Genomic DNA, 461,373 nt, shown 5'->3' with positions numbered 1-461,373 from the left:
CGTGGTGGTCGGTGTGCACGGCGGCCTCGGTGAAGTCCAGCAGGAGCCACAGCGCGTGCGGCATGAACCGCGGCACCTCGCCGGGTGCGACGAGGGCGCGCAGCAGGCGGTGGGCGACGTCGAAGTCCGCGCCGCCGAGCGCCGACAGGGCCCGGATGTGCGTGGCGTAGACCCGCAGCGCGCCCAGCCCGCGCGGGTTGCCCCAGGACACGAGCCGGTCCGCGATCTCACGGGCGCCGGCGCCGTCGCCGCGCGCGGCGGCCACAAGTCCCCGCTGGAAGTGGCCTGTTGAGGCCGTCAGTCGGTAGTCGTACGTCGCGCACCAGGCGAGACCCTCCTCGGTGATCTCCAGCAGGTCGTCCCACTGGCCGCCCGCGTAGGCGTCGTTGCCCAGCAGGAACTGGGCCTGGATCGCCAGGGCCACGGCCCCGCCGTCGCGGCCGTCGTCGATGACCCGGCGCAGCGCGCTGCGGCAGCCCGGCAGGCGGTCGGTGTAGGAGGCGGAGAGCGCGAGGCCGAAGACCCGTACCGGATCGGTCTGTTGGCGCAGGCCGGAGATGAGGTGATCGAGCCGGTCGAGGAAGGGCAGCGCGCCGTACGCCGGATCGCCGAAGGTGCCCAGGATCACCGGCAGCAGGCGGCGCGACGTGGACGGACGCCGTCGCTTCACGACGTCCTCGAAGGAGTGCCACAGTTCCGGCCGACCGCCGTAGAAGCACACCATGAGAAGGGTGTTGAGGGCTTCGCGGAAGATGTCCTCGACCGTCTCCGTGTCGTCGGGCCACGTATGGGCCTCGATGGCGCCGATGAGCAGCCGGTGGGCGGTGTCCACGTCGCCCTCGCCGTTGAGGAGTTGACTGGCCGCCGCGGTGGCGGCGGCCAGCGAGTCGGTGCCGGACGGGTCGGCGTGGTCGGCGTTGTCCAGCAGCGCGCGGACGTTGCGCAGATCGCCGGTGATGTTGGCGCCGAGGCAGGCCGCCTCCGCCAGCCGGCGGGCCTTGTCCGTGCCGGTGGCGCTCAACTCCGAGGCGCGCAGCAAGGTGGTGATGGCGCCGACCGCGTCACCGCGGCGCAGGGTGCTGTACGCCACCGCGTGCAGCAGGGCGGCGACCTCGTCGTCGGGGCCGACGGCCGCGTCGGCGAGGTGCCGGGCCCGGTGCTCGGAGCCCTCGGGAAGCTCGGCGGCCAGGGCCAGTTGGGCCCACCGGCGTTCCTCGCTGGTCGACAGATCCAGCACCGCGGAACGGGTCAGCGGATGCCGGAACTCCAGTCTGCCGGTGACGCCGTCGACCTGGACGAGCCCGGCGCGCTCGGCGGGGGACAGCCCGGCGAGACCGTCCGGACCGCCCGACACCCGCTGGAGGATGCCCAGTTCACCCGAACCGTCCAGCACGGCGAGCAGCAGCACCTTCCGGGTCGCGGCAGGGAGCGCGGCGACCCGGGTGGAGAAGATGCCCTTGAGCCGCTCGGTCAACGGCAGGACGGCGGGCAGGGTGCCCCGCTCCCGCTGCTGCGAGTCGTTGAGGGGGACGGGCAGTTCGAGCAGGGCGAGCGGGTTGCCCCGGGCCTCCGCGACCAGCCGCCGTCTGACCCGGGGCGTCATCGCGGGGAACCGCTCGGCCACCAGCTCGTTCGCCGAGACGTCGTCCAGCGGCCGGACCTCGTACTCGGGTATCCCGATGTTGCCGAGGAAGGACTCGTCGCCGGTCCGGGACGCGCCCAGCAGGGCGATGGGTCCGGTGCGCAGGGCGCGGGCGAGGGTGCCCAGCACCGTGGCGCTGGGCCGGTCCACCCACGCCACGTCGTCGACGATCAGCGCGAGCGGACCGGTCTCGGCGGTGGACCGTTCCAGCAGGGCGTGCACGGCGTTCGCGATGGCGAGCAACTGGGTCGGCTGCTCCTCCGACAGCCCGCGGACCGCCTGGAGGGTCTCCGCCTGCCGTGCGGGCAGCGCGGGAATCTCCTCGGCCAGCGGTTGCAGCAGCTGGTTCAACGCCGAGAAGCTGACGCCCCGTTGGAACGGGCAGCCGGAGATCCGCAGCACCCGGAAGCCCGCCCCGGACGCGCGCGGCGCCGCGGCCTCCAGCAGCGCGGTCTTGCCCACCCCGGCCTCCCCGACCAGCATCAGCGCGGCACCCCGCGCCCGGGCGGTGTCGAAGTGCCCGTCGAGGACGGCCAGTTCGGCCGATCGTCCGATGAGGGCCGGCGGGATGAGGGATGCCGATGCCATGACGCCTCCCGTAGGGGTCGAGCGGTTGAGCGGGAACAGGAACGGTCCAAACGCCAGAGGTCAGGTCACGCGATGCGTGCGGCCGCCTCCGCGGCGGCGTGCTGGGCGGCGACACGGTCCACCGTGACCGTCTCACCGTCCACGACGACGGCCTCACCCGCGACCCAGACATCCTGGATCGCGCGGGAACCGGCCGCCCACATGAGGTTGGCGAGCAGCCGGCCGTCCTCGACGTCGAGGCCCGCGGCGAAGTACGGCCCGTCCACCGAGAGATGGATCATGTCCGCCCAGTTTCCCGGCCGGAGGGATCCGATGTCGGTCCGGCCCAGGGCCGCGGCACCGGCCGAGGTCGCCATGAGGAAGGCGTCCGCGGCGGTGAGTGCCATGGCGTCGGCGGTGGCGAGACGGCAGAACATCATCGCGAGACGGGCCTCCTCCCACAGGTCGAGGTCGTCGTTGCTCGCGGGCCCGTCGGTACCGAGACCGACCGGGACGGACGCGGCGCGCAGCGCGTGCAGGTCGGCGGTCCCGGAGGCGAGTTTGGCGTTCGAGCCCGGGCAGTGCGCGACACCGGCACCCGCCTGGGCGAGCAGCCGGACGTCGTCGGCGGAGAGATGCACGGCGTGGGCCGCGAGCAGCCGCCCGTCCAACAACCCTGTCTCCTGGAGCAGTTGAGGCACCGAACCGTGCAGCTCCCGCTGGGCGACGTCCTCGGCGAGGGTCTCCGCGACATGGATGTGCACCAGGGCGCCGCGCTGGGCCGCCTCCTCCGCGGTGGCGCGCAGTGCCTCGGGCGGCAGGGTGTAGGCGGAGTGCGGTCCGTAGCAGAGCTCGACGCGCTCGCCCGGCCCGAAGCGCAGACCGTCCGTGTCGATCCACTTGCCGATGGCCGCGAGATCGGTGTGCCAGTCGTCCCCGGGCCGGTCGAAGTAGGCGGGCGCGATCAGGACCCGGCTCCCGGCTTCGAGCGCCGCGTCGGCCACCTGCTCGGCGTGCGCGTACATCTCGGCGCTGGTCGTCACGCCGTAGCGCAGCATCTCCACGCAGCCCAGCAGCATCCCCGCGTGGGCGTCGCGGGGGCGCATGCGGGCCTCGGCGGGCCAGACGGCGTCCTGGAGCCAGGACGCGAGCGGGAGGTCGCCGCCGAGTCCGCGCAGGAGGGTCATCGGGGAGTGTGCGTGGGTGTTGACCAGGCCGGGAGCGAGGATGCCGGACAGCGAGGTGACGGGGACGCCGGCCGGGAGCGGGGGAGCGGTGGCGGCGGGACCGCAGTGGGTGATGCGGCCGGCCGCGTCGACGTCGACCACGGCGTCGCGCAGGACGGAACAGGACGGGTCGGCCGGGAGGACCACGGGGGCGAGAAAGCGACGAGGCACGGACATGGGGGAGCTCGCTTCCGGAGGGAGTGCTGTCAACGAGAACAAGATGCGGGACCGGTCCAAAAGTTCGATCCCGGGGGCGTGAACTCGATCACAGGAGGGGGAAACGAGGCGTTCCGCTGTCATGAGCATCGTCGGTTTCGGGTGGATAGGATGAGATGTGTCTTCCTGGAGCCAAGCTCTGACCGTCTCCTCCGCGAGTGCCTGGGACGAGGTCTTCACCGGCCTGCACGGCGCGAGCCGGATCACGGTGCCGGACCGCCGGGCCCCGTGGACCGGGCACCTGGAGTGGCAGCGGTCGAAGACCTACAGTCTCGCCCTGTGCTCCGGCGGCGAGGAAGTCGTGGACCGGGACAACCGGCACATCCGCACCGACCCCCGCGGCACGTACGAACTCCTCGTCCCGCTCTCCGGGTCGGCCTGGGTCGAACAGGGCGCGGCCGCCGGCGAGATCGGGCCCGGCGTCATGGCGCTGTGCGACATCGACCGCCCGCTGACGTTCGCGCACGGCGCCGACCTCCGCAGCATCTCCCTCATCGTGTCCGGCCAACACCTCTCCGCGCGCAGCGCGCTCGCCGCCGGAGGACCGCATCTCCTCGGCGGCGACCGCGGACTCGGCCGTGTCATACGGCAGTTGACGACCACCCTGCACGAGGAGCGCGAGCACCTCTCCGAATCGACCTTCGACATCGCCTGCGACCGACTGCTCGACCTGGTATGCCTGGCCGCGGAAGGCGGCGTCGACTCGGCGCCCACCGGACAGCGGGCGAGCGTCGAGGCCGCGATCCGGCGCTACGTCCGGGAGCACGCCTGCGACCGTGACCTCGACGTCGTGGGCATCGCGCGGGCGCTCGGCTGGTCCGCGCGCTACGTCCAGCAGGTGCTCCAGGCCGCGGGCACCACCTCCCGCGACCTGATCCGCCGCGAACGGCTGAACGTCGCCAGGACCCGTCTGGCGAGCGCCAGTTGGACGACGTACTCGATCGCGGAGATCGCCCACGCGAGCGGCTTCGGCAGCCACGCCTCCTTCGCCACGGCGTTCCGGGCGGAGTTCGGGACGACTCCGCGCGAAGCGAGGCGGAACGGTCCGCTGTCGGCTAAGTGAGCCGTGACGGCTAGGAGTTGGCCGGGGTGAAGTACCGCCGCGGATTGTCGACGACCATGGTGGTGAGCTGAGCCTCGCTGACACCGGCGGCACTCAGGGCCGGGAGCACCTCGTCGTGGAGGTGGGTGTGATGCCAGTTGGGCGCGATCTGCTCCCGTACGCCCGGCGGGAACCAGTCGATGTGGCAGGACGCGTCGTGCGACAGGACCATCCGCTCGGCGAACCCCTCGCGTGCGAGGGCCGCGACGGTGGCCACCCGTTGGTCCTCGGGCAGCAGGACGTCGAGACCGAAGCGGTCCATGCCGACGTACGAGCCGTTGTCGATGAGCTGGTGCAGATAGTCCAGGTCGGCGGTGTCACCGCTGTGCCCGATGACGACGGCCCCGAGGTCCACGCCCTCGCTGCGCAGGATGTCCTGCGCGACAAGTCCGGTACGGGCGGCGGCACTTGTGTGCACCGTGATCGGAGCGCCGGTACGCAGATGGGCCTGCGCCACGGCACGCATCACCCGCTCGACCCCGGGGGTCAGCTCGTTCTCGATCGCGCACTTCAGGAACGCGGCCCTGATGCCGGTGTCCGCGATGCCCTCGGTGAGTTCACGGACGAACAGGTCGGTCATGCCCTCGGGGCCGCCGAGCATCGTGCCCGGGCCGTGGTACCGGAAGAAGTCCGGGATGTCGGCGAGGGTGTAAATACCGGTCGCCGCAACGATGTTGAGGTCCACCTGCTCGTTCACCAGGGCGACGCGGGCGACATTGCGGCCGAGCCCGATGACGGTCGGGTCGACGAGCGTGGAGACACCGGTCGCGGCGAGGGTCTTTAGCCGGGAGACGGCGTCGGCGACGCGTTCCTGTTCGTCCCAGGTCTCCGGGAGGCTCTGCCGGAGTTCTTCGCTGACGACGAAGACGTGTTCGTGCATCAGGACGGAGCCGAGGGCGGTCACGGGGACGGGGCCGCGGACGGTCTGGATCTGGGGGGCTTGAGGGGTCGTCATGGTGATCCTTCGGTGCGTGCTCGGCGCGTGACTTCTGAACGGATGCGCAGAGGTGGGGAGTTGTGGGGTGGGGGTGTGGAGGTGCAGGGGGTGTCAGTCGTCGGCGGAGTCGGCCGCGGCCTGTCTGATGAGGTCGGCCACGGCGTCCGGCCGGGACACGTACACGGAGTGGCCGGCATCGGTGCCGGTCATCGTGCTGCCGGCCCGCCGGGCCATGGCCCGCTGCGTGGGCGGCGGGATCATCCGGTCGTCGGTCGCGACCAGGTACCAGCTCGGTTTGTGCCGCCAGGCCGGTTCGCCGATCGCGCCGCGGAGCGCGTCGAGCCCCCACGGCACCTGCGAGTCGGCCATGAATTCGGCCTCGGCCAACGGGAGATCGGCCGCGAAGGACGCGTGGAACCTCTCCCGGTCGAGGAACAGGAACCCGTCGATCGGCGGCAGGATCGGCGGCACCGGCGCGCCGGGTTCGGGGTCGGTGATCAACGTGTTGACGGACTCGCCCTTGTCGGGCGCGAACGCCGCGACGTATACGAGCCCGGCGACCCGGTCGTGATGACCGGCCTCGGTGATGACGGCCCCACCGTAGGAGTGCCCGACGAGGATCGCCGGTCCGTCCAGCGCGTCCAACACCCGCTCGGTCACCGCGACATCGCCCGCGAGGGACAGGGTCGGATTCTGTACGACCCTCACCCGGAACCCGGCGTCCGTCAGCAGCCGGTGCACCTCCCGCCAACCGGAGCCGTCCACGAACCCACCGTGGACGAGCACCACGTTCTTCACCGGTTCCGCATTCATGAGGACGACTCTTCCAACGGCACGCGGTCGCCGTCTTTCGCGTCGGCGCGCAGTCCTTTCGCGTGGGCGCGCGCCGGGCATGAGGGGCGGCTGCCGGAGGTCCGGGTCGGTGCGGCCCGGGTTCGCGTCGTCCCGGGTCGTGGTTCTGCGCCGGGCGGTCGGCGAAGCGACGCGGGTTGGTCGCGATCCAACTGGCGGATGGTCCCGGAGAGTTGTTCCGTGTCGGGGCGGCCCAGAGCCGTTCTCGTGCCGGGTCAGGTCGAGTGGACCCGGCACAGCGCCTACGGAACCAAGCCAGGTCGAGTGGACCCGGCGCAGCGTCGACTGAACCAAGCCAGGACGAGTGGACCAGGCGCAGCGCCGACTGAACCAAGCCAGGACGAGCGGATCCGGCGCCGTCGCGGCCAAGACCAGCGAGGCAAGCTGGTCTTGCGCTGGATTGTGGTGAGCCGGGCCGGTCCGGCGCTGTGCCACTCCACCCGTCAAAGCCCGCCTGGCTTGCCCCCCGCAGCAAACCGACAGGCTGGCCGACCTGCTCCCGTGCCGCGCCAAGTGGAGCGGTCCAAACCGGATCGATCTAGACCTGCGGCGCCCCTGACCCGCGCCTCCGCCTGCCATGCCCCCCCCATCATGTGCCCGGCCTCGCTCGCCACCCGCAGTAGTTCGACGGTGTCAACGCCGGCGGCGGCATTCTCCGCTTCATTCGGCGCTCATGTCCCCTATAGCGCGCTACATCCTCATCTTCCGTCCCACGCTGATACGTTGCTCGGGCGTTGATCCTGGCACCCACCGACCTGCCGTATCCCCTGAACCCGCCGCACCCCACCCCCCCCGAAGAAGGAGAGTCGAGTGCCCCCGCACGGGACGAGCCGCACCCCGTCGGCCCTGTTCACCGTCGCCCTCGCGCTCGTCCTGCTGGCCGGGCCAGCCTGTGTACCCGGCGTCGAAACCGCACCTCCGCCCACGCAAGCCGCTCCGGCGCAGGTGTCCGGTCCGCCGACGGCCTACGGCGCCTACGTCGGATACGGTGCCGACGCCCTCCGTCGAGTGGCGGAGTTCGGGGCCTGGCTGGGGCGGCCCGAGCCCCGGGTCGGGCATGCGTATCTGGCCGGGGAGAACTGGAGCGACATCGAGGGCGCGTCCGACGACCTCGCCCTGTGGGCCGGCTGGCGGCGGGAGGAACAGGACCGGCTGCTCGTCCTCAACGTGCCGATGCTGGACCGCAACGAGGCCCACCTGCCCGACAGCGTGGTCCGCACCGAGCTGAGGGACGGAGCGGACGGACGTTACGACGACCACTTCCGCGTCCTCGCCCAGCGGCTGGTCCAACTGGGCGTGCCCGACGCCGAGATCGTCCTCGGCTGGGAGATGAACGGCACCACCTACACCCACCGCTGCGCGCCCGACCCCGCGTCCTGGAAGCGCTACTGGACGCGCATCGTCACCGCGATGCGATCCGCCCCCGGGCAGCGCTTCCGGTTCGACTTCACGCCCGACCGCGGCCGCGACGCGATCCCCTGGACCGACTGCTACCCGGGTGACGACCACGTCGACGTCATCGGCATGGACGCGTACGACAGCCCGCGCGGTCTGTCCTTCTCCCGGCAACTGACCGAGCCTTACGGGCTGTTCGCGCAGGTCGCCTTCGCCCGCGCCCACCACAAGCCCATCGCCTACCCGGAGTGGGGCCTGTTCGACAACGGCGACAACCCCACCTACATGCGCGGCATGCTCACCTGGATGGCAGGCCGACGCCCGCTCTACCAGACCATCAGCGACTACTGCCCCCACGGCGTCTGGCGCTGCCGCGACAACCCCAAGTCCTCAGCCGTATACCGTTCCTTGACGGACAGTCAGTCATGAGGGGGGCGGAGAACGGCACCCGCCGTTCTCCGCCCCCCTCGGGCCTCGCGCCCCGAACTACCGCTCTACGGGGTCCACTTCACGTTCGGATTCACCTGGCCGGTCCAGTTGAAGATCGCCATGTTGTCCCAACCGTCCCCGCTGCCCGAGATGTCGGCCGGGTCCCAGCCGTTGCCGGTGACCGCGTACCAGGTCGGTTCCCAGTAGAAGACACCGATCGCACCCGCGCTCCGGGCCGTGTTCTGGACCGCCGTGAACTCCGCGCCCTGGCCCGCCCAGGTGAGCGGATAGCCCGAGCACCCGGAAGTCACCGAGTTCGCCGTACCGTCCGCGTCGGACGAGGTGAACGGGTAGGCCGTCTCCGCGATGATGACGTCCTTGCCGTAGCGCGACTTCATGTCCGAGACGACGCTGCCCATGTTGGCCAGCGTGCCGTGCCACATGCAGTAGTAACTCAGCCCGGTGATGTCCCAGTTGACGCCCTGCGCCTTGATGCCGTCGTAGAACCAGCGGGCGTTGGAGTCGCTGTCCGCGTCGGCGGTGTGGATGATCACCTGGGTGGAACTGTTGCACGCCTTGGTCGCGTTGTAGCCCGACTTCAGCAGCAGGCCGAGGTTGGTGAAGCTGTTGTTGACGACCTTGCCGTCGTCCCACAGCATGCCGACGTTGATCTCGTTGCCGATCTGCACGCTGTCCGGGGTGGTGCCCTGGGACTTGAGGCTGTTGCAGACGTCGTAGGTGTAGTTGTAGACGTCGGTCTGCAACGCGCTGATGCCGTGGCTCGACCAGGCCGCCGGCTTGTACTGCTTGCCCGGGTCGGCCCAGGTGTCCGAGTAGTGGAAGTCGATCAGCAGCTTGAGGCCCTTGGCCTTGACCTGCTTCGCGTACGCCAGCACCTTCGCCTTGTTGTTGTAGCCGCTGGCGGGGTTGTTCCAGATCCGCAGGCGTACGTAGTTGACGCCGGCGCCCTTGAGGATGTCGAGCGGGTCCTTCGCGGTCCCGCTGGAGTCGTAGTACTTGGCGCCGAGGTCGATCGCGCGCTGCGCGGACGAGACGTCGGCGCCGAGCATGGTGAGCGAGTTCGCCGCGGCGGCGTCCGTGGGGGTGAGCATCGCCGCCGGCAGGGCGACTGCGGCCAGGAGCAAGGCGGCTTTGACTATGCGGCCCGGGCTTCTCACGTGGATCCCGACCTCCTTGGGTCGACTGACATGCGCATGCGGGTGTGTCTGAGAACGTTCACAGTAGGAGAGGTAACAGGCGCTGTAAATATGTGTGTCGGTTGTATTTCCCGCAGTTGGTGGGCGTGCTGTGTGTGCGTGAAAGGTGGGAACGTACACAATCCAGTGCACACAGTGGTACCGGGGTACTACGCCCGCGCCCTCAATGACCCCCCGGTACGACGGTTTCGAGCCCCCCGCCCTCCTAGCGTGGCCGGTGGGAAAGCCCAGTGGGGGCGGTGGCACGTGAGCGCGAGGGAAACCAATGATCGAGGCACACCAACTGACGAAACGGTACGGGGAGAAGACGGCGGTCGACCGGCTGGACTTCGTCGTCCGGCCCGGCACCGTCACCGGCTTCCTGGGCCCCAACGGCGCGGGTAAATCGACCACGATGCGCATGATCGTCGGCCTGGACGCGCCCACCAGCGGCACCGTCACGGTCAACGGCAAGCCCTACGCCGAACACAGCGCACCGCTCCAGGAGGTCGGCGCGCTCCTTGAGGCCAAGTCGATCCACCCGGGCCGCTCCGCCTTCGACCACCTGATGGCGCAGGCCCACACGCACGGCATCCCGCGCCGCCGGGTCGACGAGGTCATCGAGATGACCGGACTGCAGTCCGTGGCGAGGAAGCGGGCCGGGGCCTTCTCCCTCGGCATGGGCCAACGGCTCGGCATCGCCGCCGCGTTGCTCGGCGACCCGGCGACCGTCATGCTCGACGAACCCGTCAACGGCCTTGATCCCGAAGGCGTGTTGTGGATCCGCAACCTGCTGACCGGGCTCGCCGCGGACGGTCGTACCGTCTTCGTCTCCTCGCACCTGATGAGTGAAATGGCGCTGGTCGCCGACCACTTGATCGTCGTCGGACGGGGACGGCTGCTGGCCGACACCACCGTGCAGGACCTGGTCCGGCACGCGGGCGGCGACACCGTCACCGTGGCCTCCGAGCAGCCGGCCCGGCTGCGCGAGGTCCTCGCCGGTCCCGGTGTGGAGATCAGCGGCGAGGTCGGTTCCGAGGAGCTGCACGTCACCGGGCTGACCGCACGCGCCATCGGCATCAGGGCGGCCGAGCACGGCATCCCGCTCTTCGAACTCAGCGCGCGGACCGTCTCGTTGGAGCAGGCGTTCATGGACCTGACCCGGGACGCCGTCGAGTACCACGGCTCCACCACCGTCGAGACGCCCGGGAGGGCCGCGTGAGCACCATCACCGCGACCGACAGCGCCGCACCCGCACCGGTGAAACCGGCCCGTCCGCCGTACAAGGTCACCGGGCGCCGGGTGGTGCGCTCCGAGTGGGCCAAGCTGTGGTCCCTGCGCTCCACCTGGATCACCCTGGGCCTCGGCCTGCTGTTCCTGATCGCGTTCGGCCTGATCGCCGCCGCGCACTACAAGTCCTCCTACGGATCAGGGCATTTGAGGTCCGACGACGCGAACTCCACCGCGCTCGACATCTCCCTCTTCGGTACGAACTTCGCGCAGCTCGCGCTCGGTGTGCTGGGCGTCCTGGTCACCGCGGGCGAGTACTCGACCGGCATGATCCGCTCCACGCTGGCCGCCGTGCCGCGCCGTCTGCCGGTGCTGTGGTCCAAGGCCCTGGTGTTCGGCGTGGTCGCGTTCGGCGTCTCCCTCGTCGGGGTGTTCGTCGCGTTCCCGATCGTGAGCGGCATCGTCTCCGGCACCCCGGCCGCTCTCACCTTCTCCCACTCCGGAGTCGTACGGAGCCTGCTCGGCGCCGGTCTCTACCTCGGGCTGGTCGGCGTGATCGGCACCGCGCTGGGCGCGCTGCTGCGCTCGGTCGCCGGGGGCATCTCGGTCCTCGTCGCCACGTTCATGCTGGTCCCGGGCCTGATCTCGCTGCTGCCCAGCTCCTGGCAGGACGACATCAGCCCGTATCTGCCGAGCAACGCGGGCGGGTCGATGTTCGCCCTGACCCACGACTCGACGACGCTGTCGCCCACCGCCGGACTCCTGGTCTTCCTGGGCTGGACGGCCCTCGCGCTGGCCGGGGCGGCGTACCGGCTGGTACGGACCGACGCCTGAGGCCGGTGTCTCCGGCGAGCCGCGCGGCATCCGGCCTGGTCACCGGCCGGATGCCGCGCCGCCGTATGACCGCCGCGACCGCACAATGGAGGGGTGACACCGATGAGCCTCGACGACCCCGCCCCCGCCCCCTTCGCGGAGGCGGACCTCCCGTGGAGTCACCCGCTGGCCGGGGGGCTGTCCCGGCTGGGCCGGCGGATCAAGCTGGGCGACCGGAAGCATCCGTGGGTGCTGGACACGGCCCTGATCGCCCTGGTCGCGGTGATGTTCTGCGTGCCGGACCTGGTGAACGACGACGACGGCCGACGGCGTGGCTTCGACAACAGCTTCATCCATCTGCCCTGGCCCGCGACCATCGCCCTTCAGGCCGGACTGGTTCTGCCGCTGCTGTGGCGGCGTCGCAGACCGACGCTCGCCTTCGCCGTCATCGCCGCGGTGTTCTTCGTCCAACTCGGTCTTGGCGCCTGGCTGCGCGCCGACGTCGCCCTGCTGATCTCCCTCTACAGCCTCGCCCTGCACGGGCAGTTGCGGCGGCTGCCGGTCGCCTGTGCCGTCACCGTCGGCGCCCTGGTGCTGTTCGCCGTCCGGCTGCCGTCCCAAGTGCCGTTCCTGGACGCGCTGTTCGTTCTGTTCAGCACGATCACCGCGGCCGTCGCCCTCGGCCTCGTCGTCCGCATCCGGCGCGCCCAGCTCGCCGTACTGCGCGACCGCGCGGCCCGCCTGGAGATCGAACGCGACCAGCGCAGCAAACTCGCCGCCGCCACCGAACGCACGCGTGTGGCACGGGAGATGCACGACATCATCGGCCACAACCTCTCCGTCATCATCACCCTCGCCGACGGCGGCGCCTACGCCACCGACCTCGCCCCCGAACGCGGCAAGCAGGCCCTGCTCCTCATCGGCGACACCGGCCGCCAGGCACTCGGTGAACTGCGCCGCATGCTGGGCGTGTTGCGCGTCCAGACCGCCACACCGGACGCCCCCGAACTCAGCCCGCAACCGGGCATCGCCGACCTCGACGCCCTCTGCGCCCGTATCCGCGCGGCCGGTCCGCAGGTCGTGTACCGCACCGGCGGCGACCCGGCCGCCCTCGACCGCGGGGTCCAACTCACCGTGTACCGCATCGTGCAGGAGGCGCTCACCAACGCCCTCAAGCACGCGGGCCACGACACCCGCGTCGAACTCGCCGTGAACGTCGAGGAGTCACGGGTGCGTATCGACTGCCACGACACCGGCCCGGGCACCGCCACCGCCGGACCCGTACCCGGCCACGACGAAGGACACGGACTCGCCGGCATGAGAGAACGCGCGGCCCTCTACCACGGCACCGTCACCGCGGGCCCCGCCCCGGGCGGCGGCTGGACGGTACGGGCCACCCTCGACCCCACCCCGCTCACCGCGAACGGGAGCACGGGCGGAACCGGGGGCGCGGCATGACGACCGTGCTCATCGTGGACGACCAGCCCCTCCAACGCCTGGGATTCCGGATGCTTTTGGAGGCCAACCCCGACACCGAGGTGGTCGGCGAGGCCGGGCACGGCGGCGAGGCGGTGCGGATGGCCGCCGAACTGCGCCCCGACGTGATCCTGATGGACGTACGCATGCCGGGCATGGACGGCATCGAGGCCACCCGCCGGGTCGTCGCGGCCGGCGACCGTTCCCGCGTCCTCATCCTGACCACCTTCGACCTCGACGAGTACGCCCACGAGGCACTGCGCGCGGGAGCCAGCGGCTTCCTCCTCAAGGACGCCCACCCCGAGGAACTCCTCGCCGGCATCCGCGCGGTGGCCTCCGGCGACGCGGTCATCGCTCCCGCGCTCACCCGCCGCCTGCTGGACGCCTACGCCCAGCACCTGCCGAGGAGTTCACCGGCAGGACCGGCGACGTCACCCGCGACGGACGACCCCCGCATCCGCCCCCTCACCGAACGCGAGCGCGAGATCCTCGTCGCCATGGGCCGGGGCTGGACCAACGGCGAGATCGCCGAACGCCTCTTCCTCTCCGAGTCCACGGTGAAGACCCACGTCGGCCGCGTGCTGGCGAAGGTCGGCGCCCGCGACCGCATCCAGGCGGTGATCCTCGCCTACGACCTCGGGCTCGCCCGCCCCAACTCCACTGACCAGTAAGCCGAGTTGCCCTCAGGGCTGTGCCCAGGCATCTTGAAACCTTAGGTTGCGCCGCCCGCACGCACAGCTTCGTACTCGATGTGGACGCCGCGGCGCATCGGGACAACTGTTGTTTCCCATGTTTCCCATGGTCGAGATCAAAGGGGCTGTGTCCCGCAGAACGATGTTGGGCGCGATGGCGGCGACGGCGACCGCGGCGACCGTGCCGCTGACCGTCGCGGCACCGGGCGCCGAGGCCGCACCGCAGGTGAGACCCGATCTGCTCTACGTCGGCACCTGGAACGGCGGTCAGGTCCACGGGGTCCGGTTCGACCCCGTCCAAGGAACACTGACCTCCAACGGCCCGGTGGCCCAGGTCAGTTCGGGCTGGGTGACGGCGCACCCGGACCGCGCGGTGCTCTACGTCGGCAGCCAACTGGACGGCGGAATCGTCACCGTCTTCGACATCAACCGCACGACCGGCGCGCTGACACAGACCGGCCAGGTGAGCACGGACGCCGGTGGAACGGCCGGCGGCGGTCTGTCGTACCTGGGCGTGGACCGGTCCACGGACACGCTGCTCGTCGCCAACTTCGAGGCCGGCGTTGCCGTTTCCCTCCCGATCCGTCGGAACGGCGGCCTCGGCGCGCCGGTCTCGGTCGTGGCCGACATCGGATCGGGGCCCGGCCCACGCCAGTTGGGCCCGCACCCGCACCAGGTCGTCGTGGCACCCGGCCGCCGCCACGCCCTGGTCCCGGACCTCGGCGCCGACCGCGTCTTCGTCTACGGCTTCGACGGTACGACGGGTGCGCTGTCGTCCGGCGAGGGCGGACCCGGCGCCTACACCACCGACGCCGGTGCGGGCCCGAGACGGGTCGTCTTCCACCCCGACGGACGCAAGGCGTATCTGCTGACCGAGCTGACGGCGGAACTCCAACTCCTCGACTGGGACGGCAGATCGGGGGAGTTGACGCGGCGTCAGAGTCTCGCGATCGACTCACCGGACTTCACCGGTACCAAGAGCGGCGCCGAGCTGGCCATCAGCCGCGACGGGCGCTTCGTCTATGCCTCAAGTCGCGGTGAGAACACGCTCGTTGTGTACGCGGTCGAGCGGCGGACCGGGCTGCTCTCCCTCCTCCAGCGCATTCCCTGCGGGGGACTGAAGCCCTGGAGCTTCACCGTGCACCCGGGCGGGCGCTGGCTGTTCGTCGCCAACGAGGCGAGTAGCACCGTCGACGTGTTCGCCGTCGACCTCCGCTCCGGGCGGCTGACCGGCACCGGGAACTCCCTCGCGCTGCCGAACCCCGACTGCGTCGCCGTCTGCGCACGCTGAGGTCCGACCGCACAGGATTGTCCAACAATCATGTGCGGCAAGGATCTTGAGCCCGAAGAGTTGGCACGTTCTTGCTGCACACTTCTTGCCGCCATGGGTCGCCGCTGTTACGTTCAGTGCATCGCTTGTCGGACAATCTGAAGCGAGCGCAGGTTCACCTCCCCCCAACCCCTACGTGTAGGCCGGGCAAGGAGACCAAGTTGTCGAACGATCAGCGCCCACCCCACTCCGAAGCCCTCCGCTTCGACCACGTCACCCTTCAGTTCCCGGGAAGCCGGCGGCCGGCCATCGAGGACGTGTCGTTCCAGGTCGAGCGGGGCAGGTTCGTCGCCGTCATCGGACCCAGCGGCTGCGGCAAGAGCACGATCCTCAACCTGGCCGCCGGACTGCTCGCCCCGACCCTTGGACGGGTCCACTTCGACGGCGAACCGGTCGACGCCGTCAACTCCGAGGCCGCGTACGTCACTCAGCAGGCCAACTTGCTGCCCTGGCTGAGCGTCCGGGCCAACATCGGACTCGCCCTGAAGTTCCGCAAGGTCCCCAAGGGCGAGCGGGAGGAACGCATCGCCCACTGGGTGAAGGTCGTAGGCCTCACCGGATTCGAGGACCACTACCCGCGCGAGCTCTCCGGCGGCATGCAGAAACGCTGCGCGATCGCCCGCGCCCTCATCTACAACCCGTCCATCGTGCTGATGGACGAACCCTTCGGACCGCTGGACGCCATCACCCGGCTCAAGCTCCAGCAGGACTTGCTCAACCTCTGGGAGGGGGAGCGCGCCGGCACGCTCGTCTTCGTGACGCACGACCTCAACGAGGCGATCTACCTCGCCGACGAGGTCATCGTGATGTCCGACGGCCCCGGCACCATCCGCCGGGTGCTGCCCGTCCCCTTCGAACGGCCCCGCAGCATCGGCTCCCTCGTCGAGTCACGCGAGTTCTCGGAGCTTTACAACGACCTGTGGAGCCTGTTCAAGTCCCAGCTGCAGACGTCGGAGGCCGGCGCGTAGACGCGCCCCACTTCCTGATCCATCGACCCGCCTGCTGATCCATCGATCCGCCCAGTCGCCATGCTGCCCTGCGAGGTGCCCAGCGTTGATATCGATCGCTGAAGAGATCGCCGTACCGAGTCCACCGAAACGAGTCTGGGAGGTCGTGTCGAACCCCTCCGAGGTCGTCGCCTGCGTCAACGGCGCCGAACTCGGCGAGGCGCACGACGACGGCTCCTTCGACGGAACCCTCGTCGTCAAGTTCGGGGCGATGAAGGTGAGTTTCGCCGCCAGAGTCGCTCTGGATCTCACCGAGTCCGATCGCGAGGGCCGCCTCTCGGCCCGCGGCAAGGACGGCCAGGGCGGCACCCGCTTCACCGCCCGCGCCAAGTTCCGGGTGACCGAGGGCGAAGGGCCGGGCGACTCCCGCGTGAGCGTACTGGCCGAGGTCCAACTCAACGGCAGGCTCGCCCCGTTGGTCGAGTCCGGCGCCGGGGCGATGGTCTCGCGGATGACCCGGGAGTTCTCGGCGGAGCTGATCCAGCGGTGCGCCGGAGGCGAGGTGCGGGCACCGGCACGCCCCGCCGGGCTGACCGGCCGCCTGCGTGCCTGGTGGACACGGCTTCTGAAGAGACGTCAGAAACCTTTCCCGTCAGCTGACTTCGCGACCGAGGAGGCAGGAAATGGCACCGCCCAGGCTCAATAACGTGATCGGCGCACTGGAGTCGGGACGCCACGCCTTCGTCTCCTTCGCCGCGCCCGACCCCGCGTCCGCCGTCGAGTTCAGCACCACCGACTACGACGGCCTGGTCTTCGAGACCGAACACAAACCCTGGGACGTCACCGCCCTGCGGGACAGCCTCCAGTACCTCCTGAACCGCCGTCAGATCCACGCCGCCGACAGCCTCGCGCCCGCCGTCACCCCGCTCGTGCGGATCCCGGCCAACGGCGTCGAGAAGGCGCAGTGGCACGCCAAACAGGTCCTCGACCTGGGCGCTTACGGGGTCGTCTGGCCGCACATCACCACGGTGGACGAGGCCCGCAACGCGGTCGCGGCCTGCCGCTACCCGAGCCTTCCCGGCAGCCCCCGCCACGAGCCCGCCGGCCTGCGCGGCGACAGCCCGGGCGCGGCGGCCCGCTACTGGGGCATCACCAACGCCGAGTACTACACGAGAAGCGACGTCTGGCCGCTCGACCCGGACGGCGAGATCCTCGTCGCCCTCATGATCGAGGACCAGCGCGGCATCGAGAACCTCCCGGACATCCTCGACCAGGTCCCCGGCATCGGCCTGATCCTGATCGGCGAGGGCGACCTGAGCCAGGAGTTGGGAGTGCCGCGCCAGTACGAGCATCCGCGCGTTCTGGAGTGCAAGCGCCGTGTCCTCGACGCGTGCGGGGAGCGCGGAGTCGCCGTGGGCCATCCGCATGTCACCGCCGACAACGTCAAGCAGGTCCTCGACGACGGCTACCGCTTCCTGATGTCGGCGCCCGTGCGCTCCTACCCGGGCCTCGAACTGGGCCGCGCCCTCACCGCCCGCACCCCCGGAAGAGAGGGCCTCAAGTGATCATCGACAGCCACGGCCACTTCACCACCGCCCCACCGGCGCTGGGCAGTTGGCGGGAGCGGCAGATCCGCGCCTTCGAGAATTCCGGCGCCCGCGTGTCACCCGACGAACTCCACATCACCGACGACGAGATCAAGAACGCGGTGGAACAAGGGCAGTTGAAGCTCCAGCTGGAGCGCGGCACGGACCTGGGACTGTTCTCCCCGGGCGCCGGGAAGATGGCCCACCACCACGGCGACGAACGCACCAGCCTCGACTGGTCCCAGGTCAGCAACGACCTGATCGGCCGGGTGTGCGGACTGTTCCCGGGCCGGTTCGTCGGCGTGTGCCAGCTGCCCCAGTCCCCGGGTGACGCGCTGCCCGCCTCGGTCCGCAACTCCGTCACCGAACTGGAGCGCTGCGTCGAGCAGTTGGGCTTCGTCGGCTGCCTCCTCAACCCCGACCCCTCGGACGGCTACTGGCAGGCACCGCCCCTCACCGACCCGGTGTACTACCCGCTCTACGAGAAGCTCGTCGAACTCGACGTCCCCGCGATGGTCCATGTCGCGATGTCCAGGAACCCCGCCCTGCAAGGGACTTGCGCGCACTACCTCAACGGCGACACCGCGGTGTTCATGCAGCTGTGCATGTCCGACCTGTTCACCGACTTCCCGACCCTGAAGCTGATCCTGCCGCACGGCGGCGGCGCCGTCCCCTACCACTGGGGACGCTACCGGGGCGTCATGCAGGACCAGGGCCGCCCACTGCTGGAGGAAGCGGTCCTGCGCAACGTCTACTTCGACACCTGCGTGTACCACCGACGCGGCATGCAACTCCTCGTCGACGTGATCCCCGCCGAGAACATCCTCTTCGCCTCGGAGATGATCGGCGCCGTCCGCAGCGTGGACCCCGAGACCGGACACCGCTTCGACGACACCAAACACCTCCTCGACTCCCTCGACACGCTGAGCGACACCGACCGCAGCGCGATCTACGGCGGCAACGCCCTGCGCGTGTTCGGCCGCCTGGAGGGCGCGCTCAAGTCCGCGCCGCCACACCCCCTCCCCGTCCCGTTCAACAGCCTTAAGGAGGCCGGGAATTGAAGGCCTACGAAGCCCTCGCCGAGGCGTTCGTCAAGGAGGGCACCAGCGATGTCTTCGGCATGATGGGCGACGCCAACATGCACTGGATGAACGCGCTCGACCGGCGCGGCGTCCGGCTCTACGAGGTGCGCCACGAAGGCTCGGGCCTCGGCATGGCCGACGGCTGGGCGCGAACCACCGGCCGCCCAGGGGTCGTTACGACGACCAGCGGCCCCGGCACCTCGCAGCTGGCCACCTCGATGATCGTCGCGAACCGCGCCCGCACCCCGCTGGTCGCCTTCTGCGGCGAGACGAGTTGGGGCGACCAGGGCGCCGTGCAGTACCTCGACCAGCGCCGTTTCGCCGCCGCCGTCGAGTGCGGCTTCGTCCACCTCTCCCGCGCCGACCAGGCCCAGGAGGCCGTACAGCGCGCCTTCTACCAGGCCCGCACCGAGTCACGGCCGGTGATGCTGAGCGCCCCGATCGACATCCAGCAGGGGGAGTTGGAGGACGCCGACGAGTACGTCCCCTCCCTCGCCCTCCTCGACAGCCCCCGGCTGCCGCCCGACCCGGCCCGCATTGCCGCGGCCTGCGACATCGTCCGGGCCAGCAAGCGCGTGGTGATCGTCGCCGGACGCGGGGCGCGCCGTGCCGGTGCCGGCGGTGAGGTGCTCGCCCTCCAGCAGCGGACCGGCGCCCTTCTCGCCACCACCCTTCAGGCGAAGAACTGGCTGTGCGACAGCACCCGTTACCACGTCGGTCTCGCCGGGCTGTTCGGCAGCAAGGCGGCCACGGAACTCCTCCAGGAGGCCGACTGCGTGATCGCGGTGGGCGCCAGCCTCAACAGCTACACCATCGAGCACGGCTACCTGTTCCCCGACGCCAAGTACATCCAGATCGACGTCTCCCCGCACATCGTGATGGGCAACGGCAAGGCCGCCGACTGCTACATCCAGGCCGACGCGGTCACCGCCGTGGGTGAGTTGAGCCGCGCCCTGGAAGAACGCTCGGTCCAGCTCGACGGCTTCCACACCGACGACGTACTGCGCCGCCTCGCCCAACCGCTCCGGCCCCCGGCGTCGTACGTCGGCGAACCGGGCCGCATCGACCCGCGCCAGGCGATCCGCATCCTGGACGACGAACTCCCCGGCGAGATGGGCCTGGTGCTCGGCAGCGGGCACCAGGTCGACTTCGGCACCATGCTGTTCCAGCGCTCCCGCGAAGTCCTCTCCAACTACGGCATGTTCGGCGCCATCGGCCAGGCCCCGCTCCTCGCGATCGGCCGACTGGTCGCCGAGGGCAGGCGCCCCGGGTTCGTGGTGGAGGGTGATGCCAGCTTCCTGATGCACCTCTCTGAGTTCGAAACGGCCTGCCGGTACGGCATCCCGCTCCTGGTCGTCGTCATGAACGACGAGGGACTCGGCGCCGAGTACCACAAGTCCCGTTCCAAGGGCCTCGATCCGAACCTCGCCCTCATCCCGACCCCGGCGCTTGGGCCGGTCGCGGTGGCCCTCGGCGGGGGAGGCGCCACGGTCCGTACCCCGGCCGAACTCAGCGCCGCCGTAGCCGAGTTCGTGCGCGCGCCCCGGGCCACCGTGATCGACGTCCGCATCACCCGCGAGGTGTTGAGCGTTCCCTACCGGCGCCTCATGTACGGCGAGGACGTATGAGCCGGGCACCGATGACACCGCTGACCGTCCTGCTGGGCGATTACCCGCACACCCGCCACCTGAAGGAGAGCCCCGTCCTGGGCGGCGACTGCCGCTTCGTCGAGGCATCCCCGCTGTACCCGGCCTTCGCCCGCATGGTCCGCCGACTGGAGTACGACATCTGCGAGTTGGCCCTCGCCACCTATCTCCAGGCCCGCGAGGCCGGCGCGCCTATCACCTTGCTCCCGGTCGTGATGATCGGCGGCACCCACCACCGCTCCCTGACCTGCCTCCCGGACGGGCCCGACCTCACCCCCGGCGGGCTCGTCGGCCGCCGGGTGGGCGTGCGCTCGTACAGCCAGACCACCGGCCTGTGGGTGCGCGGCATCCTGCGTGAGGAGTACGGCGTCGAGGCCTCCGACGTCACCTGGGTCACCACCGAGGAACCCCACGTCGCCCAGTACCGCGAACCGCCCTACGTGGAACGGTCCAAGGCCGGGCGTGTAGCCGATCTGCTGCGCGGAAGGGAGGTCGAGGCGGCCGTACTCGGTCCGCGCGCGATCGGCGGCCAGGGCGAGGGCCTGGTCCCGCTGATCCCCGACGCGGAGGCGGCGGGCCTCGCCTGGATCGACCGGCACGGGACCGTTCCCGCCAACCACGTGGTCGTCGTCCGCGATGACGTCCTACGGTCCCGGCCGGAGGCGGTACTCGCCCTGTACCGCGCCGTCAAGGACGCCATCGCCGCCACCGCGTCGGAGCGCGACGACTCGCCGGCAGGCCGCGCGGTGGCCACTGGCTGGACCGTTCCATTCGTCAACTGCCTTGAGATCGCCGGGCGTTACGCCCTGGAACAGGAGCTCGTGCGCACCCCCGTGGACGTGGGCGCGATCGAGAAGGAAACCGCGTTCGTCCGAGGAAGCTGAGAGGAGGCAGTGATGACAGGACTACGGCACCGGCCGAGCGCCCCCACGAAGCGGCCCGACCAGTGGACACCGGACCTCCTCGCGAAGGTCGACTGGCGCCGCCGCGCGGCAGCCGAACCCTTCCGCGGAGTGGCCATACCGGACGGCATACACCCGGGCCTCTTCCCCCTGCGCGACACCGGCGTGGACGTCGGCCCGGTACGACAGGCGGCGGAGAAGTACCTCGCCGCACTCTCGCCGACCGAGCGGGCGACGGGCCGGTTCCCCATCGACGATGTGACATGGCGTCACTGGGCCAACGGAGCACGCTACTTCCTCCGCCACGGCCTCTGCCTGGAGGACCTCGACGACGAGAAACGACACCGTGCCCTGGATGTCGTCCGCGCCAGTCTCAGCGCCTACGGCTACACCCAGGTCGTCGACCTGATGCACCTCAACCTCACCATCGGCGAACTCCGCGGTGAGGAGGACCTGTTGAACGAGTGGCTGTACTGGTTCAGCGTCTACGGCGAGCCCGAGAACGACCGCCCCTGGGGCTGGCAGCTCGATGGCCACCACGTCAACGTCAACTGCGTCTTCGTCGGCGACCAGATGGTGCTGACGCCCACCTTCCTGGGCGCCGAACCGGTGACCGCCAGGTCCGGGAAGTACGCCGGGACGACCGTCTTCCGGCGCGAAGAGGCCGTCGGACAGGAGCTGTTCACCACGCTGACGCACCGTCAGCGGGAGCGGGCGGTGATCGCCGACGAACTGCCTCCTGACCTGTTCGTCGGTGCCTTCCGCGACAACTTCGAACTCGCCCATCAGGGAGTGCTGTTGAGCGAGCTGACGTCGAGTCAGCGCGCGATCGCCGCAGAACTCGTGGGCCTCTACGTCAACCGCGCCGCCGACGGCCACTCAGGGGTCCGCATGGACGAGGTCACCGCCCATCTCGCGGACACCCGTTTCGCCTGGATCGGTGACGGCGGACCGGACAGCGCCTTCTACTACCGCCTCCACAGCCCGGTGATCCTCGTCGAGTTCGAGCACCAGGCCGGGGTCATGTTCGACAACGACGTGCCCTCGCGCAAGCACATCCACACCGTGGTCCGCACCCCGAACGGCAACGACTACGGGACCGACCTGCTGCGCCGGCACCACGAGCGGTTCCATCGGAGGAGGAGTACGGGATGAAGATGGTTCTGGGCCGCGACGACCTCGCGGCCGCCGCGCAGACCGCCGTCCGCGCCACTGGGTCGGACCTCGAACGGCTCGACGTACGGCCTGTGCACAAGGCCTCACGCGGCTTCGTCAACGACACGGACGTGGACCTCTGCGAGCTGGCGGTCGTCACGCTGCTCCAGGCCGTCGCCCACGGGAAACCCGTCGTGCTGCTCCCGGTCACCACCCTCGGCCGCCACCAGCATCAAACCCTTGTCACCTGTGGCGAGTTGACCATCGCCGACATCGAGGGACGCACCGTCGGCGTCCGCTCCTGGAGCCAGACCACCGGCGTGTGGGTGCGCGGTTTCCTGAGCGAGCAGTGCGGGGTCGACCTGCGGAACGTCGACTGGGTCGTGTACGAGGACGGTCATGTCGACGAGCACGAGGACCCGGCCTGGGTGAAGCGGGCCCCCGAAGGCGCCCGTCTCCAGGCCGACTTCCTCGAAGGGCGTCTCGACTTCGGGATCATGGGCAACGAACTCCCGGCCGACGACCGTATCCGCACCGCGATCCCGGACGCGTCCGACGTGGCCCAACAGTGGGCGCTGGCCAAGGGGTTCGCCCCCGTCAACCACGTCGTCGGCGTCACCGAGGCAGCCGCCCGCGCGCACTCCGCCGCCCTCTGCGCCGCTTACGACGCGCTGCGCGCCGCGATCCCGCCGACCAGCCCCGTGGACTTCAGCCCCGTCGGCTTCGAGGCGCTGCGCGGACCGGTCGCGCAGGCCGCCCAATACGCCCTGGAGCAGGGCGTATTGCCTCGGCCCGTCCCCTTCGACGAGTTGATGGCGGGGAGTTGCGCGGCCCTCGGCGTGGAGCCCGCGCGACTCGGTGGACAAGGCCCGTGCGCACGGCCGTAGCCGGCACACCCGACGATCGGAAGGCAGGGAATGCAGAAGCTCTCGGTGGCCCTCGGGGAGTACCCGCACGGGCAGGCGCTCCTCGACGGCGAGGTCGGGGTGGACGGGTACCGGATCGAGCCGGTCGAGGTCCGGCCGGTCATCGGCGCCTACCGGCGGATGATCCGCGACCTGGAGTTCGACGTGTGCGAACTCGCCCCCGTCTCCTACCTGATGGCCAGACAGGAAGGTGTGCCGCTCACCGCGATCCCGGTGTTCCTCAACCGCCGTTTCCACCACGGGGACGTGCAGTGCGCCGAGGACTCGGGCATCCGGGAGCCCCGCGACCTGGAGGGGCGCCGGGTCGGGGTCCGTGCGTACACGGTGACCACCGGCGTGTGGGTGCGCGGGGTCCTGAGTGAGCAGTACGGCGTGGACGTCGAGAAGATCACCTGGGTGGTGGACGACGACGACCACATCGAGGGCCGTACCCCGCCGAACGTCGAACGGGTCGCGGACGGACGGTCGTTGGGCGAGCTGCTGCGGGCGGGTGACATCGACGCCGCGTTCACCGGCAACGCGGGCACAGGCCGGGCGGGCGCACCCCGCGCGGGCTGGGCGGCGGCGGACGAGGGGGTCGGCGACGGCCCGTACCCGCTCTTCCCCGACGCCGAAGTCCTCGCCGTGGACTGGTACTTGCGCACCGGCATCTATCCGCTGCACTCCCTCGTCGCGCTCCGCTCCGAGCTCGTCGAACGCGACCCCGACCTTCCCGCCAAGCTCTGCACGGCCTTCGTCGACAGCAAGCGCAAGCAACTCGCCGCCGACCCGGCCTGGTTGACACAACCCCGGTTCGCCCGCCAGGCCCGGCAGATCGGCGGCGATCCTGCTCCCTACGGCATCGAGGCCAACGAGCCGAGCCTCACCGCGCTCGTGCGGTTCTCCCGGGACCAGGGTCTCCTCGACCCGGACTTCCCCACTGACCCGCACACCCTGTTCGCCGTCGGCGACCACCCCGACGCCTGACCGAAACGACCTGCCGTACAAGGGAGTTGGACCATGGACGTGGTCGACGCGCACTGCCACATCATCTCGGAGGACCAGGCCCGGTACCCGCGGGCGCCGATCGGCGGCAAGCAGTCGGCGTGGGCCGAGTCCCGGCCGGTGACCGCCGCCGGGATGGTGACCCGCATGGACGAGGCGGGCATCGGCCAGGCAGTCCTTGTCCAGGCCACCACCGCCTACGGCTACGACAACTCCTACGTCCTCGACAGCTGCCGCAGCCGCCCCGGACGCTTCGTCGCCGTCGGCACCTTCGACCCGCTCCGGCCGGGCGCCGCCGACATCCTCGCTAACGCGGTCGGCGGCGGAGGTCTCGCCGGGGTGCGGCTGTTCACGAGCGGCAGCACGGTGCCGACGCAGGGGGAGTGGTTCGCCGCGCCCGAGACGTATGAATTCTGGCGCCGGGCGGGGGAGTTGGACATCACCGTCTGTCTCCAGATGCGGCTCGGAGCGGCGACCAAACAACTCCGGCAGGTGCTGGAGCGGTTCCCCGGTGTGCGGGTCCTCCTCGACCACATCGGCTACCCGGACATCGCCGCCTCGCCCGCCCGCGCCGGCGCCGACGTCGCCGAACTCGCCCAGCACCCGGGCCTGTTCCTGAAACTCACCCACCGCAATCTGGAGCGGCTGCACGACGCCGGGGACGCGGCGGCCGACTTCCTCGAACCCGTCGTAGCCGCGTACGGCGCGGACCGGATCGCGTGGGGCTCCAACTACCCAGGCGCAGAACAGTCGTTGCCCGAACTGCTGCGACTCGCGGAGGACGTCCTCGCCGTACTCCCGGACGACGCCCGGCAGGCGATCTTCGCCGGCACGGCACGACGGCTGTACCCCGGGCTGACCGGAGAAGGCACCTGAACGGGACATACTCCCGGAACGGCCGACATCAGCGGCCGGCAACCCTTCCGAGAACACACAGGTGATCAAGGTGGACATCAGCGGATACGACGACGTCGTGGATCCGGGCCGGACGTCGCCCACCCGGCACAGCCAGGCCTACGACGGACTGCGCTCACTGCTCCTGTCGGGCAGCGTAGAGCCGGGCACCCGGCTCACCGAGGCCGACCTGACCAGGATGTTCAACGTCTCGCGCAGCACCATGCGGGCGGTCCTGGTCCGGCTGACCCAGGAGGGCTACGTCACCAGCGAGGTCAACCGAGGGGTCCGCACCCGCAGTTTCTCCGTCGAGGAGGCCGCGGACATCCTGGAGGCCCGCGAGACGCTGGAATCCGCCCTCGCGGGGAAGGCCGCCGAACGCGCCACCGACGAGGAGATCGCCCAACTCCGCGCCACCCTCCAGGAGATGGAGGACTGCAAGGCACGCGGTGACCAGGCCGCCTACTCGCGCGGCAACCGGCTCTTCCACCAGCAGGTCAAACAGGCCGCCCACCAGCAGACCCTCGCCAAGGCCTACGACACGCTGCTCTACCCGCTCGTCATGCGCCAGTACCGCAACCTCTCCGCCCCGCACCCCCGTGCAGGTTCGCTGGAGGAGCATCAGGCGATCCTCCTCGCCATCGTCACCCGCAACCCCGAGGCGGCCGTCGCCGCGATGCGCCACCACGTGGCCTCCGCCCGCCAGGCACTCCTGCTGCGCTCCGCCCGCGACAGCCCCGCTCGCGCCACCGACTGACCGACCACTCGCCGCACCCGAGAAAGGGTCTTCATGCGCCACCCAGTGGAAACCGAAGCAGGACTGGTGGAGGGCATACCCGGCCGCGACCACGCGCTCACCGTGTTCCGCGGCATCCCCTACGCGGCGCCCCCGGTAGGGGAGTTGCGCTGGCGCCCGCCCCAGCCCCCGCCGACCTGGCCGGGTGTGCGCACGGCCGACACGTTCGGCCCGATGTGCCCACAGACCCCGGGCGCCGAGATCGCCGGCATCGACCTCCCGATGAGCGAGGACTGCCTGAACCTCAACATTTGGACCGGTGCAACCTCCACCGAGGAGCGCCGCCCGGTCCTGGTCTGGATCCACGGCGGCGGCTTCCGCGTCGGCACCGGAGCGAGCCCCCGCTACGACGGCGAGGCCCTCGCCCGCAAAGGACTCGTCGTCGTCACCTTCAACTACCGCCTGGGCGCCTTCGGTTTCCTCGCCACCCCCGAACTCAGCGCCGAGTCCGGCCACCACGCCTCCGGCAACTACGGCCTCCTCGACTGCATAGCCGCCCTGCGCTGGGTCCGGGACAACATCACCAACTTCGGCGGCGACCCCGACCGCGTGACCATCGCCGGACAGTCGGCCGGCGCCGGGGCGGTCAACTTCCTGGCCATGTCCCCCCTCGCCCACGGCCTCTTCCACCGCGCCGTCGCCCAGAGCCACGCCCGCCACGCGCGCGACCCCGAACTCCGGTACCTGGCAACGTCGTACCGCACCCTGCCCGACGCGGAGAGTGCGGGCGCACGATACGCCGAGGAGCGCGGCGGGCCCCCGCTCGCGCGGCTGCGGTCGCTGCCCTGGCAGAAGCTCGTCGACGGGGACGCGGCCGTCGACTCCCTGGTCGAGACCGGTAGTTCGGCGAAGCCGCCGCTGTTCCGGCCCGTCGTCGACGGCTGGGTGCTCCCCGCCGGCTACGACGAGACGTACGCCAAAGGCCTTCAGAACAACGTGAGTTACCTCGCAGGCAGCAACCGCGACGAGAGCGGAGCCGTCCCCGAGAGCACCTTCGCCGCCTACCGCACGGCCGGCAGGAAGGCCTGGCGGCCGGGTATGCCACCCGTCCACGTCACCCTCGACGACTACGAGGCCGCGGCCCGCCGCAAGTTCGGTGAGATGGCCGACGAGTTCCTGCGGCTGTACCCGGCGGCCGACGACGACGCAGCGGGCCGGGCCCACAGCGCGGCCGTACGCGACAACGCCCGCATTTCCACGTTCTTTTGGGGCACGGACTGGACCCGGCACGCGGACCGGCCGGTCTACACGTACTTCTGGACCCACCGCTCCCCGGCGCGCGGGCAGGACCCGCGGCGCGCCTCGCACAGCTCCGAGATCGACTTCGTCCTCGACAACCTCGACCAGGACGACGCCGACTGGACCGCCGAGGACCGGGCCGTCGCGGCGACCATGTCCGGCTACTGGGCCAACTTCGCCGCCACCGGCGACCCCAACGGGCCCGGTCTGCCCAACTGGCCGCCGTACGCACCGGATTCGGCGACGGTCATGCAGGTCGGCGAGGACTTTGGACCGGTCCCGATCGCGGGGCCCGCCCGGTTCGACTTCTGGAAGCGCTTCTTCCGTACGCAGCAGGCATGGTGACAGGAGACCTCATGAGACTACGCACCGCGGACACCCGTACCGCCGTCGTGCTGGCGGCGACCATGGCGCTCGGCACGGCCCTGCTGACCGCGTGCGGCGGCGACTCCTCGGCGAGCGCCGACGGACTCACCACCGTGACGGTCGGCACCGGCGGCAACATCTTCGACCTGCCCCTCAAAGTGGCCGACGCCAACGGCTATTTCCGCGAGCAGGGCCTCAAGATCAAGTACGTGACACTGACCGCCGCGACCGGACCCTCGGCCCTCCAGGCGGGCTCCGTGCAGTTCCTCCACGACAGCCCGACCGGGTTCGTGACCGCGCTCTCCAAGGGCCTCCCGGAGACCGCGCTCGCCGCCGACGGGCTCGGCAACCCGCTCGGGCTCGTCGTCAGCAAGAAGTTCGCCCAGGACCACGACCTGACCGCCGCCACCCCGGCCGCCGACGTGGCCGAGGCCCTGGCCGACTCCACCGCGGGCGCCAGCTCGGCCAACACCAAGGCCGAGGCCGGGATCTTCCTCAAGTCCCACGGCGTCGACCCCACCAAGCTGAAGTGGGTGTCGCTGCCCAGCCCCGCCGCCGACAGGGCCGCGCTCAACAACCACGAGATCGACTGGTTCGTCACCTCCGAACCACTGCCCCTCCAGATCGCGGACTCCGGCGACGGCATCGTCGTAGCAACGCCGTTGACTGTGCCCGAATGGGACGCCACGCACTCCGGATACAGCCAGTTCGTGGTGGCCCAGAAGAGCTACGCGAGCGGGCACGCCGACATCGCGAGGAAGTTCGTCACGGCCGTCCAGCAGGGCACCGCCTACATGCGGACCCACCTCGCCGACAAGCAGGACAAGACTGTGCTGGCCGTCGCTCAGAAGGCGCTTCCCGGCGTACCGGCCAAGGTCCTCGAAGGCAGCCTCGAACAGGTCGACTGGCCGGCCAAGTCCTCGATGGACGCGGCGACTTGGCACACGACGACCGCCTTCATCGACGCGATAGGCACGCTCCCCGACGGAGCCAAGGTCACCACGAGCGACTGGACCAACAAGTACCTGCCATGACACGGCCGGCGCGAGAGCGGAAGGAGCAGACGATGGCGACTGCCACCGACACCCCCGAGAGCACGACCGAGGTCGCGGTCGCGACCGAACGGCGCCGCAGGAACAACGACCGCTGGCGCGACACCGCCACCGTGGTGGCCCTGCGCCTCGCGGTGATCGCGCTCTGCCTGGTCCTCTGGCAGGTGATGAGTGGACCGGTCCTACCGGAGTACGCGGTCAGCAAGCCGACCGACGTGTCGCACGCCCTGGGGAAACTGCTCGGCTCCTCCTCCGGGTGGACCGACATCAGGGTGACGTCGATCGAGGTGGCCGCCGGATTCGCCATCGGCGTGGTCCTCGGCACGGTGATGGGCCTCCTCCTGGGTTCCTTCCCGCTCGCCGGCCGGGTCCTCGAACCCCTGGTCGCCGCCGTCAACGGCATCCCCAAGATCGCCCTCGCCCCGCTCTTCCTGCTGTTCTTCGGCATCGGTCCCTGGTCGAAGATCAACATCGCTGTCACGGGCGTGTCCTTCGTCGTCTTCTACAACGTCTACCTCGGCCTGCGGCTGCGCGAGCGCGAACTCGTCGAGATCGTCCAGGTGATGGGCGGCCGCCGCCACCACGTCCTCGGCTACGTCACGATCCCCACCCTCGCCGCCCCCTTCTTCGCCGCCCTCAAGACCGGCGGCCCCCTCGCGATCCTCGGCGTCATCGGCGGCGAGTTCATCGCCTCCTCCGAAGGCGTCGGCCACGAACTCTTCACCTCGGCCATGAACCTCGACGCCGCGACCGAGTTCGCCGGCCTGATCGTCCTGGTGGTGATGACCCTGATCCTCAACGGCCTGTTGAGCTGGCTCGACAAGTACGCGCTGAAGCGGCTGGGACTCGGTCCAAGGAGGGCGACCGAGCGACGCACCGGTTGACCGCCGGCCCACGACATCCCTGCTCAACGCGGGTTTCCCACGCGTCCCTCCGACGGGCAACAGGAAACCCGTCGACCCCGCGACTCCCCCGGGACAGGCTGATCCCGTCAGTACGAAGCACCGCCTGCGACGACGCAGGAGACCCACTAGGGGGAAACATGCGCACGATGTTCCGCGCCGCCGCCACGTTCGCGACCGCCGCCACCGCTCTGGTCGCGATGAGCGGGGCGGCCCAGGCGAAGCCCGCCGACGAGACGCCCTGGGACGGGTGCCCGTCCGGGGCGGTCTGCATCTACGGCGAGGGAGTGGTCCCGGCGAACAACCCGCACCCGACCAACGTGTACTACAGCTACGGCGCCCACAACCTCAGCAACCAGTTCGGCCAGCACTGGATCCTCAACAACCAGACCGGCGGCGCGTCCGCGAGCCTGTGCAACGGGTCCAACGGCACGAACTGCACCACGACGATCGCCCAGGACAACGGCCTCCGCGTCGACTTCACGCCCATCAACTCCATCACCCTCAACAGGCCGTAGCGGGAACCTTCGCCACGGGGGAGCACCGCCGGGACCGGTCCACACCGGTCCCGGCGGTTCCGTTCTCGCCACTCCGGGTGAAACGCTTGGCTCCCTGTCCGACTCCCGCAGTAACCTGGGCATCCGCCGTCCCACGATCCGGACAGGCCAGTGCCAGGGGGATGCCTTGGGGGATCAGCAGTACGACGACGCGGGCGTGGACCGGTCCGACCAGCCGGGAAGCACCGCACAGGCCACGCCGTCCTTTCCCGCACAGCTGAGACGGCTGCGCCGGGAGCGCGGACTGTCACTGGCCGATCTCGCACGTCAGACGCACTACAGCAAGGGCTATCTCAGCAAGATCGAGACCGGCGTCAAGCGGGCGACCGTCGACGTGGCCCGCCAGTGCGACCACATCCTGGGCGCCGACGGCGAGTTGCTCCGGCTGGTGCGCGAGGCCGGCCCGGCGGAGCGCGGCGCGGGGTCGGCCACCGACACCGGTACGCCCGCCTGTCCGTATCGCGGACTGTCGGCGTTCACCCCGCAGGACGCGGCCTGGTTCTTCGGCCGCGAGCGGGCCACGGCCGCGCTCGTCGAGCGGGTCTTCCAACGCGTCGGCGGCGGACCGCTGTTGCTCGTCGCCCCCTCCGGCGCCGGTAAGTCCTCGCTCCTGAATGCCGGTCTCGTCCCCGCGTTACGCCGCTCCGGCGGCTTTCCGATGCCCGGCGCCGAGCGCTGGCCCGTCGTCGCGCTCACGCCCACCGCCCATCCGCTGGACGAACTCCTCGAACGTACGGCGAAGGTCCTCGGCAGCGATCTCGACCTCACCGCACGGCAGTTGGCCGCCCGCCCCGAGGCGCTGCTGGAAGCGGTCCGCGCCCGCTCGGAGGGCGCCCCGCCCGGCGCGGACGGCCGCCGCCCGCCACCGGTCCGGCCGGTGCTGCTGGTCGACCAGTTCGAGGAACTGTTCACGCTCTGCTCCGACGAGAGCGAGCGACGGGCCTTCGTACGGGTCCTGTGGGCGCTGTCCACGGGCCCGGACCCCGCCGTCGTCGTGCTGGGCGTCCGCGCCGACTTCACCGGCCGCTGCCTCGAACTCCCGGAACTGGCACCGGTGTTCACCGACGGACTGTTCGTCCTGCTCCCCATGTCCGTGACGGAACTGCGCGCATCCATCACCCGGCCCGCCGAACTCGCCGGCGTCACCCTCGAACCCGGCCTGGTCCCTCTCCTCCTGCGCGACGCCGGACTGCGCGACGAACCGGGCACCGTGGACCGTTCCAACACCCCCGACGACACCCCGTCCGGCGCCCTGCCCCTCGTCTCGCACGCCCTCCTCGCCACCTGGCAGCAGCGCGAGGGCACCACCCTCACCGTCGCCGGGTACGAGCGCACCGGCGGCATCCAGGGCGCCATCGCCCGCACCGCCGAGACCGTGTTCGCCCAGCTGTACCCGGCCGAGCAGAAGACCATCCGGCGCGTCCTGTCCCGGCTCGTCCACGTCTCCGACGAGGGGACCGTCGCGACCCGGCGCCGCGCCGGCCGCAGCGCCCTGATGGAACAACTCGCCGACGCGGACGCCGCGTCGGCCGCCCTCGACGTCTTCGTGCGGGCCCGGCTGATCACCGTGGACCGGGACACCGTCGAGATCACCCACGAGGCCCTGCTGCACGCCTGGCCCCGGCTGCGCGACTGGATCCACGCCGACCGTGCCGGACTCCTCATCCACCAGCAACTCGCCCACGCCGCCGCCGAATGGGAGCGCGAGGACCGCGACCCGTCCGCCCTCTACCGAGGCACCCGTCTCGACACGGTCCGCGCCTGGGCCGACGAACTCGACGGCCGCAGCCGCCTCGGCCCCCGCGAGGAGGCCTTCCTCAAGGCCAGCCAGGCGGAGGAGGACACTCGTCAGCATCTGGCGAGACGTCAGATCCGGTTCCGTCAGGCCCTGTTCGCGACCCTGGCCGTCCTGCTCGGCCTCGCGGTGACCGCCGGCGGTCTCGCCTACCAGCAACGCGCGAGCGCCCTCGACCAGGAACGCGTCGCCCGTTCCCAGGCCCTCGCCGTGCAGTCCACCTCCCTGGCCGGCAGCCAGCCCGAGGCCTCGATGCTCCTCGCCGAGGAGGCCTACCGCGCCGACCACACCCCCGAGGCCCGCGGCGCCCTCCTCAGCACCCAGGCCCAGGCCTTCTCCGCCCGCCTCGTAGGCCGGCACGGCCCGGTCAACGCGGTCGCCTTCGCACCTAACGGCAAGCTCCTCGCGACGGCCGGCGCGTACGGCACCGTACAACTGCGCCGCACCACAGATCACCGTACGACCGCCACGCTCACCCTCCCCGGACGGGTCCGGTCGGTCGGCTTCAGCCCCGACGGGGCCGCCCTCGCGGCGACGTCCAGCGACGGGTCGGTACGGATCTGGGGCACCGCCGACCACCGGGTGCGGGCCCTGCTGCCCGCGAGCACCAACGGCGCCCGCGCTCTCGCCTTCGACCCTCGCGGCCGTACCCTCGCGGTCGCCGGTGAGGATGGAACGGTCCAACTCTGGGACATCGTCGGCGACAGGCCGACCGAGATGCGGCTCGTCGGACACATCGGCCGGGTCAACACGCTGGCCTACGCCCCGGACGGCAGGACCCTGGCGTCGGGCGGCTCCGACCGGACCGTACGCCTGTGGGACACCGACCGGGAACGGTCCCTCGCCGTACTCAAGGGGCACACCGACGAAGTGCTCGGGGTGGCGTTCGCGCCGGACGGGCGGAGCGTGGCCTCCGGGGGCGTGGACCGGACCGTACGCCTGTGGGACGTGGCCTCGCACCGGGCCACGGCGACGCTCACCGGACACAGCGACGACGTCAACGCGGTCGCCTACACGCCCGACGGCGGCACGGTCGTCAGCGCGGGCGGCGATGGTACGACCCGCCTGTGGGACGTGCGCACCGGGCGGCCGGCCGCGATCCTCGCCGGGCACACCGACTACGTGATGTCCGTCGCCGTGAACTCCACCGGCACGACCCTCGCCACCGGCGGCTTCGACCAGTCGGTGGTGCTGTGGGACCTGCGTGGACCGGTCCTGACGGCCCGTCCGTTCACCGAGGTCTCGCAGGCCGCGTACAGCCCGGACGGGAGACTCCTCGCGACCGCCGACGCGGACCACACCGTACGGCTGTGGGACGTGGCCCGGCACCGGGTCGTGACGACGTTCACCGGCCACCGCGAGAGCGTGTTCTCGGTGGCGTTCTCCCCGGACGGGCGGACCCTCGCGTCGGCGGGCTCGGACGGCACGATCCGGCTGTGGGACGTCCGCTCGCACCGCGCGGTCGCGACCCTCACCGGCCACACCGGGGACGTCTTCTCGGTCGCGTTCGCGCCCGACGGACGCACCCTCGCCTCCGCGGGCGCCGACCGCACGGTCCGCGTGTGGGACGTCCGGGACCACCGTCAACTCGCCGTTCTCAACGGCCACTTGGACTCCGCCAACGACGTCACCTACAGCCCCGACGGCCGCACCCTCGCCAGCGCGGGCGACGACCTGACCGTCCGCCTCTGGGACACGGCGACCCACCGCCCGCTCGCCACCCTCACCGGCCACACGGGCGCGGTGCGGGGCGTGGCCTTCAGCCCCGACGGACGGACCCTGGCGAGCAGCAGCAACGACGGCACCGTCCGCCTGTGGGACGTCCGCCACCGCCGCTTCGAGGCAGCCCTCACCGGCCACACCGGATCCGTGCGCGGCCTCGCCTTCTCACCGGACGGCCACCTCCTCGCGAGCAGCGGCAGCGACCGTACGGTACGGCTCTGGGACGTGGCCGGGCGGCGTCCGTGGGCCACCCTCACCGGGCACACGAACGCGGTGTGGGGCGTCGCGTTCGCGCCCGACGGCGGGACCCTCGCGAGCAGCAGCAACGACGGGACCGTACGACTGTGGGACCTCGACCTCGGCGACCGGCTCACCCGAATCTGCCGTCTGCGGAAGGCGATCGGTCCCGAGGAGCGCAAGACGCTGATGCCGGGACTGCCCGTGTCGTTCACCCCCGCGTGTGTGAAGCCCTGACCTCGGAGGGCCAAGTGCCCCTGGTGGGAGGGGGTTTCCCCAGGGTTTCCCGTTGCCCTTCGGGGTGGGGTGACGCCGGGTCCTCGACCGGCCGGGCCGGCGTCGGCAGGCTGGTGCACGACCAGTCACCGACCACAGAGAACGGGGGTCCCGGCATGCTCCGGCGGACCGGAATCATCGGCACACTCATCGGACTCTTCGCCTTCCTGCTCTGGGCACCGGCGGCCGTTGCCGCCCCGGCCGCGAGCAGCTGCGGTGTCCTCGCACCCGGCGCCTCGGCCGCCGCCCAGAGCGCGATCGCCGCGGCCTGCGCCCAGGTCGACGCGGGCACCTGGTACACGTGGGGCGGCGGCCACGGTGCGCAACCCGGCGCCACCTACGGCCAGGTCGACCCCACCGACCCGGCCAGCAACCAGGACCCCGAGCGGCTCGGCTTCGACTGCTCGGGTCTCGTCCGCTACGCCTACGCGCGGGCCGCCGGCTCCGACATCCTCAACGGTGATGCGAGCCAGCAGTACTACACCACCCGCGCAGCCGCCCGTTTCACCGCCGCCCAGGGCCTCGCCCCGCTGCTCCCCGGCGACCTGCTGGCCTACGGCGACTCGGCTGACCTGCACCACATCGCGATCTACCTCGGCGCGGGCAAGATGGTCGAGGCCAAGCAGTCCGGCACGCATCTGATGGTCAGTGATGTCCGCCTGAGCCCCGACTACTTCGGGGCCGTCCGCGTCAACACCGGTGCGGTGACCGGGCATGTCTTCCAGACCTGGGGCACCGGCGTCTGGACGAAGACCGCACCCTCGGTCGGCGCGACGCGCGTCTACGCCTTCCCCGATGCGACCAGCATCCGCGTCGAGTGCCAGAAGCACGCGGAGACCGTCACCGCGGACGGCTACACCAACGACGCCTGGGCCTACCTGCCCGACTACAAGGCATGGATGACCAACATCTACATCCAGGGCCCGGCCTGGCTGGACGGCGTCCCCACCTGCACCTGACCCGCACCCGATAAATCCCGTGCTCCACACCCCGGGCTTCCCTACACTCGCCACATCCGTTGACGAGTGAGGGGAGCCCGGCCGTGCGTTACAGCACCGCTGTCGTCGTTCCCCGCTCCCGGTACGAGGTGATCCTCGTGTCTTCGGCCGTCCGGTGCCCGCTGCGCGGCCGGTACCGGATGCCCGTGACGTGACAGCCTTTTGACGCTCCGTCAATTCACCTCTCCCGCACGGGAATTGCGCCGCCCTGCACGGAAATCACTTTCGAAAGGCCACGGGCCGTGCGCACCGAACGCCCTCTCGCCACCCCGCTCTCCGCCGTCCGCAACCTGGGCATCCTCGCCCACGTCGACGCCGGCAAGACCACCGTCACCGAGCGGTTCCTCTACCTCACCGGCACCACCCACAAGCGCGGTGAGGTCCACGACGGCACGACCGTCACCGACTTCGACCCCCAGGAGCGCGACCGTGGGATCACCATCTTCGCCGCGGCCGTCACCTGCGCCTGGAGCGGCCACCGGATCAACCTGATCGACACCCCGGGCCATGTCGACTTCGCCGACGAGGTGGAACGGTCCCTGCGCGTCCTCGACGGCGCGATCGCCGTGTTCGACGCCGTCGCGGGCGTGGAACCGCAGAGCGAGTCGGTGTGGCGCCAGGCCGACCGGTACGGCGTCCCGCGCATCGCCTTCGTCAACAAGCTGGACCGCGCGGGCGCCGACCTTGACGCGGCCGTCGCCTCCATCCGCGAACGGCTCCATCCGGCGCCGCTGGTGGTGCAGTTGCCCATCGGCACGGAGGACGGCTTCACCGGCGTCGTCGATCTGCTGCGGATGCGTGCCCTGGTGTGGACCGACGGCAGCGACACGGCGGCGGAAGTCCCGGTCCCGGAAGGCCTGTTGGAGGAGGCGCGGCGGCGCAGACGGCTGTTGGAGGAGGCGGTGGCGGAGCTGCACGCGGGTGCGCTGGAGGAGTTCTACGCCGGATCACCCCTGTCCGCCGAGACCCTCGCCGCGGCCCTGCGCGACCTCACCCGCACCGGCGACGGCGTGGTCGTCCTGTGCGGCTCGGCCTACCGCAACCGTGGTGTCGAGCCGCTGCTGGACGCCGTGGTGGCGTATCTGCCGTCGCCGTCGGACGTTCCGCCGGTGCGGGGAACGGACGACGCCGGGGCCGAACGGGAGCGCGCTGCGGATCCCCAACTCCCCTTCTCCGCACTGGCGTTCAAGGTGAGTGCGACCGCGACCGGGAGGCTGACGTATCTGCGGATCTATTCGGGCACGATCGAGAAGGGAGACACCGTGTGGGACCCGGGCGCACGGCGCACCGAGCGGATCGGGCGCATCCTGCGGGTGCAGGCCGACCGGCACGAACGCCTGGACCGGGCGGTCGCCGGGGACATCGTCGCAGTGGTCGGACTGAAGTCCGCCCGCGCCGGCTCGACCCTGTGCGCGCCGGACGCCCCGCTTGTCCTCGAACCACCCGCGGTCGCCGACCCGGTGGTGTCCGTGGCGGTCGAGGCACGCAGGAGCACCGACACCGACCGACTTGCCTCGGCACTGGCCCGACTGGCCGAGGAGGACCCGTCGTTGGTCGTCCGCACGGACGCCGAGACCGGCCAGACGGTCCTGTCCGGCATGGGCGAACTGCACCTGGAGGTCGCGGTGGAGAAGATCCGCCGGGCCACGGGTGTGGAGGTCAACGTCGGCCGCCCCAGGGTCGCTTACCGCGAGACGGTCGTGCGCGGAGTGACCGGCCGGGTCTACCGGCACGTCAAACAGGACGGAGGATCAGGCCAGTTCGCGCACGTGGTGCTCGACGTCGAACCGCTGGAGGGCCTCGGCTTCGAGTTCCGCTCGGCGGTCGTCGGCGGGCGGGTCCCGCAGGAGTACGTCCGCTCGGTGGAGGCCGGGTGCCGTGACGCCCTCACCCAAGGGCCGATCGGCGGCTTCCCGATGACCGGGCTGCGCGTCACGCTGACCGACGGGGCGACCCACGTGAAGGACTCCTCGGAGACGGCGTTCCGCACGGCCGGCCGCCTCGGCCTGCGCGAAGCCCTGCGCGCCTGCACGACGGTCCTCCTCGAACCGGTCGTCGAGGTCACCGTCACCGTGCCCGAGGACGCGGTCGGCGGAGTGCTCGGCGACCTGGCAGCCCGCCGCGGCCGCGTCACCGGCTCGACGACCCGCACGGGTTCGGCGATCGTCACGGCGACCGTGCCGCTGGCCGAACTCTTCGGCTACGCAACGAGGTTGCGCAGCCGGACCCAGGGCCGGGGCACGTTCACAGCCCGGCCGACGGGGTACGCGCCCGCGCCGGGTGCGGTGGTGGCCCGATAGCGGCACATGGGCGGGAGGCGTCTCGGCGCGGGACGCCTTCCGTCGCCGGTCCTGGCGGAGTCGGGCCGAGGATTAGGGGTTGGCGAAACGTGTGCGGGTGGGCGTAACTCGTCTGCTGTGCAGGCCGGTTGCGCGGCCGGACGCGGGGTCGGTGAACTCGGCGCGGGACCCCTCTCGTCGGCAGTCGCGGGAGGATCTGGCTGGGGGCGGATACGCGTGCCCGTAGGCATAACTCGCCTGCCGCGTGGGGCGGTTGCGCGCTCGGACGCAGGGTGGGGGCCTCGGTGCGGGCTCGTCCCGTCGCCGGCCGTGAGGAAGCGTCCTAGGGCGATGCGGGTCCGTAGGTCGAACTCGCCCGCTGTGCACGGCGGTTGAACAGCCGGACGGGGGGCGTCGTCGGCGTGACGTCTGCCATTGCCAACGCTCGGTCAGTGAGCGGGAGTTGTCCGCCGATCGCGGAGATCACGCCCCAGGTGTGACGGTGGCGGGTGCGGACCGAAGGGGGAGCTTCGGCCCGCACCCGCCACGTACTCAGGGACTCCGGAGTCTCAGGGACTCCCGGGGTCTAGGGGTACGAGGTCACCGTGGACGGCACGGTCGAGGTGCCCGAGGTCGGCGAGCCCGTCTCGTTGATGACGCGCTCGTACTGGCCCTGGCCGCCGAGCGAGACGACCAGCAGGTCGTGGAACTTCACGCCCGAACGGTTCGGCGCCGCGAAGCCGTTGTGCTGCACGATCGTCGGGGCGACGTTGTAGTAGCAGTAGCTGCCGAGACCCCAGCCCTCGTGCACGGTCACGTTGTCGGCGACCTTGTACGCGGCGTACCCCTTGATCGAGCCGTTCTGGATGGCCGCCTGGTTCGGGGCGTCGTACGCCTTCTCGTTCTGGAAGAAGATCGTGCGGCCCCGCTCGCCGTTCCACTGGACGTCGTACTTGTTGAAGTGCTCGACGAACAGTCCGGTGGCCAGTACGTCGGCGCCGTTGACGACGAGGCCGTAGTCGGCGCGGTTGGTGTCCCAGCCGATGCCCGTGCCGTGGTCGGCGCGCCAGAGCCAGGTGTGGTCGACGATGGTGTGGCGGTTGTTGATGACCATGCTGGTGGTGGCTTTGCCGGCGCCCGCGCCGCCGATGCGGACGAACACGTCCTGGACGGTGGTGGGGTTGGCGGAGTGGTCGGTCGTTGTGCCTGACGGTCCAACTTCCAGCAAGGAGTTGGAGTTGACGGTGCCGGCGTCGATGAGGAATCCGGCGAGCCGTACGCCGTCGACGTCGGCGGTCTTGAGGGCCGTAACTCCGTTGTCGGGGACGAGCGTTGCGTAACCCAGGCCCAGGACAACGGTGTTGGCGCGGTTCACCTGGATCGGCTGGTCCAGGTGGTAGATCCCCGGGGTCAGCAGGAGGTGAAGTCCCTGTGTGAGCGCCTGGTTGAGGGTGGCCGCCGTGACGCCCGGCTTCGCGACGTAGAACTGAGAGAGGGACAGCGAGGTGCCGCGCGGTGTGCCGTTGCCCCAGGTCACCCCGCTCGCGTTGGTGCGCTTCTCGGGGAGGAAGACGCGGTACTCGGTGCCGTTCAGGTACAGGAAGGGCTTCTCGCGGGAGACCGGTGTCGTGGCCAGCGTGGTGTACACCGGGTTCGGGAAGCCCTGTGCCGGTGCGCCCTGCACGCCTGAGAACACCATGTTCCAGACGCCGTTGAGCCAGCTGCCGATCGCGCTGTCGCGGGTGTACCACTGCTGCTGCGAGTACGGCTGGACCTGGCCGTCGATCCGGCTGTCGGCGATGTAGCCGCCGCTGGCCCAACCGTAGCCGTTCGGGGAGAGGTTGAGGCTGCCGCGGACGTGCATCCGACGGAAGGGGGCCGCCTGAGCCACGGCCCACCTGTTCGTGCCACTGACCGGGGTGAGGGCGAGGTTCTCCGCCGAACGCCAGAAGTTCTGGGTGGCGTTGCCGTTGAACCAGCCGGCGTCGACCGTGATGTCACCGTTGATCGAGGTGTCGTCGGGAGACAGACCGAGCCCGGAGATCGAGGTGTAGAAGCCGAGTTGGGCGTTGAGCCCGTTGTACGTGCCCGGCTTGAACAGCAGTTGATAGCGGCCGGTGCCGAACTGGGCCGTCTCCTGCTGGGCGAAGATCTGGTCCAGCCTGGCCTGGATACCCGAGGTGGACGGGTCGAAGACGATGACATTCGGACCGAGGTCGCCGCCACCCGGCAGGGCGAGTGGCTTGTTCGCGGCGGGAGTGGCGGGGGTCGCGGGGGCGGCGGAAGCTGCGGAGGCGGTTGCGGGCAGCCCGGCCAGGGCGGACACCGCTGCGGCGGCACCGAGGACGGCTCTGCGGGGAACTGGGGACATAAGGCGGCTCTCCTTGTTCATGAAATGAACGCCGGTGGGGTTGGGAGCGCTCTCTCGCGGGGGAATGCTTCAGGTCCGTGAACACGGCCGTCAAGAGGTACGACCGAGTTCGACGAGTGGCGTCCAAACTCTTGACGCCTCTGGCTTCCGAGGTTTAACTCACGTCCTAAATTAAGTCGTGAGTGCATTCCCTGAAGGGACACCCGGAGTATGCGCAGCATCCGAGCCGCGGCCGTAGGCGCCGTCACCATGTCACTCGCCCTTGCGGCCACGGCCTGCGGAGGCGGTTCGTCCACGGGTGGGGGATCCAACGACTCGCCCAAGACGCTCACCTACTGGGCCTCCAACCAGGGCGCCAGCATCGCGATCGACAAGAAGGTCCTCCAGCCCGAGCTCGACAAGTTCAAGAAGCAGACCGGCATCACGGTGAAGCTGGAGGTCGTGCCCTGGTCCGACCTGCTCAACCGGATCCTCACGGCGACGACTTCCGGCCAGGGCCCCGACGTCCTGAACATCGGCAACACCTGGAGCGCCTCCCTCCAGGCCACCGGCGCCTTCCTCCCGTGGAGCGCGGCCAACTTCGCGAAGATCGGCGGCAAGGACCGCTTCGTCGACTCCGCGCTCGGCTCCACCGGCGCCACGGGCAAGGACCCGGCCGCCGTCCCGCTGTACTCGATGGCGTACGCGCTCTACTACAACAAGCAGATCTTCGCCGACGCAGGCATCGCCCAACCGCCCACCACCTGGGCCGAGTTGGTCGCCGACGGAAAGAAGATCGAGGCGAAGGGCAAGCAGGCGCTCGGCGCCGAGGGCGCCAACGTCTCCGAGAACATCCACCACGCCTTCGTCTTCGCCAAGCAGCACGGCGCCGACTTCTTCACCGCCGACGGCAAGGCCGACTTCACCAACGACGGTGTGGTGGCCGCGGTCAAGCAGTACGTCGACCTGATGGCCAAGGACAAGGTCATCCCGGTCGGCAACGCCGAGTACGCGCAGAACCAGTCCGTCAGCGACTTCGCCAAGGGCAAGACGGCGATGCTGATGTGGCAGTCGGCGTCCGCCAACCTCAAGTCCCAGGGCATGAGCGAGAGTTCGTACGGCATCGCACCGATCCCCGTGCAGTCCGGCACCCCGGGCACCGGCGCGCAGACCAACTCGATGGTGGCCGGCATCAACCTCGCCGTCTTCAAGAACACGAACAACTTGGACGGTTCCACCAAGTTCGTGAAGTTCCTGACGAGCGACGCCGAGCAGAAGATCCTCAACACGGCGTACAGCTCCATCCCGCCGGTGAAGACCGCGCAGGAGGACACCGCGTTCAACACCCCCGCGAACGCCGTCCTCAAGGACACCCTCGCCAAGAGCGCCGCCGCGCTCCCGCAGGTCGCCGACGAGTCCCAGTTCGAGACGGCGGTCGGCACGGCCGTCAAGGACCTGTTCGCCGACGCCGCCGCGGGACGCGCGGTGACGACCGCGTCGGTCAAGGCGGAGCTCGAAAAGGCTCAGCAGCAGATGCCTGCGAAGTGAGTGCGACTGTGACGAGCACTGTCACCCCGGAGGCCGCCGAGCGGAAGGACACGTCCGCCACGGTGGCCCCCGGGCCGCGCCGCCGCCGTACCGACCGGATCCGCCGGATCGGACTGCCGTATCTGCTGCTCCTGCCCGCCCTGTTCCTCGAACTCCTGGTCCACCTGGTGCCGATGGTCATCGGCATCGTCATGAGCTTCAAGGAGCTCACGCAGTTCTACATCCGCGACTGGGGCACCGCGCCCTGGTCCGGTTTCGGCAACTACAAGGTCTCGGTGGACTTCAGCGCCCCCGTCGGCAAGTCGCTCCTCCACTCCTTCTTCGTCACCGTCGTCTTCACCCTGCTGTCGGTCGCCTTCTGCTGGCTGCTCGGCACGGTCACCGCGATCTACATGCAGGACAACTTCCGCGGCCGGGGCCTGTTGAGAGCGCTCTTCCTGATCCCGTACGCGCTGCCGGTCTACGCGGCCGTCATCACCTGGGTCTTCATGTTCCAGCACGACAACGGCCTGGTGAACCACGTCCTGCACGACCAGCTGCACATCACCAGCAAGCCGTCGTTCTGGCTGATCGGCGACAACAGCTTCTACGCGCTGCTCATCGTGCACGTGTGGAAGGGCTGGCCCTTCGCCTTCCTCATCGTCATGGCCGGCCTTCAGAACATCCCCAAGGAGCTGTACGAGGCGGCGTCCATCGACGGCGCGGGCCGGTTGCAGCAGATCCGCCGCATCACCCTGCCGTCGCTGCGCCCGGTCAACCAGGTGCTGGTCCTGGTGCTGTTCCTGTGGACGTTCAACGACTTCAACACGCCGTACGTCCTGTTCGGCAGGTCCGCCCCCGAGGCCGCGGATCTCATCTCGGTGCACATCTACCAGGCCTCGTTCGTGACGTGGAACTTCGGCACCGGCTCGGCGATGTCGGTCCTGCTGCTCCTGTTCCTGCTCGTCGTCACCGGCGTGTACCTGGTGCTCACTTCACGCGGACGGAGGTCGGCCGATGTCTAGTTCCTCGCTCTCCAGGTCGCCGATGGCCCCGCCCCGCTCCTTCATCTGGTCGCGGCGGATCTTCCTCACCCTGCTGGCCGGCTTCGTCCTGGTGCCGGTGTACGTCATGCTCTCCAGCTCCCTGAAACCGCTCTCGGACGTCACGGGCAAGTTCCGCTGGCTGCCGAGCGGTCTCACGATCCGCCCCTACATCGACATCTGGTCGACGGTCCCGCTCGCGAAGTACTTCATGAACTCGCTGATCGTGTCCGTCGCCGCGACCCTCTGCTCGGTGGTGATCGCGGTCTTCGCCGCGTACGCCGTCAGCCGCTACGAGTTCCGCGGCAAGCGCGTCTTCACGGTCACCGTCCTGTCGACGCAGATGTTCCCGGGCATCCTCTTCCTCCTCCCGCTGTTCCTCCTCTACGTCAACATCGGCAACGCCACGGGCATCGCCCTGTTCGGCTCGCGCGGCGGCCTGATCCTGACGTATCTCACCTTCTCCCTGCCCTTCTCCATCTGGATGCTGATCGGCTACTTCGACTCCGTGCCGAGGGACTTGGACGAGGCCGCGCTGGTCGACGGCTGCGGTCCGCTCGGCGCACTGCTGCGCGTCGTCGTCCCGGCCGCGATCCCCGGCATCGTCGCGGTCGCCGTCTACGCCTTCATGACCGCGTGGGGAGAAGTCCTCTTCGCCTCCGTCATGACCAACGACTCGACCCGCACGCTCGCCGTCGGACTCCAGGGCTACTCCACGCTCAACGACGTGTACTGGAACCAGATCATGGCCGCCTCGCTGGTCGTCAGCGTGCCCGTGGTCGCCGGCTTCCTGCTGCTGCAGCGCTATCTCGTCGCCGGGCTGACGGCGGGCGCCGTCAAGTGACCGACCCGACCAACTCCGCTGACCGTAAAGGGACTTCAGTGACCATCGACTTCGCCGCACTCCCGCACGACTTCCTGTGGGGCACGGCCACCGCGGCGTACCAGATCGAGGGAGCCGTCGCCGAGGACGGACGCGCGCCGTCGATCTGGGACACCTTCTCGCACACTCCCGGAAAGATCGCGAACAACGACAACGGCGACGTCGCCTGCGACCACTACCACCGCTGGCGCGAGGACCTCGGCCTGATGCGCCAACTCGGCGCCAACGCCTACCGGTTGTCGATCGCCTGGCCCCGGGTGATCCCCGGCGGCGACGGCCCGACCAACCCCAAGGGCCTCGCGTTCTACGACGAGTTGGTGGACGGACTCCTGGAGGCGGGCATCACCCCCTCCGTCACGCTCTACCACTGGGACCTGCCCCAGGCGCTCCAGGACCGCGGCGGCTGGCCCGAGCGCGCCACCGCCGAGCACTTCGCCGCGTACGCCTCGGTCATGGCCGAACGCCTCGGCGACCGCGTCACCCACTGGACGACCCTCAACGAGCCCTCCTGCTCGGCCTGGATCGGCCACCTCGAAGGCAAGATGGCCCCGGGTTGGACCGATCTAACGGCCGCTGTCCGGGCCTCCTACCACCTGCTGCTGGGCCACGGCCTCGCCGCCCAGGCGATCCGCGCCGCCGCTCCCGACGCCCAGGTCGGCATCGTCAACAACCTCTCCACGGTCTACCCCGCCAGCGACCGCGACGAGGACGTCCAGGCGGCCCGCCGACAGGACGGCCACGTCAACCGCTGGTGGCTCGACCCGACCCACGGTCGCGGCTTCCCGGCCGACATGGTCGAGACGTACGGCGTCGAACTCCCGGAACAGCCGGGCGACTTGGCGACCATCGCCGCCCCGCTGGACTGGCTCGGCCTGAACTACTACTTCCCGGCGACCGTCGCCGACGCCCCCGACGGCCCCGCCCCCTACACCCGCGCCATACGCCGCCTCGGCGTCCCGCGCACCGGCATGGACTGGGAGATCGACGCGTCCGGCATCGAGACCCTGCTGCTCCGCCTCACCGAGGAGTACGACCCCCGAAGGATCTACGTCACCGAGAACGGCTCCTCGTTCCCCGACGTCGTACGCCCCGACGGCACGGTAGACGACCCGGAGCGCCAGGACTACCTGGTCCAGCACCTCGCCGCCTGCGCCTCGGCGGCCCGCAAGGGCGCCCCGCTGGCCGGTTACTTCGCCTGGTCGCTGCTCGACAACTTCGAGTGGGCGTACGGCTACGAGAAGCGTTTTGGACTGGTCCACGTGGACTACGAGACCCAGGTCCGCACGATCAAGGGCTCCGGCCGCCGGTACGCGGACATCATCCGCGACCACCGCAGCCGGGCCCGGCGCGCGGCCTGAGCAAGGCCGCCCCGGTGGGCGCGGGCGGGGGAGCCCGCACCCACCGGGGTAGCACCATCCCCATATGTGTCATGCGCACGACAGTCAGCTGCACGTCAGCACGAGCACCCCCAGAAGGAGATCCGCCCCTCAAGGAGACCCGCATGCCCGCACGCACCCTGCTCACCGCGCTCACCGCACTGGCCTTGTTCTCCGCCACCCCGGCCCTCGCGGCCCCCGCCCCGCAGGCCGCGGCCGCCGCGACCTGGGACACCGACCGCGCCGCCGCCTCCTACGCCGCGAACCCGGCCGCCGTCACCGCCTCCGGCAGCGAGAACGCCGGCACCACCCCCGGCCTCGCCTTCGACGGCGACGGCGCGACCCGCTGGTCCAGCAACTTCGCCGACGACGCCTGGATCCGCCTCGACCTCGGCACCACCCTCCGCATCGACCGCGTCACCCTCGACTGGGAAGCGGCCTACGGCAAGAGATACGTCCTGGAGGTCTCCAAGAACGGCACCGACTGGACGCCGTTCTACACCGAGACGGCGGGCACCGGCGGCTCTGTCACCACCAGCACGTACCCCCAGGAAGTGACGGGCCGATATGTCCGCATGCGCGGCTTGGAACGTGCCACGCCCTACGGCTACTCGCTCTACTCCTTCAAGGTCTACGGCGGCGAACCGGCCCCCGCGTCCACGACCCGCACCAACCTCGCCCTGAACCACCCGGCGTACTCCGACTACTACCAGCACAACGGCGTTTCACCGGCGTACGTCACCGACGGCGGCTGGCCCGCCAACCTCAAGGACGACGCGACCCGTTGGTCCAGCGACTGGAACGCCGACCGCTGGGTCTCGGTCGACCTCGGCGCGACCTCGACGATCGACACGGTCGACCTCTACTGGGAATCGGCCTACGCCGTCGACTACTTGCTCCAGGTCTCCGACAACAACACCACCTGGCGCACGGTCTACGAACCCTCCGCCGCCGACATCGCCGCCCGCCGCGCGAACATCCAGGCCCCCGCCGACGCCACAGGCCGCCACGACACGGTCACCCTGCCCCAGCCGGTCACCGGCCGCTACGTCCGCATGCTCGGCAAGGAACGCCGCTCCTTCTACAACCCGGCGCCCTACACGGCCCAATTCGGCTATTCCCTCTACGAGTTCCAGGTCTGGGGCACCGGCGGCAGCGCGGCGGCGGCCTACCCCGCACTCCCCGCCGACCAGTCGGGCACGTACCAGACGACGTTCTTCGACGACTTCACGTCGGCGGCCCTGGACCGTTCCAAATGGCGGGTCGTGCGGACGGGCACGGAGATGGGCTCGGTCAACGGCGAGTCCCAGGCGTACGTCGACTCCACGGACAACGTCCGTACCCAGAACGGTGAGTTGATCCTCGCGGCGAAGTACTGCAAGGGCTGCACCCAGGCGGGTGGCGGCACGTACGACTTCACGTCGGGCCGCATCGACACCAACACCAAGTTCGACTTCACGTACGGCAAGGTCAGCGCCCGCATGAAGCTCCCGGTCGGCGACGGATTCTGGCCCGCCTTCTGGCTGCTCGGCAGCAACGTCGACGACCCGTCGGTCTCCTGGCCCGCCTCCGGCGAGACCGACATCATGGAGAACATCGGCTACCCGACCTGGACGAGTACGGCCCTCCACGGCCCCGGCTACTCCGCCGACGGCAACATCGGCGCCCGCCAGACCTACCCGAACGGCGGCACGGCCGACCAGTGGCACACGTACGCGGTCGAGTGGACCCCGACCACGATGCGCTTCTACGTCGACGACACCCTCGTCCAGGAGACCACCCGCAACAAACTCGAATCGACCCGCGGCCAATGGGTCTACGACCACAACCAGTACGTCATCCTCAACCTCGCCCTGGGCGGCGCGTACCCGGCCGGATGGAACCAGGCGACGACTCCGTACTGGGGGCTGCCGCAGTCCAGCGTGGACAAGGTCGCGGGCGGGGGAGTGCAGGCGGAGGTGGACTGGGTGCGGGTGGAACAGAAGAAGTGAGCAGGGCTGGGCCGGGGTGACCGGTGTCCGGGCCACCGGTCGGCGGGAGTGTGCCGCCCTCCGGTGGATCCGGGGCCTCGCAGGTACCCTTGATCGCATCGTCATCGCGGCCCGACGGGCTTCCGCTCCACCTCGGTGGGGTCTCGAAGGACATGCCCCCACCCGCACGAGTCATTTCGTGCTGCCTGGGGGAAGTCCTTGTTGTTCCGAGCGTCGGCGAAATCGGTCGCCGTCAGGGCACTCGACAGTTCGCTGTTCCTGCACCTGACCGAGCGGTTCGTCCATCTGCACGGATACCGGCCCGGTACCTCCGAGGTCCGTTCCTGGGAACGGAGCATTCCCGTCCTGGCCGCCGCGCTGAACGACGCCGGTCTCGGGGACGTGGAGATCATGCTCGAGTACGCGCTGCCGCTCAACAGCAAGCGCGCCGACGCGATCCTCGCCGGAGTACATCCGCGCACGGGGGACCCGTCGTACGTGATCGTCGAACTCAAGCAGTGGAGCCAGGCGGAGCCGGACGAGGACGACCCCACGCTCTGCCACGTCGACCCCTACGCCCACCCCGTCCTGAACCCCATCGAGCAGGTACGTCGGTACTGCGAGTACCTCGTCAACTTCAACGGAGCGCTGAGCGGTCGCGCGGAGCGTGTCAGCGGCGTGGCCTTCCTCCACAACGCCACCGAGTTCGGCGTGACCGGGCTGCGCGAGATCGAGAGCGACGACCACGGGCAGCTGTTCACCGGGGAGCGCAGGGGCGAGTTCCTCGACCACCTCCGCGCCCGGCTCAGCGACCGGCACCCCGGCGCACACGCCGCCGACGAACTTCTCGGCGCGGCGACGGTGCCCTCCAGACAGCTGATGTCCGTCGCCGCCCAAGAGGTCCGCGAACGCCAGCAGTTCGTCCTCCTCGACGAACAGCAGGTCGCCTACCGTCTCGTGCTCAACGCGGTACGGCGGGCGCAGCAGTCCGACCACAAGGAGGTCGTGATCGTCACCGGCGGTCCGGGCACGGGCAAGAGCGTCATCGCTCTGCAACTGCTCGGCGAGCTGTACCGCCGGGGTGTTCCGGCCCTGCACGCGACCGGTTCGCAGTCCTTCACTAAGACGATGCGGAAGGTGGCGGGAGCCCGGCGACGTGAGGTGCAGGATCTCTTCAAGTACTTCAACAGCTTCATGACGGCCGAGAAGAACAGCCTCGGCGCACTGATCTGCGACGAGGCCCACCGCATCCGCGAGACATCGGCCAACCGCTACACCCGCGCCGAACACCGCACCGGCAGGGCGCAGATCGACGAACTCATCGATGTCGCACACGTACCGGTCTTCCTCCTCGACGAACATCAGGTGGTACGTCCCGGGGAGATGGGCACGGTCGCCGAGATCGAGGCGGTGGCCGCCAGGCGGGGTGTCCGCTGCACGGTGGTGCCCCTCGACAGCCAGTTCAGGTGCGGGGGCAGCGACGCGTATCTGAACTGGGTGGTGCGCCTGCTGGGCCTGGCGCCGGGTGGCCCCGTGACCTGGGAACCCGACGACCGCATGCGGCTCCTGGTGGCAGACAGCCCCGAGGAGATGGAGACGTTCCTCGACGCACGTCGGGCCCAGGGCTACGGCGCCCGCATGTCCGCGGGCTACTGCTGGCGGTGGTCCTCCGAACCCAAGCCGGGCGAACCGCTGGTGGCCGACGTCGTGATCGGCGACTGGGCGCGCCCGTGGAACCTGCGGGGCGACCGGTCCGTCTCCGGCGCACCGCCGGCCGCGCTGTGGGCGACGGACCCGGCGGGTTTCGGACAGATCGGTTGTGTCTACACGGCCCAGGGCTTCGAGTACGACTGGTCCGGCGTCATCATCGGCCCGGACCTGGTCTGGCGAGGCGACCGGTGGGTCATCGATCCGGCGGCGTCCAAGGACCCGGTGTTCAAGAAGTCCACCCCGCACGCCGATGTGGACCGCCTCATCCGCAACACCTACAAGGTGCTGTTGACCCGGGGCATGGTCGGGACGGTCGTCTACTCGACGGATCCGGAGACCCGGGAGCAGCTGCGCCGACTGGTCGTCGAGCAGCGCCCGGTCGCAGCGGTGTGACAAGGGCGGCCTCGCGGTGAGGTGGTTCTCCCCAGCACGGCGAGCGGCGGGTTTCGGCCATCGATCGGTCGGCACACGCGCCCGACGCGCCCGTCGCGGTGAAACGGCCTGGTGGAGTGCCTAGGATCTTCTGCACCGGTTGCGGCCCGCCGGGCTTCCCGACCGTGGACATGCCCCCACCCGCACGAGTCACTCGTGCCTGGGGGAACCACTTCGTGTCCATGCTCCTGCTGAAGCTGTCGGCGCAGGATCTGCTCACCCTGAACTCACGTCGGCGTATGGTGCCGCACCTCGCTGCCCGTTGGCGGCACTTCCGCGGGTCGGACGCCTCGGTGTCCGAACGCGGTGCCTGGGCCGAGAGCCTGGTCGATCTCGCCAAGGATCTCGTGGCCGCCGACCGCGGCACCGTGGAGATGATCGTGGAGTGCGCGGCCACGATCGACGAGTCCGGCACGCCCGGCGGTCCCCGGCTCATCGACGTCGTACTGGTCGGACAGCATCCCGACACACGGTCCGTCTCGGTCCAGCTCGTCGAGCTGAAGCGCTGGTCGACGGTGACCCGGGTGGAGTCGACCGTGGCAGGGATGGTGCATGTGCCGGGCATGGGGGAGAAGAAGCACCCCGCGCTGCAACTGGCCGAGTACTACGACGCGTTCACCGGTGACCGCGGGCCGCTGAGCGGACTCCCCTTCGAATGCGGCGGCTTCGCCTACCTGCACAATGCCAGCGACGCGTCCGTGGCCCCGCTGGTGGCCGTAGACGCGCCGACGGGTCCCTGCGCGCAGGTCTACACGCGCGACGGGCGCGATCGGCTGCTCTCCGATCTGCGCAAGAACTTCGCCGAGGACGGAGGAGCGTCCGCCGCCGAGATCCTGTTGCACGGCATGCAGTTGCGCAATACGCCGCTGCTCGACGCCATGATCCGGTCGCGTGGCGAGGACACCGTGTTCACGCTGCGCGGACGACAGCGGGAGATCGCGGACGGCATCCGGTCCACCGCCGCCCAGGTCCTGGGAGATCCCTCCGCACCCGCGCTCATCCCCGACGAGCGGCGTGTGGTGTTCCTGGTGACCGGAGGCGCCGGCACCGGCAAGAGCGCCATCGGCCTGCAGATCAAGGCGGACCTGGAGAGCGAGGGACGCACGGTCAAGTACGCCAGCGGCAGCAGGGCCTTCAACGGGGCCATGCAGGAACACGTCGGGTACGGCGACCGGGAGTTCAAGGAGTCCTTCACCTACTTCAGCAGCTTCGTCACCACACCCGATCCCCCTCTCGACGTCCTGGTCTGCGACGAGGCCCATCGCCTCCGCGATCGTTCGACCAGCCGCTTCTGGCGGCCGGAACAGCAGGGCACCCGCCCACAGGTGGACGAACTCATCGACGCGTCCCGGCTGACGGTCTTTTTCCTGGACCGGAGTCAGTCCGTACGGCCGAACGAAGTCGGCACCGTCGAACTGATCGAGGACGCGGCCGAGCGCAACGACGCCGAACTGGTCCGCTACCAGCTGAGCGAGCAGTTCCGCTGCGGCGGCAGCGACGGCTACATCCGGTGGGTCCGCGCCGCACTCGGTGTGAGCGACGAAGAGGCGGCGGAGTGGATCCCGGACGGTCTGATGCACGTGGAGATCGCGGACAGCCCCGAGGAACTCGAACGTGTCATCCGCTCGGAAGCACTCGCGGGCGCCTCCGCGCGCATGGTCGCCGGTTACTGCTGGCCGTGGACGAAGCCCCAGGGCAAGGAGAAGAGACTCGAGGCTGACGTCCGTATCGGCGACTGGCACCGCCCGTGGAACGCCGACAGCGAGAGTTTCTGCGAGGACGACGCACCGCCGTCGAAGATCTGGTCGGTGCACGGGAACGGGCTCGGTCAGATCGGCTGTGTGTACACCGCCCAGGGACTCGAATGGGACTGGTGCGGCGTGATCATGGGTGAGGACATGGTGCGCCGGGGCGATCGCTGGGTGTTCCGCCGGGGCAAGGAGCGCAAGGACCCGGAGTCGGGGGTCAAGCGGGTGGGAACGCCGGGGTCGTTCGATCCCAAGGTCCGCGCGAGCAGCGTCGACGACGAGGACTTCGCCCGCCTTGTCCGGCACGCCTACCACGTGCTCATGACGCGGGCCACTCGGGCGACAGTGCTCTACTCGACGGACGACGAGACGCGCGCCTACCTCAAGAAGCTGGTGGGTGACGTGCACATCCACGGTCTCCGCCCGACGTGGGAGAACCTTCCGCCGGAGGCCCGCGCACCGCATCTGCCCCGGCCGGGCCGTGGTGGCCGCAACAGGTCGCGCAAGCGACGTGCTGGGTCGCAGCACGACCAGCGGCCCTTGTTCTGAGGTGCCGGGGAGGGGGCGAGATCTCCGGCCGAGCTGAGAGTGGCGGGCTCACCGGGCCCGCCACCGACCTGCTCAGAAGAGCAGGTGCGCTGCCGCCGCCAGCATCGCCAACACAAGGTTGGAGACGACTCCGGCGGCGGCGCCGACCAGGACCTCGCGGACCCAGGGACGACACGCGGGCTTGTACTCGAGAGGGTTCATTGAGGCCACTCCTCAGTGGTGAGTGCGGAATGGCAGGGATCGCCCTACCGGGCATCCGCCCTCGCCGAGGCGAGGTCCACGTGGTGGATTCACCAACCGTCACTCACAACCAGCGGACTGGACTGTGAACTCCGCTCCGTACCCTCCGGGAAGGCGCGCAACGTGTGACAACGGTAGCGCAGTCGGGGTGGAGCCTGTCCACGCCCTTGGCTGCATCAGCAGTCCCTGAACTCCGGCGACTGATTCAGCACTTGGGCCCGCACCGAGGTAAACCGCGCATACGTCTCCCCGTCCAGCGCCCCCGGCCGGAACGCCGCCACCCGATGGCAGTTCTGGAAGGCCAGGGTCACCCCGAAGTGGCGTTCCAGGCTGCCCCGGATCGCGTCGCTGGCCAGCGCCCGCAGCAGCTGGCCGCGTTCCTGTTCCGACGGGGGCGGGGTCTGGTTGTCGGTGAACTCGGCTGTGCCGGCGCGGAGTTCGGTGGCGAGGCCGGCGACGAGGTCGTAGGCGTACGGGAGGGATGTGCGGACCGTGTCCACGAAGTCCGCCTCGTGGATGTCACCGTGTTCGGCTTCGGCGAGGAGCTTCGGGGAGACGTCGAGAGACATGAAGAGGGGTGTCCTGTCTGGTAGTTGGGGAACAGTGGGCGGGTGGTGGTCAGGGCTGTGGCGTCGGGCCCGGTACGTAGTCCGGGTCGACCTGGGCCGCGAGGTTCAGGCCCGTCGCCCTGTCCGCCCACGCGGTGGCGTTGCGGAGGTGGAAGTCGACGGCGTGGCGGTGCAGGGTCGGCCAGTCCCTGGGGTGGGCGTCGACCGCCTCACGCAGCAAATGCAGGGCGTGCACGTTGTGCGGCTCCAACTCGCCCTGTGCCCGGCCCTGTTCGGCGGCGCGGACGGCGGGGGAGTGGACCAGGTGGGTGAGGAGGTCGTCGCCCACCTCCTCCTTGAGGAAGAGCAGGTCTTCCTCGCCGGTGACCTTGTTGCCGATCACGGCGAGGCGGATGCCGAACTCCCGGGCGTGGTCGCGGTACTGGCGGTACACGGAGACGCCCTTGCGGGTGGGTTCGGCCACCAGGAACGTCAGGTCGAAGCGGGTGAACAGGCCGGAGGCGAAGGCGTCGGCGCCGGCCGTCATGTCGACGACGACGTATTCGCCGGGGCCGTCGACGAGATGGTTCAAGTACAGCTCTACCGCGCTGAGTTTGGAGTGGTAGCAGGCCACCCCGAGGTCGCTCTCCTCGAACTCGCCCGTCGCCATCAGCGGTACGTCACCCGCACGGACCACATGCCGGGCATGCACCTCGTCGTCGCCGAGCAGGCGCAGAAGGCGTGAGCCGCGGCCCGGTGGTGTGGTCTTGATCATGGCCTCGGGGGAGGCGATACGGGGGTTGGTGCCGCGCAGGTGGTTCTTGAGCTCGGTCAGGTGGGCGGCCAGGGGTGGGGCGGTGACCGGTTTGGTGCCGGGAAGCGTGTCGGGGGCCAGGGCCTCGGCCAGGTGCTGGTTGATGTCGCCGTCGATGGCGAGCACGGGGGCGCCGGCGCGGGCCAGGTGGCGGGCGAAGAGGGCCGACAGTGTGGTCTTTCCGCTGCCGCCCTTGCCGACGAACGCGACGCGCACTACCGGTCCGCCGCGATCGCAGTTTTGAAAATGAATGTCATGTGGCTAGGTTTTAGGGGGTGGCCGCGAGGCTGTCAAATCCAGTGGATCAAGGGTGATCCGGGAACGGTCCAAGGGCGATCAAGGCCTGGGAGTCTTAATGCATATGATGTGCAAGTGCTTGAATACTGCATCAGGGCGGCAGGCCCGGACGATATCGATGGTGCGCGTGCCGTGATGCTCGACACCGTCTACCGCGACTTCCACACCGGTTACGTGCCCCGCTGGCACGGCGACATCATCGACCCGGCCGCCGCCTATCTCGCCCCGGCCCGCCACACCCTCCTCGTGGCGCTCGACCCCGCCGACGGCACGGTCGTGGCGACCGCCGCCCTCGACTCCCGTGGACCGGTCCACCCGCCGAACCCGCGCGACCTCGCCGAGCGCTACCCCTCCGGCGGGACCGCGCAACTGCGCCGCGTCTACGTCCGCCCCGCGCACCGCCGGCGCGGCCTCGCCCGGCACCTCGTCGCCGCACTCCTCGCGTTCGCCGCGGCCGACGGCGGCTACCGCGCCGTCTACCTGCACACCGATCCCGCCGTACCCGGCGCCGAGGCGTTCTGGCGGTCGCTCGGGAAGGTCGTGCAGGACGAGCGCGACGACCCGGGCGGCGGGCAGGGGATCGTGCACTTCGAACTGGCGATGGGGCGATGACCGCGATGCGACCTGGACGAACCCGCCCTGCCCGCCTGCTCCTCGCCCTCACCCTCGCCCCGCTCCTCACCGGCTGTTTCGCCTCCGCCGGTGAGGAGAGCGGGGACGCGACCGGGGAGTCCGGTTCCCGGTTGCGCGTCGCCCTCGCGTTCCCGCCCGCCGAGAACCTCTCCCCGTACGGCGCCGACGCCACCGTCCTCAGCCGCCTCGGTGTCACCGAAGGCCTGACCTCGCTGGACGCCAACGGCTCCGCCGCCCCCGCGCTCGCCCGGTCCTGGCAGCGGGAGGGCGACCGCAGCTGGCTGTTCACACTCCGCGAGGCCACCTTCCAGGACGGCACCGAGGTCACCCCGGCCCGCGTGGCCACCGCCCTCGGCCATGCCGCTGAGGCGAAGCCCGCCCCGGCCGCGCTCTCCGGTGTCACTCTCACCGCCGAAGCCGTGGCCGGCGACCGACTGCGCGTCACCACCAACTCCCCTGATCCCGTACTGCCGTTGAGGCTGGCAGGGCCCGCCCTCGCCGTGCTCTCCCCGAAGGCGTACGAGGAGAAGGGCCGCGTCGACCCGGTCGGCACCGCCACCGGTCCCTTCGAACTGACGAAGGTCACCGGCTCCACGGCGGCCACCCTCGACCGCTTCGACGACTACTGGGGCGGCCTCGCCCAGGCCTCCGGAATCGACGCACGGTTCATCGCGGACGGCACCGCCCGCACCAACGCGCTGCGCACCGGGCAGGTCGACGTCGCCGAGGCGATACCCGTCGCCCAGGCCGCCACCCTCGACGCGGACACCCGACGCGAGACCGCCACCACCCGCACCACGAGCCTCCAACTCAACACCAGGACAGGCCCGTTCAAGGACCCGAAGCTCCGCGCCGCCGCCCGCGAGGCCGTCGACACCTCCGCACTCGCCAAGGGCGTCCACGAAGGTCACGCCGACGCGGGTACGGGCATCTACGGCCCCGCCGTCACCTGGGCCGCGGGCAAGCGCGAGCAACCGGTGGGCCGGGCCGAGCCCGTGGCACCCGGCGGGCGGACCATCACCCTCGCGACGTACGACAACCGGCCCGAACTCCCCGAAGTCGCCCAGGTGTTGAAGCAGCAGCTGGAAAGGGCGGGATTCAAGGTCGAGTTGGAGGTCCGCGAGTACTCGCGGATCGAGAGCGACGCGCTGGCCGGGAAGTTCGACGCGTTCGTCGTCGCCCGCAACACCCTGGTGGACACGGGCGATCCGGTGGCCGTGCTCGCCAGTGACTACACCTGCGACGGCGGCTACAACCTCGCCCTGCTGTGCGACAAGGCCGTCGACCGGGCCGTGGCGAAGGCCGAGGGCACCGCCGACACCTCCGCACGCCAGAATGCGGCGATGGCAGCCGAGGCCGAGATCCTCGGCACCGACGCCGTCGTGCCGCTCGTGCACCAACGGGTCGTCACCGGCGTCGGCACCTCGGTGCGGGGCGTCCTCCTCGACCCGTACGAGCGCACCCTCGTCGGCCCCGGAACCCGGCGCTGAACCATGCCGCACCGCACGGCCACGCTCCTGTGGCGCGCCTTCCTCGCGGCCACCCTCGTGTGCGCGGTGGGCCTGCTGCCCTGGCTCTCCCGCACCGACCCGGCCCTCACCGTCCTCAAGGCCCGCTCGGCGGAACGCGACCCCGACCCCGAGGTCCTCGCCACCGTCCGCACCCAACTCGGCCTCGACAACGGCCCGTTGCACCTCCTCGGCCAGTGGCTCGGCGGCCTGCCGCGTGGCGACGCCGGGCGTTCCTGGATCTCCGGCGCCGAGGTCATGCCCGGAGTGCTCCAAGCCCTGGGCGCGTCCCTGCTGTTGATGGGCGCGGCGGTCGCGGTGGCCGTTGTCACGGCAGGGTTGGTGTGTGCGCGGACATTGCGTCGGGGTGCGCGTGCGGTGGGGCGCCCGGGTGACGGTGGGCCCGGATTCCCGGGCACGCTGGGGGAGTTCGTCGCACGGAGGCTCGGCGGTACTGGCTCTGCGGCGCGGTCGGAGTCCCGCCTCCGGCGGCGATTCCGCCGTCCCGCAGAGCGCCCCGGCGGCACCGGCTCCGCCGTTCTCGCCGCGCTCCCCGAGTTCCTCACCGCGTCCGTGCTCGCCACCGTCGTCGGGGTGCAGCTCGGGTGGCTGCCCGCGCTCGGGTGGTACGGGCCGCGTTGGGTGGTGTTGCCGGCGCTTGCGCTGGGGGTGCCTGCCGGGGCTGTGCTGGGGAGGTTGCTCGATGATCTGTTGCCGGGGGCGTTCGGCGAGCCGTGGGTGCGGGCCGCTGCCGCGCGGGGGTTGTCCGGGGGGCGTATCGCCCGACAGGCCGTGCGGCGGTGTCTGCCCGGGCTGTTGCCCAACATGGGTTTGTTCGTCGTCGGGTTGACCGGCGGGGCCGTCGCCGTCGAGCGGATCTTCGACATCCCGGGGCTCGGGCGCACCACCCTCCAGGCCGCCCTCGCCCAGGACCTGCCCGTGCTTCAGGCAGGCACCCTCGCCCTTCTCCTGCTCGCCGCCGTCGCCGCCGGACTCACCCGTCTCACGGCACGCCTCCTCATCGGCCCCGCACTACGCGCCGACGCCCTCCCCTCCCTCCACGGGCCCAGCACCTCAACTCCCCGACGAACACCGCCTCTTGTCTACGGCACGCTCCTCCTCGGTGTCGTCGCGCTCGGTCTGCCCCGGGATCCCCTCGCCCTCGACACCGGGCTGCGTCTCCAACGCCCCACCTGGGCCCACCCGTTCGGCACGGACGCGCTCGGCCGGGATCTCCTCGCGCGGGTCGCCCACGGTGCCGTCGACACCCTGCTGCTCGCCCTCGCGATCAGTGCCGTCGCGCTCGGGGCCGGCGTACTGCTCGGGCTGTTGCCCCGGCTGTCCGGGCCGCTCGTCGACACGGTGAACGCCGTACCGCCGGTCCTCGCCGCCCTGTTGGTCACCGTCGTCGCGGGAAGCGGTGCGGCGACACCCGCGCTCGCCGTGGCCGCCCTCGCCTGGACGCCCCTGGCCGCGCACACCTCCGCACTGCTGCTCCAGGAACGCGCGACCCTGCACGTGACCGCCACCCGGGGTCTGGGCGCGGGCCGTTGGCACATCCTCCGCCACTCACTCCTGCCCGCCGTCCTGCCACCCGTCACCCGGCACGCCCTGCTCCGCCTGCCCGGTGTCGCGCTTGCCCTCGCCTCGCTCGGCTTCCTCGGCCTCGGCGCGCAACCGCCCTCCCCGGAATGGGGGTTGCTCCTCGCCGAGAACCAGCCTTATGCCGAACGCGCCCCCTGGGCAGTCCTGGCCCCCGCCGCCGTACTCGCCCTGCTCGGCGCGCTGGCGGTCACGGCCGCCGGGAGTCTGCAAGGGGCTGGCACACGAGGGGAGTTGGCCGCTCGATGACCTCCGTGGCCCTCGTGCGGACCCCGCTCTCCCCGCTGCTCCGGCTGCTGATCCTCACCCAACTCGCCTTCAACATCGGCTTCTTCGCGGTGCTGCCGTTCCTCGCCGAGCATCTGGCGGACGCGATCGGCATGGCGGGCTGGCTCGTCGGTCTCGTGCTGGGGTTGCGGACCTTCAGCCAGCAGGGGCTGTTCGTGGTCGGCGGGGCCCTCACCGACCGGTACGGCGTCCGGCCCGTGGTGCTCGCGGGGTGCGTGCTGCGGATCGCCGGGTTCGGCTGGCTCGGATACGCGGACGAGACGTGGGCCGTTTTCGGGGCCGTACTGCTCATCGGGTTCGCCGCCGCGCTGTTCTCACCGGCGGTGGAGTCCGAGGTCGCGCGGCAGGCGGTCGAGTGGGAGGAGGCGGGCGGGGGGTCCCGGACCCGAGTGCTCGCGTTGTTCACCGTCGCCGGTCAAGTCGGGGCGTTTGCAGGGCCGTTGCTCGGTGCGCTGCTCCTGGCCGTGGATTTCCGGGTCGCGTGTCTCGCCGGGGCCGGGGTCTTCGTGCTCGTCCTCGCGGGCCATGCGTGGTTGCTGCCGCAGCGCATTCCCGGGCGGCCGCACATCAAAGAGAAGGGCGGCCTGCGGGCCCTGGTGCGCAACCGGCCCTTTCTGGCGCTGTGTTGTGCTTACGGCGCCTATCTCCTCGCCTACAACCAGCTCTACTTGGCCCTCCCCGAGGAGGTGGAGCGCGCGGCGGGCTCGCAGGCGCCGCTCGCCTGGCTGTTCGCGCTGTCCTCGCTGCTGGTGGTGACCGCGCAGTTGCCCGTCACCCGATGGGCGGGGGAGCGGCTCGACCCGCGCCGGTCCATGGCGACCGGGCTGCTGCTGATCGCCGTAGGTTTCATGGTCGTGGCGGTGGGCCGGCCCGCCGAACTGACCGGTACCACCGGGCTGTTGCCCGCGACCGGCTTCGTCGTCCTGCTCACCCTCGGCCAGATGCTCATCGCCCCTGTCGCCCGCGCCTGGGTCCCCGACCTCGCTGAACCCGGACGCCTCGGCCTCTACACCGGCGCGCTGTCCTCCGTCTCGGGGTTGATCGTCCTCCTCGGCAGCGCGGCCACCGGCACCCTCCTCGACATGGGGCTGCCCGCGGCCGTGCCCTGGCTGGTGCTGGCCGCCGTACCGATGGCGGCGGTCGGCTTGCTGCCACGCGGGTCACGCAAGTCACGCCGACCGCGCCGGAGATGAGCCGACCGCAAGGCCCCCGTGTCCCACGGTCCCGGTGTCTGGACCGGTCCAGCAGCGCCGTATCCCGGTAAATCGACGCATGCGCGCACGAGTCCCCCACCCGAACTGAACGCCCCACGCGCCCCCGCCGTACCAAGCCATGAACCAGATATGAGCTGCCCCCTAAACCGCCATCGACGGCTTCGGCGGCAGCGGTGCGTGGGAGGATCCGTCACCATGAGCGCATCGCCGGCGGTTCGGAGCCTGCGCGCCGCGGTGTTCGCCGCGGTGTGTGTGCTGCTGGCTGCCGCCGGGCACGGGCTCGCCACCGGTGCCACGCCTCCGTTGTGGGCGGACGGTGCCGGATTCCTCGTCGTGTTCGTCATGGGATGGCTGCTCGGCGGTCGGGAACGGTCCCTGCCCGGTATCGGTGCCGCCATGCTCGCCACCCAGGCCGGGCTCCACCTCGGTTTCGATGTCGCGCGGCCACGGACCGGCATGGCGATGGCCGGTATGGCGCACATGTCCGGGCACGCCATGGCGCCCATGCGGCAGACGCAGGCGATGACCCCGCACGCCGTGGCCGCCCATGTCGTCGCCGCACTCGTCGCGGCCTGGTGGCTGCGGCGCGGGGAGGCCGCGCTGTGGTCGCTGCTGCGCTGGGCCGTCGCCTTCGTGCCGGGGCTGGTCGCCTGGTGGCGGGAAGCCCCCGCACCGCCGGCCGCCCGCACCGCCCGCCGTCCCGGACGCGCCGCCGCCGACGCGTCCCCCCTGCGCCAACTCCTCCTCCGGCACGCGGTCAGCCGTAGAGGACCACCGGACCCGATCCCGTACCCGGTCTGACCACCCAACTTCCTTTTCCCGTACGGAGATCACCTCACCATGTCCGCACACCGCACCACCCTGCGCCGCGCAGGCACCGTCGCCGCGCTCGCCACCGCCGGAGTCCTGGCCGCCGCCGGCGTCGCCTCCGCGCACGTGACCGTCCACCCGGAGAGTTACGCCAAGGGCGCCACGGACGGTGTCCTCACCTTCCGCGTCCCCAACGAGGAGGACAAGGCGAGCACCACCAAGGTCCAGGTCTATCTGCCCACCGACCACCCCGTCCTCGGCGTGCTGGTCACCCCGCAGAACGGCTGGACCGCGAAGGTCACCACCAGCAAGCTCAAGACGCCGGTGAAGACCGACGACGGCACGATCACCGACGCCGTCTCCGAGATCACCTGGACCGGCGGGAAGATCGGGGCCGGACAGTACGAGGACTTCAACGTCGCCTTCGGTCAACTGCCCGACGACACCGACCAGTTGGCGTTCAAGACGCTCCAGACGTACTCGGACGGCGATGTCGTCCGCTGGATTGAGCAGACCACGGCAGGGGACGACGAGCCGGAGAACCCGGCGCCCGTCCTCAAGCTCACCGCCAAGGAGAGCGAGGACGGCGACGAGACCCCGGCCGCCTCCGCCTCGACGGCGGACACCGCCACGAAGACGACGTCCGCCTCCGGCTCCTCGTCGAGCAGCGACTCGACCGCCCGCGGGCTCGGCATCGCCGGGCTGATCGTCGGCGTGCTCGGCCTCGCGGCGGGCGCCTTCGCGATCGTGCGCAGCCGGGCCCCGCGGTCGTAGCACCCAAGTCGTAGTACCCGACGAGTAGCACCCAAGGAGTACGCCGAAGGGCCCGGATCACCAGTGATCCGGGCCCTTCGGCGCAACCGTCCCTACTGCGAGACCAGTTCCAGCAGCTTCTCCTCCACCGGAACCTCCTCGACGCGGGAGGTGCGCGAGGTGCGCCAGAGCCACAGGATGTCGCGGCCGAAGGACCACACCAGGGTGCCCAGCGCGAGAACCACCACGCCGATGTTGGCCGCGTGGGGCAGCAGGTTCGCGCCCGCGAGGAGCAGCAGGATGCCCTGCGTGGCGGCGACCGTCTTGCGGGCCGTGCTCGGCGGCAGCGGGGCGTTCAGCCACAGCCAGACGCGGGCCGCGGCGACGAACGCGTAGCGCATGCCGCCGATCAGCAGGACCCACGGGCCCATCTGCGTCGAGACGTACACGCTGAGCACCAGGATCAGGAACGCGTCGACCTCCATGTCGAAGCGCGCCCCCAGCGCGGTGGAGGTGCCCGTGCGCCGGGCGACCTTGCCGTCGACGCCGTCCAGGATCAGGGCCACCGCGGTCAGTCCGACCAGCAGCGTGACCGGCGGCGAACTCTCGAAGGAGTCCGCGACCAGCGCGGTCACCCCGCCGACCAGGATGGCCCGCCCGAGCGTGACCCGGTTGGCCGGGCCGAAGGAACGGGTCCGGGTCCGGTGCAGCGCCTTGGAGAGCACGGCCCAGGTGGCGATCGCGAATGCCAGGCCGGTCAGCCAGCCGGCCGGCCCCATCCCGATCGCCGTGCCGAGCAACGCCAGCAACAGGATCTGAACGCCCGCTCCCACAGCGGTCTCCTGCTGGACCAGCCTTGCTTCGTATGTGTTGTTCAGGGCCACCGCACACCCTCCGGCCGTATGACAGAGTCGATCAACGCCGCGTACTGTGCGCGGCCTGTGGTTACCCGTACGTGAACAGCTTCCCGATCGTTCAGGAGGAATCCGATGAAGCGCACCGCGAGGGCGTTTTGGATCGGTCCACCGGGTCACGGCGAGATACGCGACGTCGTCCTGCCCGACCCCGCCGAGGACGAGGTGGTGGTCCGATCCCTGTGGTCGGGCGTGAGCCGCGGCACCGAGACCCTGGTCTTCCGCGGGGGCGTCCCCGAGAACCAGCACGCGACCATGCGGGCCCCGTTCCAAGAAGGCGACTTCCCAGGTCCGGTCAAGTACGGCTACCTCAACGTCGGGGTAGTGGAGGAGGGGCCGGACGCGCTGCAAGGCCGTACCGTCTTCTGTCTCTATCCGCATCAGACGCGCTACGTCGTCCCCGCGAGCGCCGTGACACCCGTGCCGGACTCCGTGCCCGCCGGGCGGGCCGTGCTCGCCGGGACCGTGGAGACCGCTGTCAACGCCCTGTGGGACGCGGCGCCGCTGGTCGGCGACCGGATCGCGGTGGTCGGGGGAGGCATGGTCGGCTGCTCGGTGGCCGCGCTGCTGGGCCGTTTCCCGGGTGTGCGGGTCCAGTTGGTGGACGCGGACCCGGCGCGCGCGAAGATCGCCGAGGCGCTCGGTGTCGGCTTCGCGCTGCCCGCGGACGCGCTCGGGGACTGCGATCTCGTCGTCCACGCCAGCGCCACCGAACAGGGACTCACCCGCGCGCTGGAACTCCTCACCGCCGAGGGCACGGTCCTCGAACTGAGCTGGTACGGCGACCGGAAAGTGAGCCTCCCGCTCGGCGAGGCGTTTCATTCGCGGCGCCTTGTCATCCGCAGCAGCCAGGTCGGGACCGTGTCCCCGGCCCGTTCCAATCGCAGCTACGCAGACCGGCTCGCCCTCGCCCTCGACCTGCTCGCGGACCCCGCGCTGGACGCGCTGGTCACCGGGGAGAGCGACTTCGAGGAGCTGCCGGACCTGCTGCCCAGGCTCGCGTCGGGGGAGATCCCGGCGCTGTGCCACCGGGTCCGTTACGCCGACATCGGCTGAGAACTGTTCAATTCCGTACGAGCAAGAGCGTCTGACCTGAGAAAAGAGTGAGAGTCGGCTGAACAGGGGGAGGCGTGGAGCCGTACTAGACGGCATCCCCCGGCAGGGATCAGCCGGGGGACCAGACGCGCCGCACCTGGAGGGTCGTCCGTTGTTCAGCATCACCGTTCGCGATCACATCATGATCGCCCACAGCTTCCACGGCGAAGTGTTCGGGCCCGCCCAGCGGTTGCACGGAGCCACGTTCCTGGTGGACGCCACCTTCCGGCGCGAGCAGCTGGACGACGACAACATCGTCGTCGACATCGGACTGGCCACCCAGGAACTGGGCGCCGTCGTGAGCGAGTTGAACTACAGAAACCTCGACAACGAACCCGACTTCGCGGGGGTCAACACCTCGACGGAGTTCCTCGCGAAGGTCATCGCCGACCGGCTCGCCGGGCGGATCGAGAAGGGAGCGCTCGGCGAGGGCGCCCGGGGCCTGACCGGCCTCCAGGTCACCCTGCACGAGTCGCACGTCGCCTGGGCGAGTTACGAGCGTGCCCTGTGAGCGACGTGACCATCGACCGCGCCCCCTCGCTGGGATTCCTGCCCGCACAGCGCGCGGCCTCCCGGAATGCCGAGATCATCCCCATGTCCCTGCGCACCGTGCACTTCGTGATGCCGGGCGGTGTCGACGACCCGGCCGCGCCGAGCGGCGGCAACGCCTACGACCGGCGGGTCAGCCTGGATCTGCCCGGCTTCGGCTGGCACGTCCACAAGCACGCGGTGGACGGCGAGTGGCCCCGGCCCGGTGCCGCCGCCCGTGCCGAACTGGCCCGGGTGCTGCGCGAGTTGCCGGACGGCGCCGCCGTACTGCTGGACGGGATCGTCGCCTGCGGGGTCCCCGAGATCATCGTCCCGGAGGCCGACCGGCTGAGCCTGGCCGTCCTAGTCCACCTTCCGCTCGGCGACGAGACCGGCCTGGAGGCCGCCGTCGCCGCGGAGTTGGACGAGAAGGAACGGACGGTCCTGCGCGCGGTGTCGGCGGTCATCGGCACCAGCGAGTGGGCGGTCCGCCGCCTCGTCTCCCACCACGGCCTGGCCCCCGAGCGCGTCCATGTCGCCACCCCCGGAGCCGACATCGCGCCCCTCGCCTCCGGCACCGACGGCGTCTCCCGTCTGCTGTGCGTCGCGGCCGTGACCCCGCGCAAGGGGCAGCACCGGCTGATCGAGGCCCTGGCCGCCGCGGCCGACCTGCCGTGGACCTGCGTCTGTGTCGGCGGCCTCGGCCACGACCCGGAGTACGTCGACCACCTGCGCGGCCTCATCAAGCAGTACGGTCTCCAGGACCGGCTGCACCTCGCGGGCCCGCAGGCCGGCGCCGAACTCGACGCCAGTTACGCCTCCGCCGACCTCATGGTCCTCATGTCGTACGCCGAGACGTACGGCATGGCCGTCACCGAGGCCCTCGCGCGCGGGATTCCCGTGCTGGCGACGGACGTCGGTGGCCTGCCCGAGGCCGTCGGCCGCGCCCCCGACGGCGGGGTGCCCGGCATCCTCGTCCCGCCGGAGGCCCCCGAAGCCCTCGCCGCCGAACTGCGCGGCTGGTTCGGCGAGGCCGACGTACGCCGGCGTCTCAAGGCGGCGGCCCGGGGCCGGCGCGCGGCGCTCGACGGGTGGGCCACGACGGCCCGCAGCCTGGCCGGCGTACTCACCCGGCTCCCCAGCGAACCCCGGAGGGCGGCATGAGGAAGACGGCCACCACGGCACAGGCTGGACGGATCCCGGCGCAGCCGGGGCCCAGGGGCGTACCGCTGGGCATGCTGGTCGCCCCGGTACAGCCCGACGCGAAGGACCTGACGGCTGGACAGCCGGGGCCGGAGGACATCATGGCGGGAACGGTCCAAGCGGACGCCGGCGAGCAGACAGGGCCAGGTTCCGTGATCCCCGGCGCCGGGCCCGCGGGCCGCCCCGGCGAGCGGGCCACCGTACGGCTGCGGGATGTCGGACCCGACGACCCGCCGCGCTACGCGCCCGAGTGGCTGGAGCTGCGGGAGGCTGCCGACGCCGTCGCGCGGGCGCCCGAACTGCTCGACCCGCTGCGCATCCGGCTCGCCAACCTGCCCGGCCGCTCCGGGGTCGTCATCCATGACCTGGGCTGCGGCACCGGCTCGATGGGACGCTGGCTCGCGCCCCGCCTCGACGGCGCCCAGCACTGGATCCTGCACGACCGCGACCCCTACCTCCTGCACTTCGCCGCCGTCGCCTCACCCCGTGCGGCCGCCGACGGCAGCCGCGTCACGGTCGAGACCCGGCGCGGTGACGTGGCCCGGCTGACCCCGGACGCGCTGGTCGGCGCCTCGCTGGTGACGGCCTCGGCACTGCTGGACGTCCTCACCCGTGAGGAGGTCGACGCCCTCGTCGCCGCCTGTGTCGGCGCCGGTTGCCCCGCGCTGCTCACCCTGTCGGTGGCGGGCAAGGTCGAACTCACCCCGGGCGACCCGATGGACGCGGAGATCGCCGACGCGTTCAACGCCCACCAGCGGCGCGACGGCCTCCTCGGCCCGGACGCCGTCACCGTCACCTGCGAGGCCTTCGCCGCGCACGGCGCCACGGTCCGCGTCCACCCGAGCGCCTGGCGGCTCGGCCCCGACGAGGCCGCCCTCACCGCCGAGTGGCTGCGCGGCTGGATCGGCGCGGCCGTCGAGGAACGCCCCGAGCTGAAGGAGCGTGCCGACCAGTATCTGGAACGGCGCCTCGCGGCTTGCGCGGCAGGGGAGTTGAGTGTGCTCGTCCACCACAGCGACCTGCTGGCACTGGCCCGGCCCACGGGGAGCACGTCATGAGCGTCGAGACCATGAGGACGGTCGCACCGCGGCCGAGCACCAGGACGCGCCGGGTGCGTGTGGACCGGTCCACACCGGTCGCTCTCACCCTGCGTACCGAGACCGCGGTGGAAGCGGTACGCCGTCCCAAGCACACCCCGCCGCTGCACAGTTCGGCCGTCTCCGGCGACCGCATCGGGGTGATCGTCTCCGCCCCGCACCCCACCGCCGACCGCGCCTCCGGCGCCCGCCGCGTCCTGCGCGCGATCCTGACCCGGGTGAACTCCCGCGCGGTACGCACCCACTTCGGCACGGTCGCCGGCGTCACCATCCTCGGCGTTCTCCTCTGGCGCCTGGGCACCGGCGTCTTCCTGGACGGCCTGCGCCGCATCGACGCACCGACCCTGCTCATCGGACTCGCGATCGGCGTGGTCACGACGGTGTTCAGCGCCTGGCGCTGGGCGCTGGTGGCGCGCGGCCTGCGCATCAAGCTGCCGCTCGGCCCGGCCGTCGCCGACTACTACCGCGCCCTGTTCCTCAACGCGGCCCTGCCCGGCGGCATCCTCGGCGACGTGCACCGCGCGGTACGCCACGGACAGAGCGCCGGCGACATGGGCCGCGCCGTACGCGCCGTCGTCCTGGAACGCGTCGCGGGCCAGATCGCGCTGGCCGTCGTAGGAGTGGCGGTCCTGCTGGGCCTGGACTCCCCGGTGATGGCCGACGCCCGCAGCATCGCCCCGGTCGTCCTGCTCGCCGCCCTCGGAGCACTCGCCGTCGTGGCCGCCGTACGCATGAACCGTCCGGCCACCGCCACCCGCCGGAGCCGCGCCCTGCGCGCCACCCTCGACGAGGCCCGCGCCGGACTGTTCTCCCGCGCCAACTGGCCCGGCGTCACCGTCTCTTCGCTCATCATCCTCGCCGGCCACCTCGCGATGTTCGTGGTCGCCGCCCGAGCCGCCGGCTCCGCCGCCACCGTCGCCCAGCTGCTGCCGATCGCGATCCTCGCGCTCGTCGCCATGGGCCTGCCGCTCAACGTCGGCGGCTGGGGCCCCCGCGAGGGCGTCACCGCCTGGGCCTTCGGCGCCGCGGGCCTCGGCGCGACCAGCGGCCTGTCCGTCTCGGTGGTCTACGGCGTACTCAGCTTCGTCGCCGCCCTGCCCGGCCTGCTCGTCCTGGTCGCCCGCTGGTACACCGGCCTGCGCACCGCCGGGCCCGGCACCGCCGTACCGGACCCGGTGCCCGCTCAGGCCTCCGCGGTCAGCATCGAGAAATACGCCCCGAAGGATTCGGCGAGGCTCGCCAGCAGTTCCTTCCCCTTTTCCGCCGAGCCGAGGGACGGGCGCCCGATGACGCCCGACTCGGTATAGCCGGACATACCGAGCGTCAGGAGATGGCGACGGTCGTCGGCGACGAAATCGGAGGTCTCATATCCGGGACGGATCAATTCGGGATGAGCGTGCAGAAGAATGGAGGTCTCGATTTCCCCCGCATGCATATCGGTGAGCAACGAGGTCAGCACCCCGGCCCGTTCCAGCGCCGTCTCCCAGTCCTCGGCGGCGGGGAACAGCGCCATCCGCTCACCGCGCGCGGAGGACTCCTGAACGACGTTGCCCAGCACGTAGTTTCCGCCGTGGCCGTTGACCACCACCAGGGTCCCGACCCCCGAGCGGCGGAGCGAGTCCGCGATGTCCCGCACCACCGCATGAAGGGTCACGGAAGAGATGCTGACGGTCCCCGGCCAGGCCGCGTGCTCGTGCGAGCAGGCGATCGTCACCGGCGGGAGAAGATGCACCGGGTACGCCGCGGCGATCTCCCGGGCCACGGCACAGGCGACCAACGTGTCGGTGGCCAGCGGAAGATACGGGCCGTGCTGCTCGAAACTGCCGACCGGAAGGACGGCGACCTGTGTTGATACTTCTGCCCCCCTAGACCTCACGTCCTCCGTGGTGTCCGCCGGCACCAGTCCGTATGCCGCCGTCCGTGAGTCCGAACCATTCATTTTTTCACGGCCTTTCGTCTCTGCTTAGGAACCAGATCATGACAGAAAACATTGGCGTACTCGGCAAGCAGAAGTCCGCGCAGTCCAGGGGCGCGGAACGCGTCGTGAATGCTCCCTTGCCCACCGTGTACGGCAAATTCCAGGCGATCGGCTACCTGGACCACGACCGCGGTGACGAGCAAGTGGCCCTGGTCTACGGTGACATCGGCACGGACGACGTACTCACCCGACTCCACTCGGAGTGCCTGACGGGCGATGCCTTCGGTTCCCAGCACTGTGAGTGCGGCGACCAGTTGGACGCCGCGATGCGGGCCGTCGTCGCCGAAGGCCGGGGCATAGTCGTCTACTTGAGAGGGCACGAGGGCCGCGGCATAGGCCTGCTCGCCAAGTTGCGCGCGATGGCCCTGCAGGCGGAGGGACTCGACACCGTCGAGGCGAACCTCGCCCTCGGTCTGCCGGTCGACGCCCGTGACTACGGCGTCGCCGCCGAGATCCTGCACGACCTCGGGGTGGCGAGCGTCCGTCTGCTCTCCAACAACCCGCGCAAACGCGAGGCGTTGCTGGAACACGGCATCAAAGTCTCCGAAGAGGTACCGCTGTTGATCCCGCCCTGCGAGAACAACATCACCTATCTCCGCACCAAGCGGGAGCGTCTCGACCACCACCTGCCCCATCTGGACGCGGTGGCGCACTGGTCCTGATTCGGGTGAGCGCGGTCCGGACAGGAAGAGGGAATGACCGACGACGTCCTCTTCCTCTCCGGCGACCGGGTCAGGCACCTGCTCGACGCCGACACGGCCATCGCCTCGCAGCGCGCGGCCTTCACCGCGCTCGGCGACGGCGACGCCGACCTGCCCGGCAAGATCATGTACCCGAGCCGCTTCGACGACAGCGTTGTCTTCGCCTACGTCTCCCGGCTGTCGGCGGACACCGGGGCCGTGGCGAAGTTCGGCAGCGTCAACCCCGCCAACGCCCGCGCCGGACTGCCCACGATCCACGCGGTGATCAGCGCCTTGGACCGGTCCACCGGACAGCTGGTCGCGGTGATGGACGGCACGGCGGTGACGACCCTGCGCACGGCCGCGGGCAGCGCCGTGGCCGTCGATGTCCTGGCCGTGCCCGACGCCGACCGCCTCGGCGTCCTCGGGTCCGGCACCCAGGCCCTGGCCCACGTCCGCGCGATCGCCCGGGTCCGGGACCTGAAGTCCGTACGGCTGTGGAGCCCGAACCCCCGGCGGCGCGCACAGGCCGCAGAGACGCTGACGGCCGAACTGCCCTTCCCCGTCGAGGCGGTGGACACCGCGAAGGAAGCCGTGACCGGCGCGTCCGTGGTCGCCGCCTGCACCCTCAGCACCACCCCCGTGGTGCACGGCGCCTGGCTCACGCCCGGCTGCACGGTCGTCAGCGTGGGCTCCTTCGAACCCACCCGCAGTGAAGTCGACCCCGAGGTCCTACGGCGATCCGCCGCCGTCGTCGTCGACGACCCGGAGACGGCCGCCGAGCACGCCGGACCGATCGTCGACGCCCTGCGCGCCGGCCTGCTCACCCCTGACGACCTGATTCCGCTCGGCGCCGTTCTCACCGGCCGCCGCGCGGCCCGTACCCGACCCGACGACATCGTCCACTACAACAGCGTCGGACTCGGCATCCAGGACGCGGCAGCGGCCTGGGCCGTCATCCACGCGGCCAAGAAGGAGCGCCCGTGAAGCGTCAGGCAGAGGTCGTCGTCATCGGCGGCGGGGTCATCGGCACCAGCATCGCCTACCACCTGGCCCGCGCCGGCGTCCGGGACGTCGTCCTCGTGGAACGGGACGAGCTCGCCGCCGGGTCCACCTCCAAGGCGGCCGGCGGAGTGCGCGCACAGTTCTCCGACGGGCTCAACGTGCAACTGGGCGCGCGCAGTCTGGAGGCATTCGAACGCTTCGAGGAGGACACCGGCCACGACATCGGGTTACATCGCGTCGGCTACCTGTTCCTCCTCTCCACACCCGAGGACGTGGCGTCCTTCGAGGCGGGCGTCCGCCTCCAGAACTCCCTCGACGTGCCCAGCCGCATCATCGACCCCGCCGAGGCCCGCCGCCTCTCCCCGCTGATCAGCACCGAAGGCCTCATCGCCGCCGCCTACTCGCCCGACGACGGCCACTGCACCCCCGAAGCCGTCGTCCACGGCTACGCCTCCGCCGCCCGCGCCCACGGCGCGACGATCCTGCGCCACACCGACGTCACCGGCATCGAGACCCACGGCGACACCATCACCGCGGTGGCGACGACCCTGGGCCGCATCGACACCAACACCGTGATCTGCGCGGCCGGCGCCTGGTCCAAGGCGATCGGCGTGATGGCGGGCGTGGACCTCCCCGTGCAGCCGCTGCGCCGCCAGATCGCGGTCACGGAACCGGTCACGGGACTGCCGCCGAACCTCCCCATGACGATCGACTTCACCACCAGCCTCTACTTCCACACCGAGGGCCCCGGCCTCCTCGTCGGCATGTCCGACCCCGACGAGCGTCCCGGCTTCGCCACCGACACCCACGACCGCTGGATCCCCCGCCTCGCCGACGCCATGCGCCGCCGCGCCCCCGACCTCCTGGAGCTGCGCCGCACCGGCGGCTGGGCGGGCCTGTACGAGAACACGCCGGATCACAACGCCCTGATCGGCGAGGCGACTTCGGTCTCCCGCTTCCTCTACGCCACCGGCTTCTCCGGCCACGGATTCCTCCAGGGACCGGCCGTCGGCGAGGTCGTCCGCGACCTGTACCTCGGCCACGTACCCTTCGTGGACGTCAGCCCCCTGAGCGCCGGCCGGTTCGCGGCCGACGCCCCGCGCCCGGAGGTCAACCTGGTATGACCGAGCTCCATCTGTGGCTGCGCCACGAGCCCCGCACGACCGAACGCCGCACCCCGGTCGTCCCCTCCGACGCCCGCCGCCTCGTCGAGAACGGCGTGACCCTCACGGTCGAGGAGTCCCCGCAACGGATCTTCCCCATCGAGGAGTACGAGGCGATCGGCGCCCGCGTCGCACCCGCGGACTCCTGGGCGTCGGCGCCGCGGGACACGGTGATCCTCGGCCTCAAGGAACTCCCGGACAAGCCGACCGAGTTGACCCACCGTCACATTTTCTTCGGGCACGCCTACAAGGGTCAGCTGGGGGCGAGCGACCTGCTGAGCCGGTTCGAGGCCGGGGGCGGAGCGCTGCTCGACCTCGAATACCTGGTGGACGACAACGGACGCCGCCTCGCCGCGTTCGGCTTCTGGGCGGGCTACCTGGGCGCGGCGCTCGCCGTCCTCCAGCACCGGGGCCGACTGGTCGCTCCCCTGACGCCCACCTCGAAGGAGGAGCTGGACAAGACACTCCAACTCGCCGCAGGGGACCAGGAGTTCAGCGCCCTGGTGATCGGCGCGCTGGGCCGCAGCGGACGCGGAGCGCGGGTGGCGTTCTCCACGGCCGGCATCGAACCGACCTGTTGGGACCTGCCCGAGACCCAGAACCTCGACCGCCCGGCCCTGTTGGCCCACGACGTCCTGGTCAACTGCGTTCTGGCCACGACCCCCGTCCCGCCCTTCCTCCGTGAGACGGACCTGGACGATTCGACCCGCCGCCTCCGCACCGTCTCCGACGTCACCTGCGACGTGGGCTCGCCCCTCAACGTCCTGCCGGTCTACGACCGCACGACCGAATGGGACGCCCCGGTACGGCAGTTGCACGAGCGTCCGCCGCTCGACCTCATCGCGATCGACAACCTGCCGTCCCTCCTGCCGAAGGAGTCCAGCACGGACTTCTCGGCCGCGCTGCTGCCCCAACTCCTGGACTTCGGGACCGGCGGGGCGTGGGGACGGTGCCTGGACCTGTTCCGTACGAAGTCCCGTGAACTCGGAATCGCCGTGGCGGAAGGGGAGTTGGGCCATGTCTGACGTGGTGCGCGCGAGCGGTACCGTCCACTGGATCGGCGCCGGACTGTCCACGGGCAGCGGGCTCGCCCTGCTGTGCGACACGGCCGAGCGGGTACGGCTGTGGCACCGCACCGAGGAGCGGGCGGCACAGGCCCTCGACCACCTGGGCCTGACGGGACGCGCCGAACCGCGAGCGTTCGGACTCGCCGCGCTCACGGCCGAGTTGGCGCCAGGAGACGTGGTCGTATCCATGTTGCCCGCGCCCGAACACGCGGCGCTGCTGGCCGTCTGCGTGCGGCGGCAGGCGCACTTCGCCTGCTCCAGCTATGTCTCGGACGCCGTCCTCGAACAGGTACCGGCGGCCGAGAAGGCGGGGATCGTCGTCCTCACCGAGGCCGGTCTCGACCCCGGCATCGACCACCTCTTCGCGCACAGCCTGGTCGCCCGCGCCAGGGAGGCGATCGGCGACGGTACGGCGGCCTCGTACAGCCTCACCTCGTACTGCGGCGGGGTTCCCGCGGTGCCCAACGACTTCCGGTACCGGTTCAGTTGGGCACCGGCCGGAGTACTGGGCGCGCTGCGCTCACCGGCGCGGTATCTGGAGGACGGCGCGGAGACCACCGCCGACCGGCCCTGGGAGGTGACCCGGCCGCATGTCGTCGACGGTGAGACCTTCGAGGTCTATCCGAACCGGGACAGCGTGCCGTTCATCGAGCAGTACGGGCTGCCGTCCGGCTGGAAACCGCGGACGTTCGTGCGCGGCACGCTGCGACTCGATGGCTGGCTACGGGCCTGGGACGCGGTGTTCGATGAACTGAAAGAGGGCGACGACACCCGGATCGCCGCGCTGGCAAGGGAGTTGGCGGCGACCTACCCCACCACGGACGCCGACCACGACCGGGTCGTCCTCGCGGTGTCCCTGGACGTCCGGGGCGACGCGGGCGAGTCCTGGTCCGGCAGCTACCTCCTCGACCTGGTCGGTGACGAGGAGGAGAGCGCGATGGCCCGCTGTGTCTCGCGCCCGCTCTCCCTCGCCGTCCGCCACATCCTGTCCGACGACCTGCCGTCCGGCCTGAACCGGGCGGCGGAGACGGCGGAACGGTCACGGGAGTGGCTGAGCGAACTGGCTGGGGAGGGGCTGGAGTTCACCTTGCGGGTGGATCAGTGAGCCGGCGGTCGCGGCTCAGCCCGTGACCGCCTCGTGCACCAACTGCTTCAACTCCGGGATGATCTTCAGGGACGACTTCGGCCGGAGCTGCGTCATGAACTGCACGGTCAGGTCGCGGCTCGGGTCCACCCAGAACGTCGTCGTCGCCGCGCCGCTCCATCCGAACGCACCCAGTCCCATGGGGGATTGGGTGCGCTCGGGGTCGATGACCACGGAGACGCTGAGGCCGAAGCCCATGCCGTCGTTGCCGGGTTCCTGGTGCGCGGGGCTGCCGAAGGCGCGCATGTCGGCGCCGCCGGGGAGGTGGTTGCTGGCCATGAGGTCGACCGTCTCGGGGGCCAGCAGCCGGGCGCCGTCGAGTTCGCCCCGGCGCCGCAGGAACTCCGCGAACCGGTGCACGTCGTACGGGCTCGCCGCCATCCCGCCGCTGCCCGACAGGAACCGCGGCCGGCCGCCCCGCAGCGGCAGCCCGGCGATCGGCTCGATACCGCCGCCGTCGGCGTCGCCGTACAACTGGGAGAGCCGGTCGGCCTTTTCGTCCGGGACCGAGAAGCCGGCGTCCGGCATCCCCAGCGGCCGGAAGATCCGCTCGGCGAAGAACTCGTCGAGCCGCTGCCCGGACACCACCTCGACGATCCGGCCCAGGACGTTGGAGGCGACGGAGTAGTTCCACTGCGTGCCCGGCTCGAACTGGAGCGGCAGACTCGCGTAGATGTCGATGGTCTCGGCGAGGTTCGCGCCGGGCGGCACGGACGACTCCAGGTGCGCCTCCCGGTACAGGGCGTCGACCGGGTGCGAGTGGTAGAACGCGAAGGTCAGGCCCGAGGTGTGGGTCATCAGATGCCGAATCAGCATGGGCTGCTCCACCGGTCGCGTCTTGACGTCGGCGCCGGAGCCGCTGTCGTAGACCCGCATGTCCGCGAAGGCCGGCAGATGAAGGCCGACCGAGTCGTCCAGGGAGAGCTTGCCCTCCTCCATCAGGATCAGCGCGGCGACCGCCGTGACCGGTTTGGTCATGGAGTAGATCCGGTACAACGTGTCCGGCGTGACGGGCCGTTGGGCCGCGACATCGCGGTGCCCGTGGGCGGTGAGGTGGGCGACGCGACCGCCGCGGGCCACGGACACCAGGAAGCCCGGCAGGCGCTTCACGTCGACGTAATGGGCGAAGTGCTGGTCCAGGCGGTCCAGCGCCTTGTGATCCAGTCCGACCTCGTCCGGGTCGACCTCTTGTCGCAGCTGTGCCATGGCTCTCCTCCGAATTGCGTTCACGAGGTGGGGTCCCGCATACCCGGCCCCGGACACCTCGGAACTCATCGTCGCGCAGGAACACCTGCGCGGTCTCCTGTAACGGGGGGATGTGTGAGCGACGCGACTGTCCGTCCGGGCAGCGAGAGACAGGCGAGAGCGCCGGTCAGGGCCACCGAGGCGAGGATTCCGAGGGCCAACTCCCGGCCACTTCCGGCCATCAGCGTGCTCCCGGCGGCGACCCCGAGCGTGGGACCCACGTTCACCGCGGTCTGCTTGAGCCCGCCCGCCACCCCGGCGGACTCCACGGCGGCTTCCCGCACGACCACTTGGGTCGCCGCCACCAGGACCGTTCCAAACCCGGCCCCGAGCAGGGCGAAACCCCCGCATATCGTGACTGTGCCGGAGGCCCGGGACAACACGAGAACAGCCAGGGCCACGACCGTCATCGCCACGCCGGCCGTACGACGCGCCCCGACCCGGCGCAGCACCACGGGGGTCACGGGTGCCGCGAGGACCATCGCGGCGGCCAACGGCAGGCCTCGGAGGGCGCTTTGGAACGGGCCAAGTCCCATCGTGTCCTGGAGGAAATAGGTGACGACGAACAGCGTCCCGGAGAAGGCGGCCGACGCCGCGAGCAGCATCCCGAGCGCCCCGCGGATCGCCGCCGAGCCGACGACGTCCGGTGGCAGGAGCGGATGCGCCGTACGACGCTCGTGCCGTACGAAGGCCACAGCGGCCGGCACGGACACGGCCAAGCCGGCGGCCGAACCGGGGAGGTCCACCAGCGCCTGGACGAGAGAGGCGAGGGAGAGCGCGAGGAGCAGGGCGCCGCGCAGGTCGAATTGGACCGCTGATGCTCTTTCTCGGTGAGGCTCTCGAACGGTGAGCGCGAGCACGCCGAACACGAGCGAGGGCACGACGTTGAGGAAGAACACGGCCCGCCAGCCCACCGCGCCCACCAACGCTCCGCCCACCAAAGGCCCGGCGGCGGCCGCGATCCCGATCACACTCGTCCGCACGGCGATGGGCATGGCGAGCCGGTCGGACGGGAACGCGGCGCGCAGCATGCCGAGCGTGGCCGGTTGGAGCAGCGCCCCGAACACCCCTTGGACGACCCGGAGTCCGATCACCCACCCCACCCCGGGCGCCAGCCCGATCCCGGCCGAGGCGAGACCGAAGCCGAGCATGCCGAGCCCGAACATCCGCTGATGCCCGTACCGGTCCCCGATCCGGCCGGCCGACACCAACAGGCTTGCCACGGCGACGAGATACGCGGTGCTCGTCCACTGGACCTGCGCGAGCGAGGCCCCCAACTCCCTTTGCAGGGTGGGCTGTACGACGGTGAGTACGGTCCCGTCCAGGGCGACGATCGCCGCCCCCGCCGCACTGCTCGCCAGCACGAGCCTTCGTTGGACCGTCATCGAGTGGGCTCCGGACCGAGGTGCGCGTCGAGGGTCGAGCGCAGAAGGGATGTGAAGTCGTCGGCGCCGGTGGCGAGTTGGAGGCTGCCCCAGCGCCAGAGCTGGGCGACGCCGTGCAGGTTCGCCCACAACGCGCCCGCGACCAGGCGGGCGTCCACGTCGGGACGCGCCCGGCCGACCAGGTCCACCAGGACACCGAACAAGGGGAGGCTGGTGTCCCGTAGTCCCAAGTGACCGCTCTCCAGCAGGTCGTGACGGAACATCAACTCGTACATGCCGGGGTTGGCGAGGGCGAACTCCAGATAGATCCGGCCCAGGGCTGTCACCTGCGCGCGTGGGCTTGCCGTACCGTCCGCGATCGCGCCTTTCGCCCGCTCGCCCAGCTCGGCGAAGCCGCGCCGTGCGATCGCGGACAGCAGCTCCAGGTGAGTGGGGAAGTAGCGGCGGGGCGCCCCGTGCGAGACACCGGCCCGGCGGGCGATCTCGCGCAGGGTCAACGCCTGCGCACCCTCCTGGGCAACCAGCTCCACGCCGACGTCGACCAGGCGGCCCCGTAGTCCCGCTTCCGGTTCGCTCATGCTCATAGACACTGTCTACCAGAGGGCTGTAGACAGTGTCTACTCGCTGGCTCCCGGCTCGGGGAATGCGTGACCTGCTTCACACGGTTGATGCATGCATGACTCACGACGCGACGCAGGACGCACTGCTCCAGCTGCTCTCCGAGGGCCACGGCGGGGTGCTGGTCACCCTCAAGAAGGACGGCCGCCCCCAGCTGTCGAACGTCAGCCACGCCTACTACCCCGACGAGCGGATCATCCGTGTGTCGATCACCGAGGACCGTGCCAAGACCCGCAACCTGCGCCGGGACCCCCGCGCCTCCTACCACGTGACCAGCTCCGACCGCTGGGCCTTCACGGTCGCCGAGGGCACGGCCGACCTCACCCCGGTCGCCGCCGACCCGCACGACGACACGGTCGAGGAACTCATCAAGCTGTACCGCGATGTCCTCGGCGAGCACCCGGACTGGGACGACTACCGGGCGGCGATGGTGCGGGACCGGAGGCTGGTGCTGCGCCTGAGGGTGGAGCGGGCGTACGGCATTCCGAAGCGGGCCGAGCAGGGGTGACCCATCGTCACCATCCTTCACTGGCGCTAAGGTTGATCCGCTGATCGTGAGCGGACGACGGGGGAGTGCGCGAGGTGATGGATCTGCTGTCCACGGGCGCCATCGGTGCGGTGTTCGGGGCCGTCGGTTCCGGGATGGCCGGTGAGGCAGGCAAGTTGGCCTGGGAGTCGGCCGGCGGAATGGTCCGTCGCCTCGCCGGACGAGAGGTTACGGCACCCGTCACCCCCGACGAGGTGAACGCGATCGCGCGCATGGTCCACGACCGTGTCCACGGCGACCCCGAACTCGCCCTCGCCTGGACCCGGTTCGCGCGAGGCGTGCGCGTTCCGGAACCCGTCACCGGGCCGGGACGCCACTGCCTCCCGTCGGCACCCCGCTCCTTCACGGACCGTCAGGACGCCCTGAAACTCCTGGACAAGGAGGCGGCCCGCGCCTTCGACGGCCGACCGCGACTGGCGCTCCTCCACGGTCCCGAGGGCATCGGTACCAGCACCCTCGCTTTCCACTGGGGCGCACGGCAGGTGGCCCGCTTCCCCGACGGCCGGCTCTACGCCGACCTGCGCGCGCTCGGGCCCGAACCGGTCCTGGCCACGCTGCTGCGCCAACTCGGCCTGCCCGACGAGGACATACCGCCCTCGATCGCCGACCGGACCGCCCTGTTCCGGCGCTCCCTGACCGACCGCCGCGCTCTCGTCGTGCTCGACCACGCGCGCTCCGCCGCCCAGGTGCAGCCGCTGCTGGCACCGGCACCGGACGTGGTCACCCTCGTCGTGGCGCGGAATCCGCTGACCGGCCTCGACGCCCTGCGGATCCCGGTCGGCCCGTTGGGTCGCCGGGACGCGAAACGGCTGCTCACCGAGCTGGTCGGCAAACCCGCGGTCAGCGCCGCCCGCGCCACGCTGCCCGCCGTACTGGACCGCTGCGCCGGTTCGCCCTACGCGCTGCGCGCTGCCGCACCCCGGCTGACCGAGCCGCCCCTGCCGCCCGAGACGCCCGCAGGGCCCGCGATCGACCCGGTGGGTTCCGCCGTCGAGGACTCGTACCGCCTGCTGGCCCCGGACGCCGCCCGCCTCTACCGCCTGACCGGCCTGTACGACTGGCCCGCGCTCGACGCAGCCGCGGCTGCCCGCGCCGCAGACATCGACGAGGCAGAGGCCGCCCGGCTCCTGGACGAGTTGATCGGCGCTTCGCTCATCGAGCTGACGGAGGACGGCCGTTACCGCTACCGGCCCGCCGTCCGCGCGCACGCCGCCCGCACGGCCGCCGCCGTGGACGGCATCGCCGCGTGCTCCGCCGCCGTGTCCCGTACCGTCGAGGGCTATCTGCACCTCGCACTCGCCGCGGCTCAGGCCGCGTTGCCCGAGAGCTGGCGCGTCCCGTCCACACCCACACCGCTGTCGTACGAGAACCGCGGCGCGGGCGTCGCCGCACTCGCCGCCGAGGCCCCCAACCTGGTCCAAGCGGTGCACGCCGCCGAGGAGTTCGGCGACTGGGACACCGTCGCCCTGCTGGGCCAGGCCCTGTGGCCGCTCCAACTCAAGGCCGGCCACCACGACATACTGCTGCCCGCGTTGCAGGCCGGTGTCCGTACGGCGGACTCCCACTTCCCCGGCACCCGCACCGCCGGTGCCCTGCACGCCCAACTCGCCCACAGCCTCATGGAGTTGCGCCGCTGGGACGAGGCGGAACCCGAGGCGCTCGCGGCAGCACGGGACGAACGGGCCGGCAGCCATGTGCGGGGCCAGGCCTCCGCCGTCGAGTTCCTCGGCCTGCTCCGGCTGCGCCAGTGGCGCTTCGACGAGGCGTACGCGGCCTTCGACGAGGCGCACGACATCCTTGACGGCATCGGTCCCGCCGACGAGGGCGCCGCCGATCTGCCGCGCGCCCGCGCCCTGTTGGAACGCCATCGCGGCCGTGCCCTGCGCGGACTGGGCCGCCAGGACGAGGCCGTCGAGCGCCTGGACCGTGCCCTGGCCTTCTTCCGCGCCGGCGGCGAGGCCTACAACACGGCCCGCACCCTCACCGACCTCGCCGAAACCCGCCTGAACAGCGGTGAGTTCACGGCCGCCCGCGCCCTGATCGACGAGGCGACCGCCGCCCTCCGCGATGAGAAGGCCGAGCAACACCTGGAGTATCTGCGCAGGCTGCGCGAACGCTGCGAGGGCTAGCCGCGAACGACCCGCACTCGGTGAACTGCCCCTCCCATGTGCACGGTCAGCCCCTGTGCGACGACCTCGTGGAGTGACTTGCCGGATGCGAGCCAGGCGTACAGGGCCGAGGCGCAGGCCGCCGGATCGGCGTCCGCGCCCGGCTCCGCGCGCAGGTGCAGCAGAGTGTCGTCCGAGGTGCGGACCGTGCAGGTTCCGGGGCCGGTGATGTACGCGGCGAGGGCGCACTGCGGGTGCCGGGCGAGTGTCTCCGTCGTCCAGAGCGCGGGTGACCCGAAGCGTGGATCGTCGGCCGCGCCGTGCCGGAACAGCACGTCGGCCAGGGAGAGTTGGGACTGCTCACGGGTGTCCTCGTGCACCGCCGTGTGGGTCTCGCCCGTGCCGTGGGGCGCCGGGTGCGGGCCCGCGTACCGGACGACCGAGACCTCGCCCGAGCCCAACAATGTGGTCAGCACCTGGAGCGGGACCGTGTGCGCCGCGGGCTCGAACGGCGGGAGCGGGAGCGGTTCGAGCAGCGCGGGCGCGTCCGGTTCGGGGATGCCGATCATGTCGTAGAAGAGGCGTCGGAGGCGGGTCGCCGACTCGCCCGGTACGGAGCTGGTGAAGGCGGCGGGGTCGGGCAACGGGCTGTGCTTGTCGATGAGTTGGGTCAGTTGGGGGCGCAGGGGGAGTGTGGGGTCCAGGCGGGGTGCCGTACGGACGAAGGCGTGCACCGGGGCGTCGGGGGCGAGGCCCGCGAGGGGTGCGGCGCCGAGGAGGACCGGGGTGCCGAGTGCGGCGGCGTAGTAGGTGACCGAGCCGTGGTCGCCAATGACCGCGTCGGCGGCGAGCAGCGCCTGGCGCCAGCCGTGCAGGGGGTCGACGAGGGTGAGGCCGGCGCGGCGGGCGCGGTCCAGCCAGGCGCGGATCTGGCCGGGGCCGTGGCCGTACCAGATGTTGGGGTGCAGGACGGCGGCGAGACGGTACTCGTCGACGGGGAGTTCGGAGGTCAGACGGGGGAGCAGGGACGGCAGTATGTCGTCGCCGAACAGGGATTCCGGGTTCCAGGTGGAGTTGAGCACCACCAGCCGCTGCGCACGTCCGACGCCGAGCGCCCGCCGGTAGCGTTCCCGGTACGGGCGGGCTGCCAACATGCGGTCCCAGCAGGGGTCACCGGCCAGTACACCCGTGGGCGCGGCCTCGGGGCAGACGGCACGCAACCGCTCCAACTGCTCGGGGTGCGAGAGCACCAACGCGTCCGCGACGGTTCGCCCGCTTTCGTCGAGCAACCACTCCGGCGACAACCCGAAGACCGGAGCTGCCGCTTCCGCCGCCTCGCTGCCGGGTGTTGGGTGTTGGGTGTTGGGTGTTGGGTGTTGGGTGTTGGGTGTTGGGTGTTGGGTGTTGGGTGTTCCCAGTCTCTTAGGATATCCGACGCCGTGTGACAACACGGCCAATACGCCGGAAAATGACCGGAGTTGACCGCCGAAGCTCGCCGACACCGCCAAGTCGACCGAAGTCCGAACGGCCTGGTCCCAGGGCGCCACAGGCACCCCCGTTTCCGCCAGCAACTCCGCGACGCCCGCCCGAAACGCCGACGACCCCGTGCACGTCACCAGCAACTGCACCCGGAAGTCGTCGTGGAACAGCGGCAGTACATCGAGCAGCCGGGTCGCGGAGGTCACGTTGTGGACGACGAACAGCACCTTGCGGCTGTGCCCCCGCGTCGCCCACCGCCCGGCGTCGTCGCCGACCGGCACCCGTATCCACTCCTCCGCCCCCGCCACGCCCCTCGACCACCTTTCGCACGTGTGATCGGGCAACGATAGTCAGCCTCGGGTCCGCGTGCACCGGCCGCCCCTGAAATCGGCCGGGGCACGCGGAGATCCCTCCCTCGGCGGTAGCGGCGCTGTTCTTTTCTGCTCGTTCCGGCCGATGTTCTTGCGCGAAACGTCATCTGTCAACGGGGCGTCCACGTACGGGGAAAGCCTGCACCGGTCCAAACGGCCCCGAAAGAGAAACCCCCGGGCAACGGGGCCCGGGGGTGCGGTGCTCGTGGAGCGACAGTCAGGCCGTCACCGACTCCGGCTGCGACGCCTCCCGGGGGGACCGGGTGCCGAGCAGCTCCGTCGGCACTGTGTGGGTCTCGCGGGCCGAGAGCGCCGCGATCACCGGCGGGACGCACAGTGCCGCCGTGAACAGCGCCACCGAGGACCAGTCCGTGCCGTCCGGACCCGCGATCTGCGCGGCGAACGTGACCGCGAACCCGGCCACGGCGAAACCGATCTGGGTGCCGATGGCCATGCCCGACAGCCGGATCCGAGTCGAGAACATCTCGCCGTAGAAGGAGGGCCACACACCGTTCGCGGCGCTGTAGACGACGCCGAAGGCGACGATGCCGAGGATCAGGGTGAGCACGTAGGAGCCCGTCGAGATCGCCCAGAGGTAGAGGAACATCGTGATCGCGCTGCCGACCGCGCCGATCAGATACACCGGGCGGCGGCCGATGCGGTCGGAGAGCGTGGCCCACAGGGGGATCGCGGCGAGGGCGACGAGGTTGGCCAGCGCGCCCACCCACAGCATCGACGAGCGGGACATGCCGACGGAGTCGCTGGTCGCGTAGGCCAGCGCCCACACCGTGAAGATCGTCGAGACGGAGGCGATCAGCGCGCCCGCGATCACCCGCAGGACGTCCGCCCAGTGCTCGCGCAGCAGGACCACCAGCGGCAGCTTCACGACGCCCTCGGTCGCCGCCTGTTCGGCGAAGGCCGGGGTCTCCTGGAGGTTGCGGCGGATGAAGTAGCCCGCGACCGCGACCAGCACGCTCGCCCAGAATGGAACGCGCCAACCCCACGACAGCAGCTGTTTGTCGGGGAGTTGGGCGACGGCGAGGAACACGAGCGTCGCGATGAGCTGGCCGCCCTGGGTGCCGCCCAGCGTGAAACTGGTGAAGAAGCCGCGCCGGTCGGCCGGCGCGTGCTCCAGCGTCATGGAACTGGCGCTGGCCTGCTCGCCCGCCGCCGAGATGCCTTGCAGGACCCGGCACAGTACGAGCAACACCGGTGCGAGCGAGCCGACTTGGCCCCGCGTGGGCAGACAGCCGATGAGGAACGTCGACAGGCCCATCAGCAGCAGCGTGAAGATCATGATCTTCTTGCGGCCGACCCGGTCGCCGAAGTGCCCGAGGAACAGCGCGCCGACCGGCCGGGCCGCGTAGGCCACACCGAAGGTCGCGAAGGAGAGCAGGGTCGCCGTCGCCGGGTCCGAGTCGTCGAAGAAGACCTTGGGGAAGATCAGGGCTGCGGCGCTGCCGTAGATGAAGAAGTCGTAGTACTCCAGGGCGCTGCCGATCCAGGCGGCGGTGGCGGCCTTTTTCGGTTGCCCGACGGCTTTGGCGGGGACGGACACGGCTTGCTCCTTCGGGGGAACTCCGGCGTGGGCGGAGTGAGCGGCGGGGGAGAGGTGCCGGATCCCTGGGGTGACGGGACGGCGGGGTGACGGGACGGTCGCGCCGGGTGCTGCCGCGCTGCCCGGCTAATTAACCCACTGGGTAGTTAGTAGCGGTTGGCTACGGATGTTGCGCTCACGTTTCCCGGGTGTCAAGAGGCCCTGCCGAAGGATCTCGCGGCTCAGTCCGCCGCCCGCTCCGCCGTCAGATAGGCGATCACCATGTCGCCCAGCATCGTCCGGTAGTGCTCGCGCTGGGCCGGCGCCACCAGGTCGCGGCCGAACAGGGCGCCGAAGGTGTGCCGGTTGGCGACCCGGAAGAAGCAGAAGGAACTGATCATCGCGTGCAGGTCGACGGCGTCCACGTCGGCTGTGAACAGGCCGGACTTCTGCCCCGCCTCCAGGATGCGGCGGATCACGTCGAGGGCGGGCGAGCCGATCTTCCCGAGCTTCTCGGAGGCGGCGATGTGTTCGGCGCCGTGGATGTTCTCGATGGACACCAGGCGGATGAAGTCCGGGTGTTGCTCGTGGTGGTCGAAGGTCAGTTCCGCGAGTCGGCGGATGGCCGCGACCGGGTCCAGATGCTCGACGTCCAGGCCGCGTTCGGCCTCGCGGATCACGCCGTAGGACCGTTCCAGGACGGCCGTGAAGAGCTGTTCCTTGCCGCCGAAGTAGTAGTAGATCATCCGCTTGGTGGTGCGGGTGCGGGCGGCGATCTCGTCGACGCGGGCGCCGTCGTAGCCGGCCCGCGCGAACTCGTGGGTCGCCACGTCGAGGATCTCGGCCTTGGTGCGGGCCGCGTCACGGATGCGCCCGTTGGGTCGTGCCGGTTCTTCGACGCTGGTCATCGGGTTCCTTGGCTTCCTTCGGGCGTGCGCGCGGTGTGCGGCCGATTGTAGAAGGAGGGACCGGTCACGGACGGGCGGGTTCCCGGCCGAGGGGTTCCCGTGGCTCGGCGATGCTGATATAGCTAACGTACTAGTTCGTACATTAGTGAGCCGCTCAGGAGGGCCACCGTGGCCGACGTCTTCAAGGACTCGTACGTCTTCAAGGGCTCGAACACCTCCGAGGACTCGTATCTCGTCGGGCTGATCGGTTCCGGCATCGGTCCCTCCCTCAGCCCCGCCCTGCACGAACGCGAGGCCGACCGGCAGGGGCTGCGCTATCTGTACCGGCTCATCGACATCGACGTGCTCGGAGTCGGCCCGGAGGCGGTCGGCGAACTGGTGCGTGCCGCCCGTGACGTGGGCTTCGACGGGCTCAACATCACCCACCCGTGCAAGCAGCTCGTCATCGAGCACCTCGACGGGCTCGCCCCGCAGGCCGAGGCGCTGGGCGCGGTCAACACCGTCGTGTTCGAGGCGGACGGCCGAGCGATCGGCCACAACACGGACGTCACCGGCTTCGCCGCCTCCTTCGCCCGCGGACTGCCCGACGCCCCCATGGAACGCGTCGTCCAGCTCGGCGCGGGCGGGGCGGGCGCGGCCGTGGCGCACGCCACGCTCACCCTCGGCGCCGAGCGCGTCACCGTCGTCGACGCGCTGCCCGAACGCGCCACCGCTCTCGCCGATTCCCTGAACCGTCACTTCGGTCCGGGCCGCGCCGCCGGCGCCGCCTCCGGCCGACTGCCCGAACTGCTCGCCGCCGCCGACGGCATCGTCCACGCCACCCCCACCGGGATGGCCGCCCACCCCGGACTGCCCTTCCCCCCACGCCTGTTGCACTCCGAGCTGTGGGTCGCCGAAGTGGTCTACCGCCCGCTGGAGACCCAACTGCTCAGCGCCGCCCGCGCGTTGGGCTGCGCCACCCTCGACGGCGGAGGCATGGCGGTCTTCCAGGCGGCGGACGCGTTCCGCCTGTTCACCGGCCGGGAACCCGACAGCGCCCGCATGCTCGCGGACATCGCGGAGCTGGCCGGTGCCGTGCCCGCGCCGAAATAGCCCTGCCCGCAGCGAAATCGAGAGGTACCCCGATGCGCACGTCCATCGCCACCGTCTCCCTCAGCGGCTCCCTCACCGAGAAACTCACCGCCGCCTCCCGGGCCGGCTTCGACGGCGTCGAGATCTTCGAGAACGACCTGCTCGCCAGCCCGTTGACGCCCGAGGAGATCCGCGCCCGGTGCGCCGACCTCGGCCTGACCATCGACCTCTACCAGCCGATGCGGGACATCGAGGCGGTGCCCGAGGCCGAGTTCGCCCGCAACCTGCGCCGCGCCCGGCACAAGTTCGAGCTGATGCGCAGGCTCGGCACCGACACCGTCCTCGTCTGCTCCAGCGTCTCCCCGCTCGCCGAGGACGACGACGCGCTCGCCGCCGCCCAGCTCAGCCAACTGGCCGACCTCGCGCAGGAGTTCGGCGTCCGGGTCGCCTACGAGGCACTCGCCTGGGGGCGGCACGTCAGCACATACGGCCACGCCTGGCGCATCGTCGAGACGGCCGACCACCCCGCACTCGGCACCTGCCTCGACAGCTTCCACATCCTGTCGCGCGGCTCAGAACCCAAGGATCTCAAGGGCATTGCGGACATCCCCGGCGAGAAGATCTTCTTCCTCCAACTCGCAGACGCCCCACTCCTCGCGATGGACGTCCTCCAATGGAGCCGCCACTACCGCTGCTTCCCCGGCCAGGGCGGCTTCGACGTCGCCGGACTCGTACGGCACGTCCTGACCGCCGGTTACGACGGCCCGCTCTCGCTGGAGATCTTCAACGACGTGTTCCGGCAAGCGGAAGCGGGCCCGACAGCGATCGACGCCCAACGCTCGCTGCTGGTCCTCCAGGAGACGGTCGGCGTGGCCGACCCGCCCGCCCCGGTCGTCCCCACGGGCATCGCCTTCGCCGAACTCGTCACCCCAGACGCGGAACCCGTCACCGCCCTGCTCGGCGCCCTGGGCTTCACCCGCACGGCCCGCCACCGCACCAAACCGGTGGACCTGTGGCAACAGGGCGAGGCCCGCATCCTGGTCAACACCGGCCGAGCGCTACGACGGGACGGCACCGCCCTCGCGGCGATCGGCCTGGAGTCACCGGACCCACAGGGTGCCGCCCGCCGCGCCGAGGCCCTCCTCGCGCCGGTCCTGCCCCGCCGCCGCGCACTCGGTGACGCGCAACTCGACGCCGTGGCCGCACCGGACGGCACGGAACTCTTCTTCTGCGCCCGCACCACCCCCGAACTCCCCGGCTGGCGAGCCGACTTCACCGACACCACCGGTCAACTCCCCGCAGGGACAGGCATCCAGCGCATCGACCACCTCGCTCTCACCCAGCCTTGGCACCACTTCGACGAGGCAACCCTCTTCCACAGCAGCGTCCTTGGGCTCCAGGCCCAGGAGAGCGTCGACGTCGCCGACCCCTACGGCCTGCTGCGCAGTCGCGCCGTCACCACCTCCGACGGCAGCGTCCGTATCGCGTTGAGCGTCGGCGCGGCCCCGAGCGAGGACGGTGCCCACGCCCAGCACATCGCCCTCGCCACCGAGGACGTGGTCGCCGCGGCCCGCCGCTTCCGCGAGGCAGGCGGCCGCCTGCTGCGCATGCCCGCGAACTACTACGACGATCTCGCGGCCCGATTCGCCTTCCCCGAGGGCGAGTTGGAGACGTACCAGGACCTCGGCATCCTCTACGACCGGGACGCGGGCGGTGAGTTCCGGCACTGCTACACCCGGACGGTCGGGCGGGTCTTCTTCGAACTGGTCCAGCGCGAACCGGGCTACCGGGGTTACGGCGCCCAGAACGCGCCGGTGCGCCTGGCCGCCCAGCACACGGCGAAACGGCTCACTGGCGGCTGACGGTCCTGGTGACGCCGGTGACGACCGTCGTGGCCAGGATCCAGCCGGTGATGATCAGGCCGTAGGCGAGGTACTGGTACCAGCCGTCCGGCGTGAACGCCTCCTCCTGGCCGAAGGAGATCACAGGGAGCAGCAGGTCGAGCGTGTAGAAGACCGGGTTGAAGTGCGGAGCCTCGGACGGCTTGAGGGCAGGAGGCTGGTGCAGGCCGTAGACGAGGGAGCCGATCGCCAGCAGCGACAGCAGCCAGGCGCAGGCGCGCAGCGGGCGGAAGCCGTAGCCGACGGTGGTGTCCTGGGCGTAGCCCCAGATCCGGTAGTACCACCTGAGCGTGCCGCGCAGGCGGCGCTGCTTGGCCAGTTGGACGTTGCGAGCGGCGTGGTCGTCGCCGACGCGGCGATACGCGGCGGCCAACTCCTCGTAGGCGTGCGGGACATAGCCGTCGCCGTCACGTTCCAACATGGTCAGCCGACGCTCGGCGGGCACGTGCGGAATGAGCGAGGTGTAGGTGAGGCTGGTGAGGAAGACCTGGTCCGGGAGGGCCTGCGGCTCCAGCAGCAGGACGTCGATCTGGGCGTTGCGCAGCACGAGTCCGCCTTGCATGGGCAGGCTCTCGCGCAGCCAGAGTTCCCCCAGGGTGGTGCTGCTCGCCAGCAGGACGGGACCGCCGGGGTTCGACAGGGTCGAGCGCGACAGGTCCAGCCGGCCCGCGATCCGGGCTCCGCGCAGGCCGATCCAGCCGTCCACTTGGGCCTGGCGCAACAGGAAGTTGCCCTCCACGACGAGCACTTCGGCGTCGACGGTGGAGTCCCCGGGGTTCGAGAGGCGCGCCGTGTTGAGGTTGACCGACCCGGCGACGCTCGCGCCGCTGAGGCGTATCTGACCGTGTGTGCGCAGTCCGGTCGCCCGGAGATCGTCGCCCACGGCCGCCTGGTTGAGCTGGAGCACCGGCTCCTCGGCGTCCGGAGCGATGATCTCCGCGCTCTCCATGTACAGGCTCCCGGCGATCTTCGCCCCGGCCAGCCGCACCACTCCGTTGAACCGGCACCGTGTCATCCGCAGCACGCCGTCCACCCGCATCGCGTGGGCGGTGAGACCCGGCAACACCGACTCGCTGAGGTTGAGTTCGCGCAGCCGGGAGGCGTAGAAGCGGGGCACCTCGTCGAAGGAGCAGTTCCGCAGCCGGACCGGGTGGTCGATCGTCGCGTACTGCAGATCGAGCCTGCCGGTGATCCGGGCGCCCGCCAGACTCAGCGACGCTATCTCCCCTGCTTCCTGCGGCCCGTTGAGCAGCAGCGCCCGCAACACCTCGGCGCGCACGGTCTGTTCGGGCCCCCAGCCGCCGCCGAGGGCCATGTCCTCGTCGTCCGCCCTGCGGAAGTCCACGGACTCGCCCAACGGGAAGGCCCGCCACACCTGTTCCTCTGCCGGTGTCAGATCGTTGATCTCCATCAAGCGGGACTCTAGCCGCGCGGGGGCCGCGGGCACAGGGCACGGCAACGGGCCCGGACCGCACGTCGACGCGCGGTCCGGGCCGTGTGGTTGTGCCGTTGTTACGGTCGGGTGTTCCACTCCGCGATCACCGGGCGGTCGTGCTCGGTGGAGAGGCGGCTGACCGTGCCGGTGGCCAGTTGGAACAGGCGGCCGTCCGCCGCCGTCAGGCCCAGTCGGCGGGCGGTGAGCACCCGTAGGAAGTGGGCGTGGGCCACGAGGATCACGTCACCGTCCACGAGTGCCGAGTCGACCCGCTTCAGGACTCGGTCGGCCCGGGCGCTGATCTCGTCCGGGGACTCGCCGGGGTGTCCGGCAGGTCCCGGCGGTACCCCGTCGGTCCACAAGTACCAGTCGGGGCGGGTGCGGTGGATGTCGACGGTGGTGACGCCTTCGTAGCCGCCGTAGTCCCACTCGTGGAGGTCGGGGTCGGGTACGGCCCCGGTGATGCCCGCGAGTTCGGCGGTGCGTATCGCGCGGCCGAGCGGGCTGGTCAGTGCGAGAGCGAAGGTCCGGTCCGAGAGGAGCGGAGCGAGGCACTTGGCCTGTTCCTCACCGTGCTGGGTGAGGGGCAGGTCGGTCCAGCTGGTGTGCTGGCCCGACACGCTCCACTCCGTCTCGCCGTGGCGGACCAGCAGAAGATCCCCCACGGCGCGCCTACTTGGACTCGACGGCGTGGCCGCCGAACTGGTTGCGCAGCGCCGCGATCATCTTCATCTGCGGCGAGTCGTCCTGACGCGAGGCGAACCGCGCGAAGAGCGAGGCCGTGATCGCGGGCAGCGGCACCGCGTTGTCGATGGCCGCCTCGACGGTCCACCGGCCCTCGCCGGAGTCCTCCGCGAAACCGCGCAGCTTGTCCAAGTGCTCATCGCCGTCAAGGGCGTTGACCGCGAGGTCCAGCAGCCAGGAGCGGATGACGGTGCCCTCCTGCCAGGAGCGGAAGACCTCCCGCACGTCCGTGACGGAGTGGACCTTCTCCAGCAGCTCCCAACCCTCGGCGTACGCCTGCATCATCGCGTACTCGATGCCGTTGTGAACCATCTTCGAGAAGTGCCCGGCACCTACCCTGCCGGCGTGCACGAAGCCGAACTCGCCCTCGGGCTTGAGCGCGTCGAAGATCGGCTGCACCTTCGCGATGTTCTCGGCGTCGCCGCCGACCATCAGCGCGTAGCCGTTCTTCAGGCCCCACACACCGCCGGACACACCCGCGTCGACGAAGCCGATGCCCTTGGCGCCCAGCTCCTCGGCGTGCTTCTCGTCGTCCGTCCAGCGGGAGTTGCCGCCGTCCACGATGACGTCGCCGGGCTGGAGCAGCTCGCCCAGCTCGTCGACGACCGACTGGGTCGGGGCACCCGCCGGGACCATCACCCAGACCGTGCGCGGCGCTTCGAGCTTCTCGACCAGTTCGGCGAGGCTCTCGACGTCGGTCACTTCGGGGTTGCGGTCGTAGCCGATGACGGTGTGGCCCGCGAGGCGGATGCGCTCGCGCATGTTGCCGCCCATCTTGCCGAGGCCGATCAGTCCGAGCTGCATGTCAGTTCACTTCCTGGGAATCGCGGAGCGTGCGGTAGGTGGCCACGAGAGCGGCGGTGGAGGAGTCGAGGCCGGGCACGTCGGCGCCCTCGGTCAGGGCGGGTTCGACGCGCTTGGCGAGGACCTTGCCCAGTTCGACGCCCCACTGGTCGAAGGAGTCGATGTTCCAGACCGCGCCCTGCACGAACACCTTGTGCTCGTAGAGGGCGATCAACTGGCCGAGGACGGACGGGGTCAGCTCGCCGGCCAGGATCGTGGTCGTGGGGTGGTTGCCCTTGAACGTCTTGTGCGGCACCAGCTCCTCGGGCACACCCTCCGCGCGTACCTCGTCCGGTGTCTTGCCGAAGGCCAACGCCTGTGTCTGGGCGAAGAAGTTGGCCATCAGCAGGTCGTGCTGCTTCTTGAGGCCGTCGCTCAGCTCGGCGACCGGGTTGACGAAGCCGATGAAGTCCGCCGGGATCAACTTCGTGCCCTGGTGGATGAGTTGGTAGTAAGCGTGCTGGCCATTGGTCCCGGGCGTTCCCCACACCACCGGTCCGGTCTGCCACTCCACCGGATTCCCGTCCCGGTCAACGGACTTGCCGTTGGACTCCATGTCCAGCTGCTGCAAGTAGGCGGTGAACTTGGAGAGATAGTGCGAGTACGGCAGCACCGCGTGCGACTGCGCGTCGAAGAAGTTGCCGTACCAGACGCCCAACAGGCCAAGGAGCAAAGGTGCGTTGGCTTCGGCGGGCGCGGTGCGGAAGTGCTCGTCGACGAGGTGGAAGCCGTCGAGCATCTCGCGGAAGCGGTCCGGGCCGATGGCGATCATCAGGGAGAGACCGATGGCCGAGTCGTACGAGTAGCGTCCGCCGACCCAGTCCCAGAACTCGAACATGTTGTCCGTGTCGATGCCGAAGTCCGACACCTTCCCGGCGTTCGTCGACAGCGCCACGAAGTGCTTCGCGACCGCCTTGTCGTCACCGCCGAGACCCTCAAGGAGCCACGTCCGGGCGGACGTCGCGTTGGTGATCGTCTCGATCGTCGTGAAGGTCTTCGACGCGACGATGAAGAGGGTCTCCGCCGGGTCGAGGTCGTGGGTCGCCTCGTGCAGGTCGGCGCCGTCCACGTTCGACACGAACCGGACCGTCAACGATCGGTCGGTGAACGCGCGGAGCGCCTCGTACGCCATCGCCGGACCGAGGTCGGAGCCGCCGATGCCGATGTTGACGACGTTGCGGATACGACGGCCCGTGTGACCGGTCCACTCGCCGGAGCGGACGCGGTTCGCGAAGCCGGCCATCTTGTCGAGCACGGCGTGCACTTGGGGCACGACGTTCTCGCCGTCGACCTCGACCACCGCGTCACGCGGGGCGCGCAGCGCGGTGTGCAGGACCGCGCGGTCCTCGGTGACGTTGATCTTCTCACCGCGGAACATCGCGTCCCGGAGGCCGAACACGCCGGTGGCGGTGGCCAGTTCCTGGAGCAGGGCGAGGGTCTCGTCCGTGATCAGATGCTTGGAGTAGTCGATGCGCAGATCGCCGACGGTGACCACGTACCGCTCCGCGCGCCCCGGGTCCGCCGCGAACAACTCACGCAACTGCGGTCGCAGTTGATCCGCGCGGTGGTCCTCCAGCGCGGCCCACTCCGGTCGCCGGGTGAGCTTGGGGGAGTCAGACATGAGAAGGGGTCTCCTTGGCGCCCTCGGCCCGGAGGGCGATGGCGTACATCTCGTCGGCGTCGAGGCGCCGCAGCTCCTCGGCGATGAGTTCGGAGGTCGTGCGGACCTTCAGCGCGAGGGTGCGGGAGGGCTGCCCGGGCAGGGTCAGCGTGGCCAGCGGGCCCTCGGGACGGTCGATGACGACCTCGCCCGCGCCGGTGCCCAGGCGGACCGCCGTGATGACGGGTCCCGCGGTGACCACGCGGTCGATCTTCACCTTGAGGCGTGCCTCCAGCCAGCGGGCCAGCAGCTCGGCGGCCGGGTTGTCGGCCTCGCTCTCCACCGCACCCGAGGTGATCTTCGACTTGGCCTGGTCGAGGGCCGCCGCCAGCATCGAGCGCCACGGCGTCAGCCGGGTCCAGGCGAGGTCGGTGTCGCCGGGCGCGTAGGCACGGCCCCGGGCGTCCAGCGCCTCGATGGGGTTCGCCGCCGCGTACAGGTCGGTGATCCGGCGCTGCGCGAGAGCGCCCAGCGGGTCCTTCGCCGGGATCTCGGGGGCGTCCCCCGGCCACCAGACGACGACCGGCGCGTCCGGCAGCAGCAGCGGCAGCACCACGGAGTCGGCGTGGTCGGACACCTCGCCGTAGGTCCGCAGCACGACCGTCTCGCCGGTGCCGGCGTCCGCGCCCACCCGGACCTCGGCGTCGAGGTGCGAATTGGTACGGTCCCGCGGGGTGCGGGCGTGCCGCTTGATGACGACCAGGGTGCGCGAGGGGTGCTCGTGCGACGCCTCCTCGGCCGCCTTGATCGAGTCGTAGGCGTTCTCCTCGTCCGTGACGATGACCATCGTCAGGACCATGCCCACGGCAGGGGTGCCGATGTCGCGGCGACCCTGCACCAGCGCCTTGTTGATCTTGCTTGCCGTGGTGTCGCTCAGGTCGATCTTCATGGCCTGCGCCAGCTCCGTCCGTCTCGTGCGAGCATCTCGTCCGCCTCCTCGGGACCCCAACTGCCCGAGGAGTACTGCGCGGGCTTGCCGTTCTGTGCCCAGTACTCCTCGATCGGGTCGAGGATCTTCCAGGACTCTTCCACTTCCTGGTGGCGCGGGAACAGGTTGGCGTCGCCGAGCAGCACATCCAGGATGAGCCGCTCGTACGCCTCCGGGCTCGACTCCGTGAACGACTCGCCGTAGGCGAAGTCCATGGACACGTCCCGGATCTCCATCGAGGTGCCCGGCACCTTGGAGCCGAACCGCACCGTCATGCCCTCGTCGGGCTGCACGCGGATGACGATCGCGTTCTGGCCCAACTCCTCGGTGGCGGAGGAGTCGAAGGGGGAGTGCGGGGCGCGCTTGAAGACGACCGCGATCTCCGTCACACGCCGCCCGAGCCGCTTGCCGGTGCGCAGGTAGAAGGGGATGCCCGCCCAACGGCGGTTGTCGACCTCCAGCTTGACGGCCGCGTACGTGTCGGTCTTCGACTGCGGGTCGATGCCGTCCTCCTGGAGGTAGCCGACGACCTTCTCGCCGCCCTGCCAGCCCTCCGCGTACTGCCCGAACACCGTGTGCTCGCCCAGCTTTTCGGGCAGCCGCACCGACTTCAGCACCTTGAGCTTCTCGGTGAGCAGCGCCTCCTCGTCGAAGGCGATCGGCTCCTCCATGGCGGTCAGCGCCATCAGCTGGAGCAGGTGGTTCTGGATGACGTCACGGGCCGAACCGATGCCGTCGTAGTAGCCGGCGCGCCCGCCGATGCCGATGTCCTCGGCCATCGTGATCTGGATGTGGTCGACGTAGGACCGGTTCCAGATCGGCTCGTACATCTGGTTGGCGAAACGCAGCGCCAGGATGTTCTGGACGGTCTCCTTGCCGAGGTAGTGGTCGATCCGGAACACCTGGTCCGGGTCGAACACCTCGTGCACGATCTTGTTCAGCTCACGCGCGCTCTTGAGGTCGCGCCCGAACGGCTTCTCGATCACCGCGCGCCGCCAGGAACCCTCGGCGGCCGTCGCCAGGCCGTGCTTCTTCAGCTGCTGGACGACCTTCGGGAAGAACTTCGGCGGTACGGAGAGATAGAACGCGTAGTTGCCACTGGTACCGCGTGACGTGTCCAACTCGTCGACGGCCGCGCGCAGTTGCTTGAACGCCGTGTCGTCGTCGAAGTCGCCAGGGATGAACCGCATGCCCTCGGCGAGCTGCTGCCAGACCTCCTCGCGGAACTCGGTCCGCGAGTGCTCGCGCACCGAGTCGTGCACCACCTGCGCGAAGTCCTGGTCCTCCCAGTCCCGCCGGGCGAACCCGACGAGCGAGAAGCCCGGCGGCAACATCCCGCGGTTGGCCAGGTCGTACACGGCCGGCATCAGCTTCTTGCGGGACAGGTCACCGGTGACCCCGAAGATGACCAGTCCGGACGGGCCGGCGATACGGGGGAGCCGGCGGTCGCGGGGGTCACGCAGCGGGTTGTCCCAGCCGGCGGCCAGCGCGTCCGTGAGTTCCTCGACGGTCAGTGCCTGCACGGCTGCTTCGGCCGCTCCGGCCGGTTTCGTTGCGGGAAGTTCCTCGGTCATTCCCCGTCGACCCCCTTGCTGCTCAGCGACTTCGCGACGGCGTCCAGCAGGTCCTGCCAGGCCACCTCGAACTTGGCGACGCCCTCGTCCTCCAACTGCTTGACGACCACGTCGTACGAGATCCCCAGCCGCTCTACGGCGTCCAGGTCGGCGCGGGCCTGCGCGTAGCCGCCGGTCACCGTGTCGCCGTGGATGTCGCCGTGGTCGGCGGTGGCGTTCAGCGTCGCCTCCGGCATGGTGTTGACCGTGCCGGGCGCGACCAGCTCGTCGACGTACAGGGTGTCCTTGTAGGACGGGTCCTTCACGCCGGTCGAGGCCCACAGGGGGCGCTGCTTGTTGGCCTGCGCATCCGCGAGAACGGTCCAACGGGCCGAGGAGAAGACGTCCTCGTACGCCTCGTACGCGAGCCGCGCGTTGGCGAGTGCGGCCTTGCCCTTGAGGGCGAGGGCCTCTCCCCCAGAGCCGAAAGCCTGGGAGGTGCCCCCAGTGGCCAGCGCGGTGAGGCGCTTGTCGATCTCGGAGTCGACGCGGGAGACGAAGAAGGAGGCCACGGAGTGGATGGTCGCCAGGTCGATGCCCGCGGCCTTCGCCTTCTCCAGGCCGGCCAGGTAGGCGTCCATGACCTCGCGGTAGCGCTCCAGGGAGAAGATCAGCGTGACGTTGACGCTGATGCCCTCGCCGATGACTTCGGTGATCGCCGGGAGCCCGGCCTTCGTCGCCGGGATCTTGATCATCACGTTGGAACGGTCCACCAGCCAGGACAGCTGCTTGGCCTCGGCGATGGTCGCCTCGGTGTGGTGGGCGAGCCGCGGGTCGACCTCGATGGAGACCCGGCCGTCCTGCCCGCCGGTCGCCTCGTACACCGGACGCAGGATGTCGGCGGCGGCGCGGACGTCGGCGGTGGTCATCATCCGCACGGCCTCTTCGACCGTCACCTTGCGCACGGCGAGGTCGGCGAGCTGCTCCTCGTAACCCTCGCCGGAGCCGATGGCGGCCTGGAAGATCGAGGGGTTGGTGGTGACACCGACGACGTTCCTGGTGTCGACGAGTTCGGCGAGGTTGCCGGACTCGATCCGCTTGCGCGACAGGTCGTCCAGCCAGATGGAGACGCCCTCGTCGGACAGGCGCTTGAGTGCTCCCGCCGTGGCGGTCACTTCGGTCACTGTGATCATCTTCTTTCTGGCGATCGGATCAACCGCGCGCGGCGGCAAGGGATTCCTTGGCCGCAGCGGCGACGTTCTCGGCGGTGAAACCGAACTCGGCGAACAGGGTCTTGGCATCGGCGGAGGCGCCGAAGTGTTCGAGGGAGACGATGCGTCCTGCGTCACCCACGAACCGGTACCACGTGAGACCGATCCCGGCCTCGACCGCAACGCGGGCCTTCACGGACGGCGGAAGGACGCTGTCGCGGTACGCGCGCGACTGCTCCTCGAACCACTCCACGGACGGCATCGACACCACCCGCGTGCCGACCCCCTCGGCCTCCAGCCGCTCCCGCGCCTCGACGGCGAGGTGGACCTCGGAACCGGTCGCGATGAGCACCACGTCCGGGGTCTCGGTGGAGGAGTCCTTGAGGACGTAACCGCCGCGCGCCGCATCGGAGTTGGGCGCGTAGACCGGCACTCCCTGACGGGTCAGCGCGAGGCCGTGCGGGGCGGGGTGGGTGGCGTGCCGCTTGAGGATCTCGGCCCAGGCGATCGAGGTCTCGTTGGCGTCGGCCGGGCGCACGATGTTCAGTCCCGGGATGGCGCGCAGCGAGGCGAGGTGCTCGACCGGCTGGTGGGTGGGGCCGTCCTCGCCGAGACCGATGGAGTCGTGGGTCCAGACGTACGTCACCGGGAGCTGCATCAGGGCGGAGAGGCGGACGGCGTTGCGCATGTAGTCGGAGAACACCAGGAAGGTGCCGCCGTAGACACGGGTGTTGCCGTGCAGCGCGATGCCGTTCATCTCGGCCGCCATCGAATGCTCGCGAATACCGAAGTGGATCGTACGGCCGTACGGGTCGGCCTCCGGCAGCGGGTTGCCCTTCGGGAGGAACGACGACGTCTTGTCGATGGTGGTGTTGTTCGAGCCCGCGAGGTCGGCGGAGCCGCCCCACAGCTCGGGCAGGACCGGTCCAAGTGCCTGGAGCACCTTGCCGGACGCGGCGCGGGTGGCGACGGAGGAGCCCGCCTCGAACACCGGGAGGGCGTCCTCCCAGCCCTCGGGGAGCTGACCGGCGACGATCCGGTCGAAGAGCTGCGCGCGCTCGGGCTGGGCGCCGCGCCACTTGTCGAGCTGCTTGTCCCAGGCGGAGTGCGCCTCGGCGCCCCGGTCCAGGGCCTGGCGGCTGTGCGCGATGACGTCGGCCGCGACCTCGAAGGACCGCTCCGGGTCGAAGCCGAGGACGCGCTTAGTGGCGGCGATCTCGTCGGCGCCGAGCGCGGAGCCGTGGGAGGCCTCGGTGTTCTGGGCGTTTGGAGCGGGCCAAGCGATGATCGTGCGCATCGCGATGATCGAGGGGCGCCCGGTCTCGGCCTGCGCCGTCTTCAGCGCCGTGTACAGCGCGCGGGTGTCGATGTCGCCGTCGGCGGAGGGCTCGATGCGCTGGGTGTGCCAGCCGTAGGCCTCGTAGCGCTTCAGGACGTCCTCGGAGAAGGCGGTCGCGGTGTCGCCCTCGATGGAGATGTGGTTGTCGTCGTAGACGAAGACGAGGTTGCCGAGCTGCTGGTGGCCGGCGAGGGAGGAGGCCTCGGCGGAGATGCCCTCCTCCAGGTCGCCGTCGGAGACGATCGCCCAGACGGTGTGGTCGAAGGGCGACTCGCCCTCTGGCGCCTCGGGGTCGAACAGGCCGCGCTCGTAGCGGGCGGCCATCGCCATGCCCACCGCGTTCGCGACACCCTGTCCGAGCGGTCCTGTCGTGGTCTCCACACCGGCCGTGTGCCCGTACTCGGGGTGACCAGGCGTCTTCGAGCCGTGTGTCCGGAACGCCTTCAGGTCGTCCAGCTCCAGCTCGTACCCGGCGAGGTACAACTGCGTGTACAGCGTCAGCGAGGTGTGGCCGGGGGAGAGGACGAAGCGGTCACGACCGGTCCACTCGGGATCCGCGGGGTCGTGACGCATCACCTTCTGAAAGATCGTGTACGCGGCGGGAGCCAGGGCCATCGCGGTGCCGGGATGGCCGTTGCCGACCTTCTGGACCGCGTCAGCGGCCAGAACACGGGCGGTGTCGACGGCGCGGCGATCGAGATCGGTCCACTCGAAGCTGTCAGGTGTGTGCGCGTTCATCTTCAAGAAGTCCTCGGTAAGAGCGGAAGAACTGCTCGGACGTCTTCAAATCTAAAAGTCTGACTTTTACGAGGGAAGGTGCCGGTGTGCCAGCCTGTGGTGAAAGTGGGACACCGGCAGCAGCGTTGAGACGGCACGAGAAGGACATGACGGACAGAACTATCCAAGACGTCGGCGGTGACGGCGACGTGATCAGAACGTTTCCCTTCCCTGTCGATCTGAGTGTCTGCGGCGTCGGCATGCAGGTCGGCCCGATGGGCACCGACCACACCTGGCACGCCGACGCACCCCTGCACCGCGTCCACCGCATCGACTTCCATGTGGTGATGCTCTTCTCCGGCGGCCCGGTCCGCCACATGATCGACTTCGCCGAGTACGAGGTGGGCGCCGGCGACGTCCTGTGGATCCGCCCCGGCCAGGTCCACCGCTTCTCGCGGTTCGACGAGTACCACGGCACCGTCCTGACCATGCAGCCCGGCTTCCTCCCCCGCGCCACGGTCGAGGCGACCGGCCTCTACCGCTACGACCTCCCACCCGTCCTGCACCCCGACGAACCCCGCCTCGCCGCTCTGCGCGCCTCCCTGGCCCAGCTCCAACGCGAGTACGAGGACACCGAGACCCTCCCGCTCACCTTGCACACCTCGGTCCTACGGCACTCCCTGACCGCGTTCCTGCTGCGCCTGGCGCACCTGGCGGCGAGCTCGGCGGAGGACGCCGCCCGCCAGGCCGACACGACGTTCACCCTCTTCCGGAACGCCGTGGAGAAGGGCTTCGCCACCAACCACAGCGTCAGCGCCTACGCCGACGCCCTCGGCTACTCCCGCCGCACCCTCGTCCGCGCGGTCCGCGCCGCGACCGGCGAGACCCCCAAGGGCTTCATCGACAAGCGTGTCGTCCTGGAGGCGAAGCGGCTGTTGGCCCACACGGACCTGCCGATCGGCCGCGTGGGCGCGGCAGTTGGATTCCCCGACGCGGCGAACTTCTCCAAGTTCTTCCAGCAGCACACGGATGTGACGCCGGCGGGGTTCCGGGCGGAGTTGCGGTGAGGGCGGGGACGCGCTGAACGGCGACATGACGGAGGGGCCCCACGCGCACGCGTGAAGCCCCTTGTTCCCGTGGGGAGTTGGATCAGTGACCGAAGTCGAACCAGTTGACGTTCACGAAGTCCGCCGACTGGCCACTGCTGAAGGTGAGATAGACGTCATGCGTGCCGGTGACCGAGCTGATGTTGGCCGGCACCGTCTTCCATGACTGCCAGCCCCCGGTGCCGGCCAGCGCGAAGCTGCCGACCGGGGTCGCGGTGGGGCTGTCGAGGCGGACCTGGACCAGGCCGCTGACGCCGCTCGCGGCTCCGCTGGCGACCCGGGCGTAGAACTGGGTGGCCGCAGTGGAGCCGAAGTTGACGCCCTTGTAGAGAGCCCAGTCGCCATTGGCTATCGTGCCGATGTCCTGGCCGCCGCCGGTGTCCGTGGTGGTCTCGGCGACGGTGCCGGACTGGCTGTCGTAGGACTCGGCCTGGATGGCGCTGTAGGCGTCACGGTTGCCGGTCGGCGGGGTCGTGGTACCGCTCCCACTACCCGTGGACGAGAGCACCTGGACGTAGTCCACCGTCATCGGGTGGTTCGGGTCGGTGGCGCTGGTGGGGCCGCCGCCGAACGCGTCCGGGAAGCCGCCGCCCATCGCCACGTTCAGGATGATGAAGAAGCCGTGGTTCGTAGCGTTGGCCCAGGTCGTCGCGTCGACCTGACTGGAGTTCACCGTCTCGAAGTTGACGCCGTCGAGGTAGTAGCGGATCTGCTCGGGGCTCGTGGACCGGTCCCACTCCATCGCGTACGTGTGGAAGCCCGCCTGGCAGGTCGTTCCCGTGCACGCCGTCGAACCGCCGATGCCGGTCGTCTCGTTGCACGGACCGCCCGGGCTGGTTCCGCAATGCACCGTGGACCAGTCGGTGTTGAGACCCTGGACGTTCTCCATGATGTCCAACTCGCCCACGCTGGGCCAGTTCTGGTAGTTCCCCCGATACGGCGCGCCCAGCATCCAGAACGCGGGCCAGTAGCCGAGCGCCGACGAGCCGGTGACGTTGGGGAGTTGGATACGGGCCTCGACCCGGAGCTTCCCGTCGGCGGGCGGCTGGAAGTCGGTGCGGTTGGTCTCGATCCGGCCCGAGGTCCAGTTGCCGGATGCGTCCCGGCGCGGGGTGATCAGCAGGTTGCCGTTGCCGTCGAGCGCCACGTTGTTGGTGGAGGAGGTCATCGCCTCGACCTCGCCGGTGCCCCAGTTGGCGGCCCCGCCCGGGTACGAAGTCCCGGTGTCGTACTGCCAGTTGGCGGTGGAGACGCCGGTGCCCGCGGAGCCGTTGAAGTCGTCCAGGAAGACCTGCGTCCAGCCCGACGGGGGCGTGGGCGCGGACGCGTTCGCGGGCAGGGTGAAGGCCGTGGCGGTGGCGGCCGCCAGGCCGAGGGTGCTGAGGACGGCGATCAGGACACGCCGTAGAGGACGGGGTCTGCGCTGCGTGCCGGAGGGTTCACTCATCGGTGCCTCTCGGATACGGAGTGGGGGTGCGGGTGCCGTGGCTGCCTGAGAGCGCTCTCACCCAGTGGGGTGCGCGGTCAATGTGCTCTCAGCCACTCCGGGCGTCAAGAGGTGAAGCCGGGAAAGTCCTTTCGGGGGGCGGGAGTTCAGGGGGTGAATGCGGTGAATGGGGAGGTTTCCGAGGGGTGTCATCGGCGGGGGTCGGTGTGGGTGGCGGGGGGTGCGGTTGGGATCGGAGGGGCAGCGGGGGTCGGTGTGCGCCGGGATCGGTGCGCGCGGCCGGGACCAGAGGGCGCGTCCGGGATAGGTACGCGCCGGGCCGGGAGCTGGAAGGCGCTGCCGGACCAGAGGCGCCGTGGGGGGCAGGAGTGTGCCGCCGGGACAGACCGTGCCGCGCGGACCAAGGGTGCCGGGACCGGAGGGCGTCGCCGGGATTGCAAGGCGCTGTCGGTACCGGGGCGCGCTGCTCGGCTCAGCCGGGGTCGGAAGGCGCCGCCGGGTCTGGACCGTTCCAGGGGCAGAGCACGTTGGGTCCGGATCGCGCCAGGGGTCAGGGGTGGCCCGGGCCGCAGCGCGCCGGGGCCGGACCGTTCCAGGGGGTGCCCCTATCTCTTTCGTCAAGGGGCGGGTCGGTTGATTGGTGATGTTTCAGGCGGCTTGGGGGACGGCTTGAGGTTCGAAGAACGTCCCGTCGCGGAGCATCGCGAAGAGCACGTCGACGCGGCGGCGTGCGAGACACATCAGGGCCTGCTTGTGCCGCTTGCCCTCGGCCTTCTTCCGCTCGTAGTAGGCCCGGGAGGCCGGGTCGGACAGCGAGGCGAACGCGGCGAGGAAGAAGGCCCGTTTCAGGTGCTTGTTGCCTCTGCGGGACGGGCTCTCGCCGCGGATCGAGGACCCCGACCGCCTGGTCACCGGAGCGAGCCCGGCATAGGCGGCGAGGTGGCCTGCGGTCGGGAAGGCGGTGCCGTCACCGACGTCGATGAGGATCCTGGCTCCGGTCCTGGCGCCTATCCCCGGCATCGACGTCAGGAGCTCGGAAAGAGGGTGCGACTTGAGCAACTCCTCGATGTCCGAGGCCAGTTCCTTGCGCTGGTCGAGCAGGCCGGCCAGGTTCTTCGCGAGCTTGGGCACGATCACCGCGGCCGCGTCGGTCCCCGTGACGACGACGGTCTGCTCGTCGAGTGCGGTGAAGATGTCCTCGACCAGCCGCTCGGCCATCCTGGGCGCCTTCGGCCGCAGCAGCGTGATCAGGCGCCGTCGTCCGGCCTTGCGGATCGCCTTGGGCGAGCCGAACTGTTCCAGCAGCGTGAGCACGGCCGGGTGCTGGATGCGTGGCCCCAGGACCCGTTCGAGGTGCGGGTGGATCTGGGTGAGCAGGCCGCGGAGCCGGTTCGCGACCCGGGTGACCTCGCCCGCGAGGTCGTCGTCGAACCCGACGATCATGTGGAGTTCGGCGACAGTCTCGTCGTCCAGCTCGATCGAGCGGAGCGTGTGCGGCATGGTCCGGGCGGCGTCCGCAATGATCGCCGCGTCGCGGGCGTCGGTCTTGCCCTCACCGGGATAGAGGTCCGCGATCCGCCGCATCGTCAGGCCCGGCAGATACGCCACCTCGCAGCCCGCGTCGCGGGCGACGGCCAGTGGCAGAGCACCGATCGAGGCGGGCTGGTCCACGACGACCAGGACCCGGCCGTACTTGGCCGTGAGCTTGTCGAGCATGGCCCGCATCTTCGGCTCGCTGTTCGGCAGCGGCTTGTCGACGACGCTCCTACCGTCCGGCATGAGGCCGGTGGCGTGGTGTTCGCCCTTGCCGACGTCGAGGCCGAGGAAGACGGCCACGTCGCGGATGTCGATCACTTCACTCCTCCTGGGAGGGTCTTGTCTTCCCGGCCAAGGCACGGCGCCGACATCCGGCAACCACGTTACGAAGAGCGTTGCCGGCGGACCGGCGCTCCTGCCCCTATTAGCGATCTACCGGCGCCTCCCGACCCGGTGACACCACCCCCCGGGTCATGGTCGACAGGGGGCAAAAGTCATGCCGGGCCAGAAGGCCGGGAGCCCCAAGATCGGGGCCGTCTAGAAGGTAACGGGGGCAGAGCATGTCGGGCCCGGACCGCGCCACGGTCGGCGGTGGCCCGGGCCGGATTGCGTCGGGGCTGGACCGTTCCAGAATGGGTGCTGCCGGGGCTGGACCGCGCCGGGGGCCAGGGCGCGTCGTCCGGATCGCGCCAGGGGTCAGCGGTGGCCCTGGCGTGAGCGCGTCGGGGCTGGACCGTTCCAGGAGGCAGAGGGCACCCGCCTGGAGTGTCCAGGAGGCAGCGCGCACCGACGTCTAGGCCGCGCTCCCCGCCTTCCAGTCCGCCCAGGACAGGTTCCAGCCGTTGAGGCCGTTGTCCGCCGCCACGGTCTTGTCGCCGGAGTTCTTCACGATGACGACGTCGCCGAGCATCGAGCTGTCGTAGAACTTGTAGCCCGGCACCGAGGTGTCGTTGGCGCCCTTCGCGTCGTGCAGGCCGACGCAACCGTGGCTGGTGTTCTCGTTGCCGAAGACCGAGGTGGACGCCCAGTAGTTGCCGTGTACGAAGGTGCCGGAGGTGGTGAGGCGCTGGGCGTGCGGGACGTCGGAGATGTCGTACTCGTCGCCGAGCCCGACGGTCGAGGACTCCATGCGGGTCTGCTTGAACCGCTCGCTGATCACCATGATCCCGGACCAGGTGGTGTGCTGGGCGTTGCCGCCGCTGACCGGATAGGTCGCGAGGGTCTTGCCGTCCCGCTTGACGGTCATCTCCTTGCTGGACAGGTCGACCGTGCTGATCTGCTCGCGGCCGATGTCGAAGGTGACGTCCTTGGACTGGACGCCGTAGATGCCGTCTTGCCCCTCGATGTCCTTCAGGCGGAGGCTGAGCGTGATCTTTGTGCCGGCCGCCCAGTACGTCTCGGGGCGGAAGTCGAGCCGGGTGTCGCTGAACCAGTGTCCGACGACCTCGACGGCGGGTTCGGCGGTGACCGTGATCGCCTTCTGGACAGTGGACCGGTCCTTTACCGCGTGCGTGAAGTTGATCGACACGGGCATGCCGACGCCGGAGGTGGAGTTCGCTTCGGGGGTGAAGTAGCCGACGAAGGTCTCGCCGGGCGACTTCGTGGTGAAGGTCACCGTCTTGGCGGCGGCGCCCTGCGCCTGCGCCGCGACCGTGTACTTCGTGCCCGAGTACGGGTTCTTCGCGGACGTCCATTTCGTCTTGGCGTCGTTGAACGTCCCGGCCAGCGTGGAGCCGTCGTTGCCGGTCACCTTCACCGTGGCGAGCGTGCCGTCGGTCACGCTGACCGTGACCGGGGTGGTGAAGTCGGCCTTCTTGGTGCCGTCCGCGGGCAGGACCGTGACGGTCGGCGCCTTCGCGGCCTTCACGGACGCGGTCGCCGACGAACCACCGGACGACGAGCTCTCCGCGGCCCCCGCCGAACCGCTGCAACCGGTCAGGACAGCGGCCGGCACCACCCCGAGCACGGTGAGGACCCCACGACGGGACCACCTCTCCGACTGCTTCTCGGACCGGTTGGATATGTGCGACACGCCCACGGCAGGCCTTCCTCCGCATGTCGCGCACACCCCCTGGCCGTACGCGACGAGATCACCAGTGCCGTTGCATCCTGCGCCACTTCCATGGGTTGAATCTTTGAATCCCAGGAGCTCCACCTGAGATTCCTGTGAAGAGAGCCTGAAAGAAGTCCTGAAACCACGGTTGCCGGACGCTTCCCGAGTGTGAACAGAGTATGAAGGCGCCGACCGGTGCCCTGAGTATCCGGTGAGATCCCCGTCCCGCCATGGCTTCCCCACCTACCCGGTCGGAATAGTGAGAAAGGAACTGAAGGCGGAGTTCCGTTTCGACGGCTCCGCGGCAGACCACGCCGGAGGTACTCGTGACCGAAGTCCGCAAGCGGCCCACCGTGGCGATCGTCGGAGCGGGCGCGGCAGGCACCCTGACCGCCGTCCAGCTCTGCGAGACCGCCACCCGCCGCCGGACCCTCCTCGACCTGGTGCTGGTCGACCCGGCCCCGGAAGCCGGCCGCGGCACCGCCTACGCCACACCCGATCCACGCCACCGGCTCAACGTCCAGGCGGGCGGCATGAGTTGCTACCCCGACGACCCCGGCCACTTCACCCGCTGGCTCTGCCGCCACGGCGAACCCACCGTCAGCGCCGCCGACTTCGCCACCCGCTACCGCTACGGCGCCTACCTCGCCGACACCCTCGCCCAGGCCGTCGTCCGCTCCCACGGCACGGTCTCCGTACGCCGGCTGCGCACCCGCGCGGAGAGCTGCACCGGCGCCGCCGAGGGCACTGAAGGCCCGGCCGGCCCGGTGGAACTCCACCTCGCCGACGGGGGACTCCTCACCGCCGACAGCGCGGTCCTGGCCACCGGCCCCGCCGCTCCTACGGCCGCCTGGGCACCGACCGCGCTGCGCACCTCGCCCCGCTTCGTCAACTCGCCCTGGAATCCCGGTGCGTTGGACACCCTGCGCGAGGGCACTGCCGACATCCTTCTCGTCGGCACGGGCCTGACCGCCGTGGACCTCGCCCTCGCCCTCGACCGCCCCGAACGCACGGTCCACGCCGTCTCCCGCAACGGACTCCTGCCCCAGCCGCACGCGTTGGGACCGGCCGGCGCGATGGAGGCGCCGAGCTGGCCCCGCGATCTGACCCTGAGCGCACTGCGCCGAACCGTCTACCGGCACGTCGGCCGCTCGGTCCGCACCCACGGCGACTGGCGCCCCGCCCTGGACAGCCTGCGCCCGCACACCGCGCGACTCTGGCGCAGCCTCACCCCCGAAGAACGCGGGGAGTTCCTCGCGGGTGAGGGCGCCCTCTGGAACACCCACCGCCACCGCATGGCCCCCACCACCGCCGAGTACGTCACCCGGGCCCGCACCGCACGCCGCCTTCAGGTCCACGCGGGCACGATCACCGATGTGGTGGAGTCCAGCGGGCAGTTGGCTGTCGCGCTCTCCAACGGCCGTACGCTGCGCGTGGGTTGGGTGATCGACTGCACGGGACCCGGGCAGCGGCTCGAAGACCCGCTGTGGCGTGGGCTGTTCGAGGCCGGTACGGCGGTGCCCGGACCGCTGGGCATGGGCGTCGCCACGCGTGACGGACGCCTCCTCGACGCCCAAGGCGGTTCCGCACGACCGCTGTTCACGCTCGGCGCCCCGAGGCGCGGCGAGTTGTGGGAGACCACGGCGATCCCCGAGATCCGGGTCCAGGCTGCCGCGTTGGCCCAGCAGTTGCTGGCGCCCCCGGCCCGCTGCACAGCCCGCCGCAGGCCGGTCGACGGACTCGGCCTCCCGCTCTCCACCCACGCCGAGGCCGCCACCGCCTACCGCAACGGACTCGACCGGGTCCTCAAGGTCCGGGCCGGCGCCGAGGACGCCTTCGCCCGTGCGGTCGCCCTGGATCCCGGATTCGCCCTGGGCCACGCGGCGTTGGCCCTGCTCGGCCACGAGTGCGGAGCCGCGGTGGACGTACCCCGGGCGCTCGCGGACGCCCAGCGCTGCGCACACGAACGGGCCGACGAACGCGAACGCTCCTTCGTGGACGTGATCACGCGGCGCGTCCAATCCGCCGACGGGGACGGGGCGTTGATGCGCCACCTCGACACCCACCCCGCCGACGCGCTCGCCCTGGCCGCCGCCGTACCCACCATCGCCTTCTCCGGCGTCACCGACCTGGACGACGACTACGCGCTACGGCTGGTCGAACGGACGTCCCCCGCCTATGACGGGCACTGGTTCCACACCTCGCTGCTCGCGTTCCTGCGCCAGGAGCAGGGCCGGCTGCACGAGGCCGGTGAACTCGCCCACCGCGCCCTGGGAGTTGAGCCAGCGTCCGGTCACGCCGTGCACGCGCTGGCCCACGTCCACTACGAGACCGGCGCCCACGAGGCGGGCCGGGACTGGCTGGACCGCTGGGTCTCCGGGCAGGGCCGGGGTGCCGTCCACCGGGCCCACTTCTCCTGGCACATCGCCCTGCACGAACTGGCGTTGGACGACCCCGCCGCCGTACGCAGGCGCTGGTTCGCACAGTTGGCGCCCGGGCGGGTGACCGGGGTGCGCGCGCTGGTCGACTCGGGGTCACTGCTGTGGCGGGCCCGGCTCAGCGGCAACTGGCAGGGGGAGCTGCCGACTTCGGACGTCCTGGACACCGTGGCCTGCGAGGTGCTGGAGCGACCGGCGACGGCGTTCACCGCCCTGCACGTGGCGGTGGCTCTGACGGCGGTCGGAGACCTCCCGGCCCTGCGCCGGCTGCGCGACCACGCGGCGGGCGCCGACCCGGTGCAGTGTGAGGTCATCGCCCCGCTCTGCGACGCCTTCGCCGCCCTCGTCGAACACCGCTTCCACGAAGCCGCCCACGGCCTCGACGCGTTGTTGCCGGTCCTGCGCAGGGTGGGCGGCAGCGCGGCCCAACGCGAGGTCGTGGAGGAGACGTTGCTGTACGCGCTGGTGTCGGCGGGGCGGTGCGACGCGGCACGCCGGCTGCTGGACGCACGGTTGGACCGGAAGGCGGCGCCTCGGGATCGGCGGATGTTGGCGGGGTTGCCCGGGTGAGTCGAGCAGGGGTGGATGCCGATCGGGGTTGCTCGGGTGAAACGGGGTGGGACGAGGGGGAGTTGGTGCGTGTCCTGTCGTAGGCCCGCGTCCGTTTGGGGTGCCGTTCGTCAGTCGGGAGTGGGCCGTTCGCGGGGCTCGTCGTCGGGTGTCGAGGGGAGGTCGAGGGTGGCCTCCAGGCCTCCGGTGGGGGTGGTGTCGAGGTGGAGGGTGCCGTGGTGGAGGTGGGCCTGTTGGTCGACGAGGGCGAGGCCGAGGCCGGAGCCGGGGGAGCGGGTGCGGGTGCCGCGGGTGAACCGGGCCTTCATGGCCTGCCGTTGGGCGGCGGGGATGCCGGGGCCGTCGTCGCCGACGGTGATCCGGACCGCGCCCGCAACCTCGCTGAGCCGGACGTCCACCGTGCCTTCGGGGCGACCGTGGAGGGCCGCGTTGTCGAGGAGGTTGTCGACGGCCAGGCGTAGGCCGACGGGCCAACCGTCCACGGTCGCGGGGGAGTTGGCTGTCAGCCGGTAGGTGGTCGTGGGGTGGCGGTGTGCCGCGTGGGCGACGGCCTCGTCGAGGAGTTCGCTCAGGACGACCGGGGTGCGTTCGGGCAGGGCGTGGGCGTCGCCGCGGGCCAGGGTCTGAAGTCCCGTGAGGAGGGCGGTGATACGGCGGTGCTCCGCGCTCATCGCCTCCAGGGCGCGGGCCCGTTGGGGTGCGGGGAGGTCGGGGTTGCGCTGGAGGGTCTCCAGGGTGACCCCGAGACTGGTGAGCGGGGTGCGGAGTTCGTGGCCCGCGTCGGCGGTGAAACGGCGGGTGGAGTCCATGCTGACGCGCAGCTGGTCCAGCATGCTGTTCAGCGCGTGGGAGAGGTCCGCGACCTCCTGCGGGCGTGTGACGGCGGGGAGTTGGGGCCCGGCCGTGTTCGCGCTGATCGCGAGGGCGCCGGTCCGCAGCCGTTCGAGCGGCTGGAGGATGATCCGGGTGAGCAGCCAGACGCCGCCGGCCGTGGCGAGGGCGGCGAGGAGCGTGACGGCGGCGACGATCACGGTGTTGTCCGCGAGCCGCCGTTCGATGGGGTCGATGTCCTGGAGCACTTCGAGCCGCTCGCCGGTGGTGCTCAGCGACCGGGTGAGCGAACGCCAGGTCTGCCCCTCGGTGTCGATCGTGCGGTACCCGTCGCGGGTCGGCACCGGGAGCGGGGCGGTCGGCGTCTCACCGTGCTGCGCGATCACCTTCCCGCCGGAGACGAGCCGCACCAGACTCTGACTGCCGGCGAGCAGCCCGCCGTAGTCGTCGCTGTCCTCCCCGTCACCGCTCGGATGGTCGCCCTGGTCGCGGAGTTTGTCGGCGTCCTGGTCCCCCTTCTCGACGCGCGCGGCGAGTTGACGATCGACGTCCGTACGGTCGCGATGATCGATCCGCGCAACGATGACCAGCCCGGCAAGCCCGACCACGACGGTCACCAGGAGCACGACAGCGGCGGTGATCCGGGAGCGGAGGCTGCGCGGTAGCCAGGTCATGGGCTGGTCCGAAGGGCGACGGCGGGTGTGATGCGGGGGTGCGGGCTGGGCGGCAGCCATGCCGGGGCCGGTCGGGCGGGACCGGCCGTGGCCGTGATCCGGGGGCGTGGACCGAGGGGCAGCCGCCTCATGGTTCGGTACGCAGGGCGGGTCGAGGTCGAGGTCGCGATCGGGGAGCACAGGCCGCGCGGGAGCCAGGTCATGGGGTGGTCCGAGGGGTGACGTCGGGTGTGGTGCGGGCGCGCGGGCTGCACGGTAGCCGTACCAGGGCCGGGAATGCGGGACCGGCCATGGCCGTGATCCGGGGGCGTGGACCGAGGGGCAGCCGCCTCATGGTCCGGTACGCGGGGCGGGGCGAGGCTGAGGTTGTGATCGGGGAGCACAGGCCGCGCGGGAGCCAGGTCATGGAGCGGTCCAAGGGGTGACGTCGGGTGTGATGCGGGCGCGGGGGCTGCACGGTCGCCGTACCAGGGCCGGGAATGCGGGACCTGCCGTGGCCGTGATCCGGGGGCGTGGACCGCGCGGCAACCGTCTCATGGGCCGGTGCGCAGGGCTGATCGTGGGGGCCGTGTTCGGGGAGCGCACCGCGTGGCGGCCATGTCGTGGACCGGTCCAAAGGCGGACGGCGGGTGTGATGCGGGGGCGCGGGCTGGGCGGCAGCGATGCCGGGGCCGGTCGGGCGGCTCCGGCCGTGGCCGTGTTCCGGGAGGCTGGACGGCGGGGCAACGACCTCACGGGCCGGGTGGGCAGGACCCGCAGCGGCCGTGTTCCGGGCGCGCGGACCCCGAGGCAACCTCCTCGCGAGCCGGTGCGCAGGACCGACCGCGGCCGTGATCCCGGCACGCAGACCCCGCGGCAGCGACCCCATGGACCGGTACGCGGGACCGGCAGCGGCGATGACCGGGGAGCGCAGGCCGCGCCGTAGCCCCCTCACGGACCGGTTCGCAGGACGAAGCCGATGCCGCGGACGGTTCGCAGTACTCGGGGGCCGCCGTCGGCCTCCAGTTTCTTGCGGAGGTAGCCGATGAACACGTCCACCACGTTGGTGTCGACGTCCCAGGTGTAGCCCCAGACCTGCTCCAACAGCTGGGCCCGGGACAGGACTTGGCCGGGGCGGTGGGCGAGGGCGAGCAGCAGGTCGAACTCGCGGGAGGTCAGCCGGAGTTCGCGTCCTGCCCGGGAGGCCACGCGGCGGGCGGGCTCGATCGCGACGTCGCCGACGACCAGGGACCGCTCGGTCGTCGACTCGTGCAGCCGGACCATCGCGTGCAGCCGCGCGGACAATTCCCCGATGGAGAACGGTTTTACGACGTAGTCGTCCGCGCCCGCCGCGAGCCCCGCGACCCGGTCGTCGACCTCGTCGCGGGCGGAGAGCATGCACACGGGAAGGATCCGGCCCTGGGCGCGCAGGGCGCGGACGACCTCGACCCCGGACAGGCCCGGCATCGTCACGTCCAGGACGATCACGGACGGTGGCCGGCCGGCGACCTCGTCGAGTGCCGTCTCGCCGTCCTCGGCCAGCCGGACCGTGAAGCCCTCAAGACCGAGCCCCAGGTCCAGGGCCGCGCGCACGCCGGGGTCGTCGTCCACCACCAGCACCTCCGGCTTCCGGCTCACCGCCGCCATGCAGCACCTCGACTTCCTCACCGGCGCCCGCGGGAACGGGCACCGTCGCCTGCCTCAAGGACCAGCTGTCTCAAGGATCAGCTACCTCAAGGATCGGCGGTGAACGACAAAGAAGTCTAAGAACCACGCGGGCCACTCCTCCCACCGAGCCGGTATCGACACAGGTCAGCGGGGCGCTCGCCGCTCCCGACCGCCGAGTTTCTTAGAGCGGCCACAAAGAGCGTCGCAAGGGTGGGGACACGCCCTCCCCAAGGGGCATGCCTTGACCTCGCGACGAAGGAAGCCCGCCGATGACTCTGTCCACCGAGCTGCCCCGCGGGCAACGCACCCCGCCCGCCCCGCCCCGCCGGGGGCGCTTCACGCTCGCAGACCCGCTCGGCGCGCTGGCGATCCTGTCCGTGGTCGCGGTCGTGGCCCTGTGGGTGATGAACCAGGGCGGTCCACTCAGCCTGACCGCCTCCGACCGGGCGACCGGCTCCCTCGGCCTGCTCGCCGGCCTGCTGGCCTCCGACCTGATGATCCTCCAGGTCGTCCTCCTCGCCCGGATCCCCTGGGTGGAACGGTCCTGGGGCCACGACCTGCTCACCCGCCGGCACCGTCTGATCGGCTTCGCCTCGTTCTGGCTGATGACGGCCCACGTCACCCTGTTCGCCTTGGAACGGTCCACCCGCGAACCCACGGCGATACCGGACGCACTCCTCCGCCTGTTCATCACCGACTCATGGATGCTGTTCGCCACCGTCGGGACCGCCCTGCTGATCATGGTCGTGGTCACCTCGATCCGCGCGGCCCGCCGCCGACTGCGCTACGAGTCCTGGCACCTGCTGCACCTCTACTCCTACGCCGGCATCGCGGCCACCTTCCCGCACACCTTCACCGACGGCGCCGACTTCCACGAGACCTGGACCCGCGTCTACTGGTGGTGCCTGTACGGCTTCGCGTTCGCCGCCACCCTCCTCTACCGCGTCGCCCTGCCCGCCTGGCGTTCCCTCTACCACCGCCTGCGCGTCGAGTCCGTGGTCACCGAAGCGCCCGGCACGGTGTCGATCACCTTCAAGGGCCACCGCCTGGACAGGATGCGGACCGCCTCCGGCCAGTTCTTCGTCTGGCGCTTCCTCGACGGCCCCGGCTGGTCCCGCGGCAACCCGTACACCCTCTCCGCCGCCCCCACCCCCGACCGGTTGCGCATCACCATCAAGTCCGCGGGCGACGGCAGCGAACGCGCCGCCCGCCTCACCCCCGGCACCCGCGCCCTGATCGAGGGCCCCTACGGCACCCTCACCGCCCGCCACCGCACCCGGCCCGGCATGCTCTTCATGGCCGCCGGAATCGGCATCACCCCCATGCGGGCCCTGCTCGAAGACGCCCCCTACGCCCCCGGCGAGGCCACCCTCATCTATCGCTACGGCGAGGACGAGCACGCCGTGTTCGCCGACGAACTCCGCACCATCGCCACCCACCGAGGCGTCGAGCTGATCCTCCTCCCGGGCCCGCGCCGCGCCGACACGTCGTGGCAGGCCGCGGGTTCCGCGCACCGCGACGGCACACCCGGGCAGGCCACCGGCCCCGTCCGCCTCGACGACGACGTCCAGGTCCTCAAGGGCCTCGTCCCCGACATCGCCCGCCGGGACGTCTACGTCTGCGGCCCGCCCACCTGGATCACCGCCGTCCGCAAGGCCGCCCGGGGCGCCGGCGCCCACCGCGACAGCGTGCACACCGAAGAGTTCGCCTGGTAGCGGCACCCCACCCGTCAGCAACAGGAGCACACATGCGACGCATCACCCTCTGGTTCACCGCCACCCTCGCCGTGGCCGCACTCCTCTTCGCCTTCCAGCTCAACGCCTCCGGCGCGACCGGCAAGTCCGGAGACGGCGGCGATCACATGCCGCCCGCTTCCACCTCCACATCCACATCCACATCCACCCCCAACGCCTCGGCCAAACCCGGGGAGGACACCGCCGGCTACGGCGACCACGTCGGAAAGCCGGGCGAGAACAAGTAGTTCAGTCACCCGCTCGCCAACTCCCGCTCCGGGAGGCCCACTTCACGCCACCCGAACCGGTCGCCCCCCAGCCCCGGCGCCCACGCGGAGCCCTCGTCGCCGGAACCGGCAGCATCCGTCGATCGCTCGTGCGGGGGAGGAACTCCCGCCGCCGGTAAGTAAGTCGAGGAGTCAGCGCTCGCCGCCGGGCCCCGTTCGCAGCAGGGCGGCGCCGAGCGGGGTCAGGGTGTGCAGGACCGTGTTGGCGTGGCGGTGGCTGGTGATCAGGCCCGCGTCGCGCAGGACCGCCGTGTGATGGCTCGCGGTCGTGGGTGTCACACCGGCGCGGCGGGCGGCCTCGGTGGTGGTGGAGCCGGTCGCGCTGGCCCTCAGGATGGCGGCGCGGGTGGGGCCGAGCAGCCCGCTCAGCGAGGGGGAACCGGTGGGGGAGCGTCTCGCCGGCAGGTGGTGGAGGGCGTAGAGCAGAACGGGCGGGAGCCCGGAGTCGGCCAGGGCGATGGGCGTGTGCCAGCAGAAGTGGGAGGGGATCAGGAGCAGCCCCCGCCCGTCGAGGTGGACGTCTCGGTGGTCCGGATAGGGATCGATCTCCAGGACCGGCGCCCGCCAGTGGATCGTGGGTCCCAGTCCGGACAGCATGCCCTCGGTCCCGGCGTGGAACAGGGTGTGGGCGTGCCGGGCCCGCTCCGCGTGCAGCCGTTCCTGGATGTGCTCCTCGTGCGGGGCGATCACCGCGCGGTGGTAGGCGCGCAGGGTGTCCACGAGTTGCTCGCGCATGTCCCGCTCGGCGAGACGGCGCGCCCAGGCCGGGGCACCGACGCCCCGGTCGAGTGTGCCGACCTCTCCCATGACCTGCTCGTACGGCGTCGCCAGAACGGCCTTCAGCCCGGCGTCCAGTCCTTGGGTGCCCTCCGGAGGCGTCAGGAAGTCGGGGAAGTAGCTGGCGCGCGGGAAGAGCGGCACCAGGAAGGTCTTCACCGCACGGTCGAGCCCGGCCCGCCGCAACGAGCCGCACGCGTCGTGGAACCAGGGCGCGTAGGCCCAGCGGCCCTCACGGGTCTGGAGCCGGTGCAGACTGGCCGCGATCTCCCAGAGCGCATGAGGCTCGGTCGCCACTCTGACCTTGATGAGGTCCTCGGGCGTGAAATGAAAGCGGAGCATCCGTTTCTCCGTGGGCCCCTGTCGTCGACCTGCGAAGTGTCAGGGCACTCACATGAGCATGACACCGACATACCCGGACCAGGAACATGAATTCCCGCCAGCAGCAGGCCAGTTGGCGCCCTCCACCCTCCACAGGAAAGGCTCGGGATGTCCTCGTACGAGCAGGAGCACGACCGCAGGTCCAGTCGCCCCCGCCGCCGGAGCCGCATGGCCCTCGTCGCCGCGGCGATCACCTTCGCCATGGCCGCCCTGGGTTTGATCGCACCGAGTTCCGCGAGTGCCTCGGCGCAGGCGTGGGCGTGCACCAGCGGCCATGTGTGTGTCTACAGCGGTATCAACGGCACGGGCTCCGTGTGCTCGTGGTCCAACGCCGACCCGGACTGGTGGGGCGGAGACGTCCAGTGTTCGTGGTCCGACACCCAGAACGTCGGGTCGGTCTACAACCTCGGCACGTCGTCCGCGTACAACTACGTCGCTCTCTACACCGGCGCCAACTACACCGGCAGCCACTACTGCTTCGTGCAGGACGGTGGCTACTCGTCGAACTTCAACGTCAAGATCCGCTCCCACCGCTGGGTGGCTTCCTGCTGATCGCCGCATGACAGGTCGGCGGGCCCCGGAGCGCCGGGACCCGCCGTTCGAGCAGCGCGAGGCCCCGCGGACCTGACCTCACCGGTGAGGGGAATGTCCGGGCCGGGTCGAGGACGACGCCGTCACGCCTCCGGCCGCCACCCCGACGCCCGGGATATCCCACGCGCCGCGAGCCGCACCGCCGGGATCAACGCCGGTACCTGCGCGTCCACTTGAGGCACCACCACCGACACCGCCGCGACCACCGCACCGCCCGGCCCGTGCACCGGAGCCGCCACCGACAGGGCGTCGTCCGTGATCTGACGGGTACTCACCGCGACGCCGGTGCGCCGGACTTCGGCCAGTACCCGGCGCAGTCGTAGCGGATCGGTGATCGTGTACGGCGTGAACGACGCCAACGGACCGGCGCAGTAGGCCTCTTGGAAGTCCGGGTCGCCGTGGGCCAGCAGGGTGAGGCCCACGCCCGTGGCGTGCAGGGGCCAGCGGGCGCCGACCTGGATGTGTACGCCGACCGCCGAACGGCCCGAGATCCACTCGGTGTAGACGACCTCCGTACCGTCCCGCACCGCCAACTGCACGTTCTCGTGCGTCGATTCGTACAGGTCCTCCAGGTACGGGAGGGCGAGTTGGCGCAGGGCGAGGCCGCGGGGCGCGAGCGCCGCGATCTCCCACAGCCGTAGGCCCACGTGGTACGTCCCCGACGCGTCCCGTTCCAGCGCGCCCCACTCGGTGAGGGCGCCCGCGAGGCGGTGGGCGGTGGTCAGGGTGAGGCCGGCGCGGCGGCTGATGTCGGACAGGGACAGGGCCGTGTGCGCGTGGTCGAAGGCGGCGAGCACGGCGAGCAGCCGGTCGGGCGCGGAGCGGGTGGCGGGCGCCGCCGACCGGGGGATCTTCGAGGAGCGCGTGACGGGCGCGGGCTCAGGGGGCGTCGCCGACCGTCCGGTGGGCGCGGACTCGGTGGGCGTCGCCGCGCGCGTGGCCGTCGCGGAACCGGTGCTCGTCGCGGACCGGGTGGTCGTCATGGCCGGGCCTCCGTCCGGTGTCAGGTCAGTCCGTCCTCGGCGACCCGTTGCAGCAGGGTGTGCAGGGTCTCGCGCTCGGTCGCGTCGAGCGGGCCCAGCAGTTCGTTCGTGACGCGCAGGCCCGCCTCGTCCGTGTCGCGCAGGAAGCCGCGGCCGTCCGCCGTCAGGACCACGATGCGGCTGCGGCGGTCGTCGGGGGAAGGGCGGCGCTCGGCGAACCCGAGCTTTTCCAGGTCGTCGACCAGGCCGACGATCGCGCTCGGGTCGTAGCCGAGCCGGGTGCTCAGTTCGCGCTGGAGGGCGCCCTCGGACGTGGCCAGGAAGCGGAGCAGCGCGTAGTGGCGCAGGCGCAGGCCCGACTCCTGGAGGAACGTGTTGAAGAGCTGGCCGGAACGCAGGCCCAGCCGGTACATGAGGTAGCCCGTGTCCGCGTGCAGCCCGCGCATCCACGGCTCGTGCGCGTCGATCGGAGGGTTCGCGGCGTGCGGCTGACGGGCGATGGCGGGCTCCCTGGGTCGAGGCCCCGGGCGGGGCGTGCGGTGGTTCGGAGCCAGTGTGACGCACATGGTCCATCGGCAACAACTATTGACGTCAACAATTATTGCTCTTAGCTTCGATCTCGTAGCCGCACCCCGGTGTGTTCAGACCCCGGCGCGGCTCGCAGCCGTATCGCCGTGTGAAGGGATCCGCTCGTGCCCAGCATCGATCTGACCGGCAAGGTCGCCGTCGTCACCGGCAGCGGCCGGGGCCTCGGCCTCGCCTACGCGCACGCCCTGGCCGCCCACGGCGCGTCCGTGGTCGTCAACGACATCGACGAGGCGGTGGCCGAGCAGGCCGTGAAGTCGATCGCCGAGGCGGGCGGCACCGCCGTCGCCGAGGTGGTCCCGGTCGGTACGACGGAGGCCGCCGAGCGGCTGGTGAACCGTGCCGTCGAGGAGTTCGGGCGGCTCGACGTCCTGGTCACCAACGCCGGCATCCTGCGCGACAAGGTGCTGTGGAAGATGACCGACGAGGACTTCGACGCGGTGATCACCACCCACCTCAAGGGCACCTTCACCTGCGCCCGCGCCGCCGCCGTACGGATGCGCGAGCAGGGCGAGGGCGGCAGCCTGATCCTGGTCGGCTCGCCGGCCGGCCAGCGCGGCAACTTCGGCCAGACCAACTACTCGGCCGCCAAGGCCGGCATCGCCGCCTTCGCCCGCACCTGGTCGATGGAACTAGGCCGCGCGGGCATCACCGTCAACGCGATCGTGCCGGTCGCCGCGACCGCCATGACCGAGACGATCCCCGCGTTCGCCCCGTACATCGAGGCCATGAAGAACGGCGACCCGCTGCCCGACTTCCTCCGCAAGGGCGAGGGCTTCGGCACCCCCGAGGACTGCGCCGCCCTCGTCCCGTTCCTCGCCTCCGAGGCCGCGCGCGGCATCACCGGCCAGGCCATCGGCATCGGCGGCGACAAGGTGGCACTCTGGTCCCACCCGCAGGAGATCAGCGCGGCCTACGCCGACGGCGGCTGGACCCCTGACACCCTGGCCGACGCCTTCCCCACCTCGGTCGGCGCCGAACTCCAGTCGGTCGGCATCCCCGCACCGAAGCTGCCGGAGGCGTGATGACACCCCCCACGAACGTCGGCGAACGCGCCATGGACATCGGCGACATCGTGGCGATCGACGTCCACACCCACGCCGAGGTGTCCTCCAAGGGCCACTCCTCCCTGGACGACGACCTGCACGACGCCTCCTCCGCCTACTTCAAGGTCGAGGGCAAGCGGAAGCCGACGCTGGAGGAGACCGCCGCGTACTACCGCGAGCGGAGAATGGCCGCGGTGATCTTCACGGTCGACGCCGAGTCCGCGACCGGCACCGAGCCCGTCCCGAACGAGGAGGTCGCCGAGGCCGCCGCCGCCAACGCCGACGTGCTCATCCCCTTCGCGTCCATCGACCCGTTCCGGGGTCGGGCGGGCGTGAAGCAGGCGCGGCGGCTGGTCGAGGAGTACGGGGTCAAGGGCTTCAAGTTCCACCCCAACATCCAGGGCTTCTTCCCCAACGACCGGTCGGTGGCCTACGACCTCTACGAGGTCATCGAGGAGACCGGCACCATCGCCCTCTTCCACACGGGCCAGACGGGCATCGGCGCGGGAGTGCCGGGGGGCGGCGGCATCCGCCTGAAGTACTCCAACCCCCTGCACGTGGACGACGTCGCCGTCGACTTCCCGCACCTCAAGATCATCCTGGCGCATCCGTCCTTCCCCTGGCAGGACGAGGCACTCGCCGTCGCCACCCACAAGCCGGGCGTGCACATCGACCTGTCCGGCTGGTCCCCGAAGTACTTCCCGCCGCAACTGGTGCAGTACGCCAACACCCTGCTGAAGGACAAGGTCCTCTTCGGCTCCGACTACCCCGTCCTCACCCCGGACCGCTGGCTCGCCGACTTCGAGAAGCTGCCGATCAAGGACGAGGTCAAGCCGAAGATCCTCAAGGAGAACGCCGCCCGCCTGCTCGGACTGACGTAAGGGGCACCGGATGCGCAACGAGGGACTCGGGTCCTGGCCCGCACGCCGGGCCCGCAAGACCCCGCACCGCACGGCTCTGGTCCACGGCGGATCGTCTACGGTCGGCGGCGGATCGTCGACGGACCACGGTAGTTCGTCGACAGTCCACAGTGGTCCGCCGACGCACGGCAACGGTTCGTCGACGGACTACGGCACATTGCATACACGAACCACCCGCCTCGCCCACGCCCTGCGCGCCCGAGGCGTCCGCCGCGGCGACCGCATCGCCTACCTCGGCCCCAACCACCCCTCCTACCTGGAGACCCTGTTCGCGGCCGGCATCCTCGGCGCGGTCTTCGTCCCCCTCAACACCCGCCTCGTCGGCCCCGAGATCGCCCACCAACTCACCGACTCCGGCGCCAAGATCCTCGTCTACGGCCCGACACACGCCGGCCTCGTCGCCGGACTGCCGGGCAGCACCGACGTCCGTACGTACCTCGAAGTCGGCCCGGAATACGAGGAGTTGCTCGCCGCGGCCTCCGACGAGCCGATCGACGAGCCCGTCACGGCCGACGACACCTGCATCATCATGTACACCTCGGGCACGACCGGCCGCCCCAAGGGCGCCATGCTCACCCACGGCAACCTGGCCTGGAACGCGATCAACGTCCTCGTCGACACCGACCTGATCGCCGACGAACGCGCCCTGGTCTCCGCCCCGTTGTTCCACACGGCCGGCCTGAACATGCTCACCCTGCCGGTGCTGCTCAAGGGCGGCACCTGCGTCCTGGTCGAGGCCTTCGAACCGGCGGCCACCTTCGACCTGATCGAACAGCACCGGATCACCTTCATGTTCGGGGTCCCGACGATGTTCGACCAGCTGGCCCGGCACCCCCGTTGGGCCGACGCCGACCTCTCCTCGCTGCGCATCCTCACCTGCGGCGGCTCCCCGGTCCCGTCCCCGCTGATCGCCGCCTACCAGGAACGCGGACTGACCTTCCTCCAGGGCTACGGCATGACGGAGGCCGCGCCCGGAACCCTGTTCCTGGACGCCGAACACGCCGTCAGCAAGGCGGGTTCGGCGGGTGTGCCGCACTTCTTCAGCGACGTACGGGTCGTACGGCCCGACCTCACGCCCGCCGACGTCGGCGAGACCGGCGAGGTCGTGGTGCGCGGGCCCCATGTCATGCCCGGTTATTGGGGGTTGCCCGAGGAGACGGCCGCGGTCTTCGCCGACGGCTGGTTCCGCAGCGGGGACGCGGCACGGACCGACGAGGACGGGTACGTGTACATCGTCGACCGTATGAAAGACATGATCATCTCCGGTGGGGAGAACATCTATCCCGCCGAGATCGAGGACCTGCTCCTCGCCCACCCCGACATCGTCGAGTGCGCGGTCATCGGGGTCGCGGACGACAAGTGGGGCGAGGTGCCGCGCGCGGTCGTCGTGCCGCGCGAGGGCGCCACACCGGACCCCCACGAGGTGCTCGCGTCGCTGGCCGGCCGGCTCGCCAAGTACAAGATCCCCAAGTCGATGGTGGTCGCGGACGAACTCCCGCGCACCGCCTCCGGCAAGCTCCTCAAGTCCCGGGTGCGCAAGCGCTTCGGCACCAACTCTTAGCCAAGGAACGCGATATGGGCATCACCGTGAACGGCCTCGACGAACTCAAGAAGCTCGCGGGCAGTGACCTCGGCACCAGCGAGTGGATCGAGGTCACCCAGGAGCGCGTCAACACCTTCGCCGACGCGACCGGCGACCACCAGTGGATCCACGTCGACCCGGAGAAGGCGGCGGCAGGCCCCTTCGGCGCGCCCATCGCGCACGGCTATCTGACCCTCTCCCTCTTCATCCCGCTCTTCACCGAGCTGCTGGACGTCGAGGGCGTGTCGACGAAGGTCAACTACGGCCTGAACAAGGTGCGTTTCCCCGCACCGGTCAAGGTCGGGTCGCGCATCCGGCTCGTCGCGAAGCTCGCCTCGGTCGAGGACGTGCCGGGCGGGGTGCAGGTCGCCGTCGACGGGACGATCGAGATCGACGGCGGACCGAAGCCCGCCGCCGTCCTGCAGAGTCTCTCGCGCTTCTACGCCTGACCGGCGGCTACTGCAGTCTGTCTACTTGCAGACTGTCTACGGTCGTTTGTCTACGGCCGTTTGTCCACTGCGACTTGTCTACGATTGACTGCCGACTGCCGACCGTCGTTTGTCTACTGTTGTTTGTACGAGTAGACGCTGGTCGACACCACGCACACGCCCGGCTGGACGACCTCGGCGCGCAACGTGCCGCTGTTCACGTCGTAGTCGATGCCCTCGGCCTCGAACGTGCCCGTGCAGATGCTGCGTTGGGGCAGTGCGAACAGGCTGGTGACCGTGCCGGTGATCGGCTGGCCGTCCAGCTTGTGGGGCAGGTCGACCTGGAGGAGCGGGCGGATCTCGGGGAACCTGGTCCCCGACGCGTCGTCCGAGACGCACACCAGGCGGGTGTCCGTCACGAAGTCGCAGCCCTGGATGTCGTTCACCGTCTTGTCCAGGGTGATCTGCCCGGCCTGCGGCAGCGCCCCGCCCGTCGCCGGAGTCGACGGGTTGAGCAGGGGCGTGGGGAAGACCTGGAGTCTGGACTGGTCGCCCCACTCGCCCGACACCATCCACTGCGTGTCGGGCGAGATCGCGTCGAACGAGTTGTTGATCTTCTCGCCCGAGTCGAGCGTGTGGACGTACGAGTAGCGCGTCCCCGACGGCGTGGTGACCGTGAACATCTTGGACGTGCCCGTGTCGGCGCCCTGGTAGGCGTCGAAGACGTAGCCGTTCGCGATGTCCGGGTCGCCGATGTGGTTCCAGCCCTGGATGCGCAGATCCAGCGGGATGGACGCCAGCCCGCGGTACAGCAGCGAGCCGTCCGCCTGACTGGCGACGCCCTCACCGCCGCCGAGGCTGCCGGTGTACGCCGTGCCGGTCTCCACCCAGGTGGTGGCCGCCGCGGCCGAGGAGGTGCTCACGCCGAGCGTGAGAGCACCCAATAAGCCAGCGAGGACAGTAAGTTGACGCTTCATCAGATACCTGCCAGGTCGACGAAGATGGGGTTGGAATAGAACCATGTGTCGGCCCACGGGTCACCGTTGCCGGGCTCATGGGGGATCGGGCCGTGCGGATCGACCGAGGCGCCGAGGTAGCCCGTACCGTGTCGCTTGCCGTCGCTGCCGCGCAGCCGCAGATAGAAGGACTCGTCCCCGGCGGTCACCGGGATGCGCAGGGTGTACGTCCCCTTGCGGCCACCGACGTCCGCCGTACGCACGACCTTCGTGTCCGGTGCCCGCCACGCGTCCCGGTCGGACACCGCGCCGCGCACCGCGCCCCGGATCACGTCCACATGCGCCAACTCGGGCAGGATTCCCTGGGCGTTGGGCCGCGAGGCGGTCGTCACGGTGATGTTCAGCGTGAGCCGGTCGCCCTTGCGGACCCGCAGCCGGCCGCCCAGGGTGACACCCCGACCGTGGTCGCGGTCACGCTTCAGGCGGACGTCGAGCCCGTCCAGCAGATGCCCGTGGTCCACCCAGACCCGGCCCGCGCGCATCCCCGCCATCACCTCGCGGTAGCCGTAGCGGGTCACGCCCACATGGGTGCGGCTGAACTCGCCGGGCCAGAAGTCGCTGCCGGGCTGCGGGGAGTCGGTCTGCACCGGGTCGGGCAGCTTGCCGGTGTTGTCGAAGTTCTGCCCGTCGGGCCAGGCGCCGTTGGCCCAAGTGTCGTAGACCGTACGGTGGTTGTCGGAGTTGGTGGTGATCGAGAACAGCCGGCCCTCGGCCAGCATCGAGTCCCACAGCCCGCCGACGGTCGCCGTCGCCCAGTCGAAACCGCCGTACGTGACATAGGCGTCCGTCGGATAGCCCGACCAGGACTGCGCCGACGGCTTGTTCTCGTACTCGCCCCGGATCGACGTGGCGCCGCGCCAGCCGGGGAGGGCCGCGCCCTGGGCGCCGGGTGCGCCCTCCATGCCGATCATGATCTCGGGGGCAGCGTCCCGCCAACCCCGCATCTCGTGCGGGGAGTCGATGCCGAGGCGCAGTGGGTGGTTGGCGAGGACGAGGACGTCGTCGACGTAGCCCGAACGGCGTTGCTCGGCCAGCCACTTGATGGCCTTCACGGCGTGGGCCTCGTTGCGGGCGGTGTCCGCGTCGGCGACGCCGCCCTTGTCGTAGCCCAACAGCTTGCCGTCGTAGGCGAGTTCGAACCGGGTGAGCAGATCGACCTCGTGGCGGCCGGGTGCGGCGAACACGGTGCAGTGCTCGGCGGCCGGGATGTACCACTCCAGGCCCTGGAAGATCAGCTGGCGGGGGTTCTCGGCGCGCGCTTTGAGTATCTCGGCGTGCTCCAACTTCGCGCCGTAGGAGGCGTGTCCGAAGTTGGAGTGCTCGTTGAACACCATCCAGTCGAGGCCGTACTTCGCGGCGGCCTGTGCCTGCTGGGAGAACGTGTACTTCGCGTCGTGGCTGTACACGGAGTGCACGTGATGGTCGCCGACGAGGTAGGCGAGGCGCGGGTCGTTGCCGCCGTAGCCGCGCTCGGCCGCCGAGGCGGAGGTGGCGAGCGGGCCCGTGCCGAGGGTGAACGCGGCGCCGAACAGGCCCGCGCGGCGCAGGAGTTGGCGTCGGGAAACGCCCTGTGCGTCGAGGGCGGCGGGGGAGACGGACGGATCGGCCCAGGTGGGCAGCTGCTGCTCGGTCATGATGGTTCGGAAGTCCTCTGGAGGCTGGAGGGCTGTCAGTGGTTCATGAACGACGTGACGGGCAGCGCCCGCTCGACGATCCGGACGTCGCCGAGCCGGCCGTGCAGGATCTGGTCGATCTTTCCGGCGTACTCGTATCCGCCGAGCAGCCAGGGCAGCCCAACCGAGGTGAGGCCGACGGCGGTCGCCGTCGGATTGCGCACGACCGGGCAGCCCTCGACGTAGAGCGTGGTGTGCTTGCCGTCGTTGACGACGGCGAGGTGCCACCAGGTCTCCAGCGGGGTCTCCTGACCCCAGTTACTGGCGATGCCCTCCTGGTTCAACGGCCGTACCGCCCACTGCGGTTCACGGTCGTTGGAGAGCGAGAGCGTGGTGAGGGGCTCGTCCGGGTCGTCCCCGGTCTTGCCTGCGGCGCCACCGGTACCGGTCCGGCTGACCAGCCCCGACCAGGCGTTGTGATCGGGGTCCCAGTCGGCGGGCAACCGGTAGAACGTCTCGACGGTGTAACCCCGCTTGAACGTCGCCGAGTTGAGGGGCGCACCGTCGACCGTGCGCAGATACGCACCCTTCAACGGCGACTTGTAGCCCGTGAACTCCAGGCTTCCGTGGCCGGGTTGGTCGGGGTGGTGGTCCGAGGACCAGTTCAGGGTGCCGCCGCCGACCGTGACGAGGGTGAGGTCGTTGCCGCGCCCCGACTGGTCGCGGACGGTGCCCGAGACGGCCGTGGCGTCGGAGTGTCCGTCGAAGCGCCAGTACGCCACCGTGCCGGGGACGAGAAGCTTCGAGGCGGGACGCGACGGGCGGGCGGGGACCGGGGCGAAGCCGGAGAAGCGGTCCGCGAAGTCGATGCCGACGGTGAACCGGTCGGCGTCGCCGCTGAGTTCGATCTCCTGCCGCTCCAACTCGTTGAGGCCCTTTGCCGCCCGGCCCAGGATCCACGGGGAGACCGTCTCGACGTCGATGACCCCGCGGTCCAGGTCGAAGCGGTAGAGGCGGATCATCGCCGCGCCGCCGAAGTACCGGTTCTGATAGTTCGTCAGGTGAAGGTGGACGTCATTCCCCGCCGCGTTCTTGCGCGTTGCCCGACCCGCGGGCCAGTAGTGCCCGTTGAGCGTGAGGAAGATCTGGTCGTGGTCCTCGATCAGCTGGTCCCACAACTGCTGCCCGTAGTCCGACAGTTGATCGTCCTCGACGACCAACTCGTGTGTCGTCAGGACCACCGGCGTGTGCGGATGCTGGGCCAGGACGCTCTTCGCCCACGCGTACCCCTTCGCCGACAGCCGCCAGTCCAGCGCGAGCACCATCCACTCACGGCCCGCCGCCTCGAAGAGGTGGTACGTGTTGTAACCGTCGGCGGACGCACCGCCGAACGTGCGCGCACCCTTGAAGCGCTGCGGCCCGAACGTGTCCAGGTATGGCGACGTGCCGCGCTGGTCGTCGGTCGACGAGTTCACGTCGTGGTTGCCGGCCAGCACGCTGTAGCCCACGCCCCGCCGGTCCAGCAGCCTGAACGCCTCCCCGATCGCGGCGAATTCGGGCTTCGCGCCGTTCTGCGTCAGGTCGCCCAGGTGGGACAGGAACACGATGTTCTCGTCCTTGCCGTGCTCCAGGAGGTAGCGCAGCGATGCCTCGATCGGCGCCTTGTCGATGCTCGGCCCGTCGAAGAGGTACTGGGTGTCCGGCATCACCGCGAGAGTGAAGCGGTGGCTGTCCGTGTCGGGTCGCCAACTCGCCGTCGTGGACGCGGAGATGGGTGCCGCTTCCGCGGTGCCAGGCAGCGCGACGCCCGCCGTGGCGGCGGCGCCGAGCAGCGCGGTCGCCCGCAGGAAACTGCGCCGACCGGCGCCGGCCTGGGCCGTCTCGCACTGGTCGTTCTCGTACTCGTGCTCATGCGACGTACACACGTGTGCTCCGTACCGGGTAAGTGCTCGTGAAAGCTGGGGAGTTAAAAGCCGTCGGGCCCAAAGCCATCGGACTCAAAGCCGGCCAGTACACAGCCGGTGATTTCAGAGAACGCGCAGGGTCCAGCTCCAGCGATGGACACCCGGCGGGACGAGATACTGCGGTGACGTGTCGGGGCCGCACGACGCCGTGCCCAACCCCCGGTGCGCCGCGTCGAGTTGCACCACGCAGGACGCGCGCGGCACCAGCTCGTCGTGATGCCGTGCGGCGGTCAGGTCCTCGGCGCGATGGCGGGTCACCGAGACCTGGCGGGGCTCGTCGAGGTCGACCGCGAGACCGGTGGCGTCCGGTGCCGACAGCGTGAACCGCCGTACCCCGTGCCGGCCACCGCTCTCCTGCGGCCGCAGATACGGAGTGAACAACTCGTCGACGGGAACCGAGTGGTGGCCCACGGGCGCACCCGTGCTGCGGTCGGGGTACGACTCCCAGGGACCCCGGCCGAACCACTCCAGCAGATCAAGCCCCGGCACCGTCTCGAACACGATGCCCACCCGGGCCACGTCGACGAACTCCTCGGGCAGCTCGGCCGATTCCTCGACCAGCACCCCGCCCTCCACCGGCGTGAACACCTGACAGTGCCGGATCACACCGACCGCCCCGGCGTACTCCGCGACCGTCGTCACCCTCCCCCAGCCTTCGGCCGGGGGGACCCCCATCTCGCTTCGCTCGCCGTCCCGTCGTACCGAGACGACCTTGCGGACCAGCGAATCGAGCCCCCAGGTCCGCCAGCGCGCCGCCATGCCGCCCAACTCGTCGTTGTCGGTGGGCGCCCGCCACAGGGACAGCGTCGGGGCGACCGTCAACAGCGGGTGGAGGAGAAGGCCCTCGCCGTCGACCTCGACCCGGCCGCCGCCAACCACCAGGGGTGCCATGGGAGTTGCCGCCCGAAGCCGCACCTGGGGCGCGCACACGTCCGTGCCGCGCGGTGCCCACGCCTGGTCCTCGGCCGTCGTCACGCGCAGCGTCAGCCAGGCCTCGCCGCCGTCCTCCGGTAGCTCGAACGGCAACGGCACGGCCACTGTCTCGCCCGGGTGCAGGGCGGGCAGTTCGGCCGGAGCGGTCAGCGTACGGCCGTCCGCGAGGGCCAACTCCCAGGTGGCGGTGAGCCATTCGAGGCCCCGGAAGTGCTGGTGGTTGCCGAGGACGATGCCCTCGTGCCGGAAACTCTCGATGCGCAGCGGCGCCGCGATCTCCCGGTGCTCGAACATGACCGGCTTGGGCGTGCGGTCGGGAAACACCACGCCGTCCGCGATGAACGCGCCGTCGTGGATCGACTCGCCGAAGTCACCGCCGTACGCCCAGCGTTGACCGGGCGCGGCGACACCGTTGTCATACAGTCCGGCGCCCGCGCGGCCGGTGGGTCTTCCGTCGCTCACACGTTGTAGGATCCCGTGGTCCCAGAACTCCCAGATGAAGCCGCCCTGAAGACCCGGGGTTGACTCGATGGCGGCCCAGTGGGCCGCGAGGGTTCCGTTGCTGTTGCCCATCGCGTGGGAGTACTCGCACTGGATCAACGGCTTGGTCTGCTCGCCGGACAGCGCGTGCGTGACACAGTCCTCCAGCGGCGCGTACATCGGACACGCGATGTCGGAGGCGAGGTCCGGGTCGGCCCAGCCGCGCTTGGCCGCGCCCTCGTATTGGACCGGTCTGGTCGGGTCGTGGCGGCGGACCCAGCCGGCCGCCGCGTCGTGGTTGGCGCCGTAGTCGGACTCGTTGCCCAGCGACCAGATGATGACCGAGGGGTGGTTCTTGTCCCGCAGCACCATCCGCGACACCCGGTCCACGAACGCGTTCAGATAGCGCGGGTCGTCCGCGATCTCGTGCGCGTGGTCGTGCGACTCGATGTCCGCCTCGTCGACGACGTAGAAGCCCAGCTCGTCGGCGAGGTCGTAGAGCGCCGGGTCGTTCGGGTAGTGCGCGGTGCGGACCGCGTTGAACCCGAACCGCTTCAGCAGCACCACGTCTGCGCGCATGTCGTCGTACGACACCGTGCGGCCGGTCAGCGGATGGAAGTCGTGCCGGTTGACGCCCCGGATGTACACGCGCTCGCCGTTGACGAGCAGGTCCCGCCCGACGATCTCCACGTCACGGAAACCGATGCGCCGGTACGACGAGTCGGCGACCGTTCCGTCGGCGCGGTGCAGCCGGACGGTGAGGCCGTACAGTTCGGGCGTCTCGGCGTTCCAGGTGCGGACCTTGGGCACGGTGGCGCGCATGCGGGCCTCGCCGAGGAAGTCGGAGACCCGGTCGTCCTCGGCGTTGAACCGGTCGAACTCCTCGTCCTGGGTGAGGAGGTGACCGTCGAGATCACCGCTGAGGTACCACCCGGCGGGCAGTGCGCCACCCGCGTCCCGCACCTGGCAGTCGACCCGCAACTCGCCGTCGTAGGACGCCCGCACGGTCACGTCCGCGAGATGCAGCGGGTCGGTCGCGTACAGCAGCACCGAGCGGGTGATGCCCCCGTGCCACCACTGGTCCTGGTCCTCGATGTGCGAGGAGTCCGACCACTTGACCACGGTCAGCCGTACGGTGGCCCGCCCGCCGGGCCATACGACGTCCGAGAGGTCGAACTCGGCGGCGAGGTGGGAGTCCTTGGAGATCCCGACGGGCCGCCCGTCCACGTGCACGAGCAGCACGCTCTCGGCGGCCCCGACCTGGAGCACGATCCGCCGCCCGGCCCAGTCGGCCGGGACGTCCACCGCACGCTCGTAGACACCCGTCGGATTGTGGACCGGCGACTGTGGAGGGAATTCCGCATACGGCATACGGACGTTCGTGTACTGCGGGAGGTCGTCCGTATCCTGCATGGTCCATACGCCCGGAACGTATGCGGACGACCAGACGTCCGCCAAAGGCGCGTCGGGCGCGGGCAGCAGTTGGAAGCGCCAGTCGCCGTCGAGGGAGCGGGCGCCGGCGCGACGGTCGACGGCGGACATGGGCAACCGCCCCCAGGAGGTCACCTCGGGTGACTCCCAGGGGCGGAGCGCGAGCAGCGGGTCGGTCATCAGCGGATGGCTCCCTTGCCGAGGTCGCCGATGATCTGCTTGGCGCCGACCGCGAACACGATCAGCAGGGGGACGAGGGCGAGGAGCGCGCCGGTCATGACCATTCCGTAGTCGGTGGTGCCGTGGGTGCCGTTGAGCTGGGACAGGGCCACCTGGAGGGTGACGTTGTTCGGGTTGGTGAGGGCGATCAGGGGCCAGGCGTAGTCGTTCCACTGGCCCATGAAGGTGAAGATGCCGAGGAAGGCGAGGCCCGGGCGGACCACCGGGAGGGCCACGTGCCAGTACTGGCGCAGGAAGTTCGCGCCGTCGATGCGGGAGGCGTCGAGGAGTTCGTCGTGGATCGCGCTCTTCATGTACTGGCGCATCCAGAAGATGCCGAACGCGTTGGCCGCCGCCGGCACGATCAGCGCGGTCATCGAGCCGATCCAGCCGAGCTTCGCCATGATGACGAACTGCGGGATGGCCGCGAGCTGCGCCGGCACCATGAAGATGCCCATGAGCAGCGCGAACATCACGTTCTTGCCGGGGAACCGGAACTTGGCGAAGACGAACGCGGCCAGCGAGTCGAAGAACAGGACCAGGAAGGTCACCGACCCCGCCACGAGCACCGAGTTGAACATCGAGCCGAAGAAGTCGATGTTGTCGAAGAGGCTGCGCACGTTCTCCAGGAAGTGCGTGCCCGGCAGCAGCTTCGGCGGGTAGGAGAAGATCTCCGACGAGGTGTGCGTCGACATGATCACGGCCCAGTAGAACGGGAAGGCCGAGAGCAACACGCCCAGGATCAGGGAGACATGGAGGGCGACGCCGCGCTTCCGGGTGCCCCGGATCGCCTTCGGCCGCCGTGTGCCTTGGAAGAATGCCATGGTGACCGGCTCCCTAGTCTTCGCCCCGGCGCTGCACCAGGCGCCAGTTGACGATGGAGAAGATGATGACGACGAGGAAGATGCCCCAGGCCACGGCGGCGCCGTAACCGAAGTCGTTGTTGTCGAAGGTCTGTTGGAAGAAGTACAGGACCATCGTCTGGCCGGAGTGGCCCGGACCGCCCGCGAACGTCGAGTCGTTGGAGGTGTTCTGGAGCAGCACCTGTGGTTCGGAGAAGCTCTGAAGACCCGTGACCGTCGAGATGACGAGCACGAACAGCAGCACCGGCCGCATCATCGGCAGCGTGATCCGGAAGAACGTTTGGACCGGTCCCGCGCCGTCCATCCGGGCCGCCTCGTACACCTCGCTCGGGATGGTCTGAAGACCGGCGAGGAAGATGATCGCGTTGTAGCCGGTCCACTGCCAGGTCATCAGGGTCGCGATGGCGATCTTGATGCCCCACGGGGTGTTCAGCCAGGCGATCTGGTCGATGCCCACCGCCTGCAACAGGGCGTTCACCAGGCCGAAGTTGGTGGAGAACACCGAGCCGAAGACGATCGCGATCGCCACCACCGAGGTGACGTTCGGGAGGAAGTAGGCGAAGCGGTACACGTTCTTGAAGCGGACCGCCGAGTTGAGCATCACGGCCGTGATCATCGCGAGGAAGATCATGGGGAACGTCGCCAGCGCCCAGATGATGAGGGTGTTGCCGATCGAGTTCCAGAAGTCGGTGTCGCTCAACAGGTACTTGTACTGCGACAGACCCGCCCACTCCATGGAGCCGAGGCCGTCCCAGCGGTGCAGGGAGAGGTAGAACGAGAAGCCGACCGGGATCAGCCCGAAGCAGAGGAACAGCAGATAGAACGGGGAGATCGCGGCATACAGATGCCAGTACTTGCGGAAGCCGCTCCTGGGCCGCGAGGTGGCGGACGAACTGTCCACGGCGGCAGGGGGCTTGTCCAGTGCGGTGGCCATCAGTAGCTCACCCCCAGGTGGTCCGCGATGCGCCGGCACTTGCTCATGGCGTCACTCCAGGCCTTCTTGGGGTCCTTGCCGAGGACACCGACGTTCTTGATCTCGTCCTTGAGGGGCTGCCCGAGCGCGATGTCGAACGGGCTGTTGTAGGCGACCGTGATCTTCTGCGCGGCCGGCCCGAAGATGTCCATCGTGTCCTGGCCGCCGAAGAACGGGTCCGGCACACGTACCGACTTCAGGTCGTACGAGGCGGGGGTGGAGGGGAACAGGCCCGCGTCGACGAAACCCTGGGCCTGGTTGGCCGCGTCGAGGATCCAGCTGATGATCGCGAAGGCCTGCTCGGGCTCGCGGCACGCCTTGGTGATCGACAGGAACGAGCCGCCGTTGTTGGCCGGCCGCACCGGCATCTGGGCAACTCGCCATCGCCCCTTGGTCTTTGGTACGCCCGTCTTGATGTCGCTGGTCGCCCAGGAGGCGTTGAGCTGGCTGGGCAGCTTGCCGTCCTGCACGGCGGAGAGCTGGTCCGGTGTGCCGCTGACCAGATCCGAGACGATCTTGCGCTGCTTGGTCTCCACCGCCAACGCCCAGGCCTGACGCACGTGTTCCTGGTCGCCGATGAAGTGACGGTCCTTGTCGACGTACCGCTTGCTGCCCTGGTTCACCACGTTCTCGAAGATGCTGTTGACGTCGGTGACCAGATAGGTCCCGGGAATCCGCTTCTTGAGCTGCTCGCCCGCCGCGAAGAACCTGTCCCAGGTGCTCAACTCCTGTGACACGTCGGCCGGTTCGTACGGCAGCCCGGCCTTGCGGAAGACGGCGTACTGGTAGAAGTGCGCCACCGGGCCGCAGTCGATGGGAAAGCCGACCATCGTGCCGTCGTCGGCGATGCCCTGCTCCCACTTCCAGGTCAGGTACTGGCTCTTGTACTTGTCCGCGCCGAGCGTCCTGAGGTCCACGAACTGGTCGGCGTTGGGCAGATAGGACGCCATGTCCTCGCCCTTGAGGCCGGCGATGTCGGGGATGTGGGCCTTGCCGGCCATCGTGGTGATCAGCTTGGACCGGTAGTAGCCGCCGATCTTGATCGCCTGGAGGTCGACCGTACTGTCGTAACGCGCCTTGGCGTTCTTGACGACCGTGTCGCCGAGGCCGCCGTCCCAGTACCACAGGACCATGTTCCGGCCGGTGGAACCGGTCGGAACGGCGCAGCCGGACGTCAGGCCGCCGAGCGCCGTGGCGGCCGTACCGGCCAGGCCCGCACGGAGCAGGCCTCTTCGTGAGAGCCGCACAGCTCCCACCGCCTTTCGGATCTGTTCGATCTGTTCGGGTCGTGCATACGAGGGACTCAAGTGGGGGGACTGGGAAGGGACTTGCGGGGTGGGGGAGGGCTACTGCCGTGCGGGGGGAGTGACGGGCGCGTACATGACGGGCGGGCCGGGGTCCGCCGGGATCCTGTCTACGAGGAAGCCGTACGCACGCCGCAGTTCGGGATCGCGGACTGTATGCAGCCAACGGTCGACGCCGTACCAGCCGGGCGCCGCCAGCGCGCCGCCGTGGTGCTGGACGGACAGCCCGGCCGCGAGCACCGCGAACCGCAGCCGTTCCTCCAGCGGCCAGCCGCCGAGCGAGGCCGCGACGAAACTCGCGCCGAACACGTCACCGGCGCCCGTCGCGTCCAGGACATCGACGGCCAGGGCCGGGACCTCCGCGTACTCGCCGGTCGTCTGGTCGACGGCGATCGCCCCGTCGCCGCCCCGCGTGATCACCGCGACCGGCACCAGTTCGGTGAGGGTGCCGAGCGCCGCGACCGCGCTGTCGGTGCGGGTGTAGGCCATCGCCTCGGCCTCGTTCGGGAGGAAGGCGTGGCACAGGGCGAGCTGGTCGAGCAGGTCGCGCGACCACTGCTCGGTGGGGTCCCAGCCGACGTCGGCGTAGATCTGGGTGCCGTTCGCGGAGGCCTTGGCGAGCCACGCGCGCGGCTCGGCCTCCAGGTGCACCAGCGCGGTGCGCGCCTCGGGCGGGTCGCCCATCAGCACGTCCTGCGAGTACGGCGGTTCCTGGCCGTGGGTGACCAGCGCCCGGTCGTCGCCGTGGGCGAGCGAGACGGTGACGGGGGTGTGCCAGCCGTTCGCGGTGCGGGACAGGGAGAGGTCGACGCCCTCCTGGCCGGCGAGGACCTCATGGCAGTACGCGCCGTAGAAGTCGTCGCCGAAGACCGTGGCCAGGGAGGTCCTCAGGCCGAAGCGGGACGCGGCGACCGCGAGGTTCGCGATGCCGCCGGGGCCGCAGCCCATGCCGGCCGTCCAGATCTCCTCGCCCGGCGTCGGCGGCTGCCCCAGCCCCGTGAGGACGAGGTCGTAGAAGAGCAGCCCGGTCAGCAGCACATCGGGCCGGGGGTCGTCCACGCGCGCATCCTCTCGTCGGCACGTCGTCTGGAGAGTTCGTCAAAACTCTTCATTTCGGTGACCGGAATCGTGCGCCGCCCGACGAGATTGGTCAATACCCAAGCAGAACTGAGCATAGAAATGATTGAAGATGACGAGTAGTGTTCGCGACGTGCTGGCAGAACGACGACATCAACTCATCCTGCGGGCCCTGCGCTCAGGGGGCCCCGCGGCCGTGACCGATCTCTCCGAGCAGCTGGGTGTGAGCCCCGCCACTATCAGGCGTGATCTGCTCAAACTGGAGGAGGACGGACTGCTCACGCGTGTCCACGGCGGTGCCGTGGCCGACGAGGGCGACCAGCCCTTCGCCGAGGTCGCCGAGGTGCGGGTGGCAGAGAAGGACGCGATAGCCGCGCGCGCCGCGGCGATGGTCGCGGACGGCCAGTCGGTCCTCCTCGACATCGGCACCACCGCCTACCGGCTGGCCCGCCAACTGCACGGCCGCCGGCTCACCGTGATCACCAGCAACCTCGTGGTCTACGAGGAGCTGGCCGACGACGAGGGCATCGAACTGGTGCTGCTCGGCGGCATGGTCCGGCGCGAGTACCGCTCCCTGGTGGGCTTCCTCACCGAGGACAACCTGCGCCAGCTGCACGCCGACTGGCTCTTCCTCGGCACCAGCGGAGTGCGGCCCGGCGGCCAGGTGATGGACACGACGGTCGTCGAGGTGCCGGTGAAACGGGCCATGATCAAGGCCGCCGACAAGGTCGTCCTGCTCGCCGACGCGCAGAAGTTCCCGGGGACGGGGATGGCGAAGGTGTGCGGTCCCGAGGACCTGGACGCGGTGGTGACGAACGCCCCGGTCGACCCGGTGACCCGTTCCTCCCTGGAGGAAGCGGGCGTCGAGGTCGTCGTGGCAGGAAAGGTGAAAGCGTGAAGCTGACGATTCTGGGCGGCGGCGGGTTCCGGGTGCCGCTCGTGTACGGGGCACTCCTGACGGACCGCGGCGAGGGCCGGGTCACCGAGGTGGTGCTGCACGATCTCGACGACAGTCGACTGTATGCGGTAGCCCGTGTACTGGCCGAACAGGCCGCCACCGTGCCCGACGCCCCCACCGTCACCGCCACAACGGACCTCGACGAGGCCCTGCGCGGCGCCGACTTCATCTTCTCCGCGATCCGCGTCGGCGGCCTGGAGGGGCGCGCGAACGACGAGCGGGTGGCCCTCGCGCAGGGCGTCCTCGGCCAGGAGACGGTCGGCGCCGGCGGTATTGCCTATGGTCTACGAACCGTGCCCGTAGCCGTCGACATCGCCCGGCGCGTGGCCCGCCTCGCCCCCGACGCCTGGGTCATCAACTTCACCAACCCCGCGGGCCTGGTCACCGAGGCCATGTCCCGCCACCTCGGCGACCGCGTCATCGGCATCTGCGACTCCCCGGTCGGCCTCGGCCGCCGTATCGCCACGGTGCTCGGCGCGAACCCGCGCGAGGCCTTCATCGACTACGTCGGCCTCAACCACCTCGGCTGGGTACGCGGCCTGCGCGTCGCCGGCCGCGACGAACTCCCGCGCCTGCTCGCCGACCCGGACCTGCTCGGCTCCTTCGAGGAGGGCAAGCTCTTCGGCACCGACTGGCTCCAGTCGCTCGGCGCCATCCCGAACGAGTACCTGCACTACTACTACTTCAACCGCGAGACGGTCCGCGCCTACAGCGAGGTCGAGAAGACCCGCGGCGCGTTCCTCCGCGACCAACAGGCCCAGTTCTACGACGAGATGAAGCGCCCCGACACGGCTGCGCTCACCGCCTGGGACCGCACCCGCGCCGAGCGCGAGGCGACCTACATGGCGGAGAACCGCGAGACGGCCGGTGCCGGCGAACGCGACGCCGACGACCTCTCCGGCGGCTACGAGAAGGTCGCCCTCGCCCTGATGCGGGCCATCGCCCGCGACGAGCGCACCACCCTGATCCTCAACGTCCGCAACCAGGGCGCGCTGTCCGTCCTCGACACGGACGCCGTCATCGAGGTGCCGTGCCTGGTCGACGCCAACGGCGCCCACCCCGTCGCCGTGGCCCCGCTGCCCGACCACGCCACCGGCCTGGTCTGCGCGGTCAAGGGCGTCGAGCGCGAGGTGCTCGCGGCGGCCGAGAACGGCTCCCGTACGACCGCGGTGAAGGCCTTCGCGCTGCACCCGCTGGTCGACTCCGTGAACGTCGCGCGAAGGCTGGTCGAGGGCTACACCGAGGTCCACCCGGGCCTGGCGTACCTTAAGTAGGCACTCTTCGGTAAGCGCTTTCCCCAAGCTCTCGACAGCTCCCCCAGTTCTCAGCAGCTCCCTGGTTCCCTGGAGACCTCCCATGCACGACGAACGCAGCCGGATCGAGGAGCGCGTCCAGCGCGCCCATGACCAGCGCATCAAGCCGGCGATCTACGCGGCCACCGCGCCCTTCACGGTCGAGGCCTGGCAGGCCCCGGGTGAGCCGGTCCCCTTCGAGGAGGCCGCGGCGGCGCCGTACGCGCCGTTCGCGATGGACACCCCGTGGGGTCCGCCCTGGGGCACCACCTGGTTCCGGATGCGCGGACAGGTACCGGAGGAGTGGGCCGGGAAGCGCGTCGAGGCCGTCATCGACCTCGGCTTCGTCGGCGACTGGCCCGGCAATCAGGCCGAGGCGCTGGTCCACCTCGCGGACGGGACGCCGCTGAAGGCGGTCAACCCGCTCAACCAGTACGTGGCGATCGCCAACCCGGCGACCGGCGGCGAGGTCATCGACTACCTGGTCGAGGCGGCCTCCAACCCCGACATCCTCGCCAACAACTTCTCGGAGCCGACGCCGCTCGGTGATGTACTGACGGCAGGCGACCGTCCACTGTATACATTCCGCCGCGCCGACCTCGCCGTCCTCGACGAGGAGGTCTTCCACCTCGACCTCGACGTCCAGGTGCTGCGCGAACTGATGCTGGAACTGGGCGAGCACGACCCCCGTCGGCACGAGATCATGCACGCCCTCGACCGTGCCCTGGACCTCCTCGACCTGGACGACGTCGCCGGTACGGCCGCCGACGTACGGGCCGCGCTGAAGCCGGTGCTCTCCAAGCCGGCCAACGCCAGCGCGCACGTCATCTCCGGTGTCGGGCACGCGCACATCGACTCGGCGTGGCTGTGGCCGATCCGCGAGACCAAGCGCAAGACGTCCCGCACCTTCTCGAACGTGACGTCCCTCGCGGACGAGTACGAGGACTTCGTCTTCGCCTGCTCGCAGGCCCAGCAGTACGAGTGGGTGCGCGACAACTACCCGCAGGTGTGGGCCCGCATCCAGGAGTCCGTCAAGCGCGGCCAGTGGGCGCCGGTCGGCGGCATGTGGGTCGAGTCCGACGGCAACCTGCCCGGCGGCGAGGCCATCGCCCGCCAACTCGTCCATGGCAAGCGGTTCTTCATCGAGCACTTCGGCGTCGAGACCAAGGGCGTCTGGCTGCCCGACTCCTTCGGCTACAACGCGGCCTACCCGCAGCTCGCCAAGCTCGCTGGCAACGAGTGGTTCCTCACCCAGAAGATCTCCTGGAACCAGACCAACAAGTTCCCCCACCACACCTTCTGGTGGGAGGGCATCGACGGCACCCGCATCTTCACCCACTTCCCGCCGGTCGACACCTACAACGCCCGCTTCAGCGGCGAGGAGATGTCCCGCGCGGTCCGCAACTACCAGGAGAAGGGCAACGCCACCCGCTCCCTGGCCCCCTTCGGCTGGGGCGACGGCGGCGGTGGTCCGACCCGCGAGATCATGGAACGGGCGCGCAGGCTCGCCGACTTGGAGGGTTCACCGAAGGTCGTCGTAGAGCACCCCGACGAGTTCTTCGCCAAGGCGCGCGCAGAGTACCCGGACGCTCCCGTCTGGGTCGGTGAGTTGTACCTCGAACTCCACCGCGCCACCTACACCTCCCAGGCCCGCACCAAGCAGGGCAACCGGCGCAGTGAACACAAGCTCCGCGAGGCCGAGTTGTGGGCGACGACGGCCGCGCTGCACGCACCGGGCTACGCGTACCCGTACGAGAAGCTCGACAAGCTGTGGAAGACGGTGCTGCTGCACCAGTTCCACGACATCCTGCCGGGCTCCTCGATCGCCTGGGTGCACCGCGAGGCCGAGGCCGAATACGCGCGCGTGGCAACGGAGTTGGAGGAGCTGACGGCAACGGCCGTGGCCGCGCTGGGCGGCGGCGGTACCCGCGTCTTCAACACCAGCCCCTTCGACCGCGCCGAGGTCATCCGCACGGCGACCGGCGTCCCGATGTACGCGACGGTCCCCGCGAACGGCAGCGCCCCGCTGGCCGCCGAGTACGTCCCGCAGGCGGTGACCGTCACCGACCGCGTCCTCGACAACGGCATCGTCCGCGTCGAACTCGCCGACGACGGCACCCTCGCCTCCGTGCGCGACCTGCGCCACGGCGGCCGCGAAGTCCTCGCGGACCAGGGCAACCTGCTGCGCCTGCACACCGACCTCCCGAACTACTGGGACGCCTGGGACGTCGACAAGCACTACAAGAACCGCTTCACCGACCTCCTCGACGCCGACTCCATCACCGTCGTCGAGCAGGACCCGCTGCTCGGCGCGATCCGCGTGGAACGGTCCTTCGGCAAGGGCTCGAAGATCGTGCAGACGATCACCGTCCGCGCGGGCAGCCCCCGCATCGACTTCGAGACCGACATCGATTGGCACGAGGCCGAGAAGTTCCTCAAGGCAGGCTTCCCGGTGGACATCCGGGCCGCCCACTCCTCCGCCGAGATCCAGTTCGGCCACATCCAGCGGCCCACGCACACCAACACCAGCTGGGAGGCGGCCCGTTTCGAGGTCTCCGGCCACCGCTGGGTGCACCTCGCCGAGCCCGGCTACGGCGTCGCCGTCATCAACGACTCGACGTACGGCCACGACGTCTCCCGCACGGTCCGCGAGGACGGCGGCACGACGACCACGGTCCGCCTCAGCCTGGTGCGCGCCCCGCGCATCCCGGACCCGGGCGCCGACCAGGGCAGGCACCGCTTCGTCTACTCGCTGCTGCCCGGCGCGAGCATCGAGGACGCCGTCGCCGAGGGCTACGCCCTCAACCTCCCGCTGCGGGTGGCCGATTCGGGCGGCGCCCCGGAGCCGCTCGTCTCCGTGGACGGCGACGGCATCACCGTCGAGGCGGTCAAGCTCGCCGACGACGAGTCGGGCGACGTCGTGGTCCGCCTCTACGAGTCGAGCGGCGGCCGCGCCCAGGGCACCCTGCACACGGGCTTCCCCCTCGCCGGCGCGCGGATCACCGACCTGCTGGAGCGACCGCTGGAGGACGAGGTCTCTGTCGACGGCGATTCGGTCGCCGTCGCCCTGCGGCCCTTCCAGATCCTGACGCTCCGTCTGGAACGGTCCAGCGCAGGAGAGTAGAGACACCGAGGCGGCCGGCCCACACGGGGGACCGGCCGCCAGGGGTGGGGGTCGTCAGCCGGTGAAACCGGCCGTGATGGACGTGAACTGCCAGGTGTTCTGGCTGATGCCGGAGCAGTTGCTCACCACTCCGCCACCGGCACACCCGCGGTCGCGGTTGACCGACCAGAAGGCGAGCCGGGCGATGTGGTGCGAGTTCGACCAGTCGCGGATCTGCGTCCAGATGGCGGGAGTTGTGGTCTCCGACTGGTCCGACAGACCGTTCATGCCCGAGATGCCGATGTGCGAGTAGGCCGTCGCGTCGTCCCACCCGAAGGTGGACTTCAGCTTGGTCTTCAGGCCCTCGGCCGCGGCGACCGTGTTGCCGTACATGTCGGCGCCGCCGCCGAAGTCGAACGGCATGATGGTGAAGACGTCGATGCCGGCGTTGAGCGACTGAGCCTGCTCGATGAGCCGGTTGCCGTAGTACGTCGGGCCGGTCGTCGAGGTGCCGAAGGTGACGATCGTGCGCAGGCCCGGGTTGTTGGCCTTGACGGTCTTCAGCGCGGTCAGGATCTTCGCCTGCACGGCCTCGTTCTCGAACTCGTCCGTGTTCTCGATGTCCATGTCGATGGCCTTGAGGCCGTAGGCGGTGATCACCTTCTGGAGAGCCCCGGCGAGTGCGCTCGCCGAGGAGCAGTTGGCGCCGAGCTTGCTGCCCTGCCAGCCGCCGAAGGACGGGACGATGTCACCGCCCGCCGCGCGGATCTGGTTGATGGCGGTCTGGTCGACGCCACCGGTCAGGGGTCGGCTGCCGTCCCAACTCGGGGTGCAGCCACCGGAGTCGAGAACGAACGCCATCGTGAACCACTTGATGCCGGTCGCGCTCATCACCGTGCTCGGGCTCGGCGGATCGCCCCAGCCCTCGTAGAGATACGGCGCGGCCTGGGTGAACCCGGTGCCGCCACCGGTGCCGGCACTCGTCGTGACGCTCACCGCGCCCGAGGCCGCCGAACTGTTCCCGGCCGCGTCACGCGCCTTCACGGTGAACGTGTAGGCGGTGCCGGCCGCGAGCCCGGTGACCGTCCCGCTCGTACCGGAGACGCTGAGGACCTGGTTCGCACCGCTGTAGATGTCGTACGCCGTGACGCCCACGTTGTCCGTCGAGGCGGCCCACGAGAGGGACACGGTCGACGACGTCTTGCCCGTGGAGGTCAGGCCGGTCGGCGCGGTCGGGGCCTGGGTGTCGCCACCGCCGCCACCGCCCGGACCGTCGAGGCTGATGTCGTCCGCGTAGTAGGTGCCCTGCGCGTACCAGCCGTGCACATAGATGGTGGCGCTGGTCTGCGAGGCGGTGGTGGTGAAGGATGTCGTCAGCTGGCTGTACGCGGACGGGGACGAAGTCCACGTCGAGGAACCGCCGTTGACACCGAGGTAGACATAACTGCCGCGCACCCAGCCGCTGAGCGAGTACGTCGTGCTCGGCTGCACGGCGACCGTCTGGGAGCACTGTGCGGTGTCGCTCGAACTCACCGCGCCCGCAAGGGCCTTGGAGCCGCCGTGCACGGGCGAGGAGACGACCGAACCGAGGTTTCCGGTGCAGGACCAGGGGGAGAGACTGCCCGACTCGAAGCCGGGGTTGGTCAGAACGTTGGCAGCCTCCGCCGTACCGGGCAGCGCGATCGCCCCGGCCATGGCCAGGGCGGCGGTACCGAGCAGTGCGAGGAGCCGATGTCTGGAGCGTCTGAGTGTGTCGCGCACGCGATCTCCCTGAAGTAATGGGGATGTTCGGGAGTGCAAGAGGGTGCGCAACCAAGTTGGTATGGACCAATCACGGTGTCAAGACATGCCGCCATGATTGGTCCAGACCGGTATGAAGTTGTGTGCTAGGCGCGGGAGTTAAGCGCGAGCGGCTGCCCGGCTGCCCGTCTCCGAGGTCTCCGTCGCCGTCTCCACCTCGTCCTGCGCGGGTACGGGGGCCGCCGGGAGCAGGGGCTCCGACTCCTCCGCGCGCTGGTGCGGGAGCGACACCGGACGCAGCTGACGCGGGCCGGACACCACCGCGTAGTCCGCGCCCAGGAACGGCGGCTCCATCGTGCCCGGGTCCTCGCCGAGCGCCAACTGCACTGCCGCCCAAGGGGCGTTGACACCGCACAGCGACAGCTGGTGCAGGCCCCCGGCGGGGCGGGTGTTGACGTCCATCAGCACCGGCCGGTCGCCGAACATGCGGAACTGGATGTTGGACAGGTAGTGCAGCCCGAAGCCCTCGGCGATCCGGCGGGCCGGCTCCAGCCACTGCTCGTGCAGGGTGAAACCGCGACGGCGGCCGTTCTTCGTGCGGCCCACGGCGAGCCGGACCAGGTTGTCGGGACCGGTCAGGCAGTCCACCGACACCTCCGGCTCCTCCAGGCGCGGCATGACCAGCCAGTCGACCTGCTCGTCGGCCTGCTCCAGCGCCTCGACGACCGTGTCGAGCGGGACGTAGGGGCTCGGGAAGCCGTTGAGGTGCATGAGCGAGAAGGGGGTGCGGGTGATCACACGGAAGCCCACCCCGCCCGCGCCGGACGCCGGCTTGAAGCACGCCTTGTGCCCGGCGGCCTCCAACTCCTCGACGGCGGCGACGAGTTCGGGTGCCGTGCGCACCCGCCACCACGGCGGTACGGGCACGCCGATCGCCTGGACGGCCTCGTACGCGATGACCTTGTCGTGGAAGACGGCGACGGCCTCGGGGGTCGGCGCCAGCAGTGCCGTGCCCACCGCCGCGAAGTCCGCGCGGTGCGCCACGATCTCCGACTGGTGCAGCCGGGGCACGAACACGTCGATGCCGCGACGGACGCACTGGTCGAGCGCGAACTCGACGTACGCGGCCGGGGACAGGCCCTCGGGCTCCAGGTCGGCGGTGTCGGCGGCGGCCAGTACGGGGGAGTCCGCGTCGCCGTGCGTGGCATGGATCTCGACGGCCCGGTCGCTGGGATTTCTCCGCAGCTGATCCATGAAGAACACGTTCTCCGCGTACGTGCGGTTGAGCCAGACGCGTACGCGAGAGACCATGCAGGGCCGTCCTTTCGGTTTCGCGGGCACGGCGGAGCAAGGCCGTGCCCGGCCAAGGTGGTTGGAGGTACACCAAACCGCCCTCGGCGAAGGGGCGTTCGTAGCGGTGGTGTTGGGGCGATCATACGGCTTGCGAAGGGTGCCGCGTGCAACGCCCGTGTTACGGATTTCCCGATGGCGCCCACCCGGCACATGAACGCCCGTCGGAGCGCCGCCCTGACCGCCGCGTATGCCCCGGCCGTCTTGTCGCGGCACGGCGGCGTGTGATCTCGTGGACTCATTCGGGTGCGCGGAGGGGGCGAGGGTGGAGTCGACGGCCGGCGGTGCCGGACAGCTGCTGGCCATCAGCGACCTGCACATCGGGTACGCCGAGAACCGTGTCCTGGTCGAGAACATGCGGCCCGTCACGGACGACGACTGGCTGATCGTGGCCGGTGACATCGCCGAGACCGTGGCCGACATCCGCTGGGTCCTCGAACTCCTCGCCGGCCGCTTCCGCAAGGTCCTCTGGGCCCCCGGGAACCACGAACTGTGGACCCACCCCAAGGACCCCGTCACCCTGCGCGGCGTCGCCCGCTACGACCATCTCGTCGCCCTGTGCCGGGAGTTGGGCGTCGTCACGCCCGAGGACCCCTACCCCGTCTGGGAGGGCCCCGGCGGCCCCGTGGTCGTGGCCCCGCTCTTCCTGCTCTACGACTACTCGTTCCTCCCGGCCGGCTGCACGACCAAGGCCGAGGGACTGACGTACGCGCACGGCACCGGCATCGTCTGCAACGACGAGTTCCTGCTGCACCCCGACCCCTACCCCAGCCGCGAGGCCTGGTGCCGGGCCCGGGTCGCCGAGACCGAACGCCGGCTCACCGAGATCCCCGACACCCTCCCCACGGTCCTGATCAACCACTACCCCCTCGACCGGCACCCCACAGAAGTCCTGTGGTATCCCGAGTTCGCCATGTGGTGCGGCACCACCCTGACCGCCGACTGGCACCGCAGATTCCGCGTGGACACCATGGTCTACGGCCATCTCCACATCCCGCGGACCACCCACCACGAGGGCGTCCGCTTCGAAGAGGTGTCCGTGGGATACCCCCGCGAGTGGCAGAAGCGCCCGGAACCCCCGGACCGACTGCGCCGCATCCTGCCGATGGAGGTCGGAACCGGTGATCGAGGAACTGCTTCCGGACTCCGTGGTGACCGTGGAGACACACGGTGACGAGGGGCTTCAGGACGCCCCGCTGTACCCCGAGGAAGAGGCCCGCGTGGCCCGCGCGGTGCCGAAGAGACGTCACGAGTTCGCCGCCGTACGGGCCTGTGCCCGGCGCGCCATGGAGAAGCTCGGCGTGCCTCCGCAGCCGATCCTGCCCGGCGCCCACGGCGCGCCGGGCTGGCCCGCCGGAGTCATCGGCAGCATGACGCACTGCGACGGCTACCGCGCCGCCGCACTGGCCCGCGCCGGCGACCTCGCCTCGCTCGGCATCGACGCCGAACCGCACGCCCCGCTCCCGGACGGCATCCTCCCTTCCGTCGCCCTGCCCGCCGAACGGGAACGCCTGGCACGCCTGACGGCGGAGCGGCCCGGCGTGCACTGGGACCGGCTCCTGTTCAGCGCCAAGGAGTCCGTCTACAAGGCGTGGTTCCCCCTCACCGGCAAGTGGCTCGACTTCTCGGAGGCCGACATCGAGGTCTTCACGGACCCGGGCGAGGACACCCGCGGCGGCCTCCGCGCCCGTCTCCTCGTGCCCGGCCCGGTGGTCGACGGCGAACGTCTCGATGTCTTCGAGGGCCGCTGGACCGTCGGGCGCGGACTGGTCGCCACGGCGGTCACGGTCCCGCATCCCTCACCTCCCCTCACCCCTCCGGGCACCAGCTCTCCAGCAGCCTGAAGAACGCCTCCTCGTTGCCCGCGAGCCCGGCGTCCGTCAACGCCTGGTCCGCCTCGGCCAGTACCGAGGGCGGGACCAGGACGGGTCGAGGGGCGCCGGGTGGGCCGTCGAAGGCTGCTCGGACCGTGTGCAGCAGCCGTAGGTAGGCCTGAACGGCGGCGCGCTCGCGGTCGGTCATCACTGCGGTCTGCATAGGACGGCTCTCCCCTGGTCGGCGTCATGAGCCCCCGCGCGGCGGTGGCACGACTCCAGCTTGCCGGGTGCCACTGACAATGCCCTTGTGGCGGGCGCCGGTTCGCCCGCTTAGCGGAGGCGAAACGTCACCGAAATCCCCGGTGGGACAGCGGCCCTACGCTGGAGGGAAGGGCTTTCGGCCGTTTGTGGGCGGCCAGGTGAACGGGAGGCGAGTGCGTGGAGGACGTCCCGGCACGGCGCCCGGCGCGCGGCGCACGACTGCGCTCGGTGGGCGCCGGAGAACTCGCATTGCAGTACCGCGTCGTGCACGGGTACCGCCGTGCCTTCCGCATGGCCGGCCAGGGCCCGGCGCTGGTCCTCATCCACGGCATCGGCGACTCCTCCGCCACCTGGACCGACCTGATCCCCGACCTCGCCCGCACCCACACCGTGATCGCCCCGGACCTCCTCGGCCACGGCGCCTCCGACAAACCGCGGGCCGACTACTCGGTCGCCGCCTACGCGAACGGCGTCCGCGATCTGCTCACCACGCTCGGCATCGAGTCCGCGACCCTGCTCGGGCACTCGCTGGGCGGGGGAGTGGCGATGCAGTTCGCCTACCAGTTCCCCGAGCGCACCGAACGCCTCGTCCTGGTCAGCGCGGGCGGCGTGGGCCGCGAGGTCAATCCGGTGCTACGGCTCGTCTCGCTCCCGGGGTCCCATCTCGCCCTGTCCGCGCTTCGGTTGCCCGGGATGCGTCTTCAAGTCGGCCTCACCGTCGGGCTGTTGCGGCTCCTGGACACCGACCTCGGCCGGGACGCCCCCGAACTCCTCACCCTCGTCGACGCGTTGCCCGACGAGACCGCCCGCAACGCCTTCATCCGCACCCTGCGCGCGGTCGTCGACTGGCGCGGCCAGGTGGTGACGATGCTCGACCGCTGTTATCTGACCGAGGGCATGCCGACCATGCTGCTGTGGGGCGACCGGGACAGCGTGGTGCCGGTGCGGCACGCGTACGGCGCCCACGAGGCCATGCCCGGCAGCCGGCTGGAGATCTTCGAGGGCGCGGGGCACTTCCCGTTCCACACCGACCCGGCCCGGTTCCTGACCCTGGTCGAGGAGTTCACCGGCACCACCACCCCCGCGCACTGGAGCCGCGAGCACTGGCGCGACCTCCTGTGCGAGGGCCGCCCCGGCGTCACGGCCCAGAGCGGCGCGACGGAACGGGACCTGCGGGAGGCGAGCGAACGCAGCGCGACCTAGCCGGGCCGGCGCTCGACGTACGGGTGTGTGACGGGCCGTCAATTCCTAGCTACGCGGCCCGGGATACCCCAGCGCCGCCTCGATCCGCCCCGCCAGATGGTCGTGCTGCGCGGGTCCCCTGAGGGACGAACCGGCCAGCCACGTACGGCACTTGCTGGCGAGCAGCAGACCGAAGCTCTCGGCCTCCCGCTCGTCGGCGCGCTCGAACCGGCTGCGGGCCGCCACCTTGAGGACGGTCGCGCGCAACGCGTCCTCGTCGACGGTGTCACCGAGGAGCCGGGCGGCCACCGCGGAGCCCGCCACGTGCGGGCCGCAGTGCCCGGCCTTCATGTGCCACAGCTCGTGGCCCAGGATCACCAACTGGTGGTCGGGAGCGGTGCGTTCCTCGATCACGACGAGATCCTGGTCGGCCATGTCGAGCCACAGCCCGCTCGCGGTGCAGGCCGGGAAGGCGGCCGTACGGAACTGGACCGGGCGACCCCTGCGGCGGCTCATCGCGTCGCACAGCGCGGCGTACAGGTCGTGGGGGCGTGCGGGTGCGCCGAGGCTCAACTCGGCGACCAACTCACCGCACAGGCGGCGCATCTGCCGTCCGATGCCCACAGTTCTCCCCCGGATCACGACTCGGGCCGCTTCACGCTCTCCAGAAGCATGTCCAGCCACTCGGCGACCTTGTCGCGGTGCTGGTCGGTGGGCAACTGCGCGGCCCGCCAGGCGATTCCACGCACTCCGTGGTCCTGGAGCAGCCGCTCCAGCGGATCCTCCGCGGCCTCGGCCGCCGCCCGCTCGCGGTCCGCGAGCTTCTGCAACAGCTCCTGCTCGGTGCGCTGGAGGGCACCCGCGAGGGCTTCGGGGTCCTCGGCCGTGAGGAATCCGGCGTGCACGCGGAAGAAGCGCTGGAGCGCGTCGCAGTGCTCCATGGTGGGACGCCGGTCGCCGTTGATGAGCGCGCCCGCCTGCTGGCGGGACATGCCCGCGCCGTCGGCGATCTCCTGCTGGGTGTACTTGCGCCCGTTGGGCTTGAGTCTGGTACGTCGCAGCAGGTCGAGGCGTTGCAGGAACCGGGCCTGCACATCGGGCTCGCCCGCGGGACGGCCGCTCAGCAGGGCTCTGACCACGGGCTCCGGGACACCGCAGGCGACGGACAGCCGGCCGATGTGGACGACCTCGGCCTGGGACACACCGAGCCGTTCGGCGAGCGCGGTGACGCGGTCGACGACGGCGGGCAGCAGAGCGGTCGGCGTCGTGCCCGGTACCTCGAAGCCATCCGACACCGACAGATCTCCTATACGTCTCTCACAGGCTTCTCACAAACGGCGGTTGTGAACATCACGGAGAGTAGCGGTTGGTTCGAACTCGCATCCAGGTCTCGCCACAACTGTGGCCAATTTCAGCCGTCAACAAGCATGAAATGCCACGATAGTTGACACGGCTCGCGTCGGGGCACCAGGATCAAGGCGCCGCGAGAAGGCCGCATAGGCAAGAGGGGTGACCTCCCGATGGCATATCAGGCAGGTGGGCAGCGGTCCGCGCCGCGGCCCGTCCCCGAGAGTCCCGAGGCCCAGGCGTATCTGCTGGACTACGCCACGCTGTTGGAGGCCGTCACTTTCCCCTCCGTCGTCATGGACCACCGCTGGGACGTGGTGTTGACCAACGGCGCGTTCAAGTCACTTTTCCGGGCGGTCGGCCCGCATCCGACGGCGATGCCGGGCGACAACTTCCTTCGCTTCGTGCTCTTCCACCCCGACGCGAGCACCGTTCTCGGTGAGCACGAGTCGAGGTGGTGTCTGCCGATGCTGGCCCACTTCGCCGCCGCCGTGGAGAGCCACGGACACGATCACGGCCTCCAGGCGATCCGCCGTGACATCGCCCAGGACCCGATCATGGAGGCCGCCTACCGGCAGGGCCTGCCGCACTGGATCCGCGCGGTCGGCGAGCAGGCGGCCGTGGAGCACGACGGCGCGGTCCGCCCGCTGCTGCACCCCGACCCGCGGTGGGGCGCCACCGACTGCCGTGTCGTCGGCGAGACCCCCAAGACCCTTGAGAACATGGGCTATACGCGTCTGACGCTGGTCCTGCGCGAGGCCCGCCGCGTTCCACCGCCCAGGGTCCGCAGGGCGGGCCGCGGCGCCGGACACCTGAGGGTGGTCTCCGCGGCCGAGTGAGCGCGGGCTCCGTACGGCGCGCCTCAACTCGTCAGCCAGGCAGGTGAGTTCAATGCGGGCAGCCCCAATTCGGCGCCCGTGCGGAAGAGTTCGGTCACCCCTCCGCGACCACCAACACCAACGGCACCCCGTCGCACGGCACCAACCGCGCCCCCTGCGCGAACCCGGCCCGCCCCGCCGCGAGGGCCTCCGCGAAATCCGGACCCTTGCTCAGCGAACCGACCAGATGCCGGGGATCGGTCGAAGCGGCCACCCGGCCACGGGCGTTGACCAGCCGGGCCGGTCCCGGCAACCGGTGCAGCATCGGCATCACGGCCGCCTCGAAGTGCCGTAGATACACGTCCGCCGCGGCCACCCCGGCGAACCGCCCCTCCACCAGGACCGGCGCGGACAGGGTGAGGCTGTACTCGTCCGAGCAGAGGTAGTCGACGTACGGCCCGGCGACCGCCCGCTCCCCGGTGTCGCGGGGCAGCGCGAACCAGTCCCAGTGCGTGTAGTCGGCGTACGCCGAGTGCTCGGGGTCGAGGTCGAGCAGCAGCGGTCGTATGCCACCGTCGGAGGTGGACTGCCACCACTCCAGCCATGCCGGTACGTCGCTCAGCAGACCCGGCGCGGCGACGAAGCCGACGCCGGACACCAACTCGTGCCGGGCGAGCCGGAGATGGAGGCCCGGGCGCAGTGCGGCGAGGTCGACGGTCGCCGGGCGGCGGCCCTGTGCGGCCACCTTGGCGAGCAGCGCCGTCGTGTCGGCGCGAGTGGTGGCCACGGCGTCGAACACGGACTCCAGGGCCGAGCGGACCCCGGCCGCGACGGACTGCTCGGGTGCCGTGGCCGGTGTTGCCGTCGCGAGGCTCATGCGTGCCCTCCAGCAGACGGGGAGCGGTCGCGGTGACGGGCTACAGGGCCAGCCGCTCGGCGATGAGCCGCGCCGTGGACTCCTGCACGCACCGCTCGGCCAACTCCCTGGCCGAATCGTGGGCCCCATCTTGCACGGCCGAGATTACGGAGCGGTGACGGGCTGCGGCTTCTTCACGATATTCGTCGTTCCCGAGCACGAGACACAGCAGCGCGCCCACCTCGGTCTGCAACGCGACCTGTTCGCGGGTGAGTCGGGCCGACTGCGCGGCGGCGGCCAGCTCGACGTGGAAGCGGCCGTACACCCGGCCGCGCGCCGCCGCGTCCTGGGCGTGCGTCAACTCATCGGCCGTGCGCCGGAGTTGGAGCAGATCCTCGGGCTCGGTGCGTTGTGCGGCGAGCCCGGCGGCGGTGCCGGACAGAGCCGCCCAGTGATCGCCGAGGTCGCGCAGCTCCTCGGTGCTCCAGCCGCGCAGCCGGACCTTCAGCCGCTCCTCGCCCGGCACCTCGGGCAGGGACACGAAGCTCCCGCCGCCACGCCCTCTGCGGGTGGTGACGAGCCCTTGCTGGCGCAGCGCCATCAGCGCCTCCCGCAGGGTCACCGTGGACACCCCGAGCTGCCCGGCGAGCTCGCTCTCGCCCGGCAGCTGCTCGCCGTCGGAGAGCAGTCCCAGTTCGATGGCGTCCCCGAGCCGGCTGACGACGGCGTCGACCCGCGCCCGGTTGTCGACCGGGGCGAAGACGGCTTTCCGGGCGCCGCCGTTCATGTGCTGCTGCTGGTTCACGGCCACCACCTTGCACGTTGACTCAAGCTTTACCCTAAGGGGGTCTTGAGATTTGAACTATGACTTCATATGTTTCCGTGCAACGTTACAGAGCACCAGAAAGGTTCCCGCCCATGGAGGGGATTGCGATCCGGCTGCGGGATCTGCGGAAATCGTTCGGGGACACGACCGCCGTGGCCGGGGTCGACCTGGAGATCAGGGACGGCGAGTTCTTCTCGATGCTCGGCCCGTCCGGCTCGGGCAAGACGACCGTGCTCCGCATGATCGCCGGCTTCGAGAGCCCCACTGGGGGCACCGTCGAACTCGCCGGCCAGGACGTCACCGGCCTCGCCCCCTTCGAGCGCGACGTCCACACCGTCTTCCAGGACTACGCCCTCTTCCCGCACATGACGGTCGAGGAGAACGTCGCCTACGGCCTCAAGGTCCGCAAGGTTCCCAAGTCCGAACGCCTCGTCCGCGCCCGAAAAGCCCTCGCAGAGGTACGACTTGAGGGCTACGGCACCCGCCGTCCCGCCCAGCTCTCCGGCGGCCAGCGGCAACGCGTCGCCCTCGCCCGCGCCCTCGTCGGCCGCCCCCGCGTGCTGCTGCTCGACGAACCCCTCGGCGCCCTCGACCTCAAACTGCGCGAGCAGATGCAGGTCGAACTCAAGGCGCTCCAGCGGGAGGTGGGCATCACCTTCGTCTTCGTCACCCACGACCAGGAGGAGGCCCTGACGATGAGCGACCGCATCGCCGTCTTCGACCAGGGCCGCATCCAGCAGGTCGGCACCCCCGCCGAGGTCTACGAACGCCCCGCGACCCCCTTCGTCGCGTCCTTCGTCGGCACCTCCAACCTGCTGGCGGGCGAGTCCGCCCAACGCGTCGTCGGCACCCCGGGCACCTACAGCATCCGGCCCGAGAAGATCCGCGTCCTCAAGGGCTCCGCCGAACCCGACGACCCCGACCACGAGAGCGCCGCCGGCACCGTCGCCGAGGTCGTCTACCTCGGGGACTCCACCCGCTTCCTCGTCGACCTCGACGCCGGCGGCCGGCTCACCGCACTCCAGCAGAACCTGGAGACCTCCGCCGAGGACGTCGCCGCCTACCGCGGCAGCCGGGTGCGACTGCAATGGCACCGGCGCCACACGGTGCACGTTCCCGACCCCCGCTGACCCGCTCGCTCCTCCACCCATCTCCTCCACCCATGGAGAACGCCGTGCGTCTCACCCGAACCCTTCAGGTGACGGCCTGTGCAGCCGTCCTGCTCGCCGCGACCGCCTGCGGCTCCTCCGACAGCGGTTCGTCGGGCGGTGGCCTCAACCCCCCTGATCTCAAAGCCCAGTCGAAGCTCGGCAAGAGCGAGGGCGAGGTCAACCTGATCGCCTGGGCCGGCTATGTCGAGGACGGCTCCAACGACCCCAAGGTGAACTGGGTCGGCGACTTCGAGAAGCAGACCGGCTGCAAGGTCAACTCCAAGGTCGCCGCAAGCTCCGACGAGATGGTCAAGCTGATGAAGACCGGCGAGTACGACGCCGTCTCCGCCTCCGGCGACGCCTCCCTGCGCCTCATAGCCTCCGGCGACGCCGCCCCCGTCAACACCGACCTGGTCCCCAACTACAAGGACATTTTCCCCGACTTGAAGCTCCAGGCCTGGAACTCGGTCAAGGGCAAGGCCTACGGCATCCCGCACGGCCGCGGCGCCAACCTCCTCATGTACAACACCCAGAAGGTCACCCCCGCCCCGACCTCCTGGGCCGCGGTCTTCGACGACGCCTCCCAGTACAAGGGCCACGTCACCGCGTACGACTCACCGATCTACATCGCCGACGCGGCCCTCTATCTCAAGGCCACCAAGCCCGAGTTGAAGATCAAGGACCCCTACGCGCTCGACCAGAAGCAGTTCGACGCCGCTGTGGCGCTGCTGAAGAAGCAGAACGCGGACATCGGCGAGTACTGGAGCGACTACCTCAAGGAGATCTCCGCCTTCAAGAGCGGCGACTCCGTGGTCGGTACCACCTGGCAGGTCATCGCCAACCTCACCGCCGACGAGGGCACCAAGATCAAGGCCTTCGTCCCCAAGGAGGGTTCGACCGGCTGGTCCGACACCTGGATGATCTCCGCCAAGGCCAAACACCCCAACTGCGCCTACCAGTGGCTCAATTGGATCGTCTCGCCGAAGGTCAACGCCCAGGTCGCCGAGTACTTCGGCGAGGCCCCCTCCAACTCCAAGGCCTGCGCCGAGACCAGCGACAACAACTTCTGCGCCACCTACCACGCCGCCGACACCGCGTACTGGAAGAACATCGCCTTCTGGAACACGCCCATCGAGCAGTGCCTCGACGGCCGTACGGACGTCAAGTGCGTGCCGTACGCCAAGTGGGTACAGGCCTGGACCGAGATCAAGGGCTGAGCCATGTCCCTGCTGAACCGGACCGCGGGGGCGCTGTACCGGCGCCCCCGGCTACGGCTCTCCCTGCTGCTCACCGCACCGCTGCTGTGGCTCGCCGTGCTCTATCTCGGCTCCCTGAGCGTGCTGTTCGTCTCCGCGTTCTGGACGACGGACTCCTTCACCTCCGAGGTGGTGAAGGTCTGGTCGACCGACAACTTCCACGAGCTGTTCACGGTGCCCGTCTACCGACAGGTCATCCTGCGCAGCATCGGCGTCGCGCTCGCCGTCACGGTCCTGTGCGCCGTGATCGCGTTCCCGGTCGCCTTCTACACGGCCCGCGTCGCGAAGCCGCGGTGGCGCCCGCTGCTCGTGGTCGCCATCCTCACCCCGCTGTGGGCCAGTTACCTCGTCAAGGTGTACGCGTGGCGGCTCATCCTGTCCCAAGGCGGCCTGGCCGACTGGATGTTGAAGCCGTTCGGCCTGAGCGGGCCCGGGTTCGGACTACCGGCTACCGTCCTCACGCTCACGTACCTCTGGCTGCCGTACATGGTCCTGCCGATCCACACCGCGCTGGAGCAGCTGCCCGCCAACCTCCTTGACGCGTCTGCTGACTTGGGCGCGCGGGCCGGGCGGACGTTCCGGTCGGTGGTGCTGCCGATGGTGCTGCCGTCCGTCGCCGCCGGGTCGATCTTCACCTTCTCGCTCAGCCTCGGCGACTACATCACCGTGCAGATCGTCGGCGGCAAGACCCAGCTCATCGGCAACCTCGTCTACTCCAACATCGAACTCAACCTGCCCATGGCCGCCGCCCTCGGCACCGTCCCGGTCGTCGTCATCGTGGTGTACCTGCTCGCGATGCGCCGCACGGGCGCACTCAGCAGCCTGTAAAGGACTCTCGACCGCCTCCGAAGGGGGTGACATGTCATGCAGCTCTCCCGTTCCGCGCGTATCGCCCTGCGCGTGGCCGCCGGGTTCGGCTTCGCGGTGATCTACGTCCCGCTCCTGCTCGTCCTGGTCAACTCCCTCAACCCGGACCGCAGCGCGAGCTGGCCGCCGTCCACCCTGACCCTGCACTGGTGGTCGGTCGCCTGGCAGAACTCCGGTGCCCGTGCGGCCCTCTGGGTCTCCGTGAAGGCCGGCCTCGGCGCCACCGCCATCGCCCTCGTGCTCGGCACTCTGATCGCCTTCGCGGTCGCCCGGTACCGCTTCTTCGGCCGCGACGCCATCTCCTTCGTGGTCGTCCTGCCGATCGCGCTGCCCGGCATCGTCACGGGCATCGCCCTCAACTCGGCGTTCAGTACGGTACTTGAGCCGCTCGGCGTGGGCCTCGGCCTGTTCACGGTGATCGTCGGACATGCCACGTTCTGCATCGTCGTCGTCTTCAACAACGTCGTCGCCCGCCTCCGGCGCACCTCGGGGTCGTACGAGGAAGCCGCGATGGACCTGGGCGCCGACACCTTCCGCGCCTTCGTCGACGTCACCTTCCCGCTGGTGCGCTCGGCGCTTCTCGCGGGCGGACTGCTCGCGTTCGCGCTGTCCTTCGACGAGATCGTGGTGACCACGTTCACCGCCGGACCCGGTATCGAGACCCTCCCGATCTGGATCTTCAACAACATGACCCGCCCCCAACAGGCCCCGGTCGTCAACGTGGTGGCCGCGGTCCTCGTCCTGCTCTCCGTACTCCCGATCTACGTCGCCCAGCGACTGTCCGCCGACACGGCCACCGCGAGCCGGGTCTGACGACTGGTCACCCCGCCGGCCGGGGTGACCAGTCGGCGCACTCAGCCCGCGAACTCCCGCATCCACGCCTCGACTTCGTCGGCCGAGCGAGGCAGCCCCGCCGACAGGTTCTCGTAGCCTTCCGCCGTCACCAGTAGATCGTCCTCGATCCGGACGCCGATGCCCCGCCACTCCTCCGGCACTGTGAGGTCGTCGGGCTGGAAGTACAGGCCCGGTTCGACGGTGAGCACCATGCCGGGTTCGAGGGCCCCGTCCACGTACTCCTCGCTGCGCGCCTGGGCGCAGTCGTGGACGTCGAGCCCGAGCATGTGCCCTGTGCCCGCCATCGTGAACCGCCGCTGGAGCGACAGCTCGTACGCCCGCTCGGCCGGTCCCTCGATGAAGCCCCACTTCACCAGCCGTTCGGCCAGGGAGCGTTGGGCCGCCTCGTGGAAGTCCCGGTAGTGAGCGCCCGGCTTCACCGCCGCCATGCCGGCTTCCTGGGCCTCGAACACCGCGTCGTAGACCTGGCGTTGGACCGGGGAGAACGTGCCGCTGATCGGGAGCGTGCGGGTGACGTCGGCGGTGTAGAGGCTGTGCGTCTCGACTCCCGCGTCCAGCAGGAGGAGTTCACCGGGGCGGACCGGGCCATCGTTGTCGGTCCAGTGCATGATCGTGGCGTGCTCACCGGCGGCGCAGATCGAGCCGTAGCCGACATGGTTGCCCTCGACGCGTGCCCGGCGGAAGAACGTGCCCTCGATCCAGCGCTCCGAGGTGGCGACCGCCTGCGACAACTCCCGTACGACATCGGTGAATCCGCGCACCGTGGAGTCGACGGCCCGGCGCATCTCGCCGATCTCCCACGCGTCCTTGACCAGCCGCAGCCCGGAGACGGCCGACTCGAACTCGTCGTCGCGGTCCTCGTTGGTGTCGAGCGCCGCGTCCAGGGCCGGGTCGACGCCGCGGACGATGCGGGTGGGTGTCCCGGAGGCCTTCGCCAGGTCCTCGGCGATGGTCCGGATGTCACGGCAGGGCAGTCCGAGCACCAGCGCCGACTCGGCCAGCGAGCGGCGGCGGCCCATCCACAGCTCGGCGGTGTAGCCGGTCCAGAACTCGTCGGTGTCCCGGCTGTCGCGGGGGAGTTGGTAGCAGTGCGCGTCGTGGCCGCCGTCGGGGCGGGGCTCCAGGACCAGGGCGCCGTCGCGTGCCTGGTCGCCGGTGAGATGCACATAGCCGGAGTACGGGCGGAACGGGTGGTGGCTGTCGTTCGAGCGGATCAGGAGGTTCCCGGACGGTACGACAAGGCGCTCGCCCGGGAAGAGCGCGGACAGCGTGGCCCGGCGGCGCGCCGCGTGCGGCGCCTGCTCGGCCGGCTCCAGATCCGTGCGCTCGGTGTCGGCCCAACCGGTCCGCATCAGGGCGGACAGCTCGTCGGAGATTCCTCGGTACAGACCGTTCTTTCGGCCCTTGGCCACGTCGGGCACCTCTTCCGTGTGCGGTGATTTCAGAGTGTGGTGATTCCCGGGGTGGTGATTCCGGGGGTGGTGGTGACATTCGCGTTGGAACATACCCAGCTAGAGAGTCATGTGACATAGTACTGCTGTGAGCAAGCGACTGACCTGCGATGTCGTGGTCGTCGGAGCCGGAATGGTGGGCGCGGCCTGCGCCCTCTACGCGGCCCGGGCGGGCCTCGACGTCGTCATCGTGGACCGCGGCCCGGTCTCCGGCGGCACGACCGGCGCCGGCGAGGGCAACCTGCTCGTCTCCGACAAGGAGCCGGGCCCGGAACTCGACCTCGCCCTCCTCTCCAACCACCTGTGGGCACAACTGGCCGAGGAACTGGGGGAGTTCGTCGAGTACGAGGCGAAGGGCGGCCTCGTCGTGGCCTCCACGCCCGACGGACTCACCGCACTGGAGCGCTTCGCCGAGCAGCAGCACACCGCGGGAGTCGTCGTTGAACCGGTCCAAAGCGACGCCCTGTACGACCTCGAACCCCACCTCGCCCCCGGCCTCCCCGGCGGCGTGTACTACCCCCAGGACTGCCAGGTGATGCCCGCCCTGGCCGCCGCCCACCTCGTCCGGGCCTCGGGCGCCCGCCTGCTCACCGGGCGCACGGTGACAGACGTACTCCTCAAGTCAGATGGAACGGTCCAAGGCGTCCGCACCGACCGGGGTGACGTCCTCGCCTCCACGGTCGTCAACGCCGCCGGCACCTGGGGCGGCGAACTCGCAGCCCTCGCCGGAGTCACCCTCCCCGTCCTCCCGCGCCGCGGCTTCGTCCTCGTCACCGAACCGCTGCCACGCCTGGTCCGCCACAAGGTGTACGCCGCCGACTACGTGGCCGACGTGGCCAGCGACTCGGCCGCCCTGCAGACCTCGCCGGTCGTCGAGGGAACGGCCGCTGGACCGGTCCTGATCGGTGCGAGCCGCGAACGCGTGGGTTTCGACCGGGAGTTCTCGCTGCCGGTCGTACGGGCGCTGGCGGCGGGCGCGACGAAACTGTTCCCGGTCCTGGCCGACGTCCACGCGATGCGCTCCTACCTCGGTTTCCGCCCGTACATGCCGGACCACCTCCCCGCCATCGGCCCCGACCCCCGGGTCCCCGGCCTCGTCCACGCCTGCGGACACGAGGGCGCGGGCATCGGGCTCGCCACCGGCACAGGGCACGTGATCGCCCAACTGCTGGGCGACAAGACCCCGGACCTCGACCTGACCCCCTTCCGGCCCGACCGTTTCCCCGAGTTCCCCGAGGAGGACGCGTGAACTCCCCACTTCGCCTAGCCGACGCCCACCCGGGCCCGGCCTTCACGGTCACCCTCGACGGCCGCGCGATCGAGGCCCTCCCCGGCCAGACCGTCGCCGCCGCCCTGTGGACGGCGGGCGTGACGTCCTGGCGCACCACCCGGGGCGAGGGCCGTCCCCGCGGCGTCTTCTGCGGGATCGGCGTCTGCTACGACTGCCTCGTCACCGTCAACTCCCGCCCGAACCAACGGGCTTGCCTGGTGCCCCTGCACCCGGGCGACACCATCCGTACGCAGGAGGGGACGGGCCACGATGACTGACGACCGACCGCACCTCGCCGTGATCGGCGCGGGCCCGGCAGGACTCGCCGCCACCGTCGCCGCCGCGGCCCACGGCGTCCACGTCACCCTGATCGACTCGGCGGCGCGGGCGGGCGGCCAGTTCTACCGACAGCCCGCCGCCGAGCTGAACGCCGGACGCCCGCAGGCCCTGCACCACCAGTGGCGGACGTGGGAGCGGCTGAAGGACGCCCTCGCGCATCACGTGGAGGCAGGTCACGTAAGGCTCTTGACGGATCATCATGTATGGCTCGTGGAGCGGCGGTTGAACCAGTGGTTGAACCAACGGGCTGGCGACGCCGACCGAAACGCCTTCACCGTGCATGCCCTCCTCGGCCCCGAACAGGAGACCCCGGCAGAGGTACGCGCCGATGCCGTCCTCCTCGCCACCGGCGGCTACGAGAAGGTCCTCCCGTTCCCCGGTTGGACCGTTCCCGGAGTCCTCACCGCGGGCGGTGCCCAGGCCATGCTCAAGGGCACCCTCGCCGTCTCCGGACGCACCGCCGTGGTCGCCGGCACCGGCCCGCTCCTCCTCCCCGTGGCAACCGGCCTCGCGGCAGCCGGGGTCGAGGTCGCCGCGCTCGTCGAGTCCGCCGACCCGAAGGCGTTCGTACGACGGACCCGCGCGCTCGCCGCACAGCCCGGCAAGGTCGCCGAGGGTGCCCAGTACGCGGCCCAACTCCTTCGTCACCGCGTCAGGTTGCTCACCCGGCACACTGTCGTGGCGGCCCACGGTGACGAGCGGCTGGAGGCGGTGACCGTCGCCACGCTCGACACCGACGGGCGGGTCCGGCCAGGGACCGAACGCCGGATCGCCTGCGACACCCTCGCGGTCGGCCACGGCATGCTTCCGCACACCGACCTCGCCGAGACCCTCGGCTGCCGTCTCGACGGAATCGACGTCCAGGTCGACGACGAACAGCGCACCGACGTCCCCGGCGTCTGGGCGGCCGGCGAGACCACCGGCATCGGCGGCGCCGCCCTCTCCCTCGCCGAGGGCCACATCGCGGGACGCTCCGCCGCCGCACGCCTGAACGGCACCGAACCCGACCCGCGCACCTGGGCGCCGGCCGCCAAGTCCCGTACAAAGCTGAGGGAGTTCTTCGCGGCCCTCGACACCGTGTACGCGCCGCCCGCCCGTTGGACCGATCTCGTCACCGACGACACCGTGGTCTGCCGCTGCGAGGAAGTCACCGGGGGAGCGGTCCGCGAGGCCGTGGACGGGCTCGGGGCCGGTGACATCCGCACCGTGAAGCTGCTGACGCGGGCCGGGATGGGCTGGTGCCAGGGGCGGATGTGCGGGCCGGCTGTCGCAGGGCTGGCGGGGTGCGAACTCACCCCGTCCCGGCGGCCGTTCGCGCGGCCCGTGCCGCTGGGGGTGCTTGCACGTGCCGGAGAGCCCGAGTCCGAAGCCGAGCCGGAATGACCGTACGCCCTGTCCGTCAGTAAAATGTCACACTCTATTCAGATGGGAACCGACCGCACATGACCACCCCCACCGCGAACCGCCCCTGGCGCGGCGTCCTCGTCGCCACCGCCCTCCCGCTGACCGATGAACTCGCCGTGGACTACGACAAGTTCGCCGAGCACTGCTCCTGGCTCGTCGACAACGGCTGCGACGGTGTCGTGCCGAACGGCTCGCTCGGCGAGTACCAGGTGCTCATGCCCGAGGAGCGCGCCAAGGTCGTCGAGACGGCCGTCGCCGCGATCGGCGGGGCGCGCGTGATGCCCGGTGTCGCCGCCTACGGTTCCGCCGAGTCCCGCCGTTGGGCCGAGCAGGCGCGCGACGCCGGCTGCGCCTCCGTGATGCTGCTGCCGCCCAACGCGTACCGTGCCGACGAGCGTTCGGTGCTCGCGCACTACGCGGAGGTCGCGAAGGCGGGCGTGCCGATCGTGGCGTACAACAACCCCATCGACACCAAGGTCGACCTGGTGCCCGAACTGCTCGCGAAGCTGCACGGCGAGGGGTACATCCACGCCGTCAAGGAGTTCTCCGGCGATGTCCGCCGTGCCTACCAGCTTGCCGAACTCGCCCCGGAACTCGACCTGTTGATCGGTGCCGACGACGTCCTGCTGGAGCTCGCGCTCGCGGGTGCGAAGGGTTGGGTGGCGGGTTACCCGAACGCGCTGCCCGCCGCGTCCGTCGAGCTGTACCACGCGGCCGTCGACGGCGACCTGGCCACGGCGAAGAAGCTGTACGAGCAGTTGCACCCGCTGCTGCGCTGGGACTCGAAGGTCGAGTTCGTGCAGGCCATCAAGCTGTCCATGGACATCGTCGGCCGGCCCGGCGGCCCCGTCCGTCCGCCGCGCGTCCCGCTGCTGCCCGAGCAGGAGGCCGCCATCCGCGCCGCCACCGAGAAGGCGGTCGCGGCCGGGCTCGTGTAGACAACGGCACAGTGGTCCACCGGCATTCACCAGGAGCGTCATGCGCAGCAAACTCGTCCTGCACGCCGTCGACTCGCACACCGAGGGCATGCCCACCCGCGTGATCACCGGCGGCATCGGCACGATCCCCGGCGCGACCATGAACGAGCGGCGGCTGTACTTCCGCGAACACCGCGACCGGATCCGGCAGTTCCTGATGAACGAGCCGCGCGGCCACTCCGCGATGAGCGGGGCCATCCTCCAGCCGCCCACCCGCCCCGACTGCGACTGGGGCGTCGTCTACATCGAGGTCTCCGGCTATCTGCCGATGTGCGGGCACGGCACGATCGGCGTCGCCACGGTGCTCGTCGAGACGGGCATGGTCGAGGTCGTCGAGCCGGTCACCACGATCCGGCTCGACACCCCGGCCGGACTCGTCGTAGCCGAGGTCGCGGTCGAGAACGGCGCCGCGAAGAACGTCACCCTCAAGAACGTCCCGTCGTTCTCCGTCGGCCTGGACCGCAAGATCACCCTCGCTGACGGGCGGACGGTGACATACGACATGGCGTACGGCGGCAATTTCTACGCCATCCTGCCGCTGGACCAGTTCGAGCTGCCCTTGGACCGGTCCCGCAAGGACGACATCATCAAGGCGGGCCTGTCCCTCATGGAGGCGATCAACGACCGGGACGAGCCCGTCCACCCCGAGGACGACTCCATTCGCGGCTGCCATCACGTCCACCTGTACGCGCCCGGCGCCACCGCCCGGTACTCCCGGCACGCGATGGCGATCTACCCGGGCTGGTTCGACCGCTCGCCCTGCGGCACGGGCACCAGCGCCCGCATGGCGCAGCTCCACGCGCGCGGTGAACTCCCGCTGCACACCGAGTTCGTGAACGAGTCCTTCATCGGCACCCGGTTCACGGGACGGCTTCTCGACACCACCGAGGTCGCCGGTGTCCCCGCCGTCCTGCCCAGCTTCACCGGCCGCGCCTGGATCACCGGCACCGCCCAGTACCTGCTCGATCCCGCCGATCCGTTCCCGGGCGGATTCGTCCTCTAGATCGGGGATAATTGCCGGTCACGCGTGACATTGCACCGTGTGCGACCTTGCACCGCTAGGAGACTTCCGATGGCCGTTCAGCGAGCCGGCGCCCCGCCGACCACCGCTCCGGATCTGCCCACGCTGGGCGGCAAGAAGAGCAGCTACCGCGAGCGGGTCGTCGACGCGCTGCGGGCCGCGATGATCGCGGGGGAACTGCGGCCGGGCGAGGTGTACTCCGCGCCCACGCTCGCCGCCCGCTTCGGTGTCTCCGCGACCCCGGTGCGCGAGGCCATGCTGGACCTGGCCAAGGAGGGACTGGTCGACACCGTCCCCAACAAGGGATTCCGGGTCACGGCCGTCTCGGAGAAGCAGCTCGACGAGTACACGCACATCCGCGCCCTGATCGAGATCCCCACGGTGGTGGGGCTGGCCGGGACCGCCGACCCCGTCTCGCTGGAGGCGCTGCGCCCGGCCGCCCGGGAGATCGTCCACGCGGCCGTGGCCGGTGACCTCATCGCGTATGTCGAGGCCGACACCCGATTCCACCTCGGCCTGCTCGCACTCGCGGGCAACGCCCATCTCGTCGAGGTCGTCGGTGATCTGCGAGGTCGTTCCCGCCTCTACGGGCTGACGGCTCTCGTCAAGGCGGGGCGGCTGCTGGCCTCCGCGCAGGAGCATCTGGAGCTGCTGGACGCGCTGTTGGCCCGCGACAAGGGTGCCGTGCGTGAGATCATGACCCGGCATCTGGGGCATGTCCGCGGACTGTGGGCGGCCCACGACTGACCGGGTCCGTGAGCCGGTGACGGGCGCCGAGAGCCGCTGACCGGCTTGGGGAGCCGCCGGTCATCGGATCCGACTCACCCATAACGCAAACCACTTGCGTATCTTGCGCTATTCTTGCGCACATGACGCGACGACTTGCTGAGGTGGCGAAGAAGGTCGGGGTCAGCGAGGCCACGGTCAGCCGGGTGCTCAACGGCAAACCCGGAGTCTCCGAGCCCACCCGGCAGGCGGTGCTCTCCGCCCTGGACGTGCTCGGCTACGAACGGCCCACGCAGTTGCGCGGGGAACGCGCGCGGCTCGTGGGACTGGTGCTGCCCGAGCTGCAGAACCCCATCTTCCCCGCCTTCGCCGAGGTGATCGGCGGCGCACTCGCCCAACTCGGCCTGACCCCGGTGCTGTGCACCCAGACCAAGGGCGGCGTCTCCGAGGCCGACTACGTGACCCTGCTGCTCCAACAGCAGGTCTCCGGCGTCGTGTTCGCCGGCGGGCTCTACGCACAGGCCGACGCGCCGCACGACCACTACCGGCTGCTCGCCGAGCGCAACATCCCGGTCGTCCTGGTCAACGCGGCCATCGACCACCTCGGCTTCCCCGCCGTGTCCTGCGACGACGCGGTCGCCGTCGAGCAGGCCTGGCGGCACCTCGCCTCCCTCGGCCACGAGCGCATCGGGCTCGTCCTCGGCCCCGCCGACCACATGCCGTCCGCACGGAAGCTGGCCGCCGCGCGGGCTCTCGCGACCGACCTGCCCGACGAGTTCGTCGCCCGCGCCATCTTCTCCATCGAGGGCGGCCACGCCGCCGCCTCCCGGCTCATCGACCGGGGCGTCACCGGCATCATCTGCGCCAGCGACCCCCTCGCCCTGGGTGCCATAAGGGCCGCACGCCGCAAGGGACTTGACGTCCCGTCACAGATCTCCGTCGTCGGTTACGACGACTCCGCCTTCATGAACTGCACGGAGCCCCCGCTGACCACCGTCCGCCAGCCCATCGAGGCCATGGGCCGGGCCGCCGTGGAGCTGCTGAACTCACAGGTCGGCGGCACCGCCGTACCGGCCGAAGAGCTGCTCTTCGAGCCGGAACTGGTAGTGCGTGGTTCCACCGCGCAAGCCCCGCGCGGCTGATAGTCACCGCGCTGTCGAATAATTACAGATTCTGCGCGACATCTTGCGGACAGGTGTCGGCGGTGCTTGAGTGTGCGGCGCCCACCGCTCCTGCCCAGAGGGGTCCACCGATGAGAAGCACCGGGTTCCGCCGCACCTTCGCCGCGATCGGCGTCTGTTCTCTCGCGCTCACCGCCGCCGCCTGCGGGTCCGGCGACGACTCGGCGAGCGGCAAGACGCGCATCACGGTCAACTGCGAGCCGCCCAAGAGCGCCAAGGTCGACCGGAAGTTCTTCGATTCCGATGTCGCGGCCTTCGAGAAGAAGAACACGGACATCGACGTCGTCACCCATGACGCGTTCCCCTGCCAGGACCCGAAGACCTTCGACGCCAAGCTCGCCGGCGGCCAGATGGAGGACGTGTTCTACACGTACTTCACCGACGCCAAGCACGTCGTCGACATCAACCAGGCCGCCGATCTCACGCCGTACATCAAGGAGTTGAAGAGTTACGACACGCTGCAGAAGCAGCTGCGTGACATCTACACCGTCGACGGCAAGATCTACGGCATCCCGCGCACCGGCTACTCGATGGGCTTGATCTACAACCGCAAGCTCTTCCAGCAGGCCGGACTCGACCCCGACAAGGCGCCGACAACCTGGGCCGAGGTCCGGGCCGACGCCAAGAAGATAGCCGCGCTCGGCAACGGCACCATCGGCTACGCCGACTACAGCGCCCAGAACCAAGGGGGTTGGCACTTCACCGCCGAGATGTACTCGCAGGGCGGCGACGTCGTCAGCGCCGACGGCAAGAAGGCCACCATCGACACGCCCCAGGGCCACGCCGTGCTGCAGAACCTGCACGACATGCGCTGGACCGACAACTCGATGGGCAGCAAGCAGCTCCTCGTCATCAACGACGTGCAGCAGCTGATGGGTTCGGGCAAGCTCGGCATGTACCTCTCCGCGCCGGACAACATCCCGATCCTGGTCAAGGAGAAGGGCGGCAACTACGACGACCTCGCCCTCGGCCCGATGCCCGGCGGCCAGGGCACGCTCATCGGCGGCGACGGCTACATGTTCAACAAGCACGACACGCCCGCCCAGATCCGCGCCGGCCTCAAGTGGCTCGACAGCATGTTCCTCACCCCGGGCAGCGGCTTCCTCGGCGACTACGCCCGCGCCAAGAAGGCCAACGCGCCTGTCGGACTGCCCGAACCGCGCCTGTTCACCGGCGCCGCCGACGCCAAGGACCAGCAGGTCAAGAAGGCCAACTCCAATGTGCCGGTGGCGAATTACCAGGCCTTCCTCGACGGCAACCAGTCCCTCCAGATGAAGATCGAGCCGCCGGACGCCCAGCAGATCTACTCCGTCCTCGACGGAGCCGTCTCCGCCGTCCTCACCAAGAAGGACGCGAACATCGACCAGCTCCTCAAGGACGCCTCCGGAAAGATCGACGGCATCCTGGCCCGGGGCTGACCCGATGACCCGGACGGCCACCCGGAGTCCCGTCGAGGCGACGGCGGAACGACAGGTCCAGGCGCCGCCCCCGGCAGGGGGCCGGGGGCGGCGCCGCCTCATCGACCAGGCCCGTGCCTACGCCTTCCTCATCGGCGGCCTGATCTGCTTCGCCCTGTTCTCCTGGTACCCGGCGATCCGCGCGGTCGTGATCGCCTTCCAGAAGTACACGCCCGGCTCCTCGCCCGAGTGGGTCGGCACCGCCAACTTCACCCAGGTCTGGCACGACCCCGAGTTCGCCGCCGCCTGGCGCAACACCCTCGTCTTCACCCTGCTGGCCCTGCTCATCGGCTTCGCGATCCCGTTCGTACTCGCCCTGGTCCTCAACGAGTTGAGGCACTGGAAGGCCTTCTTCCGAGTCGTCGTCTACCTCCCGGTGATGATCCCCCCGGTGGTCACCGCCCTGCTGTGGAAGTGGTTCTACGACCCGGGAGCGGGCCTCGCCAACGAGACGTTGCGCTTCCTGCACCTGCCCACCTCGAACTGGTCCAACGGCACCGACACCGCCCTCATCTCCCTGGTGATCGTGGCCACTTGGGCCAACCTGGGCGGCACCGTCCTGATCTACCTGGCCGCGCTCCAGTCCATCCCCGGCGAGCTGTACGAGGCCGCCGAACTGGACGGCGCGAGCCTGTTGCAACGCGTCCGGTATGTGACGATCCCTCAGACCCGGTTCGTCATCCTGATGCTGATGCTCCTTCAGATCATCGCCACGATGCAGGTGTTCACCGAACCGTTCGTCATCACCGGCGGCGGACCGGAGAGCGCCACCGTCACCGTGCTCTACCTGATCTACAAATACGCCTTCCTCTACAACGACTTCGGCGGCGCCTGCGCGCTCAGCGTGATGCTCCTCGTGCTGCTCGGCGTCTTCTCGGCCCTCTATCTGCGGCTGACCCGCTCCGGAGAGGACGACCTGTGACCACCCGCACGCTGCTCTCCCCGGCGACCCTCGCCCGGCCGCGCGGAAAGGCCGTCTACTGGACGGTGTTCACCGGCGTCGTCGTGCTCTTCGCGCTCGCCTTCCTCTTCCCCGTCTACTGGATGGTCACCGGCGCCATGAAGTCGCCGGACGAGATCGCGCAGACCCCGCCCACGATCATCCCCAAGCACTGGCACCTCAGCGGCTACACCGACGCCTGGTCCCTGATGCAGCTCCCGGAGCACCTGTGGAACACGGTCGTCCAGGCCGCCGGCGCCTGGGCGTTCCAGCTGGTCCTCTGCACGGCCGCCGCCTACGCCCTGTCCAAACTCAAGCCCGCCTTCGGCAAGTTGATCCTCGGCGGCATCCTGGCGACGCTGATGGTCCCGGCCCAGGCACTCGTCGTACCCAAGTACCTGACCGCCGCCGACCTCCCGTTGATCCACACCAGCCTGCTCAACAGCCCCCTCGGCATCTGGCTCCCGGCCGTCGCCAACGCCTTCAACCTGTATCTCCTCAAGCGGTTCTTCGACCAGCTCCCGCGCGACGTCATGGAGGCCGCCGAGATCGACGGCGCCGGGAAACTCCGCATCCTGTGGTCCATCGTGCTGCCCATGTCCCGGCCCGTGCTCGGCGTCGTGTCGATCTTCGCGCTCGTCGCCGTCTGGCAGGACTTCCTGTGGCCGCTGATGGTCTTCTCCGACACCGACAAACAGCCGATCAGCGTGGCACTCGTCCAGCTGTCCCAGAACATCCAACTGACCGTGCTCATCGCCGCGATGGTGATCGCGAGCATCCCCATGGTCGCGATGTTCCTGGTCTTCCAGCGGCACATCATCGCCGGGATCAGCGCGGGCAGCACGAAGGGCTGACACCGCCCCCTTCGACGCCCCCGACAGAAAGGCCAGCACCGTGGGACAGCCCACCCCTGCCCAGAGCCAGGACGACTGGTGGCGCTCCGCCGTCATCTACCAGGTCTACGTCCGCAGCTTCGCGGACGGCGACGGCGACGGCACCGGCGACCTCGCGGGCGTCCGCTCCCGACTGCCGTATCTCGCCGAACTCGGCGTGGACGCCCTGTGGTTCAACCCCTGGTACCTGTCACCGATGAAGGACGGCGGCTACGACGTCGCCGACTACCGCGCCATCGACCCGGCCTTCGGCTCGCTCGCCGAGGCGGAGAAACTCATCGCCGAGGCACGGGAGTTGGGGATCCGCACGATCGTCGACATCGTGCCGAACCACGTCTCCGACCAGCACCCGTGGTTCCGTGCCGCCCTCGCCGGCGGCCCCGAGCGCGACCTGTTCCACTTCCGCCCGGGACGCGGCGCACACGGTGAACTCCCGCCCAACGACTGGCCGTCGCAGTTCGCCGGCTCCACCGAACCCGTGTGGACCCGCCTCCCCGACGGCGACTGGTACCTCCACCTGTTCACCCCCGAACAGCCCGACCTCAACTGGGCCCACCCGGCGGTGCGTCAGGAGCACGAGGACATCCTGCGGTTCTGGTTCGAGCGCGGTGTCGAGGGCGTCCGCATCGACTCGGCGGCGCTGCTCGCCAAGGACCCCGCCCTGCCCGACTTCGTCGAGGGCCGCGACCCCAACCCCTTCGTCGACCGCGACGAACTCCACGACATCTACCGCTCCTGGCGGGCCGTCGCCGACGAGTACGGCGCCGTCTTCGTCGGCGAGGTCTGGCTCCCCGACACCGAACGCTTCGCCCGCTACCTGCGCCCCGACGAACTGCACACCGCCTTCAACTTCGCCTTCCTGTCCTGCCCTTGGGACCCGGAGCGGCTGCGTGCCTCGATCGACGAGACCCTCGCCGAGCACGCCCCGATCGGCGCGCCCGCCACCTGGGTCCTGTGCAACCACGACGTGACCCGTACGGTCACCCGCTACGGCCGCGCCGACACCGGCTTCGACTTCGCCACCAAGGCCTTCGGCACCCCGACCGACCTCGCCCTCGGCACCCGGCGCGCACGGGCAGCCGCCCTGCTCTCGCTGGCCCTGCCCGGAGTGGTCTACCTCTACCAGGGGGAGGAGCTGGGGCTGCCCGAGGTCGAGCTGCCCGTCGACCGCATACAGGATCCGATGTACCTCCGGTCCGGTGGCACCGACCCCGGCCGCGACGGCTGCCGGGTGCCGCTGCCCTGGGTCGAGGGAGCACCGTACGCGGGCTTCGGTTCGCGCGGTGAGCCGTGGCTGCCGCAGCCGGTCGGCTGGACATTGTATGCGGTCGACCGTCAACAGCGGACCGTCGACTCCATGCTCAACCTCTACCGCGACGCGATCCGCCTCCGGCCGGTCTTCGGTGACGGCCCCCTCACCTGGCTGCCCGCCCCCGACGGCGTCCTCGCCTTCGCCCGTGCGGAGGGTGTGATCTGCGTGGTCAACCTCGCCGACGCACCCGCCGACCTCCCCTCGCACACCCGACTCCTGCTGACCAGCGGCCCCCTGGACGACCAGGGACGCCTGCCGCGGGACACGGCCGCCTGGCTGCACACCGCATAGCCCCGCGGTCATCGGCCGTCACCCTGCATCCGCTATCCCCGCACCCCCACCTCGAAGGGATCAGCACATGCACAGCACCACCTTCCGTTCTGTCAGGCGCATGCCAATCATCGGTACGGCCGTCGCGCTCGCCGCCGGCACGCTCGTCGCCCTGACCCCCGCCGCCGCCCACGCGGCCTCGGGCGCCTCCCTCCCCTTCGCCTCGGTCGAGGCCGAGTCGGCCACCACGACGGGGACCAGGATCGGCCCCGACTACACCCAGGGGACCGTCGCCTCCGAGGCCTCCGGACGGCAGGCCGTACGGCTCACCTCCGGGCAGCGGGTCGAGTTCACCGTGCCGCGCGCGGCCAACGCCGTGAACGTGTCTTACAACGTCCCGGACGGCCAGAGCGGCAGCCTGGACGTGTACGTCAACGGCGTCAAGATCAGCAAGACGCTCGCCGTCACGTCCAAGTACTCGTATGTGGACACGAGTTGGATCGCGGGCGCCAAGACGCACCACTTCTTCGACAACTCCCGGCTCCTGCTCGGCCAGAACGTGCAGCAGGGCGACAAGGTCGCGTTCGTGTCGACGGGCACCCAAGTCACCGTCGACGTCGCCGACTTCGAGCAGGTCGCCGGGGCCGCCGCGCAGCCCGCCGGTTCGGTGTCCGTGGTCTCCAAGGGCGCCGACCCCAGCGGCTCGGGCGACTCCACCCAGGCCTTCCGCGACGCCATCTCCGCCGCGCAAGGGGGAGTGGTGTGGATCCCGCCGGGCGACTACCGCCTCACCTCCTCCCTCAGCGGTGTGCAGAACGTGACGCTCCAGGGCGCCGGCCAGTGGTACTCGGTCGTGCACACCTCGCGCTTCATCGACCAGTCCAGCTCCTCCGGCGGCGTCCACATCAAGGACTTCGCCGTCATCGGCGAGGTCACCGAACGCGTCGACTCCAACCCCGACAACTTCGTCAACGGGTCGCTGGGACCGGGGAGTTCGGTCTCCGGGATGTGGATCCAGCACCTCAAGGTCGGCCTCTGGCTGACGGGCAACAACGACAACCTCGTCGTCGAGAACAACCGCGTCCTCGACACCACCGCCGACGGCCTCAACCTCAACGGCAGCGCCCACGGCGTCATCGTCCGCAACAACTTCCTCCGCAACCAAGGCGACGACTCCCTCGCCATGTGGTCGCTCAACTCCCCCGACACCAACAGCAGTTTCGAGAACAACACCATCTCCCAGCCGAACCTCGCCAACGGCATCGCGGTCTACGGCGGCACGAACATCGCCGTCAGGAACAACCTGGTCTCCGACACCAACGCCCTCGGCAGCGGCATCGCGATCTCCAACCAGAAGTTCCTCGACCCGTTCTCCCCGCTCGCCGGCACGATCACGGTCGACGGCAACACCCTCGTCCGCACCGGCGCGATCAACCCCAACTGGGGCCATCCCATGGGCGCGTTGCGCGTCGACTCCTACGACAGCGCCGTCAACGCCACCGTCAACATCACCAACACGACCATCACCAACAGCCCTTACAGCGCCTTCGAGTTCGTGTCCGGCGGCGGGCACGGCTACTCGACCGGCAACGTCACCGTGAGCGGTGCGACCGTGCAGAACACCGGCACGGTCGTCGTCCAGGCCGAGGCACAGGGCGCGGCCAAGTTCAGCAACGTACAGGCCACCGGCGTCGGCGCGGCCGGCATCTACAACTGCCCCTACCCGTCCGGCTCCGGGGTCTTCGGCCTCACCGACGGCGGCGGCAATGCCGGCTGGAGCAGCACCTGGTCGGACTGCTCGTCCTGGCCCCAGCCCGGCCAGGGCAACCCGCCCCCGGACCAGACCACCAACCTCGCCAAGGGCCGCCCCGCCACCGCGACCGGCTCGCAGGACGTCTACACGCCGGGCAAGGCGGTCGACGGCGACGCGAACACCTACTGGGAGTCCGCCAACAATGCCTTTCCGCAGGCCTGGACGGTCGACCTCGGCTCCAACCAGGCCGTACGCAGAGTGATGTTGAAGCTGCCGCCGTCCTCCGCGTGGGGCGCCCGCACACAGACGCTGTCCGTACTGGGCAGCACCGACGGCTCGGCCTACTCGACCGTCGTCGGCTCCACCGGCTACCGCTTCGACCCGGCGTCCGGGAACACGGTCACCGTGGCCCTGCCGAGCGGCACGAACCTGCGCTATCTGCGGCTCAACATCACCGCCAACACCGGCTGGCCCGCAGGGCAGTTGAGCGAAGTGGAGGCGTACCTCACTTCGTGAGCCGGTCCTGAACCGGGAGCGTCCCGCGCTTCGCCGCCTGGATCTGCTCGTACACATGGGTCCGCAGTTCGGCGAAGCGCGGGGCGACCCGGGTGTGCAACTGGTCGCGCTCCACTGGCAGATCGACCTTCAGCTGCTCCTGTACGACGGTCGGCGACGCCGACAGCACGACCACGCGCTCACCCAAGTACACGGCCTCGTCGATGTCGTGGGTCACGAACAGGATCGTGATGCCGCGCTCCCGCCACAACCCCCGTACGAGATCCTCCAGATCGGCCCGGGTCTGCGCGTCGACCGCCGCGAACGGCTCGTCCATCAGCAGGACTTCGGGCTCGTACGCCAGCGCACGCGCGATCGCGACCCGCTGCTGCATACCGCCGGACAGCTGCCACGGATACGCCCCCGCGGCCTCCGTCAGCCCCACCGACTCCAGCGCGTCCGCGACCAGTTCACGCCGTCGGGCCTTCGACAAGTTCTTCTGTTTCAAAGGGAGTTCGACGTTCTCGCCGACCCGCATCCAGGGGAAGAGGCTGCGCCCGTACTCCTGGAACACGAACGCCATCCCCGGCGGCGGACCGCTCACCTTCCGTCCGCCCAGGAGGACTTCGCCCGCGGTCGGGGTGAGGAGCCCGCCCATGCACTTCAACAGGGTGGTCTTGCCGCAGCCCGACGGGCCGACGAGGCAGACGAGTTCGCCGGCGTCGACGGTGAAGGTGAGATCCCGTACCGCCTCGACCCGGCGGCCGGAACCCTCGTAGACCTTCTTCAGGCCGGATACGTCGAGTTGCGCGTGCATGGACCGCCCTTTCACGATGTTCACGGGGTTCGGCGGGCGGCCGCGCGCAGCCCGTGGTACCAGCCGAGCACCCGCCGCTCGACCACCTGGAAGACGACGGAGAGCAGGAACCCCAGCATCCCGAGAACGAGGATGCCCGTCCACATGTCCGGGATGGCGAAGCTGCGTTGGAACTGGACGATGGTGAAGCCCAGCCCGTCGGTGGCCGCGAACATCTCGCTGATGACCATCAGGATGATCCCGATGGACAGCGCCTGGCGCAGCCCCGCGAAGATCTGCGGGCTCGCCGAACGCAGCACCAGCGTGCGCAGCCGGGCGACGCCCGTGACGCCGTAGGAGAGGGCGGTTTCCTTCATGACCGGGTCGACCGCGCGGACGCCCTCGACGGTGTTGAGGAGGACGGGCCAGACGCAGCCGCTCGCGATGACCACGATCTTCATCGTGTCGCCGATGCCCGCGAACAGCATGATGACCGGGACCAGCACCGGTGGCGGCACGGCCCGCAGGAACTCCAGGACCGGTTCGCACACCGCGCGCACCCGCCGGTACGAGCCGATCACCGTGCCGAGCGCGACGCCGACGACGGCCGCCGTGGCGTAACCGGCCGCGAGCCGCAGGATGCTGGGCAGCACGTCCGTCTTGAGGCGGGCGCCGGTCCATACGTCGGGGAAGGTCTTCAGGATGGTGCGCAGGGGTGGCCAGTACACGTTGGTGCTGCCGTCCGACGCCAGCCACCACAGGGCGATCAGCACGGCCGGCAGCGCGACCGCGAACAGCAGCCGGAGCAGCATCCGCCTCACACCGCCACCTCCCCGCGCACCGACTGGTGCCAGGCCAGCGCCCGCCGTTCCACCGTACGCGCGCCCACATTGATGAGCAGCCCCAGCAGACCGGTCACCACGATCAGCGCGTACATCTCCGGTACGGCCTGCGAGGTCTGGGCGACCGCGATGGTCGCGCCCAACCCCGGTGCCCCGATGACCAGTTCGGCGGTGATCGTGAGGATCAGCGCGACCGCCGCCGCCAGCCGCACGCCGGTCATGACGTACGGCAGCGCGCTCGGCCACAGCACGTGCCGCACCCGGGCCCAGGTGCCGAGACCGTACGACCGCGCCGTCTCCTCGGCGACCGGGTCGACGTCCTGGACGCCGTAGAGGACCTGGATCAGGATCTGCCAGAAGGAGGCGTAGACGACGAGCAATAGCACTGAGCGGAGTTCGGTGCCGTACAACAGCACCGCGAGGGGGATGAGGGCGACCGACGGGATCGGGCGGAGGAACTCGATCGTCGAGGCGGTTGCCTCACGGAGGTGGGGGACTACGGAGAGCAGGACGCCGACGACGATGCCCGCGCCGACGGCGATCGCCAGGCCCAGGGCCCAGCCGGTGAGGGTGTCGCCGAGTGCCGACCAGAAGGCGCCGTCCTGGAGTTCGTCCCAGAACGCGGACGCGATGCGGCTGGTCGGCGGGAAGTAGGCCTCCTTGACGATGCCGACGCGCGGCACGACCTCGCCGAGCGCGAGGAAGGCCGCGAGTCCGGCCGCACCGAGTGCGGTGTTCAGTCCCTTCACGGAAGCAGCTTGTCCAGGTCGGGGGCCGTCTTGAAGAGACCGTCCGTCACGCTCAGCTTCTCCAGCGTCTCGATCGACGAACGGTTCGGATCGGCGGGCCACTTGGGCAGGATCACCTTCGCCAGCACGCTCGCCGGGACCTTGGTGTAGGTGGCGACGATCTGCCGGACCTCGTCCGGGTGGGCGTCGGCGTAGGCCAGGGACTCGGCGGTGGCCTCCTGGAACTTCTTCACCACGGCAGGGTTCTTGGTCGCGTACGCCGTCGACGTGAAGTACATGGCGACGGTGAGGTTCGGCGCCACGTCGACCAGCGGCCAGGCGATCTGCTGGGCGCCCTGGTTCAGCATGGTGGTGAGCGCGGGTTCGACGGCCATCGCGGCGTCGATCTGGCCCTTGTCGAGGGCGGCCGGCATCTGGTCGAAGGCCAGCTCCACGAACTTGACCTTGTCCGGATCGCCGCCGGCCTTGCGGACGGATTCGCGTACGGCCGTCTCGTTGATGTTCTTCAGGGTGTTGACCGCGACCTTCTTGCCCTCCAGCTCCTTCGCCGACTTGAGGGTGCTGCCCTTCTTGACGACGAGGGCGCCAAAGTCCTTGCCGGACACGCCCGTTGAGGCGACACCGTTGGCGATGGCCTTCACGGGCACGTTGTTGGACTCGGCGAGCATCAGGGAGGTCATGTTGGAGAAGCCGAACTGGAACTGGCCGCTGACCACACCCGGCACGATGGCCGCGCCGCCCTGCGCGAGCGTCATCGACAGTTTCAGGCCGTGCTTGCTGAAGAAGCCCTCTTTCTGGCCGAGGTAGAGCGGGGCGACATCGACGATGGGGATGACTCCGACCTTGACCGTGGTGGTGCCGGTGGACGAACCGGTGTTGTCCGACGCTCCGTTGCCGGACGAACCGCAGGCCGACGCGGCGACCAGCATGGATCCGGCCGCGAGGCCGACGAGCAGACGACGCATGGCAACTCCTGTGCAGACGACGGTGTTCCGACAGGCTGTGCGCAGATCGCACAGTGGTGCTCAATGGGTGTTGAGCGGGAACGTAGGGCCCCGTCGCGGCCAGGTCAATGCCTAGTGCTCACAATATTGTTGACAGTTACCGAAGTGCGCTCTTGCCGTGTCGTGAAGTGCGCTTTCGCTGTGTCGTGAAGTGCGCTTTCGCTGTGTCGTCCGACGCCGTCACAGATCCAGGACGAGCCGCTTTCCCAGGCAGCGCGAGACGCAGATGAGCATCGTCTCGCCGACCGCCCGTTCCTCTTCGCTCAGCACCGAGTCGCGGTGGTCCGGGGTGCCTTCGAGGACATCGGTCTCGCAGGTTCCGCAGGTGCCCTCGGTGCAGGAGAACAGCACCTCGACCCCGGCGGCGCGCACGGTGTCGAGCACGGACACGCCCACCGGAACGGTGACCGTCTTCCCGCTCTGCTCCAGCACGACCTCGAACTCGCTGTCGGCGCCCACGACTTGAGCCTTGGGCTGGAACCGCTCGACGTGCAGGATGCCACCGGGACACCGTGCCTCGACCGCGTCGAGCAGCGGCCCGGGACCGCAGCAGTAGACGAGGGTGCCGTCCGGAACGTCGTCCAGGACCGACGGCAGGTCGAGCAGCCCGACCTCGTCCTGCGGAGCGACGGTGACGCGGTCGCCGTAGCGGCCCAACTCCTCCGTGAACGCAAGGGAGTTACGGGTGCGACCGCCGTAGAGCAGGCTCCACTCCGCGCCCGCCGCCTCGGCCGCGGCCAGCATCGGGAGGAGGGGCGTGATGCCGATACCGCCCGCGACGAAGCGGTAGCGGGCGGCGGGTTCCAGCCGGAAGTGGTTGCGCGGGCCGCGTACCCGCACCTTGTCGCCGTGCCCCAACTGCCCGTGCACGTAAGCCGATCCGCCCCGCCCGTCCGGCTCCCGCAGCACCGCGATCCGCCATGTCGTACGGTCGGCCGGGTCGCCGCACAGCGAGTACTGACGCTCAAGGTCGGGGCCGAGGAGGACGTCGATGTGGGCGCCCGGTTCCCAGGTGGGGAGTTGCTCGCCGAGCGGGTGGCGCAGGGCGAGGGCGAGTACGCCGTCGGCTGCGAACTCACGCTTTTCTACGACGAGTTCGGCCTCGTAGATGGTCATGCGTCGGCTCCCTGCGCATCGTCGACGGCGTGGCCGCGGGGGTGGGCGAGCATCCACTCCCACATCTCGATCGGGTCCTGCGACGTGTGCTCTCGGCCGCAGTGGCAGGTGCCGTGCAGGATGTCGGTGCCCGGCAGCCAGTCGATGCGGTAGACCTCGCCGGTCGGAGCGGTCACTGGACCTTCTCCACGGGCTTGGCGCCCTCCTCGACCAGCCGGGCGAGGATACGGCGGGCGGCGAGACCGCCGGTGTCGATGTTGATGCTCAGCTCCTGGTAGCCACCGCGCTCCGAACCCAGCGTCTTCTGAAGGAGGTTGAGCGCGTCGACGTCCTGCATGACGACGGTGTGGTTGTTGCCGCGCAGGAACTCGGTGACCTCGGCGTCGTCGGTGGCCCAGTCGCGCGAGACCGCCCAGAAGTCGTACACCTTGCCGTCCGACGAGGGGGTGATGGCGTAGGTGATCTCGGTGTGGAAACCGTTCGGGTCGCTGCCGTCCTCCTCGGGCAGGACGCCGACCGGGGCGATCCGGCTGTGCAGGAGGTAGAGGCAGGGTGCGTGGTACTCGATGTCCTGCCAGCGGGTGATCCGCCCTTGTATCCCGGTGGACCTGGCGTAGAACGGCGGGCACTCGGCGTCGCCCATGTGCCGGCTCACCCGTACGACGCCGGCGCCCTCGTCGACCTCCGTGGTGATCGGTGTCTCGGCGACCTCGGGGGAGCCGATGTAACCGCCGTGCAGATACGTCTCGTGGGACAGGTCGAGGAGGTTGTCGACGAGGAGGCCGTAGTCGGCGTCGATCGGTTCCATGCCGCTGACGGTGACCCAGTCGGGGGAGGCGAGGTGCGGGGCGCGGGGGATGACCTGCGGGTCCGCGAGCGCCGGGTCGCCGATCCACACCCAGACCAGCGCGTCCTGCTCGACCACCGGGTAGGAGGCGACGCGGGCGGTGCGGGGGATGCGTTTCTGCCCCGGCACGTACACACAGGTGCCCGTCGTGTCGTAGGTGAAGCCGTGGTACCCGCACACGATCCGGTCCCCGTCGAGGCGGCTCTCGGAGAGCGGGAACCGCCGGTGCACACACCGGTCGTGGAGCGCTACGGCGGTGCCGTCGTCCTCGGTGCGGTAGAAGACGAGGGGTTCGCCGAGGATCGTCCGGCCGAGCAGGTCGCGGCCGACCTCGTGGCTGTAGGCGGCGACGTACCACTGGTTGCGGGCGAAGGCGGTGGTGTGCGGCATTGGCGGTCCCGTCCCTGTCGGCGGGGCTTCGGCGCCCCGCGAGCCGTGGTTGGACCCAGCGTCCTGATGCGGACGGCGGGTCGGCAAGGCGGCTTCTGCCAGGCGGAAGGGTTTCCGTGAAGGGGCCGGCCAGAGCATCGCTCTGCCTGTCGGTGGTCATCAGGGCAGAGGTCGGGACCGCGTTACGCGGCCGATCCTCCTCGGCAGCGGAGCCACCGGTCGTCGGTACTTGCCGGCGATGACCGGCAACGACCAGCTGTGAACCTGTGCTCTCGAAGGCGGCGTCCGGGTCGGGGCCTTGGCCCCTGGCCGCCGCAGGTTCTGCTCGTCCTGTCGACGTAGTAGCTCTGTTCGTCCGACGCCGGACCCGAGCGCTGTCTCGGGTCTGAGGCAGTCCGGCATACGCAGTCTTCCCGTGCCTCGACCTGTTCTCCAGGTTTGCCGATTCCGTGCCGTAGCGCATTCGGCGGTCGCTCTGCTCGACGCTCTGTCAGAGTGAGGGCACAGTTTGGCGCCCTCTGGTCATCTTGGTGATCATTCAGGGCATTGTGATCGGTTGAACTGCCTTGCGCCCCAGGGGAGTTCTAGGCTGATGCCGCCATGGAAGCCGTAAGTGTTGGGGCCCGTCTCGCGTCGAGCGTCGTCGGCCCGCTGGTGAAGAAGCTGTTTCGTGCGGACGGGCCCGGCGCGGGGTTGGTCGACAGACCTGTCCGCATCTCCGGCCTGGTGTCGTTCCGTGGAGAGAAGCGGACTCTCACAGATGTCGAACTCCGCAAGATCTCGGAAGAGTTGGTCGAGCGCGCGGCGCTGTCGACCGGTGTCTCGGAACGACTTCCCCGCTTCGAGCAACGTGCCGTGGTGAACGCCGTCACCCACTCGCTGTGTTTTCTGGAGCACATCGACATGGACGACGTCCAGGCCGTTCAGCTCGGCCATCTGGAGTTGTCACGGAGCCTCCGGTCGAGCAATCAGGCTGCCACGATCGGACTTTCGAGTGATGCGGTGCTATTGCATGCGCAGGTGGTGGACACCGCCTGCCTGCACATCCTCCATTTCTTCACGACGAGATCGACTTTTGTGCCCCGCACCCTCGTCGAGCAGAGTCGCCGGATCGAGGAACTGTCGTCGAAGATCGATACCTTGATCATGCGAACGCCCTCGCCGGCGGACGGCAGTTTCGAGGCGCGGTATGCGAGCTATATCTCGACGAAGCACGGCAAGCTGACCATCTTCGGCCTCGATCTGGCCACGGCGTCGGGGGCATGGCCGTTGGATGCCGCCTATCTGAGCCTGGAGGCCACGGGGACCGCGGCAGGGAAGATGCCGTTGACGATGCCGGCGGAACACGTCCTGGCCGGGCGTGCCCGGGTCCTCATGCGCGGGGTCGCGGGGTCGGGGAAGACCACTCTCGTGCAATGGCTGGCGGTGAGTGCCGCCCGCAGCGACGTCGACGAGCATCTCCTGTACCTGCATGGACTGGTGCCGTTCGTGCTGCCCATGCGTTCCCTGACTCGCGCCGGAGCGCGATTGCCTGCCCCGAACGAGTTCCTCTCGGCGGTGGGGTGCCCGATCGCTCCCGCCCAGCCCACGGGTTGGTACGACCGAGTACTGACCGCCGGGCGCGGCCTCATGCTCATCGACGGAATCGATGAGATGCCCGAGGAGGAACGTGAGGAAGCCCGCAACTGGCTGCGGGATCTTGTCGGTTCGTACCCGAGGAACCACTGGCTCGTCACGTCGCGTCCCTCGGCGGTGCAGGAGAACTGGCTGGCGAGCGAGAAGTTCACGGAACTGGACCTGGCTCCCATGAGCCGTGACGATGTCGCCGCGTTCATCAAACGCTGGCACAAGGCGGCAGGCAGTGGCGATGCGTACGGAAAGGAACTCCTCTACGCGGTAAGGGCCAAGCAGGAACTCGACCGGCTTGCGACGAACCCGCTGATGTGCGCCCTCATTTGCGCGCTCCACCGTGACCGCAGGGGTTATCTGCCCGATGGACGCAAGGAACTCTATGACGCGGCCCTGTCGATGCTGCTGTCACGGAGAGACCGTGAGCGCGGTATCTACAAAACGGGTGACATGCGGATCGGTGAGACGCACCAGGTACAGCTGATCTAGAAACTCGCGTACTGGCTGATCCGCAACGGCCGTTCGGAGATGGACGCGAAGGACGTCGTGGATCTCCTGTCCCAGGCGTTGACGTCGATGCCTCGCGTCGCTGAGCAGGGCACGGCGAAACAGATCTACCGTCACCTCCTGGTCCGGAGCGGACTGCTCATCGAACCGGTCGAGGGCACCATGCAGTTCGTCCACCGAACTTTTCAGGACTACCTCGGTGCCAGGGCCGCCGTGGAGAGTCTCGACTTCGACTTCCTCGGCGGAAACGCCCATCTCGACCAGTGGGAGGACGTTGTCCGCATGGCCGTCGCTCACGCGCGCCCGGCTGAGCGAACGCGGCTGCTCACCGGACTGATCGAACGTGGTGACTCGTCCAAGGACACCCGGTACCGGCTCCATCTGCTGGCCGCGGCCTGCCTGGACGACGCCACCGAGCTCGACCCCGAGGTGCGAACCGAAGTCCAGCGCCGTGCCGAGAAACTCATCCCGCCCCGCTCGGTGGACCAAGCGCGTGCGCTCGCGGATGTCGGTCCGGTGGTGTTGGAACTTCTGCCGGGGCCCGAGGGCCTGACCGCCGACGAGGCGTATTTCACCGTGCTCGCGGCAGTTCGGATCGGCACCGATGCCGCCATCCCGGTATTGACGCGTTTCCGGGCCGCGGAGGAGAAGCGAGTACGTGCTGAACTCGCCCTCGCCTGGGCTCGGTTCGACACCGATCGCTACGCCGAGGAGGTCATCGCGGATCTGAGGGAGGACGACGGCCTCTACTTCGTCGTCTCAAGCAGCAGGGAACTGCGGACCCTGCGCCGTTTCGGTGGCAGATCCTACTTGCGGATCACGTCGCCTCTCAGTGTCGAAGAAATCGAGAGCCACTGTGTACCGGACCGCCTCGTAGGGCTGTGCATCGCGGCGGACATGCGCTGTTCCTGGAAATGGCTCCACAAGTTCCCTCGTCTCGTCGAGCTGACGTTGGAAACTCCCCTCCCCGAGGTGGACGTCAGTTCGCTGCAGTTCGTGCCCTCCCTGCGCATCCTTCGGGTGCCGTCCACCGTGAGAACGGTCGGTGACGAAGTGCTGCCGACAACGTTGAAGATCATTCGCACGGGCTGAAGTGTCGCCTGCGCCGCGTCCTGACGTTGACCCGGTTGACCACGACCGTCGCCCCGAGCGCCCCGAGCGGCGGGGCGAGCAGATAGACGGGCAGAAGCGAGGGCGCCCCCGCGAACACCGCCGGCCCGAACTCCCTTGCCGGGTTGGCGATTCCACCGGACAGCGTGCCGAAGGCGATGATCTGGCTGGCGATCATCGTGCCGACCGCCCACGGCGTGAACGGGCCGAGTCGGCGGCTGGAGACGCCGATTCCCGCGACGGCGACGATGACGAACATCGTGGCGGCCTCGATCAGGGCTACGGCGGCCCAACTCCAGCCGGGAGCAGGGCGGATGACGGCGTAGTCCACGGCCGGGGAGGCGAACACCGGGCCCCAGACCAGTCGTCCGGCCGCGATGCCGAGCAGGGATCCGATCAGTTGACCGGCGATGTACGGCGCGACATCGCGGCCCGGTGTACGGCCGTAGCGCCACATCGCGAGGGTGATCGCCGGGTTGATGTGACCGCCGGTCACCTTGCCCCAGGGGGAGAGCATGACGGCGGTGACCGTGTAGCCGGAGAGGGGGGCCACCGCGAGGAGTCTGCCTTCCGGGGTGTTCCACCAGCCGCCGTGCGCCGGGTCGATGGTGCCCAGCAGCCAGCGGACCGTTGTCGCCACGACGAACAACATGACCGCGGTGAGGGCGAGTTCGAGCAGCGCGGAGTGAAGTGTGCGCCGCCACGGGGGACTTGGGGACGTGTCCTTCAGGGCGGCTTCCTTCACGACGGCTCTGTTCACAGCGGCTTCGTCCACGAGGCGTCCGAGCGGGTCAGGACGAACGCTGTGACGGAGGCCGCCACCAGCAGTACCGCGGCGAACAGCAGGGGCAGCGCCCGGCCGCCGTGCTCGACCGTGACGGCACCGGCCAGACCACCGGCGAACATCGCTCCGGCCGAGAGCACCCGGCGGCCGACCTTGCTGCCCTTGCCGCCCGCGAGGCGGCTGTCCGCGGCGACTCCGGTGATGGTGAGCGTGAGGACGGTCGTGGTCAGGTCGGGTACGGCCAGGGCACGGGCGGTGGCGTTCTGCACGCCCATCGCGAGGCCGAGGAGGGCGATCAGCGCGTACTGGACAGCCGTGGTCACGTGGGAGATGTCGGCGATCTGGGCGACTACGTACGCCGCCAGGACCAAGGCCGTCTCCAGCAGCAGTGCCAGGTGCAGGACCCGTCCTCGGTGGGCGGCTGCTCCGTGCGCGAGGCGGCCGCCGAGCAGGGCGCCGAGGGCGAACGCGGCCAGGGCGGCGAGCGAGGCGGCCAGGGAGAAGCCCGCCGCGCCGGCGATCGCGAAGCCGGAGAAGACGACGTTGCCGGTCATGTTGGCGACGAAGACATGGCCCAGGACGAGATAGCTGAAGGCGTCCACGAGTCCGGTCACCACGGTCAGCGCGAGCATCAGGGGAGGGAGGGGGCCGTGCCGGTCCTTCATGTCGGGGACGACCGTCGTCCACGCGTCCCGCAGTACGGCAGACATGGCATTGCTCCCATTCGCTGGACGTTTCCCGGTTTCCCGGTCTCCCCGTTTCCTCTTTCGAGCGTCGCGCCACGGGAGCGGTTCGTCCAACATATGGATGCGGATGCAGCAATCGGTGACAGCGATCGATCGCCCGAGCCCTGGACGCTGTGCCGCTCAGTCCCTGATCGCGTGCCGCTCCACCACTTCCAGGAACGCGGCCGCGGCCGGCGCCAGCCGCTTGCTGTCGTGGACCGCGCAGATGGTGTGCACCGCCGCCTCGTCCGCGATGCGGAGTGCGCGGGCGCCGTACGGCAGGACGTCGCTGAGGCTCGCGCCCAGTGCGGAGTCGTCCAACACCGACGACCTCGGTACGACCGTCACGCCGATGCCCCGTGCCGCCAGTCGGATCATGTCCTGTATCTGGCCGACCTGGAAGTGCTGGCCGGGTTCCACTCCGGCCCGGGCGAACGCGGCCTCCACCTGGCGGCGCAGCCCGCTGCCCCGGGTGAACTGGATGAGCTGGTGGCTCTCCGGCAGATCGGCGAGGTCGACGGCGTCCGCGTCGGCCAGGGCGTGGTCGGCGGGCACGATCAGGACGAGCGGGTCACTCGCGAGGACGAAGTGGTCGAGTCCTTCCGGGACTTGGCGCGGACCGAGGCCGACGACCGCGATGTCGAGGTCCCCGGCCAGCACCGACGCGGCCATCTCCACACTGGGCGCGTTGGTCACATGGAAGTCGATGCCCGGGTAGCGGGCGTGGTAGTCGGCCATCACCTCGACCAGGTCCACCGAGGAGGCGCGCGTCTGGACGAGGCCGAGGCGCAGCCGCCCGCGCCGCAGCCCGGACAGCGCGTCCAGGGCCGCCGTGGCGTTGTCGACGTCGGCGAGGATGCGGCGGGCCAGCGGTTCGAGCAGTTCCCCGGCGGCCGTCAGTCGTACGGAACGACTGGTGCGGCTGAACAGCCGGGCACCCACGTCCTTCTCCAGGCGGGCGATCTGCTGGCTCAGGGCGGACTGCGCGACATAGCAACTGGCCGCCGCCTGCGTGAAGTTGCGGGTCTCGGCGACGGCGAGGAAGTACTTCAGGTGGCGCAGATCCATTGCCGCCTCCCTCTTCTGTCGCGATCTGTCTTCCGTCGCGATCTGTGATGGCGATTGATTCGAGCGGAACCATGTGTTGGACCGATCCATTGTCGCAGACCTAGCGTCGGACGTGTCGCCGGACGACCGATCCCCGCCCCGCCCGACCCCGCCTCTCCCGCTCCAAGGAGCCTCCATGTCCAGCAGCACCATGCCTGTGGGTGGCATACGCCCGCAGGACGGGGTTCAGCACCCCGCCCAGCTCGTCGTCCGCAATGGTCGTATCCACACCGGTGACCCCGCCCGCCCGGCCGCGTCCGCCGTGGCCATCACCGACGGTGTCTTCACCGCCGTAGGGGACGACGCGACCGTCGCCCCGTACATCGGCCCCGCCACCCGTGTCGTCGACGCGCTCGGCCGGCGGGTGATTCCCGGGCTCAACGACTCCCATCTGCACGTCATCCGGGGCGGGTTGAACTATCTGCTCGAACTGCGGTGGGACGGCGTGCGGTCGTTGCGCACCGCCCTGCGGATGCTGCGGGAGCAGGCCGAGCGGACGCCAACTGGGCAGTGGGTGAGGGTGGTTGGCGGCTGGACCGGGGAGCAGTTCGCGGAGAAGCGGCTGCCGACCGTGTCCGAGTTGAACGCCGCCGCGCCCGACACCCCTGTGTTCGTGCTGCACTTGTACCAGTCGGCGATCCTCAACCGGGCCGCGCTGGAGGCCGTCGGCTTCACGCGGGACTCGCCCAATCCGCCCGGTGGCGAGATCGTCCGCGACTTCGCGGGCAACCCGACCGGTGTGCTGCTGGCCGCGCCCGCCGCCGGACTGCTCTACTCCACCCTCGCGAAGGGGCCGATCCTCGCCCCTGAGGACCAACTCGGATCCACCCGGCACTACTTGCGCGAGCTGAACCGCTTCGGCATCACCAGCGCCATCGACGCCGCCGGCGGTTTCCAGAACTTCCCCGACAACTACGCGGCCGTCACCGAGCTTGCGGAGCGCGGGGAGTTGACGGTCCGGATCGCCTATCACCTCTTCCCGCAGACCGCCGGACAGGAACTCGACGACCTGCGCCGCTGGATGGGCATGGTCAGTCCCGGCGACGGCGACGAGTGGCTGCGCTGCAACGGCGCCGGCGAGAACCTCGCCTGGTCCCCGGCCGACTTCGAGAACTTCGCCGAGCCCCGCCCCCAACTCACCGCCCGCGCACGGGAGGACCTCGACGCGGCGGCCCGGCTGCTGCTCGACAACGGCTGGGGATTCCGCCTCCACGCCACCTACGACGAGACCATCCGCCAGGACCTCGACGTCTTCGAGAAGATCGCCGCGGACGGCGGATTCCCGGACGGGACACGGTGGTTGTTCGACCACGCCGAGACCGTCAGCCGGAGCAGTCTGGAGCGGATCAAGGCCCTCGGCGGCGCCGTCTCCGTGCAGAACCGCATGATGTTCCAGGGCAAGGCCTTCATCGACCGCTACGGCGCCGAGCGCGCCGCGACCGCGCCCCCGATCCGCGCCATGCGCGACACCGGTCTGCTGGTCGCCGCCGGCACCGACGCCACCCGCGTCTCCAGTTACAACCCGTGGTTGTCCCTGTCCTGGCTGGTCACCGGCCGCACCATCGGCGACACCCTCCTCTACCCGGCCGAGAACCGCGTGGACCGTTCCACCGCCCTGGAGATGTACACCAGCGCGGGCGCCCAGCTCACCGGCGAGGCCGATGTGAAGGGCACCATCACCGAGGGCAAGTACGGCGACCTGGCCGTGCTCTCCGCGGACTACTTCTCCGTCGCCGACGAGGACATCGACCGTATCGAGGCCCTGCTCACGGTGGCCGGTGGCAAGGTCGTGCACGCGGTCGGCGACTACGAGAACATCGCCGCCCCGCTCCCGGAGATCAGCCCCGCGTGGAGCCCGGTCGCCCGCTTCGGCGGATTCCAGGCGAGGACAGCGGCGACAGGGGGGACCGGGGCGTCGGAGGCATCGGGCGCACGGCAGGCCCGCGCCTTCGTCGACGCCGCCGCAGACTCCGAGGAGCAGCGCGCCTGGCGCGAGGGGCGCGGTGACTTCGAGCGGGTACCGCAGGTGCCGCACCAGGTCGGCGGCGCGCTCGACCCCCTCGACGGCTGCTTCTGACCGGCCTCTGGACCGGTCCCACGGCGGGTCCGGTTTTACGGTGGCTTGGTGGCCCGACCGGCACTGAGCTGCCGTACCTTCTTCTCGACCGACCGCACACCTCGCTCCGGGAGCGGCAGCATGAGCGCGAGTACGACAACGGGGAACAGCGCCGGGTCCTCCTCGGCCTGGGCGCCGTTGGGGCGGCCGGTGTTCCGGGCGCTGTGGATCGCCCAGTTCGTGTCGAACATCGGCACCTGGATGCAGACCGTCGGCGCGCAGTGGCTGCTGCTCGGGCACGGGGCGACCATGGTGACGCTGGTCCAGACGGCGTCGAGTCTGCCGATCGTGCTGCTGGCGTTTCCCTCGGGTGTGCTCGCGGACCGGTTCGACCGGCGCGGGCTGCTGCTGGTGGCGCAGGTCGCGATGTTCGCCGTGTCGGCGGTGCTGACCGTACTGGCCTTCGCGGACGCGCTGTCCGCCGTACCCCTGCTGGCCCTCACTTTCCTCCTCGGCTGCGGTACCGCCCTGATGGGGCCGTCGTGGCAGGCCATCCAGCCGGAGCTGGTGGAGCGGGAGCAGTTGGGGCAGGCGTCCGCGCTGGGCGCGGTGAACATGAACCTCGCGCGTGCGGTCGGACCGGCGCTCGGCGGTGTCGTGGTCGCGGCGGCCGGCGCGGGCTGGGTGTTCGGCTTCAACGCGGTGTCGTTCCTCGGGATCGCCGCCGTACTGGTGCTGTGGCACCGCCCGAAGACCACTGTCCCCGCGGCCCAGAAGGAACGGCTCCTGACCGCGGTGTACGCGGGCCGCCGCTACGTTTGGAACGCTCCAGGAATCCGCCGCGTCCTGCTGCGCACGGCCCTGTTCATCCCCGGCGCGGCAGCGCTCTGGTCCCTGCTGCCGCTCATCGCCGCCGACTCCCTCGGACTGGGATCGGGCGGCTACGGCCTGCTGCTCGGCGCGGTCGGTGTCGGTGCGGTGGCGGGCGCGTTCGCGCTGCCGTGGCTGCGCCAACACCTCGGTATCAACGGCATCTTGGGCGCGGGCGCCGTCGTGTTCGCCCTCGTCCTGCTGGTCCTCGCGACCGTGCACGTCACCTGGCTCGCGGTCCTCGTGCTGCTGCCCGCCGGGGTGGCCTGGATCGGCGTCCTGTCCACCCTCAACGCGGCGATCCAGACCCGGCTCCCCGGCTGGGTCCGCGCCCGCGGCCTCGCCGTCTACCTGCTGGTCTTCCAGGGCGGCCAGGCCGTAGCCGCCCCCGTGTGGGGCGCCCTGGTGCAAGGGCTGGGCCTGACCACCGCCCTCCTCATCGGCACCGCCGTCATGGTGCTGAGCGCGCTCAGCCTCTACCGCTGGCGGCTCTACGGCATGGAGGGCATCGATCCCACCCTCTCCGACCACTGGCCGACCCCGCCGCTGGTCTTCGTGCCCGGTCCCTCCGACGGCCCGGTGCTGGTCTCCGTGGTGTACCGCGTCGCACCGGACGACAGTGCGGCGTTCATCGACGCCATGGAACGTGTCGCCCAGTCCCGCCGCCGTACCGGCGCCATCACGTGGGGCCTCTTCCAGGACGGCAACGAACCCGGCCGGTTCATCGAGAACTACCTCGTCGGCTCCTGGGCCGAGCACCTCGCCCAGCACCACGACCGGCTCACCGCCACCGACCGGAGTTTCGAGGACCGCGCCCGCGCCCTGCTCCTGCCCGGCACCGCCCCCGAGGTGACCCACGCCTTCGACGCCGCCGTTGGACCGGTCCTGCCCACCTCGGAGAAAGCCTCCTGAAGACCTGAAAGATCTGAAGGTGGGTGCCGGACACCCAGGAGAGGTGTGGTCTGGTTACCGCCGCGCGGGAACGCGACGGTGGAGCCATGAACACGAACGCGGCACCGCACCCCTTCGTCGGCATGTGGGTCACCGCCGACGGACACATCCGGCAGGAACTCCTCCCGAACGGCCGGTACGACGAGGCCCGCGGGAACCGTCCAAGTGCCTACACCGGCAGCTACACCGTCACCGGCGACCACATCGACTACGTCGACGACACCGGCTTCACCGCCACCGGTGACGTCCGCGACGGCGTGCTCTTCCACGAGCACCTCGTCCTGTACCGCGCGTAACCCGGTACGGCCATGGACAGCCTCGAACTGATCGTCGTCGTCGCGGCCGCCGTCCTGCTCATGGGCTGGCTGTCGCGGCGAACGGGCCTGAGCGAACCCCTGCTGCTGCTCGCGGCGGGATGTCTCGTGGGACTGACTCCGTCCTTCTCGTCGTTCGCGCTGTCTCCGGACGTCGTCCTGTTCCTCTTCCTGCCCGCGCTGCTGTACTGGGAGGCGCTGACCTCCTCGGTGCGGGAGATCCGCAACAATTTCCGTAGCATCGCGCTCCAGTCCACCGGGCTGGTCCTCGCCACCGCCGTCGCGGTCGCCGTCGTGGCCCACGCGCTGGGCTACGGCTGGCCGATCGCGTTCGTCCTCGGCGCCGTGCTCGCCCCGACGGACGCGGCGGCCGTCGCCGCGGTCGCCAAGGCCATGCCGCGCCGCATCCTGACCGTGCTGCGCACCGAGAGCCTCCTCAACGACGGGACCGCGCTGGTCCTGCTCGCGGTGACCATCGACGTCGTCACCGACGAGCACCCTTTCTCCTGGTCCGGCACGGCACTCGCCTTCGTCGCGTCGTACGGCGGCGGCATCCTGATCGGCGCGGCGGTCGCCCTGCTCCTCATCCCGGTCCGGCGCCGGCTGCCCGAACCGCTGCTGCACAGCGTGCTGAGCGTCGCGACGCCGTTCCTCGCCTATCTGCCGGCCGAACTCCTGCATGTGTCCGGTGTGTTGGCGGTCGTCGTCTGCGGGCTGGTGTCCGCCTGGTTCGGGCCACGCGTCATCGGGTCCGAGGCCCGTATCCAGGCCGTCGCCTTCTGGGAGGTGGCGAGTTATCTGCTCAACGGCGCCCTGTTCGTCCTCGTCGGCAGCCAACTGCCCGCCGCCGTCCGGGCGTTGACGTCCGTGTCCCTGGTGCAGGCGACGGTCGCCGCCCTCGCGGTGAGTATCGCGGTGCTCGGGACGCGGCTGCTCTGGTTCTACTCGGTGCCCTATCTCGTGCGGCTCCTGGACCGGCGTCCCCAGCAGCGGGACCGTCGGATCACCGCCCCGCAGCGGTTGCCGCTGGCCTGGGCCGGGATGCGCGGCGCCATCTCGCTGGCCGCAGCGCTGACCGTGCCCGCGACCACTGCCGAGGGCCGGATCGTCGGGCAGCGGGACGCCGTCGTGTTCATCACCGCGGTCGTCATCGTCGTCACCCTGACCTTCCTCGGGCCCACCCTGCCGGCCATGGTCCGCCGGGCCCGTTTCCCGGCCGACGAGGACAAGAGCGCCGAACTCACCCTGGCCCGCTGCCGGTTGAGCAGCGCCGCGCTGGACGCCATGCCGGCGCTGGCCGAGCGGTTCGGGGTCGCCGAGGAGGACACCCTGCGCATGGTCCAGGACATCGAGGACCGCACGGCCTCCGCACCCGGCTCCGCGCACCGCCGCGAGAGCGTACGGCGCCTCCAACTCGCCCTGCTCCAGGTCAAACGCGACACCCTCACCGACCTGCGCGACAGCGGCCGTATCGACGACATCGTCCTGCGGGCGGTCCAGGAAGTGCTCGACGTGGAGGAGATCCGGCTGGGGCGGCCGTAGTTGCCGGACGCCGTCCTGGGTGCGGCGCACCTAGGGAAACGGCCTCCTGGTTGCCGCACGAGCGCGGATCGAATCTTGGGCCACTCGCCACTCGCCGCATGCCGCACGCCACCCGACGTCGCCCGACGTCGCCCGACGTCACCGAAGTCATCCGAAAAGGGGCTCTCATGAACGCCAACGACACCACCAGCGCCGGCCTTCTCGACCAACTGTGCCGCCAGTCCGCCGACCCGAACCGGCGCATCCTGTTCACCGGCGCGACCATCGTCACGATGGACCCGGAACTGGGCACTGTGCAGGGCGACTTGCTCATCGAGGGCGACTCGGTCGCCGCGATCGGGCCGGGGCTGTCCGCGGAGGGCGCGGTCGTCGTCGACGCCTCCGGCACCATCCTCGCGCCCGGTCTCGTCGACACCCACCGGCACGCCTGGGAAGCCCAGTTGCGCCGGATCATGCCCGACGTCGACGACCTCGGCGGCTATGTGATGGCCACCCTCGCGGGTTACGCCACCGTCTACCGGCCCGAGGACATGTACATCGGCACCAGACTCGCGGCGCTCACCGCGCTCGACAGCGGCATCACCACGATGCTCGACTTCTCGCACAACTCCCGTACCCGCGAGCACTCCGACGCGGCGATCGAGGCACTCCGCGACACCGGCATCCGCGGCGTCCACGCCTCCATGGGCGCGCACTTCGGCGACTGGGACCACCAGTGGCCTGCCGACCTGAACCGCCTCAAGGACCGGTACTTCAGCAGCGACGACCAGCTCCTCACGCTGCGCCTGGCGACCCTCGCCACTGACGAGATCACCGGACCCGCCCTCGCCTACGGCCCCGAACTCGCCTGTACCGCAGCCGACTTGGGCATCGGTGTCAGCGTCGACGCGGTCTTCGGTGCCTCCGGATCGGAGGCGGTGCTGTCCTGGGCGAACCACGGCATCCTCGGTCCCGACGTCACCCTGATCCACTCCACGGGGCTGACCGTCGAGGCATGGAAGGCGATGGGGGAGTCCGGTACGACGGTGGCCCTCGCGCCCACCTCGGACGCGCAGATCGGCCTGGAGACGGCGATCCCCGCGGTGGACGAGGCACTCGCCGTCGGCATCCGCCCCGGACTGAGCATCGACGTCGAAGTCGCCCTCGCCAGCGACCTGTTCACACAGATGCGGGCCCTCCTCGCGATCCAGCGGATGCGTGCGGTCAACGCGGCCTACGGCACCGGCGGCGAGCTGTCGCGCATCACCACGTACGACGTCCTCGACTTCGCCACCCTCCAGGGAGCCCGGACCAACGGGCTCGGCGATGTCACCGGCTCCCTCACCGTCGGCAAGAAGGTGGACCTGTTGGTCGTCCAGGCCGAGGACCTCAACAACATGCCGCTCAACGACCCGATCGGGACACTGGTGTTGGGCTCCGACGCCCGCAACATCACCGCTGTGTTCGTCAACGGGCAGCCCCGTAAGTGGGACGGGCGGGTGCTCGACGTGAACCTTCCCGAGTTGCGGGCCGAGGTCGCCGCCTCTCGCGACCATGTGCTCAACACGCCTGCGAAGTAAGTGGTGTTGAAAGGTAGGCGGAGTTGATGCGGCGGGCACCCGAACCCGAGGGTGCCCGCCGCATCAGTGCCGTAGGCGGATCAGACAGGTCAGTTGGATCAGACGGGTCAGTTGGAGAACCAGGGGTTCCCGCCGCCCAGCGACCACACCGAGACCTTGGTGACGCCGAGGCCCTTGAGGACGGCCAGCTTGCGGTCCATGGCGACGCTGTCGACGTAGTCGTAGAGGACGCCGCCGGAGACCCAGCGGATCTCGCCGGAGGAGGCGTCGCGGCGGCTCTCTATGGTCGCCGGGTTGGAGGAGAAGCCGGGGCTCTTCTTCATGTCGCTGAACTGGATGTTGCCCGTAACGGAGTTGAGGTCGCACGGGTCGGGCGCGCTGTAGCCGTAGGAGGGCACGCCGATGATCAGGCGGTTGGGGTCGGGGATCTTGCTCTGCGCGTACTGGGTGACCTTCTTCAGCCAGTCGTAGGGGCTGATGGGCAGGCAGCGGGCGCCGGACGCGGTGTCGAACTCCTCGTCGTACGCCATGATCACCACGTCGTCTGCGCCGGTGGCGGCCACGGCGGCGTAGTCGTAGAACGAGGCGTCCTCGGTCATGGCCGGTGCGTCGACCTGGAGGCGCTTGCCCTTGGCGTGCAGGGCGGTGGCCAACTGCTTGAGGAACGTCTTGTAGTTGGTGAAGTCGGCGGTGCTCCAGGACCAGTAGTCCTCAAGGTCGACGTCGACGCCGCTGAGCCCGGCGTCGCTGACGAGGGAGGTGACCTTGGTGACGGCCGCCGTACGGGTGCTGCTGGTGCTGACCAGGGCGTGGACGTCGGCGGTGGTCATACCTGAGAGGGTCGGGTACTGGTACGTCGAGTGTGCCTTGAGGTCGGCGACGTTGGCCGCGCTGTAGGTGTTGCAGCTGCCGTCGGCGGTGGTCTCCAGTTTCACCGAGCCGTTGCTCTGGACCGACCAGTACTCGGGGTTGAGGGCGCCGTTCTTCACCCTGTTGTCGGCGTACTCGCTCTTGGCGGTGCAGGTGGAGTCGCCGGTCGACCCGGGGTAGAGCCAGGTCTGGAGCTGGACGCCCGAGGTGGCGGAGGGGGTCGCGCCGGCCGGGACCGAGGCCGTACAGGCGAGCAGTGTGGTGACCGTGGAGGCCACGACGCCGGTCACGGTGAGTGCGTGACGGAACATGAGCGGTCCTTTCTGGTGGGGAGGAGCGGGTCTTGCGGGTGCGGAGGGCGTGCGGGACCGCCGCGTCGGCCGACGGGCCGGCGCGGTGAACTGGTGGGTGAGGGTGGCTAGTTGCTCCAGTAGGGGTCGAAGACCAGGGTGTCGGCGCCGGGGACGGTGGTGGCCGCCGACCAGGAGCCGTCGACGACGCGTCCGCCGTCGGGCCGGGCCGCCAGCGACAGCCTGGTGAAGATGCGGTAGCGGTCGCCTCGGTAGACGGAGCGGGTGAACTCGACTACCCGGCCTGCCGCGTCGCGCGCCGCCCGTTCGAAGAGCAGGGCGGGCGTGTGCACGGAGACGCCGAGGAGTTCGGCCTCCCACTCGTCGACCACGGTCGGTTCGATGCTCTGCGCGGCGTCGGTCAGCAGGATCTCGTATCGCTGCCCGAGCAGCCGGTAGAAGGAGTCGGTCTCCAGGTCGCGGGCGGTCAGTCCGGGGACCAGCGCGTGCGGTACGTGCAGGGTCTCCACGCACATCGGGTCGCCGTCCACCGTCCGCAGCCGGAGGATCCGCAGGATCTGCTCGCTGGGCGCGATGCCCAGCCGGCGGCCGATCCGGGGTCCCGCGGCGACGGTCTTGAAGTCCAGGGTGCGGCTGGCCCAGGTGCCGTCCACACCGCCGACGCCCAGGCCCTGCGCCTGCCCGGGGACGGACCCGCCGAGGTGCTGGGCGACCTTGGCGCGGGCGACGAAGACGCCCCGCCCGTGCTCCCGCACCAGCAGACCGTCACGGACGAAGTCGTCGACCACCGCGCGCAGGGTGGGGCGGGAGACCCCGAGTTCCTCGCACAGCTGCCGTTCGCCCGGGAGGGGGCGGCCGGGCCCGGTCTCCTCGACCAGGTCGAGGAGGTGGGTGCGGATGCGTTCCCGCTTCTCCCAACGGCTCTCACCGCTGACCATTCCTACCAACTTTCCATACCGGTGGTCATTTTTCTTGCGGGTTACTTCCGAAATGCTTGCTTGACAGTGCCCAAATGGTGCCCCAACATGTGCCCACTGGTCAATAAGTGGTAAGCGAAATCGCCGGAGGTTCCATGTCCGAGTCCCGTGGCGGACCCGTCACCCGTACCACCCGTACCCCCCGCCGCGCCGCCCGCCGTACCGTCGCCGCGTCGCTGCTCGTGGTAACGGCGCTGCTCGCCGCAGCATGCACCACCGGCGGTGCCACGTCGAAGGCGGACACCGGCGCCGACGACACCACCCCCGTCACCATCACCTTCTGGCACGGTCTCAGCTCCCCGCACGAGATCGCCTCGGTCGACGCGGTGCTGGCCAAGTTCCACAAGAAATACCCGTACATCACCGTCAAGGCCGTCGCCGCCCAGACCGACGACAAGGTCAACCAGGCCATCCGCGGCGGCACCGCCCCCGACGTGGCCTCCTCGTTCAACGCCGCGAACGTCGGCGGCTGGTGTTCCAGTGGAGCGTTCCAAGACCTCACCCCGGACATCAAGGCCGACCACGTGGACATGAGCCAGATCCCGAAGGCCGTCCAGTCGTACACCGCCTTCGACGGCAAGCGCTGCACGATGCCGTGGCTCGCCGACACCTTCGGCCTGTACTACAACAAGAAGCTGTTCGCGAAGGCCGGGATAACCTCCCCGCCCAAGACCATGTCCGAACTGGCCGTGGACGCCAAGAAGTTGACCACCTTCAACGCGGACGGCTCGATCAAGACCGCCGGGTTCATGCCCTACCTCGGCGCCTACGAGATGCTCACCGAACACCTGGTCCCCAGCTGGGGCGGCAAGTGGCTCACCTCCGACGGCCAGTCCAACGTCGGCGGCGACCCCGCCTTCGCCCAGGCGTTGACCTGGCAGAAGAGCCTCGTCGACTGGTTCGGCGCGAAGAAGCTCGTCACCTTCAAATCGGGCATGGGCGACGAGTTCTCCGCCCAGAACGCCTTCGAGACCGGCAAGTTGGCCATGATGGTCGACGGCGAGTGGCGCAACGCCTTCATCAAGAACGACAAGGCCGACATCGACTACGGCACCGCGGCGGTACCGGCCGCCGACGGCAAGTCCCAGCTATACGGCGCCGGTTACGTCGGCGGCAACGTCATCGGCATGCCGCGCGGCGCCAAACACCCGGGCGCCGCCTGGAAGTTGATCAAATTCCTCACCACCGACACCAACGCACTCACCTCGCTGGCCGACGCGATCGGCAACGTCCCCACCACCACGGCCGCGCTCGACTCGCCCTCGCTCGGCCTCTCCAAGGACCCCGACTTCGCCCCGTTCCTCGAGGTCTACAAGAACCCGCTCACCACCACGACCCCGGCCAGCGGCGACGGCGGCGCCTATCTCACCAACTTCGGTCACTTCGTGGAGAAGTGGCAGAGCGGCGGCGTACCCGACCTGAAGGCCGGCCTGACCGCGGTCGACAAGCAGAACAACGCCGCGCTCAAGCTGGGGCAGTGACCGTCGTGGCCACCACCCACCAGATCGCTCAACTCCCGCTCGCCACCGCCCCATTGAAGGCCCGGATGCGCCGCAACCGGCTGCGCGTCCTGCTCTTCCTCGCCCCCGGCCTGGTCGGCTTCGCCGTCTTCCTGATCTACCCCCTGGTGATGACGGTCTGGCTGTCCTTCACCAACTCGAACATGATCTCCCAGGCCCAGTTCGTGGGGCTGCGCAACTACCGCTACCTGCTCGACGGCGACCCGCTGATCTGGCACGCCGTCCGCAACACCGCCTGGCTGGTGGTGATCATGGTTCCGGCGCAGGTGCTCTTCGCCCTCGGCGTGGCCATGGTCACCGCCCGGCTCAAGGCCGGAGCGAGCCTGTTCCGCACCCTGTTCTATCTGCCCGCGCTGGCCCCGCCGGTCGCCGCGACCGTCGCTTTCGTCTGCATGTTCAACCCCAACTCCGGCCCGGTGAACCGGATCCTGGGCCTGCTGGGCATCCACGGCCCGCTCTGGTTCAACTCGCCGGACTGGTCCAAACCGGCCCTGACCCTGCTCGCCCTGTGGGGCAGCGGCACGATGATGGTCATCTTCCTGGCGGCCCTGCTGGAGGTCCCCGCCGAGCTGTACGAGGCCGCGGAACTGGACGGCGCCGGTCCCTGGCACCGCTTCCGCTACGTCACCCTGCCGACGATCTCGCCGGTCGTGCTGTTCGCGACCGTCACCGGGGTCATCGCCGGACTCCAGTACTTCACCCAGGCGATGGTCGCCTCCCAGGTCGCCAACGGCAACATCCAGCCCGCGCCCGGCTACCCGGACGGGTCCACCCTCACCTTCCCGCAACAGCTCTACATCGCCGGCTTCAACCAGTTCCACGCGGGCTACGCCTGCGCCCTCGCCGTAGTGCTCTTCGTGGTGGCGATGGCCTTCACCGTCGTCCTGCTCCGCCGCGCCTCCGGCTTCGACATCGAGGAGTCGCCGCGATGACGTACGGCTTCGACACCTTCCGCATCGAGGAGTCACCGCGATGACCTACCGCTTCGCCCATCGGGAAGTCGCCCCGGCTGCACGGGACGTGGCCGTCGAGGAGTCGCCACGATGACGACGACCTACGCCCCGGCACCCGCCCGGCAGACCCGCGCCGCCTCACCCCACCGCGCCGCACGCGGCCGGGCCGGACGCCGCAGGACCCTCATCTGGATCGCCGAACACGCCATCGCCGTCGGCCTGGCCTGCGCCTTCATCGGACCGATCGTGTTCATCTTCCTGACCTCGGTCATGACCGACGGCCAGTCCCTCACCACCAGCCTGTGGCCCCACCACTGGCAGTGGTCCAACTACCGCACGGTCTTCTCCACCGCCCCGGTCGGCACCTGGCTCCTCAACACGGTGATCTACGCCGTCGCCGCCACCGCGACCACCCTGCTGTCCAGCGTCCCCATCGCGTACGCGCTCGCCCGGTTCCGCTTCAAGGGCCGCAACACGGCGTTCCTCTGCGTCATCACCATGATGATGCTGCCGCCCCAAGTCCTCGTCATCCCCATGTACTTGATGTGGGCCAGACTCCATCTCACCGGCACCATCTGGCCGTTGGTGCTCCCGTCCCTCTTCGGGGACGCCTTCTCGGTGTTCCTGCTCCGCCAGTTCCTGCTCACCGTCCCCGAGGACTACCTCAACGCGGCCCGCATCGACGGCTGCGGCGAACTCCGGGTCCTCACGCGGGTGGTGCTGCCGATGATGCGCCCGGCGCTCGTCGCGGTCGGCCTCTTCGCCTTCTTCAACGCCTGGAACGACTACTACGGCCCGCTCATCTACACCGGCGAGACGCCCGCCCACTGGACCCTGGCCCTGGGCCTGGCCACCTTCAAGACCTCCCACGCGGTGCAGTGGAACCTCACCATGGCGGCGACCCTCATCGCGATGGCGCCGGTGATCATCGTCTTCTTCTTCGCACAAAAGGCCTTCATCGAGGGCGTCACACTGACAGGAGTCAAAGGTTGAAGATCACCGTTGTCGGCGGCGGATCCACATACACCCCCGAACTCATCGACGGATTCGCCCGATTGGGCCTCCCTGTCACCGAGATCGCCCTGGTCGACCCCGACCCCGACCGGCTCGACGTCATCGCCCCGTTCGCGCGCCGCATCCTGGCCCGCCAAGGCAGTTCCGCGGAGATCACCACCACCGCGGACCCGGACGCCGGCATCGACGGCACCGACGCCGTCCTCTTCCAGCTCCGCATCGGTGGCCAGGCCGCCCGGCACGTCGACGAGACCTTCCCGCACGAGTGCGGCTGCATCGGCCAAGAGACCACCGGGGCAGGCGGGTTGGCCAAGGCGCTGCGCACCGTCCCCGTCGTCCTCGACCTCGCCGAACGGGTCGCCAAGCGCGCCCCGAACGCCTGGATCGTCGACTTCACCAACCCGGTCGGCATCGTCACCCGCGCCCTACTGGACGCCGGACACAAGGCAGTTGGGCTCTGCAACGTCGCCATCGGCTTCCAACGCACCTTCGCCGACTGGCTCGGCGTCGACCACGAGCGCGTCGCCCTCGACCACGTCGGCCTCAACCACCTCACCTGGGAACGGGCCGTGCGGCTCGACGGCGTCGACGTCCTCCCGCGCATCTTCGACGAACACGGGCAGGCCCTCGCGGACCGGCTGCGCATGCCGTTGGACGTGGTCCGCAGGCTGGGCGTCGTCCCCTCCTACTACCTGCGCTACTACTACGCCCACGACGAGGTCCTCCGCGAGCAGCTGAGCGAACCCTCCCGCGCCCAGCAAGTGGCGGAGATGGAGGGCGACTTGCTGAAGATGTACGCCGACCCGGCCCTGACGGAGAAGCCCGCCCTGCTGGACAAGCGCGGCGGCGCCTACTACTCCGAGGCGGCCGTCCAGCTGGTGCACGCCCTCACCGCCGACACCGGAGACGTCCGCGTCGCCAACGTCCGCAACAACGGCACCCTGCCCTTCCTCGCCGACGATGCCGTCATCGAGGTCCCGTCCCGCATCGACGCCCAGGGCGCAACTCCCTTGCCCGTCACGGCCGTAGAGCCGTTGTTCGCCGGACTGATCGCGCATGTGACGGCCTACGAGGAACTGGCCCTGGAAGCAGCCCTGCACGGCGGAGTCGACCGCGTCGCGACAGCACTGCTGGCGCATCCTCTCGTCGGCCAGGTCAAGGTGGCCGAGGAGTTGGCGGCGAAGCTCGTCGCCGCCAACCGCGAACACCTGTGGTGGGCCTGATGAAGACAGGCCTGCTGCTGGCCGTCGACGGCGGTAACTCGAAGACGGATGTCGCCGTGTTGAGGACGGACGGCACGATTCTTGGCCGCGCGAGGGGCGGCGGCTTCCGCCCGCAGGCGGTGGGCGTGGACGCGGCGATGGAGGTACTGGCGGCCCTGCGTGCCGAGGCGATGGAGTCGGCGGGGGTGGCGGCCGACGTTGAGGTGGACGGCATCACGGCCTTCCTCGCCGGGGCCGATCTGCCGTACGAGATCAAGGCGTTGCGCGAGGCCGTCGGCGCCCGCCGCTGGGCGGTGACCCGGCGCGTCGACAACGACTCCTACGCCGTCCTGCGCGCCGGTGCCAGCCGTCCCTGGGGCGTCGGCGTGGTCTGCGGCACCGGCATCAACTGCGTCGGCGTGGCCCCCGACGGCCGCACCACCGGCTTCGCCGCGCTGGGCGGGATCTCGGGGGACTGGGGCGGCGGCATCGACGTGGGCACGTCGGCGCTGTGGCACGCGGCACGGGCGGAGGACGGTCGCGGACCGCGAACTGCCCTCCTCGCGGCGGTAATTGATCACTTCGGCCTGGCGACGGTCGCCGACGTCACCGCCGCCCTGCACAGGGGTGACCTCCCCGCCATCCGTCTCAGCGAACTCTGCCCGGCGGTCTTCGCGGCCCGCGACGAAGGCGACGAGATCGCCACCGAACTGGTCGAACGCCTCGCGGCGGAGATCGCGAGAATGGCGGTCACGGTCCTGTGCCGCCTCCAGCTCACCGTCTCCCCGGACCCCGAAGTGGTCCTGGGCGGAAGCGTGTTGGCCGCCGGCCACCAGGCTCTCCTGGACGACGTCGACCACCGCCTCAGGGAAGCGGTGCCGACCGTCCGCCCGGTGGTGTGCACGGGACCACCCCTGCTCGGCGCGGCCTTGGCGGCCCTGGACCTGCATCCGCGAGCGGACGCCGGGGCGGAGGCGCGGTTGCGTGCGGGGTTCCGGGGGAGCGGTGGCTCCTGATCCGGTACGGCCGCCCGCACTTGGGCGTTCGGCGGGTCAGGCCCGCAGGTAGGTGAGGACGGCCAGGACCCTGCGGTGGGTGCCGGCCGTCGGGGCAGGTCCAGCTTGGTGAGGATGTTGCCGATGTGCTTGCCGATCGCGGCCTCGGAGACCACCAGCTCCGCGGCGATCGCGCGGGGTGAGCTGCTCCAGCGGATCGCGGCGGCGGCGCAGCAACTGGCGTACCACCTCGGGGTCGACCACCGTTCCGCCGTCCGCCACCCGGTGCAGCGCACAGCGTCCAACTCGTCGTCGACGCAGGAGCGGTGGACGTACGCGCGGCGGTGCGCGGCAGCGCCGGCGTCCAGGTCCTGACCGGCGACGCACGCCGGTACGCCGACACCGATCCCGACCGGGACCGGGAGGAACTCACCGCGATGAACGCCATGTACGGCACGGCAGGCGGTGTCGCAGGATTCGTGTCGGTGTTCGTGGTGGCGTCGACCTTCGCGTTCACGGTGGCCCAACGCCGCCGCGAGTTCGGCCTGTTGCGCACGGCCGGTGCGACGCCGGGGCAGATCCGGCGCCTGGTCGTCTCCGAGGCCCTCCTGATCGGCGTGCTCGCCTCGGCGGCGGGCTGCGTGCTCGGCTCCTACGGCGCACCGAAGCTCGCCGAGTGGACGGTCGACGAGGGTCTCGCACCCCGCTGGTTCACCATTGGCGACTCCACCTGGCCGTACCAACTGGCCTTCTGGACAGGCCTGTTCGTCGCGCTCGCCGGAGTGCTGGCCGCGTCCTGGAGGGCGGGGCGCACCGGGGCCACCGAGGCGCTGCGCGAGGCATCCGTGGACACCCGGACGATGACGCGGGGCCGCCGGCTGGTCGGCTCGGCGCTGCTGCTGACCGCCGTGGTGACCCTGGTCCTGGCCCTGGTGGACGATCCGAGCGGCCTGCTGCACCGCAAGACCTACGTCAGCCGCCCGATGCTGTTGATCACCGCGGTGGCGCTCCTCGCGCCGGTGTTGGTACCCCCGCTGATCCGGCTGATCGCCTGGCTGCCGGCCCAACTACCCGGCGCCACAGGCATGTTGGTGCGGGAGAACGCCGCCGCCGGCATCCGGCGCACCGCCGCCGTCGCGGCGCCCGTCCTGGTCACGGTCGCGCTGGCGGGATCGCTGCTGGGCGCCACCGCCACCCTCGACGAGGCGAAGGTCACCGAGGTTCGCACACGGACCGCCGCCGATTTCGTGGTCATCGCCGCGCGCGACACGGGCTTCGACGACGCGACGCTGAGGAAGCTGCGCACCGTGCCCGACGCCGAGGTCTCCGCGACCTCGGCGAGTGCCGTGTACGTCCTGGAGGACGGTACGGCGCTCATCCGGTCCGAGGCCCGCGCTGCCGACCCCCGTCTGCTCGCCGACACCACCGAACTGCCGCTCGTCGCCGGGAAGACGGGCGACCTGGACGACGACTCGATCATCGTCAACGAGGAGTGGAAGCAGCACACCGTGGGCGAGCGGGTCGACGTGCGGCTCGGCGACGGCAGGAAGAAGTCCCTGCGGATCGCCGCCGTCATGACCATCGGCACCGGCGACAACGGCGTCTACGTCACACCGCGCAACGCCCCGGACGCACCCGTCGACCGGGTCGACGTACGCCTTGCGCACGGCGCCGACGCGACCGCCGTGGCCGCGGAACTGCGCGACACGGTACGGGAGTCGGGCGCGACGGTGCGCACCACCGGGCAGTGGGTGCGGTCCATGTACCCCGAGACCGACCGGACGACCCGGGCGGGCTTCCTGCTGGTCCTGGGCGTCGCCCTGCTGTACACCGGCATCTCGCTGGCCAACACCATGGTCATGGCGACCTCCGACCGGGTCCGCGAACTGGCCGTGCTGCGCCTGGCCGGGGCCACCAGATGGCAGGTGCTGCGGCTGGTGGCCGCCGAGGCGCTCATGGTCGTCGTGGCCGGCGGTGTGCTGGGAGCGCTGGTCGCGGGGCTCAACCTGGCAGGAATGTGGGGCGCGTTGGGCCTGCTCTCGGTGTGGACGCCGATCGAGATGCCCTGGGCGGCGCTCGGCCGGACCATGGGCGCCTGCGCGGTACTCGCCGTGATCTCGGCGGTCGCCCCGGCCGCCCTCGCCCTGCGCCGCGGGGCGATGGAACTGGCGGGCACACCGGAGTGACCGACCTGAACGATCAGTACGCCCGGGGCTGGCTTGAACGACTACTACGCCCGGGGCTGGCTTGAACGACTGCTACGCCCGGGGACCGACCTGAACAAGCACTGCGCCCGCGCCCCGAGCCGCTTCGCATACCCCGCGTGATGCAGTTCCTCGCCCCGGAACTCGCCGAACGCCCAGAACCCGAGGTCGTCCAGACAGCCGATCCGGTCGCCGTCGATCCAGTAGCGGCCCTCGTGGGCGTGCGGGCGGCTGCCGCGGGTCTCGTCGTAACGGCCGTCTGGGGTCAACTCCTGGTGCAGGAAGTCGTGTTCGTCGATCCAGACGTCGATGCGCGGGTTGCCGGTGAGGTCTTGGGTGGCCGGGATGCCCGCCTCGGGGGCGGTAGGCCGGTCGGGGGCGTCCGTGCCGGACCAGAGGGCCGGCTTGCCGGCCGCCACCAGGGCGCGGACCTCCTCCGGGCGGGTGAGCAACGCGGCCTGCGCGCTCGCCACATCGGGGGCAGGCGAGTCCGCTACGACGAGCAGGTCGCCCGTGTTCCCCGGTGTCAACGTCTCTACGTAATCCGCGCGTTGGCCCCGTCCGCCGACGAGCGCGACGGCGTCCACCACCGCCGGGACCACCGTCATGCCGGTGCAGTCGACGACGATGGCGTTGTCGTCGCCCGCCGCCGTGATGATGCCCGGGCCGACGCCCACCAGCAGGGCGCCGACGAGCAGGACGTCGGCGCCGCGCAGGGTTCCGATCAGGGAGTCCATGGTCAGGACCCGGGCGTTGGCGAAGAGGACGGGACGGCCCGCGTCGTTCGAGACGATCTCGTCCAGGGTCTCGCTGTTCCAGGCCACGGCGCCCGTGCCGGTTTCCGTGCCCGCTTCCGTGTCGGTGTCCGTGTGGGTGACGCTCATCGTCCGCTCCTCGGGTGGGTCTCGGGTCTCCAGGTGATGTCGCACGATCAGCCTGGTCGCGCCCGAGGAGCGCAACCAGGCCGCCGTTGACCCAGGTGTCCCGCACCCACTCTGCGGCTCAGCTCCCCGCGGCGGGCTCAGCTCCCCACCGCGGCAGTCAGCGCTCCGAGCGCGCCGGCCTGCGTACGCCAGTCGGTCTGGTTCGGGGTGGTGCCCGCCCAGCGTTCACCGAGGGTGTTGAGCGTGGACCGGTCCAACGCCCACAGGGTGTCGGCCTGTTTCTGGATGTAGGCCCGGTAGGTCGTGGAGCCGGTCGCCCTCGCCAGGTCGGCGAAGTTCCGCATGAAGATGCCCTTGAACTGTTTCTGGTTGTCGTCGCAGGACGCCGAGCCGATGTCACAGGACTCGGTCAGCACCCCGCCCACCGTCAGCTGCGGGTTGCTGATCGCGGCATCCGCCAGCGTCCGCGCCGTGGTCAGCATCGAGCTGTCGCCGGTCGTCTTCCACAGTTCCGTGAAGGCACCGATGGCCAGCCCCTGGTTGTAACTCCACACGGTGGAGCCGTTGTTGGCGCAGGACGAGGAGAGACCGTCGTTCACCAGACCCGCGGAGTTGATCATCCCGCTGGCCTTGTACCAGGCGGCCGACGTCTTCGCCCGCTGGAGCCAGACCGTGTCACCGGCGATGCGCTGGTGCAGTGCGGTGGTCAGCCACAGGTACTGCCCGTTCGTCACCGCGTTCTTGTAGGTCCGCTCGCGGTCCCACCACACACCGCCGCCGCAGGTGCTGGTGTCCCAGTACTGCTGGACGTAATTGGCAATGGTGACGGCCTCGTTGAGGTAGCGGGCGTCGTGCGTGTAGTCGTACGCGTCGATCCACGCGATCGCCCACCAGCCCGAGTCGTCGATCGAGCGGCTGATGAAGTCGCCCTCGATCGCGTCCGAACTGCGCGTCCCGGCCGGGAAGACGCCCTTGTTCTGGTCGAAGGTGCGGGCGATGATCCAGTCGTAGTCGTGCGTGCCGGTCGTCTTCGCGAAGTCGATGACGGAGGTGAGGGTCGCCGCCGAGTTCCACCAACTGCTGGGCCACCAGCCGTTGTAGGGGTCGTACGACGTCATCAGCGCGTCGGCCGCGGCGCGCGCCCGGGTCGGCACCGGCCGGTACCACGCGGTGCAACTGCCCTCGTTGTGGCTCGCCTCCCGGCCGCAGGCGCGGACCGCGCCGCCGTAGAGGAGACCGCGCGGGTCGCGGGCGGCGTACATCGCGGTGCGGGTCGTGGTCGCTCCGGACGGGGTGCTCGTACGGCCGAGGGAGGAACCGTCCGGCCAGGTCGAGCCGCCGTCCCAGGAACGGTCCAACCAGATCTCGTCACCCGCGCCACCGGTGTCGATGCTTCCCCAGGCCATGGAGTTCTTCTGGTCAACGTGGAGTCGGATCGTGCGACCGTAGAGGGTGGTTGAGGGGATGGGCTGGTCGTCGCCCGCCGCCTGGCTCGCGCTGGTGCCGTCGCAGACCGTGTCGCAGACGGTGGGGTAGACCCAGTTCGTGCAGCCGACGCCGGCCGCGTCGCCGCAGGCGCGGACCAGGCCGCGCTTGTGGTTGCGCGGGTCGGTGATGTTGTACATCAGCGTCCTGGTGCCGGTCCATGTGCTCGGGATGCTCGCCTTGCCGAGCAGACCGTCCCAGGTGGCGCCGCCGTCCCAGGACCGGTCCAACCACACCGCGTCGCCGGTCGTGCCGTTGTCGACGCTGGCCCACGCCATGTCGTCCGCGTCGGACACATGGAGCCGGACGACCCGTCCGTTGAGCGTCTTGTCCGGTACTGGAAACGTTTCCTGCTTGGCCTGCGAAGGGTCCAGCGCGTCACAGGCGAGGACGCACACCTGGGTTGCGGCGGACGCCGGCGACGCGATCGGGACGAGCGCCACGAACGCGAGGGCGGCCGTCAGCAGAAAGCTGAGGAACCGTGGTCTGACAACGATGTCGACGTCATGTAGGGACACCGGAACTCGCCTCGATTTCACGATGGGGGACGCTGGGTGTGAATGGATTCAGCTGTGGATCAATGGTCCATACCTCTACCCGTCCTCGACGCAGTGAACCGGCTTGGTGCGGCCCTGTCAATGTCGTAAGGTGCGCTTTTTTCGCGGGAGTTGAAGGCTGCCGAGACGGGTTGACACCCGCTCGCCCGGCGCCCATCATCGGTGCGAACTTCGGCGAGTCATCTCGCGTACCCGTTGCTCTTCCACTTCCAGGCCCCTGCGGTCGATCGATTTGAATCGATTCACATGCCTGCTTGTCCAGTTGAGCGGCTGGTTCCCCCACCGATCCGGGAGGTACTCATGCGCCGCCGCAGGCCACCGCAGAACCGAAAGCCCAGACCGGGCCGCCTGGTCGGGCTCACCCTGACGGTGGCCGCCGCGCTGGCCGTGACCCCGGCCCTGTCCGCGGGCGCGGCGCCGGTGACCGCAACACCCGCCCCGAAGGCGGCACTTGACGCCGTGAACTACTCGCCGACCTCGCGTACTCTCAAGCCGACCGCCGTCTACCGCACGTCCGGTAGCGTCGCGAACCCGACGAACGTCCTCAACGGGCAGGCGACCCGGATCTCCGGCTCGCAGTCGGCCGTCACGCTCGACTTCGGGAAAGAGGTCGGCGGATTGGTAACGTTGTCATTCGGCAGCACCAGTTCCAGCGGTCAACGCGTCGGTCTGGCCTTCAGTGAGTCGTCCCTGTACGTGGGCAACAACAGCGACCGCAGCAGCGGCCGCGACGGCGAGGACGGCGCCCTCTACGCCACGCCCTCCGCCAACGGCACGTACACCGTGCCCACCGCTCAACTCCGGGGCGGGTTCCGCTACTTGACGGTCTTCCTCGACAGCTCGGGCTGGGTGGACCTCAAGGGCGTCAGCCTCAACTTCACCGCGGCACCGGGGAAGTCCAACCCGGCCGACTACCCCAACTACTTCACCTCCAGCGACGAGTTGCTCAACCGCATCTGGTACGCCGGTGCGTACACGGTGCAGTTGAACACCATCGCCTCCAACCAGGGCCGTGCCTGGCCCCCGCCCTCCTCGGCCTGGGACAACAGCGCCACCGTCGGCGTCGGTGACTCCGTGCTGGTCGACGGCGCGAAGCGGGACCGCACGGTGTGGCCCGGCGACATGGGCATCGCCGTCCCCACGCAGTACGCGTACTCCAACGACCTCACCTCGACCCGCAACGCGCTCACCACGATGTACAACGCGCAGTCGTCGGCGGGTGAAATCCCTTGGTCCGGGCCGCCGTTCAACCTCACCGGCTCGGACACCTACCACACGTGGACCCTGCTGGGGACGTCCACGTACTACACGTACACCGCCGACCGGTCGTGGCTGGACTCCGAATGGTCCAACTACAAGCGGGGGATGGCCTTCATCACCAACAAGATCGACGGCAACAACCTCCTCGACGTGACCCGCACCCAGGACTGGGCCCGGGTCGGCCAGGGCGGCGAGAACATCTCCGCCAACGCGCTGCTGTACGGCGCTCTCAAGGGCGGCGCCACCCTCGCCACGGTCGAGGGCGACAGCGCCCTTGCAGCGAGCTGGAACAGCAAGGCCGCCGCGATCAAGACCGCCGCCAACTCCCTTCTCTGGGACGCCTCCAAGGGCATGTACAAGGACAACCCGAGCAGCGGGCTGTACCCGCAGGACGGCAACTCCCTCGCTGTCTGGTACGGGTTGAGCGACTCCACCGCCAAGTCGAAGAGCATCATCACCGGGCTCGGCAAGAACTGGGGCATCTACGGCCCGACCACGCCCGAATGGGGCGGCAACGTCTCGCCGTTCGCCGGCGGCATGGAGCTGAACGCCCGCTTCACGGCCAACGACGACTTCACCGCCCTGGACCAGATCCGCCGCACCTGGGGCCACATGCTCGACAGCGACATCGGCACCAAGAGCACGTTCTGGGAGGGCATCCAGTCCGACGGGGGCCTGGCGTACGGCGGTTCGTTCATGAGCCTCGCGCACGGCTGGTCCACCGCGCCCACCTCCACGCTCACCTTCGACGTGCTCGGCACCGCCCCCGAGTCGTCGACCGGCGCCTACCGCTTCGTCCCGCACCCCGGCGACCTGACCAGCGCCCAGGGCCGCATCACCATGCCCCAGGGCGCCATCAACGCGTCCTGGTCGCGCGATCCGTCGGCCGGCACCTACTCGGCCACCCTCTCCAGCCCCTCCGGCAGCACCGGCCGTATCGGCGTCCCGAAGCTCGGCGGCAACATCACGGTGACCGTGAACGGCGCGACCGTCTGGAGCAACGGAGCCTTCACGCCCACCTCCGGCATCACCGGCGGCAGCCAGGACGACACCTACATCCACCTCACCGGCGTCGCCCCCGGCAGCTACACCGTCTCCGCCAGCGGCCTCGGCAACCCGTCGCCGCCCACCGAACCCGGCACCGGCGCCCTGCGCGCGGGCTACACCCGGTGCGCGGGCGAGGGCGGCACCTGCTCCTTCAGCGGCACCCGCTCGGTGGCCTACGGCGCCGGGACGTACACGTACAAGACCGTTGCCGGCAGCACCACTTGCTCCAACGACTCCTTCGGCGGCGACCCGGCGGCCAACCTGGTCAAGTCCTGCTACGTCGCCGACGTGGGCGGCCCGTCCGGATACACCGCCTGCGCGGCCGAGAACGGCACCTGCGCCGTCCCCGGCTACAACCGTGACGTCGCGTACGGCGCCAACGGCAACTTCGTCCACCAGGTCACCAACGGCAACGTCGCCTGCTCCAACGCCCACTTCGGCGATCCCATCGACGGCGTCGCCAAGTCCTGCTACCTGCCGCCCGCCGGAGCCCCGGCCGGTGGCTGGACCAAGTGCGCGGACCAGAACGGCACTTGTGCCGCCACGGCGGGCCAGCCGGTGATGTACGGCGCCTACGGAGCGTTCACCACGGCCATCGCCACCGGTGACACCGCGTGCACCGACGCCACGTTCGGCGACCCCATCTCCGGTGAGTCGAAGGCCTGTTACACCGCGACCGGCGGCCCGGTCGGCTACGCCACCAACTGCTCGGCGGAAGGCGGCACTTGTGCCTTCAGTGGACAGCAGACCGTCGCCTACGGCGCCCGGGGCCGCTTCCTCTACAAGGCATTCAGCGGCGGCGCGAGCTGCACGACGGCGGCCTTCGGTTCCGACCCGCTGCCGGGCGTGAGCAAGTCCTGCTACCTCACGTCCTGAGCGGCCCCACGCATCCGGCAGTCTCCACTCCCCGCGTGACCGGGGGCTGCCGGATCACTCGGGATGGGCCACTGCCTCCTTCTGCAGGTGCACGGCGGCCAGCAGGCTCAGTCGCGGTTCCGCCTGGCGCAGCGCACGCACCGCGGCGACCGAGTCGAGGTCCCCGGTAAACCCGGTCGCCGCCAGCCGGGACCGGACCCAACGGGCGTGCAATTGGCCTTCGTTGGCGGCGGCGGTGGACTCGACGAGCGCGACGGCGCGTTCCAGGCCTGGGCGCTCCTCGGGGGAGGCCCCGGCCACCGCCTGACGCAGAGCCGCCGCGACCACGTCGGCGTCCCGGATGGTCAGCACGAAGGTGTTCTTCTTGCTCAGTCCCGTGATTCCAGTCATGGGGCTCAGCCTGACCGTGATGTCCCGTGCGTGCCAAGCGACTTGAGGAGGCTCAGAGGCTCGGCTACGCGTCCTCGTCCCGCGCGGTCAGCGCGAAGGCCAGCAGGGCCGTCGTGGTGAAGTCCAGCGAGGGCTCCACCGTCTGCCAGGCGCCCACGTCGTCCACGTACCGTGAACCCTTGCCGTCGAAGTCGGTCCAGGCTCCCGACGGCGGGGCGGCGGTGCACTTCCTCATCGTCGGGAAGCCGTTCAACTCGGCCAGTTTGTCAGCCGCGTTGGGGCCGTTGACCACCGCGCCCCGCAGGATCGCGCCCTTCCCGTCGAGGCTGCCGCGGAGGTTGGCCAACTGGTGTTCCGGGCAGTGCGGATAGACCTCGCCCGCGCCGATCATGAAGCTCGTTCCCCAGGGGTTGGCGCCGAGCGCCCAGCCCCGCTGCCGGCCGGCGAACGCGTCGTAGCGGGTGTCCCCGGTGGCCTTGGCGTAGAGGCGGGCGGTGGCCACCAGCCCGAAGGTGTGCGGTACGGCGTCGAAGTCGTCGTAGACCGCACCGGCCGCGAACGGATCGTGCTCGGCGTGATCGACCCCGTCCTCCAACTGGCGCCGCAGGTCCTTGTTCAGGCCATCGGCCCCAACTCCGTTGCTGCGGGCGCCGTCCAGGGCGGTGGCCAGGTCGACATGGGCCAGCGCGCTGACGTCCGCGACGTTGAGGGTGCCCTTGACGTCGGAGTCCAGGTAAGCCTTGGCCCAGTGGGCGGCCTCGCCGGTCCAGTCGGCCTCCCGGTCGTCACCCAAGTCCCGTGCGGCCAGGGCGAGTTCGGCGCCGGCGAACTCCATGTCGTCCTGCCAGGAGTCCTCGGGATAGAAGGCGCTCGGGAAGGCGGTGACGAGCGGCTTGTCGGGGTCGTGGTCGGTGTCGGCCAGGTCGTAGACGGCGGCGGCCTTCTCCAGCCACTCCCGCGCCTCGTCCGGGTCGGAGTCGGCCGTGCGCTGCGCGGCGAGGGCGAACACCGCGGCCACTCGTCCCGCCAGGCTCGGGGTGATCGGCTCGCCCGGCTTGTTCGCGCGGAACACCGGCCGGTGCTTGATCGTGTAGTCCGGGTCACCGGGCGACACATCGAGCCGGTCGTCGGCCTCCGGCAGCCGCCACACGTCGTGATCCGTGCGTACGGCGTCGTTGCCCGCGCCGACGCCGACCTGGGCGTAGAGCGTCCCGCTGTCCCCGTCCCACATCTGGTCCACCCACTCCAGCCCGTGTTCGGCCTCGGCGGACAGCGTGTTCATGTCCGGCAAGTCCCGCTCGGCGAGCAGGAGTTCGGCGGTCGAGTAGGAGGTGGTGCCGGTGAACTTGAGGAAGTCGCCCGCGTCGAACCAGCCGCCCGAGACGTCGGCCTTCACACCGGTCGGGGTCAGGCGTTCGTCGAGCAGTTCCTCGCCGGCCTCGTCGTAGTGCGGGTCGGCGTAGACGGTCGCGTCCTCGTCGGCGAGATGGGACGGGCCGTGGGACAGGCCGCCGGACACCACGTCGGCTCCGTCGCGCTGTGCCTGGAGGAAGCGGACGTTGTCCCGGACGAGCGGGGTCATCAGCTCGCTCGCGTCGGCGATCCGGAAGGCGGGGGAGCGGCCGGACGCGGTGCCGGACAGGACGATGCGGTAGGTGCCGGGCGTGTTCAGCGCGGAGAGGTCGACGGTCCGTACGGACGGGAACTTGGCGTTCCAATGGCCGGTGACGGCACCGAGCCGCCCCGCCGTGACCACCTTGTCCTTCGCGTCGACGACCTTGAAGCGCGCCCCCGCGAGCGCCTTCGTGGGTCCCATGACGTACGCCTGTTTCGTCTCGCCGCTCACATAGCCGACCTGGTCGACCCGGACGGCCACATGGGCGGTGGACGGCGTGGCGGCCTCGCCGTAGACATTCAGGCCGACGAGCACGGCGCCGATGCTCACGGCGGTGGTGGTGACCAGGACGGCAGGGCTGCGCAATGCGTTCATGCGCCCACGGTGCCGGGACCTTCATGAGATGAAGATGAGGACGCCTGGGACCGGTCCATGGGGAGCCGGAGTTCGGCGAGCAGGCCGCCGCCGGGGGCGTCCGTGAGGCGGGCGGTGCCGTGGTGCAGACCGGCGACCCAGCGGACGATGGCGAGGCCCGCGCCCGTGCCTGGACCGGTCCTGGTGACCCCGCGTGCGAACACGCGTTCCCGGTCCGCGAGCGGTACGCCGTCCCCGTGGTCGCGGACCGTGACCAGCCCTGGCGTGACGCTGACCTCCACCGGCGAACCGGCCGGGCCCCCGTGCCGCTGCGCGTTCTCCACCAGATTCCGCACCGCCTGCGCCAGCAGATCCGGATCGCCGCGCACCACCACCGGCTCGGACGTCACCGTCACGCTGTCGTGGTCCGGCAACTCCTCGACCGTGGTCTCCACCAACTGGTCCAGCCGCAACGGCACCAGCTCGGCCCGCTGCGCCCCGGACTCCAGCCGCGCCCTGGCGAGCAGCCCGGTGACCAGCCGACTGAGCCGGTCCACCAGCCGTAGCGCCTCGTCGCTTGGACCGTTCCGCTCCACCACGAGCCGCAGCGTCGTCAGCGGCGTCCGCAGCTCGTGCGCCGCCTCGGCCAGGAACTGCTCCTGCTGGCCCAGCCCGCGCAGCGCGGGCTGCATGGCCCGACCGGACAACAGATGTCCTACGGCCGCCGCGCAGCAGACCAGCGCCGTGCAGCCGAGGGCCAGCCAGCGCACCAGGAGGTCGTGGTCGTGTTCGCTGCGCGCCAGTTCCGTGCCGACGAGTACGGCCGCCCCGATCCGGTCCCCGTCCCAGACCGGCGCCACCGCCCACCGCAACCGCCCGCCCTTGGTGGCGGACGCGCTGACTTGGACCGTTCCCTGCTCGTCCAGGACGCTGTGCCAGACCTCGTCCAACCGGTCCGTGTCGGGCAGCGACGACCGTCCGGGTACGACGTTCCGCACGGTCGGCGTCTTTCCCGGCGCCGCCTGCAACACCGCCAACACCTGGGCGCCCTGGGCGAGTTCGTCGTCGCGCAGGGGCTCCAGGTGCAGGACGCCCGCGTCATCGAACCAGACCGCCCGCGACAGTCCCGCCGCGCGACTGCCGACCTCGTGGTCGAGGCCGGACCGGCGGGAGGCGGAATCGATCCGGATGGCGACCACGGCGAGTACGACGAGACAGGCCGCGGTCGTCGACGCGAACAGGAGTGTCATCAGCCGGCGGGTGCGGCGGAGTCGGGCGACGGCGGGTGACGGGGCCGGTGCCTGAGTACGGCGCTTCACGCGTCGCCGCCCAGGCGGTAGCCGACCCCGCGCACGGTCGCGATCGGGTCGGGCGGGCCGAGGCGTCTGCGCAGCTGGCCGATCAGGACGTCCACGACGTTCGACATCGGCTCGCTCGCCTCGTCCCAGCAGCTCTCGATCAGCTCGCTGCGGGTCACCACCTCGCCCGCGCGCAGCATCAGCAGTTCGAGGACCGCGAACTCCTTGGCGGAGAGGCTGAGCAGGACCCCGGCCCGGGTCACCCGGCGTCGCGGGAGGTCGAGTTCCAGGTCGCCCGTGCGCAGGACGGACGGGCGCGCGGGTTGCTCCCTGCGGCACAACGCCCTTACCCGTACGACCAGTTCGGCGAAGGCGAACGGCTTCACCAGGTAGTCGTCCGCCCCGTGCTCGAAGCCGGCCACCCGGTCGCTCACCGCGTCCAGCGCCGTCAGCAGAAGGAAGGGCAGCACCGAACCCGCCCGCCGGTGTGCGGCGAGCAGCGTGAGGGAGTCGCCGTCCGGGACCGAACGATCGGCCACGACACAGTCGTAGCGATTGACGGACAGCTTGAGATCCGCCTCGGCCAGCGTCCGCGCGAGGTCCACCGCGAACCCCGCGTCACGCAGTTGAGCAGCGACGACGGGCCCCAGCTCGGGGTCGTCCTCCAAGACCATTACGCGCATGGGCCGGAGCTTAGGCGACGGTGGGCCGCGCGCTCGGACGCCGTACGCCGAGTGCGCGGCCCGCCGCCCTGAGTGATCAACTGCTGGGCACGGTGTCCTCGAACGTGGTGCCCGCGCCGCGGTACGCCGCGACCTTGGCGGCCACCTGCGCCGGGGTGAGGACCTGGTCCTTGACGTGCAGGACGTAGTCGACCTGCTCGTCGTAGGCACGCGGTGTCGAACTGGTCAGGCCGCCGAAGTCGATCAGCCACTGGTTGAAGTTGATCGACATCGGCCGCTCCGGGAGGTACGCGGCGTCGTGGGTGCCGAAGAGCTGGCCGTCGATGTAGTACTTGATGCTGCTGTTGTCGATGGTCAGCACCAGGTCGTGCCAGCCGTTGTAACTCTGCCGGCCCTCGGTGTGCTGGTTGACCGCGATCCACGGGTCGGCCTGGTAGGTCTCCCAGGACGTCGTGTACAGGATGTTGGAGGTCTCGCCCCAGCCGCCGTTGGGGAGGTACTCGAAGTCGTACTCGGAGTAGTCGTCCGCCAGCGGCGCGGTGAGGTCGTTGATGGTGAAGAACGTCTGGACGAGGTGGTCGCCGTCCGGTCCCGACTTGGGCGCGTCGTTGAACTTGACCCGGGCCGCGTAGGTGCCGTTCTTGAACTTCCGTGTGTTGGTGACGACTTCGGTCTGCTTGGTGCTCTCGCCGGTGCCGGACGTCGAAGTCTCCAGGTTCATCACGGAGTTGCCGCTCGTGCCGGCGAACGTGACGTTCTGGGGCGCCCAGGTGGCACCGGAGACACCGGGACCGCCGGAGGTGGAGCGCACGCTCCAGCCGTGCGAGGAGATCTTCGGGTCGTTGTAGGCGCTGTAGTTGAAGTCGTCGAACAGCGCGGCGCCGGTGGCCGGGGGATCGGTCGGCGGGTCGGTGGGCGGGTTCGTCGGGTCGTTTCCGGCGGGAGCGGTGCCCCACAGCGTGGCGCCGGCCAACTGCGCGGTGACCTTGGACCAGTCGGCGTACGACGTCTGCGAGGCGCCGAAGGAGTAGTCGTCGCTCTGGGTCAGCGTCTGCCACGTCGACTGGTAGAAGCGCAGCTGCATGTCACCGGTGTCGGCGCCGGGAGCGAGCGTGCCCGCGCCGGAGGTGAAGCCGATCTCCAGGTAACGGTCCGCCGTGGCCGTCGGGTTGGTGAGTGTGCCGAAGGTTCCGGTGACGTTGGCGCAGCCCTTGACCGCCCAGGAACACGCGAAGCGGTAACTCGCGCTCGCCGAGTCCGCCTTGAAGTAGTAGCGGAGCTTGACGCTCGCCAACTGCACAGTGCTGGAGCCGGTGTTCCTCACCTTGAACCAGGGCTCGGACTGGTCGGCCGTGGCACCGGTGGCGCTCGTGCGGTACTGGACACTCAGCCCGTCGCCGGCCGCGCTCGCGGTGGACGGCATGGCCGTGAGCGCGGCGGCGCCCACGGCCACCGCTACGGCGGCGGACGCGGCGGCACGCAGTCTGTTCTTCGCGAACCTCGTGTCGAACCTCTTGTCGAGTCTCATGTCGTGCCTCTCCAGAAAGGTGGGGTGATTCCGGAACGGGACAGATGGGTGGGGGAGTTGAAGCGGGACAGGTCAGGGGTGGTACGGGACGCCCAGCGCGTCGAGGCGGGCCGTGTGCTCGTCGAGCCGGGAACGGAAGTCCGCCCAGTCGGTCGCGCCGCTCCAGGCGCGGTCGGCCAGCGCGCACAGGCGGGGGTAGGTGAGGTACTCGATGCGCTCGGGCGTCCTGACGAACTCGGTCCACAACTGGGCCTGGGTGCCCAACACCCGCTCGGCCGCGCTCCGTTCGGCGTCCTCGGGAACGGGGTCGTGGGCGTGGACGGCACGCAGATCGACGACGCCGCCGGGCTGGCCCTTGGGCTCGCCCGGGTCCTCGGACTGGGCGTAGTCGAGATAGGTCGCCCGGTGATAGGCGCTGATGACGGGGTGGCCGCGGCGCGCCGCCGCCAGGGTGTGCGCCGCGTCGCGCCACGTCATCACCGTGAAATCCAGGGGCAGTTCGGCCCCCGTCTCCGCCCAGCCGACCGGTCGCCGCCCGTGCCGCACGAGGAAGTCGCCGATCTGCCCGAGGAACCAGCCGTGCAGCGCCGCAGGGCTCGACAGGCCCTGCGCAACGGCCCGTTCGCGCGCGGCGACACTGTGCGTCCACTCGGCGGTGGGGCACTCCTCGCCGCCGACGTGGATGTACGGCGAGGGGAAAACGTCCATGACCTCGTCGAGGACCGTACGGCAGAAGTCGAGGACCTCGTCGTGGACCCCGAGGACGGTGTCGCACACGCCCCAGCGGGTCCAGACGTCGAGGGTGCGCTCGGGGTTGTTGCCCAGTTCGGGATAGGCGGCGAGGGCGGCGCGTACATGCCCGGGCATCTCTATCTCCGGCATGACGGTGACGCCGCGAGCGGCCGCATAGCTCACCAGGCCGGCGAGTTCGGCCCGGGTGTACGAGCCGCCGTGCGGGACGCCGTCGTACAAGTCGCGTCCGGCGGGACCCAGTTGGGACTCGGCGCGGTGGCCGCCGATCTCGGTGAGCTTCGGGTAGGCGGACACCGGCATGCGCCAGCCCTGGTCGTCCGTGAGGTGCAGATGGAACACGCCGATCTTGTGCAGCGCCAACAGATCGACGTACCGGCGGAGATAGGAGACGGGCTGGAAGTGCCTGGCCACGTCCAGCATCGCGCCGCGCCAGGGATGACGGGGGAGGTCGGTGATCTCGACGCACGGCAGCAGCCACTCCGCGTCGGGCTGCCGAGTCTCCGACAGGGCCTGCGGGGGCAGGAGTTGACGGATCGTCTGGATGCCACGCAGCAGTCCGGTGAGGTGCGCGGCGCGCAGCAGTACGGCGTGCGGGGCGACGGTGAGTCCGTATCCCTCCTCGCCGAGACCGGCCAGCCCGGGGTCGAGCGTGAGGGTCAACCGGCCCTCGGGGGAGGCGGGTAGAGGCAGCCCGGTGGCCGGGGCGAGCAGGGTGCGCAGCAGGTCCGCGGCCGGTTCGGCGCCCGTGCCGATGTGCAGCGCGGTGTCGGCGTCGAGTGTGAACCGCCCTGGCCTGGCTGCCGACTTGGTGGGGCGGGGGACGAGGGAGTGCACGGAACGCTGTGCGGGCATGGATCGTCTCCGGAGCGGGGCGGGGGTGTGTGGGGGAGGCGGTGCGGCGGCTCAGCCCTTGACCGCGCCGGCCGCGAAGCCGGAGGTGACATGGCGCTGGAGCAGCAGGAACACCACAAGTGCGGGCGCGGCGAAGAGAGTTGAGGCGGCCATGGTGGCGCCCCAGTCGGTGCCGAAGACGTTCTGGAAGGAGGACAGCCACACGGGCAGCGTGCGGTGGTCCTGCTGCTTGATGATCAGGAAGTTGGCGTACGTGAACTCGTTCCACGCCGTGATGTAGCCGAACAGCGAGGTCGCCATCAGCCCCGGCGCCAGCAGCGGGAACGCCACCCGCCGGAACGCGCCGAACCGGGTGCAGCCGTCGACCTGCGCGGACTCCTCCAACTCCGGGGGAATCGTGCCGATGAAGCCACGCAGCACGATGATCGTGAACGGCAGCGTCATCATGAAGTAGACGAGCGTCAGCGTCGGCAGCCGGTCCAGCATGTCGGTGTCCCGCGAGATGATGTACACCGGGATGATCAGGGACTCCCAGGGCGCCATCTGCGCGATGAACACCATCAGCATGAACTGCCGGCGCCCCTTCCACTTCATCCGGGCGACCGCGTAGGCCGCGCCCAGCGCGATGACGAGGGCGAGCAGGACCGCGCTCAGCGTGACGAGGAGACTGTTGCGCCAGAACAGACCGAAACCGGCGGCACCGACGGCCGTACGGAAGTGGTCGAGGGTCCAACTCTCCGGCACGATACGGGGCTTGTCGGACTGGATGTCCCGGGTCGGGGTGAACGCGGTCGCGACCATCCAGTACACCGGGAAGAGGCAGACCAGGACCGTGACGGCGGCGGCGGCGTTCAGGGGCAGGCGGCGGACGCGGGGCCGGGTGGTGCTCATGCGAGCTCGTCCTCCTGGCGGAACATCTGGCGGAAGTAGAGGACGAGCACGCCGGACATCAGCACGACGGTGACCATGGAGGCCGCCGCACCGAGGTCGTAGCGCTGGCTCGACAGGGCGGTCTGGACCGCGTACACGGGCAGGATCGTGGTGGCGTCGCCGGGACCGCCATTGGTCATCACCCAGATCTGCACGAACGCCTTGAACGTCCAGATCACTTCGAGCGAGAACACCAGCAGGTAGATCGGCCGGACGATCGGCAGCGTGATGGAGCGGAAGATGCGTGGTCCCGACGCCCCGTCGAGGCGCGCCGACTCGTACAGCTCGGCGGGGACGGTGGTGAGCGCCGAGTACAGGGTGATCGCAGCGAACGGCACCGACTGCCACACCACGAGGACGACCACGATCGCGAAGGCGGCCGGCCCGTGCGCGAACCAGGGATAGCGGTCGAAGGACTCGAACCCCAGCCCCGTGAGTACCGAGTTGACGATGCCGAACTCCGAGTGGAACAGCCACTGGAAGACGGTCGTCGCCGAGATGACCGGCATCGCCCAGGTCAGCACGAGCGCACTCAGCACCGCGGTCCGCCCGAACCGGCCGAGCCGCTCCACCATCAGCGCGACCAGTGTCGACAACGTCATGATCAGGACGACGTTGATCCCCATGAAGAGGAACGTGCGCCGTACGACCTCCCAGAAGTGCGGGTCGCCCAGCAGCGTGCCGTAGTTCTTGAGCCCGACGAACTTCGCGTGCCCCACGATGAGTTGACGCAGTCCGAAGTCCTGGAGGGAGATCACCACGGCACGGATCAGCGGGTACACGAGCAGATAGAGCGTGCCGAGGACGGCGGGCGCGATCAGGACGTACGGCCAGAGTCCGCGGCCTGCGGTCCGTGCCGGGCGGCGCGGATCCGGGCCGGGGGAGCGCCGGGACGGGCCGGTGCCGAGCGGGGGACGTGGGGTGGTCTGTTCTCGGACGGCCGACACGGCGTTCCTCCTTCCGATGAGCAACGGGCAGGTCAGGAAACGGAGTTCATCGCCGCGGTGATGGCGTCGGACGCGGTGGCCGCCTTCTTCTGGATGTCGCCCCCGGTGAGGACGGCCGTCATGTAGTCCTTGATCGGGTTCTTCGCCTCTACGGCGGCCCAGCCGGGAGTGTTGGGTGTCGCGTGGCCCTCGGCGGCGCCGACCGCCATCGTCGCGGCGCCCGGGTCGGAGGCGACCGCGGAGGCGAGGCTGGTCCTGTTCGGGACGTAACTCATCGCGAGCGCGAGCTTCTTCTGCCAGGCGCCGCCGGTGAGTTCCTTGACGAAGGTGTAGGCCGCGCCCTGCTTGGCGGACGCGGTGGGGATGACCAGGTCGGAGCCGCCGGTGAAGACCGCGCCGGGGGTGGCGGCGGTCTTGCCCGGGATCGGGAAGAAGCCCAGCTTGCCCTTGAGTTCGGGGTTGTCCTGGACAACGGCCGTGGCGCCGCCCGGAGTCGAGATGACCTGGGCGACCTTCCCCTTGGCCATGACGTCGGCCTGCGGCGGGTTGGCCTCGTCGGAGTCCTTCGGGCCCTTGCCGAGGGCCTGGAGCTGCTCGTAGAACCGCATGCCGTTGATCGCCTCGGGGGTGTCCAGCGTGCCCTTCCACTTGCCGCCCGACCGGGTGGAGAGGTCGCCGCCCTCGTCCCAGACGAAGCCCGCGAGGGTGTACCAGCTCTGGCCGGGCAGGTAAATTCCCTGTGTGCCACCGGAGTTGAGCTTCTTGGTGGCGGCGATCCACTGGTCGCGCGTCTTGATCGTGGACGCGTCGATGCCGGCCTGCTTGAAGAGGTCGGTGCGGTAGATGACGACGCGGTTGGCGGCGTAGTACGGGATGCCGTACTGCTTGCCGTCGTAGGAGCCCGGCTCGGCGAGGCCCTTGAGCCAGGTCTTCCCGCCGAGGTCGGCCACCTTGTCGCTGAGGTCGAGCAGCCCCCCGCTCTGCGCGAACTGGGCGACCTGGGTGTTGCCGGTCTCGATGACGTCCGGTGCGTCGTTGCTGGCCAGGGCTGCCGTTACCTTCTCGCCGATCCCGTCCCACTCCTGGATCTGCACCTTGACCTTGATGTCCGGGTGGGCGGTCTCGAAGCCCTTGACGAACTCGTTCTGGAACCGGGCCGAGACGCTGTCCCGCATCAGCCAGACGTCGATGGTGGTGTTCCCGCCGGAGCTGGTGCCGGAGGAATCGGAGGAACTGCTGCAGGCACTCAGTCCGGCGGTCAGCACGAGCACGGAGACGCCGGCGAAGAAGCGGAACTTCACGGTTCACCTCTGGAGGACATGAACTGACCACCTGACCAGTGAAGCCCACTGGACAGCTCACCTCTCGATGTGGGGATGAAGGTGGCATAGACCAATGGGTGCGTCAACCCCCTCTGTTGTGAGGGGACTTGGCGTGCTAACCGGGCGGGGCCGGGATGATCACGGCTCGCCGGTGGTTACACTGCCCTGGTCAACAGGGCGATTACGGGCGACTATTGGGCAACTGGTCAAGTGGTCAACCGGGGGTTCCTTGCATGAGGGAGTGCGACATGAAGGCCGACGCGCCAGGCGCGGTGCTCAAACGGGAGCGGGTCCGCGACTTCATCCTCGACCTCGTCGAGTCGCACCACCCGGGGGACGCGATCCCCTCCGAGCGGGTCCTCTGCGCCCAACTCGGCGTGTCCCGGCCGACGTTGCGCGCGGCGGTGGACGAACTCGTCGCCGCGGGGCTGCTGGTGAGGGAGCACGGACGCGGGATGTTCGTGGCGCCCGAGAAGATCACCCAAGAACTCGTCTCCACCGAGCAGACCATGACGGCACCTCAGGCCGCGGGGGCCTGGTCGAGCCGTCTGCTGGAGTTCACCACCGTCCCGGCCGGCGCCCGGGTGGGCCGCAGACTACGTCTCTCGCCCGCCGCCGAGGTCGTGTACGTGGCGCGGTTGCGCCTGGTCGACGGCGCCCCGATGGCCATCGAGCATCTGCACATCAGGGCCGATCTGGTTCCCACCCTGTCCGCCCAGGAGTTGGAGGCCGGTGACCTGTACGAACACCTGCGGGAACAGCACGGCGTACACGTCCAGGAGGCGGTCCAGGCGATCGAGCCGACCGTCGTCACCCGGGCCGAGGCCGAACTCCTCGACGTCCCCGAACTCTCCCCGGCCCTGCTCTTCGAACGCCTCACCTCGGACACGACGGGCCGGCCCGTCGAGTACGTCCACTCGATCTACCGCGGCGACCGCTACCGCATCGTCTCCCGCCTCACCCTCGGCCCCTCGGTCGCGGCGCCCTCGACCCCCCTCGGCCACCACCCCGGCATCCCCCCGGGCGACTTCGCCCACCGCGACACGATCGCGTCGTCCACGCGGGGGGACATTCAGTCGGCGTCCTGAGGCGCGGGTGCGGGTGCGGGCGCGGATGCGGTTCGTGCCTGAGTGACCGCGTCGTAGAGGGACTTCGGGTCGTCGGCGTGCAGCCTGATCACCCGTACGAGGCGCGGGGCGCCGAGGAGTTTCGGCGCGTTGACCGGTTCGGTCAGTTCGAGCGTGAGGGAGGTCTGGGAGCCGATGGGCAGGTTCAGCTCGCCGTCCTTCTTCGCGTGGGTGAACAGCGACTCGCGCCGGAAGGCGGCGATCCGGTCGACGGGAACCCGGATGTCGACGTTGGCCGCCTGCCGCATGCGCAGGACACCCCCGGCCAGGACATGCGGCCGGGTGACGGCAGCGGCGTGCATACCGAGGACGAACAGCACGGTGTAGACGTCGACGACCAGGAGGACCGCGTGGACGACGGGCCACCGGGCGAGCAGGAACGACAGGGCGACCGTCTCGGCCACGCACACGAACGTGAGGCCGTACATCATCGCGGCCTGGTCGCGGGCGTGCGGGAAGACACCGTCGGCCTCGCCGACACCGTGCGGACGGCGTACGACCCACCGGACCAGGCTCGCCATGATCCGCGCCTCGTGCGCCACGTACCGCGCCACACCCTGAGGCACGAGCCGCTCGAACGCCTGCCGCCGGGACAGGCCGAGCCGCCGTAGCCGCAGCCAGACGTAGGCCTCGGCGCCGAGAAGCACCAGCAGGAGCAGGTTGCCGCCGAGCAGAACGGCATCGGGCACCGGAACCCCGCTGAACAGGCAGATGGCCAGGGCGAGTTGGGCGGGTACCGTGACGGCGCGCAACGTCCGCAGGACCGGGCCTCGCACTGGAACTTCGGGCTGGGTGAGGGGCGTCTGGATCTCCGACGTCGTCGTCATGACGGGTCTTCCTGTCGGTCGTTCGCGAACTGTCGGTGCTGTGCGAGTTCGATCGCACGGTGCACCGCCGCCGACTGGGCCGGTGCCAGGTCCGCGAAGATGGCGTCGGTGAGACCGCCGTCGGGCTGGTCGGAGAACCGGGTGGCCAGGTCGTCGGGCAGCAGGGCCGCCAGCGCGGCGGCGGCACGGGTCACCTCGGGGTCGTCCGGCTCCTTGTCGGCGAGGGCGTCCAGCAGGCCGTACATCTCGCCCGCGTGCTCGGCCATTCCCCGCAGCGTCTCCATCAGCCGGACCCGGTCCGCCTCGGGGGCCACGGTGTCGAGGAGGGCAAGGATCTCCCGGTCCTTCACGGCCATGGGGGAGTCCGGCAGTTCGCCGAGGCCCGCCAGCAGCGCCGTGAGCTGCGGCGACAGCGGCGCTTCGGCGGTCAGCCGCCCGCCCCGCGCCTCGGCCAGCAGTGCGGCGAGTCGCTCGCGCCGCTCCCGGATGACCGCTTCCTGCCGGCCGAGGTCCTCGTCCAACTCCTGGAGGACTTCCACCAGTTCGCGGCCCTCGTCGTCCGCGAGGACGTCACGCACCTCGTCGAGCCCGAGCCCCAGCTCGGTCAGCCGGCGGATCCGGGCGAGCAGGACGGCGTCCCGGATGCCGTACTCCCGGTACCCGTTGCTCCGCCGTACGGGTTCGGGCAGCAGCCCGAGCTGGTGGTAGTGCCGCACGGCCCGCGGGGTGACCCCGATGAGGGCGGCGATCTCGCCGATTCGCATGGCTTCAGTAGAAACCCTGACGTTGCGACAAGGTCAAGGCGACGTGGGCGGCGGGTGGTGTGACTCGCGGTTCGGATCGGTGCGGGGGAGCGGACCGGTGCGCCCGGGGCCCTGAACTACCCCCGCCCGCACCGCACTTACAGCTCCCCGGGCCGCCCGTACCGGTAGAAGAACGGACCGCCGATCTGCCCGGCCAGTGCGCGGGTCAGGCCCGAGCTGTCCTCTAGGAGGCGGGCGCCCGGGTCGAGGTCACCGACGTAGAGCGGGTCGAAGCCCGCGTCGGTGATGAGCTGTGCGGTGATGTCCTTGGCGGCCGGTTCGGCGGCGTAGAGGTTGCTCGGGGTGACTCGCTGGGTGCCGATCTGGTCGTAGGCGGAGGCGAAGACCGTGTTGAAGGACTTCGCGGTCGGGCCGCCGACGATCGACTTCACCTGGTGCGCGAGGGAAGGGAAGGCGGGGTCGCGCTCCGAGTAGAGGTTGGTCGCGTCGATGGTGACCTGGCCGTTCAGGCCGGTCACGCTCCGCAGCGCCTCGGCGATCTGGTTGCCGGGGACGGCCACGACCACCACATCCGCGTCCGAGGCGTCACCGCCGTCCCGGCCCAGCGTCCTGACCTGGTGCCCGGCCTTCTCCCACAGGCGGGCCAGGCCGCCGCCGACGTGTCCTCGTCCGATCACCGTGATGTTCATGTCGGCCTCCGGTCTGCCTGGGATTGCGCGTCCTCGTTGACGTATCAACAAAACACGATTGATGTTGTCGTGTCAACCAACGCCGCCTGGGTGGGGGAGGAGCAGCGCCTGGCTGTTCCTCCCCCACCCTGAGGGGATCAGGGGGGATCTCAGATCGCCTGTGCGGTGGGCAGGATGGTGATCTCGGTGAGGTTGACGTGGCGCGGTACGGCGGCCATGAAGGCGACGGTCTCGGCGATGTCGGCGCTCTGGAGGACGTCGATGTCGCTGATCAGGTCGGCCATCAGCTTGGACGCGTCGGCGTCCGTGACGTGATCGGGCAGTTCGGTGTCGACCATGCCGGGCTCGATGGTGGCCACGCGGACCATCTTCGGACCGAGCTCCACCCGGAGCAGCCGGGTGAGGTGGCTGATGTACGCCTTGGTGCCGGAGTAGATCGAGAACTTCGTCAGGATGCGGGTGGCCGCGATCGACGAGGTGTTGATCAGGTCGGCCGGCCTGCCCGCGGCGGCGGACTCGGTCAGGTGGGGGAGGAACGCGGCGATCACGTTCATCAGCCCGCTAATGTTGAGGTCGATCTGGCGCTGCCAGTCGTCGACCTTCAACTCCGCGATACCGGAGATGAGTTGGACACCGGCGTTGTTGAACACCAGGTCGGCCTTGCCGAAGCGCTCGGCGGCCTGATCGGCGGCGGCCTGGACGGCGGCGCGGTCCGTGACGTCGACGGCCAGGGCGAACGCGGTGCCGCCGGCGGCCTCGATGTTCTTGACCACGCCTTCCAGTCGCTCCTTGCGGCGGGCCAACACGACCACGGTGGCGCCGAGTTCGGCGAGCCGTTCGGCGGTGACGGCGCCCATGCCGCTGGACGCGCCGGAGACGACGGCGACACGGCCGGCGAGGGGGGTGCCGGTGAGCAGGGCGGAAGCAGACATCACGGAACCTCAATCACTGAGATGGGGAAGATGTTTGACTATGTGTCAGGTGCGAAAGGTGCTGGCAGGTATGGCAGGTGTGTCGGGTGGTGGCCGGTGCGGGCGTCCGAACTTGCCGGGCACGGGCGCCCGAACTCGCCAGGCCCGGGCGCCTGGACTCGTCGGGCCCAGGCGTGCGAACTCTTCGTGCCCGGGCGCCCGTTGTGCGTCAGGCGGCGTCGTCGTGCCCGGTGGCCGCGGACTTCTCGCGCCACGGGGACAGATCGTCCTGCACCTGCTGGTACTTGACCTCCAGCCGCTCCAGGGTGTCGCGGCCGAGGTAGAGGTGGGTGGGCAGCTTCTCGGTGCCGGTGACCTCGACGATGAGCGCCGCGCCCAGGACGGGGTCACCGAGCTGCGCGTGGTTGGCCCGGTCGATCCAGTCGAGCGTCACGTGGGCCGGGGTGTCGTCGTAGTCGGCGATACGGTTCGCGGCGACCGAGAGGGAGCTGGAGTCGAGGAAGTCCGTGCGGAAGACGCCCGGTTCGACCACCATCGACTGGATGCCGAACGGCGCCATCTCGGCGGAGAGCGCCTCGCTGACGCCGGCGACCGCGAACTTCGACGCGGAGTACAGGCTGACCCCGGGCTCGCCCTCGAAGCCCGAGCGCGAACCGATGTGCACCAGCTTGCCGGAACGCTGCTTGCGCATGACGGGCAGGACAGCGCGGGTGACGTTGATGAGGCCGAAGACGTTGAGGTCGAACAGCGACCGCGCCTCAGCGTCGGTGATCTCCTCCAGTGCCCCGAGCAGACCGCGGCCGGCGTTGTTGACCAGGACGTCGATACCGCCGAAGCGCTCCACCGCGGCCTCGATCGCCTGCGGGATGCTGTCGTTGTCCGTGACGTCCAGGGCGACCGCGAACACGTTGTCGGACTTCTTCAGGTCGTCGGGCACCCGCTCCGGATTCCGTACGGCGACCACGACATTGTTACCGCCTGCCAGTGCGGCCCGGGCGATTTCCGCGCCGATTCCGCGGGAGGCGCCGGTGACAAACCACGTAGCCATGGGGAAAACCTCTTTCGTCGCTTCCCCTTGTGGGGGGATTTCTTGTTGACGAGTACGAGTCTGTCCCTTCGGCGCGGAGCTATGAAGGCAGCGGTTTTCCTGGGAGTCCCACACCCAGGAACGGGCATTGACCGACCAAGTCCGTGACATGTCAACAAGCTGGTACCGTGAGGCCATGTCCGAACCGCGATGGCTCACTCCCGACCAGGCCGACGTCTGGGCGAAGTACCGGAGAGTGCGCCGCGAACTGCAACGGGCCCAGGACCAGCAGTTGCAACGGGATTCAGGACTCTCGGCCGCCGACTACGCGCTCCTCGCGCCCCTGTCCGAGTCCGTCGGCGGCGTGCTGCGCGCGCGGGAGCTGGGGGCCGAGGTCGACTGGGAGCGCAGCCGGCTGTCCCATCAGATCAGCCGCATGGAGAAGCGCGGGCTCGTCACGCGCGAGCCCTGCGCGGACGATGCCCGCGGCTCGATGGTGCGGCTCACGGAAAAGGGCCGGGAAATGATCGAGGCCGCCGCACCCACCCATGTGGAGAACGTACGGCGGCTTTTCTTCGACCCGCTCACCTCGGACGAGGTACGCCTTTTCGGCGATTTCCTGGACCGGATACTGGGAGCGGTCGAGCGTAATTCCCGGTAGCGCAATTCCCAGTAACACAGCTCCCGGTAATTCGTAACCTCGGGATATTACTGCGCGTCCTGCACCTCGGGCGCGCTGAGCGAACCCAGCAGGGCCAGGCCGTCCGCCGAAGGAGAGTCCGGCTCCGCCTGCAGGATGACGAGCTGCTGACCGGGCGCGCTGCGGATGGTGAGCGCCTCGTGCCGCAGCTCCAGGTCTCCCACCACGGAATGGCGCATCCGCTTGACCTCGTAGGGCGGGACCCGGGTGTACTCGCGGGCCCACAGCGAGCGGAACTCGGGGCTGCGCACGGACAGTTCGCCGACGAGTTCCAGGATGCGGGGATCCTCGGGCGTGCTCGCGGCGGACTGCTGGAGATCGGCGACGGCACGGTTCTTCGCCCGCTCCGGGCTCCGGTAGAACGTCCTCGCGGCGGGGTCCAGGAAGAGCATGCGCAGCACGTTGTCGTGCTGGGCGAAGTCCCGGTAGAGGGCGTCGGCCAGGGCGTTGGTCGCCAGCAGGTCCTGGGCGTGGCCGACGACGAAGGCCGGGGTCCTGGTCCAGCTCTCGATCAGCTGCCGCAGATGCGGGCGCACCCGCTCGACCCGGGACGGCGACTTCGTACGACGGCTCGTGGGTCGCGCCAGCCGGAACAGTTCGAGCCGTTCCTCCTCCGCCAGCCGCAGCACACGGGCCATGGCCTCCAACACCCGTACCGACGGGCTGAGTTCACGGCCCTGCTCAAGTCTGCTGTAGTAGCCCGGGCTGACCCCCGCGAGCGCGGCGACCTCGTCGCGGCGCAGCCCGGGCACCCGTCGCCGGCCGGAGCCGGTCAGCCCGACGTCGGCGGGGCTGACGCGCTCCCGGCGGGAGCGGAGGAACTGACCCAGCCCTTCCACCGGGTCGGGGCGCACGTCGTCGTTGTACATACCGTCGAGGCTAGGCGGAAAACACCCGGAGAAGTTCGGCCGACGGTGGGTGCGTCGCACCCAGGATCACGGCTCCCGGGGTGGCGCGGAGGAGCTGCGGGGAAGGTCGGTCGGGTGGTGAATCACGCTGTGTGAAGAGTGTGGAACCTGGTGCATCTGTGCACGAGCGGCCCTTCTCGACGATCGAAGAGCATCTAGTCTTGCCGCATGAGCAATGGGACCCCTTTGGGGGATTTCCTCCGGGCCCGCCGCGAGGCCCTCAAGCCCCAGGACGTCGGTCTGCCCGAGTACGGGCGACGCCGGGTGCCGGGACTGCGCAGGGAGGAGGTCGCGCTGCTCGCCGGAGTCAGCTCCGACTACTACATCAGGCTGGAGCAGGGACGCGAGAACAGTCCGTCCCCGCAGGTCCTGGAAGCCGTGGCGCAGGCGTTGAAGCTGGACGCGGAGTCCGCCGACCATCTCAACCGGCTCTGTCTGACGCCCTCGCAGCGGCCGCACGACCGGGGCGAGGCGGAAGTCAGCACGCAGTTGCTTCAGTTGATGGACGGCTGGGAGCACACCCCGGCGTTCGTGCTCGGCCCGGCGCTCGACATTCTCGCGGGCAACTCCCTTGCCACGGCGCTGCACAGCGGGTTCGACGCGTTCGACAACCTCGCCCGCAACGTGTTCGTCGACCCGGCGGGACGCGAGTTCTACCAGGAGTGGGACCGGGCCGCGCACTCCTGTGTCGCCGAACTCCGGGCCGCCTACGGCCACGATCCCGAATCGGCCCGTATCGCCGAGGTGGTCGAGGAACTGTCCGCGGAGAGCGAGGAGTTCGCGGGGATCTGGCGGCTGCACGACGTCAAGAGCAAGTCCCAGGAGGGCAAGCACCTCAAGCACCCGGACGTCGGCGACCTGCACATCGCCTTCGCCGCGTTCACCGTCAACGGCGCCCCGCATCAGCAACTCGTCGTCTACCAAGCCGAACCGGCCGGCCCGACCGCGGCCGCCTTCGAGACGCTGAGGGCGCTGGCCGCGGAGCCGAAGAAGGTCGGCGCGAACGCGAACACGTAGGCCCGGGCGAACGCAAGCACGTAAGCACGTAAGCACGTAAGCACGTAAGCACGTAAGCCGAGGCTGGTCCTCCCGCACCCAGGAAAACCGCGGCCTTCATACCGGCGCGCCGTCTGCCGAGACTCGAAGCGACAGACAGCGCGCGCACCGGCCCCGCCGCCGGGACGCGCTCTGTACGGCGTCATAAGCGGACATGATCACTGTGAAGGACCTTCAGCCGCACCCCCTGGACCAGGCGCACCGGTTGATCGAACCCGGTCCCGTCATCCTCGTCACCACCCGGCACCGGGGCGTCCCGAACGTGATGACCAACGGGTTCAACATGATGGTCCGCCACGCCACGCCATGCCCCGCCGCTGATCGCGTGCACCATCGGCCCCTGGGACCACAACTGTTCCGGCACGGGCGTCGACAAGTTCGAGGAGTTCGACCTGACCGCCGTGGACGGCGAGAAGGGCCAGGCACCGCTCGTCGCGGAGTGCTTCGCCAACATCAAGTGCAGGGTCGCCGACACCACCCTCGTCGCGCCCTACAGCCTGTTCCTCCTGGAGCCGGTGCGGGCTTGGACCGATCCATCGCAGCCCGCCCCGCGCCTTTTCCACCACCGCGGCGACGGCACCTTCACGCTCGACGGCCCGACCATCGATCTCCAGGACCGCATGACCAAGTGGCAGTACCTTCTGTAGGCCAGCGGATCACACGGAACCTGTAGGCCAGCGGATCACTCGGAACACTGGAGACTCGACCATGCCCCGAGCAGTCAAATTCTCGCGCTACGGCGGCCCGGAGGTGCTGGAGGTCGTCGAGGTGCCGCGACCGAAGGCGGGCCCCGGGGAAGTCCTCGTCCGGGTCGTCGTCGCCGGGGTCAATCCCGGCGAGGCCGGTATCCGACAGGGTGTCTTCGCGGACATGTGGCCGGCCGTGTTCCCTGAAGGACAGGGCAACGACTTCGCCGGCCGGGTCGCCGAACTCGGCGACGGGGTAAGCGAGTTCGCCGTCGGCGACGAGGTCATCGGCTACCTGCCCCGAAGGGCTCAGGCCGACTACGTCGTCTCGCCCGCCGACGTCCTCGCCCCCAAGCCCGCCGACATCGGCTGGGAAACCGCGGCGCCCCTGTCGGCGGTCGGGGTGACGGCATGGGCCGCCGTGGACGCCGTAGAACCGGCGGCCGGGGACACCGTCGTGGTGTCCGGCGCGGCCGGCGGGGTCGGTTCCCTCGCCGTGCAGCTCGCGCGGCTGCGGGGCGCGAGGGTCATCGGCACCGCCGGACCGCACAACGCCGACTTCCTGCGCTCGCTCGGGGTCGTCCCCGTCGAGCACGGCCCCGGCCTCACCGACCGGCTGAAGGCCGCCGCACCCGACGGGATCGACGCGTTCATCGACACCTTCGGGCAGGGCAACGTCGACATCGCCATCGAGCTGGGCGTGCCCCCGCACCGCGTCAACACCCTCGCCGACGGCCGGGCCGTGGCCCGCTACGGCGTGCGCAGCAGGGCCCAGGAGGACGTCTTCACCCCTCAACTGGTCGCCGAACTGGCCGAACTGGTCTCCAAAGGAAAGCTCACCGTCCCCATCAGCAAGGTGTATCCGCTGGAAGAGGTCCAGGAGGCCTACCGGCAGGTGCAGCGGCGGCACACGCGCGGGAAGATCGTGCTCAGCCTGGTCCCGCCCGACGAACGCACCGCGCCCGACGCCTGACGCCCGACGCCTGACGCCCGACGCCTGACGTACACAACCGCACTCCACGGAGGACCCCATGCCCGTACGTCGTATCGGCCTCGTCGTCCACCAGGGACGCGAGACCGCCCGGGACGCGGCGGCGGACGTGCACGCCTGGAGCGAGACGCACGGCGTCCGCTGCACGGAGATCGACGTGTGGGCCAAGGACCATCACCGTCGCGCCGGACGCGAGGAGGCCGAGGCCGCGGGCAATCCCGACCTCGTCGTCACCCTGGGCGGCGACGGCACCTTCCTGCGCGGTGCCCGCATCGCCGTCAAGAGCGGGGCCGACGTCCTCGGCGTCGACTTGGGCAAGGTCGGTTTCCTCACCGAGGTCCCGGCCAGCGACATCGGCGAGGCCCTCGACGCCGTGCACGAGGGGCGGGCCATCATCGAGGAACGCATGACGCTGACTATGCGCGCCTCCCGCCCGCTGGACATCCCCGAGGAGATGGAGGCCCTGCTGCGCTACGGCCGCGGTCCCGCCCTGCCGCCGCCGCAGGTCCGGCCCGAGACCACGGAGGGCGGCGGCTGGGGCTGCGCGCTGGACGTCACCGCGCTCAACGACGTCGTCCTGGAGAAACTCGCCCGCGACCGGCAGGTAGGCGTCGGCGTCTACTTGGCCGGACGGCTGCTCGCGACCTACTCCGCCGACGCGCTCGCCGTCGCCACCCCGACCGGCTCCACGGCCTACAGTTTCGCCGCCGGTGGACCGGTCCTCTCGCCGCACATGGACGCCGTCGTCTTCACCCCGATCGCCCCGCACATGACGTTCAACCGCAGCGTGATCGCCGCCCCCGACGAACCGGTCGGCCTGCGCGTCCTGCCCCACTCCGGCCAGGCCATCGTCACCGTCGACGGCCAACTCCGCGGCGTCCTGGACCCCGGAGACTGGATCGGCGTCTTCCGCGCCCCCCAACGGGTCCGCCTCGTCCGTCTCCGCCCGACGGATTTCTACGGCAGGCTGCGCGACCGGTTCCGGCTCACGGACGCCCCCGCCAACGCCCAGGACGGCCCCTCGGAACCGTTCTTCCGCCCGGACACCCCGGTCCCGCCGGACCTCGCGGGGATGCGCCTGCCGCCGCCGGACGCCGTGAGCTGACAGGGGCTCACACGGGGGGCTCACACGGGGAAGGGTTCACACGGGCAGGCCGACGGTGAAGACCGTGCCGGCGCCGACCGTGCTGGTCACCGTCACCGTCCCGCCGTGCGCCTCGGTCAGCCGGCGCACGATGGCGAGGCCCAGACCGCTGCCGCCGGTACGTCGGCTGCGTGACTTCTCCGCGCGCCAGAAGCGGTCGAAGACCCGGGGCAGATCCTCGGCGGGGATGCCGGTACCCGTGTCGGCGACCTCGATCGTCACGCGGTCTCCGGCTCGGTGGGCGCGCAGGGTGACGGTGCCGCTGGGTGGGGTGTGCCGTATCGCGTTGGAGACCAGGTTGCCGATGACCTGCCGCAGTCGTACGGGATCGCGCACGAGGAGGGGTTCGGGGTGGATGCGCAGCTGGCCCGCGTCGGCCTCCGCGAGGTCCTGGAGATCGTCGACGATGTGCTGGAGCAGCAGCGCCTCTTCGAGGAGCGAGTCCACGAGGGCCTGGTCGGAGGTGGCGATACCGTCCTGCACGGCTTCGAGCCAGCTGCGGATGGTGCTGAGCGGGGTGCGCAGTTCATGGGCGACGTCGCTGACCATCGCCTTGCGCTGTCCCTCCATGCGTTCGCGGCGCTGGGTGAGGTCGTTGAAGGCGGCGGCGAGGTAGCCGATCTCGTCGTTGGTGGTGACCGGCACGCGCTGATGTTCCTCTACGGGGCGGCGCGCGGCGTCGGCCAGGGCGCGCAACGGCCTGACCAGGCGGGTGCCGACGACGACTGTGACGGCCACGGTGACCAGCAGCACCAGCCCGGCGACACCGGCGATGCGGGTGGTGTTGGCGGAGGTGAAATGGAAGGCGGGAGCGGTGGTCGAGCCGGTCGGGGTGGCGACGAAGAGGAGGGCGGCCGGGGCGACGTAGGGGGTGAGCTGGTCGCGGCGGGTGGTGTCCAGGCAGGTCTGGGCGGAGGGGCCGCCGTAGACGACGACGAAGTCGACGCCGAACTTCACGGGCTCCAGGTGCCGGCGCCGCAGACAGTCGTTGACCATGGAGGTGAGCCGGTCCAACGGCTCGCGCTCGCTCGCGACCGGAAGGGCGAGTCCGCCCAGGCCGCAGCCGCGGTCACCGGAGACCCCGCCCAGGGCACTGTTGGTGATCTTGATGGAAGGGCGACCGCTGGGCCCGACGACGAGTGCGGCGCCGGCGCCCGGACCGCCCAGACAGGCGAGGAGTTTGTGCGCCCGGCCGGACAGGCTCGCGCGCTCGGCGGCGGTCAGCCGGTAGGGGCCGACGGCACGGGGGTCGATGCGGTTCGCCCCGGCGTCCGGCAGCAGCGCCGGGTCGGTGTGCAGCGGGTCGACCACGGCCGACGCCCGGGTGGGGAGGGCAGCGGCGGCGGCAGGAGTGGTGGACGAGGTCGCGATCGTACGGCGGCTCTGCGTGGTCAGGGTGATACGGCGGCCGGTCCGCTCGGCGAGGCGGCGGAGGGTGGGGGTGACGCCGTTCCAGTTCGGGTGGGCGGCGGCGTAGCCGACCAGGGTGTCGTAGATGTCGGTGTCGGAGGACAGGAGTTGGCCCTGTTCCTGCCGGATGGCGCTGCTGGTGGTGCGGGCGGCCAGCCAGGCGGTGGCGGCGACCGAGCAGACGGCGATCATCACGGAGGTGGCGAGCAGGCGGACCAACAGGCTTCTGTGCAGCGGCACTTTGGCCCGGACGCGAGCCCTGGACTTCGACCCGCTGCCTTCTGCGGTCTCCAACTCCGGTTCAGCGCCCACGACTTCCGTCCATGAGCTTGTAGCCGACGCCGTACACGGTCTGCAGATAGGCCGGTCGGCGGGGGACGGCCTCTATCTTCTTGCGCAGGTTGAGGACGTGGACGTCGATCGTGCGCTCGGTGATGTAGCGGTCGAACCCCCGTGTCAGGGCGAGGAGTTGGCGGCGGGTGAAGACCCGCTCCGGTTCGGCGGCCATCGCCGCGAGGATCTCGAACTCCCCGGGCGTGCACACCACTTGGCGTCCGTCGAGCTCGACGGTACGGCGGACCGGGTCGATGGCGAGCGCGCCGATCCGCAGCACGGGAGCGTCCGGCGCCGCCGTGGCGCCCCGGGTCCGCCGCAGCAGGGTACGGATGCGGGCCATCAACTCCCGTGGGCTGTAAGGCTTCGTCATGTAGTCGTCGGCGCCGAGGTCGAGGCCGAGCAGGAGATCCTCCTCCGTGCTGCGCGCGGTCAGCATCAGCACGGGCACATCGGACTCCCGGCGCAGCACGCGGCACACGTCCAGCCCGTCGACCAGGGGCATCATGACGTCGAGGACGAGCAGATCCGGCCGCCGGCGCCGGACCTCGTCGATGGCCGCGCGCCCGTCGTGGACGACCAGGGAGGAGTGACCCTCGCGCTCCAGATAGCGGCGGATCACCTCGGCCTGCTTGACATCGTCCTCGGCCACCAGGACATATGCGTTCACGCGGCTCACCCTAGGGTCGGCGCCGCGACACCAGACAGAAGTCTGACGGCGGTCTGACAGGATCTTCATATCCTCCGGCCACGGTGCCGCCATGTCGAAACTCACTCAGCGACGGCGCTCCGCCGTCCTCGTCGGCGCGGGCGCGGCGGCGGCACTGTGCCTCCTCGTGGCCTGCGGTGGAGGCGGCGGGGGCGCGGCGTCCGACGACCATGGCGTCGCCTCGGTCTCCAGCCCGGCCGCCAAGGGCGGGTCGGCGAGGCCGGATGCCGACGACGCATCGGGTCGCCCGCAGTTGCGGCTGGACACCTCCCGGCAGGAGCAGGACCGGCTGACCTTCGTCTATCTCGACTGCCTGCGCGACCACGGTGTCCCCGGCGGGCGCAAGCCGGGTTCGAGTCAGTGGTTCCCCGGGGCAGCGCCACCAAGAACGCCGCCGCCTACAAGGCCTGCCTCGTGAAGAAGCCGCTCCAGCCACCGGAGTTGGACCCGGCGAAGAACCCGCACTACCTGGACGACTTCCGCACGTACATCAGGTGCCTCAACGACGGCGGCCTGAAGGTCAAGGGCCTGGCCGACGGCTCCGGCTGGAACTACGACGGCGAGTCCACCCTGACCCAGGCCCAGCAGGACAGGCTCGACCACGACTGCGAGTTGAAGGCGTACCAGCGGTGACCACGACCAGCGACGAGAACGACGACGCCCGTCCCCGGCGCGGGAAACGCCGCCTGAAGATCGGGGCCGTAGCCCTCGTGGGCGTCACGGCGACCGCGCTCGGCGTCACCGTATGGCAGGACGGGAACGCGAAACCCAGCACGACGGCCACCGAGTCGGCGCGGGTCGCCACCGCGACGGTGACCCGCACCGACCTGTCCAACGCCCAGACTCTGAACGGGACTTTGGGCTACAGCAAGGCGGCACCGGTCAAGGGCGCGAAGCCGGGCCTGGTGACCTGGCTTCCCGCGCCGGGGGCGAGGGTGACCCGCGGGCACCCGTTGTACAAGGTGGACAACGTGCCGGTGCCGGTGTTCTACGGCAGCACACCTCTCTACCGCACGCTCAGCGCGAGGGGAACGACCGGCCCGGACGTGCGGGTGGTCGCCGACAACCTCAAGCGGCTCGGCTACGACATCGGGTCGCAACCGGCACCGGGCACCTGGGTCACCCAACACCCGGCTCCCGAGAGGTTCCCCACCGCCGTCCTGGGCTCGGTCGCCGCCACCCGCATGGGCATCGCGAAGGTCGTCCCCGGTCAGCAGGCCCCGCAGATCTACATCAACCAGCGCTGGTTCACCGTCATCGGCATCCTCGCGCGGACCCCGCTCTCGCCCGACATCGACCGCTCGGTGCTGGTCGGCTGGGACGCGGCCCGCACCCAGCTCAACTTCGCCGGCCACCCCACGGTGATCTACGTCAAGGCCCGCGAGGACGGCATCGACGCCGTCCGCGACGTCCTCGCCCCGACCATCTACCCCGAACTCCCCGGCATGGTCCAGGTCAGCCGCCCCTCCGACGCGTTGGCCGCCGAACGTGCCACCCGGACCACCTTCTCCGCGCTCTTCCTCGGCCTCGCCGGAGTGGCGCTGCTCGTGGGCGGGATCGGCGTGGCCAACACCATGGTGATCTCGGTCCTGGAACGCCGTAAGGAGATCGGCCTACGACGGGCGCTGGGCGCCAACAGGGGCCAGATCCGCAGCCAGTTCCTCACCGAGTCCGTGGCCCTGTCCTGCCTCGGCGGCCTGGCCGGCACCGTCCTCGGAGTCCTCGCGACCGTCGCCTACGCCACCTACCAGGGCTGGCCCCCGGTGATTCCGTTCGCGGCGGTGGCGGGCGGCTTCGGCGGGGCCGTCCTGATCGGCATGGCGGCCGGCGTCTACCCCGCCATCAGGGCCTCCCGCCTCACGCCGACGGAGGCCCTGGCGACAGCCTGACCGCTCATCTCCGCTCGCCCGCCCCCGCACGTACGGGCGAGTTTCACATGGGCGCCACCAGACCCTTCCCTGACGTTTGTTGCTCTTGGAACACTCGCACCGCGCGCATTTCGCCATGTTCCGGCCGGCCGCGCGTCAGGATGAGAGGTGCCTCACCCATGTCCGAAGTCAATCGGCGTCGCTTTCTCCAACTCGCGGGTGCCACCACGGCGTTCACGGCGCTGTCGAACAGCATCGAGCGGGCCGCCGCGCTCCCGGCGAACCACCGCTCGGGGAGCATCGAGGACGTCGAGCACATCGTCGTCCTGATGCAGGAGAACCGGTCCTTCGACCACTACTTCGGCTCGCTCAGCGGCGTCCGGGGCTTCGGCGACCCGCATCCGGTCGTGACCCGGCAGGACGGAAAACCGGTCTGGTACCAGTCGGACGGCACGAAGGACATCCTGCCGTTCCGCCCCGAGGCGAACGACCTGGGCCTCCAGTTCATCCAGGACCTCCCGCACAGCTGGAACGACGGGCACGCCGCGTTCGACGGCGGCAAGTACGACAAGTGGGTGCCGTCCAAGGGCTCCACGACGATGGCGTACCTGACCCGCGAGGACATCCCGTTCCACTACGCGCTCGCCGACTCCTTCACCATCTGCGACGCCTACCACTGCTCGTTCATCGGCTCCACCGACCCGAATCGCTACTACATGTGGACGGGTTACACCGGCAACGACGGCGTCGGCGGCGGCCCGGTCCTCGGCAACGACGAGGCGGGCTACAGCTGGACGACGTACCCCGAGCGGCTGGAGAAGGCCGGGGTCTCCTGGAAGATCTACCAGGACGTCGGCGACGGCCTCGACGCGAGCGGCGGCTGGGGCTGGATCCAGGACGCCTACCGCGGCAACTACGGCGACAACTCCCTCCTGTACTTCAAGCAGTTCCAGAACGCCCAGCCCGGCGACCCGCTCTACGACAAGGCCCGCACCGGCACCGACGCCACCAAGGGCGAGGGCTTCTTCGACCGGCTCAAGGCCGACGTCAAGGGCGGCACGCTGCCGAAGATCTCCTGGGTCGTCGCCCCCGAGGCATTCACCGAGCACCCCAACTGGCCCGCGAACTACGGCGCTTGGTATGTCTCCCAGGTCCTGGACGCGCTGACCTCCGACCCGGAGGTGTGGGCGAAGACGGCCCTGTTCATCACCTACGACGAGAACGACGGCTTCTTCGACCACCTGGTCCCGCCGTTCGCGCCGGGCTCGGCCGCGCAGGGCAAGTCGACCGTCGACGTCGGCCCCGACCTCTTCAAGGGCAACGCCACCAACCCGGCCGGTCCCTACGGCCTCGGCCAGCGGGTGCCGATGATCGTCGTCTCGCCCTGGAGCAAGGGCGGTTACGTCTGCTCGGAGACCTTCGACCACACCTCGGTGATTCGCTTCATGGAAACCCGCTTCGGTGTCCACGAGCCCAACATCTCGCCCTGGCGGCGTGCGATCTGCGGCGACCTGACCGGCGCCTTCGACTTCTCCCACAAGGACGTCAAGAAGGTCCCGCTCCCGGGCACCGACGGCTACCAGCCGCCGGACAAGAACCGTCACCCGGACTACGTGCCGACCCCGCCCGCCAACCCGGTGCTGCCCAAGCAGGAGCGCGGACTGCGCCCGTCCCGGCCCCTCAAGTACGCGGCCACGGTGGACGGTTCGGCCGACACGGCGGCCGGGAAGTTCACGCTCACCTTCGCCTCCGGCGCGAAGGCCGGCGCCAACTTCCTCGTCACCTCCGCCAACCGCACGGACGGGCCCTGGAGTTACACCACCGAGGCCGGCAAGACCGTCTCGGACGCCTGGAACTCGGCGTACTCGAACGGCTCGTACGACCTGACCGTGCACGGCCCGAACGGCTTCCTGCGCGTCTTCAAGGGCCCCGGCAGGACGGCAGGGCCCGAGGTCACCGCGCGGAACTGCGGCGACGACGTCGAGCTGACCTTCACCAACAAGGGCTCCGGGACCGTGCAGTTGAAGGTCGTGGGCGGCTACGGCGGCCGTTCCCAGACCTTCAAGGTGCGGGCGGGCGCCACCGTACGGCACACCTTCGACCTGGGCGCGAGCAAGCGGTGGTACGACCTGACGGTCACCTCGGACGGCGACGCGACGTTCCTGCGGCGATTCGCCGGACATGTCGAGAACGGCCGGCCGGGGGTCAGCGACCCCGCGATCGCGACCGCTTGAGGGGCTTTGTGAGACCGGTTGTTTTCCGGGGCACTCGCGGTAGTGTGCCCCGGTGACCACGCATTCGAACACACCTGCAGGCTGGTACCCGGATCCGCACGGAGCGCCCCAGACCCTCCGGTACTGGGACGGCGCGAAGTGGACCGAGCACACCAACGCGGACCAGCAGGGCCAGGCCGCCCAGCAGCCGCAGGCCGTGCCGCAGCAGCAGGCGGGGCCGGATCCGCGGGCCCAGCGCCAGGTCAAGCAGCAGGTGCAGCAGCAGGCCGGGGTCGCCGGGGGCGGCCCCGGCGGCGGCAGCCTGTTCACCGAGCCGGTGCTCGTGGTGAACCAGAAGGCCAAGCTGATCGAGCTGACCAACGAGTACAAGGTCATGGATCAGAACGGCAATGTGATCGGCTCGGTCGACGAGGTCGGCCAGAGCACGCTGAAGAAGGCGCTGCGTTTCGTCTCCAGCCTCGACCAGTACATGACCCACCGGCTGGAGATCCGGGACGCGTACGGGCAACCGCAGTTGGTGCTGACCCGGCCGGCGAAGATCATGAAGTCCAGGGTGATCGTGTCCCGTCCGGACGGTTCGCCGGTGGGCGAGATCGTGCAGCAGAACATGATCGGGAAGATCAACTTCGCGCTGAACGCGGACGGCCGGCAGATAGGCGCGATCAAGGCGGAGAACTGGCGGGCCTGGAACTTCGCCATCGTCGACCACGCGGACAACGAGGTCGCCCGGATCACCAAGACCTGGGAAGGCCTCGCCAAGACGATGTTCACCACCGCGGACAACTACGTCCTGCAGATCCACTACCAGCTGCCCGAGCCCCTGTTGAGCCTGGTGGTGGCGACGGCCCTGACCGTCGACACCGCGCTCAAGCAGGACTCGCGCGGCCTCGGCTGATCCCTCTCAGAGCGCGGTGAGATGCCCCGGCGCGGACTTCCGGTCCGGCTGCCGGGGCAGCAACGCCGGTTCGGCGGACGCCGATTGAGGCTCCAGCGCCAGGACGGCGGCCACGGGGTGATCGTGGTCGTCGTACTCGTGCGGCAGCGGTACGGCGGGTGTCACCCGGGTCAGCAGGACCACGCCCCAGGATGCGATGCCGGCTCCCGCCAGGGCGAGGAGGATGCCGGCCGCGCCGCCCTGGAGGCGTTCGCCGAGCAGCGCGAGGCCGATCGCGGCGGCTGCCAGGGGGTTCGCCAGGGTCACCACCGCGAGCGGGGCGCCGAGGCCGCCCCGGTAGGCGGTCTGCGAGAGCAGCAGCCCGCCCGCCGCGAACACCGCGACCAGCAGGGCGACTCCGACCACCTGCATGCTCAGCAGCGGACCCGAACGGTCCGTCGCCGCGACCGTCACGGTCTGCGTGAGCGCGGAGGCCACACCCGAGGCGACACCGGACGCCGAGGCATGCCGTAGACCGGGCTTCGCGCCGCGTCGGGCCAGGAGGCCGATGAGTGCGGACGTCGTGCCCGCGACCGCCAACGCCTGGGGAACGGTGAGGACTTGGTCGGGCTGCGGGCCGGATGCCGTGACCAGCAGGGCGGACAGGCCGAGCAGGGTGAGGGCGGTGCCCCGCCACTCGACCGTGGTGACCCGACGGCCGGCCACCCGCGCGCCCATCGGTACGGCGGCGACGAGGGTGAGGGCTCCCAGCGGCTGTACGACGGTAAGCGGGCCGTACTTGAGGGCCACGACGTGCAGCAGGGCGGCCGACGCGTTCAGGACGACCGTCCACCACCACGAACCGGTGGCGAGCAGGCGCAGCATGCCCGAGTCGGAGTTGCGGGACGCCAGCCGTTCCTGGGCCACGGCCGCCGCCGCGTAGGCGACGGCCGAGAACAGGGACAGGACGACGGCGACGAGGGTGGCGTTCATCGGCCGGCTCCGACGAGAACCGGCTCTTCTGCGGCGAGTCGGGGCCGGCCGCGGCCGGCGGTCGTCGCCGTGCGGTGCGGGGGATGGATGAACGCGAGGGCGATGCCGAGCATGGCGGTGGCCACGATCGCGTCGAGCCAGTAGTGGTTCGCCGTGCCGATGATGACCATCAGCGTGACCAGCGGATGCAGCAGCCACAGCCAGCGCCAGCGCGAGCGGGTCGCGACGATCAGGCCGATCGCGACCATCAGGGCCCAGCCGAAGTGCAGCGAGGGCATCGCCGCGAACTGGTTCGAGAGGTGGTCGCTGGTCGGCGGGCCGTACACGGAGGGGCCGTAGACCTTGGCGGTGTCGACCAGGCCCGTCGCGGCCAGCATGCGCGGGGGTGCGAGGGGGAACACGAAGGGGAGTACCAGGGCGGCCGAGGTGACCGTCGCCAGGACTCGGCGGGCCCAGACGTAGTGCGCGGGGCGCCGCAGGTACAGCCAGACCAGGAAGGCGACGGTGGCCGGGAAGTGGACGGTCGCGTAGAAGGTGTTCGCGATGTGCACGAGGGTGTCGCTGTGCAGCAGCACCGACTGCACCGAGCCCTCGTTCGGGAGACGCAGGGTCCGTTCCAGGTCCCACACGTGGCGGGCGTTGTGCAGGGCCTCACCGGTGTGGCCCGTCGCCAGCTGGCGGCCGAACTTGTAGACGAGGAAGAGTCCTGCGACGAGCAGGAGCTCACGGACGAGCGGGGGCCGCGCTATCGCGCTGGTCCCCTTCTCTGCAGGCTCGGTGCGGGCATTCATCCCCCGGCCCCTTCGCTGACGGTGGTGCGTGTGGTGGTGCAGGCAGGGCTTGTGACCCGGCTCGCGGCCCGAACTCATCGGTACGAGTTCGTTCCGATACGCCAGTGTACCGATACGGGCGGGTACCGATACGGCGGAGTACCGGTACACTGGCGTATCGATAGCGAAACGAGACACACTGGAGAGCGGGCCCCGGTCCGCGGACCGAGCGAGGAGACGAGCCATGACGTCGCAGGCTGAGGACGCACCGGACACGGTCGCCGCCTCGCGCCGCTCCAAGATCACGCCCGAGCGTGAGCGGGAGTTCTTCGACGCCGTGCTCGAACAGATCCGGGAATGCGGGTACGACTCCGTCAGCATGGAGGGCGTCGCCAGCAGCACCCGGTGCAGCAAGTCCACGCTCTACCGGCAGTGGGGGACCAAGCCCCAGTTCGTCGCGGCCGCGCTGCGCGCCAACCGCCGGGTGCACTTCACCGGCATCGACACGGGATCGCTCGCGGAGGACCTGCGCCAGGCCGCGCGGGCGGCGGGTGCCTGGTCGGCGAAGGACACGAAACTCGTCTCGGCGCTCGGCCACGCCGTCATCCAGGACAGCGAACTCGCCCAGGCGGTACGGGAGGCGCTCGTCCATCCCGAGATCGCCGCGCTGGAGGACATCCTGCGCCGCGGTGTGGAACGCGGCGAGATCCCGGCGGACCATCCGGCCCTGCCGTACGTCCCCGCCCAGATCTTCGGCGTCCTGCGGGCCCGCCCCGTCCTGGAGGGCTGTTACGCCGACCCCGACTACCTCGTCAGATTCGTGGAGGCCGCGGTGCTACCGGCACTCGGCCTCACCTGAGAACCAGGCCGCCGTCCATGGGATGACTGGACGGTGACCTGCTCGCGCCGCACCGTGGGGACGGGGGCGGCGCGCACCCCCCGGCCGGGTGGGGTTCCTCTTGAGCGGAGAGGCGCCCCACCCGGCCGACTGGTGTACGGGGAACTGACTTGGTTGCGGCGGGAGTTCAGATCTTCTGTCCGTCGCCGCCGCTGCCCGAGGCCACCTTGATGCCCGAGGTGATCTCGTCGATCACGGACTGCTTCTGGCCGACGTCGACACCGAACCGGACCACGACGATCTGACTCGCGCTGGCCGGCGACGGGAAAGCGAGCGACTCGACATAGCCGTCGGCGCCCTTGCTGGTGACCGCTTTCCAGCGGACCAGGTAGCCCTTCTGCCCGGCCACGGTGACGGCCTTGGAGGCGAGGACCTCGTGGGAGGTGATGCTGCCGTAGGTCGTACCGCCGTAGGACTCCTTCGCGTTGGCGGCGATGTCCGCCTTCGCGACCGCCTCCGCCGTGCTGCCCTTCGTGCCCAGCACCACCGCGGGCGAGGAGTACGCCCCGCCGTTGGTGCAGGTCTGAGCGGTGTTGCCGGGGCACTTGTAGGACGTGTTCGACGTGACCTGCGCGCCGACCTGGATGACCTGGCCGTACCAGTCGGACGGCACGGTGAAGCTGATGCCGTCGAGTGAGTCGATCACAGTTCCGCCGGCTTTGACCTTCGGCTCCGCCGACTGGCTGGGAGCGGGCGTCGCACCACCGGTACCACCGGAACCACCCGTCCCGCCGGACCCGCCGAACGGATCGCTCTGGCCGCCCGTGCCGCCGGAACCGCCCGTGCCGCCGGAACCGCCCGTGCCGCCCTGCCCCTCGGGACCGCCCTGGCCGCCGACGCCGCCCTGCCCGTTCGGCGCCTGCTGGTTGCCGGCCTGGGTTCCGCTCCCGCTGCCGTTGTGGGACAGCGCGTACGCACCGACACCGATGGCCGTGAGGACCGCCACCGCGACGGCCACGGCTATGCCCGTGCGCAGATTGCGGCGCGGCGCGGCCGGGGGTGCGGCGGGATACGCCGGGTACGCCCCGCCGTACGGCGGCTCTGTCGGGGGACCCCATTCGGCGCCCGACCCGGCGGGCCGAGTGCGGTCCGTCCATGCCTTGCCGTCCCACCAGCGCTCGTCGGCGGGACCGTCATTCGTGTGCCCGGGATCGGGGTACCACCCGGGGGGAGTCACCTGCGTCATGCCCCTACCGTATGAGGCGTCGGTGAAAGGGGGATGAGAGGATCCGGCCGCGGTGCCCCCGCCCGGGCGGCGGGCATGATCAGAAGTACTTCTTCTTCACCGCGGCGGCGAGGTTGCTCTTGGGCACGGTGGCGTCGCAGCGGACACCGCCGTCCACCGCGTCGGTCCAGCTCTGGGCCTTGCCGTACTGGCCGGTCTTGACACAGCCGATGCCGTCGCACGCCCACCGGGTCCAGTTGCCCGTGACCTTCCGCGTGCCGGAGTAGATCACCGACGCCCCGATGGTGAGGACCTTCTCGACGCTGTACGTCTTGGTGACGGTGCCGCCCGTGTGGTTCTCGATCACCTTCCGGTGGGTGATCGCCCAGGGCTTGGCCACCTTCGGTCAAGTGATCTTGTGCGAGTTCGCGGTGCAGTGGTCGACCGCGGACGCCTGAGTCGCCGGCACCGCGACGAGCGCCGAAGTCGTCATCGCGGGAGCAACGGATCTGAGCTGATTCACAGGCTTGGTGGGCGATGCTCCGCAGTGTTACGGGATTGATCGAAAGTGGCTTTGTTTCGACGCCTTCTGACTGCTCGTCATGCCTATGAGCCCAGCTGTCACCCGTTGCGGCAACAGCTCCCCGGACCGGCCTCCACTTCGGCATCCGGAGGGCTACGCTCAAGGGCTGTACGTCGTTCGGGCTACTGGGGAGGTATCGGGATGACGGAGGAACGGCCTCCGGAGGCCGCCTCGGCCTCCCTGTGGGAGCGCGACGAGGAAGTCGCCGGTGTGGTGGAGGCGATCGACCGTCTCCGCGCCGACGAGTCGTCCTCGGGCAGCCTGCTGATGGTCCGCGGCGAGGCCGGGTTCGGGAAGACCGCTCTCCTGGCCGAGACCCGCCGCATCGCCGAGGCACGCCGCTGCGCGGTCTGGCAGGCCCGCGGCGGCGAGACCCTCAGGTCCGTCCCCTTCAACGTCGTACGGCAGTTGCTGCAACCCGCCCTGGTCTCGCTGATGCCCGAGGAGATCCGCGAGTACCTCGGCGACTGGTACGACATCGCGGGCCCCGCCCTCGGCGTCACCGAACCCGGCGAGCGGCAGCCCGACCCGCAGGGCGTGTGCGACGGACTGGTCGCCGCGGTACGCCGGCTCGCCAAGCGCGTCTGGCCGCTGGTCCTGATCGTCGACGACGCCCACTGGGCCGACCAGGAGACCCTGCGCTGGCTCGCCGCGTTCGCCGAACGCCTCGACGACCTGTCCGTCCTGCTCGTGGTCGCCCGCAGGCCTGGCGAGGTCAGCGGCGAGAGCGCCCGCTACCTGGACGCGATCGCCGCGGCGGCGGGACCGCCGGCCACCGTCCTGGAATCGCTCACCCCGAGGGCCACCGCGGGCCTCACCCGCGCCACCCTCGGCCCGCACGCCGACGGCGCGTTCTGCCGCGAGGTGTGGGCGGTCACCGACGGAAACCCGTACGAGACCGTCGAACTCCTCGCCAAGGTGCAGGACAGCGGCCTGGAACCCGTCGAGGACGCGGCCACCGAACTGCGCGAGCTCAACCGCTCCGCCCGCGGCGGCGGACTGGTCGCCCGCCTGGACGACCTGGGCTTCGAGGCCACCCGGTTCGCCTGGGCCGCCGCCATCCTCGGCACCGGCATCTCCGTGAGCCTGGTCGCCAAGCTCGCCACCATGAGCCACGACGAGGCGGGCCGCTGCGCCGAACTGCTCCGCACCGCCCGCATCCTCACCGCACCCGACCCCGCCGCGTCCCAAGCCGGCGCCGGCGAGCTGGAGTTCGTCCACCCGCTGATCGCCAGCGCCGTCTACGACTCCATCCCGGGCGGCGTCCGTACGGCCATGCACGGCATCGCCGCCCAGGTCGTCACCGACTCCGGGCTCGGCGCGGCCTCCGCCTCACGGCACCTCCTCAAGGTGCACCCGGACGACGACCAGGAACTCGTCGAGCAGCTGCGCGAGGCGGCCCGCGAACACCTCTCCATCGGCGCCCCCGACGCCGCCCGCCGCTGTCTGGAGCGCGCCCTCCTGGAGCCGCCGCTCGCCGAGACCCACGCGCACGTGCTCTTCGAACTGGGCTGCGCCACCCTGCTCACCGCGCCCGCCACCACCATCGGCCACCTCCAGACCGCCCTCGGTATGCCCGGCCTCGACGGCCACGCACGCGTGGACGCCGTTTTCCGGCTCTCCCAGGCCCTGATCCACAACAACCAGCTGGAGGAGGCCGTCCGCACCGTCGAGGCGGAGGCCGTCCGCTACGAACCCGGCGCCGCCCGGATGCGGCTCCAGGCCGTGCAGTTCATGTGGGAGGGCATCCACGCGGGCGAGGGCATCTCCCCGGGACGCTCCGAACGGCTCGCCGCACTCGCCGGCACCTGCACCGGCCGGGACAACTCCGAGCGGGCCCTGCTGATCCTGCGCGGCTTCGACGCCATGACCCACGGCGAGAACGCCGAGGAGGTCGTCGAGGTCTGCGACCGCGCCCTCGTCAACGGACGGCTCGCCCCCGGACTCGGCTGGACCGACACCGAGTGGGGCATCGAGATCCTCATGATGCTCGCCAGCGCGTACGCCTACACCGACCGCCTGGACCGCGCGGAGAGCCTGTACAACGAAGCCCTGCGCGCCTACGTGTCCGCGGGCTGGAGCGGCGGCCACCTCTCCCTGGCACACGCCTACATCGGCCTCGGCCACCGCAGGCGCGGCCGCCTCCGCGACGCCGAGACCTCGCTGCGCGAGTCCCTGCGCCTCGCCGAGCGCGTCGGCCGCGGACTGCCCCTGTACTGGTCGGCCACCTGCAACCTGGTCGACACGCTGCTCGCCCGCGGCCATGTCCAGGAGGCCTGGGCGACCGCCGAACAGTACGGCTTCACACCGCCTTACCCCTCCACCATCGTGCTGCCCGACCCGCGCTGCGTACGCGGCCGCCTCCTGCTCGCCGTCGGCCGCACGAAGGACGGCATCAACGAACTGGAACAGGCCGCGAAAGCCGCGACCGTGCGCGGCCACCACAACCCGGTCCTCGTCCCCTGGGCCGTCGACCTCGCCCGCGCCCTCGCCGTCGAGGACCCGACCCGCGCGGCCCAACTGGCCTCCGACGCCCGCCGTCAGGCCGAACACTTCGGCACGGACACGGCGATCGGCGAGGCCCTCCGCTGTGCCGCCGCGCTGGAAACGGGCCAGCGCGCAGTGCGCCTCGCGGCGCAGGCCGTCGCTTACCTTGAGTCCTCACCCTGCCAGTACGAACATGCGGCGGCGCGGGTCGAGTACGGGATCGCCGCGCGGTCTGTGGCGGAGATCAACAGGGGCCTGACGCTTGCGCGTTCGTGCGGGGCGGATGGTCTGGTGGCGCAGGCGCGGGAGGTGCTGGAGACGGGGAGGGGGTTGCGGTGATTTGTCGTTCGGCTGCGGGCCGGTGGGGGCTGGTCGCGCAGTTCCCCGCGCCCCTTAAAAGCACAGGCCAGCCCGTGTCTTTAGGACGCGGGGAACTGCATCTCTGAGAACACGGGCCAGCCCAAGTCTTTGGGAGAGCGGGGAACTGCACCTCTGAGAACACAGGCCAGACCAAGTCTTTAGGGGCGCGGGGAGCTGCGCGCCTCTGAGAACACGGGCCAGCCCAGGTCCTTAGGGGCGCGGGGAACTGCGCGACCAGCCACGACGCAGCCGCAGGCGACGCACAACGAGCAGCCCCACCCCCTCAGTCGTTCTCTTCGGCCAACACCCGCTGCGCCACAGCAAACGCCGAGTTCGCCGCAGGCACCCCGCAATACACGGCACTCTGCAACAACACGGCCCCGATCTCCTCCGGCGTGAGCCCATTCCGCCGAGCCGCCCGAACATGCATGGCCAACTCGTCGTAGTGCCCATGTGCAATCAACGCGGTGAGTGTGATCATGCTCCGTTCGCGCCGCGACAACGTTGGATCGGTCCAAACCTCCCCCCACGCATACCGCGAGATGAAGTCCTGGAACCGCGCGGTGAACGGCGTCTGCCGAGCCTGCGCCCGGTCCACATGGGCGTCACCGAGCACCTCCCGCCGTACCTGCATCCCACGCCTCGCACCCCCACCGAGGTGCGCCCGCAACGCCGTCAGAACAGCCACCGGGCACTGCGCCACCGCCAGATGCGAGGCACCCGGAATCTCCACGAGGGCCGAGCCCGCCACCGCGTCCGCGATCTCCCGCAGATGCGCCGGCGGCGTCGCCGGATCCTCGCGACCGGCGATCACCAGCGTCCGCGCGCTGATCTCGGAAAGCCGCTCGCGCAGGTCGTACGCGGCCAGGGCGTCACAGCACGCGGCGTACGCCCCCGGGTCGGCGTCACGCTGGTCGGCGACCAGCTCCGGAACGGTGAACCCGGGCGTGAACCAACGGGAGTCGGCGCTCTCGACGAGCCAGCCCAGCCCCTCGCTCCGTACCCGCGCGGCCCGTTCCTCCCACGGCTTCGCCCCGTTGAAGCGGGCCGAGGAACAGATGACGGCGAGCGACGCGACCCGCTCGGGGTGATGCACCGCGAGATGCAGCCCGACCGCACCGCCCAACGACACACCCGCGTACGCGAATTGCTCGATCCCGAGGGAGTCGGCGAGCGCGAGCACCAGGTTCGCGAGGTCCCCGACGGTCGCCCCAGGGCCGATCAGCCCGGGTGCCGAGCCACCATGCCCGGGCAGGTCCCAGCGGATCACCCGGTGGGTGACGGACAGTTCGGGCGCGACCTTGTCCCACAGGGCGTACGACGTGCCCAGCGAGGGCCCGAGCAGCAGCGGGGGAGCGGAATCGGCGCCCCCGGCACGGAAGTTGAGGAGTTTCTCGGTCAACGTCGCTCCAACGCACGGTCGGTGAGGGCTCCGGCGGAACCCGTGTAACGGGCGGGGTCGGTCAGCGCGGAGAGGTCGATATCCTTCAACTCCGCCTCACAGGCGAGCAGTTCGGCCAGCGGACGGTCTTCGGAGTACGCCCGGCGGGCTACCTCCGTCAGCAGCTCCTTCGCCCGGGCCCGGCCCAGCAGCGGCGCCAGCTCGGCCGACAGCCGCTCGGAGACGATCAACCCATGGGTGAGACCCAGGTGTTCACGCATGACGTCCGGGTGCACCCGCAGCCCCTCGGTCAGTTCGGCGGCATCACGCGCCGCCCCGCCGACCAGCCGCAGCAGGTCCCGCAACGGTTCCCATTCGGCATGCCAGGCCCCGGCCGGCCGCTCGTCCTCGGCGCCCAGCGAGCCGTAGAGGACGGCCGCGAGCTGCGGTGCCCGGCGCGCGGCGGCGGCGATCAGCGTGGACCGTACGGGATTCGCCTTGTGCGGCATGGCCGACGAACCGCCGCCGCTGCCCTCGGAGACCTCGGCGATCTCGGTACGGCACAGGACGAGGACGTCGGCGGCGACCTTGCCCAGCGCGCCCGCCGCGAAGGCCAGGCAGCCGGCGAGGTCGGCGATCGGCGTCCGGAGTGTGTGCCAGGGCAACAGCGGTGCCGCCAGGCCGAGTTCACGGGCGTAGGCGTCCGGCAGCGCGAGCGCGTCCTCGGCGCCGTACGCGGTGAAGGCGGCCAACGTGCCTGCCGCGCCACCGAGTTGGACGGGCAGCGCATCCCTTGCCACCCGTACGCGATCCCGCGCGTCGAGCACCAGCGACCGCCATCCCGCCGCCTTCAGCCCGAACGTCGTCGGTACGGCGTGCTGGGTGAGCGTCCGGCCTGGCATCGCGGTGTCGCGGTGGGCGGCGGCCAACCCCGACAGCGCACGCTCCGTGCGGGCCAGGTCGGTCAGGACCAGGTCCAGGGTGCGGGACGCGACCAGCATCGTCGCCGTGTCCATGATGTCCTGGCTGGTCGCACCCCGGTGGACGTACGGGCCGTACTCCCCGCCGACCGCCTTCGTCAGATCAGCGACCAGGGGGATCACCGGGTTCCCGCCGGGCTTGGACCGTTCCACGAGGGAGCGTACGTCGAACCGGTCCGCGTCGGCCGCGGCCGTCGTCACCGCTGTCGCCGCCTCGGTGGGAGCGAGCCCCAGCGCGGCCTGGGCGCGGGTGAGCGCGGACTCCGCGTCGAGCAGGGCCCGTAGATACGCGGTGTCGCTCGTCGCGGACGCGGCGGGGGAGCCGGCCCACCCGGGGGCGAGCAGGCCGGTGTCCGACGACGGGTCGGCAGCTGTCACTGGAACTCCAGGAAGACCGTTTCGCCTTCGCCCTGAAGGCGGATGTCGAAACGGTATGTGCCCCTGCCGTCGTCCTGCGCGATCAACGTGTCGCGCCGCGCCGCGTCAAGCCCGGACAGCAGCGGGTCCGCGGCGAGCGCGGACTCGTCGCCCGGCAGGTAGATCCGGGTGAAGAGGTGCACCAGCAGTCCGCGCGCGAAGACGCATGCGGAGAGGTACGGGGCGCTCCGGCCGCGCGCGCCCGGCCGTAGTGTCCGTGCGTACCAATGACCGTTGGCGTCGGTCTGGATGCGGCCCCAGCCGGTGAACTCGACGCCGTTGCGGCCGAGATAGCCGCCGCCGGCCGGGTCGCGCCGGATCGAGCCGTCGGTCGTGGAGACGTTGCCCTCGGAGTCGGGCCCCCACAGTTCGACGAAGGCGTCCGGAAGCGGATTGCCCTCGCCGTCGTAGACGTAGCCCTGGACGGTGATCGTGTCCGGGTGCCCGACCGGCGCGATGTCGCCGCCGCCGGGGAACGGGAGCGCGTAGCCGTAGAAGGGGCCGACCGTGTGCGACGGGGTCGGCAGCACGGATTCCGGGCGGCTCGTGTCGATCTTCGTCATGGTGGGTCAGCGTCCTTCTTCGATCCAGGTGGCGTGCGGGCCGTCGAGCACGATGTCCCAGTGGTAGCCCATCGAGAACTCGGGCACCGACAGGCTGTGGTCGTACGTCGCCACGAGGCGCTGCCGGGCCGCGTCGTCCGTCACCGACTGGATGATCGGGTCGTACGGGAACAGCGGATCGCTCGGGAAGTACATCTGCGTCACGAGCCGTTGCGTGAACGCCGTGCCGAACATCGAGAAGTGGATGTGCGCCGGACGCCAGGCGTTGACGTGGTTGCGCCAGGGGTAGGGGCCCGGCTGGACCGTCGTGAAGCGGTAGTTGCCCTCGTCGTCGGTCAACGTCCGCCCGAAACCTGTGAAGTTGGGGTCCAGCGGGGCGTCGTGCTGCTCGCGCTGATGGGCGTAGCGGCCGGCCGAGTTCGCCTGCCAGATCTCCACCAACTGACCGCGGATCGGATGCCCGTCCCGGTCCAACAGCCGCCCGGAGACGGTGATCCGCTCACCGATCGGCTCGCCGTTGTGCTGTCGGGTCAGGTCGTTGTCGATCTCCGTGATGTCCCGCTCGCCGAACGCGGGGGAGGCCAGCTCCACCAGCTCCGGGTCCTTCGAGACGTCGACGGTGACCGGCGGCTGTTTCGGGTGGCGGAGGAGTGAGGAGCGGTACGGGGCGTAGTCGCGGCGCGGGTGGTGCTCGACCGGCGAGCCGTCGGCGACCCGCTTCTCGTACGTCGCGTGTTCGGCCGCTATTTCGAGGTCGATGTCGTGCTGGGTGAGAGCCATGGGGGTTCCTGCCGTTCGAGTTCCGGCCGTTCGGGTTCCTAGCGTTCGAGGACGAGGGCCAGGCCCTGGCCCACGCCGATGCAGAGGGTGGCGACGCCAACTCCCGAGCCCTTGCGGGCGAGTTGGTGCGCGACGGTGCCCGCGAGCCGGGCACCGGAAGCGCCGAGCGGGTGGCCGAGAGCGATGGCACCGCCCTGGGGATTGAGGATCGCGGGGTCGAACTCGGGCCACTCGGCGACACATCCGAGCACCTGCGCGGCGAACGCCTCGTTGAGCTCCAGGACTGACAGGTCGTCAAATCCCTTGCCCGCCTTGGTGAGTGCGCGGTTGACGGCTTCCACGGGGGCGAGTCCGAAGTACTGCGGGTCGAGCGCGTTCACCCCGGTGGCGGAGACGCGGGCGAGGGGCTGACGGCCGGTGGCCTTGAGTCCTTCCTCGTCGACCAGGAGAAGGGCGGCGGCACCGTCGTTGAGCGGTGAGGCATTGCCCGCGGTCACCGTCCCGTTCTCCGTGCGGAAGGACGGCTTGAGCTTGGCCATGGCGGCGAGGGAGGCGTCCGCCCGTACGGACTCGTCGGCGCCGAAGACGACCGGGTCGCCCTTGCGCTGCGGGATCGACACGGGCGCGATCTCGCCGTCGAAGAGCCCCGCGGCCTGCGCCTCGGCAGCCTTCCGGTGACTCGCGAGCGCGAACTCGTCCTGCTGCTCGCGGCCGATCTTGTGCTTGTCGGCGATCAACTCCGCGCTCTCACCGAGCGGGATGGTCCACTCCGGGTTCATGGCCGGATTGACCATGCGCCAGCCGAGCGTGGTCGAGTACAACTCGGTGTGCCCGGCGGGGAACGGCCGGTCCGACTTCGGCAGCACGTACGGCGCCCGGGTCATCGACTCGACCCCGCCCGCCACGGCGATGGAGGCGTCGCCGACCGCGATCGCGCGGGCCGCCTGGATGACCGCTTCGAGGCCGGACGCGCAGAGCCGGTTGACCGTGACGCCCGGCACGGAGGTGGGCAGGCCCGCGAGGAGGCCGGCCATGCGGGCGACGTTGCGGTTCTCCTCGCCGGCGCCGTTGGCGTTGCCGAAGTAGACGTCCTCGATGCGGGAGGGGTCCAAGTCGGGGGTGCGGACGAGGAGTTCGCGGAGGGCGTGGGCGGCGAGGTCGTCGGGGCGGACGGACGCGAGACCTCCGCTGTACCTGCCGATGGGGGTGCGGACGGCGTCGACGATGTAAACCGGGTTCACAGCAGGCCTTCCGTGACGGTGAGTTTCGCGTCGGTCTTGGCGACGATCTCCTCGACACTCACACCGGGCGCGGTCTCGATCAACACGAGACCTTCGGGTGACACGTCGATCACGCCGAGATCGGTGATGACTCGGTTCACACACGCTTTGCCTGTGAGCGGCAGCGCGCACTCCGCGAGGATCTTGGGGGAGCCGTCCTTGGCCACATGGGTCATGACGACGATGACGGTGCGGGCGCCGTGCACGAGGTCCATCGCCCCGCCGATCCCGGTGATCATCTTTCCGGGGATCGCCCAGTTCGCCAGGTCACCGCCCGCCGACACCTGCATCGCGCCCAGCACGGCGACATCGATGTGCCCGCCCCGGATCATTCCGAAGGAGAGCGCCGAGTCGAAGAAGGAGGCGCCCGGCAGGACCGTCACGGTCTCCTTGCCGGCGTTGATCAGATCCGGGTCGACCTGGTCCTCGGTCGGAAACGGGCCGGTACCCAGGATGCCGTTCTCGGATTCGAGGATCACCTCGACGCCCGGCGGGAGGTAGTTGGGGATCAGGGTCGGCAGGCCGATGCCGAGATTGACGTACTGCCCGTCCTGGAGTTCGCGTGCCGCGCGGGCCGCCATCTCCTCGCGTGTCCAGGCCATCAGCTGCTCACCGTCCGCTGCTCGATCCGCTTGTCGGCGGCCTGCTCGGGGGTGAGCGCCACCACCCGCTGCACGAAGATCCCGGGCAGGTGCACCGCGTCCGGGTCGATCTCGCCGGGCTCGACCAGCTCCTCCACCTCGGCGATCGTCACCTTGCCCGCCATCGCCGCGAGGGGGTTGAAGTTCCGGGTGGACTTGTTGAAGACGAGGTTGCCGTGCCGGTCGCCCTTCGCGGCGCGGACCAGCGCGAAGTCGGTGCGGATGCCGCGCTCCAGGACGTACTCGGTGCCGTCGAACTCCCGCACCTCCTTCGGCGGCGAGGCGAGCGTGACGCCGCCCGAGCCGTCGTAGCGCCAGGGCAGTCCGCCCTCGGCGACCTGCGTGCCGACGCCGGCCGGGGTGTAGAAGGCGGGAATCCCCGCACCGCCCGCGCGCAGCCGCTCCGCGAGGGTGCCCTGGGGGATCATCTCGACCTCCAGTTCGCCGGCGAGGTACTGGCGGGCGAACTCCTTGTTGGCGCCGATGTAGGAGCCGGTCACCCGCGCGATCCGCCCGGCGGAGAGGAGGACGGCGAGGCCGGACTCCATCGCGCCGCAGTTGTTGGAGACCACGCCCAGGCCGGTCGTGCCGCGCTCGTAGAGGGCCTGGATCAGCACGTTCGGCACACCGCTCAGCCCGAAGCCGCCGACCGCGAGCGTCGCTCCGTCCGGCACATCGGCCACGGCCTCGTCGGCCGTGGCGACCACCTTGTCCATCCGTGAAGCTCCGTCCCGTTCGAGCGCCCGGTCAGCAGGTAATCAGGGCACTGAGCATTTCGGTGAAGTTTCCTTCACGCTGTCACTGTGGGGGCTCCCCGTCAAGGCCTCTGAGAAGTGCGAGGTCAAGTGCGGGGACATGTCGATGCGCAAGGCTGGACTCGGTCATAGGGCCTCCAGGTATCGTTCAGTGCACGGATGAATTCGACTTCGGGAGGGCACATGGCCGCGGTGGACCTCACCACCCACCCCGGGCACCTCGCCCGGCGACTCCAGCAGGCGCACTATCTGCTGTGGAACACCATGGTCTCCGAGGAGATCACCTCCCCGCAGTTCGCGGTGCTCAACGCGCTCGCCGAGGAACCGGGGCTCGATCAGCGCACGGTGGGGGAGCGGGTGGGCCTTGACCGGTCTACCGTCGCGGAGGTGATCAGCCGGCTGATCAGGCGCGGGTTGCTCGACAAGGTGCGTGATCCGCAGGACGGGCGGCGGTTTCTGCTGCGGCTCACCGATGAGGGCACGCGTGTCCATCGCAAGCTGGTTGTGCGGACGGCTCGGATGAACCAGGTTTTTCTGGCTCCGCTCTCCGCCGAGGAGCAGGGCGTCTTTTTTGACCTCATCCAACGTGTCTCGGACGCGGCGGAGGGGCTCCGCAATCCTGCGGAACCCCTCGCCGTACGGCGGTAGGTGGGCCGTTTTTTGCTGCGGGCCGGTGGGGGCTGGTCGCGCAGTTCCCCGCGCCCCTAAAGGCGGCGCGTCTTTGGCGGCCCCGCTCAGGCCTTGGCGAACACCACCCAGACCTGGCCCTTCGCGAAGTTCATGGGCTTGCCGTCCGCGGTGGTGAACTCCGTTCCGTCCGTGGCCTTTTGTCGCTTCCAGTCGACGCTGTACGTACGGCCGTCCCGCAGGACGTCCGCCTTCCCGGAGCCGACGGTCTCCGTGTAGGGCGTGTTGTTGCCCAGGACGTCGTGGTACTTGGACTTGCGGATCTTGACGTACTGGACGACGACCGTCGCCGGGGCGACCCGCTTGCCGTTGGTCAGCACGGTGGGTGTGCCGTCCTCGGTGATCAGCCAGCGGTGCTTGGTTCCGGACCAGGTGAAGGTGAAGCGGGCCGCCGGGTAGCGGACGCTGCGGGAGGCCGTGGGCTTGCCGCCCGTAGGGGCCGCGCCGTAGTGGAAGCCGGTGGTCAGGGCCGCCGCGCCCGGGGCGGAGGGGAGCAGCTTGTTCGGGTGGAGGTAGAGGTTGTGCGGGGCGGACTTGCCGACGCCCCGGTAGTAGGCGGCGCCCTCCTCGTCGGGCGACGCCGATCGCAGCGGGGCCTTGGCGATCAGCGGCAGGAGCTTGTGCTGTGCGCCGGAGAAGGCGAGCGTCGGGTCGTCGAACTGGCGCAGCAGCTCCAGGTCGGAGACGCGGGCGCTGCGCACCGGGCCGACGGACTGGGGCAGCTTGGTGGCGAAGACCGCCATCAGCCGGCTCAGCCCGCCCTCGACCTGCTCCGCGTACACGATGTCCGCCGAGTCCAGACCCGTCTGCGGGCGGGCCGCGGACACGTTGTCGATCTTCACCGCGAGCAGCGGACCGGCGGCGGGCGCGACCGTGCCGCCTGCGCTCGGGCTCTGGGCCGGGGTCTGCGTAGGGGGCCGGCTCTGTCCGCGCCCGTCGTCGGCGGAGCTGCCGTGATGTGCCGTGCAGCCCACCCCCAGGGAGGCCGTCAGCGTGGCGGCCAGCAGCGCCGCTCTTCTCGCGCCGCGCCGCTGAGGCGTCTTTTGTCCCATGCCCACCGTTGCCACCAAGTCTGTGTTTTCGATTGTGCGTTTATAAGTTCATTGATGGCCATACCCGCTCGGTTGTGATTGTGCGCGTCGAATGGGCCGATCGGCCCACCGGAAGATCCGGAAGGGGTCAGTCCGGCGGACCGAGGATCTCGGCCAGGTCATAACGGACCGGTTCCTCCAGTTGTGCGTACGTGCAGCTCTCGGGCGTGCGGTCGGGGCGCCAGCGGCGGAAACGCGCCGTGTGCCGGAAGCGCGCGCCGTTCTCCATGTGGTCGTACGCCACCTCGGCCACCCGCTCCGGTCTGAGCGGCACCCAGGAGAGGTCCTTCTTGCCGGACCAGCGGCTCGGGGCGCCCGGCAACCGGGCGGATTCGTGCGCGGCCTCCTCCGCCCAGGCCGCCCAGGGATGCCCGGTCGGGTCGTCCATGCGCAGCGGCGCGAGTTCCTCGATGAGCTCGGCGCGCCGCTTCATGGTGAAGGCGGCGGACACCCCCACGTGTTGCAGGGCGCCCTGACCGTCGTAGAGGCCGAGAAGGAGCGAGCCCACGACGGGGCCGCTCTTGTGGAGGCGGTAGCCCGCGACGACGGCGTCCGCGGTCCGTTCGTGCTTGATCTTGAACATCGCGCGCTCGTCCTGGCGGTAGCGCAGGTCGAGCGATTTCGCCACGACACCGTCGAGCCCGGCGCCCTCGTACTGTTCGAACCACCGTTGCGCCACCTCGATGTCGGTGGTCGCGGGCGCCAGGTGCACGGGCGCGGTCACGCCGGACAGCGCGCGTTCGAGGAGCGCCCGGCGGTCGCCGAGCGGCACGTCGAGCAGCGACTCGTCGGCCAGGGCCAGCAGGTCGAAGGCGACGAAGGAGGCCGGGGTCCGCTCGGCCAGCGTCCGCACCCGCGACTCGGCAGGGTGGATGCGCTCGCTCAGCGCGTCGAAGTCCAGCCGCCCGTCCCGGGCGATCACGATCTCGCCGTCCAGGACGCACCGCTCCGGCACGCGCTCCGTCAGCGCCTCGACCAGTTCGGGAAAGTACCTGGTCAGCGGCTTTCCGGTACGGCTGCCCAGCTCGACCTCGGCCCCGTCCCGGAACACGATCGCCCGGAAGCCGTCCCACTTCGCCTCGTAGTGCATGCCCGGCGGAATCCTCGCCACCGACTTGGCGAGCATGGGCTTTACGGGCGGCATCACCGGCAGATCCATGCTCCCGATTCTGCTCTCGTACGTCGCCTGCCGCCCGGTATGCGATGTCTGCGCGCCGGGCCTACGGTGGCTCGCATGGGCGAAGCGGTGGAACTGGAGGCGGGCGGCCGGACCGTACGGCTGTCCAGCCCAGGCAAGATCTTCTTCCCGGAGCGCGGCTTCACCAAGCTGGACCTCGCCCGCTACTACATCGCGGTCGGCCCCGGAATCCTCCGCGCCCTGCGCGACCGTCCCACCACCCTGGAGCGCTATCCGGACGGGGTCGAGGGCGAGAACTTCTTCCAGAAGCGGGCGCCCAAGAACATGCCCGACTGGATCCCGACCGCCCACATCACCTTCCCCAGCGGACGCAGCGCCGACGAGATGTGCCCCACCGAGGAGGCCGCCGTGCTGTGGGCCGCCCAGTACGGCACGCTCACCTTCCATCCCTGGCCGGTACGCCGCGACGACGTCGACAGCCCCGACGAACTCCGCATCGACCTCGACCCACAGCCCGGCACCGACTACGACGACGCGGTCCGCGCCGCCCATGAACTCCGCGCCGTACTCGACGAGTTCGGCGGACTGAAGGGCTTCCCCAAGACCTCCGGCGGCCGCGGCCTGCACGTCTTCGTACCGATCGAACCGCGCTGGACCTTCACCCAGGTCCGCCGCGCGGCCATCGCGGTTGGCCGCGAGCTGGCCCGCCGGATGCCGGACCAGGTGACGATCAAGTGGTGGAAGGAGGAGCGCGGCGAGCGCATCTTCGTCGACTACAACCAGACCGCCCGCGACCGCACCATCGCCTCCGCCTACTCCGTACGACCCCGCCCGCACGCCCCCGTCTCGGCCCCCCTGCGCTGGGACGAGGTCGGCACCGCGCACCCCCGGGACTTCGACCTCGCGACCATGCCGGCCCGTTTCGCCGAACTCGGCGACGTGCACGCCGACATGGACGACCACCGCTACTCTCTGGACGCCCTCCTCGAACTCGCCCGACGCGACGAACACGACCACGGGCTGGGCGATCTGCCGTACCCGCCGGAGTATCCGAAGATGCCGGGCGAGCCGAAGAGGGTGCAGCCGAGCAGGGCGAAGAAGGCCACCGCTGCCCCGGATTCGGCCGCGGACTCCGCGCCCGACTCCTCCGCCGACTCCGCCCCTGACTCCGCTTCCGACGGATCATGAGCGCATGACTCGCCTGCTGACACGGAGCGCCCTCGGCACCCTGTTGGAACCCTCGGCCTGCCTCGCCGCGCTGCGGGCCGGCTTCCTCGCGGTGGGCGCCCCGGTGGCGATCCCGGGCCAACGGGTGCGCACCGACCTGCCGTTCCCCGGTACGGCCACCGCCCTGATGCCGGGACTGCTGCCCGGCATCGAGGCCTACACGGTGAAGGTCAACGCCAAGTTCCCTGACGCGCGGCCCGCGTTGAGGGGCGTGCTGTGCCTGCACAGCGGCGTGGACGGCGAGTTGCTCGCCCTGCTGGACTCGGCGACGGTCACGGCGTGGCGTACGGGGCTGGCGGCCGCCCTGGGCACGCATGCCCTCGCGGGGTCGGCGGAGGGCGCGGTGGTCGGGGTCATCGGCGCGGGCGCGCAGGCCGAGTTGATGGTGCGCGGCCTGGGCGTGCTCCGGCCGTACGGCGAACTCCTCGTCCACGACACGGACTTGGACCGCGCGACCGAGTTCGCCGCACGACACGGCGGCCGGGTGCTGGGCTCGGCGAAGGCGATAGCCTCGGCCGCCGACATCGTCCTGCTGGCGACCTGGTCCCGCACTCCGCTGCTGTCCCTCGCGGACACCCGGGAGGGACAGCACCTCACCAGCCTGGGCGCCGACGAGCCGGGCAAGCGGGAACTCGCCGCCGACCTGCTGGACGCGGCACTGGTCGTCGTCGACGACCGCCAACTGGTCGAATCCGTGGGCGCGTTGACCCCGACGGACATCGACACCACGCTCGGCGACGTACTGCGCGGCGACCATCCGGGGCGGACCGATGCCGGTGCGCGTTCCGTCTACGCCCCGGTCGGGCTGCCGTGGCAGGACCTCGCGTTGGCGTGGCTGGCGTATGAGCGGGCGGAGCGGGACGGAGTGGGGCGGTGGGTGGATCTGTTGGGGTGAGGTCGGTCGAGGTCGACGAGGGCGCACTCCGTATTGGGAGCGCTCTCACCGTTCGGTTCCGCCGCGGCTATCCTGATCCGCATCATCGAGGAGGGGTCCAACCGTGACCGAGACAGCACCGCGTCCCACGTTGGAGGCCGTGGCCGCGCGGGCGGGGGTGTCGCGGGCCACCGTTTCGCGGGTGGTCAACGGCGGGGACGGGGTGCGGGAATCGCTCGTCGAGCGGGTCCGGCAGGCCGTGGACGAACTCGGGTACGTCCCCAATCAGGCCGCCCGGAGCCTCGTGACCAAGCGGCACGACGCCATCGCCGTGGTGATCGCCGAACCGGAGACCCGCGTCTTCGCCGACCCCTTCTTCGCCATGCAACTCCGCGGTATCAGCAAGGAGTTGACGGCCCACGACTCCCAACTCGTGCTGCTCCTCACGGAGGGCCGCGACGACCATGCCCGCGTCGGCCGCTATCTCGCCGGCGGCCATGTGGACGGCGCGCTCGTCTTCTCCCTGCACCTCGACGACCCGCTGCCCGGACTGATCCAACGGGCCGGTGTCCCGACCGTGTTCGGCGGCCGGCCCTCCTGGAGCGAGGGGACACGCGCCTTCGGACCGACGGTCTACGTCGACTGCGACAACCGGGGCGGCGCCCGCGAGGCCGTACGGCACCTCGTCGGGCTCGGCCGCACCCGGATCGCGCACATCACCGGCGCGCTCGACCAGACGTCGGCGGTGGACCGGCTCGACGGGTTCCGGGACGTCATGGTCGATGTCGATCCGCGGCTGATCGTCGAGAGCGACTTCACCCCGGGTGGCGGTGAGCGCGCGATGCGGGAACTCCTCGACAACTGCCCCGACGTGGACGCCGTGTTCGCCGCCAACGACCTCACCGCGTACGGCGCCCTGAAGGTGCTGCGCGAGGAGGGGCTGCGGGTGCCCGAGGACGTGGCGGTGATCGGCTTCGACGACATGCTTCCGGTCGCCGAGCAGACCGAACCGCCGCTCACGACGGTCCGTCAGGACATAGAGGAGATGGGCCGGTTGATGGCCCGCCTGCTGCTGCGCGGCCTCGACCGCCGGGGCGCCCCGGACGGCATCGGAGGCGCGCCGTCCAGCGTGATCCTGCCGACCACACTGGTCCACCGCGCCTCCGCGTGAGCCGTGCCCGGGCCTCGGCGTAGGACCGGCCAGTCAGCCAGTCAGCCGACTCGGGGCGCCGTCAGCCCTGCGGCGGCTCGCTCTTGATGACGGCGAAGCGGGCGCCGTGCGGGTCGGTGAGCTGGGCGATACGGCCGACGCCCTCCATGCTGGTGGCCGGCACGGCGACCTTGCCGCCCGTCTCCTGCGCCTTGGCGACCGTGGCGTCCACGTCGGCGACCTCGAAGTACGCCAGCCAGTACGCCCCCGAGGCCGCGCCGTCCGGGTCGACGTCGAGCGGGACGACACCGCCGAACATCGCGTCCTCACCGCCATCGGACGGGTTGAGACAGGTGTAGTCGCCGCCCGGCATGGGCGCGGCGGAGGTCTCCAGGCCGAGCGAGGCGTAGTAGAACGCGGCCGCCGCGGCGATGTCCGGTGTGTACAGCTCGACCCAGGTCAGCGAACCGGGGTCGCCCGCGACGTCGACACCCTTCATCAGGCCCGGCTGCCAGATGCCGAACGCCGCGCCCCCCGGGTCCCTGAGGATCGCCATGTGGCCCTGACCCATCACGTCCATCGGCTGGAACAGGACCGCGCCGTGCGCCTGCTCCACCGCCTTGGCCGTGGCCTCCGCGTCCGGGCTCTGGAAGTACACGGTCCAGGCGGACGATTCGTGCTCCGGGGGCAGTGGCATGCCGCCGGCGACCGTCCTGCCGTCGAGTTGGAAGAAGCCGTAGCCGCCGGCCTCGGGCCCCGCCGACTGGAACTGCCAGCCGAAGAGACCGCCGTAGAAGGAGATGGCGCTGTCGATGTCGGGCGAGCCGACGTCCAGCCAGTTGGGAGCGCCGTTGACGAAACGGGTGGTGAGCATCATTGCCCTCCTCATTGAAGGGTCCCGTAGGAAGGGCCCGTTCTCTGCTGTGCCGAGTCTTGCACCGCCCACTGACAATCGCTGCCGGAGCGCGGCAGCGGTTCGCGGACACGGCGTTGGTTACCCTCGGTGACAGCTGAAGTTCTCCGTGTTTTCATACCGGTTCCGCGCGCCGCCGTGCGTCGGTGCGGGCGCAGGGGTCATCATCGGGGCGGCCGGAGGCCTCGGAGCGTGGCGTTGATCCCGCGTTGATCGAACGTTTTTCGCCGGACGGCACGATCCTGGTCATGCACATCGACACGATCACCTCGCCCGACCTGGACTGGCAGCAGGAGGCGTTGTGCGCGCAGACCGGGGCGGACTTCTTCTTCCCCGAACCAGGCAGCTCCGTCAGGGAGGCCAAGCGGATCTGCGGCATGTGCCCGATCCGCTCGGCCTGCCTGGAGTGGGCCCTCGACAACGACGAACGCTTCGGTGTGTGGGGCGGTCTGTCGGAGAAGGAACGCCTGGAGATCCGACGCACCACCTCACGCTGAACGCGCGCGTTTATTCGGTGCGGTGCGCGCGGAGGAGTGCGGTTAGGATCTGGGGGCGCACCCGGGCGTAGCGCAGAGGCAGGCGCACGTCGTGCTCTGACGAATCACATCGGTTCGAATCCGATCCCCGGGCTGCGTTCGGGGGCCCTGTAGAGCAGAGGCAGACTCGCCGCCTTCTCCCGGCGGATACGCCGGTTCGAATCCGGTCGGGGCCCACTTCATGGCACGGCCGGGGCGGGAATCGATGACTGACGAGGGCGGGATCACCGAGGCGGAACTGGCCGCCTTCCACCACGCGGTGGGCAGGCTGCGGGAGTTGCCCGTCGACGATCCGGTGCGCCTGCGCGCGGAACAGGTCGCCGCGTCCTTCGCCCGGGACGGCCGGCTGCGGCGCCGCAAGGCCCGCGGCGCCGACGTGTCCGCGGCCGACGCGGCGACGATGGCGGCGACCGCGACGGGGGCGGTGGACCGACGCGAGGACGCTCCGCTGGATGCCGCGGGTGAACTGGTGGCGCGCGCGGACGAGTTGGTGGGGCACGCGGATGCCGGTGGGGGTGTCTACCGCAGGCCGCGCAGCTGCTACGTCTGCAAGTCGCCCTATCGACAGGTGGATTCCTTCTACCACCGGCTGTGTCCCGACTGCGCCGCCGACAACTCCGCACGTCGGGCGCTGAGTACGGACCTGAGCGGGCGCCGGGCGCTGCTCACCGGCGGGCGGGTGAAGATCGGTTTCCAGTTGGCGCTGATGATGCTGCGGGACGGCGCGGAGCTGCTGGTCACGTCGCGGTTCCCGCACGATGCCGTACGCCGGTTCCGTGCCGAGCCGGGGAGCGAGAAGTGGCTGGACCGGCTGACGGTGCTAGCCGTCGACCTCCGCGACCCCCGCCAAGTACTCGGCCTGTGCGAGGAGTTGAGGCAGGCGGGCGAACCGTTGGACATCCTCGTCAACAACGCCGCGCAGACCGTACGGCGCCCTCCGCAGTCGTACGCGTTGCTGGCCGCGGGGGAGCGTGACGCGCTGCCGGAGGGCGCACGGCAGGCGCCGGGCTTTACACCGATGCGGATGCTCGCGGGCGGCGCCTCGACGCTCCCGGTCGTACTCCGCGAGGCCGACGAGGCCGGACTCCTGCCCGACCCGTCCCCGGAGAACTCCTGGTCGGCCCGGCTCGGCGCCCTCGACCCGGCCGAGGTCCTGGAGACCCAACTCGTCAACGCCCTTGCCCCGGCCCTCCTCTGCGACCGCCTGCTGCCCCTGCTGCTCGCCTCACCGCGCCCCCGCCGGTACGTCGTCAACGTCACCGCGGTGGAGGGCCGGTTCGCCGTCCGCAACAAGATGCCCGGCCACCCCCACACCAACATGGCCAAGGCCGCCCTCAACATGCTCACCCGCACCAGCGCCGCCGAACTCGCCCACCAAGGCGTCCACATGTGCGCCGTCGACACGGGTTGGATCACGGACGAGAACCCCGCCCCCAAGAAGGACCGCATGGCCGGAGCCGGCTTCCGCACCCCCCTCGACATCGTGGACGGCGCGGCCCGCGTCTACGACCCGATCGTGCGCGGCGAGGCCGGTGACCCGGTGTCCGGGGTGTTCCTCAAGGACTATCGGGAGGCGGCGTGGTGAGCGGGGGCGTGGAGGACACGGGAGGCTCAGCTGCGGCGGGTCCGGGGGAGGGCGCGGGGGCCTCGGAATCTCCGTCGCCCGGCTCGGGCGAGGCTCGTCCGGTGGATGCGTCGACCGGCCCGGAGGCCGCGACGACCCCCGACCCGGGCGAACCGGACCCGGTACCCGCACCGACCGTCCCTGCCTCGCCGTTGCCACATCCCCCGGCGGTCGGCTTCGCCGGTGTGGCGTACGTCCCGCCGCGACCGGTCGCCGAACTCGCCCCGCTGCTCGACTGGTTGAGGGCAGGCCGACCAGCCGGAGAGCGCCTCGACTTCGCCGTAGGCACGGCCCTGCCCGACGGTCGGCTCGACCTGTGCAAGCAGGAGCTGGGGGCGGAGGGTGCCGCGCTGGTCGCCGAGGCGTTGGCCCAAGGGCCGTCTCCCGTACGGCACTTGCTGCTCGGTACCGATGGGCTCGGGGACGCGGGCGCCGAGGTCGTGGCCGGGGGGAGTGGGGACGTCGAGACGCTCTATCTCGGCTGCAACGGGATCACGGCCGGTGGTGCCTGTCGGATCGCGGACCAGTTGGGGGCCTCGCCGCAGGTCGTCACCGGGGTGTGGCTCAAGCGCAACCCGCTGGGCAGCGGGGGAGGGCGGGCGGCGGCCGAACTCATCGAGTCCGCGCGGTCGTTGCGCACGCTCGACCTCGTGCAGACCGGGCTCGATCCGGCGGGCGTCGTCGTCCTTGCTGACGCGTTGCTCGCCGCTGCCGGTAATGGGCGTCGTATCGAACGCCTCTTCATCGGCGGCAATCCGCTCGGCGCGGACGGCACCGCACCCCTCGCCGCCGTCATCGGAGCGGGCGCGATCGACGAACTCTACGTATCCGCCGCCCGGTTGGGGGACGCCGGTGCCTTCCTCCTCGCGGACGCCTTGGAGCGCGCGCCGTACGGAGGGCTCACGCGCCTGTCCGTCGCCAGTAACGGCATCGGTCCGCAGGGCACGGCTCGCCTGGTGACCGCCGCCACCGCGGCAGGGGTCCGTCTGCTGGACCTCGGTCGGGTGAGAGCGGCGGCAGTGCTCGGCGCAGTCGACAACCACGTTGATCCGCTCGCCGCCGAGAGCATTGCCCAAATCCTCGTCGTCGCCGAGCACCGCCTCACTCACCTCGTCCTGTCCCACACCGGGATGCGCAGCCGCGAGGCCCATCGCCTCCTCGACACGGCACCCCGCGCGGTTACCCCCACCCGCTTCGTCCTCGGCCAGGGGATCGCCGCCAGCGTCAAACGCCGCCTGGAGGCACTCACCGCCCACATCCCGGCACCCTCGCTCGCCCCCGACGTGGCCGCCGTACGCAGCGTGCACCGCACCGCGCGGCCGGGGGAGGCCGAGCACGGGGTCAGCGACGCGCCAACCCCGTGAAGATGTCCGTCCAGAACCGCTGTTGCTGTGCCGACGCACCCACCAGATACGTAGCCCGGAGCTTCGCCGGCAGCAGGGCCACCATGCGGGCCACCACCGCGCGGTGCTTCTTCAGCTGGGACAGCTCCGCGTTGGCGAGGATCTGGTGGACCACGTCGCTGTCGTCGCCGCCCTCGTCGGTGTGCTCGGCCGCGCGGCGCAGCCGGGCCTCCCAGCGGTCCGCGTCACGGGCCAGTTCGCGCAGGCCGGTGACCGGGCGGCCCTTGAAGCGGTCGATCAGGGCGGTGAGCGGCACGGGCGCGTACTCGCCGTCGCCGAGATAGACCGTCGCCATCTCCAGCGGCAGCCCCCGCCGGTGCAGCTTGATCAGCCGCTCCAGCGTGCGCTTGGTGATCCAGGCGCGGCCGTCGTCGTCGATGTCGTGCTTCCACCACTCCAGCACCGTCTCCGCGTCCGAGCCGTACCGCGCGAGCAGCCACTCGTTCGCCGGGATGTCCTCCGGGTCCACCGTGAGCGAGGCCGTGAACCGCGTCGCCTGGGCGATGTTGTTCCGCGAGACCAGGAGCTTGCGGCCGAGATGGTACGGCGGGTTCTGGACGGCGATCTGTGCCCGCAGGTTCTCGATCCGCCGCCCGGCGAGTGACCACTCCTGGGTGATCTCCATGAGCTTGGCGAACGCGGCCTTGTCCTTGGGGCGGTTGTACTCGTCCCAGACGATCGCCTTGGGCCCGGGCCCGGTGAAGTTCACGGCCAGCAGGTTGTCCAGGGTGCCGTCCGGCGACGGGATCGGCGCGCACAGGTCCTCGACGTTCGTCACCGGCAGCGAGAAGTACAGCGGCTCCCGGCCCAGGCCCGCGCGGACCGTCTCCCGGACCAGCTCCGTCTTGCCGCAGCCGGGCGGCCCTTGGAGCAGCACCGTCCAGCGGTTGCGCAGCGCGGCCCGCACCACCTGCCGTACCGGGTCGGGGATCGTGGCCGGGTTGGGTACGCCCAGGGCCTCGGCGACGCGGTCCAGGATCTCCGCCGTGCGGTTCTGCCCGGGCCTGCCGTCCGGGCCCGGCTCGGCCAGCCGCAGCCGCTCGCCGTCGATCAGGGGCAGGCCCCAGCGGAGCGGGAAGCCCTCCTTCGCGTTGGCCAGGACGTGGTCCAGCGTGCGCGGGGACAACAGCTCGCGCAGCGCGGGCGAGAGCGATGCCCAGACGCTGAACACCGAACCGAGGTCCCAGGGGCGGTACTTGGCCGCCAGATGCCGGCGCCAGGACGTGTCGTTCGCCGTGATCCGCATCGTCACCATGCGGTCGAGCAGCGCGAGGTCGCCGCGCCGGGCCGAGGTCTCGGACAGCGACTCGTTGTCCGTGAGGAAGACTCCGACGCAGCCGAGCGCCCGCAGATCGTGCTCCCCGAGCGTCCAGTTGCAGGCGATCTGCATCAGCTGCGACTGGATCGTGTCGCCCGCCTGCAACGAGTCGTCGATGAGCAGCACGAACGGTGTGCCCGGCTTCAACTGGCTCATCACCAGCTGGCGCAGCACGAGTTCACCGGAATGCGGGTCGCGCACCGGCGCATTGACGAGCAGGTCGTCCGGTGTCAGATTCGCCGCCGGGACGTACACCAGCGCGGTGTCCGGGTGGGCGCGGCCGATGTGGGAGAAGAACGTCGCCGTCTTGCCGATGCCGTGCTCGCCGAAGACCTGCCCGGTCTGCCCGATGTCGATCATCGCGTCGATGAAGGACTCCAGGCGCGACGGCTCACGCCGACCGTGCCCGGCCTCCGGGGTCGTCGACTGCCCTGTCTCTGTGGTCATCTACGTCGATCCTGTCGTGACGCGATGGCAGTCCATCGCCGGGTTGTGCGTCTCGGGCCACTCGCTGCCGCCCTCGGTGATCAGCCAGATCCACTTGTCCGGCTCGGCGGGCGTGACCGGCGGCGCGTACCCGTCCGTGAGCACCACGACCGCGTCCGGGGTGACGTCGAACCGCCGGCCGTTCACCTCGGTACGCCCCTCCACGTAGTCCGCGACCACCTGGAAGCTCGTGCCGCCACCGCCGTAGACCCTCTCGCCCGGCCTGAACGGCATCACCACCGCGTCGAAGGACAGCCAGTGCGCCTCGACCCCGTCGATGCGGCCGACGAGTTCGGTGAGCCAGGTGATCGCCCGGTGCGGCATCGAGCCCGAGGTGTCGTACGCGACGACCAGGACCTTGTCCCGGACCGGGCCGCGGCGCGAGAGCATCGGGTCCTGGCCGAGGGCAGCGAGCAGGGCGCCGCGCTTCTTCGGGTACACCAGACGCTCGCCGTCGCGCAGTTTCGAGCCGAGGACGTCGACGAGCCAGCGCTGCCACCAGTGGACCGTACGCGTGCGTGCCGTCTCGCCGCGCAGGACGCCGGCGCCGAGGCTGCCCCAGATCCGGCCGGCCCGCGCGGAACCGTCCTCGGTGCGGCCCATCAGGTCGAGCAACTCACGCTCCGCGCCCGTGTGTCCGCGCCGGGCCGCCAGCAGGGAGTTCAGCAGCGCGGACGACGCCACCGCGTCCACCGTCTCCTGGTCGGCCGGTACCCGTCCGTCCACCAGGTGCACGCACAGCTGCCGCTCCGGGACCGGAGGGTGCCGCATGCGCTTCAGTTCGCCGAACACCTTCATGTCGGTCGCGATGAACTCGTCGTACGAGACGGGCTCCAGGCCGTGTGCGGTGAGGTCGTCCCGATACAGCCGGTGGATCACGCGTGGGTCGATGCCCGTCGGCAGGCCGTCAAGCAGGGGCAGTTCGGTGCGGCCGAGGCGGACCAGGGCGACATGGTTGATGGAGACCTCGGCGGCCAGCTCGAAGACCGGGTCGTCGCGCAGTTCGAGGTCGGCGAACAGATGGCGCTGCACCAGGTGCCGTGCCTCGTGGAAGAGCACGAACTTCACGCCGTCCAGGCCGAGTCCGACGAAGAAGTCCGGGTTGAAGAGCAGCAGGCACGAGCCGTCGCCGGAAGCGACCACGGCCGCCGTGTCCACCGCCGTGGTCGGGATCTGGTGATGGCACTTCGCGTAAAGCCAGGACGCCACCGCCGACTCCGTCAGCCCGAAGTCCAGCAGCGCGGCCTCCTTCAGCCGCCGCGCCTCGGCGATCGTCGCCGGGTCCGCCGGCCGGTACCGCTCCAGCGCCCTGCGGTCGGCCAGATCGACCACAGGGGTACGCCGACCCCGCTCCCCGTACGCCATGTCACGCCCCCCGCGCCGCATTTCCCCCGTGCCTCCATTGGTACCAGGCCGCACTGACAACGGACCAAGGCATTACGCTCTGGTCCCAAGGGCGGGGTCGTAGCGCAGAGGCAGGCGCTCTGGTCTCCAGAACCGGAACACGCTGGTTCGAATCCAGCCGCCCCGCCCCCCCGGCGACTCAGGGACCGGCTCAGGCGATCGCGCCCGCCGTCACCACCAGCTCGACCGCGTTCCCGTGGAACGTGTCGATCAGCTGCGCCAGGACCGCCCAGGCGTCCTCGTGGTCGGCCAAGTGCTCGCGCACGAGCGGTCGTAGGGCGTCCTCGGCCTCGGCCACGCGCGCGGGGAACATCAACTGCCCTGTGGACAACACCTGGAGGACGTGTGACGCGGGGCCCCAGGCGGTCGCGTAGTCGGCGGGGCCGTCCAGGACACCGGCCTTTTCGACCCGGTGGGTGAACTTGCGGTGGGTGCCGAAGTGCGCGCGCAGCGCGGGTGGGCAGTCCGGGCGGATCGACAGGGCCCAGCGCGCGTAGCCGGGCAGCGGGCGGTCCTGGTCCGCCTCGGTGACCGTCTGCCAGTCGGTGCGCTCCAGGACCATCGACGCGGCCGTCCGCGCGGACTGCATGGAGGTGCCCTCGCGCAGGGCGCCGACCAGGCCGAAGCGGGTGAAGTTCACGGGGACCGGTGGCTCGTCCGCCCGTTGCACGCTCTCGGCGACGGTGACCGGCTCCACGCGCGCGTGGCCGAACGGCACACCCCGTGCGATGGCGCGCCGCATCGAGTTGTCCGCGGAGACATGCCGCCAGACCCACTGGTTGAGTTCCGGATCGTCCTCCTCCAGAACCCACAACAGCACGGAGGACGGCACGGCCGTCCTCGTCCAGGACCAGAGCAGAGTGTTGCGCCTGGCCTCGGACGTTCCCTCGGCCTCCGTGAGGCCGATCCGCCGCCGTATCCGCTCGGCGTCCGCGCTGTCGATCAGGTGCAGCAGAAAGCCGACCGCCGCCCCCGACGTGCTGTTGTCACGCATGGCGGCATGATGCCGCAGCGGGGGCACGTCCCGCACCGGTAAATCGATCACCGGGCGGCTCGGGGGCGTCCGGGGGTCGGTCAGGCGCTCGCGCGCGCCGCCATGCGGGCCTTGCGGGCCGCCAGCTTCACGTCGAACTTGGACGCCTCGGAGTCCAGGCCACCCATGTAGAGGCCGATCTCCTCCTGCGCCTGCTGGCCCTCGGGGCCGAGACCGTCGATCTCCATGACCTTCAGGAAGCGCAGCACGGGCTGGATGACGTCGTCGTGGTGGATGCGCAGGTTGTAGACCTCGCCGATGGCCATCTGCGCGGCGAAGCGCTCGAAGCCGGGCATGCCGTGACCGGGCATCCGGAAGTTGACGAGGACGTCGCGCACGGCCTGCATGGTGAGGTCGGGGGCGAGCTCGAACGCGGCCTTCAGGAGGTTGCGGTAGAAGACCATGTGGAGGTTCTCGTCGGTCGCGATGCGGGCCAGCATGCGGTCGCAGACCGGGTCGCCCGACTGGTGGCCGGTGTTGCGGTGCGAGACGCGCGTGGCCAGCTCCTGGAAGGCGACGTACGCCACGGAGTGCAGCATCGAGTGCCGGTTGTCCGACTCGAAACCCTCACTCATGTGCTGCATACGGAACGCTTCGAGCTTCTCCGGGTCGACCGCGCGGGAAGCGAGCAGGTAGTCCCGCATGACGATGCCGTGCCGGCCCTCCTCCGCCGTCCAGCGGTGCACCCAGGTGCCCCAGGCGCCGTCGCGGCCGAAGAGCGAGGCGATCTCGTGGTGGTAGCTGGGGAGGTTGTCCTCCGTAAGGAGGTTCACGACGAGGGCGATGCGGCCGATCTCGGTGACCTTGGACTGCTCCTTGCCCCAGGCCTCGCCGTCCTCGAAGAAGCCGGGGAAGTTCCGGGCGTCGCTCCACGGCACGTACTCGTGCGGCATCCAGTCCTTGGTGACCTTGAGGTGCCGGTTCAGTTCCGTCTCGACGACTTCCTCCAACGCGTACAGCAGCTTGGCGTCGGTCCAGACTGCGGGGCTGCCGAGGTGCGGGGAAGTGATCGTCACGGGGACTCCAGGGGGACGTCGTACAAAACTGAACAAACCGGCGAGCGGTGCCGGGACCTGTGCAACTTACGGAATCGTAGGCTACGAAACCGTAGGTTACGAGACCGTAGGTTAAGGGTGCCGTAAAGATCGCTGTTCAGGCCGTATCGCCGGGGAATTCCGCGGAGCCGCAGGACCGCAGGTCCCGGCGCCGAACGGGCGGTTCCGTCACCCGTTCAGGCGTACAGATCCCGGAGTCGGACCGAGAGGCACGTCACACATCCTTCGAGTTTCTCGAACTCGCTGATGTCCACCACGACCGGCTCGTGGCCGAGATCGGCGAGCAGATCGGCCGTCTTGGGCGCGCTCGCCGCCATCAGCACCTTGTCGCCGCCGAGCAGCACCACATGAGCGCCGGCCTCCTCGGGCACCGACAGGAAGCGCGGGAACAGCGAGGGCCGGTCCACCTTGGGGATGTGCCCGAGCACCGTCCCGTCCGGCAGCGCGGTGACCGCCGACTTCAGGTGCAGCACTTTGCTCACGGGCACGGTGACCACCCGTGCCCCGAGCGGCTCGAACACGGCCCGCACCTGCTGGATGCCGGCCGCGTTCGTCCGGCCGCCCCGGCCGACGTAGATCGTGTCGTCGACCTTGAGGACGTCGCCGCCCTCCAGGGTGCCCGGCTCCCAGACCCAGTTCACCGAGCAGCCGAGCCGGGCCACCGCCTCCTCGACCCCGCCCGTCTCCTCGCGCCGGGACTCGGCGCCGGGCCGGGCGATCAGCGCCACGTTCTTGTACATGACCACCGCGTCCTCGACGAACACGGAGTCGGCGCAGTCGTCGGCCGGATCCACCTCGATCGTCTCCCAGCCGTGCACCCGCAGCGTGTGGGCGTACGCCTCCCACTGCTCGACGGCCTGCTCGACGTCGACCTTCTCCCGCTCGATGTGCGTGACCAGCCCTTCGGCCAGGCGCGGGCTGGGGCGGCGGACGAGGGCCTTCTTGCTGGGCACGAGCGGGACTCCGTATCGGCGGGATCGTTTCGGCGCCCTTGTCGGGGCACCGGTTGGCCATCATGCGTCACCCGTCCGTGCCGACAAAACCCCTCACGTGAGGCTGTGGCCCTCCTGAGATGCGCGCACGGGACGTCGAGCCGGGTGACCGAAGGCCTCAGGCCGGGTCTTCCACCTCCTCCGGCGTGATCGTCCGCAGCTCCCCGTCCAGCAGCAGCCAGCGCGTGATGCCGATCGATTCGAGGAACGCCAGGTCGTGACTGGCCACGATCAACGTCCCCTCGTACGACTCCAGCGCCGAGGTCAGCTGCCGCACGCTCGCCATGTCGAGGTTGTTCGTCGGCTCGTCCAGCATCAGCAGCTGCGGGGCGGGCTCCGCCAGCATCAGCGCGGCCAGCGCCGCCCGGAAGCGTTCGCCGCCGGACAGGGTGGCCGCCTGCTGGTCGGCGCGGGCACCCCGGAACAGGAAGCGGGCCAGCCGCGCCCGGACCCGGTTGTTGGTGGCGCCCGGCGCGAACCGGGCCACGTTCTCCGCCACTGTCAGCTCCTCGTCGAGGACGTCGAGCCGCTGCGGCAGGAAACGCAGCGGGACATGCGTCACCGCCTCACCCGACACCGGCTCCAGCTCCCCGGCGATCGTGCGCAACAACGTCGTCTTGCCCGCGCCGTTGCGCCCGATCAGCGCGATCCGCTCCGGCCCGCGCAGATCGAGCCCGCCCGCCCGCGCGCCGTAGGCGAGTTCCAGGTCCATGAGGGTCAGGACCTGACGACCCGGCGGTACGGCCGTGTACGGCAGGTCGACGCGGATCTCGTCGTCGTCCCGTACGGCCTCCACCGCCTCGTCGAGCCGCTCCTTCGCCTCGGTCAGCCGCTCCTCGTGCAGGATGCGGTGCTTGCCGGCGGACTCCTGCGCGGACCGCCTGCGCGCGCCCATGACGATCTTCGGCTCGCGCTTCTGCTCGAACATTTTCTGCCCGTACTTCTTGCGACGGGCCAACTTGACCCGGGCGTCGGACAGTTCGCGTTTCTGTTTGCGGAAGTCGGCCTCGGCGACGCGCACCATCCGTGTCGCGGCGTCCTGTTCGGTGCCGAGGGCTTCCTCGTAGGCGGAGTAGTTGCCGCCATACCAGGTGATCTCGCCGGAGTGCAGATCGGCGATCTGGTCGACGAGGTCGAGGAGTTCACGGTCGTGACTGACCACGATCATCACCCCGGGCCAGGACGCGACGGCCGCGTACAGCCGCTTGCGCGCGTACAGGTCGAGGTTGTTCGTCGGCTCGTCGAGCAGCAGGACGTCCGGTCGGCCGAGCAACAGCGCGGCCAGCCGCAGGAGTACGGACTCGCCGCCCGACACCTCGCCGATGGTGCGGTCCAAGTCGATGTGTCCGAGGCCGAGTTCGCCGAGTGTGGCGAGCGCACGCTCTTCTACGTCCCAGTCGTCGCCCAGTGTCTCGAAGTGCTCCTCGGCCGCGTCACCGGCCTCGATGGCGTGCAGGGCGGCGCGTTGAGCGGCGATGCCGAGGGTTTCGTCGACGCGCAGGGCGGTGTCGAGCGTGACGTTCTGCGGGAGGTAGCCGACCTCGCCCGCGATCCGCATGGTGCCGTCGGCCGGGGCGAGTTGACCGGCGATCAGCTTCAACAGGGTTGATTTCCCTGATCCGTTGACGCCGACGAGCCCGGTCCTTCCGGGTCCGAAGGCGGCGTCCAGGTCCTCGAAGACGGAGGTCCCGTCGGACCACGCGAAGGAGAGGGACGTACAGGTGACGGAGATATGCATGCGGGCCTCGTGGGTGCTTGATGCGGTCATGGGCAGACGCGTATCGAGACACCGCGGGGCGGGAGACTGGTCCCGGGGCAGAGAGGAAAGCCCTGTTCCGGAGGACGGCTCGGACGCCGAGGTCGTACACGACGGACACACCTCACGGGTGTGTGCGCGGTGTCTCAGAACCTCAGACGAGCAACGTCCTACTCCGATCGACGGCAACAGAAGCGAGGACAACGCTACGAACGGCCTCGGGGGCTGTCAACGCATTAAACGGGAGCCCGCGACTCGCACGCCGCTGTCGGATTCCTGCCAGCCAGGGCGTGCCCGCGACTGCTTGAGTGGGGCGCATGACGAACCAGAACACCCTCCGTGACCGCGCTCTGGCCTTCCGCGCGCTGCATGTGCCCGGGCGTCCGCTCGTCCTCCCGAACGCCTGGGACGCCGCGAGCGCCCGCATCGTCGAGGACGCGGGCGCGGCGGCCGTGGCGACCACCAGCGCGGGACTCGCCTGGGCCCTCGGCGTCCCGGACGGGGACCAGTTGGACCGGGAGCGGGCCCTGGAGGCGCTCGCCCGTATCACCGCGACCGTCGCCGTGCCGGTGAGCGCGGACATCGAGAGCGGCTTCGCGAAGGACGCGGCGGGGGTCGCCGACACGGTCCGCGCGGTGCTCGCGGCGGGTGCGGTGGGGGTGAACATCGAGGACGCGCTCTACGGGGGCGAGGGTGTCCTGCGGCCCGTCGCCGAGCAGGCCGAGCGTATCGCCGCCGCCCGGGAGGCCGCCGACGCGGAGGGCGTGCCGCTGTTCGTCAACGCGCGTATCGACACGTTTCTGCGGGGCGTCGGGGGAGTGGACGCGACGCTGGAGCGGGCCGCCGCGTTCCGGGCCGCGGGCGCCGACGGGATCTTCGTCCCCGGGGCCGTCGAGCCGGGAACGGTCAAGGAACTCGCCGACGGGATCGACGCACCGCTCAATGTGCTGGTCGGCCCCGGCGCACCGCCGGTCGCCGAACTGGCCGTGCTGGGTGTCGCCCGGGTGAGCGCGGGCTCCAGCGTCGCGCTGGCCGCGTACGCCGTGGTGCGCCGTGCCGCGCGGGAGCTGCTGGACACGGGTACCTACGGCGCGCAGACGGGAGGGCTCGGCTACGGCGAGCTCAACTCCCTGCTGGCCCGGGAGAGTTAGGTCAGCAGGCGTCCCGCATCAGCTCGGCGAGGTCGTGGTCCAGGTCGAGCTGGAGGTGTTCGAGACCGGCGGGCACCAGCTCGCCGGTGGCCTCCAGGAAGCGGCGTATCTCGGACGAGTGGACGTGCACGACGGCGGTGCCCTCGGGGGCGTGGAATTCGAGGACGGTGCGGTCGAAGCCGTAGGGCCGCACCCGGACGTCGCCATGGCCCTCGGCGCCGTGCAGGCCGGCCGCGAGGAGTTCCCGGGCGAAGGTCCAGCAGACCTCGACGCCCTCCAGGGTGGCCGGTGCCGGGAAGGTCATCCGGACGGCGAACGGGTCCCGCCGGTCGTAGTGCAAGGTGGCGGGAATGCTCGGCATCCGCGGTGCGGCGGCGACGAGACGGGCCTCTACGGGCTGCTCGATGACGATGGACAACGCCTTGCTCCCTTGTGTGACGGCGGTGCGGACTGCGGTGACGACCGGACGGACTCCCGTACGTATTCCGGAACGGACCCCCGAGTGGATGGGTCCGCACTGGAAGAGACGCCGGAACAGGCCCATTCGTGCACACGAATTTCGAGTGACCTCTGTCACCGCCGCCCAAATGCGCCCAAGGCGGGCGCGGGCATCTGGACGGCCCCCGGGGAGTGGGCTAGCTTCGCCCGCCATGAGGCGCATGGGGAAGAAGCGACAGGTGGGACGTACGTACCGGAGCATGGCCGTGGCCATGGCGTGCGGGGCGGCGCTGGCCGCGCTGACCGCCGTACCGGCACAGGCGCGGGACACGGTGCACCGGGCTCCGCACTGGGAGCTCAAGGACAGCGGCGCCGCCGATGTGCGGTTCCGGGGGCTGTCTGCCGTCAGCCGGAACACCGCGTGGGTGGCCGGGACCGCGGGCACGGTACTGCGGACGACCGACGGCGGGGCGAGCTGGCGGAACGTCTCGCCGCCCGGCACGACCGACCTCCAGTTCCGGGACATCGAGGCGTTCGACGCACGGCGCGCGGTGGTCCTGGCGATCGGAGAGGGGGAGGCGTCCCGCGTCTACCGCACCGACGACGCCGGGGCGACCTGGACGGAGTCCTTCCGCAACACCGACGCGAACGCCTTCTACGACTGCATGACCTTCTTCGACAGCCGCCATGGCCTCGCGATGAGCGACCCGGTGGACGGGAAGTTCCGCATCCTGTCGACCGGCGACGGCGGCCGCTCCTGGAAGGTGCTGTCCAACGCCGGGATGCCGGCCGCGCTCGACGGCGAGGCGGGCTTCGCGGCGAGCGGCCAGTGCCTGGTGAGTTCGGGGCCGAGGGACGTCTGGCTGGCCACCGGCGGGGGTGCACGCGCGCGTGTCCTGCACTCCGGGGACCGCGGCCTCACCTGGACGGCGACCGACACGCCGATCCCGGCCGGTGACCCCGCGCGCGGGGTGTTCGCCCTCGCCTTCCGGGACCGTACGCACGGCCTCGCGGTCGGCGGCAACTACACCGCGGACCAGCCCTCACCGCTGGCGGCGGCCGTCTCCGGCGACGGGGGCCGTACCTGGCGTTCCGCCACGACCCCGCCGCCCGCCTACCGCTCCGGCGTCGCCTGGCTGCCCCGCAGCCGCGGCACCGCCCTCGCGGTCGGCCCCACGGGCACGGACGTCACGACCGACGCGGGCCGCACCTGGAAGACGGTGGACACCGGCTCGTACGACACCGTGGACTGCGCGGCGGACCTGGGCTGCTGGGCGGCGGGGGAGAAGGGGCGCGTGGCACGGCTGGAGGACTGACGGCGGTGTCCGGGTGGGAGGTTGTCGCGCCCACCCGCTCTCCGGGATCCCCGTACGCTCGGCACCACCATGACGACCGTAGACATTCCCGCGGGCTGGCCCGCGACCGAGGAGCAGGCCCGCGCCGTCCAGGACGAGTTGCGGGAGCGGGTGGTGACCGACGAACCGGGGCCGCCGCCAAGGACGGGGCACGTCACGGGAGTTGACGTCGCCTACGACGACGAGCGGGACGTGGTGGTGGCCGCGGCCGTCGTGCTGGACGCGGCGGACCTCACCGTCGTCGCCGAGGCAACTGCCGTCGGCCGGGTCTCCTTCCCGTACGTGCCGGGTCTGCTCGCCTTCCGTGAAATCCCCACGGTGCTGGCCGCGTTGGAGGCGCTGCCCTGCCCGCCGGGCCTGGTCGTGTGCGACGGCTACGGCCTCGCCCACCCCCGCCGCTTCGGCCTCGCCAGCCACCTCGGCGTCCTCACCGGCCTGCCCACGATCGGCGTCGCCAAGAACCCCTTCACGTTCACGTACGACGACCCGGGCACCCCGCGCGGCTCCTCGTCGCCGCTCCGCGCGAACGCCGAGGAGGTCGGCCGTGCGCTGCGCACCCGGGACGCGGTGAAGCCGGTGTTCGTCTCCGTGGGCCACCGGGTGACCCTGGACAACGCCTGCGCCCACACCCTCGCGCTCACCCCGGAGTTCCGCCTCCCGGAGACGACGCGCAGGGCGGACGCGCTGTGCCGGCGGGCGCTGCGGGAGGCGACCGCGTAAGCAGCTGGGGGCGGGTCGCGTTCTGAGTAGCTGATCTGAGTACCTGTACGGATGCGACCGCGCCCGTGTGATCGGCAGGCTGTCCCGCATGACAACGCACCGTTCCCCGAAGCCCGTTGCCCATCCGAGCCAGCCCGTCGAGCGGGTCGTGATGGTCGCGCTCGTCCTGTCCGTGGCGGCGGGCCTCGCCTGGATCGGCGGGATGATCTACACGCTGTGGCCGTGAGACCGGGGCAACGCCGGGGCGGGAAACACGCGAGCCCCACCCCGCAAATAGCGGTGTGGGGCTCGGAGTTGAGCGCCGGGCAGGCCTTGCACCTGCATTTCCCCGCAGGAAGCGGGGCGTCTTTCCTTGGACCACCGACGCGCGACCAGACTCCGGAATGTTCCGGCGACCGGCTCAAGATCCATCGTAGCCCATTCCGAGGGGCACTTCGAACTCCCGGATCAGCACGGCCAGTTCATGGCCCGGCGTTCCGCGTCGGCATGCCACCAGCCGGGCGGAGACGGGCCGACGGCCTCGGCGGTGGGCTGATCCGGGTGCAGTCCTAGACGCCGTAGCGCGTCGGCGCGGACCTGGACGTCGAACCAGCCGTGCCAGTGACCGTCCGGCCCGATGCCGCAGGCGAGACCCCAGCGCAACTCGGCCTGGGCGAAGGGCATCCAGTCGATGCCGTGCTCGCGCAGTCAAGCGCGCGTGGCCGCCCACGGCGAGAGGCGGCCCGGCAGGTTCTCGTAGGCCGCGACGGTGATCCAGTCGGCGTTCGGCGTTCCCATGACGTCCATCGTGACATGGGGGTCCGACACCGTCAGCGGCTCGCCGCCACCCGGAACGTGATGCCCGCGCTGCGGAGTCGTTCGATGAGCGCGTCGCCCATCGCCACCGCCGTCGTCACCTGCCCTGCTGTGGGCGGGAGTTCGTCGAGGGCGAGGGAGAGGGCCGACTCGGCGAACATCTTCGCCGTCTCGTCGTAGCCGGGGTCACCGCCCGCGACCTCCGTGAAGACCCGGCGGCCGCCGCCCTCGCCGACGAACTTCACGGAGAACCAGCTCTTCGCGCGCTTCTCGGGGCTCGGTCCGTCGCCGGGCTTGAGGCGGTCGGACAACCAGCGGCGGGCGGGCGGGAGTTGGGCGACCGTGGCGAGTGCACCGGCCGCCGTGACACCGCCGAGCGCCACGGGGAGGTGTCGTACGGCCGCGTAGTGGCGGTAGCGGAAGTCGGGGCCGTAGCGTTCCAGAGCCCGCGCGGATCGTTGAACGACCTGCGGGTCGATGGTCGGCAGGGGCACCGCCCAGGAGCCGACCTCCCCGGCGAACCGCGGTGCCCCCATGGGCGCACCGGCCCGGCGCCCCACCAGCCGTGGCTCATGGCGGCGCCGCTCCCGGGCGGCCGCCAACACCTGCCTGCCGCGCCCGAGTTGGGTCAGCGCCGTGGCGAACGTACCGCCGGAGAACATCGCGTCGACGGTCACGAAACCGTCCACCGTCAAGGGCACCCCCTCCGGCAATTGCTGGACGGTGAAGTACGCCCCCAGGTCGTGCGGGATCGAGTCGAAGCCGGCGGAGTGCACCAGCCGTGCGCCGGTCTCACGCGCGCGTGCGTCGTGGCGGACGTACGTCAGGTCGACGAACTCCGGCTCGCCGCTCAGGTCGAGATAGTCCGTGCCGGCGTCCGCGCAGGCGGCGACGAGGTCCTCGCCGTAGGTGACGTAGGGGCCGACGGTCGTGGCCACCACGCGCGCGTGCTCGGTGAGTTCGCGCAGGGAGGCCGGGTCGGAGGCGTCGGCCCGGACCACGCCGACCGATATGCCGCCGGGCAGCCGTTCGCGCAGGCGCTTCAGTTTGAGTTCGTCGCGGCCCGCGATCGCCCAGCGCAGGCCCTCGGGCGCGTGCGCGGCGAGATACTCCGCGGTGAGCACGCCGACGAAGCCCGTGGCTCCGAAGAGCACGATGTCGTAGGGACGGTCCGTCCTGTTCAGCCTGCTCATGACACTCCTGGATCCCGCAGCCCGCGCCGCTGTCGGTGGCTGAGGCTAGCGTGAAGAGTGCGGAGCCCGACGACGAGCCCGGAGGTATCAGGTGGCCGTGAGCGACAACGCCCTGAAGAAGCGGGCGAAAGTACGCGAGTTCGCCCTCGGGCTGCCGGGCGCCGTCGAGGAGTTCCCGTGGGGCGAGACTGTCGCGAAGGCCAACAAGAAGGTGTTCGTCTTCCTCGGTGTCGACGACGGCAGCCACCCGCCGGGCATGACGGTCAAGCTCACCGACGAGGCGGCGCACGCCCACGCGCTCACCGCACCCGGCGCCCAACCCGCGGGTTACGGCCTCGGCAAGGCCGGCTGGGTGCACCTGCCGCTCGCCGAGCGGGGCGCCCCGGCCGCCGAGCTGCTGTGCGACTGGGTGGAGGAGAGTTATCGCGCGATCGCCCCGAAGCGCCTGATAGCCGAGTTGGACGAGCAGGGCAGCAGCAGGCCGTGACCAACGGCGGGTAACTTGGCTAAGCGCTTGCTCGCCCAGGTCTTGTGTCGAGTGGAACGTGTTCTTACCATCGCTGGTGTTACATCAGTTGTGTCACAGCTGGGGGCTGGATGACAGCGGCAACGACGCCCGGGCACGGCCCGCTCTCCGGCGTGCGCGTCGTCGAGCTGGCCGGGATCGGCCCCGGCCCCTTCGCGGCCATGTTCCTCGCCGACCTGGGCGCCGACGTCGTCCGCGTCGACCGGCCCGGCGGCCCGGTGCTCGCCGTCAACCCCGAGTACGACATCACCAACCGCAACAAGCGCTCGGTCCTCGTCGACCTGAAGGCGCCGGACGGCCCCGCGCGCGTGCTCGACCTGGTGGAACGCGCGGACATCCTCATCGAGGGCAACCGCCCCGGCGTCACCGAGCGCCTCGGCGTGGGCCCCGAGCCCTGTCACGCCCGCAACCCCCGCCTCGTCTACGGCCGGATGACCGGGTGGGGCCAGGACGGCCCCCTCGCCGAGCGCGCCGGGCACGACATCGCGTACATCGCGCTCACCGGCACCCTCGGCATGATCGGGTCCCCCGGGGAGCCCCCGCCCGTCCCCGCCAACCTCCTCGGCGACTACGCGGGCGGCGCGCTCTACCTCGTCGTCGGCGTCCTCGCGGCCCTGCACCACGCGCGCGTGACCGGCACCGGCCAGGTCGTCGACGCGGCCATCGTCGACGGCACCGCCCACCTCTCCGCGATGATCCACGGCATGCTCGCGGCCGGCAGCTGGCAGGACCGGCGTTCCGCCAACCTCCTCGACGGCGGCTGCCCGTACTACGGCACCTACGAGACCGCCGACGGCAGGCACATGGCCGTAGGCGCCCTGGAGCCGCGGTTCTACGACGAGTTCGTGGATCTGCTCGGCCTCGCGGACTTCGCCGACGCGCGCCGGGACTGGACCCGTTGGGGCGAGTTGCGCGAGGCGGTCGCGGCCCGCTTCCGCAGCCGTACGCGGGACGAGTGGACCGCCGTCTTCGCGGGCACGGACGCGTGCGTGGCGCCCGTGCTGTCGCTGCGCGAGGCCCCGCACCATCCCCACCTCGCCGCGCGCGGCACCTTCACCGAGCACGGCGGGATCACCCAGCCCGCCCCCGCACCCCGGTTCTCCGCGACGCCCACCTCGGTGCGCGGCGGGCCCGCCCTGCCCGGCGCGGACACGTCCGACGTGGCCCGGGACTGGGAACTCCCCGGACTTCTCGACGCCGTCGACGACCCTCAGCGAGGAAACCCCTCGGCGAGTCTTTGAACACCCTCAGTGAAAGGCTTGGCAGTGAGCACCGAAGCGTATGTCTACGACGCGATCCGCACCCCGCGCGGGCGCGGCAAGGCGAATGGATCCCTGCACGGCACGAAGCCCATCGACCTGGTCGTCGGGCTCATCCACGAACTCCGTGACCGCTTCCCGGACCTGGACCCGGCCGCGATCGACGACATCGTGCTCGGCGTCGTCGGCCCGGTCGGCGACCAGGGCTCCGACATCGCCCGGATCGCCGCCGTGGCCGCCGGACTGCCGGACACGGTGGCCGGAGTGCAGGAGAACCGCTTCTGTGCCTCGGGCCTCGAAGCCGTCAACATGGCCGCCGCCAAGGTGCGTTCGGGCTGGGAGGACCTCGTCCTCGCCGGTGGTGTCGAGTCGATGTCCCGGGTGCCGATGGCCTCGGACGGCGGTGCCTGGTTCAACGACCCGATGACGAACCTCGCCGTCAACTTCGTGCCCCAGGGCATCGGCGCCGACCTGATCGCCACGATCGAGGGATTCTCGCGGCGCGACGTGGACGAGTACGCGGCGCTCTCCCAGGAGCGGGCGGCCACCGCCTGGAAGGAGGGCCGCTTCGAGCGGTCCGTCGTCCCCGTCCGCGACCGCAGCGGCCTGGTCGTCCTCGACCACGACGAGCACCTGCGCCCCGGCACCACCGCCGACTCCCTCGCCCGGCTCAAGCCGTCCTTCGCGGACATCGGCGAACTCGGCGGCTTCGACGCCGTGGCCCTCCAGAAGTACCACTGGGTCGAGAAGATCGACCACGTCCACCACGCGGGCAACTCCTCCGGCATCGTCGACGGCGCCTCGCTCGTCGCCATCGGCTCCAAGGAGGTCGGCGAGCGCTACGGCCTCACCCCCCGCGCGCGGATCGTCTCCGCGGCCGTCTCCGGCTCCGAGCCGACCATCATGCTCACCGGCCCCGCGCCCGCCACCCGCAAGGCCCTCGCCCGGGCCGGGCTGACCATCGACGACATCGACCTCGTCGAGATCAACGAGGCCTTCGCCGCGGTCGTCCTGCGCTTCGTGCGCGACATGGGTCTGTCCCTGGACAAGGTCAACGTCAACGGCGGCGCGATCGCGCTGGGCCACCCGCTCGGCGCGACCGGCGCGATCATCCTCGGCACGCTCGTCGACGAACTGGAGCGCCAGGACAAGCGCTACGGCCTCGCCACGCTGTGCGTGGGCGGCGGCATGGGCATCGCCACGATCGTCGAACGCGTCTGAACACCCCAGCGGCAGCAGAGACTTCTACGGAGAACCCCTCATGACCGAGAGCACCACCATCCGCTGGGAACAGGACGACACCGGGATCGTCACCCTCGTTCTCGACGACCCCGACCAGTCCGCGAACACCATGAACGCGGCCTTCCGCGACTCCCTCACCGTGGTCGCCGACCGCCTGGAGGCCGAGCGGGACTCCATCCGCGGCGTCATCGTCACCTCCGCGAAGAAGACCTTCTTCGCGGGCGGCGACCTGCGCGACCTCATCCGCGTCACGCCGGACACCGCCCAGGAGTTCTTCGACGGCGGCCTCGCCATCAAGCGGAACCTGCGCCGCATCGAGACCCTCGGCAAGCCGGTCGTCGCCGCGATCAACGGCGCGGCCCTGGGCGGCGGTTACGAGATCGCCCTCGCCTGCCACCACCGGATCGCCCTCGACGCGCCCGGCTCGAAGATCGGCTGCCCGGAGGTCACCCTCGGCCTGCTCCCCGGAGGCGGCGGAGTCGTCCGTACGGTACGGCTGTTGGGCATCACCGACGCCCTGCTGAAGGTGCTCCTCCAGGGCACCCAGTACAGCCCGCGCCGCGCCCAGGAGAACGGCCTCGTCCACGAAGTGGCCACCACCCCGGACGAGTTGATCGCCAAGGCCCGCGCCTTCATCGACGCCAACCCGCAGTCGCAGCAGCCCTGGGACAAGCCCGGCTACCGCATCCCGGGCGGCACCCCGGCGAACCCCAAGTTCGCGGCCAACCTGCCCGCCTTCCCGGCCTCCCTGCGCAAGCAGACCAACGGCGCGCCCTACCCGGCCCCGCGCAACATCCTCGCCGCCGCCGTCGAGGGCGCCCAGGTCGACTTCGAGACCGCCCAGGTCATCGAGACCCGCTACTTCGTCGAGCTGGCCGTCGGCCAGACCTCGAAGAACATGATCCAGGCCTTCTTCTTCGACCTCCAGGCCGTCAACTCGGGTGCCAACCGCCCCCAGGGCATCGAGTCCCGCCCGGTCCGCAAGGTCGCCGTCCTCGGCGCCGGGATGATGGGCGCCGGCATCGCCTACTCGTGCGCCCGCGCGGGCATCGACGTCGTCCTGAAGGACGTGACTCCGGAGGCGGCGGGCAAGGGCAAGGCCTACTCCGCGAAGCTCTGCGCCAAGGCCGTCTCCCGCGGCCGTACGACTCAGGAGAAGGCGGACGCGCTGCTCGCCCGCATCACCCCGACCGCCGACCCGCAGCAACTCGCGGGCTGCGACGCGGTGATCGAGGCCGTCTTCGAGGACACCTCGCTCAAGCACAAGGTGTTCCAGGAGATCCAGCACATCGTCGAGCCCGACGCGCTGCTCTGCTCCAACACCTCCACCCTCCCCATCACCGCCCTCGCCGAAGGCGTGGAGCGACAGGGCGACTTCATCGGGCTGCACTTCTTCTCGCCGGTCGACAAGATGCCCCTCGTCGAGATCATCAAGGGCGAGCGCACCGGCGACGAGGCCCTCGCCCGCGCCTTCGACCTGGTTCGGCAGATCAAGAAGACCCCGATCGTCGTCAACGACTCGCGCGGCTTCTTCACCTCACGGGTGATCGGCCAGTTCATCAACGAGGGCGTCGCGATGGTCGGCGAGGGCATCGAGCCCGCGTCCATCGAACAGGCCGCCGCGCAGGCCGGCTACCCGGCCAAGGTCCTTTCCCTGATGGACGAGTTGACGCTCACGCTCCCGCGCAAGATCCGCAACGAGTCCAAGCGCGCGGTGGAAGAGGCGGGCGGCACCTGGCCCGGCCACCCCGCCGAGGCCGTCATCGACCGCATGGTCGACGAGTTCGGCCGCACCGGGCGCAGCGGCGGCGCGGGCTTCTACGACTACGGCGACGACGGCAAGCGGGCCGGTCTGTGGCCGGGCCTGCGCGAGCACTTCACGCGCGAGGGCGCTGAGATCCCCTTCAAGACTGTGCCTTTTAAAGACATGCAGGAACGCATGCTGTTCTCCGAGGCGCTCGACACGGTCAAGCTCCTGGAGGAGGGCGTGCTGACGTCCGTCGCGGACGCCAACATCGGGTCCATCTTCGGCATCGGCTTCCCCGGTTGGACCGGCGGTGTCCTCCAGTACATCAACGGCTACGAGGGCGGCCTGCCCGGCTTCGTAGCACGCGCGCGTGCGCTCGCCGAGCGCTACGGGGAGCGGTTCACGCCGCCCGCGCTGCTCGTGGAGAAGGCCGAGAAGGGGGAGCGGTTCAGCGACGCGCGCTGACGTATCGCTGAGCGACACGCTGCCCTTGCCCTCGTGGGGACGGGACCCCGACGCTGACCGGCGAACCGGTCACCGGTCCCGTCCCCCGAGGAGCCCCCATGGGATACCGTCCCGCCCTCGCCTTCCTCGACATCCTGCGCGACGAGGGCGTGGACCGGATCTTCGGCAACCCCGGCACCACCGAACTCCCGTTCCTGGCAGCCCTGTCGGAGGCCGAGGACGCCCCCGAGTACGTCCTCGGCGTCCACGAGGGCGCGGTCGTCTCCATGGCCGACGGCTACGCGCGCGGCACCGGCCGCCCCGCGTTCGTCAGCCTGCACATCGCCGCCGGACTCGCCAACGGCCTCATCGGCCTTCTCAACGCCCGCCGTTCACGCATCCCGCTCGTCGTCACGGCCGGCCAGCAGGACCGCCGCCACCTCCAGCAGGACCCCATGCTCTCCGGTGACCTGCTCGGCCTCGCGAAGCCCGCGGTGAAGGCCACGTACGACATCCAGCACGCCCGCGACCTGCCCCTCGCCCTGCGCCGCGCCTTCGCGCAGTCCCAACGGCCGCCCGCCGGGCCGGTGTTCCTGTCCCTCCCCATGGACCTGCTCGCCGAGGACACCGAGGTCGAGGTCCCCGCCCGCACCGCCCCGCCCCGACAGGGGCCGGCCGCAGGGCTCGACCGGGCCGCCGTACTGCTCGGCGGTGCCGCGCGCCCCGTGATCGTCGCCGGGGACGGAGTGGGCCGCGAGGACGCGGTGGCCGCGCTCGTCCGCACGGCGGAGGCCTGCGGGGCGACGGTCCATCACCAGCCGATGGCGGACTGTCTCAACTTCCCTGCCACGCACCCCCTTTACGCCGGGATGCTGCCACCCCGCCACGACGCGATCCGGGACACGCTCTCGGTGTACGACACCGTCCTCATCGTCGGAGCCCACGCCTTCACACCGCACCACTACAGCCCCGGGCCCGCCCTGCCGCCCGGCATCACCGTCGTCCAACTCGACTCGGACGCCGATGAGATCGGCCGCAACTTCCCCGCCGACGCAGGGCTGGTGGGCGCGCTGGCCCCCTCGCTCCACCGACTTGCCGAGCTGCTGCGCGAGCAGGTGCCCGACCACACCGCCAAGGCCCGCATGCTGCGCGCCGGTGAACGGCACACCGCCGAACGGGACCGCGCCGAGTCCGCCGCCCGCGCCGTCTACTCGGCGGCACCGCTCGCTCCCTGGGCCGCCGCCCACGCCGTCGCGCGCGGCCTGCCGCCGGACGCCGTGGTCGTCGAAGAGGCCATCACCGTGGGCCTGTTGCTCCGCCGGCTGCTACGGCTCGACCGTCCCGGCAGCTACACCCACACCGTCGGCGGCGGCCTGGGCTGGGGCATCGGCGCCGCCGTCGGCCGCTCGCTCGCCGAACCCGGGCGACCCGTCGTCTCGGTCCTCGGGGACGGCTGCGCCCTGTTCGGACTCCAGGGGCTGTGGAGCGCGGCGCGGCAGCAGGTTCCCGTGCTGTTCGTGGTGATGGGCAACGGGAGTTACCGCACGCTTCAGGACACCTACGAGGCGATGGGCGGCCAGGGCAGGTGCCCCGGAACCGAACTGGGGGCGCTGGACTTCACCCGGGCGGCGCGGTTCTTCGGGGTCGACGCCGTCCGGGCGGACAGCGCCGACCATCTGCGTGAACTGGTCGCCGGGGCCGAGGAGTTGACCCGGCCGTTGCTCGTGGACGTACCGCTTCGACCGTCGTGACGCAGTGACCTTGACGAGGTACCGCTTCGATTGCGGTTCCTGACTCACCGTCACCGACACCTTGTCACCCGTGTGCGACAGCGACCACCATCGGTCCATGACGGACGGGCCGCTGCCGAAGTCGGTACTCGCGCGCGGGGTGTTGCTGCTGCGCGCCTGCGGCGATGCCGAGACCGCGCTCTCCCTCGCCGAACTGGCCCTGCGCACCGGGCTGCCCAAGCCGACGGCATACCGACTCATCGGCGAACTGGCCCGGCTCGGCCTGGTGGACCGAACCCCCGAAGGCAGCTACCGCATCGGGCTCGCCCTCTTCGTCCTCGGCCAATCAGCGCCGTCCGTACGGGAGTTGCGCACGGTGGCGCTGCCCTATCTGGGCGATCTGCACGAGGCGACCCACGAGAACGTCCACCTGGCCGTCCCGGACGGCACCGACACCCTCTTCCTGGAGAAGATCACCGGCCGCCGTGCCACCCCGATCGTCTCCCGCACCGGCGGCCGCCTCCCCGCCCACTGCACCGCCACCGGCAAGGTCTTCCTCGCGCAGGACCCGCGCCCGCCCCGCCGCACCCTGCCCCGCCTCACCCCGCGCACCCTGGTCCTCCCCGGCCAACTCGCCCGCGACCTCGCCCTGACCCGGGCCCGCGGCTACGGCGTGAACCTGGAGGAGGCCGAGATCGGCATCTCGGCGGTCGCGGCCCCCGTCTACGCCCCTGACCGCGGCCTCGGCCCGATCGCCGCGATCTCCGTCACCGGCGGTACCCGTCGCCTGGACGTGGACCGCATCGGGGCACGCCTGTGCGCGGCGGCGCGGGCGATCACGCGCATGCTCTCCGACTGACGGGCACGGGGCCGAAGTTCAGCGGCCGGCAGGGGAGTCGGCCCCGCCTCCCGCGCCTCCCGCCCCGTTCGTCCGCTGCATCGCCACCGCCAGCCCGTGCTCGGTCAACCGCTCCCCGCGCACCTCCTCGGTGACCCGCCCGCGCACGAACACCAGCACCCGGTCACACACCTCCGTCAGCTCCGCGAGGTCGGTCGACGCGATCAGGACGGCCGCGCCGCCCGCCGCCGACTCGCCCACGATGCGGTGCATCTCGGCGCGTACGCCGACGTCGACACCCCGGGTCGGATCGTCCAGCACGACGATCTTCGGCTCGGTCGCGAGCCACTTGGCGAAGACGACCTTCTGCTGGTTGCCGCCCGACAGCCGGGCGACCAGGTCGTACGGCCCACCGCCCAGCCGCAGCCGCTCGGTCAAGTCGACCGTGCGGCGCACGAGTTCGGAACGGGAGGGGGCGATCCCGCCCCGGCCCAACGCCAGCCAGCTGACGGCCGTGGTGTTCTCCCACACCGTACGGTCCACCATCAGCCCGTACCGTTTGCGGTCGCTCGGCACGAAGGCGACGCCCGCGCGCACCGCGCCCCGCAGCGAGCGCGGCAACCCCCGGCCGCCTACGTCCACCCGGCCCGCGGAGATCGCCGTACGCCCGCACACCACCGCCAACGCGTCGAGATGGCCCGCCCCTTGCAGCCCGGCGACCCCGACCACCTCACCCGCCCGCACGGTGAAGGTCACGTCGGTCAGCCGCCCGTCGACGCTCACCCGGGACAGCACCACGGGCGGCGGCCGGTCCGCCAAGGACCGTACCCGGCGCGGCGGTTGCTCCGGCCGGCCGCCCAGCATCGCCGACACCAGCTCCGGCACATCGACCTCGGCCCGCTCCACACCCGCCAGGACGACCCGCCCGTCCCGCAGGACCGTCACGCGCCGCGCGAAGCGCATCACCTCGTCCAGGAAGTGGGAGACGTACAGGACGGCGATGCCCCGGTCGGTCAGCGCGCGCAGGACAGGGGCGAGACGGTCGACGGCGGCGGCCGGCAGGGCCGACGTGGGCTCGTCGAGGATCAGCAGCTTGGGCCGTCGGAGCAGAGCGCGCGCGATCTCCGTCAACTGCTGCTCCGCGAGGGGCAGTTCGCCCAGTTCCGTACGGAGGTCCACGTCCAGGCCGAGTTCCGCGAGGACCGGTCGGGCCGCCCGGTCCATGGCGCTCCGGTCCAACAGGCCCAGGCGCCGGGGCGGGTGCTGCGGGAAGAGGTTCTCCCGCACGGTGAGGTCCGGGAAGAGGCTCAACTCCTGGGAGACGACGGCGATCCGGGTGTCCCCGGCCGACCGCACCGTCCCGCCGTCCGCCGTCAGCATCCCCGACAGGATGCGTACCAGCGTCGACTTCCCGGCACCGTTCTCACCGACCAGCGCGTGCACCTCACCGCCGCGCAGCCGGATCGACGCACCGTCCAACGCCCTTACCCCGCCATAGGACTTGACCAGCTCATCCGCCACGAGGATGTCGTCGTGAGCCATGTCAGCGCGCGTCCTTCAGCGGCTTGAGGTCGGCCGCCTCGTCGCCGAGCAGTTTGTCGATCGTCGGCTTGTACCAGTCGTACGCCGCCCGCGCCGACTTCTGCCGGGCGATGATCTCGTCGATGTTCGAGGAGTCGACGACCCCGCCGGGCGACAGGAACCAACCGTCCGGAAGCTTCCCCTTCTTGTCGCGCACGGCCTCGATCAGCATCGCCGTGGACAGATAACCCTTCAGGAAGTGCTGCGGGTCGATGGTCACGAAGTTGGAGCCGTCCTTCACCGCGTCCAGGGTCTTCGGGTCGACGTCGAAGCCGGCCGTCAGCCACTTCCCGTGCTCGGCCTTCTTGATCTTGGCGAGGTTGTAGCTGTCGGCGTCGCCGACGCCGAGGAAGGCGAGCGCGTCCGGGTGCGCGTTCACCTGCGCGGACCAGGCGCTGTAGTTCTGGCCGGGATCGCTGTACGTCTGGAAGGGGCCGAGGACCTTGACGCCGGGCGCCTCCTTCCTGAACGTGTCGGAGATGCCCTTGGCCCGGTTGTCGAGCACGGGCGTCCCCGGGTTGGGCACGCCGATCACGATCTGGCCCTTCGGGCTGCTGCCGAGCCGCTTCAGCGCCTCCTTCGCCATCAGCTCACCGAGCGCGTAATTGTCGTTCCCCACATAGAAGTTGACCTTGCTGCCGTCGGTGGGGGAGGTGTCCAGGGCGACGATCGGGATGCCCTGGTCTACGGCGCGTGCGGCGGGCCGGGTGAAGATCGGCGGGTCGAGGTTCTCCAGGACGATGCCGTCCTTGGCGACGGCGGTGAGGTTCTGGAACAGCTGGACCTCGGCGGGCCCGTCCGTGTTGGGCGGTCCTACGGCCTTGAAGTCGACCTTGCCCGCGTGGCTCGCGGCGCTCTCCGCGCCCAGCACCATCTCGTGGGCGAAGTTCAGGGAGATGTTGGCGACCGAGATCCCCATCTTCAGCCTGCCGTCGCCGCCGCCGGAACCGCTGCCGCAGCCTGCGGTGGCCAGCAGGACCAGGGCGCCGAGCGCCGCGGACCAGGTACGCGAACGGGGGTGCATCACGGCCTCCAAAGGGCTGGACCACAGGGGGACTTGAACGCGGGGCGACCTGGACGACGGGGTGGCTTCACCTGCGACGGCGTCCGGTGCGGCGCAGCGCGCTGTCGGCCGCGACGGCGACGAGGATCACCCCGCCGGTCGCGAACGACGTCCAGTTGATGGGTACTTCGAAGAACACCAGGCCGGAGGCGACGACCGACAGGATCATCGCCCCGGCCACCGCCCCGACCACCGAGCCGCGGCCCCCGGCCAGCGGAGTGCCGCCGATGATGCACGCGGCGATCGCCTGCAACTCGTAGCCCTGGCCCAGAGTCGGGTCCCCGGCGCCGTAGAAGGCGAGCGCGAGGACGGCGGCGCACGCGGTGGTGAGCCCGGAGAGGGCGAGGGCCTGGACGCGGGTGCGGACGACCGGGATGCCGCTGAACGCGGCGGCGTCGGGGTTGGACCCGATCGCCCGCACCCGGGCCCCGAAGCGCGTCCGGGACAGCACGACCGCCAGCACGACGATCACCGCGAGCAGCACCCACAGCGCGAACGGCACCCCGCCCGGATCGCCGCCCGCGAAGGTGAAGAACGAGTTGTCCAGGGGGAGATCGGTGATCTGCCTGCCGTCGGCCAGCGCCAGCCCGACACCTCGGAAGAGCATCAGCGTGCCCAGCGTCACGATGAACGACGGCAGCGCCAGCAGCGTCGTCACCAGCGCGTTGAACACCCCCAGCCCGATCCCGGTGACCAGCATCACCGGCACCGCGAGCCAGGGCGGGGTGCCGTCCCGGATCAGCAACGCCCCGACGACCAGGCACATCGCGTAGGTCCCGCCGACGGACAGATCGACCTCGCGCATCGACAGCGCGAAGACCATGCCGCACGCCATCAGCGAGATGTAGACGGAGTTGTGGGCCGTGGACAGGAGGTTGTTCGTGCCCAGGAAGTCCGGGTACGGGATGCCGATCCCGGCGATCAGCAGCCCCAGCACGAGCAGCACACCGAACTCGTCCCGGACCAACCGGCGCGGACGCGGCCCGAGTCGACGCCTGACGATCACCAACCGGCCCTGCCCGCCGCCCTGTTCGCGGGCGCGCTCGGCGTCGTCCACGGCACGCTCGGTCTCGGTCATCGGGCACGGCTCCCGTAATCACGGCTGGTGCTGGTGTCGCCCCGCAGCGTGGGCTCACCCGACGCGGGCGGCAACAAGGGCGTTTCAGCGAGTGAAATGCGCTCTTGCCGTGCATGTGACGGGTCGTCACACTCGCCCCATGGAGACACGTACCGCCCTGGTGACCGGAGCGGCACAGGGCCTCGGGCAGGAGTTCGCCGTCGCGCTCGCCGGGCACGGCCACCGGGTCGCCGGACTCGACCTCGTCGCGCAGCCGGAGACCGCCGAAAAGGTGCCGGACTACGTGGAGTTGATCGGCGACGTCACCGACGAGGGCCAGATCCAGGGGGCGTTGGAACGCGTCGTCGAGCGGTTCGGCACCCTGCACATCCTCGTCAACAACGCCGGTGTCTACCCGTCGTGCCCCTTCGAGGAGATCACACCCGCGGAATGGCGCCGGATCATGCGCGTCAACCTGGAGGCCCCGTTCCTGCTGACCCGCGCGGTCCTGCCGTATCTGAAGGCCGCCGGCTGGGGCCGTGTCGTCAACATCGTCTCCGCGGCCGTCCTCACCGCACCGCCCACGATGGTGCCGTACGTCGCCTCGAAGATGGGCCTGATCGGCTTCACCAGGTCACTCGCCGCGGCGCTCGGGCCGTACGACATCACCGTCAACGCGATCGCGCCGAGCATGGTGCGCACCGGGACGGCCGAGCGGACGGTCGGCGCGGACGGTGGCTTCGAGCACGTACGGGACGGTCAGGTCGTCCCCCGCACGCAGGAGCCGTCGGACCTGATCTCGACGCTGCTGTACGTCGTCGACGAGGGCAGCGGGTTCCTGACCGGGCAGACGCTGAACGTGTCGGGCGGCTCAGCCTTCCTCTGACTCCCGCGACTCCTCCGCCCCCTTGAGCCACTCACGGAGCTCCTCCCGCAACGACCGCTGAAAGGTCGTCAGAAGGGCTTGCACGACCAGGGGTTGCATGTGCGCGGACAGCGACTTCACGTCCTGCGTGGCCCGTTGGGAGACCTCCCCGCGGAACACCTGTGACAACTCGTGGGCCGCCGCGCGGGAATGCTCGATCAGCACGCTCCGGGACGCGAGGATCGCCTCCTGCGACACCGGTACGTCGAGCAGCCGCACGCCGAGCCGCAGCAGCCCGGAGTCGACGCGGTAGGAGGCCCCGTCGAGCCCGGCCACGCCCATCGCGACGAGCCGCTCCACGTCCTCCTCGCTCAGCGCCCGGCCCGCCCGCCGCTCCAACTCCCGCCGGTCCAGGGTCTCCACCGTGTCCGGCGCCCACGAGGCCACCACCGCGCGGTGGATCGCGAGGTCGTGCGCGCTGAGGTCCGGCGGCAGCTGCCCCAGGTAGCGCTCGATCGCGGCCAGTGTCATGCCCTGGTGCCGCAACTCCTCGATCAGTGCGAGCCGCGACAGATGCTCCGGCCCGTAGTGCCCGACCCGCCGCGCCCCGATCACCGGCGGCGGGAGCAGCCCCTTGGTGCTGTAGAACCGGACCGTACGGACCGTCGTACCGGCCCGCGCGGCCAGTTCGTCGATCGTGAGCGTCGGCTCGTCGGCATCGGCATCGCTATCAGTCTCGGCGTCGGTGGTCATACGCAGCAGTATCGCTGTCTCACCAACACTGTGAAACCGCGCAAGGCCCGTTGTCAGTGGTGCCGCCTACGGTGGGTGTCATGGGGGAGATCGACTATGTCCGAGGTGACGCGACCGTTCCGTCGGTCAAGGGCGTCAAGGTGATCGCGCATGTCTGCAACGACATCGGGGGCTGGGGGAAGGGCTTCGTACTGGCGCTGTCACACCGCTGGCCGGAACCGGAGAAGGCGTACCGGTCCTGGCACCGGGACCGCGCGGCCAACGACTTCGGCCTGGGAGCGGTCCAACTCGTCCAGGTGGAGCGCCATGTGTGGGTCGCCAACATGATCGGCCAGCGCGGCATACGCACCGGCAGCAAGGGCGTCCCTGTGCGCTACGAGGCGATCGACACGGCGCTGGGCCTGCTGGCCGACCGCGTGGCAGATCTCGGCGCGTCCGTGCACATGCCCCGCATCGGGTGCGGCCTCGCGGGTGGCAAGTGGTCACGGGTCGAACCGCTGATCACCGAGCGGCTGGTGCGGCGGGGGATCGCGGTGACGGTGTACGACCACGGGGACTGAACCGCCGGACCCGACTCGCCTCACACTGACCGGACCCAACTCGCCCCATCCTGAAAGGAGTTGCTGAATCTTGCGCAAGCTCTTGCGGTGATCGTGGCCGCCTGCTTGACTCGCTGCTCGCATCCGACAGGGAGAGTCATGAGCCGTGACATCGACGTCCTCGTCCTCGGCGGCGCCGGAGTCGACACCATCGTCCACGTCCCCGAACTGCCGCTCCCGTACGCCGACAGCTACATGATCGACCCCGGCATCCGCACCCGCGCCGGCCAGACCGGCGACTTCGTCGCCCTCGGCCTGAGCGCGCTGGGCCTGCGCACCCACCACCTCGACATGCTCGGCGCCGACCCCGAGGGCGACCTGGTCCGCGCGCTGCACCGCGACCGCGCCATCCCGCTCACCGAGGTCCCGCAGCCCGCCGGCACCAAGCGCGCGGTCAACCTCGTGGGCCCCGACGGCCGACGCCTCTCCCTCTACGACGCGACCCGCGCCCACCCCGACGACCGCCTCCCGGAACCCACGGTCCGCGCCCTCGCCACGGCGAGCCGCCACACCCACGTCTCCATCACCCAGCCCTGCGCCCACGCCCTGCCGCTGTTGCGTGAGTCCGGCACGACGATCTCGACGGACCTGCACAACTGGGACGGCGAGAACCCGTACCAGGCGGAGTTCGCCCACGCCGCCGACATCGTCTTCCTCTCCACCACCGCCCTGACCGGAGACCCCGAGCGCACCATGCGCGCCATCGCCGAGCGCGGCCGGGCCGAGCTGGTCGTCGCCACGGCGGGCGCGGAGGGCGCGTATCTGCTGGCCGACGACGAGGTGACCCACATCCCGACCACCACACCCCGGAGACCGGTCGTCGACTCCAACGGCGCGGGAGACGCCTTCGCCTCCGCCTTCCTCTTCGGTTGGCTGAACGGGGAGTCCCCGCAGCGGTGTGCCCGGTACGGCGCGATCGCCGGGGCGTACGCGTGCACGGTGCCGTCGACGGAGATCGACGCGATCGGGCGGGATGAACTCCTGGTCCAGGTCGCGGAGTCGGAGGCCTCGACGGTCGGTACCCCGCACTAGACCGTGCTCGACGAGGCGGTGGCACAGACGCTCGGGCCCTCTCCGGGCGCCGGTGGACAGCCGAGGTAGGCGTCCAGCGCGGCGGCGCCGGTGAGCAGGGCGCGCCCGCGGGCCGAGAGGCGGGCACGCCAGTCGCGCAGCGTCGATTCGAGCGGCGCGACGCCTCCGGCGGAACGGACCTGGGCGATCAACGGGGCGATCTGTTCGAGCAGGTGGCCGCCCCGTCTGAGCTGGTGGACCAGAAGGGCGTCGCGTACGTCTACCGGGCCGTAGACCCGGTAGCCCGTCCGCGGGTCGCGGCGCGGCTGGACCAGACCGGCGCGCTCCCACGTGCGCAGGGTCGCCGGACGGATGCCGAGCCTTCTCGCCAGCGGGCCGACGAACGTGTCACCGCGCTCCTCCGGCACGGGTCGCAGGTCACGGAGCGCGGCTTCGACCGCCTGGAGGGTACGGCGGTCGTCGAGCAGCTGCACATGACTGTCGTCGATGAGCCGGAGCGCGTCCTCGATGGCGTCCCGGTTGACCGCCCGCATGATCGCCGTGGCCGTCTGGTGGCCATGTCCGGGCACGAGCGCGAGAAACGCGTGCAGGGCCCGAGCGTGCCGCGGCGTGTAGGTCCGGTAGCCGTGCGCGGAGCGTTCGGCGGCCGGAAGGACCCCGGCGGCTTCGTAGTTGCGGACCGCCTGCGTCGACAGACCGTGCCCGCGCGCCAGGTCGACCGGCCTGAGACGACTGCTGCTTTGAGGGTTTCGCTCCACTGTCCTGCCACTGTCGACCAAAAGTCTCAACCGTTGCTTCAACGATAGCGTTGAAGGTATGACTCCAGGTATCACAGCTGCCGTCCACGCCGTCGACCCCGCCGCCGTCATGAGGTTGCTCCCGACCAGGCCACGGCTGCTCGCCCTGGGTGAGCCCACCCACGGCGAGGACGTTCTGCTCGACATACGGAACGAACTCTTCCGTCACTTCGTCGAGCACGAGGGCTACCGCACGATCGCCCTCGAAAGCGACTGCCTGATGGGCCTGGTCGTGGACGACCACGTCACCTCGGGCACGGGAACCCTCGACGAGGTCATGGAGCGAGGCTTCAGCCACGAGTGGGGCGCCTTCGCGGCCAACCGCGAACTGGTGCGCTGGATGCGCGCGTTCAACGACGGCCGGTCCGAGTCCGAGCGGGTGCGGTTCGCCGGTTTCGACGGCCCGCTGGAGATCACCGGCGCCGCGAGCCCCCGGCAGGCCCTCGCCGCACTCCACACCTACCTCACCGCCAGGGTCGACGCGGCTCTCCTTCCCTGCACCGCGGAAACCCTCGACGGACTGCTCGGCGCCGACGAACGGTGGACCGACAGCGCCGCGATGACGGACCCGTCCCGGTCCGTGGGGCAGACGCCCGACGCCAGGCAACTCCGCCTGCTCGCCGATGACTTGACGGCCCTGCTCGACGCCCAGACGCCACAACTGGTCGCCACGTCCACACCGGACGAGTGGCACCGGGCGCGGCTGTACGGACGCACCGCGGTCGGGCTGCTGCGCTACCACTTCGCGATGGCCGACCCGTCACCGAGCCGCATGGCACGACTGGTCGCCCTGCGGGACTCGATGATGGCCGCCAACCTGCTCGCCGTAGCCGAACGGAGCCCGACGCTGGTGAACGCCCACAACGGTCACCTCCAGCGGAACCGGAGCACGATGCGGATGGGCGGCCTGCCTGTGGAGTGGTGGAGCGCCGGTGCGATCGTCGCCGCCCGCATCGGAGAGGAGTACGCCTTCCTTGCCACCGCCCTCGGCACGATCCCCCACCAGGGAGTGGACGCCCCGCCACCGGACACCGTCGAGGGACTGCTGTACGCGCTCCCGCACGAGCGTTGCCTCGTCGACACCCGCCGACTGGCCGGCGCGCTCGCGGATACGACACCTGTCCCTCGCGTCTCCCCTTGGTACGGCTACGCCCCGCTGGACCCCGCGCACTTGGCCGACACCGACGGGATCGTGTTCGTCAAGGACACGGTTTCTGGCAAGGGCGCTGATTTCGACACGTCCAGGAGAGCGCGCTTCTAGGGCGCCTCCAGGGGCGCGGGGCTGTGTCAATATGCGGCTCCGCCGCGTGGACGCGACCAGCCACAACAGACCAGCAGCCCCCCACCACCGAACCCGTCAGACGCTCAGTGCACGTCGTTCGTAGCCGCGATCTTCTTCCAGGACTTCGGCTGCACCGGAGCCACACCCGCCTTCGTGATCGACGCACTCCGCGCAGCCGGAGCCGCAGGCTTGGTCGGCTGGAACAACCACGTGTCGAAGAGCGCGGAAAGCGACTTCCCCGACACCTGCTCGGCGTAAGCCCGGAAGTCCGCGACGGACGCGTTCCCGTAAGCGTGCTCCTTCGGCCACCCCTTCAGAATGGCGAAGAACGCATCGTCACCAACCTCGTTGCGCAGCGCCTGAATAGCCAGCGCACCCCGGTCGTAGACCGGCAGCTCGAACTGGTCCTCCGGCCCGGGGTCACCCGGCGCGATCGTCCAGAACGCGTCGTCCGCCGGATGCGAGGCGTAGACGTAGTCGGCGAGTTGCTGCGCCGTGCCCTCGCCCTCGTGCTCGGACCAGAGCCACTGCGCGTACCGCGCGAAGCCCTCGTTGATCCAGATGTCCTTCCAGCCCTTCAGCGACACGTCGTCGCCGTACCACTGGTGGGCCAACTCATGCACCACGACAGAGGTGTTGGCGCCGTTCGCGAACTGCTTCTGGCTGTAGTAGACGCGGCTCTGGGTCTCCAGCGCGTACCCGGTGGTCGTGTTGGGGACGTACCCGCCGGCGTTGCTGAAGGGATACGGACCGAAGTAGCCGCTCAGCCAGTCCACGATCTCGCCGGTGCGCTCGACGCTCGCCCGCGCCGCCCCGTCGTTGTCGCCGAGGTCCTTGCTGTAGGCGTTGATGACGGGGACGCCACCGTCCGAGGTGCTGGTGGTGATGTCGAACTTGCCGAGCGCGAGCGTGGCGAGATAGGTGGCCTGGGGCTTGTTCTGGCGCCAGTTGTAGCGGGTCCAGCCGAGTTGTGAACTCGTCGACTGGAGCGTGCCGTTGGAGATGGCCTGGGTGCCGTTCGGCACCGCGACCGACACGTCGTAGGTCGCCTTGTCGCTGGGGTGGTCGTTGCTCGGGAACCACCACCACGCGGACTCGGGCTCGTCCGCCGCGACCGCGCCGTCCGGGGTGCGGTGCCAGGTGTTGAAGCCGTACGCGCTCTTCGTGGACGGCACCCCGCTGTAGCGGACCACGACCGTGATCGGCGTGCCCTTCGGCAGCGGGGTCTTCGGGGTGATCTCCAGCTCGTGCTGGCCGGAGGTCGCGAACGTCGCCGCCGCACCGTTGACCCGGATCTCGCTCACGTCCAGCAGGAAGTCGAGGTCGAAGCGGGACAGATCCTGCGTGGTCTTCGCGAGGATCGTCGCCGTGCCCGCCAACTCGTCGGTGGCGGGCTGGTATTGGAGCCTGAGGTCGTAGTGCGAGACGTCGTATCCGCCGTTGCCGTAGGCCGGGTAATAGGGGTCGCCGATGCCCGGAGCGCCGGGGGAGTAGCTTGCCGCCGATGCCGGGATCGCCAGCATGAGGGAGGCCGCCGCGAGTGCGCCCGGCGCGATGATTCTGCGGTGCACGAGAACTCCAAGTCGTAGGGCTCCACGAGAAGTTCGGAGAGCCGTGGGGGTCCACGAAGGTCGAAGAGCCGTAGGGGTCGGTCCACGAAGTCTGTACGGAGCCTATTCACTCCCTGTGGCACCACGCCTGTCCACGGCACCTCCTGTCACACGATCGCCATTCGGCCGTCATGACCCCGCGAACCACCCCGAGTGCCTCTTCCGGCACGGGAGTTGACCGATGTACCGTCCGCGCATGCCGAAACGCACGCGCTTCACGATCTGGAGATCGCTCGCGACCGCGGCGATCGCCGCCCTCCTGGCCGCCTTCCTCACCCCGACAGCGGCCCAGAGCGCCCCACAGGAGAGCCAACCCGTCTACTCCTACGCGAAGGCCGTCCGCGAGGCCGTCTGGGTGGACACCGGACTGGACGGCGACGGCGACGGAAGGACCGACCGGGTCGCCGTCGACATCGTCCGGCCGAGCGAACCCGCCCGCCAGGGCCGCAAAGTCCCCGTCATCATGGACGCCAGCCCCTACTTCTCCTGCTGCGGCCGCGGCAACGAGAGCCAGCTGAAGACGTACGACGCGAGCGGCAACGTTGTCCAGATGCCGCTCTTCTACGACAACTACTTCGTGCCCCGCGGCTACGCCTTCGTCGGCGTCGACCTCGCCGGCACCAACCGCTCCGACGGCTGCGTCGACGTCGGCGGCCGCTCCGACATCCAGTCCGCGAAGGCTGTCGTCGACTGGCTCAACGGACGCGCCAAGGCGTACACGACACGCACCGGAACCGTTCGCTCGCAGGCGAGTTGGACCAACGGCAACACCGGGATGATCGGGAAGAGCTGGGACGGCACCATCGCCAACGGCGTCGCCGCCACCGGCGTGAAGGGCCTGAAGACGATCGTCCCGATCAGCTCCATCTCCTCCTGGTACGACTACTACTTCGCCCAGGGCGCCCCGCTCTACGACTCCGGCCCCGACTGGCTGTCCAACGCCGTCGAGAGCCCCGACGCGCAGGCCAAGTGCGCGGCCGTACAGAAGAAACTCGTCGACGGCGCCCCGCGCACCGGCGACTGGACCCCGCTGTGGACCGAGCGCGACTACGTGAAGGACGCGAGCAAGGTCAAGGCCAGCGTGTTCCTCGTGCACGGCATGCAGGACCTCAACGTCCGCACCAAGAACTTCGGCCAGTGGTGGGACGCCCTCGCGAAGAACGGCGTCGAGCGCAAGATCTGGCTCTCCCAGACCGGCCACGTCGACCCCTTCGACTACCGTCGCGCGGACTTCGTGGACACCCTGCACCGCTGGTTCGACCACGAACTCCTCGGCTACGACAACGGAATCGACCGCCGGCCGATGGCCGACGTCGAACGCCACCCCGACCAGTGGGTCACGTCGGCGACCTGGCCGCCGAGCGGCACCGCGACGACCACCCTCCACCCGGCGCAGGGCACCCAGGCGGGCGTCGGCACGCTCGGCCTCGGCACCGGCGCGGGCACCGAGACGTTCACCGACAACCCGCAGGAGAGCGAGACCGACTGGGCGGCCGCGATCGACAAGTCGACCGCGGACAAGGCCGGTTTCGTCACCGGGCCGCTCACGAAGGACCTGCGCCTGTCGGGCTCCTCGAAGGTGACGATCACCGCGACGCCCACGACCTCAACGGCCCATCTGTCGGCCGTACTTGTCGATGTCGGCCCCGACACGATCCGGGACTACGCCGACTCGGCCGAGGGCATCACCACGCTCACGAACCGCACCTGCTGGGGCGAGAGCACGGCCGGCGACAGCGCATGCTTCCTGGCAACCCAGGCCAAGACCACGGCAGTCGACTACACCGTCTTCAGCCGCGGCTGGGCCGACCTCGGCCACTACGCCTCCGCCACGAAGGGCGTACCGCTCACCCCGGGCAAGGCCTACACCATCACCCTCGACCTGGCGGCGACCGACCACGTCGTCCCGGCCGGACACCGCCTCGCCCTGATCGTCGCGGGCACGGACAAGGACCTCATCGACCCCCCGTCCACCACCCCGACCCTCACCCTGAACCTGTCCCGCACCGCTGCCCAACTCCCGTTGGTCGGCGGCGCACCGGCGTTCACGAAGGCCACGGCAGGCAGCAAGCCCGTCCCATCCGACACCGAGACCCTCGACGGCGTACGCGCACCGCGCTCCGCACAGCGGGTACCGGGCAACTGACCGCGGATTGACGGCTGGTCGGCTGGTCGGCTCGACGGGGGCGGCGGAGTGAGTGGACTCCGCCGCCCCTGTCTGGTTGGTGGGGTGGGGCGGCCGAACTCCTCACCCCGCCCCTGTCGCGCAGGCGGGGCGAGGCGGTCGAAATACCCAGGTCGCCCAGGCAGGGAAAGGCGGCCGAACTCCCCAACCCGCTCCGTCGCGCAGGCCTGGCAGGGCGGCCGAGTTCCTCAGGTCGTCCCCTGTAGCGCAGGCCCGGTGAGGTGGCCGAACTCTGCGGCCCGCTCCCTGGCGCAGGCTGGGTGGGGCGGTCGCAATCCCCGGGTCGCCCAGGTCGCCCAGGCTGAGAAAGGTGGCCGAACCCTTCAGCCCGCTCCCGCACAGGCCCGGCGAGGCGGCCGAACTCCGCAGCCAACTCCCTGCGCAGGCCCGGTGAGATGGCCGCACCCCGCAGCCCACTCCCTCCCGCGAACCGGAACACGCGGCCGAACTCCTCAGGCCGCTCCCGATCCCGCCAACTCCGCCGCCTCCCGCGCACACCCCCACGCCACCGTGATCCCCGCCCCACCGTGACCGTAGTTGTGCACCAACACCCGCCCGTCCCGCAGGACTTCACGCTCCAGCCGCACCGAGGGCCGCGTGGGCCGCAACCCCACCCGGTGTTCCAGTACGCGCGCCTCGGCGATCTCCGGGCGGATCGCCGCGCAGCGGGCGATGATCGCCTCGGCGACCGCGGGGTCGGGTGTCATCGACCAGGCGTCCTCCTCGGCCGTGCCGCCCAGGATCAGGCCGCTCGGCTGCGGGAAGAAGTACGTGGAGGTGTCGGCCGAGTGGTCGACGGACGTCAGCCAGGTCGTGATCCCGGGGTTCTCCACGACGACCAACTGCCCGCGCACCGGCCGTACCGAGGGGTCGGGCACGAGGTCCAGGGAGTCCAGTCCCGTGCAGTTGACGACGACGGCCGCCGGCACCTCTGTGAGGTCCACCACAGACTGCTCCTCGACGGTCCCGCCCAGCTCCAGGAACCGCTCGCGCAGCCACGGCAGATGGGCCGGCATGTCGATCAACGGCAACCGCGCCCACAGCCCGCCGCCCGCGTACTCCTCGGCCAGCGCCGGCCGCAACCCAGGCACCTGGGCCGCCCAGGGTCCCAGCTCGTCCAGCCGGGTCTCACCCTGTACGCCCTCGACCATGCGTACGCCCGTCTCCTCGGGCCGCGCCGCCAACTCCTCGTACACGACGAGCGATTGGAGCGCCCACTCACCGACGAGCGCCTCCGGATCGATCCGGTACGGCCACCACAGCGCGCCCGCGACCGCCGAGGTCGTCAGCTCGACAGGCTCCCGCGTCCACACCCGCACCCGGGCACCGCGCTCCGCCAGCACGACGGCCGTCGTCAACCCGATGACGCCCCCGCCGACCACGATCACATCACCACTCTTCGCGCTCTCCATGCGCGGACGGTAGCGGAATATGCCATGCAGCGCTCAGATCCCCTCATGCTGGGGATACTCACAACATGTCTGCCGAATACGCCGCCTTCGGCCTCGCACCGGCGATGCGCGCCGGTGAAGTCCTCGCGGACGGCGGCTACCAGGTGCACCGCGACTTCGTCGACTTCATCGTCGACGGCCGCCCGCTGCTGTTCCAGCTCACCGACCTGGACGCCGTCTCCCCGCTCGCCTCCGACGTCCCGCCCGCGATCTTCACCGCCCAGGTCCGCAGCCTCCTGATGGAGACGGACCCACCCCTGAAGGGCGGCCGCCACGTCATCTACGGCTGCCCCGAGTGCGAGGACCTGGCCTGCGGCGCCGTCACCGCCGTCATTCAGCAGGACGGCGCCGACTTCATCTGGCGCGACTTCGCCTGGCAGACCGACGAACACGCCGACCTGGAGCGCAACGGCTACCACGGCATAGGTCCCTTCCGCTTCGCCGGAGCCGAGTACCGCGCGGCCCTCGACTCCCTCATCGACGGCACCGAGCCCCCGGTCGCCAAACGCCGGGTCCTGCTGATCGGCGCCCGCGTGGCCGTCCTGAACAGACTCGCCGCCGCCCTGCGCGCCATCGGCATCGGCGCCGACATCACCGGCGACGCGACCCACGTCCCCGCCGACGAACTCCGCGGCTATGGTGCCGTGGCCTTCGGCCGGGCCGTCACCCAGGCCGAACGGGCCGCCGTACGGGCCGCGTTCGACCGCGCCGGGGTCGACGCGACCTACGTCGACGGCCTCGCCCCCATCGTCCCGCTCCTCGTCGCCCAGATCGAACACGCCCTGGACCGCCGCCCCGCCGACCAGCACCGGCTGACCCGCCTGGTCGCCGCCGACGGCGAGGCGGGCATCGAGGTCACCTCGCCGTGCCGGGTGCGCGTCACGGCGTACCGTCTCGACCGTCTGTACCGCGGCCACACACAGGACGTCTTCGACGGTGTCCTGGAACCCGGCCGCCACCACATCGCCCTGGACGCGAAGGCGGTCAAGGGCGAGTCCTTCGTCGTGGCCCGGACGACCGGGAGCGTGCTGGTGGAGGCGATGGCGCGCTGAAAACCGCGGCGCGGACGGAGAAGAGACGGAGAAGAACCGCGGCGCGGGCGGCGAAGGGGACAGATTAGGATCGGCGGTCTGATGACTGCCACTCTCGTCGCCAAGAATCTCGCCGCCGGACACGGCGACCGCGCCCTCTTCACCGGGCTCGACCTCGTCGTCGCCCCCGGCGATGTGATCGGCCTTGTCGGTGCCAACGGCGCGGGCAAGTCCACCCTGCTCAAGATGCTCGCCGGGCTCCTCGCCCCCGAGGAGGGCGAACTGCGCCTCTCCCCGCCGGCAGCGACCGTAGGCCACCTCCCGCAGGAACCGGACCGGCGCCCGGGCGAGAGCGTGCGCGCGTTCCTCGCGCGTCGCACGGGGGTCGCCGAGGCCCAGCGGACCATGGACGAGGCCACGCAGGCACTGGTCGACGGGGCACCCGGCGCCGACGACGCGTACTCGACGAGCCTGGAGCGCTGGCTCGACCTCGGCGGCGCGGACCTCGACGAGCGGGCCGAGGAGATCGCCGACACACTCGGCCTCGCCATCGACCTCGACCAGCCGATGACGTCCCTGTCCGGCGGCCAGGCGGCCCGCGCGGGCCTGGCCTCCCTGCTCCTCTCCCGCTATGACGTCTTCCTCCTCGACGAGCCCACCAACGACCTGGACCTCGACGGCCTGGAGCGCCTCGAACGCTTCGTCTCCGGCCTGCGCGCGGGCACGGTCGTCGTGTCGCACGACCGCGAGTTCCTCACCCGCACGGTCACCAAGGTCCTCGAACTCGACCTGGCCCAGAACCAGATCAACCTCTACGGCGGCGGCTACGAGGCGTACCTGGAGGAGCGGGACGTGGCGCGTCGGCACGCCCGCGACGACTTCGAGGAGTACGCCGACAAGCGCTCCGCGCTTCAGGACCGGGCGCAGATGCAGCGCGGCTGGATGGACAAGGGCGTCAAGAACGCCCGCCGCAAGGCGAACAACGACAACGACAAGATCGGCCGCAAGTTCCGCAGCGAGGCGAGCGAGAAGCAGGCGGCGAAGGCGCGGCAGACGCAGCGGATGATCGAGCGCCTCGATGTCGTCGACGAGCCCCGCAAGGAGTGGGACCTGCGGATGGAGATCGCGTCCGCGCCGCGCTCGGGTGCGGTCGTCGCGACGCTGCGGGACGCGGAGGTACGGCGGGGGGACTTCAGCTTCGGGCCGGTGTCTCTCCAGATCGACTGGGCGGACCGGGTTGCCGTGACCGGTGCGAACGGTGCGGGCAAGTCGACGCTTCTCGGTGCGCTGCTCGGCCGTATTCCGTTGGACGCGGGCCATGCGGCGCTCGGTTCGGGTGTTCTGGTGGGGGAGGTCGACCAGGCCCGTCAGCTGTTCCACGGTACGGAGTCTCTGCTCGACGCGTTCTGTGCGGCCGTGCCGGATACGGAGCCTGCCGAAGTCCGTACGCTGCTGGCCAAGTTCGGGCTCAAGGCGCATCACGTGATGCGGCAGGCGGGGACGCTGTCACCGGGTGAGCGGACCCGTTCCGCGCTCGCGCTTCTCCAGGGTCGGGGCGTGAACCTCCTGGTCCTGGACGAACCGACCAACCACCTCGATCTGCCTGCCATCGAGCAACTGGAGTCGGCGCTCGATGCGTACGAGGGCACGCTGTTGCTGGTCACTCATGATCGGCGGATGTTGGATGCGGTTCAGGTGACTCGGCGGTTGGAGGTGGCGGACGGGGAGGTGACGGAGCGGCGGTGAGTAGCGGTGAGGTTCAGGTGGTTCGTTCACTGCGGGGCAGTGGGGGCTGGTCGCGCCCCGCGGCGGAGCCGCAAATAGACTCAGCCCCGCGCCCCTTAAGGGCGGCCCGCTCCACTCTGTCCCGGTGCTTCGCCCACCAATTCTCGTCGCCAGGGGCCATGTTGGTGCCCCCGACCCGTTGCCCCACCGCCCCGTCGATGAGTTCCCGTACGACGTCGGCGTGGCCCGCGTGCCGGGACGTTTCGTAGGTCATGTGGACGAGGGTGCGGTGCAGGGTGAGTTCGTTGCCGCCTGCACCGGGTATGCGGCCGGTCGCGTCCAGAGGGAGTGCCTCGATCGTCGCGTCGGAGTGGGCGCAGATCCGCCGGTAGTCGCCGACGATCTGCTCGCGCGTCTCGTCCGGGGTCGCCCACAGATCCGCGTTCGGCTCGGCGTCGCCCGCGATCCACGACTCCGGCCCGTCGACCGGGCGTCCGAAGACCGTCCCGAAGTAGAACGCCTCGGCCCCGGCGAGATGCTTGACCAGCCCCAGCAGATTGGTGCCGGTCGGCGTCATGGGCCGCCGGATGTCGTACTCCGACAGCCCTTCGAGCTTCCACAGCAACGTGTCACGGGCGTCCTGGAGGATGACGCGCAGGTCGTCCTTGAAGTCCGGTGAGATCATGCCCCCAGTCTGTCGCAGGGCGCTACGCGCCCTGTAGGGGCGCGGGGCCGTGTCTATTAGCGGCTCCGCCGCGGGGCGCGACCAGCCCCGCCGGCCCGCAGCTCCCCACAACCTGACCGGCGAAGCCGTCAGCGCTTGCCCTTCTTGCCGGGGTCCAGCAACCCCGCCTTCCGCAGGGCATCGGCCATCGCACTGTTGCCCGGCGGCGGAGCCGCCTGCCGCGATCCACCGCCCTGGCCACCCTGCCGTTGCTGCTGGCGCTGCTGCGGCGGACGCCCGCCACTCCGCTGCCCGCGCTGGGCACCCCCACCCTGCTGTCCCCGCTCCCCGCCGGAGGCCACCGCCTCGTCGTCCAGCCGCAGCGTCAGGGAGATTCGCTTCCGGGGGATGTCCACGTCGAGGACCTTCACCTTGACGATGTCACCCGGCTTCACCACATCCCGCGGGTCCTTGACGAACGTCTTCGACAGGGCGGACACGTGGGCGAGACCGTCCTGGTGGACGCCGACGTCGATGAACGCCCCGAACGCGGCGACGTTCGTGACGACGCCCTCCAGAACCATCCCAGAGGCGAGGTCGGAGATCTTCTCGACGCCGTCCTTGAACGTGGCCGTCTTGAACGCGGGCCGCGGGTCACGCCCCGGCTTCTCCAGCTCCTTGAGGATGTCGGTCACGGTGGGCAGACCGAACGTCTCGTCCACGAACTCGGTCGGCTTCAGCGAGCGCAGCACCGACGTGTTGCCGATCAGCGACGAGACCTCGCTGCCCGCCGTCTTCACCATCCGCCGCACCACCGGATACGCCTCGGGGTGCACGCTGGAGGAGTCGAGCGGGTCGTCGCCACCCCGGATGCGGAGGAAGCCCGCGCACTGCTCGTAAGCCTTCGGGCCGAGCCGCGCCACGTTCTTCAGCTGGGTACGCGACTTGAAGGGACCGTTGGCGTCACGGTGGGAGACGATGTTCTCGGCGAGGCCGGAGGTGATGCCGGAGACGCGTGAAAGCAGCGGCGCGGAGGCCGTGTTGACGTCCACGCCGACGCCGTTCACACAGTCCTCGACCACCGCGTCCAGCGAACGCGACAGTTTCACCTCGGACAGGTCGTGCTGGTACTGGCCGACACCGATCGACTTCGGGTCGATCTTCACCAACTCGGCGAGCGGGTCCTGGAGTCGGCGCGCGATGGAGACGGCGCCGCGCAACGACACGTCCATGTCGGGCAGTTCCGCCGAGGCGAACGCGGACGCCGAGTACACGGACGCGCCGGCCTCGGACACCATCACCTTGGTGAGGTTCAACTCCGGGTGCTTGGTGATGAGTTCACCGGCGAGCTTGTCGGTCTCGCGGGACGCCGTGCCGTTGCCGATCGCGATCAGGTCGACCGAGTGCTGCGCGGAGAGCCGGGCCAGCTTGGCGAGGGCGTCGTCCCACTTGTTGGCCGGGACGTGCGGGTAGATCACGTCCGTGGCGACGACCTTGCCGGTGGCGTCGACGACGGCGACCTTCACGCCCGTACGGAAACCGGGGTCCAGGCCCAGCGTCGCGCGCGTGCCGGCCGGGGCGGCGAGCAGCAGGTCCCGCAGGTTCGAGGCGAAGACGTTGACCGCCTCGTCCTCGGCCGCCGTACGCAGCCGCAGCCGCAGGTCGATGCCGAGGTGCACGAGGATGCGGGTGCGCCAGGCCCAACGGACCGTGTCCTGAAGCCACTTGTCGCCGGGACGGCCCCGGTCCAGGATCTGGAAGCGGTGGGCGACCATCCCCTCGTAGGACGAAGGTCCCTCGGTGTCCTCCTCGGGCTCCAGGACGAGATCGAGGACGTCCTCCTTCTCGCCGCGCAGCATCGCGAGGATGCGGTGCGAGGGCAGTGCGGTGAACGGCTCCGAGAAGTCGAAGTAGTCGGCGAACTTGGCGCCCGCCTCCTCCTTGCCGTCCCGCACCTTCGCGGCGAGACGCCCACGCCCCCACATCCGCTCGCGCAGCCCGCCGATCAGGTCGGCGTCCTCCGAGAACCGCTCGGTGAGGATCGCTCGCGCGCCGTCGAGGGCGGCCTGCGGATCGGCGACACCCTTGTCGGCGTCGACGAACGCGGCGGCCGCGGCCAGCGGTTCCACGCTCGGATCGCCCAACAGGCCCTCCGCGAGCGGCTCCAGGCCGGCCTCGCGCGCGATCTGGGCTTTCGTCCGCCGCTTGGGCTTGTAGGGGAGATAGATGTCCTCGAGGCGCGCTTTTGTCTCCGCCGCCCGGATCTGTGCCGCCAACTCCTCGGTGAGCTTGCCCTGTTCGCGCACCGATTCGAGGATCGAGGTCCGCCGCTCCTCCAGCTCCCGCAGATACCGCAGCCGCTCTTCGAGCGTGCGCAGCTGCGCGTCGTCGAGCATCTCGGTCGCTTCCTTGCGGTAGCGGGCGATGAAGGGCACCGTCGAACCGCCGTCGAGCAGCTCGACGGCAGCCTTCACCTGCCGCTCCCGTACGCCGAGCTCCTCGGCGATCCTGCCTTCGATGGACCCTACGAGGGGTGTCGTCACGCCCGTACCGCCTTCTCCACTGAGGTTGCGCGGCAATTGTGGCAGGTGACACCGACAGTCGGGGATCAGGGCGCTGTCCTGCGGGTCCGGTGGCTAGCTCTTGCCGAGCAGATCCCGCGGAAACGCCCCGGCGGAGAGCGCGAGCCGCGCGAACCCGGTCGCCAGTTCGGTCAGACGTACGACCCCTTCGGCGCCCAGATGCTCGTACGGCGCCCGGTCCAGCCGGTCGGTCTCCGCCTCGATCCCGGCGCGCAGCGCGACCCCCGCCTCCGTCAACTCGCCGTTCCCGTCGAGCAACCCGCGCTCCCGGAGCCGTCCCGAAGCGGCGTCCCACTCCTCCTGGTTCCACCCGCGCGTGCCGAACACCCACTTCGGGGTCATGCCCTTGCCGGTCGCGGTGTGGGTGACCACGGCCTCCAGGCCGTCGAGTCCGGCGGACATCAGGGCGGCCAGGTGACCGTCGCCGCGGTGTTCGCGCAGCAGCGTGGCCGCGTGGAAGCAGGCGAGGTGCGGCTCCTCGGGGACCGGCAGATCGGCGTGGGCGGCGTACAGGGGCCGGGCGGGGCGCGCACACGCCTCGGCGGCCCGCAGCGCCAGCCGCGCGGCTTCCGCCATCTCCTCCGAGGCCACCGCGTCCTCGCCGAGCAGGCGCCGCAGGGTCGCGTCGACGGCACGCGCGCGTGCGTGGAGGCACTGCTCCGGGGAGGCGGTCTCCCACACGGCGGGCACGTGCCGGGCCACGAGGTCGTACTTGTAGTTGTAGAAGGTCGCCGTCACCGTGCCGGGACCGACGGCCCCCATCGCCGCCGCCCGTACGGCGAAGTTGACGGCCCCGGGGTGCGTGACTCCGAGTGCGCCGAACTCCTTCCCCAGGTCGGGCGAGAAGTAGAGCGTGGAGTGCAGGGAGTTGAGCGCGTTGTAGCAGCGGCGCCCGGCACGGGGATCGACGGCGGCAGTAGTCATGACGGCCACGTTACCGACTGGTCGGTACGGGCTCCAGGGGTGGGCACCGGATGGCAGGAAAGGAGGGGTACCCGTCATTGCGGCCATCGCGGGGAGCGCGAAGAATCGAGAGCATGCGAACCGTCCTGGTGGTCCTCTTCGACGACGTGCAGAGCCTCGATGTCACCGGCCCCGTGGAGGTCTTCGCGGGCGCCGAAATGCAAGCCCCCGGGACCTATCGCATCCGTACGGCCTCCCTGGACGGCGGCCCGGTGCGCACCTCCAGCGGCCTGACCGTCGTACCGGACTCGTCCCTCGCCGACGCGCCCGCCCCCCACACGCTCCTCGTCCCCGGCGGCCCGGGCACCCGCGGCCCGGACCCGCGCGTGACCGCCTGGCTGCGCGCACACGGGCCGCGCGCCGAACGCCTGGTCTCCGTGTGCACCGGGGCGATCCTGCTCGCGGAGGCGGGCCTCCTGGACGGTCGCCGGGCCACCACGCACTGGTCGTACTGCGCGAAACTCGCCCGCGACCATCCCGCCGTCGAGGTCGACCCCGACCCGATCTACGTCCGCGACGGCCCCGTCTCCACCTCGGCCGGTGTCACCTCGGGCATCGATCTCGCCCTCGCCCTGGTCGAGGAGGACCTGGGCCGGGACACGGCGCTGACCATCGCCCGCCACCTGGTCGTGTTCCTGCGCCGGCCGGGGAACCAGGCCCAGTTCAGCGCCCAGCTCGCCGCCCAGACGGCCCGGCGGGAGCCCCTTCGCGAGGTCCAGCAGTGGATCACCGAGCACCCCGACGACGATCTGAGCGTCGAGTCCCTCGCCGCCCGCGCCCGCCTCTCGCCCCGCCACTTCGCCCGCGCGTTCCAGTCCGAGACCGGCATGCCCCCCGGCCGCTACGTCGACCGGGTCCGCCTCGAACACGCCCGCCGCCTCCTGGAGGACACCGCCGACGGCGTCGAGCAGATCTCCCGCTCCAGCGGCTACGGCACCCCCGAGTCCATGCGCCGAGCCTTCCTCAAGACCCTCGCCACGTCCCCGGCGGAATACCGCCGCCGCTTCCGTCCGGCCGCTCGCTGAACGCCGGATGAGGACAGCGCCCCATCAGGGGCGCGGGGCTGGGTCTATTTGCGGCTCCGCCGCGGCGCGCGACCAGCCCCCACCGCCCCGCAGCGATCGAACCACCGAACCACCTGAACCGCATCCGGCATCCACCGAACACGAAAGGCCCCGATGCAGATCGCCATCGTCCTCTTCGACCGCTTCACCGCCCTGGACGCCGTGGGCCCCTACGAGACCCTCGGCCGCCTCCCGGACTCGGAGACCGTCTTCGTCGCCGAGCGGACCGGCCCCGTCCGCAACGAAACCGGAAACCTGGCGCTCGTCGCCGACCGCACCCTCGCCGACGTACCGACCCCCGACATCGTGGTCGTCCCGGGCGGCCCCGGCCAGACCCCGCAGATGGAGAACGAGACCCTCCTGGACTGGCTGCGCACCGCCGACGCCACCACCACCTGGACGACCTCGGTGTGCACCGGGTCGCTGCTGCTGGCCGCGGCCGGACTCCTCGACGGCCGGCGCGCGACCTCCCACTGGCTCGCCCTGGACCACCTGAGGCAGTTCGGCGCGGAACCCACGGGGGAGCGGGTGGTGACCGACGGCAAGTACGTCACCGCGGCCGGCGTCTCCTCCGGCATCGACATGGGGCTCACCCTGCTCGGCCGGATCGCGGGCGACGAACACGCCCAGGCCGTACAGCTGTTGACCGAGTACGACCCGCAACCGCCCTACGACGCGGGGTCCCCGGAGAAGGCGCCCGCGCACCTCGTCGAGAGGTTCCGCGCGAGCAGCCGCTTCATCCTGAAGTAGTCCCTGGAGCAGTCCAGGTGAAGCGCGGCGCCCGGCGCTCCAGGAACGCGGCGACGCCCTCCGCGGTGTCGCCGCTGCCGCGCACCTGCTCCGCCCAGTAACCGTCCCTGTCCGTACGGCCGTTGGCGAACTCCTTCGCCGACGCCTGCGTCAACTGCGAGCGGGAGGCCAGCACCCGGGTGAACTCCGCGACCCGCTTGGCGAGTTCGCCCTCGGGCAGCAGCTCGTCGACGAACCCGGTGCGCAGCGCCCGTTCCGCGTCGATCAACTCGCCGGAGAACAACAGGTACTTGGCGGCCCCGGGACCCACCAGTGACACCAACCGCCGTGTCGCGGACGCCGGATACACGATCCCGAGCTTCGCCGGAGTCACCCCGAACAGCGCGCCCTCCTCCGCGAACCGCAGATCACAGGCCGCCGCCAACTGTGCCCCGCCGCCCACGCAATGACCCCGGATCGCCGCCAACGTCGGCTTCGGGAACGCCGCGAGTGCCTCCTCCGCGAGCACCGCCAGCCCCTGTGCCTCACCCGCGGACTCCCGCAGCGTCGAGATGTCGGCCCCGGCACAGAACGTCCCGCCCTCACCGGTCAGCACGAGCGCCCGTACACCCTGATCGGCGGCCAGGGTGTCGAGCAGCGGCGGCAGCGAGCGCCACATCTCGGCGGTCATCGCGTTGCGCTTGCCGGGGTGGTGGACGACGACCGTGGCGACCGAGTCGGTGACGTCGTGCAGCAGACGGGGCTCCATGCGCCGGATGCTACGTACAACCCGAAGAGTTCGCGAAGTCGGCACGAGACGGACAGGGGCGATCCCACAGTCGACCGGGCCGTGCGGCAACGATCGGAAAGCGTCCGATAACTGCTGACTTCTGTTCAGTCATCCGGGGTGGCGCGGGTCCACGCCAACACTCGTCGGGTGGTGACAATCGAGCGCAAGGGTGGCGACCGGACGATGGAGAACCACGGGAGTGGGTCGGACCCACGCCCAGAAGGCGGCAGAGACGATCCCCCGGATCCCGTCCCGGCCCCCGCCCAGCCGGACCCGCTGCCGTACGAGGGAGTCTGGCGGTTCACCGCCTCCGCCGTCGACGCCTCCGTCCCGCAGGCGCGGCACGCCGTACGGGACCTGCTCTTCCGGCAGGGTGTGCCCCTCTCGGACGAGGTGTTGCAGGGGGTGTTGCTGATCGTCTCCGAGCTGGTCACCAACGTGGTCCGGCACGCGGTGCTGCTGTCGCCGACCCTTGCCGTGGAGGTGGCCGTCGGCGCCGAGTGGGTGCGGGTGTCCGTCGAGGACAACCACCCCTACCGCCCGACCGCCCTGGTGGCCGACCACGACGAGACCGGCGGCCGGGGACTGCTGTTGGTGCGCGAGGTGACCCGGGAGGCGGGCGGCGTCTGCGACGTCGAGCACACGGCGAGCGGCGGCAAGGTGATCTGGGCCGCCCTGCCGCTCAAGCCCGCGCAGATGTCGTAGGCGAGGAGCTCACCAGCCCGCGGACGCGCCCGTCAGCTCCCTGACCGCCGGACGGGCCGCGTCCAGCACCGTCATGAACCAGGACGAGAAGGGGTCCTTCGCGTGCCGTTCGTCCAGCTCGGCGGGGGTCACGAACGCGGTCGTGCCCACCTCCTCCGGGTCCGGCCGCAGCGGGGACTGCACCATGCCGACGAACAGGTGGTTGTACTCCTGCTCCACCAGGCCCGAGTCCGGGTCCGGGTGGTTGTAGCGCACCGTGCCCGCCTCCGCGAGCAGCGACGGGGACACCCCCAGCTCCTCGAACGTCCGCCGGGCCGCCGCCGCGAAGGGCGCCTCGCCCGGGTAGGGGTGACCGCAGCAGGTGTTGGACCACACACCGGGGGAGTGGTACTTGCCGAGCGCCCGCTGCTGGAGCAGCAGCCGGCCCTGCTCGTCGAAGAGGAAGACGGAGAAGGCGCGGTGCAGCTGCCCCGGCGGCTGATGGGCGGTGAGCTTCTCGGCGGTGCCGATCGTCACGCCGCTCTCGTCGACCAGTTCGAGCAAGATCGCGTCAGCGGTGCCGTTCGACGAGTTGTGCGTCGCGGTGGCAGGTGTGGTCGGCATACCCATCCTTCACATCGGTCCTCAAGGCCAAGTCTGCCGTACGAATCCGGCACTCCCGGCAGTTCATCGTGCCCGGCGCGGCGACGGCGGAATCGTCGGGGGGTGGGGCGCGGGAGTGAGGACGCGGGCGCGCGGCGGCGGGCCGCACGCCGTCGAAAACGGTCGATCTCTGTCAGCGCGCCTGGCAGCGCGGAAGCCGCGGCGGGAACCTCATGGCCGCCTCAGTGGCACAACTTCGCCTCGTGCTCCGCGTGGCCGCGGGGCTCCAGCTGGAAGGTGCAGTGCTCCACGTCGAAGTGGTCGCCGAGGCAGCCCTGGAGTTCGTGGAGCATCTTCTCGTTGCCGATGGCGTTCAGCACGTCCGAGCGGACGACCACGTGCGCGGAGAGCACCGGCATGCCCGAGGTGATCGTCCAGGCGTGCAGATCGTGGACGTCCTCGACCCCGTCCAGGGCCAGGATGTGGGCGCGCACGTCCTGCATGTCGACGTCCTTGGGGGCCGACTCCAGCAGCACGTCCAGGGTCTCGCGCAGCAGCTTCAGGGTGCGCGGCACGATCATCAGGCCGATGGCGAGCGAGGCGATCGGGTCGGCGGCCTGCCAGCCGGTGGTCAGGATCACCACGGCCGAGATGATCACCGCCAGGGAGCCCAGCGCGTCCGCGGCGACCTCCAGGAACGCGCCCCGCACGTTCAGGCTGTCCTTCTGGCCGCGCACCAGCAGCGTGAGGGAGATCATGTTCGCGACCAGGCCGATCAGGCCGAACACGATGGTCAGCCCGCCCTCGGTGTCGGCCGGCGTGACGAACCGCTGGACCGCCTCGTACAGGACGTAGCCGCCGACGCCGAGCAGCAGCAGGCAGTTGGCGAGCGCGGCGAGGATCTCCGCGCGGGCGAAGCCGAAGGTGCGGTTGCCTACGGCCGGCCGGTTCGCGAAGTGGATCGCGAGCAGCGCCATGCCGAGGCCCAGCGCGTCCGTCGCCATGTGGGCCGCGTCCGCGATGAGCGCGAGGGAGTCCGCGAGCAGTCCGCCGACGACCTCGACCACCATGACGGTGATCGTGATCCCGAGCGCGATCCGCAGCCTGCCCTGGTACGCGGCCGCCGCCGTACCGGTGACGGGAGCGCCGTGAGAATGCCCGTGGTCGTGCCCTGCCCCCATGAAAAGCCGCCCTCCTGATTACTGCCCGGGACCTCAGTGAACTACGGGTGGGGGGTATCGGGCAACGCGGCACTGAACACCGTTGTCATGTGCCCTGACCTGCGCAAACAAATCGCAGGTCAGGGCAGCCTAAGTTCAGACGGTGTGGTGCAGCCGCCACCCTTGCCATGCCGAGTCGACCATCTCCCGCACCCCGAGCCGAGCCGTCCACCCCAGCTCCACGGCGGCCCGCTCGGCGGAGGCGACCGCGCGCGGCGCGTCCCCGGGACGCCGTCCTTCGACGACGGCCGGCCGCGGGTCCCCGGTGACCTCGCCGATCACGGTGACCAGCTCGCGCACCGAAACCCCTTGCCCGCGGCCGATGTTGACCGTCAGATCGCCGCTCGCACCGCCGTCGGACAGTCGCCGGGCCGCCGCGAGATGGGCCTCGGCGAGATCGGCGACGTGGATGTAGTCGCGGACGCAGGTGCCGTCCGGGGTCGGATAGTCGTCGCCGAAGATCCGCGGGGCCTCGTCACGGGTGAGCCGGTCGAAGACCATGGGGACGATGTTGAAGACCCCGGTGTCGGCCAGCTCCGGCGCCGCCGCGCCCGCCACGTTGAAGTAGCGCAGGCACACCGTGTCGATACCGTGCGCCGCGCCCGCCGCCCGGACCAGCCACTCGCCGGTGAGCTTGGTCTCGCCGTACGGGTTCACCGGCGCGCACGGGGTGTCCTCGGTGATCAGGTCGACGCCCGGGTCGCCGTAGACCGCCGCCGAGGACGAGAACACGAACCGCTCGATGCCCGCGCCGGCGACCGCGTCCAGGAGGGTCGCCAGGCCGCCGACGTTCTCCCGGTAGTAGTACGTCGGCCGCGCCACGGACTCGGCGACCTGCTTGCGCGCCGCGAGATGCACGACCCCGGTCACCTCGTGCTCGGCGAACACCCGCTTCAGGAGGTCGCCGTCCAGGGAGGAGCCGTGGACGAGCGGGACGGTCGTGGGAAGGCGTGCGGGGTTTGCCGCGGAGAGGTCGTCCAAGGCGACGACGCGCTCCCCGGCGTCCGTCATCGCCCGTGCCACATGGGCCCCGATGTATCCGGCTCCGCCGGTGATCAGCCAGGTCATGGGCATTCACCCTATGTCGATACGGTGAGGGCCTCCGCAATGTCCCGCGATGCCCGGTCTGACGGGTGCGGTTTGTCGGGCGGGCCCCGAATCCCCGATGATGATCTCGGCGGAGGCGCCGGCAGACCGTGTTGATCAGGCCATGAACGGCCGGTGAACACGGGCTTGAGAGCATCCGATAGCCTCTGCCGACATGCCGCCCGGGTGCCACCCGAAGGGCGCCACCACCATGCACATGACCGGCGCCCGAGCGTCGGACCCAGGGAGTGAGTTCGGTTGCCGACCGCCATCCTCACCGGTCAGCCGGTCCCCGGATCGTCGATCGAGGGCGATCTGCGGTCGCTCGGCTTCGACGTCCGGACCGCCGCCGACACCACCGAGGCGGAGACGCTCCTCGCCGCGGTCCCCGGTGACCAGCGGGTCGCCGTCGTGGACGCCCGCTTCGTCGGCCACCCGCACGCGCTGCGCCTCGGCCTCACCGACCCCCGCTTCCCGCTCGCCGCGGTACCGGGCGCCGTCACCGCGCAGCCGGCCGGCCGCCAGGCGCTGACCCGCGCGGTGGCCCGCGAGCACTCGGCCGGCGGCGGCACGACCCTCCTCGACAACCTCGCCGACCGCGTCGTCACCGCGCTCGGCGCCGACGGCTGCGCCGTGCACCGCCCCGAGCTGGGCAGCCTCGTCGCCACCGTCCCCACCGACCCGCAGACCCGCAACGAGGCACGTCAGGCCGTGGCCGCCGTCGACGACGAGGCCGTACGCCTGAAGTCGGCCGTGAAGTCCCGCGACGGCTTCTTCACCACGCACTTCATCAGCCCGTACTCCCGCTACATCGCGCGCTGGTGCGCCCGCCGCGGCCTCACCCCGAACCAGGTCACCACCGCGTCCCTGCTCACCGCGCTCATCGCGGCGGGCAGCGCGGCCACCGGCACCCGCGGCGGCTACGTCGTGGCCGGCGTCCTGCTCCTCTGCTCCTTCGTCCTCGACTGCGTCGACGGACAGATCGCCCGCTACGCCCTCCAGTACTCGACGCTCGGCGCCTGGCTCGACGCCACCTTCGACCGCGCCAAGGAGTACGCCTACTACGCCGGCCTCGCACTGGGCGCGGCCCGGAGCGGCGACGACGTGTGGGCACTCGCGCTCGGCGCGATGATCCTTCAGACCTGCCGGCACGTCGTGGACTTCTCCTTCACCGAGGCCAACCACGACGCCACCGCCAACACCAGCCCCACCGCCGCCCTCTCCGACAAGCTCGACAGCGTCGGCTGGACGGTCTGGGTGCGCCGGATGATAGTGCTGCCCATCGGCGAACGATGGGCGATGATCGCCGTCCTCACGGCCGCGACGACTCCCCGCATCACCTTCTACGCCCTCCTCGTCGGCTGTGCCTTCGCGGCGACGTACACCACGGCGGGCCGGGTGCTGCGCTCGCTGACCCGCAGGGCGACGCGGACGGACCGGGCGGCCGGGGCACTGGCGGACCTCGCGGACAACGGGCCGATCGCTACGTTCGTGGCCCGGGTGAACCCCGCCCGCCTCGGCGCACCGTTCCTGATCGCGCTCGCCGGTACGGCCGTCCTCGCCGTGTCCCTCTTCTCCGGCGTCACCTGGGCCCCCGTGGCGGGCGCCTTCGTCTACGCGGTCGCCGCCGGCCAGGCCCTGTCCCGCCCCCTCAAGGGCGCCCTCGACTGGCTGATCCCCCCGCTCTTCCGGGCGGCGGAATACTGCACCGTCCTCGTCCTCGCGGCTAAAGCAGAGGTAAACGGAGCGCTTCCGGCGGCTTTCGGACTGGTGGCCGCCGTCGCCTACCATCACTACGACACGGTGTACCGCATCCGCGGCAACGCCGGGGCGTCCCCGGCCTGGCTGGTGCGCGCCATAGGGGGGCACGAGGGGCGGACGCTGCTCGTCACCGTTCTCGCCGCCGCGCTCACCGCGTCGCAGTTCACGGTCGCGCTCACGGTCCTCGCCGTGGCCGTGGCCCTGCTGGTGCTCGTCGAGAGCATCCGCTTCTGGGTGTCCGCAGGGGCACCCGCCGTACACGATGAAGGAGAACCCGCATGATCGGCCTCGTGCTGGCGGCCGGCGCCGGACGGCGTCTGCGCCCCTACACCGACAGCCTTCCCAAGGCTCTGGTGCCGGTGGGGCCCGCGGGCATAGAGGGCGAACCCACGGTCCTGGACCTGACCCTCGGCAACTTCGCCGAGATCGGTCTGACCGAGGTCGCGATCATCGTCGGCTACCGCAAGGAAGCCGTGTACGAGCGCAAGGCGGCCCTTGAGGCGAAGTACGGCCTCAAGCTCACCCTCATCGACAACGACAAGGCCGAGGAGTGGAACAACGCCTACTCCCTGTGGTGCGGACGCGACGCCCTCAAGGACGGCGTGATCCTCGCCAACGGCGACACCGTCCACCCGGTCTCCGTCGAGCACACGCTGCTCGCGGCCCGCGGCGAGGGCAAGAAGATCATCCTCGCCCTCGACACCGTCAAGTCCCTCGCGGACGAGGAGATGAAGGTCGTCGTCGACCCCGCCAAGGGCATGACGAAGATCACCAAGCTGATGGACCCCGCCGAGGCCACCGGTGAGTACATCGGCGTCACCCTCATCGAGGGCGACGCCATGTCCGAGCTGGCCGACGCGCTCAAGACAGTGTGGGAGACCGACCCGCAGCAGTTCTACGAGCACGGCTACCAGGAGCTCGTGAACCGCGGCTTCCGGATCGACGTGGCCCCGATCGGCGACATCAAGTGGGTCGAGATCGACAACCACGAGGATCTGGCCAAGGGGCGTGAGATCGCGTGCCTGTACTGACCCGGCTGATCCCCTCGCCGGTCGTCGTCGACATCCGCCCGGGTGCCCTCGACGACCTGGCCGGTGTCCTCGCCGACGAACGCATCTCGCACTCGGGCAAGCTCGCGATCGCCGTCAGCGGCGGCTCCGGTGCCCGGCTGCGCGCGCGCCTCGAACCGAGCCTGCCCGGCGCCACCTGGTACGAGGTCGGCGGCGGCACCCTCGACGACGCGATCCAGCTGGCCGGCGACATGAAGGCCGGTCACTACGACGCGGTCGTGGGTCTCGGCGGCGGCAAGATCATCGACTGCGCCAAGTTCGCCGCGGCGCGCATCGGCCTGCCCCTGGTCGCCGTACCGACGAACCTCGCGCACGACGGCCTGTGCTCGCCGGTCGCGACCCTCGACAACGACGCGGGCCGCGGCTCCTACGGCGTACCGAACCCGATCGCCGTCGTCATCGACCTCGACGTCATCCGCGAGGCACCGGTCCGCTTCGTGCGGGCCGGCATCGGGGACGCGATCTCCAACATCTCCGCGATCGCGGACTGGGAGCTGGCCAACCGCGTCAAGGGCGAGAAGATCGACGGTCTCGCCGCGGCCATGGCCCGGCAGGCGGGCGAAGCCGTGCTGCGGCACCCGGGCGGGGTCGGCGACAACGCCTTCCTCCAGGTGCTCGCCGAGGCGCTCGTCCTCAGCGGTATCGCCATGTCGGTGTCGGGTGACTCGCGCCCGTCCTCCGGCGCCTGCCACGAGATCAATCACGCCTTCGACCTGCTCTTCCCCAAACGCGCGGCCGCCCACGGCGAGCAGTGCGGACTGGGCGCGGCCTTCGCGATGTACCTGCGCGGAGCCCACGAGGAATCGGCCTACATGGCCGAGGTGCTGCGCCGGCACGGACTTCCGGTGCTGCCGGAGGAGATCGGCTTCACGGTGGACGAGTTCGTCCGCGCCGTGGAGTTCGCTCCGGAGACCCGTCCCGGCCGCTACACCATCCTCGAACACCTCGACCTGAAAACCGACCAGATCAAGGACAACTACGCCGACTATGTCAAGGCCATCGGTAGCTGAACTCCGTCCCGTCGTCCACCCCGCAGGGGTGAAGGACCGGCGCAGCGGTGAGCACTGGATGGGACGCCTCTACATGCGTGAGGTGTCCCTGCGGGTGGACCGCTACCTGGTGAACACCAGGGTCTCGCCCAACCAGCTCACGTACCTGATGACCGTCTTCGGGGTGCTCGCCGCCCCGGCGCTGCTGGTGCCGGGGATCACGGGCGCCGTGCTCGGCGTGGTGTGCGTCCAGATGTATCTGCTGCTGGACTGCGTCGACGGCGAGATCGCCCGCTGGCGCAAGCAGTATTCCCTTGCCGGGGTCTACCTCGACCGCGTCGGCGCCTATCTCACCGACGCAGCCGTGCTGGTCGGCTTCGGGCTGCGCGCCGCCGACCTGTTCGGCAGCGGCCGTATCGACTGGCTGTGGGCGTTCCTCGGGACGCTGGCCGCGCTCGGCGCGATCCTCATCAAGGCCGAGACCGACCTGGTCGGGGTGGCCCGCCACCAGACCGGCAAGGCACCGGTCCAGGAGTCCGCGGCCGAGATGCGGTCCTCCGGGATGGCGTTGGCGCGTAGGGCCGCCGCCGCCTTCAAGTTCCACCGGCTGATCCTCGGCATCGAGGCGACCCTGCTGATCCTGGTCCTGGCGATCGTGGACCAGATGCGCGGCGACCTGTTCTACTCGCGGCTCGGCGTCGCCGTACTGGCCGGCATCGCGCTGCTCCAGACCCTGCTGCACCTGGTGTCGATCCTCGCGTCGAGCAGGCTGAAGTGAGCGGCATGAAGGTCGGCGCGGTGATCATCACCATGGGCAACCGCCCCGACGAACTACGGGCGCTGCTCGACTCGGTCGCCAAGCAGGACGGCGACCGGGTCGAGGCGGTCGTCGTCGGCAACGGCTCGCCCGTCCCGGACGTTCCCGCGGGCGTCCGGAGCATAGAACTGCCCGAGAACCTCGGCATCCCCGGCGGCCGCAACATCGGCCTGGAGGCCTTCGGGCCCGCCGGTCGCGATGTCGACATAGTGATGTTCCTCGACGACGACGGGCTCCTCGCCCAGCACGACACCGCCGAGCTGTGCCGGCAGGCCTTCGCCGCCGACCCCGAACTCGGCATCATCAGCTTCCGCATCGCCGACCCGGAGACCGGTGTCACCCAGCGTCGGCACGTGCCCAGGCTGCGCGCCTCCGACCCGATGCGCTCCTCCCGGGTCACCACCTTCCTCGGCGGCGCCAACGCGGTGCGCACAAAGGTCTTCGCCGAGGTCGGCGGACTCCCGGACGAGTTCTTCTACGCCCACGAGGAGACCGACCTCGCCTGGCGGGCTCTGGACGCGGGCTGGATGATCGACTACCGGTCCGACATGGTCCTGTACCACCCGACGACCGCGCCCTCGCGGCACGCGGTCTACCACCGCATGGTCGCCCGCAACCGGGTCTGGCTGGCCCGCCGCAACCTCCCCGCGCCCCTCGTCCCCGTCTACCTCGGCGTGTGGCTGCTGCTCACCCTCCTGCGCCGCCCCTCGCGCCCGGCGCTCCAGGCCTGGTTCGGCGGGTTCAAGGAGGGCTGGACCACTCCGTGCGGACCGCGCAGGCCCATGCGGTGGCGTACGGTGTGGCGCCTGACCCGGCTGGGCCGTCCTCCGGTCATCTGACAGGCTCGGGGCGCGCGTGACCGCGCGCGGGACGCGCGGCCGACCCCTCGAAACGTATCCGGCGGCGGATACGTGTCAGTTCCTGTAGCACAATTCCGTAAGACGAACGCAAGACAGTCGTAAGACGAATCCGAAAATGAAGGCATCCACCCTTGAGTGAGACAACGCATGACGGCGGAGTCGCGGTGAGCCCGCGTCCGTCGCCCGACGAAGGCCTCACGGCGGCCCAACTGTCCGCCAAGTACGGGCTGACGGTGAGCGGTGCCCGCCCCGGACTCGCCGAGTACGTCCGCCAGCTCTGGGGACGCCGGCACTTCATCCTCGCCTTCTCCCAGGCGAAGCTGACGGCCCAGTACAGCCAGGCGAAGCTCGGCCAGCTCTGGCAGGTGGCCACGCCGCTGCTGAACGCGGCCGTGTACTTCTTCATCTTCGGCGTCATCCTGAAGGCCAGCCGGGGCATGTCCCGGGACGTGTACATCCCGTTCCTGGTCACGGGCGTCTTCGTGTTCACCTTCACGCAGAGCTCGATCATGGCGGGCGTCCGCGCGATCTCCGGCAACCTCGGCCTGGTGCGCGCGCTGCACTTCCCGCGCGCCTCGCTGCCGATCTCCTTCGCGCTCCAGCAGCTCCAGCAACTGCTGTTCTCGATGATCGTGCTGTTCATCATCGTCGTCGGCTTCGGCAGCTACCCGAGCCTGTCCTGGCTGCTGATCGTCCCGGTCCTGGTGCTCCAGTTCCTGTTCAACACCGGGCTCGCGCTGATCGTGGCGCGGATGGGCGCCAAGACCCCGGACCTCGCGCAGCTGATGCCGTTCATGCTGCGCACCTGGATGTACGCGTCGGGCGTCATGTTCTCCATCAGCACGATGATGGAGGGCCGCTCCGAGGTGTTCGTCCGCATCCTCCAGGTGAACCCGGCCGCCGTCTACATGGACCTGATGCGCTTCGCGCTCATCGACGGCTACGGCGCGTCGAACCTGCCGCCGCACGTGTGGGCCATCGCCGCCTTCTGGGCCGTGGTCCTGTTCGTCGGCGGCTTCGTGTACTTCTGGCAGGCGGAGGAGCGGTACGGCCGTGGCTGAGCAGAACATCGAGCGGACCCCCCAGGATCTGGTCCCCACCGTCATCGCGGACGAGCTGCACATCGTCTACCGCGTGCACGGCGCCAAGACCGGCAAGGGCAGCGCCACCTCCGCCCTCAGCCGCATAGTCAAGCGCGGCGAGGAGCGTGGGGTGCGCAAGGTGCACGCCGTCAAGGGCGTCTCCTTCGTCGCCTACCGCGGCGAGGCCGTCGGCCTGATCGGCTCGAACGGCTCCGGCAAGTCGACCCTGCTGCGGGCCATCGCCGGCCTGCTCCCCGCCGAGAAGGGCCGGGTCTACACCAACGGCCAGCCCTCGCTGCTCGGCGTGAACGCGGCCCTGATGAACGACCTCACCGGCGAGCGCAACGTCATCCTGGGCGGGCTCGCCATGGGCATGTCCCGCGAGCAGGTCAGGGAGCGCTACCAGGACATCGTCGACTTCTCCGGCATCAACGAGAAGGGCGACTTCATCACCCTCCCGATGCGCACCTACTCCTCCGGCATGGCGGCCCGGCTGCGGTTCTCCATCGCGGCGGCGAAGGACCACGACGTCCTGATGATCGACGAGGCGCTGGCCACCGGCGACCGCAAGTTCCAGGTCCGCTCCGAGGAGCGCATCCGCGAGCTGCGCAAGTCCGCGGGCACGGTGTTTCTCGTCAGTCACAACAACAAGTCGATCCGCGACACCTGTGACCGGGTGCTGTGGCTGGAACGCGGCGAACTCCGGATGGACGGCCCGACCGACGAGGTCATCAAGGAGTACGAGAAGTTCACGGGCAAGTAGTCCACACGCATAGGGGCGCAAAAGCCCAGAACGCTTCCCACGGCCCCGCCGGAACTGTTCCGGCGGGGCTCCGCGTCTGCAAAGGAAACGTCAACTCGGCCCCGCCCAAGGAATCTTGACGCCAATCGGTGTGTTGTTGTGATGTGCAGGACACCCCGAGGAACCTTGCTGCGTTGTACAACGTAAGCTGTACCGGTGCCGAATAGCGGCAAGTGGGGCGATAATGCGCGACACCCTTCTGCGGGTAAGCCTGCGTTTAACCGTGCGGACGACTGGGCGGCGTGTCCGAAATAGTGTGTATTGGGTCGGCAGTGTAGAACGGGAGATGTGACGGCAATGGCTACGGAAACTCCCCAGCTCACCGAAGCATGCGCCGTCCCCGCCCCTGGCAGTGAGCGATGACGGGAACCGACTCCGCCGGCACCGGTGATCCGGAGCGCGGCACACTCGACAAGGCCGCGGGTGAGAACTTCCCCGTGGCGCCCTTCTTCCTGCCCAGGGCCTGGCGCACCGATCTCATGGCGGTGTACGGATTCGCCCGCCTCGTCGACGACATCGGAGACGGCGATCTGGCCCCCGGCGGCGCCGACGCCCGCCTCCTAGGCGTGTCGCCCGAGGACACCGAGGACCGCCTGCTCCTCCTCGACGCCTTCGAGGCCGATCTGCACCGCGTCTTCGACGGCACCCCGGGCCACCCGCTGCTGCGCCGCCTCCAGCCGACCGTCCGCCGGTGCGCGCTGACCCCCGAGCCCTTCCTCGGGCTGATCGCCGCGAACCGCCAGGACCAGCTCGTCACGCGCTACGAGACCTACGACGATCTCCTCGCCTACTGCGAGCTGTCCGCCAACCCGGTCGGCCGCCTGGTCCTCGGCGTCACCGGCACCGAGACCCCCGAGCGGGTCCGGCTGTCCGACGCGATCTGTACCGCACTTCAGATCGTCGAACACCTGCAGGACGTGACCGAGGACCTCGGCCGCGACCGCATCTACCTGCCCGCCCAGGACATGAAGCGCTTTCACGTCCAGGAAGCGGATCTCGCCACGCCCTCCGCGGGCGCATCGGTGCGCGCACTGGTTGCATACGAAGCAGAACGCGCCCGCGATCTCCTGAATGAAGGCGCCCCCCTGGTGGGTAGCGTCCACGGCAGACTGAAGCTGCTGCTCGCGGGGTTCGTGGCGGGGGGAAGGGCGGCGATCCGAGCGATCGTCGCCGCTGAATACGACGTACTTCCCGGCCCGCCCAAACCCGGCAAGATCCAGTTGCTGCGTGAGGCGGGCGTGACTCTGCGAGGAGAGGGGTGATCCGCAGCGTGGAGTCTGCACCGCACATGTCCGCACCGGTACTCGCCGCCTACAGCTACTGCGAGGCCGTCACCGGACAGCAGGCACGTAACTTCGCGTACGGCATCAGACTGCTGCCGACGCCCAAGCGCCGCGCGATGTCGGCGCTGTACGCGTTCTCGCGGCGCGTCGACGACATCGGCGACGGCACACTGCCGACCGACGTGAAGTCGGCACGCCTCGAGGACACCCGGGCGCTGCTCACCCGGGTCCGCGAGGGCAAGGTCGAGGAGGACGACACCGACCCGGTCGCGGTCGCCCTCGCGCACACGGCCGAGGCCTTCCCGGTCCCGCTCGACGGCCTGGACGAGCTCATCGACGGCGTCCTGCTGGACGTCCGCGGCGAGACCTACGAGACCTGGGACGACCTGAAGGTCTACTGCCGGTGCGTCGCCGGTGCGATCGGGCGGCTCTCGCTCGGCGTGTTCGGCACCGAGCCGGGGGCGCGCGGCGTGGAACGCGCCTCGGAGTACGCCGACACGCTGGGGCTCGCGCTCCAGCTCACCAACATCCTCAGAGACGTCCGCGAGGACGCCGAGACCGGCCGTACCTATCTGCCCGCCGACGACCTCGCGAAATTCGGCTGCTCGGCCGGGTTCAACGGGCCGACGCCGCCGGAGGGTTCCGACTTCGCGGGTCTCGTGCACTTCGAGGTGCGCCGGGCCCGCACTCTTTTCGCCGAGGGCTACCGGCTGCTCCCGATGCTCGACCGCCGCAGCGGCGCCTGCGTCGCCGCCATGGCCGGCATCTACCGCCGTCTGCTGGACCGCATCGAGCGCGAGCCGGAGGCCGTCCTGCGCGGCCGCGTCTCCCTGCCCGGCCGCGAGAAGGCCTACGTCGCGGTGCGCGGCCTGTCCGGTCTGGACGCCCGGCACGTCACGCGGAGCACCCTCAGGAGGCGCACCTGATGGACGGAGTGGGCCAAGGCGATGGCACCGGAGAAATGCGGCAGGCAACCCTCCGGTGCGGCGTGGCGTCCCTGACTGCAACGGTCTGCCGTGGCTGGTTCGAGTGCCTCGGTGGGCGCGCAGGGGGGAGTGCACGATGAGCGACGGGACGCGGCCCGACGGGCTGCCCGCCGAGCCGGCGACGGGACCGGCCGGACGGCATGCCGTCGTGATCGGCGGCGGCCTCGCCGGCATCACCTCCGCGCTCGCGCTCGCCGACGCCGGTGTCCGCGTCACCCTGCTCGAAGGCCGCCCGCGCCTGGGCGGACTCGCCTTCTCCTTCCAGCGCGGCGACCTCACCGTGGACAACGGCCAGCACGTGTATCTGCGCTGCTGCACCGCCTACCGCTGGTTCCTCGACCGCATCGAGGGCGCGGCGCTGGCTCCGTTGCAGGATCGTCTCGACGTGCCCGTTCTCGACGTGAACCGCCCCGAGGGGCGCCGCCTCGGCAGACTGCGGCGCGACCCGCTGCCGGTGCCCCTGCATCTGGGGCGCAGCCTCGCGACGTACCCGCATCTCTCGTTCGCGGAGCGCGCCAGAGTAGGACGTGCCGCGCTCGCGCTCAAAGCGCTCGACCTCGCCGACCCCGCGCTGGACGCCCAGAACTTCGGCAGCTGGCTGACCGCGCACGGTCAGTCGGCGCGTGCCGTCGAGGCACTGTGGGACCTGGTCGGGGTCGCCACCCTCAACGCGGTCGCGGGCGACTCCTCGCTCGCTCTCGCCGCGATGGTGTTCAAGACCGGTCTGCTCTCCGACCCGGGCGCGGCCGACATCGGCTGGGCACACGTCCCGCTGGGCGAACTGCACGACCGGCTCGCCCGCAAGGCGCTCGACTCCGCGGGCGTGCGCACCGAAGTCCGTACACGCGTCACCTCCATCTCTACAGACGTGAACGGCCGTTGGAGCGTTCACTGTCCCGGCGAGACTCTTGAGGCCGACACCGTCGTGCTCGCGGTACCGCAGCGCGAGGCCCATGATCTGCTGCCCGACGGCGCCCTCGACGAGCCCGAGCGGCTGCTGTCGATGGACTACTCGCCGATCCTGAACGTTCATGTCGTCTACGACCGCAAGGTGCTCGCCCGCCCGTTCTTCGCGGCGCTGGGCACCCCGGTGCAGTGGGTGTTCGACCGGACCGAGGCGTCCGGGCTGAAGGACGGCCAGTATCTGGCGCTGTCCCAGTCCGCCGTGCACGACGAGATCGACGCGCCCGTGGCCGAGCTGCGGGAGCGCTACCTGCCCGAGCTGGAGCGGCTGCTGCCCGGTGCGCGCGGCGCCGAGGTGAAGGACTTCTTCGTGACCAGGGAGCGCACGGCGACGTTCGCCCCCGCCCCCGGCGTCGGACGGCTGCGGCCCGGCGCCCGCACCAAGGCCCCCGGCCTGTACCTGGCCGGAGCGTGGACCGCCACAGGGTGGCCCGCGACCATGGAGAGTGCGGTCCGCAGTGGCGTGAGCGCGGCGGACGCCGCACTCGCCGCCCTGGGCCGGCCCCGCCCCCGCCATCTCTTCGAGTTCGAGGAGGCGGCGTACTGCATCGTCCCGGGGGACAACCCCCGGACCCCCGGCGGACAGCCGGAGGGGACCGGCGCTTCACTGCGAGGTGGGAACCGGTGAAGGTCGATCAGCAGGCGGCAGGCGACCCCCGCACCTTCGGTAGCGCGACAAGAGGAGAGACTGTGCCCACTGTGCCCCCGGCCGAGACGGCTGCCGACGCGGTGGACGTGTCCGCGCTCCTGGAGCGCGGCCGGACCCTTGCCACACCGGTACTGCGGGCGGCCGTGGACCGCCTGGCTCCCCCCATGGACACCGTTTCCGCCTACCACTTCGGCTGGATCGACGCCGAGGGCAACCCGGCGGACGGCGACGGCGGCAAGGCCGTGCGCCCCGCGCTCGCCGTGCTCTCCGCCGAGGTCACCGGCGCCTCGCCCGAGACCGGCATCCCCGGCGCCGTCGCCGTCGAACTGGTCCACAACTTCTCGCTGCTGCACGACGACCTGATGGACGGCGACGAGCAGCGCCGGCACCGCGACACCGTGTGGAAGGTGCACGGCCCGTCCCAGGCCATCCTCGTCGGCGACGCCCTGTTCGCGCTGGCCAACGAGGTCCTGCTGGAGCTCGGCACCGTCGAGGCCGGCCGTGCCACCCGCCGCCTCACCACCGCGACCCGCGCCCTTATCGACGGCCAGGCGCAGGACATCTCCTACGAGCACCGCGACCGCGTCAGCGTCGAGGAGTGCCTGGAGATGGAGGGCAACAAGACCGGCGCCCTGCTCGCCTGCGCCTCCTCCATCGGGGCCGTGCTCGGCGGTGCGGACGACCGCACCGCCGACGTCCTGGAGAAGTACGGCCACCACCTCGGCCTGGCCTTCCAGGCCGTCGACGACCTCCTCGGCATCTGGGGCGACCCGGAGTCCACCGGGAAGCAGACCTGGAGCGATCTGCGCCAGCGCAAGAAGTCCCTGCCCGTGGTGGCGGCGCTCGCGGCGGGCGGACCCGCCTCCGAGCGGCTCGGCGAGATCCTCGCCGCCGACGCCAAGAGCAGCGACTTCGAGAACTTCTCCGAGGAGGAGTTCGCGGCCCGCGCCGCGCTCATCGAGGAGGCCGGCGGCCGCGAGTGGACCGCCGAAGAGGCACGTCGTCAGCACACCATCGCCATCGAGGCCCTCGACGCCATCGACATGCCCGACCGGGTTCGGGCGCAGTTCACGGCGCTCGCCGACTTCGTCGTCGTACGAAAGAGATGATCACTATCGGTCGAATAGCCCTCGCGTAGTCGCCGGCCGGTGCTGCGAACGAACGAGTACCGGCCGACGGCGGACCCACAGCAGAGACATGCCACTGCACGAAGGGGAAGCCATGACAGCGACGACCGACGGAAGCACCGGGGCCATGCCTCCCCGTGTCGCCGCGGCCAGCGAAACCGACATCAACACCCCCGTGGCGGCCGGGGTGCACGACGCCGCCGCGCTCTCGGTCCAACGCGCCACCGACTTCCTCCTCTCGCAGCAGGACGCCCAGGGCTGGTGGAAGGGCGACCTGGAGACAAACGTCACCATGGACGCCGAGGATCTGCTGCTCCGTCAGTTCCTGGGCATCCGCGACGAGTCGACGACCCAGGCCGCCGCACTCTTCATCCGCGGCGAGCAGCGCGAGGACGGCACCTGGGCCAGCTTCTACGGCGGCCCGGGCGAACTCTCCACCACCATCGAGGCGTACGTCGCCCTCCGCCTGGCCGGGGACGCGCCGGACGCCCCGCACATGGCGAAGGCGTCCGCGTGGGTCCGTGAGCGGGGCGGGATCGCCGCGGCCCGGGTCTTCACCCGGATCTGGCTCGCGCTGTTCGGCTGGTGGAAGTGGGACGACCTGCCCGAACTCCCCCCGGAACTCCTGTACTTCCCCACCTGGGTGCCGCTCAACATCTACGACTTCGGATGCTGGGCCCGGCAGACCATCGTGCCGCTGACGGTGGTCTCCGCGAAGCGGCCGGTGCGGCCCGCGCCCTTCCCGCTCGACGAACTGCACACCGACGCGGACAACCCGAACCCGGTCAAGCCCCTTGCCCCGGTGGCGAGTTGGGACGGCGCCTTCCAGCGGCTCGACAAGGCGTTGCACCTCTACCGCAAGGTGGCCCCGCGGAAGCTGCGCGGAGCGGCCATGAAGTCGGCCGGGCGCTGGATCATCGAGCGGCAGGAGAACGACGGCTGCTGGGGTGGCATCCAGCCGCCGGCCGTGTACTCGGTGATCGCCCTGCACCTGCTGGGCTACGACCTCGAACACCCCGTGATGCGCGCGGGACTTGATTCCCTGGACCGGTTCGCGGTCTGGCGCGAGGACGGGGCCCGGGTGATCGAGGCCTGCCAGTCCCCGGTGTGGGACACCTGCCTCGCGACCATCGCGCTCGCCGACGCGGGCGTGCCCGCCGACCATCCCCAACTGGTCAAGGCCGCCGACTGGATGCTCGGGGAGGAGATCGTCCGCCCCGGCGACTGGGCGGTGAAACGGCCCCAACTGCCGCCCGGCGGCTGGGCGTTCGAGTTCCACAACGACAACTACCCCGACATCGACGACACCGCCGAGGTCGTGCTCGCGCTGCGCCGGGTCAGACATCACGACCCGGAGCGCCTCGACCGGGCCGCCGGACGCGCGGTCCGCTGGAACCTCGGAATGCAGTCGAAGAACGGCGGTTGGGGCGCCTTCGACGTCGACAACACCAGCCCGTTCCCCAACCGGCTGCCGTTCTGCGACTTCGGCGAGGTCATCGACCCGCCGTCGGCGGATGTCACCGCGCACGTCGTCGAGATGCTCGCCGTCGAGGGCCTCGCCCACGACCCGCGTACCCGGCGCGGCATCGAGTGGCTGCTCGCCGAACAGGAGCCGGACGGCTCGTGGTTCGGCCGCTGGGGCGTCAACTACGTCTACGGCACCGGGTCCGTCGTACCCGCGCTCGCCGCGGCCGGGATTCCCGGCTCGCACCCGGCGATCCGGCGCGCGGTGACCTGGCTGGAGACCGTGCAGAACGACGACGGCGGCTGGGGCGAGGATCTGCGCTCCTACAAGTACGCCAAGGAATGGAGCGGCCGGGGCGCCTCCACCGCCTCGCAGACGGCCTGGGCCCTGATGGCCCTGCTCGCGGCCGGGGAGCGGGACTCCAAGGCCGTGGAACGCGGTGTGGAGTGGCTCGCGGCGACCCAGCGGGAGGACGGGTCCTGGGACGAGCCCTACTTCACCGGCACGGGCTTCCCGTGGGACTTCTCCATCAACTACCACCTCTACCGGCAGGTCTTCCCGCTCACCGCGCTCGGGCGCTACGTGCACGGAGAACCGTTCTCCCAGCCCTCGTTCTCCCCGGCCAAGGGGGGCTGATGGGCAGACAGTCCGCCGGACCGCCGCTGCTGATCGCCTGCGCGCTCGGCATCGAGCGCCTCGCCCTGCGCGCGGGCGACCGCTCCGGCGCCGGCGGGCCGGTCACCTTCCTCAGGACGGGGATGGGGCCACAGGCGGCCGAGGAGGCCGTCACGCGGCGCCTCGCCGACCCGGCGCTGGACGGGGCCGCCGTACTGGCCACGGGCTTCTGCGCCGGACTAGCCCCCGGTATGCACCCCGGTGACCTCGTGGTCGCCGAGGAGACCAGGGAGGCGCGCGGAACCGTTCCGTGCGTCGGTACCGAGCTGCTCGTCAAGGAACTGGTGCGGGCCCTGCCCGGCCGCACCGTCCACACCGGCCCCCTGACCGGTTCCGATCACATCGTCCGCGGTCAGGAACGGTCGGATCTGCTCGCGACCGGCGCAATCGCGGTCGACATGGAGTCGGCGGCCACGCTGCTGAGCGCCGTGCGTACGGGCGCGCGCCCGGTTGCGGCCGTACGGGTGGTCGTGGACGCTCCTGAACATGAACTCGTCCGGATCGGCACGGTGCGCGGTGGAATATCGGCTTTCCGCGTTCTTCGTTCCGTTCTTCCCGCTTTTTTCGAATGGCACCGTTCTTTGCTGCTCCCCCGGAGGTGAGCCAGATGGCCATGCCGCTGCGCCAGACAATCAAGGTCGCTACATACTTGGCTGAACAGAAGCTCCGCAAGCGGGACAAGTTCCCCCTGATCGTGGAGCTGGAACCGCTCTTCGCGTGCAACCTGAAGTGCGAAGGCTGCGGCAAGATCCAGCACCCGGCGGGCGTGCTCAAGCAGCGCATGCCGGTGGCGCAGGCCGTAGGGGCGGTGCTCGAATCCGGTGCGCCGATGGTGTCCATCGCGGGCGGCGAGCCCCTGATGCACCCTCAGATCGACGAGATCGTGCGGCAGTTGGTGGCGAAGAAGAAGTACGTCTTCCTCTGCACCAACGCGATGCTGCTGCGCAAGAAGCTGGACAAGTTCACGCCCTCGCCGTACTTCGCCTTCGCGGTGCACATCGACGGGCTGCGTGAGCGGCACGACGAGTCCGTCGCGAAGGAGGGCGTGTTCGACGAGGCGGTGGAGGCGATGAAGGAGGCCAAGAAGCGCGGCTTCCGGGTCACCACCAACTCGACGTTCTTCAACACGGACACCCCGCAGACCATCATCGAGGTCCTGAACTTCCTCAACGACGACATCAAGGTCGACGAGATGATGATCTCGCCCGCCTACGCCTACGAGAAGGCGCCCGACCAGGAGCACTTCCTGGGTGTCGCGCAGACCCACGAGCTGTTCAAGAAGGCCTTCGCGGGCGGAAACCGCAGGAAGTGGCGGCTCAACCACTCCCCGCTCTTCCTGGACTTCCTGGAGGGCAAGGTCGACTTCCCGTGCACGGCCTGGGCGATCCCGAACTACTCGCTCTTCGGCTGGCAGCGCCCCTGCTACCTGATGAGCGACGGGTACGTCCCCACGTACCGGGAGCTGATCGAGGACACCGACTGGGACAAGTACGGCCGCGGCAAGGACCCGCGCTGCGCCAACTGCATGGCGCACTGCGGCTACGAGCCCACCGCCGTCCTCGCCACCATGGGTTCCCTCAAGGAGTCCCTGCGGGCCATGCGCGAGACCGTCGCCGGAAACCGCGACTGACGTCATGACCGCCGTAGCCCTGGGCGTCCCCGAGATGCCGGTCCGGCCGATCGCCGAGCGACGTGTGTCGCGACGCATCGAGGTCGGATCGGTGGCGGTCGGGGGCGGGGCCCCCGTCTCGGTCCAGTCGATGACCACGACGCGTACGTCGGACATCGGCGCCACCCTGCAACAGATCGCCGAACTCACCGCGTCCGGCTGCCAGATCGTCCGCGTCGCCTGCCCCACGCAGGACGACGCGGACGCGCTGGCCACCATCGCGCGCAAGTCACAGATCCCGGTGATCGCGGACATCCACTTCCAGCCCAAGTACGTCTTCGCCGCGATCGAGGCCGGCTGCGCGGCAGTTCGCGTCAATCCCGGCAACATCAAGCAGTTCGACGACAAGGTCAAGGAGATCGCGCGGGCCGCCAAGGACCACGGCACGCCGATCCGCATCGGGGTCAACGCCGGTTCCCTGGACCGCCGTCTGCTCCAGAAGTACGGCAAGGCGACGCCCGAGGCGCTCGTCGAGTCGGCCCTGTGGGAGGCGTCGCTCTTCGAGGAGCACGGCTTCCGCGACATCAAGATCTCCGTCAAGCACAACGACCCAGTGGTGATGGTCAACGCCTACCGGCAGCTCGCCGCGCAGAGCGACTATCCGCTGCACCTCGGGGTCACCGAGGCCGGGCCCGCTTTCCAGGGCACGATCAAGTCGGCGGTCGCCTTCGGGGCGCTGCTCAGCGAGGGCATCGGCGACACGATCCGGGTGTCGCTGTCCGCCCCGCCGGTCGAGGAGGTCAAGGTCGGCCTCCAGATCCTGGAGTCGCTGAACCTCAAGCCCCGCCGGCTGGAGATCGTGTCGTGCCCGTCCTGCGGGCGTGCCCAGGTGGATGTCTACAAGCTCGCCGACGAGGTCACGGCGGGCCTGGAAGGCATGGAGGTCCCGCTGCGCGTCGCGGTCATGGGCTGCGTCGTCAACGGACCCGGCGAGGCGCGGGAGGCCGACCTGGGGGTCGCCTCCGGCAACGGGAAGGGTCAGATCTTCGTCAAGGGCGAGGTCATCAAGACCGTGCCCGAGTCGAAGATCGTGGAGACCCTCATCGAGGAGGCGATGAAGATCGCCGAACAGATGGAGCAGGACGGCGTCGCGGCGGGGGAGCCGGCCGTCACCGTGAGCTGAACCAGCACGGACCGAAGGGGGCCCGACGTGACGATTCTGGAGAGCATCCGTCAACCACGCGACCTGAAGGCGCTGTCCGAGGCGGAACTCGGCGAACTGTCCGAAGAGATAAGGGAGTTCCTGGTCCACGCGGTGGCCAGGACCGGCGGACACCTCGGGCCCAACCTGGGTGTGGTGGAACTGACCATCGCGCTGCACCGGGTCTTCGAGTCACCGACCGACCGCATCCTCTGGGACACCGGCCACCAGAGCTACGTACACAAGATTCTGACGGGTCGTCAGGACTTCTCGAAGCTGCGCAGCAAGGGCGGCCTGTCCGGCTATCCCTCGCGCGAGGAGTCCGAGCACGACGTCATCGAGAACAGCCACGCCTCCACCGCGCTCGGCTGGGCAGACGGCCTCGCCAAGGCCCGCCAGGTACAGGGGGAGAAGGGCCATGTCGTCGCCGTCATCGGCGACGGCGCCCTCACCGGCGGCATGGCGTGGGAGGCGCTGAACAACATCGCGGCCGCCAAGGACCGGCCGCTGATCATCGTCGTCAACGACAACGAACGCTCCTACTCGCCCACCATCGGCGGCCTCGCCAACCACCTGGCGACCCTGCGCACGACCGACAGCTACGAGAAGGTCCTCGCCTGGGGCAAGGACGTCCTGCTGCGCACCCCGGTCATCGGCCACACCGTCTACGAATCGCTGCACGGCGCGAAGAAGGGCTTCAAGGACGCGTTCAACCCGCAGGGCATGTTCGAGGACCTGGGCCTCAAGTACGTCGGTCCGATCGACGGACACGACATCGGCGCCGTCGAGTCCGCGCTGCGCCGCGCGAAACGCTTCCACGGCCCGGTCCTCGTCCACTGCCTCACGGAGAAGGGCCGCGGCTACGAACCCGCCCTCGCCCACGAGGAGGACCACTTCCACACCGTCGGCGTGATGGACCCGCTCACCTGCGCACCCCTCGTGCCCTCCAACGGCCCTTCCTGGACCAGCGTGTTCGGCGACGAGATCCTGCGCATCGGTGAGGAGCGGGACGACGTCGTGGCCATCACGGCGGCCATGCTGCACCCCGTCGGCCTCGGCAAGTTCGCCGCGAAGTTCCCCGACCGGGTGTGGGACGTCGGCATCGCCGAGCAGCACGCGGCGGTGTCGGCGGCGGGCCTCGCGACCGGCGGACTGCATCCGGTCGTCGCCGTCTACGCCACCTTCCTCAACCGCGCCTTCGACCAACTCCTGATGGACGTGGCGCTGCACCGCTGCGGGGTGACGTTCGTCCTGGACCGCGCCGGGGTGACCGGAGTTGACGGTGCGTCACACAACGGCATGTGGGACATGTCGATCCTCCAGGTCGTGCCCGGCCTGCGGATCGCCGCCCCGCGTGACGCCGACCAACTCCGGGCCCAGCTACGGGAAGCGGTCGCCGTCGACGACGCGCCGACCCTCGTCCGTTTCCCGAAGGAGTCGGTCGGACCGGAGATCCCGGCGATCGACCGTGTGGGCGGCCTGGACGTTCTGCACCGCGGTGCGGAGACCCCCGAGGTGCTGCTCGTCGCGGTGGGCGTGATGGCGCCCGTCTGCCTCCAGGCCGCCGAACTCCTCGAAGCGCGTGGCATCAACTGCACGGTCGTGGACCCCCGTTGGGTCAAACCCGTCGACCCGGCGCTGCCGGGCCTCGCCGCCGAACACCGCCTGGTGGCCGTCGTCGAGGACAACAGCCGCGCTTCCGGCGTCGGCGCCGCCGTGGCGCTGGCCCTCGGCGACGCCGAAGTCGACGTCCCGGTAAGGCGGTTCGGCATCCCGGAGCAGTTCCTCGCGCACGCCAAACGCGGGGAGGTGCTCGCCGACATCGGCCTCACACCCGTCGAGGTCGCCGGACGGATCAGCGCAAGCCTGGCGGTCAAGGACGCGAACGCCGGCACAGCCAAGGAGAAACCCGAATGACCAAGGAGTTCGACCTCACCGCGCTCTTGGCCGAGCGCGGAGCCGAGCGCTACGAGCTGCACGCCAAGTACCTGAACCACCAGCTCCCGCGCATGCTGCACACCATCGGCTTCGACAAGGTCTACGAGCGGGGCGAGGGCGCCTACTTCTGGGACGTCGACGGCAACGACTACCTCGACATGCTCGCCGGATTCGGGGTGATGGGCCTGGGCCGCCACCACCCCGTCGTCCGCAAGGCGGTGCACGACGTCCTCGACGCCCAGCTCGCCGACCTCACCCGCTTCGACTGTCAGCCGCTGCCCGGCCTCCTCGCCGAGCAACTCCTCACCCACAGCCCGCACTTGGACCGAGTGTTCTTCGGCAACAGCGGTACGGAGGCGGTCGAGACCGCGCTCAAGTTCGCCCGGTACGCCACCGGGAAACCGCGTGTCCTGTACTGCGACCACGCCTTCCACGGCCTGACCACCGGCTCGCTCTCCGTCAACGGCGAGGACGGATTCCGGGACGGCTTCGCCCCGCTGCTGCCGGACACGGCCGTACCGCTCGGCGATCTCGACGCCCTGGCACGGGAGTTGAAGAAGGGCGACGTCGCCGCCCTCGTCGTCGAACCGATCCAGGGCAAGGGCGTCCACGAGGCCCCGCCCGGCTATCTGCGCGCCGCGCAGGAACTCCTGCACCAGCACAAGGCGTTGCTCATCGCCGATGAAGTGCAGACCGGTCTCGGCCGGACCGGTGACTTCTACGCCTACCAGCACGAGGAAGGCGTAGAACCGGACTTGGTGTGCGTGGCCAAGGCGTTGTCCGGCGGGTATGTGCCGGTCGGCGCGACCCTCGGCAAGGACTGGATCTTCAAGAAGGTCTACTCGTCCATGGACCGCGTGCTGGTCCACTCGGCGAGCTTCGGGTCCAACGCGCAGGCCATGGCGGCGGGGCTCGCGGTGCTGTCGGTGATGGAGAACGAGCAGATCGTCGCCAACGCCCGTGCCACCGGGGACCAGTTGAGGACCCGGCTCGCCGCGCTGGTCGACAAGTACGAGCTGCTCGCCGATGTGCGCGGCCGGGGTCTGATGATCGGCATCGAGTTCGGCAGGCCCAAGTCGCTGAAGCTGCGCGGTCGTTGGACCATGCTTCAGGCCGCGCGCAAGGGCTTGTTCGCGCAGATGGTGGTCGTACCGCTGCTCCAGCGGCACCGGATCCTCACCCAGGTCTCCGGCGACCATCTGGAGGTCATCAAGCTCATCCCGCCGCTGATCATCGGCGAGCGTGAGGTGGACCGGTTCGTGGACGCGTTCACCGCCGTGATGGACGACGCGCACAGCGGTGGCGGGCTGATGTGGGACTTCAGCAAGACGCTCGTGAAGCAGGCGGTGGCCAACCGGTAGGGGGGCTTGCCGGGCGCCACGGGTTTTTGCCTCTGAGGCAAGAGATTTGCCTCGGGGGCAAGCCTGCGGCTGAATGGAGAGCATGAGTTCTCCCGAGACCGAGCCGGAACCGTCGGCCGGGCCTGTCGAAGACCTGCCGGCCACCGTCGCACCGCAACTCCGCGCCCTGCGCCGCCGCGCCTCCCTCACCCTGGAGGTCGCCGCCCGCTCGGCCGGACTCTCGCCCGCCCATCTCTCCCGTCTGGAGACCGGGCAGCGCCAGCCCTCGCTGCCGATGCTGCTCGCGCTGGCCCGCATCTACGGTACGACAGTCTCGGATCTGCTCGGCGAGACGGTCACCGACCGGGACGCCGTGGTCCGCGCCGCCCACATGGAACCGACCCGGGCCGGCGGCTGGACCTACTGGCAGGCAGGCGCCCCCGGCCGCGGGATGCAGTCGCTGCGCGTGCGCATCCCGCACGGCTCCCAGGGCGACATCGTGCGCGTGCACCCCGGCGAGGAGTGGCTGTACGTCCTCAAGGGACGGCTGCGCCTGCGCCTGGGCGACACCGCGCACCTCCTCGCCCCGGGCGACAGCGCGCATTTCGACTCGCTCACCCCGCACCGCCTCGCCGCCGCCGACGAGGACGGCGTCGAGGTCCTGTTCGTCCACACCCTGCTCCAGAGCCCCACGGCCACCCTGTGCCTGGGCCCGATCACCGGAGAGACGCCATGAGCGGCAACAACATCGAGGACAAGTTCCCCCGCGCCCTGTGGGTGCGGCTCATCATCTACATCGCCGTCGGACACGTCTTCGCGGCCTTCATCTACCTGCTGTTCTCCGTGGGCGCCAAGTAGCCCATCGCGGCCGCGAGTTCAGTCCAGGAGTCGCTCGCGCAGCCGCTCCCGGATCTCCGGGGTGATCCCGAGCCCCTGCTCCAGATAGGCGTCCACACTGCCCCAGGTCTCCTCGACGGTCTCGAATGCGGCCGTCAGATACTCGGCGCGGGCGTCGAAGAGGGGGCTGAGGAGCTCCATCACCTCGGGGGAGTAGGCCGAGGCGGAGGAGCCGCTGCGGCGCACCTTGTAGCGGCGGTGCTTCGCGTTCGACTCCAGGTAGTCGGTCACGATCGCCTCGCGCTCCACGCCCAGGGCGAGCAGCGTCACGGCTATCGAGAGGCCCGCGCGGTCCTTGCCCGCCGCGCAGTGCATCAGCGCGGGAACACTGTCCTCCGCGAGCCCGTGCAGCACCTGGGAGTGCTCAGCGGTGCGCTCCGTGACGATCGTGCGGTACGAGGCGATCATCCGGTTCGCGCCCTTGTCGCCGCCGAGGATCCCGCGCAGTTGGTCTATCTCGCCGTCGCGGACCATCTTCCAGAACTCGGAACCGTCCGCCGGGTCCGACAGCGGCAGATTCACATTGCGCACGCCGGGCAGCTCGACGTCGGGGCCCTCCAGTTTCTGGTCCGACGCGTTGCGGAAGTCGAAGATCGTGTGCAGGCCCAGCGAGTCGAGGAACGCGGAGTCCTCCTCGGTCGCGTGCGCGAGGTGACCGCTGCGGAACAGCACCCCGTGCCGCACCCGCCGTCCGTCCACCGTCGGAAGTCCGCCCACGTCCCGGAAATTGCGCACTCCGGACAACTCCGGCTCGGTCGACGGAATCTGCTGCGTCACGAGGACTCCTCCCACTCGGCCCGACGACGCGGCTCACCGGCGGGCACGCTTCCGACGATACGACATCGATTCCACAGGCCATGAGTTGTCCACAGACGTTGCCTCGCAGGCCCCGGGCCATTGATGATGTTGCTGCTTGAGTGGACTTGTTCGAATCTGTGAGGGGCTTGATGCTGGAGATCGCCGAGAACGGCCGTACGTGGGTGCTCACGGGCCCCACGAGCAGCTACGCCGTCCATCTCACCGAGGACGACGAACTGCTCCACCTGCACTGGGGCCCCGCGATCGCACTCGCCGACGCCGAGGAGCTCGCCGCGCGCCCGCTGCCCGCCGGCTCCTCCTTCGAGTCCCCGCTCGACGGCCGCGAGGAGTACCCCGTAGAGGGCGGCCCCCGCTTCGCACGCCCCGCCCTGTCCGTGCGCACGCCCGAGCGCCGGGGCACGGAATGGACCTTCGAGCGGTACGACACCGAGGGCGACGAACTGCGGCTCCGCTTCCGGGACACCGGCCTCGCGATCACGCTGCACTACCGGACGCGCGGCGACGTCGTGGAGCGCTGGACGAGTCTCGACAACGACGGGGACGAGGCACAGGAGCTGCTGCGCGCCGACTCCGCCGTGTGGACGCTGCCCGAGCGGGAGGGGTGGCGGCTGTCGCAGCTGCACGGGCGGTGGGCCGCCGAGTCCCGGTTGGTGCGGTCCGACCTCACCTACGGTGAGAAGGTCATCGGCAGCCGGCGCGGCCACACCGGGCACCAGCACCTGCCCTGGGTCGCGCTCGACACCGACGCGACCGAGGAGCGCGGCGAGGTCTACGGCTGCGCCCTCGGCTGGTCGGGGTCCTGGCGGATCGCCGTGGCCCAACTCCCGGACGCGCGCGTGCAGATCGGCGGCGGCGCCGGGTACGACGACTCCGGACTGCTGCTCCTGGCGCCGGGGGAGTCCTTCACGACCCCCGTCTTCGCCGGGCTGTGGAGCGACGCGGGCTTCGGCGGCGCCAGCCGCACCTGGCACGACTACCAGCGGACGTACGTCATCCCGGACGCGGACCAGGACCGGCCGGTGCTCTACAACTCCTGGGAGGCCACCCAGTTCGACATCTCCGAGGAGCAGCAGGAGACGCTCGCGCAGCGCGCGGCGGCGCTCGGGGTCGAGCTGTTCGTGGTCGACGACGGTTGGTTCGGCGCCCGCACCAGCGACCGTGCCGGGCTCGGCGACTGGACCCCCAACCCGGACCGCTTCCCCGCCGGCCTCAAGCCGCTCGCCGACCGCGTCCACGCGCACGGCATGCAGTTCGGCATCTGGGTCGAGCCCGAGATGGTCAACCCGGACAGCGACCTGTACCGCGCGCACCCCGACTGGGTGCAGTACCAAGAGGGGCGAAAGCGGACGGAGTTCCGCAATCAGCTCGTCCTCAACCTGGCCCGCGAGGACGTCCAGGAGTACCTCTGGGAGCGGCTCGACGGGCTGCTCTCCAGCGCCCCGATCGACTACGTGAAGTGGGACTTCAACCGCTGCTTCACTGATGCCGGATGGCCCGGTGACACCTATCCGCAGCGCCTCTGGGTCGACCATGTGCGCGCCCTGTACTCCCTGTTCGACCGGTTGCGGGCGGCCCACCCGGGCGTGGCCTTCGAGTCCTGCTCGGGCGGCGGCGGCCGGATCGACCTCGGCGTCATGAGCCGTACGGACCAGGTGTGGACCTCGGACAACACCGACCCGCTCGACCGGCTCGCCATCCAGCACGGCTTCAGCCAGATCCACCCCGCGCGCGTGATGGCCGCCTGGGTCACCGACAGCCCGAACATCCAGCTCAACGGCCGGGTCAGCAGCCTGCGTTTCCGGTTCGTGAGCGCCATGGCAGGGGTGCTCGGGGTGGGCGGCGACCTCTCGGAGTGGACCGAGGAGGAACTCGCCGAGGCCCGCCAGTGGGTCGACCTCTACAAGGAGATCCGGCCGCTCGTGCAGCACGGCGACCTCCACCGGCTGCGCCCGCCGAGCGGCGGACTCAGCGCCGTGCAGTACGTCGACGGCGACGAGACCGTCGTCCTCGCCCTGCTCCAGGCGCAGCACTACGGCGAGCCCCTGCCGGCGCTCCGGCTGCGCGGGCTCGACCCGACAGCGTCGTACGAATGCCTCGAAACGGGCGAAGTCCACCGAGGGGCCGTCCTGTTGCACCACGGGCTGCGGACCGGGCTGCGCGGTGACCTTGATGCGACGGTTATCCGCCTGCGTCGCATCTGATCCCTCTGTCCCAATTGCAGCCTTCGTTCCAACTCGCTCTGGAATAAAGGAACCTGAGAGTTGTGTACGTGAGCAGCGTCATATTCGTGACCGTGCGTCGTTCGTCATGTTCACGTAATTGACGTGCTTTTACAGGGGGATTGAGGGGTTGAGTCCGGTGGGAATTCACGGAGGGTGACGGTGAATTCCCGCAGGGAAACACAAGAAACGCAAATCCGTGGAACCTCCTGCTTGTCCCTTTGCGTCTTCCTCGCTTACGTTCGCCACCAATCCGGACGGACGCCCAATCCTGCCGCCGACCGGACTCCGCACACACCCACCCGTATGCGGCAGGAGCGGGGGACCCACAGGTAAGACGCCTGTTCCGGTCTCCGGAACGGGCTTGGGGTTTAGCCGCGACCAGTGCGCGGCCGGGCATCTCCAGCCCGCACCCGACAGCTCACCTCGCAGGCGCCGGAGAGGAATTCGTCATGCCCGCGAAGGGTAAGCACCGCCGCCCGAAGTCCCAGCGACTCACCCGCTCGATGGCCGTAGCCGGAACCGGCGGCGCCGCACTCGCCCTTCCGCTCATGGGAGCCACCGGCGCCCATGCCGCGACCACGACTTCCGCTCCGGAAAAGGCGGTTCAGTCCGTTCCGGCGACCGAGAAGACGGTTACGGAGAAGGCGGCCGCGAAGACCGTCTCGAAGTCCTCGGGCGTCAAGACGTATTCGGTGCGGTCGGGCGACTGGCTCGCGAAGATCGCCGAGGAGCAGGACGTCACCGGCGGCTGGAAGAAGCTCTACCAGGACAACCGCGAGGCCATCGGCGGCGACCCGTCGCTGATCCACCCGGGCCTGAAGCTGACCCTCGGCAAGAAGGCCGCGACGAGCGGCACGGACACCGGTACGTCGTCCAAGTCGTCCGGTACCACGTCTTCTTCGTCCTCGTCCTCGTCGTCCTCCTCTTCCTCGGAGAAGAGCAGCTCGGCCGCGCAGAGCGACGACAGCACGAGCACCAGCACCTCCACCGGCTACACCCTCCCCGTGACCGGCGGCACCATCGGCACCGGCTATCACGTCGCGGGCAGCATGTGGTCCAGCGGCTATCACACCGGCGTCGACTTCGTCGTCCCGACCGGCACCACCGTCAAGGCGGTCGCCGCGGGCACGGTCGTCTCGGCGGCCTACGACGGCGCCTACGGCAACGAGGTCGTCATCCGGCACGCGGACGGCGAGTACTCGCAGTACGCCCACATGTCGCAGCTGTCGGTCTCGGCCGGCCAGACCGTGACCGAGGGCCAGCAGATAGGTCTCTCCGGCGCGACCGGCAACGTGACCGGCCCGCACCTGCACTTCGAGATCCGGACCACGCCGTACTACGGCTCGGACGTGGACCCGGTCGCCTACCTCCGCTCGCACGGCGTCACCGTCGGCTGACGCCGGAGCCAGGAGCAGAGCAGTTCCGGGGTCAACGCCCCTGATCGGAGGGTTATTCCGACTTTGGACAACCCTTTACGAGTGGCTTATCTCACCGCCCGTCAACCCCAAAATACGATCGCGTAGGTCACACCTCAGGGTGAATTATGGTTGCCGTGGCTAACGATTCGAAGAGTGACAACAGAGCAGTGATCGGGTCGTACGTGGCGGTGGGGGACAGCTTCACCGAGGGCGTCGGCGATCCAGGGCCCGACGGGGCGATGGTCGGCTGGGCCGACCGGTTCGCGGTACTGCTCGCGGACCGGCGGCCCGAGGGCGACTTCGAGTACACCAATCTGGCCGTGCGCGGGAAACTGCTCGACCAGATCGTGGAGGACCAGCTCACCCGGGCCAAGGAGATCCGGCCCGACCTGGTCTCCCTGGCCGCGGGCGGCAACGACATCATCCGTCCGGGCACCGACCCCGACGAGGTCGCCGAGCGCTTCGAACGCGCGGTCGCCGACCTCACCGCCGCCGTCGGCACCGTCATGGTGACGACCGGCTTCGACACCCGTGGCGTGCCCGTGCTCAAGCATCTGCGCGGCAAGATCGCCACCTACAACGGACATGTAAGGGCCATCGCCGACCGCTACGGCTGCCCGGTGCTCGACCTCTGGTCCCTGAAGACGGTCCAGGACCGTCGGGCCTGGGACGGCGACCGGCTCCACCTCTCTCCCGAGGGACACACGCGCGTGGCGCTCCGCGCGGGCCAGGTCCTCGGCGTCGAGGTCCCGGCCGACCCGGACCAGCCCTGGCCCCCGCTGCCGCCGCGCGGCACGCTCGACATCCGGCGCGACGACGTGCACTGGGCGCGCGAGTACCTGGTGCCGTGGATCGGACGCCGGCTGCGGGGCGAGTCCTCCGGGGACCATGTCGAGGCGAAGGGCGCGCTGTCGCCGGACGCCATCAAGATGCGGATCGAGCGGGTGGCCTGACGGGGCGACACGGCAACAGGCTGCCGCGTTAACGGGGTGACATGTGCGGAGTCGTCTCCTCGAAGAGGCGGCTTTTGCGGGAACGGCTCAGGGAGCGGTCAACGCCGCCCGCTCCAGGCCGAGTTCCCGCGCGAGTGCCTCGTCGACCCACTCCAGGGCCCGCGCCCGCGACACCGTGCCCCCGTAGGCGGTCATCTGTACGGCGAGCCCGTCGAGGAGGGCTGTCAGGCGCAGGGCGGTGGTGGCCGGGTCCGGGCAGTGGAACTCGCCCGCGGTCACGCCCTCGGCGACGACCTCCGCGAGGGCCTGTTTCCACTGGCGGTCGAGATCGCGGGTGACGTCCAGGAGGGCGGGTTCGCGGAGCGCCGCCGCCCAGCCCTCGATCCACAGCCGCCAGCCCTTGGCCTGCCCGGTCGGCGCGTACCAGCGCACCGCGGCCCGCAGTCGGCGCAGCGCGGTCGTACGGCGGCCCAGGAGCTTGTGGAGATGCGCGAGGTCGTCCTCGGCGGCGAAGGTGAACGCGGCGGCGACCAGTTTCTCCTTGGTCGAGAAGTGATAGAGCACCAGCGCGTTGCTCACACCGAGCGCCGAGGCCACGTCGGCGATCCTGACCGCCGCCACGCCCCGCGCCTCGATCTGCTCGACGGCGGCCCGCAGCAACTCCGCCTGCCGTTCCGCCACGCTCAACCGCACTCTCGCCACGCGGTCACCCTAATCCGTTGCCCATAGGGGTGCTGTCCCGTACGTCACCGGTACCAGCCGAACCGTTCCGCGATGACCGGCAACCGGTCGTCGACGATGGCGTGCGCGGCGGCGCGCGGTGTCGTGCCGTCGGTGTCCGCGCGGGCCAGCATCCGGTCGATCAGGGCGCGCATCGAACGCCGGGTGTGCGCGAACGCCTCGTCCGCGTCGGCGCCGATGTCGCCGAACAGGGTCCACCACCACCAGGCGTTCGTCCCGGAGTTCACGACCACGTCCGGCAGCACGGTGACCCCGCGCGCGGAGAGCAGGTCCTCCGCCTCGGGCAGTACGGGCATGTTGGCCGCCTCGACGATCCAGCGGGCGGTGATCCCTTGCTGGTTCGTGGTGTCGATCGCGTACGACACCGCCGCCGGAACCAGCACCTCCGCGTCGACGGCCAGCCAGTCCTCGCCGGGGAGTTCGAGGTCGCCGGGGCGCAGCGCGAAGCGGTCCACGGTGCCGTAGGTGTCCCGGGCCGCGAGCAGCGCGTCCACGTCGAGGCCGGCCGGGTTCGCGATCGTGCCCTTGATGTCGGCGACGGCGACGACCGACAGCCCCGCGCGCGTGAGGAACCGTGCCGTGGCCCCGCCCATGGTGCCCAGCCCCTGTACGGCGACCCGTGTCCCCGTGTACGGCACGCCCGCCCGGTCCAGCGTCGCGAGCACCGACTCGGCGACCCCGCAGCCGCCGACCAGCTCGTCGAGACCGATGCCGTCCACCTCGACCGCGAAGGCGTCCGCGAGCCGCCGCCGCGCCGCGGCCTCGTCGTCGAGCAGCGGGTACACGGCCTGGATCGACGACACGAGCCCCGCCTCCGCGGCGGCCCGGTCGACCAGGTCCTGGCTGAGCCCGAGGTCCTCACCCGTCGTCCAGAAGCTCTCGATGTACGGCCGCATGGCGCGCAGGTAGCGCACGAGGAGGCCGTACGACACCGGGTCCCGGGGATCGCAGTCGATGCCGCCCTTGGCGCCGCCCAGGGGGATGTACCTGCCCTCCGGGTCGTAGTGCAGCGCCTCTTTCATGGTCATGCCCCGGGCCAGCCCCGCCACCTCGTCGAGCGTGCAGCCCGGCCGCATCCGCAGCCCGCCGCTGGACACCCCGCGCACCAGCCGGTCGACGACCAGGAAGCCCCGGCGGCCGGTGACGTGGTCGGTCCAGGTGAGCGACATCAAAGGGGCGGTCATACGGGCTCCTCGGGGCGCCGGCCGACAGCGAGTACAGGCAGGACGAGCACGGGAGCGCGTACCGGACGGTCGGTGCTGAATGACAGGTACTGAACAGCGAGTCAGTATCGGAAGGGGTGCCGCGTCCTGTCAACGGAAGGTCCGGTTCCGTCCGCGGCGTCGACCTCCGGCGCGGATCTTTGGTCTTTCCTTGGAAACCGGCCCCGGTGACGCCGATGCGGCGGCGTTGTCACAGGGGTCGACCATAATGGAAAGCCTGACCGACCCGACCTGGAGGCATCGTGACCGGATTCCGTACGCTGAGCTCCGGGCTCCGCGCGCTGCAGCCCGCTGCCTTCGGCGTGGAGCCGAGCGGCGAGCGCCTGGCGCGCATCCGCAGATCCCCCCACTTCAAGGACGGGGTGTTCCAGAACCCCGGGGGCAATACGAACGTCCGCCCGTCCGGCGGCACGATCCGCGGGATGGGCAAGTCCTACCTCGACAAGGAGCAGCGCGCCCGCCGCGCCCCCGACGGCACGCTGCCGGTGCACGCCACCACTCTCGCCGACCTGGCCAGGCCCGCCGCCACCGGGCTGCGGCTGACCTGGATGGGGCACTCCAGCGTGCTCGCGGAGATCGACGGCCACCGGGTCCTCTTCGACCCGGTCTGGGGCGAGCGCTGTTCCCCGTTCCCGTTCGCCGGACCCAAGCGGCTGCACCCGGTGCCCCTGCCGATCGCCGCGCTCGGCCCGGTCGACGTCGTGGTCATCTCGCACGACCACTACGACCACCTGGACATGCCCACGATCAAGGCACTGGCCGACACGGACACCCTCTTCGCCGTGCCGCTGGGCGTCGGCGCCCACCTGGAGCACTGGGGAGTGTCCCCCGACCGGCTGCGCGAGCTGGACTGGCACGAGGAGACCAAGGTCGGCGGCCTCACCCTGACCGCCACCCCGGCCCGGCACTTCTGCGGCCGCGGTCTGCGCAACACCCAGCACACCCTCTGGGCCTCCTGGGTGGTCGCCGGTGACGAGCACCGGATCTACCACAGCGGCGACACCGGCTACTTCGAGGGCTTCAAGGACATCGGCGCCGCGCACGGCCCGTTCGACGCCACGATGATCCAGATCGGCGCGTACAGCGAGTTCTGGCCCGACATCCACATGACGCCCGAGGAGGGCATGCGCGCCCACCTCGACCTCCAGGGCGGGCAGCCGCACGGGGTGCTGCTGCCGATCCACTGGGGCACCTTCAATCTGGCGCTGCACCCGTGGGCCGAGCCCGGCGAGTGGACCGCGGACGAGGGCGAAGCGGCCGGCCAGGCCGTGGCCACACCGAGGCCGGGCGAGCCCTTCGAACCGGGCGGCGACCTGGCGACGGACCCGTGGTGGCGGCCCTTCGGGGGAACGATCGACCACCCGTGGCGGACCCCGAAGCCGGTGGAGACGGAACCGAAGCCGACCACCGCTCCGGCAGAGTTGGACCTCGCGAACGAACGCTGACAGGGCGAAGAAGTCCTGACCTGCCGGCTCTGCTCAGTCGATGATCGCGGTGGCTTCGACCTCGACCAGATGGTCCGGCACGTCCAGGGCCGCCACGCCGATCAGCGTGCCCGGCGCCATCGGCGTGGTTCCCAGCTTCGCGGTGGCCCGGGCGACCCCCTCCAGGAACAAGGGCATCTTGTCCGGGGTCCAGTCGATGACGTAGACGGTCAGCTTCACCACGTCGTCGAAGGACGCGCCGACCGCCGCCAGCGCGGTGCCGACATTGAGATAGCTCCGCTCGACCTGGGCCGCGAGGTCGCCTTCGCCGACCGTGACCCCCTCGGCGTCCCAGGCGACCTGGCCGGCGACGAAGACCAGCTTCGCCCCGGTCGCGATCGACACCTGCCGGTACACCGGGATCCGCGGCAATCCGCTGGGGTTCATCAGAGTGACGGCCATGCTGCCCACCTCGTTCTCGGTCACTTGTGGTTACTCGGGAACCGTAGGAGAGTTGCCGCTGACCTGGAAGAACGCACTTTTCGGTGACTGAGGAACCTTATGGTGACCAAGCAGTTCAGCGACTCGCCCGAGGACGCGGACCTGAGGCGTGCGGACTCGTTGGCGCGGGAGATCTTCTCCGACGTCGCCAACAAGTGGGCGTTCCTGATCATCGAGGCCCTCGGCGAAGGCACCCTGCGCTTCAGTGAGCTGCGGAACGCGATCGAGGGCATCAGCCACAAGATGCTCACTCAGAACTTGCGCATGCTGGAGCGCAACGGTCTGGTGGAGCGTGACGTGCACCCCACCGTGCCGCCGCGCGTGGAATACACCCTCACCGAGTCGGGCCAGGGGCTCCGGGCGACCGTCGACGCCATGTGCGGCTGGACCCACCGATACCTCGGTCACATCGAGGCCGCCCGCCGCCGCTTCGACGCCTGACGCGCTCGTACGCCTCCGCCGTGGTCACTTTCTGTCATGTTCCGGGGTGCGATCGAGGGCGACCGAGATCCCGGGAAACTCCTCCGCGGTCCGCCGCTGGGTGAGGGGGGAGCGAGCGTCGGGGGCGGGGTGGCGGTGAACTCCTCGGGCCCCAAAGCCCGTTCGTGACCGGTTCCGATCAGGCACGATCGATTCTTTGTCCTTCTTTGGCGTGTGGTCGAGGGGGTTATCGGTCTGTCGTACGAGACCTCATACCAGAGCGGGACGCTCCCCGTGGGAGTTTGTCAACTGCCCACCGCACCTGATGCGTTGGCGACTACTGTGAGTGTCCGTCGGGCGACGTGGGGCCGAATTCTTCGGCTCTCTCGACCGGCACCGCGATGGCGTATGCCCGAATCGCGCACCCCGCGCGAACCAACCGGTCCGACGCACCAGTACGAGGACGCCGATGTCTCAACTCCGTGCACCGGCCGCCCGCGCAGACCGCCGTGAGGGCGGCCGGCACGGGCGACCGGCCGCCCGCCCCGTGCCCGCACTGCCCGAGACGCACATACGCCCCCAACTCCTGCGCCTCGCCGTGCTGCCGCCCATCGCGGTCGCGCTGAGCGCGAGCGCGGCCGTCCTGTTCACCGTCCGCTCCACCGGAGCGCGGACCAGCCTCACCCTCTGGGTCGTCCTCACCGGAGCCACGTCGGTGACGGTCGCGGGCATCCTGATCGCCGCTGTCGCCGCGGGCCGCGCCGCCGGTTCCGTCAGCGACCGCATCGGCGCCCTGCGGCGCAGCAGCGCGCGCGGCGAGGCCGAACTGCGTGACCTGGTCGAGGCGCTGCGCCGCGGCGAGGGCCCGCCCCAGCGCAAGCCGCGCGGCAGGCCCCCCGGGGACGCCGACGACTTCGACCTCCTCGCCGCCGACCTGGCACACGCGCACGACGGCGCCGTCACCGCCGTCGTCGCGGCCGCACAGCTCTCCAGCCAGGCGGGCAGCGAACAGAAGGTCGAGGTCTTCGTCAACCTCGCCCGGCGCCTCCAGTCCCTCGTGCACCGCGAGATCTCCATCCTCGACGAGCTGGAGAACGAGATCGAGGACCCCGACCTGCTCAAGGGCCTCTTCCACGTCGACCACCTCGCCACCCGCATCCGCCGCCACGCCGAGAACCTCGCCGTCCTCGGCGGCGCCGTCTCCCGCCGGCAGTGGAGCAACCCGGTCTCCATGACCGAGGTGCTGCGCTCCGCGATCGCCGAGGTCGAGCAGTACTCCCGCGTCAAACTCGTGCCGCCGATCGACGGCACCCTGCGCGGCCACGCCGTCGCCGACGTGATCCACCTGCTGGCCGAACTCGTCGAGAACGCCACGGTGTTCTCCGCCCCGCACACCCAAGTACTGCTCCGCGTCAACCTCGTGACCTCGGGCCTCGCCGTCGAGGTCGAGGACCGCGGACTCGGCATGCCCGCCGGCGAACAGAGCCGGATGAACGCCCTGCTCACCGACCCCGACCAGGTCAACGTCGCCAGCCTGCTGGCCGACGGCCGCATCGGCCTGTTCGTGGTCTCCCAACTCGCCCGCCGCCACGGCATCCACGTCCGCCTCCAGACCAACATCTACGGCGGGGTGCAGGCCGTACTCGTGGTGCCACAAGCTCTGTTGGGTACGGCACCGGGCGCCCCCGGGGCCGTAGGACAGCCGCAGGACACCCTGGGCGGGGGGCAGCCGCTCGTCCCGCCGCAGCAGGTGCCGGGTGGGACCGAGGGCGGTCAACTCGCCGTCGGGCAGGGCGTGTCGGCGCCGGCCGGTGCTCCCGGCGCGCCGGGGCGGCACCAGCGCGGGGCAGGGGCACCGGGGCGGCACCAACGACGGGACTCCGTACCGTCCGCCGCGGCGGGGCCGAACGGCACCGGACCGGTGCCGCTGCCCGTGCGCGGCGCCCACGCGGAGCGGGCCAACCCCTTGGAAGCGGTGCCCGGTATCCGTCCCGACGAGCGGGGGACCGTGGCCGAGAACGTGACCGCGGCGCCCGTCCCGCGCGGCGGAGCGGTACGCGGCACCATGGGCAAGCCGCCCCAACTGCCCCGGCGCCGCGCCCAGGAACACATCGCGCCCCAACTCCGCGACGGCCCGACACCCCGTCACGACTCCGAAGACCCCGCCGGTCACGACCCGGGCCTGATGGCCGCCTTCCAGCGGGGGATCGGCCTCGCGGAGGCGCAGCAGCACATGGAGGCGGCGGAGGCGGTGGACGGGGAGGTGCCGCTGGACGGGGCCGATGTGGCGTCACCGCACATGGAGTCGGACCACACGGAGTTCCCGCACACGAACGGGGCCGACACGACCGGAGTCCACACGGGCGGTCTCTACGTGAACGCGCTCCACGCGGACCTGTCCGCCCCGGAACCGTCCCCCGTGGAGCACGAGCAATCCCACATGTCAGCAACACACATGGGCTCCGGCTATATGGACACCGCACTCCACCGCTACACGGCTCAGCCCACGACACCGGACACCGGGACGGACGTAGGCCCGGGTACACACACCGGCACGGACCGTTTCACCCTCGCCCCCCACATGGACGCGTCCCCCATAACCGAAGCGCACGCGCAGGTGCTCGGCCATGACCACGACCTCGCCGCCCGGCACGACGGGAGCGCATCAGCCGGATGACCACGCACGCCCCCACCCCCACGGGCACCCCCACCAGCGCTCCCGCAGACCTTCGTACCCCAAGGAGTCGATCCACCATGGCGAGCGATGCGCCGACCGGCCATGTATCCGATCTCGACTGGCTGATGAGCGGCCTCGTGCAGCGCGTACCGCACACCACCAGCGCGGTCCTGCTCTCCTGCGACGGGCTTGTGAAGTCGGTTCACGGGCTCGACCCCGACAGCGCCGACCACATGGCCGCCCTGGCCTCCGGGCTGTACTCCCTCGGCCGGAGCGCGGGCGTCCGCTTCGGTGACGGTGGAGACGTCCGGCAGGTCGTCGTCGAACTCGACTCGACGCTGCTCTTCGTCACCACGGCCGGCTCCGGCACCTGCCTCGCCGTGCTCGCCGGCCGCGAGGCCGACGCCGCAGTCCTCGGCTACGAGATGTCGATGCTGGTCAAGAGTGTCCGCCCCTACCTCGTGACCGCGCCCCGGCAGCACGCCGTCGAATCACCTGCGATGAGGCCTTGAGCGTGGCGACGGCCGGCGACGGGCCTTGGTTGGACGACGCGGCCGGACGTCTGGTGCGCCCCTTCACGGTCAGCAACGGCCGCACCCGGCCCTCCGTCGCACTCGACCTCCTGTCGCAGGTGATGGCCACCGGCGCCACCCCCCTCGGCTACCTCGGACCCGAGCACGCGCAGGCGCTCGACCTGTGCCGCGCGCCCGTCTCGGTCGCCGAGGTCGCCGCCCACCTGAAGCTGCCGGCGGCGGTCACCAAGGTGCTGCTGTCGGACCTCGTCGACTGCGGGACGCTGACCACCAAGCCACCCGAGTTCCACCACAACCCCACTGACCGGTCTCTTCTGGAGGCAGTGCTCGATGGACTACGACGACAGCTCTGACTACGAGAGTGGCCACGACCCCTTCCCCACCGCACTGAAGATCCTGGTGGCGGGCGGCTTCGGCGTCGGCAAGACGACCTTCGTCGGCGCGGTGAGCGAGATCGCGCCGCTCAGCACGGAGGAACTGCTCACCACCGTCAGTGCCGCGACCGACGATCTCGAAGGCATCGAGAACAAGGTCGAGACGACCGTGGCGATGGACTTCGGCCGGATCACCCTCGACCCGGAACACGTGCTCTATCTGTTCGGTACGCCCGGACAGGAGCGGTTCTGGTTCATGTGGGACGAACTGTCCGAAGGCGCGCTCGGCGCGGTCATCCTCGCCGACACCCGACGCCTTGAGGAGTGCTTCGCTGCCGTCGACTTCTTCGAACAGCGCGGCCTCGGCTTCATCGTCGCGATCAACGAGTTCGACGGCTCCTACCGCTACGACCCCGAGGAGGTGCGTGCCGCCATAGACCTCGACCCCGGGATCCCCGTCGTCCGCTGCGACGCGCGGATCTCCAGTTCCGGCGTCCAGACCCTGCTGACCCTCGTACGCCATCTCATCGCCCACGCCCCGGCCCACGCGCCGAGCCATGGTGCCCACATGTGATCCCCGCACACCGCCACGGAGTTCCTCTATGTCATACGTCCACACGGACGGAGTTCGCCCATGAGCTACGACCCGCCGCGTCCGGCAGGTCGTCTGCTGCTCACGCCCGAGGACAAGGAGGCGCCTCAACGGCGGCGCAGGCTGCGCGGGCTGGGCCTCGGGTCGCACCCGGACCCGGCGCTCGACGCCTTCGCGGACCACCTCGCCGACCTGACCGGGGCGCCGTACGCCATGGTCAACTTCATCGACGAGAACCGGCAGTTCTTCGCCGGTCTGCACACTCCGGGCGGGGTGGGCCTGCCCAGACCCGTCTCGGGAGGGGAGCACGCCAAGCCCGAGGTGGGCCGGCAGATGGCGCGTGACTATGGGTTCTGCCCCCATGTGGTGGTCCGACGTAAAGCGCTGGTGCTGGAGGACGTCTGCGACTATCCGCGGTTCGCGGGCAACCCGGTCGTCGACGAGTTCGGCATCCGCTCCTATCTGGGGGCGCCTCTCATCGACTCCACGGGGATGGTGCTGGGCACGGTGTGTGTCGTCGACACGGAGCCGCGGCCGTGGGGGAAGCCGGGTCTGGAGACGATCAAGTCGACGGCGGCGGAGCTGGTGGCCCGCCTCGAACTGCTCGGCGGCGGACAGGCGGACAGTCACTAGCCGACCGGTCGTACAGTTGTCGCATGGGTAGGACCAGTGATGCCGGAGAGAAGATCCTCGCCGCCGGGCGGTCGCTCTTCGAGGCGCGCGGTTACTCGGCGCTGGGGGTGGCCGAGATCTGCAAGGCGGCCGGAGTGCCGAAGGGCAGCTTCTACTACTTCTACGCGTCGAAGGAGACCCTCGCGCTGGCCGTCGTCGACGAACACTGGGCGGACCAGCGCCGGGAGTGGACCCGCATCCTGAGCCGGGAGACCGGCGGTGCTCAACCGCTGGACCGGCTGCGGCAGTTGTTCGAGGAGACCGAGGCCGGGCAGCACGCCGTGCAGCAGGGCTGCGGCACCGTGCTGGGCTGTCTGCTCGGCAATCTCAGTCTGGAGATGAGCAATCAGACGGAGGCCGTTCGCGCGCGGCTCCAGGAGATCTTCGACGCCCAGGTCGAGATGGTCGCCGCGGTCATCGACGAGGCGCGCGAGCGCGGGGACGTCACCGTCGACGACTCCCGGGAGGCGGCGCGTTCGGTCGTCGCGCAGTTGGAGGGCCAGGTGATGTTCGCGAAGCTCTACAACAACACCGGGCGCCTGAGCCCCCTTTGGGCCAACTGCCTCGCTCTGCTCGGGGCCCGTACCGCCTGATCAGGGACCGGCGGTGCGTATCTCCTCGGCGGGTGCGGAGTGTCGTGGCGCCGCCGCTCGACGGCGCGGGAAACCGAGCCGCAGGACCGCTGCGGCCACGGACGCGGCGAGGACCACCCCGGCGGCCAGGAGCAGGGCCGGGCGGTAGCCGTGGTGCAGGAGCGGGGCCACGACGAGGGGGCCGAGGATCTGGCCGACGGAGTAGCCGGCGGTCAACAGGGCCACCGAGCGCGGGAATCGCAACTCCGCGCCGGTCGCCAGCGCGAGCGTGCTGACGCCGATGAAGGTGGCGCCGAACAGCACCGCGCCGACCAGGGCCGCCGCGACCCCGCCGACCAGCGCGGGCAGGGCGATGCCGACCGCCTGGACCACCAGCGCCACGCCCAGCAGCCCGGGCCGCGACCAACGGCGCCCGAGTCGTGCCCAGAGTGCGGAGGACGGTACGGCGGCCAGTCCGACGAGCACCCACGCGCCGCTGCCGATCCAGCCCGGGGAACTCTGTCCGATCGCGGCGACCAGGAAGGTCCCGGCGACGATGTAGCCGACGCCCTCCAGGGTGTAGCCGGCGAACAGGGCGCCGAACCATGGGTCAACTGTCGTACCAGGGGTGCCGGTTGAGGGTTTCGGCGGGACCTCGGGCCGTAGATTCCACGCGGCGGTCGCGAGTGCTGCGGCGAGTGCGGCCGAGGACCACCACGCGACCTGCCAGTCCGCGACGGAGCGCAGGGCGAGGACCAGCAGGCCGGAGAGCGCGATGCCGGCGCCCACGCCGCCGAAGCCCCAGCCGGGGAGGTGGGGCGGGTGGTCCCGCAGGTGACCGAGGAGCGAGCTGACCGCGACCACGAAGATCAGCGCGCTCGCCACCCCCGCCAGCAGGCGCAGCGCGATCCATACCGTGGTGTCGTGGGTGGCGGGCATCGCGGCCAGCGTGCCGATCAGCACGACGAACGAGCCGCGCAGGACCGCGCGGGAGCGGACCAGAGCGGGGAGCAGGGTGCCGGCGAGAGCGCCGAGGAGGTAGCCGACGTAGTTGGCGGTGGCCAGGTGGGCGCCGGCGTCGGTGGAGAGCCCCGCCTGGGAGTGCATCAGCGGGAGGATCGGGGTGTACACGAAGCGGCCGACGCCCATACCCGCGGCGAGGGCGGCGGCGACCCGCACGACGTGCGGCCAGGGGGACAGGAGGGGGCCCTCCGCCCGGGGTGCGGGGACCGGGGCGTAGCGGCTCATGGCTGTGAAATCCCTTGCGGTCAGGGTGAGTTACGGTGAGTTACTCCGTATAGCCCGGGTCGTTCGGGTGCGGTTCCAGCGGGGTGACGGCGAAGGTCATCCACGCGTGCAGGGGCAGGGTGCCGAGCACCTTCGCGTGGAGGTCCTCCTCGTCGGCGGCGCGCCAGACGCCCACGCTGCGCAGTTCGCCGACCGGGCGCCACAGCCGGGCCAGACGGCCGGTCGCGGCCAGTTCGCGGGCCCGGACGGCCTCGGCGGCGCGGCGCCGGTCGACCTCCTCCTGAGGGGTGCCCTCGGGGATCGTGGTCGTGATCTCGACCAGGAACTCTCGCAGCATGATCTCGCTCCGTTCGGGCCCGCCCGGCGGGGCTTCGGGGCGCCGGGATTCCATGCCCTCATCGTGGCCCGTGACCGGCCCGGGCGCCACGACGGGCTCGCTCCCTGCTGAGAGGTCCGGCCTCCCAGCCCGCGTAGCATGACGGGCGTGGAGCTGCGCCAACTCAGGTATTTCGTCGCCGTCGCCGAGGAACTGAACTTCGGCCGGGCCGCCGACCGCCTCCTGATCGCCGGCCCCTCCCTCTCCCAGCAGATCAAGGCCCTCGAACGCGACCTCGGCGTACGGCTCTTCGACCGCGACCGCCGCTCGGTCTCCCTCACTCCAGCTGGCGCCGCCCTGCTCCCGCACACCCGTGCCCTGCTGGAGCGTGCCGACGACCTCGGGCGCCGAGCCGGGCGGCTCGCGGGCTCGGAGGCGGTCCGGCTCGGTTACGTCAACTGGCTTCCCACAGACCTGACTTCGCGCACCGCCGGGGTGGCCCAGGTGCACGTCGACGCGTGGGTCGCGCCCTCGCACACGCAGGCCGCCCGGGTCGCGGACGGCAGCCTGGACCTCGCCGTGTGCTGGGTGCGCGACGAGGACCTGAAGCGGCACGGGCTGCGGGCCCGACTGCTCGGTGCGGACCGGCTGTACGCGGTGTCCCCGGGCGCCGACACCGGTGATGTGCAGGCCAGGGACACCGTCCTCCTCCTCGACGACGACACCAATTCCTGGTCGTCGTGGAACGTCTACGCCGAGCAGCTCGCGCACGACACCGGGGCCCGCGCGGTGCCCATCTCCGACGGCGGGATCACCGGCCCCGCGTTCTTCGACCACGTCCGTCGCAGCCGCCGCCCGGTCGTCAACTCACCCAAGGGGCAGACCACTTCACTGCCGTCCGACCTGGTGCGCCGGGAGATCGTCGGGCCGACGGTCCACTGGACCTGGTCGCTGGTGTGGCGCGAGGGCGAGACGCGTACCGCGGTGCTCGCCGCGGTGGACGCGCTCTGCGACGGCGTCGGCGACCTCGGGCTGCGCGCCCCCGACGCGTGGCTGCCCGAGGGCGACCCGCACCGCTGACGTGGACTGGGAGGCCAGGCCTCCCAGCAACGAGGATTCCGGTCCTGGGAAAACCCCGTCCGACCTTTGCTTCTGCCTCCCCAGGTCACCTACTTTCTCCAGTAGGCGACCGGTCGGCTAGTGAGCCGTCGATCGACCGGAAACAGTTCAGCAACCACTTCGGAGAAGGTCGTCATGAGCACTCAGAACCAGAAGGTCGCGATCGTCACCGGTGCCTCGCAGGGCATCGGAGCCGGCGTCGTCGACGCGTACCGCAAGCTCGGTTACGCCGTCGTCGCCACCTCGCGCACCATCGCCCCGGCCGACGACGCGGACGTGCTGACCGTCCAGGGCGACATCGCGGACCCGGCGACCGCCGAGCGGGTCGTCGCCGCCGCGATCGAGCGGTTCGGCCGCGTCGACACGCTGGTCAACAACGCGGGCGTCTTCGTCGCCAAGCCGTTCACCGACTACACGGCCGACGACTACGCGTCCGTGCTCGGCATCAACATGACCGGATTCTTCCGGATCACCCAGCTGGCCATCGGGCACATGCTCGCCCAGGGCGGCGGCCACATCGTCAACGTCACCACCAGCCTGGTCGACAACGCGGACGCCCGCGTCCCCTCCGCCCTGGCCTCGCTGACCAAGGGCGGGTTGCAGTCCGCGACCAAGTCCCTCGCCATCGAGTACGCCACCCGCGGCATCCGCGCCAACGCCGTCTCGCCGGGCACCATCAAGACCCCGATGCACCCGGAGGAGACCCACGCGGGCCTCGCCGGCCTGCACCCGGTCGGCCGGATGGGCGAGGTGAGCGACATCGTCGACGCCGTGGTGTTCTTGGAGAACGCGCCCTTCGTCACCGGCGAGATCCTGCATGTCGACGGCGGTATGAGCGCCGGTCACTGAGGCCGGTCGCTGAGAAAGGTCGACGGAGATGAACAGCACGAACGACGACGAACTCGTCCTGCGCGGTGTCCTGAACTCTTGGAAGGCGGCCGTGGACGCCCATGAACCGGACGAGGCGGCCCGGCTCTTCACCGAGGACGCGATCTTCCAGGGCCTGCACCCTTACAGCGTCGGACGCCAGGGCGTCGCCGAGTACTACGACTCCCAACCCCTGGGCATGACCGCCGAGTTCGAGATCCTCGAAACCCGGCGGTACGCCGACGACCTCGTACTCGGTTATCTGGACGCGGAGTTCACGTTCACCGACCGGGCGCCGGTCGACGTCAAGCTCGCCGTGCTGGTGAAGCGGCTGGCGGACGGCTGGTACATCGCCCACTACCAGGTGTCGCGGCTCTGACCGCTGTGAAGGAAAGCTGCGACACGGCTTAAGAAAACCTCGATGGACCCGGGCGCTCCGGTGGGGCAGATTGCTAACAGAATCCACCCCACCCCCGGAACGGGCTCGTTCGTCGTGCCCGCGCCCGGGACCTCACCCTCAGGAGCCGTTGCGTTGAAGGCGCTGGTCAAGGAGAAGGCGGAGCCCGGGCTGTGGCTCGCGGACGTTCCGGAGCCCGCCGTCGGAACCGGCGACGTACTGATCAAGGTCCTGCGGACCGGGATCTGCGGCACCGATCTGCACATCCGGAACTGGGACGGCTGGGCTCAGCAGACGATCCGTACGCCGCTGGTGCTCGGCCACGAGTTCGTGGGCGAGGTCGTCGGGACCGGCCGGGACGTCGCCGACCTCGCCGTCGGTGAACTGGTCAGCGGCGAGGGCCACTTGGTGTGCGGCAAGTGCCGCAACTGCCTCGCCGGGCGCCGCCATCTGTGCCGCGCCACGGTCGGGCTCGGCGTCGGCAGGGACGGGGCCTTCGCGGAGTACGTCGCGCTGCCCGCCGCCAACGTGTGGGTGCACCGCGTCCCTGTCGACCTCGATGTCGCCGCGATCTTCGACCCGTTCGGCAACGCCGTGCACACCGCGCTGTCCTTCCCGCTCGTCGGCGAGGACGTGCTGATCACCGGTGCGGGCCCGATCGGCTTGATGGCGGCGGCAGTTGCGCGGCACGCGGGCGCGCGGAACGTCGTAGTGACCGATGTGAGTGAGGAACGCCTCGCCCTCGCACGCAAGATAGGCGTGAGCCTCGCCCTGAACGTGACGGACGCTCAGATCGTCGACGGCCAGCGGGAGTTGGGACTACGTGAGGGCTTCGACATCGGCCTGGAGATGTCCGGCCGTCCCGAGGCCATGCGCGACATGATCGCCAACATGACGCACGGCGGCCGTATCGCCATGCTGGGCCTGCCCTCCGAGGAGTTCCCGGTCGACTGGTCGCGCATCGTCACCTCGATGCTCACCATCAAGGGTATCTACGGCCGTGAGATGTTCGAGACGTGGTACGCGATGTCGGTCCTGCTGGAGGGCGGTCTGGACCTCGCGCCCGTGATCACCGGCCGGTACGGACACCGCGACTTCGAGGCGGCGTTCGCGGACGCGGCGAGCGGCAAGGGCGGCAAGGTCATCCTGGACTGGACCACGTAACTCCCATGGGGCGCGTAACTCCCTTTGGAACCGAGCAACTCCCTGTCGGACCGAGTAACTCCCTCTCGGTGAAGGAACTTTAGGAGCTTCCCCCATGTTCGACTCCGTGCGCGACGACCTCCGCACCACCCTCGACGAGATCCGCGCCGCCGGACTCCACAAGCCCGAGCGGGTGATCGGCTCACCACAGTCCGCGACCGTGAACGTCACCGCGGGCGGCCGTCCCGGCGAGGTCCTCAACTTCTGCGCCAACAACTACCTCGGCCTCGCCGACCACCCCGAGGTCGTCGCCGCCGCGCACGCGGCCCTGGACCGCTGGGGCTACGGCATGGCGTCCGTGCGCTTCATCTGCGGAACCCAGGAGGTCCACAAGGAACTTGAGGCCCGGCTGTCCGCGTTCCTCGGCCAGGAGGACACGATCCTCTACTCCTCCTGCTTCGACGCCAACGGCGGTGTCTTCGAAACCCTGTTGGGCCCGGAGGACGCGGTCATCTCCGACGCCCTCAACCACGCCTCGATCATCGACGGCATCCGCCTCTCCAAGGCCCGCCGCCTGCGCTACGCCAACCGCGACATGGCCGATCTGGAACGGCAGTTGAAGGAGGCGTCGGGTGCGCGCAGGAAGCTGATCGTCACCGACGGCGTCTTCTCCATGGACGGTTACGTCGCACCCCTCCACGAGATCTGCGACCTCGCCGACCGCTACGACGCGATGGTCATGGTCGACGACTCCCACGCCGTCGGCTTCGTCGGCCCCGGCGGCCGGGGCACCCCCGAACTGCACGGTGTCATGGACCGTGTCGACATCCTCACCGGCACCCTCGGCAAGGCCCTGGGCGGCGCCTCCGGCGGCTACGTCGCCGCCCGCGCCGAGATCGTCGCCCTGCTCCGCCAGCGCTCCCGGCCGTACCTCTTCTCGAACACCCTGGCCCCGGTGATCGCGGCGGCTTCCCTGAAGGTGCTCGACCTGCTGGAGTCGGCGGACGACCTGCGCGTCCAACTCGCCGAGAACACAGCGCTGTTCCGCCGGAGGATGACCGAGGAGGGCTTCGACATCCTCGCCGGTGACCATGCGATCGCACCCGTGATGATCGGCGACGCGACGGTGGCGGGGCGGATGGCGGAACTGCTGCTGGAGCGGGGGGTGTATGTCATCGGCTTCTCGTATCCGGTGGTGCCGCAGGGGCAGGCGCGGATTCGGGTGCAGTTGTCGGCCGCGCATTCTGTGGGGGATGTCAATCGGGCGGTGGATGCGTTTGTCGCTGCGCGGGGTGAGCTGGAGGGGTGAGGGGCGGAGGCGGAGGCGGCGGCGGGGGGGTGAGGTTGAAGGCGGGGCGGGGTTCGCGGGTTGAGGTGGAGGGCAGTGGCGGAGGGCTGAGTCCGGGGTGGGTTGGACGGTGGAGGCCGGGGGCGGAGCCGAAGGGTTGCGAGGGGGCTGTGAGAAGGGGGCCAGGGCTGTGGGCGGAGCTGGGCTCAGGTCGGAGCGTGGAGTCGGCGAGCGGAAGCTGGGGGCCGAGGCTGGGGTGGAGCGGATGGGCTGTGGGGCGGGGGTTGGGGTTGAGGGTGGAGCTGGCGGGCTGAGGTGGAGGGCCGTGACGAAGTGCTCAGGCCGGGGTGGAGCGGAGAGGCTGCGAGGTGGAGCTGGAGGTTGGGGTTGAGCGTGGAGCTGGCGAGCTGAGGTGGAAGGTCGTGACGGAAGGTCGTGACGGAGGCGCGTGACTGAGAGCTGAGGCCGGGAACGGAGTTGGGAGCCAGGGGCGGAAGGCGGGGTTGGAGAGTGGGGGCCGAAGGCGGGGCTGGAAGGCGAGGCTGGGGGATTGAGGCGGAGAGTGGACGCGAGCGGCTGAGCCGGCGAGCGGAGTTGGATGGTTGAGCGGCTGAGGCTGAGGGCGGAGCCGGTGTGCTGAGTGGAGGGCTGGTCCGATCGACTCGGGCTCACCCCGCCCCCGGTCCCCAACCCGCTCCCACACCCCAACCCCGACCGGTCCCTGACCCGACCCGTACCCGGACCCCGACCCGTCCCGGACCTGACCCGTGCCCGGACCCCGACCGGTCCCCGACCCGGACCCTGACCGGTCCCCGCTCCGGACCCGCCCCGCTCCGGACCCGCCCCGCTCCGGACCCGCCCCGCTCCGCACCCGCCCCGCTCCGCACCCGCCCCGCACCCGCCCCGGTCCCTGACCCGACGCGTGTCCGGTCCCCGCCCCGCAGCCGGCCTGGGCCCTGACCGGACCGGGCCCCGAGATCCAGCTCGGAGCCCAACCTCGCCATGGCCCCCGCCCTCAACCTCGCCCGGGCCCCCGTCCCGGACTCAGCACCGCCCCGCGTTCGCCCGACCCCTCGGACATATTGCGATAATCGGTCCCATGATCGAAGCTCGGCGGCTCCACATCCTCCGTGCGGTGGCCGACCACCGCACCGTGACGGCGGCGGCCGCCGCGTTGTATCTCACGCCCTCGGCGGTCTCGCAGCAGCTCGCCGCGCTGGAGCAGGAGACCGGTCACCGGCTGGTCGAGCGTGGTGCCAAGGGCGTACGGCTGACCCCGGCCGGTGAGATCCTGCTGAGCCACACCAACGTGGTCCTGGCCCAGTTGGAACGGGCCGAGGCGGAGCTCGCCGCGTACAGCTCGGGCGCGGCCGGCACGGTCACCGTCGCCGCGTTCGCGACCGGCATCGCGCAGGTCGTGGCACCCGCGGTGACCCGGCTCGCCCGCCTCGCGCCCGGCATCCGCATCCGCGTCCAGGACGCCGAGGGCGACGCCAGTCTGCCGATGGTGCTGGACCGGCAGGTGGATGTGGCGGTCGCCGTCGAGTACCGCGGGGCGCCGCCCGCCGACGACCCGCGCCTGACCCATCTCCCGCTCTACGCCGAGCCGTTCGACGCGGTCGTCCCGGTCACCCACCGCCTCGCCGACGCCGATGAAGTTCCCCTCGCCGAGTTGGCCAAGGACTCGTGGATCGGTCCCTACCCCGGCAACCCCTGCCACGAGGTCGTCGTCCTGGCCTGCGAGAACGCCGGATTCCAACCCCGCCTCGAACACTCCTCCGACGACTTCCGCGCCGTCGTCGCCCTCGCCTCGGCCGACGCGGGCGTGGCCCTCGTCCCCCGCTCGGCGCTCCGCGGCATGGACCTGACCGGAGTCGTCGTCCGGCCCGTCGACGGAGTCGCCCCGACGCGCCGGGTCTTCGCCGCCGTACGACGCGGCACGGAGGAGCACCCGCTGATCCGCCCGGTACTGGACGCACTGGAAGAAGTGGCCCGGACATAACCTCGCTGTCTCATATCCGGGATAGCGTCCCGGATATGAGATCCGAGGAAACGGTCGCGACGACCACCGACCCGGTGGACATTCGACTCGGCGCTCGGCTCGCCGAGCTGCGCGCCCAACATGGCTGGTCCCTGGGGGAGTTGGCGGAACGCAGCGGGGTGAGCCGTTCGACCCTGTCCCGTGCCGAACGCGCCGAGATCAGCCCCACCGCCTCCCTCCTCAACCGCCTGTGCGGTGTCTACGGCCGCACCATGTCCCAACTCCTCAGCGAGGTGGAGGCCGAACCCGCTCTGCTGGTCCGCGCCGCCGAGCAACCTGTGTGGGAGGACCGCGCCTCCGGTTTCGTACGACGATCCGTGTCGCCCCCGCACACCGGGCTGCGCGGCGAACTCGTCGAGGGACGCCTCCGCGCGGGCGCCGACCTCGCCTACGACCGGCCGCCCGTGCCCGGTCTGGAACAGCACATCTGGGTCCTGGAGGGCGCCCTCGACGTGACGGCCCAGGACACCGAACACCACCTCGGCGCCGGTGACTGTCTGCGGTTGCGGGTGTGGGGACCGACGCGGTTCCGGTGCGCGGGTCCTGACGACGTGCGCTACGCACTGGCGGTGGTGTTGCCGTGATGGCGAAGGCAAAAGCGAGGGTGAAGGTGACGGTGCGGGTTCTGGACGCGTCTCAACTGCTCGCCGCCGTCGATGAGTTGGCGGACCTGCTCACCGACACCGTGGACGACGGCGCCTCGATCGGGTTCCTCGCGCCGCTCGGCCGGGCGGCGGCCGTCGACTGGTGGCGCGAGCGTGCCGACGGTGTCGCCGCCGGGCAACTCGCCGTGTGGGTGGCACTGAGCGGCGACCGGGTCGTCGGCACGGTGAGCCTGGCCTTCCCCGGCAAGCCCAACAGTCGCCACCGCGCCGAGTTGGTCAAGCTGATGGTGCACAGGGAGGCCAGGGGATCTGGGCTCGGTCGTCGGCTTCTGACCGTCGCCGAGGACGCGGCCGTCGCCGCCGGCATCACCCTCCTCCACCTCGACACCGAGACCGACAGCCCCGCCGAGCACCTGTACCGCTCGGCCGGTTGGACCCGGGCCGGCGTGATCCCGGACTACGCGGCGAGCCCCGCCGGGGTGCTGCGGCCGACGACGCTCTACTACAAACGCGTGGGGGAGGGGAGGGCGGCGCGCGTCGGGGCGGATGGGGAGGCGGGCGCCGAGGCGGACTTGGGGGCGGGCACTCTCACCAGGTGATTGTCAGTGGCAGCCGCTATCTTGCGAGTCATGCCGGATGCCGAAGACGTACGCCGTATCGCCCTCTCCCTCCCGGACACGACGGAGAAGATCGCCTGGAACATGCCCACCTTCAGGGTCGCCGGAAAGATGTTCGTCACCGTGCCCGAGGAGGAGACCTCCATCGCGGTGCGCTGCCCCAAGGAGGAGCGCGACGAACTGGTCCTGGCCGAACCGGCGAAGTTCTGGGTCGCCGACCACGAGGCGGGCTTCGCCTGGGTCCGGGCCCGCCTCTCCGCGCTGGACGGCGAGGACGAACTCCGTGACGTCCTCGCCGACTCCTGGCGCCAGGCGGCCCCGCCCCGACTCCTGGACGCCTACCCCGAGTTGGGCCTCCCGTCCGGGTCCGGCGACTGAAATTCCCTCGGGCGTTGTCAGTGCCGCGTGGCATCATCCGAAAGCGGAGTGGGAGCCGGGACGGAGGGGGATCCGGCTCCCACGGCAACGATGTTGAGCGGGATGTCATGAGCACCGGCAGGGCGCTTCGGGGGCGGCGGTCGGGGGACGGAGCGGTGGGGGATGCAGTCGGTCGGGGCGGGCGGCGACGGTGATGACATCGTTGCCGGAGGGGGTGCGAGAAGGCGTGCCGAAGCCGTTGCGGGGGCGGCGAAGAGAGGCGCCGGGGGTGGCGAACGGCCCGTCTGGTCACGGGACTTCGCACTGTTCTTCGTGGCCCGCGCCGTCGCCCGGCTCGGCGACACCATGCTGCCCGTGGCCCTCGCCGCCGGCCTCCTGGAACACGGGTACGGCGCGGGCGCGGTAGGCCTCGCCATGGCCTCTACGGCCGCCGCCTTCGCGGGACTCGTCGTCTTCGGCGGGGTGATCGCGGACCGGTTCAGCACCCGCAAACTGATGATCGGCGCCGACCTGGTGCGCCTCGGCACCCAGTCCCTCGCCGCCGCCCTCTTCTTCACCGGCCATGTCGTGCTCTGGGAGATCTGCGCGATCGGCTTCGTCAACGGCGTGGCTGGTGCGGTGTTCCAGCCCGGCGTGGCGAGTACGGTGCCGCGACTCGCCTCCGACATCCAGGGCGCGAACGGCGCGATACGCATCGCCGAGTCCGCCGCCCAACTCGCGGGCCCGGCCGTGGCGGGCCTGCTCGTCGGATTCACCTCGCCCGGCGGCGTGTTCGCGGCCCACGCCGCCACCTACGCGGTCAGCGCCCTCTGCCTCCTGCTCCTCCGGCTGCCCCCGCTCGCACCGGGCAGCCGCGAGCCGGGGCACGGGTCGGGCGCCTTCAAGGCCGATCTGGTCGAGGGATGGCGGGAGTTCAGATCACGCACATGGCTCTGGGGAGTCATCGCCGTGTGGTGCCTCTACATGATCGCGGTATGGGGACCGACCGTTCCGCTCGTCGCGACAGAGGTGGTGCAACAGCACGGACCGCGCGCCTACGGCCTGATCAACTCGGCCCTCGGCGCGGGCACCGTCGTAGGCGGACTGCTGGCCCTGCGGCTGCGCCCCCGCCGTATGCTGCGCGCCGGAGCGATCGCCCTCTTCGCCTTCGCCGGTTTCCCGGCGACCGTCGGAGCGGGATTCGGCGTACCGGCCATGGCTGCCGGCGCCGCTGTCGCCGGGGTGGGGATGTCCTTCTGGGGCGTGATGTGGGCGACCAGCGTCCAGACCCAGGTCCCGCCGGACGTCCTCAACCGGATCCACGCGTACGACGTGGCGGGCTCCCTCGCGATGATGCCCGTCGGCCAGGCCTTGGCGGGCCCCGCGGCTGCGGGGATCGGTGCCGATCATGTGCTGCTCGTCGCGGGGGCGATGAGTTTCGCGGTGCCGACCGTTCTGCTCCTGGTGCCTGCCATTCGCGGGCTGATACGGGCCGACGCGATACCGGTCGGCCCGAGCGGGGCGAGTGCCCCGAGCGATGCGGCGATGCGTGAACGGGCGTGTCCGCAAGAGAGTTGACGGCGACGGAGACGGGCTCGGTGAGTGCGGCTGCGGGTGACGGTACGGGCGTTGTCGTACGGCGCGGCCTCAGCCCCGCGCCACCACCCGCCCATGACCTCCTCCTGCAAACCCGCCGATTCGCTCGCGCAGCGTCCGCGCGTCGAGGCCCTGGGCGATGAGGTGTTCGGGGACGGTGCCGTAGCGCCGGAGTTCGGCGCGTCCGACACCCAGGCCGAGGACACGGTGGGGTACATCGGCGAGCGCGTCGTTCGCGGCTGTTGTCGAGGTGCCCGCCAGATACGGCTCGACGAGGACCACATCCGTCCCGGCAGCCCGCGTGGCCGCGCGCAACGCGTCCGCGTCGAAGGGCCGTACGGTCGTGGCGTACAGGACGGTGACGTCGAGGCCCTCCGTCGCGGTGAGGACGGCGTCGAGCATCGGTCCGACGGCGACGACCACGCCGGAGCGGCCCTCGCGGACGGTGAGGAAGCGCGTGCCGTCGACCGGGAGAGCGTCCGCGTTCGACTGGACGGACAGCCGTACGTACACCTTGTCGTCGCCCGCGGCGATCGCGTGCCGTAGCAGGGTCTCGGCCTCGTCCGGGTGGCCCGGCACGTGCACGGTCCAGCCGTCCAGGGTGTCGAGGAGGGCCACGTCGCCCGGAGCCATGTGCGTGAACCCGCCGGCCGGCCAGTCGAAGGAGGCCGCCGCGCTCACCAGCACCGCGCCGACGTCCTGGTGCCCGAGGTCCAGCTTGACCTGCTCGAAGGGCCGCTCGACGAGGAAACTCGCGAAGGTGTGCACGACCGGACGCATCCCGGTCAGGGCGAGTCCCGCGCCCGCCCCGACGAGGAGCTGCTCGCGGATGCCGACGTTGATCACCCGGTCGGGGTGCCGGAGTTGGGCGTCCGCGAAGCCGTCCTTGCCGATCTCGGCGAGCACGACCGCGACCCGCGGGTCCTCGTCGAGCAGCCGGGAGACGACCGGGGCCAAACGGTCACGCATGGTGTCCATGGGGTGCCTTTCTCTATGTGCTGGTGAGGAGGGAGAGAGGGAGGGGGCGATCAGGTGGACTTCGGCTCCACCCGGGCCACGACCACGTGCGGTCGGCCGGGGTGCGGCGCGTTGAAGGCGGCGTACAGCGCTTCGTGGTCACGGCCGTCGACCGTCGCCGCGGACCAGCCCGCGGCCTCGAAGCGGGCGGCGATGCCGCCCGGCCGGGCGTGGCTGGCGGATGCGTTGTCCACGACGACGGTGTGCAGCCGGTCCAGTCCGGCGGGCCCGGCGAAGGCGATGGCCTCGTGGTTGCTGCCCTCGTCCAGCTCGGCGTCCCCGACCAGCACCCAGACCCGCGGTTCGGCGCGCCCCTGGGCACGCAGCCCCAGTGCCGTCCCGACGGCGATCGGCAGCCCGTGCCCCAGCGACCCGCTGCCGACCTCGGCGCCCGGCACCAGCACCCGGTCGGGGTGGTGCCCGAGCGGCGAGTCGTAGGAACCGAAGTCCGGGAGCCACTCCACCGGTACGAATCCCTTGGCGGCCAGCACCGCGTAGTAGGCCATGGGACCGTGCCCCTTGGACAGCAGGAACCGGTCACGCTCGGGGTCGTCCATCCGCTCCGGGCCGACCCGCAGAACCCGGTCGTAGAGGACCCACAGCGCATCCAGCGTCGAGGTCGCCGCCGGCCCGTGCTTCTCGTCGCCGGTCATCAGCCCCATGAGGCGGGGCAGCTCGCCGTACGTGTGGAGGCGGTTGTGTTCCGTGGTGGTCGTCGTCATGCGGACGATCGTGCAACCTCAACCAAACTTCAGGTCAAGCGCCGCAGGGGAGTCGTGCGGAGTCGGCCGAAAGTCGGCGCCGAATAAAGGCGTGCGCGATCATCGACGGGAGTGCGGTATTGTTTCCATGCGCGTTCAACCAGGGGAAACCCCAGGTCAGACGGGCAACGGGACGTGGCGCAGCTTGGTAGCGCACTTGACTGGGGGTCAAGGGGTCGCAGGTTCAAATCCTGTCGTCCCGACTTTTTAAGTCGCAGGTCAGAGGCCGTTTTCTCAGCGATGGGAAGGCGGTCTTTGTCGTGTCTGCGGGCGTGGTGGGCGCAGGGTGTTCCCGGGTCGGGTGCGGGGCTGGTTCTGGTTCGGGGACGGGTCGGTGCGCGGTCTTCGACGTGATCCTGTCGCGCTCCCGTACCGGCGAAGGCCGGCGGCCGAGTCCGTCGCGGTGTTCGCGTGCGGCGATCTGATCGGCCCCTGCGGCACCACCGCGCGCTTGCCCTGCCTCCTGAGGTGGGGTCGGACGGCTCGCGAGAATGCGCCACATAGGCATGTGGGTTGGGCGGTTGGGCGCCCGACACGGCCGTGGCCGGTTTGGGTGGGCTTCGGAGGCGTGCTGGTCGGCGCGCACGATCTTGGAGTCGACGGCGACGACCCGGGCGAGGTCGTTCTCGGCGTCTGCCTGCGCAAACGGAGCGGTGAAGACCTGTTCCCGGGTGTCGTCGATCGGTGCCGGGACGCCTCGGGTCGCCGGTGCCGTCGGCTCGGAGAACTCCCGCCGTCGCAGGGCGCACCGCACGTTTTCCGTCACCGAGACACCCGTAGGCGGTCGCCGATCTATGGACCCGCCTGCAAATATTGAGCACAAAGTCCACACAGACCTCTCTCCAGGCGCCCATAGATGGTCTAGATTGACCGTGCTTTCGCATGGTGGGACACCAGGCGACAAAAGGTGATCTATGGGTCCGGCGTTGTGGACGGCCAGTGGCCGCGTCTCTCGCGCCGGACGTGGGGGTGATCAATTCTCGGAGCTCAAGAGGGACTTGGTGCGCGGGGAGCATCCGAAGTCCCGACAGGTTTCCGGGTTGTTCACGTAGCTCTGCGACAGTCGGGATGCCATACGCCGGGGGCGGTGGCCTTCTGAGGGGGAACAGCGCAGTGGGGGGCCTCCCTAGGGGAGGCACAGTGCGGGGGGCGGGGACCCTCCGCAGGGGGCGAAACAGTGTGCGGCGGCGACGCCGTACCACTGGGGACCTTGGGGGGTTCTGTGCGGCAGGGGGGAATAGTCGGCCCTTTTCCGTCGGCGCGCGAGCGTCTGGCGAACGGGGCGATCAGCCAGTCCGCGACCGATTGGGAGCAGCGGTACCGCCGTACCGTGATCTTCAGCGACACCGTGGCCACCGCTTTCGTGGTGGCGGCGATCGGCGACTTCTTCGGGGCCCGGGACGCGGCCAACTGGCATGAGAAATGGGAGATTCTCGCTTTCGGCACCCAGTTGCTGGTGCTGGGGGCGCTCGCGGTGAGCCGGTCGTGGGCTCCGGCCGTGCTCGGCCAGGGTGCCGAGGAATTCCGTCGGCTCGGACGCTCGCTGTTCACGGCGACCGTCGTGCTGGCGCTCGGCGGGATCGCTCTGACCTCGCGCAACATCAAGCTCTGGATCTTCGTCGCGATCCCGGCGATCGCGCTCGTCACCATGACCGAGCGGTATGTGCTCCGGCTCTGGCTGCACAGACAGCGCAACGAAGGACGGTGCCTGAGACCGGTGCTCGCCGCCGGGAGCCCGGCCACCGTGCGTGACCTGATCAACCGCACCCGCAAGTTCCCGCACCTCGGCTGGCGGGTGGAGGCGGTGTGCACGACGGACGGCCGGGGGATCGACGGCGAGCAAGGCGGCCTCGACGGTGACCAGTTGGACGGAGTCCCGGTCATAGGCCTGCTGGAGGACGTCGCCAAGCACGTCCGTCACGACGGCTACCGTGTCGTCGCCGTCACCCCGGACCCGCACTGGTCACCGGACCGGTTGCAGCGGCTGGCCTGGAACCTCGAAGGCAGCGACGCCGAGATGATCGTGGCCCCCGTGCTGATGGAGGTGGCCGGCCCGCGCCTGCATGTCGACGCGGTGCTCGGAATCCCGCTGCTGCGGGTCAGCATGCCGACCTTCAGCGGGGGCCGCCGGGCGATCAAAGGGGTCGTGGACCGGATAGGCGCAACGATTCTGCTGGTGCTGTTGGCGCCGCTGATGCTCCTCGTCGGACTGCTCGTGCTGATGGACAGCCGGGGCGGGGCGATCTACCGCCAGCGCAGGGTCGGCAAGGACGGCCGCGAGTTCACCATCGTCAAGTTCCGCACCATGGTCACCGGGGCCCACGGGGCGCGTGCGGACCTGGCCGGCCGGAACGAGGGCGCGGGTCTGCTGTTCAAGCTCCGCCGGGATCCGCGGGTGACCCGGGTGGGAGCGGTGCTGCGCCGGTACTCGCTCGACGAGCTCCCGCAGCTTTTCAACGTGCTCACCGGATCGATGTCGCTCGTCGGACCGCGGCCTCCGCTGCCGGAGGAGTCCGCCGCGTACGGCCCGGACATCCGAAGACGGCTGCTGGTCAAGCCCGGGCTCACCGGCCTGTGGCAGATCAGCGGACGCAGTGATCTGTCGTGGGAGGAGGCGGTCCGCCTCGACCTGCGGTACGTGGAGGACTGGTCGCTCGCCCTGGACACGGTGATCTTGTGGAAGACGCTGCGTGCGGTGCTCCACGGGCAGGGGGCCTACTGATGCGCGGGGGTCGACCGACCGACGCGCGGACCGCAGGCCGCAAGGGCCTGACTGGGGGGAGAGACGGGGCATGAGAGTCAGCGTTTTCGGGCTCGGCTACGTGGGCTGTGTGTCGGCTGCGTGCCTGGCCAGCATGGGGCACGAGGTCATCGGGGTGGACGTGAACCAGGTGAAGGTCGACCTGGTCAACGACGGCAAGGCCCCGGTGGTCGAGGAGCGGATCGGCGAGCTCATCGCCGAGGTCGTGCGGACCGGAGCGCTCCGCGCCACCGGTGACGTCCGCGAGGCGATCATGGGCAGCGAGGTGTCGCTGATCTGCGTGGGCACGCCGTCGGAGCCCAACGGCAGCCTGTGCACCACCTACTTGGAGCGGGTCACCGAGGAGATCGGCGCCGCGCTCGCCGAGCGGGGCGGGCGGCAGACCGTCGTGTTCCGCAGCACCATGCTCCCGGGCACCTGCCTGAACCTGCTGGTGCCGATCCTGGAGAAGAACGTCGGCGGCACGGCCGGGGTGGACTTCGGGGTCGCGGTCAACCCGGAGTTCCTGCGCGAGGGCACCAGCGTGCAGGACTTCTTCGACCCGCCCAAGACCGTCATCGGCGAACTCGACCCGGCGAGCGGCGACGCGCTGGCGGCGCTCTACGAGGGCCTGCCCGGCGAGGTGTTCCGGGTGCCGATCCCGACCGCCGAGGCCATCAAGTACGCGGACAACGCGTTCCACGGCCTCAAGATCGGCTTCGCGAACGAGCTGGGCTCGGTGTGCCAGGCGCTCGGGGTGGACTCGCACCAGGTGATGGACGTGTTCCTGGCCGACCGCAAGCTGAACATCAGCCCTGCCTACCTGCGGCCCGGCTTCGCCTTCGGTGGTTCCTGCCTGCCCAAGGACCTGCGCAGCCTGGTCCACGCGGCGCAGCGGGCCGACGTCTCGGTACCCATCCTCTCCCACGTGCTGGCCTCCAACTCCGACCATCTCCAGCGAGCGGTGGACCTGGTCGAGCGCACCGGCAAACGCAAGGTGGGCCTGTTCGGGCTGTCCTTCAAACCCGGCACCGACGACCTCCGCGAGAGCCCGCTCGTCGAACTCGCGGAGCGGCTCTTCGGCAAGGGCTACGACCTCAAGATCTACGACGCCAACGTGAGCCTCTCCCGGCTGCTCGGCGCGAACCGCGAGTACATCGAGAGCCGGCTGCCGCATCTCGCGCAACTGCTCGCCGACTCCGTCGACGAGGTGCTGGAGCACGCCGAGGTGTGCCTGGTCGGGACCAAGGATCCGGCCGTGCTGGCGGCGCTGCCCCACACGGGCGGACCGATGATCGTCGACCTCATCCACCTTCCCGACGCAGAGACGCGCCGGAACGAACCGGGGTACATGGGCCTTGCTTGGTGACGCAATCAGCCGCGACGGGTCGAACCGACGCGCGCTGATCCTGGTGGAGAACCTTTCGGTGCCCTTCGACCGGCGGGTGTGGCAGGAGTGCACCACCCTGCGCGACGCGGGCTGGGAAGTGCACGTCATCTGCCCTCAGGGGGAGAAACGGGACACGGAACCGGAAGCGGTGATCGACGGGGTGCGGATCCACCGCTACCCGTTGCGCGCGGCCACCGGAGGACCGGCCGGCTACCTACGCGAGTACGGAACGGCGCTCTGGCACACGGTCCGGCTGGCCCGCAAGGTCGGCCCGGTCGACGTGGTCCACGCCTGCAACCCGCCCGACCTGCTGTTCCTCCCGGCCCTGTGGATGAAGCGGCGCGGCGCGCGGTTCGTCTTCGACCAGCACGACCTGGTGCCCGAGCTGTACCTCTCCCGGTTCGACCGCGGCGAGGACCTGCTCTACCGCGCCGTGTGCGCGCTGGAGCGGCGGACCTACCGGGCCGCGGACATCGTGCTCGCCACGAACGAGAGCTACCGGGACGTCGCGCTGCGCCGTGGCGGCAAGCGGCCGGAGGACGTCTTCGTGGTGCGCAGCGCGCCCGCGACCGACCGGTTCCAACCGGTGCCGCCGGAGCCGGAGTTGAAGCGCGGCAAGCCCCATCTCCTGTGCTACCTCGGCGTCATGGGCCCGCAGGACGGCGTCGACTACGCCTTGCGGGCCCTGGCGAAGCTGCGCGACGAACTCGGGCGGACCGACTGGCACGCGGTCTTCGTCGGCGCCGGCGACGCCTTCGACGCGATGGTGGAGCTGGCCGGGCGACTCGGTCTCTCCGAGCAGGTGCAGTTCACCGGGCGCATCCCGGACGCCGACCTGGTGCGCTACCTGTGCACGGCGGACGTGTGCCTCTCTCCCGACCCGTGCAATCCGCTCAACGACGTGTCGACCATGAACAAGGTCCTGGAGTACATGGCGATGGGACGGCCGATCGTCTCGTTCGACCTCCGGGAGGCGCGCGTCTCCGCCGGTGACGCCGCCGTCTACGCGCCCGACGACGACGAGGCCCAGTTCGCCAAGCTCATCGCGCTGCTCCTCGACGATCCGCAGAAGCGGGCGCGGATGGGCAAGATCGGCCAGGAGCGGGTCAGTGGGCCGCTGTCCTGGGAGAACTCGCAAGCGTCACTGCTCGCCGCCTATGCCGCCGCCTGCCGGGACCAAACCCCGGTGTCCGCGGCTGGGCCGCTCCGTACGGGGAAGAGGCCGCACCATTGAATGAGGACACGATCCGCCTGGTCACGATCGGACGGATTCTCCGTCGGCGGTGGCGGCTTCTGGCCGTCCTCGCCGTAGCGGGCGCGCTCTTCGGCTACGGCACCTCGGTGCTGCTGCTTCCGCCGCGCTACACGGCAGAGGCATCGGTGCTGCTGCCGGGCCAGTGGGAAGAGCGCGAACTGCTGACCCAGGTGGACATCGCCACCAGTTCGGCGGTGGTCGACCGCGCGGCCGCCGCGCTGAAGTGGGGCGTCGACGGCACCGAACTGCAGAAAGACGTGAGTGCCAAGGCGGACGACGGGAACATCATCAAGGTCTCCGGTACGGCCGACACCCCGGAGCGCGCGCAGCGGCTCTCCGACCAGCTGGCCCAGCAGTTCGTCACCTTCGCCACCCGTATCGCGGGCGGCAGCACCGACCCCGCGGCGGACACGGCGACGGAGGCGCTGCGCAAGCAGGTGGCCGAGACCAACCGCCGTATCACCGAGCTGGCCGACTCGGCGGATCCGGGGCAGACCGTGGAGGGCGTGCAGGCCCGCACCGAGCTGGAGGGTCTGCGCACCGGGCTTCAGGACGCCATGAAGAAGCTGGAGGAGGCCAACCCGGCGGGCGCCAAGGCCAGCATGGTCGTCATGGGGCCCGCCCCCCGGCCGACCGGCGCGGCGGCGCCGACGAGGATACAACTGACCGTCGGCGGGGCGCTGTTGTTCCTCCTGCTCGCGGTCGCGGGCCATCTCGCCGCCGCACGGGTGAGCCGTCGGCTGCGCACCGAACCGGAGATCGCCGCGGCGCTCGGCTCGCCGTTCCTCGGCACCGTCGACGTGCCCGGCGAACGACACGGGCACCGGCCCGCGAGCCACGGCTCACGGGCCCGGCTCCGCCGCCTTCTCGGCACCGACACCCCGTGGGACGCACCGACCCCGCAGCGATCCGGCGACGAGGCCGAGCGGCGGCTCCGCTACCGGCGGGTGTGCGCCCGCCTCCGGGACCAACTGCCCGCCCCCCGGCGGCTGCTGGTCGTCGTACCGGAAGGCGACGAGGTCGCCCGGCTGGCCGCCGGACAGCTCGTCGCCGAGGCCTCCGGTGACCCGCAACTGCGGGTCGTGGAGGTCTCGGTGGACCGGCCGATCGTGCCGGACCGCGACACCGAGTCCGGTGCCCTCGCCGTCCTCGGCGCCGGGAGCTGGACCGCCGGAGAACTCGCCGGCATCGCCGAGGCGTGCGCGGACGGCGGCCACGAGCTCGTCGGCGTCGTCGTCGCCGGCTCGGTCCGCACCCGACCGACGGAAACCGCCGAACGACTGCCCGACGACGCCACTTTGACGTTCGCGGTACACGGCCACGCGACAGGAGATCCAGCGTGACGACGAGCACGACTTCGGAGTCGTCGGCCGCCACCCCGCTCCTCGACCTCCAGGCACTGGTGGTCGCGGTGCGCAGACGCCGCCGGCTGTGGGGCGCCATGGCGCTCCTCGGGATGCTGGCCGGCGCGGCCGTGGCGGTCGCGCTGCCGCCGGCCCCGGCCGCCGTGACCAAGGTGCTGGTCGCGCATCAGGAGGACCAGCCGAACGACACCGGAACGCTGATCCGCACCGACGCCCAGCTGCTGGCGACCTCGCGGATCGCCGGCCAGGCCCTGCGGATCCTCAAGTCCCCGGAAAAACCGGAGGACTTCATGAAGGACTACCGGGGCACCGGACTGACCAACAACGTCCTTGAGATCGATGTGACGGGCAAGACCGACGCGGAGGCGGTGGCCCGGGCCAAGGCACTGGCCGAGGCGTTCGTCGCGGACCACGCCAAGCGCATCAACGACATCGCCAATGCCAACGCCCAGGGCCTGCTCGACCAGCAGGCCCGGATGCAGGCGGAGCTCGCCGACATCAACAAGTCGATCGGCGGCCGGTCGCCCGACAGCGACCCCAAGGACGCGGCGAACCTGGAGTCGCTCTTCGCCCGCCGGGCCGAACTCACCTCGCAGATCTCCGACTTCGGCCAGCGCGCCGAGGAGGCCCGCGTCGGCGCCCCCCAGCTCGTCGCCGGTACGCAGATCGTGGACGCCCCGCGCGCGGTGCGGCACTCGCTGCCCAAGGCCCTCGTCACCGACGGCGTGATCGGCCTTGTCCTCGGGCTCTTCCTCGGGCTCGCGCTGGCCGCGGTCGGCGTGGTGGTCGCGGACCGCCCTGTGCTGCGCCGGGACATCGCGGCGAACCTCGGCGCCTCCGTCATCGCCGAACTACCGCGCCGCTCCGGCAGGTTGTGGCAGCGCCGGCGGACCCGAGCGGCACGCGAACGGCTCGCCACCACGCTGGCCCGCACCTCGCGCGGCTCGGCGGAACCGCTGTCGCTCCTTGAACTCGGCTGCGCGCGCAGCACGGCCGTGATCGCCCTCGGTCTCGCCCGGGCACTGAGGGAGGACGGTCCGGTGACCGTCGTCGACGGCCTCCCCGGCACGCAGCTCTCGGGCCGCCGCCCGAAACCGGGGGACCCCACCGTGGTCGGCGCCGAAAAGGCCGCCACCGTGTCCCCGCAGGAGCAGCGGATCGGCGTCGGCTCGGTGGCACCCGGCACGGCGTGGACCGACCTCCAGCACCTCGGCTCCCGGACCGTGCTCGTCGTGCGCGCCGGGCACGGCAGCGCCGCATGGCTGCACACCGTGGCCCGACAACTCGCGGACCAGCACATCCCGGTGATCGGCGTGGTGCTGATCGACCCCGATCCGCGCGACCGGACCGACGGCACGCTGTGGGACGGGCTGGCCAACGCGCTGCGCGGCCAAAGCGAGCGGCCGACCTGGCAGAACGGTGGGGGTACCTCCCACGCCGTTCAGGCAGTGGGGGACGGCCGTCGACTCACGGAACGCCAGCCGATACGGGCCGCACGGGTCCCGGACAACGACCAGGAGGTGCGGTAGACGTGTGTGGCATCGCGGGCACATACCGATGGCCGGACGGAAAGGCCGTCACCGACCGGCTCACCGACACCCTCGCCCACCGCGGCCCGGACGGCTCGGGCCGCTACGGCCACCCCCTGGGTGACGGCGAAGTGCAGCTCGGGCACCGCAGGTTGTCCATCATCGACCTGTCCGAGACCGGCGCCCAGCCGATGGTCTCGGACGGCCTTGCCCTGACGTACAACGGCGAGCTGTACAACGCGCCCGAACTCCGCGCCGAGTTGGAGGCCACCGGGGTGCGCTTCCGCGGCACCTCCGACACCGAGGTGCTCCTGGAGGCATGGCGGCGCTGGGGCACGGACTGCCTGCCCCGGCTGCGCGGCATGTTCGCGTTCGGCGTCTTCGACGAGCGGACCGGTGAACTGGTGCTCGTCCGCGACCAGTTGGGCATCAAGCCGCTGTTCCTGCTCCGGCGCGGCCAGGGCCTGATGTTCGCCTCCGAGCTGAAGGCGCTGGCCGCCGCGACCGGCAAGTCGCTGGAGGTGGACCAGGCGGCGCTGGTGGCCTCCCTCCTCTACTACTGGGTGCCGGACTCGCGCTGCGCGTTCCGCGAGGCGGAGAAGCTGCCGCCGGGGAGCTGGCTGCGCTGCCGGCCCGACGGGCGGGTGGAGCGCGGCAGCTTCTGGAACCTGAAGGACGTCGCCGCTGAGGGCCGGGACCGGGCACTGGCCGGTGAGCGGCCGGACCTCGCCGCCATCGTCGAGGAATCGACCAGGCGCCACCTGCTCTCCGACGTACCCGTGGCGACCTTCCTCTCCGGCGGCCTCGACTCCAGCTATCTGACCGCGCTGGCGGCCCGCCACCAGCCCGGGATCTCCGCGTACACCATCGGATTCCGCGCCGAGGACGCCAAGTTCGAGGCGATGCCCGACGATCTGCGCTACGCCCGGCAGGTCGCCGAGCAGTTCGGTGTCGACCTGCACGAGATCGAGATCGCCCCGAACGTGCTCGACCTGCTGCCGCAGATGACGTACAGCCTGGACGAGCCGATCGGCGACCCCGCCGCGATCAACACGTACCTGATCTGCATGGCCGCCCGGGAGGCCGGGGTCAAGGTGATGCTCTCGGGGATGGGCGCGGACGAGCTGTTCGCGGGGTACCGCAAGCACTTCGCCAACCTGCTCGCGCTGCGCTACCAGCGCGTCCCCCGGCCCCTGCGGCGCGGGGTGTCCGGGGTCGTGGACCGGCTGCCGGTCGCCTCGGCCCGGCGCGGCTACCGGTCGGTGCGCTTCGCGAAGCGGTTCCTCTCCTTCGCCGATCTGCCGGAGGAGACCGCGTTCCGGCGCAGCTACACCATGTACGACCAGGACGAACTGCTCGCCCTGCTCAACCCGGATCTGGCCGGGACGGTCGACGACGTGGTCACCGAACACACGGACGTCTACCAGGACAACGACCTCGACGACTTCGTCAACCGCATGTGCCTCACCGACGCCCGCATGTTCCTGCCGGGCCTGAACCTCGCCTACACGGACCGCTCCAGCATGGCCGCGTCGACCGAGGTGCGGGTGCCGTACGTCGACATCGAGGTCGTCAAGGCGGCGTTCGCCATACCCGGCAGCCGCAAGATCGTCGGCCGGCAGGGCAAGGCCGTCCTCAAGGAGGCGGCCACCTCGACCCTGCCCCGGGAGATCGTGTACCGGCCCAAGGGCCTGTTCAGCGCCCCGCTGCGGGCCTGGATGAGCCGGGACCTGGCACCGCTGGTGCGCGAGGTGGTCAACGACGGCGTGCTCGTCAACTCCGGGTTCCTGCGCCGCGACGCGCTGGCCCGGATGGTCGCCGAGGACGCCGCCGGACAGGCGGACTACTCCAAGCATCTGTGGCACGTACTGACCCTTGAGTACTGGTATCGCGACGCGACCTCTGGCTCCGCCCAGAGCGCTCGGACGACGGCTTAGAAAACAGGAGTTCTGGTGAAGCAGGTTGTACAGAACTACAAGAGCGGCGAGCTGGCGGTGCTCGACGTTCCGGTACCGGGGTGCAAGCCGGGCGGTGTGCTGGTGCGCAGCGCCTACTCGCTGATATCCACCGGCACCGAGCTCATGAAGGTCTCCGAGGCCGGCATGTCGATGCTGGGCAAGGCCCGCTCCCGGCCGGACCAGGTGGCCAAGGTCATGCAGAGCGTGGCCACCAACGGGGTGCCCGCCACCTACCGCAAGGTGATGGGCAAGCTGGACTCCTACACGCCGCTGGGCTACTCGCTGTGCGGGGTGGTCGAGCAGGTCGGCGCCGGGATCGACGACGTGAAGGTCGGCGACCTCGTGGCCTGCGCCGGCAACGAGCACGCGCTGCACGCCGAGCTGAATTGGGTGCCGAAGAACCTCTACGCCCCCGTCCCCGACGGTCTCGCGCCACGGCACGCGGCCTTCGGCACCGTCGGCTCGATCGCCATGCAGGGCGTCCGCCAGGGCGAGCCGCAGCTCGGCGAGGTGGCGTTGGTCATCGGCCTCGGCCTCATCGGGCAACTCGTGGTGCAACTCCTCACCGCCGCCGGAGTCCGCGTGGTCGGCGCCGACCCCGACCCGACGCGCTGCGAACTCGCCGAGCGCCTGGGCGCCGCGGCCTGCGGCGACCCAGCGTCGCCGGCCGTGGAAGCGGCCGTCGCCGAACTCACCGACGGCCACGGCGTGGACCAGGTGTTCCTGGCCGCGGGCGGCGGCAGCAACCAGCCTGTCGAGCTGGCCGCCCGGCTCGCGCGGGACCGCGGCCGGGTCGTCGACATCGGCAAGTGCCGCCTCGACCTGCCGTGGAACGCGTACTACGAGAAGGAACTCGACGTCCGCTTCTCGCGCTCCTACGGCCCCGGGCGCTACGACCCGTCGTACGAGCTGGAGGGACGCGACTACCCGATCGGCTACGTGCGCTGGACCGAGCGCCGCAACCTGGCGTGCTTCCTCGATCTCCTCGCCCGCGGCAGGGTCGACGTGGAGCCCCTGGTCTCCCACATCGCCGACTTCGACGACGCCGTGGAGACCTACCAGAGCCTGAAGGACGGCGAACTGAAGGCCGTGGCCGTGCTGTTCCGGTATCCCGAACAGGCGGCGGAACAAGGGGAGTCGGCGGCCCCGGAGGTGTCCGTGCCCGAGGTGCGACGCACCGCCACGACCGTCGCCCCGGCCCGGTCCGCCAAGACGCCGGTGCGGCTCGCTTTCGTCGGCGCGGGAAACTACGCGACGTCGATGCTGCTGCCGCACCTGGCACAGCGCGAGGGCGTCGAGCTGTCGACCGTCGTCACCACCACCGCGCTGTCCGCGGCCAACGCGCAGCGCAAGTTCGGCTTCGCCCAGGCGACCACCGACCTCGACGCCGTGCTCGGCGACAAGTCCGTCGACGCGGTGTTCGTGGTCACCCGGCACAGCTCGCACGCCGAACTGACCCGGCAGGCACTCCTGGCCGGCAAGACCGTGTTCGTGGAGAAGCCCCTGGCCCTCACCGAGGACGAGCTGGCCGGAGTGCTCGCGGCGGTGGAGGAGTCCGGCAACGACCGGCTCCAGGTCGGCTTCAACCGCCGGTTCGCACCGCTGCTCCAGGAGGCCAAGAACCGCTTCGGCACCCGGACCGGTCCGGCGAGCCTGCGCTACCTGGTCAACGCGGGCAAGCTCCAGCACGGCAGCTGGTACCTCCAACAGGGCGCCGAGGGCTCGCGGTTCGCCGGCGAGGGCGGCCACTTCATCGACACGGCGAGCTGGCTCCTCGACGCCGACCCGGTCTCCGTGTACGCGACGGCCGCGCCCGGCAACGAGGACCTCCAGGTCGTCCTGCGCTACCCGGACGGCTCCACCGCCACCATCAGCTACGTCACCACCGGCGCACCCGGCTTCCCCAAGGAGACCCTGGACCTGCTCGCGGACGGCAAGGTGCTGCGGCTCGACGACTTCGTCAAGGCCTCGGTCCACGGCGGTAAGAAGTGGGTCAGTTCGCGGCTGCCCAAGGCCCGGGACAAGGGCCAGAACGCCGAACTGGCCGCGTTCATCAAGGCAGTTCGGACCGGCGGACCGATGCCCGTGCCGCTGGAGTCGCTGGTCGCCACCACGGCGGCCACCCTCGCCGTACAGACCGGCCTGGCCGCCGGTGCGCCGGTGACGCTGGCGAGGACGCCATGACTGTGAACTCGGGGAGTCCGGGCTGGTACCTGCGGCGGCTGTCCCGCATGGGACCGCGAGAGGTCGCGGGCCGAGCGGGCGACGCCGTGCGCAGGCGGCGTTGGCGGTCGGCGCGGCCGGACTGCCCGAGCGTCACCGGTGCCCGCTTCACCGCCGTCCTGCCCGCGGGCACGGTCGCCGAGGTGCCGCCGGACGCCGTGAAGCGGCTCGTCGCCGAGGCGGACCAACTGATGGCCGGGCACGTCGAGTTCTTCGGGGTGGAACGCGACGACCTCACCGACCCGGACTGGTCCTACGACCCGAAGACCGGTCGCCGGGCCCCGTCGGGCTACGCCTTCGACGTGCCGTACCGCGACGAGGACGTGGCCGGGGACATCAAGCAGATCTGGGAGCCGTCCCGGCATCAGTACCTCACCGTGCTCGCCGCCGCCTACGCGGTCACCGGCAACGAGCGGTACGCCGAGCGGGTGGCCGAGCACCTGCGGTCGTGGTGGACGGCCAACCCGCCGCTGCGCGGCGTGCACTGGATCAGCGGGATCGAGCTGGGCATCCGGCTGCTGTCCTGGGTGTGGATCCGACGGCTGCTCGACGGCTGGCCGGGCGCGGCCGAGCTGTTCGAGGACAACCCGGTGGCGCTGAACCAGATCTGGCACCACCAGCGCTGGCTGGCCGCCTTCCCCAGCCGGGGATCCTCGGCGAACAACCACGTCATCGCCGAGACCGCCGGACAGTTCGCCGCGGCCTGCGCGTTCAACTGGTTCCCCTCCTCGGCGCGTTGGCGGTCCGATGCGCTGCGGTCGCTGGAACGGCAGCTGCGCGCCAACACCTTCGACTCCGGCCTCAACCGCGAACTGGCCACCGAATATCACGGACTCGTGCTGGAACTCGGCCTGGCCGCGGTGGCCGAGGCGGACGCCGCCGACGTGCCGGTGCCCGAGTCGCTCCGGCTGGTACTGCTGCGGATGACCGACGCGCTCGCGGCCGTCGTGGACAACCGGCTGCGTCCGCCGCGCCAGGGGGACGCGGACGACGGCCACGGTCTGGTCCTGGACGGCACGGGCACCGACCGCTGGGGCTCACTGCTCGCCACCGGAGACGCCGTGTTCGGCCGGCTCGACTGGTGGCCGACGGTCACCGGCACCGATGTGCGCACCCCGCTGCTGGCCGCGCTCGTCCGGCCGTACGCGCAGGACGGAACCGCCCGGCCGGCGACCAGGCCCGCCCACTTCGCCGACGCGGGGCTCACCGTCCTGCGCGGTCCCGAGGAGATCTGGTGCCGCTGCGACGGCGGTCCGCACGGCTTCCTGTCCATCGCCGCGCACGCCCACGCCGACGCGCTGTCCGTGGAGGTCCGGCACGACGGGGTGGACGTGCTCGCCGACCCGGGGACGTACTGCTACCACGGGCAGCCCGCGTGGCGGCAGTACTTCCGCTCGACCCTCGGCCACAACACCCTCCAGTTGGACGGCGGTGACCAGTCCGTGTCCGGCGGCCCGTTCCTGTGGACCCGGCACGCCCGCACCCGCGTCCTCGACGTGGACAACTCCGGTGCAGGGGTGGCGCGTTGGGCCGCCGAGCACGACGGGTACCAGGGCTCGGTGCACCGCCGCCGGGTGGAACTGACGGCCGAGAGCCAGGAGTTGAGGATCGTCGACGAGGTCCGCGGCCGACAAAGCCCGCGCCGGGACGTGCGGTTGGCGTTCCACCTCGGCCCGGCGATCGCCGCGGACCTGGCCGGACACCGGGCCGTGCTCACCTGGACCCGGGACGGTGCGGAGCGCTCCGCGGTGCTCGACCTGCCCGCGCGGCTGTCCTGGCAGGCGCATCGCGGCGAGACGGACCCGCCGCTGGGCTGGTACTCCGCCGGATTCGGGCGCAAGGAACCCACCACCACGCTGATCGGCACCGGATTCGCCGACGGCACGGACGAGTTCACCACCGTGCTCGGGTTCCGCGGCCAGGGGGGCGCGTGAGGATCAAGAGGCTGCACTGGGCGTCGGCGGCGGCACCGCTGGCGCTGGCCCTGCTGACGGTCACCGGCTGCGACAGCACGTCGAGCGCCCCGGCCGCGAAGCCGACCGCCGCGCCGTCCACGTCCACGTCCGCCGCCCGGTCCGTGGCCCGGGTGTGCGCCAACCCCGCCGCCGGACCGGCGAAGGCGCCGGCGGGCGCGGTCACCGTAGACCCCAAGGTGGTCGGCGACCTGGCGGCGAAGACCAAGAAAAGCCCCCCGAACACCACGTTCTGGCTCAAGCCGGGCACGCACAAGCTGGAGCGGGACCGCTACGCCCAGGTCATCCCCAAGAAGGGGGACCACTACATCGGCGCGCCGGGCGCGGTGCTCGACGGCCGGAAGGTCAACCAGTACGCCTTCACCGGCAACGCCGCCGACGTCACCATCCGCTATCTGACCGTGCGGGGATTCGTCGCGCCGCAGGACGAGGGCGTCGTCAACCACGACTCGGCCGACGGGTGGGTCATCGAACACTCGACGGTCAAGGACAACTCCGGCGCCGGACTGATGGCCGGTGCCCGCCAGCAGGTCCGCGCCGACTGCCTGCGCGACAACGGCCAGTACGGCATGAACGCGTACAAGGGCAACGGCCGTATCACCGGCCTGGTGGTCGAGGGCAACGAGATCACGGGCAACAACACCGGTGACTGGGAGCGGCGCAAGGAGGGCTGCGGCTGCACCGGAGGCATCAAGTTCTGGGAGGTCGACGGCGCCGAGATCAGCGGCAATTGGGTGCACGACAACCGCGGCGCCGGGCTGTGGGCGGACACCAACAACAACGACTTCCGCATCGAGAACAACGTGATCGAGGCCAACGACGGTGCCGCGCTGATCTACGAGACCAGCTACAACGCGGTCGTCCGGGACAACACGATCCGGCGGAACAACTGGGTCGAGGGCCGCAAGGCGGCCGACGGCGGCGACAACTTCCCGTACGCGACCGTCTACCTGTCCGAGTCCGGCGGCGAACCACGGGTCAAGGCCCGCACCGACAAGATCGAGATCTACCGGAACGTGCTGGAGAACAACTGGAACGGGATCACCCTGTGGGAGAACGCCGACCGGTTCTGCAACAGCCCGGCCAACACCTCGTCCGGTGACTGCACCCTGCTGGTGAAGAAGACGAGCACTTGCGTGCGACCGGCGATCACCAAGGCACCCCTCTACTCCGACTGCCGGTGGAAGACCCAGCGGGTGGACATCCACGACAACCGCTTCGTGCTCGACGAGTCCGTCGTCAAGTGCACGGAGATGTGCGACCGCATGGCCGTGCTGTCCAACTACGGCACCTACCCGGACTGGTCGCCGTACAAGGGCGAGCAGGTGGCCGACGCCATCACCGAGAAGCAGCACAACCGCTGGCACGACAACGTCTACGTCGGACCGTGGAAGTTCGACGCCGAGGACCAGAGCAAGGTGCTCGACTTCGGGCAGTGGCAGGCGACGCCGTACTCGCAGGACAAGGGCAGCACCCTCGACCTTCAGGCCGGTGGTTGAGATGGCTCAGAACCTGACGCGCGGACCGGATACGGCGGGGACGCTACGCCCCGTCGGCACACCGAAGACCGTCGGCATCGTGTGGGGACTGCTGGTCCTCAACACCCTGGGCTCCGCCGGGGCGAAGACCATCGTCCCGCTGCCCCGCTCCCTCATCCAGATGGTCACCATGGGCTCGCTGGTCGCCGCGTTCGCGCTGGCCCTCTTGATCAACCAGCGGGTGCGCATCAGGGCCAGCGCCTATGTACTGCTGCTCTCCCTGCTGCTGGTGTCCAGCGTGATCTCCAGCGCGAGCCTGGAGTCCGGGATGGGCGCGCTGTTCCGCTGCTTCCGGCTGACCCTCTTCGTCGGCACCCTGTGGCTGCTCAGCCGCTGGTGGGACGGCAGCCTCACGTTCGTCCGCTACCACATCCGGGCCTACTTCGCGGTCCTCGGCTCGGTGGCCCTCGGCCTGCTCGTCTCCCCGGGCAAGGCCCTGCCCGGCCTCTACGGCGGACGCCTCGTCGGCGCGCTGTGGCCGCTCACCCCGCCGCAGATCGGGCAGTACGCGGCGGTGATCATCGGGCTCACCGCGCTGCTCGTCATCGGCAAGCGGACCGACCGGACCAGCGCCGTGCTGGTCATCGTGCCGTCGCTGGTGCTGCTCGCGCTGACCCACACCCGGACGGCCACGCTCGGCCTGCTCCTCGGGCTGGCGCTGGCGATCGGCTCGCTCATCCTGACCAGCGCCGCGGCCCGCCGCTTCTTCACCTGGGCCGTGCTGATCTCCGTGGTGGCCGCGGTCGGCTTCGCCTCCGCGCTGCAGACCTGGTTCCTGCGCGGACAGAGCCAGGAGAACTTCTCCAGTCTCACCGGTCGGGCCAAGGTCTGGAACGCCCTGCTGGCCGAGCCCCGGTCCGCCGCGCAGCAGGCGTTCGGCGTGGGCCTGGGCGACAAGTCCTTCGGCGGGCTGCCGATCGACAACAGCTGGCTGGCCGTCTACAACGAACAGGGCCTGATCGGTGTCACCCTCGTCGCGTTGATCATCGTCGTGCTGGGCGGCGTCGCCCTGCTCCGGCCGCCCTCCCTGCAACGGGCCTGCGCGATCTTCCTGATCAGCTACTGCGCGATCGCCTCGTACACCGAGGCCGGTCTCGGTGACGCCTCGCCGTATCTGCTCCATCTGGCCCTGGCCGCCTCGCTGTTGGCGGCCCCTGCCCAGGCCGCTGTGCTCGCGCTGCCCGAAGCCCCTCGACGGCACGTCCCGCGCTGGGCCCGTAGATCGGAGGTGAAGTGAGCATGCACGTTCTCGTGGTGCACAACCGCTACAACTCGGCGCAGCCGAGCGGGGAGAACAAGGTCGTCGACCAGGAGGTGGAGCTGCTGCGCGCGGCCGGCCATCGGGTCGAGGTGTTCGAGCGGCGCAGCGACGACATCGGCGGCCGCTCCCTCCTCGGGAAGGTCGCGGTGCCGCTCCTGGTGCCGTGGAACCCGGGAGTGCGCACGGAACTCGCGGCCAAGCTGCGGGCCGAGCGGCCGGACGTCGTGCACGTCCACAACGTGTTCCCGCTCCTGTCGCCCGCGGTCCTCGCCGCCTGCGCCGACGCCGGAGTCCCCGCCGTCGCCACGTTGCACAACTACACCCAGGTCTGCCCGCCCGGCACACTCCAGCGGGACGGCCGGCCGTGCACCGAGTGCGTCGGCTCGACGCCACTGCCCGCCGTCCGGCACGGCTGCTACCGCAACTCCCGCCTGGCGACCGTGCCGCTCGCGGTCAGCCTGTCGGTCAACCGGCGGCGCTGGTGGACCGGCGTGGAGCGCTTCCTCTGTATCTCCGCCGCGCAGCGCGACGTCCTGGTGCGTTCCGGCATGCCGGCCGAGCGGCTGGCGGTGAAGCACAACTTCGTTCCGGAGCCGGGCAGTCGCCGCACGGGTGACGGCGAGCACGTGCTGTATCTCGGCCGGCTCGCGGAGGCCAAGGGCGTGCGGCTGCTCATGACCGCGTGGGACGAGATCGCGGCGGCCGGTGGTGTGGGCGTACCGCTCGTGATCGCCGGCACCGGGCCGCTGGAGCCCGAGGTGACCGCCTGGGCCGCGGGCCGGGACGACGTGCGCTACGTCGGCCTGTTGGACGCGGCGGAGTGCCGGGAGGCCGTCGCGCGGTCGGTCGCCGTGGTGGCTCCCTCGACCTGGCTGGAGGCGTTCGGCCTGGTGGTCGTGGAGGCGATGGCGGCCGGGGTGCCGACCGTCGCCGCCGGTCACGGCGCCTTCGTCGAACTCGTCGAGGACGGCGTCACCGGGCTGCTGCACCGGCCGGGCGAGCCCGCCTCGCTCGCGTCCTGCCTACGCCGGATCGCGGCCGAGCCGGACCGCAACCGGGAGATGGGGCAGGCGGCCCGGCGCCACTACGAGCAGGGATTCAGCCCGGCCGTCGGCCTGGAGCGCCTGCTGGAGGAGTACCGCACCGCGATCGCGGGTCGGTCAGCACTGGCTCGCGGTGGGGACACCCACGCGAGCAGGGGGGATGGGGACAGCAGATGACACGATGCCGACTCTGCGGCTCGGAAGCGACGACGAGCGTCGTCGATCTTGGAGCGACACCGCCATGTGAGAGCTTTCTCGCCGCGGACCAACTGGACCGGCCGGAGCAGACGTACCCGCTGAACCTGCGGGTCTGCACCGACTGCTGGCTGGCGCAGCTCCCGCCGCTGATCACGCCGGAGGAGACGTTCAAGGAGTACGCGTACTTCTCCTCGTTCTCGACCTCCTGGGTGGAGCACGCGCGCACGTTCGTCGACGGCGCCGTACAGCGCCTCGACCTCGGCCCCGACGCCTTCGTGGTGGAGGTCGCGAGCAACGACGGCTACCTGCTGCGGCACGTGGTGGACCGGGGGATCCGCTGCCTGGGCATCGAACCGTCGGTGAACGTCGGTGCCGCGGCGCGCGAGGCGGGGGTGCCCACGCACACGGAGTTCCTGAGCCCCGACACCGGCTCGGCCGTCCGCGCCGAGCACGGCCCGGCGGACCTGGTCGTGGCCAACAACGTGTACGCGCACATCCCCGACGTCGTCGGGTTCACCCAGGGACTGCGCGCACTGGTCGCCGACGACGGCTGGGTCTCCGTCGAGGTGCAGCACCTGCTGACCCTGATCGAGGAGAACCAGTACGACACGATCTACCACGAGCACTTCCAGTACTACACGGTCGCCTCCGCGATCCGGGCCCTCGCGAGCGGCGGACTCGCCCTCGTGGACGTCGAGTTGCTGCCCACGCACGGCGGCTCCATCCGGCTGTGGGCCCGGCCGGCCGAGGTGGCGGGCGAGCCGTCGCAGCGGGTGGCCGACGTGCTGGCCCGGGAGAAGGCCGCCGGCTTGCAGGAGCTGTCGGGGTACACCGAGTTCTCCGCCCGGGTGGCCAAGGTGCGCCGGGACCTGCTGCGGTTCCTCATCGAGGCGGCCGAGCGCGGCGAGACGGTCGTCGGCTACGGCGCCCCGGGCAAGGGCAACACCCTGCTCAACCACTGCGGCATCCGGCCCGACCTGCTCGCGTACACGGTCGACCGCAATCCGTACAAGCACGGCAGGTTCACCCCGGGCACCCGCATCCCGATCCTGCCGCCCGAGCAGATAGCCGCCGACAAGCCGGACTACGTCCTCGTCCTCCCGTGGAACCTGCGGGCCGAGCTGGTCGAGCAGCTGTCGTTCGTGCACGAGTGGGGCGGCCGGCTGGTCTTCCCGATCCCCGAACTGAGCGTCGTCGAGGGCGCCTTGAAGGAGGTCACGGCATGAAGGTCGTCCTGTTCTGCGGCGGTTACGGGATGCGCATGCGCAACGGAACCTCCGACGACGTGCCCAAGCCCATGGCGATGGTCGGGCCGAGACCGCTGATCTGGCACGTCATGCGCTACTACGCGCACTTCGGGCACAAGGAGTTCATCCTGTGCCTCGGCTACGGGGCGCACCACATCAAGGAGTTCTTCCTCAACTACGAGGAGACGGCGTCCAACGACTTCGTCCTGCGGGGCGGGCGCACCGAGTTGCTGTCCACCGACATCGCGGACTGGACGATCACGTTCGCGCAGACCGGCATCGAGTCACCGATCGGGGAGCGGCTGCGCCGGGTGCGACACCATCTGGACGGCGACGAGATGTTCCTCGCCAACTACGCCGACGTGCTCACCGACGCCCCGCTGCCCGAGATGATCGACCGGTTCGCCCTGCGCGACGCCGGGGCGTCGATGATGGTCGTACCGCCACAATCCTCGTTCCACTGCGTGGAGTTGGGCGAGGACGGCCTCGTAGGCGGCATCACCGCGGTGAGCGACATGCCGCTGTGGGAGAACGGCGGCTACTTCGTCCTCCGCCAGGAGGTCTTCGACCACATACCGGAGAACGGGGACCTGGTCGCCGACGGATGCGCCCAACTGGCCAAGCGCGGACGGCTGGTGGCGCATCAGCACCGCGGCTTCTGGAAGCCGACCGACACCGTGAAGGAGCGCGCCGCGCTCGACGAGGCCTACACCCGGGGCGACCGTCCGTGGGCCGTGTGGGAGCGGGACAGCGCGGAGGTGCGTGCGTGATCAGGCTCGGAGCCGGTCCTCTCGACCGGATCGTCGTCGTGGGCGCCCACTGCGACGACATCGCCATCGGCGCCGGCGGCACGCTGTTGACGCTCTGTCAGGCGCGGCCGGGCATCCGCGTCGACGCGCTGGTGCTCTCCGGCGGCGGCAGCGAGCGCGAGCAGGAGGAACAGGCCGCGCTCACCGCCTTCTGCCCGGGCGCCGACCTGCGGCTGACCGTGCACAAGCTGCCGGACGGCCGGCTGCCCACGCACTGGGACGAGGCCAAGGCCGCGGTCGAGGAACTGCGCGAGCGGACCGACCCGGATCTGATCCTGGCCCCGCGTACCGATGACGCGCACCAGGACCACCGCGGCCTGGCGCGGCTGATTCCCACCGCGTTCCGCGACCACCTCGCGCTCGGCTACGAGATCGTCAAGTGGGACGGCGATCTCGGCCGCATGGCGGCGTACCAGCCGCTGTCGCCGGAGACCGCCGAACAGAAGGTGCGGCTGCTTCAGGAGCACTACGCCTCGCAGCGCCACCGGCCCTGGTACGACCGGGAGGCCTTCCTCGGCCTCGCGCGGATCCGCGGCATCGAATGCCACGAGCGATACGCCGAGGCGTTCGCCGTCACCAAACTCACGCTCAACCTGGGGGGTTGAACAACCTTGCGCGTACTACTGACCGGACACCAGGGCTATCTGGGCACCGTCATGGCACCCGTCCTCACGGCCGCCGGACACGAGGTCGTCGGCCTCGACTCCGGCCTGTTCGCCGACTCCGTCCTCGGCCCGCAGCCCGCCGACCCGCCCGGGGTACGGGTGGACCTGCGCGACATCACCGCCGACCACGTGGCCGGGGTGGACGCCGTGATCCACCTGGCCGCACTCTCCAACGACCCGCTCGGCTCACTGGCGCCGGAACTCACCTACGACATCAACCACCACGCGTCCGTACGACTGGCGAAACTGGCCCGGGACGCCGGAGTCGGGCGCTTCCTGTACGCGTCGACCTGCTCCGTCTACGGCGCCTCCGGCGGCGACGGCCTGGTCACGGAGGATGCCCCGCTGCGCCCGGTGACGCCGTACGCGGAGTCGAAGGTGCGGGTCGAGGACGACCTGCACGAACTGGCCGACGACGACTTCACCCCGGTGTTCATGCGCAACGCCACCGCCTTCGGCTTCTCGCCCCGGCTGCGCGCCGACATCGTGCTGAACAACCTGGTCGGCCACGCGCTCCTGTCCGGCGAGGTCCTTGTCCTCTCCGACGGCACACCCTGGCGCCCGCTGGTGCACGCCGCCGACATCGCCCGCGCCTTCACGGCCGCGCTGACCGCGCCGCGCGACGCGGTGCACGACCGGGCGTTCAACATCGGCAGCGAGATCAACAACGTCACGGTCGCCGAGATCGCCGACCAGGTCGCCGAGGCGGTGGCCGGCGCGAAGGTGGTGATCACCGGGGAGAACGGTGCCGACCCGCGGTCCTACCGGGTGGACTTCTCCCGCTTCCGCGATGCGATCCCCGGCTTCGACTGCGAGTGGACGGTGAAGCAGGGCGCGCTCGAACTCGCCGACGCCTACCGGAAGTTCGACCTGACCCGGGAGGACTTCGACCGCCGCTTCACCCGCCTCGCCGTGCTGCGCGCGGCGACCGACGCAGGCACCGTCGACGACACCCTGCGGTGGCGCCGATGACCGACGTGGGCGAGGAAATGTACGGCCTGGTGGAGCGGATGTACCCGCTCTGCCGGAGCATCACCGGCGACGGGGTGCGCGCCACCCTGGACATCGTCGGTGAGTACGTCCCGTTGCAGGTGCACGAGGTGCCGACCGGGACGCAGGTGCTCGATTGGACCGTTCCACAGGAGTGGAACATCCGGGACGCGTACATCGCCGACAGCACCGGCCGGCGGGTCGTCGACTTCGCCGAGTCCAGCCTGCACGTCCTCGGCTACAGCGTGCCGGTGGCGAGGACCATGCCCCTGTCCGAGCTGCGCGCGCACCTGCACACCCTGCCGGACCAGCCCAACTGGGTTCCGTACCGCACCAGTTACTACAAGCCGGAGTGGGGCTTCTGCCTGGCCCAGGAGACCCTGGACGCGCTGCCGGACGGCGACTACGAGGTGCGGATCGACTCCACCCTCGCCGACGGCCACCTCACCTACGCCGAGCACGTCGTCCCCGGACAGGTCGCCGACGAGGTGATCGTCTCCTGCCACACCTGCCATCCGTCGCTGGCCAACGACAACCTGGCCGGCATCGCGGTGGCGACGTTCCTCGCCCGGCAGCTGGCGGAGCAAACGCCGTACTACACCTACCGGTTCATCTACGCGCCCGGCACCATCGGGGCGATCACCTGGCTCGCGCGCAACGCGGAGCGGGTGGACCGGGTCAAGCACGGCCTCGTGCTGGCCTGCGCCGGGGACCCGGGGCAGGTGACGTACAAGCAGAGCAGGCGCGGCGACGCGGAGATCGACCGGGTGCTGCGGCACGTGCTCGCGGCGTCCGAACGCCCGCACCGCGTCAACGAGTTCACCCCGTACGGCTACGACGAGCGGCAGTACTGCTCGCCCGGCTTCAACCTGGGCGTGGGCTCGCTCACCCGGACCCCGTACGCGGGCTACCCCGAATACCACACCTCGGCGGACAACCTGGACTACGTCTCCCCGACGGCGATGGCGGACACCCTCGCGGTCTGTCGCGAGGCGTTCGCCGTTCTCGACCGCAACCGGCGGTACCTCAACCTCAGCCCCTACGGCGAACCGCAGTTGGGCCGGCGCGGGTTGTACGACGCGCTCGGTGGGCGCAGCGACACCAAGCAGGCCCAGATGGCCATGCTCTGGGTGCTCAACCTCTCCGACGGCGAGCACAGTCTGCTGGACGTCGCCGAGCGGTCCGGGCTGCCGTTCGACACCGTCGCCGGTGCGGCCGGCGCTCTGCACGAGGCAGGGCTGATCAAGACATGACGCCGATGACCACCGACGGGGAGAAGGCGACCACACCGGCCCGGTCCGCCAAGCGCGCCCTCGTCGGCCGGCTCTCCTGGGGACTGGCCGACCAGGCGGCCTCCAGCATCAGCAACTTCGCGGTGGGTATCTACGTGGCCCGCTCGCTGGGGGTGACCGCGTTCGGCGTGTTCAGCCTCGCCTGGGTGACCTACGGCGTGGTGCTCAACGTCTCCCGCGGCCTGGCCACCGACCCGCTCGTGGTGCGCTTCAGCGGGGTGCCGGAGCCGTCCTGGCGCGGGGCGGTGACCCGCTCGACGGGTACGGCGCTCTGCGTCGGTACGGCCCTCGGAGTGCTGTGTCTGGCGGCCGGGCTCGGCCTCGGCGGCCGGGTGGGGCCCGCGTTCGCCGCCCTCGGTCTCATGATGCCGGGGCTGCTGCTCCAGGACGCCTGGCGGTTCTCGTTCTTCGCCGCCGGTGACGGGCGGAAGGCGTTCGTCAACGACATCGTGTGGGGCGTCGCGCTCATCCCCGCCATGGTGGTGGCGGCCCATGTCGGCACCGTGGCCGCCTTCGTGCTCGCCTGGGGCGCGTCCGCCACGGTGGCCGCGGGGTACGGCTGCGTCCAGTCCGGCATCCGGCCCCGCACATCACAGGCCCGCGGGTGGCTGCGCGAACAGCGCGATCTCGGCTACCGGTACCTGGTCGAGAACGTCAGCCTCAGCGGCGCGAGCCAGCTCCGCGCGTACGGCCTCGGCGCGATCGTCGGAGTGAGCGCGGTGGGCGCGGTGCGCGGTGCCGAACTCCTCCTCGGCCCCTTCCTCGCCGTACTGATGGGGCTGTCGCTGGTCACCGTCCCCGAGGCGGCACGCGTGCTGCGGCAGGCCCCGCACCGACTGGGCAGGTTCTGCCTCCTGCTCGGCGGGGGACAGGCCACCGGAGCGCTGCTCTGGGGCTCGGCGCTGCTGCTGATGCCGGGCAGGCTCGGCGAGTTGGCGCTCGGCGACGTCTGGCACTCCTCCTCGCACCTCATCGTGCAGATCACCCTCAGCGTCGCGGGAGCGGGCCTCGGCACCGGAGCGGCGGCCGGACTCCGAGCACTCGGTGCCGCCCGGCGCAGCCTGAAATGCCAGCTGTTCGCCTCCGCCTGCTACGTCGGCGGCGGACTCGGCGGGGCGGCCCTCGCCGGTACGGCCGGCTCGGCCTGGGGCGTCGCCGCCGCGACCATCAGCGGCTCGGCCGTGTGGTGGCTGCAACTGCGCTCCGCCCTGCGCGAGCGCCACCGCGAAACCATCCCCGAAGTGAGGACCTCATGACCGACCGACCGAGGCTGAGCATCGGCCTGCCCGTGTACAACGGCGAGGAGTACCTGGCCGAGTCGTTCGACGCCCTGCTCGGCCAGACCTACGAGGACTTCGAACTGGTCGTCTCCGACAACGCCTCGACCGACGCCACCGAGACCATCTGCCGCAAGTACGCCGCGCAGGACTCCCGCATCCGCTACCTCCGGCTGCCCCGCAACATCGGCGCCACCCCGAACCACAACCACGTCTTCGCCGAGTCCCGCGGCGAGTTGTTCAAGTGGGCCTCGCACGACGACCTCTACGGCCGCGACCTGCTGACGCGCTGCATAGAAGCACTGGACGAGCGCCCTGACGTGATCCTCGCCCACACCGACCAGGCGGTCATCGACGGCGACGGCCAGGTGACGGTGCCCTACGACTACACGCTCGCCACCGACTCCCCGCACGCACCGGACCGCTTCCGCAGCCTGCTGTTCGAGCCGGGCGGCGACGACTTCTACGGCGTGATCCGCGCCGACGTGCTGCGCCGGGTGAAACCGATGGACAGCTACCACCACGCGGATCGCACCTTCGTCGCCGAGATCACCCTGCACGGACGCTTTCACCAGGTCCCGGAACTGCTGTACTTCCGCCGCGACCACCCCACCCGCGCCGAACGCGCCAACCCCTCCAAGCGCGCCCGGTGCGTCAACCTGGACCCGCGCCGGGCCGGCGCGCTGCACCCGACGCCCCGCCTGCTGGCCGAGTACGTCTGGGGCTTCGCCTCGTCGATCCGGCGGGCGCCGCTCTCCCCGGCCGACCGGCGCGCCTGCTACCGCCACCTGGCTTCCTGGATGACCAGCCGGGTCCGGCCGGGCGCCGGCGAGCGGGTCGAGGACCGGGCCCCGGTCGACCCGGCCCAGCTCACGGTCTCCGTCGACGCCCTCGTCGCCGGCCGCGAGGGGAGGCGCGCATGACGTCCACGGGCCAACTTCCGGTGCGCGTCGGGGTGTTCGGCCTGCTCGGCTCCGGCAACCTCGGCAACGACGGGTCGCTCGAAGCCGTCCTCGGATACCTCCGCGCCGACCACCCGGACGCGGTCGTGGACGCCTTCTGCGGCGGACCCGAGGCCGTGACGGCCCGGTTCGGCATCCCCGCCACCCGGATGCACTGGAACCGCGCCGAGTACCGGACCGCGTCCCGCGCGGGCTCGATCGCGTCCAAGGGGCTGGGCAAGTTCGTCGACATCTTCCGCACCGCCGCCTGGGTGCGGAAGCACGACGTGGTGATCGTGCCGGGCATGGGCGTCCTGGAGGCCACCCTGCCGCTACGACCGTGGGGCTTCCCGTACTCGCTGTTCCTGCTCTGCGCGAGCGGCCGACTGACGCGCACCCGGGTCGCGCTGGTCAGCGTCGGCGCCGCCGAGATCCGCAACCGGCCCACCCGGGCCCTGGTCCGCTGGTCGGGGCGGCTGGCCGCCTACCGGTCGTACCGGGACGCCCAGTCCAAGGACGCGATGGGGGCGATGGGCGTGGACACCGCGCGCGACGAGGTCTACCCGGACCTCGCGTTCTCCCTGCCGGCACCGCCCGCGAACGCGCCCTCGGACGTGCCCGGCACGGTCTGCGTCGGCGTCATGGACTTCCACGGCGGCAACGACGACCGCGCCCGGGCCGACGAGATATACGGCCGCTACCTCGACGGGACGATCCGGTTCGTCCGCACGCTGGTCGAGGAGGGCAGACCGGTCCGGCTGCTCACCGGCGACCGCTGCGACGCCACGGTGGTCGCCGCGATCCTCGACGCGGTCGACTCACCACTCGTCACCGCGGCTGAACCGACCTCCCTGGATGACCTGATGAAGGAGATGACGGCCGCCGACACCGTAGTAGCAGTCAGGTACCACAACCTGATCTGCGCGCTGAAGACCGGAACGCCGGTGCTCGCGCTCAGCTACGCGGCGAAGAGCGACGCGCTCATGGACCGGATGGGCCTCGGCGCGTACTGCCACCCGGCGCGCGAGGTCGACGCCGACCGGTTGCTGGAGCAATTCCGGGCGCTGGAGAAGCGATCGGCCGAACTGCGGCAGACCCTCGCCGAGCGGAACCTGGCCGCCGCCCGCCAACTGCGGGACCAGTTCAGCTCGTTGACCGCGGCCGTGTTCCCCGCGACCAGCCACACCCACGCCCACGCCCGCCAGGAGTCTCCATGAAAGCGACCGAAGTCCCGGAGATCGCCGGTGCGTTCCTCTTCGAGCCGACGCCGTACGCCGACGAACGGGGCTTCTTCTGCCGCACCTTCGACGCCGACGTGGTCCGCTCGGTGGGCCTCGACCCGGACGCCTTCGTCCAGGACAGCCTGTCCCGCTCGGTCCGGGGCGTGGTGCGCGGCCTGCACCTGCGATCCGGCGCGGGCGAGGCCAAGTTGGTGCGGTGCTCGTACGGGCGGGTCTTCGACGTCGTCGTGGACCTGCGGCCGGATTCCCCGACCTACCGCCATTGGGTTTCCTTTGAACTCACAGGCGAATCACAACCAACTCTTTACATTCCCGCGGGATGCGCGCACGGTTTTCAGGCACTGACCGACACCGCCGACACCTCGTACCGGATCGACCGCCCGCACGATCCGACCGAGGACGTCACCATCGCCTTCGACGACCCGGAGCTCGCCATTCCCTGGCCGCTGCCGGCTGCACTGATGTCCCAACGGGACCGAGAGGCGCCGAGCCTCGCCGAGGTCCTGAAGCACAGAGAAAGATGAGGTCCCCGTGGACACCGAAGTGCTTGACCTGCCCCTGTCGCGGACAGCCAACGAGCGGCTGCACGCCATGATCCCCGGGGGCGCTCACACCTACGCCAAGGGCGACGACCAGTACCCCGAGAACCTGGCCCCGGTCATCAGCCACGGCAGCGGTGCCCACGTGTGGGACGTAGACGGCAACCGTTACATCGAGTACGGCTCAGGCCTGCGGTCGGTCAGCCTCGGTCACGCCCACCCACGCGTGATCGAGGCGGTGCGGCGGGAACTCGACCGCGGCAGCAACTTCGTCCGGCCGTCCATCGTGGAGGTCGAGGCCGCGGAACGCTTCCTGGCCACGGTGCCGACCGCCGAGATGGTGAAGTTCGCGAAGAACGGCTCCGACGCCACCACAGCCGCGGTACGCCTCGCCCGTGCCGCCACCGGGCGCACGCGGGTGGCCCTCTGCTCCGACCACCCGTTCTTCTCCGTCGACGACTGGTTCATCGGCACCACGCCGATGTCCGCCGGAATTCCGGCGGCGACCAACGAACTCACCGTGTCGTTCCCCTACGGCGACCTGGCCGCCACGGAGCAGATGCTCACCCGGTACCAGGACGAGGTCGCCTGCCTGATCCTCGAACCCGCCACCCACACCGAACCGCCGCCCGGGTACCTCGCCGGACTGCGCGAGCTGGCCGACCGGTACGGCTGCGTACTGATCTTCGACGAGATGATCACCTGCTTCCGCTGGTCCGAGACGGGCGCCCAGGGCCTGTACGGCGTCGTCCCCGACCTCTCCACGTTCGGCAAGGCACTGGGCAACGGATTCGCCGTCTCCGCGCTGGCCGGGCGCCGCGACCTGATGGAGCGGGGCGGGCTGCGTCACTCCGGCGACCGGGTGTTCCTGCTGTCCACCACGCACGGCGCGGAGACGCACTCCCTGGCGGCGGCGATGGCCGTGCAGGCCACGTACGTCGAAGAGGGTGTCACCGCGCGGCTGCATGCCCTCGGCGAGCGGTTGGCCGCCGGTGTCCGCGAGGCCGCGGCCGGCATGGGCGTCGGTGACCACGTCGTCGTCCGGGGCCGGGCCAGCAACCTGGTCTTCGCCACCCTCGACGAGAACCTTCAGCCGTCGCAGCAGTACCGCACCCTGTTCCTGCGCAAGCTCCTCGCGGGCGGAGTGCTGGCCCCCTCCTTCGTGGTGAGCAGCGCCCTCGACGACGAGGACATCGACCGTACCGTCGACGTGGTGGCCGAGGCGTGTGCGGTGTACCGGAAGGCACTGGACGCCGCCGACCCCACACCCTGGCTGGCCGGGCGCCCGGTGAAGCCCGTGTTCCGCCGCTCGGCCTGACGAGACGAGACGTCAGCGGCGCTCCCGGCGACCGGCGTCGGCCATCCGGTCGGCGATCCGGTCGACCAGCCACGCGGTCGCCGGAATCACCGCGAGCGCGGTGCACCAGCCGCCGAGGACGTCGGTCGCGTAGTGCGCGCCGAGGGCGACCTCGGCCCAGCCCATGGCGGCGCCGGCCGCCAGCCCCGACGCGAGCACGAGTGACGTACCGGCCGTCCTGCCGAGGCCGAGCCGGTCCGTCGCGAACAGCGCCGCCATGAGGGCGAGCGCGGTGGCGAAGGCGGTGTGCCCACTCGGGTAGGACAGGTTGCCGGGGCCGTGGATGGTACGTCCCACCAGATGCTTGATGAGCGTGGTCGCCCCCACGGTCGTGCCGACGCCGGCCACGACGAGCACCGCCGCGCGGGGACGCCGAAGCAGCAGACAGACCACCACGCCGGCCACGATCAGCATCGCCGACCCCGCGGGTTCCCCCAGGAAGTCCAGGGCCAGGGCGACATGGCGCCACGGCGGACGCACACTGTCCGCCGTCGGCGGGGTGATCCAGCGGTCCACCGTGCCGGGTTCGCTGTGGCCGGAGTACAGGACCCCGAGCGCGCCGACCACCAGCGCGGCGAGGACCGCGATCGGCCCGAGCCAGGGGCGCAGCGACAGGGGCAGCACCGATGGTGCGGGGCGGCCGGTCACGCTCACCGCGTCCGGTCGACCCGGGGTGGTGCCCTTGCTCCGCTGCCGCCCACCGCGATCCAACCCGAGCCCCCGTCGTGTCGTGAGCCGTCAACCCTAGCCGCAATCCGGGATGGTCTACGGGTTCGACCTGATCCATGGCGAGATCAGCACGATGACCGGACCTGACCGTATGCACCCTGCGGGTGGACGTGGTGGTCACACGTCGGTGCGGGCCGGTCCGGTACAGGCGTGGGAACAGTGCCGCGTACAGCAGCGCTCCGACGATGGGTCCGACCAGTGCGGACAGGTCGGCTCCGCCCAGTGCGGTGGCGAGGGGGCCCTGGATGTCCGTGGAGTTGATACAGAGCAGCGCGGCGGCGGTGCCGAGGACCTGCGCGGCGACGCCGGCCATGTTGGCGCCCCCGTGGTACCAGTAGGCGCTGGTGGGGGTCTCGTCGTGCAGGCCGGGGCCGCGGTAGCGATTGCGGCGCAGGATCAGGTCGACGACGCTGATGGCCAGGCCCGGGCCGAGGACGGCGACGGTGAGTAACTGTCACTTCAATGCTGCACTTACCTGTTGCACCACCCCAGGCGTGTGGTGGTAGCGGGCTATACTGCGCTGCGTGAGAGCCGACGCCGTACGCAACCTCGAAGCCGTCCTGACGACCGGAGCGCGCATGCTCGCCGCCGATCCGGGCGCGAGCATCGCCGCCATCGCGGCCGAGGCCGGTGTCGACCGGCGCACGGTCTACCGGCGGTTCGCCTCCCGCGAGGAGTTGCTGGCGGCCATCTACGAGGCCCGGGTCGAGGCGATCGAGCGGGCCGTCGAGGACTCCCGGCTGCGCGAGGCTCCCGTCGCCGTCGCCCTGCACCGGTACGTCGAGGGGATCGTCGGCGTCAATCGCAAGTGGCCCGTGGAACTCACCCGGATGAAGGCCGACGAGACGATCCGCGGACGGCGTGACGTCCTGATCCGGGAGGTCGACACCTTCTTGGAACGTGCCACCGACGAGGGTCTCCTGCGTGCCGACGTCCCGACCGCATGGGCGAGTTCACTGCTCCCGCAGCTCACGCACCTGGCCTCGCAGCAACTGCCCGAACTCACCGATGCCCAGGCCGCCGACATGGTCGTCGACACCTTTCTACGGGGGCTCGGCGGCCGGTGATGCCGGCGGTGTGCGCCGACCCGAATCCTTGACCCCCGTTCTGCCCTCCGTGATGCTGTGTTGCGGCACGCGCGAAGCGTGCCGTAATGAGCAACGTTCTGCTCAGGTCCAGTACCAGCGGAGGAGTGGCCATGACGCATCAGGTCCGTGCTGTCGTCGCGCGAGGCAAGGGTGCCCCCGTCAGCCTGGAGACGATCGTCGTCCCCGATCCCGGGCCGGGCGAGGCGCTGGTGAAGGTCGAGGCGTGCGGGGTCTGCCACACCGATCTGCACTATCGCGAGGGCGGTATCAACGACGACTTCCCGTTCCTGCTCGGGCACGAGGCCGCAGGCGTCGTGGAGTCGGTGGGGGAGGGCGTCACCGATGTGGCCCCCGGCGACTTCGTGATCCTCAACTGGCGTGCCGTGTGCGGGAATTGCCGGGCCTGTCGACGCGGTCGGCCGCAGTACTGCTTCAACACCCACAATGCCGAGCAGAGGATGACCCTGCTCGACGGCACCGAACTCTCTCCCGCCCTCGGCATCGGCGCCTTCGCCGAGAAGACCCTGGTCGCGGCCGGCCAGTGCACCAAGGTCGACCGGGCCGCGTCGGCTGCCGCCGCAGGCCTGTTGGGCTGTGGCGTGATGGCCGGTATCGGTGCCGCCATCAACACCGGCAACGTCGGGCGCGGTGACACCGTCGCGGTCATCGGTTGTGGTGGGGTCGGTGACGCGGCGATCGCCGGGTCCCGGCTGGCCGGCGCCGCGCGGATCATCGCCGTGGACATCGACGACCGGAAGCTGGAGAAGGCGCGCTCGCTAGGCGCCACGCACACCGTCAACTCCAAGGCCGGAGACCCTGTCGAGGCCATCCGTGAGTTGACCGGCGGCTTCGGTGCCGACGTCGTCATCGAGGCGGTCGGCCGCCCGGAGACGTACAAACAGGCCTTCTACGCCCGCGACTTGGCGGGCACGGTCGTCCTCGTCGGTGTCCCGACCCCGGAGATGAAGCTCGAACTCCCGCTCCTGGACGTCTTCGGGCGGGGCGGTTCGCTCAAGTCGTCCTGGTACGGCGACTGCCTGCCCTCCCGCGACTTCCCCATGCTGATCGACCTCTACCTCCAAGGGCGGCTGGATCTCGACGCGTTCGTCACGGAGACCATCGCGCTGGAGGACGTCGAGAAGGCCTTCGAGCGGATGCACGGCGGCGATGTGCTGCGTTCGGTGGTGGTGTTCTGATGGCCGCGCGTATCGAACACCTCGTCACCGCAGGGCAGTTCACGCTCGACGGCGGCACCTGGGACGTCGACAACAACGTCTGGATCATCGGTGACGACACCGAGGCCGTGGTCATCGACGCCGCGCACGATGCCGACGCCATCGCGAAGGCGGTCGGCGACCGCCGGCTCGTCGCCGTCATCTGCACCCACGCCCACAATGACCACATCGACGCGGCGCCCGACCTCGCCGACCGCACCGGTGCTCCGATCCTGCTGCACCCCGACGACCTGCCGCTGTGGAAGCAGACCCACCCGGACCGGGCACCCGACGGTGAACTGACCGACGGGCAGGTCGTGGTGGTGGCGGGGGTCGAGATGACCGTGCTGCACACGCCCGGGCACGCGCCCGGAGCCGTCTGTCTGTACGTGCCCGCGCTGAACGCCCTCTTCAGCGGGGACACGCTCTTCGCGGGCGGGCCGGGGGCCACGGGGCGGTCGTACTCCCACTTCCCGACCATCGTCGACTCCATCCGGGACCGGCTGCTCGGTCTGCCGGGGGACACCGTCGTATACACCGGACACGGGGACACGACGACCGTCGGCGCCGAGGCTCCGCATCTTCCGGAGTGGATCGACCGCGGGTTCTGAGCCCTGTCCAGTGTTGCTGATGGCGCGCTATGTTGCGTGAAAAGCAACACTGGGTAAGGGGTTCGCGTGGCCTCTGAATGCCTTGACAACGGTTTGGGGCCGCCCTCAAACTGACGTTGCGCTTACCGCAATCCGTTTCGCTATACGCACCGAGGTGTCATGATGATTCCCGCGTGCCTTCTCGTGGATCTGCCGCGAGGCGAGGCCTACCGGCTCGACATCGATCCGCCGGTTTCGGTGTTCCACACCGACGACGGCGAGGTCTTCGCCATCGACGACACGTGCACCCACCAGGACGCCTCGCTCGCGGACGGCTGGCTGGAGGGCCGCGAGGTGGAATGCCCGCTGCACGCTTCGAAGTTCGACCTGCGGACGGGTGCCGTGGACGCCCCGCCGGCCAAGCGCCCGGTGCGTACCCACGAGGTTCTGGTCCAGGACGGCATGATCTACGTCGTGCCGTCCACGGACGCCCCGAACCTGCCGCCCTGCGTCGCGGCCCGGCTCGCCGGAGGCCCCGCGTGAGGACCGTGGCCGTGGTGGGCGCCTCGCTGGCCGGGCTGTCGGCGGCGCGCTCGCTGCGGAAACAGGGCTACGACGGACGGCTCGTCGTCATCGGCGACGAACCCCATCGCCCGTACGACAGGCCGCCGTTGTCCAAGGAGTTCCTCGCCGGGACCGTCACCGAGGACGATCTCCTGCTGGAGATGGACGACGAGGACCTGCGCGCGGAGTGGCTGCTCGGTGCCCGTGCCGTCGGGCTCCAAGTCGACGGCGCGGAGCGGGTGTTGCTCCTCGACGACGGGCGGGAGGTCCGGGCCGACGGCGTGATCGTCGCGACCGGCGCGGCGGCGCGGAACCTGCCCGGTACGGACGGGCTGGCCGGCGTGCACACCCTGCGCACCCTGGACGACGCCCGCGCCCTGCGCGACGAACTCGCCCTGGGCGGACGGCTGGTGGTGATCGGCGGCGGGTTCATCGGCGCCGAGGTCGCCTCCACGGCGTACGCCCTCGGACTCGACGTGACGGTGATCGAGGCGGCACCGACACCCCTCGCGGGACCGCTCGGCGAGACCATGGGGGCGATTGTCTCCGCCCTCCACGAGGCCCACGGCGTACGGCTGTTGTGCGGTGTCGGGGTCAAGGGGCTGAGCGGGGAGGCCCGCGTCGACGCCGTGCTGCTGGAGGACGGGCGAACTGTCCCCGCCGACATGGTCGTTGTCGGTGTCGGCGCACGGCCCTGCGTGGAATGGCTGGAGGGGTCCGGCGTCGAGCTCGACAACGGCGTCAAGTGCGGTGCCGACGGCCGCACCAGCCTTGCCGGCGTGGTCGCCGTAGGAGACTGCGCCAACTGGTATGACCCGCGGGCGGGTTCGCACCGGCGGGTCGAGCACTGGACCGGGGCGCGGGAGCGGCCCGAGGTTGCCGTGGCCGCGTTGTTGTCGTGGGGTGCGGTGGAGGCGGGGGCGTCGCGGCCGCCGTACTTCTGGTCGGACCAGTACGGCGTGAAGATCCAGTTCGCCGGTCACGCGGCCGGTGCCGACAGTGTGACCGTCGAGGAGGGCGCCACCGGCGACCGCAGTTTCCTCGCCGTCTACCGGCGTGCCGGGCAGCCGGTCGCCGTGCTCGCGATGAACCAGCCGCGGCTGTTCATGAAGTGGCGCAAACAGCTTGCCGCCACGGCGAGTTGACCCGTAAGCACACCGTTCGACCACACCGTCCGGAGTCGCTCTTCCCGGCGCGTGCACGACCGACCCACGACGTTCTCGGAGGAGCGCACTGTGACCTCGACCAGCCTGCCGGACAGCCTGATCGCCACCCTGCCCGGCTCCTCCTACGCGGACCCGGACATCTTCGCCCAGGAACAGGAGCGCATCTTCGAGACGATGTGGTTCTGCACCGTGCGCTCCTCCGACCTGGCCAGACCGGGCGCCTTCCGGACCGTCGACGTGGGCCGCGAGAGCATCCTCATCACGCGTGCCCGCGACAACTCGATCCGCGCCTACTTCAACGTCTGCCGGCACCGCGGCGCCAAGCTCTGCACCGAGGAGACCGGCGAGGTCAAACGCGCCTTCCAATGCCCGTACCACGCCTGGACGTACGACCTGAACGGCAAGCTCGTCGCGGCGCCCAACCTGACGAAGATGCCCGACGTCGGCCGCACCGAGTTCGGGCTGGTGAGCGTCGCCGTCCGTGAATGGCTCGGCTATGTGTGGGTCAACCTGGCGGAGAATCCACCGTCGTTCGACGAGGACGTCATCAGCGAGGTCGTCACCCGGCTCGGCGACGTGGAGTCCCTCGACCACTACGACATCGACCACCTCTCGGTGGGCCGGCGCATCGTCTACGACGTCAAGGCCAACTGGAAACTCATCATCGAGAACTTCATGGAGTGCTACCACTGCGCCACGATCCACCCCGAACTCACCGAGGTGCTACCGGAGTTCGCCGACGGTTACGCCGCGCAGTACTACGTCGGCCACGGTGCCGAGTTCGGCGAGGAGGTGCGGGGATTCACCGTCGACGGCTCGGAGGGCCTCGACCGCATCCCCGGGGTGAGCGACGACCAGGACCGCCGCTACTACGCGATCACGATCAAGCCGCAGGTGTTCATCAACCTAGTCCCCGACCACGTGATCTTCCACCGGATGTACCCGGTTGCCGTCGACCGCACGATCGTCGAGTGCGACTGGCTCTATCTCCCGCACGTCGTCGAGGGCGGCAAGGACGTCAGTCGGTCGGTGGAACTCTTCGACCGCGTCAACCGCCAGGACTTCGAGGCGTGCGAGCGCACGCAGCCCGGGATGAGCTCCCGGATGTACGCCAAGGGTGGGGTGCTGGTGCCCAGCGAGCACCACATTGGAGCGTTCCACGACTGGGTGAACGAGCGCCTGGGGATCAACCAGGGCTGAGCCAGGGGTGTTTCAGCCCAGGTAACCCATGCGGTGGCTGATCTCCTCGGCGCCCTTGACCAGGACCGGGGCGAGTTCGTGCAGGCGCTCCTCGGTGAATCGGTACGCCGGTCCCGAGGCGCTGACCGCGGCGATGACCTCGCCGTCGCGGTCGCGGACCGGGGCGGCCACGGCGTGCAGGCCGAGCTCCAACTCCTCCAGGGTCCAGGCGTATCCGCGCTCCCGGGCCTCGGCGAGGTTCTTCTCCAGCTTCGTCTTCGAGGTGATCGTGTGCGGGGTCACCTTCTTCAGGCCGGCCTCCGTCAACAGCGCGGTGCGCTCCTTGGCGGGCAGGTGGGCCAGCAGGGCCTTGCCGCTGGAGGTGGCGTGCAACGGGGTGAGTTCTCCTACCCAGTTGTGCGCGGTGACGGCGCCGGGGCCGCGGACCTCGTACAGGTTGATCGCGTACTGCTCCTGCATGACGGCGATGTTGACGGTCTCGCCGATCTCCTCGGCGAGCCGCTCGCAGACCGGGCGGCCCTGCTGCGTGATGTCGATGCGCCCGGTGACCGCGCCGGCCAGCCGCACGATCCCGAACCCGAGCCGGTACTTGCCGCGTTCGCCCGCCTGCTCCACGAGACCGCGCGCCTCCAGCGCCCCGAGGAGCCGGAACGCGGTCGACTTGTGAACCTCGATCTCGCCGGCCACCTCGCTGACACCGGCCTCGCCACGCTGGGCCAGGATCTCCAGCACGCTGATGGCACGGTCCACGGACTGCACTCCGCCGGACTGCGAACCTGTCGTTTCAGTATCTGGACTGTAGTTGCTCACAGCGAAACTATACGCGTAGTGCGGTACAACCTGTTTACGATGCGGACCCTGATCAGGTCTTTTCGCCTGGTAGCCGCCGGTTCATGCGACGGGGGCAATGCCGCTTCCACCTGCGGGTTTCCGGGAGTTCCGGCGAATCTGTGCACAGGTTGTGTCCACGTGGATGCGCCGGCCCGGACGGTGCTACGGCGAGGTGGGCGGGTGCGGGGAGCGGAGCACCAGCAGGGTGATCTCGCTGGGGGCGAAGACACGGAACGGCGGGCCCCAGAAGCCGGTGCCGCGGCTGGTGTAGAGAAGAGTGCGGGCGCCGTGCCGGCTCAGGCCGGCGAGGACGGGCTGGTCGATGCGGACCAGGTGGTGGAAGGGCCAGATCTGACCGCCGTGGGTGTGGCCGGAGAGCTGGAGGTCGATACCGGCGGCTGCCGCCCGGTCGACGAACTTGGGCTGGTGGGCCAGGAGCAGGACAGGTAGATCGGGGTCGGCGCCGTGCAGGGCTCCGTCGAGGTGCGCACCGTGGCCCGCCAGGCCGGACGACTCGGCCGTTACGTCGTCCACGCCGGCGACCACGAGCGTGTCGCCGCCGCGTTCGAGCAGCAGATGGCGGTTGCGCAGCGGCTCCCAGCCCAGCTCGCCCATCAGGTCGACCCAGCCCTGGGCCTCGCTGTAGTACTCGTGGTTGCCGGTGACGTACACCCGGGCCTGGGTGGCGCGCACGGTACCGAGCGGGACGGCCTGGGCGCGGCGGCGTTCGGCCGTGCCGTCCGCGATGTCGCCGGTGTGGCAGACCAGGTCGGCCTCCAGCGTGTTCACCGTCTCGCACACCCGCTCCGACCAATGGGCGCGGTCGAGCGGGCCGTAGTGGGTGTCGGTGATGAGGACGACCCGGGTGCCGTCCAACCCGGCGCCCAGTCGCGGGAGTTGGACGTCGAGGCGGCGCACGCGTGGCACGCGGCGGGCTTCGGCGTATCCCCAGGCGAGCAGTACGGCGGTGGTGCCGAGGATCGCCCAGGTGACGATCCGGGCCCGGTCCTGGCCGTCGCCGACACCGGCCACGGTCAGGGCGAGCCGCAGCAGGACGCCGAGCAGCACGGACCAGGTGAACAGCACCCAGCTGCCGCCCAGCAGGGTGTCCCCGACGATCGCCGCCCGGTCCTGCTGGCGCCGTCCGTGGCCACGCCCCATCGCGAGCGGCATGGCGACGAGGCCGAGGACGAACAGGGCGGTGCCGGCCAACGCGGCGGGCAGCGGCCAGTGTTGTCCGGTGTACAGGAGCACCCAGCAGGGCACGGCCCACAGCAGCACGGGGGCGACCATGGGGATGTAGCGCATCAGGCGTTGCAGTCGGCTCCGCCGCGGAGCCTGCACCTCGCCGTCGGCGGGGCGGGTGTTGTCGGTGTCGGTCACGCTTCCCCTATCTGACCGGGCTGCCGTTTCGCGCACTGTATCCGGTCGTCCTCGGGGCGGCCGGAGGGGTGTTCATGGGCCGGCGGGACGGGTGTTCGCGCGTACGGCGGATGCCCCGACGCCGTCGTCCGCAACGCACACGGGCACGGCTCGATCAACACGCCCGCGTGGAGCATCCTGCCGGGTCGCGGCCTCAACTCGGGGTGTTCCTGGCCGTGTTCACGGGTATCGGCAGCGGATGTCCACCGGTCGGTCCGGACAGTGGTCATCGGCCGTCACCGGCTGTGTCGGCCGATGACCGCGGGCCCTCGCGGGAGGCCCCGTCGAGTTGTGCGGGTACACGTGTCGGCCGCTGCACGTGCTCGTTACGATCATGGCCCTCGCTTCGCTGACCAGGGGGCCTGTGCCGACGAAAGGCCCCACGCGCCACCATGGTTCACCGTTTGTACGACCATGCTCCGTCCCGGTTCGGCGAGTTCGGCCCGTCCCCGGAGTCGCCCGCGGTTCACGCGAAGGTGCTGCGGGACGAGCTCGTGGCGGCGGCCGAGTGGGCCGCCCGGTACCTGAGCGAACTGCCCCAGGGCGAGGTGAGCCGGCCGCTGCCCGCGCGGGTGCGGTCCCGGCTGCGGGCGGGACAACTGCGGCAGCGGGGCGGGGAGTTGGGCGGGGTGCTGGACTTCGTGCGCGAGGAGATCGCGCCGTACCCGACCGGGAACGGGCACCCCGCGTTCTTCGCCTGGGTCAACTCACCGCCCGCACCGGCCGGGATCGTCGCCGACCTGCTGGCCTGCGCCGTCAACGCGACCTGCGGCATGGGCGAGAACGCCCTGATGGATCTGGAACGCGGCACCGTGCGCATGCTCGCCGACCTGGCGGGCCTGCCCGACGGCGCGGGCGGGGTACTGACCAGCGGCGGTTCCATGGCCAACCTGCTCGCCCTGGCCACGGCCCGCACCTGGTTCCTCACCCGGCGCGGCTCCGCCGACGGCCCCGCCTTCGACCGCGACCACGCCCGCCTCACCCTCTACTACAGCGCCCAGGCGCACATGTCCGTCGCCAAGGCGGCCGCCTGCATCGGCCTGCCCGCCCACCGGCTGCGCCCCGTCGCCACCGACCCGCACGACCGCCTGGACCCTGACGCGCTGCGCGCCGCGGTCACCGCCGACCTGGACACGGGCCTGCTGCCCTTCTGTACCGTCACCACGCTGGGCACCACCGCCACCGGCGCCGTGGACCCGCTCGAACCGGTCACGGACCTGTGCCGGACCCTGGGGATGTGGCACCACGCGGACGGCGCCTGGGGCGGACTCGGCGCCGCCGTCCCGACCCTGGCACCCCACTACACGGGCGTCGACGGCGTCGATTCCCTGACCGTGGACCCGCACAAGACCCTCAGCGTGCCGGTGGGCTGCGGGGCGTTGCTCGTCCCGGACCCCGAGCACCTGCACACGGCCTTCGCCCACCAGGCGTCGTACCTGACCGCCGGTGAACCGGACGCCCTGCCCTGGCTGTCCCACGCGACGATCGAGCTGACCCGCCCCGGCACCCGGGCGCTCGCCCTGTGGGCCACCCTGCACCATCTGGGCCGCGACGGCGTCACCGGCCTGATCGAGCACTACCTCGCCCTCGCCGACCGGTTGCGCGAGCGGATCACCGCCGAAACCCGACTCCAGCTGCTGGCCGGCGGCCCGTGGCCGGTCGCCTGCTTCCGGATCACCGACCCGGACGAGGACGACGCCGATGCCCTCCACACCCGCATCGCCCGCCGCGTCCAGGACAACGGACGCGCCTACCTCGCCACCGTCGCCGTCCAGGGCCGTACCGTCCTGCGCGCCGCGCTGTGCAACTACCGCACCACCACGGGCGACCTGGACCTCCTGATCCGCGAGATCCTCGACGCCGCCGATGCCGAGCACTCCGCCCCCGGAACCGATCAGCCACCGCGGCATCGGTGACCATGGGCCGACAGCCGTCCTCGACCTCGCCGGACCGGATCGATCCGTCTGGGATCGATCCGCCTGGCTCGGCGGTGGATCGGTCAGGCCGCCGGCGGGGCCACGCGTGGAGCGCCGTGGAAGACCTGACCGGTGTGCCAGGCGCGGTGGCCGGCCGCGACCGGGCGGGCGGACGACTGCGGGCCGATGACCGGACGGCCGGCGAGTGCCAGGACGTGCTCACGTGCGGCGGTGCTGTGGCCGACGAAGCGCTGCGAGACCAGGATGCGGTGGGTGTCGTCGACGCCGAGGACTCCCTTGTCGAACAGCTTGTGGTGCAGGGAGCACAGGCACAGTCCGTTGTCGACGTCGTCCGGTCCGCCGAAGGCCCACCAGCGCACATGCGCGGCCTCCAGCCCGACCGGCACCGCGCCGATACGGCCGTCGTAGCCGCAGAAGGCGCACCGGTACTCGTAGGCGGTCAGCACCAGTTCGCGCATCCGCCGGTCCCGTCGCCTTCCGGCGGCGGGGAGTTGGGGGATCTCCGCCGGCTCCAGGTCCAGGCCGACGGCTTCGCACAGCTCGCTGTGGAGCGAGGGCGGGAAGTGCAGGTCGAGCAGCGATCGTGCCATCCGGTGCAGGAGTTCGGGTTCGCGCCGTAGCGCAGTTCCGAGGTCGGGCGCGAGTCGTCCGGTGGCACCCGAATCACGGAGGTCCCGCAGGCCGCTGCCCGGGCTGCCGGGACCGCGGTCGGTACGCACCTCCCACACGCCGTCGCTGACCAGGTGGTGGAAAGGGTAGGAGGGTGACGTCTTGTTGGGCGGCCCGTACTCGGTCAGCAGGCGTTGCAGGTCCTCCTCCACCGCGCTGTACCGCAACTCGCTGTCGGCGTCCTCCTGGAACCGGCCGAGGGCGTACAGCAGAAGGAGCGGCTTGTGCGGCGCTCGTGTCCCGTTCCGGGTCCACTGCCTCAACTGCGTGGTGCGCTCAAGCCAGTCCATGAGCGTCGATCGTAGTCATGCCTGGTCGAACGGTGACCGGTGGACCAACTGCTCGATGGCGACGGTTCGTTCCGGCTCTGCTCGGAGTGCGGGCAAGGGCGTTGGACCGTTCCATCGGGCCGATCAGGCGGCTTGCGCCTTCTCCGCGAAGCCGGGCTGTGTCCGACGAGCGTGCTGGTGGTGCTGTGCCCAGCGGACAGCGCGCGGTGCTGCCAGGCCGGTCAGGGCGAACATCGCTCCGACGACGTACCAGCCGGGGCGGCCCCAGGTGATGCAGAGCGCGATGAGCAGACCCGGTCCAAGGGCCTCGGCCAGTCCGGCGCCGAGCCCGAACACGCCCAGGTACTGGCCGGTGGCGTGCTGCGGGGCGAGGGCGAAGGACACCTCGAAGCCGGCGGCGGCGTGCCAGAGTTCGCCGACTGTGTGGATGACCACGGCGGTGATGAGCAAGGTCGCGGCAGCCCAGGCCGGTATCCCCGCGGACAGGGAGATCAGCGAGCACGCGACGAGAAAGGCCACGCCTGCCCGGCGATAGGCATGTCCGCCGGCCGCGGGGGAGTTGATGTTACGGCCGGCTCGCACCTGGAACGCGACGACGATGACGGTTCCGGTGAGCATGGTGCCCGAGATGAGCCAGTGCGGGGCGGTGGTGGCACCGACCAGCCAGAGCGGGATGGCCACCGTGAGCACCTTGAACTGGATGGCCATGATCCCGTCGAGGACGGTGAGCAGCAGGTAGGGGCGGTCCCGTAGGGCGATCCAGCGAGGGCCGTCGGTGGCGGGGACCGGCGCGACCGGTGGGAGCGGGACCAGGAGCGCCGCGGCGACCACGAAGGCGATCGCGTTGCCGACGGCCATGAGCTGGTAGGCGGTGAGGGTGCCCACTTGGACGACCCAGCCCGCCCCCAGGGCACCGAGGGAGATGCCGACGTTGGTCACCGCGCGGAGGTAGGCCCGGAACTCCTGGGGCCGGTCTCCGCCGTAGTGCCTGATGAGCGGGGAGCGGGCCGCCAGTCCGGCGGCCTTCGCCCCCGCGGCCGATCCGACCGCGAGCACGAACGGCCAGAAGCTGCCCACCAGCACGAATCCCGCGGTGGCCAGCGCCTGGACGACAAGAGTGGCCGCGTAGACACCACGTGCTCCGTATCGGTCCGCCAGATGACCGACCCCGACTCCCAGGGTCAGCGCGACGAGACCGGCGATGCCGAGCCCGAACCCCACCTGCCCTGCCGGGAGGTGAACCGCCTCGGTGAAATACAGCACCCCTGCGGTCAGATAGAGGCCGCTGCCGACGGTGTAGACGAGGTTCGAGGCCGCGAGGACGCGCTGTGGTCCGGCATCCGGCATCAGGCGGGACATGACAAGGCTCCACGTCACAGGCAGACAGTAAGGACCCGCCAAGCTTGTTGCAACATACTTGCAATAGCAAGACTGTTGCCTTAGGTGGATGCGCGCACTGTGCGGCAAATGGAGGGGGTGGCCGGTCGAATGCGGGTGCGGGCAGGACGCCGTTCGTGGGGCGGAGTCTGGAACTCGGGCGGCCGGACTCCGTGTTGGAACAGTGGGGCGTGGGGGTCCGGCGGTCGTCGACGTGACGGTTGAGGCGGGGATCGGCAAGAGCCGACTGCTGGCGGAGTTCGCGGACCGGGCCCGTGCACGGGGGCTGACCGTGCTGCGGGGGCGGGCCACGGAGTACGAACGGCACACCCCGTTCGGGCCGTTCGCCGACGCCTTCGCCGATCTCGACGCGTCGGCGGAGCAACGCCTGCCCGTGCTGGCGGAGTTGTCCCCGCTGTTGTGCGGGACGGGGCTGGGAATGGCGCTGGACGACCTGCACTGGGCGGACCCCGCGTCCCCGGAACTCGTAGACCATCTCGTACGGCACCCGGTACGGGCCCCGTTCCTGCTCGTCGTCTCCAGCCGGGAGCTACCGGTTCCAGTCTCGCTCGGTGCGGCGCTCATCCGTGACGTCGATGTCGGTACGGTGCTGCGACTCGCCCTGGGACCGCTGTCCGAGCGGGAGTGTGTCGAGGAGTTGGCCGGTGAGCTTCCGTCGTCGGCGGCGGCCGGGCTGTATGAGGCGAGCGACGGCAACCCGGTCTGCTTCCTCGCGCTGCTCAGGGCACACCGGGAGACGCGCCCGATACCGGTTCTCGTCGCGGCGGGCGTTCCCGTGGCGTTCGGCGAGGCGGAGTGCCTGTCCAGTCCGGCTGCGAGCGCTGCTGCGTGACGAACTCACGCCGCCGAGCCCGGTGGAACGCCGGGTGGTGGAGAGCCGCCGCGGTCCTCGTGTCCTCCTGCCTGGCCGACGGGATGCTCCATGGACATCTGAACCTCACCAAGTCCCCGCCGCAGATCGGGAGTTCACTCGACTTCTTCGCCGGGGCGCTGGGCGGGACAGCCACCTGCGACGCACTGTGACCTGACCCGTCTGCCTCACGTCTGTGCCCGTGGGTTCAACGCCTTGCGGGATGACGGAAGGTGACCGACCGCCTGCTGCCAGGCGGCCTCAACTGCCGTGCGGGCGTGCGCGGTGGCCTCGTCGATGGCGCCGGTGAGGTGGACGGGTTCGCCGAGATGGACGTGGAGGTCCGGGCGGCGCAGCGGTGCGGTGATGACACCGGCGATCTGCTTGACCCGCCCACCGGAGACGATCCGGCGGGCTCCCGCGTGGCCGAGCGGGACTACGGGTGCGCCGGTGGTGAGCGCGAGGCGGGCCAGACCGGTGCGGAAGGTACCGGGTTCGCGGTCGGCGGAGTCACGGCGGCGGGGGAGTCCGCCCTCGGGGTAGATCACCACGACCCGTCCGGCGGCGAGGGCCTCGGCCGCCAGATCCAGGGCCGCCGCCGCGCTACCGCTGCCCCGGTGCACCGGTATGTGGCCCTCGCGGATGAGACGGCGGCCGAGTATGGGGACCTTCCACAGTCCCGCCGTGGCGAGGACGACCGGTTCGACGCCCAGCCCGTGCAGCGCGGCCAGGACGAGTCCGGGATCGGCGAGAGCGGTGTGGTTGGGCGCGACGATGCTGCCGGGCGCGATGGTGCGGGCCGACCCGGTGGCGGTCACCGTCAGGCGGCCGAGGAGGGGGACGACGGTACGGGCGAAGGTGCTGAGCACGTGCTGCTGACTCTCTGATCTGCCGGTGACGCCCGGAGTGTGGACGATCCGTATCGTCACGCGGCGGGGTGGCCGGGGGCATGAGTACGCGTACTCACAGCACCGGAGGTCCGCCGCCCCTCGACTCGGCGTCTTGCTCCTGACCTGGTCAACCCCTAGGGTGAATGCGCTTACATCACCTGCTCGCAGCACTCGCTCACACCCCGTGCGGACATCACGCGCCCACGCCGCGATGCGCACCGACCACATGAGGATTCCGTCCCATGAGTTCCGTCCCCACCGTGTACGACGTGGCCAGCCGGTCAGGCGTCTCGATCGCCACGGTGTCCCGCGTCTACCGCAACCCCGACTCGGTGCGGGCCCAGACCCGCGAGCGGGTTCTCGCGGCCGCCCGGGAACTCGGCTACGTACCCAGCGGCAACGCGCGCGGGCTGGCCAGCCGTACCACCGGTGTCCTGGGTCTGTGCTTCCCCGACTACTCCGATCCGGACGCGGAGGACACCGACGCCGAGGACGACGACGCGGCGATGCTCTACTCCGACCAGATCATCCGCGGCATGGAACGCACCGCCCGTCGGCACGGCTACGCGCTGCTGATCGCCGCCTCGCTGAAGGGCGGGCCGGAGAGCCTGGTGGCCAAGGTGGCGGGACGTGTCGACGGGTTCGCGGTCATGGCGCGCACCGTACCGACCGAGGAACTGGAGGTGATCTCCCGACGGCAGCCCGTGGTGATGCTCGCCGGCCCCCGCGAGGGCGGCGACCACCTCGATCACCTGGACCACCTGGAGGTCGCCAACTCCGACGGCCAGCGCGAACTGACCCGCCACCTCATCGAGGACCACGGGCTACGGCGCCTCGCGTACATCGGTTCCGCCGAGGAGTCGCCGGACGTCGAGGCCCGCTTCCGGGGTTTCCTGGAGGCGTGCACGGCAGCGGACGTGGAAACAGCCGACGAACCGGTCCTGCGGATGCCGATGATGAGGCAGGCCGACGGGGCGGACGCGGTGGACGCCCTGGCCGACCGAGACGGCCCGTTGCCCGAGGCCCTCGTGTTCGCCAACGACCAGATGGCCGTGGGCGCCCTGCACGCGTTGCAACGCCGGGGGCTGCGCGTCCCCGAGGACGTGGTGGTGACGGGCTTCGACGGAATCCCGCTCGGCCGGCTCGTGCGGCCGGCCCTGACGACGGTGCGTCAGCCCATGCTGCGGCTGGGGGAGCAGGCGGCGGAACTCCTCGTGCAGCGACTCGGCGGAGCGCCGGACAGGGAACCGGTGTCGTTGATGCTTCCGGTCACCGTCGTACGCCGCGGCAGCTGTGGGTGCGGGGAGGCCGAGGGGAGCGGGCCTCAACTTGGTTAATTTATCGATGGGTTGGTGGAATCTCCTGACGGGTGGTCACGGATTCCGGCGTGGCCGGTGAGTCGGAACGGGGGTCGGATCACCGCCTCGTGAGCGGGAGGCCGAGAACTCCGCGGTCGTGTCCGACGATCACGTCGGGACCTGCGGCGGCCAAGCAGGTGATGGTCACATCCAGGGTTATCTGCCGCACCGCGCCCGTCTCCGGTTCCCAGACCCGCAGGGCGTGCCCGCGCTTGGTGCCGGTGACCAGGACGGTGCGTCCGTCGTGCGGTGTGGTGGCGGCCATGACCGGTAGGCCTGCGGTGCCCGTCGCGGGAGGCAGTCCCTCGCCGACCGGCGTGCCGGTGGCCGGGTCCCACAGCATGACTACGCCGCGGTCGTCGGCGGTGGCCAGGAGGGTTCCGTCGACGGTGGGCACCGCCGCGACGGCTGCCACCCGGTGTCCGGCATCGCTGAGCGCGCGGTCCTTCAACTGCACGGCCGCGCCCGGGTCCCAGGGGTCGTCGACGGCCGGGTCCCACATGTGAACGCCGCCCTGGGTGTCCGCGGCCGCGATCATTGTCTGCCCGCCGGTGACCGGGACGGCGGCGAGCGATCGGATCGGACGACCGGAGGGGTTGAGCCGCCCTACAGGTTCACCCGTGGCTGGATCCCGCAACCGAACCGCGCCTCGGGAGGTGGCGGTGACGAGCAGGATCCGGCCGTCGGAGAGGTGGGCGGTACACATCCCGGTCACATCGCCGAGCCAGTTGGCGACGGGCTCGCGAACCGGCCGCCCGGTGACGGCATCCCACAGGCCGATCGACCCGGAGTCTCCTCCGCTCGCGAGGAGGACGCGGTCATCGGCAAGGGGCAGCGCCGTCAACGCGCGGACACGGTCGGGATGTCCGGCCGTCGGCCCATGGACGAGTCGGCCGTCGGTCGCATCCCACAGACACACCACGCCCTTGTCCCCGGCGCCAACACAGGCGCCGGCCACGAGCGTTGGCCCATTGGGGAAGGACACCACTGTCAGGGAGTCGACGCTGCTGGATGAACCCGATGCGGAATCGGAGAACGGGGAGTCGGAGAACACCGTTATACGGCCCCAGGGCGTGCCGTCGGCCGTGAGCAGAGCGCTCCCGTCCTGCCGTAGACGGGTGGTTGCCTCGCCTGTCACGTCATCTGTTGGTTCAACTGCCGTCGGCTGCACCGCTGTAGCCGAGCCGTCGGCGGCGTCCGTCGATGCCTGCGCGGGACCGTTCTGGGGGCGGGCACCGTCCGGGGTCTCCACCAGGCCGTCGGCGATCGTCCAGGTCTGTTCGCAGTTCCAGCAGCGGAAGTGGCCGGTGAGCAGGGCCAGTTGGCGGGCCCATTCGCTTCCGGCCCACTGCGGAGTGCCCTTGGCCGCGACCGTCCCGGCGACCAGACACAGGACGGCAGGCCCCGGTGTTCCGACGGGCACCCCGGACGCCGCGACCGCACGTGCCACCCGCAGGAAGGGCTCCCACTCCTGCCCCAGGGTCTCCGCCCGCAACGCGTCGGCGACTTCACCCCAGGGATGCTGCCCCTGACGGGCAGGGTGGTCCGCATCAGGCAACTCGGGGGCCTCGAACGGCGGATGCGCCGGGTCCACGAAGAACTTGAGGATCTCGGTGTCGTACTCGCACCCGGGACACACCAACTGAAGGTAACTTTCCCCGGGTTCAAGGCGCCACAGCGCCGCGCCGATGTGGTGACCGGCGAAGGCGACGCAGCTCAGGGCGAGTTGGCCGCAGACCTTCGCGGGAGCGCCGGCGTCGAGGAGGCTCCGGGCGGCCGCCTGCTCGGCCAGCCGGAGCGCGGCGCTGAACCCCGCCTCCAGGTCGGCCGGGACGGGGGGCCTGTCCTCCGCGGTCACGATGAAGCCCATGTCCACCCAGAAGTCCACGGACTGCTCCGGGGGCAACTCCGCTGCCGCCTCGACGAGATGGGGCAGTACCGCGTAGGCGCTGTCGTGGACGGTGCCGTCGGCCATCAGGTCGTCGGTCATGTACGTCCAGGTCCGCCGCCATTCATCGTCGGCGCCGGTGACGGCCGTTGAGGTCATCTGCTCCAGGAGCGCCTGCACCTCCTCGGCTGTCACACCGGCGAGGTCACGCCAACGAGGGCTCTGCAGAGGCAGTTTCGGAATCATGGAGTGAGTCTCGCAATCAGCACTGACAAGGAGGAGAAGAAGGAGAGGCAGGAGAAGAAGGAGAGGCAGGGCAGCCCGTCATATGCTGCCGCGCGGCACCTCCTCGGCATGGTCGGCGACGGTCGCCGGCGCACGCGGCACGAGCCGCTCCAACAGGGGCAGCGCAGCGACCCAGCCGTCGAGGACCATGACCTGCGCGGCAAGCCTGCGGGCACGGGGCGGATCGGACAGCTCCGCGAGTGCGACCAGTGCACGGCCTCGGGTCGCGCGGTACGCGATCGAGCGGGCGAGGGTCTCGGCGCGGTCCGGATCGCCGCGTCGGGCGAGTTCCTGGACCACCGCGATCAGCGCCTCGCCTTCCGCCCAGCGGTCGGCGATGGAGTGGGCCACGGTCTCGGCGCGGTCCGGATCGCCGCGCCGGGCCAGTTCCCGGACCACATCGATCAGCGCCCTGGCCTGTGCCCGGCGGTCGGTCATCCCGCGTGCGAGAGCCTCGGCTCGTTCCGTGTCGCCGTAGCGGGCCAACTGCCCGACGATCTCCGCCTGTTGCCCCGCACGCGCCGCGGGAGAGTCGATCCGTTCGGCGAGCGCCATGGCCCGCTCGACCTGCCCGCGCCGGGCCAGCAGAAGTACCAAGGAGTGCAGCAGCTCGTGCCGATCAAGGCCTACGACGGTGTCGAGCAACGCCTCCGCCCGGTCCGCCAGACCGAGGGCCACGTCCTGGGCGGCGGTCTCGGCGACCGCGTCCAGCACACAGGCCATGTCCGAGGCGCCGAGGGGGGAACTGGGCACCGGACGGTACGTGATGAACGCGTCCGGCTCCGGTTGCGGAGCCATCCCATGGCCGACGGATTCGTCGCCGCCCAATGGAACCTCCTCGCCCTGGCCTCCGCTCCCGCCCTCGCCCGTACTCCAGGGTCCGGTCCCGGTCCCGGCCCCACTTCCGGTCCCGGTCCCGGCCCCACTTCCGGTCCCGGTCCCGGACTTACTTCCGGGTCCGGACCCGGACCCGGACCCGGATCCCGTCCCCGTCCCCGTGCCCGTTCCGGTCCCCGTGCCCGTCCCGCTCCCGCTCCCGGTCCTGGTCCCCGTCCCCGACCCGGTCGCGATCCCGCCCGTGGACCCACTCCCGCTCCCGGACTTGCTTCCGGTCCTGGACCCGGACCCGAATCCCATGCCCGTCCCGGACCTCGTGCCCGTGCCCGTCCCGCTCCTGGTCCCCGTGCCGGCCCTCGTCCCCGACCCGGTCGCGGTCCCGATCCCGGCCCCACTTCCGGTCCCGGACTTGCTGCCGGGCCAGTTCCCGGTCCCCGTGCCGGTCCCGGTCCCGCTCCCGGTCCCCGTCCCCGATCCGGACGCGGCCCCGCCCGCGGACCCACTCCCGCTCCCGCTCCCGGACCCGGACCCGCTCCCGGACCCGGACCCGCTCCCGGACCCGGACCCGGACCCGCTCCCGGACCCGGACCCGGACCCGCTCCCGGACCCGGACCCGGACCCGCTCCCGGACCCGGACCCCGTCCCCGTGCTAGTCCGCGTGCCGGTCTCGGTGCCCGTCCCAGTCCCCGTCCCGCTGCCGGACCCCGTCCCCGATCCGGACGCGGTTCCGCCCGCGGCCCCACTCCCGCTCCTAGTCCTGGACCTGAGCCTGCTCATAGCCCCGCCCCCAGCCCCACTTCCAGACCCGCTCCCGCTCTCGGACCCAAACCCCCTCCCAGACTCACCCCCGGACCTGAACCCGCCCCCACTCCCACCCCCCGCACCGACCGTCCCCCACAGCAAAGCATCGACCCGATCCAAGTCCCCTCTCAGCGCCTCCCGAGCCAACACCACTGCCAGCGGCCCAGGTTGGCCCCACGGGCTCGGCGGGCTCGCCCCGTGCGACCGCGCGAAGTCCTCGACGCGGTCGGCGAGCATGGCCGCCCGCACCTGGTCGCCGCCGACGTCCGCCACCCCCACAAGAAGGGCAAGCACCTCTCCCGTCCCGTCAAAGCCGGCGGAACTCGCCTCGGCGTCGGCGCGATCGGCGAACTTGAGTGCGTCGAGGGTGTCACCGTCGTCCGCCACCGCCTTCGCCAGCAGAGCCCACGCCACACCCCAGTTGTGCGGATAGCGCACGCTCTCCGCCATGGCGACAGCCCGGTCGCGTTCGCCCGCCCGGGCCCACGTCGGCACGAGGGCGACCAGTGCCCGGTCCCGCAGTTGGCGTACGGGGATCGACTCGGCCAAATCCTGTGCGTCGCACAGGCCTTCGGCGTCGGCGGCGGTCTTCACCAGGGTCAGGAGTTCCTCACTCCGCTCGGCCTCGTCGCTGATGGCGTACGCCGACTCGGCCGCCCGGGCGAGGTGGCCCGTCCGGGCGAGCGCCTGCCGGAACCACCCGGTGGCGACGCGGGTGTCCGGGGCCGTCCCCAGCGACAGCCGGAGAACGGCCAGCAGACAGGGCTCGAACCCCCTTTGTGCGAGGGCGAGTTCCGCGCGGTTCTCCGGTGTCAGGCCGCTGCGCCGCTCCACTTCCCTGATCCAGAAAAGCTCTTCACCCCACAGAGCCAACCTCTTCGACGGCATGCCGGCATCCCCCTCGGTGTGCGACGTCCCGGAGCCCAGCCCAGTACGTCGAAGAAGGCCCGGTACGACACATCATCGTCGCGGATCACCGACCGCCCGGGCATCGGGTAATCCACTGAACTTCTCCCGTTCCGCAGCGGCCAGGACGGGCCCCGTGCCGCCCGCGCGGACACCGGGCCACCCACCCGAAGCGCCCTGGATCGCCAGATCTCCCGACCTCGATTCAGTGACGCCGCCAGATGTCCCAGTCGTTACGGGAGCGTGACCGAGACCCCCTTGCCCGCCCCGGAACCCTTGCACGAGAGTGATGTATGCGCTTACAGGAAGCGCATACATCCGGAACGCTCAAGGAGGAGCAGTCCATGCGCCGTCCTGCTACCACCGCTTCGATCGCCCTCACCGTGGCCTCCGCGCTCACCCTCACCGCCTGCGGTGGTTCCGGTGGCGCGGAGGTGGCGGCCGACGCCAAGCAGACCCTGACGGTCTGGGCGATGGGCACCGAGGGCGAGAAGCTCGCCGACGTCGCGAAGGCGTACGAGAAGACGCACTCCAACATCACCGTGAAGGTGACCCCCGTCGGCTGGGACGTGGCCCACCAGAAGCTGGTCGCCGCCGCTGCCGCCGACAAGCTCCCCGACGTCGTCCAGATGGGCGGGACCTACCTCGGCGAGTTCGCGGACATGGGCGTCCTCGAACCGGTCGACACCAAGACGGCCAAGGAGGGCGATTTCTTCCCCGCCGCCTGGGACCAGGTGTCGTACGACGGCAAGGCCTACGGCGTCCCGTGGTACGTCGACACCCGCGTCCTCTACTACCGCACCGACCTCGCGGCCAAGGCCGGCCTCAAGGCCGCCCCGGCGACCATGACCGACCTCCAGAAGGCGGCCGAGGCGTACCGGAAGAAGGCCGGCACCAAGTGGGGGCTGTCCATCCAGCCGGGTGGTCTGGACACCGTGCAGAGCTTCTACCCGTTCCTGTACTCGGCGGGCGGTGAGCTGCTCACGAAGGACGACAAGCCCGTCATCGACAGCGCGGCGGCCGTCAAGGCGCTGGAGAACTACGGGAGTTACTTCTCCAAGGGACTCAGCGCCAAGTCGGTGCGGCCCGGCTACGACGTCACCAAGGACTTCAACACCGGTTCCGTGCCCATGTTCTTCGGCGGGCCGTGGATCATGTCCCTGCTCGACGACAACTACCCGGACCTGAAGGGCAAGTGGGCGATCGCGCCCGTACCGACGGACGTGTCCTCCGTGTCGATGGCCGGCGGATCCAGTCTCGCGATCTCGGCGGACAGCGAACACAAGGCCGCCGCCAAGCAGTTCATCGCCTCCCTCACCAACGCCCAGGGTCAAGCCGACTGGTACGAGCGCACCCGCGACCTGCCCGCCAACAAGGCGGCCTGGGAGACCGGTGAACTCGCCACCGACGCCAACCTGAAGATCTGGCGGCAGCAACTCGAAACGGCCAAGACCCCGCCGTCCGACCCGAAGTTGACCGAGATCACCTCCAAGGTCGACACCGCCATCGAACAGGTCACGCAGGGGCGTTCGTCCGCGAAGGACGCGCTGGGCAAGGCGCAGTCCCAGATCGAAGGGCTCGTGAGGTAACAGCGATGTCCCTGGTGACCGGATCGACCGCCGACAGCGCGGCCACGGGCCCAACGAAGCCTTCCAAGGCCCCCGTTGGGCCGATGCGAGGGTCGACGCGAGGGCCGGACCGCGGCCGTCGACTGGGCCGGCACAACCTGCACGGCTGGCTGTTCTCCACGCCCTTCCTCGTGCTGTTCGGCGTCTTCATGCTCCTCCCGATCGTCGCGACGCTCCTGATGAGCTTCACCGACTTCGGGGCGCGCGACGTGACCCGCCCCTTCGAGGCGGAGTTCGTCGGCTTCGACAACTACACACGGCTCTTCGACGACGACGTCTTCCGCACGGCGCTCTTCAACACCGGCTACTTCGTGGTCGTCGGCGTCCCGCTGACCGTCGTACTGGGACTGCTCGTCGCCGTCCTGCTCAACAACGGCATCGACCGCGCCCGCACCTTCTTCCGTGTCGGCTTCTACGCACCGGTCGTCACCACCATCGTCGCGGTCGCCGTCGTCTGGCGGTTCGTGCTCGACCCCTCGGACGGGCTCGTCGCCGGTCTCGCCTCCGAACTCGGCCTGACCGCACCGGACTTCCTCGGCTCCGAGACCTGGGCCATGCCCTCGCTGATCGCGATGGCGGTGTGGCGCAACCTCGGCACCGTGATGGTGCTGTTCATCGCCGGGCTACAGGCCATCCCCACCGAGGTCCGGGAGGCCGCGCGGCTGGACGGCGCCGGCGCCTGGCAGGAACTGCGGCGCGTCACCGTGCCGTTGCTGCGGCCGACGATGCTCTACGCCACCGTCATCACCTCCATCGGCTACCTCAACGTGTTCGAGGAACCCTTCGTGATGACCCAGGGCGGCCCCTCCAACTCCACCATGACCGTCTCCCTGGACATGTACCAGGAGGGCTTCAACTTCTTCCACATGGGCTACGCGAGCGCCATGGCGTACGTCCTGTTCGTGGTGATCATGGGCATCACGGTGCTCCAGCTCCGACTGTTGAAGGACAACACCTCATGACCGCGCCGACGGCGACCGCCCCGACCCGCCGCCCGGGCCGCGTCCGAGGACCCCTGCTGTACACGGTCGCCTCGCTGGGGCTGCTGGTCATGGCCGCACCGTTCCTGTGGATGGCGCTGTCGGCCTTCAAGACGAAGAAGGACCTCGCAGCCAGCCCGCCGGTGTGGATCCCCAGCCACTGGACGCTCGCCAACTTCCGTGACCTGCTGGACCAGTTGGACATGGCGCGGTACTTCATGAACTCGCTGATCGTGGCGGTGCTCGTGACCGTCTGCAATCTGCTGTTCTGCTCGATGCTCGGCTACGCCCTCGCCAAGCTCCAATTCACCGGCCGCTCCAAGGTGTTCGGCATCGTCCTCGCGGCCCTGATGGTGCCCGGCAACCTGCTCGTGCTGCCCCTGTACGTGCTGATGACCAAGCTGAACCTGATCGACACCTACGCCGGACTGGTCCTGCCCTTCGCCGCCGGGGCCTTCGGGGTCTTCCTCATGCGGCAGTTCATGCAGTCGATCCCCGACGAACTCCTCGAAGCGGCCCGCATCGACGGCGCCGGCGAGTGGTACATCTTCTGGCGCATCGTGCTGCCCCTGGTCAAGCCCGCCCTGGCGACCCTGACGATCTTCACCTTCCTCGGCTCCTGGAACAACTTCGTCTGGCCGCTGATCGCGACCAACGACCCCGGCAAGTACACGCTGCCCGTGGCCCTGGCCACGTTCGCCAACGATCCCAACCGCACGGTCGGCGGCGGCAACGGCATGTTGATGGCCGGCTCCCTGCTCGTCGTGCTGCCGGTGCTGCTCGTCTTCGCCGTACTGCAACGCCACTTCACCCAGGGCATCGCGACCGCCGGGCTCAAGTAGCCCGCCCCGCACACCCGTTGGCCTCACCCGCCCGCCTGCCTCCACCCAGCAGAAAGACGCGACGAACCATGAGTCACACTCCCACCCCGTTCCCCGACGGCTTCCTGTGGGGCGCCTCCACGGCCGCCCACCAGATCGAGGGGAACAACGTCAACAGTGACTGGTGGCGCAAGGAACACGACCCGGCGGCCGGCATCGAGGAGCCGAGCCTGGACGCCTGCGACAGCTACCACCGCTGGGAGCAGGACATGGACCTGCTCGCCCAACTGGGCTTCACCGACTACCGGTTCAGCGTCGAATGGGCCCGCATAGAACCCGTCCCCGGCACCTTCTCCCGCGCCGAGATCGCCCACTACCGCCGCATGGTCGACGGAGCCCTCGCCCGCGGCCTGCGCCCGATGGTGACCCTGCACCACTTCACGGTCCCGCGCTGGTTCGAGGACCTCGGCGGCTGGACCGCCGACGGCGCCGCCGACCTGTTCGCCCGCTACGTCGAGCACTGCGCGCCGATCATCGCGGACGGCGTCCGCCATGTCTGCACCATCAACGAACCCAACATGATCGCCGTGATGGCAGGCGCAGCCAAGGCCGGTGACCAGGGCTTCCCGCCCGCCGGACTGCCCACCCCGGACGAGGGGACCACCCACGCGGTGATCGCCGCCCACCGGGCCGCCGTCAAGGCGGTGCGCGCGATCGACCCCGCCATCCAGGTCGGCTGGACCATCGCCAACCAGGTCTACCAGGCGTTGCCCGGCGCCGAGGACGTCACCGCCGCCTACCGCCACCCCCGCGAGGACATCTTCATCGAGGCCGCCCGCGACGACGACTGGATCGGCGTCCAGTCCTACACCCGCACCAAGATCGGCGCCAACGGCCCGATCCCCGCGCCCGAGGACGCCGAACGCACCCTCACCCAATGGGAGTTCTACCCGGAGGCCGTCGGCCACGCCCTGCGCCACACCGCCGACGTCGTCGGCCCCGACGTCCCGCTGATCGTCACCGAGAACGGCATCGCCACCGCCGACGACCCCCGCCGCGTCGACTACTACGCCGGTGCCCTGGACGCGGTCGCCGCCGCCCTCGACGACGGCCTGAACATCGACGGATACCTGGCCTGGAGCGCCCTCGACAACTACGAATGGGGCTCCTACCGGCCGACGTTCGGCCTGATCGCCGTGGACCCGGTCACCTTCGTCCGCACCGCCAAGCCGTCCGCCGCCTGGCTCGGCGCCCTGGGCCGCACCCGCGAACTGCCGCGCACAGCGAGCGGGAACGCGTAGCTCCGCCCCAAGTCCCGGGAGCCGACGGGCGCCTGACAGCCCGTCGGCTCCCGCCCCACAGATGTCCCACACGGGCCACGACGACGCACGCACCCCTTCCCTTGCCCGTCCCGCCCGCATTCCCCTGGGAGTTGGACCCGCATGAACCGTCGTACGTTCCTCACCACCGCCACGGCGGGAGCCGCCGCCCTCACCGCCACGCTGCCCCTCGCCTCCGCGTCGGCGTCGACCCGTGGCCGCCCCGCCCCCGACAGCGCGCCGCTGCGGACCTGGTTCGAGGCGACCTACCGCTCGATGACCGCCATGACCACCGAACTCGGCCTGACCGCCGACACGATGGACGTCTCCGGCACCGGCACCCCCGTGCCCTCGACCCAGACCTCACCGACCAACATCGGCTGCGGCCTGTGGTCGACGGTCGCCGCGGCCGGCCTCGGCGTGATCTCCGGGTCCGTCATGCACCAGCGCCTGGCCCGCACCCTCACGGCGGTCGAGAAGCTGGAGCGCGCGCACGGCTTCTGGTTCAACTGGTATGACGCGTACGACGGTTCGGTCCTCACGAGCTGGCCCGGGACGGGCGACCCGGTGCGCCCCTTCCTCTCCACCGTCGACAACGCCTGGCTCGTCACAGGGCTGAAGATCGCCGCCGACGCCGACCCGGAACTGCGTCCGCGCGTCGCCCGACTCCTCGCCGACGCCGACTGGTCGTACTACTACACCCCCTACGACCCGGCCGACCCGGTCGCCGGACCCGGTCAACTGCGCGGCGGCTTCTGGCCGGACAAGCCCGGCAAGGGCGAACCCACCGGCCACCACTACGGCGCCCTCAACACCGAACCCAGGATGGCCAGTTACCTTGGCATAGCCGACGACTCGCTGCCCACCGAGCACTACTGGCACCTGTTCCGCACCCTGCTCCCGGGCATGGGACAGGAGCAGGAACCCGAAGGCGCCTACGTCACGATCGACGGCGTGCGGGTGTGGGAGGGCCACTACACCTACCGCGGCCGCAAGCTCGTCCCCACCTGGGGCGGTTCGATGTTCGAGGCGCTGATGGTCCCGCTGTTCGTGCCCGAGGCCGCCTGGTCGCCGTACTCGTGGGGCACCACCCACCAGCGCTATGTGCGCAGCCAGATCGAACACGGCCTGGACGAGGCGAAGTACGGCTACTGGGGCTTCTCGCCGGCCAACATCCCCGAGGGCGGCTACCGCGAGTACGGCGTGGACGCGATCGGCATGCAGGAGGACGGCTACAACTCCCTCGGCGTCGTCACCCCGCACGCCTCCTTCCTCGCCCTGCCGTACGCCGCGCCCGAGGCGCTCGCCAACCTCACGGCTCTCGCACGGGACTTCGGCGCCTACGACGACCGCTACGGCTTCCGCGACTCCGTCGACACCGCGAACGGCCGCGTCAGCGACTACGTCCTCGCCCTCGACCAGGGCATGATCGCCGCCGCACTCGCCCAACACCTGCGCCCCGGCCTCCTCCAACACCCCTTCCGCACGGGCGGTTTCCGCACCCGGGTACGTCCGCTCCTCGGCAAGGAGCGCTTCAGTATCTGAGAGGCGCGGGGACCAACTCCTTGGTCTGTCAGTTGTCTGGCGTGTCTCTCGTCCGGAGCACGGAGAGCGTCAGCCATGAACGGCCGCCGGTGTGCACCCTGTTGGTGGCGACGACCTTGCGCCGGTCGCCGATCTCCGCGCCGCCGGTGTTGGAATTGACGTCGAAGCGGGGGAAGTTGCTCGAACTGACGTCGAGCCGCAGCCGGTGGCCGGTCAGGAACAGGTTCGCCGTGTCCGGTGCCTCCACCGTGATCGCGTACGTCTCCTCGGGTGTCATCGGCTCCGGATCGCTGAAGGAGTCGCGGTAGCGGCAGCGCAGGATGCCGTCGGTGAGGTTCATCGCGAAACCCTGCGGATAGTCCGCGCTCGGCGGATGGACGTCGACGAGCTTGACGGTGAAGTCGGTGTCGCGGGCTGTCGACGACACGGTGAGATGCACGGCGACCGGTCCGGCGACCACCAAGTCCTCGGTGAGCGGCGGGGTTTGGAAGACCAGGACGTCGGGTCGGCTGTCGAGCGGCAGATGGGGTCCGGTCGCGCCGAAGAAGCGGTCGTCGGGGTGCTGGTGGAAGGCGCCGCCGCTCATCACCGGTTCGCCGGAGGTGACTTGACCGCCGAGGGTGGGCACGGGGTCGCGGGGGTCGAAGTCGTACTCCAGAAAGGAGCCTTGGACGTCGGTGGCGGCGTCGGTGGAATCGGTCGTGTCGGACGCGGGCGTGAGTGTTCCCGAACTGCCCAGGACGAGGGCGAGGTTGGCGGTCTCCTCGGGCGGCCAGGAGGTCGCGGTGCACCAGTGACCGCCGTGGTCGAGCCGCCCCTCGGGAGTACGCCGGCCGGAGCCGCCGCCCATGAGGAAGTACCGTACGGGCGGCGGCGGTTCGGTCGTGCCCGCCGGTGCGAGGTGCGCGTCGAACCAGCTCAGCCGCATCGCGGCGTAGTGCTCGGCGAGGCTGCCCTCCAGCCGGGCCAGCGGACCGAAGTCGACGTCACCGGCGTGGCTCTGGCTGCGCGCGCCGTGGGTCCAGGGGCCGAGCACCAGGTACGCCGGGCTGTGCTTCTTGCGCCCGAGTTCGCGGAAGTTCTCGGTGGCGGTGCGGATGTAGGGGTCGTACCAGCTGGACATGTGCAGGCTCGGCACGTCCGGGAAGTCGTCGTAGAAGCCGCGGGCGTAGATGCCCGGCTGTTCCCAGTACGGGCCGAACGCGCCGTTCTCCCACTGCTCCAGCAGGTAGTCCTCGTACTCCGGGACGGACCGCAGCGGGCTCGCGCCGCGTCGCCACGGCATGCGGGTGAACCAGGCGCTGAGGTCCTCCGACTCCAGCGAGGCGCGCAGGGTCGGATCGGCGCGTACCGTCTCGCTCACCTTGGCGCGGTGGAACGCCCAGGTGGCCTGCTTGAGTTCGAAGGCGCCGCCCATCCGGGTGCCCGCCTCGTAGGCGCTGGCGAAACCGCCGGAGTCGAGGAACATCGCGGCGAGATGGGGTGCGCCCAGCGAGGCGAGCGCGGCCTGGGCGTGCGCGGAGTAGGAGACGCCCATGGTCGCGACCCGGCCGTCGCACCAGGGCTGGGCGGCGATCCACTCGACGGTGTCGTAGCCGTCGGTGGCCTCGTTCAGGTACTTGACGAAGGTGCCCTCCGAGTCGCCGCGCCCCCGGCAGTCCTGCCGTACGATCCGGTATCCGCCCCGGGTGAACACCTCGGCCGCGGTCTCGGGCGCGGGCGGGTTCTCGGCGCCGAGGGCACCGTCGGAGGGGCGCGGGGCCCGGCGGCCGTAGGGGGTGCGCTCCAGGATGACCGGTCCGGGTCCCGGGTCGGGGCGGTCGGCGTAGAGGTCGGCGACGAGCAGTACGCCGTCCCTGGCCGGAGTCCGCAACACCCGCCGCCAGCACGTCCGTTCGCCGGGCAGCGGCACCCGCTGCCACCCTTCCTCGTCGGCCGCCATCACTTGGCCTCGGGGAACTGGGACTTCAACGCGGGCCAGGCGGCGAGGAGTTCGGGCTCGGGGGAGGTGCTGAAGTACTTGCGGTACAGCTTGGCGTAGCTGCCGTCCGCGACCATGGCGGCGAACTGCTGGTCGAGGGCCTTGAGGAGGGCGGGGTGGTTCTTCGGTACCGCCATCGAGGTCGGGTGGTCGACCGGGGCCGACACCGCCTGCCGTAGGCCGGGGTACTGCTTGACGTACTCCGTCGCGTCCGGACCTCCGACCAGGAAGGCGTCGATGCTGCCGTTGAGCAGTTGGCTCACCGCCGCGTTCGAGGTCTGGAACCGCACCGGGTCCGCTTTCGGTATCCGCGTGGGCAGTTGGGCCTCCTGCGAGGAACCGGTCACCACCCCGACCCGCTTGCCGTTGAAGGCGGCGAAGGTGGAGATCGTGCTCTTCGAGGTCGTCAGGGCGGTCACGGTGCTCCAGAACAGCGGCTTGGTGAAGTCGACGCTCTTCGCCCGCTCCGCGGTGACCCCGACGCCGGACGAGGCCAGGTCGAACTGCCCGGCGGTCAGGCCGGCCAGCGATCCGGTGATCGACGTCGACTTGTAATCGACCTTCAGGCCAAGGCGTTTGGCCGCCTCGTCGGTCAAGTCGACGATGAATCCGGTCGGTTGACCGGAGTCCTTGGCGTAGGCGAAGGGTGGCTGGCCGGTCTGGGTCGCGGATCTGATGGTGCCGGCCTCGATCAGGCCGTACGAATTGGCAGCGGACGTCTTGGCGGAGTCCGAGCCGCTGCCGCACGCGGCGAGCGGGAGGACGAGGCCGCAGAGGGCGAGGAGCGTGAGAAGCGGACGCCGTCCGGGCAGATTACGGGGCGATACGGGCATGGGTGAATCTCCTTGGGAGAACAGGGTGGCGGGGAGGGGGACTTCAGAGGACGCGGGCGAGGAACTCGCGCAGGCGCGCCGTCTCGGGGTGTTCCAGCGTCGGGCGGGCCGGGCCCGACTCGGCGATGACGCCCTCGTCCATGAAGATGACGCGGTCCGCGACCTCACGGGCGAAGCCGATCTCGTGTGTCACGGCGATCATCGTCATGCCCGAGTCGGCGAGCAGCCGCATGACGTCGAGGACGTCCTTGACGAGTTCCGGGTCCAGCGCGGAGGTCGCCTCGTCGAAGAGCATGACCTCGGGTTCCATGGCCAACGCGCGGGCGATGGCGACCCGTTGCTGCTGACCGCCCGACAACTGGCTCGGCCGCGCGTGGGCCAGCGTCGCGAGTCCGAGGCGTTCCAGCTGGGCCATGGCGGCGGTCTCCGCGGCCTCCCTGCCCGTGCGGCGGACCTTGCGCAGGGCGACGGTCACGTTGTGCAGGACGCTGAGGTGCGGGAACAGGTTGAAGTGCTGGAAGACCATGCCCACCCGAGTGCGGACCGCGTCGACGTCCACGCCGGGGCCGGTGATCAGGTCACCGCCGAGGCGGATCTCGCCCGAGGTCGGGGCCTCCAGCAGGTTCACGCACTTCAGGAGCGTGGACTTGCCCGAACCGGACCGGCCGATCACACAGACCGTCTCGCCCGCCGCGACCTCCAGATCCACGCCCCGCAGGACGTCCACCGCGCCGTAGCGCTTGTGCAGGCCGCGCACACTGACCGCGGCGGCCGCGGCCGTCCCCGTCTCGTCGGCGCGCGGGTTCTTCTCGGACAGCGTTCCGGTCATGGCTCAGACCTCCAGCGCGGGCGGGGTGGACGGCGCGGACGACGGGACGGCGGTCGCTCTGTTCTGTTTGCGTCCGCCGCCGCGCAGCCGCAGGTCGAGCCGGTTGACCAGGAAGGTCAGCGGGACGGTGAGCAGCAGGTAGCAGGCGCCGGCGGCCACCAGCGCGGAGGAGTTGTACGTGGCCGCCTGCCGCTCCTGCGCGATGAAGTAGAGCTCGCGCTGCCCGAGGCCCAGCCCGAGCAGATACACCAGCGCGCTCTCCTTGATGTCGATGATGAACTGGCCCGCCAGCGCGGGCAGTACGTTCCGTACGCCCTGCGGTACGACGATCACCCGCATCGCCGTCGGATACGACATGCCGAGACTGCGCGCCGCGCTCAACTGCCCGGCCGGTACCGCCTGGATGCCCGAGCGGAAGATCTCCGCCAGATAGGCCGCCGAGATGAGGCCGATGGCGAGGACGGCGTACCCGAGCGGGTCCCGGCCGAACGGCCTGATCCCGGCCGACGGCAGGCCCAGGCCGACCAGACTGACGGTCACGATCGCGGGCAGACCGCGGAACACGTCGACGTAGATCCGCGCGGGCAGCCGCGCCCATCGGCGGGGCGACAGCAGGAGCATCGCGAGCAGCACACCGAGCACGACACCGAAGACGATCGCGAGGCCGGCGATCAGCAGGGTGTTGCGCAGGCCCTCGGTCAGCAGGACGGGAAAGGCCTTGAGGAGTTCGTCGGGGTTGAAGAACGTGTGCAGAAACAGGTGCATCGGCCGGAGCCTCTCGCTGCGCGGACTGCTCTGAGCGGGCTCGACGACTGCTCGGAGCGGCGGAATTGGACGCAGCCTAGGTCGGCCGGCCGGCGGTGGCGCCGATGCTTACCGCGGGTGCGGTAAGCATCGGCTGTACGCTGCGCCGCATGCCTGTCGTCATCAGCTTGCAGGGCGCCGTTCCGGCGGACGTGGCCGTGGGTCTGTCACCGCTGGCGGAGCTGATGGCGTGCCTCCACTCGATCGCCGAGCCCGAGCACCACCTCGCCGTACGGCCGTGGCTGGAACGGGTACGCGCCGAGCTGTCGACGGAGTCGCAGAGTCTGATCGCGGTCTACTCGCCCCTGTGGACCCGGATGCGCTGCCGCCTGCTGATGCCGCTGGAACCGCCGCTGGGCCTGAGCCTGGAGCAGGAACTGGCCCGGCTGGAGGCGCTGTCGTTGGACGACTTCGTCATGGGCGCCGCGCCGACCGTGCACGGCGGCGTCTTCGACACCCACGGCCTGCTCACCGACCGGGCGGTGCGCGAGGCCTACATCCTGTCCAGCGAACGGCGCTCCTTCAGCCGGGGCGAGCTGGCCCGCGGCCTGCTCCAGACCCCGGAGCGGACGCGGACCGGGCTGCTGGAGCTGCTGCGGCGCTGCGCGGCCGAGTTCTTCGACGCCGAATGGGCGCGGGTGCGGCACCGGTTGGAGAGCGAGTGCACCCGGGTGCGGGCCCGGGTCCAGGCCCTGCCGCTGCCCGAGGCGCTCGCCTCGCTCAGCCCCAACGCCACCGTCGGACACAACCCGCCGTCGGTCACCTACGACAAACTCCAGTCGCTCCGGGCCGATCTGCGCGGGCGCCGCTGTCTGCTCGTCCCGTCCGCGCACACCCGGCCCCATCTCATCGTCCGGGACGATCCGCCGTATCCGCTCGTCGTGCACTTCCCCGTCGAGAACACGGGCCGGCAGTCGGAACAGGCCACGCTGGCACAGGTGCGGCTCCGGTTGTCGATCCTGTCGGATCCCGCGCGGCTGTCGCTGTGCCGGCACCTGGTGAACGAGCCGATCACCACGTCCGACCTGGCCGCACGGACGGGCATGACCCTCCCGCAGGTCTCCCGCCACCTCGGCCGCCTGCGCGAGGCGGGCCTGCTGACCTCCCGCAGGGACGGCCGGCAGATCCACCACCGGCTGGACACCGACTGCCTCATGCGGCTGGGCGTGGACGTCCTGACCTCGATCATCCGCTGACGGTCCGTGCGTTCACGTAGGAGCGGGCGGGGAAACAGCGCGGAAATCTGAGGCTCCAAGTTGCGTGGCGCGCAACCTAGTGCGTATAGCGGTACTCGTATTAGCATGCCTCGCGTATCTACGGCGCGAGCGAGACGAGAGATCATGGCTCCCCTGCAATACGACTTCGTCATCGTCGGCGGTGGATCCGCCGGCAGCGCACTGGCGAACCGGCTCTCCGCGGATCCGGCCCACCAGGTGCTGGTCCTGGAGGCCGGCCGGCCCGACTACCCGTGGGACGTCTTCATCCACATGCCGGCCGCGCTGACCTATCCGATCGGCAGCCGGTTCTACGACTGGAAGTACGAGTCGGAACCCGAGCCGCACATGGGCGACCGGCGCGTCTACCACGCCCGCGGCAAGGTGCTCGGCGGTTCCAGCAGCATCAACGGCATGATCTTCCAGCGCGGCAACCCCATGGACTACGAGCGCTGGGCCGCCGACGCGGGCATGGAGAGCTGGGACTACGCGCACTGTCTGCCGTACTTCCGGCGGATGGAGAACTGCCTCGCGGCCGATCCCGACGACGAGTTCCGCGGCCACGACGGGCCGCTCGTCCTCGAACGCGGGCCCGCCTCCAACCCGTTGTTCGGCGCGTTCCTCAACGCCGTGCAGGAAGCGGGGTATCCGCGCACCGACGACGTCAACGGCTATCAGCAGGAGGGGTTCGCGCCCTTCGACCGCAACGTCAGCAGGGGGCGACGGCTGTCGGCATCGAAGGCGTACCTGAAGCCCGTGCGGAAGCGGCCCAACCTCACCGTCACCACCCGCGCGATGGTCACCCGCGTCCTCTTCGAGGGCAAGAAGGCCGTCGGCGTCGAGTACCGGCACCGCGGCAAGGTCCGCCAGGTGCGCGCCCGCGAGGTCATCCTGTGCGGCGGCGCGATCAACTCCCCCCAGCTGCTTCAGCTTTCGGGGGTCGGCAACGCGGAGGAGCTGACCGCGCTCGGCGTCGACGTCGTCCACGATCTGCCGGGCGTCGGCGAGAACATGCAGGACCACCTGGAGGTGTACATCCAGTACGCCTGCAAGCAACCCGTCTCCATGCAGCCGTACATGGCGAAGTGGCGCGCCCCCTTCATCGGCCTGCAATGGCTCTTCCGCAAGGGCCCCGCCGCGACCAACCACTTCGAGGCCGGCGGGTTCGCCCGCAGCAACGAGGACGTCGACTATCCCAACCTGATGTTCCACTTCCTGCCCATCGCGGTCCGCTACGACGGCTCGTCGCCGGCGGGTGGCCATGGTTACCAGGTGCACGTCGGGCCCATGTACTCCGACGCGATCGGCTCGGTGAAGATCAAGAGCAAGGATCCGCTGGAGCACCCTGCGCTGCGCTTCAACTACCTGTCCACGGAACAGGATCGGCGTGAGTGGGTCGAGTCGATCCGGGTCGCCCGCAAGCTCCTCAACCAGCCCGCGCTCGCCCCCTACAACGACGGGGAGGTCTCGCCCGGGCCGTCCGTGGAGAGCGACGAGGAGATCCTCGCGTGGGTGGCCAAGGAGGGGGAGACGGCTCTGCATCCGTCCTGCACCTGCAAGATGGGCACGGACGAGATGTCCGTCGTCGACCCTGACAGCATGCGGGTGCACGGGGTGGAGGGGCTGCGGGTCGTGGACGCGTCGGTGATGCCGTACGTGACCAACGGGAACATCTACGCGCCGGTGATGATGATCGCGGAGAAGGCGGCGGACCTGATCCTGGGCAAGGATCCGCTGGCTCCGTCCTCGGCGGTGTATTACCGGCACCGCGATGCCCAGAAGCAGGCCGGGTAGCCGTTGAGTGGGTGAGGGGGAGGATGAGAGGGAGGCCGAGGTCGGGGGTGAGGGGGTTGAGCTTCTGGGGGCTCCGCCTCCAGATCCCCGATCGGCCCTGAAGGGGCGTCGTCCTCAAACGCCGGACGGGCTGGACGTGGCGGCCTGCGTTTCAAGGCGCCGGAGACGGCTCGATATGGCCGGCCACCATTTCGAGTTGCCGGAGGCGGGCGGATCTAGTCGGCCTGCGTTTCGAGATGCCGGAGCCTGACTGCTGGATTTGCCGACCCGCGCTCTACATCGCCGGGAGCAGGCTGGTGTGCGCGCCCGCGTTCCAAGGCGCCGGGGACAGGCTGCTGTGTGCCCGCGCTCTACGTCGCCGGGGACGGGCTGATGTATGCGTGCCCGTGTTGCAAGTCGCCGGGGTCGGGCCGGTGTGTCTCCGCGTTGCAGGGTGTCGGGGCCGGGCTGATTGGTGCGTGCCCGCGCTCCAAGCCACCGGGAGCAGGCTGGTGTGCGCGCCCGTGTTCCAAGCCGCCACGGACAGACTGTGGTGTGTCCGCGCTCCAAGTCGCCGGAGGACGGGCTGATTGGTGCGTGCCTGTGTTCCAAGTTGCCGGCGACAGGCTGGCGCGTGTTCCCGAGGTCCAAGTAGTGGCTGCGGACTGACTGATGTGTGCGCGCCTGTGTTCCAGGCCGCCGGGGGACGTGCTGATGTGTGTCTGTGTTGTGGGGCGCCGGGGACGGGTGGATTGGCGCGCCCCCGGCGTTCCAGGTCGCCGGGGAACGGCCTGGTGCGTGTGCCCGAGCTTCAAGTCGCCCCGAACTGACTGATGTACGCGCCACCATTCCAAGCCGCCGCCGGACAGGCGGACTGGCGCACGCCCGCGTGCCAAGTCGCCGCCGACAGGCTGCCTTCAGCGAGCCCGTGTCCCAAGTGCCGCCCCCGGAAGCCGTATACAGCGCACACCCGCACTCGCACCCGCCGCACCCGGACTCACCCGCACCCGCGCCGGGACTCACCCGATCCCGGACTCACTCCCACCCCACCCCAACCTCACCGAAACACCACCGTCCGATTCCCGTACACCATCACCCTGCTCTCGCTGTGCCACTTCACCGCGTGCGCCAGCACCTGCGCCTCCACGTCCCGCCCCACCGTGACCAGCTCCTCCGGGTCGAGCGAGTGGTCGACGCGGACCACGTCCTGGTCGATGATCTGGCCCTCGTCCAGTTCCGGGGTCACATAGTGCGCCGTGGCGCCCACGAGCTTGACGCCTCGGTCGTAGGCCTGCTGGTAGGGGCGGGCGCCCTTGAAGCTGGGGAGGAAAGAGTGGTGGATGTTGATGGCGTGGCCCTCCAGCTGCTTGCAGAGGTCGTCGGAGAGGATCTGCATGTAGCGGGCCAGTACCACCAGGTCGACGTTCAAGTCCCGTACCAGGTCCAGGAGTTGGGCCTCCGCTTCGTCCTTCGTGTCCCTGGTGACCGGGATGTGGTGGAAGGGGATGCCGTACGTCTCGGCGAGGCCCTCGAAGTCGCGGTGGTTGGAGACGATCGCCGGGATCTCGATGTTGAGGGCGCCGGTGCGCTTGCGGAACAGCAGGTCGTTCAGGCAGTGGCCGAACTTGGAGACCATGATCAGGGTCCGGGTGGGGGTGGCGGCGTCCCGGAGGGTCCAGGAGATGCGGTACGCCTCGGCGACCGGGCCGAATCGGTAACGCAGTGTTTTCAGGTCGGCGTTTGGATCGGAAACGTCGAAGTGGACCCTCATGAAGAAGCGGCCCTTGAGTCGATCATCGAATTGCTGGCTCTCCAGGATGTTGCCGGAGTTCCGGACGAGAAAGCCGCTCACGGCATGGACCAGACCGGCGCTGTCCGGACACGAGAGGGTGAGGACGAATTCGCGGCCAGGGTGCGGTCGAGGGGACATGGGCAGCCTCCGTCGGTGCGTCACATCGATGCGTATTGCACAACATGGTGAGCGATACGCAACAAGATGAAGCCCGGTGCCGCTCGCGGTCAAGGGGTGGCCGGGCAATGGGAGGCATGGCGAAATCGTCATCTGCCAACCCCTTGACGTATGTCTGCACATTCGCCAGGGTGTTCCACCACAAGCAATACGGTGCACGATGCGCAACGAAATTCGCTCGAAGGGCTCCACACGTGGCAGACCTGTATGTGGACGGAGAATGGCGCGATGCGGTGGCCGGCGGTCACCGTGACATCCGCTGTCCCGCCGACGGCACGCTCACCGCGACCGTGTCCGAGGGAACGCGTCCCGACACCGAGGCAGCGATCGCCGCCGCCCGCCGCGCCTTCGACGAAGGGTCCTGGCCGCGTACCCCGGAGCGGGAGCGTGGCGCGCTGCTGCTGCGCACCGCCGATCTCATCGAGCGCGACGCCAAGGAGTTCGCCCGCGCCGAGTCGCTGGACACCGGCAAGCGGCTGGTGGAGAGCGAGTACGACATCGCCGATGTCGTTTCCTGTTTCCGTTACTACGGCGGGATCGGCGGCACCGATGCCGGGCGGGTCATCGACACCGGGCGGGACGACGCCGTAAGTCGGGTCGTCTACGAGCCCGTTGGGGTGTGCGGGCTCATCACCCCCTGGAACTACCCGCTGCTGCAAGCCAGTTGGAAGGTCGCTCCGGCGCTCCTCGCCGGCAACACGGTCGTTCTCAAGCCGAGTGAGCTGACTCCCTCCACCTCCATCCTGCTGATGAAGGCATTGGAAGAGGCCGGGCTTCCCGCCGGTGCCGCCAATCTCGTGCTCGGTGCCGGGCCCGAGGCGGGGGCGCCGCTCTCCGAGGACCCCGCCGTCGACATGGTCTCCTTCACCGGGGGCCTTGAGACCGGCAAACGCATCATGGCCACCGCCGCCGCGACCGTGAAGAAGGTCGCGCTGGAGCTGGGCGGCAAGAACCCCAACGTCATCTTCGCCGACGCCGACTTCGAGACGGCCGTGGACTTCGCGCTCACGGCCGTCTTCCTGCACTCCGGCCAAGTCTGCTCCGCCGGCGCCCGGTTGATCGTCGAGGACTCGCTGCACGACCGGTTCGTGGACGAAGTCGTGCGTCGTGCGCGGCGGATCCGGCTCGGCGGGCCCTTCGATCCCGAGGCCGAGACCGGGGCGCTGATCTCCGCGCAGCACCGGGAGAAGGTCGAGGCGTACGTCGCGGCGGGCATCGCCGAGGGGGCCGTGCTGCGCTGCGGCGGTGAGCGGCCGGACGAACTCGGCCTCGCCGACGGGCACTTCTACCCGCCGACCGTGCTCGACGCGTGCACGCAGGACATGCGGGTGGTGCACGAGGAGTCCTTCGGACCGGTCCTGACCGTGGAGCGGTTCACCGACGAGGACGACGCCGTACGCATCGCCAATGACACCGAGTACGGACTCGCCGGCGCCGTCTGGACCCAGGACGCGGGGAAGGCCCAGCGGGTCGCCCGGCGGCTGCGGCACGGCACGGTGTGGATCAACGACTACCACCCCTACGTGCCGCAAGCGGAATGGGGTGGCTTCGGACACTCGGGCGTGGGCCGGGAGCTGGGACCGACCGGCCTGGACGAGTACCGAGAGCCCAAGCACATCTGGCAGAACATCCAACCCCGGCCGCAGCACTGGTTCCGCGGCTGAACGCCGAAAAGAGGTCGATCGTGACCCCAGCACAGACCGAGGTGCCGCAGCGGCGCGGCACTCCCCAGGACTCGGCCCCCACCCCGGTCATATCCGTGCGCAAGCTGTGGAAGGTGTTCGGGCCGAAGGCAGAGCAGGTACCCGATTCCGAGGAACTGTGCGGACTCACACGCCGTGAGCTGATGGACCGCACCGGCTGCACCGCCGCCGTACGCGACGTGAACTTCGAGGTCTCGCCCGGCGAGGTCTTCGTCGTCATGGGGCTGTCCGGCTCCGGGAAGTCCACCCTGGTGCGATGTCTCACGCGGCTGATCGAACCCACCGCCGGGGAGATCGTCTTCGAGGGCGAGGACATCCGGGACGCGGACGCCAAGCGGCTGCGCGAGCTGCGGCGCCGTAAGTTCTCCATGGTCTTCCAGCACTTCGGGCTGCTGCCGCACCGCCGGGTCGTCGACAACGTGTCGTTCGGCCTGGAGATCCGCGGCATGAGCAAGGCCGAGCGCACCGAACGGGCCCTGGAGGTCGTCGAGTTGGTGGGGCTCTCCGGGTACGAGAACTCCTACCCCGACCAGCTCTCCGGCGGTATGCAGCAACGCGTCGGTCTCGCCCGGGCGTTGGCCGTGGACCCGGACGTGCTCCTCTTCGACGAGCCGTTCTCCGCGCTCGATCCGCTGATCCGCCGGGACATGCAGAACGAGGTCATCCGGCTGCACCACGAGGTCGGCAAGACCATGGTGTTCATCACCCACGACCTGTCCGAGGCCCTCAAGTTGGGCGACCGCATCCTCATCATGCGCGACGGCAAGATGGTGCAGTGCGGGACGGGCGACGAGCTGGTCGGTGCCCCCGCCGACGACTACGTACGCGAGTTCGTGAAGGACGTGCCGCGCGGTGACGTCCTCACCCTGCGGTGGATCATGCGCCCCGCCGTGGACGAAGACGCCCTGGACGGGCCCGAGTTGGGGCCGGACGTCGTGGTGCGGGAAGCCACCCGCGCCGTACTCGCGGCCGACAGGCCCGTGAAGGTCGTCGAGAACGGCAAGCTGCTCGGCATCGTCGGCGACGAGGAGATCCTCGCGGTCGTCGCCGGGCGGGAAGGCGACGCGTGATGACCGTCGCCGTGGAGAAACCGGAGCCCGCACAGCAAGTCGCGGACACCGCGCCGGAGTTGAAGAACCCGCGACGCAAGATCACCCGGCCCATGATGGTGGGCGCGATCGTCGTCGTATGGCTCGTGCTGTTCGCCGTGCTGCGCGGCAAGCAGACGCTGACGCTCGCGGCGGCCGATCTCACCGGGCTGCACCGCTGGTTCAACGACCTCAACGACTCGATCGGCGCGGACCGCAACTCCAACCCGCTCTTCCTCTACTTCTTCAACGAGATCCGCCTGGTCATCGACAACCTGGTGACCTTCGTCCAGGACCTGATCTCGCAGCCGAGCGGCGACCGGCCGCTGCCGCAGATCGGCTGGCTCGGTGTCGTCGGCATCGTCGGCTTCGTGTCCTGGGCCGTGGGCAACTGGCGGGTCGCGCTGCTCGCCACGGCCGGCTTCACCTTCTTCGGGCTCCAGGGCCTGTGGCAGGAGAGCATGGACACCCTGGCGCTCACCCTCTCCGCGGTCTTCGTCGCACTGCTGTTCGCGATCCCCCTGGGGGTGTGGGCGGGGCTGTCCGACCGGTTCAACCGGATCATGACGCCCTTCCTGGACTTCATGCAGACGATGCCGACCTTCGTCTACCTGGCACCGCTGACCCTGTTCTTCCTCATCGGACCGGCCTCCGCCGTGATCGCCACCGTGATCTACGCGGCCCCGCCCGCGATCCGCATCACCGCGCACGGCATCCGCTCCGTACCGGAGACAACCGTGGAAGCGGCGGATTCCATGGGGTCGACGCGGTGGCAGTCACTGCTCAAGGTGCTGCTGCCGATGGCCAAGCGGACCGTGGTGATGGGTGTCAACCAGACCATCATGGCCGCCCTCGCGATGGTCACCATCGCGGCCCTGATCGACGCGCCCGGCCTCGGCAAGACCGTGATGCAGGCACTGCAGACGCTCGACGTCGGTACGGCCTTCAACGCCGGTCTGGCCATCGTGATCATGGCCATCGTCCTCGACCGTGTCACGACGGCGTCGAGCACCCGCACGGAACAGGCCCGGAACTCGACCGGCCGCTTCCTCGCATGGCGCCGACCGCTGCTCGGAGCGGGCGCGGTGGGCGTCGTGGTCCTGGTCTACCTCTCGCACACCTACCTGTGGGCGGCGCAGTTCCCCGGCGACGGCAGCACCGGCACCCACATCACGAGCGCCGCGAACAGCGTGACGACATGGGTGCAGGACAACCTGTCGGGCGTCACCAACGCCTTCCGCAACGCACTCACCAACGGGCTGCTCAACCCGTTCCAGTCGCTCCTCACCGACTCTCCGTGGTGGCTGGTCGGCGCCGCGCTGGTCGGGATCGGTGTCGTGGTCGGCGGCTGGCGCTCCGGGGTCACAACTGCCATATGTGTAGGGCTGCTTGTCGGCACGGGCGTGTGGTCGGACGCCATGACGACACTCGCCTCGACCGTCGTGGCGACCGTGATCGTGATGCTGTTCGGCATCGCCTTCGGTGTGTGGATGGGGCGCAGCGCGATGGTGGACCGGCTGTTGCGGCCCACATTGGACGCGGCGCAGGTCATGCCGCCGTTCGTCTATCTCGTGCCGTTCCTCGCGCTGTTCGGGGCGACCCGCTTCACCGCGATCGTCGCCGCCGTCGTGTACGCCGTACCGGTCGCCATCAAGATCACCGCCGACGGGGTGCGGGCCGTGCCCGAGACCACCGTCGAGGCGGCCACCGCGGCCGGGTGCAACACCTGGCAGATCATCACCAAGGTTCAACTCCCGATGGCACGCGGCGCCTTGACCCTCGCGACCAACCAGGGCCTGATCTACGTGCTGTCGATGGTTGTTGTGGGCGGCCTGGTGGGAGCCGGCGCCCTCGGCTACGACGTCGTGGCCGGATTCTCGCAGGGCGAGCTGTACGGCAAGGGGCTGGCGGCGGGGCTCGCCATCGTCCTGCTCGGAGTCATGTTCGACCGGATCACTCAGGCGGCCGCGCGCCGAACCAGCGCTTAAAGGAGCACGACACCATGGCAAGACACTGGCGAACCGGCGCGGCTGGCCTGGCCGTTCTCGGCCTCACCCTCACCGCGTGCGGCGGGGCGAAGGTCGGCGACACCTCCTCGGGATCGAGCAGCAGCTCGGGCAAGTGCGGCACCTTCAACCTCGCGGTCAACCCGTGGGTGGGCTACGAGGCGGACGCGGCGGTCGTCGCGTACGTCGCGCAGCACCAACTCGGCTGTACGGTCGAGAAGAAGGACCTCAAGGAAGAGATCGCCTGGCAGGGCTTCGGCACCGGCGAGGTCGACGCCGTCCTGGAGAACTGGGGCCACGACGACCTCAAGAAGAAGTACATCACCGGCCAGAAGACCGCCGTCGAGGCCGGTCAGACCGGCAACAAAGGCATCATCGGCTGGTACGTACCGCCGTGGCTGGCGAAGGCCCACCCGGACATCCTCAACTACAAGAACCTCAACAAGTACGCGTCCGAGTTCAAGACCTCCGAGTCGGGCGGCAAGGGCCAACTCCTCGACGGAGACCCGTCGTACGTCACCAACGACGCCGCGCTGGTGAAGAACCTGAAGCTCGACTTCAAGGTCGTGTACGCGGGCAGCGAGACCGCGCTCATCCAGGCCTTCCGCACCGCCGAGAAGAACAAGCAGTGGGTCATCGGCTACTTCTACGAGCCGCAGTGGTTCCTCTCCGAGGTCGCGCTCAAGAAGGTGTCGCTGCCCACGTACATGACGGGCTGTGACGCCGTCGCGTCGAAGATCGCCTGCGACTATCCGGTCTACGACCTCGACAAGATCGTCAGCGCGAAGTTCGCCAAGTCGGGCAGCCCCGCCTACAACCTGGTGAAGAACTTCAACTGGACGAACGACGACCAGAACACCGTGGCCAAGTACATAGCGCAGGACAAGCTGTCCGACGACGCCGCGGCGAAGAAGTGGGTCGACGCCAACCAGGCCAAGGTCGACGCCTGGCTCAAGTAGGCGGCGGACGAACCCGGTTGACCATGCCCGGTGGGCGGTGCGCGCAGGTGCGTACCGCCCGTCGGGCATTGCCGTGTTCCGGCCGGTGACAGGGGCGTCGTCCGACGTCACGGGACCCCTTGACACCCGCTCCTCACGCCGGGCACATTGAGTTGCGCAACCTGAAGCATGTTGCGCAGACAGCAACCGGATTGCTTTCTAGCCGGAGGTGCGGCGATGGCGGGACCCCGAGTGGTCATCATCGGAGCGGGCGTCGTGGGGGCGGCGCTCGCGGACGAGATCTCCGCGCGAGGCTGGACCGAAGTGACCGTGGTCGACCAGGGCCCGCTGCCCGCCACCGGAGGGTCGTCCTCGCACGCCCCCGGACTGGTCTTCCAGACCAACTCCTCCAAGACCATGACCGAGTTGGCGCGCTACACGGTCGAGAAGTTCTGCTCCCTCGACGTCGACGGCAAGCCCTGCTTCCTCCAGGTCGGCGGCCTCGAAGTCGCCACCACCCCCGAGCGCGTCGCCGAACTCCACCGCCGCCACGGCTGGATCACCGCCTGGGGCATCGAGGCCCGCCTGCTCACCCCGGAGGAGTGCGTCGAGCACCACCCGCTGGTGAACCCGGACCGCGTCCTCGGCGGCCTCCTGGTCCCCACCGACGGCCTCGCGAAAGCCGTCCTCGCCGTAGAGGCCCAGATCCGCCGGGCCACCGAGCGTGGCGTGACCTTCCTCGCCCGCCACGAAGTCCTGGACGTCCAGCAGACCGATGGCCGCGTCACCGGTGTCCTCACCGACCAGGGCGAGATCCCCGCCGACATCGTCGTGTGCTGCGCCGGCATCTGGGGCCCGAAGATCGCCCGCATGGTCGGCATGAACCTCCCGCTGACCCCGCTCGGCCACCAACTCGCCTGGACCGGTCCAGTACCCGCCCTCGCCGGCCAGACCGAGGAGGCCGTCCGCCCGATCCTGCGCCACCAGGACGCCGACCTCTACTACCGCGACCGCTACGACGCCATCGGCATCGGCTACTACGGCCACCGCCCGATGCCCATCTCGGCCGACGACATCCTCTCGGTCGGCGAGGCCGACGACATGCCCTCCGTCCTCAAGTTCACCGAGGACGACTTCGCGCCCGCCTGGACCGAAACACAGTCCCTGCTCCCCGCGACGAGGGACGCGAAGGTCGAGGAGGGCATCAACGGCCTCTTCTCCTTCACCACCGACAACTTCCCCCTCCTCGGGGAGAGTTCGGAGGTCAAGGGCTTCTGGGTCGCCGAGGCGGTCTGGGTCACACACTCGGCGGGCGTCGGCCGGGCGATGGCCGAGTGGCTGGTCGACGGTTACTGCTCGTCCTTCGACCTCCACGAGTGCGACGTCAACCGCTTCGAACAGCACCAACTCGCCCCCGAATACGTCCTGGCCCGTGACTGCCAGAACTTCGTCGAGGTCTACGACATCCTCCACCCGCTCCAGCCGTCCGGTAGGCCGCGCCCGATCCGCACCAGCCCCTTCCACACCCGCCAGCAGGAACACGGCGCGGTCTTCCTGGAGGCCAACGGCTGGGAACGCCCGCAGTGGTACGAGGCCAACTCGGCCCTGCTGGACGGCCGTTCGATCACCACCCCGAACGACTGGGCGGCCCAGTACTGGTCGCCGATCGTCGGCGCCGAGGCACAGGCCACCCGCGAGACCGTCGCGATGTACGACATGACGGCCCTCAAACGCCTGGAGGTGACCGGCCCCGGCGCCGCCGACTTCCTGGAGGCCCTGGTCACCGGCAAGGTCGCCAAATCGGTCGGCTCGGTGACGTACACCCTCCTCCTGGACGAGGACGGCGGCATCCGCAGCGACATCACCGTCGCCCGCCTGGCCCGCGACCGCTTCCAGGTCGGCGCCAACGGCAACCTCGACCTCGACTGGTTCACCCGCCACCTGCCCGCCGATGGAACGGTCCAAGTCCGCGACATCACCCCCGGCACCTGCTGCATCGGCCTGTGGGGCCCACTGGCCCGCAAGGTTCTCCAGCCCCTGACGGACGAGGACTTCACGAACGAGGGCCTCAAGTACTTCCGAGCCAAGAACGCCTACATTGGAACGGTCCCGGTAACCGCCATGCGCTTGTCCTACGTCGGCGAACTCGGCTGGGAGCTGTACACCACCGCCGACCAGGGCCAGAAACTCTGGGACACCCTGTGGCAGGCGGCCCAGCCCCTCGGCGGTGTCATCGCGGGCCGCGGCGCCTTCAACAGCCTCCGCCTGGAGAAGGGCTACCGCTCCTTCGGGACCGACATGACCTACGAGCACGACCCCTACGAGGCCGGCGTCGGCTTCGCCGTCAAACTCGACAAGGGCGACTTCATCGGCAAGCCGGCACTGGAACGCCGAAAGACCGACGTACGAAGGCAGTTGACCTGCCTGACCATCGACGACCCGCACTCCGTCGTCATGGGCAAGGAACCGGTCTACGACGGTGAGCGCGCCGTCGGCTACGTCACCAGCGCCGCCTACGGCTACACGATCGGCAAGGGCATTGCATACGCCTGGCTCCCGGCCGAACTCGCCACCCCCGGCACCACGTTGCACATCGGCTACTTCGACGAGCGCGTCGAGGCGGTCGTCGCCCAGGAGCCCCTGTTCGACCCGACGATGTCCCGCCTCCGAGGCTAGCCGGAAGGACGAGAACTCCCTATGAACGCGCTGAACACCCCGTTGGCAGAACTGGATCCCGAGGTCCACGCCGCGCTCCGCGCCGAACTGCACCGCCAGCAGTCCACGTTGGAGATGATCGCCTCCGAGAACTTCGCGCCCTCCGCCGTGCTGGAGGCGCAGGGCTCCGTCCTCACCAACAAGTATGCGGAGGGCTACCCCGGCCGCCGCTACTACGGCGGCTGCGAATACGTCGACGTCACCGAGCGGTTGGCGATCGAGCGGGTCAAATCGCTCTTCGGCGCGGGCTTCGCAAATGTCCAGCCGCACTCGGGCGCACAGGCCAACACGGCGGTGTTCTTCGCCCTGTTGAAGCCCGGCGACACGATCCTCGGCCTCGACCTCGCGCACGGCGGACACCTCACCCACGGCATGCGCCTCAACTACAGCGGCAAGATGCTGAACGTGGTGCCGTACCACGTCTCCGAGACCGACAACCTGGTCGACATGGACGAGGTGGAACGCCTCGCCAAGGAACACGGCCCCAAGATGATCATCGCGGGCTGGTCGGCGTACCCACGGCAGTTGGACTTCGCGGAGTTCCGGCGGATCGCCGACGAGGTGGGCGCCCTGCTGATGGTCGACATGGCCCACTTCGCGGGCCTGGTGGCCGCCGGGCTCCACCCGAACCCGGTCCCGCACGCACACGTGACCACGACGACGACACACAAGACCCTCGGCGGCCCACGCGGCGGAGTCATCCTCACCAACGAGGCCGACCTCGCCAAAAAGATCAACTCGGCCGTGTTTCCCGGCATGCAGGGCGGCCCCCTGGAGCACGTCATCGCCGCGAAGGCGGTGTCGTTCAAGGTCGCCGCGTCACCGGAATTCGCGGAACGCCAGTCCCGCACACTGGCCGGCTCCCGCATCCTCGCGGAGCGCCTCACCCGAGCCGATGTGGCCGCGACCGGCGTGAAGGTCCTCACCGGTGGCACGGACGTCCACCTGGTCCTGGTGGACCTGCGCGACTCGGAGTTGGACGGCAGACAGGCGGAAGACCTCCTCCACGAGATCGGCATCACCGTCAACCGCAACGCCGTGCCCTTCGACCCACGCCCGCCCATGGTCACGTCGGGCCTGCGCATCGGCACCCCGGCACTGGCCACGCGAGGCTTCACGGAGGAGGACTTCGCCGAGGTCTCCGACGTGATCGCACTCGCCCTCCAACCGGCCCCGGACATCGGCGACTTGCGCGCCCGCACGGAGGCACTGGCCGCGAAACACCCGCTCTACCCGCACCTGTCCGAGGAGGACGCCCCCCGATGACCCCCCGCACCCCGGGCGCAGACCTCCCCGAACACCCGGACTGGCTCTGGCGCACACCGGAGCCGAAACGCTCGTACGACGTAGTCATCGTCGGCGGCGGCGGCCACGGCCTGGCCACCGCCCACTACTTGGCGAAGAACCACGGCATCACCAACGTCGCGGTGCTGGAGAAGGGTTGGCTGGCGGGCGGCAACATGGCCCGCAACACCACGATCATCCGCTCCAACTACCTCTGGGACGAGAGCGCGGGCATCTACGAGCACGCGCTCAAACTCTGGGAGGGCCTGGAGGAGGAGCTGGACTACCCGATCCTCTTCTCCCAACGCGGAGTCCTCAACCTCGCCCACAGCCTCCAGGACGTCCGAGACAGCGTGCGCCGCGTCGAGGCGAATCGCCTCAACGGCGTGGACGCGGAATGGCTGGACGAGCGGCAGGTCAAGGAGGTCTGCCCGATCGTCAACGTCTCGCCGGACGTGCGCTATCCGGTGATGGGCGGCACGTACCAGCCACGCGCCGGCATCGCGAAGCACGACCACGTGGCGTGGGGCCTGGCCCGCTCCGCCGACGCGGCAGGCATCGACCTCATCCAGAACTGCGAGGTGACGGGCCTGGACATAGTCGACGGCAGGGTGGTGGGCGTACAGACCACGCTCGGCCCGATAGCGGCGGGCAAGGTGGCCCTCTGCTCGGCAGGCCACACGTCAGTCCTGGCGGCCATGGCGGGCATCCAACTCCCACTCCAGAGCCACCCGTTGCAAGCACTGGTGTCGGAGTTGCTGGAACCGGTCCACCCCACGGTGGTCATGTCCAACGCGGTCCACGTGTACGTGAGCCAGGCGCACAAGGGCGAGTTGGTGATGGGCGCGGGCATCGACTCGTACAACTCGTACACCCAGCGTGGAGCGTTCCACATCATCGAGGAACAGATGTCCGCGGCCCTGGAACTCTTCCCGGTCTTCGCCCGAGCGCACGTGCTGCGCACCTGGGGCGGCATCGTGGACGTCACCCCGGACGCCTCACCGATCGTGGGCCTGACACCGGTGGACAACCTGTACCTCAACTGCGGCTGGGGAACGGGCGGTTTCAAGGCCACCCCGGGTGTCGGCTGGGTCTACGCCCACACGATCGCCCACGACACCCCTCACCACCTCAACGCCCCCTTCTCGCTCGACCGTTTCACCACCGGCGCGCTCGTCGACGAGCACGGCGCCGCCGCGGTGGCCCACTAGGGAGCCCAACCATGCTGCTGATCCCCTGCCCCTGGTGCGGGCCCCGCGACGAAGCCGAGTACCACTACGGCGGCCAGGCCCACGTCGCCTACCCGGAGACCCCGGCCGACCTGACCGACGAGGAGTGGGCGCGGTTCCTCTTCTTCCGCGACAACCCGAAGGGCCCGTTCGCGGAACGGTGGAACCACGCGGCGGGGTGCCGCAGGTGGTTCAACGCGGTACGTGACACGGCGACGAACGAGATTCTGGGGGTGTACCGGGCGGGGGAGGAGCGGCCAACGGTGAGTGGGCGGGGGCCGGTTGCCGACCCGACGGTGCCTTCTCAGCCACGCCCGGCCTCACCTGTCCTTCCGGTCACTGTTCAGCGCGGGCCCGCAATGTCAGCCCGTCCGGCGTTTGAGGACGAGGCCCTTTCGGGGCCGACGGAGGTCCAGGGGGCGGAGCCCCCTGGGAACGGGGTCGAAGGGGCAGAGCCCCTGGAGGATGGGACGGGTAGGGGCGGCGGGGGCGCTGCATCCATCAGCGGCTCCGCCGCGGGCCATCCGTTCCGCCACCCCACCCGAGGCCGAATCCACCGAGACACCCCCCTCACCTTCACCTTCGACGGCACCGAATACCAGGGCTGCAAGGGCGACACCCTCGCCTCCGCCCTCCTCGCCAACGGCATCATCCAAACCGGCACCAGCATCAGACTCGGCCGCCCCCGAGGCATTTTCACGGCAGGCGTCGAAGAACCGAACGCCGTCATCCAGATCGAGGCCCCCTTCCCCGAGCCGATGCTCCCCGCGACAACGATCGAGCTCTACGACGGCCTCGTCGCGACCAGCCTCCCCGGCCAGGGCCGCCTAGCCACCGAACCGGACCCCGCCCGCTACGACGCCGCTCACGCCCACTGCGACCTGCTCGTGGTCGGCGCAGGCCCAGCCGGCCTCGCAGCCGCCGCAGCCGCAGCCCGCACCGGAGCCCGCGTCATCCTCGCCGACGACCGCCCCGAACTGGGCGGCAGCCTCCTGGACACAGCCCAACACCTGGACTGGGTGGCCGAGTTGAGCGAAGGTCTCACCACCGCTCCCGAGGTCCGCGTCCTGCGCCGCACTACCGTCTTCGGCCACTACGACGACAACCACCTCCTGGCCGTAGAACGCCGCACCAACCACCTGGGCGCAGCAGCCCCCACCCACGTCTCCCGAGAACGCGTCTGGCGCATCCGAGCCCGCCGCGTGGTCCTGGCAACCGGCGCCCACGAACGCTCCCTCGCCTTCCCGGACAACGACCGCCCCGGGGTAATGCTCGCCGCCTCGGCCCGGGCATACGTCAACCGCCACGGAGTCCTCCCCGGCCGCAGCGCCGTCGTCTTCACCACCAACGACAGCGCGTACGCAGCCGCGTTGGACCTGGCGTCGGCAGGCGTGAAGGTCGAGGCGATCGTGGACACCCGCCCGTCCGGGCCGGAGGAGTGGGCAAGCCGAGCCCGAGAGGCCGGCATCGAGGTACTGCTCGGACACGCGGTCGTAGGCACCGAGGGCGCCCCACGCCTGACCGCCGTAACGGTCGCCCCGTACGGCGAAACCACGGAAGCAACAAGGCAGTTCACCGCAGACCTCCTCCTGGTCTCCGGCGGCTGGAACCCGGTCGCCCACCTCTTCAGTCAGGCAGGCGGCAAACTCCGCTACGACGACACGCTTGGCACCTTCGTCCCCGACACCTGCCGCCAGCTGGTGGAGGTCGCGGGCAGCGCGAACGGTGAATTCGACCTGGCCGGAGCCTTGTTGCAGGGCGCAGCAGCAGGCACCCGAGCGATAGAGGCCGAGGGCTACACCGCCGAGACACCTTCACTGCCCCAGGTGACCCCAGAACCGCACACCCCCGCGATGCAGGTCTTCGTAGTTCCCGGCACCACCGACGCCCCCCGCTTCGTAGACCTCCAACGAGACGTCACCGTCGCCGACTTGACCCGAGCCACCACCGCCGGCCTCGACTCGGTCGAACACACCAAGCGCTACACGACAGCCGGTACGGCCAACGACCAGGGCAAGACCTCAGGCGTCCTGGCCAGCGGCGTGGTCGCCGAACTCCTGGGCGTGGACGTGTCGTTGCTCGGCACGACGACATTCCGCCCGCCCTACACGCCCGTCTCCTTCGCCACCCTCGCCGGCCGCGACCGGGGCGCCCTGCACGACCCGATCCGTACGACCGCGCTGCACGACTGGCACGTCATGCAGGGCGCGCTGTTCGAGAACGTCGGCCAGTGGAAACGGCCTTGGTACTACCCGCGCGACGGCGAGGACATGGAGACCGCCGTCCTGCGCGAGTGCGCGGCGGCCCGCGAGGGCGTCGGCTTCATGGACGGCTCCACCCTCGGCAAGATCGACGTACAGGGCCCGGACGCACCCGTCTTCCTCGACCGGCTCTACACCAACATGATGAGCAACCTGAAGGTCGGCATGATCCGTTACGGCGTCATGTGCCGCCCGGACGGCATGGTCTTCGACGACGGCACGGCCATCCGGCTCGCACCGGACCGCTACCTGGTCACCACGACCACGGGCAACGCGGCCGCCGTACTGGACTGGATGGAGGAGTGGCACCAGACCGAGTGGCCCGAACTCCGCGTCCACTGCGCCTCGGTGACCGAACAGTGGGCCACCGTCGCCCTGGTCGGCCCCCGCTCCCGCGAGGTGCTCGGCTCACTCGCGCCCCAACTGGCCGTGGGCAACGACGACTTCCCGTTCATGGCCTGGCGGGACACGACCGTCGCCGGCATCGAGGCCATGGTCTGCCGGATCAGCTTCTCCGGCGAACTCGCCTACGAGATCAACGTGTCACCGTGGGAGGCCCTCGCCCTGTGGGAGGCGCTCTACGAGGCCGGTGCCCCCTTCGGCATCACCCCGTACGGCACCGAGACCATGCACGTCCTGCGCGCCGAGAAGGGCTACCCGATCATCGGCCAGGACACCGACGGCACCGTGACTCCCCAGGATCTCGGCATGAGTTGGGCGGTCTCGAAGAAGAAGCCCGACTTCATCGGCAAGCGTTCCTTCGCCCGCGCCGACGCCGTCCGCCCCGACCGCAAACACCTCGTCGGCCTGCTCCCCGAGGACCCCGCCGCGTTCCTCCCCGAGGGCACCCAACTGATCGCGGACAGTGTGCTGCCCGCCCCGCCCGTCCCGATGCTCGGGCACGTCACGTCCAGCTACCGCAGCGCGGCCCTCGGCAGCACCTTCGCCCTGGCTCTCATCAAGGGCGGCCGCGACCGCATCGGCGAACGCCTCTACGCCCCCGTGGGCGACCAGTTGATCCCGGTCACCGTCGCAAGCCCCGTCCTCTACGACCCCGAGGGAGCCCGCCGAGATGGCTGACACCGCCCTTTCCGTACCGCGCCGCAGCCCCCTCGCGGGCGCCGCCGGCCGACTGGCGGCCACGACCCGTTCCTCCGGCGGGACGGTCCGGCTGGCCGAACTCCCCTTCCTGGCCCAGGTGAACCTCCGGCTCGACGCGAAGGGCGCGGCGGCGGACGCCGTAGGACTCGCGCTCGGTCTGTCCCTGCCCCTTGAGCCCAACACGGTGGTGCGGGCTGGGGAGTTGACCGTGCTGTGGCTCGGTCCGGACGAGTGGTTGGTGGTCGGACCGCCGGACACCCAGCGGGACGTGGAGCACCGCATCCGGGCGGCGGCCGGTGACGAACACATCGCCGTCACCGATGTCTCCGCCCAGCGCACCACCCTCCTCGTCTCCGGCGCCCACGCCCGCGAACTGCTCGCCCACGGCTGCCCGTTGGACCTGCACCCCCGAGCCTTCGGCCCCGGACGCTGCGCCCAGACCACGCTGGCCCGCGCCCAGGTCGTCCTGGTCGCACGGGACGAACCCGGCGCCGGATTCTGGGTGTTGGTCCGCTCGTCCTTCGCCGGGTACCTGACGGACTGGCTGCTGGACGCGGCGGCGGAATACGTACGGCAGTCCTGAACAGACCTGAAGTGGGCTTGGGCGGCAGCGGGCGAAAGCTAACGTTGCGGCCCGTGTCGACCGCGGGCCTGGTCAGCGATATCGAGCCGAGTCTCCGACGAAATCGTCAACAATAGAGTCGACGCTATTGCCCGCGGATTAACGGACAGCTACGTTCCTCGCCGTGCCTGCACGACCCGGTCCGGCGATCGAACGGAGTACCCAGCATGCCCAAGCTGTTCAGATGGTGTCGGTGGAACCCGGCCACCTTCATGGCCACCCTCGCCGCAGCCGTCGCGCTGGTCACCGGTGCGGGCGTGACGCTGGCCAACAGTACGACCGGAAGCGCCCAGGCCTCCAACTCGGCCTCGGCGAACGCCGTTTCGGCGAACACCACGACCTCGGGCATCGCACCGGCCATCTCGTGTTCCGCCGTAGCCCAACTGGACCTGGCCGCCGCCGTCCCCGGCGTGCCCTTCGAGATCACCTCGGCCACCGAACTCGCCGCGAGCGCCAACACCCTGGGAAACTGGGCCGCTTGTGACGTCAAGGGCGTCATCGCCCCCCAACTCCACTTCGAGATCAAACTCCCCGAGACCGGCTGGCAGGCCAACTACCTCCAGGTCGGCTGCGGCGGCCTCTGCGGCAACGTCAACGTGACCAGCGCCCCCGCCTCGACGGGCTGCGTCCCGCTGACCACCGGCGCGTTCGCCGTCGCCTCCAGCGACGAGGGCCACTACCAGGGCGGCGGCCTCTTCTCCACCGACCCGGCCCTGCGCGCCGACTTCGGCTACAAGTCCGACCACGAACTGGTCCAGGCGGCCAAGGCCGTCATCAAGCAGTACTACGGCCAGTCGGCCACCCACTCCTACTTCGACGGCTGCTCCCAGGGCGGCCACCAGGCCCTCACCGAGGCCCAGCGCTACCCGACCGACTTCGACGGCATCATCGCCGGCGCCCCGGCCAACAACTTCACCGCCCTGAACACCTTCTCGCACGCCTGGACCGCCCAGTCCGTGTACCTGAACGGCGGCCCGGCGACGATCACCAACGCCGACCTCGCGGACCTCCACAAGGCCGTGCTCAAGGGCTGCGGCGCCCCCGCCGACGGCATCATCGCCGACCCGCTGAGCTGCACCTGGGACCCCGGCACCATCCAGTGCACGACGGGCCAGACCTCGACGTCCGACGCGTACTGCCTGACCGCCGACCAGGTCACCACCCTGCGCCGCGTCTACGCCGGACCCACCGACGAACACGGCCAACTCCTCTACCCGGGCTACCAGTTGCGCGGCTCCGTGCTGAACTGGGCCGGCATCGTCACCCCGGCCACCGCCACCGGCGCCAGCGGCGACATCAGCTTCGTCCGCGAGACCCTGCGCTACCAGATCTTCGACAGCCCGCAGCCGACCCTGACGTACAAGGACATCAAGTTCACGGCCGCCTACTACAAGAAGGTCATGCGGCTGGGTGAGGGCATGTACGACGCCACCGACCCCGACCTCACGGCGTTCAAGAAGGCCGGCGGCAAGCTGATCCTCTGGCACGGCCTCGGCGACCAGCACATCCCGGCAGTGGGAACGATGGCCTACTACAAGGCAGTTGAGAAGGCGATGGGCGGCGAGACGGCCACCAAGACCTTCGCCCGCCTCTTCCTGCTCCCCGGCGTCGCCCACTGCGGCGGCGGCCAGGGCCCGGACACCTTCGACGCGCTGACCGCGATCACCGACTGGGTCACCAAGGGCGACGCCCCGGCGAGCCTGACGACGAAGTCGGTCGACAGCGGCGGCAACACCACCGCCTCCCGCCCGGTCTACCCCTTCCCGTACTACGCCAAGAACACCACCGGCGGCCCGGCCACCGACGCGAGCAGCTACACCCCGGTCAAGTCCACCGCCGAGGCCACCCTGAAGCTCGACTGGCTCGGCTCCTTCCGCTCCGGCTACGAGACGGTCGGGAACTGGGTGGGCGGCAAGTGGGTCGTCACCCAGGGCAAGAACTGACGTACAGCGAGGGTTGATTGAGATGGCGCGGCCCCCGGTTTCGAGCCGGGGGCCGCGTCGCCGGGAATCAGAGTTCCCGCAGCAGCTCGGCGAGACGCGCCGTGACGGTCTCGGCCGCCCCCTTCGCGTACCGGGAGTTCATCGCCTCATAGGTGATCCGGTCGTAACTCCCGGCGTCCGCCATGTACTTGGCGGCGCCGTTCACCATGGTGACCACACAGGTGGCGGGGAACGGGGACTCGGTTTTGAGGTCGAGACCGGTGACTGCGTTCAACTCGGCCTGGAGGCCCGCTAGTACGGTGTCGCCGATGCGGGCCACGACGACCGGGGCCTCGGAGAATCCGTCGGGCGTGAAGTCGTAGCCGGTTGTGGGGCGGAGTGCGTGCAGGCCGCCTGCCGGGGGGAGTTGGGCCGGGACCTTGACGTTGTCGTGCACCACTCGTAGCGGCGTGGTCGGTTCGGTGGTGCGGGTGCGGTCGGTGACACGTACGGCCTCGGTGGCGAGTCGTTCGCCGAGCAGGTCCACGAGTGTGTGTCCGGCCTCGTGGGCGTCGGACCGGTGGAGTCGGCCGTGCTCGTCGACCGTGGTGCGGACGGCGGTGAGGTAGGGAGCCTGGTCGCCGGCCGCGCCGACCAGGAACAGGGCCACCGTGTCGTCGCCGTAGTGCCGTTCGACGCGGGTCGCGGTCGCGCCCGCCAGATCGGCGGAGATCTCGCGGTCGCCGGAGCGGGTGAGTGAGCCGTTCAGTACCGAGGACTGGACGGCGTAGTTCATCAGGACCGCGATCGGGGGGTCGGACACGTCGTCCGTGCCGTCGATCCGTAGGACGCCCACGGTGTTGTCCGTCCGGCCGCTGTCGTCGGCGCCGAGCCACCATCCGTGCGAAGTACGCACATCCCGCTGGACGTTGACGCGAGAAGTGCCGAGGCCGAAGCCCGTGCGGGCGGGGCGCAGGGTACGTACCGCGTCCGCCGCAGCCCGGGTCAGCGCGTCATCCACGGCACTGCTCAGCCGCGCGTTCCGTTCCTCTTCGCCCTCCGGTGCGTGCCCGGGCGGGTGGATGTGCGGGGCGGAGAAGGTGTGGCTCGCCACGATCAGCGCGTGTGCCGGGTCCACGGCGCAGACCTCGCGGAGAATCTCCTTCGTGCGGGCGAGCTGGTCGTCGAAGATCGATGTCTGCTCAATGACCGTGACGCAGAGGCGAGTTGTGGTGTCGTCCAGCACAAGTACCCGTACATGGAGGGGATCGTGGACCGCGGTGAAACCGTCGACGGGGAGCAGTGAGGCCGGCAGGTCCACGGCCGCCCGGCCCGCGCCCGCGCGCAGCCGCGTGTTCACCGTGCCGCCTGTAGCTGCTCGGAGATCAGTCCCACCACCCCGTTGATGACGGCGTCCTCGGCGTAACCTCTGGCGATCGGGCAGCCGTTGACCGAGTGGACAGGGCGGTCGAAGCGGGCGTCGTCAGGGAGGTAGCCGATGCGGTCGTTGGCGATGGAGATCAACAGGGTGCGGGCGAGCGGTGATTCGTGCCGCAGGCGCCGGTAGATGTCGGTGACGACCTCGCCGGACACACCGGCCAGCGCGACCTCGTTGAGCTTGACGAGGGCCAGGCGCAGCGGCACGGAGTCGACGAGTTCCTGCCGCATGGTCTCCATGACGTCCTGGCCGGCCTTCACCGGACACGCCACCGTGCGCTGCCCCGCACCGATGCGCACCGCATGCGTCAACTCGCCGATCCCGTCCGCGACCCGCAACGCCTCGGCGCCGACGATCAGGCCCTGCGCCTCCATCGCCGCGTAGGCGCGGCTCTTCTGCCGCTCGGTGGGCGTCACGCCGAACGGCACCCCGATGTTGATGCGCGGATCCTGGTCGCCGAGCGCGCCGACGGTCCACAGGGCGACCACGTCACCGTCGTAACTCCCCTCCAGGTAACGGCAGGCGGCCCCGGCGAGGTCTCCGCTGACCTCCCCGGTGCCGAGCACGACCGTCGAGTGGACGGCGTAGTTGACGAGGAGGGCGATCGGATCGCCGTCCAGGGACTCGAACTTGAGGACCCAGACCGTCTTGTCGGACGGTCCCGTCGGGTTCTGGCCCAGCGTCCACCGGCCGTCGACGTACTCCTCGCGGTTGATGTTGACGTCGGCGGTTCCGGCGCCGATGCCGAATCGGGCCGGGCGTGCGGACGCCCTGGCCTCGCGGAGGGCGGAGACGATCCGGTCGTAGACGACCTCCGTGTACGCGAAGGACTCCGGGCCGCCCGCGTGGGCCAGCGCGCCGGGTGAGACGTCCGCGATCCGGGGGGCGTTGTGGGTGTGGGTCGCGGTGATGACGATGTGGTCGGTGGGGATGCCGAGTTCGCGTTCGACGCGCTCGCGCACCGGTGTGATGTCGCCGGCCTCGATCAAGTCCAGGGAGACCAGGGCGACTTCGGTCTCGCCGTCGGTGAGGTACAGGGCGCGAAGGAACAGTGGGTCGTGGACCCCCGAGAACGTGCCGGGGAGCGGGTGGAGGCCGGTCAGGTCTGCCGGGGTGATGTCGGCCTTGACGACACCGGCCCGCAGCCGTCCCGGCTCCAGCTGTGGTGCGTCGGAGTCGAGGGGCTCTTCGTACGGCGAGGTCAACTGTCCTCCTGGGTGGGCCCGTTGTGCTGGAAGCCGCGTACATCGGGGAACGGCGGTTCCCGGTCGGGTTGCAGGTCCACCTCGAAGGTGTTGAGGACCAGGGCGAGGGTGGCGAAGGTGCCGAGCGCGACCACCAGGTCGACCAGTGCGGCCTCGCCGAACTCCGCGAGTGCGGCGGTGTACGTGCCGTCGTCGACGAAGTGGACCGTCAACGCCTGGACTGCGAAGCGATGCAGGATCTTCTCGTCGGCGCGGTCGAAGCGCGGGTCCTCACCGCGGGCCATCCGGTCCAGCGCGGCGGGGTCCAGACCGGCCGCAACTGCCTTGTCGCGATGGGCGTTCCACGAGTGCTGCGCGTCGAAGTGACGGGCCGCGATGAGGAGGGTCAGTTCGCGCAGTCTCGGTGGGAGCGCCGAGTCGCGCATGCAGTACGTGCTCAGCGCCTCCGTCCGGTCGCCGAGGCGTGGGCTGCGCAGCAGGACCTCGAACGGCCCGTGGATTCCGCCGCGTTGAGCGACGAGCCGGTCGCGGAACCCTGCCTGGTCCGCGTTCAACTCCTGGAGCGGTCCAAGACGCATACGTCCTCCTGGTGTTCGCGGACAGAGAGCGGACGGAGAGTTGACGGAGACGGGGCAGGCACTGGGCACAGGCCGATACCGGCCCCTGGGAAACATGACGGAGACGGAGTGCCCGCGTCTAGGAAGTGAAGACGCCGCAGAAGGCATCCATACCTTGCGTCACACGACGGGTGGCCCATCCGCCCGGTCGGCCCGACTCTCCGGCACCATCGACTGGTTCCACATCCACGTCACCGTCCCGCACCCCCGTCACCAAGGAGTCGTCCATGTCCCGTTCCGAAGCCCGCGTCGCCACCGACCGACCGCAGCGCTACGCCAAGCAACTCGCCTCCCACCTGGGCCGTCGCAGCGAGACCAGCTGGGACGAGGAGACCGGCGTGGGCCGTCTCGTCTTCCAGGACGGCACCGGATCGCTGACCGCCACCGACGGGGCGCTGCTGCTCGCGGTGGAGGCGGAGCCCGAGTTCCTCGACCGGCTCGAAGACGTGGTGGGCCGCCATCTGGTCCGCTTCGGCACCAAGGACGAATTGGTCGTCGAATGGCGGCGAGACAACGGCGAGCCCGGCACCAGTCAGCGCAGCGCCGGCGATCCCGCCTGACTCACCGCGTCGGTCCCGTCCCTCCGCAACTCCAGTCGTGCGTGCACGTCTTGAAAGCTAAGCGTTCGATCCGGAGATGGACGGGACCGAGCCGGCCCGTGCCAGTGTGACCCCCCTCTCGGAGCCGCAGATAAGGGGAGTGCACGGCATGAACGGTTACAGACGGCGTCACGGCCTGCTCGCAGGAGCCCTCGTCATCGGTCTCACGGCCTCGGCCTGTGCGAACGGCGACGACTCGGCGCAGTCCGGCAAGGTGGCCGACACCTCGGGCAAGGCCCCGACCGGAGTGACTCTGACGCTCTGGCACAACACCGCCGACCCGACAGCCCTGTTGGACCTGTACAAGGCCTACGAGAAGAAGTCCGGCAACACGATCGACCTGGTCGACATCCCCGCCGACAGCTTCCCGAGCACCGTACAGACCAAGTGGGCCACCGGAGCCCGCCCGGACATCCTGGAATGGCACGGCAACCAGGTCGACGTGCTCTCCCTCAACGCCGCCAAGAACATGATCGACCTCAGCGCGCTGCCCTTCGTCAAGAAGGAGGGCACGCTCGCGGACGTCTCCGGCAACGTCGGCGGCAAGGTCTACGCGGCCACCGTCGGCTCCCTGTCCGTCGACGGCATCTTCTACAACAAGCAGGTCTTCACCAAGGCGGGCCTGCAACCCCCGCAGACCTACGCCGAGTTGGCCGCCGACTGCAAGACCCTCAAGGCGAGGACGCCGGGCGTCACACCGATCTTCGAGGCCGGTGGCTCCCAGTGGCCCCCGCAGATCCTCAGCGCCTTCGACTACCTCGCCGAGTCCAACACCGACCAGGCCTACGACAGGTCGATCCTCGACGGCAAGGCCCAACTCAACGACCCGAACGGCCCGTTCGTCGCCGGACTCAAGGCCTACGACTCGCTCCGCAAGGCGGGCTGCTTCAACTCCGATGCCAACACGGCCAAATGGGAGGACTCCTTCAAGGCCGTCCTCAGCGGCAAGGCCGCGATGGTCGCCAACAACTCCGACTCCATCGGCCTGTTGAACTCCGACGCGAACAACGACACCGCCAAGGTCGACGCGGCCGTCGGCTTCGTCGGCCTCTCCGCCACCAAGGCGGTCACCAACTACGCACCCAGTCCGCTCGGCACCTACTACGTCCCGAGCACCGGCGACTCCAAGAAGGAACGCGCCGCCGTCGACTTCATCGACTACATCACCGGCGCCGGCTACGCCGACTACATCAAGGAGGCGAAGATCATCCCGACGCTCTCCGGCACGGCGACACCCCAACTCCAGGGCCTCCTCCAGGACGTGAAGACGGCCTACGACAAAGGCGCCACGCTCTCCGTCAACTCACCCCTGCCGGGCTTCAGCAGCTTCGGCGCCGAGGCCCAGAAACTCCTCGCCGGACAGGAGACACCGCAGCAGGTGGCCGACAAGATGCAGACCTACTACACCCAGGCCGCCGCCGCGGCCAAGCAGTGACGCGGGACCGGTGACCGACGCATGACGTCCTCACTGCACCACGCGCGCCCCAGTACCGCCCCCGTCGGCCACCCCGCCCCGGAGGAACGGCAGTCGGCGGCGAACCGTCCGCGCCGCAAGCTGCACCCGTACGCCTTCGCGCTGCCCTCCATCGCCCTGGTCCTCGTCTTCTTCGTGCTGCCGTTCCTCGCCAACGCCGTCTTCGCGTTCGTGCAGTGGACCGGCTACAGCGACAAGATCACTTGGACCGGTCTCACCAACTTCAAGCTCCTGAACCAACTCGGCATCCTCAAGCACGCGATCACGGTCACCGCGATCTACGCGATCACCGCCATGGCCGTACAGAACACGGTCGGCCTCGTCCTGGCCACCGCCCTGCAACGCACCAATCGCGTCAACTCCCTTTTCCGCTCACTGTTCTTCATTCCGGTGCTGATCTCGCCGCTCGCCGCCGGGTACATCTGGGCGGCCGTCCTGAACGCGCACGGCCCGCTCAACGCCTTCCTGTCGGCCGTCCTGCCCGGCGAGTTCCACTACGCCTGGCTCGGCCACGACACCACGGCACTCCTCGCGGTCGCGTCGATCGACGCGTGGAAGCTGAGCGGCCTGATCACCCTGGTCTACATCGCGGGCCTCAACCGCATCCCGGAACAGCTACTCCAGGCCGCGACCCTCGACGGCGCCGGGGTGGTCCGCCGCTTCTGGTCGGTCAAACTCCCGTTGCTGGCACCGGCGGTGACCTTCAACGTGGTCGTCTCCCTCGTCGGCGCGTTCAGCGCGCTCGACGTGGTGTTCTCGACGACCGCGGGCGGCCCGGGCGACGCGACGACCCTGCTCAACGTCGCCGTCTACACCCAGTACGGGCAGAGCTTCTTCGGTACGGCGAGCGCGCTGGGCTTCGTCGTCACGCTGATGGTGATCGTCACGGCGGTCCCGCTGATGAGCCGGCTGCGCCGGCGGGAGGTGCCGATGTGAGCGCGATCGCCTTGAAGGCCAGGGGAGTTGCCCGGTACGGGTGCCTGACTCTCTTCGCGATCCCCTGGATCCTCGTCCCGTTCTGGCTGCTGATCGTCAACTCCCTCAAGACGGAGGGCGATGCGAGCGTCCTGTCGATGAGCTGGCCCAAGCACTGGAGCGCCGGGGCGAATTACCACACGGTGATCGACAAGGGCTCGTACCTCACCGGCCTGCGCAACAGTGCGCTGCTGGCCGTCCCGACGATCCTCGCCGTGCTGCTGCTCGGCTCCATGGCGGCGTGGGCGTACGCCCGTTCCGACTCACGGGCGCTGCGGTTCGCGTACTACACGTCCGCGGTGTCGATCGTGCTGCCCCCGGCGATCATCCCGACCATCTACGTCCTCACCCAGCTCGGCCTCAACGGATCGCGTCTCGGCTACATGCTGGTGATCGCCGGCACCCGGCTCGGTGTGGTGATCTTCCTCGCCACCGGGTTCGTCCGCACCCTTCCGCACGACTTCGAGGAGGCCGCGCAGTTGGACGGGGCGAACAGGTGGCAGATCTACTGGCGGATCGTGCTGCCCGTGCTCACCCCGGTGCTCTTCACCGGCGCGGTCATGCTGATCATCTCGGTCTGGAACGACTTCTACTTCGCCCTGTTCCTGCTGCGTAGCTCCCAAGCGGCCACGCTGCCGCTGACGTTGTACTCCTTCGCCTCCTCGTCCACGCACGGTGTCAGCTGGAACCTGGTGTTCGCCCATGTGGTGCTGACCAGCCTGCCGCTCGTCCTCGTCTACCTCGTCCTTCAGCGCCGCGTCCTCGCGGGCCTCACGGAAGGAGGTGTCACGGGCTGAGCGCCCCGGTCAGGACACACAACCCACGTGCGCCAGCGCCTGCTTGAGCAACACCCCGTGCCCGCCCGGCATTTCGCTCCGCAGCGCCTCCGAGGCGGCCTCCTCCGGGCTGAACCAGACGAGGTCGAGAGCGTCCTGCCGGGGCCGGCAGTCGCCGGTGACCGGCACGACGTAGGCGAGGGACACCGCGTGCTGGCGGGGGTCGTGGTACGGCGTGACGCCGTGCGTCGGGAAGTACTCGGCGACGGTGAACGGCTGAAGCGAGGTCGGGATCCGGGGCAGCGCGACCGGGCCGAGGTCCTTTTCCAGGTTGCGCAGGAGGGCGTCGCGGACCCGCTCGTGGTGCAGCACGCGGCCGGAGACGAGGGTGCGGTTGACGGTGCCGTCGGGGCCGATGCGCAGCAGCAGTCCGATGCTGGTCACCTCCCCGTTGTCGTCGACGCGGACGGGCACCGCTTCGACGTAGAGGATCGGCATGCGGGCGCGTGCCTGTTCGAGGTCGTCGGCGGACAGCCAACCGGGCGTGGTATCGGTCATGTCAGACATTGCTTGATCATACTTTCAGTGTCCGTCGGATAGCCGGTAGACCCGGCGGGCGTTGTCGGCCCCCGCCCAGCGTGCCAGCCGCAGCGCGTCGGGCAGGCCCAGTTCGTCGGCGTCCACCCGCTCCTGGAGCAGATCCCCAAGACCTCGGCGGAACGCCAGTGCTCCGAGCCCATAGAACTCCGCAAGACCATAGGCGTCAGAGCTGTACAAAAGTTTGCGGAACGGTGTGATCTCCATCGCCTCCGCCAGCACGGCCCGCGCCCGGACCGGTCCAACATGGTGCAGGGTGAGCCCCACGTCCAGGTACACCTGTTCGAAGACGGCCGCCAGGTATCCGGCCTGACGCTGATACGGCCAGCAGTGCAGAAGCAGCACCGGAATCGTCCCCGCGGTCAGGTGCAGCCAGTCCGTGAGCAGCGCGGGGTCGGTGCGGTGCAGCCGGATGTCGTTGTCGCCGAACCCCGTGTGGAGCTGGAGCGGCAGCCCCAGGTCGACCGCGGTCCACAGCAACTGCCGTACCAGGACCGGGTCTTCGAGCCGCCCGCCACGGGCCAGCCAAGCACGGGCCGCCGCGGTCACCTCCGCCTCCGAGGGCCTGGCCGGGTCGAGATCGAACCCCGTCCGGTACGCGGCGACCGACTTCACCGCCACCACTCCCGGCCGCCGCACCGCGTCCAGCGCGGCGGCCCGGAACGCGTCCGCGTACCCGTCCGGTTCGACGCCCCGCGCGGCCACGGATTCGGCGACGGCTTCGAGCCGTACGACCTCATGGGCTACGGCGCCCGCCGCCTCCGCGAGTTCGGTGGGCGAGGTGATGTGATGCGGGGCGAATCCTGTGTCGACGCAGAAGACGGTGGTGCCCGCGGCGGCCAGGAAACGCCGGTTGACCTCGTGCGGCCCCAACTCGGCTCGCCGGGCAAGGTATTCGTCGGCGGGCGCGTGCCGCTCCAGGTCCAACACCGGTGCGCAGTAACGGCGTACGGCGATCCCGACCGGGCTGTCGAGCGGCGAGATCCCGCTGCCGGGCCAGACGTCGCCCTCGGTGAGCAGCGACTCGAAGGCCGCCCGGTCCAGTTCCTCGGTGACGACTCCGTGGCAGTGGTGGTCCACCAACGCCAGCGCGGCGAGCGCCTCGTGGACCGGTCCAGTGGCCATCGTCAGTACTTCCAGCGGTAAAGAGCAGCCACTTGCTCGTCGTCCAGCTCCGCCACGGCCGCGATCTCGCCCTGTCGTACGGCGATCACCGCGTCGGCGAGGACCGGTCCAAGCGCGGCCCGCAGCTGCGTGTCCTTGCGGAACTCCGCGACGGACTCGGCGAGGGAGGTCGGCAGCCGTCGTACGCTCCGGGTCTCGGCCTCCGGAGCGCCGAGGTGCGCGGGGTCTCCGGTGGTCTCCTCGGGCAGGGCGGCGGATGACGTCAGGCCGTCGAGGCCGGCGGCGATCAGGCAGCCGAGGGCGAGATACGGGTTGGCGGCCAGGTCGACCGGCTTGACCTCCAGGTTCGCCGCCTGGGCGCGTTGGCCCGCCGTGCCGGTGACGACGCGTACCGCCGCCTCGCGGGTCTCGCGGCCCCAGGCGGTGAACACCCCTGCCCATTGCGAGGGTCGGAGGCGGAAGTAGCTGGCCGGGCTCGGTGCGGTCACGGCGGTGAGGGCCGGGAGGTGGGTGAGGACACCGGCCGCGAAGGACTCGGCGTCGGCCGTCATGCCGTAGCGACGATCGCCCCCGGTGTGCAGGTTCGCGCTCTCGCGCCAGGCGGAGAGGTGGATGTGGCCGCCGTTGCCGACGCCCTGCGCGAAGACGGCAGGCGTGAACGATGCGCGCAGACCGTGCCGTTGGGACACCGCGCGGATCGTCTGCCGTACGAGGATGCTGCGGTCGGCCGCCGCGACCGGGTCGAGCGCGCCGATCGACAGCTCGAACTGCCCGGCCGCGTACTCGGGGTGGAACTGGTCCACGTCCACGCCCTCGGCCGCCAGGGCCGACAGCAACTCGGCGCCGTAGTCGCTCAGTTCGACCTGGCGGGTCGCGCTGTACGCCGGACCTGTCGTGGCGGGGACGAACGCGCCGTCGGGTGCCGTGGCCAGGCCGAGTGCCCACTCGATCTCGATGCCCGCGCGGAAGGTGAGCCCGTGGAGCCGCTGCGCGTCAACGACCGTACGGCGCAGGAAGGTTCGGCTGCACCCGGGGTGGCGCTCGCCCTCCTGGGTGACGCGGTCGACCGGGGCCCAGGCCCAGCCGGGCTGGCCGGACAGGACGGCCAGGTGGTCGAGGTCGGGGTAAAGGCGCAGATCGCCGTCCGGGGAGCCGAGGGCATCGGTGGTGACGATGGAGTCGTTCGCGAGGAACGTGTCGAACACCGGGGACATGCCGACGCCCCAGGCCGCCGCCGAGGCGAGTTTCGCCGTCGGGACCGTCTTCACCCGGCCCACGCCCGCGGTGTCGACGTAGGCCAGGACGATCCCGTGCACACCCCGCCCGGTCAGCTCCGCGGCCAGCGCGGCGGCGCGCTCGACCTCGCCGGGGCGGCCGCCGGGCAGGGGGTCGGCAAGGGTGGTCATACGTCCTCCACGGTCGCGTCCTGCACGGTCGGCGTCACCGTCAGGGTTTCACGGCCACCGCCCCGAACTGCGGTACCACGGCCGGGGAGCCGGACTCCGGGCGCCAGCGCGAGCACGGCACCAGGCCCGGGTCGAGGAGGTCGAGCCCCTCGAAGAACGCGGCGACGTCCGCGCGGCTGCGGGCGGTGATCGGGGGAGTGGCGTTCTCGTTCCAGAACTCCATGGCCGGGACGTTGCCCTCGCCGCCGAGGTCGGCGTCGAAGGTGGGGTGCGTGAGGACCAGGAAACTGCCCGAGGGGACCGCGGCCATGACCTCGCGTACGACGTTCCGGGCGTCCTCGGTGTCGAGGATGAAGTTGAGGATGCCGAGCATCATCACCGCGACGGGACGCTCGAAGTCCAGCGTGCCGGCGGCCCGTTGGACGATCGACGCCGGGTCGTGCACGTCCGCGTCGATGTAGTCGGTGACGCCCTCGGGCGTGCTGGTGAGCAGGGTGCGGGCGTGGATCAGCACCAGCGGGTCGTTGTCGACGTAGACGATGCGTGCGTCGGGTGCGACGCGCTGGGCGATCTCGTGGGTGTTGTCGACCGTCGGCAGTCCGGTGCCGATGTCGAGGAACTGCCGCACCCCGCGTTCGGTGGCGAGGAAGCGCACCGCGCGGCCGAGGAAGTCCCGGTCGGCGCGCGCCACTTCACGGATCACCGGGAACATCCCGGCGACGTGCTCGCCTACCTGCTGGTCGATCTCGTAGTTGTCCTTGCCGCCGATCCAGTAGTTCCACACGCGGGCGTTGTGCGCCACACCGGTGTTGAGCCGGGTAGGTCCCTCTGCCGGGGTGTCGCTGTCACTCACGTCGTGGCTCCTTGTCGCCGGTCTGACTCGTCAACTCCATTGTGCCGTCAGGTGATCACTCGGCCCAAGGGTTCGCGGCGCTCGGGACGAATGTTCCGGCCGATGTCCTCCGGGAGTGGCGGATTCGGTGAACTGTCAGTCCAGGTTGCCGGGTTGGGCGGGAGGGGTCCGGCCGGCCAGGACGTCCTTCAGATGCGAAGTGCCGTCCTGTACGGCTGTCTTGGTCGTGTCGCTCTCGGTGCCGTCGAGGCCGCCGGAGGTGACGGTGATCGCGTCGGTGCCGACCCGGACGACGGCCAACTGCACGGTGAGCGTGGTGGGTTCGTTGCCGCTCGTGCCCGTGACGGTGACCTGGAGACCCTGGCGGGCGTCGCCCACGGAGGGCACCGGGTCCTCGATGACCTGGACCGTCCTGTGGCCGCCCTTGGAGTCCGTCGCGGTGAACTGGTCGCATTTCACCGGCAGCGTCTTCAGCCAGTTCAGTGAGGCACCGAGCGCGGCCCGGTCGTAGGCGGCGACCTGGTACAGCAGCCGCGAGTCGCTCTCCTCGAACCCGGTCAGCGCGGACGCGCCGGACGGCTTGCCGAGGAGGGTGTCGTCGTAGAGCGCGTCGAGCAGTTTCTGGCAGTCGGCGGCGTTCGTCTTCGCGGTGAGGAAGTCGGCGACGTCGACCTTCCCGACGACCAGCTTGTCGCCCCAGCCGGCGGCGCCCTTGACCTGCGTCCAGCTGTCTTCGAGATCGGCCTCGGTGATGAGCGCGGCCTTGGCTCCGGCCGGGGTGAGGACGGCGGCGGCGGACTTCTCGGCGCGCGGCGAGGCGGACTTCCCGGTACGGGGTGAAGCGAGCGGGGACTCGGCGGCGAGGGGGGAGGCGGCTACGTCGGAGGCGGTGTCGTGGTCCGCACCGCCGCCGTTGCTGTCGCCTCCGCCGGAGCAGGCCGCGCAGGTCAGCAGGGCGCCTGCCGCGAGGACCGAGGCGAGGACACGGACAGGGCCGGCGGGTCGGGAGGGCGGGCGACGGTGCATGGCGGGGCCTCCGGGGGAGTGGCAGGTGTGTCCCCAGCGCACCACCGGGTCGGCGGGCCCTCCAGTGGAGGGGGCCGTTCGGGTGAGTGACGGGGGGTAGGGGGTGTGTGCTCGCAGGCGGGAGGCAGGGCAGGGTGGCGCGCCCTTGTGGGTGGGAGATCGGCCGGGGTGTCCGGTCCTCCGGGTGGGGGAGTGCGGCTGGGCGCGCCGGTCTGTGGAGCGAGGGTGTGCTTGGGCGTGCCCGCTGTTCTTCCGGGTGGGGGACATGTCGGCGGACTCCGTCCTGCGGGGCGAGGAGCGGGCCGTTCACACGGGGTGAGGGCGGCTGGGTGAACCGTTCCTTCCGGCGAGTGGCTCGCCAGCCTCGTCCTCCGGGGTGGAGGGCACCCCGGGTGCGGCGACTTCCGGGTGCCCGGCGCGGCAGACCGTCTCGTCCGCTGGGGGTGGAGGGGCGCGCGTGGGTGTGCCGTCCGCTCGGGCAGGCGGCACACCAGTGAGTCGAGTCCTCCAGGGTGAGGGGCACGCCGGGTTGCAGCGTCCCCCGGGGTGCCCGGCGACTCAGCGTGCCCCGTCCTCCGGCGGGCCGGAATGCCGGTGCGGTAGATGCAGACGATGCTCATGGGGCTCGCGCGGCGGCCGGGGTTCGTGTTCCGCGCGGCGCGCCCGCGCCGCGAGTCCCGCCTCCAGCACATGCACCGTGCGGCCGCCGCACTTGGGGCAGATCGCGTCGGCGAGGGGTGACCTGAGGGCCTTGCCCTCCTCGTCGACGTACTCCTGAGTGGTCAGCCCGGAGGCGTCGGTCGGGTTGGTGAAGAACATCACCTGGAAGGTGGCCTCCCAGCAGTGGCCGCAGTCACCACAGGTGAACGCGAAGGTCTCCGGCACGGCTCGGGGTTCCGCGGTCATGGCAGGGTCCTCCGTCTTGTGGGGCGGTCGGTTGCGTTCCGGGGTGATCGGTCGGGCGGCGAAGCAGTGCCCCCAGCGCACAACGCCGCAGGTCGTACGGCAACTCGAACGCCCCGCCCGGCATGCCCGTACCCCCGCCCGCCCCGACACTGGCCCCAGGCCGGGACAGCTCCGGCCGGCCGCCCGCCACGCTGACGCGAAGGAGTGACCATGCTGCCCGGATTCCTCACCAGGGCGGTCGAGTTGCTGCTCGGCAAGCAGGGCCGCTCGCTCCACCTGAAGACGGCGGGCGCGGCGACGGCGGTACTCGGCGTGGTCATGCTCGTCGGTTCCTGGGCGGTGGTCGCCGCCGAACAGGGAGCGCGCGGCGCCAATCTGACGACGTACCCGAAGGCCCTGTGGTGGTCGATCGAGACGGCGACCACCGTCGGATACGGCGACTTCTACCCGGTGACCCTGTGGGGCCGCGTCGTCGGCTCGGTGGTCATGGTCACCGGTATCACCACGTACGGCCTCGTCACGGCGGCCCTGGCCACATGGTTCGTCGGCCGCGAACAGCGTCGCCGGCATCATCTCGCCCACGGGGCGGAGGAGTTGGGCGAGGAGGCGGTGCGGGCGTTGCATGAGCGCTTCGACCGGTTGGAGCGGATGGTGGCCAGGAAGGGAGAGGACTTGGGCGGGTGAGGTGACGGGGGAGACAGGCCTACCACCAGGAGGGGCGAGGAACCGCTCGCCGACCGGGCATGGGCGTGGCCCCTACGACCCTCCACGCGCGCGATGCCGCCGACCGCGGCGCCTCTCCTCAGCTCGCCGATCGAGGCCGCTTACTCGGATCGCCCGGTCTGCTCGGCCAAGGTCGCCGCGCCGAAGGCATACCCCTCCCACAGCCGCCGCGAGGCCTCCTCCGGATACGCCGTGACCACGGGCTCCGCGTCCAGCACCTGCACCGCCCGCCTCTCGGTGTCGTACGCGGGCCACCCCGGGTCACCCGTCCGCGCGAACGCCGTCCAGGACGCCCGGAAACGGGACGACAGCGCCAACGCCTCGGCCGAGGGCACGACATCGGCGAACAACAGATTCCCCAGGTCGGCGGTGAACGTGCCGAACAGCAGCGGGATGTCGAGGCCGTGGCAGGCGCCCAGCACTCCGCCCAACCCCGGTGCGGGCCACGTGAGTTCGTAGACGTGGACGCGTCCGCCCGCGGCGGCCTGCGCGTGCGCGAGGTGGAGGCAGGGCATGCGGAACACCCGGTCGGAGTGGACGAGTTCGTACAGCTCACCCGGGGAGGCGTCCGGGAAGGCGCTGCGATAGGCCTGTTCGGCATCAGGGCCCGGGCCGAACCGGCGCAGTGCGGACGACGCGTCCTCCTCGGTGATCTTCCCGAGTCGGCCGCCGAGCACGGTGAACAGGCGGAACTCGTCCCGGTTGTGACCCAGGATCAGTTCCACGTCCCGGGCCGCACCCGCCGCGACACCCTGCCAGGGTGTGGTGGGCAGCACCTCGCCGTCGACGACGGGTGCGAAGGGGCTCAGTGTGTGCGCGAGGCCGCCCCAGCGGTCCTCGTATCGGTCCATCTTGGCGGTCAACGTCTCGCCCGCCGTGGGCAGTTGACGCGGGTCCACGGTCGCGAGGTCGGCGGCCGTGGGGCGCAGTCCCGCCTCGGCGGCGATCGCGGACGCGATGTCCCTGGCCAACTCGTCGGAGAGGAAGGGGCCCGGCGTACTCTGCGCGACGGCCCGGTGGAACAGTCCGGCGGCGCTCGGCATGACCAGCAGCGAGGCCACCGATCCGGCACCGGCCGACTCGCCGAAGACGGTGACCTGTTCGGGGTCGCCGCCGAACGCGGTGATGTTCTCCCGCACCCACTCCAGCGCGGCCACCTGGTCGAGCAGCCCGCGGTTCGCGGGGGCGCCGTCGATCCGGGCGAACCCCTCGATGCCGACGCGGTAGTTGAAGGTCACGACCACCAAGTCGCCGTCGCGGGCGATGTGTTGGGCGTCGTAGCCGGGGCTGCCCGCGTGTCCCAGCTTGTAGGCGCCGCCGTAGATCCACACCATGACCGGTCGGCGGGCGGTCGGATCGGGCGCGGGTGTCCACACGTTGACGGTCAGCCAGTCGTCGCCCGTCGGTCCCTCCACCACGCCCCTGCGGCCCTGGAATCCGGACTCCTGCGGGGGTGGCGGACCGAAGTCGCGGGCCTCGCGCACGCCGTCCCAGCCGCGCACCGGTCGGGGTGCCTGGAACCGGGCCTCCCCGACGGGCGGTTCGGCGAACGGGATGCCGCGGAAGACCGCCAGCCCGTCCTCCCGCCGCCCGCGCACCGCACCGGCGCCGAAACGTACGACGGGCGCCTCGGCCGAACCGGCCGCCGTGTCACGGGAGTTGGGTGTCGTCATCGTGGACTCCTCGTTGTGTGCCGGGGCGTGCGGGGCGTGCGGACGAGCGGAGGGCGGTCGCCGTCCCGTACCGCGCGGGACGGCGACCGCCGTGTGCTCGATGGCCAGACTGCCTTACGCCGTGGCCTCGGCGACCTCGGGAGCCGGGGTCGGCTCCTTGTCGGCGGGTGCCTCAACTGCCCTACGGCCCTTGGGAATCAGGCTCGCGAGGAAGAAGGCCAGCAGCGCGGCTCCGGCACCGATCGCCATGACCACCTTGAAGCCGTTCTCCGACGGAAGGGCGTAGCCGCCGAAGTCCGTGGTCATCTGGGCCAGGATCACACCGGCGATGGCACTGGCGAAGGAGGTGCCCAGGGACCGCATCAGGGTGTTGAGGCTGTTCGCCGCGCCGGTCTGGGACGGGTCGACCGCGCCCATGATCAGGGCGGGCAGGGCGCCGTAGGTGAAGCCGACGCCGGCACCGATGATGCAGGACACCAGGATGAGGTGCCAGACCTCGGACATGAGGAGGATGTTCAGGCCGTAGCCGGAGGCCACGATCAGGGCGCCGATCATCAGGGTGACCTTCGGGCCCTTGGACTTGGTGACGCGGGCGGACACCGCGGACATGGCCATCATGACCAGGCCCTGCGGGGCGAGCACCAGGCCGACCGCCAGCATCGACTTGCCCAGGCCGTAGCCGGTCTGCGTGGGGAGTTGCAGCAGCTGGGGGAGGACCAGGGACATCGCGAACATCGAGAAGCCGAGGGCGATCGAGGCCAGGTTGGTGAACAGCACCTGCGGTTTCGCGGTCGTACGGAGGTCGACCAGCGGCTGCGAACTGCGCAGCTCGTACCAGCCCCAGGAGAGCAGGATCGCGACGGCGGCGAAGCCGAGGGCGAGGGTCGTCGCGCTCGTCCAGCCCCAGTCGGAGCCCTTGGAGATCGCGAGCAGCAGGGAGATCAGTCCGGCGGAGAGCCCGAGTGAGCCGACCAGGTCGAAGCGTCCGCCGGTGCGGACCTTGGACTCGGGCACGACCAGCAGGACCAGCAGGAAGGACAGGGCGCCGAGGACGGCGGAGACCCAGAAGAGGATGTGCCAGTCGTAGCGGTCGGCGAGGAAGGCGGCCGAGGGCAGACCCAGGGCACCGCCGACGCCGAGCGAGGCGCTCATCAGCGCGGTGGAGCCGGCCAGCCGGTCGCTGGGCAGCACATCGCGCATGATGCTGATGCCGAGCGGGACGACCGCGGCGGCCAGCCCCTGGAGCGCGCGGCCGATGACCATCGGGACCAGCGAGTCGGCCAGGGCGCAGACGACCGAGCCCGTCACCAGCAGAATGATGCTGGTCAGCAGCATCCGGCGCTTGCCGAACATGTCGCCGAGGCGGCCCACGACCGGGGTGGCCACGGCCGCGGCCAGCAGCGTCGCGGTGACCGCCCACGCCGTGTTCGACGCGGAGGCGTTCAGGTACTTCGGCAGCTCCGGGATGATCGGGATCACCAGGGTCTGCATGAGCGAGACGACGATTCCGGCGAGGGCCAGCACCGCGACGACGGCGTTCGACCTCGGCGGAGCGGAGGAACCCGCTTCGGCGGGTCGGGCAAGGGCGTCGGACATGGCGGTGCCTCCATCGGGAACGAGCTGCGATGAGCTGGACGAGCGGACTTGCTTGACTTACTCAACCATAATGAGATTGATTGAGTTAAGCAAGTGCATTCTGGGTGGGGGTCCGGTCGGGGGAGAGCAGCGGCAGTTCGGTGACGACCTCGAAGCCGCCCTCGGGGCGGTGACCTGCGCGCAGTCGGCCACCAGCGGAGAGCGCACGCTCACGCATGCCGATCATGCCGTACCCGCTGCCGGACGCGGGGGACGAGGGCACCGTCGTACCGCCGTGATCGGTGACGGCGATGCTCAGCCGGTCGTGCGCGTAGCTGAGCCGTACCTCCGCCGAGCCCGTACCCGCGTGCTTGGTCACGTTGGTGAGCGCTTCCTGCACGATGCGGTACGCCGTGAGGTCCGCACCGGCGGACAACGGCCGTGGCCTGCCTTCGGTGTTGACGGTGACGGACAGTCCGGCGGGCTCGAACGAGGCGGCCAGCTCGGCGAGTTGGGCCAGTCCGGGTGCGGGCCCCGACGGGGTCTCCGAGTCGTCGGCGTGGCGCAACAGGCCGACGGTGGCTTTGAGTTCACGTACGGCCGACAGCGTCGTGCCCGCGAGTTCACCGGCGATCCGCTCGGCCTCCTCGGGCCGGGTGTGCATCAGCCGTACGACCGTGCCTGCCTGGAGGTTGGCCAGGACGAGGTGATGGGCGACGACGTCGTGGAGGTCGCGGGCGATCCGCATGCGTTCCTCGGTGACACGGTGCCGTGCCTCCTTCTCCCGGGTCCGTTCCGCGTGGTCGGCGCGGGCCCGCACCGCCTCCAGGTAGGCCGCGCGGAGCCGGGTCGTGGTGCCGAGGGAGGTCGGCAGCAGCAGCCAGAAGACCGGCCCGACCAGCTTCAGGACCAGCGGTTCGGTGTCGGGGCCCACGACCAGGGCCGTGCCCAGGAGCAGGGCGATGCCGAAGACGGTGAAAAGGTTCGCGGTGGTCCGGTCGGAGCCGCGGGCCAGGGTGTAGAGCGCGACCATCAGCGGTCCGATCACCAGGACCGTGAGGATGTAGCCGAGGGCGGCCACGGCCATCGCGCAGCAGAGGGTGACCACCACCGTGGCGCGCGGCAGGGTGCGCCGCCACAGCAGGGCGAGGGACGCGACACCCGCGACCAACACGCCCGGCCACCAAGGGGCTTCGAGGTCGCGGCCCGGGAGCGTCATCACGCTGCCCGGGAAGGAACAGGCGAAGAGCGCGGCGGCGACGATCAGGTCGACAGCGCGGGGATGGCAGCGCGGCAGGCGCTGCGGACGGTGGTTCATGGCGCGGGGATCATGACGTGGGGGTTCCTGTCCGAGAAGGCCGGCCGTCCGCGGGCTCCCGGCATCGGCCCGTGGCCGACGGCGGGAACCCGCGCGCCCGCGACTACTCGTCGAAGGTGACGACGATCTTCTCCGCCGCGCCCGGCGTCAGCGCGAGCTCGAAGGCCTGTCCGACCTCGGCGAAGGGCACACGGTGGCTGATCAGCTTGGCGAACCGCTCGTGGTGCTCGACGATCTCCCGCGTGACCTCGAAGATCTCGGTGGGATAACCCTGCGAGGCGATCAGCGTCAGCTCGCTGCGCAGCATCCCGCCGAGGTCGATGTCGGCGCCCTTCTTCTGTACGGCGACCATCACCAGCTTGGCGCCCCACTTCGCGGACTCGATCGTGGTGTTGACGACCGCGGCGACACCGGCGGCGTCGATGTAGATGTCCGTACCGGGGCGCGGCTGGCCGAGCGCGTTGGCGGCCCGGCCGTGCAGCTCGGTCAGCCGGGCCGTGACATCCTCCTCGGCGGAGTTGATCACCGCGTCCGCGCCGACGGCGAGCGCGGTCTCCAGGCGCGAGGCGATGACGTCCGCGACGACGACGTGCTCGACCCCGCGCAGCTTCAGCCAGATCGCCGCGCCCAGACCGATCGGCCCGGCACCGAAGATGACGACCTTGTCGCCCGGCTCGGCCCCGGAACGGTTGACGGCGTGCCGGGCCACGGCCATCGGCTCGTTGAGCGCGGCGACGTCGAACGGCACGGTGTCGGGGAAGACGATGACGCTCTTGCCGATCTCGCAGTCCTCCAGCAGGAGGTAGTCGCTCATGGCACCGTGCCTGCCGCCGCAGCCGATGATCCCGGAGGGCGCGCCCTGCGGGTTGACGACCACCCGGTCCCCGGCCTTCAGGCCCGCGACCTCGGCGCCGACCTCGACGATCTCGCCGGCCGGCTCGTGGCCGAGGGGGACCGGGGCCATGGCGCCGCCCGGTCCGAAGGGGCCGCCGCCGATGTGCAGGAAGAAGGTGTCGGTGCCGCAGATCCCGCAGGCGCGGATCTTCATGAGGGCGTCCTTCGGCCCGGGCACCGGACGTTCGACGTCCACCACGTCGATCTTGTCTACGGCGCCGGTCCGCACGGACTTCATCGTGGCCATGAGGGGCTCGCTTTCCATGTGCGTGAGGGGATGCGTGAGGGGTGTCACCGGCCCCGGCGGCGGACGGGGGGAGTGCTCCGGTCGCCGGGACCGGTGACTGCGCCGTACTCCGTCCCCACGGTTTACGGCGCGACGGGGACGCCTCCGCTTAGGCGGCCCCAGCTCTTGGCTTACTTGAGTTAGGCAACCATAAATGCGTTACTTGAGTCAAGCAATCGTTTTCAGTCTTGCTTGACTCAGGCAAGTAGCTGTTACGGTGGGCGCATGTCCACACCGCCACCCGTAACAGCGCCCGTTCCGGAGGACGTAGCCGAGATCGAGCGGGTCCTCACCCGTATCGCCTACCTGGCGGGGCGGGCCCGGCAGCACGAGCGGCTGATGGCGCTGGCCGGGCTGCCGCTGGACCGGGCCGCCGTGTCGATCCTCCGCTACATCGCCGAGAGCGAGCCGCTGCGGCCCGGTGTGCTGGCGGTCCGGATGTCGGTGGAGGCATCCCATGTCACGCGCCAGCTAAGGCAGTTGGAGCAACTCGGCCATGTGGTCCGCATCCCGGACCCCGACGACGGCCGCGCCCAGCGCGTCCAGCTCACCGACAGCGGCCTCGCCGCTGTCAACCGCATCCGGGACGCGAGCCGCCGCGGCATCGAGATGGCCCTGATCCACTGGTCCGCCGAGGACCTACGGCACCTCGCGGGCCTCTTCCACCGGCTGGTCGACGACTTCGTCAACCATGCGGAGGCGGCCGTGGACGTGGAGACGTCCGCCTGACGGGCTGGGGAGATCTCCGGGACCGCGTCCCCGAGCTGCCACTGGACGCTGCTCATCGTCCCGCCTCGGCTGGACCAGCTCGTCGTAGCGCTGCCGGGTCACGCTGCCGACCATCCCGGTCATCAGGACGCCACCGCCGCGAACCCCGGGGACAACACCCTTCCTGCCCATGCGGCCACCGTTGGGCGAGACCCGATGTCCGCCCAGCCTTTGCCCTCGGCGGTCAGCAGAGTACGGCGGCTGGTCTGTCAGGGACGCCGCCACCCGCATCCACACACCGAACAGCCGGTAGAGGCTGGGCAGAGCGCCCTGCGCCTGGACCGTCCGCGTGTCTGCCAAGGTGAATGCCCAGGTGAGCGACCTGGTTCGGAGTGCGTTTCGCGACCGTCCCACACCTGACCGACCTGACGGTAGCGTGATCGACATGGCGGCTGAGGGTGAGACGGCAGAGGGCGAAGCCCTGGCCGGCGGCATGGCGAACGCGGGCGCGGTCTTCCGTCACGGTGCCCTGGTGGAACGCCCGGCGCCGCGCACCGCGCGCGCCCTCCACGCTCATCTCCTCGCGCTCGAAGAGCGTGGGTTCGACGCGGCTCCGAGGCCGATCCGGCTGACCGCGGACGGCCGCGAGCAGCTGACCTTCATCCCGGGCGACGTCGCTCTACCGCCGTTTCCGCGCTGGGTGATGACCGGGACCGCGTTGAGATCGGTGGGAAGCCTGTTGCGGCGCCTGCACGACGCCAGCATGGACATCGAGGTTGACGCATGCGCTGACTGGCCCCGATCCCTGGCCGACCCGGCGGGAGGAACGATGCTGTGCCACAACGACGTGTGCCCGGAAAACGTCGTCTTCCGCGACGGCCGTGCCACAGCCCTGATCGATTTCGACCTGGCGGCCCCCGGCCGGGCGGTATGGGACGTTGCCATGACCGCCCGCTACTGGGTTCCCATGCTTGATCCCACGTCCGCGGCGGTTCTCCATCCCGCGGGGCTGGATGCCCCGGCACGACTGCGCATCCTTGCCGACGGCTACGGTCTCTCCCCGCAGGAGCGCGGTGAATTGCCCGGCGTCATCGAACAGGCCACCGCATCCTGCCGGGCCTTCGTCGCCGATCGAGTGGCCGACGGCGACCCCGTCTACACCAAGGCGCTGTCCGGGCAGGGTGGTTGGCCGCGTTGGGACCGCATCCAGCAGTGGCTGGTGGCTCACCGCGAGATGTTCACGGCTGCCCTGTTGGAATGACCGGCCAAGAGGTCAAAGAACAAGCTCAGGCAGGCAAGGGGTTGTGTCGGGTTCCTCCTGACACAACCGCTCAGCCCGGCGTCTCAGGCCTCAGACCTCTCAGGCCTCTCAGACTTTGAAGCCGACACCGCCGTACAACGAGACCGGCCCCTCGCCGAGCGGTGTCTCGCCCTCCGCGAGTTCGGGGTGCCACTCGGACACGGACACGATGCCGGGCTCCATCGGCTCAAGTCCCTTGAAGATGCTGCTCACTTCGGCGTGCGAGCGGGCCACCAGGGTCACCCCGCCCGCCGCGTAGGCGGCGATGCCCCGCTCGACCTTCTCCCGTTCGAGGTCGGCCGTCATCGCGGACAGCACGAGGCAACTCCCCGGCGCCAGCGCGTCGATGAGGGTCTCCACCAGCTCGTGGGCGCCGTCCTCGTCCGGGACGAAGTGCAGCAGGGCGATCAGGGACAGGGCGATCGGGCGGTCGAAGTCGAGGACGCGGGCCGCCTGTTCGAGGATCGTGAGCGGTTCGCGGGCGTCGGCCTGGATGTACTCCGTCGCACCCTCGGGCGTGCCGCGCAGCAGCGCCGCCGCGTGGGCGAGGACGATCGGGTCGTTGTCGACGTACACGACCCGCGCGTCCGGCGCGGTCGACTGGGCGATCTGGTGGAGGTTGGGCGCGGTCGGTATGCCGGTGCCGACGTCCAGGAACTGGCGGATGCCCGACTCCCGGACCAGCATCCGCGTCGCCCGCTGCATGAACCAGCGGTTGGCACGCGCGGTCCGCGGGGCGCCCGGGTCAAGTGACGTGATCTGCCTGCCGAGTTGCTCGTCGACCGGGTAGTTGTCCTTGCCGCCGAGGAACCAGTCGTACACCCGCGCCGGATGCGGCTTCGATGTGTCGATCCGCTGGACGGCCGGCTCTGTCCCGGTCACGCGATGCTCCTCTGCTCGACTGCGCGCTACGACGGCCCGCACGGGCCGGGTACGACGACTCCCGCGGGCTGTGCGAGAAGTTTGGCACGGTCATGCCGACCGGGTGGCACCGTTCAACACCCCGTCCAGGAAACGGATCAGGTCCGCGAAGACCTCCGCCCGGTTCGTCTCGTTGAACACCTCGTGCCGGGCGCCCGGATACACGCGCTCCGTCAACTCGCCCCCGCTCAACCGCTCGACGCCGACACGACTGCCGGCGAGCGGGACGAGCCGGTCGTCACCGCCGTGCAGCCAGAGCAGGGGGAGTCCGCCAATGTCCCCCAACTCGCCTACGGTCTTGAGGGTTTGGGCGAAGGCCTCCAACGTCGGCCGCTTCATCGGACCGTGCCAGACGAGCGGATCCGCCGCGTACGCCGTACCGACGCCGGGGTCGCGGGACAGGGCGGCCGGGCTGATCGGGATGTCGGGGATCTCGTCGAGGGCGAGCAGCCGGTCCGGCAGTTCCCAGGCGCCGATCACCGGTCCGGACAGCACGAGCGCGGCCAACTCGTCGCCGTAGCGCTGCGCGAAGCGGGATGCGATCAGGCCGCCCATGGAGTGGCCGATCAGGACGAGGGGGACGCCCGGGTGGGTGGCGCGGGCAAGGTCGGCGACGGCGTGCAGGTCCGTGACCACGTCCTCGAAGTCCTCGATCAGCACGCGCTCGCCGGCCGACGTGCCGTGGCCCTGGTGGTCGGGGCCGAAGACCGCCGCGCCGTTCGTCAGCAGTACGGCGGCCAACTCTGCGTAGCGGCCGATGTGTTCGCCGTATCCGTGCGCGACGAGGGCGACGTAGCGCGGGTGTTCGTGCGGCCACTCGTGTGCGGTGATCGGGTTCCGGGTGCCGGAGAGGACATGCTCGCGGGTGTCGTCCACACCCGAAAACTAGCATCGCTCATCTGATGCCTCGGTCCGCGGTGGGGTGGCAGGGGCCATCTGACGAGACACTCCTTACGCTGCCAGATGTAAGGACATACCATCGGTTCTCGCATGAACACAATGACTCTCTGGCACATATCCGGCTGGGAATTCGCCGCCCTCGCCGCCGCGGCCCTGCTCGTCGGCTTCTCGAAGACCGCCGTGAGCGGGGCCAACACGGTCAGCCTGGCGATCTTCGCGGCCGTCCTGCCCGCCCGTGCCTCCACCGGCGTCCTCCTCCCGATCCTGATCGTCGGCGACGTCCTCGCCGTCCTCACCTACCGGCGGCACGCCCACTGGCCCACGCTGTGGCGGCTGTTCCCGGCGGTCGCGGCGGGGGTCGTGATCGGGACGCTGTTCCTGGTGTGGGCCGACGACGCGGTCGTCCGGACGTCGATCGGGGCGATTCTGCTGTTCATGGCGGGGGTCACCCTGTGGCGCCGGCGCAAGGCAGAGGCGGCGGCGAAGGGCGCGGCGGGGGCGGAGGGTGCGGCGGGGGCTGCCGACGAGCCGGACTCCGTCGCCACGAGGTCGGGCCGGGCGAAGGCGCGCTCGTACGGTGTGCTCGGTGGCTTCACCACGATGGTCGCCAACGCGGGCGGCCCGGTGATGTCGATGTACCTGCTCTCCGCGGGCTTCCGGAAGCTTGGCTTCCTCGGTACGTCGGCGTTCTTCTTCCTGATCGTCAACGTGACCAAGGTGCCCTTCAGCGTGGGCCTCGGCCTGATCGACGGGCACTCCCTCCTCCTTGACGCGGCGCTCGCGGCGTTCGTCGTGCCCGGTGCGTTGATCGGCAAATGGGCTGTGAACCGAATCAACCAGCGATTGTTCGAGCAACTCGTGATCGCGGCGACGATCATCGGCGGCCTGCAACTGCTCCTCCGCTGACCCCTCGGCCCCGTGACCTCGTACGCTCGCCGCATGTCCCCGCACATCCTGATCCTCGGCGGCACCACCGAGGCACGTGAACTGGCAGCCGAACTGGTGTCACGGCGGCCAGCGGTCCGGGTGACCACGTCCCTCGCCGGGCGGGTGTCACGGCCGGGGGCGCTGGCCGGGGACGTACGGATCGGCGGGTTCGGCGGAGCCGAGGGGCTGGCCGCATGGCTGCGGGAGCAGCACGTGGACGCCGTCGTCGACGCCACTCACCCCTTCGCCGAGACGATCACCGCGAACGCGGCGCGGGCCGGTGCGGCGACCGGATTGCCGGTGGTCGTGCTGCGCAGGCCGGGCTGGCAGCCGGGGCCCGGGGACCGCTGGCACCCGGTCGCCTCACTGGCGGAGGCCGCGGACCTGCTCCCCGGACTCGGGCGGCGCGTCCTGCTCACCACCGGCCGCCTCGGACTCGCCGCCTTCGCCCACCTCGCCCGACCGCACTTCGTCGTACGGTCGGTGGAGCCGCCCGAGCCCCCGATGCCGCCGGATGCCGAGGTGCTGCTGGCGCGCGGGCCCTTCACCGTGGCCGACGAGGTGGCGCTGTTGCGTGAGCACCGGATCGACGTGGTCGTGACGAAGGACAGCGGGGGAGCGGCGACGGCGGCGAAACTCACGGCCGCGCGGGAGGCGGGCGTCCCCGTCGTGGTCGTACGACGACCGCCGTTGCCGGACGGGGTGAGCGCGGTGCCCGATGTCGCCGGGGTGCTGGAGCGGCTGGGGTTCAGCGCGGGGTGATGACCGTGGCCCGGAGACGGTCCACCGCGCGCAGTAGCCCGGCCCGGTTCTTGGCGCTCTTCATCCAGACCGGGAGGCGGGCGACCAGCGTCATCTTCTGACCGGTGTCGTACCAGGGCGCGCGCTCGCGCAGGTCGGCGGCGACGAACCGCCTGATCAGGTCCAGGTGTTGGAGGTTGTACGCCCACAATTCCCCGTGTCTGGTACCGGTCCGCAGCCACAGGGCCGGGTAGGAGCAGGCGCTGGGGTACCGCGAGAATCGGTACGGACGGCTGCCGTCCCGATACAGGCCGCAGGACCGGCAGACCAGGCGGGAGTGCGGATGTGTCCCGCGGTCGGCGCTCGGCGGGGTGCCCGGGCGTCGCTCGAAGTGGGCGATCCGCTCGCAGCGCGGGCAGCGGACCAGTATCGACGACGCGAAGTCGGCGAGCGTGGCGCGCGGGTCGTGGAAGCGCACGGGCGTCGGGGACATGCTCCGAGTATGACCGGAGCCCCTTTCACCGTTCACCCGGTTTTCACGGCGCCGAGCTGGTCTCCAACTCCGCGGCGCGCTGCGGCAGTCCGGAGCTCAGGTCCTCCACGAGGAGCCGCTTGGCGATGGAGTCGACCGCGGCGCGGAGGTCCGTGCCCGAGGGGCGGCCGATGTCCTGCTGGACGCGGTCCTCCAGCCAGGTGCCCCACGCCTTGCCGATGACCTCGGCCTCGCGTTCGCCGGCCGCGGTGTGGGAGAGGAGGTAGCCGTCGCGGGTCAGATAGCCCTCCTGGACCATGCGGTCGAAGACGGGGAGGAGCACCTCCGGAGGCATGTGGCGGCGGGCGGCGATCAGGCCGAGGCTCGCGTGGCCGACCATCCTGCCGAACAGTTCGACCTGCATCACGGCCCAGGCGCCGGCGATGTCCAGCCGGGTGTCGGAGTTCGTGATGATCCGCCGGGCGGTGTCCAGGTCCGTGCTGCCGATGACCTTGCCCACGGCCGTTTCGAGGAGCCGCTGCGAGTCGCCGCCGCGCGGTGACGCGAAGCCCTCGCCCATGTCGGTGGAGCCCTTCCGCGCGCTGTCGCGGAGTTCGACCTGCTTGAGGAAGAGGGCCACGACGAAGCCGATCACCGCGACCGGGACCGTCCATCGGAACACCGTCTGGATGGTGTCGGCGTACGCGTTGATGATCGGCGCGGCGGCGGCGTGCGGCAGCTTGTGCAGGCCCTCGGGGCTGGTCGCCGCCTTGGTGATGACGGCCGGGTTCAGCGCGCTGGTCTTCGCGGCGGAGGTGATCCCGTCCTTGAGGTTGGGGCCCAGGCTGTTGGCGTAGATCGTGCCGAAGACGGCCGTACCGAACGAACTGCCCAGCGTACGGAAGAAGGTGACGCCGGAGGTCGCGGTGCCGAGGTCGGTGTACTCGACGGTGTTCTGCACGGCGATCGTCAGCACCTGCATGCACAGCCCGATGCCGGTGCCGAGCACGAACATGTACACCGATTCCAGGAACGCGCCGGTGCCCGGGCCCATGAGGGACATCAGATACAGCCCGACACCCATCACCGCGGAGCCGATGATCGGGAAGATGCGGTACTGGCCGGTCTTGCTGACCACGTTGCCGCTGAAGACGGACGCGATCAGCAGCCCCATCACCATGGGCAGCGTCCGCACACCCGAGATCGTGGCCGAGTCGCCGTCGACGTACTGCAGATAGGTCGGCAGATACGTCAGCGCGCCGAGCATCGCGAAACCGACGATGAAGCTGAGGATCGAGCAGACCGTGAACACCGGGTTGGCGAACAGCCGCATGGGGAGCATGGGTTGTTCCGCCCGGGTCTCCACCCAGCAGAACAGGCCGAGCGCGATCGCGCCGCCGACGAACAGGCCGATGATGGTCGACGAACCCCACGCGTACTCGTTGCCGCCCCAACTCGTCGCCAGGATCAGTGAGCTCGCGCCGATCGCGACGAGCGCGATGCCCAGGTAGTCGATGACGGGCCGCATCGCCGACTTGACCACGGGGATGGTGCGGGCCGCCGCGATGACGACGACGATCGCGATCGGGACGTTGACGTAGAACGCCCAGCGCCAGGTCAGATGGTCGGTGAACAGGCCGCCGAGCAGCGGTCCGATGACCGTGGCGACGCCGAACACCGCGCCGATCGCGCCCTGGTACTTGCCGCGTTCGCGCAGCGGGATGACGTCGGCGATCAGCGCCATCGCCGTCACCATCAGACCGCCCGCACCGATGCCCTGCACCGCGCGCCAGGCGATCAGCAACGTCATGTTGGTGGAGAAGCCGCACAGGAACGAGCCCGAGATGAACACGATCGCCGAGACCTGGAAGACCACCTTGCGGCCGAACAGGTCGCCGAACTTGCCGACCAGCACGGTCGCGACGGTCTCCGCGAGCAGATAGGCGGTGACCACCCACGACATGTGCGCGGCACCGCCCAGGTCCGACACGATCGTCGGCAGGGCCGTACCGACGATCGTCTGGTCGAGGGCCGCCAGCAGCATGCCCAGCATGATCGTCACGAAGACGACGTTGCGGCGGCGGGAATCCAGCACGGGGGGCTGCTGCGCGGAAGGCAGCGAGGTTTCCTCGGCGA

General features: G+C 70.4%; 391 protein-coding genes, 4 tRNA genes, 4 pseudogenes and 1 riboswitch (2 of these 400 only partly in view). Of the genes and pseudogenes, 241 read left to right on the top strand and 158 right to left on the bottom strand.

All coding sequences use genetic code 11. The annotated features are described in order from the left end of the window. Positions 1–2,230 carry the 5' portion of an ATP-binding protein gene (locus OG194_RS07600; protein WP_327400082.1) on the bottom strand. The gene continues 569 nt to the left of window position 1, outside the view, so 2,230 of the gene's 2,799 nt are visible here — the first part of the coding sequence; the start codon lies at positions 2,228–2,230; its stop codon lies off the left edge, out of view. A gap of 65 nt (positions 2,231–2,295) precedes the next feature. Next, positions 2,296–3,612, bottom strand: a complete 1,317-nt coding sequence (locus OG194_RS07595; RefSeq protein ID WP_327400081.1) for an amidohydrolase family protein — start codon at positions 3,610–3,612, stop codon at positions 2,296–2,298. Between the two features lie 157 nt (positions 3,613–3,769). On the opposite strand from OG194_RS07595, the gene OG194_RS07590 reads away from it, so the two are divergent. Beyond that, a complete protein-coding gene (locus OG194_RS07590) occupies positions 3,770–4,714 on the top strand; it encodes an AraC family transcriptional regulator (RefSeq protein ID WP_327400080.1) in 945 nt (314 codons plus the stop codon). 10 nt (positions 4,715–4,724) lie between these two features. On the opposite strand, the gene OG194_RS07585 is transcribed toward OG194_RS07590, so the two are convergent. Together OG194_RS07585 and OG194_RS07580 are read right to left on the bottom strand one after the other, a co-directional pair. After that, complete coding sequence (locus tag OG194_RS07585) at positions 4,725–5,708, bottom strand: phosphotriesterase family protein (protein WP_327400079.1); 984 nt, start codon at positions 5,706–5,708, stop codon at positions 4,725–4,727. A 93-nt stretch (positions 5,709–5,801) separates the two neighbouring features. After that, the gene (locus tag OG194_RS07580) at positions 5,802–6,503 is read right to left on the bottom strand and encodes an alpha/beta fold hydrolase (RefSeq protein WP_327400078.1); all 702 of its coding nucleotides are present in this window, start codon (positions 6,501–6,503) and stop codon (positions 5,802–5,804) included. A gap of 849 nt (positions 6,504–7,352) precedes the next feature. Here OG194_RS07580 and OG194_RS07575 point away from each other — a divergent pair. Then, complete coding sequence (locus tag OG194_RS07575) at positions 7,353–8,366, top strand: glycoside hydrolase family 26 protein (protein WP_327400077.1); 1,014 nt, start codon at positions 7,353–7,355, stop codon at positions 8,364–8,366. Positions 8,367–8,431: 65 nt separating this feature from the next. Here the strand turns inward: OG194_RS07575 and OG194_RS07570 are convergent, their stop codons facing one another. Further along, a complete protein-coding gene (locus OG194_RS07570) occupies positions 8,432–9,544 on the bottom strand; it encodes a glycoside hydrolase family 53 protein (RefSeq protein WP_327400076.1) in 1,113 nt (370 codons plus the stop codon). A gap of 304 nt (positions 9,545–9,848) precedes the next feature. Here OG194_RS07570 and OG194_RS07565 point away from each other — a divergent pair, with 304 nt between their 5' ends. The 23 genes from OG194_RS07565 (at position 9,849) to fusA (ending at position 37,465) form a co-directional block, all read left to right on the top strand. Then, entirely contained in the window at positions 9,849–10,784 is a 936-nt protein-coding gene (locus OG194_RS07565; RefSeq protein ID WP_327400075.1) for an ABC transporter ATP-binding protein, read from the top strand. Next, entirely contained in the window at positions 10,781–11,626 is an 846-nt protein-coding gene (locus OG194_RS07560; RefSeq protein WP_327400074.1) for an ABC transporter permease, read from the top strand. Before OG194_RS07565 ends, OG194_RS07560 begins: the two co-directional genes overlap by 4 nt. Positions 11,627–11,728: 102 nt before the next feature. Beyond that, positions 11,729–13,063, top strand: a complete 1,335-nt coding sequence (locus tag OG194_RS07555; protein ID WP_327400073.1) for a sensor histidine kinase — start codon at positions 11,729–11,731, stop codon at positions 13,061–13,063. Continuing rightward, positions 13,060–13,752, top strand: coding sequence for a response regulator transcription factor (locus tag OG194_RS07550; RefSeq protein WP_327400072.1), 693 nt, complete (start codon positions 13,060–13,062; stop codon positions 13,750–13,752). The genes OG194_RS07555 and OG194_RS07550 overlap by 4 nt, the downstream gene beginning before the upstream one ends. A gap of 127 nt (positions 13,753–13,879) precedes the next feature. Further along, on the top strand, positions 13,880–15,064 hold the full coding sequence (locus OG194_RS07545) for a lactonase family protein (protein ID WP_327400071.1): 1,185 nt from the start codon (positions 13,880–13,882) through the stop codon (positions 15,062–15,064). Between the two features lie 200 nt (positions 15,065–15,264). Beyond that, positions 15,265–16,071 carry an ABC transporter ATP-binding protein gene (locus OG194_RS07540; RefSeq protein ID WP_327400070.1) on the top strand — a complete coding sequence of 269 codons (807 nt, stop codon included), beginning with the start codon at positions 15,265–15,267 and terminating at the stop codon, positions 16,069–16,071. Between the two features lie 85 nt (positions 16,072–16,156). Beyond that, positions 16,157–16,756, top strand: coding sequence for an SRPBCC domain-containing protein (locus OG194_RS07535; protein WP_327400069.1), 600 nt, complete (start codon positions 16,157–16,159; stop codon positions 16,754–16,756). After that, a complete protein-coding gene (locus tag OG194_RS07530; protein ID WP_327400068.1) occupies positions 16,734–17,615 on the top strand; it encodes an HpcH/HpaI aldolase family protein in 882 nt (293 codons plus the stop codon). The genes OG194_RS07535 and OG194_RS07530 overlap by 23 nt, the downstream gene beginning before the upstream one ends. Next, entirely contained in the window at positions 17,612–18,697 is a 1,086-nt protein-coding gene (locus OG194_RS07525) for an amidohydrolase family protein (RefSeq protein WP_327400067.1), read from the top strand. Before OG194_RS07530 ends, OG194_RS07525 begins: the two co-directional genes overlap by 4 nt. Next, positions 18,694–20,346 (top strand): thiamine pyrophosphate-binding protein, encoded by a 1,653-nt coding sequence (locus OG194_RS07520; protein ID WP_327400066.1) that lies wholly within the window; start codon positions 18,694–18,696, stop codon positions 20,344–20,346. Before OG194_RS07525 ends, OG194_RS07520 begins: the two co-directional genes overlap by 4 nt. Next, a complete protein-coding gene (locus OG194_RS07515; RefSeq protein ID WP_327400065.1) occupies positions 20,343–21,248 on the top strand; it encodes a hypothetical protein in 906 nt (301 codons plus the stop codon). The genes OG194_RS07520 and OG194_RS07515 overlap by 4 nt, the downstream gene beginning before the upstream one ends. Before the next feature lie 12 nt (positions 21,249–21,260). Beyond that, on the top strand, positions 21,261–22,421 hold the full coding sequence (locus tag OG194_RS07510; protein WP_327400064.1) for a DUF3500 domain-containing protein: 1,161 nt from the start codon (positions 21,261–21,263) through the stop codon (positions 22,419–22,421). After that, a complete protein-coding gene (locus OG194_RS07505) occupies positions 22,418–23,308 on the top strand; it encodes a hypothetical protein (RefSeq protein ID WP_327400063.1) in 891 nt (296 codons plus the stop codon). The genes OG194_RS07510 and OG194_RS07505 overlap by 4 nt, the downstream gene beginning before the upstream one ends. 30 nt (positions 23,309–23,338) lie before the next feature. After that, entirely contained in the window at positions 23,339–24,313 is a 975-nt protein-coding gene (locus tag OG194_RS07500) for a PhnD/SsuA/transferrin family substrate-binding protein (protein WP_327400062.1), read from the top strand. A gap of 33 nt (positions 24,314–24,346) precedes the next feature. Then, a complete protein-coding gene (locus OG194_RS07495) occupies positions 24,347–25,207 on the top strand; it encodes an amidohydrolase family protein (protein WP_327400061.1) in 861 nt (286 codons plus the stop codon). Between the two features lie 70 nt (positions 25,208–25,277). Further along, positions 25,278–25,982 (top strand): GntR family transcriptional regulator, encoded by a 705-nt coding sequence (locus OG194_RS07490; RefSeq protein WP_327400060.1) that lies wholly within the window; start codon positions 25,278–25,280, stop codon positions 25,980–25,982. Between the two features lie 45 nt (positions 25,983–26,027). Next, a complete protein-coding gene (locus tag OG194_RS07485) occupies positions 26,028–27,605 on the top strand; it encodes a carboxylesterase/lipase family protein (protein ID WP_327400059.1) in 1,578 nt (525 codons plus the stop codon). A gap of 11 nt (positions 27,606–27,616) precedes the next feature. Further along, positions 27,617–28,660: an ABC transporter substrate-binding protein gene (locus OG194_RS07480; protein WP_327400058.1), complete on the top strand. Its 1,044-nt coding sequence runs from the start codon at positions 27,617–27,619 to the stop codon at positions 28,658–28,660. A gap of 32 nt (positions 28,661–28,692) precedes the next feature. Further along, on the top strand, positions 28,693–29,562 hold the full coding sequence (locus OG194_RS07475; RefSeq protein ID WP_327400057.1) for an ABC transporter permease: 870 nt from the start codon (positions 28,693–28,695) through the stop codon (positions 29,560–29,562). A 158-nt stretch (positions 29,563–29,720) separates the two neighbouring features. Further along, on the top strand, positions 29,721–30,098 hold the full coding sequence (locus OG194_RS07470) for a hypothetical protein (RefSeq protein WP_327400056.1): 378 nt from the start codon (positions 29,721–29,723) through the stop codon (positions 30,096–30,098). A gap of 166 nt (positions 30,099–30,264) precedes the next feature. Then, the gene (locus OG194_RS07465) at positions 30,265–34,128 is read left to right on the top strand and encodes an nSTAND1 domain-containing NTPase (protein ID WP_442811506.1); all 3,864 of its coding nucleotides are present in this window, start codon (positions 30,265–30,267) and stop codon (positions 34,126–34,128) included. 155 nt (positions 34,129–34,283) lie between these two features. Then, the gene (locus OG194_RS07460) at positions 34,284–35,126 is read left to right on the top strand and encodes an NlpC/P60 family protein (protein WP_327400055.1); all 843 of its coding nucleotides are present in this window, start codon (positions 34,284–34,286) and stop codon (positions 35,124–35,126) included. Positions 35,127–35,407: 281 nt separating this feature from the next. Beyond that, positions 35,408–37,465: an elongation factor G gene (fusA, locus tag OG194_RS07455; RefSeq protein WP_327400054.1), complete on the top strand. Its 2,058-nt coding sequence runs from the start codon at positions 35,408–35,410 to the stop codon at positions 37,463–37,465. Between the two features lie 565 nt (positions 37,466–38,030). Here the strand turns inward: fusA and OG194_RS07450 are convergent. After that, positions 38,031–39,815 carry a coagulation factor 5/8 type domain-containing protein gene (locus OG194_RS07450; RefSeq protein WP_327400053.1) on the bottom strand — a complete coding sequence of 595 codons (1,785 nt, stop codon included), beginning with the start codon at positions 39,813–39,815 and terminating at the stop codon, positions 38,031–38,033. A gap of 210 nt (positions 39,816–40,025) precedes the next feature. Here OG194_RS07450 and OG194_RS07445 point away from each other — a divergent pair, with 210 nt between their 5' ends. From OG194_RS07445 to OG194_RS07415, 7 genes are all read left to right on the top strand, one after another. After that, positions 40,026–41,342: an ABC transporter substrate-binding protein gene (locus OG194_RS07445; protein ID WP_327400052.1), complete on the top strand. Its 1,317-nt coding sequence runs from the start codon at positions 40,026–40,028 to the stop codon at positions 41,340–41,342. An 8-nt stretch (positions 41,343–41,350) separates the two neighbouring features. Continuing rightward, positions 41,351–42,346, top strand: a complete 996-nt coding sequence (locus OG194_RS07440) for a carbohydrate ABC transporter permease (RefSeq protein ID WP_327400051.1) — start codon at positions 41,351–41,353, stop codon at positions 42,344–42,346. Next, a complete protein-coding gene (locus OG194_RS07435) occupies positions 42,339–43,208 on the top strand; it encodes a carbohydrate ABC transporter permease (RefSeq protein ID WP_327400050.1) in 870 nt (289 codons plus the stop codon). The genes OG194_RS07440 and OG194_RS07435 overlap by 8 nt, the downstream gene beginning before the upstream one ends. Positions 43,209–43,246: 38 nt before the next feature. Next, positions 43,247–44,605 (top strand): GH1 family beta-glucosidase, encoded by a 1,359-nt coding sequence (locus OG194_RS07430; RefSeq protein WP_327400049.1) that lies wholly within the window; start codon positions 43,247–43,249, stop codon positions 44,603–44,605. Between the two features lie 143 nt (positions 44,606–44,748). Continuing rightward, complete coding sequence (locus OG194_RS07425; RefSeq protein ID WP_327400048.1) at positions 44,749–46,614, top strand: discoidin domain-containing protein; 1,866 nt, start codon at positions 44,749–44,751, stop codon at positions 46,612–46,614. Between the two features lie 198 nt (positions 46,615–46,812). Continuing rightward, the gene (locus OG194_RS07420) at positions 46,813–48,696 is read left to right on the top strand and encodes a DUF2075 domain-containing protein (protein WP_327400047.1); all 1,884 of its coding nucleotides are present in this window, start codon (positions 46,813–46,815) and stop codon (positions 48,694–48,696) included. 221 nt (positions 48,697–48,917) lie between these two features. Then, positions 48,918–51,032, top strand: a complete 2,115-nt coding sequence (locus tag OG194_RS07415) for a DUF2075 domain-containing protein (protein ID WP_327407001.1) — start codon at positions 48,918–48,920, stop codon at positions 51,030–51,032. A gap of 72 nt (positions 51,033–51,104) precedes the next feature. Here OG194_RS07415 and OG194_RS07410 read toward each other — a convergent pair whose 3' ends face one another. From OG194_RS07410 to OG194_RS07400, 3 genes are all read right to left on the bottom strand, one after another. Next, a complete protein-coding gene (locus OG194_RS07410) occupies positions 51,105–51,233 on the bottom strand; it encodes a DUF6408 family protein (protein WP_327400046.1) in 129 nt (42 codons plus the stop codon). A 215-nt stretch (positions 51,234–51,448) separates the two neighbouring features. After that, a complete protein-coding gene (locus OG194_RS07405; protein WP_327400045.1) occupies positions 51,449–51,841 on the bottom strand; it encodes an SCO5389 family protein in 393 nt (130 codons plus the stop codon). A gap of 49 nt (positions 51,842–51,890) precedes the next feature. After that, positions 51,891–52,850 (bottom strand): ATP-binding protein, encoded by a 960-nt coding sequence (locus OG194_RS07400; protein ID WP_327400044.1) that lies wholly within the window; start codon positions 52,848–52,850, stop codon positions 51,891–51,893. A gap of 156 nt (positions 52,851–53,006) precedes the next feature. Between OG194_RS07400 and OG194_RS07395 the strand changes: the two genes are divergently transcribed. The 6 genes from OG194_RS07395 (at position 53,007) to OG194_RS07370 (ending at position 59,760) form a co-directional block, all read left to right on the top strand. Further along, on the top strand, positions 53,007–53,543 hold the full coding sequence (locus OG194_RS07395; protein ID WP_327400043.1) for a GNAT family N-acetyltransferase: 537 nt from the start codon (positions 53,007–53,009) through the stop codon (positions 53,541–53,543). 5 nt (positions 53,544–53,548) lie between these two features. Beyond that, complete coding sequence (locus tag OG194_RS07390; RefSeq protein WP_327400042.1) at positions 53,549–55,054, top strand: ABC transporter substrate-binding protein; 1,506 nt, start codon at positions 53,549–53,551, stop codon at positions 55,052–55,054. Between the two features lie 3 nt (positions 55,055–55,057). Then, positions 55,058–56,923, top strand: a complete 1,866-nt coding sequence (locus OG194_RS07385; RefSeq protein WP_327400041.1) for an ABC transporter permease subunit — start codon at positions 55,058–55,060, stop codon at positions 56,921–56,923. Continuing rightward, positions 56,920–58,155 (top strand): MDR family MFS transporter, encoded by a 1,236-nt coding sequence (locus OG194_RS07380; RefSeq protein ID WP_327400040.1) that lies wholly within the window; start codon positions 56,920–56,922, stop codon positions 58,153–58,155. Before OG194_RS07385 ends, OG194_RS07380 begins: the two co-directional genes overlap by 4 nt. Before the next feature lie 216 nt (positions 58,156–58,371). Beyond that, positions 58,372–58,977: a hypothetical protein gene (locus OG194_RS07375; protein WP_327400039.1), complete on the top strand. Its 606-nt coding sequence runs from the start codon at positions 58,372–58,374 to the stop codon at positions 58,975–58,977. A 39-nt stretch (positions 58,978–59,016) separates the two neighbouring features. Beyond that, complete coding sequence (locus tag OG194_RS07370) at positions 59,017–59,760, top strand: YcnI family copper-binding membrane protein (protein WP_327400038.1); 744 nt, start codon at positions 59,017–59,019, stop codon at positions 59,758–59,760. Positions 59,761–59,852: 92 nt separating this feature from the next. On the opposite strand, the gene OG194_RS07365 is transcribed toward OG194_RS07370, so the two are convergent. Further along, positions 59,853–60,623, bottom strand: coding sequence for a CDP-alcohol phosphatidyltransferase family protein (locus tag OG194_RS07365; protein WP_327400037.1), 771 nt, complete (start codon positions 60,621–60,623; stop codon positions 59,853–59,855). Between the two features lie 105 nt (positions 60,624–60,728). Between OG194_RS07365 and OG194_RS07360 the strand changes: the two genes are divergently transcribed. The 5 genes and pseudogenes from OG194_RS07360 to OG194_RS07340 form a co-directional block, all read left to right on the top strand. Continuing rightward, the gene (locus tag OG194_RS07360; protein WP_327400036.1) at positions 60,729–61,709 is read left to right on the top strand and encodes a zinc-dependent alcohol dehydrogenase; all 981 of its coding nucleotides are present in this window, start codon (positions 60,729–60,731) and stop codon (positions 61,707–61,709) included. Positions 61,710–61,860: 151 nt separating this feature from the next. Continuing rightward, positions 61,861–62,259, top strand: coding sequence for a 6-pyruvoyl trahydropterin synthase family protein (locus tag OG194_RS07355; RefSeq protein ID WP_327400035.1), 399 nt, complete (start codon positions 61,861–61,863; stop codon positions 62,257–62,259). After that, entirely contained in the window at positions 62,256–63,440 is a 1,185-nt protein-coding gene (locus OG194_RS07350; RefSeq protein ID WP_327400034.1) for a glycosyltransferase family 4 protein, read from the top strand. The genes OG194_RS07355 and OG194_RS07350 overlap by 4 nt, the downstream gene beginning before the upstream one ends. Then, positions 63,437–64,537, top strand: a complete 1,101-nt coding sequence (locus OG194_RS07345) for a trans-aconitate methyltransferase (RefSeq protein WP_327400033.1) — start codon at positions 63,437–63,439, stop codon at positions 64,535–64,537. Before OG194_RS07350 ends, OG194_RS07345 begins: the two co-directional genes overlap by 4 nt. Then, positions 64,534–65,667, top strand: a pseudogene (locus OG194_RS07340) (lysylphosphatidylglycerol synthase transmembrane domain-containing protein); the annotation flags it as partial. The gene OG194_RS07345 and the pseudogene OG194_RS07340, both read left to right, overlap by 4 nt. 92 nt (positions 65,668–65,759) lie before the next feature. On the opposite strand, the gene OG194_RS07335 reads toward OG194_RS07340, so the two are convergent. Then, complete coding sequence (locus OG194_RS07335) at positions 65,760–66,515, bottom strand: creatininase family protein (protein WP_327400032.1); 756 nt, start codon at positions 66,513–66,515, stop codon at positions 65,760–65,762. A gap of 38 nt (positions 66,516–66,553) precedes the next feature. Between OG194_RS07335 and ribA the strand changes: the two genes are divergently transcribed. From ribA to OG194_RS07310, 5 genes are read left to right on the top strand one after another with little or no spacing between them, the layout of a single operon-like run. Then, entirely contained in the window at positions 66,554–67,216 is a 663-nt protein-coding gene (gene ribA / locus OG194_RS07330; protein WP_019059038.1) for a GTP cyclohydrolase II, read from the top strand. A gap of 33 nt (positions 67,217–67,249) precedes the next feature. Then, complete coding sequence (locus tag OG194_RS07325; protein WP_327400031.1) at positions 67,250–68,221, top strand: ornithine cyclodeaminase family protein; 972 nt, start codon at positions 67,250–67,252, stop codon at positions 68,219–68,221. Then, complete coding sequence (locus OG194_RS07320; RefSeq protein WP_327400030.1) at positions 68,218–69,363, top strand: NAD(P)/FAD-dependent oxidoreductase; 1,146 nt, start codon at positions 68,218–68,220, stop codon at positions 69,361–69,363. The genes OG194_RS07325 and OG194_RS07320 overlap by 4 nt, the downstream gene beginning before the upstream one ends. Beyond that, complete coding sequence (locus OG194_RS07315) at positions 69,360–70,427, top strand: saccharopine dehydrogenase (RefSeq protein WP_327400029.1); 1,068 nt, start codon at positions 69,360–69,362, stop codon at positions 70,425–70,427. The genes OG194_RS07320 and OG194_RS07315 overlap by 4 nt, the downstream gene beginning before the upstream one ends. Then, the gene (locus OG194_RS07310) at positions 70,420–71,574 is read left to right on the top strand and encodes a saccharopine dehydrogenase family protein (protein ID WP_327400028.1); all 1,155 of its coding nucleotides are present in this window, start codon (positions 70,420–70,422) and stop codon (positions 71,572–71,574) included. Before OG194_RS07315 ends, OG194_RS07310 begins: the two co-directional genes overlap by 8 nt. A gap of 15 nt (positions 71,575–71,589) precedes the next feature. Here OG194_RS07310 and OG194_RS07305 read toward each other — a convergent pair whose 3' ends face one another. The 3 genes from OG194_RS07305 to OG194_RS07295 all read right to left on the bottom strand — a co-directional run bounded on the left by OG194_RS07305 (position 71,590) and on the right by OG194_RS07295 (position 74,821). Continuing rightward, positions 71,590–72,819, bottom strand: coding sequence for a serine hydrolase domain-containing protein (locus tag OG194_RS07305; protein ID WP_327400027.1), 1,230 nt, complete (start codon positions 72,817–72,819; stop codon positions 71,590–71,592). A gap of 65 nt (positions 72,820–72,884) precedes the next feature. Then, complete coding sequence (locus tag OG194_RS07300; RefSeq protein WP_327400026.1) at positions 72,885–74,243, bottom strand: MFS transporter; 1,359 nt, start codon at positions 74,241–74,243, stop codon at positions 72,885–72,887. Next, the gene (locus OG194_RS07295; RefSeq protein WP_327400025.1) at positions 74,240–74,821 is read right to left on the bottom strand and encodes a TetR/AcrR family transcriptional regulator; all 582 of its coding nucleotides are present in this window, start codon (positions 74,819–74,821) and stop codon (positions 74,240–74,242) included. The genes OG194_RS07300 and OG194_RS07295 overlap by 4 nt, the downstream gene beginning before the upstream one ends. A 98-nt stretch (positions 74,822–74,919) precedes the next feature. On the opposite strand from OG194_RS07295, the gene OG194_RS07290 reads away from it, so the two are divergent. Both OG194_RS07290 and OG194_RS07285 read left to right on the top strand, forming a co-directional pair. Further along, positions 74,920–75,369, top strand: coding sequence for a PPOX class F420-dependent oxidoreductase (locus OG194_RS07290; protein WP_327400024.1), 450 nt, complete (start codon positions 74,920–74,922; stop codon positions 75,367–75,369). A 77-nt stretch (positions 75,370–75,446) separates the two neighbouring features. Next, positions 75,447–77,537, top strand: coding sequence for a tetratricopeptide repeat protein (locus OG194_RS07285; protein ID WP_327400023.1), 2,091 nt, complete (start codon positions 75,447–75,449; stop codon positions 77,535–77,537). On the opposite strand, the gene OG194_RS07280 is transcribed toward OG194_RS07285, so the two are convergent. The 3 genes from OG194_RS07280 to OG194_RS07270 form a co-directional block, all read right to left on the bottom strand. Next, positions 77,534–79,303, bottom strand: coding sequence for a hypothetical protein (locus tag OG194_RS07280; RefSeq protein WP_327400022.1), 1,770 nt, complete (start codon positions 79,301–79,303; stop codon positions 77,534–77,536). The genes OG194_RS07285 and OG194_RS07280 overlap by 4 nt on opposite strands. Positions 79,304–79,583: 280 nt before the next feature. Beyond that, positions 79,584–80,924, bottom strand: a complete 1,341-nt coding sequence (locus tag OG194_RS07275; protein WP_327400021.1) for an MFS transporter — start codon at positions 80,922–80,924, stop codon at positions 79,584–79,586. 221 nt (positions 80,925–81,145) lie between these two features. Then, entirely contained in the window at positions 81,146–81,811 is a 666-nt protein-coding gene (locus OG194_RS07270; protein WP_327400020.1) for a TetR/AcrR family transcriptional regulator, read from the bottom strand. 168 nt (positions 81,812–81,979) lie between these two features. On the opposite strand from OG194_RS07270, the gene OG194_RS07265 reads away from it, so the two are divergent. Further along, complete coding sequence (locus tag OG194_RS07265; protein WP_327400019.1) at positions 81,980–82,903, top strand: shikimate dehydrogenase; 924 nt, start codon at positions 81,980–81,982, stop codon at positions 82,901–82,903. 32 nt (positions 82,904–82,935) lie between these two features. Further along, positions 82,936–84,744, top strand: a complete 1,809-nt coding sequence (locus OG194_RS07260) for a bifunctional sugar phosphate isomerase/epimerase/4-hydroxyphenylpyruvate dioxygenase family protein (protein ID WP_327400018.1) — start codon at positions 82,936–82,938, stop codon at positions 84,742–84,744. Here the strand turns inward: OG194_RS07260 and OG194_RS07255 are convergent. The 8 genes from OG194_RS07255 to tkt all read right to left on the bottom strand — a co-directional run bounded on the left by OG194_RS07255 (position 84,731) and on the right by tkt (position 95,234). After that, on the bottom strand, positions 84,731–86,194 hold the full coding sequence (locus tag OG194_RS07255) for a membrane-associated oxidoreductase (protein WP_327400017.1): 1,464 nt from the start codon (positions 86,192–86,194) through the stop codon (positions 84,731–84,733). The two genes, OG194_RS07260 and OG194_RS07255, sit on opposite strands and share 14 nt — an antisense overlap. 101 nt (positions 86,195–86,295) lie before the next feature. Further along, entirely contained in the window at positions 86,296–86,883 is a 588-nt protein-coding gene (locus OG194_RS07250; protein WP_327400016.1) for a histidine phosphatase family protein, read from the bottom strand. Positions 86,884–86,890: 7 nt separating this feature from the next. Continuing rightward, the gene (gene gnd / locus OG194_RS07245) at positions 86,891–87,766 is read right to left on the bottom strand and encodes a phosphogluconate dehydrogenase (NAD(+)-dependent, decarboxylating) (RefSeq protein ID WP_327400015.1); all 876 of its coding nucleotides are present in this window, start codon (positions 87,764–87,766) and stop codon (positions 86,891–86,893) included. Between the two features lies 1 nt (position 87,767). Then, entirely contained in the window at positions 87,768–89,426 is a 1,659-nt protein-coding gene (pgi, locus tag OG194_RS07240; RefSeq protein WP_327400014.1) for a glucose-6-phosphate isomerase, read from the bottom strand. Continuing rightward, positions 89,419–90,354, bottom strand: a complete 936-nt coding sequence (opcA, locus tag OG194_RS07235; protein ID WP_327400013.1) for a glucose-6-phosphate dehydrogenase assembly protein OpcA — start codon at positions 90,352–90,354, stop codon at positions 89,419–89,421. The genes pgi and opcA overlap by 8 nt, the downstream gene beginning before the upstream one ends. Further along, positions 90,351–91,967 carry a glucose-6-phosphate dehydrogenase gene (gene zwf / locus OG194_RS07230; protein ID WP_327400012.1) on the bottom strand — a complete coding sequence of 539 codons (1,617 nt, stop codon included), beginning with the start codon at positions 91,965–91,967 and terminating at the stop codon, positions 90,351–90,353. Before zwf ends, opcA begins: the two co-directional genes overlap by 4 nt. Continuing rightward, a complete protein-coding gene (tal, locus tag OG194_RS07225; RefSeq protein ID WP_327400011.1) occupies positions 91,964–93,139 on the bottom strand; it encodes a transaldolase in 1,176 nt (391 codons plus the stop codon). The genes zwf and tal overlap by 4 nt, the downstream gene beginning before the upstream one ends. Before the next feature lie 19 nt (positions 93,140–93,158). After that, complete coding sequence (gene tkt / locus OG194_RS07220; RefSeq protein ID WP_327400010.1) at positions 93,159–95,234, bottom strand: transketolase; 2,076 nt, start codon at positions 95,232–95,234, stop codon at positions 93,159–93,161. 146 nt (positions 95,235–95,380) lie between these two features. Here tkt and OG194_RS07215 point away from each other — a divergent pair, with 146 nt between their 5' ends. Further along, positions 95,381–96,280 (top strand): helix-turn-helix domain-containing protein, encoded by a 900-nt coding sequence (locus OG194_RS07215; protein WP_327400009.1) that lies wholly within the window; start codon positions 95,381–95,383, stop codon positions 96,278–96,280. 82 nt (positions 96,281–96,362) lie between these two features. Here the strand turns inward: OG194_RS07215 and OG194_RS07210 are convergent, their stop codons facing one another. From OG194_RS07210 to OG194_RS07200, 3 genes are all read right to left on the bottom strand, one after another. After that, the gene (locus tag OG194_RS07210; RefSeq protein WP_327400008.1) at positions 96,363–97,766 is read right to left on the bottom strand and encodes a glycoside hydrolase family 16 protein; all 1,404 of its coding nucleotides are present in this window, start codon (positions 97,764–97,766) and stop codon (positions 96,363–96,365) included. Between the two features lie 648 nt (positions 97,767–98,414). Further along, positions 98,415–99,620, bottom strand: coding sequence for an IS110 family transposase (locus OG194_RS07205; protein ID WP_327400007.1), 1,206 nt, complete (start codon positions 99,618–99,620; stop codon positions 98,415–98,417). 475 nt (positions 99,621–100,095) lie between these two features. Beyond that, positions 100,096–101,340: a L,D-transpeptidase gene (locus OG194_RS07200; protein ID WP_327400006.1), complete on the bottom strand. Its 1,245-nt coding sequence runs from the start codon at positions 101,338–101,340 to the stop codon at positions 100,096–100,098. 341 nt (positions 101,341–101,681) lie between these two features. On the opposite strand from OG194_RS07200, the gene OG194_RS07195 reads away from it, so the two are divergent. Next, the gene (locus tag OG194_RS07195; RefSeq protein WP_327400005.1) at positions 101,682–104,363 is read left to right on the top strand and encodes an FAD/NAD(P)-binding protein; all 2,682 of its coding nucleotides are present in this window, start codon (positions 101,682–101,684) and stop codon (positions 104,361–104,363) included. 110 nt (positions 104,364–104,473) lie between these two features. Here the strand turns inward: OG194_RS07195 and OG194_RS07190 are convergent, their stop codons facing one another. Together OG194_RS07190 and OG194_RS07185 are read right to left on the bottom strand one after the other, a co-directional pair. Next, the gene (locus tag OG194_RS07190) at positions 104,474–105,868 is read right to left on the bottom strand and encodes a HAMP domain-containing sensor histidine kinase (RefSeq protein WP_327400004.1); all 1,395 of its coding nucleotides are present in this window, start codon (positions 105,866–105,868) and stop codon (positions 104,474–104,476) included. Between the two features lie 930 nt (positions 105,869–106,798). Beyond that, on the bottom strand, positions 106,799–107,494 hold the full coding sequence (locus OG194_RS07185; protein ID WP_327400003.1) for a response regulator transcription factor: 696 nt from the start codon (positions 107,492–107,494) through the stop codon (positions 106,799–106,801). A 290-nt stretch (positions 107,495–107,784) separates the two neighbouring features. Here OG194_RS07185 and OG194_RS07180 point away from each other — a divergent pair, with 290 nt between their 5' ends. Then, positions 107,785–109,230: a ferredoxin reductase family protein gene (locus OG194_RS07180; RefSeq protein WP_327400002.1), complete on the top strand. Its 1,446-nt coding sequence runs from the start codon at positions 107,785–107,787 to the stop codon at positions 109,228–109,230. 32 nt (positions 109,231–109,262) lie between these two features. Beyond that, on the top strand, positions 109,263–109,496 hold the full coding sequence (locus OG194_RS07175) for a hypothetical protein (RefSeq protein ID WP_327400001.1): 234 nt from the start codon (positions 109,263–109,265) through the stop codon (positions 109,494–109,496). 171 nt (positions 109,497–109,667) lie between these two features. Here the strand turns inward: OG194_RS07175 and OG194_RS07170 are convergent, their stop codons facing one another. Next, positions 109,668–110,654 (bottom strand): ArsR/SmtB family transcription factor, encoded by a 987-nt coding sequence (locus OG194_RS07170; protein ID WP_327400000.1) that lies wholly within the window; start codon positions 110,652–110,654, stop codon positions 109,668–109,670. Between the two features lie 147 nt (positions 110,655–110,801). Here OG194_RS07170 and OG194_RS07165 point away from each other — a divergent pair, with 147 nt between their 5' ends. After that, complete coding sequence (locus tag OG194_RS07165) at positions 110,802–111,245, top strand: peptidase inhibitor family I36 protein (protein ID WP_327399999.1); 444 nt, start codon at positions 110,802–110,804, stop codon at positions 111,243–111,245. Between the two features lie 122 nt (positions 111,246–111,367). On the opposite strand, the gene OG194_RS07160 is transcribed toward OG194_RS07165, so the two are convergent. Together OG194_RS07160 and OG194_RS07155 are read right to left on the bottom strand one after the other, a co-directional pair. Next, positions 111,368–112,267 (bottom strand): IclR family transcriptional regulator, encoded by a 900-nt coding sequence (locus OG194_RS07160; RefSeq protein WP_327399998.1) that lies wholly within the window; start codon positions 112,265–112,267, stop codon positions 111,368–111,370. 20 nt (positions 112,268–112,287) lie between these two features. After that, positions 112,288–112,713, bottom strand: a complete 426-nt coding sequence (locus OG194_RS07155) for a MarR family winged helix-turn-helix transcriptional regulator (RefSeq protein WP_200687367.1) — start codon at positions 112,711–112,713, stop codon at positions 112,288–112,290. A gap of 246 nt (positions 112,714–112,959) precedes the next feature. Between OG194_RS07155 and OG194_RS07150 the strand changes: the two genes are divergently transcribed. From OG194_RS07150 to OG194_RS07135, 4 genes are read left to right on the top strand one after another with little or no spacing between them, the layout of a single operon-like run. After that, positions 112,960–113,877 (top strand): SDR family NAD(P)-dependent oxidoreductase, encoded by a 918-nt coding sequence (locus OG194_RS07150; RefSeq protein WP_327399997.1) that lies wholly within the window; start codon positions 112,960–112,962, stop codon positions 113,875–113,877. 32 nt (positions 113,878–113,909) lie between these two features. Further along, positions 113,910–114,779, top strand: a complete 870-nt coding sequence (locus tag OG194_RS07145; RefSeq protein ID WP_327407000.1) for an amidohydrolase family protein — start codon at positions 113,910–113,912, stop codon at positions 114,777–114,779. A 10-nt stretch (positions 114,780–114,789) separates the two neighbouring features. Further along, entirely contained in the window at positions 114,790–116,379 is a 1,590-nt protein-coding gene (locus OG194_RS07140) for an acyl-CoA synthetase (protein ID WP_327399996.1), read from the top strand. A gap of 14 nt (positions 116,380–116,393) precedes the next feature. Beyond that, positions 116,394–116,849 carry a MaoC family dehydratase gene (locus OG194_RS07135; protein ID WP_327399995.1) on the top strand — a complete coding sequence of 152 codons (456 nt, stop codon included), beginning with the start codon at positions 116,394–116,396 and terminating at the stop codon, positions 116,847–116,849. A gap of 113 nt (positions 116,850–116,962) precedes the next feature. On the opposite strand, the gene OG194_RS07130 is transcribed toward OG194_RS07135, so the two are convergent. From OG194_RS07130 to OG194_RS07095, 8 genes are all read right to left on the bottom strand, one after another. Beyond that, positions 116,963–117,805 (bottom strand): hypothetical protein, encoded by an 843-nt coding sequence (locus tag OG194_RS07130; protein WP_327399994.1) that lies wholly within the window; start codon positions 117,803–117,805, stop codon positions 116,963–116,965. Next, positions 117,805–119,478: a PHP domain-containing protein gene (locus OG194_RS07125; RefSeq protein ID WP_327399993.1), complete on the bottom strand. Its 1,674-nt coding sequence runs from the start codon at positions 119,476–119,478 to the stop codon at positions 117,805–117,807. The genes OG194_RS07130 and OG194_RS07125 overlap by 1 nt, the downstream gene beginning before the upstream one ends. A gap of 35 nt (positions 119,479–119,513) precedes the next feature. Further along, positions 119,514–121,382 carry a LamG-like jellyroll fold domain-containing protein gene (locus tag OG194_RS07120; RefSeq protein ID WP_327399992.1) on the bottom strand — a complete coding sequence of 623 codons (1,869 nt, stop codon included), beginning with the start codon at positions 121,380–121,382 and terminating at the stop codon, positions 119,514–119,516. Between the two features lie 102 nt (positions 121,383–121,484). Then, on the bottom strand, positions 121,485–124,445 hold the full coding sequence (locus tag OG194_RS07115; protein ID WP_327399991.1) for a glycoside hydrolase family 2 TIM barrel-domain containing protein: 2,961 nt from the start codon (positions 124,443–124,445) through the stop codon (positions 121,485–121,487). Continuing rightward, positions 124,445–125,308, bottom strand: coding sequence for a carbohydrate ABC transporter permease (locus OG194_RS07110; protein ID WP_327399990.1), 864 nt, complete (start codon positions 125,306–125,308; stop codon positions 124,445–124,447). Before OG194_RS07110 ends, OG194_RS07115 begins: the two co-directional genes overlap by 1 nt. Positions 125,309–125,321: 13 nt before the next feature. Further along, positions 125,322–126,281: a carbohydrate ABC transporter permease gene (locus tag OG194_RS07105; protein WP_327399989.1), complete on the bottom strand. Its 960-nt coding sequence runs from the start codon at positions 126,279–126,281 to the stop codon at positions 125,322–125,324. Then, positions 126,281–127,567 carry an ABC transporter substrate-binding protein gene (locus tag OG194_RS07100; protein WP_327399988.1) on the bottom strand — a complete coding sequence of 429 codons (1,287 nt, stop codon included), beginning with the start codon at positions 127,565–127,567 and terminating at the stop codon, positions 126,281–126,283. The genes OG194_RS07105 and OG194_RS07100 overlap by 1 nt, the downstream gene beginning before the upstream one ends. A 99-nt stretch (positions 127,568–127,666) precedes the next feature. Beyond that, positions 127,667–128,683, bottom strand: coding sequence for a carbohydrate kinase family protein (locus OG194_RS07095; RefSeq protein ID WP_327399987.1), 1,017 nt, complete (start codon positions 128,681–128,683; stop codon positions 127,667–127,669). Positions 128,684–128,834: 151 nt separating this feature from the next. On the opposite strand from OG194_RS07095, the gene OG194_RS07090 reads away from it, so the two are divergent. From OG194_RS07090 to OG194_RS07080, 3 genes are all read left to right on the top strand, one after another. Then, positions 128,835–129,599 carry a DeoR/GlpR family DNA-binding transcription regulator gene (locus OG194_RS07090; protein WP_019058991.1) on the top strand — a complete coding sequence of 255 codons (765 nt, stop codon included), beginning with the start codon at positions 128,835–128,837 and terminating at the stop codon, positions 129,597–129,599. Then, positions 129,596–130,933 (top strand): 6-phospho-beta-glucosidase, encoded by a 1,338-nt coding sequence (locus OG194_RS07085; RefSeq protein ID WP_317771040.1) that lies wholly within the window; start codon positions 129,596–129,598, stop codon positions 130,931–130,933. The genes OG194_RS07090 and OG194_RS07085 overlap by 4 nt, the downstream gene beginning before the upstream one ends. 82 nt (positions 130,934–131,015) lie before the next feature. After that, on the top strand, positions 131,016–134,075 hold the full coding sequence (locus OG194_RS07080) for an alpha-mannosidase (protein ID WP_327399986.1): 3,060 nt from the start codon (positions 131,016–131,018) through the stop codon (positions 134,073–134,075). A gap of 54 nt (positions 134,076–134,129) precedes the next feature. Here the strand turns inward: OG194_RS07080 and OG194_RS07075 are convergent, their stop codons facing one another. Together OG194_RS07075 and OG194_RS07070 are read right to left on the bottom strand one after the other, a co-directional pair. Next, a complete protein-coding gene (locus tag OG194_RS07075) occupies positions 134,130–135,815 on the bottom strand; it encodes a carbohydrate binding domain-containing protein (protein ID WP_327399985.1) in 1,686 nt (561 codons plus the stop codon). A gap of 138 nt (positions 135,816–135,953) precedes the next feature. Then, positions 135,954–137,105, bottom strand: a complete 1,152-nt coding sequence (locus OG194_RS07070; RefSeq protein WP_327399984.1) for an ATP-grasp domain-containing protein — start codon at positions 137,103–137,105, stop codon at positions 135,954–135,956. A 304-nt stretch (positions 137,106–137,409) separates the two neighbouring features. On the opposite strand from OG194_RS07070, the gene OG194_RS07065 reads away from it, so the two are divergent. Together OG194_RS07065 and OG194_RS07060 are read left to right on the top strand one after the other, a co-directional pair. Then, positions 137,410–138,318, top strand: coding sequence for a metallophosphoesterase family protein (locus OG194_RS07065; RefSeq protein WP_327399983.1), 909 nt, complete (start codon positions 137,410–137,412; stop codon positions 138,316–138,318). Beyond that, positions 138,266–138,988, top strand: a complete 723-nt coding sequence (locus tag OG194_RS07060; protein WP_327399982.1) for a 4'-phosphopantetheinyl transferase family protein — start codon at positions 138,266–138,268, stop codon at positions 138,986–138,988. The genes OG194_RS07065 and OG194_RS07060 overlap by 53 nt, the downstream gene beginning before the upstream one ends. Here the strand turns inward: OG194_RS07060 and OG194_RS07055 are convergent. Next, positions 138,954–139,181 carry a hypothetical protein gene (locus OG194_RS07055; RefSeq protein ID WP_033281635.1) on the bottom strand — a complete coding sequence of 76 codons (228 nt, stop codon included), beginning with the start codon at positions 139,179–139,181 and terminating at the stop codon, positions 138,954–138,956. The two genes, OG194_RS07060 and OG194_RS07055, sit on opposite strands and share 35 nt — an antisense overlap. A gap of 218 nt (positions 139,182–139,399) precedes the next feature. Here OG194_RS07055 and OG194_RS07050 point away from each other — a divergent pair, with 218 nt between their 5' ends. Beyond that, positions 139,400–140,425, top strand: a complete 1,026-nt coding sequence (locus OG194_RS07050; protein ID WP_327399981.1) for an alpha/beta fold hydrolase — start codon at positions 139,400–139,402, stop codon at positions 140,423–140,425. 45 nt (positions 140,426–140,470) lie between these two features. On the opposite strand, the gene OG194_RS07045 is transcribed toward OG194_RS07050, so the two are convergent. Both OG194_RS07045 and OG194_RS07040 read right to left on the bottom strand, forming a co-directional pair. After that, positions 140,471–141,010: a toxin-antitoxin system, toxin component gene (locus OG194_RS07045; RefSeq protein ID WP_327406999.1), complete on the bottom strand. Its 540-nt coding sequence runs from the start codon at positions 141,008–141,010 to the stop codon at positions 140,471–140,473. A 32-nt stretch (positions 141,011–141,042) separates the two neighbouring features. Further along, the gene (locus OG194_RS07040; protein ID WP_327399980.1) at positions 141,043–141,699 is read right to left on the bottom strand and encodes a helix-turn-helix domain-containing protein; all 657 of its coding nucleotides are present in this window, start codon (positions 141,697–141,699) and stop codon (positions 141,043–141,045) included. A 225-nt stretch (positions 141,700–141,924) separates the two neighbouring features. Here OG194_RS07040 and OG194_RS07035 point away from each other — a divergent pair, with 225 nt between their 5' ends. Next, on the top strand, positions 141,925–142,590 hold the full coding sequence (locus tag OG194_RS07035; RefSeq protein WP_327399979.1) for an MmyB family transcriptional regulator: 666 nt from the start codon (positions 141,925–141,927) through the stop codon (positions 142,588–142,590). A 94-nt stretch (positions 142,591–142,684) separates the two neighbouring features. Here the strand turns inward: OG194_RS07035 and OG194_RS07030 are convergent, their stop codons facing one another. Beyond that, on the bottom strand, positions 142,685–143,446 hold the full coding sequence (locus OG194_RS07030) for a cache domain-containing protein (protein WP_327399978.1): 762 nt from the start codon (positions 143,444–143,446) through the stop codon (positions 142,685–142,687). 40 nt (positions 143,447–143,486) lie between these two features. Then, entirely contained in the window at positions 143,487–144,230 is a 744-nt protein-coding gene (locus tag OG194_RS07025) for a FadR/GntR family transcriptional regulator (RefSeq protein ID WP_442811504.1), read from the bottom strand. Positions 144,231–144,343: 113 nt separating this feature from the next. Between OG194_RS07025 and OG194_RS07020 the strand changes: the two genes are divergently transcribed. From OG194_RS07020 to OG194_RS07005, 4 genes are read left to right on the top strand one after another with little or no spacing between them, the layout of a single operon-like run. Beyond that, positions 144,344–145,381, top strand: a complete 1,038-nt coding sequence (locus tag OG194_RS07020; RefSeq protein WP_327399977.1) for an ABC transporter ATP-binding protein — start codon at positions 144,344–144,346, stop codon at positions 145,379–145,381. Between the two features lie 44 nt (positions 145,382–145,425). Beyond that, positions 145,426–146,619 (top strand): ABC transporter substrate-binding protein, encoded by a 1,194-nt coding sequence (locus tag OG194_RS07015; protein ID WP_327399976.1) that lies wholly within the window; start codon positions 145,426–145,428, stop codon positions 146,617–146,619. A gap of 3 nt (positions 146,620–146,622) precedes the next feature. Continuing rightward, entirely contained in the window at positions 146,623–147,486 is an 864-nt protein-coding gene (locus tag OG194_RS07010; RefSeq protein WP_327399975.1) for an ABC transporter permease, read from the top strand. A gap of 36 nt (positions 147,487–147,522) precedes the next feature. After that, positions 147,523–148,338 (top strand): ABC transporter permease, encoded by an 816-nt coding sequence (locus OG194_RS07005; protein ID WP_318020019.1) that lies wholly within the window; start codon positions 147,523–147,525, stop codon positions 148,336–148,338. 41 nt (positions 148,339–148,379) lie between these two features. On the opposite strand, the gene OG194_RS07000 is transcribed toward OG194_RS07005, so the two are convergent. Further along, the gene (locus OG194_RS07000) at positions 148,380–149,792 is read right to left on the bottom strand and encodes an aminopeptidase P family protein (RefSeq protein WP_327399974.1); all 1,413 of its coding nucleotides are present in this window, start codon (positions 149,790–149,792) and stop codon (positions 148,380–148,382) included. A gap of 127 nt (positions 149,793–149,919) precedes the next feature. On the opposite strand from OG194_RS07000, the gene OG194_RS06995 reads away from it, so the two are divergent. From OG194_RS06995 to OG194_RS06940, 12 genes are all read left to right on the top strand, one after another. Next, positions 149,920–151,080, top strand: a complete 1,161-nt coding sequence (locus OG194_RS06995; protein ID WP_327399973.1) for an NAD(P)/FAD-dependent oxidoreductase — start codon at positions 149,920–149,922, stop codon at positions 151,078–151,080. Next, complete coding sequence (locus tag OG194_RS06990; protein ID WP_327399972.1) at positions 151,077–151,379, top strand: (2Fe-2S)-binding protein; 303 nt, start codon at positions 151,077–151,079, stop codon at positions 151,377–151,379. Before OG194_RS06995 ends, OG194_RS06990 begins: the two co-directional genes overlap by 4 nt. Then, complete coding sequence (locus OG194_RS06985; RefSeq protein WP_327399971.1) at positions 151,372–152,823, top strand: FAD-dependent oxidoreductase; 1,452 nt, start codon at positions 151,372–151,374, stop codon at positions 152,821–152,823. Before OG194_RS06990 ends, OG194_RS06985 begins: the two co-directional genes overlap by 8 nt. A gap of 59 nt (positions 152,824–152,882) precedes the next feature. Then, the gene (locus tag OG194_RS06980; RefSeq protein WP_327399970.1) at positions 152,883–153,782 is read left to right on the top strand and encodes a dihydrodipicolinate synthase family protein; all 900 of its coding nucleotides are present in this window, start codon (positions 152,883–152,885) and stop codon (positions 153,780–153,782) included. A gap of 40 nt (positions 153,783–153,822) precedes the next feature. Further along, a complete protein-coding gene (locus OG194_RS06975) occupies positions 153,823–154,824 on the top strand; it encodes a proline racemase family protein (RefSeq protein ID WP_327399969.1) in 1,002 nt (333 codons plus the stop codon). A gap of 69 nt (positions 154,825–154,893) precedes the next feature. Next, a complete protein-coding gene (locus OG194_RS06970) occupies positions 154,894–155,589 on the top strand; it encodes a GntR family transcriptional regulator (protein WP_327399968.1) in 696 nt (231 codons plus the stop codon). 122 nt (positions 155,590–155,711) lie between these two features. Next, complete coding sequence (locus OG194_RS06965) at positions 155,712–156,710, top strand: LacI family DNA-binding transcriptional regulator (protein ID WP_318020026.1); 999 nt, start codon at positions 155,712–155,714, stop codon at positions 156,708–156,710. A gap of 110 nt (positions 156,711–156,820) precedes the next feature. Then, complete coding sequence (locus OG194_RS06960) at positions 156,821–158,167, top strand: ABC transporter substrate-binding protein (protein ID WP_327399967.1); 1,347 nt, start codon at positions 156,821–156,823, stop codon at positions 158,165–158,167. Positions 158,168–158,171: 4 nt separating this feature from the next. Beyond that, positions 158,172–159,128: a carbohydrate ABC transporter permease gene (locus OG194_RS06955; RefSeq protein ID WP_327399966.1), complete on the top strand. Its 957-nt coding sequence runs from the start codon at positions 158,172–158,174 to the stop codon at positions 159,126–159,128. Further along, positions 159,125–160,000, top strand: a complete 876-nt coding sequence (locus OG194_RS06950) for a carbohydrate ABC transporter permease (RefSeq protein ID WP_327399965.1) — start codon at positions 159,125–159,127, stop codon at positions 159,998–160,000. The genes OG194_RS06955 and OG194_RS06950 overlap by 4 nt, the downstream gene beginning before the upstream one ends. Before the next feature lie 40 nt (positions 160,001–160,040). Continuing rightward, on the top strand, positions 160,041–161,642 hold the full coding sequence (locus tag OG194_RS06945) for a glycoside hydrolase family 13 protein (protein WP_327399964.1): 1,602 nt from the start codon (positions 160,041–160,043) through the stop codon (positions 161,640–161,642). 67 nt (positions 161,643–161,709) lie between these two features. Next, positions 161,710–163,890: a discoidin domain-containing protein gene (locus OG194_RS06940; RefSeq protein ID WP_327399963.1), complete on the top strand. Its 2,181-nt coding sequence runs from the start codon at positions 161,710–161,712 to the stop codon at positions 163,888–163,890. Here the strand turns inward: OG194_RS06940 and OG194_RS06935 are convergent. The 7 genes from OG194_RS06935 to OG194_RS06905 all read right to left on the bottom strand — a co-directional run bounded on the left by OG194_RS06935 (position 163,880) and on the right by OG194_RS06905 (position 169,613). Further along, positions 163,880–164,686 carry an ABC transporter ATP-binding protein gene (locus OG194_RS06935; RefSeq protein ID WP_327399962.1) on the bottom strand — a complete coding sequence of 269 codons (807 nt, stop codon included), beginning with the start codon at positions 164,684–164,686 and terminating at the stop codon, positions 163,880–163,882. The genes OG194_RS06940 and OG194_RS06935 overlap by 11 nt on opposite strands. 20 nt (positions 164,687–164,706) lie before the next feature. After that, complete coding sequence (locus OG194_RS06930; protein ID WP_327399961.1) at positions 164,707–165,486, bottom strand: ABC transporter permease; 780 nt, start codon at positions 165,484–165,486, stop codon at positions 164,707–164,709. After that, the gene (locus OG194_RS06925; protein ID WP_327399960.1) at positions 165,483–166,256 is read right to left on the bottom strand and encodes an ABC transporter permease; all 774 of its coding nucleotides are present in this window, start codon (positions 166,254–166,256) and stop codon (positions 165,483–165,485) included. The genes OG194_RS06930 and OG194_RS06925 overlap by 4 nt, the downstream gene beginning before the upstream one ends. Further along, entirely contained in the window at positions 166,253–167,221 is a 969-nt protein-coding gene (locus tag OG194_RS06920; RefSeq protein WP_327399959.1) for an ABC transporter substrate-binding protein, read from the bottom strand. The genes OG194_RS06925 and OG194_RS06920 overlap by 4 nt, the downstream gene beginning before the upstream one ends. Positions 167,222–167,440: 219 nt before the next feature. Beyond that, a complete protein-coding gene (locus OG194_RS06915; protein WP_327399958.1) occupies positions 167,441–168,376 on the bottom strand; it encodes a PDR/VanB family oxidoreductase in 936 nt (311 codons plus the stop codon). Continuing rightward, positions 168,373–168,552 (bottom strand): hypothetical protein, encoded by a 180-nt coding sequence (locus tag OG194_RS06910; protein WP_327399957.1) that lies wholly within the window; start codon positions 168,550–168,552, stop codon positions 168,373–168,375. The genes OG194_RS06915 and OG194_RS06910 overlap by 4 nt, the downstream gene beginning before the upstream one ends. Then, positions 168,549–169,613: an aromatic ring-hydroxylating dioxygenase subunit alpha gene (locus tag OG194_RS06905; protein ID WP_327399956.1), complete on the bottom strand. Its 1,065-nt coding sequence runs from the start codon at positions 169,611–169,613 to the stop codon at positions 168,549–168,551. The genes OG194_RS06910 and OG194_RS06905 overlap by 4 nt, the downstream gene beginning before the upstream one ends. Positions 169,614–170,213: 600 nt before the next feature. Between OG194_RS06905 and OG194_RS06900 the strand changes: the two genes are divergently transcribed. Then, a complete protein-coding gene (locus OG194_RS06900; RefSeq protein WP_327399955.1) occupies positions 170,214–171,731 on the top strand; it encodes an NACHT domain-containing protein in 1,518 nt (505 codons plus the stop codon). Positions 171,732–171,770: 39 nt separating this feature from the next. Further along, the gene (locus OG194_RS06895) at positions 171,771–172,841 is read left to right on the top strand and encodes a hypothetical protein (protein WP_327399954.1); all 1,071 of its coding nucleotides are present in this window, start codon (positions 171,771–171,773) and stop codon (positions 172,839–172,841) included. On the opposite strand, the gene OG194_RS06890 is transcribed toward OG194_RS06895, so the two are convergent. From OG194_RS06890 to OG194_RS06880, 3 genes are all read right to left on the bottom strand, one after another. Continuing rightward, positions 172,825–173,619, bottom strand: coding sequence for an MIP/aquaporin family protein (locus OG194_RS06890; protein WP_327399953.1), 795 nt, complete (start codon positions 173,617–173,619; stop codon positions 172,825–172,827). The two genes, OG194_RS06895 and OG194_RS06890, sit on opposite strands and share 17 nt — an antisense overlap. After that, positions 173,616–174,353: a YoaK family protein gene (locus OG194_RS06885; protein WP_327399952.1), complete on the bottom strand. Its 738-nt coding sequence runs from the start codon at positions 174,351–174,353 to the stop codon at positions 173,616–173,618. The genes OG194_RS06890 and OG194_RS06885 overlap by 4 nt, the downstream gene beginning before the upstream one ends. A gap of 156 nt (positions 174,354–174,509) precedes the next feature. Next, a complete protein-coding gene (locus tag OG194_RS06880; RefSeq protein WP_327399951.1) occupies positions 174,510–175,436 on the bottom strand; it encodes a LysR family transcriptional regulator in 927 nt (308 codons plus the stop codon). Positions 175,437–175,611: 175 nt separating this feature from the next. On the opposite strand from OG194_RS06880, the gene OG194_RS06875 reads away from it, so the two are divergent. Continuing rightward, positions 175,612–177,552: an amidohydrolase gene (locus tag OG194_RS06875; RefSeq protein ID WP_327399950.1), complete on the top strand. Its 1,941-nt coding sequence runs from the start codon at positions 175,612–175,614 to the stop codon at positions 177,550–177,552. A gap of 35 nt (positions 177,553–177,587) precedes the next feature. Here the strand turns inward: OG194_RS06875 and OG194_RS06870 are convergent, their stop codons facing one another. Next, entirely contained in the window at positions 177,588–177,782 is a 195-nt protein-coding gene (locus OG194_RS06870; protein ID WP_327399949.1) for a hypothetical protein, read from the bottom strand. On the opposite strand from OG194_RS06870, the gene OG194_RS06865 reads away from it, so the two are divergent. The 4 genes from OG194_RS06865 to OG194_RS06850 all read left to right on the top strand — a co-directional run bounded on the left by OG194_RS06865 (position 177,772) and on the right by OG194_RS06850 (position 182,767). Further along, positions 177,772–179,313 carry an MFS transporter gene (locus OG194_RS06865; RefSeq protein ID WP_327399948.1) on the top strand — a complete coding sequence of 514 codons (1,542 nt, stop codon included), beginning with the start codon at positions 177,772–177,774 and terminating at the stop codon, positions 179,311–179,313. The genes OG194_RS06870 and OG194_RS06865 overlap by 11 nt on opposite strands. Positions 179,314–179,399: 86 nt before the next feature. Beyond that, positions 179,400–179,648 (top strand): Atu4866 domain-containing protein, encoded by a 249-nt coding sequence (locus OG194_RS06860; RefSeq protein ID WP_327399947.1) that lies wholly within the window; start codon positions 179,400–179,402, stop codon positions 179,646–179,648. A 12-nt stretch (positions 179,649–179,660) separates the two neighbouring features. Next, positions 179,661–181,208: a Na+/H+ antiporter gene (locus OG194_RS06855; protein WP_327399946.1), complete on the top strand. Its 1,548-nt coding sequence runs from the start codon at positions 179,661–179,663 to the stop codon at positions 181,206–181,208. 167 nt (positions 181,209–181,375) lie between these two features. After that, entirely contained in the window at positions 181,376–182,767 is a 1,392-nt protein-coding gene (locus tag OG194_RS06850) for an amidohydrolase family protein (protein WP_327399945.1), read from the top strand. 107 nt (positions 182,768–182,874) lie between these two features. Here the strand turns inward: OG194_RS06850 and OG194_RS06845 are convergent, their stop codons facing one another. Then, complete coding sequence (locus OG194_RS06845; RefSeq protein WP_327399944.1) at positions 182,875–183,948, bottom strand: glycosyl hydrolase family 18 protein; 1,074 nt, start codon at positions 183,946–183,948, stop codon at positions 182,875–182,877. A 107-nt stretch (positions 183,949–184,055) separates the two neighbouring features. Further along, the gene (locus OG194_RS06840; RefSeq protein WP_327399943.1) at positions 184,056–184,886 is read right to left on the bottom strand and encodes a GntR family transcriptional regulator; all 831 of its coding nucleotides are present in this window, start codon (positions 184,884–184,886) and stop codon (positions 184,056–184,058) included. Positions 184,887–185,020: 134 nt separating this feature from the next. Here OG194_RS06840 and OG194_RS06835 point away from each other — a divergent pair, with 134 nt between their 5' ends. From OG194_RS06835 to OG194_RS06815, 5 genes are all read left to right on the top strand, one after another. Continuing rightward, positions 185,021–186,406 carry an ABC transporter substrate-binding protein gene (locus OG194_RS06835; protein WP_327399942.1) on the top strand — a complete coding sequence of 462 codons (1,386 nt, stop codon included), beginning with the start codon at positions 185,021–185,023 and terminating at the stop codon, positions 186,404–186,406. Between the two features lie 65 nt (positions 186,407–186,471). Then, the gene (locus OG194_RS06830) at positions 186,472–187,377 is read left to right on the top strand and encodes a carbohydrate ABC transporter permease (protein ID WP_327406997.1); all 906 of its coding nucleotides are present in this window, start codon (positions 186,472–186,474) and stop codon (positions 187,375–187,377) included. Positions 187,378–187,488: 111 nt separating this feature from the next. Next, a complete protein-coding gene (locus tag OG194_RS06825; protein ID WP_019058936.1) occupies positions 187,489–188,391 on the top strand; it encodes a carbohydrate ABC transporter permease in 903 nt (300 codons plus the stop codon). Beyond that, entirely contained in the window at positions 188,388–189,635 is a 1,248-nt protein-coding gene (locus tag OG194_RS06820) for a 6-phospho-beta-glucosidase (RefSeq protein WP_327399941.1), read from the top strand. The genes OG194_RS06825 and OG194_RS06820 overlap by 4 nt, the downstream gene beginning before the upstream one ends. Continuing rightward, the gene (locus tag OG194_RS06815; RefSeq protein ID WP_327399940.1) at positions 189,635–190,630 is read left to right on the top strand and encodes an N-acetylglucosamine kinase; all 996 of its coding nucleotides are present in this window, start codon (positions 189,635–189,637) and stop codon (positions 190,628–190,630) included. Before OG194_RS06820 ends, OG194_RS06815 begins: the two co-directional genes overlap by 1 nt. 36 nt (positions 190,631–190,666) lie before the next feature. On the opposite strand, the pseudogene OG194_RS06810 reads toward OG194_RS06815, so the two are convergent. Then, positions 190,667–190,930, bottom strand: a pseudogene (locus tag OG194_RS06810) (DNA-binding response regulator); the annotation flags it as partial. Here OG194_RS06810 and OG194_RS06805 point away from each other — a divergent pair. Then, positions 190,906–192,795: pseudogene (locus tag OG194_RS06805) on the top strand (FtsX-like permease family protein); the annotation flags it as partial. The pseudogenes OG194_RS06810 and OG194_RS06805 sit on opposite strands and share 25 nt — an antisense overlap. A 44-nt stretch (positions 192,796–192,839) precedes the next feature. Here the strand turns inward: OG194_RS06805 and OG194_RS06800 are convergent. Next, on the bottom strand, positions 192,840–193,697 hold the full coding sequence (locus OG194_RS06800; RefSeq protein WP_327399939.1) for an Atu4866 domain-containing protein: 858 nt from the start codon (positions 193,695–193,697) through the stop codon (positions 192,840–192,842). A 137-nt stretch (positions 193,698–193,834) separates the two neighbouring features. Then, entirely contained in the window at positions 193,835–195,700 is a 1,866-nt protein-coding gene (locus OG194_RS06795; RefSeq protein ID WP_327399938.1) for a glycoside hydrolase family 76 protein, read from the bottom strand. Positions 195,701–196,039: 339 nt separating this feature from the next. Between OG194_RS06795 and OG194_RS06790 the strand changes: the two genes are divergently transcribed. Further along, positions 196,040–198,922 (top strand): alpha-L-rhamnosidase-related protein, encoded by a 2,883-nt coding sequence (locus OG194_RS06790; RefSeq protein WP_327399937.1) that lies wholly within the window; start codon positions 196,040–196,042, stop codon positions 198,920–198,922. A gap of 54 nt (positions 198,923–198,976) precedes the next feature. Here OG194_RS06790 and OG194_RS06785 read toward each other — a convergent pair whose 3' ends face one another. The 9 genes from OG194_RS06785 to OG194_RS06745 all read right to left on the bottom strand — a co-directional run bounded on the left by OG194_RS06785 (position 198,977) and on the right by OG194_RS06745 (position 209,573). Then, positions 198,977–199,312 carry a hypothetical protein gene (locus OG194_RS06785; protein WP_327399936.1) on the bottom strand — a complete coding sequence of 112 codons (336 nt, stop codon included), beginning with the start codon at positions 199,310–199,312 and terminating at the stop codon, positions 198,977–198,979. A 64-nt stretch (positions 199,313–199,376) separates the two neighbouring features. Further along, complete coding sequence (locus OG194_RS06780) at positions 199,377–201,302, bottom strand: glycoside hydrolase family 9 protein (RefSeq protein ID WP_327399935.1); 1,926 nt, start codon at positions 201,300–201,302, stop codon at positions 199,377–199,379. Beyond that, positions 201,299–202,600: a sensor histidine kinase gene (locus OG194_RS06775; RefSeq protein WP_327399934.1), complete on the bottom strand. Its 1,302-nt coding sequence runs from the start codon at positions 202,598–202,600 to the stop codon at positions 201,299–201,301. Before OG194_RS06775 ends, OG194_RS06780 begins: the two co-directional genes overlap by 4 nt. Beyond that, on the bottom strand, positions 202,597–203,262 hold the full coding sequence (locus OG194_RS06770) for a response regulator transcription factor (RefSeq protein WP_327399933.1): 666 nt from the start codon (positions 203,260–203,262) through the stop codon (positions 202,597–202,599). The genes OG194_RS06775 and OG194_RS06770 overlap by 4 nt, the downstream gene beginning before the upstream one ends. A gap of 76 nt (positions 203,263–203,338) precedes the next feature. Next, the gene (locus OG194_RS06765; protein WP_327399932.1) at positions 203,339–204,790 is read right to left on the bottom strand and encodes a cellulose binding domain-containing protein; all 1,452 of its coding nucleotides are present in this window, start codon (positions 204,788–204,790) and stop codon (positions 203,339–203,341) included. Positions 204,791–204,862: 72 nt separating this feature from the next. Further along, positions 204,863–206,395, bottom strand: a complete 1,533-nt coding sequence (locus tag OG194_RS06760) for a beta-N-acetylhexosaminidase (protein ID WP_327399931.1) — start codon at positions 206,393–206,395, stop codon at positions 204,863–204,865. A gap of 51 nt (positions 206,396–206,446) precedes the next feature. Further along, positions 206,447–207,286, bottom strand: a complete 840-nt coding sequence (locus tag OG194_RS06755; RefSeq protein ID WP_327399930.1) for a carbohydrate ABC transporter permease — start codon at positions 207,284–207,286, stop codon at positions 206,447–206,449. Further along, on the bottom strand, positions 207,283–208,272 hold the full coding sequence (locus OG194_RS06750) for a carbohydrate ABC transporter permease (protein ID WP_327399929.1): 990 nt from the start codon (positions 208,270–208,272) through the stop codon (positions 207,283–207,285). Before OG194_RS06750 ends, OG194_RS06755 begins: the two co-directional genes overlap by 4 nt. Positions 208,273–208,304: 32 nt before the next feature. Next, positions 208,305–209,573, bottom strand: coding sequence for an extracellular solute-binding protein (locus tag OG194_RS06745; protein WP_327399928.1), 1,269 nt, complete (start codon positions 209,571–209,573; stop codon positions 208,305–208,307). Positions 209,574–209,842: 269 nt separating this feature from the next. On the opposite strand from OG194_RS06745, the gene OG194_RS06740 reads away from it, so the two are divergent. Continuing rightward, entirely contained in the window at positions 209,843–210,682 is an 840-nt protein-coding gene (locus tag OG194_RS06740; protein ID WP_327399927.1) for a GntR family transcriptional regulator, read from the top strand. Here the strand turns inward: OG194_RS06740 and OG194_RS06735 are convergent. The 5 genes from OG194_RS06735 to OG194_RS06715 form a co-directional block, all read right to left on the bottom strand. Further along, positions 210,667–211,548 (bottom strand): hypothetical protein, encoded by an 882-nt coding sequence (locus OG194_RS06735; RefSeq protein ID WP_327399926.1) that lies wholly within the window; start codon positions 211,546–211,548, stop codon positions 210,667–210,669. The two genes, OG194_RS06740 and OG194_RS06735, sit on opposite strands and share 16 nt — an antisense overlap. Further along, positions 211,545–212,312, bottom strand: coding sequence for a MerR family transcriptional regulator (locus OG194_RS06730; protein WP_327399925.1), 768 nt, complete (start codon positions 212,310–212,312; stop codon positions 211,545–211,547). Before OG194_RS06730 ends, OG194_RS06735 begins: the two co-directional genes overlap by 4 nt. 137 nt (positions 212,313–212,449) lie before the next feature. After that, positions 212,450–213,001 (bottom strand): dinucleotide-binding protein, encoded by a 552-nt coding sequence (locus tag OG194_RS06725; RefSeq protein WP_327399924.1) that lies wholly within the window; start codon positions 212,999–213,001, stop codon positions 212,450–212,452. A 149-nt stretch (positions 213,002–213,150) separates the two neighbouring features. Continuing rightward, complete coding sequence (locus OG194_RS06720) at positions 213,151–213,933, bottom strand: SDR family oxidoreductase (protein WP_327399923.1); 783 nt, start codon at positions 213,931–213,933, stop codon at positions 213,151–213,153. A 208-nt stretch (positions 213,934–214,141) separates the two neighbouring features. Next, entirely contained in the window at positions 214,142–214,981 is an 840-nt protein-coding gene (locus tag OG194_RS06715) for an SDR family NAD(P)-dependent oxidoreductase (RefSeq protein WP_327399922.1), read from the bottom strand. A 175-nt stretch (positions 214,982–215,156) separates the two neighbouring features. Here OG194_RS06715 and OG194_RS06710 point away from each other — a divergent pair, with 175 nt between their 5' ends. Further along, the gene (locus OG194_RS06710) at positions 215,157–215,621 is read left to right on the top strand and encodes a MarR family winged helix-turn-helix transcriptional regulator (protein WP_327399921.1); all 465 of its coding nucleotides are present in this window, start codon (positions 215,157–215,159) and stop codon (positions 215,619–215,621) included. 47 nt (positions 215,622–215,668) lie between these two features. Here the strand turns inward: OG194_RS06710 and OG194_RS06705 are convergent, their stop codons facing one another. Then, on the bottom strand, positions 215,669–216,529 hold the full coding sequence (locus tag OG194_RS06705) for a helix-turn-helix transcriptional regulator (RefSeq protein ID WP_327399920.1): 861 nt from the start codon (positions 216,527–216,529) through the stop codon (positions 215,669–215,671). Positions 216,530–216,736: 207 nt separating this feature from the next. On the opposite strand from OG194_RS06705, the gene OG194_RS06700 reads away from it, so the two are divergent. The 4 genes from OG194_RS06700 (at position 216,737) to OG194_RS06685 (ending at position 220,406) form a co-directional block, all read left to right on the top strand. Next, entirely contained in the window at positions 216,737–217,585 is an 849-nt protein-coding gene (locus tag OG194_RS06700) for a helix-turn-helix transcriptional regulator (protein ID WP_327399919.1), read from the top strand. A gap of 440 nt (positions 217,586–218,025) precedes the next feature. Continuing rightward, positions 218,026–218,271: a hypothetical protein gene (locus tag OG194_RS06695; protein WP_327399918.1), complete on the top strand. Its 246-nt coding sequence runs from the start codon at positions 218,026–218,028 to the stop codon at positions 218,269–218,271. Between the two features lie 61 nt (positions 218,272–218,332). Next, positions 218,333–219,283 (top strand): NADP-dependent oxidoreductase, encoded by a 951-nt coding sequence (locus OG194_RS06690; RefSeq protein ID WP_327399917.1) that lies wholly within the window; start codon positions 218,333–218,335, stop codon positions 219,281–219,283. 58 nt (positions 219,284–219,341) lie between these two features. Beyond that, complete coding sequence (locus OG194_RS06685) at positions 219,342–220,406, top strand: NAD(+)/NADH kinase (protein WP_327399916.1); 1,065 nt, start codon at positions 219,342–219,344, stop codon at positions 220,404–220,406. Between the two features lie 36 nt (positions 220,407–220,442). Here OG194_RS06685 and OG194_RS06680 read toward each other — a convergent pair whose 3' ends face one another. Then, positions 220,443–222,167: a sensor histidine kinase gene (locus OG194_RS06680; RefSeq protein WP_327399915.1), complete on the bottom strand. Its 1,725-nt coding sequence runs from the start codon at positions 222,165–222,167 to the stop codon at positions 220,443–220,445. After that, a complete protein-coding gene (locus OG194_RS06675) occupies positions 222,157–222,858 on the bottom strand; it encodes a response regulator transcription factor (RefSeq protein ID WP_327399914.1) in 702 nt (233 codons plus the stop codon). Before OG194_RS06675 ends, OG194_RS06680 begins: the two co-directional genes overlap by 11 nt. Before the next feature lie 91 nt (positions 222,859–222,949). Here OG194_RS06675 and OG194_RS06670 point away from each other — a divergent pair, with 91 nt between their 5' ends. From OG194_RS06670 to OG194_RS06650, 5 genes are all read left to right on the top strand, one after another. Then, positions 222,950–223,315, top strand: coding sequence for a hypothetical protein (locus tag OG194_RS06670; RefSeq protein ID WP_327399913.1), 366 nt, complete (start codon positions 222,950–222,952; stop codon positions 223,313–223,315). Further along, positions 223,312–223,530: a hypothetical protein gene (locus OG194_RS06665; protein ID WP_327399912.1), complete on the top strand. Its 219-nt coding sequence runs from the start codon at positions 223,312–223,314 to the stop codon at positions 223,528–223,530. Before OG194_RS06670 ends, OG194_RS06665 begins: the two co-directional genes overlap by 4 nt. Continuing rightward, positions 223,527–224,786: an ABC transporter permease gene (locus OG194_RS06660; protein WP_327399911.1), complete on the top strand. Its 1,260-nt coding sequence runs from the start codon at positions 223,527–223,529 to the stop codon at positions 224,784–224,786. The genes OG194_RS06665 and OG194_RS06660 overlap by 4 nt, the downstream gene beginning before the upstream one ends. A gap of 158 nt (positions 224,787–224,944) precedes the next feature. Further along, the gene (locus tag OG194_RS06655) at positions 224,945–226,999 is read left to right on the top strand and encodes a phosphocholine-specific phospholipase C (protein WP_327399910.1); all 2,055 of its coding nucleotides are present in this window, start codon (positions 224,945–224,947) and stop codon (positions 226,997–226,999) included. A gap of 52 nt (positions 227,000–227,051) precedes the next feature. Then, complete coding sequence (locus OG194_RS06650) at positions 227,052–227,894, top strand: phospholipid scramblase-related protein (protein WP_327399909.1); 843 nt, start codon at positions 227,052–227,054, stop codon at positions 227,892–227,894. Between the two features lie 6 nt (positions 227,895–227,900). Here OG194_RS06650 and OG194_RS06645 read toward each other — a convergent pair whose 3' ends face one another. Both OG194_RS06645 and OG194_RS06640 read right to left on the bottom strand, forming a co-directional pair. Next, positions 227,901–228,866 (bottom strand): hypothetical protein, encoded by a 966-nt coding sequence (locus tag OG194_RS06645; RefSeq protein ID WP_327399908.1) that lies wholly within the window; start codon positions 228,864–228,866, stop codon positions 227,901–227,903. Then, entirely contained in the window at positions 228,863–229,657 is a 795-nt protein-coding gene (locus tag OG194_RS06640; protein WP_327399907.1) for a phosphatase PAP2 family protein, read from the bottom strand. The genes OG194_RS06645 and OG194_RS06640 overlap by 4 nt, the downstream gene beginning before the upstream one ends. A 223-nt stretch (positions 229,658–229,880) precedes the next feature. On the opposite strand from OG194_RS06640, the gene OG194_RS06635 reads away from it, so the two are divergent. Then, a complete protein-coding gene (locus OG194_RS06635; RefSeq protein WP_327399906.1) occupies positions 229,881–230,495 on the top strand; it encodes a TetR/AcrR family transcriptional regulator in 615 nt (204 codons plus the stop codon). Positions 230,496–230,661: 166 nt separating this feature from the next. On the opposite strand, the gene OG194_RS06630 is transcribed toward OG194_RS06635, so the two are convergent. Together OG194_RS06630 and OG194_RS06625 are read right to left on the bottom strand one after the other, a co-directional pair. After that, positions 230,662–231,720 carry a DUF2510 domain-containing protein gene (locus tag OG194_RS06630; protein ID WP_327399905.1) on the bottom strand — a complete coding sequence of 353 codons (1,059 nt, stop codon included), beginning with the start codon at positions 231,718–231,720 and terminating at the stop codon, positions 230,662–230,664. Between the two features lie 79 nt (positions 231,721–231,799). Further along, positions 231,800–232,099: a hypothetical protein gene (locus tag OG194_RS06625; protein ID WP_327399904.1), complete on the bottom strand. Its 300-nt coding sequence runs from the start codon at positions 232,097–232,099 to the stop codon at positions 231,800–231,802. Positions 232,100–232,423: 324 nt separating this feature from the next. Here OG194_RS06625 and OG194_RS06620 point away from each other — a divergent pair, with 324 nt between their 5' ends. After that, positions 232,424–235,108, top strand: coding sequence for an ATP-binding protein (locus OG194_RS06620; RefSeq protein WP_327399903.1), 2,685 nt, complete (start codon positions 232,424–232,426; stop codon positions 235,106–235,108). A 304-nt stretch (positions 235,109–235,412) separates the two neighbouring features. On the opposite strand, the gene pcaDC is transcribed toward OG194_RS06620, so the two are convergent. Genes pcaDC through OG194_RS06585 form a run of 7 tightly spaced genes read right to left on the bottom strand, consistent with a single transcriptional unit; the run spans position 235,413 to position 241,887 of the window. Further along, positions 235,413–236,531 carry a bifunctional 3-oxoadipate enol-lactonase/4-carboxymuconolactone decarboxylase PcaDC gene (gene pcaDC, locus OG194_RS06615; RefSeq protein WP_327399902.1) on the bottom strand — a complete coding sequence of 373 codons (1,119 nt, stop codon included), beginning with the start codon at positions 236,529–236,531 and terminating at the stop codon, positions 235,413–235,415. Next, the gene (gene pcaB / locus OG194_RS06610; protein ID WP_327399901.1) at positions 236,528–237,868 is read right to left on the bottom strand and encodes a 3-carboxy-cis,cis-muconate cycloisomerase; all 1,341 of its coding nucleotides are present in this window, start codon (positions 237,866–237,868) and stop codon (positions 236,528–236,530) included. Before pcaB ends, pcaDC begins: the two co-directional genes overlap by 4 nt. Beyond that, entirely contained in the window at positions 237,865–238,470 is a 606-nt protein-coding gene (gene pcaG, locus OG194_RS06605; RefSeq protein WP_327399900.1) for a protocatechuate 3,4-dioxygenase subunit alpha, read from the bottom strand. Before pcaG ends, pcaB begins: the two co-directional genes overlap by 4 nt. A 6-nt stretch (positions 238,471–238,476) precedes the next feature. Then, positions 238,477–239,250, bottom strand: coding sequence for a protocatechuate 3,4-dioxygenase subunit beta (pcaH, locus tag OG194_RS06600; protein ID WP_327399899.1), 774 nt, complete (start codon positions 239,248–239,250; stop codon positions 238,477–238,479). A gap of 38 nt (positions 239,251–239,288) precedes the next feature. Further along, a complete protein-coding gene (locus OG194_RS06595; protein WP_327399898.1) occupies positions 239,289–240,491 on the bottom strand; it encodes a thiolase family protein in 1,203 nt (400 codons plus the stop codon). Then, positions 240,488–241,132: a CoA transferase subunit B gene (locus OG194_RS06590; RefSeq protein ID WP_327399897.1), complete on the bottom strand. Its 645-nt coding sequence runs from the start codon at positions 241,130–241,132 to the stop codon at positions 240,488–240,490. Before OG194_RS06590 ends, OG194_RS06595 begins: the two co-directional genes overlap by 4 nt. Next, a complete protein-coding gene (locus OG194_RS06585) occupies positions 241,132–241,887 on the bottom strand; it encodes a CoA transferase subunit A (protein ID WP_327399896.1) in 756 nt (251 codons plus the stop codon). The genes OG194_RS06590 and OG194_RS06585 overlap by 1 nt, the downstream gene beginning before the upstream one ends. Positions 241,888–242,109: 222 nt before the next feature. Here OG194_RS06585 and OG194_RS06580 point away from each other — a divergent pair, with 222 nt between their 5' ends. Beyond that, the gene (locus OG194_RS06580) at positions 242,110–242,574 is read left to right on the top strand and encodes a MarR family winged helix-turn-helix transcriptional regulator (protein ID WP_327399895.1); all 465 of its coding nucleotides are present in this window, start codon (positions 242,110–242,112) and stop codon (positions 242,572–242,574) included. Between the two features lie 86 nt (positions 242,575–242,660). Here OG194_RS06580 and OG194_RS06575 read toward each other — a convergent pair whose 3' ends face one another. Continuing rightward, on the bottom strand, positions 242,661–243,665 hold the full coding sequence (locus tag OG194_RS06575; protein WP_327399894.1) for a DUF3048 domain-containing protein: 1,005 nt from the start codon (positions 243,663–243,665) through the stop codon (positions 242,661–242,663). Between the two features lie 127 nt (positions 243,666–243,792). Beyond that, on the bottom strand, positions 243,793–244,863 hold the full coding sequence (locus OG194_RS06570) for an ATP-dependent DNA ligase (protein ID WP_327399893.1): 1,071 nt from the start codon (positions 244,861–244,863) through the stop codon (positions 243,793–243,795). A gap of 75 nt (positions 244,864–244,938) precedes the next feature. Here OG194_RS06570 and ligD point away from each other — a divergent pair, with 75 nt between their 5' ends. The 3 genes from ligD (at position 244,939) to OG194_RS06555 (ending at position 248,114) form a co-directional block, all read left to right on the top strand. Further along, on the top strand, positions 244,939–246,030 hold the full coding sequence (gene ligD / locus OG194_RS06565; RefSeq protein WP_327399892.1) for a non-homologous end-joining DNA ligase: 1,092 nt from the start codon (positions 244,939–244,941) through the stop codon (positions 246,028–246,030). Positions 246,031–246,034: 4 nt separating this feature from the next. Next, positions 246,035–246,964 carry an ornithine cyclodeaminase family protein gene (locus OG194_RS06560; protein ID WP_327399891.1) on the top strand — a complete coding sequence of 310 codons (930 nt, stop codon included), beginning with the start codon at positions 246,035–246,037 and terminating at the stop codon, positions 246,962–246,964. A gap of 103 nt (positions 246,965–247,067) precedes the next feature. Next, positions 247,068–248,114, top strand: coding sequence for a LacI family DNA-binding transcriptional regulator (locus tag OG194_RS06555; protein ID WP_327399890.1), 1,047 nt, complete (start codon positions 247,068–247,070; stop codon positions 248,112–248,114). A gap of 61 nt (positions 248,115–248,175) precedes the next feature. Here OG194_RS06555 and OG194_RS06550 read toward each other — a convergent pair whose 3' ends face one another. Then, positions 248,176–248,967 carry a VOC family protein gene (locus OG194_RS06550; protein ID WP_327399889.1) on the bottom strand — a complete coding sequence of 264 codons (792 nt, stop codon included), beginning with the start codon at positions 248,965–248,967 and terminating at the stop codon, positions 248,176–248,178. 287 nt (positions 248,968–249,254) lie between these two features. Between OG194_RS06550 and OG194_RS06545 the strand changes: the two genes are divergently transcribed. The 5 genes from OG194_RS06545 to OG194_RS06525 all read left to right on the top strand — a co-directional run bounded on the left by OG194_RS06545 (position 249,255) and on the right by OG194_RS06525 (position 252,530). Beyond that, positions 249,255–249,503, top strand: a complete 249-nt coding sequence (locus OG194_RS06545) for a WhiB family transcriptional regulator (protein ID WP_327399888.1) — start codon at positions 249,255–249,257, stop codon at positions 249,501–249,503. Positions 249,504–249,563: 60 nt separating this feature from the next. Next, positions 249,564–249,636: transfer RNA gene (locus tag OG194_RS06540), tRNA-OTHER, on the top strand. 10 nt (positions 249,637–249,646) lie between these two features. Further along, positions 249,647–249,718: transfer RNA gene (locus tag OG194_RS06535), tRNA-Glu, on the top strand. A gap of 29 nt (positions 249,719–249,747) precedes the next feature. Next, positions 249,748–251,127: an SDR family oxidoreductase gene (locus tag OG194_RS06530; protein WP_327399887.1), complete on the top strand. Its 1,380-nt coding sequence runs from the start codon at positions 249,748–249,750 to the stop codon at positions 251,125–251,127. Between the two features lie 101 nt (positions 251,128–251,228). Then, a complete protein-coding gene (locus OG194_RS06525; protein WP_327399886.1) occupies positions 251,229–252,530 on the top strand; it encodes a ribonuclease inhibitor in 1,302 nt (433 codons plus the stop codon). On the opposite strand, the gene OG194_RS06520 is transcribed toward OG194_RS06525, so the two are convergent. Both OG194_RS06520 and OG194_RS06515 read right to left on the bottom strand, forming a co-directional pair. Further along, the gene (locus tag OG194_RS06520) at positions 252,508–254,334 is read right to left on the bottom strand and encodes an AAA family ATPase (RefSeq protein WP_327399885.1); all 1,827 of its coding nucleotides are present in this window, start codon (positions 254,332–254,334) and stop codon (positions 252,508–252,510) included. The two genes, OG194_RS06525 and OG194_RS06520, sit on opposite strands and share 23 nt — an antisense overlap. Further along, the gene (locus OG194_RS06515) at positions 254,335–255,738 is read right to left on the bottom strand and encodes a DUF2201 family putative metallopeptidase (RefSeq protein ID WP_327399884.1); all 1,404 of its coding nucleotides are present in this window, start codon (positions 255,736–255,738) and stop codon (positions 254,335–254,337) included. Positions 255,739–255,829: 91 nt separating this feature from the next. Between OG194_RS06515 and OG194_RS06510 the strand changes: the two genes are divergently transcribed. Next, positions 255,830–255,905 (top strand) — tRNA-Trp (locus OG194_RS06510). A gap of 23 nt (positions 255,906–255,928) precedes the next feature. Here the strand turns inward: OG194_RS06510 and OG194_RS06505 are convergent. The 4 genes from OG194_RS06505 to OG194_RS06490 form a co-directional block, all read right to left on the bottom strand. Further along, positions 255,929–256,771: a hypothetical protein gene (locus OG194_RS06505; RefSeq protein ID WP_327399883.1), complete on the bottom strand. Its 843-nt coding sequence runs from the start codon at positions 256,769–256,771 to the stop codon at positions 255,929–255,931. 80 nt (positions 256,772–256,851) lie between these two features. Continuing rightward, positions 256,852–257,826, bottom strand: coding sequence for an acyl-ACP desaturase (locus OG194_RS06500; protein WP_327399882.1), 975 nt, complete (start codon positions 257,824–257,826; stop codon positions 256,852–256,854). A gap of 215 nt (positions 257,827–258,041) precedes the next feature. Continuing rightward, entirely contained in the window at positions 258,042–258,818 is a 777-nt protein-coding gene (gene ddaH, locus OG194_RS06495; protein WP_327399881.1) for a dimethylargininase, read from the bottom strand. Between the two features lie 157 nt (positions 258,819–258,975). Then, positions 258,976–260,595, bottom strand: a complete 1,620-nt coding sequence (locus OG194_RS06490) for an ABC-F family ATP-binding cassette domain-containing protein (RefSeq protein ID WP_327406996.1) — start codon at positions 260,593–260,595, stop codon at positions 258,976–258,978. Between the two features lie 335 nt (positions 260,596–260,930). On the opposite strand from OG194_RS06490, the gene OG194_RS06485 reads away from it, so the two are divergent. Further along, positions 260,931–261,764: an isocitrate lyase/PEP mutase family protein gene (locus tag OG194_RS06485; protein ID WP_327399880.1), complete on the top strand. Its 834-nt coding sequence runs from the start codon at positions 260,931–260,933 to the stop codon at positions 261,762–261,764. Between the two features lies 1 nt (position 261,765). Here OG194_RS06485 and OG194_RS06480 read toward each other — a convergent pair whose 3' ends face one another. Further along, complete coding sequence (locus OG194_RS06480) at positions 261,766–262,182, bottom strand: SsgA family sporulation/cell division regulator (RefSeq protein WP_327399879.1); 417 nt, start codon at positions 262,180–262,182, stop codon at positions 261,766–261,768. Between the two features lie 241 nt (positions 262,183–262,423). On the opposite strand from OG194_RS06480, the gene OG194_RS06475 reads away from it, so the two are divergent. The 3 genes from OG194_RS06475 (at position 262,424) to mmpA (ending at position 264,503) form a co-directional block, all read left to right on the top strand. Further along, positions 262,424–263,518 (top strand): WD40/YVTN/BNR-like repeat-containing protein, encoded by a 1,095-nt coding sequence (locus OG194_RS06475; RefSeq protein WP_442811501.1) that lies wholly within the window; start codon positions 262,424–262,426, stop codon positions 263,516–263,518. A gap of 69 nt (positions 263,519–263,587) precedes the next feature. Then, on the top strand, positions 263,588–264,277 hold the full coding sequence (locus OG194_RS06470) for an endonuclease V (protein ID WP_327399878.1): 690 nt from the start codon (positions 263,588–263,590) through the stop codon (positions 264,275–264,277). 88 nt (positions 264,278–264,365) lie between these two features. Further along, positions 264,366–264,503 carry a morphogenic membrane protein MmpA gene (gene mmpA / locus OG194_RS06465; RefSeq protein ID WP_327407430.1) on the top strand — a complete coding sequence of 46 codons (138 nt, stop codon included), beginning with the start codon at positions 264,366–264,368 and terminating at the stop codon, positions 264,501–264,503. Between the two features lie 221 nt (positions 264,504–264,724). Here mmpA and OG194_RS06460 read toward each other — a convergent pair whose 3' ends face one another. Together OG194_RS06460 and OG194_RS06455 are read right to left on the bottom strand one after the other, a co-directional pair. Continuing rightward, positions 264,725–264,940: a hypothetical protein gene (locus tag OG194_RS06460; protein ID WP_327399877.1), complete on the bottom strand. Its 216-nt coding sequence runs from the start codon at positions 264,938–264,940 to the stop codon at positions 264,725–264,727. Positions 264,941–265,086: 146 nt separating this feature from the next. Next, on the bottom strand, positions 265,087–266,265 hold the full coding sequence (locus tag OG194_RS06455) for a saccharopine dehydrogenase family protein (RefSeq protein ID WP_327399876.1): 1,179 nt from the start codon (positions 266,263–266,265) through the stop codon (positions 265,087–265,089). A gap of 91 nt (positions 266,266–266,356) precedes the next feature. Between OG194_RS06455 and OG194_RS06450 the strand changes: the two genes are divergently transcribed. The 6 genes from OG194_RS06450 (at position 266,357) to OG194_RS06425 (ending at position 274,072) form a co-directional block, all read left to right on the top strand. Continuing rightward, on the top strand, positions 266,357–266,752 hold the full coding sequence (locus tag OG194_RS06450; RefSeq protein WP_327399875.1) for an MmcQ/YjbR family DNA-binding protein: 396 nt from the start codon (positions 266,357–266,359) through the stop codon (positions 266,750–266,752). 110 nt (positions 266,753–266,862) lie between these two features. Next, on the top strand, positions 266,863–268,032 hold the full coding sequence (locus tag OG194_RS06445) for a CaiB/BaiF CoA transferase family protein (RefSeq protein ID WP_327399874.1): 1,170 nt from the start codon (positions 266,863–266,865) through the stop codon (positions 268,030–268,032). 24 nt (positions 268,033–268,056) lie between these two features. After that, positions 268,057–269,271, top strand: coding sequence for an acetyl-CoA C-acetyltransferase (locus OG194_RS06440; protein ID WP_327399873.1), 1,215 nt, complete (start codon positions 268,057–268,059; stop codon positions 269,269–269,271). Between the two features lie 40 nt (positions 269,272–269,311). Continuing rightward, positions 269,312–271,504, top strand: coding sequence for a 3-hydroxyacyl-CoA dehydrogenase NAD-binding domain-containing protein (locus OG194_RS06435; RefSeq protein WP_327399872.1), 2,193 nt, complete (start codon positions 269,312–269,314; stop codon positions 271,502–271,504). A gap of 98 nt (positions 271,505–271,602) precedes the next feature. Beyond that, complete coding sequence (locus OG194_RS06430; RefSeq protein WP_327399871.1) at positions 271,603–273,234, top strand: thiamine pyrophosphate-binding protein; 1,632 nt, start codon at positions 271,603–271,605, stop codon at positions 273,232–273,234. A 97-nt stretch (positions 273,235–273,331) separates the two neighbouring features. Next, positions 273,332–274,072, top strand: a complete 741-nt coding sequence (locus OG194_RS06425) for an IclR family transcriptional regulator (protein ID WP_327399870.1) — start codon at positions 273,332–273,334, stop codon at positions 274,070–274,072. An 18-nt stretch (positions 274,073–274,090) separates the two neighbouring features. On the opposite strand, the gene OG194_RS06420 is transcribed toward OG194_RS06425, so the two are convergent. From OG194_RS06420 to OG194_RS06410, 3 genes are all read right to left on the bottom strand, one after another. Continuing rightward, on the bottom strand, positions 274,091–275,593 hold the full coding sequence (locus tag OG194_RS06420) for a sugar ABC transporter ATP-binding protein (protein ID WP_327399869.1): 1,503 nt from the start codon (positions 275,591–275,593) through the stop codon (positions 274,091–274,093). Position 275,594: 1 nt separating this feature from the next. Then, positions 275,595–276,656 (bottom strand): sugar ABC transporter substrate-binding protein, encoded by a 1,062-nt coding sequence (locus tag OG194_RS06415; protein ID WP_327399868.1) that lies wholly within the window; start codon positions 276,654–276,656, stop codon positions 275,595–275,597. Between the two features lie 67 nt (positions 276,657–276,723). Beyond that, positions 276,724–277,773, bottom strand: coding sequence for an ABC transporter permease (locus OG194_RS06410; RefSeq protein ID WP_327399867.1), 1,050 nt, complete (start codon positions 277,771–277,773; stop codon positions 276,724–276,726). 139 nt (positions 277,774–277,912) lie between these two features. On the opposite strand from OG194_RS06410, the gene OG194_RS06405 reads away from it, so the two are divergent. After that, a complete protein-coding gene (locus tag OG194_RS06405; protein WP_327399866.1) occupies positions 277,913–278,638 on the top strand; it encodes an SDR family NAD(P)-dependent oxidoreductase in 726 nt (241 codons plus the stop codon). Here OG194_RS06405 and OG194_RS06400 read toward each other — a convergent pair. After that, positions 278,624–279,370: a MerR family transcriptional regulator gene (locus tag OG194_RS06400; RefSeq protein WP_327399865.1), complete on the bottom strand. Its 747-nt coding sequence runs from the start codon at positions 279,368–279,370 to the stop codon at positions 278,624–278,626. The two genes, OG194_RS06405 and OG194_RS06400, sit on opposite strands and share 15 nt — an antisense overlap. An 80-nt stretch (positions 279,371–279,450) precedes the next feature. On the opposite strand from OG194_RS06400, the gene OG194_RS06395 reads away from it, so the two are divergent. Both OG194_RS06395 and OG194_RS06390 read left to right on the top strand, forming a co-directional pair. Further along, the gene (locus OG194_RS06395) at positions 279,451–279,930 is read left to right on the top strand and encodes a macro domain-containing protein (RefSeq protein ID WP_327399864.1); all 480 of its coding nucleotides are present in this window, start codon (positions 279,451–279,453) and stop codon (positions 279,928–279,930) included. A 138-nt stretch (positions 279,931–280,068) separates the two neighbouring features. Continuing rightward, positions 280,069–281,001 (top strand): adenosine kinase, encoded by a 933-nt coding sequence (locus tag OG194_RS06390; RefSeq protein ID WP_327399863.1) that lies wholly within the window; start codon positions 280,069–280,071, stop codon positions 280,999–281,001. On the opposite strand, the gene OG194_RS06385 is transcribed toward OG194_RS06390, so the two are convergent. Continuing rightward, positions 280,998–281,759 carry a TioE family transcriptional regulator gene (locus OG194_RS06385; RefSeq protein WP_327399862.1) on the bottom strand — a complete coding sequence of 254 codons (762 nt, stop codon included), beginning with the start codon at positions 281,757–281,759 and terminating at the stop codon, positions 280,998–281,000. The two genes, OG194_RS06390 and OG194_RS06385, sit on opposite strands and share 4 nt — an antisense overlap. A gap of 58 nt (positions 281,760–281,817) precedes the next feature. Here OG194_RS06385 and OG194_RS06380 point away from each other — a divergent pair, with 58 nt between their 5' ends. Beyond that, positions 281,818–283,059 carry an erythromycin esterase family protein gene (locus tag OG194_RS06380; RefSeq protein ID WP_327399861.1) on the top strand — a complete coding sequence of 414 codons (1,242 nt, stop codon included), beginning with the start codon at positions 281,818–281,820 and terminating at the stop codon, positions 283,057–283,059. Positions 283,060–283,163: 104 nt separating this feature from the next. Here OG194_RS06380 and OG194_RS06375 read toward each other — a convergent pair whose 3' ends face one another. Then, positions 283,164–284,651, bottom strand: a complete 1,488-nt coding sequence (locus OG194_RS06375; RefSeq protein WP_327399860.1) for a M1 family metallopeptidase — start codon at positions 284,649–284,651, stop codon at positions 283,164–283,166. Positions 284,652–284,886: 235 nt separating this feature from the next. On the opposite strand from OG194_RS06375, the gene OG194_RS06370 reads away from it, so the two are divergent. Beyond that, on the top strand, positions 284,887–286,836 hold the full coding sequence (locus tag OG194_RS06370; RefSeq protein ID WP_327399859.1) for a Xaa-Pro dipeptidyl-peptidase: 1,950 nt from the start codon (positions 284,887–284,889) through the stop codon (positions 286,834–286,836). Positions 286,837–287,327: 491 nt separating this feature from the next. On the opposite strand, the gene OG194_RS06365 is transcribed toward OG194_RS06370, so the two are convergent. Further along, positions 287,328–288,287 (bottom strand): FAD-dependent oxidoreductase, encoded by a 960-nt coding sequence (locus tag OG194_RS06365; protein WP_327399858.1) that lies wholly within the window; start codon positions 288,285–288,287, stop codon positions 287,328–287,330. 65 nt (positions 288,288–288,352) lie between these two features. Between OG194_RS06365 and OG194_RS06360 the strand changes: the two genes are divergently transcribed. Together OG194_RS06360 and OG194_RS06355 are read left to right on the top strand one after the other, a co-directional pair. Beyond that, positions 288,353–289,378, top strand: coding sequence for an oxidoreductase (locus tag OG194_RS06360; protein WP_327399857.1), 1,026 nt, complete (start codon positions 288,353–288,355; stop codon positions 289,376–289,378). 81 nt (positions 289,379–289,459) lie between these two features. Further along, positions 289,460–291,103: an ABC-F family ATP-binding cassette domain-containing protein gene (locus OG194_RS06355; RefSeq protein ID WP_327399856.1), complete on the top strand. Its 1,644-nt coding sequence runs from the start codon at positions 289,460–289,462 to the stop codon at positions 291,101–291,103. Positions 291,104–291,116: 13 nt separating this feature from the next. Here the strand turns inward: OG194_RS06355 and OG194_RS06350 are convergent, their stop codons facing one another. The 3 genes from OG194_RS06350 to OG194_RS06340 all read right to left on the bottom strand — a co-directional run bounded on the left by OG194_RS06350 (position 291,117) and on the right by OG194_RS06340 (position 295,252). Further along, the gene (locus OG194_RS06350; RefSeq protein WP_327399855.1) at positions 291,117–291,767 is read right to left on the bottom strand and encodes a DinB family protein; all 651 of its coding nucleotides are present in this window, start codon (positions 291,765–291,767) and stop codon (positions 291,117–291,119) included. 128 nt (positions 291,768–291,895) lie between these two features. Continuing rightward, positions 291,896–294,289, bottom strand: a complete 2,394-nt coding sequence (locus tag OG194_RS06345; RefSeq protein WP_327399854.1) for a Tex family protein — start codon at positions 294,287–294,289, stop codon at positions 291,896–291,898. A 93-nt stretch (positions 294,290–294,382) separates the two neighbouring features. Beyond that, the gene (locus OG194_RS06340) at positions 294,383–295,252 is read right to left on the bottom strand and encodes an SCO6745 family protein (RefSeq protein ID WP_327399853.1); all 870 of its coding nucleotides are present in this window, start codon (positions 295,250–295,252) and stop codon (positions 294,383–294,385) included. Between the two features lie 113 nt (positions 295,253–295,365). Here OG194_RS06340 and OG194_RS06335 point away from each other — a divergent pair, with 113 nt between their 5' ends. Continuing rightward, entirely contained in the window at positions 295,366–296,316 is a 951-nt protein-coding gene (locus tag OG194_RS06335) for a GlxA family transcriptional regulator (RefSeq protein ID WP_327399852.1), read from the top strand. Between the two features lie 153 nt (positions 296,317–296,469). Then, the gene (locus tag OG194_RS06330) at positions 296,470–297,105 is read left to right on the top strand and encodes a DJ-1/PfpI family protein (RefSeq protein WP_327399851.1); all 636 of its coding nucleotides are present in this window, start codon (positions 296,470–296,472) and stop codon (positions 297,103–297,105) included. Here the strand turns inward: OG194_RS06330 and OG194_RS06325 are convergent. Further along, the gene (locus OG194_RS06325) at positions 297,092–297,853 is read right to left on the bottom strand and encodes an enoyl-CoA hydratase/isomerase family protein (RefSeq protein WP_327399850.1); all 762 of its coding nucleotides are present in this window, start codon (positions 297,851–297,853) and stop codon (positions 297,092–297,094) included. The genes OG194_RS06330 and OG194_RS06325 overlap by 14 nt on opposite strands. A 204-nt stretch (positions 297,854–298,057) precedes the next feature. Between OG194_RS06325 and OG194_RS06320 the strand changes: the two genes are divergently transcribed. Continuing rightward, the gene (locus tag OG194_RS06320; protein ID WP_327406994.1) at positions 298,058–298,579 is read left to right on the top strand and encodes an ATP-binding protein; all 522 of its coding nucleotides are present in this window, start codon (positions 298,058–298,060) and stop codon (positions 298,577–298,579) included. A 9-nt stretch (positions 298,580–298,588) separates the two neighbouring features. Here the strand turns inward: OG194_RS06320 and idi are convergent, their stop codons facing one another. The 3 genes from idi to galE all read right to left on the bottom strand — a co-directional run bounded on the left by idi (position 298,589) and on the right by galE (position 301,449). Further along, complete coding sequence (gene idi, locus OG194_RS06315) at positions 298,589–299,182, bottom strand: isopentenyl-diphosphate Delta-isomerase (RefSeq protein ID WP_327399849.1); 594 nt, start codon at positions 299,180–299,182, stop codon at positions 298,589–298,591. Between the two features lie 221 nt (positions 299,183–299,403). Further along, on the bottom strand, positions 299,404–300,342 hold the full coding sequence (locus OG194_RS06310; protein ID WP_327399848.1) for a cation diffusion facilitator family transporter: 939 nt from the start codon (positions 300,340–300,342) through the stop codon (positions 299,404–299,406). A 135-nt stretch (positions 300,343–300,477) separates the two neighbouring features. Continuing rightward, the gene (galE, locus tag OG194_RS06305) at positions 300,478–301,449 is read right to left on the bottom strand and encodes a UDP-glucose 4-epimerase GalE (protein ID WP_327399847.1); all 972 of its coding nucleotides are present in this window, start codon (positions 301,447–301,449) and stop codon (positions 300,478–300,480) included. A gap of 276 nt (positions 301,450–301,725) precedes the next feature. Between galE and OG194_RS06300 the strand changes: the two genes are divergently transcribed. The 20 genes from OG194_RS06300 (at position 301,726) to OG194_RS06210 (ending at position 322,942) form a co-directional block, all read left to right on the top strand. Then, complete coding sequence (locus OG194_RS06300; protein WP_327399846.1) at positions 301,726–303,510, top strand: DUF5941 domain-containing protein; 1,785 nt, start codon at positions 301,726–301,728, stop codon at positions 303,508–303,510. Beyond that, a complete protein-coding gene (locus OG194_RS06295) occupies positions 303,507–304,259 on the top strand; it encodes a phosphocholine cytidylyltransferase family protein (RefSeq protein ID WP_327399845.1) in 753 nt (250 codons plus the stop codon). Before OG194_RS06300 ends, OG194_RS06295 begins: the two co-directional genes overlap by 4 nt. After that, positions 304,247–305,308 carry an iron-containing alcohol dehydrogenase family protein gene (locus OG194_RS06290; protein ID WP_327399844.1) on the top strand — a complete coding sequence of 354 codons (1,062 nt, stop codon included), beginning with the start codon at positions 304,247–304,249 and terminating at the stop codon, positions 305,306–305,308. Before OG194_RS06295 ends, OG194_RS06290 begins: the two co-directional genes overlap by 13 nt. Further along, entirely contained in the window at positions 305,286–306,065 is a 780-nt protein-coding gene (locus tag OG194_RS06285) for a CDP-alcohol phosphatidyltransferase family protein (RefSeq protein ID WP_317773644.1), read from the top strand. The genes OG194_RS06290 and OG194_RS06285 overlap by 23 nt, the downstream gene beginning before the upstream one ends. A 5-nt stretch (positions 306,066–306,070) precedes the next feature. Continuing rightward, a complete protein-coding gene (locus OG194_RS06280) occupies positions 306,071–306,943 on the top strand; it encodes a glycosyltransferase family 2 protein (protein WP_327406993.1) in 873 nt (290 codons plus the stop codon). A 152-nt stretch (positions 306,944–307,095) separates the two neighbouring features. Next, a complete protein-coding gene (locus OG194_RS06275; protein ID WP_327399843.1) occupies positions 307,096–308,025 on the top strand; it encodes an ABC transporter permease in 930 nt (309 codons plus the stop codon). Beyond that, the gene (locus tag OG194_RS06270) at positions 308,018–308,809 is read left to right on the top strand and encodes an ABC transporter ATP-binding protein (protein ID WP_327399842.1); all 792 of its coding nucleotides are present in this window, start codon (positions 308,018–308,020) and stop codon (positions 308,807–308,809) included. Before OG194_RS06275 ends, OG194_RS06270 begins: the two co-directional genes overlap by 8 nt. 398 nt (positions 308,810–309,207) lie before the next feature. Further along, positions 309,208–310,110 (top strand): squalene synthase HpnC, encoded by a 903-nt coding sequence (hpnC, locus tag OG194_RS06265; RefSeq protein WP_327399841.1) that lies wholly within the window; start codon positions 309,208–309,210, stop codon positions 310,108–310,110. Then, positions 310,107–311,057 carry a presqualene diphosphate synthase HpnD gene (gene hpnD / locus OG194_RS06260; protein WP_327399840.1) on the top strand — a complete coding sequence of 317 codons (951 nt, stop codon included), beginning with the start codon at positions 310,107–310,109 and terminating at the stop codon, positions 311,055–311,057. The genes hpnC and hpnD overlap by 4 nt, the downstream gene beginning before the upstream one ends. Continuing rightward, positions 311,057–311,197 (top strand): DUF6380 family protein, encoded by a 141-nt coding sequence (locus OG194_RS47610; protein ID WP_442811500.1) that lies wholly within the window; start codon positions 311,057–311,059, stop codon positions 311,195–311,197. Before hpnD ends, OG194_RS47610 begins: the two co-directional genes overlap by 1 nt. Further along, positions 311,194–312,708, top strand: a complete 1,515-nt coding sequence (hpnE, locus tag OG194_RS06255) for a hydroxysqualene dehydroxylase HpnE (RefSeq protein ID WP_327399839.1) — start codon at positions 311,194–311,196, stop codon at positions 312,706–312,708. Before OG194_RS47610 ends, hpnE begins: the two co-directional genes overlap by 4 nt. 62 nt (positions 312,709–312,770) lie before the next feature. Continuing rightward, a complete protein-coding gene (locus OG194_RS06250) occupies positions 312,771–313,838 on the top strand; it encodes a polyprenyl synthetase family protein (protein ID WP_327399838.1) in 1,068 nt (355 codons plus the stop codon). A gap of 112 nt (positions 313,839–313,950) precedes the next feature. Next, a complete protein-coding gene (gene shc, locus OG194_RS06245) occupies positions 313,951–315,957 on the top strand; it encodes a squalene--hopene cyclase (RefSeq protein WP_327399837.1) in 2,007 nt (668 codons plus the stop codon). Then, positions 315,957–316,598, top strand: coding sequence for a phosphorylase family protein (locus OG194_RS06240; RefSeq protein WP_327399836.1), 642 nt, complete (start codon positions 315,957–315,959; stop codon positions 316,596–316,598). The genes shc and OG194_RS06240 overlap by 1 nt, the downstream gene beginning before the upstream one ends. Positions 316,599–316,603: 5 nt before the next feature. Further along, positions 316,604–317,626 carry an adenosyl-hopene transferase HpnH gene (hpnH, locus tag OG194_RS06235; protein WP_033281750.1) on the top strand — a complete coding sequence of 341 codons (1,023 nt, stop codon included), beginning with the start codon at positions 316,604–316,606 and terminating at the stop codon, positions 317,624–317,626. Between the two features lie 4 nt (positions 317,627–317,630). Beyond that, positions 317,631–318,788 (top strand): flavodoxin-dependent (E)-4-hydroxy-3-methylbut-2-enyl-diphosphate synthase, encoded by a 1,158-nt coding sequence (gene ispG / locus OG194_RS06230; RefSeq protein WP_327399835.1) that lies wholly within the window; start codon positions 317,631–317,633, stop codon positions 318,786–318,788. A gap of 27 nt (positions 318,789–318,815) precedes the next feature. Next, the gene (dxs, locus tag OG194_RS06225) at positions 318,816–320,723 is read left to right on the top strand and encodes a 1-deoxy-D-xylulose-5-phosphate synthase (RefSeq protein ID WP_327399834.1); all 1,908 of its coding nucleotides are present in this window, start codon (positions 318,816–318,818) and stop codon (positions 320,721–320,723) included. Beyond that, positions 320,720–322,105, top strand: coding sequence for an aspartate aminotransferase family protein (locus tag OG194_RS06220; protein ID WP_327399833.1), 1,386 nt, complete (start codon positions 320,720–320,722; stop codon positions 322,103–322,105). The genes dxs and OG194_RS06220 overlap by 4 nt, the downstream gene beginning before the upstream one ends. A gap of 82 nt (positions 322,106–322,187) precedes the next feature. Beyond that, entirely contained in the window at positions 322,188–322,820 is a 633-nt protein-coding gene (locus tag OG194_RS06215) for a helix-turn-helix domain-containing protein (protein WP_327399832.1), read from the top strand. Beyond that, on the top strand, positions 322,817–322,942 hold the full coding sequence (locus tag OG194_RS06210) for a DUF6126 family protein (RefSeq protein ID WP_019058824.1): 126 nt from the start codon (positions 322,817–322,819) through the stop codon (positions 322,940–322,942). Before OG194_RS06215 ends, OG194_RS06210 begins: the two co-directional genes overlap by 4 nt. A gap of 18 nt (positions 322,943–322,960) precedes the next feature. On the opposite strand, the gene OG194_RS06205 is transcribed toward OG194_RS06210, so the two are convergent. Next, entirely contained in the window at positions 322,961–323,758 is a 798-nt protein-coding gene (locus OG194_RS06205) for a tyrosine-protein phosphatase (protein WP_327399831.1), read from the bottom strand. A 170-nt stretch (positions 323,759–323,928) separates the two neighbouring features. Here OG194_RS06205 and OG194_RS06200 point away from each other — a divergent pair, with 170 nt between their 5' ends. The 3 genes from OG194_RS06200 (at position 323,929) to OG194_RS06190 (ending at position 328,393) form a co-directional block, all read left to right on the top strand. Further along, positions 323,929–326,001, top strand: coding sequence for an alpha-galactosidase (locus OG194_RS06200; protein WP_327399830.1), 2,073 nt, complete (start codon positions 323,929–323,931; stop codon positions 325,999–326,001). Positions 326,002–326,304: 303 nt separating this feature from the next. Then, positions 326,305–326,467: riboswitch (cyclic di-AMP (ydaO/yuaA leader) on the top strand. 4 nt (positions 326,468–326,471) lie between these two features. Continuing rightward, the gene (locus tag OG194_RS06195) at positions 326,472–327,419 is read left to right on the top strand and encodes a M23 family metallopeptidase (protein ID WP_327399829.1); all 948 of its coding nucleotides are present in this window, start codon (positions 326,472–326,474) and stop codon (positions 327,417–327,419) included. A 188-nt stretch (positions 327,420–327,607) separates the two neighbouring features. Continuing rightward, positions 327,608–328,393, top strand: coding sequence for an SGNH/GDSL hydrolase family protein (locus OG194_RS06190; protein ID WP_327406992.1), 786 nt, complete (start codon positions 327,608–327,610; stop codon positions 328,391–328,393). 87 nt (positions 328,394–328,480) lie between these two features. Here the strand turns inward: OG194_RS06190 and OG194_RS06185 are convergent, their stop codons facing one another. Both OG194_RS06185 and OG194_RS06180 read right to left on the bottom strand, forming a co-directional pair. Continuing rightward, complete coding sequence (locus OG194_RS06185) at positions 328,481–329,095, bottom strand: TetR/AcrR family transcriptional regulator (RefSeq protein WP_327399828.1); 615 nt, start codon at positions 329,093–329,095, stop codon at positions 328,481–328,483. Between the two features lie 44 nt (positions 329,096–329,139). Beyond that, entirely contained in the window at positions 329,140–330,318 is a 1,179-nt protein-coding gene (locus tag OG194_RS06180; protein WP_327399827.1) for a glutamate dehydrogenase, read from the bottom strand. A gap of 281 nt (positions 330,319–330,599) precedes the next feature. On the opposite strand from OG194_RS06180, the gene OG194_RS06175 reads away from it, so the two are divergent. Continuing rightward, complete coding sequence (locus OG194_RS06175; RefSeq protein ID WP_327399826.1) at positions 330,600–331,802, top strand: MBL fold metallo-hydrolase; 1,203 nt, start codon at positions 330,600–330,602, stop codon at positions 331,800–331,802. 33 nt (positions 331,803–331,835) lie between these two features. Here the strand turns inward: OG194_RS06175 and OG194_RS06170 are convergent, their stop codons facing one another. Then, positions 331,836–332,243, bottom strand: coding sequence for a RidA family protein (locus OG194_RS06170; RefSeq protein ID WP_327399825.1), 408 nt, complete (start codon positions 332,241–332,243; stop codon positions 331,836–331,838). Positions 332,244–332,342: 99 nt separating this feature from the next. On the opposite strand from OG194_RS06170, the gene OG194_RS06165 reads away from it, so the two are divergent. The 7 genes from OG194_RS06165 to OG194_RS06135 all read left to right on the top strand — a co-directional run bounded on the left by OG194_RS06165 (position 332,343) and on the right by OG194_RS06135 (position 338,143). Then, positions 332,343–332,723: a winged helix-turn-helix transcriptional regulator gene (locus OG194_RS06165; RefSeq protein WP_327399824.1), complete on the top strand. Its 381-nt coding sequence runs from the start codon at positions 332,343–332,345 to the stop codon at positions 332,721–332,723. A 448-nt stretch (positions 332,724–333,171) separates the two neighbouring features. Beyond that, complete coding sequence (locus OG194_RS06160) at positions 333,172–335,379, top strand: sensor histidine kinase (RefSeq protein WP_327399823.1); 2,208 nt, start codon at positions 333,172–333,174, stop codon at positions 335,377–335,379. 77 nt (positions 335,380–335,456) lie between these two features. After that, positions 335,457–335,891, top strand: a complete 435-nt coding sequence (locus tag OG194_RS06155; protein ID WP_327399822.1) for a roadblock/LC7 domain-containing protein — start codon at positions 335,457–335,459, stop codon at positions 335,889–335,891. Positions 335,892–335,893: 2 nt separating this feature from the next. Further along, positions 335,894–336,265, top strand: coding sequence for a DUF742 domain-containing protein (locus OG194_RS06150; RefSeq protein WP_327406991.1), 372 nt, complete (start codon positions 335,894–335,896; stop codon positions 336,263–336,265). Further along, positions 336,243–336,860 carry a GTP-binding protein gene (locus OG194_RS06145; protein ID WP_033281764.1) on the top strand — a complete coding sequence of 206 codons (618 nt, stop codon included), beginning with the start codon at positions 336,243–336,245 and terminating at the stop codon, positions 336,858–336,860. The genes OG194_RS06150 and OG194_RS06145 overlap by 23 nt, the downstream gene beginning before the upstream one ends. Before the next feature lie 60 nt (positions 336,861–336,920). Next, entirely contained in the window at positions 336,921–337,511 is a 591-nt protein-coding gene (locus tag OG194_RS06140) for a GAF domain-containing protein (RefSeq protein ID WP_327399821.1), read from the top strand. A 23-nt stretch (positions 337,512–337,534) separates the two neighbouring features. Continuing rightward, positions 337,535–338,143 (top strand): TetR/AcrR family transcriptional regulator, encoded by a 609-nt coding sequence (locus OG194_RS06135; RefSeq protein ID WP_327399820.1) that lies wholly within the window; start codon positions 337,535–337,537, stop codon positions 338,141–338,143. Here OG194_RS06135 and OG194_RS06130 read toward each other — a convergent pair whose 3' ends face one another. Together OG194_RS06130 and OG194_RS06125 are read right to left on the bottom strand one after the other, a co-directional pair. Beyond that, complete coding sequence (locus OG194_RS06130; RefSeq protein WP_327399819.1) at positions 338,144–339,370, bottom strand: YbfB/YjiJ family MFS transporter; 1,227 nt, start codon at positions 339,368–339,370, stop codon at positions 338,144–338,146. A gap of 40 nt (positions 339,371–339,410) precedes the next feature. Continuing rightward, the gene (locus tag OG194_RS06125) at positions 339,411–339,704 is read right to left on the bottom strand and encodes a muconolactone Delta-isomerase family protein (protein WP_327406990.1); all 294 of its coding nucleotides are present in this window, start codon (positions 339,702–339,704) and stop codon (positions 339,411–339,413) included. 141 nt (positions 339,705–339,845) lie between these two features. Here OG194_RS06125 and OG194_RS06120 point away from each other — a divergent pair, with 141 nt between their 5' ends. From OG194_RS06120 to OG194_RS06075, 10 genes are all read left to right on the top strand, one after another. After that, complete coding sequence (locus tag OG194_RS06120; protein ID WP_327399818.1) at positions 339,846–340,766, top strand: LysR family transcriptional regulator; 921 nt, start codon at positions 339,846–339,848, stop codon at positions 340,764–340,766. Between the two features lie 174 nt (positions 340,767–340,940). Then, entirely contained in the window at positions 340,941–341,654 is a 714-nt protein-coding gene (locus OG194_RS06115) for an SDR family NAD(P)-dependent oxidoreductase (protein ID WP_327399817.1), read from the top strand. 28 nt (positions 341,655–341,682) lie between these two features. Beyond that, positions 341,683–342,051 carry a YybH family protein gene (locus OG194_RS06110; protein ID WP_327399816.1) on the top strand — a complete coding sequence of 123 codons (369 nt, stop codon included), beginning with the start codon at positions 341,683–341,685 and terminating at the stop codon, positions 342,049–342,051. 153 nt (positions 342,052–342,204) lie between these two features. After that, positions 342,205–343,233 (top strand): L-threonine 3-dehydrogenase, encoded by a 1,029-nt coding sequence (gene tdh / locus OG194_RS06105; RefSeq protein WP_327399815.1) that lies wholly within the window; start codon positions 342,205–342,207, stop codon positions 343,231–343,233. 94 nt (positions 343,234–343,327) lie between these two features. Next, on the top strand, positions 343,328–344,521 hold the full coding sequence (locus tag OG194_RS06100; RefSeq protein ID WP_327399814.1) for a glycine C-acetyltransferase: 1,194 nt from the start codon (positions 343,328–343,330) through the stop codon (positions 344,519–344,521). Between the two features lie 1,078 nt (positions 344,522–345,599). Continuing rightward, a complete protein-coding gene (locus OG194_RS06095) occupies positions 345,600–346,502 on the top strand; it encodes a LysR family transcriptional regulator (protein WP_327399813.1) in 903 nt (300 codons plus the stop codon). A gap of 35 nt (positions 346,503–346,537) precedes the next feature. Beyond that, positions 346,538–347,125 (top strand): helix-turn-helix domain-containing protein, encoded by a 588-nt coding sequence (locus OG194_RS06090; protein ID WP_327399812.1) that lies wholly within the window; start codon positions 346,538–346,540, stop codon positions 347,123–347,125. Next, positions 347,125–347,745 carry a GNAT family N-acetyltransferase gene (locus OG194_RS06085; RefSeq protein WP_327399811.1) on the top strand — a complete coding sequence of 207 codons (621 nt, stop codon included), beginning with the start codon at positions 347,125–347,127 and terminating at the stop codon, positions 347,743–347,745. The genes OG194_RS06090 and OG194_RS06085 overlap by 1 nt, the downstream gene beginning before the upstream one ends. Positions 347,746–347,775: 30 nt before the next feature. Then, a complete protein-coding gene (locus tag OG194_RS06080) occupies positions 347,776–348,141 on the top strand; it encodes an MmcQ/YjbR family DNA-binding protein (protein ID WP_327399810.1) in 366 nt (121 codons plus the stop codon). A 162-nt stretch (positions 348,142–348,303) separates the two neighbouring features. Continuing rightward, positions 348,304–349,698, top strand: coding sequence for an MFS transporter (locus OG194_RS06075; RefSeq protein ID WP_442811499.1), 1,395 nt, complete (start codon positions 348,304–348,306; stop codon positions 349,696–349,698). A gap of 69 nt (positions 349,699–349,767) precedes the next feature. Here the strand turns inward: OG194_RS06075 and OG194_RS06070 are convergent, their stop codons facing one another. Then, complete coding sequence (locus OG194_RS06070; RefSeq protein WP_327399809.1) at positions 349,768–350,694, bottom strand: transketolase family protein; 927 nt, start codon at positions 350,692–350,694, stop codon at positions 349,768–349,770. Between the two features lie 50 nt (positions 350,695–350,744). Further along, positions 350,745–351,455 (bottom strand): transketolase, encoded by a 711-nt coding sequence (locus tag OG194_RS06065; protein WP_327399808.1) that lies wholly within the window; start codon positions 351,453–351,455, stop codon positions 350,745–350,747. Between the two features lie 168 nt (positions 351,456–351,623). Here OG194_RS06065 and OG194_RS06060 point away from each other — a divergent pair. From OG194_RS06060 to OG194_RS05955, 22 genes are all read left to right on the top strand, one after another. Beyond that, a tRNA-Pro gene (locus OG194_RS06060) sits at positions 351,624–351,697 on the top strand. 1,019 nt (positions 351,698–352,716) lie between these two features. Continuing rightward, entirely contained in the window at positions 352,717–354,216 is a 1,500-nt protein-coding gene (locus OG194_RS06055; RefSeq protein WP_327399807.1) for a sugar transferase, read from the top strand. A gap of 70 nt (positions 354,217–354,286) precedes the next feature. Further along, entirely contained in the window at positions 354,287–355,603 is a 1,317-nt protein-coding gene (locus OG194_RS06050; RefSeq protein WP_327399806.1) for a nucleotide sugar dehydrogenase, read from the top strand. After that, the gene (locus tag OG194_RS06045) at positions 355,593–356,858 is read left to right on the top strand and encodes a glycosyltransferase family 4 protein (RefSeq protein WP_327399805.1); all 1,266 of its coding nucleotides are present in this window, start codon (positions 355,593–355,595) and stop codon (positions 356,856–356,858) included. Before OG194_RS06050 ends, OG194_RS06045 begins: the two co-directional genes overlap by 11 nt. Further along, entirely contained in the window at positions 356,855–358,222 is a 1,368-nt protein-coding gene (locus OG194_RS06040; protein WP_327399803.1) for a Wzz/FepE/Etk N-terminal domain-containing protein, read from the top strand. Before OG194_RS06045 ends, OG194_RS06040 begins: the two co-directional genes overlap by 4 nt. Next, the gene (locus OG194_RS06035) at positions 358,219–359,772 is read left to right on the top strand and encodes a Wzz/FepE/Etk N-terminal domain-containing protein (RefSeq protein WP_327399802.1); all 1,554 of its coding nucleotides are present in this window, start codon (positions 358,219–358,221) and stop codon (positions 359,770–359,772) included. The genes OG194_RS06040 and OG194_RS06035 overlap by 4 nt, the downstream gene beginning before the upstream one ends. Before the next feature lie 2 nt (positions 359,773–359,774). Then, positions 359,775–361,709 (top strand): asparagine synthase (glutamine-hydrolyzing), encoded by a 1,935-nt coding sequence (asnB, locus tag OG194_RS06030; protein WP_327399801.1) that lies wholly within the window; start codon positions 359,775–359,777, stop codon positions 361,707–361,709. Positions 361,710–361,724: 15 nt separating this feature from the next. Next, a complete protein-coding gene (locus OG194_RS06025) occupies positions 361,725–363,914 on the top strand; it encodes a bi-domain-containing oxidoreductase (protein WP_327399800.1) in 2,190 nt (729 codons plus the stop codon). Further along, complete coding sequence (locus OG194_RS06020; RefSeq protein WP_327399799.1) at positions 363,911–365,887, top strand: heparinase II/III family protein; 1,977 nt, start codon at positions 363,911–363,913, stop codon at positions 365,885–365,887. Before OG194_RS06025 ends, OG194_RS06020 begins: the two co-directional genes overlap by 4 nt. Beyond that, positions 365,884–367,425, top strand: coding sequence for a right-handed parallel beta-helix repeat-containing protein (locus tag OG194_RS06015; RefSeq protein WP_327399798.1), 1,542 nt, complete (start codon positions 365,884–365,886; stop codon positions 367,423–367,425). The genes OG194_RS06020 and OG194_RS06015 overlap by 4 nt, the downstream gene beginning before the upstream one ends. 1 nt (position 367,426) lies before the next feature. After that, positions 367,427–368,701 (top strand): O-antigen ligase domain-containing protein, encoded by a 1,275-nt coding sequence (locus tag OG194_RS06010; protein WP_327399797.1) that lies wholly within the window; start codon positions 367,427–367,429, stop codon positions 368,699–368,701. Between the two features lie 2 nt (positions 368,702–368,703). After that, positions 368,704–369,945, top strand: coding sequence for a glycosyltransferase (locus OG194_RS06005; RefSeq protein WP_327399796.1), 1,242 nt, complete (start codon positions 368,704–368,706; stop codon positions 369,943–369,945). Beyond that, the gene (locus OG194_RS06000; RefSeq protein ID WP_327399795.1) at positions 369,942–371,192 is read left to right on the top strand and encodes a class I SAM-dependent methyltransferase; all 1,251 of its coding nucleotides are present in this window, start codon (positions 369,942–369,944) and stop codon (positions 371,190–371,192) included. The genes OG194_RS06005 and OG194_RS06000 overlap by 4 nt, the downstream gene beginning before the upstream one ends. Then, positions 371,189–371,983, top strand: a complete 795-nt coding sequence (locus tag OG194_RS05995; protein ID WP_327399794.1) for a glucose-1-phosphate cytidylyltransferase — start codon at positions 371,189–371,191, stop codon at positions 371,981–371,983. The genes OG194_RS06000 and OG194_RS05995 overlap by 4 nt, the downstream gene beginning before the upstream one ends. Next, complete coding sequence (locus OG194_RS05990; protein ID WP_327399793.1) at positions 371,980–372,627, top strand: PIG-L deacetylase family protein; 648 nt, start codon at positions 371,980–371,982, stop codon at positions 372,625–372,627. Before OG194_RS05995 ends, OG194_RS05990 begins: the two co-directional genes overlap by 4 nt. Before the next feature lie 6 nt (positions 372,628–372,633). Further along, the gene (locus OG194_RS05985) at positions 372,634–373,659 is read left to right on the top strand and encodes an NAD-dependent epimerase/dehydratase family protein (RefSeq protein WP_327399792.1); all 1,026 of its coding nucleotides are present in this window, start codon (positions 372,634–372,636) and stop codon (positions 373,657–373,659) included. Then, positions 373,656–374,930, top strand: coding sequence for a DUF4910 domain-containing protein (locus OG194_RS05980; protein WP_442811498.1), 1,275 nt, complete (start codon positions 373,656–373,658; stop codon positions 374,928–374,930). The genes OG194_RS05985 and OG194_RS05980 overlap by 4 nt, the downstream gene beginning before the upstream one ends. After that, on the top strand, positions 374,927–376,225 hold the full coding sequence (locus OG194_RS05975) for a hypothetical protein (protein ID WP_442811497.1): 1,299 nt from the start codon (positions 374,927–374,929) through the stop codon (positions 376,223–376,225). Before OG194_RS05980 ends, OG194_RS05975 begins: the two co-directional genes overlap by 4 nt. Next, on the top strand, positions 376,222–377,169 hold the full coding sequence (locus OG194_RS05970; protein ID WP_327399790.1) for a glycosyltransferase family 2 protein: 948 nt from the start codon (positions 376,222–376,224) through the stop codon (positions 377,167–377,169). The genes OG194_RS05975 and OG194_RS05970 overlap by 4 nt, the downstream gene beginning before the upstream one ends. After that, positions 377,166–378,404: a polysaccharide pyruvyl transferase family protein gene (locus tag OG194_RS05965; protein ID WP_327399789.1), complete on the top strand. Its 1,239-nt coding sequence runs from the start codon at positions 377,166–377,168 to the stop codon at positions 378,402–378,404. The genes OG194_RS05970 and OG194_RS05965 overlap by 4 nt, the downstream gene beginning before the upstream one ends. Further along, entirely contained in the window at positions 378,401–378,952 is a 552-nt protein-coding gene (gene rfbC / locus OG194_RS05960; protein ID WP_327399788.1) for a dTDP-4-dehydrorhamnose 3,5-epimerase, read from the top strand. Before OG194_RS05965 ends, rfbC begins: the two co-directional genes overlap by 4 nt. 7 nt (positions 378,953–378,959) lie before the next feature. After that, complete coding sequence (locus OG194_RS05955; protein WP_327399787.1) at positions 378,960–380,285, top strand: glutamate-1-semialdehyde 2,1-aminomutase; 1,326 nt, start codon at positions 378,960–378,962, stop codon at positions 380,283–380,285. 12 nt (positions 380,286–380,297) lie between these two features. Here OG194_RS05955 and OG194_RS05950 read toward each other — a convergent pair whose 3' ends face one another. Both OG194_RS05950 and OG194_RS47605 read right to left on the bottom strand, forming a co-directional pair. Then, complete coding sequence (locus OG194_RS05950; RefSeq protein WP_327399786.1) at positions 380,298–380,972, bottom strand: phosphatase PAP2 family protein; 675 nt, start codon at positions 380,970–380,972, stop codon at positions 380,298–380,300. 283 nt (positions 380,973–381,255) lie between these two features. After that, positions 381,256–381,447 (bottom strand): annotated as a pseudogene (locus tag OG194_RS47605) (cytosine permease); the annotation flags it as partial. A 184-nt stretch (positions 381,448–381,631) separates the two neighbouring features. Here OG194_RS47605 and OG194_RS05945 point away from each other — a divergent pair. From OG194_RS05945 to OG194_RS05920, 6 genes are all read left to right on the top strand, one after another. After that, complete coding sequence (locus tag OG194_RS05945) at positions 381,632–382,120, top strand: TetR/AcrR family transcriptional regulator (protein WP_327406987.1); 489 nt, start codon at positions 381,632–381,634, stop codon at positions 382,118–382,120. Between the two features lie 131 nt (positions 382,121–382,251). Next, the gene (locus OG194_RS05940; protein WP_327399785.1) at positions 382,252–383,337 is read left to right on the top strand and encodes an S-(hydroxymethyl)mycothiol dehydrogenase; all 1,086 of its coding nucleotides are present in this window, start codon (positions 382,252–382,254) and stop codon (positions 383,335–383,337) included. Further along, a complete protein-coding gene (locus OG194_RS05935; RefSeq protein ID WP_327399784.1) occupies positions 383,337–383,966 on the top strand; it encodes an MBL fold metallo-hydrolase in 630 nt (209 codons plus the stop codon). The genes OG194_RS05940 and OG194_RS05935 overlap by 1 nt, the downstream gene beginning before the upstream one ends. A gap of 159 nt (positions 383,967–384,125) precedes the next feature. Continuing rightward, entirely contained in the window at positions 384,126–384,488 is a 363-nt protein-coding gene (locus OG194_RS05930; protein ID WP_327399783.1) for a bifunctional 3-phenylpropionate/cinnamic acid dioxygenase ferredoxin subunit, read from the top strand. Continuing rightward, positions 384,485–385,654 carry an NAD(P)/FAD-dependent oxidoreductase gene (locus OG194_RS05925; protein WP_327399782.1) on the top strand — a complete coding sequence of 390 codons (1,170 nt, stop codon included), beginning with the start codon at positions 384,485–384,487 and terminating at the stop codon, positions 385,652–385,654. The genes OG194_RS05930 and OG194_RS05925 overlap by 4 nt, the downstream gene beginning before the upstream one ends. A 90-nt stretch (positions 385,655–385,744) precedes the next feature. Then, complete coding sequence (locus OG194_RS05920) at positions 385,745–386,875, top strand: aromatic ring-hydroxylating oxygenase subunit alpha (RefSeq protein WP_327399781.1); 1,131 nt, start codon at positions 385,745–385,747, stop codon at positions 386,873–386,875. Positions 386,876–386,887: 12 nt separating this feature from the next. Here OG194_RS05920 and OG194_RS05915 read toward each other — a convergent pair whose 3' ends face one another. Both OG194_RS05915 and OG194_RS05910 read right to left on the bottom strand, forming a co-directional pair. After that, on the bottom strand, positions 386,888–387,634 hold the full coding sequence (locus tag OG194_RS05915; RefSeq protein WP_327406986.1) for an IclR family transcriptional regulator: 747 nt from the start codon (positions 387,632–387,634) through the stop codon (positions 386,888–386,890). Positions 387,635–387,868: 234 nt separating this feature from the next. Continuing rightward, entirely contained in the window at positions 387,869–389,089 is a 1,221-nt protein-coding gene (locus OG194_RS05910; RefSeq protein WP_327399780.1) for a metallophosphoesterase, read from the bottom strand. 443 nt (positions 389,090–389,532) lie between these two features. Here OG194_RS05910 and OG194_RS05905 point away from each other — a divergent pair, with 443 nt between their 5' ends. After that, on the top strand, positions 389,533–391,044 hold the full coding sequence (locus tag OG194_RS05905) for a pyridoxal phosphate-dependent decarboxylase family protein (protein ID WP_327399779.1): 1,512 nt from the start codon (positions 389,533–389,535) through the stop codon (positions 391,042–391,044). A gap of 83 nt (positions 391,045–391,127) precedes the next feature. Here OG194_RS05905 and OG194_RS05900 read toward each other — a convergent pair whose 3' ends face one another. Together OG194_RS05900 and OG194_RS05895 are read right to left on the bottom strand one after the other, a co-directional pair. Continuing rightward, positions 391,128–392,024 (bottom strand): phosphorothioated DNA-binding restriction endonuclease, encoded by an 897-nt coding sequence (locus OG194_RS05900; RefSeq protein ID WP_327399778.1) that lies wholly within the window; start codon positions 392,022–392,024, stop codon positions 391,128–391,130. Positions 392,025–392,147: 123 nt separating this feature from the next. Continuing rightward, positions 392,148–393,383, bottom strand: coding sequence for an MFS transporter (locus OG194_RS05895; protein ID WP_327399777.1), 1,236 nt, complete (start codon positions 393,381–393,383; stop codon positions 392,148–392,150). Between the two features lie 232 nt (positions 393,384–393,615). Here OG194_RS05895 and OG194_RS05890 point away from each other — a divergent pair, with 232 nt between their 5' ends. Together OG194_RS05890 and OG194_RS05885 are read left to right on the top strand one after the other, a co-directional pair. Next, on the top strand, positions 393,616–394,254 hold the full coding sequence (locus OG194_RS05890) for an AAA family ATPase (protein ID WP_327399776.1): 639 nt from the start codon (positions 393,616–393,618) through the stop codon (positions 394,252–394,254). After that, a complete protein-coding gene (locus tag OG194_RS05885) occupies positions 394,251–394,445 on the top strand; it encodes a hypothetical protein (RefSeq protein WP_327399775.1) in 195 nt (64 codons plus the stop codon). Before OG194_RS05890 ends, OG194_RS05885 begins: the two co-directional genes overlap by 4 nt. Before the next feature lie 15 nt (positions 394,446–394,460). On the opposite strand, the gene OG194_RS05880 is transcribed toward OG194_RS05885, so the two are convergent. Then, positions 394,461–395,141 carry a lysophospholipid acyltransferase family protein gene (locus tag OG194_RS05880; RefSeq protein WP_327399774.1) on the bottom strand — a complete coding sequence of 227 codons (681 nt, stop codon included), beginning with the start codon at positions 395,139–395,141 and terminating at the stop codon, positions 394,461–394,463. Positions 395,142–395,404: 263 nt separating this feature from the next. Here OG194_RS05880 and OG194_RS05875 point away from each other — a divergent pair, with 263 nt between their 5' ends. Beyond that, positions 395,405–396,499, top strand: a complete 1,095-nt coding sequence (locus OG194_RS05875; RefSeq protein ID WP_327399773.1) for a LacI family DNA-binding transcriptional regulator — start codon at positions 395,405–395,407, stop codon at positions 396,497–396,499. A gap of 79 nt (positions 396,500–396,578) precedes the next feature. On the opposite strand, the gene OG194_RS05870 is transcribed toward OG194_RS05875, so the two are convergent. Together OG194_RS05870 and OG194_RS05865 are read right to left on the bottom strand one after the other, a co-directional pair. After that, a complete protein-coding gene (locus OG194_RS05870) occupies positions 396,579–398,603 on the bottom strand; it encodes a WD40 repeat domain-containing protein (protein WP_327399772.1) in 2,025 nt (674 codons plus the stop codon). Positions 398,604–398,732: 129 nt separating this feature from the next. Then, positions 398,733–399,446: a tetratricopeptide repeat protein gene (locus OG194_RS05865; protein WP_327399771.1), complete on the bottom strand. Its 714-nt coding sequence runs from the start codon at positions 399,444–399,446 to the stop codon at positions 398,733–398,735. A 1,083-nt stretch (positions 399,447–400,529) separates the two neighbouring features. Here OG194_RS05865 and OG194_RS05860 point away from each other — a divergent pair. The 6 genes from OG194_RS05860 to OG194_RS05835 all read left to right on the top strand — a co-directional run bounded on the left by OG194_RS05860 (position 400,530) and on the right by OG194_RS05835 (position 407,530). Beyond that, the gene (locus OG194_RS05860; RefSeq protein WP_327399770.1) at positions 400,530–401,330 is read left to right on the top strand and encodes a hypothetical protein; all 801 of its coding nucleotides are present in this window, start codon (positions 400,530–400,532) and stop codon (positions 401,328–401,330) included. A 251-nt stretch (positions 401,331–401,581) separates the two neighbouring features. Then, positions 401,582–402,826 (top strand): sugar ABC transporter substrate-binding protein, encoded by a 1,245-nt coding sequence (locus tag OG194_RS05855; protein ID WP_327399769.1) that lies wholly within the window; start codon positions 401,582–401,584, stop codon positions 402,824–402,826. Between the two features lie 5 nt (positions 402,827–402,831). Continuing rightward, on the top strand, positions 402,832–403,827 hold the full coding sequence (locus OG194_RS05850) for a carbohydrate ABC transporter permease (protein WP_442811496.1): 996 nt from the start codon (positions 402,832–402,834) through the stop codon (positions 403,825–403,827). Next, a complete protein-coding gene (locus OG194_RS05845; protein WP_327399767.1) occupies positions 403,824–404,687 on the top strand; it encodes a carbohydrate ABC transporter permease in 864 nt (287 codons plus the stop codon). The genes OG194_RS05850 and OG194_RS05845 overlap by 4 nt, the downstream gene beginning before the upstream one ends. Positions 404,688–404,755: 68 nt before the next feature. Continuing rightward, the gene (locus OG194_RS05840) at positions 404,756–405,967 is read left to right on the top strand and encodes a glycoside hydrolase family 1 protein (RefSeq protein WP_327399766.1); all 1,212 of its coding nucleotides are present in this window, start codon (positions 404,756–404,758) and stop codon (positions 405,965–405,967) included. A gap of 141 nt (positions 405,968–406,108) precedes the next feature. Beyond that, the gene (locus OG194_RS05835; RefSeq protein ID WP_327399765.1) at positions 406,109–407,530 is read left to right on the top strand and encodes a glucoamylase family protein; all 1,422 of its coding nucleotides are present in this window, start codon (positions 406,109–406,111) and stop codon (positions 407,528–407,530) included. Positions 407,531–407,558: 28 nt separating this feature from the next. Here OG194_RS05835 and OG194_RS05830 read toward each other — a convergent pair whose 3' ends face one another. The 4 genes from OG194_RS05830 to OG194_RS05815 are packed head-to-tail and all read right to left on the bottom strand — an operon-like array spanning position 407,559 to position 411,938. Further along, on the bottom strand, positions 407,559–409,472 hold the full coding sequence (locus OG194_RS05830) for a CocE/NonD family hydrolase (RefSeq protein WP_327399764.1): 1,914 nt from the start codon (positions 409,470–409,472) through the stop codon (positions 407,559–407,561). Then, positions 409,472–410,344 (bottom strand): substrate-binding periplasmic protein, encoded by an 873-nt coding sequence (locus tag OG194_RS05825; RefSeq protein ID WP_327399763.1) that lies wholly within the window; start codon positions 410,342–410,344, stop codon positions 409,472–409,474. The genes OG194_RS05830 and OG194_RS05825 overlap by 1 nt, the downstream gene beginning before the upstream one ends. 43 nt (positions 410,345–410,387) lie before the next feature. Continuing rightward, positions 410,388–411,173 carry an amino acid ABC transporter ATP-binding protein gene (locus OG194_RS05820; RefSeq protein WP_327399762.1) on the bottom strand — a complete coding sequence of 262 codons (786 nt, stop codon included), beginning with the start codon at positions 411,171–411,173 and terminating at the stop codon, positions 410,388–410,390. Positions 411,174–411,176: 3 nt separating this feature from the next. Beyond that, complete coding sequence (locus tag OG194_RS05815; RefSeq protein ID WP_327399761.1) at positions 411,177–411,938, bottom strand: amino acid ABC transporter permease; 762 nt, start codon at positions 411,936–411,938, stop codon at positions 411,177–411,179. A gap of 149 nt (positions 411,939–412,087) precedes the next feature. On the opposite strand from OG194_RS05815, the gene OG194_RS05810 reads away from it, so the two are divergent. Both OG194_RS05810 and betA read left to right on the top strand, forming a co-directional pair. Beyond that, entirely contained in the window at positions 412,088–413,173 is a 1,086-nt protein-coding gene (locus tag OG194_RS05810) for an ArsR/SmtB family transcription factor (RefSeq protein ID WP_327399760.1), read from the top strand. Between the two features lie 144 nt (positions 413,174–413,317). Continuing rightward, positions 413,318–414,985: a choline dehydrogenase gene (betA, locus tag OG194_RS05805; RefSeq protein ID WP_327399758.1), complete on the top strand. Its 1,668-nt coding sequence runs from the start codon at positions 413,318–413,320 to the stop codon at positions 414,983–414,985. A gap of 1,036 nt (positions 414,986–416,021) precedes the next feature. On the opposite strand, the gene purU is transcribed toward betA, so the two are convergent. Then, positions 416,022–416,894, bottom strand: coding sequence for a formyltetrahydrofolate deformylase (gene purU, locus OG194_RS05800; protein WP_327399757.1), 873 nt, complete (start codon positions 416,892–416,894; stop codon positions 416,022–416,024). 233 nt (positions 416,895–417,127) lie between these two features. Between purU and OG194_RS05795 the strand changes: the two genes are divergently transcribed. From OG194_RS05795 to OG194_RS05750, 10 genes are all read left to right on the top strand, one after another. Next, positions 417,128–418,597 carry an aldehyde dehydrogenase family protein gene (locus OG194_RS05795; protein WP_327399756.1) on the top strand — a complete coding sequence of 490 codons (1,470 nt, stop codon included), beginning with the start codon at positions 417,128–417,130 and terminating at the stop codon, positions 418,595–418,597. A gap of 20 nt (positions 418,598–418,617) precedes the next feature. Beyond that, positions 418,618–419,706, top strand: a complete 1,089-nt coding sequence (locus OG194_RS05790; protein ID WP_327399755.1) for a quaternary amine ABC transporter ATP-binding protein — start codon at positions 418,618–418,620, stop codon at positions 419,704–419,706. Continuing rightward, positions 419,706–421,712: an ABC transporter permease gene (locus OG194_RS05785; RefSeq protein ID WP_327399754.1), complete on the top strand. Its 2,007-nt coding sequence runs from the start codon at positions 419,706–419,708 to the stop codon at positions 421,710–421,712. Before OG194_RS05790 ends, OG194_RS05785 begins: the two co-directional genes overlap by 1 nt. A 14-nt stretch (positions 421,713–421,726) precedes the next feature. Further along, positions 421,727–422,689: an ABC transporter substrate-binding protein gene (locus tag OG194_RS05780; protein WP_327399753.1), complete on the top strand. Its 963-nt coding sequence runs from the start codon at positions 421,727–421,729 to the stop codon at positions 422,687–422,689. Positions 422,690–422,905: 216 nt separating this feature from the next. Continuing rightward, the gene (locus tag OG194_RS05775) at positions 422,906–425,344 is read left to right on the top strand and encodes a GcvT family protein (RefSeq protein WP_327399752.1); all 2,439 of its coding nucleotides are present in this window, start codon (positions 422,906–422,908) and stop codon (positions 425,342–425,344) included. 21 nt (positions 425,345–425,365) lie between these two features. Further along, positions 425,366–426,649: a serine hydroxymethyltransferase gene (glyA, locus tag OG194_RS05770; protein WP_327399751.1), complete on the top strand. Its 1,284-nt coding sequence runs from the start codon at positions 425,366–425,368 to the stop codon at positions 426,647–426,649. After that, complete coding sequence (locus tag OG194_RS05765) at positions 426,646–427,878, top strand: sarcosine oxidase subunit beta family protein (protein WP_327399750.1); 1,233 nt, start codon at positions 426,646–426,648, stop codon at positions 427,876–427,878. The genes glyA and OG194_RS05765 overlap by 4 nt, the downstream gene beginning before the upstream one ends. An 11-nt stretch (positions 427,879–427,889) precedes the next feature. After that, positions 427,890–431,237 carry a sarcosine oxidase subunit delta family protein gene (locus OG194_RS05760; RefSeq protein ID WP_327399749.1) on the top strand — a complete coding sequence of 1,116 codons (3,348 nt, stop codon included), beginning with the start codon at positions 427,890–427,892 and terminating at the stop codon, positions 431,235–431,237. Further along, positions 431,230–431,841, top strand: coding sequence for a sarcosine oxidase subunit gamma (locus tag OG194_RS05755; protein ID WP_327399748.1), 612 nt, complete (start codon positions 431,230–431,232; stop codon positions 431,839–431,841). Before OG194_RS05760 ends, OG194_RS05755 begins: the two co-directional genes overlap by 8 nt. Positions 431,842–432,047: 206 nt before the next feature. Beyond that, positions 432,048–433,823 (top strand): tannase/feruloyl esterase family alpha/beta hydrolase, encoded by a 1,776-nt coding sequence (locus OG194_RS05750; protein ID WP_327399747.1) that lies wholly within the window; start codon positions 432,048–432,050, stop codon positions 433,821–433,823. A 67-nt stretch (positions 433,824–433,890) separates the two neighbouring features. Here OG194_RS05750 and OG194_RS05745 read toward each other — a convergent pair whose 3' ends face one another. Genes OG194_RS05745 through OG194_RS05735 form a run of 3 tightly spaced genes read right to left on the bottom strand, consistent with a single transcriptional unit; the run spans position 433,891 to position 437,023 of the window. After that, a complete protein-coding gene (locus OG194_RS05745) occupies positions 433,891–435,162 on the bottom strand; it encodes a hypothetical protein (protein ID WP_327399745.1) in 1,272 nt (423 codons plus the stop codon). Next, positions 435,159–436,445, bottom strand: coding sequence for a neutral/alkaline non-lysosomal ceramidase N-terminal domain-containing protein (locus OG194_RS05740; protein WP_327399744.1), 1,287 nt, complete (start codon positions 436,443–436,445; stop codon positions 435,159–435,161). The genes OG194_RS05745 and OG194_RS05740 overlap by 4 nt, the downstream gene beginning before the upstream one ends. Continuing rightward, on the bottom strand, positions 436,442–437,023 hold the full coding sequence (locus OG194_RS05735) for a carboxymuconolactone decarboxylase family protein (RefSeq protein WP_327399743.1): 582 nt from the start codon (positions 437,021–437,023) through the stop codon (positions 436,442–436,444). The genes OG194_RS05740 and OG194_RS05735 overlap by 4 nt, the downstream gene beginning before the upstream one ends. Positions 437,024–437,289: 266 nt before the next feature. Here OG194_RS05735 and OG194_RS05730 point away from each other — a divergent pair, with 266 nt between their 5' ends. The 4 genes from OG194_RS05730 to OG194_RS05715 all read left to right on the top strand — a co-directional run bounded on the left by OG194_RS05730 (position 437,290) and on the right by OG194_RS05715 (position 440,907). After that, positions 437,290–437,622 (top strand): DUF2218 domain-containing protein, encoded by a 333-nt coding sequence (locus tag OG194_RS05730; protein WP_327399742.1) that lies wholly within the window; start codon positions 437,290–437,292, stop codon positions 437,620–437,622. Positions 437,623–437,770: 148 nt separating this feature from the next. Then, the gene (locus OG194_RS05725) at positions 437,771–439,096 is read left to right on the top strand and encodes an ABC transporter substrate-binding protein (RefSeq protein WP_327399741.1); all 1,326 of its coding nucleotides are present in this window, start codon (positions 437,771–437,773) and stop codon (positions 439,094–439,096) included. A gap of 21 nt (positions 439,097–439,117) precedes the next feature. Continuing rightward, the gene (locus tag OG194_RS05720) at positions 439,118–440,071 is read left to right on the top strand and encodes a carbohydrate ABC transporter permease (protein ID WP_327399740.1); all 954 of its coding nucleotides are present in this window, start codon (positions 439,118–439,120) and stop codon (positions 440,069–440,071) included. After that, positions 440,068–440,907, top strand: a complete 840-nt coding sequence (locus tag OG194_RS05715; protein WP_327399739.1) for a carbohydrate ABC transporter permease — start codon at positions 440,068–440,070, stop codon at positions 440,905–440,907. The genes OG194_RS05720 and OG194_RS05715 overlap by 4 nt, the downstream gene beginning before the upstream one ends. A gap of 9 nt (positions 440,908–440,916) precedes the next feature. On the opposite strand, the gene OG194_RS05710 is transcribed toward OG194_RS05715, so the two are convergent. The 6 genes from OG194_RS05710 to OG194_RS05685 all read right to left on the bottom strand — a co-directional run bounded on the left by OG194_RS05710 (position 440,917) and on the right by OG194_RS05685 (position 446,799). Next, the gene (locus tag OG194_RS05710) at positions 440,917–441,444 is read right to left on the bottom strand and encodes an NUDIX hydrolase family protein (protein ID WP_026151198.1); all 528 of its coding nucleotides are present in this window, start codon (positions 441,442–441,444) and stop codon (positions 440,917–440,919) included. A gap of 24 nt (positions 441,445–441,468) precedes the next feature. Continuing rightward, positions 441,469–442,608 (bottom strand): amidohydrolase family protein, encoded by a 1,140-nt coding sequence (locus OG194_RS05705; protein ID WP_327399738.1) that lies wholly within the window; start codon positions 442,606–442,608, stop codon positions 441,469–441,471. 2 nt (positions 442,609–442,610) lie between these two features. Further along, on the bottom strand, positions 442,611–444,014 hold the full coding sequence (locus OG194_RS05700) for a glutamine synthetase family protein (RefSeq protein WP_327399737.1): 1,404 nt from the start codon (positions 444,012–444,014) through the stop codon (positions 442,611–442,613). Between the two features lie 40 nt (positions 444,015–444,054). Continuing rightward, a complete protein-coding gene (locus OG194_RS05695; RefSeq protein ID WP_327399736.1) occupies positions 444,055–444,867 on the bottom strand; it encodes an SAM-dependent methyltransferase in 813 nt (270 codons plus the stop codon). 135 nt (positions 444,868–445,002) lie between these two features. Continuing rightward, positions 445,003–445,893 carry a hypothetical protein gene (locus tag OG194_RS05690; RefSeq protein WP_327399735.1) on the bottom strand — a complete coding sequence of 297 codons (891 nt, stop codon included), beginning with the start codon at positions 445,891–445,893 and terminating at the stop codon, positions 445,003–445,005. 558 nt (positions 445,894–446,451) lie between these two features. Next, entirely contained in the window at positions 446,452–446,799 is a 348-nt protein-coding gene (locus OG194_RS05685; RefSeq protein ID WP_327399734.1) for a hypothetical protein, read from the bottom strand. Positions 446,800–447,009: 210 nt separating this feature from the next. On the opposite strand from OG194_RS05685, the gene OG194_RS05680 reads away from it, so the two are divergent. Beyond that, positions 447,010–447,483 (top strand): potassium channel family protein, encoded by a 474-nt coding sequence (locus OG194_RS05680; RefSeq protein WP_327399733.1) that lies wholly within the window; start codon positions 447,010–447,012, stop codon positions 447,481–447,483. Positions 447,484–447,623: 140 nt separating this feature from the next. Here the strand turns inward: OG194_RS05680 and OG194_RS05675 are convergent, their stop codons facing one another. The 4 genes from OG194_RS05675 to OG194_RS05660 form a co-directional block, all read right to left on the bottom strand. Then, positions 447,624–449,195 (bottom strand): carboxylesterase/lipase family protein, encoded by a 1,572-nt coding sequence (locus OG194_RS05675; protein WP_327399732.1) that lies wholly within the window; start codon positions 449,193–449,195, stop codon positions 447,624–447,626. Between the two features lie 114 nt (positions 449,196–449,309). Continuing rightward, positions 449,310–450,791, bottom strand: a complete 1,482-nt coding sequence (locus tag OG194_RS05670) for an MFS transporter (protein WP_327399731.1) — start codon at positions 450,789–450,791, stop codon at positions 449,310–449,312. Positions 450,792–450,876: 85 nt separating this feature from the next. Next, positions 450,877–452,088, bottom strand: a complete 1,212-nt coding sequence (locus OG194_RS05665; protein ID WP_327399730.1) for a sensor histidine kinase — start codon at positions 452,086–452,088, stop codon at positions 450,877–450,879. Positions 452,089–452,191: 103 nt separating this feature from the next. Further along, positions 452,192–453,229: a zinc-dependent alcohol dehydrogenase gene (locus OG194_RS05660; RefSeq protein ID WP_327406985.1), complete on the bottom strand. Its 1,038-nt coding sequence runs from the start codon at positions 453,227–453,229 to the stop codon at positions 452,192–452,194. Between the two features lie 264 nt (positions 453,230–453,493). Between OG194_RS05660 and OG194_RS05655 the strand changes: the two genes are divergently transcribed. Together OG194_RS05655 and OG194_RS05645 are read left to right on the top strand one after the other, a co-directional pair. Further along, positions 453,494–453,997 carry a MarR family winged helix-turn-helix transcriptional regulator gene (locus tag OG194_RS05655; protein ID WP_327399729.1) on the top strand — a complete coding sequence of 168 codons (504 nt, stop codon included), beginning with the start codon at positions 453,494–453,496 and terminating at the stop codon, positions 453,995–453,997. Positions 453,998–454,421: 424 nt separating this feature from the next. Then, the gene (locus OG194_RS05645; protein WP_327399728.1) at positions 454,422–455,237 is read left to right on the top strand and encodes a phosphotransferase; all 816 of its coding nucleotides are present in this window, start codon (positions 454,422–454,424) and stop codon (positions 455,235–455,237) included. A 108-nt stretch (positions 455,238–455,345) separates the two neighbouring features. Here OG194_RS05645 and OG194_RS05640 read toward each other — a convergent pair whose 3' ends face one another. Beyond that, positions 455,346–456,158, bottom strand: a complete 813-nt coding sequence (locus OG194_RS05640; RefSeq protein WP_327399727.1) for an SAM-dependent methyltransferase — start codon at positions 456,156–456,158, stop codon at positions 455,346–455,348. A 90-nt stretch (positions 456,159–456,248) separates the two neighbouring features. Beyond that, positions 456,249–457,073, bottom strand: coding sequence for an alpha/beta hydrolase (locus OG194_RS05635; protein WP_327399726.1), 825 nt, complete (start codon positions 457,071–457,073; stop codon positions 456,249–456,251). Positions 457,074–457,187: 114 nt separating this feature from the next. On the opposite strand from OG194_RS05635, the gene OG194_RS05630 reads away from it, so the two are divergent. After that, entirely contained in the window at positions 457,188–458,003 is an 816-nt protein-coding gene (locus OG194_RS05630) for a sulfite exporter TauE/SafE family protein (protein ID WP_327399725.1), read from the top strand. A gap of 33 nt (positions 458,004–458,036) precedes the next feature. Further along, complete coding sequence (locus tag OG194_RS05625; RefSeq protein WP_327399724.1) at positions 458,037–458,786, top strand: cobalt-precorrin-6A reductase; 750 nt, start codon at positions 458,037–458,039, stop codon at positions 458,784–458,786. On the opposite strand, the gene OG194_RS05620 is transcribed toward OG194_RS05625, so the two are convergent. Further along, positions 458,773–459,258 (bottom strand): hypothetical protein, encoded by a 486-nt coding sequence (locus OG194_RS05620; protein WP_327399723.1) that lies wholly within the window; start codon positions 459,256–459,258, stop codon positions 458,773–458,775. The genes OG194_RS05625 and OG194_RS05620 overlap by 14 nt on opposite strands. A 43-nt stretch (positions 459,259–459,301) precedes the next feature. Then, positions 459,302–461,373, bottom strand: partial view of an MDR family MFS transporter gene (locus OG194_RS05615; RefSeq protein WP_327399722.1) — the 3' portion only. It continues 7 nt past the right edge of the window; 2,072 of the gene's 2,079 nt are visible here — the last part of the coding sequence; its start codon lies off the right edge, out of view; the stop codon is at positions 459,302–459,304.

This window comes from Streptomyces sp. NBC_01288, assembly GCF_035982055.1.
Lineage (GTDB): Bacteria > Actinomycetota > Actinomycetes > Streptomycetales > Streptomycetaceae > Streptomyces.
This window is presented reverse-complemented; position numbering and strand designations above follow the sequence as displayed.

Bases quoted from the DNA above. Each gene is read 5' to 3' on its own strand.
- OG194_RS07595 (WP_327400081.1), bottom strand. From the start codon at position 3,612: ATGTCCGTGCCTCGTCGCTTTCTCGCCCCCGTGGTCCTCCCGGCCGAC.
- OG194_RS07585 (WP_327400079.1), bottom strand. From the start codon at position 5,708: ATGACGACCCCTCAAGCCCCCCAGATCCAGACCGTCCGCGGCCCCGTC.
- OG194_RS07580 (WP_327400078.1), bottom strand. From the start codon at position 6,503: ATGAATGCGGAACCGGTGAAGAACGTGGTGCTCGTCCACGGTGGGTTC.
- OG194_RS07565 (WP_327400075.1), top strand. From the start codon at position 9,849: ATGATCGAGGCACACCAACTGACGAAACGGTACGGGGAGAAGACGGCG.
- OG194_RS07555 (WP_327400073.1), top strand. From the start codon at position 11,729: ATGAGCCTCGACGACCCCGCCCCCGCCCCCTTCGCGGAGGCGGACCTC.
- OG194_RS07550 (WP_327400072.1), top strand. From the start codon at position 13,060: ATGACGACCGTGCTCATCGTGGACGACCAGCCCCTCCAACGCCTGGGA.
- OG194_RS07545 (WP_327400071.1), top strand. From the start codon at position 13,880: ATGGTCGAGATCAAAGGGGCTGTGTCCCGCAGAACGATGTTGGGCGCG.
- OG194_RS07530 (WP_327400068.1), top strand. From the start codon at position 16,734: ATGGCACCGCCCAGGCTCAATAACGTGATCGGCGCACTGGAGTCGGGA.
- OG194_RS07515 (WP_327400065.1), top strand. From the start codon at position 20,343: ATGAGCCGGGCACCGATGACACCGCTGACCGTCCTGCTGGGCGATTAC.
- OG194_RS07510 (WP_327400064.1), top strand. From the start codon at position 21,261: ATGACAGGACTACGGCACCGGCCGAGCGCCCCCACGAAGCGGCCCGAC.
- OG194_RS07505 (WP_327400063.1), top strand. From the start codon at position 22,418: ATGAAGATGGTTCTGGGCCGCGACGACCTCGCGGCCGCCGCGCAGACC.
- OG194_RS07500 (WP_327400062.1), top strand. From the start codon at position 23,339: ATGCAGAAGCTCTCGGTGGCCCTCGGGGAGTACCCGCACGGGCAGGCG.
- OG194_RS07495 (WP_327400061.1), top strand. From the start codon at position 24,347: ATGGACGTGGTCGACGCGCACTGCCACATCATCTCGGAGGACCAGGCC.
- OG194_RS07480 (WP_327400058.1), top strand. From the start codon at position 27,617: ATGAGACTACGCACCGCGGACACCCGTACCGCCGTCGTGCTGGCGGCG.
- OG194_RS07475 (WP_327400057.1), top strand. From the start codon at position 28,693: ATGGCGACTGCCACCGACACCCCCGAGAGCACGACCGAGGTCGCGGTC.
- OG194_RS07470 (WP_327400056.1), top strand. From the start codon at position 29,721: ATGCGCACGATGTTCCGCGCCGCCGCCACGTTCGCGACCGCCGCCACC.
- OG194_RS07460 (WP_327400055.1), top strand. From the start codon at position 34,284: ATGCTCCGGCGGACCGGAATCATCGGCACACTCATCGGACTCTTCGCC.
- OG194_RS07450 (WP_327400053.1), bottom strand. From the start codon at position 39,815: ATGTCCCCAGTTCCCCGCAGAGCCGTCCTCGGTGCCGCCGCAGCGGTG.
- OG194_RS07445 (WP_327400052.1), top strand. From the start codon at position 40,026: ATGCGCAGCATCCGAGCCGCGGCCGTAGGCGCCGTCACCATGTCACTC.
- OG194_RS07435 (WP_327400050.1), top strand. From the start codon at position 42,339: ATGTCTAGTTCCTCGCTCTCCAGGTCGCCGATGGCCCCGCCCCGCTCC.
- OG194_RS07425 (WP_327400048.1), top strand. From the start codon at position 44,749: ATGCCCGCACGCACCCTGCTCACCGCGCTCACCGCACTGGCCTTGTTC.
- OG194_RS07415 (WP_327407001.1), top strand. From the start codon at position 48,918: ATGCTCCTGCTGAAGCTGTCGGCGCAGGATCTGCTCACCCTGAACTCA.
- OG194_RS07410 (WP_327400046.1), bottom strand. From the start codon at position 51,233: ATGAACCCTCTCGAGTACAAGCCCGCGTGTCGTCCCTGGGTCCGCGAG.
- OG194_RS07405 (WP_327400045.1), bottom strand. From the start codon at position 51,841: ATGTCTCTCGACGTCTCCCCGAAGCTCCTCGCCGAAGCCGAACACGGT.
- OG194_RS07390 (WP_327400042.1), top strand. From the start codon at position 53,549: ATGCGACCTGGACGAACCCGCCCTGCCCGCCTGCTCCTCGCCCTCACC.
- OG194_RS07385 (WP_327400041.1), top strand. From the start codon at position 55,058: ATGCCGCACCGCACGGCCACGCTCCTGTGGCGCGCCTTCCTCGCGGCC.
- OG194_RS07380 (WP_327400040.1), top strand. From the start codon at position 56,920: ATGACCTCCGTGGCCCTCGTGCGGACCCCGCTCTCCCCGCTGCTCCGG.
- OG194_RS07375 (WP_327400039.1), top strand. From the start codon at position 58,372: ATGAGCGCATCGCCGGCGGTTCGGAGCCTGCGCGCCGCGGTGTTCGCC.
- OG194_RS07370 (WP_327400038.1), top strand. From the start codon at position 59,017: ATGTCCGCACACCGCACCACCCTGCGCCGCGCAGGCACCGTCGCCGCG.
- OG194_RS07360 (WP_327400036.1), top strand. From the start codon at position 60,729: ATGAAGCGCACCGCGAGGGCGTTTTGGATCGGTCCACCGGGTCACGGC.
- OG194_RS07345 (WP_327400033.1), top strand. From the start codon at position 63,437: ATGAGGAAGACGGCCACCACGGCACAGGCTGGACGGATCCCGGCGCAG.
- OG194_RS07335 (WP_327400032.1), bottom strand. From the start codon at position 66,515: ATGAATGGTTCGGACTCACGGACGGCGGCATACGGACTGGTGCCGGCG.
- ribA (WP_019059038.1), top strand. From the start codon at position 66,554: ATGACAGAAAACATTGGCGTACTCGGCAAGCAGAAGTCCGCGCAGTCC.
- OG194_RS07325 (WP_327400031.1), top strand. From the start codon at position 67,250: ATGACCGACGACGTCCTCTTCCTCTCCGGCGACCGGGTCAGGCACCTG.
- OG194_RS07315 (WP_327400029.1), top strand. From the start codon at position 69,360: ATGACCGAGCTCCATCTGTGGCTGCGCCACGAGCCCCGCACGACCGAA.
- OG194_RS07310 (WP_327400028.1), top strand. From the start codon at position 70,420: ATGTCTGACGTGGTGCGCGCGAGCGGTACCGTCCACTGGATCGGCGCC.
- OG194_RS07305 (WP_327400027.1), bottom strand. From the start codon at position 72,819: ATGGCACAGCTGCGACAAGAGGTCGACCCGGACGAGGTCGGACTGGAT.
- OG194_RS07300 (WP_327400026.1), bottom strand. From the start codon at position 74,243: ATGACGGTCCAACGAAGGCTCGTGCTGGCGAGCAGTGCGGCGGGGGCG.
- OG194_RS07295 (WP_327400025.1), bottom strand. From the start codon at position 74,821: ATGAGCGAACCGGAAGCGGGACTACGGGGCCGCCTGGTCGACGTCGGC.
- OG194_RS07290 (WP_327400024.1), top strand. From the start codon at position 74,920: ATGACTCACGACGCGACGCAGGACGCACTGCTCCAGCTGCTCTCCGAG.
- OG194_RS07285 (WP_327400023.1), top strand. From the start codon at position 75,447: ATGGATCTGCTGTCCACGGGCGCCATCGGTGCGGTGTTCGGGGCCGTC.
- OG194_RS07270 (WP_327400020.1), bottom strand. From the start codon at position 81,811: ATGACCAGCGTCGAAGAACCGGCACGACCCAACGGGCGCATCCGTGAC.
- OG194_RS07260 (WP_327400018.1), top strand. From the start codon at position 82,936: ATGCGCACGTCCATCGCCACCGTCTCCCTCAGCGGCTCCCTCACCGAG.
- OG194_RS07255 (WP_327400017.1), bottom strand. From the start codon at position 86,194: ATGGAGATCAACGATCTGACACCGGCAGAGGAACAGGTGTGGCGGGCC.
- gnd (WP_327400015.1), bottom strand. From the start codon at position 87,766: ATGCAGCTCGGACTGATCGGCCTCGGCAAGATGGGCGGCAACATGCGC.
- pgi (WP_327400014.1), bottom strand. From the start codon at position 89,426: ATGTCTGACTCCCCCAAGCTCACCCGGCGACCGGAGTGGGCCGCGCTG.
- opcA (WP_327400013.1), bottom strand. From the start codon at position 90,354: ATGAAGATCGACCTGAGCGACACCACGGCAAGCAAGATCAACAAGGCG.
- zwf (WP_327400012.1), bottom strand. From the start codon at position 91,967: ATGACCGAGGAACTTCCCGCAACGAAACCGGCCGGAGCGGCCGAAGCA.
- tal (WP_327400011.1), bottom strand. From the start codon at position 93,139: ATGATCACAGTGACCGAAGTGACCGCCACGGCGGGAGCACTCAAGCGC.
- tkt (WP_327400010.1), bottom strand. From the start codon at position 95,234: ATGAACGCGCACACACCTGACAGCTTCGAGTGGACCGATCTCGATCGC.
- OG194_RS07215 (WP_327400009.1), top strand. From the start codon at position 95,381: ATGACGGACAGAACTATCCAAGACGTCGGCGGTGACGGCGACGTGATC.
- OG194_RS07210 (WP_327400008.1), bottom strand. From the start codon at position 97,766: ATGAGTGAACCCTCCGGCACGCAGCGCAGACCCCGTCCTCTACGGCGT.
- OG194_RS07190 (WP_327400004.1), bottom strand. From the start codon at position 105,868: ATGACCTGGCTACCGCGCAGCCTCCGCTCCCGGATCACCGCCGCTGTC.
- OG194_RS07185 (WP_327400003.1), bottom strand. From the start codon at position 107,494: ATGGCGGCGGTGAGCCGGAAGCCGGAGGTGCTGGTGGTGGACGACGAC.
- OG194_RS07180 (WP_327400002.1), top strand. From the start codon at position 107,785: ATGACTCTGTCCACCGAGCTGCCCCGCGGGCAACGCACCCCGCCCGCC.
- OG194_RS07175 (WP_327400001.1), top strand. From the start codon at position 109,263: ATGCGACGCATCACCCTCTGGTTCACCGCCACCCTCGCCGTGGCCGCA.
- OG194_RS07170 (WP_327400000.1), bottom strand. From the start codon at position 110,654: ATGCTCCGCTTTCATTTCACGCCCGAGGACCTCATCAAGGTCAGAGTG.
- OG194_RS07165 (WP_327399999.1), top strand. From the start codon at position 110,802: ATGTCCTCGTACGAGCAGGAGCACGACCGCAGGTCCAGTCGCCCCCGC.
- OG194_RS07160 (WP_327399998.1), bottom strand. From the start codon at position 112,267: ATGACGACCACCCGGTCCGCGACGAGCACCGGTTCCGCGACGGCCACG.
- OG194_RS07155 (WP_200687367.1), bottom strand. From the start codon at position 112,713: ATGCGCGGGCTGCACGCGGACACGGGCTACCTCATGTACCGGCTGGGC.
- OG194_RS07145 (WP_327407000.1), top strand. From the start codon at position 113,910: ATGGACATCGGCGACATCGTGGCGATCGACGTCCACACCCACGCCGAG.
- OG194_RS07140 (WP_327399996.1), top strand. From the start codon at position 114,790: ATGCGCAACGAGGGACTCGGGTCCTGGCCCGCACGCCGGGCCCGCAAG.
- OG194_RS07135 (WP_327399995.1), top strand. From the start codon at position 116,394: ATGGGCATCACCGTGAACGGCCTCGACGAACTCAAGAAGCTCGCGGGC.
- OG194_RS07130 (WP_327399994.1), bottom strand. From the start codon at position 117,805: ATGAAGCGTCAACTTACTGTCCTCGCTGGCTTATTGGGTGCTCTCACG.
- OG194_RS07125 (WP_327399993.1), bottom strand. From the start codon at position 119,478: ATGACCGAGCAGCAGCTGCCCACCTGGGCCGATCCGTCCGTCTCCCCC.
- OG194_RS07115 (WP_327399991.1), bottom strand. From the start codon at position 124,445: ATGACCGACCCGCTGCTCGCGCTCCGCCCCTGGGAGTCACCCGAGGTG.
- OG194_RS07110 (WP_327399990.1), bottom strand. From the start codon at position 125,308: ATGGCATTCTTCCAAGGCACACGGCGGCCGAAGGCGATCCGGGGCACC.
- OG194_RS07105 (WP_327399989.1), bottom strand. From the start codon at position 126,281: ATGGCCACCGCACTGGACAAGCCCCCTGCCGCCGTGGACAGTTCGTCC.
- OG194_RS07080 (WP_327399986.1), top strand. From the start codon at position 131,016: ATGCACGACGAACGCAGCCGGATCGAGGAGCGCGTCCAGCGCGCCCAT.
- OG194_RS07070 (WP_327399984.1), bottom strand. From the start codon at position 137,105: ATGGTCTCTCGCGTACGCGTCTGGCTCAACCGCACGTACGCGGAGAAC.
- OG194_RS07055 (WP_033281635.1), bottom strand. From the start codon at position 139,181: ATGCAGACCGCAGTGATGACCGACCGCGAGCGCGCCGCCGTTCAGGCC.
- OG194_RS07045 (WP_327406999.1), bottom strand. From the start codon at position 141,010: ATGCGCCGCCTGTGCGGTGAGTTGGTCGCCGAGTTGAGCCTCGGCGCA.
- OG194_RS07035 (WP_327399979.1), top strand. From the start codon at position 141,925: ATGGCATATCAGGCAGGTGGGCAGCGGTCCGCGCCGCGGCCCGTCCCC.
- OG194_RS07030 (WP_327399978.1), bottom strand. From the start codon at position 143,446: ATGAGCCTCGCGACGGCAACACCGGCCACGGCACCCGAGCAGTCCGTC.
- OG194_RS07020 (WP_327399977.1), top strand. From the start codon at position 144,344: ATGGAGGGGATTGCGATCCGGCTGCGGGATCTGCGGAAATCGTTCGGG.
- OG194_RS07010 (WP_327399975.1), top strand. From the start codon at position 146,623: ATGTCCCTGCTGAACCGGACCGCGGGGGCGCTGTACCGGCGCCCCCGG.
- OG194_RS07005 (WP_318020019.1), top strand. From the start codon at position 147,523: ATGCAGCTCTCCCGTTCCGCGCGTATCGCCCTGCGCGTGGCCGCCGGG.
- OG194_RS06985 (WP_327399971.1), top strand. From the start codon at position 151,372: ATGACTGACGACCGACCGCACCTCGCCGTGATCGGCGCGGGCCCGGCA.
- OG194_RS06980 (WP_327399970.1), top strand. From the start codon at position 152,883: ATGACCACCCCCACCGCGAACCGCCCCTGGCGCGGCGTCCTCGTCGCC.
- OG194_RS06975 (WP_327399969.1), top strand. From the start codon at position 153,823: ATGCGCAGCAAACTCGTCCTGCACGCCGTCGACTCGCACACCGAGGGC.
- OG194_RS06970 (WP_327399968.1), top strand. From the start codon at position 154,894: ATGGCCGTTCAGCGAGCCGGCGCCCCGCCGACCACCGCTCCGGATCTG.
- OG194_RS06965 (WP_318020026.1), top strand. From the start codon at position 155,712: ATGACGCGACGACTTGCTGAGGTGGCGAAGAAGGTCGGGGTCAGCGAG.
- OG194_RS06960 (WP_327399967.1), top strand. From the start codon at position 156,821: ATGAGAAGCACCGGGTTCCGCCGCACCTTCGCCGCGATCGGCGTCTGT.
- OG194_RS06955 (WP_327399966.1), top strand. From the start codon at position 158,172: ATGACCCGGACGGCCACCCGGAGTCCCGTCGAGGCGACGGCGGAACGA.
- OG194_RS06940 (WP_327399963.1), top strand. From the start codon at position 161,710: ATGCACAGCACCACCTTCCGTTCTGTCAGGCGCATGCCAATCATCGGT.
- OG194_RS06935 (WP_327399962.1), bottom strand. From the start codon at position 164,686: ATGCACGCGCAACTCGACGTATCCGGCCTGAAGAAGGTCTACGAGGGT.
- OG194_RS06920 (WP_327399959.1), bottom strand. From the start codon at position 167,221: ATGCGTCGTCTGCTCGTCGGCCTCGCGGCCGGATCCATGCTGGTCGCC.
- OG194_RS06915 (WP_327399958.1), bottom strand. From the start codon at position 168,376: ATGACCATCTACGAGGCCGAACTCGTCGTAGAAAAGCGTGAGTTCGCA.
- OG194_RS06905 (WP_327399956.1), bottom strand. From the start codon at position 169,613: ATGCCGCACACCACCGCCTTCGCCCGCAACCAGTGGTACGTCGCCGCC.
- OG194_RS06900 (WP_327399955.1), top strand. From the start codon at position 170,214: ATGGAAGCCGTAAGTGTTGGGGCCCGTCTCGCGTCGAGCGTCGTCGGC.
- OG194_RS06895 (WP_327399954.1), top strand. From the start codon at position 171,771: ATGGACGCGAAGGACGTCGTGGATCTCCTGTCCCAGGCGTTGACGTCG.
- OG194_RS06885 (WP_327399952.1), bottom strand. From the start codon at position 174,353: ATGTCTGCCGTACTGCGGGACGCGTGGACGACGGTCGTCCCCGACATG.
- OG194_RS06880 (WP_327399951.1), bottom strand. From the start codon at position 175,436: ATGGATCTGCGCCACCTGAAGTACTTCCTCGCCGTCGCCGAGACCCGC.
- OG194_RS06875 (WP_327399950.1), top strand. From the start codon at position 175,612: ATGTCCAGCAGCACCATGCCTGTGGGTGGCATACGCCCGCAGGACGGG.
- OG194_RS06870 (WP_327399949.1), bottom strand. From the start codon at position 177,782: ATGTTCGACACGAACTGGGCGATCCACAGCGCCCGGAACACCGGCCGC.
- OG194_RS06860 (WP_327399947.1), top strand. From the start codon at position 179,400: ATGAACACGAACGCGGCACCGCACCCCTTCGTCGGCATGTGGGTCACC.
- OG194_RS06855 (WP_327399946.1), top strand. From the start codon at position 179,661: ATGGACAGCCTCGAACTGATCGTCGTCGTCGCGGCCGCCGTCCTGCTC.
- OG194_RS06850 (WP_327399945.1), top strand. From the start codon at position 181,376: ATGAACGCCAACGACACCACCAGCGCCGGCCTTCTCGACCAACTGTGC.
- OG194_RS06845 (WP_327399944.1), bottom strand. From the start codon at position 183,948: ATGTTCCGTCACGCACTCACCGTGACCGGCGTCGTGGCCTCCACGGTC.
- OG194_RS06840 (WP_327399943.1), bottom strand. From the start codon at position 184,886: ATGGTCAGCGGTGAGAGCCGTTGGGAGAAGCGGGAACGCATCCGCACC.
- OG194_RS06835 (WP_327399942.1), top strand. From the start codon at position 185,021: ATGTCCGAGTCCCGTGGCGGACCCGTCACCCGTACCACCCGTACCCCC.
- OG194_RS06830 (WP_327406997.1), top strand. From the start codon at position 186,472: ATGCGCCGCAACCGGCTGCGCGTCCTGCTCTTCCTCGCCCCCGGCCTG.
- OG194_RS06825 (WP_019058936.1), top strand. From the start codon at position 187,489: ATGACGACGACCTACGCCCCGGCACCCGCCCGGCAGACCCGCGCCGCC.
- OG194_RS06815 (WP_327399940.1), top strand. From the start codon at position 189,635: ATGAAGACAGGCCTGCTGCTGGCCGTCGACGGCGGTAACTCGAAGACG.
- OG194_RS06800 (WP_327399939.1), bottom strand. From the start codon at position 193,697: ATGAGCGTCACCCACACGGACACCGACACGGAAGCGGGCACGGAAACC.
- OG194_RS06790 (WP_327399937.1), top strand. From the start codon at position 196,040: ATGCGCCGCCGCAGGCCACCGCAGAACCGAAAGCCCAGACCGGGCCGC.
- OG194_RS06785 (WP_327399936.1), bottom strand. From the start codon at position 199,312: ATGACTGGAATCACGGGACTGAGCAAGAAGAACACCTTCGTGCTGACC.
- OG194_RS06780 (WP_327399935.1), bottom strand. From the start codon at position 201,302: ATGAACGCATTGCGCAGCCCTGCCGTCCTGGTCACCACCACCGCCGTG.
- OG194_RS06770 (WP_327399933.1), bottom strand. From the start codon at position 203,262: ATGCGCGTAATGGTCTTGGAGGACGACCCCGAGCTGGGGCCCGTCGTC.
- OG194_RS06765 (WP_327399932.1), bottom strand. From the start codon at position 204,790: ATGAGACTCGACAAGAGGTTCGACACGAGGTTCGCGAAGAACAGACTG.
- OG194_RS06760 (WP_327399931.1), bottom strand. From the start codon at position 206,395: ATGCCCGCACAGCGTTCCGTGCACTCCCTCGTCCCCCGCCCCACCAAG.
- OG194_RS06755 (WP_327399930.1), bottom strand. From the start codon at position 207,286: ATGAGCACCACCCGGCCCCGCGTCCGCCGCCTGCCCCTGAACGCCGCC.
- OG194_RS06740 (WP_327399927.1), top strand. From the start codon at position 209,843: ATGAAGGCCGACGCGCCAGGCGCGGTGCTCAAACGGGAGCGGGTCCGC.
- OG194_RS06735 (WP_327399926.1), bottom strand. From the start codon at position 211,548: ATGACGACGACGTCGGAGATCCAGACGCCCCTCACCCAGCCCGAAGTT.
- OG194_RS06730 (WP_327399925.1), bottom strand. From the start codon at position 212,312: ATGCGAATCGGCGAGATCGCCGCCCTCATCGGGGTCACCCCGCGGGCC.
- OG194_RS06725 (WP_327399924.1), bottom strand. From the start codon at position 213,001: ATGAACATCACGGTGATCGGACGAGGACACGTCGGCGGCGGCCTGGCC.
- OG194_RS06720 (WP_327399923.1), bottom strand. From the start codon at position 213,933: ATGTCTGCTTCCGCCCTGCTCACCGGCACCCCCCTCGCCGGCCGTGTC.
- OG194_RS06715 (WP_327399922.1), bottom strand. From the start codon at position 214,981: ATGGCTACGTGGTTTGTCACCGGCGCCTCCCGCGGAATCGGCGCGGAA.
- OG194_RS06710 (WP_327399921.1), top strand. From the start codon at position 215,157: ATGTCCGAACCGCGATGGCTCACTCCCGACCAGGCCGACGTCTGGGCG.
- OG194_RS06705 (WP_327399920.1), bottom strand. From the start codon at position 216,529: ATGTACAACGACGACGTGCGCCCCGACCCGGTGGAAGGGCTGGGTCAG.
- OG194_RS06700 (WP_327399919.1), top strand. From the start codon at position 216,737: ATGAGCAATGGGACCCCTTTGGGGGATTTCCTCCGGGCCCGCCGCGAG.
- OG194_RS06690 (WP_327399917.1), top strand. From the start codon at position 218,333: ATGCCCCGAGCAGTCAAATTCTCGCGCTACGGCGGCCCGGAGGTGCTG.
- OG194_RS06685 (WP_327399916.1), top strand. From the start codon at position 219,342: ATGCCCGTACGTCGTATCGGCCTCGTCGTCCACCAGGGACGCGAGACC.
- OG194_RS06670 (WP_327399913.1), top strand. From the start codon at position 222,950: ATGTCGAAACTCACTCAGCGACGGCGCTCCGCCGTCCTCGTCGGCGCG.
- OG194_RS06655 (WP_327399910.1), top strand. From the start codon at position 224,945: ATGTCCGAAGTCAATCGGCGTCGCTTTCTCCAACTCGCGGGTGCCACC.
- OG194_RS06645 (WP_327399908.1), bottom strand. From the start codon at position 228,866: ATGAACGCCACCCTCGTCGCCGTCGTCCTGTCCCTGTTCTCGGCCGTC.
- OG194_RS06640 (WP_327399907.1), bottom strand. From the start codon at position 229,657: ATGAATGCCCGCACCGAGCCTGCAGAGAAGGGGACCAGCGCGATAGCG.
- OG194_RS06635 (WP_327399906.1), top strand. From the start codon at position 229,881: ATGACGTCGCAGGCTGAGGACGCACCGGACACGGTCGCCGCCTCGCGC.
- OG194_RS06630 (WP_327399905.1), bottom strand. From the start codon at position 231,720: ATGACGCAGGTGACTCCCCCCGGGTGGTACCCCGATCCCGGGCACACG.
- OG194_RS06620 (WP_327399903.1), top strand. From the start codon at position 232,424: ATGACGGAGGAACGGCCTCCGGAGGCCGCCTCGGCCTCCCTGTGGGAG.
- pcaG (WP_327399900.1), bottom strand. From the start codon at position 238,470: ATGACGAAGATCGACACGAGCCGCCCGGAATCCGTGCTGCCGACCCCG.
- pcaH (WP_327399899.1), bottom strand. From the start codon at position 239,250: ATGGCTCTCACCCAGCACGACATCGACCTCGAAATAGCGGCCGAACAC.
- OG194_RS06590 (WP_327399897.1), bottom strand. From the start codon at position 241,132: ATGGCCTGGACACGCGAGGAGATGGCGGCCCGCGCGGCACGCGAACTC.
- OG194_RS06585 (WP_327399896.1), bottom strand. From the start codon at position 241,887: ATGGACAAGGTGGTCGCCACGGCCGACGAGGCCGTGGCCGATGTGCCG.
- OG194_RS06580 (WP_327399895.1), top strand. From the start codon at position 242,110: ATGGCCGCGGTGGACCTCACCACCCACCCCGGGCACCTCGCCCGGCGA.
- OG194_RS06575 (WP_327399894.1), bottom strand. From the start codon at position 243,665: ATGGGACAAAAGACGCCTCAGCGGCGCGGCGCGAGAAGAGCGGCGCTG.
- OG194_RS06570 (WP_327399893.1), bottom strand. From the start codon at position 244,863: ATGGATCTGCCGGTGATGCCGCCCGTAAAGCCCATGCTCGCCAAGTCG.
- ligD (WP_327399892.1), top strand. From the start codon at position 244,939: ATGGGCGAAGCGGTGGAACTGGAGGCGGGCGGCCGGACCGTACGGCTG.
- OG194_RS06560 (WP_327399891.1), top strand. From the start codon at position 246,035: ATGACTCGCCTGCTGACACGGAGCGCCCTCGGCACCCTGTTGGAACCC.
- OG194_RS06550 (WP_327399889.1), bottom strand. From the start codon at position 248,967: ATGCTCACCACCCGTTTCGTCAACGGCGCTCCCAACTGGCTGGACGTC.
- OG194_RS06545 (WP_327399888.1), top strand. From the start codon at position 249,255: ATGCACATCGACACGATCACCTCGCCCGACCTGGACTGGCAGCAGGAG.
- OG194_RS06530 (WP_327399887.1), top strand. From the start codon at position 249,748: ATGACTGACGAGGGCGGGATCACCGAGGCGGAACTGGCCGCCTTCCAC.
- OG194_RS06520 (WP_327399885.1), bottom strand. From the start codon at position 254,334: ATGACCACAGAGACAGGGCAGTCGACGACCCCGGAGGCCGGGCACGGT.
- OG194_RS06515 (WP_327399884.1), bottom strand. From the start codon at position 255,738: ATGGCGTACGGGGAGCGGGGTCGGCGTACCCCTGTGGTCGATCTGGCC.
- OG194_RS06505 (WP_327399883.1), bottom strand. From the start codon at position 256,771: ATGCGTGACAACAGCACGTCGGGGGCGGCGGTCGGCTTTCTGCTGCAC.
- OG194_RS06490 (WP_327406996.1), bottom strand. From the start codon at position 260,595: ATGCATATCTCCGTCACCTGTACGTCCCTCTCCTTCGCGTGGTCCGAC.
- OG194_RS06485 (WP_327399880.1), top strand. From the start codon at position 260,931: ATGACGAACCAGAACACCCTCCGTGACCGCGCTCTGGCCTTCCGCGCG.
- OG194_RS06475 (WP_442811501.1), top strand. From the start codon at position 262,424: ATGGGGAAGAAGCGACAGGTGGGACGTACGTACCGGAGCATGGCCGTG.
- OG194_RS06470 (WP_327399878.1), top strand. From the start codon at position 263,588: ATGACGACCGTAGACATTCCCGCGGGCTGGCCCGCGACCGAGGAGCAG.
- mmpA (WP_327407430.1), top strand. From the start codon at position 264,366: ATGACAACGCACCGTTCCCCGAAGCCCGTTGCCCATCCGAGCCAGCCC.
- OG194_RS06460 (WP_327399877.1), bottom strand. From the start codon at position 264,940: ATGCCCTTCGCCCAGGCCGAGTTGCGCTGGGGTCTCGCCTGCGGCATC.
- OG194_RS06455 (WP_327399876.1), bottom strand. From the start codon at position 266,265: ATGAGCAGGCTGAACAGGACGGACCGTCCCTACGACATCGTGCTCTTC.
- OG194_RS06445 (WP_327399874.1), top strand. From the start codon at position 266,863: ATGACAGCGGCAACGACGCCCGGGCACGGCCCGCTCTCCGGCGTGCGC.
- OG194_RS06435 (WP_327399872.1), top strand. From the start codon at position 269,312: ATGACCGAGAGCACCACCATCCGCTGGGAACAGGACGACACCGGGATC.
- OG194_RS06430 (WP_327399871.1), top strand. From the start codon at position 271,603: ATGGGATACCGTCCCGCCCTCGCCTTCCTCGACATCCTGCGCGACGAG.
- OG194_RS06425 (WP_327399870.1), top strand. From the start codon at position 273,332: ATGACGGACGGGCCGCTGCCGAAGTCGGTACTCGCGCGCGGGGTGTTG.
- OG194_RS06420 (WP_327399869.1), bottom strand. From the start codon at position 275,593: ATGGCTCACGACGACATCCTCGTGGCGGATGAGCTGGTCAAGTCCTAT.
- OG194_RS06415 (WP_327399868.1), bottom strand. From the start codon at position 276,656: ATGCACCCCCGTTCGCGTACCTGGTCCGCGGCGCTCGGCGCCCTGGTC.
- OG194_RS06410 (WP_327399867.1), bottom strand. From the start codon at position 277,773: ATGACCGAGACCGAGCGTGCCGTGGACGACGCCGAGCGCGCCCGCGAA.
- OG194_RS06405 (WP_327399866.1), top strand. From the start codon at position 277,913: ATGGAGACACGTACCGCCCTGGTGACCGGAGCGGCACAGGGCCTCGGG.
- OG194_RS06400 (WP_327399865.1), bottom strand. From the start codon at position 279,370: ATGACCACCGACGCCGAGACTGATAGCGATGCCGATGCCGACGAGCCG.
- OG194_RS06395 (WP_327399864.1), top strand. From the start codon at position 279,451: ATGGGGGAGATCGACTATGTCCGAGGTGACGCGACCGTTCCGTCGGTC.
- OG194_RS06390 (WP_327399863.1), top strand. From the start codon at position 280,069: ATGAGCCGTGACATCGACGTCCTCGTCCTCGGCGGCGCCGGAGTCGAC.
- OG194_RS06380 (WP_327399861.1), top strand. From the start codon at position 281,818: ATGACTCCAGGTATCACAGCTGCCGTCCACGCCGTCGACCCCGCCGCC.
- OG194_RS06370 (WP_327399859.1), top strand. From the start codon at position 284,887: ATGCCGAAACGCACGCGCTTCACGATCTGGAGATCGCTCGCGACCGCG.
- OG194_RS06365 (WP_327399858.1), bottom strand. From the start codon at position 288,287: ATGGAGAGCGCGAAGAGTGGTGATGTGATCGTGGTCGGCGGGGGCGTC.
- OG194_RS06360 (WP_327399857.1), top strand. From the start codon at position 288,353: ATGTCTGCCGAATACGCCGCCTTCGGCCTCGCACCGGCGATGCGCGCC.
- OG194_RS06355 (WP_327399856.1), top strand. From the start codon at position 289,460: ATGACTGCCACTCTCGTCGCCAAGAATCTCGCCGCCGGACACGGCGAC.
- OG194_RS06350 (WP_327399855.1), bottom strand. From the start codon at position 291,767: ATGATCTCACCGGACTTCAAGGACGACCTGCGCGTCATCCTCCAGGAC.
- OG194_RS06340 (WP_327399853.1), bottom strand. From the start codon at position 295,252: ATGACTACTGCCGCCGTCGATCCCCGTGCCGGGCGCCGCTGCTACAAC.
- OG194_RS06335 (WP_327399852.1), top strand. From the start codon at position 295,366: ATGCGAACCGTCCTGGTGGTCCTCTTCGACGACGTGCAGAGCCTCGAT.
- OG194_RS06330 (WP_327399851.1), top strand. From the start codon at position 296,470: ATGCAGATCGCCATCGTCCTCTTCGACCGCTTCACCGCCCTGGACGCC.
- OG194_RS06325 (WP_327399850.1), bottom strand. From the start codon at position 297,853: ATGGAGCCCCGTCTGCTGCACGACGTCACCGACTCGGTCGCCACGGTC.
- OG194_RS06320 (WP_327406994.1), top strand. From the start codon at position 298,058: ATGGAGAACCACGGGAGTGGGTCGGACCCACGCCCAGAAGGCGGCAGA.
- idi (WP_327399849.1), bottom strand. From the start codon at position 299,182: ATGCCGACCACACCTGCCACCGCGACGCACAACTCGTCGAACGGCACC.
- OG194_RS06310 (WP_327399848.1), bottom strand. From the start codon at position 300,342: ATGGGGGCAGGGCACGACCACGGGCATTCTCACGGCGCTCCCGTCACC.
- galE (WP_327399847.1), bottom strand. From the start codon at position 301,449: ATGACCTGGCTGATCACCGGCGGAGCCGGATACATCGGGGCCCATGTG.
- OG194_RS06295 (WP_327399845.1), top strand. From the start codon at position 303,507: ATGATCGGCCTCGTGCTGGCGGCCGGCGCCGGACGGCGTCTGCGCCCC.
- OG194_RS06285 (WP_317773644.1), top strand. From the start codon at position 305,286: ATGTCAAGGCCATCGGTAGCTGAACTCCGTCCCGTCGTCCACCCCGCA.
- OG194_RS06280 (WP_327406993.1), top strand. From the start codon at position 306,071: ATGAAGGTCGGCGCGGTGATCATCACCATGGGCAACCGCCCCGACGAA.
- hpnC (WP_327399841.1), top strand. From the start codon at position 309,208: ATGACGGGAACCGACTCCGCCGGCACCGGTGATCCGGAGCGCGGCACA.
- OG194_RS47610 (WP_442811500.1), top strand. From the start codon at position 311,057: ATGGACGGAGTGGGCCAAGGCGATGGCACCGGAGAAATGCGGCAGGCA.
- hpnE (WP_327399839.1), top strand. From the start codon at position 311,194: ATGAGCGACGGGACGCGGCCCGACGGGCTGCCCGCCGAGCCGGCGACG.
- shc (WP_327399837.1), top strand. From the start codon at position 313,951: ATGACAGCGACGACCGACGGAAGCACCGGGGCCATGCCTCCCCGTGTC.
- OG194_RS06240 (WP_327399836.1), top strand. From the start codon at position 315,957: ATGGGCAGACAGTCCGCCGGACCGCCGCTGCTGATCGCCTGCGCGCTC.
- hpnH (WP_033281750.1), top strand. From the start codon at position 316,604: ATGGCCATGCCGCTGCGCCAGACAATCAAGGTCGCTACATACTTGGCT.
- ispG (WP_327399835.1), top strand. From the start codon at position 317,631: ATGACCGCCGTAGCCCTGGGCGTCCCCGAGATGCCGGTCCGGCCGATC.
- OG194_RS06220 (WP_327399833.1), top strand. From the start codon at position 320,720: ATGACCAAGGAGTTCGACCTCACCGCGCTCTTGGCCGAGCGCGGAGCC.
- OG194_RS06215 (WP_327399832.1), top strand. From the start codon at position 322,188: ATGAGTTCTCCCGAGACCGAGCCGGAACCGTCGGCCGGGCCTGTCGAA.
- OG194_RS06210 (WP_019058824.1), top strand. From the start codon at position 322,817: ATGAGCGGCAACAACATCGAGGACAAGTTCCCCCGCGCCCTGTGGGTG.
- OG194_RS06200 (WP_327399830.1), top strand. From the start codon at position 323,929: ATGCTGGAGATCGCCGAGAACGGCCGTACGTGGGTGCTCACGGGCCCC.
- OG194_RS06195 (WP_327399829.1), top strand. From the start codon at position 326,472: ATGCCCGCGAAGGGTAAGCACCGCCGCCCGAAGTCCCAGCGACTCACC.
- OG194_RS06180 (WP_327399827.1), bottom strand. From the start codon at position 330,318: ATGACCGCCCCTTTGATGTCGCTCACCTGGACCGACCACGTCACCGGC.
- OG194_RS06170 (WP_327399825.1), bottom strand. From the start codon at position 332,243: ATGGCCGTCACTCTGATGAACCCCAGCGGATTGCCGCGGATCCCGGTG.
- OG194_RS06165 (WP_327399824.1), top strand. From the start codon at position 332,343: ATGGTGACCAAGCAGTTCAGCGACTCGCCCGAGGACGCGGACCTGAGG.
- OG194_RS06160 (WP_327399823.1), top strand. From the start codon at position 333,172: ATGTCTCAACTCCGTGCACCGGCCGCCCGCGCAGACCGCCGTGAGGGC.
- OG194_RS06155 (WP_327399822.1), top strand. From the start codon at position 335,457: ATGGCGAGCGATGCGCCGACCGGCCATGTATCCGATCTCGACTGGCTG.
- OG194_RS06145 (WP_033281764.1), top strand. From the start codon at position 336,243: ATGGACTACGACGACAGCTCTGACTACGAGAGTGGCCACGACCCCTTC.
- OG194_RS06140 (WP_327399821.1), top strand. From the start codon at position 336,921: ATGAGCTACGACCCGCCGCGTCCGGCAGGTCGTCTGCTGCTCACGCCC.
- OG194_RS06135 (WP_327399820.1), top strand. From the start codon at position 337,535: ATGGGTAGGACCAGTGATGCCGGAGAGAAGATCCTCGCCGCCGGGCGG.
- OG194_RS06130 (WP_327399819.1), bottom strand. From the start codon at position 339,370: ATGAGCCGCTACGCCCCGGTCCCCGCACCCCGGGCGGAGGGCCCCCTC.
- OG194_RS06120 (WP_327399818.1), top strand. From the start codon at position 339,846: ATGACGGGCGTGGAGCTGCGCCAACTCAGGTATTTCGTCGCCGTCGCC.
- OG194_RS06115 (WP_327399817.1), top strand. From the start codon at position 340,941: ATGAGCACTCAGAACCAGAAGGTCGCGATCGTCACCGGTGCCTCGCAG.
- OG194_RS06110 (WP_327399816.1), top strand. From the start codon at position 341,683: ATGAACAGCACGAACGACGACGAACTCGTCCTGCGCGGTGTCCTGAAC.
- OG194_RS06100 (WP_327399814.1), top strand. From the start codon at position 343,328: ATGTTCGACTCCGTGCGCGACGACCTCCGCACCACCCTCGACGAGATC.
- OG194_RS06095 (WP_327399813.1), top strand. From the start codon at position 345,600: ATGATCGAAGCTCGGCGGCTCCACATCCTCCGTGCGGTGGCCGACCAC.
- OG194_RS06090 (WP_327399812.1), top strand. From the start codon at position 346,538: ATGAGATCCGAGGAAACGGTCGCGACGACCACCGACCCGGTGGACATT.
- OG194_RS06085 (WP_327399811.1), top strand. From the start codon at position 347,125: ATGGCGAAGGCAAAAGCGAGGGTGAAGGTGACGGTGCGGGTTCTGGAC.
- OG194_RS06080 (WP_327399810.1), top strand. From the start codon at position 347,776: ATGCCGGATGCCGAAGACGTACGCCGTATCGCCCTCTCCCTCCCGGAC.
- OG194_RS06075 (WP_442811499.1), top strand. From the start codon at position 348,304: ATGCAGTCGGTCGGGGCGGGCGGCGACGGTGATGACATCGTTGCCGGA.
- OG194_RS06070 (WP_327399809.1), bottom strand. From the start codon at position 350,694: ATGGACACCATGCGTGACCGTTTGGCCCCGGTCGTCTCCCGGCTGCTC.
- OG194_RS06065 (WP_327399808.1), bottom strand. From the start codon at position 351,455: ATGACGACGACCACCACGGAACACAACCGCCTCCACACGTACGGCGAG.
- OG194_RS06050 (WP_327399806.1), top strand. From the start codon at position 354,287: ATGAGAGTCAGCGTTTTCGGGCTCGGCTACGTGGGCTGTGTGTCGGCT.
- OG194_RS06020 (WP_327399799.1), top strand. From the start codon at position 363,911: ATGACTGTGAACTCGGGGAGTCCGGGCTGGTACCTGCGGCGGCTGTCC.
- OG194_RS06010 (WP_327399797.1), top strand. From the start codon at position 367,427: ATGGCTCAGAACCTGACGCGCGGACCGGATACGGCGGGGACGCTACGC.
- OG194_RS06005 (WP_327399796.1), top strand. From the start codon at position 368,704: ATGCACGTTCTCGTGGTGCACAACCGCTACAACTCGGCGCAGCCGAGC.
- OG194_RS06000 (WP_327399795.1), top strand. From the start codon at position 369,942: ATGACACGATGCCGACTCTGCGGCTCGGAAGCGACGACGAGCGTCGTC.
- OG194_RS05995 (WP_327399794.1), top strand. From the start codon at position 371,189: ATGAAGGTCGTCCTGTTCTGCGGCGGTTACGGGATGCGCATGCGCAAC.
- OG194_RS05980 (WP_442811498.1), top strand. From the start codon at position 373,656: ATGACCGACGTGGGCGAGGAAATGTACGGCCTGGTGGAGCGGATGTAC.
- OG194_RS05975 (WP_442811497.1), top strand. From the start codon at position 374,927: ATGACGCCGATGACCACCGACGGGGAGAAGGCGACCACACCGGCCCGG.
- OG194_RS05970 (WP_327399790.1), top strand. From the start codon at position 376,222: ATGACCGACCGACCGAGGCTGAGCATCGGCCTGCCCGTGTACAACGGC.
- OG194_RS05965 (WP_327399789.1), top strand. From the start codon at position 377,166: ATGACGTCCACGGGCCAACTTCCGGTGCGCGTCGGGGTGTTCGGCCTG.
- rfbC (WP_327399788.1), top strand. From the start codon at position 378,401: ATGAAAGCGACCGAAGTCCCGGAGATCGCCGGTGCGTTCCTCTTCGAG.
- OG194_RS05945 (WP_327406987.1), top strand. From the start codon at position 381,632: ATGCTCGCCGCCGATCCGGGCGCGAGCATCGCCGCCATCGCGGCCGAG.
- OG194_RS05940 (WP_327399785.1), top strand. From the start codon at position 382,252: ATGACGCATCAGGTCCGTGCTGTCGTCGCGCGAGGCAAGGGTGCCCCC.
- OG194_RS05935 (WP_327399784.1), top strand. From the start codon at position 383,337: ATGGCCGCGCGTATCGAACACCTCGTCACCGCAGGGCAGTTCACGCTC.
- OG194_RS05930 (WP_327399783.1), top strand. From the start codon at position 384,126: ATGATGATTCCCGCGTGCCTTCTCGTGGATCTGCCGCGAGGCGAGGCC.
- OG194_RS05900 (WP_327399778.1), bottom strand. From the start codon at position 392,024: ATGGACTGGCTTGAGCGCACCACGCAGTTGAGGCAGTGGACCCGGAAC.
- OG194_RS05895 (WP_327399777.1), bottom strand. From the start codon at position 393,383: ATGTCCCGCCTGATGCCGGATGCCGGACCACAGCGCGTCCTCGCGGCC.
- OG194_RS05875 (WP_327399773.1), top strand. From the start codon at position 395,405: ATGAGTTCCGTCCCCACCGTGTACGACGTGGCCAGCCGGTCAGGCGTC.
- OG194_RS05855 (WP_327399769.1), top strand. From the start codon at position 401,582: ATGCGCCGTCCTGCTACCACCGCTTCGATCGCCCTCACCGTGGCCTCC.
- OG194_RS05850 (WP_442811496.1), top strand. From the start codon at position 402,832: ATGTCCCTGGTGACCGGATCGACCGCCGACAGCGCGGCCACGGGCCCA.
- OG194_RS05845 (WP_327399767.1), top strand. From the start codon at position 403,824: ATGACCGCGCCGACGGCGACCGCCCCGACCCGCCGCCCGGGCCGCGTC.
- OG194_RS05840 (WP_327399766.1), top strand. From the start codon at position 404,756: ATGAGTCACACTCCCACCCCGTTCCCCGACGGCTTCCTGTGGGGCGCC.
- OG194_RS05835 (WP_327399765.1), top strand. From the start codon at position 406,109: ATGAACCGTCGTACGTTCCTCACCACCGCCACGGCGGGAGCCGCCGCC.
- OG194_RS05830 (WP_327399764.1), bottom strand. From the start codon at position 409,472: ATGGCGGCCGACGAGGAAGGGTGGCAGCGGGTGCCGCTGCCCGGCGAA.
- OG194_RS05825 (WP_327399763.1), bottom strand. From the start codon at position 410,344: ATGCCCGTATCGCCCCGTAATCTGCCCGGACGGCGTCCGCTTCTCACG.
- OG194_RS05820 (WP_327399762.1), bottom strand. From the start codon at position 411,173: ATGACCGGAACGCTGTCCGAGAAGAACCCGCGCGCCGACGAGACGGGG.
- OG194_RS05815 (WP_327399761.1), bottom strand. From the start codon at position 411,938: ATGCACCTGTTTCTGCACACGTTCTTCAACCCCGACGAACTCCTCAAG.
- OG194_RS05810 (WP_327399760.1), top strand. From the start codon at position 412,088: ATGCCTGTCGTCATCAGCTTGCAGGGCGCCGTTCCGGCGGACGTGGCC.
- betA (WP_327399758.1), top strand. From the start codon at position 413,318: ATGGCTCCCCTGCAATACGACTTCGTCATCGTCGGCGGTGGATCCGCC.
- purU (WP_327399757.1), bottom strand. From the start codon at position 416,894: ATGTCCCCTCGACCGCACCCTGGCCGCGAATTCGTCCTCACCCTCTCG.
- OG194_RS05785 (WP_327399754.1), top strand. From the start codon at position 419,706: ATGACCGTCGCCGTGGAGAAACCGGAGCCCGCACAGCAAGTCGCGGAC.
- OG194_RS05780 (WP_327399753.1), top strand. From the start codon at position 421,727: ATGGCAAGACACTGGCGAACCGGCGCGGCTGGCCTGGCCGTTCTCGGC.
- OG194_RS05775 (WP_327399752.1), top strand. From the start codon at position 422,906: ATGGCGGGACCCCGAGTGGTCATCATCGGAGCGGGCGTCGTGGGGGCG.
- glyA (WP_327399751.1), top strand. From the start codon at position 425,366: ATGAACGCGCTGAACACCCCGTTGGCAGAACTGGATCCCGAGGTCCAC.
- OG194_RS05765 (WP_327399750.1), top strand. From the start codon at position 426,646: ATGACCCCCCGCACCCCGGGCGCAGACCTCCCCGAACACCCGGACTGG.
- OG194_RS05760 (WP_327399749.1), top strand. From the start codon at position 427,890: ATGCTGCTGATCCCCTGCCCCTGGTGCGGGCCCCGCGACGAAGCCGAG.
- OG194_RS05755 (WP_327399748.1), top strand. From the start codon at position 431,230: ATGGCTGACACCGCCCTTTCCGTACCGCGCCGCAGCCCCCTCGCGGGC.
- OG194_RS05750 (WP_327399747.1), top strand. From the start codon at position 432,048: ATGCCCAAGCTGTTCAGATGGTGTCGGTGGAACCCGGCCACCTTCATG.
- OG194_RS05735 (WP_327399743.1), bottom strand. From the start codon at position 437,023: ATGCGTCTTGGACCGCTCCAGGAGTTGAACGCGGACCAGGCAGGGTTC.
- OG194_RS05730 (WP_327399742.1), top strand. From the start codon at position 437,290: ATGTCCCGTTCCGAAGCCCGCGTCGCCACCGACCGACCGCAGCGCTAC.
- OG194_RS05725 (WP_327399741.1), top strand. From the start codon at position 437,771: ATGAACGGTTACAGACGGCGTCACGGCCTGCTCGCAGGAGCCCTCGTC.
- OG194_RS05720 (WP_327399740.1), top strand. From the start codon at position 439,118: ATGACGTCCTCACTGCACCACGCGCGCCCCAGTACCGCCCCCGTCGGC.
- OG194_RS05710 (WP_026151198.1), bottom strand. From the start codon at position 441,444: ATGACCGATACCACGCCCGGTTGGCTGTCCGCCGACGACCTCGAACAG.
- OG194_RS05705 (WP_327399738.1), bottom strand. From the start codon at position 442,608: ATGGCCACTGGACCGGTCCACGAGGCGCTCGCCGCGCTGGCGTTGGTG.
- OG194_RS05700 (WP_327399737.1), bottom strand. From the start codon at position 444,014: ATGACCACCCTTGCCGACCCCCTGCCCGGCGGCCGCCCCGGCGAGGTC.
- OG194_RS05690 (WP_327399735.1), bottom strand. From the start codon at position 445,893: ATGCACCGTCGCCCGCCCTCCCGACCCGCCGGCCCTGTCCGTGTCCTC.
- OG194_RS05685 (WP_327399734.1), bottom strand. From the start codon at position 446,799: ATGACCGCGGAACCCCGAGCCGTGCCGGAGACCTTCGCGTTCACCTGT.
- OG194_RS05680 (WP_327399733.1), top strand. From the start codon at position 447,010: ATGCTGCCCGGATTCCTCACCAGGGCGGTCGAGTTGCTGCTCGGCAAG.
- OG194_RS05675 (WP_327399732.1), bottom strand. From the start codon at position 449,195: ATGACGACACCCAACTCCCGTGACACGGCGGCCGGTTCGGCCGAGGCG.
- OG194_RS05670 (WP_327399731.1), bottom strand. From the start codon at position 450,791: ATGTCCGACGCCCTTGCCCGACCCGCCGAAGCGGGTTCCTCCGCTCCG.
- OG194_RS05665 (WP_327399730.1), bottom strand. From the start codon at position 452,088: ATGAACCACCGTCCGCAGCGCCTGCCGCGCTGCCATCCCCGCGCTGTC.
- OG194_RS05660 (WP_327406985.1), bottom strand. From the start codon at position 453,229: ATGGCCACGATGAAGTCCGTGCGGACCGGCGCCGTAGACAAGATCGAC.
- OG194_RS05655 (WP_327399729.1), top strand. From the start codon at position 453,494: ATGTCCACACCGCCACCCGTAACAGCGCCCGTTCCGGAGGACGTAGCC.
- OG194_RS05645 (WP_327399728.1), top strand. From the start codon at position 454,422: ATGGCGGCTGAGGGTGAGACGGCAGAGGGCGAAGCCCTGGCCGGCGGC.
- OG194_RS05630 (WP_327399725.1), top strand. From the start codon at position 457,188: ATGAACACAATGACTCTCTGGCACATATCCGGCTGGGAATTCGCCGCC.
- OG194_RS05625 (WP_327399724.1), top strand. From the start codon at position 458,037: ATGTCCCCGCACATCCTGATCCTCGGCGGCACCACCGAGGCACGTGAA.
- OG194_RS05620 (WP_327399723.1), bottom strand. From the start codon at position 459,258: ATGTCCCCGACGCCCGTGCGCTTCCACGACCCGCGCGCCACGCTCGCC.